A 453,586-nucleotide genomic window follows, 5' to 3' on the forward strand; every position below is an offset into this window, starting at 1 on the left:
CATCGCACGGAAGCGGCCGGTGTCTGGGTGATCGGCGACGTCACCTCCGGGCCGATGCTCGCGCACAAGGCTGAAGATGAGGCCATGGCGTGTGTCGAGCAGATCGTCGGCAAGGCGGGCGAGGTCAATTACGACCTGATCCCCAACGTCATTTACACCCGGCCAGAGCTGGCCAGCGTCGGTAAGACCGAAGAGCAGCTCAAAGCCGAAGGGCGGGCGTACAAGGCCGGCAAATTCCCCTTTACCGCCAACAGCCGGGCGAAGATCAATCATGAGACCGAAGGCTTCGCCAAGGTGCTGGCCGATGAGCGCACCGACGAGATTCTCGGCGTGCACCTGGTGGGCCCGAGCGTCAGCGAAATGATTGGCGAATATTGCGTGGCCATGGAGTTCAGCGCTTCGGCCGAGGACATTGCGCTGACCTGCCATCCACATCCGACTCGCTCCGAGGCGTTGCGCCAGGCGGCGATGAATGTGGAGGGGATGGCGACGCAGATGTAGGGCTTTGTACCGAGTTGGGCCCATCGCGAGCAGGCTCGCTCCTACAGGGTGGCGTACACAAGACCCTGTGGGAGCGAGCCTGCTCGCGATGGAAACGGCGCGGTCTAAAGCGGCAAATGCTCCAAAGGCAACGCCCCGGGCGTTTTCACCGTGTTGATCGCAAAATTGCTGCGAATGTCACTCACCCCCGGCAACTTCAGCAATCGCCCGGTGAGGAATCGGTCGTACGCGCGCAAATCCGGCACCACCACTTGCAGCAAAAAATCCGATTCGCCTGACACAAGAAATGCCGAAATCACCTCCGGCAACGCCGTGACCGCCAGGCGAAAAGCCTCCGCCTGTTCGTCGTTGTGGCGCTCGACCTTGACCCCGACAAACACCGTCAGCCCCAACCCGACTTCATCGCGATCAAGATTGGCCTGATAGCCGCGAATCACTCCGGCTTCTTCGAGCATCCGCACCCGCCGCAAACAGGGCGACGGGGACAGGCCGATTTCTTCAGCCAGTTGCACGTTGCTCAAGCGACCGTCCCGTTGCAGGGCCGCGAGAATCTTGCGGTCGTAGGCGTCCAGTTTCATGGTTGGCAGATCCAGATGGTTTCAGCAGCGGTGCTTGGCAGATTATGCCAATACAGGATTCTTTAGAAGCAAACTACGCAACCACCTGCCCTGCCCTTCAGCCCTAGACTGGCCCTACCGAATCGACAACGAATGGGGTGCAACATGGCGGGACTGTGGCTGTTTTTCATGGCGCTGGCGGTGGTTTACCTGTTACCGGGCCCGGACATGATCCTGCTGCTGCAGACCGGCGCCCGCCAAGGCAAAGGAGCGGCACTGGCGACCGCCGTGGGTTTGGGCATTGCCCGGGGTTGCCACGTGGCGTTGGCGGCGCTGGGGTTGGCGGCATTGTTCAAGGCAGCACCCTGGACGTTCGATGCCGTGCGCCTGACCGGGGCCGCGTACTTGTTGTGGATCGGCATTCAATGCCTGCGAACCACAATGCTGCCGAACCTCAACGGTGCAGACTCAGCCTGTGGACAACCCCGCTGGCGCGAAGCGATCCAGCGCGGCTTGCTGACCAACCTCTTGAACCCCAAGGCGCTGCTGTTCTGCTCGGTGCTGTTGCCGCAGTTCATTGATCCGCACGCCGGCTCGGTGCTCGCGCAGTTCGCGACCCTGGGCGTGGTGCTGGTCGGTGTCGGCCTGTTGTTCGACAGCGCCTACGCCCTGGCCGGCGCTGCACTGGGCCGCTGGCTGCAACGCAGTCCCTCGGCCCAGCGCTTCCAGCAATGGTTGTTTGGCAGCCTGTTGATCGGTTTTGCCCTGCGTCTGACCTTTGTTCAACAGGCCTGACTAAGCGCGTGCCTTGCGCTTGCGTCGGTTGATCAGCACCAGAGCGGCGGCTGTAAACACCACAACGCTACCCATTTCCAACCACTTTTTGTAGGGACGCAGCGTCGCGCGAACCGGGCTCAACGCCTGGGTAACGTATCGTTTATCCGCGCTACGGAAATCCGGATAGGGGCATCGTTCGCCGAAGAATAATGCCCAATCCACATAGGGACCTTCTTTGACATAGCGTTGATAGAAGACTCTTTTTTCTTCCTGATCAGAGTTCCAACCCGCCGCCGCGCACAACACCGCCGCAAAGGCCTGACTGCTATGCGGCAAGAAATCGGCAGAGCGGCTAGCCAGGGCATTCGCGACATAGCGGTAGTGAAAACGCTGATCGGGTTGAGCAGCACTGGCCTGCTGGCGCTTGACCTCCGCTTCAGCCACTAACGGACCGACTGTGAGCTCGTTGCTTTCAAGGCTGTAGTTGCCACCGAAGGTCGCATAGTCCGGCGACATCTCGTAACCCAGCAACTCCATGCCGGAAAACCGGGCAAACCATGCGGCATTGTAATAAGCGAAGGCGCGTTTGCTCGGCCACCATTTCGACTCGGCATCCTGGCGCAATTCCCCATACGCCTTGGCCTTGGCCTGCAATTCGGCGCTGTCGAAATAGCCTGAAGCCTCGTCATATCGCTCTTCACGCAGCAAACGCCGCCCGAGCAGATTGCGCAACTTCGCCGCCACCGACAACGGCACATAGTTATCACGCTGCTCCTGAGTCAACGCGGGTGGCGCCGGCACCTGCGTATCGACGTAATGCTTGAGTTCATCGACCGTCAGCACACGCTCGGCGACGGTCGCGGCGTCAAACCAGTAGATGTCCTGGCTGCGATAGAGTTGATCGAACGCTTGCAGATAATCCCCGCGTTGCAGGGCCAGAATGGCGCTTTCACCTTCGACCCGGCATTTCGGCTGAAGCGTTTCGAAATCGTAGTCCGGGGTCCGCCGCTCACCCCAGGATTCGTTCTGCGGAAAGGCCTGGGCCGCTTTCGCATAAGCTGCGGCGGCACCCGTCTTGTCACCCTCACGCATCGCCAGTTTCGCCCGCAGCCACCATGCCAGGCCACCGTCGCCGGCGTGCTCCAGGAAGGCTTTGGCGCTGGCGTAATCACCCTGCTGATAATTCATCGCGGCAAGGCGATCGGCGTTATCCAGATTGCCGCGCGTGCTGGCTTGCAGCAGCTTGATCAATTTTTGTTCGCTGGGCGGTTGATCACCAAATGACCAGCCGAGGCGACTGATCAACGACGCCGTCACCAGTTGCTGCACCGGTTTACCTTTGAGCAACGTCGCCAGTTGCTCATCCGGCAGCGCCGCCAGATCGGCCATCAACAGCTTCAGCGAGGTGTACCCCACTGCTGAGCCGTGGAGATTTTGCGTGGCGTAGAGTTCGATGGCGCTGTCCCAGTCACCCGCCGTGCGAGCAACACGCGCCTCTTCGCCGAGGCTGGCAACGCCCAGCTCCAATGGGTCGCTGAAGCCATCGATGCTCAACTGCCGCGCCTGTTCGAAGGCCTTGCGCGATCGCGTCAGCAGGTCGGGCGTTGCTTCCGTTTCTACGCTCATGGCGAACAACGCCCGGCCCAGCGAATACGCGGCCCAAGTGCTGCGCAATGCGCGTTGATCCGCCGGCAGTGCCAGCACTTTCTGGAAGTAGTCGGCGGCCAATCCGTGATCACCCGCGTTGAACGCCACGGCGCCCGCCAGATAAAGCCTGAGTTCGGTTGGCAGGCTCGCGCCTTGCGCCTCGACCTGATGCCCGTCGGTCAAGCTGCGCAGCTGTTTAACCAGCGCTTGCTGCTCCGCCGTCAAACCGTCCTGCTCGGCGTTGTCCCGCTGCTCGGCATAGTCGGGTTCGTCCATGGTGCCGTAGACGGCCGCGGTGACATTCTTCAGCCCCGCAATCGCGTGCCCGAGACGATTGATCTCGAACTGGAAGTTGCCTTCCGGCAGTTCCGCCAGCGATTGGCTGCGGTTGTCGAGCAGGCGCATGGGGAAATCCGGCCCGCAGGCCACCGCCGAACCCAGCGGCAAACCGAGGCTCAGGCAAAGCAAATGACGGGGCCAGTTACGGGTGAACATTCGAACCTCCTTGATCAATATGTGTGCAGCGCGCCCAGCCGATGGCACGCTGCCCGCCGGCTGCAATCCGGCCGTCGCGCAGGCGGGTGAAGGTAAGCACATCCGGACCCTGTTGCAACGCATAACCGGCCAGGGCATCGGCGCCCTCACAGCCTTGCACCGCCAGAGTCAGACGTTCTGGCCACGCACTGTCGAGGTTGCCCTGATTGCTGATGCTCACCTCATAGAGACCATCCTGCGCCGAGAGTTTCAGCGTCAGGCGGCTGTCGAGGGCATCGCCACGGGCGACGGCACGCAAGGTCGTCAGGCTCCAGGCCCGGCGATCATTGGCCAGCGGCAGCCGAAACCAGATCAACCCGGCCAGATGAGCCGGCGGATCGTTGCGCAATTCGCTGGCCAGGGTGCGCAGTTGTTGCGGGTCGGCCAGCAACTCCCGGCGCTCGCCGCCGCGTTCAACCGGCACTTCGCTTTCCACCACGGGTGCGCCGTCCGGCTGCGGCAACAACGCCACGCCATAGGCCGGCAGTGCCAGAAAAAAGGGTTTCGAGGTGCTACGGCTCCAGGCATCTGCCCACTTTTTAGCCTGATCCGGATCAAACAATCCCCGACGCGGATCGCTCACCGCATGCACCTGCAGCACGCTGCTGTCGACTGAAGATAACAATGCCGGCAGTTCGGGGCTGTCGAGCCAGGCGGGCAATGCGGTGATACTCAGCGGTAAGGTGGCCGGCAGAACCGCGCGCAAATCCGTCAGGAATTTCCGATACGCCGGTAGCCGGGCGCTGCCGGCGTCGTGGTCGATTTCCACACCGGCGAGGATCAACCCCTGCCCTTGCCACTCTCTGAGGACTTGCCGGATCTGTGCGCTGATCTCGTCCTGATCCAGCGACTTGAGCTGACCATCAAGACGAATCACCGCAATCAGCGGCCGACCATCGCGTTTGAGCAGCGCCGCATCGATTCGCGCCCGACTCCACCCCGCCTTGGGGAACGCCTGCAACGCCAACACCCGCAGGGTGGAAAAGTCCGCGCGACTATCCTTGAGCGCGGCTTCGTGGGCCGGCGTCCATTGCCGCTGCCAGACGTACAGTTGCTGATCGAGCGGTGGCGCGTCCTGTCGTTCACAACCGGCGAGCAGCGCCAGCACCGCCAGCAAGGTCGACAGTCGAGCGAGAAAAACCATAAAGCATCCTTAGTGGCTGCGAGGGCAGCGTCCGTCAGATGCTACAGGTCGAGCACCAAAGGCTGCGAGCCTTGCGCTGGAATCGCACAGCAAATCAGCACATGGCCGTCGTCCGGCACTTCCGCTGGTGGCTGTGGATAATTCACCTGGCCGCTGATCAGGCGGGTCTTGCAGGTGCCGCAGGAACCGCCGCGACAGCTGAATTCCGGGTTCAGGCCGCGGCTCTCCGCCAACTCCAGCAGACTGCCGCCCTCCGGTTGCCAACGGGCTTCCTTGGCCGAGCGCTCGAACACCACCGCGACCGATGTCGTCGCCGCCGGCGGTTGCTCGATGACAATCGCGTCCGGGTCCGGCCGGCGACGCAAGGTCGACGGACCGAAGGTTTCGGCGTGGATCCTGCTGTCACGGATGTCCAGTTTCCGCAGGCTGTCGTACAGCGCCTGGGTAAAACTGCCCGGGCCACAGAGGACAAAATCCAGCTGATCGTAGTCCCCAACGTCAACGATGGTCTGAAGCAATGCGCTGTCGATCCGGCCGGTCACGTCGAAGTCCTCGCCCTCAAGCGCATCGTCCTCGGGCTGGCTGAGCAGGCGCAGGACCCGCACCGAATCCCCCGCACTATCGATCAAGCGATCCAGTTCGTGGCGAAACGGTTGATCCGCCAGCGTGCGTGAACTCTGGAAAAACCATGTAGGACGAATGTGTCGGGTGCGCAGGCCTTGATACACCACCTCGCGCGCCATCGACAGCAACGGCGTAATCCCGACCCCGGCCGCCAGCAACACCAGTGGCCGCCGTTCAAGTGGCTCCACGGTGAAGTGCCCTTGCGGCGCGCGGGCCTCCAGCAGATCACCGACACGAACCTGTTCATGCAGGTGCGAAGACACCAGCCCTTCGCGCTTCACGCTGATCCGGAAGAAATCATCGGACGGCGCACTCGACAGGCTGTAGGTGCGGATGTGCACCTCACCGCCAATGTTGAAGCGCAGTGGCAAATGCTGCCCGGCGCGAAACACCGGCAAACCGGCGCCATCGGCGGGTTCCAGATAGATCGAGCGAATGGAGTGGCTCTCCGCTTCGATCCGCGCCACCCGCAACGGCCGCCAGCGATCACCCAAGGCCTGGGCTTGCAGGCGGGCTTTGGCTTGCTCCCAGGTGCCAGTCAGCAGACTCGTGGGTGAGACGCCATCAAAGCGCCAGCGCAAAGCCAACGCTGCGGGCCGACGTACCACCTGTTCCACGTCGAACGTCCACAGACGCTCGGCGCCTTGGAACGCCTCGATCTCCGGGCCTTCAAGGATGATTTCGGTACGACCGCTGAGGTGCAGCAAATCGCCGGAGTTGAAATCGATAAATAACAATCCCGCCCGGGGATTGATCAGTAGGTTGCCCAGGGTATTGAAGAACAGGTTGCCGGCGAAGTCCGGGATGGTCAGACGATTACCTTCCACCTGTACGAAACCGGCCTGACCGCCACGGTGTGAAACGTCCACTGAGCGTTGGCCATCGACCTCGACATAACTGGCGACGAAGAACGTATCGGCGCCGGTGATCGTGGCTCTGGCTGCGTCATCCAGGCTGTTCAGGTGTTGCGCAATGCGCGTCGCGGGATCCGCCAGCGGCACTGAACGAAACTGCCGCAGTTGAATGTATTGCGGGCAGTTGCCGAAGGATTGCTCGACCGTGACCTCAAAACCGTTTTCCGTCAGGGCGCCAACGCGACCGTTGAGACGATTGCGGCGACGGGTATGCAGCTCGATCCCCAGCAGCCCGATCGCCGCGCCATCGGTCAATTGCGCCGGATCATCGGCTCCCGGCAGGCTGTTGAAACGCAGCGTTCCCGGCTCGGGCGAATGAGCGAAGCCGGGTGGCCCTTCAAGGATGCTCGCCCAAGGATTGCCGTCGGCGTCCACCGCGCCGTACAGCATGAACGGCAGTTGCTCATAGAAGGTGCGGTGCTGGTCCGGCATCTCGCTGCGAACGACCCTACGACCCAAGGTCTCCATTCGCTCGGCAACACCGACGTGTGCCTGCAACTCTTTCTCGCCAGCGTGCCAAGGTGAACGATCCATAACGGCTTCTCCCCTGCGCAACAGGCGCAGTGTGAATGGCCCGACAAGGTCGGGCCGCAAGCATCAGGCGGTTTTTTGCAGACCGGCGACGGTGCGCGGCATGCCGACAAAACCAGGCAGGGCTTCGATGCGCGCCAGCCAGGCCCGCACGTTGGCGTAGTCCTCGAGCGAGACATTGCCTTCGGGGGCGTGGGCGATGTAGCTGTAGGCCGCGACGTCGGCAATGGTCGGTTCACTGCCGACCAGATAAGCCGAGTTCGCCAGCTCCTGATCGATCAGCTTGAGCCAGGTGTGGGCGTAGGCGATCGTCTCTTCAGCGTTGTAAGGTGCGCCAAACACGGTGATCAGCCTGGCTCTGCCTGGGCCAAAGGCAATCGGCCCGGCCGCGACCGACAACCAGCGCTGAACCTTCGCCGCGCCCACCGGATCAGCAGGCAGCCAGCGGCCGTTGCCATATTTCTGCGCCAGGTAAACCAGAATTGCATTGGAGTCGGCGAGCACCAGGCCTTGATCGTCGATGGCCGGAACCTGGCCGAACGGGTTGATCGCCAGGAAGTCCGGCTGCTTGTGCGCGCCTTTCGCCAGGTCGACGAAGATCAGCTCGGTCGGCAGTTGCAGCAGGGACAACATCAGTTCCACACGGTGAGCATGGCCGGAACGCGGGAAGTTGTAGAGTTTGATTGCTTGCATGGTCGACTCCGCAGGGTGGTGGCGCCGTTCAATGTGATCAGCGCCGATGGAGGCCATCTTCTACCCTCTACGGAAACAACAGAATAACCAGCAAACGCAATCTATTATTTCAGCCAGCGCAATAAACCTCAGACCTGCAAGTCCGGGTGTTCCCGCAGCGCTTTCACGGCGAAATCGACAAAACTGCGAATCCGTGCCGGGGCATTACGTCCGCCCTGATACACCACATGGATGGGCAATGGCGGCAGTTCGAAATCAGCCAGGACGATTTCCAGTGCGCCGGACGCGACTTTGCTGGCGACCTGATAAGACAAAACCCGGGTGAATCCCAACCCAAGGGAAGCTGCAGTAATCGCCGCCTGATTCGCCGTCACCACCAGGCGGGGTTCAGGTCGTACGCTGAAAGGCTCGCCTGCCTCCTGAAAAGTCCAGCTTCGTTGCTGACCGATAGCGGAGGTTGAAATCACCGGTACACGATCCAGGTCCTGAGGATGCGCAGGCCGGCCCTGGGTCTTCAGATAAGAAGGCGACGCGCAGATCACCCGTCGCACCTCGCCGACGCGGATCGCGTGCTGGTTGCTGTCGGGCAACTCACCGATGCGCACCGCCACATCAATCCCCTCCTCGACCATGCTGACCACACGATCGACCAGTAACCCGTTGATGCCGACTTCAGGAAACTGCTTCAGGTAACTCACCATCACCGGCGTGACGAATAAATCGCCAAACAGCACCGGCGCGGTAATGGTCAGTTGCCCACGAGGCTCGGCATGACTGCCCGCCGCCGAATCCTCCGCTTCCTGCACTTCGGCGAGAATTCTCCGACAGTCTTCAAGGTAACGCTGACCCGCCTCGCTCACGTGCACGCTGCGGGTGGTGCGCGTCAGCAGCGAGGTGCCGATGCGCTTCTCCAGCGCAGCCACCGCACGGGTCACACTGGCCGCTGAAAGGCCGAGACGCCGCGCCGCTGCGGAGAAACCCTGTTCCTGGGCAACGACGGAAAAGACCTGCATTTCCTGAAATCGGTCCACGGTGCCTGCCCTCAATTCAGATCAATTTCGCGACCGTCAGGCTGCGAGTTCAATACTTCGTGCAAAACAACCTAGTCTGACATAACCGGGAATTTCGAGAGGTCTTGGTCATGGCAAAGGATAAGAAGCAACCGCGCAAACAACCTGCTACTGATGACAGCGTCAAGATGTCGAACAAGGACTACCTGAAAGCGCTACGCGAACTGCACGTCGAAACCGTCAAACTGCAGGAATGGGTGCGCAGCAAGGGCATCAAGGTCTGTATCGTTTTCGAGGGCCGCGACGGGGCCGGCAAGGGCGGGACGATCAAGGCGCTGACCGAACGGGTCAGCCCGCGTATTTTTCGGGTGATCGCGCTGACCGCTCCGACGGAACGCGAGAAGAGCCAGATGTATGTGCAGCGTTACCTGCCGCACTTGCCGGCGGCGGGCGAAGTGGTGATCTTCGACCGCAGTTGGTACAACCGCGCGGGCGTCGAGCGCGTGATGGGCTTTTGCACCAAGGATCAGGTCGACCGTTTCCTGAAGACGATTCCCCTCGTTGAACGCGCCATCGTCGATTCGGGCGTCATCCTGATCAAGTACTGGCTGGAAGTCAGTCAGGAGGAGCAGACACGACGGCTCCAGGCCCGCATCAAGGATGGCCGCAAAATCTGGAAGCTGAGCGGCATGGACCTCAAGTCGTACAGCCGCTGGTATGACTATTCCCGAGCACGTGACGACATGTTCAAGATGACCGACACCGACCACGCACCGTGGTTTGTCGCCAACTCGAATGACAAACGCCGGGCGCGCCTGAACATCATCACTGACCTGCTCAGTCGCATTCCCTACGAGGATGTTCCGAGAGACGAAGTGAAATTGCCCAAACGCCAGAAACCGGGCGGCTATCGGGAGCCGAATTACTCACTGCGACGGGTTCCGGAAAAATTCTGAGCGGAATGAAAAAGGGGCGAGGCCCTGTGGAGAACAGGAACCTCGCCCCTTCGATCAGCTGTGGATAACTTATTCCACGGTGACGGACTTCGCCAGGTTGCGCGGCTGGTCAACGTCCGTGCCTTTCAACACCGCGACGTAGTACGACAGCAACTGCAGCGGGATGGTGTAGAGGATCGGCGACAGAATGTCGTGGATGTGCGGCATCTGCACAACGTGAGTGCCTTCGCCATTGGTCATGCCCGCCTGTTCGTCAGCGAAGACGATCAGTTGGCCGCCACGGGCGCGGACTTCCTGGAGGTTGGACTTCAACTTCTCCAGCAGTTCGTTGTTCGGCGCCACGGTGACCACCGGCATGTCGTTATCCACAAGCGCCAACGGGCCGTGTTTCAGTTCGCCCGCCGGGTAGGCTTCGGCGTGGATGTAGGAGATTTCCTTGAGCTTGAGGGCTCCTTCCATCGCCACCGGGAATTGCGCACCACGACCGAGGAACAGTGTGTGGTTCTTCTCGGCGAACAGTTCGGCGATCTTTTCTACCGTGCTGTCCATCGCCAGGGCCTCGCCCAGACGGGTCGGCAGGCGACGCAGCTCTTCGACCAGCGTAGCTTCAACGCCTTTGGCCAGCGTGCCGCGTACCTGACCCAGGGACAGGGTCAGCAACAGCAGCCCGACCAGTTGAGTGGTGAAGGCTTTGGTCGAGGCCACGCCGATTTCGCGGCCGGCCTGGGTCAGCAAGGTCAGGTCGGACTCACGCACCAGCGAGCTGATGCCAACGTTGCAGATGGCCAGGCTGGCGAGGAAGCCCAGTTCCTTGGCATTGCGCAACGCCGCCAGGGTGTCGGCGGTTTCGCCGGACTGGGAAATGGTCACGAACAGCGTGTCGGCTTGCACCACCACCTTGCGGTAGCGGAACTCACTGGCGACTTCGACCTGGCACGGGATCCCGGCCAGCTCTTCGAGCCAGTAACGGGCAACCATACCGGCGTGGTAACTGGTGCCGCACGCGACGATCTGCACGTTGCGCACTTTGGCGAACAACTCGGCAGCCTGTGGACCGAACGCCTGTACCAGCACACCGTTCGGGCTCAGGCGACCTTCGAGGGTGCGCTGCACAACGGCCGGTTGCTCGTGGATTTCCTTCAGCATGAAGTGGCGGAATTCACCCTTGTCAGCTGCTTCGGCGCCGTCGCGGTATTGCACGCTTTCGCGAGTGACTTCCTGGCCGCTGACGTCCCAGATGTGCACGCTATCGCGACGAATCTCGGCGATATCGCCTTCTTCCAGGTACATGAAACGGTCAGTGACCTGGCGCAGGGCCAACTGGTCCGAAGCGAGGAAGTTTTCGCCCAGGCCCAGACCGATAACCAAGGGACTGCCACTGCGAGCGGCAACCAGACGATCTGGTTGATCGGCACTGATGACAGCCAGACCGTACGCGCCGTGCAGTTCTTTGACAGTCGCCTTGAGGGCAACGGTCAGATCGCGCAGGTCTTTTAGTTTGTGGTTCAGCAGGTGGGCGATGACTTCGGTGTCGGTGTCGGAAGTGAACACGTAACCCAAAGCCTTCAGCTGTTCGCGCAGGGCTTCGTGGTTCTCGATGATGCCGTTGTGCACCACCGCCAGATCGCCAGAGAAATGCGGGTGAGCATTACGCTCGCACGGCGCGCCGTGTGTCGCCCAACGGGTGTGGGCAATGCCAAGGCGACCGACCAGCGGCTCGGCTTCGAGCGCCAGTTCCAGCTCGCTGACTTTGCCCGGGCGACGCATGCGCTCGAGCTTGGCATCGTTGGTAAACACCGCGACACCGGCGCTGTCATAGCCACGGTATTCCAGGCGCTTGAGACCTTCGAGCAGGATGGCGGTGATGTTACGTTCTGCGACTGCGCCAACAATTCCACACATGCTATTTCTCCTGACTGACAGCCGCGCAAATCAAATTGATGCCGCGGGCCTGAATCTGATCGCGTGCTTCAAGTGGCAGGCGATCATCCGTAATAAGGGTATGGACACTGCTCCAGGGCAGTTCCAGGTTGGGAATCTTGCGGCCGATCTTGTCGGCCTCGACCATCACGATCACTTCACGGGCGACTTCAGCCATGACGCGGCTGAGCCCGAGTAGTTCATTGAAGGTGGTGGTACCGCGAATCAGATCGATGCCATCGGCACCGATGAACAACTGATCGAAATCATACGAGCGTAGTACCTGCTCGGCGACCTGCCCCTGAAAGGATTCGGAATGCGGGTCCCACGTACCGCCAGTCATCAAGAGCACCGGTTCGTGCTCAAGTTCACTCAAGGCATTGGCGACGTGCAGGGAGTTGGTCATCACCACCAGACCGGGCTGTTGACCGAGTTCGGGGATCATCGCCGCTGTGGTGCTGCCGCTGTCGATAATGATCCGGGCGTGTTCGCGAATCCGCGTGACCGCAGCACGAGCGATGGCCTGTTTGTATTTGGAGACGGGCAGACCGATGTCGGCCACCAGCTCCTGAGGCATGGTGATGGCGCCACCATAACGACGGAGCAGCAAACCGTTGCTTTCAAGAGCAGCTAAGTCCTTGCGAATCGTAACTTCCGAAGTTTCGAAGCGCTTGGCCAACTCATCGACACTGACTTCGCCCTGCTCATTGAGCAAGGCGAGGATGTTGTGACGGCGTTGAGGTGTATTGCGCTTGGACATGGCTTGATAAGTTTCGATTCGAAAGATAACGGAAGCAATCAAAACCTATCGGCGAAACTTCGTCAAGCGCGAGGCGATAAAAAGATCTGTGGATAACCCTGTAGGAGCCGGCTTGCTGGCGATGGCGTTGTATCTGATAAACCGTGTCGCCTTGATCGCCAGCAAGCCGGCTCCTACAACGATTGTGGATAACTCAGGTCTTTTTGATTTTCTCTGGGCGTTTCCAGCCATCGATATTCTTCTGGCGCGCACGGCCCACGGCCAACTGGTTTTTATCCACATTCTGCGTAATGGTCGATCCGGCCGCTGTGGTTGAACCGCTAGAGATATCCACAGGCGCGACCAACGAGTTGTTGGAGCCAATGAAAACATCCTCGCCCAAGACAGTTTTCCACTTGTTGGCGCCATCGTAGTTGCAGGTGATGGTACCGGCACCAATGTTGGTACGGGCGCCAATTTCAGCATCGCCCAGGTAGGTCAAATGCCCGGCCTTGGCGCCTTCGCCCAAGTGAGCGTTCTTCAGTTCGACAAAGTTACCCACATGCGCGCGCGCCTCCAGCACGGTGCCCGGACGCAAACGTGCGAACGGACCGGCATCGCTGCCTTCACCGAGGATGGCACCTTCAATATGGCTGTTGGCCTTGATCACCACGCCTTTACGCAAGGTGCTGTCCTTGATCACGCAATTCGGGCCGATCACCACGTCGTCTTCAATGACAACCTTGCCTTCGAGAATCACGTTGATGTCGATCAGCACATCACGACCCACAGTGACTTCACCGCGCACATCGAAACGGGCCGGATCGCGCAGGGTCACGCCCTGAGCCATCAAACGGCGACCAGCGCGCAATTGATAGTGGCGCTCAAGCTCGGAGAGTTGCTTGCGATCATTGGCACCCTGCACTTCCATGGCGTCGTGAGGCTGCTCGGTCGCAACCACCAGGCCGTCGCTGACCGCCATGGCAATCACGTCGGTCAGGTAGTACTCGCCCTGAGCGTTGTTGTTGGAGAGACGGCTCATCCAGCCCCCCAGTTGCGCAAACGGCAGGGCCAGAATACCGGTGTTGCCTTCGGTGATGGCGCGCTCGGCCTCGTTCGCGTCTTTTTGCTCGACGATGGCCGTGACCTTGCCGGCGGCGTCACGGACGATGCGGCCGTAGCCGGTCGGGTCGTCCAGCTCGACAGTCAGCAAACCCAATTGCTGCGGCGCGACCTGCTTGAGCAGACGTTGAAGGGTCTCGACCTCGATCAATGGCACATCGCCGTAGAGAATCAAAACGGTGTCGGACTCAATGAAGGGCACCGCTTGGGCGACCGCGTGGCCTGTGCCCAGCTGTTTGTCCTGCAGGACGAAATTCAGGTCATCCGCTGCCAGACGCTCGCGCACGGCATCGGCGCCGTGGCCGATCACCACATGGATACGCTGTGGATCAAGTTGGCGGGCGCTGTGGATAACATGGCCAAGCATCGAGTTGCCGGCAATCGGGTGCAGAACCTTCGGCAACGCGGAACGCATGCGGGTGCCCTGGCCAGCAGCGAGGATAACGATTTCAAGAGACATGACTGGCTACCAATCCTGGGTGGTCAGCGGCTGCGACCAAGTGGTGAACATCGGAAAAGAAAAAAGGGTAGCCGAGGCTACCCTTTTTAATCAATCGCGCAACAAGTGATGGCCTGTTAGTGGCCGAACTTCTTGCGGATCTGCTGGACGGTGCGCAGCTGAGCTGCGGCCTCGGCCAGACGTGCGGCAGCAGAACCGTAATCGAATTCCGCGCCCCGCTCATGCAAGGCCTTCTCGGCAGCCTTAACGGCTTCCTGAGCGGAGGCTTCGTCCAGGTCGGCAGCACGTTGCACGGTGTCGGCAAGAACCTTGACCATGTTCGGCTGAACCTCGAGGAAACCACCGGAGATGTAATACACCTCCTCTTCCCCGCCCTGCTTGACCAGGCGGATCGGGCCAGGCTTGAGATTAGTGATCAGCGGCGCGTGGCCCAGGGCGATACCAAGATCACCCAGTGCACCGTGCGCAATCACCATCTCGACCAGGCCGGAAAAGATTTCTCCTTCCGCGCTGACGATATCGCAATGGACTGTCATAGCCATCTGATTGCCTCAACCTAAATTAGCGCCCGTTGCCGGGCGCCGGGATTACAGTTTCTTGGCTTTCTCGATCGCTTCTTCGATGCCGCCGACCATGTAGAACGCTTGTTCTGGCAGGTGGTCGTAGTCACCGTTGAGGATGCCTTTGAAGCCAGCAATGGTGTCTTTCAGGGAAACGTATTTACCCGAAGCACCGGTGAAGACTTCAGCCACGAAGAACGGCTGCGACAAGAAACGCTGGATCTTACGAGCACGGTTTACCAACTGCTTGTCGGCTTCCGACAGCTCGTCCATACCCAGGATCGCAATGATGTCCTTCAGTTCTTTGTAACGCTGCAGAACGTACTGTACACCGCGAGCGGTATCGTAGTGGTCCTGGCCGATCACGTTCGGGTCCAGCTGACGCGAAGTCGAGTCGAGTGGATCGACCGCCGGGTAGATACCCAGGGAAGCGATGTCACGGGACAGAACGACGGTGGCGTCCAAGTGGGCGAAGGTGGTCGCTGGCGACGGGTCAGTCAAGTCATCCGCAGGTACGTATACCGCTTGGATCGAGGTGATCGAACCGTTTTTGGTCGAAGTGATACGCTCTTGCAGAGTACCCATCTCTTCGGCCAGGGTCGGCTGGTAACCTACTGCGGAAGGCATACGGCCCAGCAGTGCGGATACTTCAGTACCGGCCAGGGTGTAACGATAGATGTTGTCGACGAACAGCAGAACGTCGTTACCTTCGTCACGGAACTTCTCGGCCATGGTCAGGCCGGTCAGTGCTACGCGCAGACGGTTACCCGGCGGCTCGTTCATCTGACCGTAAACCAGTGCCACTTTGTCCAGAACGTTGGAATCCTTCATCTCGTGGTAGAAGTCGTTACCCTCACGAGTACGCTCACCCACACCGGCGAACACGGAATAACCGCTGTGCTCGATGGCGATGTTACGGATCAGTTCCATCATGTTTACGGTTTTGCCTACACCGGCACCACCGAACAGACCGACTTTACCGCCCTTGGCGAACGGGCAAACCAGGTCGATAACCTTGATGCCGGTTTCCAGCAGGTCGTTGCCGCCCGCTTGCTCAGCGAAGGTTGGCGCAGGACGGTGAATGCCCCAGCGCTCTTCGGTGGCGATCGGACCAGCTTCGTCGATCGGGTTGCCCAGCACGTCCATGATCCGGCCCAAGGTCGCTTTACCGACCGGTACGGAGATGGCTGCGCCAGAGTCGGTGACTTCCAGACCGCGCTTCAAGCCCTCGGTGGAACCCATCGCAATGGTACGGACCACGCCGTCGCCCAGCTGCTGCTGAACTTCGAGAGTGGTGCCTGCATCGCTTTTTACACTCAAAGCGTTGTAGATGCTCGGTACGCTGTCGCGTGGGAATTCCACGTCGATAACGGCGCCGATGATTTGAACGATACGTCCGCTACTCATAGCTGGATCCTCTGAATATTTGAACCGTTAAACCGCGGCAGCGCCGCCGACGATTTCCGAGATCTCTTGGGTGATCGCAGCCTGACGCGCCTTGTTGTAGACCAGCTGCAAATCGCTGATCAAATCACCGGCGTTGTCGGTAGCGTTCTTCATCGCGATCATCCGCGCAGCTTGTTCAGCCGCGTTGTTCTCGACCACCGCCTGGTAGACCTGCGACTCCACGTAACGGACCATCAAGCCGTCAAGCAGCTCTTTGGCGTCCGGTTCGTACAGATAATCCCAGTGGTGCTTGAGTTCTTGATCCGGGGTTGCCACCAGTGGAATCAACTGCTCCACGGTAGGCGTTTGCGTCATGGTGTTGACGAACTTGTTGGACACCACGGACAGGCGATCAATACGGCCGTCCAGGTAGGCATCCAGCATCACCTTGACGCTGCCGATCAGGTCATTGATCGACGGCTCTTCACCCAAGTGGCTGATAGCGGCTACGACGTTACCGCCGAAGTTGCGGAAGAAAGCCGCACCCTTGCTACCAACAACACACAGATCAATCTCGACGCCGTTTTCGCGGTTTACCGCCATGTCCTTGACCAGAGCCTTGAACAGGTTGGTGTTCAAGCCACCACACAGACCACGGTCACTGCTCACCACGACATAACCAACGCGCTTTACTTCACGGTCGATCATGAACGGGTGGCGATATTCCGGGTTGGCGTTGGCCAGATGGCCAATAACCTGGCGGATGCGCTCCGCATAAGGACGGCTAGCAGCCATGCGCATTTGTGCCTTGCGCATTTTACTGACCGCCACTTTTTCCATGGCGCTGGTAATCTTTTGCGTGCTTTTGATGCTCGCAATCTTACTGCGAATCTCTTTTGCGCCTGCCATGTAACACCTATCAGGTTAGCAAGCGGGAGCCTTGCGGCTCCCGCTGCGGCTTACCAGGTTTGGGTGGCCTTGAACTTCTCGATACCGGCTTTCATGCCAGCGTCGATTTCGTCATTGAAGTCACCCTTCACGTTGATCTTCGCCATCAATTCGGCGTGATCGCGGTTGAAGAAAGCAATCAGCGCTTGTTCGAAGCTGCCGATCTTGGCGATTTCAACGTCAGTCAGGAACCCACGCTCAGCGGCATACAGCGACAGCGCCATGTCAGCGATCGACATTGGTGCGTATTGCTTCTGCTTCATCAGCTCGGTAACGCGCTGACCATGCTCAAGTTGCTTACGGGTCGCTTCGTCCAGGTCAGAAGCGAACTGGGCGAATGCCGCCAGTTCACGGTACTGAGCCAGAGCGGTACGGATACCACCGGAGAGCTTCTTGATGATCTTGGTCTGAGCGGCACCACCCACACGGGATACCGAAACACCGGCGTTCACAGCAGGACGGATCCCGGAGTTGAACATGGCCGATTCCAGGAAGATCTGACCGTCGGTGATGGAAATCACGTTGGTCGGAACGAACGCGGAAACGTCGCCAGCCTGGGTTTCGATGATCGGCAGTGCGGTCAGGGAACCGGTTTTGCCGGTCACTGCGCCGTTGGTGAACTTCTCTACGTATTCTTCCGAAACGCGGGATGCGCGCTCCAGCAGACGGGAGTGGAGATAGAACACGTCGCCTGGGTAAGCTTCACGGCCTGGTGGACGGCGCAGCAGCAGGGAAATCTGGCGGTAAGCCACTGCTTGCTTGGACAGATCGTCATAAACGATCAGCGCGTCTTCACCGCGGTCGCGGAAGAATTCACCCATGGTGCAACCGGAGTACGGTGCCAGGAATTGCAGTGCTGCAGATTCCGAAGCGCTCGCTGCCACGACGATGGTGTTAGCCAGTGCGCCGTTTTCTTCCAGCTTGCGAACCACGTTGGCGATGGTCGATTGTTTCTGACCGATTGCTACGTAGACGCAGAAAATGCCGCTGTTTTTCTGGTTGATGATCGCGTCGATCGCCAGAGCGGTTTTACCGATCTGACGGTCACCGATGATCAGCTCACGCTGGCCACGGCCGACAGGGATCATGGCATCGACAGCCTTGTAGCCAGTCTGTACAGGCTGGTCTACCGACTTACGCCAGATCACGCCTGGAGCAACTTTCTCGACCGCGTCGGTCTCGGTGTTGTTCAGCGGACCTTTGCCGTCAACTGGGTTACCCAGTGCGTCGACTACGCGACCCAGCAGTTCCTTACCAACCGGAACTTCGAGGATGCGGCCGGTGCACTTGGCGCTCATGCCTTCAGCCAGAGTCTGGTATGCGCCCAATACAACGGCACCTACAGAGTCTTGCTCCAGGTTGAGGGCCATACCGAAGACGCCGCCCGGAAACTCGATCATCTCGCCGTACATTACGTCGGCCAGACCGTGAATCCGCACGATACCGTCAGATACGCTGACGACAGTGCCTTCGTTACGGGCTTGGGAGGTCACATCGAGCTTGTCGATGCGGCCCTTGATAATTTCACTTATTTCGGAAGGATTGAGTTGCTGCATTGCTCTGCTGCCCCTTCAAACTCAAGATTTCAATGCTTCGGCAAGGTTCGCGAGTTTGCCGCGAACCGAGCCATCGATAACCAGGTCGCCGGCGCGGATGACAATGCCCCCAATAAGGGATTTGTCTTCCTCGACTTGCAGGCGCACTTCCCGGTTGAGTCGTGCACTGAGAACCTTGGCGAGTTTGTCTTGCTGTTCTTGGTTCAATGCGAAAGCACTGGTCACTTCAACGTCTACCGATTTCTCTTGTTCGGCCTTGTACAGGTCGAACAGAGCGGAAATCTCCGGCAAAAGCGGGAGACGGTCGTTTTCGGCAACGACGTTGATGAAGTTCTGTGCCTTGGCATCAAACTTGTCGCCGCACACGTCAATAAACGTGGCGGCCTTGTCTGCGCTCGTCAGTCGCGGGGCCTTGAGCACGCGCTGCATGGTGTCGTCTTGCGACACTGCTGCAGCCAGGCCGAGCATGGCTGACCAAGAGGCCAGTTGCTGGTGGGCCTGGGCGTGCTCGAAGGCTGCCTTAGCGTAAGGTCGGGCCAACGTGGTCAATTCTGCCATGATCGCCCTCGCTTAAATTTCAGCAGCCAGTTTGTTTACCAGCTCCGCGTGCGCGTTTTGATCGATTGTGGCACCCAGGATCTTCTCGGCGCCGCCAACGGCCAGAGCACCCAGTTGGGCACGCAGCGCGTCTTTGACACTGTTCAGTTCCTGCTCGATCTCGGCCTGAGCCTGAACCTTCACACGGTCAGCGTCGATACGGGCTTTTTCAACAGCCTCTTCAACGATCTGGTTACCGCGTTTCTTGGCTTGCTCAATGATTTCAGCTGCCTGAGCCTTAGCTTCGCGCAGTTGTTGACCCGCTTTATCTTGGGCCAACTCCAGGTCGCGAGCTGCTCGGGCGGCAGCGTCCAGTCCATCCGCGATCTTCTTCTGACGTTCGTGCAAAGCCGCGATGACCGGAGGCCACACGAACTTCATGCAAAACAGTACAAAAATGAAGAACGCAACGGACTGGCCAATCAGGGTTGCATTAATGTTCACGCCAACACCTCGCTCGTTCGTTGCACATCAAACCAATCACTCGAAGGTTCGAGTGATTAGCCAGCGAGTTGACCAACGAATGGGTTCGCGAAGGTGAAGAACAGAGCGATACCAACACCGATCATGGTTACGGCGTCGAGCAGACCGGCAACGATGAACATTTTAACTTGCAGCATTGGAACCATTTCTGGCTGACGCGCTGCGCCTTCCAGGAACTTGCCGCCCAACAGGCCGAAACCAATTGCGGTACCCAGTGCGCCCAGGCCGATCAACAGTGCAACAGCGATAGCGGTTAGACCAACTACAGTTTCCATCTTTCCTCCCGACTTTTACGTCGTATGGTTTAGGTTTTTTAGATTTTAAAGCGGTAAAACAAATCGTTTCATAGCCCTGTTCGGGCACCCACCCGTTTGACCGGGTGGGACATCAGACTAGTCGAGACTGGCCTTAATGGTTCTCTTCGTGCGCCATCGACAGGTAAACGATGGTCAGCATCATGAAGATAAACGCCTGCAGGGTGATGATCAGGATGTGGAACACAGCCCACGCCCACTGCAGAACTACGCCCAGGCCGCTAAGCCAGAGCAGACCGCTGCCGAACATCACAGCAATCAGAATGAAGACCAGCTCGCCGGCGTACATGTTGCCGAACAGACGCAGTGCCAGAGAGATTGGCTTGGCCACCAGCGTCACGAACTCCAGCAGGAAGTTCACCGGAATCAGCAGGGCTTGAACGAAGATGTTCTTGCTGCCGAACGGGTGCAGGGTCAGCTCGCCGACGAAGCCGCCGATGCCCTTGACCTTGATGCTGTAGAAAATGATCAACGCGAACACCGACAGGGCCATGCCCAGGGTAGCGTTCGGGTCAGTGGTCGATACGGCACGGAACGGAATGTGCGCATCGCCAGTGATCAGGATGGCCAGCTGAGGAATCCAGTCGACCGGGATCAGGTCGACGGCGTTCATCAGGAAGACCCAGACGAAGATGGTCAGTGCCAGCGGTGCAATCACCGGGCTACGGCCATGGAAGCTGTCTTTCACGCTGCCATCGACGAATTCGACCAATACTTCAACGAAGTTCTGCAAAGCACCAGGCTGACCGGAAGTCGCTTTCTTTGCCGCCATGCGGAAAAGAAGAACGAAGATCAGACCCAAAGCGACCGACCAGCCGAGAGTATCGACGTGGAAAGCCCAGAAGCCCATTTCCTTGGCTTCTGCTGCGGTGTGGGCAAAGCCCCACCCGCCGGTTGGGTGCTGACCGAAGGTCAGGTTCTGCAAGTGGTGCTGGATATAGCCCGAAGCGGTTGTTTCTGCCATGGTTGCCTCAAACGCCCTAAGGTCTCGAAAGTCTTGTTCTCATCAGCAGGGGCGCGAACCAGCTGACCAGTTGGGTCAACACGAAGACGCCGAATACAGCTAGCGGCGCCAATGGCTTCACACCTGCGAACGTCAATGCAAACAGCACTGCCGTCAAAATCAGTTTGCCCGCCTCGCCGGCATAAAAAGACCGGACGATGGCTTGAGCTGCTCGGGCGCCGGAAAACCGAAATGCCCTGTGAGCGAAATAAACATTGGGCAGCAAGGCTATCAGGCCTCCGCAAAGTCCTGAGTACCCGGCAACGACTCCGTGCCACTGCCAGAGCGCCAAAGCGGCGATCAGCAAAACGACAAACTGAGCCATCAACACCGGAAAAACTGCCAGGCGATGGAACGGCAAGCGGTTTGGCGTGCGGGTTTCCATCACTATTGCTCTCCAATGGTCGGCTGCCAGAATTCAATAACTTGGCATAATTTGTGCCGACAAAATGCGCGCAGAGTATAGGGGCGGTTCAGCCCCTATTCAACTGTCAGGTAGTGATTTCCGACTGCACGCTACATGAGGAAATGTTTCAGCGAATGTGTGCGAGCACACCCTGAAGCTCATCGAGGGAGTTGTACCCGATCACCAACTGCCCCTTCCCCTTCTTTCCGTGTCGGATCTGCACCGCAGAGCCTAGGCGCTCAGCCAGGCGCTGCTCGAGTCGGGCGATATCCGGGTCCGGTTTCACCGGTTCGGCAGGCTCCTGTTTGCCACTCAACCACTGGCGAACCAGTGCCTCAGTTTGGCGCACAGTCAGCCCCCGTGCGACAACATGTCGCGCCCCTTCAACCTGTTGATTCTCAGGCAAACCAAGAAGTGCACGCGCATGACCCATTTCCAGGTCGCCGTGGGACAGCATGGTTTTGATGACTTCCGGCAACGCAATCAAGCGTAGCAGGTTGGCGACGGTCACGCGGGACTTGCCCACGGCTTCGGCCACTTGTTGCTGAGTCAGCTGGAATTCCTGCTGCAAACGCTGCAGGGCCACGGCTTCCTCGATGGGATTGAGGTCTTCGCGCTGGATGTTTTCAATCAGCGCCATGGCGATGGCGGTTTCATCCGGTACATCGCGGACCATCGCCGGAATGGTTTCCTGACCAGCCTGCTGGCTGGCGCGCCAGCGGCGTTCACCGGCGATGATCTCGAAGCGGCCACTGCCGATCGGACGCACCACGATCGGCTGCATCACGCCCTGGGCTTTGATCGACTGCGCCAGTTCCTCCAGCGCCTGCGGATCCATGTCCCGACGCGGCTGGTATTTGCCACGCTGGATCAGGTCCAGGGGCAAATGCTGCAACTCGCGCTGATCGGCCTGAACCGCTTGCTCTTCCAGCGAACTGACGGTCGGACCGCTCAGCAGCGCATCCAGTCCACGTCCGAGACCTCGTTTCTTGACGGCCATGGGGGTTCCTTAAGTTGCCTGAGCAGCGGCAGTGCGTGAATTTTTGCGCTGACGACGAACCATCTCGCCCGCCAGTGCCAGGTAGGCAATGGCGCCCCGCGATGTCTTGTCGTAGGCCAGCGCCGGCATGCCATAGCTAGGCGCTTCGGCCAGGCGGATGTTGCGCGGAATGACGGTGTCGTAGAGCTGCTCGCCAAAGTGTTCCTTGAGCTGTGCCGAAACGTCGTTCATCAGGCTCAGGCGCGGGTCGTACATGGTCCGCAACAGGCCCTCGACTTTCAGCTCCGGGTTCAACAGTTCGGCGATGCGCTTGATGTTATCCACAAGGTCGCTCAAGCCTTCGAGCGCGAAATACTCGCACTGCATGGGGATAATGACCCCATCGGCGGCAACCAGTGCGTTCAATGTCAGCATCGACAGCGACGGCGGGCAGTCGATCAGAATGTAATCGTAATTCTCACGGATCGGCGCCAGCGCGCTGCGCAAGCGGCTTTCCTTCATCTGCATTTCCAGCAGAACCACTTCGGCCGCGGTCAGATCGCGGTTGGCCGGCAGGAGCTGGTAGCCGCCGTGCTCGGAGAAGTGCATGGCCTGGGCCAGATCGCATTCGCCGATCAACAGGTCGTAGACCGAGTTTTCCAGGCCGTGTTTATCCACACCGCTACCCATGGTGGCGTTGCCCTGTGGATCAAGATCGATCAACAGCACCCGACGCTTGGTAGCGACCAGGGAAGCTGCGAGGTTGATGCAGGTGGTGGTTTTACCCACACCACCCTTTTGGTTCGCAATCGCGAATACCTTAGCCATTCTTGCTTGTGTTCCCAATCATGCCGTGCGGCGCAGTATCAGCAGATGGCGTTGGCCTTGGCAACCAGGTACGGCCAGGGCGTGTTCGCTATCGAGGTGGAAGTCTGCCGGCAATGCTACCAGCTCATCGGCCGGATGAACGCCCTTCATTGCCAGCCAGCGTGTATCGGCGTCGCCGAGGTGGCGTGTCCAGTTGCTGAAGTTTTCCATGCTGCTGAACGCCCGGGAAATGATCCCGTTGAATGGCTGTGCAGGCTGGAAGGCTTCGACGCGACTGTGGATAACTTGCAGGTTATCCAGTTTGAGCTCGAGTTTGACCTGGGTCAGGAAGCGGGTTTTCTTGCCGTTGCTGTCCAGGCAGGTCACTTGGGACTCTGGAAACAGGATGGCCAAGGGGATACCCGGCATGCCACCGCCGCTGCCAACGTCAAGCCAGCGACCGTTTTCGATGAACGACATCACACTCAGACTATCGAGCAGGTGACGGGAGACCATTTCGTCCGGATCACGCACGGCGGTCAGGTTGTAGGCCTTGTTCCATTTGATCAACAGGGCCAGATAACCCAGCAATTGCGCGTGCTGGGTTTCGGTCAGTGTGACACCGAGCTGGCGAGCACCTGTGGATAACTCTTCGGCGTGTTGCGAGGTGACCAACGAACTCAAGCGCTTTGCTCCAACTGACGGCCCGCGCCGCGTTTTTTCAAATGAATCATCAACAGCGAAATCGCTGCCGGGGTGACGCCCGGGATACGTGACGCCTGGCCCAGGGTCTCTGGACGGGTCGCACCGAGCTTGCTCTGGATCTCTTTCGAGAGACCGGAAATGTTTGTGTAATCGATATCCACAGGCAGTTTGGTGTCCTCGCTGGCCCGCAGACGCGCGATTTCATCTTGCTGACGGTCGATGTAACCGGCGTATTTGGTCTTGATTTCGACCTGCTCGGCGACTTGTGGATCCTCTGCCCCCCCGCCAGTCACGGAGATCAGACCAGCGTAGTCGATTTCCGGACGGCTCAAGAGGTTGAGCAGGTTGTATTCGTGAGTCAGCGGCGTGCCGAATTTTTCGGAGATCGCATCGCCCTGCTCGGTGCCCGGGCGAACCCAGGTACTTTTCAGGCGCTGCTCTTCCAGCGCGATGCTTTCGCGCTTGGTGCAGAACGCTGCCCAACGCGCGTCATCCACCAGACCCAGCTCGCGACCTTTTTCGGTCAGACGCAGGTCCGCGTTGTCTTCACGCAGGATCAGGCGGTACTCGGCACGGGAGGTGAACATCCGGTACGGCTCTTGGGTTCCAAGAGTAATCAGGTCGTCGACCAACACGCCGATATACGCTTCGTCGCGACGCGGGCACCAGGCTTCTTTGCCTTGCGCACGCAACGCAGCGTTGGCCCCGGCCAACAAACCCTGGGCGCCGGCTTCTTCGTAACCGGTGGTGCCGTTGATTTGACCGGCGAAGAACAGGCCGGCGATCACCTTGGTTTCCAGGCTGTATTTCAGGTCACGCGGGTCGAAATAGTCATATTCGATGGCGTAGCCAGGGCGAACGATGTGCGCGTTTTCCATGCCGCGGATCGACTGCACGATCTGCAATTGCACGTCGAACGGCAAGGATGTGGATATCCCGTTCGGATACAGCTCGTGAGTCGTCAAACCTTCCGGTTCGATGAAGACCTGATGGCTTTCCTTATCGGCAAAGCGGTGGATCTTGTCTTCGATCGACGGGCAATAACGCGGACCAATGCCTTCGATCAACCCTGCATCGGAATACATCGGCGAACGATCGAGGTTCGCGGCAATGATCTCGTGGGTCCGGGCGTTGGTGTGGGTAATCCAGCAGCTCACCTGTTTCGGATGCTGCTCTTTGGAGCCCATGAACGACATCACCGGGATCGGCGTATCACCGGCTTGCTCGGTCATGACCGAGAAATCCACAGACCGACCGTCGATACGCGGCGGTGTACCGGTTTTCAAACGGCCGACACGCAGTGGCAATTCACGCAGACGCCGAGCCAGGGCGATCGATGGCGGATCACCGGCGCGACCACCGGAATAATTCTGCATTCCGATGTGGATAAGTCCACCGAGGAAGGTGCCAGTGGTCAACACCACGGAGTCGGCGAAGAAACGCAGGCCCATTTGGGTGACAACACCGCGCACTTGTTCCTGTTCGACGATCAGGTCATCAGCGGCTTGTTGAAATATCCACAGGTTCGGCTGGTTTTCCAGTGCTTCGCGGACAGCGGCCTTGTACAGAACCCGGTCTGCCTGGGCGCGAGTTGCACGCACGGCCGGGCCTTTGCGGCTGTTCAACACGCGAAACTGGATGCCGCCTTTATCGGTAGCCATGGCCATCGCGCCGCCGAGGGCATCGATTTCCTTGACCAGGTGGCTTTTGCCGATACCGCCAATGGCCGGGTTGCAACTCATGGCACCGAGGGTTTCCACGTTATGCGTCAGCAACAGGGTTTTTGCCCCCATACGTGCTGAGGCCAGTGCTGCCTCGGTACCGGCATGACCGCCGCCGATGACGATCACTTCAAAACGGGAAGGGAAATCCACCACGCACCTCGTGCCTGCTTAAGTAGGTAATTCAGGAATAGTTTGAGCTCAGGTTTTTGGACCTGGTCGACAAGTATAGGGACTTCGCCCTTCCTAAAGAACCCTTTGCACAAAATTTAACCAGCTGTGGAGAAGTCGCGGTTATAGAAATTAAAAAGAAAGAAATTTATTAAATCTTTGTTTTTATGTTTATTTCTACTGAGCATGCTTTCTGTGGATAGATCTCTACAAGCCTTTATATTCGGTATGTACAGAGGATCAAAACCCTGTGGTCATATGCCAATGAGGCCCTTGGATAACCGGTGTAAGCCTGTGGATGAAAGGGATGGTTATCCACAGAGGCGGTTATCTTCAGTTTTGACGCCCTGTTATCAACTGCCCTTAGTGGCAGTTATTCACAGGGCTTAATCCACAGAAAAGCCTCTGAAGCGCAAATTCCAGGCACGCGAAACCCGCTCAAGCAGAATGAATCTGCTCGGCACTGCGGGTGATTATTGAAAGGAAAAGTAACAGACAGGCACGGGTGGCCTGTCTGTGGGCTACGGAAGGGCTATTTACCTATGCAGAAACTGGAAAAGATTCGTCCCAGCAGATCATCGGAGCTGAATGCACCGGTGATTTCCCCCAGGGAATGCTGAGCCTGGCGCAGATCCTCGGCCAACAGTTCGCCGGCACCCGCCAGCGTCAGTTGTGCACGGCCGTGCTCGAGGGATGCACTGGCATGACGCAGCGCCTCAAGGTGACGCCTGCGCGCGCTGAAGCTGCTTTCCGACGTCTGTTCGTAGCCCATGCAGGCCTTGAGATGATCCCGCAGCAATTCCAGGCCTTCACCGGCGGACTTGGCGCTGAGGCTGATGGTGACGTGGCCATCCTCGCTGACATCCAGGGCAATTGCTTCGCCCGTAAGGTCTGCCTTGTTGCGGATCAGGGTCACTTTCGCCGGATCCGGGCGTACTTCGAGGAATTCCGGCCAAAGTGCGAACGGATCAAGGGCTTCAGGCGCAGTGGCATCCACAACCAGCAGCACTCGATCCGCTTCACTGATGGCTTTCAGTGCCCGTTCCACACCGATTTTTTCCACATGATCATCGGTATCCCGCAGGCCCGCGGTGTCCACGACGTGCAGTGGCATGCCATCGATGTGGATATGTTCGCGCAGAATGTCTCGGGTGGTGCCTGCGATCTCGGTCACGATCGCGGCTTCGCGACCGGCCAGCGCATTGAGCAGACTGGATTTACCGGCATTCGGCCTGCCGGCAATCACCACGGTCATGCCGTCACGCAACAAGGCACCTTGCCCGGCTTCGCGAAGCACTGTGGATAATTCATCCCGCACTTTATCGAGCATGCTCAGTACGTGGCCATCGGCAAGGAAGTCGATTTCTTCCTCTGGAAAGTCGATGGCGGCTTCGACGTAGATGCGCAGTCCGATCAGCTGTTCGGTGAGGTTATGCACACGTTCGGAAAAAGCGCCCTGCAGGGAACGCAACGCATTGCGCGCAGCCTGTGCAGAACTGGCTTCGATCAAGTCAGCGATCGCTTCCGCCTGGGCAAGATCGAGTTTGTCATTGAGGAATGCACGCTCGCTGAATTCGCCTGGCCGGGCCAAGCGACAGCCCAGTTCCAGGCACCGCTTGAGCAGCATATCCAGCACGATCGGGCCGCCATGCCCCTGGAGTTCCAGGACGTCTTCGCCGGTGAACGAGTTCGGCCCGGGGAAATACAAGGCGAGCCCCTGGTCCAGCACTTCATCGTTCTCACTGAAGAACGGACCGTAGTGGGCGAATCGTGGCTTGAGTTCACGACCGCTGAAGGCCTTGGCCGCGACGCTCGCCAATGGCCCGGAAATACGGACGATGCCCACACCGCCACGACCTTGAGCGGTGGCAACGGCGGCGATGGTTTCACGAGGAGCGCTCATAAACCGGTATCCAGACAAAAGTGACAGATAGCAAAACGCCCCACTAGGGGGCGTTTTGAGTGGTTATCCACAGTGTAAATCAGGCAGCTGCTTTGGTAGCCGCTTCGATTTTACGAGTGATGTACCACTGTTGGGCGATCGACAGGCAGTTGTTCACTACCCAGTACAGCACCAGACCAGCCGGGAACCACAGGAAGAAGAAGGTGAAGATGATTGGCATCAGCTTCATCACCTTGGCCTGCATCGGATCCGGAGGAGTCGGGTTCAACTGCTGCTGGATGAACATGGTTGCACCCATGATGATCGGCAGAATGAAGAACGGATCCTTGATCGACAGGTCAGTAATCCACAGCATGAACGGCGCCTGGCGCATTTCAACGCTTTCCAGCAGAACCCAGTACAGCGAAAGGAAAACCGGCATCTGCACGAGGATTGGCAAGCAACCACCCAGCGGATTGATCTTCTCTTTCTTGTACAGCTCCATCATGGCTTGCGACATTTTCTGCCGGTCATCGCCATGTTGCTCTTTCAGCGCGGCCAGTTTTGGTGCCACGGCGCGCATGCGAGCCATGGATTTGTAGCTGGCGGCCGACAATGGGAAGAAGATCCCTTTGATCAGCATGGTCAGGAAGATGATCGACCAGCCCCAGTTACCGACCAGCGCGTGGATATGTTGCAGCAGCCAGAAGATTGGCTGGGCAATGAACCACAGAATGCCGTAGTCGACGGTCAGTTCCAGACCTGGGGACAACTCTTTCAGCACAGCCTGGCTTTTCGGACCAGCGTACAGAACAGCGCTGGTTTCGGCTTTCGCACCTGGCGCAACGGTAATTGCCGGAGCGGTGTAGCCGATGATGTAGTTGCCTTTGCTGTCTTTACGGGTCTGGACGACGTTGTTTTCGCCCTTCGCCGGAATCCATGCAGTCACAAAGTAGTGTTGCAACCAGGCAACCCAGCCACCGTTAACGGTTTCTTTCAGCTGAGCCTTGTCCATGTCCTTCATCGACACTTTCTTGTACGGCTCGTTACTTGTCCACAGGGCGGCGCCCAGGTAAGTCGCGGTGCCGGTGGCCGTGCTGGAAGAAGGATCGGAGCTGGCGTCGCGTTTCAGCTGGGCGAACATCGCACCCGACCAAGGCTTGGCGCTTTCGTTATCGATCAGGTAGGAAACGGTTACGTCATACAAACCACGTTTCAGAGTGAAACGTTTGATGTAGTTGACGCCGTCCTTGCTGAACTTCAGGTCGACGACCAATTGGTCCTGACCGTCAGCCAGTTGGTAGATCTTCTTCTCGGAGGAGTAAACCGGACGACCGGCAGGACTTGCGTCCGGACCATCGGTACCGATCAAACCGCTTTGAGCCAGATAAGTGCGCTCGTTGCCGTTATCGAACAACTGGAATGGAATTTCCGGATGGTCCTGGCGACGTGGATACAGCGGCAGCGTCAACTGGGCAACATCGCCACCTTGTGGGTCGATCGCCAGGTTGAGCACATCCGTTTTGATCTGGATGAGGTCTTTGCTTGCAGCGACTGGTGTTTCAGCAGGTGCAGTGGCACTGGTATCGCTTGCGGCGCGTGGGATGTCATCACTGACAGAAGCATTATTGCCAGTCGCCGTATCCGGTAGGCCCGGTGCGGTAGTACTGGAAGCAACATTCTGAGTCGGCAGGGCAGCCTGGCCATAGTCCTGGTTCCATTTAAGAACCATAACGTAGGACACGATTGCCAGGGCGACGATCAGGATCGTGCGTTTGATATCCATGATTACTCGGCCATCGAAGAAGAACGGGAGGTAGGGATAGGTGGAACCGGGTCATAACCACCGGGATTCCACGGATGACAGCGACCTAAACGACGAAAGGTCAGCCAGCCACCGCGCAGAAGGCCATGATTTTCTATGGCTTCTAACGCGTAGCAGGAACAACTGGGGTAGAAACGACAGTGACTGGCCATCAGGGGACTAATGGCATAGCGATAAAACTGGATCGGAACGAGTGCCAGTTTACGCATCGGGACTGTCTACCCCTACAGTTTCGGTTTTGACTGCTGGTACCGGCGTGCTGCGTGCCAGACGCTTCCAGAGTTTGCCGAAATGCTGAATCAATTCGGGGTTTTCTACGTCACCCAAACCTTTGCGCGCGACGATAACAATGTCCCAACCGACCAGTGAATCCTGGTTCAGACGGAACGATTCGCGCATCAGACGTTTGAGGCGATTGCGCTCGACGGAGAGCTTTACGCTCTTTTTCCCGATAACCAGCCCGAGACGGGGGTGATCAAGATCGTTGTTGCGCGCAAGGAGCAGGAGATTTTTCCCCGGAACCTTGCCGGTAGGGGAGTCAAAGACTGCCTTGAAATGCCGGGGAGTAAGCAGACGCTTTTCCCGACTGAAGTCCTGACTCACCTCCAGTGCCGGCTTATCAAACTGCCAGACGCGCACGACCTTTGGCGCGACGACGCGACAGAACGGCACGACCGTTCTTGGTAGCCATGCGAGCACGGAAACCGTGGGTACGAGCGCGTTTGATAGTGCTTGGTTGGAAAGTACGTTTCATTGTCGTGTTACCTGGTTCGTCCACAACGGGCCGGAATGGCCCCCGTTTTAAGAGACCGGGGATTCTAGAGAAAGCAAGCCTCTAGGTCAATTTCCAACCAACGTTTCCTTATAAATAGATCTCCGGAGCTTCTGCTCGGCTTTCACGGTGACCAAATATAAAAATAAAGAAGGAAAGTATTTAAAGCTTTTCTGTAAAGCTTATAAAAGCTAGAGCACCGATCAACTGTGGATAACTACCTTCAGGCCTTCTATCCCGTGCTGTACAGAGAATGACAACTACGGTGGAAAACGGTGGTAAGCCTGTGCTGCGCTGTCGGATAAGCTGTGTGTGAAAGGGGCTGTTATCCACAGGCAGGTTATCCACCGAGTTTCGCCCCCACTTGTACAACGACCTCAGGGTCGGTTATCCACAGAGCTTATGCACAGACCATTGGTCGTCTTTTTTTCGTATAAAGCGTTGATTCTTCTTGGTCAGTGATCCACCTACGTGTGGATAAGTCGGCGTCTGGTCGCTACAATGGCCGCTTGTTTTTGCCTCACCGGCTTTCAACTTAGGGGATATCCGTGTCAGTGGAACTTTGGCAGCAGTGCGTGGAGCTTTTGCGCGATGAGCTGCCTGCCCAACAATTCAACACTTGGATCCGTCCACTACAGGTCGAAGCCGAAGGCGACGAGTTGCGTGTTTACGCACCGAATCGTTTTGTTCTCGACTGGGTCAACGAAAAGTACCTGGGCCGTGTCCTGGAGTTGCTGGATGAGCATGGCAACGGCATGGCGCCGGCGCTGTCCTTATTAATAGGCAGCAAACGCAGCTCGGCACCTCGTGCGGCACCGAATGCACCGTTGGCCGCCGCTGCGTCTCAGGCCCAAGCGGCTCAAGCGCCGGTCAGCGCTCCGGCGCCCGCTACGGCGGCAACGCCGACCAAGCGTTCGACCCAGAAAGTTGCGGAAATCAGTGAAGAGCCGTCGCGCGACAGTTTCGACCCGATGGCGGGTGCCAGTTCTCAACAGGCTCCGGTACGCTCCGAGCAGCGCACGGTGCAGGTCGAAGGCGCGCTCAAGCACACCAGCTACCTGAACCGCACGTTCACCTTTGAGAACTTCGTCGAGGGTAAGTCCAACCAACTGGCCCGGGCCGCGGCCTGGCAAGTCGCGGACAATCCAAAGCACGGTTACAACCCGCTCTTCCTTTACGGCGGCGTTGGCTTGGGTAAAACCCACTTGATGCACGCTGTGGGTAACCATCTATTAAAGAAGAACCCGAATGCCAAGGTCGTGTACCTGCATTCGGAGCGTTTCGTGGCCGACATGGTCAAGGCGCTGCAACTGAACGCCATCAACGAGTTCAAGCGCTTCTACCGTTCGGTAGATGCCCTGCTGATCGATGACATTCAGTTCTTCGCCCGCAAGGAACGTTCCCAGGAAGAATTTTTCCACACCTTCAACGCCCTGCTTGAAGGTGGCCAGCAGGTCATTCTTACCAGTGACCGCTATCCGAAAGAGATCGAAGGCCTCGAAGAGCGCCTCAAATCCCGCTTTGGCTGGGGCCTGACGGTTGCCGTCGAGCCTCCGGAGCTGGAGACCCGTGTAGCGATCCTGATGAAAAAGGCCGACCAGGCCAAAGTCGATCTGCCCCACGACGCCGCGTTCTTCATTGCCCAGCGTATTCGTTCCAACGTCCGTGAGCTGGAAGGCGCGCTCAAGCGCGTGATCGCCCACTCGCACTTCATGGGTCGCGATATCACCATCGAGCTGATCCGCGAATCCCTGAAAGATCTGTTGGCACTGCAAGACAAACTGGTCTCTGTGGATAACATTCAGCGCACCGTCGCCGAGTACTACAAGATCAAGATTTCCGACTTGCTGTCCAAGCGTCGTTCACGCTCGGTCGCTCGTCCGCGTCAGGTTGCCATGGCGTTGTCCAAAGAGTTGACTAACCACAGCCTGCCGGAAATCGGCGACGTGTTTGGCGGCCGCGACCACACCACCGTTTTGCACGCCTGCCGCAAGATCAACGAACTTAAGGAATCCGACGCGGACATCCGCGAGGACTACAAGAACCTGCTGCGTACACTGACCACTTGATGCACACCAGCGCAGCTTATTAAGGCAAGGGACTAGACCATGCATTTCACCATTCAACGCGAAGCCCTGTTGAAACCCCTGCAACTGGTCGCAGGCGTCGTCGAGCGCCGACAGACCTTGCCGGTGCTCTCCAACGTGCTGCTGGTTGTCGAAGGCCAGCAACTGTCGCTGACCGGTACCGACCTGGAAGTCGAGCTGGTCGGTCGTGTACAACTCGAAGAGCCTGCGGATCCGGGCTCCATCACTGTGCCTGCGCGCAAGCTGATGGACATCTGCAAGAGCCTGCCGAACGACGCGCTGATCGATATCAAGGTCGACGAGCAGAAGCTGGTGGTGAAGGCTGGCCGTAGCCGCTTCACTCTGTCGACGTTGCCAGCCAACGATTTCCCGACGGTCGAAGAAGGCCCGGGTTCGCTGACGTGCAGTCTTGAGCAAAGCAAGCTGCGCCGTTTGATCGAACGCACCAGCTTCGCCATGGCCCAGCAGGACGTGCGTTACTACCTCAACGGCATGTTGCTGGAAGTCTCCGCCGGCGTTATTCGTGCCGTAGCCACCGACGGTCACCGTCTGGCCATGTGCTCGATGCAGGCCGACATTGGCCAGCCGGATCGCCACCAGGTCATCGTGCCGCGCAAGGGTATCCTTGAACTGGCCCGCCTGCTGACCGAGCCGGACGGCAATGTCAGCATCGTCCTGGGTCAGCATCACATCCGCGCCACCACCGGCGAATTCACCTTCACCTCGAAACTGGTCGACGGTAAGTTCCCGGATTACGAGCGCGTGCTGCCGAAGGGCGGCGACAAGCTGGTACTCGGCGACCGTCAGGCCCTGCGTGAAGCGTTCAGCCGTACCGCGATTCTGTCCAACGAGAAGTACCGCGGTATCCGCCTGCAACTGGCCAACGGTCAGCTGAAAATTCAGGCCAACAACCCGGAGCAGGAAGAAGCGGAAGAAGAAGTCGGCGTTGAATACAACGGCGGCAATCTGGAAATCGGTTTCAACGTGAGCTACTTGCTCGACGTTCTGGGCGTGATGACCACCGAGCAGGTTCGCCTGATCCTGTCCGACTCCAACAGCAGCGCGCTGGTGCAAGAGTCCGACAACGATGACTCGGCCTACGTCGTCATGCCGATGCGTCTGTAATCATGCTCAGCAGAAGCTAGATGTCCTTAAGTCGCGTCTCGGTCACCGCGGTGCGCAATCTGCACCCGGTGACCTTCTCCCCCTCCCCCCGAATCAATATTCTTTACGGCGCCAACGGCAGCGGCAAAACCAGTGTTCTGGAAGCCATTCACCTGCTGGGGCTTGCCCGTTCGTTTCGTAGCACCCGTTTGCTGCCGGTCATCCAGTACGAACAATTGGCGTGCACGGTATTTGGCCAGGTCGAATTGGCCGAGGGTGGGCAAAGCGCGCTGGGGATATCTCGGGACCGTCAGGGCGAGTTCCAGATCCGCATCGACGGTCAGAACGCCCGCAGTGCGGCACAGCTGGCAGAGATCCTGCCCTTGCAGCTGATCAACCCTGACAGCTTCCGCTTGCTGGAAGGTGCACCGAAGATTCGCCGTCAGTTTCTCGACTGGGGCGTGTTTCACGTGGAACCACGATTCATGTCGACCTGGCAGCGCTTGCAGAAGGCCCTGCGCCAGAGAAACTCTTGGCTGCGGCATGGTACACTTGACGCCGTTTCGCAAGCGGTTTGGGACAGGGAACTGTGCCAGGCCAGCGCTGAAATTGATGAATACCGCCGTGCTTATATCAAAGCCTTGAAACCAGTCTTTGAACAGACCTTGAGCGAATTGGTTGAGCTTGAGGGTTTGACGCTCAGCTATTACCGAGGCTGGGATAAAGACCGCGAATTGAGTGCAGTGCTTGCCGGCTCCCTTCAGCGGGACCAGCAGATTGGCCACACCCAGGCCGGACCACAGCGAGCTGATTTGCGCCTTAGGTTGGGCGCACACAATGCCGCGGACATCTTGTCCCGGGGTCAGCAGAAGCTGGTGGTTTGTGCATTGCGGATTGCCCAAGGGCATCTGGTCAGCCAGGCTCGACGCGGCCAGTGTATTTATCTGGTGGATGACTTGCCGTCCGAACTGGACGAGCAGCACCGCCGCGCGCTTTGCCGCTTGCTGGAAGACTTACGCTGCCAGGTGTTCATCACCTGTGTAGATCACGAATTATTGAGGGAAGGCTGGCAGACGGAAACGCCAGTCGCTCTGTTCCACGTGGAACAGGGCCGTATCACCCAGACCCACGACCATCGGGAGTGAAGGCATTGAGCGAAGAAAATACGTACGACTCAACGAGCATTAAAGTGCTGAAAGGCCTGGATGCCGTACGCAAACGTCCCGGTATGTACATTGGTGACACCGACGATGGCAGCGGTCTGCACCACATGGTGTTCGAGGTGGTCGACAACTCGATCGACGAAGCGCTCGCCGGCCATTGCGACGACATCAGCATCATCATCCACCCGGACGAGTCCATCACCGTTCGCGACAACGGTCGTGGCATCCCGGTAGACGTGCACAAAGAAGAAGGCGTCTCGGCAGCCGAGGTCATCATGACCGTGCTGCACGCCGGCGGTAAGTTCGACGACAACTCCTACAAAGTATCCGGCGGCCTGCACGGTGTGGGTGTGTCGGTAGTGAACGCACTGTCCAAAGAACTGATCCTGACCGTTCGCCGCAGCGGCAAAATCTGGGAACAGACTTACGTCCATGGCGTTCCGCAAGAACCGATGAAAATCGTTGGCGAGAGCGAAACCACGGGTACCCAGATTCACTTCAAGCCATCGGCTGAGACATTCAAGAACATCCACTTCAGCTGGGACATCCTGGCCAAGCGGATTCGCGAGCTGTCCTTCCTCAACTCCGGTGTCGGCATCGTCCTCAAGGATGAGCGCAGCGGCAAGGAAGAGCTGTTCAAGTACGAAGGTGGCCTGCGTGCGTTCGTTGAATACCTGAACACCAACAAGACTGCGGTCAACCAGGTGTTCCACTTCAACATCCAGCGTGAAGACGGCATCGGCGTGGAAATCGCCCTGCAGTGGAACGACAGCTTCAACGAGAACCTGTTGTGCTTCACCAACAACATTCCGCAACGCGATGGTGGTACTCACCTCGTGGGTTTCCGTTCCGCCCTGACGCGTAACCTGAACACCTACATCGAAGCTGAAGGCCTGGCCAAGAAGCACAAGGTCGCCACCACCGGTGATGACGCCCGTGAAGGCTTGACCGCGATTATCTCGGTGAAGGTACCGGATCCGAAGTTCAGCTCCCAGACCAAAGACAAGCTGGTGTCTTCCGAAGTGAAGACCGCCGTCGAACAGGAAATGGGCAAGTACTTCTCCGACTTCCTGCTGGAAAACCCGAACGAAGCCAAACTGGTCGTCGGCAAGATGATCGACGCCGCACGTGCCCGTGAAGCGGCGCGTAAGGCCCGTGAGATGACCCGCCGTAAAGGCGCGCTGGACATCGCCGGTCTGCCGGGCAAGCTGGCTGACTGCCAGGAAAAAGACCCTGCCCTTTCCGAACTGTACCTCGTGGAAGGTGACTCTGCTGGCGGTTCCGCCAAGCAGGGACGCAACCGTCGGACCCAGGCCATTCTGCCGCTGAAAGGCAAGATCCTGAACGTCGAGAAGGCGCGCTTCGACAAGATGATCTCTTCGCAAGAAGTGGGCACCTTGATCACCGCGCTGGGCTGCGGTATCGGCCGCGACGAGTACAACATCGACAAGCTGCGCTACCACAACATCATCATCATGACCGATGCTGACGTCGACGGTTCGCACATCCGTACCCTGCTGCTGACCTTCTTCTTCCGTCAGTTGCCGGAGCTGATCGAGCGTGGCTACATCTACATCGCCCAGCCGCCGCTGTACAAGGTCAAGAAAGGCAAGCAAGAGCAATACATCAAAGACGACGACGCCATGGAAGAGTACATGACGCAGTCGGCCCTGGAAGACGCGAGCCTGCACTTGAACGAGGAAGCACCCGGGATCTCCGGTGAAGCCCTCGAGCGCCTGGTGAATGATTTCCGTCTGGTAATGAAGACCCTCAAGCGTCTGTCGCGCCTGTACCCACAGGAGCTGACCGAGCACTTCATCTACCTGCCTGCGGTGAGCATGGAGCAGCTGTCCGATCACGCAGCGATGCAGGATTGGCTGGCGAAGTACGAAGTTCGCCTGCGCACCGTCGAGAAGTCGGGTCTGGTCTACAAGGCCAGCCTGCGTGAAGACCGTGAACGTAACGTCTGGCTGCCAGAGGTCGAGTTGATCTCCCATGGCCTGTCGAACTACGTCACCTTCAACCGCGACTTCTTCGGCAGCAACGATTACAAGACCGTCGTCTCTCTGGGCGCTCAGCTGAGCAGCTTGCTGGACGAAGGCGCGTACATCCAGCGTGGCGAGCGCAAGAAGCCGGTCACCGAGTTCAAGGAAGCCCTTGAATGGCTGATGGCTGAAAGCACCAAGCGTCACACCATCCAGCGATACAAAGGTCTGGGTGAGATGAACCCGGATCAGCTGTGGGAAACGACCATGGACCCAAGCCAGCGCCGGATGCTTAAAGTGACCATCGAAGACGCCATTGGCGCGGACCAGATCTTCAACACCCTGATGGGTGATGCGGTCGAACCTCGTCGTGACTTCATCGAAAGCAACGCCTTGGCGGTATCCAACCTGGACTTCTGATCCAGCGGGTCTGCCGAAAACAAAAAGGCCAGCGCATTGCGCTGGCCTTTTTTTGGTGCTTCAAGGTAGCCTCAGGAAACACAGGAGCTGTAGGAGCCGGCTTGCTGGCGATGCAGTCAATGCGCTGTGGTGAACCGGTGCTCACGCGCAGTCGTTGGCGACCATCGCCAGCAAGCTGGCTCCTACAGGGATTGATGTAGGAGGATTCGGACCGGTATATCGAATGGACTTCTTGCTCTGAAGTGACTGAATCGCACACATAAAAAAACCGGCTATATCAGCCGGTTTTTTTACGTCCAAAAAAAACTTATGCACCTTTTCCCGTATTTTATGAGCTTAAGAAATATGTATATAAATCATAAGCCTAGAGAATAAATACGCGGCTTTTCGACAAAACGGTACACAGGTTATCCACAGAATCTCAGACAGCCATCTGATCGCTGGCAGTCGGCGCTTGCGGGGCAGGCGGGATCGAGCCCATTTCCCGTTGCATCTGCTCGTTCCAGGCCTGGACCCGGTCATTGAGGTCGGCAATGGCGCGCGGCCCGCTGCCCTCGGCGTACATCGGTTTGCCGATGATCACCGTGATGACGCCCTGCTTCTTTGCCCAACCGGTTTTCGGCCAGAACTTGCCGGCATTGTGAGCAATTGGCAGCACCGGAAGTTCGGCGTTGACCGCCAATGCAGTACCACCGCGAGAGAATTTGCCGATGGTGCCATAAGGAACTCGCGTCCCCTCCGGAAAGATCAGCACCCAGACGCCATCTTTCAGCAGTTCATCGCCTTTCTTCGCCACATGCTTGAGTGCCGCTTTCGGATTGTCACGGTCGATGGCGATCGGTCGCAGCATGGCCATTGCCCACCCAAAGAACGGTACGAACAGCAAAGAGCGTTTCAGCACTTGGCTCAATGGCTCGAAGTAGGCCGAGAGGAAGAACGTCTCCCAGGTGCTCTGGTGGTTCGATTGAATCACGCAGGGCTGGTCAGGCACGTTCTCGGCGCCCTTCACTTCGTAGCTGATGCCCAGGAAGACTTTGCTCAACCACAAGGCGCAACGGCACCAGTACACGTTGATAAAGCGATAACGCGCCTTGAACGGTAAAAAGGGCGCGATAAAAAAGCTCAGGCTGCACCAGAGCAAGGAGCTGGTGCCCAGCAGCAGGTAAAAGAGGAAGGTTCTGATGGCCTGCAGTATCGACATGGCGACGTTTACCGTGCGGGCTCTGCCCGTCTATATAAAGTGCACTCCCGATCGATCCCTGGTCAGGAAATTCGAAAGCACTCTAATTGTGGATAAGTTCTGCGGCAATCGCCGCGAGATCGTCAAATATCAAGGTGCCTACCGGTAGGGTCTTGCCCAACGTCTTTTCGCCTTTCCCGGTCTTTACTAAAACTGGCTGAGAATCGACGGCTTTGGCGGCTTCCAGGTCACCGAGACTGTCGCCGACGAACCATAGATCTGTCAGCGATACGTTGTAATGCGCGGCGATGGTTTTCAACATCCCCGGTTTTGGCTTGCGGCAGTCGCAGCCAGCGTCCGGCCCGTGCGGGCAATAGACGATCAGCCCGACTTCACCGCCCTGCTCCGCCACCAGCGCGCGCAAACGCTCGTGCATGGCATCCAGGGTGGCGATGTCGTAATAGCCGCGGGCAATGCCCGACTGGTTGGTAGCGACCGCTACCGTCCAGCCGGCCTTGCTCAACTGCGCGATGGCTTCGATCGAACCGGGGAGTGGAATCCACTCCTCCACCGACTTGATGTAAGCGTCGGAGTCGTAGTTGATCACCCCGTCCCGATCGAGAATCAGCAGTTTCAAACAGTCTTACCCCAGCAGCGAAATATCGGCGACGCCGAGGAACAGCCCACGCAGGCGCGCCAGCAACGCGTAACGGTTGGCACGGACATTGGCGTCATCCGCGTTGACCATCACTGCTTCGAAGAACGCATCCACCGGCTCGCGCAGGGCCGCCAGGCGCGCCAGCGATTCGCGGTACTGACGGGCCGCAGCCATTGGCTGGACAGCCTGATCCGCTTGCTGGATCGCCGAGTACAGGGAGAACTCGTTGGCGTTGTCGAAGTACTTGGCTTCAACGACCGAAGGCACCGAGCCTTCAACCTTGCTCAGCAAGTTCGACACACGCTTGTTCACGGCGGCGAGCGCAGCGGCTTCCGGCAATTGACGGAACGCTTGAACGGCTTGCACACGCTGATCGAAGTCCAGCGCCGAACCCGGCTTCAGGGCACGTACCGACAGGTAAGTCGCGACATCCACGCCTTCGTCTTCGTAACGGGCACGCAGGCGGTCGAATACGAATTCGAGCACCGAGTCGGCCAGGCCGGCGGCCTTGACCTTGGCACCGAACGCATTCACGGCGAATGCCACGGCTTCGTTCAGGTCGAGGTCGAGTTGCTTGTCGATCAGGATGCGCAGCACGCCGAGCGCAGCACGGCGCAGGGCATACGGGTCTTTGCTACCGGTTGGCAGCATGCCGATGCCGAAGATGCCGACCAGCGTGTCGAGTTTGTCGGCGATGGCCACGGCCGCACCGGTGAGGGTGGTCGGCAGTTCAGCGCCGGCACCGCGCGGCATGTATTGCTCGTTCAGCGCCAGCGCGACTTCTTCCGGCTCGCCGTCGTTGAGGGCGTAGTAGTAACCGGCGACGCCTTGCATCTCCGGGAACTCACCGACCATCTCGGTCGCCAGGTCGCACTTGGACAGCAGGCCGGCGCGGGACGCCCAGGCTGCGTTGCCGCCAATGCGTTGCGCGATGAACGCCGCCAGTTTGGAAACGCGCTCGGCCTTGTCGTAGACGCTGCCGAGTTTTTCCTGGAACACCACGTTCTGCAGGCGCAGGTTGAAATCTTCGAGTTTCTGCTTCTTGTCTTGCTTGAAGAAGAACTCGGCGTCGGTCAGGCGTGGGCGAACCACTTTCTCGTTACCGGCGATGATTTGCTGCGGGTCTTTGCTTTCGATGTTGGCCACGGTGATGAAACGGGGCAGCAACTTGCCATCGGCATCCAGCAGGCAGAAGTACTTCTGGTTGTCCTGCATGGTGGTGATCAGCGCTTCTTGCGGCACGTCGAGGAAACGTTCCTCGAACGAGCACACCAGCGGCACCGGCCATTCAACCAGCGCGGTCACTTCGTCGAGCAAGGCTGGCGGAACGATCGCCGTGCCTTCCTGCATCGTTGCCAGTTCTTCGGTGCGTTTGCTGATGATGGCGCGACGCTCGTTGGTGTCGGCCAGCACGTAAGCGGCACGCAGGTCGGCCAGGTAATTGGCCGGCGAGGTAATGCGCACGCTTTCCGGGTGATGGAAGCGGTGACCACGGGAATCGCGGCCGGCCTTCTGAGCAAGGATGGTGCAGTCGATGACCTGGTCACCGAGCAGCATCACCAGCCATTGGGTCGGACGAACGAATTCTTCCTTGCGCGCGCCCCAGCGCATGCGCTTCGGGATCGGCAGGTCGTTCAGGGAATCTTCGACGATGGTCGGCAGCAGGCTCGCGGTCGGCTTGCCGGCGATGCTCTGGCTGTAGCGCAGTTTCGGACCGCTCTGATCGATTTCACTCAGGTCGACGCCGCACTTCTTGGCGAAACCCAGGGCTGCCTGAGTCGGGTTGCCTTCGGCGTCGAACGCCGCCTGACGTGGCGGGCCGTCGAGGTTGATGCTGCGATCAGGCTGCTGGGTGGCCAGCGCGGTGATCAGCACAGCCAGGCGACGCGGCGCGGCGTAGACGGTTTTGGTCTCGTAGTTCAGGCCAGCGGCTTGCAGGCCCTTGTCGATACCGGCGAGGAACGCCTCGGCCAGGGTGTTCAGGGCTTTGGGTGGCAGTTCTTCGGTGCCCAGTTCAACCAGAAAATCTTGAGCACTCATTGTGCAGCCTCCAGCTTGGCCAGTACTTCATCACGCAGGTCCGGGGTCGCCATCGGGAAGCCCAGCTTGGCGCGCGCCAGCAGGTAGGCTTGCGCAACGGAACGCGCCAGGGTGCGCACACGCAGGATGTATTGCTGACGCGCAGTCACCGAGATCGCCCGGCGCGCATCCAGCAGGTTGAAAGTGTGGGAGGCCTTCAACACCATTTCGTAGCTCGGCAGCGGCAGCGGCTGGTCGAGTTCGATCAGGCGCTTGGCTTCGCTTTCGTAGAAGTCGAACAGTTCGAACAGCTTCTCGACGTTGGCGTGTTCGAAGTTGTAGGTCGACTGCTCCACTTCGTTCTGGTGGAACACGTCGCCGTAGGTCACTTTGCCGAACGGACCGTCAGCCCAGACCAGGTCGTAGACCGAGTCCACGCCTTGCAGGTACATGGCCAGACGCTCGAGGCCGTAAGTGATCTCGCCTGTCACCGGGTAGCATTCGATGCCGCCCGCTTGCTGGAAGTAAGTGAACTGCGTCACTTCCATGCCGTTGAGCCAGACTTCCCAGCCCAGGCCCCAGGCGCCCAGGGTCGGCGATTCCCAGTTGTCTTCGACGAAGCGGATGTCGTGGACCAGCGGGTCCAGGCCGACGTGCTTGAGGGAGCCCAGGTACAGTTCCTGGAAGTTGTCCGGGTTCGGCTTCAATACGACCTGGAACTGGTAGTAGTGCTGCAGACGGTTCGGGTTTTCGCCGTAGCGGCCGTCAGTCGGGCGACGACTGGGCTGCACATAAGCGGCGTTCCAGGTTTCCGGGCCGATGGCGCGCAGAAACGTGGCGGTGTGGAAAGTCCCGGCGCCTACTTCCATATCGTAGGGCTGAAGTACCACGCAACCTTGCTCGGCCCAGTATTGCTGGAGGGCGAGGATCAAGTCTTGGAAGGTACGCACGGCTGGCGTAGGCTGGCTCACGAAATTCACCTGTTTCTTGGGCTGCGATTTAAAGAGCGGGAGTATACCCGATTCATGGCTGCGCACGCCCCCTGGAGCCTTATGCCACGCTGCTTTTGGTGTTCCGAAGATCCGCTGTACATGGCTTATCACGACCAGGAGTGGGGCACGCCGCTACGCGATGCGCAGGGATTGTTCGAGTTGCTTTTGCTCGAAGGGTTCCAGGCCGGCCTCTCCTGGATCACCGTGTTGCGCAAACGCGAGCGTTACCGTGAAGTGCTGTTCGGCTTCGACGTCCAGCGCGTGGCGCAGATGAGCGACGCCGAAATCGACGAATTGATGCTCGACCCGGGCATAATCCGCAATCGTCTCAAGCTCAACGCGGCACGGCGCAATGCCCAGGCGTGGCTGGCGCTGGAGGACCCGGTGGAGTTTCTCTGGTCCTTCGTCGGCGGTGTGCCGAAGATCAATCATTTCAAGGACCGCACCGAAGTCCCGGCCGTGACGCCCACTGCCGTGGAGATGAGCAAAGGCTTGAAAAAGGCCGGCTTCACCTTCGTCGGCCCGACCATTTGCTACGCGCTGATGCAGGCCTCGGGCATGGTCATGGACCACACCCGGGATTGCGATCGCTACGCGGCCCTTGCAAACGGCGGTTAGAATAGCCGCCTCGCGCACAGCACAAGATCAGGAGTGACCTGTGGATAAGTTTAAAGGCGCCTTGCTGGTAGGCGCTCTGCGGCTGTTTGCCCTGCTTCCGTGGCGGGCAGTGCAGGCGGTAGGTTCGGCCATCGGCTGGGTGATGTGGAAAACGCCCAACCGTTCCCGAGACGTGGTGCGGATCAACCTCGCCAAGTGTTTTCCAGAGATGGACCCTGCCGAGCGCGAGCGCCTGGTGGGCCAGAGCCTGAAAGACATCGGCAAATCACTGACCGAAAGTGCCTGCGCGTGGATCTGGCCGGCGCAGCGCTCCATCGATCTGGTGCGTGAAGTCGAAGGTCTCGATGTCCTGAAGGACGCCCTCGCCTCCGGCAAAGGCGTGGTCGGCATCACCAGCCACCTCGGCAACTGGGAAGTGCTGAACCACTTCTACTGCAGCCAGTGCAAACCGATCATTTTTTATCGTCCACCCAAGCTCAAGGCGGTGGATGAATTGCTGCGCAAGCAACGGGTGCAACTGGGCAACAAGGTCGCCGCTTCTACCAAGGAAGGCATCCTCAGTGTCATCAAGGAAGTGCGCAAAGGTGGTGCGGTGGGCATCCCCGCCGACCCGGAACCGGCCGAATCCGCCGGGATCTTCGTGCCGTTCTTCGCCACCCAGGCCCTGACCAGCAAGTTCGTCCCGAACATGCTCGCTGGCGGCAAGGCAGTCGGCGTGTTTCTGCACGCGCTGCGGCTGCCGGACGGTTCGGGTTACAAAGTGATTCTCGAAGCGGCGCCGGAAGCGATGTACAGCACCGACACCGAGACGTCCTGCGCGGCCATGAGCAAGGTGGTCGAGCGTTATGTGCGGGCGTACCCGAGCCAGTACATGTGGAGCATGAAGCGCTTCAAGAAGCGACCGCCGGGTGAGGAACGCTGGTACTGACTGAATTGGCATGATCTGTGGATAACTTGTAGGAGCGAGCTTGCTCGCGATGGACGTGAACGAAAATGCGTTTTGCTCTGAAAAAAGCGCCGTCCTTAAGTCCATCGCGAGCAAGCTCGCTCCTACTTAAAAAGGGCGCAGTAGATGTCCGAACATCGCAAATCGTTTCGCATCAAGATCTGTCACGAAAGCTTCGGCGAATGCCTCGGCCAGACCCGCAACCTTTCGACCACGGGCGTCTACGTCAAGCATCCCGTCCTGTCGGCGTTGCCCAAGGGCGCGGTGGTTTATGGTCAGGTGCAGGACTTACCCACAGGCGCGCCGCGTGTGCGCATGGAAGTGGTGCTGGTGGACGCGGAAGGCATTGGCCTGCGCTATCTCTGATCAGTGCGCCTGACGTTCGAGCTTCTTCAGGAACACCGTCATCTCTTTCTCAGCCTGCTTGTCGCCGTGAGCGCGAGCTGCTTCCAGACCCTGCTCCCACGCCTGACGCGCGGCCGGATAATCCGCCAGCGCCAGATGAGCCTTGCCCAACAGCTTCCACGCTGCTGAGTACTTCGGATCGAACTCGACGCAGCGCCGGAAATGCTCGGCGGCCTTGGCGTTTTCCCCAAGATCCAGATAACCCTTGCCCAGGCCGAAGCGCAGCAATGAGTTATCCACACCCTTGGCGAGCATTTTTTCCAGGGATTCGATCATGGGGAAAAGTTCCGAATAGGTGGTGTTATCGAAAACGTATCGCCGGCAAGCCGGCTCCTACAGGGGATTGCGTACAACCTGTAGGAGCCGGCTTGCCGGCGATAGCGGTCTAACGGTCTAGAAGAAACTCAGGCCGACATGGAACAATTTCTCCACATCCCGAATGTGCTTCTTATCCACAAGGAACAGAATCACATGGTCGCCCGCCTCGATCACCGTGTCATCGTGGGCAATGATCACTTCTTCGTCCCGAATGATCGCGCCAATCGTCGTGCCTGGCGGCAAACCGATGTTTTCGATGGCCTTGCCGATCACCTTGCTCGACTTCGCATCACCGTGGGCAATCGCCTCGATGGCCTCCGCTGCACCACGGCGCAGTGAGTGCACGCTGACGATATCGCCGCGTCGAACGTGGGCCAGCAAGGTGCCGATGGTTGCCAGTTGCGGGCTGATGGCGATGTCGATGTCGCCGCCCTGGATCAGGTCGACGTACGCCGGGTTGTTGATGATGGTCATCACCTTCTTCGCACCCAGGCGCTTGGCCAGCAGCGACGACATGATGTTGGCTTCGTCGTCGTTGGTCAGTGCGAGGAAAAGGTCGGCGTCGGCGATGTTCTCTTCCATCAGCAGGTCGCGGTCGGAGGCGCTGCCCTGCAATACGACGGTGCTGTCGAGGGTGTCCGAGAGATGGCGACAACGGGTCGGGTTCATCTCGATGATCTTCACCTGGTAGCGGCTTTCGATGGCCTCGGCCAGGCGCTCACCAATCTGTCCGCCGCCGGCGATGACGATGCGCTTGTAGCTTTCGTCGAGGCGGCGCATTTCGCTCATGACTGCGCGAATGTTCGCTTTCGCGGCGATGAAAAATACTTCGTCGTCCGCTTCGATCACCGTATCGCCCTGGGGCAGGATCGGTCGGTCGCGGCGGAAAATCGCGGCGACGCGGGTTTCGACGTTTGGCATGTGCTCGCGCAACTGGCGCAGTTGCTGACCCACCAACGGTCCGCCGTAGTACGCCTTCACCGCGACCAGCTGCGCCTTGCCTTCGGCGAAGTCGATCACCTGCAACGCGCCCGGATGCTGGATCAGGCGCTTGATGTAGTTGGTGACCACCTGCTCGGGGCTGATCAGCACGTCCACCGGAATCGCTTCGTTGTCGAACAGGTCGCCGCGCGTGAGGTACGCGGCTTCACGCACCCGGGCGATCTTGGTCGGGGTGTGGAACAGGGTGTGGGCGACCTGGCAGGCGACCATGTTGGTTTCGTCACTGTTGGTCACCGCCACCAGCATGTCGGCGTCATCCGCGCCGGCCTGGCGCAGCACTGTCGGCAACGAGCCACGGCCCTGGACGGTGCGGATGTCCAGGCGATCGCCGAGGTCGCGCAGGCGTTCGCTGTCGGTATCGACCACCGTGATGTCGTTGGCCTCGCTGGCCAAGTGTTCCGCCAGCGAACCGCCGACCTGCCCTGCGCCGAGGATGATGATTTTCATCCAGTCACTCCCTTAAAACCGGTTAACCGCGCGCGGCGGCGATCTTGATCAGCTTGGCGTAGTAGAACCCGTCGTGGCCGCCTTCCTGGGCCAGCAACTGGCGACCGTGGGGCTGCTTGATGCCGGCCGTGGTGGCGAGGTCCAGTTCGCGAGCGCCCGGGGTGCGGGCGAGGAAGGCTTCGATGACTTCGGTGTTCTCGGTCGGCAGCGTGGAGCAGGTGGCGTAAAGCAGAATCCCGCCCACTTCCAGAGTTATCCACATGGCATCCAGCAACTCGCCTTGCAGCACGGCCAGCGCGGCGATGTCATCCGGTTGGCGAGTCAGTTTGATGTCCGGGTGACGGCGGATCACGCCGGTGGCCGAGCACGGCGCATCCAGCAGGATGCGCTGGAACGGTTTGCCGTCCCACCAGGTCGCGGTGTCGCGGCCGTCGGCGGCGATGAGTTCGGCGCTCAGGCCCAGGCGTGCGAGGTTCTCCCGCACGCGCACCAGACGCTTGGCTTCCAGATCCACGGCGACGACGCCCGCCAATGCAGGCTCGGCTTCGAGGATGTGGCAGGTCTTGCCGCCCGGTGCGCAGCAGGCATCGAGCACTCGCTGGCCCGGCGCGAGGTCGAGCAGATCGGCGGCCAGTTGCGCGGCTTCGTCCTGCACGCTGATCCAGCCTTCGGCAAAGCCCGGCAGGCTGCGCACGTCGGCGGCGGTGTCGAGAACGATGCCGTCCCGGCTGTAGACACAAGGCGTGGCGGCAATGCCGGCGTCGGTCAGCAAGCCGAGATAGGCATCACGGCTGTGATGGCGACGGTTGACCCGCAGAATCATCGGCGGGTGTGCGTTGTTCGCCGCGCAAATCGCTTCCCACTGCTCAGGCCAGAACGCCTTCAGGGATTTTTGCAGCCAGCGCGGGTGAGCGGTGCGCACCACCGGGTCGTGTTCCAGCTCTGCGAGCAGCGCTTCGCTTTCACGCTGGGCGCGGCGCAACACGGCGTTGAGCAAGGCTTTGGCCCAGGGTTTCTTCAGCTTGTCGGCACACCCGACGGTTTCGCCGATGGCGGCATGCGCCGGGACGCGGGTGTAGAGCAATTGGTAGAGACCGACCAGCAGCAACGCCTCGACATCGGCGTCCGCGGCTTTGAACGGCTTCTGCAGCAATTTGGCGGCGAGCGCCGACAACCGCGGCTGCCAGCGTGCAGTGCCAAACGCCAGGTCCTGGGTGAAACCGCGATCGCGGTCTTCGACCTTGTCCATTTGCGTCGGCAGCGAACTGTTGAGCGAGGCTTTTCCGTTGAGAACTGCAGCCAGTGCCTTGGCGGCGGCCAGACGTGGGTTCATTGAGCGTCCGCCGTTTGACCGAGCACGGTGCCGACGGCGAATTTCTCACGACGGCTGTTGAACAAATCGCTGAAGTTCAGCGCCTTGCCGCCGGGCAATTGCAGACGGGTCAGGCACAGGGCCTGTTCACCACAGGCGACGACCAGGCCGTCCTTGCTGGCGCCGAGGATTTCCCCCGGTGCGCCCTGCCCTTCAGCGAGGCTCGCGGCCAGCACTTTCAGCGCTTCGCCGTTCAGCGTGCTGTGGGTAATCGGCCATGGGTTGAAGGCGCGGACCAGACGTTCCAGCTCGATGGCCGGGCGGCTCCAGTCGATGCGTGCTTCGTCCTTGTTCAATTTGTGGGCGTAAGTGGCGAGGTTGTCGTCCTGCACTTCGCCTTCCAATGTGCCAGCGGCGAGGCCGGCGATCGCCTGAATGACCGCAGGTGGGCCGAGTTCCGCCAGGCGGTCGTGGAGGCTGCCGCCGGTGTCTTCAGCGCTGATCGGCGTGGTGACCTTGAGCAGCATGGGCCCGGTGTCGAGACCCAGTTCCATGCGCATCACGGTCACGCCGCTTTCGCTGTCGCCAGCTTCGACGGCGCGCTGGATCGGCGCCGCACCGCGCCAGCGTGGTAGCAGCGACGCGTGGCTGTTGATGCAACCCAGACGTGGAATGTCCAGCACCACTTGCGGCAGGATCAGGCCGTAGGCGACCACCACCAGCAAATCCGGTTTCAGCGCGGCCAGTTCAGCCTGGGCGTCTTCGTTGCGCAAGGTCGGCGGTTGCAGCACCGGGATGTTGTTTTCCAGGGCCAACTGCTTGACCGGGCTTGGCATCAACTTTTGCCCGCGGCCTGCCGGACGGTCCGGCTGGGTGTAGACCGCGACGATCTCGTAAGGGCTGTCGAGCAGGGCCTTGAGGTGTTCGGCGGCGAATTCCGGGGTGCCGGCAAAGACGATGCGCAGTGGCTCAGTCATGGAGGGTTCTCATTTAAGAAGCAGTCATTTACAAAGCAGTCGCAAAAGAAAAAGGCTTGCCGCAGCAAGCCTTTGAAAGGAGGGCATCAAGCGTTCTGGCGATGGAGCTTTTCCAGTTTCTTCTTGATTCGGTCGCGCTTGAGATTCGACAGGTAGTCGACGAACAATTTGCCGTTGAGGTGGTCGCATTCGTGCTGGATGCACACGGCGAGCAGGCCTTCGGCGATCAGTTCGTAAGGTTTGCCGTCGCGGTCCAGGGCCTTGACCTTGACCTTCTGCGGGCGATCGACGTTTTCGTAGAAGCCCGGCACCGAAAGGCAGCCTTCCTGGTATTGCTCCATCTCGTCGGTCAGGGATTCGAACTCGGGGTTGATGAACACCCGCGGTTCGGTGCGGTCTTCGGAGAGGTCCATCACGACGATACGTTTGTGCACGTTGACCTGGGTCGCGGCGAGGCCGATGCCTGGCGCTTCATACATTGTTTCAAACATATCATCGACCAACTGACGCACTTCGTCGTCCACTACGGCCACTGGTTTGGCGATAGTGCGCAGACGCGAGTCGGGGAATTCGAGGATGTCTAAAATGGCCATAAGCTTAATTGATGCACGTGTGAGGTAAAGTCGGGTCGATGGCCTGGCAGGTCCGAAGATGCAGGCTACCGTTGTGAAGCGTAGCTCCTTTCTTCAGAGAAGAGTCGGAGCGAGCCACGAGGGCTCTGGCGTTTCACGCGAACGCACATAATAAAGGGATTCACCGCATGAGGAAATCACTACTCGCCCTGCTCCTTCTGGCCTCGGCCGGTTTCGCGCATGGGCAAGTGCAGCTCAAGGAAGGTTTTCCACAGCAATACACGGTTGTCGCGGGTGACACGCTTTGGGACATCTCCGGCAAATTCCTCCGTGAACCGTGGAAGTGGCCCGAGCTGTGGCAGGCCAATCCGCAGATCCAGAACCCCAATCTCATCTATCCCGGCGATCTGCTGTCGCTGGTCTACGTCAACGGTCAGCCGCGCCTGACCCTCAATCGCGGCGCCTCCCGGGGCACCATCAAGCTCTCGCCGCGGGTGCGCAGCTCGCCGGTGGCTGACGCGATCCCGAGCATTCCGCTGCAATCGATCAACAGCTTCCTGCTGAGCAATCGCATCGTCGACAAGGTCGAGGATTTCGACAAGGCGCCTTACATCGTCGCGGGCGATGCCGAACGGGTGCTCAGCGGCACCGGCGATCGCATCTTCGCCCGGGGCCATTTCGATTCGAGCCAGCCGGTCTACGGGATCTTCCGCCAGGGCAAGGTCTACACCGACCCCGACAGCAAGGAGTTCCTTGGGATCAACGCCGACGACATTGGCGGTGGCGAGGTGGTCGCCACCGAAGGCGATGTCGCGACGCTGGCGCTGCAACGCACAACCCAGGAAGTGCGGCTGGGTGACCGGTTGTTTAGCAGTGAAGAGCGCGCGATCAACTCGACCTTCATGCCCAGTGCACCGAAGACCCCAATCAATGGCTTGATCATCGATGTACCGCGCGGGGTTACCCAGATTGGCGCACTGGACGTGGTCACCTTGAACAAGGGCCAACGAGACGGCCTGTCCGAAGGCAACGTGCTGGTGGTGATGAAAACCGGCGAAACCGTGCGGGACCGGATCACCGGTCAACCGCTGAAGATTCCCGATGAGCGCGCCGGTTTGCTGATGGTGTTCCGCACCTACGACAAGCTCAGCTACGGGCTGGTGCTCAACGCGTCGCGCTCATTGGCGGTCATGGACAAGGTGCGAAATCCTTAGCCTGCTTCACAAGTTACCAACAGAGTTATCCACAGCTTATTCCCGTTTGAACGGGGTTCATAACGATCAAGGATGATCCATGTCGCTGTCTGCCGTTACACCGGTTTCCCCTGCGGAACTGGAAGCCCGTTTACGTCTGCATCGTCTGCCGGAGCTGGGCCCGGCGCGTTTCAGGAAATTACTCGAAGCCTTCGGCTCGGCGTCCAAGGCCATCGGCGCGCCGGCCAGTGCCTGGCGTGCGTTGGGGTTGCCCCTGGCGTGCGCGGAGGCCCGGCGCTCGACCGAAGTTCGGGATGGCGCCAGCCATGCATTGGCCTGGCTAGAGCGCCCGGGCCAGCATTTACTGATGTGGGACCAGCCTGACTACCCGGCATTGCTGGCGGAAATCAGTGATGCACCGCCGCTGTTATTCGTCGCGGGCGATCCGGGAATTCTGGAAAAACCGCAACTGGCGATGGTCGGCAGCCGTCGCGCCTCACGACCGGGAATGGACACCGCCGCCGCCTTTTCGCGCAGTCTGGCCGGCGCCGGTTTTGTCATCACCAGTGGTCTGGCGCTGGGTATTGATGCCGCCGCGCATCAAGCCGCCCTGGACGTGGGCGGGCGAACGGTCGGTGTACTTGGCACGGGGCTTGAAAAGTTTTATCCACAGCGCAACCGCAGGCTGGCGGACGCGATGATTGCGTCGGGCAGCGCGGTGGTTTCCGAGTTCCCGCTGGACGCCGGCCCGACGGCCAGCAACTTTCCGCGGCGCAACCGGATCATCAGCGGTTTGTCCCTCGGCGTGCTGGTGGTCGAGGCCAGTGTCGCCAGTGGTTCTTTGATCACTGCACGGCTGGCGGCGGAGCAAGGTCGCGAGGTGTATGCGATTCCGGGGTCGATTCATCACCCCGGCGCCAAGGGATGTCACCAGTTGATTCGTGACGGGGCGATGCTGGTGGAAACCATCGAGCACATCCTCGAAGCCCTGCGCGGCTGGCAACGATTGCCGTTGTCCAGCGAGGCGCCGTCGGTGACTCACCCGCTGCTGATCCTGCTGCATGCGGCACCGCACACCAGTGAAGCGCTGGTGGAAACCAGCGGCTGGGCCCTGCCGAAAGTGCTGGCGGCGCTGACGGAGCTGGAAATGGAGGGCCGGGCGGTTTGCGAAAACGGCCGCTGGTTTGCGCGGGTGAGCTAGGTTTTACAAGGAAGATCGGTAAACTGCGCAGAGCCTTATTCCGGAGAGTTTTTCATGGTCAACAGTTGGCGTGTGCAACAAGCCGCGCAAGCCGTTCGCGCAGGGGCGGTGATTGCCTATCCAACCGAAGCGGTCTGGGGCCTGGGTTGCGACCCGTGGGACGAAGAAGCGGTCTATCGTGTGCTGATGCTCAAGGGCCGGTCGGTGGACAAGGGCCTGATTCTGGTTGCCGACAACATTCGCCAGTTCGACTTCCTTTTCGAAGATTTCCCGGAGCTGTGGATGGATCGGATGGCAAGTACCTGGCCGGGGCCGAATACCTGGCTGGTGCCGCATCGGAATCAGCTGCCGCAGTGGATTACCGGCGTGCATGAGACGGTGGCGCTGCGGGTCAGCGATCATCCGTTGGTGCGGGATTTGTGCGCGGTGGTCGGGCCGTTGGTGTCGACTTCGGCCAATCCACAGGGCCGGCCGGCGGCCCGCACGCGGATTCGCGTGGAGCAGTATTTCCGCGGGCAGCTTGATTTGATTCTTGGCGGCAACCTGGGTGGGCGCAAGAATCCGAGTGTGATTCGCGACCTGGCGACCGGGAACGTCATTCGTCCGGATTGAGACCGTGGCGCTCTCATTCGCGAGCAGGCTCGCTCCCACAGTAGATCTTTAGCGAACACAGATTGTGTGTACGACAAAATTCCACTGTGGGAGCGAGCCTGCTCGCGATGAGGCCCGCCCAAACACTAAAAATTCAAGGCAATAAAACAGTCGACCCCGTGGTCCGCCGCGCCGACAACTCGGTCTGCGCCTTCGCCGCATCCGCCAGTGAATACTTCTGGCTGATCTCCACCTTCAGCTTGCCGCTGATGATCATCTCGAACAGCTCATCCGCCATGCGCTGCAGGTTCTCGGCGTTGTTGGCGTAAGTCGCCAGCGTCGGCCGGGTGACATACAACGAACCTTTCGCCGACAAAATCCCCAGGTTCACCCCGTCCACCGCGCCCGACGCATTGCCGAAGCTCACCACCAGACCGCGAGGCGCTGTGCTATCGAGCGATGTCAGCCAGGTGTCCTTGCCGACGCCGTCGTACACCACCGGGACTTTCTTGCCGTCAGTCAATTCCAGTACGCGCTGTGCGACGTTTTCATGGCTGTAGTCGATGGTCGCCCAGGCACCGTTGGCCTTCGCCAGCGCCGCTTTTTCCGGCGAGCTGACCGTGCCGATCAACTTCACGCCCAGGGCCTTGGCCCATTGGCAGGCCAGGGAGCCGACGCCACCGGCGGCCGCGTGGAACAGAATGGTTTCGCCGCCCTTGAGTTCATAGGTCTGGCGCAGCAGGTACTGCACGGTCAGGCCCTTGAGCATTACCCCGGCCGCTTGCTCGAAGCTGATGGCGTCGGGCAGGTGCACCAGATTGGCCTCCGGCAACACGTGAATTTCGCTGTAGGCACCGAGCGGGCCGCTGCCGTAAGCCACGCGGTCGCCGACCTTGAAGCGGGTGACGTCACTGCCCACGGCCTCGACGATGCCCGCACCTTCAGAGCCCACGCCCGACGGCAAGGCGGGCGGCGCGTAGAGGCCGCTGCGGAAATAGGTGTCGATGAAATTCAGGCCGATGGCCTTGTTGGTCACGCGGACTTGCTGCGGGCCGGGCTCGGCGGGCTGGTAATCCACATATTCAAGTACTTCGGGGCCGCCGTGGGCGCGGAACTGGATACGCTTTGCCATCTGCCTTTTCCTTGGGTCTTTTGCGAGCTCCCTATCGAACTCCTAAGCTTGATCCCCGTCAACTGCGACGAGCCCATCGGCGATGTTATGCTACGCGCCCATTTGCGCCGGCCCCTGCTCCGATTGAGCGCCGCGTAGTTTTGCCCGATTCAAGGTGATGACATGACGACCCGCACCGAGGCCGTAAAAGCCTACCTGCTCGACCTGCAAGACCGCATTTGCGCTGCCCTTGAAGCCGAAGACGGCGGCACGCAGTTCGTCGAAGACGCCTGGACCCGGGTTGCCGGCGGTGGCGGTCGCACCCGGGTGATCGAGAACGGTGCGGTGATCGAAAAGGGCGGCGTCAACTTTTCCCACGTCTTCGGCAGCGGTCTCCCACCGTCCGCCAGCGCCCATCGGCCGGAACTCGCCGGCCGGGGCTTCGAAGCCCTGGGCGTGTCGCTGGTGATTCACCCGCACAACCCGCATGTGCCGACGTCCCACGCCAACGTGCGCTTTTTCATCGCCGAAAAAGAAGGCGAAGAGCCGGTCTGGTGGTTCGGCGGCGGCTTCGACCTGACACCGTATTACGGCAATGAAGAAGACTGCGTGCACTGGCACCGCGTCGCCGAGCAGGCCTGCGCGCCGTTCGGTCCGGACGTCTACTCGCGGTACAAGGCCTGGTGCGACAGCTATTTCCACATCAAGCATCGTCACGAACCGCGCGGCATCGGCGGGCTGTTCTTCGATGACTTGAACGAGTGGGACTTCGACACCAGCTTCGCCTTCATGCGCGCCATCGGCGATGCGTTCATCGAGGCGTACCTGCCGATTGTGCAGCGGCGCAAGAACGATGCGTTCACCGCCAAACAGCGGGAGTTCCAGGAGTTTCGCCGTGGCCGCTACGTCGAATTCAACCTGGTTTACGACCGAGGCACGCTGTTCGGCCTGCAATCGGGCGGGCGTACCGAATCGATCCTCATGTCGTTGCCGCCGCAAGTGCGCTGGGCCTATGACTGGAAAGCCGAACCCGGCAGCGAAGAAGCACGGCTGACCGAGTACTTCCTGCAAGATCGCGATTGGTTGGCCAAGGCCTGAACGAGGAATCCTGATGGACCGTTACGTCGTATTCGGTAACCCGATTGGCCACAGCAAGTCGCCATTGATTCATCGTCTGTTTGCCGAGCAGACAGCGCAAAAACTCGACTACAGCACCGCGCTGGCGCAGCTTGATGGTTTTTCCGACTTCGCCCAGGCGTTTTTCCTTGAAGGCCGCGGAGCGAATGTGACGGTGCCGTTCAAGGAAGAGGCGTTCCGTCTGGCCAACAGCCTGACGCCGCGAGCACAGCGGGCCGGGGCGGTGAATACGCTGAGCAAACTCGCCGACGGCTCTCTGCTGGGCGACAACACCGACGGTGCCGGGCTGGTGCGCGACCTGACGGTCAATGCCGGTTTCAGCCTCAAGGGCAAACGCATCCTCCTGCTCGGTGCCGGCGGTGCGGTGCGCGGTGTGCTGGAACCGCTGCTGGCCGAGCAGCCGGCCTCGGTGATCATCGCCAATCGCACGGTGGAAAAAGCTGAATTGCTCGCGGAGCTGTTCGCGGATCTGGGGCCGGTGTCGGCCAGCGGGTTCGATTGGCTGCGGGAGTCGGTGGACCTGATCATCAATGCCACGTCCGCCAGCCTGACCGGCGAGGTTCCGCCGATTGCCGGCAGCCTGATCGAGCCGGGCAAGACCGTTTGCTACGACATGATGTACGGGAAGGAACCTACTTCGTTCTGCCGTTGGGCCACGGATCACGGCGCCGCCGTGTCGATGGATGGCCTGGGGATGTTGGCCGAACAGGCGGCCGAAGCCTTCATGCTGTGGCGCGGCGTACGCCCGGACACGGCGCCGGTGCTGGCCGAACTCCGCCGCCAATTGGCCGCATAACCGCACTCTGTAGGAGCGAGCCTGCTCGCGATGGACCTGAGAGCCCCGCTGGGTGTCAGGTTTGCAGCGTTATCGTTAACGTCCATCGCGAGCAGGCTCGCTCCTACAGAGGATCGTGTTTCAGTCTTCGAAATGGATCGGGCATTTCTCCGCGCCTTCGAGCTTTCGCAACTCCTCCATCACCGGCGCTCGCGCCCCGCGCAGGGTCAGGCTGCGGTCCTGCTTGCGCAGGCGCCGCGCTTCCTGATGCAGCATTTCCACCCCTGAATAATCGATGAAGTTGATGTGCTGCGCCTCGATCACCACGCGCGCGCCATGCATTCGTTGCAGGCGCACTTGCAGGTAGTGACTGGCGCCGAAGAAGATCGACCCACCGACCCGCAGAACGTCTTCATCGCCGTCGCGCCAATGCTGCACCCGCGGTTGCGAGGTGCGTTTCAAGTAGAAGAACAGCGAAGCCAGGACCCCGGCATAAATCGCCGTTTGCAGTTCCAGCAACAGCGTGGCGACGCAGGTCAGCGCCATCACCACGAACTCGGCACGGCTGACCCGCAGTAACGCACGAATGCCGCGATGATCCACCAGTCCCCAGGCAATCAACAAAATGCTGCCGGCCATGGCCGGGATCGGAATATGCGCGATCAGATTGGCACCGAAGATCGCAAACAGCGCCACCCACATCGCCGAAAAAATCCCCGCCAGCGGCGAGCAGGCCCCCGCTTCGTAGCTCAGGCCCGAACGGGTGAAGGAACCGGCTGACAGCGAACCGGAAAAAAACGCACCGACCATGTTCGACAAACCCTGGGCGCGCACTTCCTGATTCGCATCGAGCAACTGCTGCGAACGTGCCGACAAAGAGCGGGCAATCGACAGGCTCGTCACCAGCCCGAGCATCCCCACCGCCACGGCGCTGGGCAGCAGACGCAAGATCAAGTCCAGATCCAGCGGCAACGGACTGAACGGGGGCAGGCGTCCGACAAATGCGCTGACCAGTTGCACATGCCCGAACATCGATGGCCAAAGCCACACCAGCAATCCGCTCAGGGCCAGGGTGATCAACAGCGTGGGCCAGCGCGGCAGCAGCAGTTTGAGCCCCATTCCGACCACGACGGTCGCCAGGCCCAGAAGCAGTGAGGGATGGTCCACCTCGCCGAGGTGCTTGAACAGCATTGTAAAGCTGCCGAGTGCCGTAGCCTGATTGGGCACGTCCAGCCCCAGCAGGTTGGGCATTTGGCCGATGGCAATCACCACCGCCGCGCCAAGCGTGAACCCGAGCACCACCGAGTGCGAGACGAAATTCACCAGGGCGCCGAACCGCAGCAAGCCCAATAGCCACTGGAAAATCCCGGCGAGGAGCGTCAGCAGCAGGATCAGCGTGATGTAGTCCTGAGACGCGGGAACGGCCAGGGGACTGACGCTGGCGTAAAGCACGATCGAGATCGCCGCCGTCGGCCCGCAGATCAGATGCCATGACGAACCCCAGAGGCAGGCGATCAGCACCGGGATGATTGCGGCGTACAAGCCGTATTCCGGTGGGAGACCGGCGATCAGGGCGTAGGCAATGGATTGCGGCAACGCGAGAATCGCACCGCTGAGGCCGACGATCAGGTCACGGCCAACGCTGGCGCGGGTTTGCCGGGGCAACCAGGTGAGGAAGGGAAAGAGTGAATGGCGGCTGGGAAGGGCCATGGGTCCTCTCGGTCGGGAATTTTGCGCAAGGGTATCAGCACAACACCTTGTGGGAGACCCTGTGGGAGCGAGCCTGCTCGCGAAAGCGGCATGTCAGGCAACTTGAATGTTGACTGATCCACCGCCTTCGCGAGCATGCTCGCTCCCACAGGTTTCCCACAGGGGGATTGATTACAGCTTGGCTTTCACAGCCGACAACGCATCCTTGCCGTCCGCGGTCTTCACGCCGTCCAGCCATTTATCCAGCACCGCCGGGTTGGCCTTGATCCACGCCTTGGCCGCGTCCGCATTGCTGAGCTTCTTGTTCACCACGTCAGCCATGATGCTGTTTTCCATCTCCTGGGTGAAACTCAGGTTGGTCAGCAACTTGCCCACATTCGGACAGGCTTCGGCGTAACCCTTGCGGGTCAGGGTGTGAACGCTGCCGGTGTCGCCGAAGTATTTCTCGCCGCCCTTCAGGTAATGCATTTTCAGCTGCACGTTCATCGGGTGCGGGGTCCAGCCGAGGAAGGTCACGAACTTCTGTTTTTTCACCGCACGGGACACTTCGGCCAGCATGGCCTGCTCGCTGGACTCGACCAGTTTCCACTGGCCCATGTCGAAGTCATTTTTCTTGATGATTTCCTGCAGCGAGATGTTCGCCGGCGCGCCGGAACCGATGCCGTAGATTTTCTTGTCGAACTTGTCGGCGAACTTGTTCAGGTCGGCAAAGTTATGCACACCCGCGTCCCAGACATAATCCGGGACTGCCAGCGTGAACTCGGTGCCGTCGAGGTTCTTCGCCAGTTGGGTAACGTCGCCAGTGGCCACGAACTTGTCGTAGAAGCCCTGTTGCGCCGGCATCCAGTTGCCGAGAAACACATCGACCTGGCCATCCTTCAAACCGCCAAAGGTAATCGGCACCGCGAGGGTGTCGACCTTGGCCTTGTAGCCCATGCCGTCCAGCAGAAACCCGGTGATGGCGTTGGTCGCGGCGATGTCGCTCCAGCCAGGGTCGGCCATCTTCACCGTCTCGCAGCTCTGGTCGGCAAACGCCGACGCACTGCCCAGAGCCAGCAGCCCGACCGTCAGTACTGTGGATAACTTTTGCATGGACTTCCCCTTAACATTATTGGTTTTGGCAGGGTTGTGGATAACGTGCTTTGCGTTCCAGATCATCGAGGTCGATGTGGTTGCGCATGTATTGCTGACTGGCGTCCACCAGGGGCTGGTGATCCCAGCTCTTCAGCTTGCCGATGGTCAGCGCCTCGGCGACGAAACGCCGACGACGCTGGCTCGCGAGCACCTGGTGGTGTATCGCCGGGATGTTCCATTTGGCCCGCGCTTCGGCAAGAAATTCCTCGAACAGTGCGCGATGTTGCGGCGACTGGCTGAGTTCTTCCTGCTCACGCGGGTCGTTGTGTACGTCGAAGAGTAGGCACGGGTCGTCTTCGCTGTAGATAAATTTGTAGGCGCCACGGCGAATCATCATCAACGGGCTGATAGTGCCTTCGGCCATGTACTCGCCGAAAACTTCGTCGTGACCGCCCTGCCCCTGCAGGTGCGAGACCAGCGAGCGGCCATCCAGCGGCAAACCCGGTTCCAGCGAGCCGCCGGCCAGTTCGACAAAGGTCGGCAGCAGGTCGGCGGTGGACACCGCTGCGCTGACCCGCCCTGCCCCGAACTGCCCCGGGGCACTTATCAACAGGGGAACGCGCGCGGCCATTTCGAACCAGTGCATTTTGTACCAGAGCCCGCGCTCGCCGAGCATGTCGCCGTGGTCGCCGGAGAAGACAATAATGGTGTCATCGATCAGCCCGGTTTCCTCCAGTGTTTGCAGGAGTTTGCCGACGTTGCTGTCGATATAGCTGCAAGCACCGAAATACGCGCGGCGCGCATCGCGGATCTTATCCACAGGCAACGGCTTGTCCCACAGGTCGTAGACCTTGAGCAAACGCTGGGAGTGCGGATCGAGTTCGGTTTGCGCCGGGGTTTCCGGCAACGGAATGTCGGCGTCGTCGTACAGATCCCAGAACGCCTTGGGAATGGTGTACGGGTCGTGCGGGTGAGTCATCGACACGGTCAGGCAAAACGGCTGGTCGCCGTCTTCGCGGATGTGGTCGAACAGATACTGCTGAGCCTTGAACACCACCTCTTCGTCGAAATCCAGCTGGTTGGTACGCACGCACGGCCCGGCTTGCAGCACCGACGACATGTTGTGATACCAGCTCGGACGCACATCCGGCTCGTCCCAGTTCACCGCCCAACCGTAATCGGCCGGGTAAATGTCGCTGGTCAGGCGTTCTTCATAACCGTGGAGCTGGTCCGGGCCGCAGAAATGCATTTTTCCGGACAGGGCGGTGCGATAGCCGAGGCGACGCAGATAGTGGGCGTAAGTCGGTACGTCGGCCGGGAAATCGGCCGCGTTGTCATAGGCGCCGATCTTGCTCGGCAACTGGCCGCTGACCAGGGTAAAACGCGATGGCGCGCACAGTGGGCTGTTGCAATAGGCGGCGTCGAACACCACGCCTTCGGCGGCGAGGCGGCTGAGATTCGGCAGTTTGATCGGCGAAGGACCGTAGAACGGCAACATTGGCGCGGCCATCTGATCGGCCATGATGAAAAGAATATTCTTGCGCTTCATGTGATCGCGGCATTCCATAGTGAATATTTATGCGAGAGTGCTGCGATCGAGCATGGATTCCATGCAATTTGTGGTAAAGCCCCCGCCAGGCAATGACTAGGATAAGCACAGCTTATGTATGACGCTCTGGGTGATTTGTCCCTCGACCTGCTCCGCGCCTTCGAAGCTGCGGCCCGTCAGCGCAGCTTCACCGCAGCAGCGGGAGAGCTTGGCACCACACAACCGGCGATCAGTCAGCAGATCAAACGGCTGGAAGATCAGCTCGGCACGCGGCTGTTCGACCGGATCTATCGTGGCATTGAGTTGACCGAGGCCGGGGCGATTCTTTTCGAGCAAGTTCAGCTCGGTTTACAGAATATCGAAGCAGGATTGAGCGCAATCAGCGCGCAACATCAGCACGAAGTCTTGCAGGTCGCTACGGATTTCGCCTTCGCCGCCTATTGGCTGATGCCCCGGTTGCATCGTTTTCACGCCGCCAATCCGCAGGTCGATGTCAGCCTGGTCACCAGCGAACGCAGCCTCAACATGCTGCGCACTGACATTGATGTGGCGGTGCTGTTCGGCGACGGTCGATTCAAACAAGGTGAAAGCCACTGGCTGTTCAGCGAGGAAGTGTTTCCAGTGTGCAGTCCGTTGCTGTTGAAGGATCGGCCCCTGCCCTTGCCCGCCCAATCGTTGCTGGAGTTTCCGCTGCTGCACCTGCGCGGCGAAAACAGCAGCAACTGGTTCGACTGGAGCGGTGTGTTTCGCGAGTTAGGGATCAGCTCGGCGCCCGCCCCCGGGCAATTGCGCTTCGACAATTACACCTTGCTGATTCAAGCGGCGATCGGTGGCCAGGGCGTGGCCATCGGCTGGCGGCACCTTGTGGATAACTTGCTGTCGCAGGGGTTGTTGTGCCGACCGATTGCCGACACGGTGATGTCCCGCCAGGGCTATTACGTGGTCCTGCCCCAACGCAAACGGCGCGGCGCCTTGATTCAACAGTTCGTGGACTGGTTGATGGCCGAACAGGCCAGCAGTGCGCAGTCGCTGAACGGCCTGCCGCTGCCGGCTATCGCTGTGTAGGGTCGGTTGCGATGAAGTTCACGTGTTCGCCCACGTGCAGGTTCAGCCGCAGTTCATCGGCGATGCCCGTGGCGACCCGGCTCAGGCGCTCGAGCGGTTCGGCCAATCCCGGTTCGAGGCTGCTGCTGACTTGACTGAAATGTTCGATGGTCAGCCCGGCGACACCGCGCGGTGCGTTGATCAGCGTCCAGTGCAATGGGCTGCTTTGCAGGGCCTCGCGGATCTCTTCGGCGGCGTGGCGTTGCAGCTGATCCTCGATCTCTGGATCGTCCAGCACCTCGAAATCACCCACCAGAAACAGCCTGGCAATGCTCGCGGCTTGCATGCCATCGATCAATGCATCGACCGCCAGCACTTGTTCGACCGGACCGGGAACGATGGTTTTTTCCACATGTTCGCTGTTGAACGGCAAGCCGGGTGCATCCAGCAGGCAAATGACCGCCGAACTCCCCGCCACACTTTGCTTGACCCGTTCAGCGTCAAACAGATCGCCGGTCTTGGTGCGTAAACCGGGTCGTGGCGCAAGTGCCGTCAGGTCGTCGAGAATCGCGATCACTTCATGCTGGCGCCGCAGCATTTCAGCCATCAGCGCACTGCCCAGGCTACTCATGGCACCATAAAGCACCACTTTTACCACCGGCGTTTCGGCATTCTTCATGGCTGAGCTCCTTTTTCCCGCGTCTATGCGTGTGACCCGTGGAAAACGCCGAGGGTTCGACCGGGATTCAGAGGGTTTCAGATGCAACAGATCAAGGGCTATCACGCCCACGTGTATTTCGACGCCAGCAACATCGATCAGGCGCGAAGCCTGTGCGAGCAGGCGGCGCAGTTGTTCCCGCTGAAAATGGGCCGCGTGCACGAGCGCCCGGTGGGGCCGCACCCGGACTGGAGCTGCCAGCTGGCGTTCGGTCCGGAACTGATCGGCGAGGTGTTGCCGTGGCTGGCGCTCAACCGCAAGGGGTTGGTGGTTTTCCTGCACCCGGACACGGGCGACGATCTGCTCGACCACACCGAGCATGCGATCTGGATGGGCGCGATCCGGCCGCTGGACCTGTCTATTTTTTGATCACAGGGTTTCTTCAGCTTCCCCTGGCAGGTGCTCGTCGAGGTGCAGCCAGGGCAGGCGGTTGTCGGTCCAGATGTGCCGCTCGGCCGGGGCCTGCTCCGGGTGATCGAGGGTGGCGATGGTCAGGTCGATGCTGTCCGGGCTGAGGTGCGTTATCAGCGCGAGTTGCGCCCCGCAGTTCGGGCAGAAATATCGTACACAGCTGGCTGACGACGCGTATTGCGCCGGTGTGCCTTTGAGCCATTCGAAGGTCGATGCGGGCACGGTGATCCAGGTGGTCACGATGCCGCCGCTGACGCGTCGGCAGATTGAGCAGTGGCAGTGGGCGATGTCGCGCAGCGGTCCGCTGAACTGATAGCGCAGTTGTCCGCAGTGGCAGCCACCTGTATGGAATTCGTTCATCACCTTCCTCCTGTTACGTATGTTCCGACGCCATCGCGAGCAGGCTCGCTCCCACACTGAAATGCGTTCCCCTGTGGGAGCGAGCCTGCTCGCGATGGCCTCGACTCGGTGTAAAGCCTAGCCCCCCCGTCCGACGACCGGTTGCACATCCGGTCAATGCTTTCATCGGCGAAAGCTGGCTGAAAGCTTCCCCGATTAGGATCGCCCCCACTACCGGCAACAGACCGGTCGGCCAATGCCAGTGTTTTATCGCTCGCACAGCCCATTTAACAACAACAATGGTGACCCTGATGTCCTTCGCTACCCGCCGCTTCGCTGCAACTCCGCCCGTACGTCTCGTGCTTCCCGTTCTGCGCTGACCCACCCGGTTCGCCCATTCCCTAGCCGCGCTACGCCTGGAGTATTCCCATGCTGACTTTCCTTGGCTTCGCCATGGTCATCACGTTCATGTTCCTGATCATGACCAAGCGCCTGTCCGCGCTGATCGCCCTGATCATCATTCCAATCGTCTTCGCCCTGTTCGGCGGTTTTGCGCCGAAGATCGGCCCGATGATGCTCGAAGGCATCACCAAGCTTGCGCCGACCGGCGTGATGCTGATGTTTGCCATCCTCTACTTCGCCCTGATGATCGATTCCGGCCTGTTCGACCCGGCCGTGCGCAAGATCCTCAAACTGGTCAAGGGCGACCCGCTGAAAGTTTCGGTCGGCACCGCCGTACTGGCGCTCGTCGTCTCCCTTGATGGTGACGGCGCGACCACTTACATGATCTGCGTGGCCGCCATGCTGCCGCTCTACAGCCGCATCGGCATGAGCCCGCGGATCATGGCCGGCCTGATCATCCTCGCCGGTGGCGTGATGAACATGACGCCATGGGGCGGCCCGACTGCCCGTGCCGCGAGTGCGCTGCATGTGGACCCGTCGGCGATCTTCGTACCGATGATTCCGGCGATGGCTGCCGGTGTCCTGGCGATCCTGGCGATTGCTTACTTCTACGGAAAACGTGAACGTGCCCGTCTGGGTGAACTGCACCTGGTGGGCGACGAAATCGATCACAGCGAAATCAGCGTTTCGCAGTTCCCGGATGCCCGTCGTCCGAAGCTGATCTGGTTCAACGGCGCCCTGACGTTCGCCCTGATGTGCACCCTGATCGCCGGCCTGCTGCCGTTGCCGGTGCTGTTCATGGTGGCGTTCAGTATCGCCATGATCGTCAACTACCCTTGCCTGCAACAGCAGAAGGATCGCGTTGCGGCCCACGCCGGCAGCGTGCTGGCAGTGGTCGGTTTGATCTTCGCCGCGGGCATCTTCACCGGTATCCTGTCGGGCACCGGCATGGTCGATGCGATGTCGAAGAGCCTGTTGGCGGTCATCCCGGATTTCCTCGGCCCGTACCTGGCCGTGATTACCGCGCTGGTGAGCATGCCGTTCACGTTCTTCATGTCGAACGACGCATTTTATTACGGCGTGTTACCAGTACTTGCCGAAGCCGCCAGTCATTACGGTATAACCGCGGTTGAAATGGCACGTGCCTCGATCGTCGGTCAGCCCGTCCACTTGCTGAGCCCGCTGGTACCATCGACCTATTTGTTGGTGGCCCTCGCTGGCATCGACTTCGGTGACCATCAGCGCTTTACCCTGAAATGGGCAGTGCTGGTGTGCATGTGCATACTGGTTGCAGCATTGCTGATGGGGATTTTCCCGCTGTTCAGCACGCTATAAGCCCAAGACTCACCACGACGGGTCCAGGCTTTGTTGATTGAAGCCCGGGCCCTTCGTGGTTTAACACTCGCTCAAAGGAATACACATGGAATGGCTGACCAACCCTGAAATCTGGGTTGCCTTCTTCACCCTGACCGCCCTGGAAATCGTCCTGGGTATCGATAACATCATCATGATTTCGATCCTGGTCAGCCGCATGCCCAAGCACATGCAGGCACGCACCCGGATTTTCGGCCTGGCGCTGGCCATGGTCACGCGGATCCTGTTGCTGCTGTCGATCACCTGGGTCATGCGCCTGACCGCGGACTTGTTCGAAGTGTTCGGCCAGGGTATTTCCGGGCGAGACCTGATCCTGTTCTTCGGTGGTCTGTTCCTGCTGTGGAAGAGCTCGCAGGAGATGTACCACGCGCTGGAAGGTGAAGACGAATCCAACGAGGAGCCGGGTGGCAAGGGCGGCAACTTCCTCTACACCATCATCCAGATCGCGATCATCGACATCGTGTTCTCGCTGGACTCGGTCATCACCGCTGTCGGCATGGTCTCCCACGTACCGGTCATGGTCGCGGCGATCGTCGTGGCGGTGCTGGTGATGATGTTGGCTTCCGGCACCATCAGCTCGTTCATCGACAAGCACCCGTCGCTGAAGATGCTGGCGCTGGCCTTCCTGCTGATCGTCGGTACCGTGCTGATTGCCGAATCCTTCGACGTTCACGTGCCAAAAGGCTACGTCTACTTCGCCATGGCGTTCTCGCTGGCGGTGGAAGCGATCAACATCAAGATGCGCACCGCGATCGCAAGAAAGAAGAAACAGCAGGATCCGGTGAAACTGCGCAAGGACATTCCTGGCCAGTAAGCCGAATGTAAAACCTGTGGGAGCGAGCCTGCTCGCGATAGCGGCCTGTCAGTCAGCATCAATGTTGAATGTGACGGCCTCATCGCGAGCAGGCTCGCTCCCACATTTTTTTGTGCGGTCGCCTGGCCCTGATTTCATGACAGTTTTGTTTCAATCGCCTCTTTAGCTATGCGATGCTGGCGCGCAGACCGTTAGCCAACTACAGCTAAAGTACAGAACGTAGAAAAAGCGCGGCACCGTCAACTTGCTCCTTTGGGGCGCTACCACCACAGGGGGCCCTTATGCTCACCCTGCTCAATTTGCTATCCGCCGTGGCCTTGCTGATCTGGGGCACGCACATCGTCCGAACCGGCATCCTGCGGGTCTACGGTTCCAACCTGCGCCATGTGATCGGCCAGAACATGTCCAAGCGCTGGCTGGCGTTCATTGCCGGCATTGTCGTGACCGCCATGGTCCAGAGCAGCAACGCCACCGCCATGCTCGTCACCTCCTTTGTCGGCCAGGGCCTGATGGCGCTGATGCCGGCGCTGGCGACCATGCTCGGCGCCGACGTGGGGACGGCGCTGATGGCGCGGGTCCTGACGTTCGATTTGTCATGGCTGTCGCCGCTGCTGATTTTCCTCGGGGTGATTTTCTTCCTGTCGCGCAAACAGACGCGGCTCGGACAGATGGGCCGCGTCGCCATCGGCCTGGGGTTGATCATTCTGGCGCTGCAACTGATCGTCGAAGCCGCCGCGCCGATCACCCAGGCCCAAGGGGTGAAAGTGATCTTCGCCTCGCTCACAGGCGACATCTTGCTCGACGCCCTGGTCGGCGCCCTGTTCGCGATGATTTCCTACTCCAGCCTGGCCGCCGTCCTGCTCACCGCGACGCTGGCCGGTGCCAGTGTGATCAGCTTGCCGGTGGCCATCGGCCTGGTGATCGGCGCCAACATCGGCAGCGGCATCCTGGCGTTCATGAGCACCAGCATGCAGAACAGCGCGGGTCGTCAGGTGGCGCTCGGCAGCCTGCTGTACAAGCTGATCGGCCTGTTGCTGATCATTCCGGTGCTCGACCCGCTGGTGCACTGGATAGACAGCCTCGACTTCAGTCCCCAGGAAATGGTCATCGGCTTCCACTTGCTCTACAACACCGCTCGCTGCCTGATCCTGCTGCCGACGGTCGGTCTTATGTCCAGGCTGTGCGCCTGGTTGCTGCCGGAGCGCCCGGAAATCAATGGCACCGCCAAGCCGCGTCACCTTGACCCGACGGCGCTGGTCACCCCAAGCCTGGCGCTGGCCAACGCCGTCCGGGAAACCCTGCGCATCGGCGATCTGATCGACAACATGCTCGAAGCCATGCTCGATGTGCTGCAAGGCAAACAAACCGCCGTCACCCAGGAAATGCGCCGCCTGACCGATGACGTGGAATCGCTCTACAGCTCCATCAAGCTCTATCTGGCGCAAATGCCCCGGGAAGACCTCAGCGAACAAGACAGTCGGCGCTGGGCGGAAATCATCGAGCTGGCGATCAACCTCAAACTTGCCAGCGACCTGATCGAGCGGATGCTGCGTAAGGTGCAGCAGCAAAAAACCTCGCAGCGCCGGTCTTTTTCCGAGGTCGGGCTGGACGAGTTGGCGGGGTTGCACAGTCAGCTGATTGCCAATTTGCGCCTGGGGTTGTCGGTGTTCCTCAGCGCCGACAAGGAAAGTGCCCGCCAGTTGCTGCGTGAAAAACGTCGCTTTCGCGCACAGGAACGCCGCTTGGCCCATGCTCATGTCAGTCGCTTGCAACGTAAGATCGTGCAGAGTATCGAGACCAGTTCGCTGCACCTGGAGCTGATTGCCGACATGAAACGTCTGAATTCGCTGTTCTGCGGCAGCGCGTATGTTGTGCTGGAAACGTCTGACACCGGTGCGCTCGCTGCTGATGATTTGGCTGACATCACACATTCGCCTTGAACGTCTGGCAGCGTGGTCAGTCAGTTACAGTGGTTCAGCCTGATGGCCTTTCGCGAGCAGGCTCGCTCCCACATTTGAAATGCATTCCTCTGTGGGAGCGGGCTTGCCCGCGATGACGGCCTGAAGAACGACACGGATCTCCAAATCAGCCGTATGGAAACTCGTTATGCGTTGTTTGTTGTTCGCCTGCCTGTTGCTCGGATCATTCCCATCGTTTGCCCTGGACCGTTTCCAGGTCGAAGGCTATACGCTGCCCAACGGCCTGCAATTGCTGCTCAAGCCCGGCACCGAGCGCGGGCATGTGGCGATTCGCCTGGTGGTCGGCGTCGGCATCGATGATTTCAGCTGTGCCGACAAGGAGCTGCCACACCTGCTCGAACACTTGCTGTTCAGCGGCATCGACGCTACCGGCGAAGGTGGCCTGGAAGAACGCATGCAAGCGCTGGGTGGCGAGTGGAACGCCTACACCAGCAACGCCGACACCACGTTCGTCATCGAAGCCCCGGCGAAAAACCAGCGCAAGGTCCTCGACCTGCTGCTGGCGCTGCTGACCCAGACCCGATTCGACGACAACGCGATCAACGCCGCCAAGCAAGTGGTCGAGCGCGAGGACGGCGGCCACTATTCGCACCTGCAACGCTGGCTGGACCGGCAGGACCTGGGTCACACGGCGAGCAACCAGCTGGCGGTGGAGCTGGGCTTGAAATGTCCGGAGCGGGCGGAAGTCGATCAACTGACCCGCGAACAACTGGAGAAGGTGCGCAAAGCCTGGTACGCACCGAACAACATGACCCTGATCATGGTCGGCGACCTTGAACGCGTGCTGCCGGCTTATCTGGAACGGGCCTGGGGCGCACTCGAAGCGGTCGAGCCGACCGAGCACCCGCCGCTGCCGGAGATCCAGGCCAGCGCCGCCCATGAGCGCACGTTGAGTCATGGTTTGGTCGGCGGCACGGCCAAATTGCACTGGTTGGTGCCGGAACCGGTGCTGGAAGACCAGCACGACGAAACCTTCGATTTGCTCAAGGACTATCTGGATTGGGCGCTCTATCGCCAGTTGCGCCTGGCGCACAGCCTGTCCTACGGCCCGTCGGCCGAGCGCGAGGTGTTTGGTGGCGTGGGGTTCATGAGCCTCAACGCCGACCTTGAGCGTGACGATGTGTCCGAAGCCGAGCAGGTCCTGGATGATTTGAAGGCCGATTTGCTCAAGAACGGCCTCGATGCGGACACCTTCAACCGCCTCAAACAGGCCGCCATCGCCCGTCAGGCCTGGGCCGTGCAAGGCAACAGCGCGCTGGCCGATTACTACTGGAGCGCGCTGGGCGACTACGAGGACGGACGTTTCGCCGACCCGGCCAGGGAGCTGCAAGGTGTGACGCTGGCCGAGGCCAACAAGGCCATGAGGGAACTGCTGTTGCAGCCGGGTTATCTGCGGATCGAGAAACCGTTGCTCAGTGATGACCAGTTGATGTGGGCGATTGCCGGGGTGTTTGGTTTGATGGTGCTGGGGTTGTTGGCCTGGCGCCTCCACCGCAAACCATAACGCTGGACTGTAGGAGCCAGCTTGCTGGCGATGGACGTTAACGATAACGCGTGTTTCCTGGATTAACGCGGCGCTCTTGAGTCCATCGCCAGCAAGCTGGCTCCTACAGGTCAGCGTGCTATCGCGACGGCGATTTGAGCCTCGCCACACCGCCCCGCCAGCGGTAACCTGTCGAGGATTTTTCCTACGACTACTGTGAACCGCCGAATGCCTACCCTGACCTTGTTCGTACAGCGCATCCTCGAATTGATGAAGCGCTATCCAGGGGTCATTGCGCTCGGCGGTTTCATCTCCGGGGTCGGCAGTTTCATGCTGGTGGATCGTCAGCAAGGCCTGGCGACCTGGATCACCATCATCATGGTGCTCAGCTGGATCTGGCTGATGCTGGAAAACAGCGCCACCCAGCTGTTCACCCGGATCTTCAAACGGGAAATCCCCCAACCGTTGCTGCGTTACGCGACGCAGATGATCCACCAGGAAAGCCTGTTTTTCGTCCTGCCGTTCTTTGCCATCACGACCACCTGGAACAGCGGCCAGTTGTTTTTCACCGGACTGCTGGGCATCGCTGCGCTGATTTCCATCACCGACCCGCTCTACTACAAATGGCTGGCGCCCCGGCGCTGGGCGTTCCTGGCGCTGCACACGCTGACGCTGTTCGCCGCGCTGCTGACCGCCCTTCCCGTCATCCTGCACCTGACCACCTCGCAAAGCTTCAAGCTGGCCCTCGGCACGGCGGTGATCCTGTCGTTCCCGAGCCTGGCGTCGATCTTCCCGATCCGCACCGTGCGCAACGCGCTGGCGATCCTGTGCATTACCGTCGGCATCGGCGGCTTGGGGTGGGTACTGCGTTCGTGGGTGCCGCCGGCGACGTTGTGGATGACCGATGTGGCGATCAGCACGCAAATGCAGGACCGCACGCCCGGCAAGAGCCTCGACGAAGTCAGTGTCGAGCAGATCCGTGGTGACGGCCTGTACGCCTACACCGCCATCAACGCGCCGCGGGGGCTGGACGAGCGGATTTATCACGTCTGGCAGTTCAACGGCAAAGAGGTCGACCGTATTGCGCTGGATATCCACGGCGGGCGCAAGGAAGGCTATCGCGCCTGGACCCACAAACAGAACTTCCCCGGCAACCCGGCGGGTGACTGGCAAGTTCGGGTCCTGACCGAGGACGGCCAGTTGATTGGCGTGTTGCGCTTCAAGATCAAGGACAGCACACCCGCCAAAGAAAAGTAATGCGGTTCGTGCTATTACATAGCTCTGCTTAACAGCCGAACAAGCACGGAGCTTATGACCAGCCGCACAACACCCGGCAGTGCCTTACTGGATACCTCGCACACCCCAGCACATTTGCGGGTCATGGGTGACTGGACGCTTGCCCATTACGCCGACCTCAAGGACCTGAGCGAAAAGCTCCGCGGCCAGTACGACGACAAAACCCACATCGACCTCAACAGCCTCGGCGCGCTCGACACCGCCGGTGCCTCGCTGTTGGTGGAATTGCTCGGTTCGGAGCGTCTCGGTCGATCCGCCGAACATCCCGACTGCACCTTGTCTGTCGCCGATCGTGCCTTGTTGCAGACGGTTTATCGCTCGATGACCGACTTCTGCGTGCCGATCAAGGAAGCGGAAATAAGCGTCGGCATTCAGTTGCTGACCCGCATCGGCCGCGCGGTGGATGCGGTCTGGCAGGACACCCTGCAACTGCTGGGGTTCGTCGGCCTGATTCTGGAAACCATCGCCCGTGGCCTGTTCCGGCCCAAGCGCTGGCGCATCACGCCGATGGTCGCGCACATCGAACAGACCGGCCTCGACGCCGCCCCCATCGTCGCCCTGCTGACGTTTCTGGTGGGCGCCGTGGTGGCGTTTCTCGGGGCGACTGTGCTGGCGAGTTTCGGTGCGAGCATCTTCACCGTCGACCTGGTGGCGTTTTCCTTTCTGCGTGAATTCGGCGTCTTGCTCACCGCGATCCTGATGGCCGGCCGCACCGCGAGTGCATTCACGGCGCAAATCGGCTCGATGAAAGCCAACGAAGAAATCGACGCCATCCGCACCCTCGGCCTCGACCCGATGGAGTTGCTGGTGGTGCCGCGAGTATTGGCGCTGCTGGTGGCGCTGCCGATGCTAACCTTCCTGGCGATGGTCTCGGGGATTGTCGGCGGTGGCGTGGTGTGTGCGGTGTCGTTGGGTATTTCCCCGGCGATGTTCCTCTCGCTGCTGCAAACCGATATTGGCGTTCAGCACTTTCTGGTAGGGATCGTCAAAGCACCGATCTTCGCGTTTCTCATTGCCGCCATTGGTTGCCTTGAAGGCTTCAAGGTCAGCGGCAGCGCCGAGTCTGTGGGCGCGCACACCACGTCGAGCGTGGTGCAGTCGATTTTCGTGGTGATCGTACTCGACGCCGTGGCCGCGCTGTTTTTCATGGAGATGGGCTGGTGAGTCGTCTACCCCGAGCGCCCTCCGAGGCGGTGATCGAAGTCCGTGGCCTGTGCAATCGCTTCGGCCGCCAGAGCGTGCACGAGAACCTCGACCTGGATTTGTACAAAGGCGAGATCCTCGCCGTGGTCGGCGGTTCCGGCAGCGGCAAGTCGGTGCTGCTGCGCAGCATTGTCGGTTTGCGCCAGCCCAGCGAAGGCGTGGTGAAAGTGTTCGGCAAGAACCTGCCGACGCTGTCCGAGCACGAGCGTTCGCTGGTCGAGCGGCGTTTTGGTGTGCTGTTCCAGAAAGGCGCGCTGTTCTCGTCGCTGACCGTCACCGAGAACGTCGCCTTGCCCCTGATCGAACACGCGGGCCTGAGCCGCGACGATGCCGAGCACCTGGCGGCGGTCAAACTGGCGTTGGCCGGGCTGCCACTGTCCGCGGCGGACAAGTACCCCGCTTCGCTCTCCGGCGGCATGATCAAGCGCGCGGCTCTGGCCCGGGCGCTGGCGCTGGACCCGGACATCCTGTTCCTCGACGAACCCACCGCCGGCCTCGACCCGATTGGTGCGGCGGCCTTCGATCAATTGATCCTGACCCTGCGCGATGCGTTGGGCCTGAGTGTGTTTCTGGTCACCCACGACCTCGACACGCTCTACACCATCACCGACCGCGTGGCGGTGCTGGCGCAGAAGAAAGTGCTGGTGGCGGACGCCATCGACAAGGTCTCGGAAACCGACGACCCGTGGATTCACGAATACTTCCATGGCCCTCGCGGCCGCGCGGCGCTCACCGCCGCTCAACAGTTGAAAGAGGTCTGACATGGAAACCCGAGCCCATCATGTTCTGATCGGCCTGTTCACCGTGATTGTGGTGGCCGGCGCCCTGCTCTTCGGCTTGTGGCTGGCCAAGTCCAGCGTCGACACCGAGTTCAAGGATTACGAGATCGTCTTCAACGAGGCGGTCAGTGGCCTGTCCAAGGGCAGCGCCGTGCAATACAGCGGGATCAAGGTCGGCGACGTGGTGAGCCTGCGCCTGGACCCGAAAGACCCGCGCCGGGTGCTGGCGCGGATTCGCCTCGGCGGCGATACGCCGATCAAGGAAGACACCCAGGCCAAACTGGCGCTGACCGGGATCACCGGGACCTCGATCATCCAGCTCAGCGGTGGCACGCCACAGAGCCCGACGCTCAAGGGCCACGACGGCAATTTGCCGACCATCGTGGCCTCGCCCTCGCCCATCGCCCGGTTGCTCAACGACAGCAACGACCTGATGGCCGGGGTGAACGTGTTGATGCACAACGCCAATCAGATGTTTTCCTCGGAGAACGTCGAGCGCATCAGTAAGACCCTTGAGCACCTGGAACAAACCACCGGCACCCTTGCCGAGCAGCGCGGCGACATCCGCCTCGCCATGCAGCAACTCTCGGCCATCGGCAAACAGGCGACAGCGACCCTGGAACAGACCGCCGCGCTGATGCGCAACGCCAACGGCTTGCTCACCGATCAGGGCAAGCAGATGTTCGGCAGCGCCGAGAGGGCCATGAAATCACTCGAACAAAGCAGCGCGACCATCAACACACTGCTCACTCACAATCAGGACTCGCTCAACAGCGGCATGCAGGGACTGAATGGCCTGGCCCCGGCCGTGCGTGAATTGCGCGACACCCTGACGTCGTTGCGGGCGATTTCCCAGCGCCTGGAAGCCAACCCTAGCGGTTACCTGCTGGGCAGTGACAAGAACAAGGAGTTCACGCCATGAAGCTGAGCCACGTTGCCCTCCTCGGCGCCTTCGCGTTGACCAGCGCCTGCTCGATCCTGCCCAAGTCCGAGCCGTCCGATGTCTATCGCCTGCCCTCGGCCCAGAGCGGCACCAGTCACGGTACCGCGCAACGATGGTCACTGCGCCTGACCAAGCCCCAGGCTAGTGAGGCCTTGAACAGTCCGAAAATCGCCGTGATCCCCCAGGGTGACCTGATCAGCAGCTACAAGGCTTCTCGCTGGAGCGACCCGGCGCCGGTGCTGCTGCGTAATCGTCTGCTCGACGGTTTCCAGCGTGACGGCCGGGTGTCGTTGTTGAGCACCGATGACAGCAATTTCCAGGCGGACCTTGAGTTGGGTGGCAGCCTGCAAGCATTCCAGACCGAGTACCAGGGCACGGCGGCCAGCGTGGTTGTGCGTCTGGATGCCGTGCTGGTGCGCGGCTTTGACCAGCGCATCCTTGCCAGCCGCCGCTTCGAAGTGCGTCAGCCGCTGAACGATGTGCAGGTGCCGTCGGTGGTGGCCGGGTTTGGCCAGGCGAGTGATCAATTGACGGCGCAGGTGGTGAACTGGGCGGTGGAGCAAGGCCAGAAAGTCGCGCCGCCACCGCGGCCCTGAGCCCAACACAGCACCCTTGTGGGAGCGAGCCTGCTCGCGATGGTGGCAGGAGCACCGCGTGCTTCCGGAATGCCCGCATCAGCGTTGACGATCATCGCGAGCAGGCTCGCTCCCACAGTGGGTTTGTGGTTAGCCGAAGAACCAGTAGCAGACGCCGATAGCGCCTAAGACGCCTGCCAATTCGGCCAGCAACGCACACCCCACTGCATGCCGTGCCCGCTGGATCCCGACCGCGCCGAAATACACCGCCAGCACGTAAAACGTCGTTTCCGTACTGCCCTGGATCGTCGCCGCCACCAGCGCCGGGAAGCTGTCCACGCCGGATGTCTTCATGGTTTCGATCAGCATTGCCCGGGCCGCGCTGCCGGAGAACGGCTTGACCAACGCCGTCGGCAACGCATCGACGAACCGCGTGTCCCAACCGGCCCACTCCACCAGGTGGCGAATCCCGTCGAGGCCGAACTCCAGCGCCCCTGACGCGCGCAACACGCCGACCGCACAGAGCATCGCCACCAGATACGGCAGCAGGTTCTTCGCCACGTCGAAGCCTTCTTTCGCACCTTCGACGAACGCCTCGTAGACCTTCACTTTACGCAGCGCGCCAATCACCAGAAACAGCATGATGATCCCGAATAGCGTCAGGTTGCCGAGGATCGACGACAAACCGGCCAGTGCGGTGGCCGAAAGCGTCGCCAGCAGCGCCATGAAGCCGCCAAGGGCGAGGGCGCCAGGAATCAGATAGGCGAGCACCACCGGGTCCCAGACGCGCAGGCGTTGCATGAACGCAACCGCCAGGAAGCCGACGATGGTCGAGCAGCTGGTGGCCAGCAGGATCGGCAGGAACACCAGCGTCGGGTCGGGTGCACCTTGCTGGGCGCGGTACATGAAGATCGTCACCGGCAGCAGGGTCAGGGAGGAGGCGTTGAGCACCAGGAAGAGGATTTGCGCGTTACTGGCGATGGTGTCGCTGGGGTTGAGCTCTTGCAGGGACTTCATGGCCTTGAGGCCGATCGGCGTGGCGGCGTTGTCCAGGCCCAGGCCGTTGGCGGCGAAGTTCAGGGTGATCAGGCCGATGGCGGGGTGACCGGGCGGCACTTCCGGCATCAGGCGCAGGAACAGCGGGCCCAGCGCCTTGGCCAGCCACTCGACGATCCCGGCTTTTTCGGCGATCCGCAGGAAACCCAGCCAGAGGGTGAGGGTGCCGAACAGCAAGACCATGACCTCGACCGACAGCTTGGCCATGGCGAAGATGCTTTCGACCATCGCCGCGAAGATCCCGGCGTTCCCGCCGATCAGCCACTGCGCCAGCGCCGACACGGCCGCCACAATGAAGAAGCCAAGCCAAAGGCCATTGAGCATCAGTAAATCCCCCGAAGAATGCGGCGAATGATAGCGGGGTCACCAGAAACGACAAACCCCGGATTTCTCCGGGGTTCATTTGTGCGCTACACGCGGCCCACTGTGGGAGCGAGCCTGCTCGCGATGGACGTCAACGATGACGCGGGCTTTCTGGATGAGCGCGGTGCTCCTTCCACCATCGCCGGCAAGCCGGTCTCGCTCCTACAGTGTTACGGATCAGTTGCTGGAAACTTCGCCAGCCGGCAGCTTTTCCTTGCTGCGCCAGTGCGGCAGGGAATTCCAGTAGCGCTGGCCCTTGGCATCGTCGTACATGCCTTCCCAACGGGAGATAACCAGCACGGCCAGGGCGTTGCCGATCACGTTCAGTGCAGTACGCGCCATGTCCATGATGCGGTCGACACCGGCGATGAACGCCAGGCCTTCCAGCGGGATACCCACGCTGCCCAAGGTCGCCAGCAGCACCACGAAGGACACACCCGGTACGCCGGCGATGCCTTTGGAGGTGACCATCAGAGTCAGCACCAGCAGCAATTGCTGGCTGATCGACAGATCGATGCCGTACAGCTGGGCAATGAAGATCGCCGCGATGCTTTGATACAGGGTCGAACCGTCGAGGTTGAACGAGTAACCGGTTGGCACCACGAAGCTGCAAATGGCCTTCGGTGCGCCGTAGGCTTCCATCTTCTCGATGACGCGCGGCAGCACGGTTTCGGAGGAGGCGGTGGAGTAGGCCAGCACCAGCTCATCCTTGAAGATGCGCATCAGCTTGATCACCGAGAAGCCGAACAGGCGAGCGATCAGACCCAGCACCACGAAGGCGAAGAAGGCGATGGCGACGTAAACCAGGATCACCAGTTTGGCCAGCGGCAGCAGGGAAGCGAAGCCGAAGTTGGCCACGGTCACCGCGATCAATGCGAATACGCCGATCGGGGCGTAGTTCATGATCATGTGGGTGACTTTGAACATGCTTTCCGAGACGCCCTGGAACATCGTCACCAGCGGGTCGCGCAGCTCAGGCTTGAGGCTCGACAGACCGAGACCGAACAGCACCGAGAAGAAGATGATCGGCAGCATCTCGCCGCGAGCCATGGCCGCGAAGATGTTGGAAGGGATCAGGTTGAGGATGGTTTCGATGAACGCGTGTTCATGCTGAACCTCGGCAGCCGTTGCCTGGTACTTGGAAATATCCACGGTACCCAGGGTGCTCATGTCGATGCCGGCACCCGGATGGAACAGGTTGGCGAGCAACAGGCCGACGACGATGGCGATGGTGGTGACGACCTCGAAGTAGATGATGGTCTTCAGGCCGATGCTGCCGAGTTTCTTCGCGTCGCCGACGCCGGCAATCCCGACGATCAGCGACGAGATCACGATCGGGATCACAATCATCTTGATCAGACGGATAAAGATATCGCCCGCTGGTTGCAGGACGTTACTGATCCACCAGGCCTTCTCGGCACTGAAATGGTTGAGCAGCGCACCGATTGCAATCCCCAATACCAGACCGATGAGGATCTGCCAGGCGAGGCTAAGCTTTGCCTTCTTCATATCTTTACCCTTACTTGCGTTTGACTCAGGCAGATGCGGGAACTGGAACGCTTGTGGCGAAAAAGTCGTGCGCATCTGCCCCCGTATAAGGTGCCCCGGAGCGAGTATTTATGGCTCTCTGGCAGGCGAAAAAAGGCGCAACTATTCCGATGCAAGGAAGCAACGTCTAATGCCGTAAATGACTACCCTATGCCGAATCGGCATGAGGTTTTTTAACTGAAAGCGACGTCGCAAACAGTTCGAATGTGACATTTCGGCAGGCATACGTGCCGTGAACCGGCCATCTACGGGCAGGGTGGGTGTTTTTTGATCATTTTCGCGGGAAGGGAATTTCAGAAAAATCCGACACGTCGAGATGAAAAATCCCTGCAAAATCAGCCGTTTTTTTCTCGATGTACGGTCACGCAAGAAACACCGGGAAAAGTATTTTCCAGTGTTGGTCAGTGCGAATCGGAAGGTAAAACAGCGAAACCGAGTGGATCGCTATGGGTAAATGCTTGATAAACAAGCTCTTCGCAAGTCCGTCGCACCCTCGTGGGACGGCGAACTTGCGTCGCAGCTTTTACTACCGCCTGACCCGGCCCTTGCGCAGGCACTCCCTGTACCCGTAGGTCACTCCGCCCCTGAAACAGGCAGAACGTCCCGACCCCTTGGTCATGCGTCTACCTTCCTCAGGCAGCGCATTAGAAAGAAGCATGCTGCTTCTTTCGTGTGACAGATTCAGTACCAGTTCGGATCTTTCTTCAGTTGTTCCATCAACAGGTCCTGCATGCCTTGGTCAGGCTTGCCGAGGAAGCGGTAATCGGCATGTCGCGTCGGCGACTTGTCGGCCGGCAATCCTGCAGGCACTTCGACCAGCATGGCGTAGGCATCCTTTTTGTCGAAGCTGACGGCCACGATCAGGCGTTTGTTGAGGCACGTGTCGCGGGATTCGCATAACGGCCCCACCAGGTACTTGTCGCCGTCTTCTTCCACTGCATTCATTTGCTCAGCATCGCCGGACAGGTTCATCACCCATTCCGGCAGGCGTTCTTCCTTCTTGACCACGCCCTGCCAGGTGTCATGGAACTGCGGGTCTGCACTCAACAACTCGTTGACCCGCGCCTGGCCATCATTGGCCGCCATCGCGATGGCACTGCCGCCCAACAGCAGGGCGGCTGCCAACGTCTTAAGTGAAACGTTCATCTTTAACCTCGACCGCGGCGGCCAAAGAAGAACGAAGCGATGAACATCACCAGGAACACGACAAAGAGAATCTTGGCGATACCCGTGGCGGTGCCCGCGATACCACCGAAGCCCAGTACTGCAGCGATGATGGCAATGATCAAGAATGTAATTGCCCAGCTCAACATGGTGATTCTCCTTACGCTTCTATTTAGAGGTCTTGCTCGTGATGCTGTTTCCCGGCGCATCGACAGCGCCAAGTTCGGTATTTAGAACACCCAGCGTTCCTGACGCGGCATCTCATCCACAGGCTGGGCCTGGTCGACGTCCATCATTCGCATGGGTGCGGCGTCAGCGAAGGTGGTGCTGGCGGCGCTGAAGTGGGTCTGGGTCTGGTGTTGAATCGACACGCGTGGCGCTTCCGGCTGCTGGCCCTGCTCCCAACGCTGAAACTGCTGGCCGCCGATCAAGGTGATCGAAAGCGCCAGGACAGCAAACAGGCCCTGCTGGATATGCAGTGGCGAGATACGCAATTGGGCGGCACGTTGGCGACTCATCCTGAAGCTCCTCCCACAGTGTGGTGATCTTGTTATGGGCGATTGATTGCCCTTGTTAATCAACGTATTGCAGCCTGCATGCCAGCTTTTTTAAGTTACAAAAACCCATTTAAAACAATGACTTATATAGTTTGTAGAAAACAGATCGGACGCATCCTGCACGATGGCCCTATTCGGGTCGTGCGAAATGCACGATAAATTCGTAGGAGTTTTCAGAATTTTTGAATTGCGAGGAGGGCGCAGATGTCACAAAGGAAGTCGGGTCACGGCCTGAAAGCCAGCGATCCGATAAAAAAACAACAAAATCAGTCGATTAGCCGTAGGGTGGGCATATAGCTACCCTGATGTGGCCGGAATCGACCAGAATCAACCATGCAACTTGCCCGATTTATCCGGGACTAACCAAGATCATTCTTTAAGGAGCGTAGGAAAATGGAATCAGCCACTGAGAACCAAGGCCGCATTCTGTTGGTGGACGATGAGTCCGCCATCCTGCGAACTTTCCGTTACTGCCTCGAAGACGAAGGCTACAGCGTCGCCACGGCCAACAGCGCGGCGCAGGCCGATGCGTTGCTGCAACGCCAGGTATTCGACCTGTGCTTTCTCGATCTGCGCCTGGGCGAAGACAACGGACTCGATGTGCTGGCGCAAATGCGCATTCAGGCGCCGTGGATGCGCGTGGTGATCGTCACCGCCCATTCCGCCGTGGACACGGCAGTGGACGCGATTCAGGCCGGCGCAGCGGATTACTTGGTCAAGCCGTGCAGCCCCGATCAATTGCGCCTGGCCACGGCGAAACAACTGGAAGTGCGACAGCTGTCGGCCCGTCTTGAGGCACTGGAAGGGGAAGTGCGCAAGCCCAAGGACGGCCTGGATTCTCACAGCCCGGCCATGAAAGTGGTGCTCGAGACCGCCCGCCAGGTGGCCAGCACCGACGCCAACATTCTGATTCTTGGCGAATCCGGTACCGGTAAAGGCGAGCTGTCCCAGGCAATTCACGGCTGGAGCAAGCGCGCGAAAAAATCCTGCGTCACCATCAACTGCCCGTCCCTGACCGCTGAGCTGATGGAAAGCGAGCTCTTCGGCCACAGCCGTGGCGCATTCACCGGCGCCAGTGAAAGCACCCTTGGGCGAGTCAATCAGGCGGACGGCGGAACGCTGTTTCTCGACGAGATAGGCGATTTTCCCCTGACACTGCAGCCAAAGTTGCTGCGATTCATCCAGGACAAGGAATACGAACGAGTCGGCGATCCCGTTACCCGTCGCGCCGACGTGCGTATTCTCGCGGCCACCAACCTCAATCTTGAGGACATGGTGCGTGACGGCCGTTTCCGTGAAGACTTGCTCTATCGCCTGAACGTCATCACCTTGCACCTACCGCCGCTGCGCGAACGCCGCGAGGATATTCTCAACCTCGCGGACCGCTTCCTGGCCCGCTTCGTCAAGGAATATGCGCGACCGGCGCGGGGCTTCAGCGATGAGGCCCGCGAAGCATTGCTCAGCTATCGCTGGCCGGGGAATATCCGTGAATTGCGCAACGTGGTGGAGCGGGCGAGCATCATCTGTCCGCAGGAGCGCGTTGAGATCAGCCACCTGGGCATGGCGGAAACGCCGATCAACAACGCGCCACGCATCGGCGCCGCGTTGAGTCTCGACGAGCTGGAAAAAGCCCACATCGGCGCGGTCCTGGCCACCGCCGATACGCTGGACCAAGCGGCGAAGACGCTGGGTATCGACGCTTCCACGCTGTACCGCAAACGCAAGCAATACAACCTGTGAGTCCCGTCCGATGAAACTGGCGATGAAGTTGCGTACTCGGCTTTTCCTGAGTATTTCCGCACTGATCACCGTTGCGCTGCTTGGGCTGTTGCTCGGGCTGGTCAGCGTGATGCAGATGGCAGGAAACCAGGAGGCTCTGGTGCGCAACAACTTCGTCACCCTGGACATCGGACTCAAGCTGCGCCAGACGTTGGGTGATCAACTGATCCTGATGATGGGCGACACGCCCGACCCTGCGGCCTTCGAAGCGTCCAAGCAACATTATTTCCAGCTGCTGGATGAAGGCATCGCTCATGACCAGGGTGGAGAAGGGCGCCAGTACGGTTTTCTGCAGGCGAAGAATGATTACCAGAGCTTTCTTCAAGCGCTGGACCAGTCCCGGGATCCGTCTCGCTTACTCAGTGGCAACGAGGACCTCACCGCAAAATTCAACGTGTTGCGCAACGGCCTGATCACAGAACACAAGCACGCGCTGGACAGCATCAATGAAACCCAGCGCCAGGCCCGGGACCGGGCACTGCTGATTGCCGGCCTGCTCGGGTTGGTCGGGCTGGCGGTGCTGATCATCGGCTTCGTCACCGCCCATGCGATCGCCCGGCGTTTCGGCGCGCCGATCGAAGCCCTGGCCCAGGCTGCCGACAACATCGGCCAAGGCAATTTCGAGGTGACCCTGCCGGTTTCCTCGGCAGTGGAAATGAATCAGCTGACCAAGCGCTTCGGGCTCATGGCCGAGGCGCTGCGTCAGCATCAGGCGACCAATGTCGACGAACTGCTCGCCGGTCAGCAACGTTTGCAGGCGGTACTCGACAGCATCGACGACGGCTTGTTGATGATCGATCGCGATGGCCACCTCGAACACCTCAATCCGGTGGCGCAGCGCCAGTTAGGTTGGGACAGCGACCGTCTCGGCCAAGGCTTGGGTTCGGCGCTGGAACGTCCCGAACTGGATCAACAACTGAAACTGGTGTTGCGCGGTGGCACGCTGGAACGTGCGCCTGAGGACCTGAGCATCGAAGTCGACGGTGAGTCGCGGTTGCTCACCTACAGCCTGACGCCGGTCAGCCATACCCAGGGTCATATTCTCGGCGCGGTGATGGTGCTGCATGACGTGACGGAGCAGCGTGCGTTCGAGCGCGTGCGCAGCGAGTTTGTGTTGCGCGCTTCCCATGAACTGCGTACGCCGGTGACCGGCATGCACATGGCGTTCGGTCTGTTCCGCGAACGGGCGAAATTCGCCGAGGACTCCCGGGAAGCTGATCTGCTGGACACCGTGAATGAAGAAATGCAGCGCCTGATGCAGTTGATCAACGACCTGCTGAATTTCTCGCGCTACCAGAACGGTTTGCAGAAACTGACGCTGGCGCCTTGTTCCATCGAGGAATTGCTGGAGCAGGCCCGTGTGCGGTTTAGCGATTCGGCGCTGGAGAAGGGCATCAACCTGTCGGTCGAAGTGCAGGGCCCGTTGCCGTGGTTGCAGGCGGACCGGCCGCAACTGGATCGGGTGCTCGACAACCTGATCGACAACGCGTTGCGGCATACCGGCACGGATGGCCAGATTCGCTTGCAGGCGCGACGCCATGGCGAGCGCGTGATCATCAGTGTCGAGGACAATGGCGAAGGCATCGCCTACGGCCAGCAAGGGCGGATCTTCGAGCCGTTCGTGCAGGTCGGGCGCAAGAAGGGTGGCGCGGGGCTGGGCCTGGCGTTGTGCAAGGAAATCGTGCAGTTGCACGGTGGACGGATGGGTGTCTATTCGCGGCCGGGGCAGGGCACGCAGTTCTACATGGCGTTGGCGGTCTAACTCGCTTTCTATGCTTCATCATCCAGGCGTCGACCGGCCAGGCGCCGGCCGCGGGTAATCAGCTCGATGAACTGCACGGCGCTCAGCGCATGGGCGAACAGCCAGCCCTGACCGAACTTCACCCCTTCGCTGCTCAGGAACGCTGCCTGGGCTTCATGTTCGATGCCCTCGGCAATCACCTTGAGATGCAGTGACTGAGCCATGTGAATGATGTGCGGCGCCACACCGCTGCTGGCGGCGTCATGACCGAGTGCGTCGATAAACGCCTTGTCGATTTTCAGGCAATCCACCGGCAGGGTTTGCAGGTAGGCGAGGCTGCAATAGCCGGTGCCGAAATCATCGATCAACACCTGATGCCCGACGTCGCGTAAGGCTTGCAGGTTTTCCCGGGCCACCACCACGTCGATCAGTCCGCGCTCGGTCACCTCAAAGGCGATTTGCTTGGCCGCGACCCGGTGCAGGATCAGCAGCCGCGCCATTACCTGGCCGATACGCGGCACCATGACGTCGCACGCCGCCAGGTTGACCGAGATGTACAGCTGCGGATTGGCCCGCAACAAATGCCCGAGCTGCTCAAGCAGGCGTTGCAGGACGAAGTCGGTCATCTGGCGGATCTGGCCGGTGTTCTCCGCCATGGGAATAAACAGGTCGGGACTGGTCAGGGTGCCGTCGGGCCGGCGCCAGCGCAGGAGGGCTTCAGCCCCGACGCAATTGCGACTGTCGAGGTCGAAGATGGGCTGGTACAACACCTGCAACTCGCCTCGCCGTATCGCGCCCGCCAATTCGGCGTCCAGCGATTGCCGCTGACGTACCAGCAGAAACACCATGAAACCCACCAATACGCCCAGCGCCAGGCTGGCCGGCACCAGCCACCACCAGGCAGTGGGCACATTCAGGGCGGTACGCGGGGTGATCAGTACCAATTGGTATTCAGGGCTTTTGGTGGGCATGAGGTAAATCAGACGAGTCGGGGTGACTTGCAAGGCTTCAGTGGTTTTCGGGGGCCACGGCTGGGTGGGCGGCCAGGCTTGCGCGGAGCCCAGCACCGGAATCGCGCGGGTACCTTTATCGAGGATCACCAACAGGCTGCTGCCCGGCGACAGGTCGACCATGTCGGTCAAATGTCCGCGGGAGGTCGCGACACGAAAGTTGCCGCGTCCGAGCATCAGCGCGGCGCGGTTTTCGTCCGGTTCGGTGGTGGTGTTGAGCCAGTAACTGTAAGTGGGGTCTTTGATGTCCGGGGCACGGGCCAGCGATAATCCTTCCTGGCGCGGACGGTTGGAGCAGATCTTAGAGGCATCCATATACGCGGCTTCGTAAACGAAGCGGTAATTGAAGGTGACCTGCTGCAAGGTGGCGATCATATCCTTGTCGCAGCTTCGCAGCGGTTGGGCTTCCAGATCGTCCAAACTTTCGCGTAATTGACCGAACAACTGCTCCAGACGCGCGAGAAATCGCTCACCCTGCGCGTTCATTTCCTGGCTTTCGTTCTGCTCGACCTGGTGAATCGCCATGAAAAGGCTGAGGGCCAGTAGCACTGCGCTGCTGGCGGCAGCCGCCAGCATCGCCAAAAACCACGGGCGATAGAACCAGCTTCTTAGCGTCTCTCGAGCAGCAGGCATAGGGGAATATCCGACGGATTACCAATGAGTTATAGCTGCTGATTGGGAAAAAGCCCTTACCGTCGGGCGGCCGTCATTATTTTGTCTGATTAAGTACCTGGAGCAGCGCAGCCGTTTGCGCGTCCGGCAGGCCATCAAAGCGGGAAGGGCGGAAATGCATCTGGAAGGCGGCGATCACGTGACGCGTCGCGACATCCAGTTCGCCGGTTTGTGGCGTGGCATAACCCAGGCGAGCCAGTTGCCCCTGAAACCAGCTGATGCTTGGCAGTTCTGTTTCGAACTGGCCTTGTTGACGCGCGACAGCCTGCTCGTTCGGCCAGATGCCCAGACCCTCGGCCGCCAGGCGTTTCCAGGGGAACAGCGGACCCGGATCCAGCTTGCGCAACGGCGCGATGTCGCTATGGCCGATGATGTTGCGGGGGTTGATGGCGTAACGCTTGCTGATGTCTTTGAGCAACACGATCAAGGACTGGACCTGAGCTTCGCTGTAGGGATACCAGTAACGCTCGCCGTTCGGTCTTTGCTTGAACCCCGGGTTGACGATTTCGATGCCGATGGAGCTGGAGTTCAGCCAGGTCCGGCCTTGCCATTCACTTTCGCCGGCGTGCCAGGCCCGCAGGTTCTCATCGACCAGCTTAAAGATCGTGGCGTTTTTATCGTCGCCGATCAGGTAATGGCTGCTGACCTCGCCATGGGTGAGCAATTGCAGCGAACGCTCCAGCGAGGCGGAGGTGTAATGCACCACCACGAACTGGATGCGACTGTCGTGATTGACTGAAGGGTGGCTGGTGTCGAACCGAGGGCCGCTGGCACAACCGGCCAGGAGGATCAGCGAGACAATGAGAGCAAAATATTTCATGGCAGAAGGCGGTACGCACAGGACAGTAATGCAACAGTGTAACGTACTGCCCCGTGCGACGACGGCCAGCGGGATCATTTAAACAAAATGGAACAATTGGCCGTCAGCCCAGCTCCACCCGGTTACGGCCAGCGTTTTTGGCGCGGTAGAGCGCCTGATCGGCTCTTTTCAGCACCAGATCGCTGTGTTCGCCGGGTCTGAAGGCGGTCATCCCCATCGAAACGGTGATGGTCACCGGCTCGTTTTTGAAATGGAACGGGCAGGCTTCGATGGACGCGCGCAGGTTTTCCAGCAACTTCGCCCCCACTGCCGGCACAGTGCCGGGCATCAGCAGGACGAATTCTTCACCGCCAAAACGGGCGATGAAATCAGTTCCGCGCAGGCGTTTGCGCAATACGCTGGCGATGATTTTCAGCACCTTGTCTCCCGCCAGGTGGCCGTAGTTATCGTTGATGCGTTTGAAATGGTCGAGGTCGAGCATCGCCAGCAACAACGTGTTGCCGTGCTGTTGCCACTGAGCGATCTCGTGGTCGAGCCGTTCGCTCCAGGCCGCCCGGTTGGGCAGGCCGGTCAGCGGGTCGATCAAGGCTTTCTGGCGCTGCTCTTCAAGATGCTCGCGATAACCCTGGGCTTCCTGTTCCATATGGGCCACGCGCTCGGCCAGGCCTTTGAGGCGCGCCGCCACTTCCTGCTCGCGTTCGTCGCGCTGCTTCTGGTGTTGATCCATGGTCCCGAGCAGGCCTTCGAGATGGTTCTCGAGAACGTGCTTGAGATCATCCAGGTCCGCCGCCTCTTGCATGCTGCTCTGCAATCCGTCGACCTGTTCGCGGATCTGCGTGTCCATTTCCCGCGCGGCGGAGCGGTTGTCCGCATGGCCGTCGGAGGCGGCTTGCAAGTTGCTCTGGAATGACTCCAGGCGTTCGTTGAGTTGCTGCAGATAGGCTTCGAATTCGTGCTGACCGCTGTCGTTGATCGCCAGCATCAAGGTGGCCAGGTCATCGAGAATCGGCAGCAACTCGTACCAGTTCAATCCGTTTTGCAGTCGATCGCGCATCGCTTCGGCTTGCGGGCGATGGCGCTCGGGCAGCGACAGGTCGTCCAGCAGCCCCAGCAACGTGTCTTCGATGTGCTTGGCGACGGAGCTGTAGGACGGCTCCGGTGAGTCCGGCAGGGCATAGAGAATGTCGTGCTCGGGCTGTTCGGGATCAATGGCCGCCAATGCCTGGGCCATGGCCGAGGGCAGGGGCAGGCGGTCGAGGAACACCGCCGGCGTCAGTTCGTCAGGGTTGATTGCCGGTTGAGGCTCGGCAATCAGTGCTGGCGGCGCTGCGGGTTGAATGTCCGCCGGTGACGCTGTGTGCGAAGCGGGTGTCGGATCAGGTGTATGGACTGGCGGGACAAATGCCACGACTTCAGCAGGTAACGGCACGGCCGGCGTCGTGTCGATCACCGGCGGGGCTGGCTCGGCAGGATGTTCAATGGGAGAAAGGGCGTCGGCGACGGGCGCGTGGTCGACCATTTCCCGTAGCAACTCGACAGGGGTGACTGCCACATCGACAGGCAGCGCGGCGGGCGATTGCGCGTCCGGGTGCGCCGGCTGTTGTGGGGTTTCCTCCGCGCCATGGCCGCCAAACAAACGCTGCAACAAACCCGGACGACCCGGTTCTGCCGGGTGCTCCAGCTGACTCAAGGCTTTGCCTTGCAGGCCGCTGAGTTCGCTGAGCAGTAGTGGGATCTCACGCGCCTGGCTGACCCGGTTATCGAGGGTTTTGGCGAAGTTCTTGAGGGGGCGGCTCACTTCCCGGGGCAGCGGCAGTTTCTGCAACTGTGTGACCAGTGCTGTCAGCGCGGCACTGGTCTGATTGACCCGGGTCTCGCGGCGCTGTTCGGAGTCGAGGACCGCCTTCTCCAGCCGTGGAAGCAAAGCCGCCAGGCCGGCGTCCATCTCATCGGTGCGGATGACATCGCGCATTTCCTTCATGCACTGGTCGACCGCGCGGTCAGTGCCCTCGGCCGCCAGCGTGCTGCGTACCAGTCCGCGACGCAGCAGGTCGAGTCGGGCGTCCCAGCGACGCTCAAGCTTTTCCTGTTGTTCGATGCCTTTGAGGTATTTCTCTTTCCAGCGCTGTGTTTCGTCGCTCATTCATGGGATCCGCGAAGGGCAGGACTCAACGCGGGCAATGCATCGGCCGTGAGCGAACCCGGCAGACGAATCTCTACCGCGACCGGCAGGTGATCGGAAATGGGCTGTGCCAGCACTTCGACCTTTTCAAGCGTCAGGCTCGGGCTCAGCAGAATATGGTCAAGGCAGCGTTGCGGACGCCAGCTCGGGAAGGTGGCTTCCAGTTGCGGCGCGAGCAAGCCGAGGTCGCGCAACGGAGAGTGCTGCAGCAAGTCACTGGCATGGGTATTCATGTCGCCCATCAGCACCTGATGCTTGTAACCGCCGATCAGCTCGCGGATATAGGCCAGTTGCATACTCCGGGCGCGGGCGCCCAGCGCCAGATGCATCATGACCACCACCAGCGCTTCCGGACCTTCGCCGAAGCGCACCAGGATCGCCCCGCGACCCTTGGGCCCCGGAAGCGGATGATCTTCAATCGCCCACGGGCGCAGGCGGCTCAGCACGCCATTGCTGTGCTGGCCGAGACGGCCGAGATTGCGATTGAGTTGTTGATACCAGTAGGGGAAGGCGCCGAGTTGCGCCAGGTGTTCGACCTGATTGACGTAGCCGGATCTCAGGCTGCCGCCATCGGCTTCCTGCAGGGCAACCAGATCGAAGTCGCCCAGCAGGTTGCCGATCTTTTGCAGGTTGTCGGCGCGCCCGGTGTGCGGCAACAGGTGTTGCCAGCCCCGGGTCAGGTAATGCCGATACCGCTCGGTACTGATGCCGACCTGGATATTGAAACTGAGCAAGCGCAGACGGCTGTCTGCGGGCAGGCCCGTCGATTCCAGATGATGCTCGTTGACCCGCGGATCATGCAGGCCGACGATGCGTTCAGTACCCCAGCGGCGCATGGCGGGCCCCGCGCTTAGTTGGCAGCAGCCTTGTTAGCCGCTCGCTCTTTGTCGACCAGTTTGTCGGCCAGCTGCAGCGCTTGTTCGGCGCCGCCGGCAGAACCGACGTCAAAGCGATACTTGCCGTTGACGATCATGGTTGGAACGCCGGAGATTTCATATTTCTTGGCCAGTTCACGAGCCTTGTTGATCTGGCCCTTGATGGCGAAGGAGTCGAAGGTCGCCAGGAACTTGTCCTTGTCTACGCCCTGGGTCGCCAGGAAGTCGGCCATTTCATTCTTGTCGACGAGCTTCTTGTGTTCTTTCTGAATCGCGTTGAACACCGCGGCGTGAACCTTGCCCTCGACGCCCATGGCTTCCAGGGTCAGGAACATTTGGCCGTGAGCATCCCACGGGCCGCCGAACATGGCAGGGATACGGACGAAGTTCACGTCCGAAGGCAGCTTCTCGACCCAAGGGTTGATGACCGGTTCAAAGGCGTAGCAATGCGGGCAGCCATACCAGAACAACTCGACGACTTCGATCTTGCCAGGCACTGCGACCGGAACCGGATTGCTCAGTTCGACGTAAGGGGCGGCGGGTGCTTCGGCGGCTTGGGCAGTCATGCCGAACAGGCTGGCAGCGACGAGTGCGGCGCTGATGATCAGATTACGCATGCTTTACTCCTGGACAATTTGGGTCGCCTCGCGCGACCTGTTTTCAGACAGGTCATGGCGGGCTTGAGTTCTGTAGTGTAACGGCAGCGGCCACAAAAAAGGGCGGCCGGAGCCACCCTTTTTATACTTGTCGCGACGGATTAATAGAGCGTTAACGTTGCAGGAGATGTACGTCCCGCGCGACGCCCCGTTCGACGTCTTAGTGCAGGCCTTGAATGTAGCTGGACACCGCGGCGATATCTTCGTCGCTCAGGCGTTTGGCAATGGTCTGCATGGTCTTGGTGTCGCCATCGTTGTTACGGCCGCCTTCTTCCTTGCGGAAGTCGGTCAGCTGCTTGGCAACGTACTGGGCGTGCTGGCCGCCCAGGTGCGGGAAACCGGCAGCGGCGTTGCCTGCGCCATTTGGCGAGTGGCAACCGGTACAGGCTGGCAGACCCTTGGCCAGGTCACCGCCACGGAACAGTGCTTCACCGCGAGCCACGACTTTCGGGTCGGCGGCGCCAACGCTGCCTTTCTGGCTGGCGAAGTAGGCGGCGATATCGGCCAGGTCCTGATCGCTCAGGTTGGTCAGCAGGCCGGTCATTTCAAGCACCGTGCGTTTGCCGGACTTGATGTCGTGCAACTGCTTGTTCAGATAACGCTCGCCCTGACCTGCCAGTTTCGGAAAGTTAGGCGCCATGCTGTTGCCATCCGGGCCATGACAGGCGCCACATACTGCGGCTTTCGCCTGACCAGCAGTTGCATCACCTGCAGCATGGGCTATGCCGGAGATCCCCACGGTCAACAGCAGACTCACGATCAATTTGTTCATCAGCTAATCCAACTACGGCTAAGGGTTAAAGAGTTATGGACCGGGATCACTCGCTCATCCAGTGGATGATGGCTTGGTAATCCTCGGCACTGCAGTCCATGCACAAACCACGCGGCGGCATCGCCTTGAAACCCTGGGTCACGTGTTGCACCAGCGTCTCCATACCTTTCGCCAACCTCGGCGTCCAAGCTGCCTGATCGCCTTTTTTTGGCGCCATGGGTAGTTGGCCGGAATGACAGGCACCACAAACACGGTTGTACACAGCTTCCGGATCCTGTGTAGCCTGAGCGCTGTAAAGCGGCATCAAGACACCGGCAGCTAGCAGCCATTTCGTCATAAAACGACCTTTTCAGGGTTGAGAGCGTTCTGCGTTCTAATGCGCAATCAAGGTCAATCGCTCTCGTGAACTTCATCCTACGCTGGGACAAAGCGCACACAAAATCTGCGGCATTATATACTGGCGCTACTGAAACGGAAACGACACCGCTTGCCGCGTCCATTCCCGGCGCCGCCCACATCGGAAATCCCATGCAACTCAAGAATCCCATCCTCGGCCTGTGCCAACAGTCCACCTTCATGCTCAGCGCTGCCAAAGTCGATCAATGTCCCGACGACGAAGGCTTTGAAGTGGCCTTCGCCGGGCGTTCCAACGCCGGTAAATCCAGCGCGTTGAACACCCTGACGCATGCCAGTCTGGCGCGGACCTCGAAAACTCCGGGTCGCACGCAACTCTTGAACTTCTTCAAGCTAGACGATGATCGTCGTCTGGTCGACCTGCCGGGCTACGGTTACGCAAAAGTACCTATCCCGCTGAAGCTGCACTGGCAGCGTCACCTGGAAGCTTATCTGGGTGGTCGCGAGAGTTTGAAAGGTCTGATCCTGATGATGGACATCCGTCATCCAATGACCGATTTCGACCTGTTGATGCTTGATTGGGCCGTGGCCAGCGGCATGCCGATGCACATTTTGCTGACCAAAGCGGACAAGCTGACGTACGGCGCAGCGAAAAACGTTCTGCTCAAGGTTCAGTCCGACATTCGCAAAGGCTGGGGTGATGCGATCACTATCCAGTTGTTTTCGGCACCGAAACGCCTGGGGCTGGAAGAGGCCTACACTGTATTGGCAGGCTGGATGGAGCTGGCGGACAAGGGCGCCGAACTCGCGGAGTAAAAGCTGCAGGCAAAAAAAACCCCGGACTTCTATGGGGAGGGGGAAGTTCCGGGGTTCAAGTTCCGGACCGCTAGGGCGGGGTCCAGATTATCTGCCAACACTTAACACAACATAGGAGCATCGAAGGGCTTCACCAGCCATTCAGTTACTCTGAGTGGCAGTTCACAGGTTTAGTTCCGGAGCTTCAAAAACCATTTGAAATAAGCCGGATCGCTAACCGAACTAAGCCCCTTCGTCGCGACACTATGCCGCAGCGAAACACCCTGTAGGAGCGAGCTTGCTCGCGATGATTTTGAGCGCCGCGTGCATTCAGGGTGCACGCGTCATCGTTTACGACCATCGCGAGCAGGCTCGCTCCTACAGAAGACGGGTCAGTGAGCCTCGTCCCAGTTGTTGCCTACGCCCACCTCGACCAGCAGCGGCACGTCCAGCTTCGCCGCCTCGGCCATGTGCACGCGAATCTCATCGCGAACCTGGTCGACCAGATCTTCACGCACCTCAAGCACCAATTCATCGTGCACCTGCAGGATGACTTTGGCGTCGAGACCCGATGAGGTCAGCCAGTTATCCACAGCCACCATGGCCTTCTTGATGATGTCCGCCGCCGTGCCTTGCATCGGCGCGTTGATCGCTGTGCGCTCGGCGCCTTTGCGCAGGGCGGGGTTTTTCGCGTTGATTTCCGGCAGGTACAGGCGACGGCCGAAGATGGTTTCGACGAAACCTTGCTCGGCGGCCTGGGCGCGGGTGCGCTCCATGTATTCCAGCACGCCTGGATAGCGGGTGAAATAACGGTCGATGTAGGCCTGGGACTGTTTGCGGTCCACGCCGATCTGCTTGGCCAGGCCGAATGCGCTCATGCCATAGATCAGACCGAAGTTGATCGCCTTGGCGCTGCGGCGCTGATCCGTGGTGACTTCCGTCAGATCGACGCCAAAAACCTCGGCGGCCGTGGCTTTGTGCACGTCCAGGTCATTGCGGAAGGCGTGCAGCAAACCTTCGTCCTTGGCCAGGTGGGCCATGATTCGCAGTTCGATCTGCGAATAGTCCGCGGCCAGCAGTTTGTAGCCTTTTGGCGCAACGAACGCCTGACGAATCCGCCGGCCTTCCGCGGTACGGATCGGAATGTTCTGCAGGTTCGGATCGCTGGACGACAGACGTCCGGTCGCCGCGACGGCCTGATGATACGAGGTGTGAATCCGCCCGGTGCGCGGGTTGATCTGCTCCGGCAGGCGGTCGGTGTAGGTGCTCTTCAGTTTGCTCATCGAGCGGTACTGCATCAGCACCTTGGGCAGCGGGTAATCCTGTTCGGCCAGTTCCGCCAGCACCGCTTCGGCAGTCGAAGCCTGGCCCTTGGCGGTTTTGCTGAGGATCGGCAAGCCAAGTTTTTCGTACAGGATCACGCCCAATTGCTTCGGCGAGCCGAGGTTGAATTCCTCGCCGGCGATGGCAAATGCCTCACGCTCCAGCGCGACCATTTTCTCGCCCAGCTCCACGCTCTGGATGCCCAGCAGGTTGGCGTCGACCAGCGCGCCCTGGCGTTCGATGCGCGCAAGCACCGGCACCAGCGGCATTTCGATGTCGCTCAGGACTTTGCTCAGGCTCGGAATCGCATTGAGCTTTTCCTGCAGGGTCTGATGCAGGCGCAAGGTCACGTCAGCGTCTTCGGCGGCGTAAGGCCCGGCCAGTTCCAGAGAGATCTGGTCAAAGGTCAGCTGCTTGGCACCCTTGCCGGCGATGTCCTGGAAACCGGTGGTGGTGTGGTTCAGGTACTTCAGCGCCAGGCTGTCCATGTCGTGGCGGGTCGCGGTCGAGTCCAGCACGTAGGATTCGAGCATGGTGTCGAAGGCAACGCCTTGCACGGTGATGCCACAGTTCTGATCGCCACCGATGGCGCAGTTGGCCAGGATATTCATGTCGAACTTGGCGTGCTGGCCGACCTTGAGTTTGTTCGGGTCTTCCAGGATCGGTTTCAGTGCGAGCAGCACGGTGTCGCGATCCAGCTGATCCGGCACGCCCATGTAGGAATGGGTCAGCGGGATGTAGGCCGCTTCGTTGGCCTGTACCGCAAACGACAGGCCGACCAGTTGCGCCTGTTGCGCATCGATGCCGGTCGTTTCGGTATCGAAGGCGATCAGCTTGGCATCGTTGAGTTTCTTCAGCCACAGGTCGAAATCGGCCTGGGTGAGGATCGTGGTGTACTTGAGCTCGGTCTCGACGGCGGCTTCTTCAACCACCGGCGCGCTGACTTCCTGGCCGGAACGCTTGGCGTCGCGCTGGTTTTCTTCAAACCAGCTCTTGAATTCCAGCAGGGTGTAGAGCTCGGCCAGCTTGTCGTGATCCGGCTTGCCCATTTGCAGGTCGTCGAGACCGATGTCCAGCGGCACGTCGATCTTGATCGTCGCCAGCTGATAGGAGAGGAATGCCATCTCCTTGTGCTCTTCGAGCTTGGCCGGCAGGGTTTTCGCACCGCGGATCGGCAGGGTCGGGACGATATCGAGCTGGGCATACAGCTCGGTCAAGCCACCGTTTACGCCCACCAGCAGACCGGAAGCGGTTTTCGGACCGATACCCGGAACGCCTGGAATGTTGTCGGAAGAATCGCCCATCAATGCCAGATAATCGATGATCTGCTCGGGAGCGACGCCGAATTTCTCCTTCACGCCCTCCACGTCCATGCTGCTACCGGTCATGGTGTTGACCAAGGTAATGTGGCCGTCGACCAGTTGCGCCATGTCCTTGTCGCCGGTGGAGATGATCACCGGACGGTCAGCGGCCGCGCTGCTCCGGGCCAGGGTGCCGATCACGTCATCGGCCTCGACGCCTTCGACGCACAGCAGCGGGAAGCCCAAAGCTTTCACACTCTCGTGCAACGGCTCGATCTGCACGCGCATGTCGTCGGGCATGCTCGGGCGGTTGGCCTTGTATTCGGCGTACATGTCATCGCGAAACGTCCCACCCTTGGCGTCGAACACCACGGCAAACGGACTGTCCGGGTACTGCTTGCGCAGACTCTTGAGCATGTTCAGCACGCCTTTGACCGCGCCGGTCGGCAGACCTTTGGAGGTGGTCAGCGGCGGCAGGGCGTGAAAGGCGCGGTACAGGTAAGAAGAACCGTCCACCAGGACGAGGGGGGCTTGGCTCATGAGCAGGATCAACCTTTTCGGCGGGTCCGGCGCTAGAATAGCGGGACCGTTGACGACAAAGGGACAAGGTTATCATGCGCACACTAAATCGCCTGTTGCTGGCTGGCTTGTTTGTATTTGCACCGTTGGCCGTGATGGCGGCGGACGATGCGCCCTCGCCGGAGCCGGATGTAACCATTCGCACGGAAGGCGATAACACGATCAAGGAATACCGCCAGAATGGTTTCCTGTATGCGATCCAGGTCACGCCGAAGGGCGGCAAGCCATACTTCCTGGTGCGCGCCGATGGATCGGACGGTAACTTCATCCGCTCGGATCAGCCGGATATGCTGATTCCGTCGTGGAAGATTTTTGAATGGAAGTAGTTTCTTAATTTCAATCGGCGCCGGCTCAAACGGCGGCGCCCGTACTGGCAGTTAAAACATGTCTGTGTTCACCCCGCTGGCTCGGCCCGAGCTGGAAACCTTTCTCGCCCCATACGGGCTCGGCCGCCTGCTTGATTTCCAGGGAATTGCCGCCGGTAGCGAAAACACCAATTTCTTTATCAGCCTGGAGCAGGGCGAATTCGTCCTGACCCTGGTCGAGCGCGGCCCGGTTCAGGAGATGCCGTTCTTCATCGAGCTGCTGGACGTGCTGCATGAAGCCGACCTGCCGGTGCCGTACGCCTTGCGCACCACCGACGGCGTGGCCTTGCGCGAACTGGCCGGCAAGCCAGCGCTGCTGCAACCGCGCCTCGCCGGCAAGCACATCAAGGAAGCCAACGCGCAACACTGCGCTCAGGTGGGCGAGTTGCTCGGCCATCTGCACCTGGCGACCCAGGCCAACATGATCAAGCGCAAAACCGATCGCGGCCTGGACTGGATGCTGGAAGAGGGCACGCAACTGCTGTCCCATCTGAGCGCCGAGCAGCGCGAGCTGCTGCAACGGGCTCTGGATGAAATCACACAGCAGAAAGAGAAAATTCTGGCGCTGCCACGGGCCAACATCCACGCGGACCTGTTCCGCGACAACGCGATGTTCGAAGGCACGCACCTGACCGGGTTAATCGACTTCTACAACGCCTGCTCGGGGCCGATGCTCTACGACGTGGCGATTGCCTTGAACGACTGGTGCTCGGACGATGCCGGCTTGATCGATGGGCCGCGAGCGCGGGCGTTGCTGGGGGCCTATGCCGCGCTCCGGCCGTTCACGGCGGCTGAAGCGGAGCTATGGCCGACCATGCTGCGTGTGGCGTGCGTGCGGTTCTGGTTGTCGCGATTGATTGCCGCGGAGTCTTTCGCCGGGCAGGACGTGTTAATTCACGATCCGATGGAGTTTCAACAACGGTTGGCGCAGCGGCAGAAGGTTAGTACGCCGTTGCCGTTCGCTCTCTAAAAAGCTTCGCGAGCAGGCTCGCTCCCACAGTTATCTCAGTCGTTCACAGGATTTGTGTGCACAGGAGATCTAATGTGGGAGCGAGCCTGCTCGCGAATGGGGGCGACACAAATGCCTGGATTACAATGACTCCAGACATCCCGCCAAATCATTCCCCAATTTCTCCAGCACCTGCTCATACCCTTGAGCCGTCGCCGGTGTGTAGCCGCCCAGTGCATCCAGCTCCGCCAGCTTCACCGGCAAACCCGCGACCAGTGTTTCTGCCAGGCGCGGGCGCAACGGCGGTTCGCTGAACACGCAAGTCTTGCCGACTTCCTGCAAGCGCGAGCGCATGGCCGCGACATGCTGGGCGCCCGGCTGCACTTCGGCGGCGACGCTGAACACGCCAGTGTGTTTCAGGCCGTAAGCGTCTTCGAAATAGTCGAAGGCTTCGTGGAACACAAAATAGGGTTTGCCCGCGATGCCCGCCAGACGGGCTTTCAGCCGCAGATCCAGTGCGTCGAGACGGTCATCGAACGCCTTGAGATTGCTTTGATAACGCGCCGCATTGGCCGGGTCGGCAGCGCTCAGGTCGGCGGCCATTTTCGTCGCGATGACCCGGGCGTTGACCGGCGATAGCCACAAGTGTGCATCGAGGCTGCCGGGGCGATGATCGTGGTCGTGCTCATCGGCTTCTTCGGCGTGGGAGTGGCTGTCCTCGGCGAAGCGACGCAGTTTCAAGCCCGGCAAATCCTGCACGGCGACGCTTGGCAACGTACGACCATTCAGCACGCGAGGCAGGAAGCCTTCCATGTCCGGCCCGATCCAGTACAGCAGATCCACCGACTGCACCTTCCGTACGTCGGACGGGCGCAGGGCATAGTTATGCGGTGAAGCACCTGGCGGCAGCAGCACTTCCGGGATCGCCACGCCATCCTGCACCGCAGCGGCAATCAGCTGCAGCGGCTTGATGCTGGTGAGGACTTTGACTTCGGCCTGAGCAGAACCGATCAACAGAAAACTGGCGACAAATGCGACAAAGATAGAAAAAAGTCGGGACACGATGACCACTCAAAGAGGCGAGAACGGGTAACATAATAACGTCTCTCACAAAACTCGTCGCCGCTCATGCCTAAAACACCGATTGCCAGCCGTCCCCACGACCACTCCCATTGCGTTCACAGCGCTCTGTCTGAGGCCGATGCCCTGTGCGCACGTCAAGGCTTGCGCCTGACCGCCTTGCGCCGGCGGGTGCTGGAACTGGTGTGGCAAAGCCATAAGCCGCTGGGTGCTTACGACATTCTCGCGGTACTCAGTGAGCAGGATGGCCGCCGCGCCGCGCCGCCTACCGTGTACCGCGCGCTGGATTTCCTGCTGGAAAACGGCCTCGTTCACCGCATCTCCTCGCTGAACGCCTTCGTAGGCTGCAATCACCCGGAGCACGCCCACCAGGGCCAGTTCCTGATTTGCCGTGAATGCCATGCCGCCATCGAGCTCGAACAGAAATCCATCAGCGACGCGATCATCAGCAGCGCCAAGGATGTCGGGTTCGTTGTCGAAGGCCAGACCGTTGAAGTGGTCGGCCTCTGCTCGGGTTGCCAGGGGGCTTGATGAGCAATGCGCTGATCCGCCTCGAGCAGGTTGCCGTCACGTTTGCCGGGCAAAGCGTGCTGGATAACATCGAACTGAGTGTCGAACCGGGGCAGATCGTCACCCTGATCGGCCCTAACGGTGCCGGCAAGACGACCCTGGTGCGCGCGGTGCTCGGCTTGTTGAAGCCGGACAGCGGCAGCGTGTGGCGCAAGCCGAAACTGCGCGTCGGTTACATGCCGCAAAAACTTCACGTCGACCCGACGCTGCCACTGTCGGTGCTGCGTTTCCTGCGCCTGGTGCCGGGTGTGGATCGTGCTCGCGTCTTGGCTGCCCTCAAGGAAGTCGGCGCCGAGCAGGTGATCGACAGCCCGGTGCAAAGTGTTTCCGGCGGTGAGATGCAGCGCGTGCTGCTGGCCCGGGCGCTGTTGCGCGAGCCTGAACTGCTGGTGCTCGACGAGCCGGTACAGGGCGTCGACGTAGCGGGGCAAGCCGAGCTGTACAGCCTGATCACCCGACTGCGTGACCGTCACGGCTGCGGCGTGTTGATGGTTTCCCACGATCTGCATTTGGTCATGAGCACCACCGATCAGGTGGTCTGCCTGAACCGGCACGTCTGCTGCTCCGGTCATCCCGAGCAGGTCAGCGGCGATCCGGCGTTCGTCGAGCTGTTCGGAAAGAACGCACAAAGCCTGGCGATTTATCACCACCATCACGACCACGCCCATGATCTGCATGGTTCGGTGGTCACTGCGGTCCCGGCCGCCCAACCTCACGTCCATGGAGATGGCTGCAAGCATGGCTGATTTTCTGCTCTTCGCCCTGCTTGCAGGTCTGGCCCTGGCGCTGGTGGCGGGTCCGCTGGGTTCTTTCGTGGTCTGGCGGCGCATGGCCTATTTTGGCGACACCCTGTCCCACGCCGCCCTGCTCGGCGTGGCATTGGGTTTCCTGCTGGATGTCAGCCCGACCGTGGCGGTCACCGTCGGCTGTTTGCTGCTGGCCGTGTTGCTGGTGACGTTGCAACAGCGTCAGCCGCTCGCGTCCGACACCCTTTTGGGAATTCTCGCACCGAGCACGCTCTCTCTCGGACTTGTCGTACTAAGCTTCATGCACGAAGTACGGATCGACCTGATGGCCTATCTGTTCGGCGACTTGCTGGCGATCAGTCCGACCGACCTGGCGTGGATTCTCGGTGGCAGTGCGGCCGTTCTGGCGTTGCTGGTCACGTTGTGGCGGCCATTGCTGGCGATCACGGTGCACGAAGAGCTGGCGAGGGTGGAAGGTTTGCCGGTGCCGGCGTTGCGCCTGACCCTGATGCTGCTGATCGCCGTCGTGATCGCCGTGGCGATGAAAATCGTCGGTGTGTTGCTGATCACGTCGCTGCTGATCATCCCTGCGGCTGCGGCACAACGTCACGCCCGGTCGCCGGAGCAGATGGCACTGGGCGCGAGCCTGCTGGGCATGCTCGCGGTGTGTGGTGGCCTGGCTTTGTCCTGGTTCAAGGACACCCCGGCGGGCCCGTCAATTGTTGTGACGGCCGCCGCACTGTTTCTGCTGAGTTTTGTCCTGCCCCGTCGAGGGGTGTAGACTTGCTCGTTTTTTGCGCAAATAGAGAGTCGCAGGAATGAAGCCGTTCGCCTCCCGTTATCTGCTCCTTGTCGCATTTTCGCTGCTACTGGGCGCATGCCAAAGCACGCCGCCGGCGGCCACCGAGGCCACCAATGCGAGGTCTGCGGCCATCGCACAGCTCGAACAAAGCCTCGCCAGCAGCGAACTGGCCACCGCTGAGGACCAATTGGCTGCCTTGCAGGCCGCATCGCCCGACGATCAGTCCCTGGTGCAGTACCAGCGTCAGCTGGCCGAAGCCTATCTGCAACGTAGCCAGATCGTCCTGCAAAAAGGCGATGTGAACGCCGCCGCAACCGCCCTGAGCCGTGCCCGGGCGTTGATGCCCAAGGCGCCAGCGCTGACGGGTGGAGTCAACAACGCCATCGTCAATGCGCGCAAGGCCGAGCTGGATAAAGCGGAAGCGGCGCTGTTGGCGGCTGAAGCCAAACCGCAGGCGAAAGTGATTGATCCGACGGCTGAAAGCACCACCGTCGCTTTGAACCTCACCGATATGAGCAAACTTCGCCGCCAACTGGACGCGATCGCGGCAGATGTGGTGAATTATCAGTGTGACGTGAGCATTCAGGCGCCACGCACGGAGGACTATCCGTGGTTGGCGACGTTGCTGACCAAGCGGGTGAAGAAGCTGGATTCGGGGTTTGACCTGAAGTTGCAGAAGCAGATTCTGCGCAATGTTCCGGCGCAAATGGTCTTGAGCCCGCGTAAACCCTAAAGCATCGCGAGCAGGCTCGCTCCTACAGGGATCTATGTCACACCTCAATCCACTGTAGGAGCGAGCCTGCTCGCGATAGCGTCCTTACGAACAACACAAATCTCAGGCCGGAATCGCCTTGGCCTTAGCCTCCCGATCCCAAACCCGATGCTGCCCGATCGCGGCAAAAAACGGCTTGATCAACTTGGCATCCGCTCCCACGATCAACCCCGCATCAGCCTCCAGTTTCAACACATCCAGCAACTGCTTGGCCTCACCTTGCAGCGCAATCGCTTTCAAATGCTTGTATGCCTCCAGCACGTAGTGCAACGCCACGCCGTCACCGCTCAACGCCTTGACCGACGCCGCCCCACCAGGCACGAATACCGCGTCGAATGCTACCGAAGGCAGCCCTTCCATTGACGCATCCACCGGCAGCGACTTGCCATCAGCTGTGGTGACCGGGGCAGAGGTAGGGCCAAGCAGCTTGGCGTGCGCCCCTTCGGCGTTCAGTGCTTTTTTCATTGCATCGATCGCCGCGCCATCCACCCCGTTGGCCGCCAGAATCGCAACCTTCCGGGTCTTGATATCGCCCGGCAACAAATTGGCCTGGCTCAGGGCCGGCGAACGGTCCAGGGATATCTTCGGCACATCGACCGTCCCGGCCTTCGGCGCCGGCAAGCCCAGGTTCTGCGCCACACGCTTGGCTAGTTCGAGGTCGATGTTGGCGAGGATCTCGTTCACCTCGCGCACGCGGATGTGCTCACGCTCAACCTTGCCCAGCTCAAAGCTGTAGGCCGAGATGATGTGTTCCTGCTCGTGCTTGCTCATGCTGTGAAAGAAAAGCCGCGCCTGCGAAAAGTGGTCGCTGAACGACTCGCTGCGCTGACGGATCTTGTTGGCGTCGATCCGCTCCGGATAACTTTCAAAGCCACCGTCCTGTGCGGCGGGCGGGGTTTCTTTTGGCCAGCCGCCGTCGATGGAGTTCGGCTCGTAGGCCGCGCGGCCCTTGTCGATCGTGGTGCGGTGCAACGCATCCCGCTGGCCGTTGTGGAACGGTGCAACCGGACGGTTGATCGGGATCTCGTGAAAGTTCGGCCCACCGAGTCGGCTGATTTGCGTATCGGTGTAGGAAAACAACCGGCCTTGCAGCAACGGGTCGTTGGAAAAATCGATCCCCGGCACGATGTGCCCCGGGCAGAACGCAACCTGCTCGGTTTCCGCAAAGAAATTGTCCGGGTTGCGGTTGAGCACCATTTTGCCCAGCGGAGTGATGGGCACCAGCTCTTCGGGAATCAGTTTGGTCGGGTCGAGAATGTCGAAATCGAAGGCGTGTTCGTTTTCCTCTTCGACGACCTGTACACCCAATTCCCATTCTGGGTAGTCGCCGGTTTCGATCGATTCCCAGAGATCGCGACGGTGATAGTCGGTGTCCTTGCCGGCCAGCTTCTGGGCCTCATCCCAGACCAGCGAGCACGTGCCGGCGGCAGGGCGCCAGTGGAATTTGACGAAGCGTGATTTGCCCTCGGCGTTGATCAGCCGGAAGGTGTGCACGCCGAAGCCCTGCATGCTGCGCAGGCTTTTCGGGATCGCCCGGTCGGACATGGCCCAGATCACCATGTGCGCCGACTCCGGGACCAGCGAGACAAAATCCCAGAAGGTGTCGTGAGCCGAGCCGCCCGTAGGAATTTCGTTGTGCGGCTCGGGTTTTACTGCGTGCACAAAGTCAGGAAACTTGATCGCATCCTGTATGAAAAACACCGGCATATTGTTGCCCACCAGGTCGAAGTTGCCTTCGTCGGTGAAGAACTTCACGGCGAAACCGCGCACGTCCCGTACGGTATCGCCCGACCCGCGCGGCCCCTGCACCGTGGAAAAACGCACGAACACCGGAGTTTTTTTGCCGGGGTCCTGCAGGAAACCAGCCTTGGTCAATACTGAATGGTTCTCGTAGCTCTGGAAGTAACCATGGGCGCCGGTGCCGCGGGCATGGACGATGCGCTCCGGGATGCGCTCATGGTCAAAGTGCGTGATCTTTTCACGCATGATGAAGTCTTCCAGCAACGACGGCCCGCGGGCACCGGCCTTCAGAGTGTTCTGGTTGTCCGACACCTTCACGCCCTGGTTGGTGCGCAGGGCCTGTTCGGTGGCATCGGAACGGAATTTTTCCAGGCTGTCGAGCTTGGCATTGGTGTTGCCGCGGTCCGGGGTATCGGTCCCGGCCATAGCGCTTTTAGGGGCGGCAGGCTTTTTAGTACTCATCAGTCGTAGACTCCTCGTTGCGATTCCCGCCGTAGCCAGGACGCTTTTTCAAACCCCAGGCACGGCACCGGGGGCGTTTTCGAGTTGCCTTATTAGTGACTGACGGTGTTTTTAGCCGTTCCTTTTTTATGACCTTTGATCGCGTTATTGCCAAATGAAAGGTTGAATGCGGAATAAATGCTAATAACCTCTATACGGACAGGCTAAAATGCGCGCCCGGCTAACCGCTGATCCCTTTCCAACGCGCCCCACAAGGTTCGCTACGTGATCGAGTTCCAAAACGTCCATAAAACCTACCGCGTCGCCGGTAAGGATATCCCCGCCCTGCACCCGACCAGTCTGACGATTGAGAACGGCCAGGTCTTCGGCCTGATCGGACATTCCGGTGCGGGAAAAAGTACCCTGTTGCGTCTGATCAATCGCTTGGAGAACTCCAGTGGCGGCAAGATCTTCGTCGACGGTGAAGAAGTCACCGCGCTCGACGCCAACAGCTTGCGCCGCTTCCGTCAGCAGGTCGGGATGATTTTCCAGCACTTCAACCTGCTGGCGTCCAAGACCGTTGCCGACAACGTCGCGCTGCCGCTAACCCTCGCCGGCGAACTGTCCCGTGGCGAGATCGACCAGCGTGTCGCCGAGTTGCTGGCGCGGGTAGGTCTGTCCGACCACGCCAAAAAGTACCCGGCGCAGTTGTCCGGTGGCCAGAAGCAGCGCGTCGGCATCGCCCGCGCCCTGGCGACCAAGCCGAAAATCCTGCTGTGCGATGAAGCCACCAGCGCCCTGGACCCGCAGACCACGGCGTCGGTCCTGCAATTGCTGGCCGAGATCAATCGCGAGCTGAAACTGACCATCGTTCTGATCACCCACGAGATGGACGTGATCCGTCGTGTGTGCGACCAGGTGGCGGTGATGGACGACGGCGTGATCGTCGAGCAAGGTTCGGTGGCCGAGGTGTTCCTGCACCCCAAGCACCCGACCACCAAGCGTTTCGTGCAGGAAGACGAGCAGATCGACGAAAGCGAACAGCGCGACGATTTCGCTCACGTACCGGGCCGTATCGTGCGTCTGACCTTCCAGGGCGAAGCGACCTACGCGCCTTTGCTGGGCACCGTCGCTCGGGAAACGGGCGTGGACTACAGCATCCTGGCCGGTCGGATCGACCGCATCAAGGACATCCCCTACGGGCAATTGACCCTCGCGGTCACCGGTGGCGACATGGAAGCGGCGTTTGCCCACTTCACCGCCGCTGACGTCCACATGGAGGTACTGCGTTGATGGAAGCCCTGACCGCATTCTTCTCCAACATCGACTGGTTCGAAATCTGGCTGGCGACCGGCGACACCTTGTTCATGCTCGGCGGTTCGCTGCTGTTCACCGTGCTGCTGGGCCTGCCGCTGGGCGTGCTGTTGTTCCTGTGCAGCCCGCGTCAGTTGCTCGAAGCCAAAGGCGTTTACGCGATGTTGTCGCTGGTGGTGAACATCCTGCGTTCGCTGCCGTTCATCATCCTGCTGATCGTGATGATTCCGTTCACCGTGTTCCTCACCGGCACTTCGCTGGGTGTCGCCGGCGCGATCCCGCCGCTGGTGATCGGTGCCACGCCGTTCTTCGCGCGTCTGGTGGAAACCGCCCTGCGTGAAGTGGATCGCGGCATCATCGAAGCGACCCAGGCCATGGGCGCGACGACCCGTCAGATCATCACCAATGCCTTGCTGCCCGAAGCCCGTCCGGGCATCTTCGCAGCGATTACGGTGACAGCGATTACACTGGTGTCTTACACGGCCATGGCCGGTGTGGTGGGCGCGGGTGGCCTGGGTGACCTGGCGATCCGTTTCGGTTACCAGCGTTTCCAGACGGATGTCATGATCGTCACGGTGGTGCTGCTGCTGGTGCTGGTTCAAGTGCTGCAAACGGTGGGCGATAAGCTGGTTGTACACTTTTCGCGTAAATAAGCGGTTGTTAATCAATGCATGAGCCGGCCGATCGCTGGCAGGCGCCGCGAACCGGCGCCGCACAAGGAGTTAGCTGAATGAAAAAACTATTCGTCGCGTTCGCTGCCGTTGCGGCCTTTTCCGCCCACGCCGACACCCTGACCGTGGCGGCCACCCCGGTCCCGCACGCAGAAATCCTCGAATTCGTGAAACCGGCCCTGGCCAAAGAAGGCGTGGACCTGAAAGTCAAAGTCTTCACCGACTACATTCAGCCGAACGTGCAAGTGGCCGAGAAACGCCTGGACGCGAACTTCTTCCAGCACCAGCCGTACCTCGATGAGTTCAACAAGGCCAAGGGCACCAACCTGGTTTCCGTAGCCGGTGTGCACCTGGAACCGCTGGGCGCTTACTCCAGCAAGTACAAGGCACTGACCGAACTGCCGGGCGGCGCCACCGTGGTGATCCCGAACGACGCCACCAACGGCGGCCGCGCCCTGTTGCTGCTGGCCAAGTCTGGTGTGATCAAGTTGAAGGATTCGAACAACATCCTGTCGACCGTCAAGGACATCACCGAGAACACCAAGGACCTGAAAATCCGCGAACTGGAAGCCGCGACTATCCCGCGCGTGCTGACCCAGGTCGACCTGGCGCTGATCAACACCAACTACGCGCTGGAAGCCAAGCTTGATCCGGCCAAGGATGCATTGGTCATCGAAGGCAGCGACTCGCCGTACGTGAACATCCTCGTTGCCCGCCCGGACGACAAGGACAGCGAAGACATGAAGAAACTGGTTGCGGCGCTGCACAGCCCGGAAGTGAAAGCCTTCATTCTCGAGAAGTACAAAGGCGCGGTGGTGCCGGCGTTCTGATCGTCTGAAGCAATGAAAAAGGGGCGCATTCAAATGCGCCCCTTTTTTGTGCCCGAAACACGACCCTTGTAGGAGCCGGCTTGCCGGCGATGGCGATCTCACGGGCGCCATCGCCGGCAAGCCGGCTCCTACAGGTGGTGCATTGGTTATTTGCGCTTGAGCATGATGGGCAACTGCGCCACCAGCTTCACGTTGTTCAACGGCGCCCGGATGAACCCGCGCTGCGTCCCGTCCGGCCCGATCACCGCCAGGTTGCCGCTGTGGTCAACCGTGTAGTTCGGCTTGCTGGTATCCGCCGGAATAAACGGAATGCTCACTGCATTGGCCAGCTTCTGGATGTCTTCCACCGAAGCCGCCGTCAGGCCCTGGAACTGCGGATCGAAGTAGCCCAGATACTGCTTGAGTTGCTTGGGCGTGTCGCGGTTCGGGTCGACGCTGACCAGCACGATCTGCAATTTATCCACCGCCTCGGGCGGCAATTCGCTCTTGATCTGGCGCAGCTGGGCGAGGGTGGTCGGGCAGATATCCGGGCAGAAGGTGTAGCCGAAGAACAGCAGGCTCCACTTGTCCTTGAGCTCATTGACCGCTACTGGTTTGCCGTCCTGATCGGTCATGGTCACGTTCGGCAGGGTGCGGCTTTGCGGCAGGAGGATGATCCCGGCGTCGATCAATGCGGTCGGGTCGCCCTGGCCTTTGCCGGACAGCACTTTGTTGATGGTCAGGCCCAGAACAAGCGCGATCAGGGCAACAAGGATGAAGACGGTTTTCTGGGTTCGAGTCATAGGTTCAACAGTAAGTAGTGGTCTACGAGCAGCGCGATAAACAGCAGGAACAAGTAGTAAATAGAGTACTTGAACGTGTTGATCGCCGCGTGCGGCCGAGTGCCACGGTACAGCACCACGGCCCATTGCAGAAACCTCGCGCCCAGCCCCAGCGCGCAAATCAGGTAGAGCACGCCGCTCATGTGGATCACGTAGGGCATCAGGCTCACGGCCAGCAGCGCGAAGGTATACAGCAGGATATGAATCTTGGTGTAGTGCTCGCCGTGGGTCACCGGCAGCATGGGAATGTCGGCCTTGGCGTATTCCTCTTTGCGGTGAATGGCCAGGGCCCAGAAGTGCGGCGGGGTCCAGGCGAAGATGATCAGCACCAGCAACAGCGGTTCGGCGCTGACATGCCCGGTGGCGGCGGTCCAGCCGAGCAGCGGCGGTGCGGCGCCAGCCAGGCCGCCGATGACGATGTTCTGCGGTGTCGCGCGTTTCAGGAAGCCGGTGTAGACCACCGCGTAACCGAGCAAGGAAGCGAGGGTCAGCCACGCCGTCAGTGGATTGGTGAAGGCCAGCAGCAACGCCTGGCCCAGCAACGCCAGGACCAATGCAAACGTCAGCGCCGCCGTCGGTGAAACCCGGCCTTCGGCCAAGGGGCGTTTGTGGGTGCGCGCCATCACCGCATCGATGCGCCGGTCCACCACATGATTCACCGCCGCCGCGCCACCGGCACACAAGGCGATCCCCAGATTGCCGAACACCAGTACGGTCCACGGCACCCCGGCGCGGGTCGCGAGAAACATGCCGACCAGCGAGGTGATGAGCATCAGCACCACCACTTTCGGCTTGGTCAGCTCCAGGTAGTCACGCCAGATCGCCTGGTTGTGACGTGCGCCGATCAGAGTCGCCATGGCATCTCTCCTTTTATTGTTATGGGCCCGGCTGAATGTTTACGTGGGCTGAAGCGCCAGCGTGCTTGTTGCTTGACCCGAACCAGGCTGGTTCGGGCGTGGTAATTGACCAGCACCATCGTCAGCAGCAGCGCGGCACCGCCGGCGTTATGCGCGACGGCCACCGGCAGCGGCAGGTGGAACAGCACGTTGCTGATGCCGAGGGTGATTTGTGCGGCGAGAGCGATCAGCACCAGCCCGGCCAGGCGCGTCATGCCGACAACTTTCAGTTGCCATGCGAGGCCGAGCAGCACCAGCGTCACCAACAGCGCGCCGATACGGTGAGTCAGGTGAATCGCTGTGCGGGCATCGCTGTCGAGTTGTCCGCCGAGATAATTGGGGCCGATGTGTTGGGTCAGGTGAAAGCCGTTGGCGAAGTCCGCCGGCGGCAGCCATTGCCCGTGGCAGGTCGGGAAGTCGATGCAGGCGACGGCGGCGTAGTTGGAACTGACCCAGCCGCCGAGGGCGATTTGCAGGATCACCAACAGCAACCCGGCGGTCGCCCAGTACTGCAAGCGCCGTGGCACGGTCAGCGCCGGCAGCACGCCGGACAGACGCAGCGTCAGCAGGAACAACAGACTCAACGTTGCGAACCCGCCGAGCAGATGCCCCGTCACCACTTGCGGCCATAACTTGAGCGTCACCGTCCACATGCCAAACGCCGCTTGGGCGAACACCACCGCCAACAGAAACAACGGCAGCTTCACCGGTTGCCCCGGATGACGACGATGCACCCACGCGCGACCGGCCAGCACCGAAATCAACAGCCCCAGCGTGCCGGCGAAGTAGCGATGGACCATCTCGTTCCAGCCCTTGTGGGCTTCGACGGGCGCATCGGGAAAATGCAGTTCGGCATGGGCCAGTTGGGCTTCGCTTTTCGGCACGCTGATAAAGCCGTAGCACCCCGGCCAGTCGGGGCAACCGAGACCGGCGTGGGTCAGGCGGGTGTAGGCGCCGAGCAGCACCACAATCAGTGCCAGCAAGGTGGCAAACAACGCGAGGCGAAATCCAGGTTTGGCCATGACGATGCCCTTATCCGATGTTCGACAGTTTCAGCAGATGGCGCAGGTCGTTGAGCAAATCCTTGCCCTTTACCGTCGGGTCGTAGCGCAGCACCAGATTGCCGTGAGGATCGATGATCCATAGCTGCGGCACAGTCTTGTCGCCTGTCGTCTTGCTGAAAGTGGTCAGGTCCATCGGGTAGCGTTGCAGTTGCGGGTATTCGCGGTTGAGCTTGGCTTCGTACTCGGCGCTCAAGGGTTGCGCGGCGGCCAGCGCATGGCTGGCGCGGGAGGCGTCGCGACCGAGACCGATCTGGATTTGCCGCGCCAGGTACACCAGTTGCTGGCAGTCCACCGAGCAATCCTTCGGCGCGGTGACCAGCATCTGCCAGCGTTCCTCTTGCGCCTGCACGCCGAGGTCGGCGCGGGTCTGGCCGTTGCCGATCAGTTCGCCGTGATAGCTGCGCCCCTCCGGCACCCAGAACTGCAACTTGTACATCCCGGTGGCGAGGATCATCGGGCCGATCACCCCAAGCAGGATCAGCAATAGCTGCAAGCGACCCTTGCGCCGGTTCGCCGGCGTTTTCGCCTCAGACATGCTGGGTGGATTCATGGCCGCTCCCATGGTGTTTCTCCTTTGCGTTGTGCCAGCCGAGGTAGATAAAAAGGCCGAGCAGGGCGATCGACATGGCGAACCACTGCACGGCATAAGCGATATGTTTTTCCGGCCCCATGGCCACCACCGGCCAATCGGCCTGATAAGTAGCGGCGCCTGGTTCTGCGCGTAATTCGTAGGCAAAACCCTCACGCTCCAGCGCCGTCCAGAGCTTCGCCGGCTCGACGGCGGTGACCAGCTCAGGCCAGATGGTGGTGTTCGGGTCGGCGTGCAGCTGAAAGGTTGCGCCGGGAGACACGTAGACCCATGCATCCAGGCTCAACGCCTGGGTTGGTGTGGTGAATTGCGGCGGAGTGCGCCGGTCCGGCCACGGCAGCCAGCCGCGATTGACCAGCAGCCACAGCCCGGTGGCCTGGTCCTGAAACGGTTGCAGCAGCTCGACGCCGACCTTGCCGTCGCGCTGGCGGTTATCCAGCAGCAGGCTGTGCGCGGCGTCGAACTGGCCGTGCAGGCGGACGCGGCGAAAGGCCGGATCTTCGCTGTGCAGCAGTTCGGTGCTGGCCATCGGTTCGGCGGCGCGGCGCTCGGCGTAGGTGTGCAGCAGCGCGCTTTTCTCGGCGCCGCGGCTCAATTGCCAGAAGCCGAGCGACACCAGCAACGGCAGCAGGAGGGCGACCACCAGCGTCGGCACGACGCCCGGGCGAAAGCGCTTCATGGCGTCGCCAGAAAGTCGTTGGTCGCGATAGCTATACTCAAGTGCATCGCCTGTCCCCCGGAGTCCCACCATGCTCAAAGCAGCCATCGTCCTGATGCTGATTGCCACGGTTGTCAGCCTGTTCAGCGGCCTGTTTTTTCTGGTCAAGGACGACAGCAGCTCGAACCGCCTCGTCATTGCCTTGAGTGTTCGTGTAGCGCTGGCCGCCATCACCGTCGGCTTGATCGCCTGGGGTTTTTTCAGCGGCCAGCTGGTTTCTCACGCGCCTTGGTAAGGCCTCATAGCACGTAGACGAAAACGAACAGCCCGATCCACACCACGTCCACGAAGTGCCAATACCAACTCGCCGCCTCGAAGCCGAACTGATGATCGGCGTCGAAGTGCCCGCGCATGATCCGCATCAGCATCACGAACAGGATGATGGTGCCGATGGTCACGTGGGCGCCGTGGAAACCGGTGAGCATGAAGAAGGTCGCGCCGTAGATGCCCGAACCGAGCGTCAGGCCCAGTTCGTGGTAGGCGTGCATGTATTCTTCAGCCTGGAAGCCGAGGAACGCGCAGCCCAGCAACACGGTGATCGCCAGCCAGATTTTCAACGCGCCGCGATGACCCTTTTTCAAGGCGTGGTGGGCGATGGTCACGGTGACGCTGGAACTCACCAACAGAATGGTGTTGAGCAATGGAAGGCCCCAGGGGCTGATGACTTCCTTGGGCGGCGGGAACAGCTTGGAATCTGGGTTGTTCAGCAGGGGCCAGGTCCACTCGAAGGCAGGCCACAGCATGTGCGCGATGCCTTTGGTGCCTTCACCGCCGAGTGCCGGCCCGGACACGTGACGCACATAAAACAGCGCACCGAAGAAGGCGATGAAGAACATCACCTCCGAGAAAATGAACCAGCTCATGCCCCAGCGGAACGAGCGGTCCATCTGTGCGCTGTACAGCCCGGCGCGACCTTCCTTGACCACCGTGCCGAACCAGCCGAACAGCATGTACGCCAGCAGCAGGCCACCGACGAAAAAGATCAGCGGGCCGTGGGATTCCGGCCGCGCCGCTTTCAGGTCGTTGAACCAGGTCGCCAGGCCGAACACGGTGACGAACATGCCGACGGTGGCGATGATCGGCCATTTGCTCTGGGCCGGTACGTAATAGTGCTCATGAGTTGCCATTTATTGTTCTCCTTATCGGGCACGCTAGCCGCCAGTATTTACAGCCACCGGTGGATGTCGGGCGGTGATATCGAACAGCGTGTAGGACAGCGTCAGGTGCTTCACATCCTTGGGCATGTCGCGATCAACGATGAAACGTACCGGCATCTCGATCCGTTGACCGGGCTGCAGCACTTGCTGGGTAAAGCAGAAACATTCGGTCTTGTGGAAATACGCCGCGGCGTTGCTCGGTGCGATGCTCGGCACCGCTTGCGCGCTCATCGGCTTGTCGGTCGGGTTGTGGGCGATGAAGATCATCTCGTTGACCGCGCCGGGATGGGCCGTCAGCTCATCGCTCTTGGGGTAGAAGTCCCAGGACATGTCGGCGGAGTTGGTCGACAGGAACTGCACCCGCACCTGTCGCGACGCATCGACCGTCTGCTCGCCTTCATACTGCCCAGCGGTCTTGCCGTTGATGCCGAACGCCTTGCACATCACGTCGTAGATCGGCACCAGGGCAAACCCGAAGACGAACATCGCCACCACCACCAGCAACAGGCGGGTGACCAGTTTTTTCATCGAAATCGAATCAGCCATGATGTCCAGCCTCCACACCAAACCCTGTAGGAGCGAGCCTGCTCGCGAAAAACCTGAGAACACCACAGGGTGTCAGGCTTACAGCGTGATCGTTGACGACCATCGCGAGCAGGCTCGCTCCCACAAAGGCCCTGGCGCTCATTTCATTTCACTTCCGGCGGCGTGGTGAACGTGTGATACGGCGCCGGTGACGGGATGCTCCACTCCAGGCCTTCCGCGCCATCCCACGGTTTGGCTGGTGCCGGCGGGCCGCTGCGAATGGTCTTGATCACGATGAACAGGAAGAAAATCTGCGTGGCGCCGAACATGAAGGCGCCGATCGACGACACCATGTTGAAGTCGGCGAATTGCAGGTTGTAGTCCGGAATCCGCCGCGGCATGCCGGCCAGCCCCACGAAGTGCATCGGGAAGAACGCCATGTTCATGCCGATGAACGAAAGCCAGAAATGCAGCTTGCCGAGGGTTTCGTCGTACATGTGCCCGGTCCACTTCGGCAGCCAGTAGTAGGCCGAGGCGAAAATCCCGAAGATCGCTCCCGGTACCAGCACGTAGTGGAAGTGCGCGACCACGAAGTAGGTGTCCTGGTACTGGAAGTCCGCCGGCGCGATGGCCAGCATCAGCCCGGAGAAACCGCCGATGGAGAACAGGATCACGAACGCCACGGCAAACAGCATCGGCGTCTCGAAGGTCAGCGAGCCTTGCCACATGGTGCTCGCCCAGTTGAACACCTTCACCCCGGTGGGCACGGCGATCAGCAGCGTGGCGTACATGAAGAACAGCTCGCCCACCAGTGGAATGCCGACCACGAACATGTGGTGCGCCCAGACGATGAACGACAGGAACGCGATGCTCGCCGTGGCGTAGACCATCGAGGTGTAGCCGAACAGCGGTTTGCGCGAGAAGGTCGGAATGATCGAGCTGACGGCGCCGAAGGCCGGCAGGATCATGATGTACACCTCGGGGTGACCGAAGAACCAGAACACATGCTGGAACAACACCGGGTCACCGCCACCGGCGGCACTGAAGAAACTGGTGCCGAAGTGGATGTCCATCAGCATCATCGTCACGCAACCGGCCAGCACCGGCATCACCGCGATCAGCAGGAACGCGGTGATCAGCCAGGTCCAGACGAACAGCGGCATTTTCATCAACGTCATGCCGGGGGCGCGCAGGTTGAGGATGGTGGCGATCACGTTGATCGCACCCATGATCGAACTGATCCCCATCAGGTGGATGGCGAAGATGAAGAACGTCACGCTTTCCGGGGCGTAGGTGGTCGACAGCGGGGCGTAGAACGTCCAGCCGAAGTTCGGTCCACCGCCGGGAGTGAACAGGGTCGAGACCAACAGGATGAACGCCGCCGGCAACAGCCAGAAGCTGAAGTTGTTCATCCGTGGCAGGGCCATGTCCGGCGCGCCGATCATCAACGGGATCATCCAGTTGGCGAGGCCGACAAACGCCGGCATCACCGCGCCGAACACCATCACCAGACCGTGCATGGTAGTCATCTGGTTGAAGAACGCCGGCTCGACGATTTGCAGCCCCGGCTGGAACAGCTCGGCGCGAATCACCATCGCGAACGAACCACCGAGCAGGAACATGGAAAACGCGAACCACAGGTACAACGTGCCGATGTCCTTGTGGTTGGTGGTCAGCACCCACCGCATCAGGCCTTTGGCGGGGCCGTGGGCGTGGTCGGCATGACCATGGTCATCGATGACGGCGCTCATGGCGTGTCTCCTGCAGACAGATGGGCTGGGCAGGCCGGGGCGCGCAGCCCCGACCGATTCCTGGTTTGCGCAATAGGCCGGGTCATTTGCTTTCCGCCTGTTTCAGCTCCAGCACTTCCTTGGGAGTGACCATGTCGCCTTTGTTGTTGCCCCAGGCGTTACGTTCGTAGGTCACGACCGCCGCGATATCGACTTCCGAGAGCTGCTTGCCGAACGCCGCCATCGCGGTACCAGGCTTGCCGTGGAAGACAATGCTCAGGTGGCCTTCCTTAGGTCCGGTGGCGATTTTCGAGCCTTTGAGCGCCGGGAACATCGGCGGCAGACCCTGGCCTTCGGCCTGGTGACAGGCCACGCAGGTGGTGTGATAGATCTTGTCGCCCCGTTCCTTGAGCTCGTCGAGGGTCCATTCCTTGCTGGTCAGCTCTTTGAGCTGCAGGGCCTCGGCTTTGCGTTCACCCAGCCATTTCTCGTAATCGGCCTTTTCCTTGACCTCGACCACGATCGGCATGAAGCCGTGATCCTTGCCGCACAACTCGGCGCACTGGCCACGGTAGAGACCGGGCTTGTCGACGCGGGTCCAGGCTTCGTTGACGAAACCGGGGATCGCATCGCGTTTGACGGCGAAGGCGGGCACCCACCAGGAGTGGATGACGTCGGCTGAGGTCACGAGAAAGCGCACCTTGGCGCCAATCGGCAGCACCAGCGGCTTGTCGACCTCGAGCAAGTAGTGCTCGCCCTTGGCCTCCTTGTTGTGAATCTGGTCGGCGGGGGTGGCCAGGTTGCTGAAGAACTCGACGTCCTGGCCCAGGTATTTGTAGTGCCACTTCCACTGATAGCCGGTGACCTGGATATCGATATCCGGCTCACTGGCGTCGTACATCTTGATCAGGGTCGCCGTCGCTGGAATCGCCATGGCCACCAGGATCAGGAAGGGCACGATGGTCCAGAGGATTTCGACGGTGGTGCTTTCATGAAATTTTGCGGCCACCTGCCCGGTCGAGCGGCGGTGGAGGATCATCGACCAGAACATGGCGCCGAAGACGATGATGCCGATCACTACACAGATCCAGAAAATGGTCATGTGCAGGTCAAATACTGCGTGACTGATTTCAGTCGCTCCCGGCGCCATATTCACAGTCCAGGCAGCTTGCGCCTGACTGAAAATCGACCACAACAGGAGGCCCATCCAGACGTGTGGATGTCGCATCATTGCGGGTTCCCCTTATCGTTCTTGTTATCCCGCCGGCTTTCACCTGCGGCAAGGGAGCGGCATTTTCAGACTACGAACTTGAATCGCCGGGTCTTGCTGCGTGTGCAGTCGGACGTCATCAGCTAACTCCATTCCAACCCGAGTATAGACAGGGAGTGCGACCTCGCAATGTGAGGGCGTAAATCATCTGAAACAGCTGGGACTTGCGTTCTAGGTCACGAATGGAGAAGGATGCAGACGAGTGGTGGCAAACCGATATAACGGGGGCGTCTCAAGGATGAAACAATTATGACAAATGCGTCTTAGCATTTTTCGTAAGCCAGCTAAGTTATGTCTTCCCTATTTCATTGCCTTTGTTTCCTGGAGTTTTCATGAACACCGCCGCATTGCGCGAGCAGATCCAAAAAGCCCAACAACACGAGGCCGAGACCGGCCTGCTGACGCGTCAGCTGGAAAGCAAGCTGCCTCACCTGCACCCGTCGATCCAGTTGCCGGAGGCAGATGCCAACGGCGTGCTGACGCGTTTCGTCGCGGCCTATATCGATGAAGTGCCTGATCTGCTGGATGCAGCCAATGAAGTGGCCAGGGAAGCGGGTATCGAGTCACAGATCAAGCCGGTGCTGAAAATCGCCGAGCAGTACTTCCTCCAGCCGCCGAACATCATGAATGGCCATGTCGGGCTGGACAGCCTGCTGGACGAAGCCTATCTGGCGCACCGGTTTGTCGAAGAGGTCAACGACCTGTACATCAAGCATTTTGGCCAGCCACTGATCCCCTTGGACATGACTGTCGCCAACCTCATTGCCCACCAATTGATCGGTGAGGAATTCGCCAACCAGCTGGATGAAGTGGTGCACCACGCAGTGGACAGCATGCTCGACGATGAAAGCTTTGCACTGGAGTCGGTGGAAGCCTACCGCGAGAAACTCAGCAGCCCGGATACCGGCGCTGCGTGGAAGCGCTGGCCGTGCATGTCGCGCCGGTTGGGCGTGGGCCTTGAGTTGGACCAGCCTGCCGCCTAACCCGCCTCTGTAGGAGCCAGCTTGCTGGCGATGAACGAAAACGCGGTTTATCTGAAAAACCGCGTTTTCGTTCATCGCCGGCAAGCCGGCTCCTACAAGGTTATGCGGTGGAGCCGATGCCGGTGGTGGTTCTTAGTCGCCCCTCCAGCCTGCGCTTCAACCCTCGCGCCTCAATGATCAGCGTCGACCCCTTGGCCGCATTGGCCCGCCCCCATTCCTCCAGCAATTCCAGACACGAGTGGTCGATGTAGCTCAAATTGTTGAGCGGCACATGCACCGTCGCGCCTGCGGGAATGCTGCCCAGCACCTGGGTCAGTGCCGGCACCTTGAGAAAGGTCGCGGCCCCGATCAGTCGCAACTCCATTTCGCCTTCCTTGGGCAGATCGATCAGACTGATCTTCAGCCGCGAGGCTTTCCACGCCAGTTTGGCCAGGGTCAAGCCGAAGCCGACCAATACGCCAGTCAGCAAGTCAGTGAAGATGATCGCCAGCGCCGTTGCCGCGTAGGTGAACATCGGCATCCGGCCGTAGCGGCCCAAACCTCGAAAGGCCTTGAGGTCGACCAGTTTGAAACCGGTGTAAACCAGCACCCCGGCCAAGCTCGCCACGGGAATGCTTTGCAGCACGCTCGACAGCAGCAACACGAACGCCAGCAGCCACAGGCCATGGAATATTGTCGACATGCGTGTGCTGGCGCCGGCCTGAACGTTGGCCGAACTGCGGACAATCACGCCGGTCATGGGCAGCGCACCGAGCAGGCCGCAGAGCATGTTGCCGATGCCTTGGGCCGACAATTCCCGGTCGAAATCCGAGCGCGGTCCGCTGTGCATGCGGTCCACTGCGGCGGCTGAAAGCAGGGTCTCGGCGCTGGCGATGAAAGCAACGGCGAAGGCTGCGATCAGCAACGTCGGGTCTGCGAGATTGAGCAAATCCGCCGGTTTCAGCCAATCGATGGCTTCTGCCAGATTGGCCGGGACTTCTACCCGTTTGACCTGCAAGGCGAGCATCAGGCTGGCTACGGTCGCCAGACCCACACCCAGCAAGGCGCCCGGAATGAAGCGCAGCGAATGCGGGCGCAATTTTTCCCACAGCCACATCACGGCAATCGTCGACAACCCCAGCAGCCCCGCCTGCCAGCCCACCGACGGCAATGCCTGGATCACCGCCGCTGGAAAGGCCGCCAGGTTATCCAGGCCGGAAGGTTTCGGCACGGCGTCGAGCATGACATGCACCTGCGACAACACGATCAGCACACCAATGCCGGCGAGCATGCCGTACACCACCGCTGGCGCCGTGACCCGAAACCAGCAGCCCAGCTTCAAACGTCCGGCGACCAATTGCAGAAAACCCGCCAGCAGCAGAATCGGCCCCAGCATGGCGATCCCGTGCTGGCGCACCAGTTCGAATACCAGAACAGCCAGGCCCGCCGCCGGACCGCTGACTTGCTGCGGCGAACCCGCGAGCCAACCCACGACCAGCCCACCGACGATGCCGGTGATCAAGCCTTTGGCCGGTGGTAACCCGGAGGCGATGGCGATGCCCATGCACAAGGGCAGGGCGACCAGAAACACAACCACTGAAGCGAGCAGCTCCCGTGGCAGAACAGCTTTGAGTTGCGCTGCACGCATATTCATTCTCCCGAAGTTTTCTTCAGGCATGGCAAGGCCGGACCGCTGAAACAGCGGCCGGGGTCAAACCACACAGATTTTTTGGAAGATTTAGAAGCGCGCTTTGGGCGTCGCCACCGGAATCGGATGGCTGCCATCGAGCGGCAGGAAACCACCCTGGTCCGCGTCATAAGCCTTGATTGCGCTGGTTTCGATGTCGTAGACCCAACCATGGATGAACAGATGACCGTTCGCCATGCGCGAGGCTACCGAAGGATGGGTACGCAAGTGCTGCAATTGGGCGATGACATTTTCCTCGGTGAGGATATGCATCGTCTCGTTTTCGTCGGTGCAGTTGCAGTTGTCGTGCACCATGGTTTTCGCGACTTCCGCATGCCGTAGCCAAGCTTTGACCGTGGGCATCTTTTCCAGGCTGTCGGGGTTGAGCACCGCGCGCATCGCGCCGCAATCGGAGTGGCCGCAGATGATGATGTGCTGCACGCCCAGCGCCAGGACCGCGTACTCGATGGCGGTGGAAACGCCACCGTTCATCTGGCCGTAAGGCGGTACGACGTTGCCAACGTTACGGGTCACGAACAGATCGCCCGGTGAACTGTGGGTAATCAGTTCGGGCACGATGCGCGAGTCAGCGCAGGTAATGAACATCGCCCGTGGCTGTTGAGCCGTAGCGAGTTTTTTGAAGAGCTCTTCCTGCTGCGGAAAGATCTCATGATGAAAATGCAAAAAGCCGTCAACAATATGCTTCAACGCTGCATCGGCAGTTTCCGCCTCGGGTTGGGCTGGAACCGACGCAGCCAACGGCTGTTTATCCTTGTCACTCATGAATTCATCCTCATTGGCGGAGTCAGGGAATTTTCCCGTTTTGTCCGGTGTGAAGCCAGTGGCTGTCTAAAAAACATCCAGGCGAGAAATCTCGACCCGTCAGTCACTCGATGAACAAGGTAGCGGCCGAAACTTAACTCAAACTGAATCAACCGCTCTAAAACGTGTGTTCCAGGTCACAAAAAACGTGACCAGCCTAAATGCACCGCACGTTTGCCGCTACTCAACCATAGGTCAATTGTCCTCAAATCAACGACATCTGGCGACCTGGCGGACAGAAGGCGTCGCAATCCAGGTTGAAGCCTTCCCGTCGATTGAGCCCCAGGCGTTTGATGGTCTTGGCAAAGCGTTGCGCCAGCAGGTCGGCAAATGGGCCTTCGCCTCGCATCCGGCTGCCGAATCGACTGTCGTAGAGCTCACCGCCGCGGCTCTGGCGGATCAGGCTCAGCACATGGGCAGCGCGCTGAGGATAATGGGCCGCCAGCCATTCTTCGAACAACGGCGCCACTTCCAGCGGCAGACGCAACATCATGTACGCCGCGCTTTGCGCGCCGGCCGCCTGCGCTTCCGCCAACAGGCTTTCGAGCTCGCTGTCGTTGATCATCGGAATCATCGGTGAACACAGCACACCCACCGGGATACCAGCGTCACGCATCACGCGGATCGCCCGCAGACGGGCCTTGGGCGCGGCGGCACGGGGTTCGAGGATACGTTTGAGTTCATCGTCCAGGGTGGTCAGGCTGATCATCACCGCCACCAATCGTTGTTCCGCGAGTTCGGCCAGCAGGTCGAGGTCGCGCAGAATCAGCGAGCCCTTGGTGATGATCGTCACCGGGTGACGGTAGCGCAGCAACACTTCCAGGGTTTTGCGGGTGATTTTGTGTTCGCGTTCGATAGGCTGGTACGGGTCGGTGTTGGAGCCCAGGTTAATCGGCGCGCATTGATAGCCGCGTTTGGACAGCTGTTCCTCCAGCACATCGGCGGCATTGGTCTTGGCAATCAGCTTTGTTTCGAAATCCAGTCCCGGTGACATGTCCCAATAGGCATGGCTGGGCCGTGCGTAACAATAAATGCATCCGTGCTCGCAGCCACGATAGGGGTTGATCGAACGATCGAACGGCAGGTCCGGCGAGTTGTTGCGGGTGATGATGGTTTTCGCGGTTTCGATGCGCACTTCGGTGCCTTGGGTCACCGGCGCTTCCTGATACCAGCCATCATCCTCCGCCACCGAACGATTCGGCGCGAAGCGGTTGTGCGGGTTGGTGGCGGTACCGCGACCACGGGGTGGCAAAGGAGTACTCATCGGGCAGATACTCATAACTGTATGTGCATACAGTATCGAAGGTTTGGCGAGCCGGCCAGTGCCGTTCGGCGCCCTGATGGAGCAAGCGCAACTTTCCGCAATGCCGGGAAACATATAGCGAATAGCCCGGAAGCCAACTTGATAAGTAGTATCGGTTGCGCACGAAGTTGCGTGTATTCACTCATTAAATGGAATTAATAAATGTCGTTTTTCAATCAGCGCGGTATCTTTCTTCAGTTGTTGGCTCCGAGTATTACCAATCCCCGGGAAGCGCAAGTTTCCCTGCAACTTGCTCGCAAGGCATCCGGCTGGGATGCCGTGGATGAAGCGCCCACAGAGACCTTGGTCGATTCCGTGTACGTGACGGCGGTGTCGAACGATGGCGGTCAGTCCTTCAGCATCAAGGCAGTAAACCGTGATGTGGACGGCGATGGCGATATTGACAACGATGACAAGGAAAAGCTGTTGGCTCTGGCAAAAGCCTATTCGCGCATCATCAATCCATAATCAGGTTTATAACTAAGCCGGTGCGAAAATTCACACAGGCTTAGTTGTCACAGGCGAATGGAACACTCTTTCATTGGAATAGAGGCGTAAAAGTAGCGGGTTCACAATTCTTTGACAGAGGGCTCACAGGCCTTTGACCGTGGCGGGCTCAATCTGGCGTCGTCATCCGCCTCTTTTCCATACGGTCGCCGAGCATGTTCCTACGCCTTATCCCTGCGATGTGCCTGTCGCTGGTCGCACTTTTTAACCTGTCGCTCGCCCATGCTGACGACGCGGTGGTGCCTCGTCCTGCAGAGTGGGCTCAACCGGTCGAGGTGCAGTACAACCTGTTCCAGATGTCCCCGACCCTCTACCGAAGTGCGTTACCTGACCAGGGCGCGGTCCCGCTGCTGACCCGGCTCAAGGTGGCCACCGTGATCAACTTTCTGCCCGAGTCCGATTCAAGCTGGTTGGCCACACCTGGAATAGAACAAGTCCAGCTGCCGTACCGCACCAATCACGTGGATGATGCGCAAGTGCTCACGGCGCTTCGTGCCATTCAGGCCGCCGAAGCCAAAGGCCCGGTGCTGATGCATTGCAAGCATGGTTCGGATCGCACCGGCCTGATGGCGGCCATGTACCGGGTGGTCATTCAGGGCTGGAGCAAAGAGGATGCGCTGAACGAGATGACCCAGGGTGGTTTCGGTGACAGCACCCACTTCAAGGACGGTGTTCGATACATGATGCAGGCGGATGCCGACAAGTTGCGCTCGGCACTGGCCAACGGCGAGTGCAGCACGAGTCCATTTGCAGCCTGTTCGATGAAAAGCTGGTTCAAGTCGGCCCACGTCGAGTGACAACGCCTCCCGCAGCATTGCACTGCGGGAGGTGATGGCTGCACTCAGTGTTCGTCAGGCTTTTTCTTCAGCTTCGGGTTCGGGAAAAACTGTACCGCCTGTACCTTGGCATCCGGTGCCTTCAGCGCCGATGTGTTAACCCGGGTGCCCAATTCCTTGGGCACCGACAGACCCTGCTCATTCAATGTGTCGGAATAACCGCAGGCCACGCACTCGCGGTGCGGCACCTCGTCTTCGTTCCACATCATCAATTTGTCGGGTTCGCTGCACGCCGGGCAGACCGCCCCGGCGATGAAGCGTTTCTTCGTCTTCACAGGCCCCTCGCTCATGCTGCTGCATCCTCACTCAGGCCGCTGTGGCGCAAGAGTGCGTCAATCGACGGGGCACGGCCACGGAAGTCGACGAACAGCACCATCGGCTCCTGGGAACCGCCACGTGCCAGGATCGCTTCGCGGAACGCCCGACCGGTGTCGGCATTGAGCACGCCGTCTTCTTCGAACTTCGAGAACGCGTCGGCGGACAGCACTTCTGCCCACTTGTAGCTGTAGTAACCCGCCGCATAACCACCGGCGAAGATGTGCGCGAAGCTGTTCGGGAAGCGGTTGTAGGCTGGAGGACGCATGACCGAGACTTCGTCGCGTACGCCTTCGAGCACTTGCAGCACGCTGCGGCCATCGCCGTGGGTGGCGTGCAGTTCGAAGTCGAACAGCGAGAATTCGAGCTGACGCACCATCATCAGGCCGGACTGGAAGTTCTTCGCGGCGAGCATTTTGCCCAGCAGGTCCTGCGGCAGCGGCTCACCGGTTTCGTAGTGACCGGAAATCAGCGCCAGACCTTCCGGCTCCCAGCACCAGTTTTCCATGAACTGGCTTGGCAACTCGACCGCATCCCACGCCACGCCGTTGATACCGGACACGCCGGCATGTTCGACGCGGGTCAGCAGGTGGTGCAGGCCGTGGCCGAATTCGTGGAACAGCGTGGTCACTTCGTCGTGGGTCAGCAGCGCGGGCTTGCCGCTGTCGGCCGGGGTGAAGTTGCACACCAGGTTGGCCACCGGGCTTTGCAGCACGCCTTCAGCGGTGCGGCGACGGTCGCGGGCGCCGTCCATCCAGGCACCGCCGCGCTTGTTGGCGCGGGCGTAGAGGTCGAAGAAGAAGCGGCCGACGTGCTGGCCGTTTTCCTTGATTTCGAACAGGCGAACATCCGGGTGCCAGGTGTCGAAGCCTTTCTGCTCGGCGATTTCGATGCCGTACAGGCGTTGCACGATGGCGAACAGGCCGCTCAGCACTTTATCGATCGGGAAGTAAGCGCGAAGGGCTTCCTGGGCAACGCTGTAACGTTGTTCGCGGAGTTTTTCACCGTAGAAACCGCTGTCCCAGCTTTGCAGGTCCGGGCAGCCCTGTTCGGCGGCGTAGGCCTTGAGCTGCTCCAGATCCTGAGCGGCGAACGGTTTGCTGCGTTTGGCCAGGTCGCGCAGGAAACTCAGCACCTGATCGCTGGATTCAGCCATTTTGGTGGCCAGGCTCAGCTCCGAGAAACTGCCGAAGCCCAACAGTTTTGCCAGCTCCTGGCGCAGGTCGAGGATTTCTTCCATGACCGGGCCGTTATCGTTCTGGCCGGCATTCGGGCCCTGGTCCGACGCGCGGGTGCAGTAGGCGGCGTAGACTTCCTCACGCAGGGCGCGGTCCTGGGCGTAGGTCATCACCGCGTAATAGCTCGGGAATTCCAGGGTGATCAGGAAACCTTCCAGACCTTTGGCCTGGGCGGCAGCGGCCATTTGCGCCTTGGCCGAGTCGGTCAGGCCCGCGAGGGCGGCTTCGTCGGTGACGTGCTTGGTCCAGGCCTGGGTCGCGTCGAGCAACTGGTTGGAGAAGCGGCTGCCCAGTTCCGACAATTTGCTCTGCACTTCGGCGTAGCGCTTTTGCTCGGCTTCAGGCAGATCGATACCCGACAGACGGAAGTCGCGCAGGGAGTGTTCCAGGATCGTTTTCTGCGCCACGTCGAAACCGGCGGCTTCCGGGCTGTTGGCCAGGGCTTCGAAAGCCTCGAACAGTTCGCGGTTCTGGCCCAGCTCGGTAGAGTAGGCGCTCAGGGCCGGCAGGCAGGATTCGTAGGCTTCGCGCAATTCGGCGCTGTTGCACACGGCATTCAGGTGGCTGACCGGGCTCCACGCGGCGCCCAGGCGATCGTTGAGTTCGTCCATCGCCAGCACCAGGCCGGCCCAGGTCGGTTGTTTGCCCTGGGTTTTGAGGATCTCGATAATCGCGGCGCGGTTGTCAGCCAGGATCTGTTCAATGGCCGGTTGCACGTGTTCGGCCCGGATCGCCGAGAACGGCGGCAGGTCGTAGGACTGCAAAAGAGGGTTGTTCACGCTCACGTTTGGCACCTTGGCTGGAAGAAACATGCGGCCATCTTAATTACAATCGACGCTCACCGCAGCTATCGGCAACAGAGAGAAACCCTATCGTGACCCTTCGCAAGTATCAGAACCACACGCCGCTGCTGGGCAAAGGCGCTTTTGTCGACGGCTCGGCGGTGGTGATCGGCGACGTCGAAATCGGCGAAGACAGCTCTGTCTGGCCGCTGACGGTGATCCGCGGCGACATGCACCGCATCCGTATCGGCGCGCGCACCAGCGTTCAGGACGGCTGCGTGCTGCACATCACCCACGCCGGACCGTTCAACCCCGATGGCTTTCCGTTGCTGATCGGCGACGACGTGACCATCGCGCACAAAGTCATGCTCCATGGTTGCCGTGTCGGCAGCCGGGTGCTCATCGGCATGGGCAGCATCGTCATGGACGGTGCGGTGGTCGAGGATGACGTGATCATCGGTGCCGGCAGTCTGGTGCCTCCGGGCAAACGCCTTGTCAGCGGTTTCCTGTATGTCGGTAGTCCTGTGAAACAGGTCCGTCCGCTGACAGACAAGGAAAACGCCTTTTTCACCTACAGCGCGGCGAACTACGTGAAGCTCAAGGACCTGCATCTGGCCGAAGGCTACGACCAGCTCTGACCCCGGCATTCTTATTCAGGATTCAACATGCATTATCAAACCGTATTGTTCGACCTCGATGGCACCCTGACCGACCCTCGCGAGGGCATCACCCGTTCGATCCAGTTCGCCCTGGGCAAACTGGGGATCGATGAACCCGACCTGACCAAACTCGAACACTTCATCGGCCCGCCGTTGTTGCAGGCGTTCATGCAGTTTTACGACTTCGATGAGCCGAAAGCCTGGGAAGCGGTGAATTTCTATCGCGAGCGTTTCAAGGTCACCGGCCTCTACGAGAATCGTGTGTTCGATGGCGTCACGCCGCTGCTTGAAACCCTTGGCGGGCAAGGGCGCCAGCTGTACATCGCGACGTCCAAGCCTTGGATTTTCGCCCGTGAAATCGCCCGGCATTTCGATTTCGCCAAACACTTCAAAGTGATTTACGGCAGCGAACTGGATGGCACGCGGACCAACAAAGTCGAGTTGATCGCCCACCTGATGGCCGAGGAAGGCCTGGACCCGGCGAGCACCCTGATGATCGGTGACCGCAAACACGACCTGATCGGCGCACGCAGCAACGGGCTGGACGCAGCGGCGGTGGGTTATGGGTTTGGCAGCCGCGAGGAATTGAGCGCGGAAGCGCCGGCCTATCATTTTGAAACGCTGGATGAGATGCACCAGGCGTTTTTGCGGCGCTGATTAAACCGCCATCACCGGCAAGCCCGGTCTCGCTCCCACAGAGATTTTGTGTCAAGCACAGGTCCAGTGTGGGAGCGAGCCTGCTCGCGATGAGGGCCGTTCAGCCTCCGAAGTTTTACGACCCCGCCAACGATTTCAATGCCGCCTTGCGCTGAGTAGCCTCTAAAGCTCCCAGTTTCTCGACCGCCGCATAAAACGCCACCCAATCCCCACCATTCTGTTTGAACAACGCCACAAACGCTGGCACCCACTGATCGTACAAACCAAACGGCAACAACCGCGCATTGTTCATCGGCGCGTTTATCCAGGCGTCATAGCGTTTATCCCCGGCCCATTGCTTGTCGCGCATCTGCCGGTATTCGGCGCGCAACCGCTCGAATTCTGCTGCTTTGCGTTGACGCATCTCCCCGACGGACAGCGGCTGGACATACAGCTGTTCAAGCCGCGTGCGGGTATCCAGAACCAGCTGGATAAATTGATCCCGTTGCTGTGCCTGGGCGCCGTTGTCCGGCGCCAGCCCTCGATGCGCCCGCCATTGCCGGGTGCCTTCCTGCTCGACGAACGTGGCGAAAGACTCGTTGAACTCGGTGTCGTCCTTCACATAAAAACGCTGGTGCGCCAGTTCATGGAAGATCAGCGTCGCCAACCGCTCATCGCCCCAGCCCATCATCGAACTGATGATCGGATCGTTGAACCATCCGAGCGTCGAATACGCCTCGACACCGCCGATCGACACGTCCATACCTTGCAGTCGCAGCACCGCCGCCTCACCACGGGCGGCACTCTGGGTGTAGTAGCCGCGGTAGGCCACGCAACCGGCGATGGGGAAACAATGGTTTTGCGGTGTCAGGGAAAACTCCGGGGTGGCGAACACGTTCCAGACGACGAACGGTCGGCCAATGTCGGCGTACAGACGGTAGCTCTGGTTATCCGGCAGGTGCAGCTGTTGGCTGGCAAACGTGCGCGCCTTTTGCGACTGCGTCAGATGGACACGCAGCTTCTGGTCGCGAGAAGGATCCGCAATCACCTCGGCAACCGGTTCCCGGGCCCGCAGCAACTGCAGCTGACCGCTGGCCAACTGGCCGTAGTAGCTGACGCTGGCGCAACCGTTGAGCAACAAAAACAACACACCCGGAAACAAAACGCGCAAAACGCGATCAAGTAACCCAAGGCTTGGAAGCGGCCTGATCAAAATAAAATCATCCCTGGAAAGTCTGCCCGCAAGACTATCCCGCCTGACTGGAGCTCCGCTATGCGCAAGATGATGCTGACGGGAAGCCTGTTGATGCTGACAGGTTGTGCAGGATTCGGATTACCTAACCACGACCCGTCTCAAGCGTGGATCGATCTCGATTCACAGCAGCAGGACACCGCGCTGCAAGCACTGGAAGTCGATGACAAGGCCTCCACCGACAAGCGCTATTTCGAGGTTCAGCCCGGTAGTCACGAACTGACGGTGCGTTACCAGTTCCCGGTCGAGCCGACCAACATCGGGCCGGACGCCGAACCGCTGTGGCGCGATTGCCAGCTCAATGTGAAATTCAACAGCTTCAACGCCGGTGAGAAATATCAGCTGCAAGCGGGGAATATCGGCTTTCGGCCGTGGGCCAAGCTCTATGATCAACAGCGAAAAGTGATTGGCCATGGCACACCGGCGGGCTGCCAACGCACCTGATCGGCGTTATGCTGAATGACCAATCCTTGGGACATTCATCATGCGCAGGTTGTTGCTATTGCTCGCGGCAGGCGCTTTCGCCGGTTGCCAGAGCCCGTTACCGGCGGTCAATCCACAGATGGCCTGGGTCGAATTCGCGACGCCGAGCCCCGGTGGCAAATTGCTGATGGCCGAACGCCTGGACAACCAGCGTTTGAGCGATGGGCGATTCTTCCAGGTCACGCCCGGCAGCCATGAATTGAAGGTGCGTTTCGACTTTGAAGTATTTGGCGGCGGTGGCGGCCTGATGACCGGTCCGGTGGAGCGATTGTGCTACCTGACGATCCGCTTCGACCATTTCGAAGCGGGCCAGCGTTACCGGCTGGAAGCCCGCTCCCTGGCGTTTACGCCGAGCGCCCGGCTGTACAACGCCAAGCGAGAGATCGTTGCCGAAGATCGGGACACCGACTGCATCATCTAAGCCCTGTCAGCGGTCGTTCTTCTGATAAATGATGGCTTTGGTGCCGTTGTCGCACGTGCCGACAACCATCGCGACGTCATGCTTTTCGGCTTCTTCCTTCGACACAATCTCCAATGTGTAGGAGGGCACGGCATTCGCCTGAATCTTCACTTCGATCTCGTTCTTGAGTTCTTCACAGTCTTTGGGCGCCGCTATCGCCGACGTGGCCAGCGCACCGCAGAGAATCGCCAGGGCAAAACGTTTCATGGTTGAAACTCCTTTGAGGCAGCACGCAGGTTGATGCGTTTTCGCTGCTGTCATTTATTCGACCACAGTGACGCCAGCCGGGTTTTGTTTCAGCGCAAAAAAATCGCAGCCTGTGGAAGGCTGCGATCATTTATCGGGACGCCTTGGAGTTAGCTGACCAGGGTGGCATCCAGGCTGATCTTCGCATTCAGCACTTTGGAAACCGGGCAGCCTTCTTTGGCCTTGTTGCTCAGTTCCTCGAACTGCGCCTGGGTCGCCCCTGGAATTTTCGCCTTGAGGATCAGTTTCACGGCGGTGATCGAAAAGCCACCATCGACCTGGTCCAGCGTCACTTCGGCGTTTGTATCGATGCTGTCGGCCTTGAGCCCGGCGTCGCCGAGAATCATCGAGAACGCCATGGAGAAACAGCCGGCGTGGGCCGCACCGATCAGTTCTTCCGGATTGGTGCCCTTGCCACCTTCGAAACGGGCCTTGAAGCCGTAGGGCGCTTCCCTGAGCACACCGGTTTCCGTGGAAATCGAACCGATGCCGGTTTTCAGATCACCTTCCCAATGCGCCGATGCTTTCTTGGTAATAGCCATGTCTGCCTCCTCAGGATCCGGCGCGAAGCGTCGCGCCTTCGTGGTTTTCGGTTGCTAAGGGTTCTGAGGATAGACGGTGGTGCAAAGTTCACCGTATCTCAATTGTCCTACCGTTATCGTAGGTTTTTTTACCTTGGCTATTGAAACTCGGGTATATGCCCTCATTGCATGAAACACGCTTATGAATTCGGCAGGTTTGCGTTTGCAAAAAAACCTGCGCCCTCACTCTGGAGAAGCAGGTTTATGAAACGACTGTCCGATATCAAGTTCTCGACCCTTGATCTGGTGCCCGTGCGCGAGAACGGCAGCGCGGCCCAGTCGCTGCGCAATTCCCTGGATCTGGCGCAACACGTCGAAAAATTCGGCTACAACCGTTTCTGGGTGGCCGAGCACCACAACATGGATGGCATCGCCAGTTCGGCGACCTCGGTGTTGCTGGGCTATCTGGCCGGTGGCACGTCCACCATTCGGGTCGGTTCGGGTGGCGTGATGCTGCCCAATCACGCGCCGCTGGTGATTGCCGAGCAGTTTGGCACCCTCGAAAGCCTCTATCCGGGCCGGATCGACCTGGGCCTTGGACGCGCGCCCGGTTCCGATCAGATGACCGCCCGCGCCCTGCGTCGTGAACGCTCCGGCAGCGCTGACGATTTCCCCGAAGATGTCGCGGAGCTGGTGCGCTACCTCGGCCCACGCACGCCGGACCAGCGAATCATCGCGATGCCGGGCACCGGCACCAACGTCCCGGTCTGGTTGCTGGGCTCGAGCCTGTTCAGTGCGCAACTGGCGGGTGAGCGCGGTTTGCCCTACGCGTTCGCCTCCCATTTCGCACCGCGTTACATGCACGAGGCGATTCGCGTCTACCGCAATCACTTCAAGCCTTCAGCGGTATTGGATAAGCCTTACGTGATGCTCGGCGTTCCGCTGGTGGCGGCGGACACCGACGAGCAGGCCGAGTACCTGGCAACGTCGGTCTATCAACGCATTCTCGCGTTGATGCGTGGCCAAAGCCTGGTGCAACGTCCGCCAGTGAAAACCATGGACGGCCTGTGGCTGCCCCATGAGAGAGAGGCAGTGCGTGACTTCCTGGGGCTGGCGATGGTGGGCAGCCCGCAGAAAATCCGCGCCAAGCTGGACGTGCTGATCGAGCAGACTCAGGCGGATGAGCTGATTTTCACCTGCGATCTGTATGAACACGCCGATCGCCTGCACTCCTATGAGCTGCTGGCGCAAGTCATGAAAGGCTGACGTTCAAACCGGACGCACAAAAAAGCCGACGCAATGCGTCGGCTTTTTCATGAGCGATGGATTCAGCCTACCGTTTGTAGACGATTTCCTTGGTGCCTTTTTCGCAGGTGCCGACGACTTTTCCGCCGGCCGCCGTGCCTTTATCCACTATTTCCAGCGAATAGCCTGCAACGCCCTTGGCGTCCAGCTTCGCGGCGATCTCGGCTTTGAGATCTTCGCACGACTTGCCGTCAGCAAACGCCGTACCCGCAAGGCTCAACAAACCTACCGCCAACATAAACTTCTTCATCGGTCGCACTCCCTGGTCGGATCAAAGGGAGCATCCAGCCCTCGGCCGGATGCACACATGTAGCGCTTTGCCATTCCCTATGGCATTCGGCCAGCGCGCAAGTTCAGAAGACTAGCTCAAACTCAGCTGCTGGCAATCCGGAACCCGACTTTGAGCGTTACCTGGAAATGTGCAGCCTTGCCGTCCTTGATGTGCCCGCGGGTTTCGGTCACTTCAAACCATTCCAGATGCTTGATGCTCTTGTTGGCTTCAGCCAGCGCATTGTTGATGGCGTCCTCGATGCTGCTGGTCGACGAGCCGACGAGTTCGACTTTCTTGTACGTGTGATGGTCAGTCATAGCGTTCTCCTCAGGGTGTGAAATACAGCCTAGCAGTGATTTTTCGTATTACTTCTGTCGGGCTTTCCCACGCAGAAGTTCAGATTTACTGCACTTTCTCGAACCCCTGAAGTCCCAACCAACACACGTCACTCATCATCAATGCAGGAGAGCCACCATGGCCAACACCTCTTTACGTAAAGCCTCATTGCAAAGCATGGAAGCCGAGATCGAGAGTCTGCTGAAGTCTTTGGAAAACCTGAAGGACGACGCCTCGGACGAGTCGCGTAAAACCCTCAAGGCACTGAAAGCAAACGCCGAGAGCGCTCTGAAACACTCGCGCCATTTGCTCAGCGATGCGTACGAAGAAGTCAAAGTCAAAACCCGTGAAACCGGGATCGCCACCCGGGACTACGCCCAGGAACACCCTTGGACTACAGCGGGTGTCGCCGTGGGTGCATTGGGTCTGCTCGCGGCCTATCTGCTGTGCAAACGCGACTAATCCGTCTGGCGCAGCTCGTTTTTCAGCCACTGCGCCAGTTGCCGAGCGCGCCCGTCCGCGGCGCGCTTGGGTAGCCACAACGCCAGTTGCGCCGGGGTTTCACTGAAGCCCCATGGCGCAACCAGGCGACCTGCCTTCAAGTCCTCGGCCACCAGCGGTTCAGGGGCAATGGCCACGCCAAGCCCGGCGACCGCCGCCTCCAGCAAGTAATACAAATGCTCGAAACCCTGCCCGTACTTCAACGCCTTGGCGTCGAGGCCGTTTTGTTGCGCCCAGCTGGGCCAAGCTTGCGGACGTGAAGTGGTGTGCAGCAATGGCTCGTTTAACAACGCACTGGCCGGTGCTGTTCCAAGTCGTTGGTAACCGGCGAAGCGCGGGCTCATGACCGGGCCGATGCGTTCGCTGGCGAGTTCATAAACCTGCATGTCCGCGGGCCAAGGCGGCTCGGCGAACACCAGCAACGCATCCAGTCCCGGACGACGGGGGTCGAGGTCACCTTCCCCGGCCGACAGGTGCAGGCGCAGGTCTGGCAGGTCAGCATTTAACCGCCCCAGTCGCGGAATAAACCAGCGGGCCAGCAGACTGCCCGAGCAACCGAGTACGAATGGGGCGTCGGCGGTGCTTTGAGTCAGCTCGGCGCAAACCGTGCGCAGACGCTCGAAGGCTTCAGCGCTGGCATCTCGCAAGCGTACGCCGGCATCTGTGAGTTTAAGGCCGCGACCTTCCTTGACGAACAGGCTCACGCCGAGATGTTCTTCCAGGACTTTCAGTTGCCGGCTCACCGCGCCGTGGGTGACGTGCAACTGTTCGGCGGCCTGACTGACGCTGTTCAGGCGCGCGGTTGCTTCAAAAGCGCGAAGGGCATTCAGCGGCGGGAGGTCATGGCTCATGAGATCTGTGAGTTTTCCTGACAGGTTGTGGCGATCTTATCGGTTTTCAGCCTGAGGCGTCAGGGGTAGAGTTAAGCCCATTGCGACTTCATACATTCAACCGGAGCGACCCATGACCCAGACTAATCTGCGCAACGGCCCCGACGCCAACGGCCTGTTTGGCGCGTTCGGCGGCCGTTACGTCGCCGAAACCCTGATGCCGTTGATCCTCGACCTGGCCCGTGAATACGAAGCGGCCAAGGAAGATCCGGCGTTCAAAGAAGAATTGGCCTACTTCCAGCGCGACTACGTCGGACGTCCGAGCCCGCTGTATTACGCCGAACGCCTGACCGAATTCTGCGGCGGCGCGAAGATTTATCTGAAGCGTGAAGAGCTGAACCACACCGGCGCGCACAAGATCAACAACTGCATCGGCCAGATCCTGCTGGCGCGTCGCATGGGTAAAAAACGCATCATCGCCGAGACTGGCGCCGGCATGCACGGCGTGGCGACCGCCACCGTGGCCGCGCGTTTTGGTCTCGACTGTGTGATTTACATGGGCACCACGGACATCGAGCGCCAGCAGGCCAACGTGTTCCGCATGAAACTACTGGGCGCCACCGTGATCCCGGTTGTGGCTGGCACCGGCACCCTGAAAGATGCGATGAACGAAGCGCTGCGTGACTGGGTGACCAACGTCGACAGCACCTTCTACCTGATCGGCACCGTCGCCGGTCCGCACCCTTATCCGGCGATGGTTCGCGACTTCCAGGCCGTGATCGGCAAGGAAACCCGCGACCAGCTGCAAGCCCAGGAAGGCCGTCTGCCTGACAGCCTGGTGGCGTGCATCGGCGGTGGCTCCAACGCGATGGGCCTGTTCCATCCGTTCCTCGACGACAAAAGCGTCGAGATCATCGGGGTTGAAGCGGCCGGTCACGGCATCGAAACCGGCAAGCACGCCGCCAGCCTGAATGGTGGCGTACCGGGTGTGCTGCACGGTAACCGCACGTTCCTGCTGCAGGACGACGACGGCCAGATCATCGACGCCCACTCGATTTCCGCCGGCCTCGACTACCCGGGCATCGGCCCGGAACACGCTTGGTTGCATGACATCGGTCGCGTTCAGTACACCTCGGTGACCGACGACGAAGCCCTCGATGCGTTCCATAAATGCTGCCGCCTGGAAGGGGTTATTCCTGCACTGGAAAGCGCCCACGCCTTGGCCGAAGTGTTCAAACGCGCACCGAGCCTGCCGAAAGATCACCTGATGGTGGTCAACCTGTCCGGTCGCGGGGACAAAGACATGCAAACCGTGATGCACCACATGGAACAATCGAAGCAGGAGAAATACTGATGAGCCGCCTGCAAACGCGTTTTGCCGAACTCAAGGAACAGAACCGCGCCGCGCTGGTGACCTTCGTCACTGCCGGCGACCCGAGCTATGACACGTCCCTGGCAATCCTCAAGGGGTTGCCCGGCGCTGGCGCCGATGTGATCGAGCTGGGCATGCCCTTCACCGATCCGATGGCCGATGGCCCGGCGATCCAGCTGGCGAACATTCGCGCACTGGGCGCCAAACAAAACCTGGCGAAAACCCTGCAGATGGTTCGCGAGTTCCGCGAAGGCAACAGCGATACGCCGCTGGTGTTGATGGGTTACTTCAACCCGATCCACATGTACGGCGTGCCGCGTTTCATCGCCGACGCCAAGGAAGCGGGCGTGGATGGCCTGATCGTGGTCGATCTGCCGCCAGAACATAACGGCGAGCTGTGCGACCCGGCTCAGGCTGCGGGTCTGGACTTCATCCGTCTGACCACGCCGACCACCGATGACGTGCGCTTGCCGACGGTCTTGAACGGCAGCTCCGGTTTCGTCTACTACGTGTCTGTGGCCGGTGTGACCGGTGCTGGCGCGGCGACACTGGAGCACGTCGAAGAGGCGGTTGCGCGCCTGCGTCGTCACACCGACCTGCCGATCAGCATCGGTTTTGGTATCCGCACACCGGAGCAAGCGGCGTCCATCGCACGTCTGGCCGACGGTGTGGTGGTGGGCTCGGCGTTGATCGATCACATCGCCAATGCCTCGACACCGGATCAGGCGGTCGATGGCGTATTGAGTCTTTGCGCGGCATTGGCTGACGGCGTGCGTAAGGCCCGCGTCAGCTGAAGGTAAAGTTCCTGATACAGAGGAATTAGAGCCTCGCGGCACAGACTAAACAGCAAGACCGAGGGCTTCAGGACTACGTTCTGAAGCCCTTTTTGCTGTATGTGCAGTGAGGAAAGACCTGATGAAAATGCCGAAACGTCTGATCGCCAGCCTGGGTGTGCTGATGCTGAGTGCCACCCCGTTGCAGCACGCCAGCGCCGATCAACGCGACGATCACGACCGCGGCCAGCAACAAGGCCATTACGACAATCATGGTGATGATCACCGTGGCCCGCAGGACAACCATCGCGGCGGCCCGCCGCCACGGGACTTTGGTCCGGTGCGCCAGACGATTCATGACAATCATGGCTACTTCGTTCGTGGCGCGCCGCCACCTCCAGGCATTCATCTGGAACGTGGTCGGCCGTTGCCGCACGGTTATTACGGTGAGCGCCTGGATAATCGCGCGCTGAGTCGGTTGCCGTATTACCAGGGTTACGAATGGCGCCGCGCCGGTGGCGACATTGTGCTGATCGCGGTGGGCACCGGGATCGTCTATGAAATTCTGGAAGGGGTGCTCTGACGTGACAAAAAAACTGTAGGAGCGAGCTTGCTCGCGATAGTCGCATAGACGCCGCGCTGCATCAGGAAGAGCGCGTTATCGTTAGCGACCATCGCTGGCAAGCCAGCTCCTACAGGGATTGCATGCACTACGGCAATTCCAGTCCGCCCGCTGCTTTATGCAGTTTGCGCAAATGTTCGCCAACCTGCTTCAGGTTGGCTTCGTTGGCCGCCATCTCCGCAGCGCGGCTCGGTTCGAGCAGCGCTCTCACTTCTTTGTCGAGATCACCGGTCAGCACCTGAAGCTGTTTCTGCCGCAGGCTGCTTTCCGACTCCAGGCGTTGCCATTCGTTGGGTTGCGGCAATCCATACCCGCCGGTGCCAAGCAGCTCCGCCGGACGGCTGAGAAAGCCGCTGTTGGCGAGAATCTGCTGCAACGTCGCATTGGCCTTGTCCATGCCGCCATTCTTCAACTCCCGAGCGCCGAGATAACGTTGCTTCACTTCGTCCTGGGCCAACACCAATTGTTGCCGGAAAGCGGCTTGTTCCAATAACAGCAACGCTGCGCTGGTGCGCAGGTCAGCTTGCTCGATCCATGGGCGACGTTCTTCTGCCTTCAATGCCAGCCAGTCTTCGACCTTGTCCGGTTTGATCGGCAGGTGCTTCTTCAGCACATCGAACATCGCTTGATAACGATCGCGGAAAGAGTCGAAGCGATAACCAAGCCGCAGTGCTTCCCGAGGATCATCCAGCACGCTGGTGTCCGCCAACCCGCGACCCTTGAGCACTTCCAGCAAGCCGTTGGGCATGATGTTGTCGAGCCCGACCAGTTTCGCGTTGTTGGTGCCGCTGCGCAGCAACTTCAAACCTTCCACGGCGCAGTTGTTGGAGAGGAAGAAGTAATTGCCGTCGTAGCTCCAGTGCATCTCGGCGGCATGTTCCACCACGTCTTCGATCTCGTTGCGCGACAGGTTCAACGGCACCGAGGCGAGGCTGCGCAGTTCGGTCTTGGTGTACTCGTCGATGACTTGGGCCAACGGCAGCACGAACAGGCGAGACGGGTATTTGCCGACCAGGCCATCCCAGCTCGACAGCTGTACGTCGCCGACGAAGGCGCGGTACGACAACACCAGGTGCTGATCGAGATCCAGCCGGCAATCCGGCCCGCGCGGGCGACCGGGCGCACAGATCACCAGCCGCAACATGCTGTGGCCCCAGCGGCTGACCCAGTTCTGGTTGGCTTCGGCCAGCAGGTAGTCAACGGCATACACCCGTTCCGGATCGACCTGGCCCAGAGGCTGTTTGGCGAAATCGTTGCCGGCATTGAGGAAGGCGAAGGATTTGCCGCAGGTGTCCTTGGCGGGAGGTGCCCAGCCGAAATGTTCCTTGTAGTAGCGATACAGTGCAGGGCGGCGGCAGGCGTAGCTCGGGTCGAGGAGGAAATACTCCATGTTGACCGCGACGAATTCCTTCGGACTGCTGGTCTCGTAGATATCCGGGCTGCGGGCGATCTGTCGGTTGTGCTGTTCGCGCTCGCCGCGTCGGCCCACGTACTGCGGCCAGCCTGCGAGGTCGAGCAGGCGCGGGTCATCGCTGAGGGTAAAGCGCCGGGCGGACTGGCCGCGACATTCATCCGGAATACCGACCAACCCCGAACTGCTGCTGCGCCGTGTGCAGCGTTGAATCAGCGAGCGTTCGACATCGGGCCACAAACGCGAGCGGTCATAGATGTGGGTGAGCTCGTGCAACACCGTGGCCAGCATTTCGCGGCGGACGGTGCCGTGGGGGCGATAAGTCTTTTTGGTCGCGGCGCTGCCGTCGGTGAGGCTGGCGAGCAGGTTGCGGTTCAGGTCGAGTTCGGACACCAGCGACGCCTGGCCATAGGCATTGCTTGGCATGTCGTCGGTCCAGCCGACATCGATGCGCCGGTCGAGTTGCTCGATGAACCGCGGCGGCAGCGCCTGCATGGCTTCATCAAGCAGCGCCTGGCTGGCTTGCTGTTGCGCGGGGTTCAGGCCTTCGGTCTTGAGCCGTAATTGCAGGCCGGCCTGAGCCGTGTTGCCGAGCAGCAACACGACCCCGGCCAGAAGCCAGGCGGTTAGCGACCTCACAGTGCGAGGATGGCTTCGGCGAGTACCTGATCACTGGCGTCTCGGGCTTCCGGTACGCCGGTACGCAACAGATTGATCGCTGCTTCCAGATGCGCACCGCGGATATCGCCGTCGCTGGCGACGAAACTCGCGGCATCGTCATGGGCTTCTCGAACGATCTTCGAGTCACGAATGGACGTCGTGGTGTCGGAAGTGAAATCAAGGGTGCGCCGAGTGGCGTTGATGAGGATGTTACTGGTGGCCACCAGGGTGTGAGCCTGGGTCACGTCGGCCAATAACAGCAGGCCAAGGGTGGCGATAATCAGCGGGCTACGCATGGAACGACTCCGGACGAACGAGGATAACTATTGGACGAGAATAGCTTGTGCCAGTTCAAGGTCGCTTGCATGAAGTTTTGGTTGGGTCCGGCGCAGGTAAACCAGGGCGGACTCCAGTTGCGCTCCACGCAATTGGCCGTCACTGGCAATGAATGACGCGGCATCATCCCTGGCAGCCAGCAGCAGCTTACGGTCGAAGGGGGCGGAGGTCACCATGCTGGTGGCGTAGCCTGAAGCCACGATGCCCTGGGTTGTCAGATCGAACGCATGCGCCGAAACGGCCCAGCAGGCAGTCATGAAGATCGGTGCAATCAATCGAAAGGTCAGAAAACGCATGAGACTCGACAGTGGAAAGCGAGTCCCAAGGCTAGCGCAACGCCCGGTCTAGAGCCAGCGCAGAAACATCGGGACACCTTGGGGCGTCCCGAGAGGAGAAAACGCTTAGATCGTCAGAATGGCCTGCGCCAGTTGCGCGTCGGTTGCGTTCAGCCCTGGCACCTGATGGCGGATGTGGTCGAGTGCACTTTCCAGTTTCACCCCACGAATGGCGCCTTCGCTGGCGACAAAACTGGCGGCGTCGTCACGTGCCGCACGCACGATCTTGTCATCGCGAAAGGACGAGGTGACATCCGAAGTGGCGTCGGACGTGGCCTTGAGTGCGCCGACGACGGCATCGGTGGTCACGATGAAGCTGGTGGCGTGGGAATTGGCAGCCATGGCTAGCAGGGCTGCAGCGCTGAGCAGACGAAGACGGGACATGGTGAAACTCCTTTGGATCTATCGATTGAGAGTGGCGCGGTATCTGTTGAGTCAGACGCCAGTCGCGCAGTCATCGCCACGTTCTGCCTTGATATTAGGCCCGTAGGCGCTGATTCGCACAGTCCCGTTTGTTTCCCAGAGCAAATCAGCGCCAGAACGGCTTGTCCAATTCCTGGTGGCGGTCTGAGTGAGTGATGCCCAGGTCTGAGATTTGACGGTCATTCAGTTGGGCCAGCAAACGCCGGGTTCTGGCTCTCTCAAGGCTGTTGGCCAGGGATCTGGCCAATCTTCGCGCCCAGGTAAAGGGGGCCTTGGATTGAGGTGCGGTGGCGGGAATATCCACAAAGTTGTTCATGGTGCAGTCCTTTTGCGGGCAGATCGGGATTTCATGATGATCCCGCCCGGTTTGCCAGGACAGACACACAAGCTTGAAATTGTACTGGTTCAGTTTCTACTAAAAGACAACTGTACCTATTATGAGATGTGCTTATTGTTTTGAAGTTTTTACTCCCCAAAACGACAAAACCCGCCGTGGTTTCCCACGACGGGTCTTGTTTGTTCAATTCGGGTGCTGGCGGTTGACCTTAAGGATCAGAGCCAGCGACGCTAACTTAGCGCCAGAACGGCTTGCTCAGCTCTTCGTAGCGTTGTGCTTCGCTAATCCCGGCGTCAGCCAGCAGACGCGAATCCAGACGAGCCAGTTGGTGGCGGCTGGAGATGCGGCGCTGCCACAGCATCAGGTTGGCGATAACGCGCAGAGGCATGGAAGCCTGGGTTTTTGCAGCGGTGTCTTCGAAGAACAGATCGGAACTGAGTGTACGTTCCATGGTTTTCATCCTTCCGCTTGTGGCGGGATTAGGTAGTGGTTTAACTGATGCCAATGATCCTCTCGTTTGGCCAGTCTCTGTAGATACAGTTCACCTGTATTGTGAGGGACCAGTTAACTGTTAAAGGGTGGTGTACTGGTCTAAATTGAGGCAACTGTACCTGTCTGCACTGATATGGCGCATTTTTCAGGTTTTTAGTCGGAAAGGTAGGTCATTGCGGTAGGAAAAGACCGGTACAGCAGTACAGTTTTAAGCATATTCCTGCTTGGTATTAGGCCGCTGACGAAACTGTGTTTACGTCAGCTGCCATCTGTACCAATCACACGGCGAGCATGTGTCCGGTTTCTTCCAGGTTCATGTGCCAGCTAAGTGCATCGCGCAGGATATGTGGTGTGTGTCCGCCGATGGCGCAAGCGGCAGTGAAGTAGTCGTTCAGCGCCTGGCGATAGTCCGGGTGCACACAGTTATCGATGATCACCCGCGCCCGCTCCCGCGGTGCCAGGCCACGCAAGTCCGCGAGACCGACCTCGGTCACCAGAATGTCGACGTCATGTTCAGTGTGGTCAACGTGGCTGACCATCGGCACCACGCTGGAAATCGCGCCGCCCTTGGCAATCGACTTGGTGACGAAGATCGCCAGGTGCGCGTTGCGCGCGAAGTCGCCCGAGCCGCCGATCCCGTTCATCATCCGTGTGCCGCAGACGTGGGTCGAGTTGACGTTGCCGTACAGGTCGAACTCCAGCGCCGTATTGATGCCAATGATGCCGAGCCGGCGCACCACTTCCGGGTGGTTGGAAATTTCCTGCGGGCGCAGGATCAGTTTGTCCTTGTAACGCTCCAGGTTGCCGAACACATCGGCGTTGCGCCGGCTCGACAAGGTGATCGAACTGCCCGAAGCAAAGCTCAGCTTGCCGGCGTCGATCAGGTCGAAGGTCGAGTCCTGCAACACTTCGGAGTACATGGTCAGGTCTTCGAACGGCGAATCGATCAGGCCGCACATCACCGAGTTGGCGATGGTGCCGATACCCGCCTGCAAGGGCCCAAGTTTGTTGGTCATGCGTCCCGCCGCCACTTCCTGCTTGAAGAAGTCGATCAGGTGGTCGGCGATGGCCTGGGTGTCGACATCCGGTGGCAGCACAGTCGAAGGTGAATCCGGCTGGTTGGTGATCACGATCGCGACGATCTTCTCCGGCGGGATCGGAATCGCGGTGCTGCCAATGCGATCGTCGACCTTCACCAGCGGGATCGGCGTGCGGGTCGGGCGATACGTCGGGATATAGATGTCGTGCAAACCTTCGAGGTTCGGGTTGTGCGCCAGGTTGATCTCGACGATCACGTGCTTGGCGAAAATCGCGAAGCTGGCCGAATTGCCCACGGACGTGGTCGGCACAATGTGGCCCTGCTCGGTAATCGCCACGGCCTCGATGACGGCGATGTCCGGCAGCTTCAGCTGCTGGTTGCGCAGTTGTTCCACGGTTTCCGAGAGGTGTTGATCGATGAACATCACTTCGCCGGCGTTAATCGCCTTGCGCAAAGTGCTGTCGACCTGGAATGGCATGCGTCGCGAAAGTACGCCGGCTTCGGTGAGCTGTTTGTCGAGGTCGTTGCCCAGGCTCGCGCCGGTCATCAAGGTGATTTTCAGCGGGGAAACCTTGGCGCGCTCGGCCAATGCATGAGGCACGGCTTTGGCTTCACCGGCGCGAGTGAAACCACTCATGCCGACGGTCATGCCGTCCTCAATCAGAGCGGCAGCGTCGGCGGCGCTCATCACCTTATCCAACAACGAAGGCAAGCGAATACGATCACGGTACATGGATGGTTATCTCGGGTAACGGAAGCAAGGTGTGCAGTTTATTGATTTGAAAAAAATCCGTCCCGCTACCATGGTCGAATGCGGAACCCTGATTTAGAGCCTTTGGTCGGGTTTCACGGGGCATAAAAAAACCCCAGCCTACTAAAGGCTGAGGTTTTGGGTATTGCGCTGGAGCAGTTTTTACTCGACGGCTTTAACCATGTCCTCGATGACTTTCTTGGCGTCGCCGAAGACCATCATGGTTTTGTCGAGGTAGAACAGTTCGTTGTCCAGGCCGGCATAACCGCTGGCCATCGAACGCTTGTTGACGATGATCGTCTTGGCCTTGAACGCTTCGAGGATCGGCATGCCGGCAATCGGCGATTTCGGATCGTTCTTCGCGGCCGGATTGACCACATCGTTGGCGCCGAGCACCAGCACCACGTCGGCCTGACCGAATTCGGAGTTGATGTCCTCCATCTCGAACACCTGGTCGTAAGGCACTTCGGCCTCGGCCAGCAGAACGTTCATGTGGCCAGGCATCCGGCCGGCAACCGGGTGGATCGCGTACTTCACGGTCACGCCGCGGTGGGTCAGCTTCTCGGTCAATTCCTTCAGCGCGTGCTGCGCACGAGCGACCGCCAGGCCGTAGCCCGGAACGATGATCACGGTGTCGGCGTTGGTCAGAAGGAAGGTCGCATCGTCAGCCGAACCGGATTTCACCGGGCGGGCTTCCTTGGCGCCGGCAGGACCAGCATCCGCCGTGTTGCCGAAACCACCGAGCAATACATTAAAGAAGGAACGGTTCATCGCCTTGCACATGATGTACGAGAGGATCGCACCGGACGAACCCACCAGCGAGCCAGCGATGATCAGCATCGAGTTGTTCAGCGAGAAGCCGATGCCCGCTGCCGCCCAGCCGGAATAGCTGTTGAGCATCGATACCACCACCGGCATGTCCGCGCCACCGATCGGGATGATGATCAGCACGCCCATCACGAAGGCCAGGGCCAGCATCAGCGCGAAGGCGCTGAGGTTGCCGGTCAGCATGAAGGTGATGCCCAGTGCCAGCGTCGCCAGACCCAGCAGCAGGTTCAGCTTGTGTTGGCCGCCGAACTGTACCGGTGCGCCCTGGAACAGGCGGAACTTGTACTTGCCCGATAGCTTGCCGAATGCGATCACCGAACCGGAGAAGGTGATTGCACCGATGGCGGCGCCGAGGAACAGTTCCAGACGGTTACCCGCCGGAATCGAATCGCCCAATTGCTTGACGATGCCCAGAGATTGCGGCTCAACAACAGCGGCAATCGCGATGAACACCGCGGCCAGACCAATCATGCTGTGCATGAAGGCGACCAGTTCCGGCATCTTGGTCATTTCCACGCGCTTGGCCATGATCGAACCGGCGGTGCCGCCGATCAGCAGACCGACGATGACGTAACCGATGCCCGCAGTGGCCAGCTCAGCGCCCAGCTTATAGATGAGGCCCACGGTGGTGAGAATCGCCAAGCCCATGCCGAGCATGCCGAACAGGTTGCCGCGACGCGACGTGGTCGGGTGCGACAGGCCTTTGAGGGCCTGGATGAAGCAGATGGACGCGATCAAGTAGAGCGTCGTTACAAGGTTCATGCTCATTACTTAGGCGCCTCTTCTTTTACGGCTTTCGGGGCTTTTTTCTTGAACATCTCAAGCATCCGGCGGGTCACCAGGAAGCCACCGAAGACGTTGACCGCCGCCAGTGCCACCGCGAGGGTGCCCATGGTCTTGCCCAGCGGGGTGACGGTCAGCGCTGCGGCGAGCATGGCGCCGACGATCACGATCGCCGAGATCGCGTTGGTCACCGCCATCAAAGGCGTGTGCAAGGCAGGTGTAACGTTCCAGACCACGTGATAACCGACATAAATCGCCAGCACGAAGATGATCAGGTTGTAGATACCGGGGGAGATAAGCTCTTCCATCGTCTGAATCCCTGCTTAGGCGTTTTTGCGGATGACTTGGCCGTCGCGGCACATCAGGCACGCGGCGACGATGTCGTCTTCGAGGTTGATCTCGAACTGGCCTTCCTTGTTGAAGACCAGCTTCAGGAAGTCCAGCAGGTTGCGTGCGTACAGGGCCGAAGCGTCTGCCGCGACTTCGCCGGCCAGGTTGGTCGGGCCGCAAATGGTCACGCCATTCTCGACCACCACCTGATCCGCCACGGTCAGCGGGCAGTTGCCACCCTGAGCGGCGGCGAGGTCGATGACCACGGAGCCCGGCTTCATCTGCGCGACGGTTTCCGCGCTGAGCAGCGTCGGCGCCTTGCGGCCCGGAATCAGTGCGGTGGTGATCACGATGTCAGCCTGCTTGGCGCGTTCGTGCACGGCCAGGGCCTGGCGCTGCATCCAGCTCGCCGGCATCGGACGGGCGTAACCACCGACACCGACGGCGCATTCGCGCTCTTCGTCGGTCTCGTAAGGTACGTCGACGAACTTGGCGCCAAGGGATTCGATCTGTTCTTTTACGGCAGGACGCACGTCAGACGCTTCGATCACCGCACCCAGACGTTTCGCCGTAGCGATCGCCTGCAAACCGGCCACACCGGCGCCGAGAATCAGCACGCGCGCCGCTTTCACGGTGCCCGCTGCTGTCATCAGCATCGGCATGAAGCGTGGATAGTGGTGAGCGGCCAGCAACACCGACTTGTAACCGGCGATGTTGGCTTGGGAGGACAACACATCAAGGCTCTGGGCGCGGGAAGTACGCGGCGCCGCTTCCAGTGCGAACGCGGTAATGCCGCACTCAGCCAGCTTGGCAATGGTTTCATTGCTGTACGGGTTGAGCATGCCGACCACAACAGTGCCGCTCTTGATCAGAGCAAGTTCGCTGTCGCTGGGGGCGACCACCTTGAGAATCAGCTCGGCACCAAACGCATCGTTGGCGCTGCCAATGGTTGCGCCTGCCGCTTCATAAGCACTGTCGACAACGCTGGCTTTTACGCCGGCGCCGCTTTGAACAGTGACCTTATGACCCTGGCCGATCAGCTTCTTGATGGTTTCCGGGGTTGCAGCAACCCGTGTTTCACCCGTCTGGGTTTCGAGAGGAACACCAATGTGCACGTCAAATCTCCTGCGTGATCTTATTGAGTAAACCCAGGCACTTCGGATGGTGCGGCTGGGGCGGCCGATCAGCACGATCCCGCCAAATCAGGGCGGGGCGCGGCATTTTGCAGGCGAACTTTGTGCCCTTCAAGGGATTATGACGGGTGACGGAAAATTAACTACAAGTCACCCCGTGACCGAATGTCGCAACCGACCAGCTCAATCCCTTGCAGGCCGTGCCTTGTAAGGATTCGGGCCGAATTTAAAGAATTTTCACATCGGCTCGGTGAATGAGGCGATATTGGTCGCGGATAGAGGCTGAAGGCCACGTCTTCAGGCGCTTGTGGGACGTTTGTACCGCTTCCCGATACAGTCTGCGAATATGCGACAAATACTTATATCTGTAGGGCTTTGAATTTACTGACTACGAGGTCAGATAATCGATTAAAGCCTTTATCCTTCTAAGCTGTAGCTCTGTGCCTGATTCACCAGCCAGTCGCGAAAAGCCTTCAATGACGCAGATTCGACCTTTCGCTCAGGAATCATCAAGTAATACGCCTTGATGCTGGACAGCGCCTGAACGTTGGCAATCACCAGTCGCTTCTCCGCCAGTTCTCGCTGAATCAGGAACGGTGGGATCAAGGCGACCCCCATGTCATGCATCGCCGCCTGGGCAAGCATGGAGAATAGCTCGTAGCGCGGGCCTGTCATGTCGCGCGGGATATTCAGGTGCTGCGAGTTGAACCATTGGCGCCAGGCGTAAGGTCGAGTGGTTTGTTGCAGCAAGGGCAGTTCGGCAATTTCAGCGGGTGTGAGGTTTGTCTTTTTCCCCAGTAGGCTGGGGCTGCACACCGGCATCGGATTTTCGCCCATCAGCCTGTGGGATTCAGTCCCTGACCAATCCGCGTCTCCGAAGTAGATCGCTGCATCGAAGTCTGTGTCGGCAAACAGGAAGGGGCGCGTGCGGTTGGTGAGGTTGACCGTCACCTCCGGGTGCTTTTGCTGGAAGTCCTTGAGCCGTGGCAGTAGCCACTGAGTGCCGAAGGTCGGCACGACCGCCAGTTCAATCACATTTGTGCCCTGCTGGCCCATCACCGACAGGGTGTCGCGTTCAACGGCATCCAGTTGGGTGGCGACCCTGCGGCTGTAGGAAAGACCGGCTTCGGTCAGCTTCACGCCGCGTCTTGAGCGTCGGAACAATTCCACGCTCAGGAACTCCTCGAGGCTGGCGATCTGTCGGCAAATCGCTCCCTGGGTAAGTGAAAGTTCCTGGGCTGCCTTGGTGAAGCTCTCGTGGCGCGCGGCCGCCTCAAAGCTGATCAAAGCCGCTGTGCTGGGTATTTTTCTGCGCATGTACATCAACCTCACTAATACATCGCATAAAAGCTGTTTCGCGACGTTACGGAGTGAGAAATTAGCACAACAGTATGCAAAATCCTCGTTTGCGGTGGCGCCGAACCGGGCCTAGGATCAGTCCACGTTATTTGACCCGATTCGAGAGGACACACTCATGGGCGGTAAAGCTAGCTTCAACTGGATCGATCCCCTGCTGCTGGATCAACAGCTCACCGAAGAAGAGCGCATGATTCGCGACACCGCCGAGCAATTCGCTCAGCAAAAGCTCGCGCCGCGTGTTCTTGAAGCTTTCCGCCATGAAAAGACCGATCCGGCGATTTTCCGTGAGATGGGTGAAGTGGGTCTTCTGGGCGCAACCATCCCTGAGCAGTACGGCGGCAGTGGTCTGAACTACGTCAGCTACGGTTTGATCGCTCGCGAAGTCGAGCGCGTCGACTCGGGTTATCGCTCGATGATGAGCGTGCAGTCCTCTTTGGTGATGGTGCCGATCAACGAATTCGGCACTGAAGCGCAAAAGCAGAAGTACCTGCCAAAGCTTGCAACCGGTGAGTGGATTGGCTGCTTCGGTCTGACCGAGCCGAACCACGGTTCCGACCCGGGCGCGATGATTACTCGTGCACGTAAGGTGGAAGGCGGCTACAGCCTGACCGGCAGCAAGATGTGGATCACCAACAGCCCGATCGCCGATGTGTTCGTGGTCTGGGGCAAGGACGATGCCGGCGACATCCGTGGCTTCGTGCTGGAAAAGGGCTGGAAAGGCCTCAGCGCTCCGGCGATTCACGGCAAGGTCGGTCTGCGTGCGTCCATCACCGGTGAAATCGTCATGGACAACGTGTTTGTCCCTGAAGAGAACATCTTCCCTGACGTCCGTGGTTTGAAAGGCCCTTTTACCTGCCTTAACTCCGCTCGTTACGGCATTTCCTGGGGCGCTCTGGGCGCTGCCGAGTTCTGCTGGCACACCGCTCGCCAGTACACCTTGGACCGTCAGCAGTTCGGTCGTCCATTGGCGGCTACCCAGCTGATCCAGAAGAAGCTGGCCGACATGCAGACCGAGATCACTCTGGCGCTGCAAGGCTGCCTGCGGCTGGGTCGCATGAAGGATGAAGGTACTGCGGCAGTCGAGATCACTTCGATGATGAAGCGCAACTCCTGCGGCAAGTCCCTGGACATCGCCCGGATGGCGCGTGACATGTTGGGCGGTAACGGTATCTCCGATGAGTTCGGCGTGGCCCGTCATCTGGTCAACCTGGAAGTGGTGAACACCTATGAGGGGACGCATGACGTCCATGCGCTGATCCTCGGTCGTGCGCAGACCGGCCTTCAAGCGTTCTATTAATAGGAGAACGCCATGGGCGCGCTTTCGCATCTACGGGTACTGGATTTATCGCGGGTGCTGGCCGGGCCGTGGTCCGGGCAGATCCTGGCGGACCTTGGCGCTGAGGTGATCAAGGTCGAGCGTCCGGGCAATGGCGATGACACGCGCGCCTGGGGGCCTCCTTTCCTTAAGGACGCCTATGGCGAGAACACCAGCGAGGCCGCCTATTACCTGTCGGCCAATCGCAACAAGCAATCGGTCACCATCGACTTCACGCGCCCGGAAGGGCAGAAGCTGGTGCGTGAGCTGGCCGCCAAGTCAGACATCCTGATCGAGAACTTCAAGGTGGGTGGTCTGGCGGCTTATGGGCTGGACTATGAGTCGCTCAAGGCGATCAATCCGAACCTGATCTATTGCTCGATTACCGGGTTTGGCCAGACCGGGCCGTACGCCAAGCGTGCGGGTTATGACTTCATGATTCAGGGCCTGGGTGGCCTGATGAGTCTTACGGGTCGCCCGGAAGGTGATGAGGGTGCCGGACCGGTGAAAGTCGGTGTGGCACTGACGGATATTCTCACTGGGCTTTATTCGACGGTGGCGATCCTGGCAGCGCTTGCGCATCGGGATCATGACGGTGGCGGTCAGCATATCGATATGGCGTTGCTGGATGTCCAGGTCGCGTGCCTCGCTAACCAGGCGATGAACTACCTGACGACGGGCAATGCGCCAAAGCGTCTCGGTAATGCGCATCCGAATATCGTGCCTTATCAGGATTTTCCTACGGCAGATGGCGATTTCATCCTTACCGTGGGTAATGACGGGCAATTCCGTAAGTTTGCAGAGGTGGCCGGTCAGCCGCAGTGGGCGGATGATCCGCGTTTTGCCACCAACAAGTTGCGCGTGGCGAACCGGGCGGTACTGATTCCGTTGATTCGCCAGGCGACGGTGTTCAAGACCACCGCTGAATGGGTGTCGCAACTGGAGCAGGCCGGCGTGCCGTGTGGCCCGATCAATGACCTGGCGCAGATGTTCGCTGATCCTCAGGTGAAGGCGCGGGGGTTGGCGATCGAGCTGCCTCATGTGTTGGCCGGGGTGGTGCCGCAGGTAGCAAGCCCGATTCGTCTGTCCGAAACGCCTGTGGAGTACCGTAATGCGCCGCCTTTATTGGGGGAGCATACGTCGGAGGTGTTGCAGCGCGTGTTGGGGCTGGACGCTACCGCGGTGATCTCTCTTAAAGAGGCAGGGGTTCTTTAAGGGGTTCTTCTATATAGAGGCGTGTTTTCGCTTCTCTATATAGAGAGAATCGGGCTGTTTTTCGGGTTTCTGCAAGTTATTGATAGAAAAGCCAAATCAGGGGTTGACGGCAGATTCTGGAAGTCTATAATTCGCCCCACTTCCGGCGCAGTCGAAACGGAAAACTCCTTGGTAAACAATGAGTTACGCAGTTTTCGACGGCGAGTTGCTTCAGGTCATCGAAGCCCAGAAGGAGTCGGTCAGGCGGTGTTGTAAGGCTTGATGGGCGGTTCGATCTTCTCGGTCGAAAGCGGAGAAAAAGAGGTGTTGACAGCAGCGAGTAACGCTGTAGAATTCGCCTCCCGCTAACGAGAGATCGGAAGCGCAAGTGGTTGAAGTTGCAAAGGAAACTTTGAAAACTTCTGAAAATAACCGCTTGACAGCAACAGAGGCTGCTGTAGAATGCGCGCCTCGGTTGAGACGAAAGATCTTAACCAACCGCTCTTTAACAACTGAATCAAGCAATTCGTGTGGGTGCTTGTGGAGTCAGACTGATAGTCAACAAGATTATCAGCATCACAAGTTACTCCGCGAGAAATCAAAGATGTAACCAACGATTGCTGAGCCAAGTTTAGGGTTTCTTAAAAACCCAAAGATGTTTGAACTGAAGAGTTTGATCATGGCTCAGATTGAACGCTGGCGGCAGGCCTAACACATGCAAGTCGAGCGGTAGAGAGAAGCTTGCTTCTCTTGAGAGCGGCGGACGGGTGAGTAATGCCTAGGAATCTGCCTGGTAGTGGGGGATAACGTTCGGAAACGGACGCTAATACCGCATACGTCCTACGGGAGAAAGCAGGGGACCTTCGGGCCTTGCGCTATCAGATGAGCCTAGGTCGGATTAGCTAGTTGGTGAGGTAATGGCTCACCAAGGCGACGATCCGTAACTGGTCTGAGAGGATGATCAGTCACACTGGAACTGAGACACGGTCCAGACTCCTACGGGAGGCAGCAGTGGGGAATATTGGACAATGGGCGAAAGCCTGATCCAGCCATGCCGCGTGTGTGAAGAAGGTCTTCGGATTGTAAAGCACTTTAAGTTGGGAGGAAGGGCAGTAAATTAATACTTTGCTGTTTTGACGTTACCGACAGAATAAGCACCGGCTAACTCTGTGCCAGCAGCCGCGGTAATACAGAGGGTGCAAGCGTTAATCGGAATTACTGGGCGTAAAGCGCGCGTAGGTGGTTTGTTAAGTTGGATGTGAAAGCCCCGGGCTCAACCTGGGAACTGCATTCAAAACTGACAAGCTAGAGTATGGTAGAGGGTGGTGGAATTTCCTGTGTAGCGGTGAAATGCGTAGATATAGGAAGGAACACCAGTGGCGAAGGCGACCACCTGGACTGATACTGACACTGAGGTGCGAAAGCGTGGGGAGCAAACAGGATTAGATACCCTGGTAGTCCACGCCGTAAACGATGTCAACTAGCCGTTGGGAGCCTTGAGCTCTTAGTGGCGCAGCTAACGCATTAAGTTGACCGCCTGGGGAGTACGGCCGCAAGGTTAAAACTCAAATGAATTGACGGGGGCCCGCACAAGCGGTGGAGCATGTGGTTTAATTCGAAGCAACGCGAAGAACCTTACCAGGCCTTGACATCCAATGAACTTTCCAGAGATGGATTGGTGCCTTCGGGAACATTGAGACAGGTGCTGCATGGCTGTCGTCAGCTCGTGTCGTGAGATGTTGGGTTAAGTCCCGTAACGAGCGCAACCCTTGTCCTTAGTTACCAGCACGTAATGGTGGGCACTCTAAGGAGACTGCCGGTGACAAACCGGAGGAAGGTGGGGATGACGTCAAGTCATCATGGCCCTTACGGCCTGGGCTACACACGTGCTACAATGGTCGGTACAGAGGGTTGCCAAGCCGCGAGGTGGAGCTAATCCCATAAAACCGATCGTAGTCCGGATCGCAGTCTGCAACTCGACTGCGTGAAGTCGGAATCGCTAGTAATCGCGAATCAGAATGTCGCGGTGAATACGTTCCCGGGCCTTGTACACACCGCCCGTCACACCATGGGAGTGGGTTGCACCAGAAGTAGCTAGTCTAACCTTCGGGAGGACGGTTACCACGGTGTGATTCATGACTGGGGTGAAGTCGTAACAAGGTAGCCGTAGGGGAACCTGCGGCTGGATCACCTCCTTAATCGACGACATCAGCTGCTCCATAAGTTCCCACACGAATTGCTTGATTCATTGAAGAAGACGATAAGAAGCAGCCCGAAATTGGGTCTGTAGCTCAGTTGGTTAGAGCGCACCCCTGATAAGGGTGAGGTCGGCAGTTCGAATCTGCCCAGACCCACCAATTTTTGTGTGGGATCCTGTAGCAATACGGGGCCATAGCTCAGCTGGGAGAGCGCCTGCCTTGCACGCAGGAGGTCAACGGTTCGATCCCGTTTGGCTCCACCACTACTGCTTCTGTTTGTTGAAAGCTTAGAAATGAGCATTCCATGGTGACATGGTGAATGTTGATTTCTAGTCTTTGGCTAGATCGTTCTTTAAAAATTTGGGTATGTGATAGAAAGATAGACTGAACGTTACTTTCACTGGTAACGGATCAGGCTAAGGTAAAATTTGTGAGTTTAATCGCGAATTTTCGGCGAATGTCGTCTTCACAGTATAACCAGATTGCTTGGGGTTATATGGTCAAGTGAAGAAGCGCATACGGTGGATGCCTTGGCAGTCAGAGGCGATGAAAGACGTGGTAGCCTGCGAAAAGCTTCGGGGAGTCGGCAAACAGACTTTGATCCGGAGATGTCTGAATGGGGGAACCCACCTAACATAAGTTAGGTATCTTAAGCTGAATACATAGGCTTAAGAAGCGAACCAGGGGAACTGAAACATCTAAGTACCCTGAGGAAAAGAAATCAACCGAGATTCCCTTAGTAGTGGCGAGCGAACGGGGACTAGCCCTTAAGTGGCTTTGAGATTAGCGGAACGCTCTGGAAAGTGCGGCCATAGTGGGTGATAGCCCTGTACGCGAAAATCTCTTAGTCATGAAATCGAGTAGGACGGAGCACGAGAAACTTTGTCTGAATATGGGGGGACCATCCTCCAAGGCTAAATACTACTGACTGACCGATAGTGAACTAGTACCGTGAGGGAAAGGCGAAAAGAACCCCGGAGAGGGGAGTGAAATAGATCCTGAAACCGTATGCGTACAAGCAGTGGGAGCCCACTTTGTTGGGTGACTGCGTACCTTTTGTATAATGGGTCAGCGACTTATTTTCAGTGGCGAGCTTAACCGAATAGGGGAGGCGTAGCGAAAGCGAGTCTTAATAGGGCGTCTAGTCGCTGGGAATAGACCCGAAACCGGGCGATCTATCCATGGGCAGGTTGAAGGTTGGGTAACACTAACTGGAGGACCGAACCGACTACCGTTGAAAAGTTAGCGGATGACCTGTGGATCGGAGTGAAAGGCTAATCAAGCTCGGAGATAGCTGGTTCTCCTCGAAAGCTATTTAGGTAGCGCCTCATGTATCACTGTAGGGGGTAGAGCACTGTTTCGGCTAGGGGGTCATCCCGACTTACCAAACCGATGCAAACTCCGAATACCTACAAGTGCCGAGCATGGGAGACACACGGCGGGTGCTAACGTCCGTCGTGAAAAGGGAAACAACCCAGACCGTCAGCTAAGGTCCCAAAGTTATGGTTAAGTGGGAAACGATGTGGGAAGGCTTAGACAGCTAGGAGGTTGGCTTAGAAGCAGCCACCCTTTAAAGAAAGCGTAATAGCTCACTAGTCGAGTCGGCCTGCGCGGAAGATGTAACGGGGCTCAAACCATACACCGAAGCTACGGGTATCACTTAGGTGATGCGGTAGAGGAGCGTTCTGTAAGCCTGTGAAGGTGAGTTGAGAAGCTTGCTGGAGGTATCAGAAGTGCGAATGCTGACATGAGTAACGACAATGGGTGTGAAAAACACCCACGCCGAAAGACCAAGGTTTCCTGCGCAACGTTAATCGACGCAGGGTTAGTCGGTCCCTAAGGCGAGGCTGAAAAGCGTAGTCGATGGAAAACAGGTTAATATTCCTGTACTTCTGGTTATTGCGATGGAGGGACGGAGAAGGCTAGGCCAGCTTGGCGTTGGTTGTCCAAGTTTAAGGTGGTAGGCTGGAATCTTAGGTAAATCCGGGATTCTAAGGCCGAGAGCTGATGACGAGTGTTCTTTTAGAACACGAAGTGGTTGATGCCATGCTTCCAAGAAAAGCTTCTAAGCTTCAGGTAACCAGGAACCGTACCCCAAACCGACACAGGTGGTTGGGTAGAGAATACCAAGGCGCTTGAGAGAACTCGGGTGAAGGAACTAGGCAAAATGGCACCGTAACTTCGGGAGAAGGTGCGCCGGTGAGGGTGAAGGACTTGCTCCGTAAGCTCATGCCGGTCGAAGATACCAGGCCGCTGCGACTGTTTATTAAAAACACAGCACTCTGCAAACACGAAAGTGGACGTATAGGGTGTGACGCCTGCCCGGTGCCGGAAGGTTAATTGATGGGGTTAGCTAACGCGAAGCTCTTGATCGAAGCCCCGGTAAACGGCGGCCGTAACTATAACGGTCCTAAGGTAGCGAAATTCCTTGTCGGGTAAGTTCCGACCTGCACGAATGGCGTAACGATGGCGGCGCTGTCTCCACCCGAGACTCAGTGAAATTGAAATCGCTGTGAAGATGCAGTGTATCCGCGGCTAGACGGAAAGACCCCGTGAACCTTTACTATAGCTTTGCACTGGACTTTGAATTTGCTTGTGTAGGATAGGTGGGAGGCTTTGAAGCGTGGACGCCAGTTCGCGTGGAGCCATCCTTGAAATACCACCCTGGCAACTTTGAGGTTCTAACTCAGGTCCGTTATCCGGATCGAGGACAGTGTATGGTGGGTAGTTTGACTGGGGCGGTCTCCTCCTAAAGAGTAACGGAGGAGTACGAAGGTGCGCTCAGACCGGTCGGAAATCGGTCGTAGAGTATAAAGGCAAAAGCGCGCTTGACTGCGAGACAGACACGTCGAGCAGGTACGAAAGTAGGTCTTAGTGATCCGGTGGTTCTGTATGGAAGGGCCATCGCTCAACGGATAAAAGGTACTCCGGGGATAACAGGCTGATACCGCCCAAGAGTTCATATCGACGGCGGTGTTTGGCACCTCGATGTCGGCTCATCACATCCTGGGGCTGAAGCCGGTCCCAAGGGTATGGCTGTTCGCCATTTAAAGTGGTACGCGAGCTGGGTTTAGAACGTCGTGAGACAGTTCGGTCCCTATCTGCCGTGGACGTTTGAGATTTGAGAGGGGCTGCTCCTAGTACGAGAGGACCGGAGTGGACGAACCTCTGGTGTTCCGGTTGTCACGCCAGTGGCATTGCCGGGTAGCTATGTTCGGAATAGATAACCGCTGAAAGCATCTAAGCGGGAAACTAGCCTCAAGATGAGATCTCACTGGGACCTTGAGTCCCCTGAAGGGCCGTCGAAGACTACGACGTTGATAGGTTGGGTGTGTAAGCGCTGTGAGGCGTTGAGCTAACCAATACTAATTGCCCGTGAGGCTTGACCATATAACACCCAAGCAATTTGCAAGCTTTGAGCTGAAAAGCGAAAGAGCACCAGATTGCGGTGTGTGAAGACGAAACGAACCGAAAGTTCGAGAAACAAACACACAAACTATCGCATACCCAATTCGCTGGAACGTCGCAAGACGCGTCAGCTCAAGAATTTCTTGACGACCATAGAGCATTGGAACCACCTGATCCCATCCCGAACTCAGCAGTGAAACGATGCATCGCCGATGGTAGTGTGGGGTTTCCCCATGTGAGAGTAGGTCATCGTCAAGATTAAATTCCGAAACCCCAATTGCGAAAGCAGTTGGGGTTTTGTTTTAGTAGAAGTCACCAATTTTGCTGGCACGTTACTCCGTAACGGGCTGGTCACAGAATTTCTTGACGACCATAGAGCATTGGAACCACCTGATCCCATCCCGAACTCAGCAGTGAAACGATGCATCGCCGATGGTAGTGTGGGGTTTCCCCATGTGAGAGTAGGTCATCGTCAAGATTGAATTCCGAAACCCCTGTCTGCTAACGCAGACAGGGGTTTTGTCGTTTCAGGCCCCCTAACATCCCGACAGCTCGATGGGAGGGATAACGTGGAAGCAGGCTGATGGTCCTGTCACCCCCACGCTGAAGCTTTAAACGAACAACTTCAAAACATTACCCATCGCATCATCGGCAAACCCCTGCACAAAATCCTTGAACCCCGGCAGCGCCTCCGTGCCGCCGGAGGCCGGTTCGGCGATGATGGTCCAGGTCGCCCGGGACTTGCCCACACCGAGCGCCTCAACGGTCATCGACGCCCACAATTGAGCGACACCCAGCGTGTTGTAGATCGTGGTCCAGGTCATGTATCGCGCCTGGTCATCCCGTGAATTGAGTTGCTCGACCACCAGGTTGCCGTCCTTGAAGAATTTCTTGCGCAGGGACGACACGCCGTCGCCCGTCATCTCGATGTGCGAGAGCGCCGGGATGAAGCGATCGAAACCCGCAAAGTTGCCAACCACCGCCCAGACGGCTGCGGCATCCGCCGGCACCTCCACCGAAGACACGACGAGGCAGCCTTGAGGGTTCTTGATCAGGGTATCGGGTTGCAGAGTACTCATGGTCTTGCTCCATTGGGTTGAGTGAATCAGATGAAATTGATTTCTTTGAGGTAGTCGCAGCCGCGACGTAGTAGTGCCGGGGACTTTTCCGGGTAGTGCGCGCCCATCTGCCGCACGCCGGCCTGGGCGTTGGCGTGGCCGATCATCGAGATGTCGCCGATATCCTCCTCGAAGCCGTTGAGGTAGAAACCCAGTACACCGAACAGCGCGTTGTCGCTGTCCACCCGGCCCAGTTGCTGCTGCCAGTCCGCGACGCTGACCATGGAAAATTCCCGGCCGGCCTCACGGAAGGACGCGACGTAATCGTCCCAGCTCAAGGGTTCGGGGTTGTGCAGGTTGAATACCGCTTTTTCCGCGGAGTAACGGCTGGCATGGAAGGCGATGAAGCGGGCGAGAAAGTCCACGGGCATCAGGTCGAAGTTCAACGCGAACTCCGGCACCTGTCCGAGCTGGATCGAGCCCTTGAGCATCAGCATCAAACGGTTCTTGTGCGGCTGGCAGACACCGGTGAGGCTGTTGAAACTGATGTTGCCGGGCCGGTACACGTTGACCCGCACCCCACGTTCCCGCGCCCGTTCGAGAATGCGTTCAGCGACCCACTTGGACAGGTTGTAGCCATTCTTGATGTAGATCGGCGGCGTCTGCGCGGCGGGCAGTTCAAGCACCCTGCCGTCGTCGGCAATCGTGCTCGACGCCGACAGTGTCGACACATAGTTGAAGATCTTTTTACTGCGCCCTTCGCACAAGCGCAGGCACTCGAAGATCGGCTCGACGTTATCCCCTGCCAGCGACGCGTAATCGAGCACGTGATTGACGTTGGCGGCGTTGTGGACCAGTGCGCCGAACTCGCGATCCAAGTACTCGTAAACGCCCGTCGCGAGCCCCAGCGAGGGCTGTGTAATGTCCGCCGCATAAACCCGGACCCGGCTCAGGTCCAGATGCTCCAGGCGGTTCTCACGCAGAGCATGGGCGAAGCGATCCGTCGCCGATTGCCCGCCGCCCTCGCGCACCAGACACGCCACTTCGCTAGCGCCCCAGGCCAGCAACGCCTCGACGATGTGCACGCCGACAAAACTGTTGGCACCCGTGACGATCACCTTGTGCACATCGCCCATGCGGCTGACCGGCAGCGGCTGGATATCCAGCTCGCGGAAGGCATCGGCCATGGCCTGTTCGCTCAACACCTCTTCCGTGCCGGAACCGCGTACCAGGGTGGCCAGTTTCGCGATGGTCGGCAGTTCGATGAAGCGGTTGATCGAGATGCTGCGCCCGAACGCCTCACGCAATCGGAGCAACATGCGCGACAGCAGGATCGAATGGCCGCCCAGATTGAAGAAGCTTTCGTCGGTAGAAATGTCGCTGGCCGGCAACTCCAGCAACTCGGCCCAAATCTCCAGCAGCAACGCTTCATCGGCATTGGTCGGCAAGCGTCGCGCCGCGTTTTCGCTGATGTGGACGGGCAACGCCTGCAACGCTTTGCGATCCACCTTGCCGTTGCTGGCGAACGGCATGCTCGCCAGTTCGGTCCACGCGGTGGGCTGCATGTAGTCCGGCAGAAACTGGCTGGCGTGTGCTTTCAGCGCTTCACGCGCGGCGCTGGGTTGAGCCTCCTGAGGCTGGGCGAGGAAGGCGAGGATTCGCCGCTGGCTGTCGATGACCACGGCCACCTGGCGATACAACTGACTGTCGCGCAGGCAGCGTTCGATCTCTTCCGGCTCGACCCGAAAGCCGCGAATCTTTACCTGATTATCCCGACGTCCGCAGAGCTCGATGCCCGCGCCGGTCCACTTCGCCATGTCGCCGGTGCGGTACGCGCGCAGGCTCGCACCGTTCGGCAGGCTCAGGTTCAAATAACGCTCGGCGGTCTGCTGCGGATTGTTCAGATACCCCAGGCACACGCCCGGTCCGACGATGTACAACTCGCCGACGGTGTGTTCGGCCACCGGTTGAAAATCCTCGTCGAGAATCAACACCTGACTGTTGGCGATCGGTGCGCCAAGGGTGCGGTTGCTGTCACCCGCACGCAGTTGCCGCGCGGTGATCAGCACCGTGGCTTCGGTCGGGCCGTAGAGGTTGTAGAGGTTGCCCTGACGGGTGAGTTGCTCGATGACATAGGGTTCGCAAACATCGCCACCGGTCATCACGTGATCCAGGCACTGCAATTGCTCCAGCGGCAAAATGCTTAGCAACGCCGGTGGCAAAAACGCGTGGCTCAACTGTTGGTGGCGGATCAGTTCCACCAGTTGCAGCGGGTCGCGGCGCTGGTCGTCGCTGGGCACGATCAACTCCGCGCCTTGCAACAGGGTCGGGAAGATATCGATCAGCGACGAGTCGAAACTCAACGACGAAAACTGCAACACGCGGCTCTGTTCAGTCAGTTGCACGTAGTCGGCGTACCACGCGGTGAAATGTGCGAGGTTGGCCTGGCTGAGCAACACGCCTTTGGGGTGACCGGTAGTGCCCGAGGTGTAGAGCGCCATGCACGGCGCATCGAGATCAGGGCACTGCTGCATCAAGGGTTGAGCGAGATACACGCCCTCCAAGGGGATCGCGCTGATGTCCAGGCTGGGCATCTCGTCCGCCAGCGGATGCTGCCCGTCATGCAGCAACAGCACGGCGCCGGCATTCGACAGAATGAATTGCTGACGCTGCAAGGGATGACTCGGTTCCAGCGGCAGGTACACCGCGCCACAGCCGAGGATCGCCAGAATGCCTGCATACAACGCGCTGCATTTCGGCAGGCAGATCCCGATCACCAACGGCCCGTCATGCTGCACGAGCAACGGTTGCAGGCGCTGCTGAATGGCGCGGCTATAGGTGTGCAATTCTCGATAGCTGTGCGAAGTGCCCGCAATGTTCAGCGCCGGCCGTTCGGCAGACTGAATGAAGCGCTGCTCAAGGCGCTGGATCATCGGCACCTGAGCGAGCTGCAGCAACCGAGGCTGCACGGTGGCGTTGAGCCTATGGACGAAGGCCAGGCTTTCGAGAAACAGCAGACTTTCCACTCGCTCGAAATGAACGGGCGCTGTCGGCTCGGCCAGCAGGAAATAGTCCGCATCACGCGAATAACGGCTGACCAACAGCGCCACGTGATCCACCAGTTCAGCCACCGCTCGCAGGCGCAAGGCCTGGCCGTTGCCCGAGGGTTCGTCGGCAATCGGGACGCGGGTGAGCAAGGTCGAATCGCAAAGGCACAGCAGATCCAGCGGCGGCAGGCCCGACGCGTTCGGGATTCCGATACCCAGGCGCAGCGTCAGTCGCGGAGCATCGCTGTACGGCTGGAATGGCAGGCTGTCATCGTCGATCAGCAAATCAGCGGTGTTCGCCGGTGCCTGCTCCAGGTTTGTCAGCCGTGTGAGTGAATGCCCGTGTTGTTCGAGTTCCAGCGCCAGGTCGCTGAGGACCTGGCTCTGCCCGATGAGCAAAATATCGAGACGTCGCATGATGTGCTCCTCGTTAGACCAGGTAGTCGCTCAGGGCCGCTTGTACGCACGGGGAATCGAGCAGCGAGCTGCTGTGGAAAAACCGCACGATGTTGGCGACCAGCGGGTGATGCCGATTGATCGGGAAGGCCAGCCCCGACACTTCACGCTTGAGTGCGTGGCGCGCGGCATCGCTGATTTGCAGGGACTCGATCAGGCGGTAATCGAAGGATTTCTGAATGTCGTTGGTCAGGTAATGGCCGATGAACACCGGCAGAATCTGCGCGATGCACTGGCGATCCGCTTCGCTCGCGGTGTGCCAGTAGATGCGCACCAGTCGCGCCCAGAAGCCGGAGTGACGGCCTTCGTCGAGCAAGTGATCGGCCATCAGGCCCTTGATCGATTGCTTGACCGTGTCGTCCTTGGCGAACGCCGCGACATCGCCGGTGACGGTGTTCTCGGCGATGGCCACGCAGATCAGTTCCACAGCGCTGCGCAGGTGCTCCGGTGCCAGGGCCACGGCGGCAGGGATCGCCCGGCTGAGCTCGATTTCATCCGGCAATTCGATGGGCGAAATGCCGGTCATGGCCACGGTCTGCTGCATGAAATCCATCGCCACCAACGCGTGGTAGTCCTCGTCCACCACCACGGTCATGGCGTCGTAGCGACAGGCAAACGGGAAGGCCACGGCGAAGCGATTCTTGGCGATGCTGCGCGCGGTTTTGTCGACGATCTCGGTTTCGAAAATCACCACGTCGTTGATGAATTTGTAGAGCGTCTGCACCAGGGCGAAATCCCGTTGCTCCGGGCATTCGCGCAGAAAGGTTTCACTCAATACCAGCGGTTGGCGACTGAGCGGGTAGATCAGCTTTTCGTCGTTCTCCAGCACGCGGCGCGGGCGGGTGCGGATGGTGGCGCGGCTTTCCCAGGCGTCGGCGAAAGATTGGTAGTCGGCGGCGTTCATGCGTTCACCTCCGCGACCGGTTCACTCATGCTCTGGCGCAGGCCGTCCCACAGGGCGATGCGGCTTTCCACGGCTGCGAGGGCGCTGGTGTAGACGTCTTCTTCCCGTTGCGGATCGCCATCGACCAGCCGCGCCAACAGTTTTTCCGCCGCCGGCCCATGGTCTTCGGAATCGACTTCGATGTGCCGCTCCAGGTAGTAGCGAAAGGTCGGCGCCTGTTCGATGCCGATGCCCCAATCGTCGAGAATTCGCTGGAACATCTGCGGAATGACGCTCTCGCGCCCGTGCAGAAAAGCCGCCGCCACGCTGTGGCCCGGCGCGTGCAATGCGGTGTGCAAGGTATGGCGCACGAACTGCGCGGCAGCCGGGTCGATGTCCACGCTTTGCAACGCCACGTCGTAACTCACACCTTCCTGTTGCAGCGCCACGAAGCGCTCGACGGCGACCGTGCTGGCGCCCACTTCGCGCATGGCGTCCAGGTACAGTTCGAAATGGCTGTAGTGGCCGTGAGCCGGACGGTCATCGGACTCTTCACCGAGCACGATCTCGTTGATCAGTCGCGCCGCCTGCGGATCGCGCGGCGGCAACCACGGCAACTTCACACAGGTCAGTTCCTGTTGCAGGCGCTTGGTCAGCGACATGAAATCCCACACCGCAAAAACATGAGACTCCATAAAGCGTTGCAATACCGAAAGCGAATGTATTTCAGCGAAAATCGGGTGCGCACTGAGTTCTGCTTTCTTCTGGTTCAGACGATCTTTAGTCGATTTCATGGCGAGCCTATAAGTGGACTGGAGTTAGGTGAAATCAATAAATTACGGGTGCTCGAAGTTTTCTGATGGCGAACGAATGCTTCAAATGAACTGAACTGCTCTAGTGGTTTGTAAGTCGTTTGTTTGTGGTGTTGCAGCCAGCAATCATTGGTGGCGAAGAAAAACTAATACACGAGCAAAGTGCTGGGCAAGTTATTTGTTTGTTATTTTTAAGTTCAACTTTTCAAGGCGCGATAAGTGCCAATAAAACTTTTTATTTAAGTTTTATTTGGGCGTAGTTGCTCCTTCCGGCTTATATAAGTCGAAATCGAAATAAAGAGTGAATGCCTCACTCGAGCAACTTTCTAAGGAGGATCGTTAGTGTGATGTGGGGGGTGGAAGTTGGCCGGGACGCCGATGCTTCCTTTCCCGTGACAAGACTCCTTCCGTAGGTTCTTGATGCGGGGATTGCGCCGCTCATGCGGTGCGCCACCCGTTTTATTAGTGATTGGCAGTCCAAGAGTGAGCGTAAATCAAGGCAGCCGCTATCACCGACACGTCAAAGGTCGGTGCAAGCGTTGGGTGTGGGGGGAAGAATTCGCAGGCGCAGCAAGCAGCGAGCAGGTTGACCTGCTCGCCACGATGGCCGGGATGATTTATTTCGGGGTTTTTCGGCTTTGTGCTTCCGGGCTGTTGAGGTAGTTCGTGATGACCTCGACGCCCCGGTTAAGGTGATGTTCAAGCAGCTTGACCGTGCGCTCGGTGTCGCGGTCTTGTGCGGCCTGCAACAGCGCACGGTGATCGTCCTGGGACAACTTGCCCAGGCCCATGGCTTCCAGGTTGAAACGCAGGAAGCGCTCCTCTTCGTTCAACCCGTCTTCGATCAGCCGTAATAGCCGACGGTTAGGCGCCTTGCAGTAAAGCGACATGTGAAACAGCCGGTTGAGACGGCCAATCTCGGTGTAGTCGTGTTCGGTTTCCAGTTCGTCGATGTAGCGGGCCGCCTGGTCGAAGTCTTCTTGGGTGAGCAAAGGAATCGACAAGCGCAGGGCTTCGGACTCCAGCAGGATCCGCAATGCGTAGGTTTCGGTGGCATCGCCCTGGACCAGCGGTGCGACCACCGCACCTTTGTGGGCGACGACGTTGAGCAACGCTTGCGCTTCGAGCTGGCGCAACGCTTCCCGCACCGGCATGCGACTGACGCCGAACAGGTCGGCCAGGTCTTGTTGTCGAAGCGCCGTGCCGCAGGGAATGCGACCGTCAAGAATGGCGGCGCGCAGGGTTTCTTCGATGACCGAGCGGGCCAGATGAGCGGGAATCGGCCCGTTGACCTTGATACTGCTAAGAGGGTTGGGCTTCTGTGTCACTACAACGCACCCTGTCTGACTGAAGAAATTTGGATCCAAGAGGACACTAGTGACTGCCTGACGGGTTGTCAAACGCGTCTGAAAAACAGCTCACACCCCAAAGTTTAGCGCGCTCCCAGTGATCTCACCGTGCCATTGTCTTTTAACCGGCTAACCTTCACCATCAATCGATTCCACCTGCCTGACTGGATATCTCCCATTGGCGGCACGTTTCGCGATCCCTCGGACTTTGCGCTGGTTATGCTGCGCGTTGCTGCTGGCCGGCGCCCTGTCGGGCGGTCTGCATGCCGATTGGGATTTTTCCCTGATCAGCCGCAAGGCGCAGGCATTGTACGGGCCACTGGGCGCGGGGCAGCAGCGCATCGATGCCTGGCAGCATCTGCTGGCGACGCAAAAGCAGCTCAGCGAGCCGGAGCAGCTCAATGTGGTCAACCTGTTCTTCAACAGACAGATGCGTTACCAGGAAGACATCGACCTGTGGCACGAAGTCGACTATTGGGAAACCCCGATCGAAGCCTTGTGGAAAGGTGCCGGTGACTGCGAAGACTACGCCATCGCCAAATATTTCAGCCTGCGCCACCTCGGCGTGTCCAGCGACAAGCTGCGCATTACCTACGTCAAGGCCTTGAGCCTGAACCGCGCGCACATGGTGCTGACGTATTACGCCAGCCCCGACGCCGTACCGCTGGTGCTCGACAGCCTGATCGATACGATCAAACCCGCCACCCAACGGACCGATCTGCTGCCGGTCTACGCTTTTAATGCCGAAGGGGTGTGGTTGCCGGGCGCCAAAGGCAACAAGAAAGTCAGTGACACCAAACGTTTGTCCCGCTGGCAGGATGTGTTGAAGAAAATGCAGGCGGAAGGTTTTCCGATCGAGACGATTAACTAGGAGCACGCGCTCAGATGTCTTTGTTCAAACAGCTATTGATCGCAATCTGTCTGTTCCTGGTGGTCGCCTTCACCGGCAGCTTCATGGTCAGCCTCGAAAGCTCGCGCACCCAGTACGTCAACCAGCTGCGCTCCCACGCGCAGGACGCGGCGACGGCGCTGGCGCTGTCGTTGACGCCGAACATCGACGACCCGGCGATGGTCGAGCTGCTGGTCAGCTCGATTTTCGACAGTGGTTATTACGCGAGCATCCGCGTGGTCGATCTGTCGAACGACAAGACCCTGGTCGAGCGCAGCGGCATTCCGGCGGTGAACAACGTGCCGGACTGGTTCGTCAAACTGATCGGCCTGGAGCCGGCGGGCGGCGACGCGATCGTCAGCCGTGGCTGGGAGCAGGCGGCGCGGGTCGAAGTGGTCAGCCATCCGATGTTTGCGCTGGCCAAGCTGTGGCAGAGCGCATTGGGCAGCCTCGGCTGGTTGCTGCTGTGCGGCGCGGTGAGTGCGGCGCTGGGCGCGTTGTTGCTGCGTCGGCAATTGAAACCGCTGGACTACATGGTCCAGCAATCCCATGCCATTGCCCGCCGCGAATTCCTCAGCCTGCCCGACCTGCCGCGCACCCCGGAATTGCGCCGCGTGGTGCAGGCCATGAACCAGATGGTCGAGAAGCTCAAGGCGTTGTTTCAGGAGCAGGCCGAGCGCAGTGAAAAACTGCGCGACGAGTCCTATCGGGACGCTTTGACCGGGCTGGCCAACCGGCGTTACTTCGAGATGGAATTGAATGCACGGGTGAGCAACCCGGAAACCGCAAGCTCGGGTTATCTGTTGCTGCTGCGGGTCAAGGACCTCGCTGGGTTGAATCAGCGTCTGGGCGGCCAACACACTGACAACCTGCTGATAGCGGTCGGCGAGCAGCTGTCTCGTGAGTGCGCCAAATATCCCGAAACACTGAACCTGGTTACGCGGATCCGCGGTGGCGAATTCGCCGTGCTGGCGCCGGGGCTGGTGCACACCGAAGCGCTGCAACTGGCGCAACACCTCGACACGGCAATGACGAGCCTGCATGCGACCGGCGCCACCGATGTCGCCGCCGTGGCCTACATCGGGCTGGCGCCGTTCATGTACGGCGACGCCCCGCAAGCGGTGCTCGGCCTGGCGGATCAGGCGCTGGCGCAGGCCGAGGGGCAAGGTGACTCGCGGTGGGTCTGCCTGGATCGCACGGCGCCGGCGAGCGTCGGCGATGACCATCATGCCTGGCACACGCTGCTCGATCAGGCGCTGAATCAGCGGCGTTTCGAGCTGTATTTTCAGCCGGTGGTGGCCAGCCAGGACACGACGCTGGTGCTGCATTACAAAGTCTTGTCGCGGCTGATCGACGATCAGGGCCAGACGATTCCGGCGGGGCGATTCCTGCCGTGGCTCGAGCGTTTCGGCTGGGCGGCGCGGCTGGATCGGCTGATGCTGGAGCGGGTGCTTGAGCAAATGGCTGGCCATGAAGCGTCGCTGGCGCTGAACCTGTCTTCGGCGACGCTGACCAGTCCACAGGCGCTGGGCAAAGTCTTCGACATGTTGCGCGCGCACTCCAGTTTCGGCCCGCGGCTGATCCTGGAAATCGGTGAGGAGCAACTGCCGGAGCAAGCGAAACTGGAAGACCTGGCGCGGCGCCTGCGTGAGATCGGCTTCTCGTTGAGCCTGCAACATTTTGGCGGGCGCTTCAGCATGATCGGCAACCTGGCGCGGCTGGGGCTGGCGTACCTGAAGATCGACGGCGTGTATATCCGCGCGATTGATAAGGAGAGCGACAAGCGTCTGTTCATCGAGGCGATCCAGCGGGCGGCGCACAGCATTGATTTGCCGTTGATTGCCGAGCGGGTCGAGACCGAAGGCGAGTTGTCGGTGATTCGCGAGATGGGGGTTTATGGTGTGCAGGGGCGGTTGTGTGGGGAGCCGAAGCCTTGGGCGTGAGGCTTTGAATTTGCTTTGTCAGTGAGGCCGCCATCGCCGGCAAGCCGGCTCCTACAGAGATTGCGGTTGATCACACGTTAATGGTCAAACACAAAACCTGTAGGAGCCGGCTTGCCGGCGATGGCGTCATAACAGACGCCACCGACCCGTCTGTGGGAACATCCGAATGGGGACAACCGCGTCGGAGATTTCCTTCAAATCGCGGTGGTGTCCGTGAACTTGTCCGGGCCCAGGTCCGTGGATAGTCTGAGTTTGTCACTGAATTAACAGTGACTCGGACGTGCAAGTCCGGGTAAAGCCCACATAATCTCTGAGGGTCATACTCATGTCCGATACCGCATCAGCTTCGCCAAATAGCGCTGAAATCGCGCCGCACAAAACCTCGCTCTTCATCGTCGCCCCCGATGTCAACATCGAAGCCCTGCTCGCCAACGCCTCCGAAGACCTGCTCTCCATCAGCGCCATCGCAGCCAACCTCGCCGACGACGTGGACGGCCCGAGCCGATGCGTCGCGTTGGCGCTTAACCGGATGGCTGATGGCGTGCATTTATTGGTGGAGCGGGCGCTGGATCATCTGGAGTCGCCGGAGTTGTTGGCGTTTTTGTTCAGCAAGGATGAGCCGGCGGTGAGTTGAAGGCCGCCATCGCGAGCAGGCTCGCTCCCACAGTAAACCTCTGTCGAACACAGATGAGATGTTCACTGAAGATCCAATGTGGGAGCGAGCCTGCTCGCGATGGCGTCGGAACAGACGACAAAGAACAACAGCTCAGATCAACCCCGAATCATCCTCATCCACCAAATGACTCAACCCCCCCAACGCCTCCCGGGCCTGGGACCGGTCCATCAACTTGGCCTGCGCCGCCGCCGGCAAATCGGTCACGCGGATCACGCCCTTATCCGTCAGCACCTGAATCAGGTCGTCGAGTACCCGGATCATGTCCAGGTCGCTCTGCTTCAATTGCTTGAGCTGTTTGATCTGCTGCAGTTGCTTGTGGCTGGTTTCCATCACTTCGTTGGCGAACCAGGCTTGAAGGTCGGGGTGATCGGCGGGCAGGGTTTCGGTGGATCCGGTGTAGGCCTCGGCTTCCACGCGCGTCAATTGGCCGTCCGCATTGCGTTGCACGTAGAACATTGAGCGTCCCTCAGAGTTGAGCAGCGTCATCCTGTCAGCAGCATAGGCGAATTAGGCCATATGGTTATTCGCTAACGGTATTTAAAATCGTGTTCTTATACCTATAAAGTCAACCCCCTGCGTACCTGCCGACCAATCGGCGCGCCGCACGACACGAACCAACACGGGACCTCCGTGAGTTTCTGATCGACGTGCGCGCCATCGAGCGTGCCGTGCGTGGGAGTGAATCATGTCTGCAGCTACTGCTACCCCAAGCGCCGCGAACAACGCGCCGCAAGTGTTTGAAATCCGTCCGTTCAGCGGCGCTGTCGGTGCCGAAATTATCGGCCTCGACCTGTCCCGCCCCATCAATGACCAGGAATTTGCCCGCATCCATCGCGCGCATCTGGATCATCACGTGGTGGTGTTCCGCGACCAGCGCATTACCCCTGAACAACAAATCGACTTCAGCCGTCGTTTCGGCGTGTTGCAGATCCACGTGCTCAAACAGTTTTTGCTGAGCGGGCACCCGGAAATCCTCATCGTTTCCAACATCATCGAGAACGGCCAATCCATCGGCCTCGGTGACGCCGGCAAGTTCTGGCACTCCGACCTCTCCTACAAAGAACTGCCAAGCCTGGGCTCGATGCTGCACGCCCAGGAGCTGCCGTCCGAAGGCGGCGACACCTTGTTCGCGGACATGCACAAAGCCTGGGACAACCTGCCCGACGCTTTGCGCAAAGCCGTCGAAGGTCGCTCGGCTGCGCATTCCTACACGGCGCGTTACAGCGAAACCAAATTCGAAGGCAACTGGCGCCCGACGCTGACGCCGGAGCAACTGGCTCAGGTCGCCGAAGTCGTGCACCCGATTGTGCGCACGCACCCGGAAAACGGCCGCAAGGCGTTGTTCGTCAGCGAAGGCTTCACCACCCGCATCGTCGGGTTGCCGGACGACGAAAGCAAGCAATTGCTCGACGAACTCTACGCCCACAGCGTGTTGCCGCAAAACATCTACCGCCATCAATGGCAGCCCCATGACCTGGTGTTCTGGGACAACCGCTCGCTGATCCACCTCGCCGCCGGGTGCCCAAGCCATCTGCGCCGCAAGTTGTATCGCACCACCATTCAGGGCGACGCGCCTTTCTGATTTGTCGGAGATTGATCATGTCCAAACGTCTTCCATTTGCACCGTTGGCCGCGGCCATCGGTCTGGGTTTCAGCCTGCTCGCCGGCAGCCTGGTGGCGCCGACCGTGGCCCACGCCGAAGGTGAAATCCGCATCGCCGAACAGTTCGGCATCGTTTATCTGCTGCTCAACGTGGTGCGCGATCAGAACCTGATCGAGAAGTACGGCAAACAGGAAGGCCTCGACATCAAGGTCGACTGGACGCAGCTGTCCGGCGGCGCGGCGGTCAACGATGCGCTGCTCTCCGGCTCGATTGATATTGCTGGCGCGGGCGTCGGCCCGTTGCTGACCATCTGGGACCGCACCCACGGCAAGCAGAACGTCAAGGCGGTCGCTTCCCTCGGCAACTTCCCGTACTACCTGGTGAGCAACAATCCGAAGGTCAAAACCATCGCCGACTTCACCGAGCAGGATCGCATTGCGGTGCCGGCGGTGGGTGTGTCGGTGCAGTCGCGCTTCCTGCAATACGCCGCTGCCAAGCAGTGGGGCGACAAGGAATTCAATCGCCTCGACAAGTACACCATCGCCGTCCCGCACCCTGACGCCACGGCTGCGCTGATTGCCGGTGGCACCGAATTGTCCGGACACTTCTCCAACCCGCCGTTCCAGGATCAGGCGCTGGAAAACCCGAACGTCCACGTGGTACTGAACACCTATGACCTGCTCGGCCCGAACTCGCCGACGGTGCTGTTCGCCACCGAGAAATTCCGCAACGAGAACCCGAAAACCTACAAGGCGTTCGTCGAGGCGCTGACCGAAGCGGCGCAATTTGCCCAGAACGATAAAGGTGCGGCGGCCGATACCTACATCCGCGTGACCAAGGCGAAAATCGACCGCGCCGCGCTGCTGAAAATCATCGACAACCCGCAGTTCGAATTCAGCGTGACGCCGAAAAACACCTACCCGCTCGCCGAGTTCCTCTACCGCGTCGGCGCGATCAAAAACAAACCGGATTCGTGGAAGGATTACTTCTTCCAGGACGCCAAACCGCTGCAAGGGAGCTGACCGACATGAACGCCCCTTTGCAAGGCCACACGGTCAGCAAACCGAACGCAGCAAACCAAGCGTTGCTGTCGGTCGATAACGTCAGCCTCGAGTACCGCACGCCCCAGCGTGTGGTCCGGGCGACTCACCAAGTCAGTTTTGAAATCGACCCGGCGGACCGTTTTGTCCTGCTCGGGCCGTCCGGTTGCGGCAAGTCGACGTTGCTCAAGGCCGCCGCCGGGTTCATCCAGCCCGTCGAGGGAGAGATCCGTCTGCAAGGCCAGCGCGTCGATGCGCCGGGGCCGGACCGGATCGTGGTGTTCCAGGAGTTCGACCAGCTGCCGCCGTGGAAGACCGTCAAACAGAACGTGATGTTTCCGCTGCTGGCGTCGAAAACCCTCAAGCGTAAAGAGGCTGAAGAACGGGCACTGCACTACCTCGACAAGGTCGGTCTGGCGGCGTTTGCCGATGCCTATCCGCACACCTTGTCCGGCGGCATGAAGGCACGGGTCGCCATCGCGCGGGCCCTGGCGATGCAGCCGAAAATCCTCCTCATGGACGAACCCTTCGCCGCGCTCGATGCGTTGACCCGCCGCAAGATGCAGGAAGAATTGCTGCTGCTCTGGGAAGAGGTGCGCTTCACCCTGTTGTTCGTCACGCACTCCATCGAAGAAGCGCTGGTGGTGGGCAATCGCATCTTGTTGCTGTCGCCGCATCCGGGCCGCGTGCGGGCGGAAGTCCACAGCCATCAGTACGATTTGCACAGCCTCGGCGGCGTGGCGTTTCAGGAATCGGCACGACGGATTCATCGCTTGCTGTTCGATGAAGGGCAGTCGCCGGAAACCGAGCGCGAGCTGGATTTCGCCGACATTCGCATCGCTTACTGAGCCATTGAGAGGAGTGCCCGATGAGCCAGTTATCATCCGTGCGTGAAGAATTTGAAACCGTGTTGCAACCGCTGACCAGCGTGCCGCTGGAGCGGGAATTACCGTTTGGCCAGCGCCTGTGGCAACAGGGCTGGGTGCGTAAAAGCCTGATCCTGATTTTGCTCGCGGTGCTGTGGGAAGTGGTGGCGCGCATCCAGAACAACGACCTGTTGCTGCCCAGTTTTGTGCAGACATCCAGTGCGTTGTACGACGGCCTGCTCAGCGGCGAGTTGCTGGGCAAAGTGTGGATTTCCCTGGTGGTGCTGCTCAAGGGTTACCTGATCGGCATTGTCCTGGCGTTTGGCCTGACCACCTTGGCGGTGTCGACCCAGTTCGGTCGCGATCTGCTGAGCACGTTGACCTCGATGTTCAACCCGTTGCCAGCGATTGCGCTGTTGCCGCTGGCGCTGCTGTGGTTCGGGCTGGGGCAGAACAGCCTGATTTTCGTGCTGGTGCATTCGGTGCTGTGGGCGTTGGCGTTGAACACCTATGCCGGGTTCCTCGGCGTCTCCGAAACTCTGCGCATGGCCGGGCGCAATTACGGTTTGAAGGGCATGCGCTTTGTGCTGTTCATCCTGATTCCGGCGGCGCTGCCGTCGATTCTGGCCGGGCTGAAAATCGGTTGGGCGTTTGCCTGGCGTACCTTGATTGCGGCTGAGTTGGTGTTTGGCGCGACCAGTGGCAAGGGTGGTTTGGGTTGGTACATTTTTCAGAATCGCAATGAGCTGTATACCGACAAGGTGTTTGCCGGGTTGGCGGTGGTGATTCTGATCGGGTTGCTGGTGGAGAACCTGGTGTTTGACACGCTTGAGCGGGTGACCGTGAAGCGGTGGGGGATGCAGCGTTAGGTTTTGTGGTGTCTGGTCGGGCGCCATCGCGAGCAGGCTCGCTCCTACATGGGATCTTTGTGTACAACGAAGAACCCCTGTAGGAGTGAGCCTGCTCGCGATGGGGCCAGACCTGCCAACACATATGTAAGAGATGTTTGCTAGCATTGCGCCCAGGTCAATCCTGCCCAGCCAAGAGTGCTCAGCATGCAACTCCCCGACATGAACCTTCTGGTCGCCCTCGACGCCTTGCTCGACGAGGGCAGTGTGGTGGGCGCTGCGCGGCGGATGAACCTCAGCCCGGCGGCCATGAGCCGCACACTCACGCGTATTCGCGAAGCCATCGGCGATCCGATTCTGGTGCGCGCCGGCCGCGGCCTGGTGCCGACGCCCAAGGCATTGGCGTTGCGTGAGCAGGTGCGGGAAGTGGTGGAGCAGGCCGCGTTATTGTTCCGCTCCGCCGATGAGGTGGAGCTGGGCAGTTTGCGGCGACGCTTCAGCATTCGCGCCAACGATTTCTTCGTGGGCGTCTACGGCGGCAGGCTGTTCGACACCATGGAACGCCAAGCGCCGCACTGCGAGCTGCGCTTCGTTCCCGAGGGCGATGGGGATGACGATTCCCTGCGTGAAGGGCGCATTGATCTGAGCGTCAGCAACAACCGGCCGCTGATGCCGGAAGTGAAGGTCCAGAACCTGTTCTCCACCCATTTCGTCGGCCTGGTACGCGAGGACCATCCGCTGTTCGACGAAGAGATTACCGCCGAGCGGTTCTCCGGGTTTTCCCACATCAGCATGTCCCGTCGCGGCATCGCTCGCGGGCCGATCGACACGGCGCTCAACGCGCTTGGCCTGGAACGGCGAGTGGCGGTGATTGCGCCGAGTTTCCATGCGGCAATGTTCGCCTTGCCGGATTCCGACCTGATTCTGCCGGTGCCCAAGGAAGCGCTGCTGAGCGTGCGGCGACTGGGCCTGAAACTGCGTTCGTTTACCCTGCCGATTCCGTTGCCGACCCTCATGCTGACCCAGGCGTGGCACCCGCGTTTCGACAAAGACCCGGCGCACCGCTGGATGCGTGAAACGCTGAAGACCTGCTGCGATCAGACTTGGCTTGAGGCTCAGCCTTGACGGCGGTATGAGCCGCTAACACCTATGGATGGTGTTCCGCCCGGCATGGCGGTGTTAACTTTTTTCCATGGTGTGTCGCGAGACCGAGGCTTTTCCCTCGCTTTTCTTCGCCGAGCTATTGCTGCGCCCGACGCACTTATAAGTTGCTGATAAGTCAGTTTTCGTCAGTGACCCGCGTTCGTAGACTACGGCCTTAATTTTTCGGAGTTTTGAACCGATGACCTCTCTGACGGCCTCGGTGCCTCTGGCTGCGCCCGTGCCGGCCAGCGCGCCCATGGTGTTTGGTCCGCGGATCATCATTGGCCTGGTGGGTGTGCTGCTGGCGGTGCTGGTTTCGGGCCTCAACGAAATGGTGACCAAGGTCGCCCTGGCGGATATCCGCGGCGGTTTCGCCATTGGCTACGACGAAGGCACCTGGCTGGTCGCGTGTTATGCCGCGACGTCGGTGGCCGCTGCGGCTTTCGCGCCGTGGTGCGCGGTGACCTTGTCCTTGCGTCGTTTCACCCTCTGCGCGATCAGCCTGTTCACCCTGTTGGGTGTGTTGTGCCCGTTCGCCCCGAATTACGAAAGCCTGCTGCTGATGCGAACCTTGCAAGGGCTGGCAGGCGGTGCGTTGCCACCGATGCTGATGACCGTCGCGCTGCGTTTCTTGCCGGCCAATGTGAAAGTGTATGGCCTCGCCGGGTATGCGCTGACGGCGACGTTCGGCCCGGGGCTCGGCACGCCGCTGGCCGGGTTGTGGACCGAGTATTTCGGCTGGCAGTGGACCTTTTGGCAAATCGTCGCGCCGTGCCTGATCGCCATGGCGGCGGTGGCTTACGGCATACCCCAGGATCCGCTGCGTCTGGAGCGTTTCAAGCAGTTCAACTGGCGCGGGTTGCTCCTGGGTTTTCCGGCGATCTGCATGCTGGTGATCGGCATCCTGCAGGGCAACCGGCTGGACTGGTTCGAGTCGAGCCTGATCTGCAGTTTGCTCGGGGGCGGGTTGCTGCTGCTGGTGCTTTTCCTGATCAACGAATGGTCGCAGCCGATGCCGTTTTTCAAGATGCAGATGCTCGGCATCCGCAACCTGTCGTTCGCCTTGCTGACCCTCGCCGGGGTACTGGTGATCCTGTTGGCGGTGATCATCATTCCATCGAGTTACCTGGCGCAGGTGCAAGGCTATCGCCCGGTGCAGACCGCGCCGATCACGCTGCTGGCAGCCTTGCCGCAGTTGATCGCGCTGCCGTTGGTGGCGGCGTTGTGCAACCTGCGCTGGATCGATTGCCGCTGGGTGCTGGGCCTCGGTCTGAGCATGCTGGCGCTGTCCTGCGTCGGTGGTTCGCAGCTGACATCGGTGTGGATTCGCGACGATTTCTACGTACTGCAACTCCTGCAAATCTTCGGGCAACCGATGGCGGTGTTGCCGCTGTTGATGCTCTCGACCGGCAGCATCAGCCCGATGGAAGGGCCGTTCGCTTCGGCCTGGTTCAACACCGTAAAAGGCCTGGCGGCCGTGATCGCCACAGGGGTGATCGAGACGCTGACCACGGCGCGGCTGCACTTCCATTCAACGATGCTGGTGGATCGCCTCGGCAACTCGCCGCTGGCCGACAGCGACGTCGCGGGCCTTGCCCATCGGCTGCATGAGCAAGCCGTGGTGCTGACGGCCTCCGATCTTTATCTGTGCATGAGCGGCATCGCCGTGGCGCTGATTCTGCTGATTTTCTGGCTGCCGACGCGGATCTTCCCGCCCCGCGCGCCGACATGAATGCTCCACTGAAACAGAGGTTTTTATGACGACTCAATCAATCAAAAAAGTGGCCGTGGGCGTCGCTGCCCTGGTGGCGGTGGGCGTGCTGGTTTGCCTGCTGGCGCCGGGGATGTTCGGCAAGCGCACGCAACAGACCACCAATGACGCCTTTGTCTTCGCAGACTTCACGCTGGTGGTGCCGCGCGTCGCCGGGTTCATCAAGGAAGTGCTGGTGGAAGACAATCAGCAGGTCAAGGCCGGGCAATTGCTGGCGCTGATCGATGACCGCGATCTGCGCGCCGCCGCCCAGGCCGCCGACGCGGAAACGCTGGTGGCGCGGGCGCAACTGCAGAACGCTCGGGCAACCCTTGAGCGCCAGGCATCGGTGATCGCTCAGGCTCAGGCGACGGTGGTGTCCGCCAAGGCTGAAATGGCTTTCGCCCAGCATGAACTGAACCGCTACAACCACCTCGCCGGTGTGGGCGCGGGGACGGTGCAGAACGCTCAGCAGGCGCGCACGCGGATCGATCAGGCCAGCGCCCGGTTGGCCAACGTCACGGCGGTGCTGGCGGCGGAACGCAAGCAGGTGGAAATCCTGACGGCTCAGCGTGATGCGGCCGAGGGTGGTCTGAAGCGCGCGCAAGCGGCGCTGGACATGGCCGGTTACGAGCTTTCTTATACGCGCATCACCGCCCCGCAAGACGGCATGGTCGGCGAGCGTGCGGTGCGCGTTGGCGCGTATGTCATACCGGGCAGCAAGCTGCTGGCCGTGGTGCCGCTGAAGCAGGCCTATGTGGTCGCCAATTTTCAGGAGACGCAACTGACTGACGTGCAGCCGGGGCAGGGCGTGCAGGTGCGTGTGGACAGCCTCGGCGGCGAAGCCTTGCGCGGTCGGGTGGAGAGTATTGCGCCGGCCACCGGGGTGACGTTCGCGTCGATCAAACCGGACAACGCCACCGGTAACTTCACCAAGGTCGTGCAGCGGGTTCCGGTGAAGATTGTCCTGGAGCCGGGGCAGCCGCTGGCTGAGCGGTTGCGGGTGGGGATGTCGGTGGAGGCGCGGATTGATACGGCTGATTCCGGTGAGCATGAGGTTGTGCAGAGATGAATATTTTTGTTGGCCGGGCGGGCCTCATCGCGAGCAGGCTCGCTCCCACAATGGATCTGCGCAACGGCAAAATTTTCGGCACGAAAGGAAGCCCCCTGTGGGAGCGAGCCTGCTCGCGAAGAGGCCGTCTGCCTCAACTAACCTTTTGTGCCTTGTTGGTGATGAGTCTCACCGCCTGCACCGTCGGCCCTGACTTTCAGAAACCTCAGGCCCAACAAATCGCCGAATGGTCAAAACCAGAGAAAGCCGCCGCCAGCCAAGTGGTCACCGCCGACATGGACGAGCGCTGGTGGGAAGTCTTCCGCGACCCGAAACTCTCGGCCCTGACCCAACGCGCACTCACTGACAACCTCGACCTGAAACTCGCCAGCGCGCGCCTGCAACAAAGCCGCGCCGCGCGCCAGGTGATCACCGCCGAGCGCTACCCCAACACCGCCGCCACCGGCAGTTATGGGCGCAAGCGCAACAGCGGCGAAGGCCTGAGCGATCCGTCCGGGCACAATGGCAATTCCGCATTCAACCTGTGGGACGCCGGTTTTTCCACCTCCTGGGAACTGGATTTCTGGGGCCGTGTGCGCCGAGAAACCGAAGCGGCGGACGCCACACTGCAAGTCGCGGAAAACGACCAGCGCGGCGTGTTGCTGTCGGTGCTGGCCGAGACCGCCCAGAACTACATTCAGCTGCGCGGCGTGCAAAACACGCGGGCCGTCACCGAGCAGAACCTCGACGTCGCCCGCCATAGCTTGAAGCTGTCGCAGCTGCGCCTGGCCGACGGGGTCGCCACCGACCTGGATGTCGCCGAAGCCGCCGCGCAGGTCGCTGCCATTGAGTCGCGTTTGCCGGCACTGGAGCAGCGCCAGTCACAACTGATCAACGCCCTGAGCCTGTTGATGGGCGAACCGCCGCAAGCGTTGCACGCCGAGTTATCCACCGACGCACCGGTGCCGCAAAGCCCGCGCCAGGTCGCCATCGGCCTGCCGTCGCAACTGGCCGAGCGTCGTCCGGACATTCGCCAGGCCGAAGCACGTCTGCATGCCGCCACGGCAAACATCGGCGTAGCCAAGGGGGATTTCTATCCGCGGATCACCCTGTCGGGGAACCTCGGTTCGCAAGCGATGCAACTGAGTGATTTTGGCTCCTGGGGCTCGCGGGCCTTCGGCATCGGTCCGCAGTTCAGTCTGCCGCTGTTCGACGGTGGCCGCCTGCGCGGGGTGTTGAATCTGCGTGAAGCGCAACAGCAGGAAGCCGCGATTGCCTATCAACAAACCGTGTTGCGCGCCTGGCATGAGATCGACGATCAACTGACCGCCTACAACGCCAGCCAATTGCGCCGCGACAGCCTCGCCGAAGCCGTGCGCCAGAACCAGATCGCCCTGCGCACCGCGCAGCAGCAATACGTGGAAGGGGTGGTGGATTTCGTCAACGTCCTCACCGTGCAAGGCGAGCTGCTGGCGACGCAGCAGCAGTGGGTCGAGAGCTCGACCGGGGTGTCGCTGGCGATGGTCGGGTTGTACAAGGCGCTGGGCGGGGGATGGGAGTCGGTGTATCCGCTGACGGTTCAGCGTTAGCGCAACCCGCCCGAGTGTCATTGGTCGCAAAGCCAGCATCGACGACGAACGTGCGCCGCCCTACAGTGATCAAGAGGTTTTGTGATCGGGGCTCGTTTCGGGGGAGTCATGGAGGCGCGCAGAGAAACACCGCTTGGCGACACCATGGAACCGCACGCGGCGCCGGGCGTCTGGGCGATCGTCCGGCGCTGGTGGCGATGGGCGCGGGAGCATTGGCTGTTGCCGATCCTGGCGCTGGCGGCCGTGGTGCGTTTCTATGACCTGACGGCGGCGGCCATCTGGGGCGACGAAGGGTCGAGCCTGCTGCTGAGCCAGTTTTCATTGCCCGACATCTGGGTGCACGCGGCCCACGACGTGCATCCACCGCTGTATTTTCTGTTGTTGCATGGCTGGATCGCGCTGTTCGGCGACGGCATTTTCTCGATCCGCAGCCTCAGCGCATTGCCCGGTATCGCCACCGTGTGGCTCGGCGTGTGGCTGATGGACCTGCTCGCCACACGCCGAGCGGCGTTGCTGGCCGGTTTCTTCCTGGCGCTGCTGCCGACGGCGGTGCGCTACAGCCAGGAAGTGCGCATGTATTCGCTGCTGGGGCTGTGGCTGATCGGCGCCACGATTGCCCTGGTGTACTGGATCCGGCGTCCGCGGCGCACGCGTTATCTGGTGGCCTATACGCTGCTGATGACGGCTGCGTTCTACACCCATTACTTCACCGCACTGTGCGTACTCAGCCACTGGTTGTACCTGGGGCTGATCCGCGTCCAGCCGGGTTATCGCCTGCGGCACATTCAACGCCCCGGTTGGTGGCTGGCGAACCTGGCGATCGTGTTGTTGTACTTGCCGTGGGTGCCGAACCTGATCGATCTGCTCCAGCATATGGATCAGTTAAAGGCCAATGGCGACGTGGGCTGGGAAACGCCGGTGACGCTGGGTTCATTGCCGTCGATGATGTGGTCGCTGCTGATTCAGGACGATGGCGAAAATCTGCCGACGCTGCTGTTCATCGCGCTGCCACTGGCGTTGTTGATCGTTGCGGGTGTGGCGCTGGCGCGGGACCGCAGTGTGTTTCGAGGCAGCATGCTGCTGGTGATCTACACAGCCTTGCCGCTGTTGCTGGTGTTTGGGGTTTCGTTCATTACACCTGTGTTCATCGAGCGTTACCTGACGGCGTATGCGTTGGGGCTGCCGATGATCGTCGCACTGGCGGTTGATCGGCTGTATTCAGGTTTTCGCGTGCTGGCCGTGACGGTGCTGGTGCTGTTTGTCGGTGTTGAACTGGTGGGCCTGAAGAACAACGCGACGGTGGATACCCACGATCAGATCAACGTCATGGTCGATTACGTCAACCGGCATTTCGTGGCCGGCGACCGGATCGTCACCAGCGATATGCTCTGGTATCTCAGTTACGTCTATTACAACCGAACCGCCGCGCAGCCCTTGCTGTACACCCCACCGTTGGCCAACGGCATTTCGAGCCGGCCGAACGCCTATGGCTTCGGCACGCTGGTGACCGGGGACACTTACCTCGACAGCCTCGATGACTTGCCCAGGGACAATGGGCGGGTCTGGTTGATCGGCACGGTCGGTGTGGCGGACGAGTTTGCGCCGTTGCCTGCCGGCTGGCAGCGCGCAGGGGAAACCCAGGCGGGCGGCGCCAATGCGCGTTTGTTCGTGCGGTCTGCGGCGCTGTCGAAACACTGAAGGTTCAAGGTTTCGCCGACAAATCCGCCATGCCCTTGAGCAATTCGATCGGCAGCGGAAAGACGATGGTCGAACTCTTGTCCCCGGCGATCGAGCTCAGCGTCTGCATGTAGCGCAACTGCATGGCGCCCGGTTGACGCCCGAGCATTTCGGCGGCCTGCATGAGTTTTTCCGAGGCCTGCAATTCACCCTCGGCGTGGATCACTTTGGCTCGGCGTTCCCGTTCGGCTTCAGCCTGTTTGGCGATGGCACGGACCATCGATTCGTTGAGGTCCACGTGCTTGATCTCGACGTTGGCGACCTTGATGCCCCAGGCGTCGGTCTGCGCATCGAGCACTTGCTGGATGTCGATGTTCAGCCGTTCGCGCTCGGCCAGCAGTTCGTCGAGTTCGTGTTTGCCGAGTACCGCACGCAACGTGGTCTGGGCCAGTTGGCTGGTGGCCATGAGGAAGTCCTCGACCTGGATGATTGCCTTCTGCGGGTCGAGTACGCGGAAGTACAGCACCGCGTTGACCTTGACCGAGACGTTGTCGCGGGTGATCACGTCTTGCGGCGGCACGTCGAGTACCACGGTACGCAAGTCGACGCGGACCATTTGTTGCACCACCGGAATCAGCAGGATCAGGCCGGGGCCTTTGACCTGCCAGAAACGGCCGAGCTGGAACACCACCCCGCGTTCGTACTCGCGCAGGATGCGGAAGGTCGATCCCGCCAGCGCAATGACTAACAGCAGCAGCGCGGCAAAACCCAGTTGCAGGCCCATGGTCATTCTCCACCCGGCGCCGCGTCAGCCGCGGCCACTTGCAGCAGTAATCCCTTGCGCGCCACCACCCGGACCCGTTGCCCGGGTTGCAGCGGCGTGGCGCTGAGGACTTGCCACTTTTCACCTTGCAGGTGCACCCAGCCGTTGCAGGCATTGCCGGGTTGCAGCGAGGTCACTGGCGTCACGCTGCCCACCAGGCCGGAATCGCCACTGACGGTCTGCCGCGGTCGGGTTTTCAGGGCGTGGATCACCAGGAAGATCAGCAGCAAGGCGCTGATCAGTCCCAGGCCGATCATCAGCGGCACCGGCACTTCGGTGTTGCTCAGGATCACCGCGCCGATCACGAACATCACGATCCCGCCCAGGCCGATCACGCCGTAATTGGGCAGCGCGGCCTCGGCAATCAGAAACGCGATGCCGAAGGTGATCAGCCAGATCCCGATGGGGTTGGGCACCAGCACGAGGGTGTCCGCCGCCAACGCCGATCCGCTCAAGGCCAACAGCAACGCCACGGTACAGCCACGAATGTTCACGTCACCCTCCCTGTAGGAGCGAGCTTGCTCGCGATGGACTTGAGAGCGCCACGCAGATCCAGACAAACCGTTCACGCCCATCACTAAATACAGTCTAGTCGAGCGCCGGACTGTACGAATTTTGACCAGCTTTCAAGCGTGCTCCAGTGGGCAGATTTCCCGCGAGAAAACGCCGGCGGGCCTAGACTTTTGAATGGTGAGAACAGCTTTATCCATCGTCCGCCCACGTTCTCGCGGACACCGAGGTGCATCATGCGTATGGCAAGAACCGTGCAGAGCAGCCTTGAAAAGGCGCACTGCGAATTTGACATCGTTACCCACCCACACTCGGCCAGCAGCCTTGAAACGGCGCGGGTCGCGGGTATTCCTGCCGAACGGGTGGCCAAATCGGTGATCCTCGACGACCACCATGGTCATTACCTGATGGCCGTGCTGCCGGCGAGTCGTCACCTGGACCTGACCAAAGTGCGCAACAGCGGCGAATGGCAGGTCACCCGGGAAAGTACCCTGGCGCATCTGTTCGAAGACTGCGAACGCGGCGCGGTGCCGGCGTTGGGTGAGTCCTATGGCCTGGACATGGTCATCGACCCCTTGCTGACCCGGCAGAAAGACATCTACCTGGAAGCCGGCAACCACAACAACCTGCTGCACATGAGCGTGCCGGAATTCCTGAAAATGGTGCCGCATGCCGAGGTGCGGGAGTTGAGTCATTGAGTGTTGTGGCGTCTGTTAGTCCGCAATCGCGAGCAGGCTCGCTCCTACGGTTGACTGCGTGTCCCTGTAGGAGTGAGCCTGCTCGCGATTGACTGCGAAGCAGTCACCCCTCATTTGCCATAAAAAAGGACCCCGACATGGAATCCCCAACCCACACCCTACCGTCCCTGTTCAAACAACTCGGCCTGCCGGATGACGCCGAAAGCATCGATAAATTCATCGCCACCCACTCACCGCTCAAGCCTGAACTGCATTTGGCTGACGCCTTTTTCTGGAGCCCGAGCCAGGCGCAGTTTTTGCGCGACGATATTCTGGATGACGCGGATTGGGCGGAGGTGGTGGATCAACTGGATGTGCTGCTGAGGAAGGGGCGTGGGGTGTAGGAACTCAGCTTTCTGGTGGCCACTGCCGAGATGTATGAACCAGTGCGAGTATCCAGATGGCATCGGATTGGAGTTGATAGACCACACGATAGCTTTGATGGGGAATCAGCTCGCGAGTGCCTGTAATGATTCCGGCAGGGCCGCTTTCGGGGTATCTGGAAAGCCGTGATATCGAGTGGGTGAAACGGGTATCCATGTCGATGGCGGCTGTTGGATTGACGGCATGGAGATAATCCCAAATGTCTGCACGATCCTGTGCTGCTGCTGGCGTCCAAATAATCCTCATTCTTTGGCGGCCCTCGCACGTCTGGCGGCGAATTCTGCTTCAACTTCATCATGCGTCAGGCCTTCGCCAGCATTCATGGATGCACGGGCGGTATCCACCTTGTGTTGCAGAAAAGCTTCGTACTCACGCGACTCCCGTTGTTTTTGAACGAACTGACGCATCATCTCCCTAACGATTTGCGAAGCAGGTCGGTGGGATGCTTCCGCTTCAGCCATGAACTGTTCACGCAATTCCGGCTCCAGTTTCATTGTAAATACGGCTTGTTTTGACATGGTCTGCACTCGCTGATGGTGTACTGACGAAGTATATACATCGTCAGTACAAACTACATGTTCGACAAAAAACAGCGCGACGCACGGCGCCAAATTGTTTCAAAACTTGACCAACTTTCCCTTCCAATGCCATATTGATAGTTAGCAAACTAACAGTGTGTTTTTTCTCCCGTGCCGAAAAACCTCGACGCTCTCCAGATGAACATCAGCAGCTCCATGGTGGTGGCCGCCCGGCATTGGCGGAAGATCTGCCAGACCACGCTGGTCAACTATGGAATCTCCGAAGCCTGCGCCGTTCCGCTCCTGATGATCGGGCGGTTGGGCGAGGGCGTTCGGCAGGTGACGGTGGCGCAGGCCGCGGGGATGGAGAGTCCGTCGCTGGTGCGTCTGCTCGATCAGCTGTGTCATGCCGGTTATGTGCGTCGCACCGAAGATGCCCATGACCGTCGCGCCAAATGCCTGAGCCTCACCGACACCGGTCGCGAGCTGGTTCAGGCGGTGGAAATCGAGCTGGTGCGCTTGCGCAATGAAGTGCTTGAAGGGATCGCTCCGAGTGATCTGGAAGCGGCGTTGCGGGTGTTGAAAGCCTTTGAGGCCGCCAATGCGCCATCGGTGGTGAACACTTGAGCGGATTCTTTGCCGGCGTGCCCCCGGCGCGGGACTGGTTCTACGGCGTGCGCACATTCGCAGCGTCGATGATCGCGCTGTATATCGCCATGCTCATGCAGATGCCGCGTCCTTACTGGGCGATGGCCACGGTCTACATCGTTTCCAGCCCCTTCGTCGGTCCGACCAGTTCCAAGGCGCTGTACCGCGCGGTCGGCACCTTCATGGGCGCGGCGGCGGCGGTGTTTTTCGTGCCGATGTTCGTGCAGAGCCCCTATGTGCTGGTGATGGTCATCGCGCTGTGGACCGGGATTCTGCTGTTCCTGTCGCTGCACCTGCGCACCGCCAACAGTTACGCCTTGATGCTCGCCGGATACACCTTGCCGCTGATCGCGCTGCCCGTTGTGGATAACCCGTTGGCGGTGTGGGATGTGGCGGAAGCGCGGACCGAAGAGATCTTCCTCGGCATCGCCGTCGCGGCGGTGGTCGGCGCGATGTTCTGGCCACGGCGGCTGGCGCCGGTGTTCAACGATTCGGTGAACAAATGGTTCGCCGATGCCTCGACCTACAGCTTGCGTTTCCTCAGCCGCAACGTGCAACCGGACGAAGTCAGTGCGCTGCGCTCGTCGATGGTCGCCACGTTCAACACCCTGGAATTGATGATCGGCCAGCTGCCCCACGAAGGTTCGCGTCCGCAGACGGTGCGCAATACCAAGGAATTACGCGGGCGCATGATTCATTTGTTGCCGGTGATCGATGCCCTCGACGATGCGCTCTACGCCCTCGAACGGCGTACGCCGGAGCTTGTAGAAAAATTCGCTCCGCTGCTCGCGGCAACCACGGAATGGCTCGATCACAAAGATGCTGATCTCGCTCGCTGGCAAGCGCTGAAAGATCAGCTCGAGGCCCGGCAACCGTCCGCCGAAGCGCTGGACGATCGCAAGCAACTGCTGTTCTCCAACGCCTTGTATCGCCTCGGCGAATGGATCGATCTGTGGCAAGACTGCCGCAGCCTGCAATACGCCATTCAGTGCGAAAGCCAGGACAACTGGCGCGCGGTTTACCGCCACTGGCGCCTCGGTCGGTTGTCGCCGTTTCTCGACCGCGGGCTGATGTTTTACTCGGCCGCGTCCACGGTCACCGCGATCATCGTCGCCTCGGTGTTGTGGATTCTGCTGGGCTGGACCGACGGTGGCAGCGCGGTGATTCTGGCGGCGGTGGCGTGCAGTTTCTTCGCCTCGATGGACGACCCGGCGCCGCAGATCTACCGGTTCTTTTTCTGGACCGCGATGTCGGTGCTGTTCGCCAGCCTGTACCTGTTTCTGGTCCTGCCCAACCTGCACGATTTCCCGATGCTGGTGCTGGCGTTTTCCGTGCCGTTCATTTGCATCGGCACCCTGACGGTCAAGCCGCAGTTTTACCTGGGCATGCTGCTGACGCTGGTGAACACCTCGTCGTTCATCAGTATCCAGGGCGCTTACGACGCGGACTTCCTCAGCTTCGCTAACTCCAACCTGGCCGGGCCGGTGGGTTTGCTGTTTGCGTTTGTCTGGACCCTGATCGCGCGGCCGTTCGGCGCGGAACTGGCGGCCAAGCGCCTGACCCGTTTCAGCTGGCGCGACATCGTCAGCCTCACCGAGCCGGCGTCGCTGGCCGAACACCGGCAGCTCGGTGTGCAGATCCTCGATCGTCTGATGCAGCATTTGCCGCGCCTGGCCATGACCGGGCAAGACACCGGCATCGCCCTGCGGGAAGTGCGCGTGGCGCTGAACCTGCTCGACCTGCTGGCGTACACGCCGCGTGTGCTCGGCGTTCCACAGGTGCTGTTGCATCAGGTGGTCGCTGAAGTCGGCGAATATTTCAAAGCCTGCCTCAAGGCGGGCGAACGCTTGCCGGCGCCGAGTGCGTTGTTGATGACCATGGACCGCACCCGCCGCGCCCTCAATCACGAATGCGACGACGGCGCGCGCCTGCACCTGCTGCATGCCTTGAGCGGGTTGCGTCTGGCCTTGCTGCCCGGTGTGGAGTTCCTCGGCACCGGCGACCTCGAAGAACCGCTGCCCCATGGCATCGATGGAGCGCCTTTATGATCGGTGATCTGGATATCAGCGGGGTGTTCCTGCCCACGCTGCTGGTGCTGATGGGCATTACCTATCTGATTTACCTGCTGGTGCACGGGTTGCTGACGCGCCTGCACTTTTACCGTCTGGTCTGGCACCGGGCATTGTTCAACGTGGCTCTCTACGCCTTGCTGCTCGGCGCCGTGGACTCACTCAGTCGATACCTGATGACATGAAAAAACCTTTTCTGACCCTTGGCCGTGTGGTCCTGACCCTGCTGATCGTGACCTTTGCCGTCGTCGTGGTCTGGCGCATGGTGATGTATTACATGTTCGCCCCGTGGACCCGCGACGGGCATATCCGCGCCGACATCGTGCAGATCGCCCCGGACGTGTCCGGGCTGATCCAGCAAGTCGAGGTGCGCGACAACCAGTTGGTCAAACGTGGCCAGGTGTTGTTCAGCATTGACCAGGATCGTTTCAAACTGGCCCTGCGTCAGGCCAAGGCCGCCGTTGCCGACCGTCAGGAAACCCTGGCCCAGGCGCAGCGCGAAGCCAAGCGTAACCGTGGCCTGGGCAACCTGGTGCCGGGCGAGCAACTGGAAGAAAGCCAGTCGCGGGTGGCCCGTGCCGAAGTGGCGCTGATGGAAGCGCAAGTGGCGGTGGACAGCGCCCAGCTCAACCTCGACCGCTCGACCATCCGCAGCCCGGTTGATGGCTACGTCAACGACCGTGCGCCGCGCGCGCAGGAGTTCGTCACTGCCGGGCGGCCGGTGCTGTCGGTGGTGGACAGCAATTCGTTCCACATCGACGGCTATTTCGAAGAAACCAAGCTCGACGGCATTCATGTCGGCCAGTCGGTGGATATCCGGGTGATCGGTGACCGCGCGCGCTTGCGCGGCCACGTGGAAAGCATCGTCGCCGGCATCGAAGACCGTGACCGCAGCAGCGGCAGCAACCTGCTGCCCAACGTCAACCCGGCGTTCAGCTGGGTGCGGCTGGCGCAGCGGATTCCGGTGCGGATCGCGTTCGACGACGTACCGGCGGATTTCCGCATGATTGCCGGGCGCACCGCCACGGTGTCGATCATCGACGACCAGCAGCAGGAGCCGGGCAAATGAGCAGGGCCTCGGGTTTGGTGATTGCCGGGTTGGGTTTGCTGCTGTCGGCGTGCCAGACAGTCGGGCCGGATTACAAACTGCCGGAAGAGGCCGCCGTTCACCGCGACGATTTTCAGGGCGAGCTGGCCGTGGACGGCAAACCGGTGGTCTCGGCGCCGGTGCCTGCCGATTGGTGGCGCCTGTATCAGGACCCACGGCTCAATCAACTGGTCCAGCAAGCGTTGGCGTCCAACACCGATCTGCGTGTGGCGGCAGCCAGCCTGCTGCGGGCTCGCGCGCAGGTCGACGAAGCCGAGGCCGCCGGTGGCTGGAGCGGCGGGATAAAAATGGGCGCCGAGCGCTTGCAGGAGTCCGGCGAAGCGTTCCTGTTGCCGGAGAAAGTGCCGGTGGCCAACATCGGTGATATCGGCATCAGCGCTTCCTACCAGTTCGACCTGTTCGGTACGCTCAAGCGCGGTATCGAAGCTGCCAAGGCCAATGCCGATGCGACCCAGGCCGCCGCCGATACCGCGCGTATCACCTTGGTGGCCGACGTGGTGCGGGCCTACACCCAGGTGTGTGCGGCCAACGAGGAAAAGGAAATTGCCCAGCACTCCCTCGACCTGCAATCGCAAAGCACCACGCTGATCCAGCGCCTGCGCGATGCCGGTCGAGGTGATGAAACCCAGGTCACCCGTTCGCAAACCCAATTCAAGTCCCTACGCGCCGAGATGCCGCGCTACGAGGCGGCGCGTCAGGCCGGGCTGTTCCGCCTGTCGATGCTGCTGGCCAAACCGGTCGAGCAATTGCCGGCCGGCACCGCCAGTTGTGCGCAGCTGCCGAAAATCGCCCAATTGGTGCCGGTGGGCGATGGCGCCTCATTGCTCAAGCGTCGTCCCGATATCCGCCAGGCTGAACGTCGATTGGCCGCTGCGACGGCCGGGATCGGCGTCGCCACCGGTGAGCTGTACCCGGACATCCGCATCGGCGCGACCATCGGCACCGTTGGCATTCTGGAAAACCTCGGCGAGCCTTCGACCAATCGCTGGGGCTTCGGCCCGTCGTTGAGCTGGAGCGTGCCGACCAACGGGGCCCGGGCGCGAATCCGCGAAGCTGAAGCCGTGACCCAGGCGACCCTGGCGCATTTCGATGGCGTGGTGCTCAACGCCATCCGCGAAACCCAGACCAGCCTGGCGCAGTACTCGGCGTTGCTGCAGCGTCGAGAAGCCCTGGCGGACGCCGAACAATCGGCGAAGCTGGCCGCCGACCAGACGCACCGTTTCTTCCAGGCCGGCCGCGAGTCGTTCCTCGCCGACCTGCAGGCGACCCGCACCTACACCGACGTCACGGCCCAACTGGCCGCCGCCAACACCCAGGTTGCGTTGAGCCAGATCGATCTGTTCCTGGCGCTGGGCGGCGGTTGGGAAAGCGGACGAACGCAAGGCACGAACTCCAGCAAACCCTGAGGCCGTTGCTATGCTTTGACTTGATGAGGTCGCGCGTCGATCTCATCAATCAAGGCTCGCGTTGGTCATGGGGACTCTAATAATGAAAAACCCTTATGCTCCCGGCTTCTGGTGCGCTATTGCGGCATTGGTCCTGCTGTCGGCCACCTATTTCTACGGCATCATGCTGGCCCACCAGATCGACAAGGCGCTGGTGTTCCTCGACAGCGCTGCCGCGCTGATCGCCGTGATGTCGATCGTGGTGGTGGCCTGGGCTTCGGTCCAGGGTCAGCGCATCAAAAAAAGACAGCTCGAACAAGGCAAGACCCTGGTGCTGATCTGGGACACCAAGGTGGCTTTGCGTCGAGTCGAAACGGTGTTCGACCGTTATTTCTGGGGCAGCTACTGGCAACCGGGGCGCACGTTCCAGGAAGTCATGGGTGAACTCACCGGCACGCCGCTGGAAAAAAGCCTCGAGACCCTGAAGAAGCAATGCCAGGCCCTGGACAAGCAAGTGTCCGAGGACGACTGGCACTGGCTGAACAACGCCCGCGAACTTTCCGATGTCGCTGCCGCCATGGCCCGCGAACGCTATCAGCTGGACTTCTGCGACCCGCGTGCGGATGTGACGGGCGGGGCGGTGATCAATCGGGACTTTGAAGTGCTGGTCTATACGTGGACCGCGCGGCTGAAAAGCTTTGATCATCAGTTGGATGAGATGGAAGTGCAGTATTCCTGAATTGATGTTGGCTGGACTGACGCCATCGCCGGCAAGCCGGCTCCTACAGGTTTTGCGTCGTTCGCGATATTCGTGAACGACACAAACCTTGTAGGAGCCGGCTTGCCGGCGATGGCGATTTCATATCCGCCGAAACTCTCAAACCTTCCGCACGGTCCATAGACACTCTTTAACCTTTAAACATTGGGCCACCCGGTTCGCCCAGTGCTAATCTCCATCGCACTTTCAGCGCAGTCGTGACCGCAACCCGAAATGGGTTCAGGGAAGACGACCACACCTCAAACAACGGACATTGAACGGGTCATTCATGAATAAATCAGCAGGCGTGCTACTTGGAATCGTCGTGGCCATCGGTGCAATCAGCGCCGGCGGTGCCTGGTACACCGGCACCAAACTCGAAGGCGTGCTGAACACCTCGATCGCCGACGCCAACAAGGAACTGCAAGCTGCGCTGGTCGGCTCCAACGGCACCGCATCGCTGGAACTGGTATCGCTTGAGCGCCACGTGTTCAGCAGCACCGCGCAATACCGCCTCAAGGGCCAGGGCGAGATGTTCGGCGAGGCACCGGTCGAATTGCTGTTCGTCGACCACATCGAACACGGCCCGCTGCCTTTCTCGCGCCTGATGTCGTTGAAGTGGCTGCCGGTCATGGCCACCAGTCACTACGCGCTGGAAAAGACCCCGCTCACCGAGAAGTGGTTCGCCGCCGCCAAGGACAAGTCGCCGCTCACCGGCGTGGTCAACATCGGCTACGACAACGCCACCAACGGCACCCTCGAATTGCTGCCGCTGGACGTGGCGCTGGACGCGAAGTCCCACCTGAAATTCTCCGGCCTGAACCTCGATGTTGCGGCCAACGCCCAGGCGCAGAAAGTCAAAGCCAACGGCTACATGGACAGCTTCACGCTGACCACCATCGATGAAACCCAGGCGCCGGTAAAAATCGAATTGAGCGGCCTGACCCTGGCCAGCAACCTGGTGAAAAGCACCTACGGTTTTTACACTGGCGAGAACACCCTCGAGCTGACCGACAGCAAGACCACCTTCGGCGCGCAACAGTCGGTATTGGGCTTCAAGAAATTCGAAATGAAAAACCAGACCGAAGAGTCGGGCACCAGCGCTTCCGGGCGTGCCGACTACAAGATTGGAGAGGTGTCGCTGAACGGCAAACCGGTGGGTTCCGTGCAGATGGCCATGAGCCTGAAGAACCTCGACATCCCGTCGACGATGTCGCTGATGCAGATTTACCAGACCAAACTGCAACCGTATGAAAAAGCCGCCGCCGAAGCCGCTGCTGCCGGTGAACCGACGCCGGAGCTGGTGCTGACGCCGGAAGAAGAGGCCCAGGTCAAAACCGGTCTGGAGAAACTCCTGGCAGCCGGCCCGCAAGTGGCGCTGGAAAACCTGTCGCTCACCACGGCCAACGGTGAAAGCCGCGCCAACCTGGTGCTCGACCTGACCAAGCCACAATCCATGGACCTGCCGCCGGATCAACTGACCAAACAGCTGATCGCCCTGCTGGACGTCAATATTCAGGTGTCCAAACCGATGCTGGTCGATCTGCTCAGCGTCCAGAGCCAGATCGATGGTCAGGCCGACGCCAAGGTCGTTGCCGATCAGGCCACGGCGACCGCCGACATGTTCGGCGCCATGGCCGTCGGCTCGCAGTTCGCCAAACTGGACGGCACCAACATCGTCAGCAAGCTGCACTACGCCAACAATCAGGTGGAATTCAACGGCCAGAAAATGACCGTCGAAGAATTTGTCGGCTTTGTGATGAGCAAGGTCGGCCCGGTTGGCGTCGAGCAGTAACGCCTAAGCGTCGCGAATCAGCCGCCAGGCCTCGTCCACCGGCAGCGGCTGTTTCATTCGCTCGGCCAGCATCGCCATCGCCCGTTCTTCATCGCAGGCGATGGCGGCGGCCACCACGCCGTTTTTGCCGAACAGCCCGATAAAGGGTGGATGGTTTGGATCGCCCTTGAACTCGACTTCGTCCCAGTCTTCGGCGTGACCGAGGAAGTCGTAGTTCTTGCCGAAGTGCCAGGTCCAGAAATACGGCACGTCCAGATAATGCTCATCACCGCCCAGCATGTTCGCGGCTGCAATCCGTGCGTGCTGCTGCGCCAGGCGCCAGTGTTCGATCCGTTGCGGCTGGCCGTTGAGCGGGAAGGTGGCGATATCGCCGGCAGCCCAGAGCCCATCGGTCACGCACATCCCGCCGTCGACCTTCAATGAATGGTCCTTTTCCATGGGCAAATCCTTGAACGGCCCGGTGGCCGGGCTGACACCAATGCCGACCAACACCAGATCCGCCGCAAAACGCTGGCCATTATCCAGACGCACCGCTTCGACCTTGCCCGAGCCTTCGATCTGCGCGACTTCGCCCTCGGTATGAAACACCACTCCGTGGGCCACATGGCGGGCAAGAATCGCCTTGCCGACCGCTTCGCCAAACTGTTTGGCGAACGGCACGGCGTGGCGGGCCAGCACGGTGACCTCCAGACCGAATTCGCGCAGCGCCGCAGCGGATTCCATGGCGATAAAGCTGTCGCCGATGATCACTGCGCGCTGTCCGGGTTTGGCGGCACCCAGAATCTTTTGTGCGTGGTCTTTCGAGCGCAGCAAGAATACTTGCTGGAGGTCGGCGCCGGGCACGTCGAGCGCGTTGGGTGTGCCGCCGGTGGCGATCAGCGCGGCGTCATAGCTCAGGGCCTGGCCGTCCTTGAGCTGCACGGTCCGGTTCCGTGTGTCCAGACTCGCCACTTCACCGTTGATCCGCTCGATGCGTTGTTCGCGATAAAAACCCTCGTCGCGCAGGGGCGGGACTTCTTCCGGCGGCATTTCCCCGGCAATCACGAATTTGCTCAACACCGTGCGGTCGTAGCCGGCGTCAGGTTCGCGGTCGATCATCAACACGCGGCCACCGAAACCCATTTCACGCAGCGCCGCCGCACCCGCCGTGCCTGCGGCGCCGGCACCGATAATCACGAACGTGCGGTCATCATCGGCGGGTGGGGAGTGGGCGTCCGACAACGGCTGTTCGTCGACCCAGACGTCGTCATCGCGCCGCTCCACCGGGTAGCGCGTGAGGCTGTCCAGCGACGGCGGCTCGCACAACGCGCCGTCCTCGATCCGGTAAGCGGCCTTGTGCCACGGGCAAATCAGGCGCCCGTTGCACAACGCGCCCTCGACCAGCGGCGCCCCGGCGTGCGGGCATTCGCCCTGGTAGGCGCGCAGTTGGTCGCCGACCCGCAGCAAGAGGATTTTGGTGTCGCCAATCCGGACTTCCAGGCCACGGTTCTCGGACACATCAGCGAAACGGGCGACGCGGTGCAGTGCCATGATCGCTCTCCAGGCAGGCGTTTCACTTAAGAGTTTGGCGCTTATCCACTGGTTCAGCCAATTCCCACTGCCACCGCACGAACGGTCCGGCTATAGTTTGCACGCCGACCACGGCCAAACCCGCACAAGGTGCTCCGGTATGACCCGATTGACCTCTCTGAACCCTTGGCTGGCGGCCGTTGCCGTCGCCCTTTGCGTGCAGTTTCCGGCGCAGGCCGCAGAACGCTTCACCGTCAGCATTCCAGGCGTGACGGACAACCGCCTGTTCACATCGGCGGCGGCCAGCGATGCAGCCGGCTGCGGCGGCAAGAATCAGTCGCCGGCGCTGAGCTGGAATGCGGGCCCTGCGGGCACCCAGAGCTACGCGATCGTCATGCACGACCCGGACGGTCAGAAAGGCCTGGGTTCCGATCACTGGGTTCACTACGGCATCAAACCGGCGACCCGCCAGATTCCGGCCGGTGTCGGCGCCAAGTCCGCCTTCGAAGGCGTGAGTGGCAGCAACAGCAAAGGCACCACCGGCTATATCGGTCCTTGCCCGCCGGTTGGCGACAGCTCCCACCACTACATCATCCAGCTCTACGCCCTGGACCTCGCCCCGGATGCCTTGCCCGCCGGCCTGACCCGTGCGCAACTGCTGGAAAAAATCAAAGGCCACGTGCTGAAAAACAGCAGCGTGGTGCGGCGTTATCACCGCTGAATTTTTTTTCAGCGGGGTTAACCCGAACCGGCGGGGCTGCCCGTCTCAGAGGATGAATGGATCAATTTCCTCCTGAGGTCAGCCCCCATGTCCCTCCCTCTGCATTTCCTCCGTCCGGCCGCCCAGGGTTTCGCTGCCGGGTTGCTGCTGGCCGTGGCCGGTTGTGGTGTTTCGTCGACACCTGAGTCCGTTGCGGTTCCGGTTCCGGTTTCGCCTTCGTCTCCGGCGCAAAGTACCTTGGTGCGCAGTGAGGCGGTCATGGCCGATGTGAGCCTGGCCAAACGCAGCGTTCAGCCAGCCCCGGGCTTTGCACCTGAATCTGCGCCGTCGGGTTATCAGGATGAACAGCGCGAGCAGTATCAAGCGCTGGCCGATAACCCAATTCACAGCGTCGCCGAGGTGCCCGTCTCGACCTTCAGCGCCGACGTCGACACCGGCGCTTACGCCAATGTCCGCCGCCTGCTCAATCAAGGTCGCCTGCCACCCGAAGGTGCGGTGCGCCTGGAAGAGATGGTCAATTATTTCCCCTACGATTACGCCTTGCCCACCGATGGCTCGCCGTTTGGCGTGACCACCGAGCTGGCGCCGTCACCGTGGAACCCACACACCCGGCTGCTGCGCATCGGAATCAAGGCATCCGACCGCGCAGTGGCTGAACTGGCCCCGGCGAACCTGGTGTTCCTGGTGGATGTGTCCGGTTCGATGGACCGTCGCGAAGGCCTGCCGCTGGTCAAAAGCACGCTGAAATTGCTGGTCGATCAATTGCGCGCACAGGACCGGGTGTCGCTGGTGGTCTACGCCGGGGATTCGCGCGTGGTGCTGGAACCAACCTCCGGACGGGAAAAAGCGAAGATTCGTACAGCCATCGATCAATTGACGGCGGGCGGCGCCACCGCCGGGGCATCGGGTATCGAACTGGCTTATCAGATGGCGCAACAGGCGTTCATCCCCAAAGGCATCAACCGTATCCTGCTGGCCACCGACGGCGACTTCAACGTCGGCATCAGCGACTTCGACAGCCTCAAGCAAATGGCTGTGGATAAACGCAAGGCCGGCGTTTCCCTGACCACCCTGGGTTTTGGTGTGGATAACTACAATGAACACCTGATGGAACAACTCGCCGACGCCGGCGATGGCAACTACGCCTACATCGACAACCTGCGCGAGGCGCGCAAGGTGCTGGTGGATCAGCTCGGCTCGACCCTCGCGGTGGTGGCGAAAAACGTCAAGCTGCAAGTGGAATTCAACCCGGCGCAGGTCAGCGAGTATCGATTGCTGGGCTATGAAAACCGCGCGTTGAAGCGTGAGGATTTCAGCAACGACAAAGTCGATGCCGGTGAGATCGGCGCAGGGCATACGGTCACGGCGTTGTACGAAATTGTGCCGAAGGGGGAGAAGGGCTGGTTGGAACCGTTGCGGTATGGTGGCGCTGAGTCGGCTAGCTCTGTGAAACCTGGGGAATTGGCGATGCTGCGTGTGCGTTATCAGCTGCCGGAAGGTGGGAACAGTCGCTTGATCGAAAGACCGATTGCGCTTGGCTCGGAGGGCAAGGCCAGTGATGACCTGAGATTTGCGGCGGCCGTGGCAGCGTTTTCCCAGCAGCTCAAGGACGGGCGTTATACGGGTGATTTCAGCTTGAAGGACACGCAGGCGTTGGCTCGCGGTGCGCGGGGTGATGACCCGTTTGGCCTGCGTGCGGAGTTCGTGCAATTGGTGGAATTGGCGCAGAGCCTGCGAACCAACACCGCCTCCATCAGTGAGCCGGTGAAAGGAGGCTACAACTGACATGTCTGCTCCCGAATCGAGCGACGAATCACTGCTGGCCCGCTACCGCAAAGGTGACGGGCCGGCGTTCGAGATTCTGTACGCCCGTCACCGACAAGGCCTTTATCGATTCCTGCTCGGCCTCAGCGGCAAATCCGAACTCGCCGAAGAGGTTTATCAGGAGACCTGGCTGAGCCTGATCCGCAGTGCCAGTCAGCCACAAGGCCGGGCGAATTTTCGTACCTGGCTCTACCAGATTGCCCGCAATCGCCTGATCGATCACTGGCGCAAACACGGAATCCACAACCCGTTGCACGACAGCTATGACGAACAGACACACGCCCTGGCCGATGACGCCGCCGATCCCGAGCAACTGCTGAGCCTGAGCCGCGACAGCCAGCGCCTCGAATCCGCCCTGCAAAACCTGCCCGCCGACCAGCGCGAAGTGTTCCTGCTGCGTGCCCACGGCGATCTCGACCTGCCGCAGATCGCCGCCCTCACCGACACCCCGCTGGAAACCGTCAAAAGCCGCTTGCGCTACGCCCAGCAAAAACTGCGTCGGCTGCTGGCCGAGGAGGTACTGACATGACTGACGCCCGTAAAACCCCGGAAGACCCGGTGCTTCAACATTTCCGCGAGCATTCGGCCGGCGAACCGCCGAGCCATCTTGATGCGTTCATCCTAGCTGCCGCACAGCGTGAAGTCCCCGCGCCGCAACCGAACCTGTGGCATCGCTGGGTTCAGGCTTGCCAGAAACCTCGTTGGCAAGTGGCGTTCGCCAGCCTGGTCGGCGTCGCGTTGATGCTGGCGCTGGTGCAACGCACACCGGAGCAAGCACCGAGTTACGACTTCGCGCCGCAAGCCTCCGCACCGGTGTCCAAAAAAGAAGCCGCGCCGGCGCCTTCCTCAGTCGCACGTTCGCTGGCCGCCCCAGCCCCAGCCCCTGCCGTCCCGATGGCCGATTTCGCCGCCCCCGCGCAGAGCGAATCGATCAGCGCCGAAGTGGCCGAGGAGGCAAAAGTCAGCAAACGCGTAGCCGTCCCGGTGAAAACCCTGGAGGAGCAATTACGTGAAGTGGTTCGCCTGCAAAACGTCGGTCAGACACGCGAGGCGGATGAATTGTTGGCGACATTGCATAAACGCTTTCCCAAGGAAAATCTCACCGAACGACTCAAGGAATTGAAGAAAAACTGAGAACAGCGGTGCGCCACAATTTGGCATCCACCCCCAAAAGCGCGCAATATCGGCCTATAGCCGATGCTTTGGAGGATGCCGTGGCAAAAAAAATCGACCGCATCGCCCAAATGCTCAACTGCCCGGTCAAGGGCGAGGAACTGCGGCGAGCTGTGACGGAGAGTCGTAAGGAGTTTCTTCTAGCCAAGCAGGCAGAGGAAGCGCCGGAGGAAGACGTTCTTGATGAGGACGAGTTCGAGGACGACGAAGACGATGATTACGACGAGTTTGACTGGACGACTGAATAACATTCGCTGGTTGAATGATCTCCTGTAGGAGCGAGCCTGCTCGCGATGTACTTCCAGACAACGCGGGCATTCAGGCTGCTTGCGTCATTGTTAACGCCCATCGTCGGAACGCCGCCCGGACCAGGCTCGCTCCTACAGAAAAAGCCCCACAGCCCAGTGATTTTGGGCTTGTTTAAAAGGGCTTCGGTTTACTTCCTGCAAGCTACAAATTCTTGCGCCATTACCTACGGCTACGCCAGAATCCGCCGGCTTGTGCGCTTTGGGACCGGTCTGTAATTTGACTCGCGTCACTGGTTTTCAGTGATCGGGTTTAGCAGCTCGCCGTGGTTAGTGAAGTGCATAGCACCCTCTTCAGTCAGGTTATTAACCTGCACATTATGGTGGCTGTGCGTGGGGCGCCCCCGGGCGCGCCGGTTTGCTAACTCCCCGGTCTGCTAACCCGCGCACAGCCGCCACCCATCGTTTAGCAGCGACGTGTGAACGGCTCCACTTCTGGAGTTAGTCAAATGTCCAAAGTAGTCCCCGACCCACCAGCATCCGAACCAGAGCAACCTGAGCGCAAACGCTCGCTCTTCACCGTCAGCCCCAATATCAACACCGAAACCCTGCTCGCCAATGCCTCGGAAGACCTGCTGTCAATCAGCGCCATCGCCGCTGACCTCGCCGACAATGTAGACGGTTCAAGCCGCTCCAAAGCCCTGGAGCTCAGCCGCATGGCCGATGGCGTGCATTTGTTGGTGGAGCGAGCGCTGGATCACCTGGATGAGCCAGAGATGGCGGCGATTTTCGCCAAGCAGCAAAACCAAACCAACTTGTAGGAGCGAGCCTGCTCGCGATGGACGTTAACGATGACGCGGGCAGTCTGAATGCCCGCGTTATCCACTCGACTCGGCGTTTTCGCCCCAGCGGTTATTGGTCAGAACGCGTTGACCGTCGCGCACTAAATCGAGCACTATCAGGTACCTATTTAGGTACCTTGGAGCCTCCTCGTGGAGCAACTACTCGCTAGCCGCTCAGTCAGCATCACAGAACTCAAGCGCAGTCCAAGCACTGTGATTGAGCAGGCGGGATCAGAGCCTGTGGCGGTGTTGAACCACAATCGCCCAGCCGCCTATCTTCTACCGCAAGTGGCTTATCAACGACTTCTTGATCGATTACAGGCTGCCGAAATTCGTGAGGCAATCACTGCCAGTAGAAACGATCCGCGCCCGCACATTGACGCAGACACTGTTTTTGCAGAGCTAGACGCTGTCATTGATAACGTCGCAGCCGAGCAACATGGTAGATGAGGCAACTCAAATTCGCCGCAATGGCGCGTGAGGATTTACAGCAAATTGCCCGCTTCATCGCCAAGGACAGCCCAGTCAGAGCGAGGTCTTTTATTGGTGAAATCCGAACCCTGTGTGAGCGACTCGTTGATCAGCCAGAGATGGGCGTCTCTCAGGAGGATTATGCGAAGGGTTTGCGCAGAATTAGCCACGGTTCGTATTTGATATTTTATTCCCGGGTTCAACACGACATTCTGATTGAGCGGGTATTGCACAGCGCGAGGGACATAGGCCGTCAGTTCGATACGTCTGCTCAGGATTAATGAGTGTTTCCATGACCCACAAAAAAGCCCCAGACCCTACGGCCTGAGGCTTTCTCGTTTCTACTATATGGTGCACCAGGCGGGATTCGAACCCACGACCCCTGCCTTCGGAGGGCAGTACTCTATCCAGCTGAGCTACTGGTGCAAGCGGGCGCCATGATACTCATATGCACTGCGGGCGTCCATGCTGCTGAATCGACAGCGCTTTTTCAAAGCGTAACCTGTGTTTGCTACGTTGATCAGAAAAATTAGGCAAATGCGGCGTTTTCGTTCTTTTTTTCGAACAGCCTATTGTCCTTTACCCCCTTTGATCCTAGGATTCGTTTGAGATTTCAAACGCTCTTGTCTGGGTGCTGAACCGCACGAATTCATTCCGTGCGCTATTTATGTGCTTCAGCCCGGTGAATGATTTCCCTGACGGCAGCCTTTAAAGGCGCCTTTCTACAATCATAATTTGCTCCGCGCGTGCCGCGGTGCTGTTAAGGAAAGCCGACATGCAGCTTAAAGACACCCAGTTGTTCCGCCAGCAAGCCTACATTGATGGCGCTTGGGTCGATGCGGACAATGGTCAGACGATCAAGGTCAACAACCCGGCAACGGGCGAAATTCTGGGCACCGTGCCGAAAATGGGCGCTGCCGAAACCCGCCGTGCGATCGAAGCTGCCGACAAGGCGCTGCCGGCCTGGCGTGCACTGACCGCCAAGGACCGCGCCAACAAGCTGCGTCGCTGGTTCGAGCTGATCATCGAGAACCAGGAAGACCTGGCTCGCCTGATGACCCTGGAGCAAGGCAAACCATTGGCTGAAGCCAAGGGCGAAATCGTTTATGCCGCTTCTTTCATCGAGTGGTTCGCCGAAGAAGCCAAGCGCGTCTACGGTGACGTGATTCCGGGCCACCAGCCAGACAAGCGCCTGATCGTGATCAAGCAGCCAATCGGCGTGACCGCGGCCATTACTCCGTGGAACTTCCCGGCCGCGATGATCACCCGTAAAGCCGGCCCGGCACTGGCCGCCGGTTGCACCATGGTGCTCAAGCCTGCTTCGCAAACTCCGTTTTCCGCATTCGCGCTGGCTGAACTGGCCCAGCGTGCCGGCATCCCTGCTGGCGTGTTCAGCGTTGTGTCCGGCAGCGCCGGCGACATTGGCAGCGAGCTGACCAGCAACCCGATCGTGCGTAAATTGTCCTTCACTGGCTCGACCGAAATCGGTCGTCAGCTGATGGCCGAATGCGCCAAGGACATCAAGAAAGTGTCCCTGGAACTGGGCGGCAACGCGCCGTTCATCGTGTTCGACGACGCGGACCTGGATAAGGCCGTCGAAGGCGCGATCATTTCCAAATACCGCAACAACGGCCAGACCTGCGTCTGCGCCAACCGTCTGTACATTCAGGATTCGGTCTACGACGCGTTCGCCGAGAAGCTGAAAGTGGCCGTCGCCAAACTCAAGATCGGCAACGGTCTGGAAGAAGGCACCACCACCGGTCCGCTGATCGACGAAAAAGCCGTGGCCAAGGTGCAAGAGCACATTGCTGACGCCGTTTCCAAAGGCGCCACCGTGCTGTCCGGCGGCAAGTCCATCGAAGGCAACTTCTTCGAGCCGACCATTCTGACCAACGTGCCGAACAACGCCGCCGTAGCGAAGGAAGAAACCTTCGGTCCATTGGCGCCGCTGTTCCGCTTCAAAGACGAAGCCGATGTGATCGCGATGTCGAACGACACCGAGTTCGGCCTTGCCTCGTATTTCTATGCGCGTGACCTGGGTCGTGTGTTCCGCGTGGCGGAAGCCCTGGAATACGGTATGGTCGGCGTCAACACCGGGCTGATCTCCAACGAAGTCGCGCCGTTCGGCGGCATCAAGGCCTCGGGCCTGGGCCGTGAAGGCTCCAAGTACGGCATCGAAGATTACCTGGAAATCAAATACCTCTGCCTGGGCATCTAAGCTCGAGGGCATAAGCCCGGCAAGGCATTGCTTCAAACGCAAAGGGCACGAGAGCGCTGACCCTTTGCGTGCTTCAACCGGAATTTTCTCTGTGGCCGGGAACGCTGTGGCAGTCGATCATCGCATGCTGCCTCAGTTGCCTCCCCGCCGCATTTTCCTTGAACCACGCCGCCCGATGAGCGGTGAATGAGGACTTTATGAGCAAGACTAACGCTTCCCTGATGAAACGCCGCGAAGCCGCTGTACCACGCGGTGTTGGCCAGATTCACCCGATCTTCGCCGAGTCCGCGAAGAACGCCACCGTGACCGACGTTGAAGGTCGCGAGTTCATCGACTTCGCCGGCGGTATCGCTGTGCTGAACACCGGCCACGTGCACCCGAAAATCATCGCCGCCGTGACCGAGCAGCTGAACAAGCTGACCCACACCTGCTTCCAGGTACTGGCGTACGAACCGTACGTAGAGCTGTGCGAAAAAATCAACGCCAAGGTGCCAGGTGATTTCGCCAAGAAAACCCTGCTGGTGACCACCGGTTCCGAAGCCGTTGAAAACGCCGTGAAAATCGCCCGTGCCGCGACTGGCCGTGCCGGCGTGATCGCGTTCACCGGCGCTTACCACGGTCGCACCATGATGACCCTGGGCCTGACCGGTAAAGTCGTGCCTTACTCGGCCGGCATGGGTCTGATGCCAGGCGGCGTGTTCCGCGCGCTGTACCCGAACGAACTGCACGGTGTGAGCGTCGACGATTCGATCGCCAGCATCGAGCGCATCTTCAAGAACGACGCTGAGCCGCGTGACATCGCTGCGATCATCATCGAGCCGGTTCAGGGCGAAGGCGGTTTCTACGTCGCGCCTAAAGAGTTCATGAAGCGCCTGCGCGCCCTGTGCGACCAGCACGGCATCCTGCTGATCGCTGACGAAGTGCAAACCGGCGCTGGCCGTACCGGCACTTTCTTCGCCATGGAGCAGATGGGCGTTGCCGCCGACCTGACCACCTTCGCCAAATCCATCGCTGGCGGCTTCCCGCTGGCCGGTGTGTGCGGCAAAGCCGAATACATGGACGCCATTGCTCCAGGCGGCCTGGGCGGCACCTACGCCGGTAGCCCGATCGCTTGCGCCGCGGCCCTGGCCGTGATGGAAGTGTTCGAAGAAGAGCACCTGCTGGACCGCTGCAAGGCAGTCGGCGAGCGTCTGGTCACTGGTCTCAAGGCCATCCAGGCCAAGTACCCGGTGATCGGCGAAGTCCGTGCCCTGGGCGCGATGATCGCGGTCGAGCTGTTCGAAAACGGCGACAGCCACAAGCCGAACGCTGCCGCTGTGGCATCGGTTGTGGCCAAGGCTCGCGACAAGGGCCTGATCCTGCTGTCCTGCGGCACCTACGGCAACGTTCTGCGCGTCCTGGTACCGCTGACCTCGCCGGACGAGCAACTGGACAAAGGTCTGGCGATCATCGAAGAGTGCTTCTCGGAGCTCTGATCGGTTTGTGAGCTGATCGACAAAAAACCCGCTTCGGCGGGTTTTTTTTGTTTCAAAAAACACGATGGCCTGTCTCGACAGGCCCGCATTGACTAAGGTGCAGGGTGCAAGCATTGAGAGGGAGCTTATTGCATGACAGCCGTAGATTTACCCGCCGTACCCCGAGTGCTGATTGCCGAGGCCGATCCGTGGTCCCGCGATCTGCTCAAGCAAGTGCTGCTGAATGTGCGTTGCGACGCGCGCCTCGACCTGTGCGCCGATGGCCAGGACGCACTGACGCGCCTGACGGAAAACGCTTACGACCTGCTGATCGTCGACTGGGAATTGCCCGGCGTCGACGGTTTGAATGTGTTGCGCAGTGTCCGCCAGCGCAAACGCAATCCGCCGCTGCCCTTCATCCTGATGAGCAGCCGCAACGACAGCGCCAGTGTGCGTGAAGTCTTGCCCCTGGCGCCGACGGCCTACCTGACCAAGCCATTGAACATGGAAAGCCTGACCCAGCGCCTGCAAGGGTTATTGCTCAGTGCCGGTGAAGAGGTGTTCTGCGACGTACCGGCGCTGGCGCCGGGCATGACGTTGTCGGTGTACCTGGAGCGTCGGCGTGAGCTGGCCGAGGGCGCACCGCTGATGACCGATGTTCAGCTGGCGGTCAAACGCAGCCTTGAACCCAACGGCCTCGATCTGACGCTGCTGGAAGCAGAAATCCGCACCGATCCGCAGATTACCGCCGTGCTGATCGCCGCTGCCAACAGCGCTGCCCAGCACCATGGCGAGGCGGTTCAAACCCTGGCTCAGGCGCTGCATCGCCTCGGCACCGGGCAAAGCATGAACCTGATTCTGGGGCTGGCGCTCAAGCGCAGTGCACGGCTCAGCGATCCCTTGTTGGCGGACTACGCCGAGCGCAATTGGGAGCTGTCGCTACACACCGCCGAATACGCGCGGACGCTGGCGCGCTTGCTGGATCTGGATCAGGAGCGCTGCTATTGCGCGGGCATGCTGCATCGCCTGGGCGATCTGGCGTTGCTGCGCTGTTTGCAGGAATGGAAACAGGCCGGTGGCGATCTGGATGAATGGGAGGAGGTCGGTGATGCGCTCGACGAGTTCGGCGCGGCCTATGGTTCTGCGTTGCGCACTCGCTGGCGCTTGCCGCTGGAGCTGCGAGAGCTGATTGCGGCGGTCTACCAGCTCGGTGGCGGGGTTTACTCCCGCGAGGCGTTGGTGATGAACATGGCGGCGCAGTTGGCGCGTCTGACCGAGCATGAGGGCATCGAAGAGCTGGCCAAGAGCCGGACGGCGCGGTTGCTCAAGATTGGTTTGCCGGAGTTGGCGCGATTGCGCAAAAAGTGAGTCCTGCATCAACCCTGTGGGAGCGAGCCTGCTCGCGAATGCGGTGCATCAGCCGACATCAATGGTGACTGGCAGACTGCATTCGCGAGCAGGCTCGCTCCCACATTGGTTTATGTGTGATAACCGGGGTTATCGTCAGCCGGAGATGATCCGGTTCTTGCCCTGGCGCTTGGCTTCATACATCGCCGCATCCGCCCGGGCGAACAAGGTGTCGATGCTTTCATCCTCAGGCGTGAGGCTGGTCAGGCCCTGGCTGACCGTGATGCCGAATGACTTGTGCTCATGGCTGAAGCTCAATCGCTGAATCTCCCGTTCCAGACGCTCGGCCACTTGCATGGCCATGTCCGGTGCGCAGCCAGGAAACACCGCGGCAAATTCCTCGCCACCGATTCGCCCGAACACATCGCCACGCCGCAACGTCCCGCGCCCGGTCTCAGCGATTTGTTGTAGAACGTGATCGCCTTCCGGATGGCCGTAGGTGTCGTTGATGACCTTGAAGTCATCGATGTCCAGCAACAGAAACGCCAGCGGTGAGCCCTGCTGGCGGGCCACTTCGAATTCCCGGCGGGCGCAGTCGAAGAAATGCCGGCGATTGCTGCTTTGGGTCAGCACGTCAGTGGTGGCCAGGCGATGCAACTCGCTTTCCATCTGTTTTTTATCGGTGATGTCTTCGGCGATGCCGACGATGATCACAGGCCGACCCGGCTCGGCTTGGCGGTTGATGAAGCACTTGTCGCTGAGCCAGCGTACTTGGCCATCGGCCGCGATGATGCGGTATTCGCGGTCTTCGACTGCGCCTTTGACCAGCACTTCGGCGAGGCTGCGTTCTGCGTATTCCAGGTCGTCCGGGTAAATGCTGTCACGCCACTGGTTGTAGTCGGACAGCAGCAGCCCGGCGGAACGGCCGAAAATCCGTTCATAGGCGGGGCTGACGTAGAGCACCTGACGAGTTTCCCAATTGAAGGCCCAAAGCACCGCATTGAGACTGACCAGCAGAGAGCTGAACAGCTGTTCGCGTTCGCTCAGGCGTGCGACTTCGCCTTGGGCGTGCATCAATGCCATCAGGGTTTGCGCAGCCTCGGGCCATTGGGGCAGGGATGTGTCTTGCAGGTTCTTGTTGACCATCGGCACAAATCTCAAAGGGCGTACCGCGCGTTCGACAGCGGCCACGACTAAGCCCGCCGTAGTGGCGAAGTGTCTTTGAGATAGGGGATTTGGAGCTAAGTTCCGAAGGGTGCACCCGCGAACAGGGCGCACCGATCAACGGCGTCAGGCGGTAGCGGCGGGGCGCAGGGAGTAGGTTTTCAACTGGTCGGCGAAGTCGCGCAGGGACTGAATCCCGCTGGCTTCGGCTTCGTGTACCCAGTCCTTGATCGCGGCCAGCATGTCGTGACCATTTGAGCTGGTCTTGACCCAGATCTGCTGCAGGGCCAGTCGTTTCTCGTAAATTACCTTCAGCGCCTGGCTGTGCTCGAGCATGGTCTGGATACGCACGTGGTGTTTGTCATCAAGCAAGCTGGTTTCCCGCGAGAGCAGGCGTTTGGCCCGGTGGAACTGGTGACGGACCGAGTGATCGACCTTTTCCAGTTCTTGCTTGACCAGCGGTGCGATCACCAGCTTGCGGTACTGCGCCATGATCTGGAAGCGGTTGTTGAGGATGGCCATGGCGGTATCCATGTCCAGGCTGCCTTTGCCTTCGACGCGGTGGGCGATAGGCGCAACGCGCTGAACCTTGGCCAGGCGCAGGAAGCTGAAGATCTGGATCCAGGCCCAACCGAGGTCGAACTCCCACTTCTTCACCGACAGTTTTGCCGAATTAGGGTAGGTGTGATGGTTGTTATGCAGTTCTTCGCCACCGATCAGGATGCCCCACGGCACCAAATTGGTCGCCGCGTCGCGGCATTCGAAGTTGCGGTAGCCGACGGCATGGCCCAGGCCATTGACCACGCCAGCGGCCCACACCGGGATCCACATCATCTGGATGGCCCAGATGGTGATGCCGATGGTGCCGAACAGCAGCAAGTCGATGACGCCCATGATCGCCACGCCCAGCAGCGGGAAACGGCTGTAGAGGTTGCGTTCGATCCAGTCTTCGGGGCAGTTCTTGCCGTAGATGCGCAGGGTTTCCGGGTTCTCCGCTTCGGAGCGGTACAGCTCGGCGCCTTTGCGCAGAACGGTGGACAGGCCCTTGATGACCGGGCTGTGCGGGTCGTCGACGGTTTCGCATTTGGCGTGATGCTTGCGGTGGATGGCGGTCCACTCGCGGGTGTTCTGCGCCGTGGTCAGCCACAGCCAGAAGCGGAAGAAATGTTTCAGGCCAGCATTGAGCTCAAGCGAGCGATGGGCTGAATAACGATGCAGATAGACCGTGACGCCGATAATCGTGACGTGGGTCATCAGCAGGGTGACTGCCACCAGTGACCAGGGCGACAAGCCGAGAAAACCTTCGTACCACATAGGCTATAGGGCCCTCGAAAAAGAAAAAAACAGCCGTTGCATTATCACTAAGCCCACGGATAAAACCAGTCGCCCTTTCAGATAAGAGTGGCGGGATGTTTCTTTCACCTATAATTCCAACCCTTTTGTAGGGACATGGACGACCGAATGTCTGCCATCTATCGCGCCGCATTGCGCGCAGCGCTGCTTTATCTGTTGTTTTCCGTAGTCTGGCTGCAGTTCAGTGGTTATTTATTGAACAGTTTCTTCGATAGCTCCGACGAGCAGCTGCGATGGCAACTGATCAACGGTTACGCCTGGGTCTTGCTGAGCGCCGGGTTGATCTTCATCGCCCGGGCGCGATTGCTCCGTTGCCTGGGCATCGGCGCCACCTTGCGCGAGCGCCACGAAGATCGTGAGCGTTTGCGCCAGGCAGCTGCCGTATTCGATTGCACTCGCGAAGGCGTGCTGGTCACCAACAGCAAAGGGGTGATCGTCCATGTGAACCGGGCATTCATGGAAATCACCGGCTATCAGCGTGACGAAGTGCTGGGCCAGCAACCCAGTCTGTTCAAGTCCGGCCATCACCCGACCGCTTTCTATCAGGCGATGTTCGCGACATTGAACGCCAATGGTGAATGGAGCGGCGAGATCTGGAACCGCCGCAAAAACGGCGAAATCTACCCGCAATGGCAGACGATTCGCCTGATTCACGACGACGAAGGCCAGCTCAGCCACTACGTGGCGGTGTTCTCCGACATCAGCGCGGTCAAGGATTCCGAGCACGAGCTCAAGTACCTGGCCAACCATGATCCATTGACCGATCTGCCCAATCGCCTGCTGTTCACCGACCGGGCCCAGCAGGCGCTGGCGTCGGCGCAGATTCACAAGCGCGGCTGCGCATTGCTGATGATCGATCTGGATCACTTCAAGATGATCAATGACAGCCTCGGTCACACCATCGGTGACCAGTTGCTCAAGGCCGTCGCCGAGCGCCTGAAAACCCTGTTCGGTCCGGGGATCACCCTGGCCCGGCTCGGTGGCGACGAATTCGCCGTGTTGGCCGAAAGTTGTCCACAACTGGTGCATGCGGCGGCGTTGGCCCAGCGCATCATCGAGGCGCTGAAGGAACCGTTCGCCATTGACGGGCATCGGCTATTTATCAATGGCAGCATCGGCATCAGCCTGTTTCCCGGCGATGCCTTGAGCGCCGAACAGCTGCTGCGCAATGCCGACTCGGCCCTGTTCAAGGCCAAAAGCGCAGGCCGCGACGGCTATGCCCTGTACACCGAAGAATTGACTGCCCATGCGCAGCAGCGGGTCGAGACGGCCTCAGAACTGCGTCGTGCGTTGGAGCAGCAGGAATTGCGGGTGTATTACCAGCCGGTTCACGACCTCCAGAGCCGGCGCCTGGTCGGTGTCGAGGCGCTGGTGCGATGGGAGCACCCGCAACGTGGGCTGGTCTCGCCCGCGGAATTCATTCCCATCGCCGAACGTACCGGGTTGATAGCCGAGATCGATGCCTGGGTCATGGGGCAGGCGTGCCAGCAAATGTGCCAGTGGCAGCAGGCCGGGGTGGCGTTGTCGTTTGTCGCGGTGAACGTGTCGTCACGTTTGTTCGCTCGTCGTGAGCTGTACCAGCAAGTGGCGCAGGTGTTGCGCGAAACCGGGCTGGATCCGGCGTATCTGGAGCTGGAAGTCACGGAAAGCGCTGTGATGGATGACCCGGAGGTGGCGCTTGAGCAGATGCATCGCTTGCGCGAACTCGGCGTGCGGCTGGCCATCGATGACTTTGGCACCGGGTATTCGTCGCTGTTGCGGCTCAAGCGTTTGCCGGTGCAGAAGCTCAAGATCGATCAGGGTTTCGTGGCCGGGTTGCCCTGGGATGACGACGATGGCGCGATCGTGCGCGTGATCATCGCCCTGGCGCAGAGCATGGGGATGCAGGTGCATGCCGAAGGGATTGAGCAGGCTGAGCAGGCGGGCTTCCTTTTTGAGCAGGGTTGCGATCTTGGCCAGGGTTACTGGTTCGGCCGGCCGGTGCCCGCGGGGCAACTGGACTGGATGCACGCCCCCGAATCCTACTGACAACCCACCCCTGTAGGAGCCGGCTTGCTGGCGATGGCTGCCTCGAGTCATACGTAAATCTTGAGGGCCTCATCGCCGGCAAGCCGGCTCCTACGGGGATCGCGTGGGGGTTGGTTTCTGGATCCTCGATCCGTCGCGCAGACGTAAACCCGCGTCCCGCCAAACAATTTCTTTTGGTTATATAAACATTCTTAAATAGTCTTTTTAAGAATATCCGCACCTCTCTACTATTGGTCTCACGCCGCAAGCAGTACCGCCCACTGCCAGGCAACCTCTCAGTCGAAGGAGCAGCACCATGAGCGCATCCCTACGTAGCGTTGACGGTCAAGACGAAGCCACCATCTTGCGTGAAATCCAGAGCGCCTTGCGCGACCTGCGATTCGGCGCCGTGGAAATCACCGTGCACAACGCTCAGGTCGTTCAGATCGAACGCAAAGAAAAATTCCGTTTGCAGAACCCGGGCAACAAACCGAGCTAACCCACCGGCAACCGTTCCCAGCAATCATAAAAAAAAGCCAACACACCAAGAATTCCAGGAGCTTTCACCATGTCGTCGATTCGTCATTTCGCTTTGGCCGCGTTGGCCAGTGCCCTCTTTGCTGGTTCCGCGGTTGCCAAGGATTACGAGCTGCTCAACGTGTCGTACGACCCGACTCGCGAGCTGTATCAGGATTACAACGCTGAATTCGTCAAGTTCTGGCAGAAAGACCACGCTGGCGACACTGTGAAAATCCAGCAGTCCCACGGTGGTTCGGGCAAACAGGGCCGTGCGGTGATCGACGGTCTGCGCGCCGACGTAGTGACCCTGGCCCTGGCCGGTGACATCGACGAAATCGCCAAGCTCGGCAAAACCCTGCCGGCGGACTGGCAGAAGCGTCTGCCGGAAGCCAGCACCCCGTACACCTCGACCATTGTGTTCCTGGTGCGCAAAGGCAATCCTAAAGGCATCAAGGACTGGGGCGATCTGGTCAAGAACGACGTATCGGTCATCACCCCGAACCCGAAAACCTCCGGCGGTGCACGCTGGAACTTCCTCGCGGCGTGGGCCTACGGCCTGAAAGCCAATGGCGGCAACGAAGCCAAGGCCAAAGAATACGTACAAACCCTGTTCAAACACGTTCCAGTGCTGGACACCGGTGCTCGCGGTTCGACCATCACCTTCGTCAACAACGGTCAGGGTGACGTGTTGCTGGCCTGGGAAAACGAAGCGTTCCTGGCGCTGAAAGAAGACGGCGGCGCCGACAAGTTCGAAATCGTCGTGCCTTCGCTGTCGATCCTGGCCGAGCCGCCGGTGGCTGTGGTCGACAAGAACGCCGAGAAGAAAGGCAACGAGCAGATCGCCGAAGCCTACCTCAAGCACCTGTACAGCCCGGCCGGTCAGGAAATTGCCGCGAAAAACTTCTATCGTCCACGTGACAAGGATGTAGCGGCCAAGTACGCCCAGCAGTTCCCGAAACTGGAGTTGGTGACCATCGACAAGGACTTCGGCGGCTGGAAGACTGCCCAACCGAAATTCTTTAATGACGGTGGTGTGTTCGACCAGATCTACTCGGCGCAGTAACCTGCACTAAGCCATAAACGAGCCCCGGATTTACGTTCGGGGCTTTGTGCGTTCTCAACCAAGGACTTTTATGTCGCGTCGTATCTCCCCCGTCATACCCGGCTTCGGGCTGACGCTGGGCTACACCTTGGTGTACCTCAGCCTGATTGTGCTCATACCACTGGCGGCGATGTTCGTGCACGCCTCTCAACTCACCTGGGATCAGTTCTGGGCGATCATCTCGGCGCCTCGCGTACTGGCGGCGTTGAAGCTGAGCTTCGGCACCGCGCTGTATGCCGCGATCATCAACGGCATCATCGGCACGCTGCTGGCCTGGGTGCTGGTGCGCTACACGTTCCCGGGTCGCAAGGTCATCGATGCGATGATCGACTTGCCCTTCGCATTGCCCACGGCCGTGGCCGGTATCGCGCTGACCGCACTGTACGCGCCGAATGGGTGGGTGGGTCAGTTTGCTGCGGACCTGGGTTTCAAGATCGCGTATACCCCCCTCGGCATCACGCTGGCGCTGACGTTTGTCACGCTTCCATTCGTAGTACGTACGGTACAGCCAGTATTGGCCGATATCCCGCGTGAAGTGGAAGAAGCAGCGGCCTGCCTCGGCGCAAAACCGTTGCAGGTTTTCCGCCATATCCTGGTGCCCGCACTGCTGCCTGCCTGGTTGACTGGTTTCGCATTGGCCTTTGCCCGCGGGGTCGGCGAGTACGGTTCGGTGATTTTCATCGCCGGCAACATGCCGATGAAAACCGAGATCCTGCCGCTGCTGATCATGGTCAAGCTCGACCAGTACGATTACACCGGCGCCACGTCCATCGGCGTACTGATGCTGGTGGTTTCCTTCGTCCTGTTGCTGCTGATCAACTTGCTGCAACGCCGTATTGAAACCCCATAAGGAGGCGCAGAAATGTCCCAATCATCTATCGCTGCTGCTTCCTCGAACGCTGCCCGCCGTGGCAGTGCCACGTCACGGCGAATCCTGATCGGCCTCGGCTGGCTGGTGTTTGCCCTTTTCCTGTTGCTGCCGCTAGTGATCGTGGTGTCCCAGGGTTTGAAGAATGGTCTGGGTTCGTTCTTCACCGCGATCCTTGAACCCGACGCGCTGTCGGCATTGAAACTCACGGTGATCGCCGTGGCGATCTCGGTGCCGTTGAACCTGGTGTTCGGTGTCAGCGCCGCGTGGTGCGTGAGCAAATACTCGTTCCGCGGTAAAAGCATTCTGGTCACCCTGATCGACCTGCCGTTCTCGGTATCGCCGGTGATCGCCGGTCTGGTCTACGTGCTGATGTTCGGCGCCCAGGGCCTGTTCGGGCCGTGGTTGCAGGATCACGATATCCAGATCGTTTTCGCCCTGCCGGGCATCGTGCTGGCGACGATTTTCGTCACCGTGCCGTTCGTGGCGCGCGAGCTGATCCCGCTGATGCAGGAACAAGGCACCCAGGAAGAAGAGGCCGCGCGCCTGCTGGGCGCCAATGGCTGGCAGATGTTCTGGCACGTCACCGTTCCCAATATCAAATGGGGCCTGATCTACGGCGTGGTGCTGTGTACCGCGCGGGCGATGGGTGAGTTCGGTGCGGTGTCGGTGGTTTCCGGGCACATTCGCGGGGTGACCAACACCTTGCCGCTGCACGTCGAGATCCTCTACAACGAATACAACCACGTGGCCGCGTTCGCCGTGGCGAGCCTGTTGCTGATCCTGGCGCTCTTCATCCTGCTGCTCAAGCAGTGGAGCGAAAACCGTATTAACCGCCTGCGCGCCAGCGCCGCGGAGGAATAATTCATGTCGATCGAAGTGCGTAACGTCAGCAAGAATTTCAATGCGTTCAAGGCCCTCAATGACATCAGCCTGGACATCCACAGCGGCGAACTCGTGGCGTTGCTGGGCCCGTCGGGTTGCGGCAAGACCACGCTGCTGCGGATCATCGCCGGCCTGGAAACCCCGGACAACGGCAACATCGTGTTCCACGGTGAAGACGTTTCCGGCCATGACGTGCGGGATCGCAACGTCGGTTTCGTGTTCCAGCACTACGCCTTGTTCCGCCACATGACGGTGTTCGACAACGTCGCGTTCGGCCTGCGCATGAAACCGAAAAACCAGCGCCCGAGCGAAAGCCAGATTGCAACCAAGGTTCATGAATTGCTGAACATGGTGCAACTGGACTGGTTGTCGGATCGCTACCCGGAGCAACTGTCCGGTGGTCAGCGTCAGCGTATCGCGCTGGCCCGCGCCCTGGCGGTGGAACCGAAAGTCCTGCTGCTCGACGAACCGTTCGGCGCCCTCGACGCCAAGGTCCGCAAGGAGCTGCGTCGCTGGCTGGCGCGGCTGCACGAAGACATCAACCTGACCTCCGTGTTCGTGACCCACGACCAGGAAGAAGCGATGGAAGTCGCCGACCGCATCGTGGTGATGAACAAGGGTGTGATCGAGCAGATCGGCTCACCGGGTGACGTCTACGAAAACCCGGCCAGCGACTTCGTTTATCACTTCCTCGGCGACTCGAACCGTTTGCATCTGGGTGAGGACAAACACGTGCTGTTCCGTCCGCACGAAGTGTCGCTGTCGCGGCATGAGCTGGAAGACCATCACGCGGCTGAAGTGCGGGATATTCGTCCGCTGGGCGCGACGACTCGGGTGACATTGAAGGTCGAAGGCCAAAGCGATCTGATCGAGGCTGAAGTGGTGAAGGATCACGACAGCCTGATCGGTCTGGCGAAGGGCGAGACGCTGTTCTTCAAGCCGAAGGTCTGGCAGAAAGTCGCCAACATCTAACTCTGTAGGAGCCGGCTTGCCGGCGATAGCGGTGTGTCTGACATGCCGCGTTATCGTTCATCGCCAGCAAGCTGGCTCCTACAGTGTCGGTGTCGTGCACAAATTCCCTGTGGGAGCGAGCCTGCTCGCGATGGTGCCTTAAGCAGCCGCGCGATTCGGATTAACGCGCACGCCACCCACCCGCGCTTCAATCTGCTCTTTCAAATCCCGCCGCATCCCCAGCAAAAACGCCAGTTCCACCACCACGAACAACGGCCCGACGATCAACCCCGTCACGTCATCGACAAACGCCGGTTTGCGTCCTTCGTAATGGTGCCCGACAAACTGGATCGCCCAGCCGATCACAAACATCCCGACGCCACTCGCCAGCCACACCAGCGTGCTTTGCTGCGCCAGCGCGTGCCCTGCCCAAACGCACAGACCGAGCAGCACCGTCATCAGCACACCAAGGCGCAGTTCCAGACGCAGGTAGAACCACGCCGACGCCAGCGAAGCCAGCACCGCCGGCGAGAGCCAGCCGCCGCCCCATTGCGGGCGGGAGAGCAAAACGGCCACGGCCACGACAATCAGCGGGATGCCGATAAAGTGGCTGGCGATATTGCGCGGGTCACGGTGATAGGCGGCGTATTGACCGAGATGGTCAACGAGGCTTTTTTTCATTGTTATTCCTCCTGTAGGGTGACTGATCTTGCCCCGGGTTCACCTTTCGCTCTGTCAGCCAGGCGACAATCTCCAGGAGTTTCGATGGACATGCAGGTTTGGCGTTCGCGTCTGATGACGGGGCAGTGGTTCAGTCATTTGCCGGTTCCCTTACAGAATAGTCTGCTGGCTGCCGCCAAGGTGCGGCGTCTGTCGTCGGGGCAGCGCTTGTTCAAGCGTGGCGATCCGCCGTGCGGCCTGTATGCGGTGCTTGAAGGTTCTGTTCGAATCGGCGCCGTGAGCGAACAGGGTAAGGAAGCTTTGTTGAGCCTCGTGGAGTCGCCGCACTGGTTTGGCGAAATCTGTCTGTTCGACGGCCAGCCGCGTACTCACGATGCGTTCGGCGTGGGGCCATGCATCTTGCTGCACATCCCGCAATCGGTGCTGTTGGCCTTGCTCGACGAGCAGCCGGTGTACTGGCGGCAGCTGGCCTTGTTGATGAGCCAGAAACTGCGCCTGACGTTTATCAACCTCGAACAGTTGAGCCTGATGCCGGCGCCGGCACGGCTGGCCCATCGTTTGCTGATGATTGCCGAGGGGTATGGCGAAATCAACCCGCCGCGGCGTGTGCTGCAACTGCCCCAGGAGCAGTTGGCGTCGATGTTGTCGCTGTCTCGGCAGACCACTAACCAGATCCTCAAGGAGTTGCAGGGGCAGGGGATTCTGGATTTAAAGTATGGCGAGATTGAGATTCTGGATGCCGAGCGGTTGCGGGGGTTGGCGATTTTTTAGGTTGTTGCGCGGTTGGGTGTATATCCGTTTTTTGGGTGATGGCTGGTATTGGTTTCGCCCTTACGGCGAGCTACTTGGAAAAACGGAACGCCGCCCGGCGCCAAGTAACCAAGCGCTCTTGCCCCTTTCGTTCGGTGCCTCGCCTAGGCTCGGCATGCCCTCCTTCCGGTCCTGCTCCGTGGGCCCGCCGCCATCGGCCATCCATGGCCGGGGGCGGCTAACCCGGCATCCATGCCGGGTTGCCCACTGCGCAGAACCTCCACTCGGCCTCTCGAGGGGGCGCTCACCGCCACAGCCGCCGAGGCGGCCTTAAAGCCGACCTGGCTCTTTTGTGTTCGCGTTCCCCCTGTGGGAGCGAGCCTGCTCGCGATGGACGTCAACGATAACGCGTGCTGTCTGGATGAGCGCGGTGTCTGGACGTTTTTCGCGAGCAGGCTCGCTCCCACACGAGAATGGGTTTACACAGTTCGACACTGTAGGAGCCAGCTTGCTGGCGATGGACGTTAACGATGACGCGGGCCATCTGGATGAACGCGGTGCCCGGGCGTTTTTCGCGAGCAGGCTCGCTCCTACAGGGGGGCGCATGTGCTTTCGATGTTCGCCACTCATCACGCCGAGCGAAAGGAGTGGGCTTTGCCCGCGAAGGCGCCTAGCCTGTGATGACGATAATCGAGGTGTGCCATGCGTGTGCTGTTAGTGGAAGACGAACCGGAGACTGCCAAACTCCTGGCCAACGGCCTGAGCGAGGCGAGTTACACGGTGGATGTGGCACTCAACGGCATGGACGGCCGGCGTTTCATCGAGTCCGGTGAATACGGGCTGATCATCCTCGATGTGATGTTGCCGGGGTTGAACGGCTGGCAGTTGCAGCAACAGATCCGCAAGCTCGGCGAGACGCCGGTGCTGTTCCTCACCACCAAAGATGGCATTGAGGATCGCCTGCGCGGGTTGGAGCTGCATGAGGATGATTACTTGCTCAAGCCGTTTGCCGTGAGCGAGCTGGTGGCGCGGGTGCGCAAGTTGGTGCGGCGGGATCGGGGTCGCTGAGGTTTTTGCGGTGCCTGGGCAATCGCCTTCGCGAGCAGGCTCGCTCCCACAGGGGGTTGCGCTGCCAGGACATTTTCGTGTTCGCTGAAGATCCATTGTGGGAGCGAGCCTGCTCGCGATGAGGCCAAAACATCCAGCACACCCTTAGAATCCGGTCACCGCAACCCATCCCGAAACTGCCCCGGCGTCATTCCTGTCCAGCGCTTGAACGCGCGGCTGAAGCTGCTGGTATCGGCAAACCCCAACAGATAACTGATCTCGCTCAACGAGCATTGCGGGTCGCGCAGGTGCAGCAGCGCGAGGTTTTCGCGGCTTTCGTTGAGCAGCGTATCGAACCGGCAGCCCTCATCGGCCAGATGCCGCTGAAGGCTGCGCAAGCTCAGGTGCAGGGCCTGGGCGATGTGCTCGGCGCTGGGCTCGCCTTCCGGCAATTGTTCTTCGATGGCATCGCGAACCTTGCGCTCCCAGGTCAGCGGCTTGAGTTGCGCGAGGGTGCGCTTGAGTACGGTTTCGTTGTGCTCGGCGAGTTCCGGATTGGCGTCGTCCAGGTGACTGTCGAAATCCACCAGGGAAAACTCCAGCCGGTCCTCTTCGGCCGAAAAGTGCACCGGCGCGCGGAAGACCTTATGCCACTGGTGCGCGTCCGCCGGTTCCGGGCGGCGCAGGTACACCGCCAGCGGCGCGTACTCACGGCCAAGGCGATTGCGGCAGGTGCGCACGTAGATCGCGGTGAAGGCATCGATGGCTTCGAACGCCGGCGCCGGGTTGCCTGGCGGGATTTTCAGGCGGAAACGGTAGCGATCTTCGGCGCGACTCAACTCGAGTTCCAGCGCATCGCTGACCACCTGGTGATACCGCACGATGCGCTCGAACACTTCACGCAAACTGCCGCTGGCCACCAGGGCATAACCGAGCGCGTGAAAGGTGGTCGGGCTGACGAACCGTGACACACGCAAGCCGATCGCCGGATCACCGCTGACCTGCACAGCGATTTCCCACAGGCGCGTGGTGCCGGACAACGGGTAACGGGCGTTCGGGTCGTCCATCAATTGCGGGTCGAGCCCCGCCTGGTGACACAGGGCGGTGCTGTCGAGGCCGAGCGCATCGAGTTGCTTGCGCAGGGCGCGGGTCCAGCTGGCGAGGGAGGTCGGTTCAGTCATGCTGATTGGCGCTTCCGGTCAACAGGTTGGCGTCTACGGCTACCGCCTTGCGAGGGATCGCAAGGCAGGATGCGAACATCAATAACCAGAGGATGGAAGCATGGACGGTACTTCTGCAAGTCCCCAGCGACTGAATGCAGCTCAGCGATCTGCGCATATTCGCGAAGTGGTGTTGGCCAAAGGGGTCGAACTGCGTAAACGCTACCCGATTCTCAACCATCAGGACGCCGTGGGCGCGGGCATCCTGGCCTTCGCCCTCGCCGGTATGATCGGTTCCGCAGCGCTCTATCTCAACGGGCATATGGCCTGGTGGGTATGCCTGCTGCTCAACGCGTTCTTCGCGTCGCTGACCCACGAGCTGGAACACGACCTGATTCATAGCATGTACTTTCGCAAGCAACGCGTGCCGCACAATCTGATGATGGGCCTGGTGTGGCTGGCGCGGCCAAGCACAATCAACCCGTGGATTCGCCGGCACTTGCACCTCAATCACCACAAGGCCTCCGGCACCGAGGCCGACATGGAAGAGCGGGCGATCACCAATGGCGAGCCTTGGGGGATTGCACGGTTGTTGATGGTGGGCGACAACGTGATGTCGGCGTTCATCCGCATGCTGCGTGCCCCGACCTGGGCCCACAAATTCAGCATCATCAAGCGTGTGCTGAAGGTCTATGCGCCGCTGGCGCTGGTGCATTGGGGCGCCTGGTACGTGTTCCTGGGTTTCCACGCCGCCAATGGCATTGCCTACCTGATGGGCACGACCGTCGAATGGTCGGCGACCACGCTCTCGGTCATGCAGGTGATCGATATCGCGGTCGTGGTGATTATCGGCCCGAACGTGTTGCGCACGTTCTGCCTGCATTTCGTCAGCTCGAACATGCATTACTACGGTGACGTGGAGCCGGGCAACGTGATCCAGCAAACCCAGGTGCTGAACCCGTGGTGGATGTGGCCGCTGCAGGCGTTCTGCTTCAACTTCGGCAGCAGTCACGGGATCCATCATTTTGTGGTGAAGGAGCCGTTCTACATCCGCCAGATGACGGTTCCGGTCGCGCATAAAGTGATGCGCGAGATGGGCGTGCGGTTCAATGATTTCGGCACGTTCGGGCGGGCAAATCGCTTCGTGCGCAAGGAAACGACCGCGGCGCAGGAGGTGAGCGCCGCCCAGGCTTGACCGCTGCACCCGGAAACTCAAAAACACCCCGGCGCTCGTCATCAATCTGACCCAAAACGGCGATAGGTTAGTGGGCAGGTAAGAATGTTGGGCGGCTACGGATATATGCGCTTAGGTTCTAATAAAGTAATTAAATATTCCTTTATTAGATATCCGTTTCAGCCAATCATCACGCCATCAGATTTGAGTTTCCGGGGCCGTCTCCTTGGCAGGGTGCGGCCCCTTTTTTATTCCCCTCCAGCAACGCAAATCCCTGTAGGAGCCAGCTTGCTGGCGATGGCGGTGGGTCAGTCGACACATATTTCGTTTGAACACACGCCATCGCCAGCAAGCTGGCTCCTACAGGCCGGTGTGTTCATATATTCCTTAAAAGTCTTAATAAATAGCTTCTTATTCCTTAACGAATATAAATCTCCTCCCTATACTCGATCAGGAACAGACACGCAGCAGGAGAGCTCCCCCATGCGCAACGAATCAATTCGCTACCTGATTGTGCCGGGCTGGCAAGGATCGCCAGAAGATCATTGGCAAAGCCACTGGCAGAACAGCCTGCCGAACAGCGCACGGGTGGAACAGGCCGACTGGCTGACGCCCCGTCGTGAAGACTGGGTCGCGGCGCTGGCCGAGGCGATTGCCGCCGACAGCACGCCGGTGATCCTGATTGCCCATAGCCTGGGTTGCATCACGGTGGCGCATTGGGCCGCCACTGCGCCGCTGAATTTTTTGCGTCAGGTCCGCGGTGCGCTGCTGGTCGCACCGGCGGATGTCGAACGCCCGGCCTGCGCGCCGGCATTGCGTAACTTCGCACCGATCCCGACTCACCTGTTGCCGTTCCCGAGCCAGGTCGTCAGCTCCGACAACGACAGTGCCGTCAGTGCGCCGCGCGCCCTGGAACTGGCGCGCAACTGGGGCGCCGAGGCGGGGATTCTGTCGGGTGCCGGACATATCAATGTGAAGTCCGGTCATCAGCGCTGGGAGCAGGGCTTCGCCTATCTGTATCGCCTGCAAAATCGTATGGAACATCACGCGCTGCGTCGCGCTTGAGCCTTTTTATTTTTTCTTTTTTTTAGAACGCCCCCCGTCTCCCGGCGGTTTAGGGCGGGAGTCTGCCATGAGTTTTGAAGCCTTCGGTCAGCCGCTGCTGACCTTTCCCGACGCCGAAAAAAGTCCCCTGAGCATCCGCGCAAAGGCGCTGGTGTTCGTCGATCCGCGCTCGCGCCAGTTGCGCCAGGAGCTGGAGCAATTGGCCCCGCGTTCGATTTCTGTGTTGATCCGTGGCGAAACCGGTAGCGGCAAGGAATTGCTGGCGCGGCATATCCACCGTGCCAGTGATCGCGGCGGGTTGTTCGTGTCGGTCAATTGCGGCGCGATCAGCCCGACGTACGCCGATGCCGAATTGTTCGGCTACGCCGCCGGCAGTTACAGCGGCTCGGCAAGTAGCCGCGCCGGCTGGTTCGGTTCGGCCAATGGCGGCACGCTGTATCTGGACGAGATTGGCGACCTGCCGCTGCCGATCCAGATCAAGTTGCTCGCCGCGCTGGAAAACCATGAGGTCACTCGTGTCGGCGCGCATCAACCGAGCCCGGTGGACGTGCGGCTGGTCGCGGCGACCAGCATCGACCTGGCGCAAGCCGTGGCCGCCGGAAAATTCCTCGAGCGGCTTTATCACTACCTCAGTGAGGGGCAGCTTGAACTGCCGGCATTGCGCGAGCGGGTCGGCGACATTCTATCCCTGTCCGAATACTTCCTCGGCATCTACAGCCAGCGCCTCGACCTGCCCGTGCCGCTGATCAGCGAGGCGGCGCAGCAACTGCTGGAACAGCACAGCTGGCCGGGGAATACCCGGGAGCTGGAAAACGTCATTCACTTTGCGTTGTTGGTCAGCACCGGCGACGAGATCCTGCCCGAGCACTTGAACCTGCCCGAGGCGCCAGCGCCGTTGACGCAGATCGAGCGGCAACTCCAGCACATTCTCAGCCAAGGCACGGCAGACGAAAAAGCCGCCCTCAAACAACTCCTTAAGCAGGCCGAATCCTTGTAGGAGCGAGCCTGCTCGCGAAGAACGTATGGGTACCGCGTGCATTCAGAATGCCCGCGTAATCGTTGACGTCCATCGCGAGCAGGCTCGCTCCTACAGGGAGCTGTGCAACACGGTATAGGCGGTTGATATCCGTGCCAGAGCTGTATGAACCAAATGGAATATGAAAGTGAATAAAAGATATTGTTCGGGAATAATAAATCCCGGTATTGTCCGCATCACGCCAGCGATAGCATTTCGCTGGCACCTTCATATTTAGCCGTCGCCACAGGCGACTGTGATTCTCGATAAGGACACTGCATGAAAAAGGTTCTGTTGTTCACCGCATTGGCGGCTGCCCTGACCGCGAGCCTGGCCCAGGCTGGCGAGAAACTGGTAGTTGCGGCGACCCCGGTCCCACACGCCGAAATTCTGGAACTGATCAAGCCAACCCTCGCCAAAGAAGGCGTGGACCTGGAAATCAAAGTGTTCACCGACTACGTTCAGCCGAACGTACAGGTTGCCGAGAAGCACCTGGATGCCAACTACTTCCAGACCAAGCCGTACCTGGACAGCTTCAACAAAGGCAAAGGCACCAACCTGGAAACTGTCATCGGCGTTCACGTTGAACCGTTTGGCGGCTACTCGAAGAAATACAAATCCCTGGCAGAACTGCCGAATGGCGCAACCATCGCTCTGCCGAACGAAGGCAGCAACAGTGGCCGTGCGCTGATCCTGCTGCAGAAGGCTGGCTTGATCGAGTTGAAAGACCCGAAAAACGCCCTGTCGACGCCAAAAGACATCGCCAAGAACCCGCACAACTTCAAGTTCAAGGAACTGGAATCCGCCTTGTTGCCGCGCGTTCTGGACCAGGTCGACCTGGACCTGATCAACACCAACTACGCGCTGGAAGCGGGTCTGAACCCGGCTAAAGACGCACTGGTGATCGAAGGTGCAGATTCGCCTTACGTGAACTTCCTGGTGGCTCGTCCGGACAACAAGGACAGCGACGCCATTCAGAAACTGGCCAAAGCGTTGACCAGCCCTGAAGTGAAAGCGTTCATCGCCAAGAAATACAGCGGCGCGGTACTGCCAGCGTTCTGATTCACCGCAGCACCAAACCCCTTCAAGGTTTCGAACGCCGACGGCTGTTGCTAGCGTCGGCGTTTTTTATTGCCTGAACCCCGCATATCCCCTGTAGGAGCGAGCCTGCTCGCGATAGCGGTGGATCAGCCGGAATCAATTTCGACTGACCCACCGCTATCGCGAGCAGGCTCGCTCCTACAGGGGATATGCGGGGTTCAGGCTGCCCGGGTCTTCAGCGCTCTGCGCAACGCTACCAGCAGCTTCAGGATGTCCTGCGGGTCAAGCCGTTGCGGCACTTTCAAATCAGCCATGTTCTCTTCCTTGTGATGGTTGGGCCGGGGAGTCTGGCCAAAAGCGGTACGTCCTTGGAGGGGCATTTCGAAAAAAAGATCCTTCCTACAGCGAAAAGGAAAATAGTCGTGTTCCCCCTTCCCGGCAAATTCACCGGATAGTTTTTTGCGTGATATCAATATGCTTTAACGGTATTTAAATTCCGATTCTTATACCTTTAAAGTCGGTGCCTGCCGGGTGGTTATCCACTGCCCATGGACCGCACCACCGTCGCTTACCGAGCGGCGTCCAGGACGTTCAATGAACCTCGATTACGCTTTTATCCTCAGCACCCTGCCGGCGTTTCTCAAAGCCGTGGGCGTGACGCTGCAGGTCGGCTTTATCGCCATCGGCACCTCGCTGCTGGTGGCCTTGATCAACGCGACGATCCTGGTGTTCCGTACGCCTTACCTGCAACGCCTGGTCGGGTTGTACGTGGAGCTGGCGCGCAACACGCCGCTGCTCATTCAACTGTTCTTCGTGTACTTCGCATTGCCGGCGCTGGGCATCAAGGTCTCGGGGTTTGCGGCGGCGATCATCACCATGACGTTCCTCGGCGGTGCCTACCTCACGGAAGTGCTGCGCGCCGGTGTGGGCGCGGTGCCTCAGGCGCAGCTTGAATCCGGTCGTTCCATCGGTTTGTCCCACGGGCAATTGCTGCGCTACGTGATCCTGCCGCAGGCCGGAATCCTCAGCCTGCCGTCGCTGTTCGCCAATTTCATTTTCCTGCTCAAGGAAACCACCGTGGTCTCGGCCGTGGCGGTGCCGGAAATTCTCTACACCACCAAAAGCTACATCGCCCTCTACTACAAAACCTACGAAATGCTCGCCGTGCTGACGCTGATTTGCGTGCTGCTGTTTTTGCCGCTGTCGCTGTTGCTCAGTCGTCTGGAAAGGAGGCTCCAGCATGGCCAGTTCGGGTCTTGAGTTGTTGTGGGTGTCGTTGCCGCAACTGGGCAAGGGCGCTGCGGAAACCCTGTCGATTTCCTTTCTGAGCATCGCCATCAGCACCGTCGGCGGCGTGCTCTACGGCGTGTTGCGCACGCTGAATTCGAAATGGCTGAACGCGATCCTGCGGATCTATCTGGAATTGTTCCGGGCGATCCCGGTATTGGTCTGGCTGTACCTGCTGTTCTTCGGGCTGCCGATTTTCTTCGGCCTGAGCATCCCGAGCTTCTGGTGCGCGGTGCTGGTCCTGTCGTTGTGGGGCGCCAGCGAGGTCGGCGAAGTGGTGCGCGGCGCATTGCATTCGTTGCCACGCGGACAGCGTGAGGCGGGGTTGTCGATTGGTCTGAACGGCCCGCAACTCTACGGCTACGTGTTGCTGCCGCAAGCGCTGAAACGCATGACGCCGCCGACCATCAACGTCTACACGCGCATCATCAAGACCAGCTCCCTGGCGGTGCTGATCGGCGTGGTGGATGTGATCAAGGTCGGCCAGCAGATCATCGAACGCACTTACGAATCCGTGCTGATCTACGGCGCGCTGTTCCTGTTTTTCTTTTTCATTTGCTACCCGCTCTCGGCCGCCTCGCGCGTGCTGGAGCGGCGCTGGACGCAAGCATGAGCGCATTGATCGAGTTCAAGGGTTTCAACAAGTTTTTCGGCGAGCAGCAAGTGCTCGATGGCATCGACCTGCGGGTGAAATCCGGCGAAGTGATCGTCATCCTTGGCCCCAGCGGCTGCGGGAAAAGCACCTTGCTGCGTTGCCTCAACGGGCTTGAAGTCGCGCACAGCGGCAGCCTGACATTTGCCGGACGCGAACTGCTGGATAAGGGCACGGACTGGCGCGAAGTACGGCAGCAGATCGGCATGGTGTTCCAGAGTTATCACCTGTTCCCGCACATGAACGTGCTCGACAACCTGCTGCTCGGTCCGGTCAAGGTGCAGAAGCGTGAACGCCGTGAAGCACGCGTCCAGGCCGAAGCCTTGCTGGCGCGTGTGGGCTTGCTGGACAAGCGTGACGCCTTCCCGCGCCAGCTCTCCGGCGGCCAGCAGCAACGCATCGCCATCGTCCGTTCGCTGTGCATGAACCCCAAGGTCATGTTGTTCGATGAAGTCACCGCCGCCCTCGACCCGGAAATGGTCAAGGAAGTGCTGGAAGTCATTCAGGGCCTGGCCCGCGAAGGTATGACGCTGTTGATCGTCACCCACGAAATGGCCTTCGCCCGCGCCGTGGCTGACCGCATCGTGTTCATGGATGCCGGACGAATCCTTGAGCAAAACCCACCCGAGATTTTCTTTACGAACCCGCAAACCGCACGAGCGCAGCAGTTCCTGGAGAAGTTCTCCTACGTCGCCGCACTACCCAAAACGACTCAAACAAAGGAACTGGAACTGCCATGAAAACTGCCAAGTCTTCTCTACTGCTATTGCCACTGCTCGGCCTCGCGCTGCTGGCTGGCTGCAACAAAACCGAAGAGCCGCCGAAGCCGAAAGTCGCCAGCGAAAGCACTGCGCCAGCCAGCTACATCGACAAAATCAAGGCACGGGACAAGTTGATCGTCGGCGTCTTCACCGACAAGCCGCCGTTTGGTTTCGTCAACGAGGCGGGACGTTATGTGGGTTTCGATACCGACATCGGCCGTCAATTCGCCAAGGATCTGCTGGGCGATGAAAACAAGGTCGAGTTCGTGGCGGTGGAGCCGGCGAGCCGGATTCCGTTCCTGCAAAGCGACAAGGTCGACCTGATCCTGGCCAACATGACCGTGACCCCGGAGCGCAAGGAAGCGGTGGACTTCACCAACCCGAACCTGAAAGTCGCGGTGCAGGCCTTGGTGCCGCAGGCCAGCGAAGTGAAAAACCTCGACGACCTCGCGACCCGTACCACCATCGTTACCACTGGCACCACGGCGGATATCTGGCTGACCAAGAACCATCCGGACTGGAAACTGCTGAAGTTCGAGAAGAACTCCGAGTCCCTGCAAGCCCTGGCCAATGGTCGTGGCGATGCGTATGCGCAGGACAACCTGGTGCTGTTCAGCTGGGCCAAGCAGAACCCTGGCTACCGCGTGCTGGACCAGAAACTCGGCGCCGAAGCACCGATCGCACCGGCGGTGAAGAAGGGCAACATCGAGCTGCGTGACTGGGTGAACGCCGAGTTGGCGAAGCTGGGCGAGGAGAAGTATTTGCTCAAGCTGTACGACCAATATGTGCGTAAAGAGCTGAGCGATGACACCAAGCCTGAGAGCGTGATTGTCGAGGGTGGGAAGTGGCAGGGGTGATTCTGTAGTTTTTGCGGCGTTCTTTCGGCCCTCTTCGCGAGCAGGCTCGCTCCCACATTGGATCGCGTCCGTCTGGACAACTCGGTCAACTGTGGGAGCGAGCCTGCTCGCGAAAGCGATGTTTAAGGTGCTGCTCAATCCGGCCAGTACCACGCCGGTTCATCCAGCATCCGCTGCCCGACAATTCCGGTTTGCCCGAGGTTTTTTTCCAGCACGATGCAATTGCATTCCGGGTCCTCCTGCAGCGCCGAGATCAAGCGCCGTGCATGGGACACCACCCAAACCTGACACTGCCCGGACGCGCGGATGATCAAGCGCGCCAACGCCGGCAACAGGTCCGGATGCAGGCTGGTTTCCGGCTCGTTCAGTACCATCAGCGACGGCGGACGAGGCGTCAGCAAGGCCGCCACCAACAGCAAATATCGCAACGTCCCGTCGGACAGCTCGGCCGCCGACAAAGGGCGCAACAACCCTTCCTGATAAAACTCGATGGCAAACCGGCCGCCCTGTAGTTGCGCGATGTTCAATCGTGCGCCGGGAAACGCGTCACTGATCGCATTCTGCAACGCCTCCGGGTCGCCGATTTCGCGAATCGTCTGCAACGCCGCCGCCAGATCCCGCCCGTCATGGTGCAGGACCGGCGTGCGGGTACCCAATTGCGGTTGACGCACCGGCGCATCGGCATCGCTGCGGAAATGATCGTAGAAGCGCCAGCGTCGGATGAACTCGCGCAACTGCAAGACTTCCGGCGAAGTCCGCAGGCTGCCGACCTGATCGAACAGGCTGTCGAAAATCGGCGTGTGCTGGGCCAGCACCTCCCAGTCGCGGCCGTCACGCGCCCGGATCATCGGACCGTTGCGTTCCACCAGCAGGCTGGCCGGGCGGTAGAACGGGCCGCTCCAGATGTATTCCTTTTTGATTTCCGGGTCCAGCGAGAACGCGGAGAGGCTGGGCTCAGGCAAACCCAATGCGATCGCGTAGCTGAAATCCTCGCCGGCGAACCCCAGGCGCAAGCGCTTGACGCCGTGTCGCACGGTCGCCTCGATCGGCACTTCACCGTTGCGCATGCGGCGGGTGATGGTTTCCGGTCCGGCCCAGAACGTCGAATCCAGCCCGCCCTCGCGGGCCAGCGCATTCACCACGCCGCCCTGGGCGGTTTCCGCCAGCAGGCGCAACGCGCGGTAGAGGTTGGATTTGCCACTGCCGTTCGGCCCGGTGATCAGGTTCAGGCGACCGAGTGGAATCACCAGTTTGTTGATCGAGCGGTAATTGGCCACCGCGAGGGTCTTGAGCATAAAGATGTTCTCTGTGGCCCTGAAATGGCATCAGGATAGCGTCGATGCCGAAATTGGCGTGTAGGAACAATCTGCATCTTCCACAGGATGAAATACCTGACAGCGTGGGCGAAGGCGGAACCCTGTTCTAAGCTCACAGTCGTATCGCCATTGGCACGTCCGTACAACGCAAAGGAGTCTGCATGGCTGGTCCCGGATTGAAAAGAGCGGTTGGCTTGAGCCTTCTTGTCCTGCTGGGTGCCTGCGGCGAAAAACCCCAGGTCGAAAAGGATCGCCCGCGGGTGTTCGTGCAAACCGTCAAGCCTCTGGATTACGCGGCCACCGTGACCCTCACCGGCGACGTGCAGGCGCGTGTCCAGACCGAGCTGTCGTTCCGTGTGGGCGGCAAGATCATTCAGCGCATGGTCGATGTCAGTGACCGGGTCACGGCCAAACAGGTGTTGGCCAGGCTCGACCCAAAAGACCTGCAGACCAATGTCGACTCGGCCCAGGCCCAGGTGGTCGCCGAGCAGGCGCGGGTCAAGCAGTCGGCAGCGGCCTTCGTTCGTCAGCAAAAACTCCTGCCCAAGGGCTACACCAGTCAGAGCGAATTCGACTCCGCCCAGGCCGCGTTGCGCAGCAGCCAGAGCGCGCTGACGGCCGCCCAGGCGCAGTTGGCCAACGCTAGGGAACAACTCAGCTACACCGCGCTGATCGCCGATGCGCCGGGGGTCATCACCGCGCGCCAGGCTGAAGTGGGCCAGGTGGTACAGGCGACGATGCCGATTTTCAGCCTGGCCCGGGACGGCGAGCGTGATGCGGTGTTCAACGTCTATGAATCGCTGCTGACGGAGCCCCCCGAAGACAAGACCGTAGAAGTCAGCCTGATCGACAACCCTGCCATCAAGACCATAGGCACGGTGCGCGAAGTCACCCCGGCGGTGTCCGCGCAGACCGGCACGGTGCAGGTCAAAGTCACCCTTGATCGACTGCCGGAGGGCATGCAGCTCGGTTCGGTGGTCAGTGCCACGGCGAAAACGCCGGGCAAGTCGGCCGTGGAGCTGCCCTGGTCGGCCCTGACCAAAAACCTCGACGAGCCGGCCGTGTGGCTGGTCGACGACGAAGGCAAGGCGCAACTGCACACGGTCACGGTCGGTCGTTACCTGACCGGCAAAGTCATCATCAGCGACGGCCTGAAGGGCGGCGAAAAAGTCATCATCGCCGGCGGCCAGTTGTTGCACCCCGGGGTGAAAGTGGAAATCGCTGAAAATACGTATAAAGACCTGGCCGAAGGAGCCCAGCCATGAAGCGCCTGTTGCTGGTGCTCGCCGGCGTGATGCTGGGGGCCTGTTCGGAAAAAGAGCCACCGCCCGAGCCGGTGCGCCCGGTGTTGTCCGTCAAGGTCCAGGCGCTGGACGAGGAAAACCTCGGCCGCTTCGCCGGCAGTATCCAGGCCCGTTACGAAACCAATGTCGGTTTCCGCATAGCCGGGCGGATCGCCAGCCGTAACGTCGATGTCGGCGCCGAGGTCGAGAAGGGCGCCTTGCTCGCCACGCTCGATCCCACCGATCAGCAAAACCAGCTGCGTTCGGCCCAGGGCGATCTGGCGAAAATCCAGGCGCAACTGATCAACGCCCAGGCCAACGCGCGGCGCCAGCAGGAACTGTTCGATCGCGGCGTCGGCGCGCAGGCGCAACTGGACATCGCCCAGACCGATCTGAAAACCACCCAGGCCTCCCTTGACCAGGCAAAAGCGGCGGTCGATCAGGCCAGGGACCAACTCGGTTACGTCGAACTGCGCACGGACCACAAAGCCATCGTCACCGCGTGGAACGCCGAAGCCGGGCAAGTGGTGACCGCTGGCCAGCAAGTGGTGACCCTCGCGCAACCGGACATCAAGGAAGCGGTGATCGACCTGCCCGACACGCTGGTCGATCAATTGCCGGCGGACGTGGTGTTCCAGGTCGCCGTGCAACTGGACCCGAGCATCACCACCACCGCCATCGTCCGCGAGATCGAACCCCAGGCGCAGAGCGCCACCCGCACCCGCCGCGCGCGCCTGACCCTGACGGAAACTCCGCCCGGTTTTCGCCTGGGCACCGCGATCAGCGTCACCCTCAGCTCCGCGATCAAGCCGCGGATCGAACTGCCGCTGACCGCGCTGCAAGAGGTCGATGGCAAGTCGCGGATCTGGGTCATCGATGCGCAGACCCAGACCGTGTCCCCGCGTGACGTCAGCCTGGTCAGCCGCACCGATTCCACCATGATCCTGGCCAGTGGCGTGAAGTCCGGCGAGCGGGTCGTCAGTGCCGGCGTCAACAGCCTGAAACCGGGGCAGAAAGTCAAAATCGACGAGGACAGCCCGCAATGAAAGGGAGTTTTAACTTATCCGAGTGGGCCCTCAAGCATCAGTCGTTTGTCTGGTACCTGATGTTCGTCGCGCTGGTGATGGGCGTGTTCTCGTACATGAACCTCGGTCGCGAGGAAGACCCGTCGTTCACCATCAAGACCATGGTCATCCAGTCGAGCTGGCCGGGCGCGACCCAGGAGGAAACCCTCAAGCAGGTCACGGACCGCATCGAGAAAAAGCTCGAAGAGCTCGATTCTCTCGACTACGTGAAAAGCTACACCCGGCCCGGTGAATCCACGGTTTTCGTGAACCTGCGCGACACCACCAGCGCCAAGGACATCCCGGAAATCTGGTACCAGGTGCGCAAGAAGATCAACGACATTCGCGGCCAGTTCCCCAAGGGCCTGCAAGGGCCGGGGTTCAACGACGAGTTCGGTGATGTGTTCGGCTCGGTGTATGCGTTTACCGCCGACGGGTTGTCGATGCGTCAGTTGCGCGACTACGTCGAGCAGGTACGCGCCCAGATTCGCGATGTGCCGGGGCTGGGCAAAGTCGAAATGGTCGGTGAGCAGGATGAAGTGCTCTACCTGAATTTCTCCACCCGCAAACTGGCAGCGCTGGGCATCGATCAGCGTCAGGTCGTGCAGAGCCTGCAATCACAAAACGCGGTGACGCCGGCCGGGGTTATCGAAGCCGGGCCGGAGCGGATTTCCGTGCGCACCACAGGGCAGTTCGCCTCCGAGAAAGACCTGGCAAACGTCAACCTGCAGCTCAACGATCGCTTCTATCGCCTGGCCGACATTGCCGACATCAGCCGTGGTTACGTCGACCCGGCAACGCCTGAGTTCCGCTTCAATGGCCATCAGGGCATCGGCCTGGCCATCGCCATGAAGAAGGGCGGCAACATTCAGGAATTCGGCAAGGCGCTGCACCAGCGCATGACCGACCTGACCGCCGACCTGCCGGTGGGCGTCGGTGTGTACAACGTGTCCGACCAGGCCGCCGTGGTGGAAAAAGCCGTCGGCGGCTTCACCAGCGCGCTGTTTGAAGCAGTGGTGATCGTGCTGATCGTCAGCTTCGTCAGCCTCGGCGTGCGCGCCGGGCTGGTGGTGGCCTGCTCGATCCCGCTGGTGCTGGCGATGGTCTTCGTCTTCATGGAATACAGCGGCATCACCATGCAGCGGATTTCCCTCGGCGCCTTGATCATCGCCCTCGGCCTGCTGGTGGACGACGCGATGATCACGGTGGAAATGATGGTCACCCGCCTGGAGATGGGCGAAACCAAGGAGCAGGCAGCCACGTTCGCCTACACCTCGACCGCGTTCCCGATGCTCACCGGCACATTGGTGACTGTGGCCGGGTTTGTGCCCATCGGCCTGAACGCCAGTTCGGCGGGCGAGTACACCTTCACCCTGTTCGCGGTGATCGCGGTGGCGATGCTGGTGTCGTGGATCGTCGCGGTACTGTTCGCGCCGGTGATCGGCGTGCACATCCTCAGCGCCAAGGTAAAACCCCATGACGCGGAGCCCGGCCGCATCGGCCGTGCCTTCAATTACGGCATGCTCTGGTCCATGCGCAATCGCTGGTGGGCCATCGGCATCACCATCGCCTTGTTCGTGGCGTCGGTGTTTTCCATGCAGTTCGTGCAGAACCAGTTCTTCCCGTCGTCCGACCGCCCGGAAATCCTCGTCGACCTCAACCTGCCGCAAAACGCCTCGATCGCCGAAACCCGCAAGGCGGTGGACAAGCTCGAAGCGACGCTCAAGGGCGACCCGGACATCGAGCGCTGGAGCACCTACATCGGCGAGGGCGCGATCCGTTTCTACCTGCCGCTCGACCAGCAATTGCAGAACCCGTACTACGCGCAACTGGTGATCGTCAGCAAGGGCCTGGAATCGCGAGAAGCCCTGAGCCAGCGTCTGCGTGAGCGCTTGCGCAAGGATTTCGTCGGCATCGGCAGTTACGTGCAGGCACTGGAAATGGGGCCGCCGGTGGGCCGGCCGATCCAGTACCGGGTCAGTGGCAAAGACATCGACCAGGTGCGCAAACACGCGATCGCCCTGGCCACCGAGCTGGATAAAAATTCGCACATCGGCGAGATCATTTACGACTGGAACGAGCCGGGTAAAGTCCTGCGCATCGACATCGCGCAGGACAAGGTGCGGCAACTGGGGTTGTCATCGGAGGACGTGGCCAATCTGATGAACAGCATTGTGGTCGGTGCGCCGGTGACCCAGGTGGATGACGACATCTACCTGATCAACGTCGTGGGCCGCGCAGTGGACGCGGAGCGCGGAACGCCGGAAACCCTGCAGAACCTGCAGATTGTCACGCCCAGCGGCACTTCGATTCCGCTGCTGGCCTTCGCCACCGTGCGCTATGAACTTGAGCAGCCGCTGGTTTGGCGCCGCGACCGCAAACCGACCATCACCATCAAGGCGGCGGTGCGCGACGAGATTCAGCCGACCGATCTGGTCAAGCAACTGAAGCCGGAGATCGACAAGTTCGCCGCTGCTTTGCCGGTGGGCTACAAGGTCGCCACCGGCGGCACGGTCGAGGAGAGCGGCAAGGCCCAGGGGCCGATTGCCAAGGTCGTGCCGCTGATGCTGTTCCTGATGGCGACGTTCCTGATGATCCAGTTGCATAGCGTGCAGAAGCTGTTCCTGGTGGCCAGCGTCGCGCCGCTCGGCCTGATCGGCGTGGTGCTGGCGCTGATCCCGACGGGCACGCCGATGGGCTTCGTGGCGATCCTCGGGATTCTCGCGTTGATCGGCATCATCATCCGCAACTCGGTCATCCTCGTGACCCAGATCGACGCGCTGGAGCAGGAGGGGCTGTCACCGTGGGACGCGGTGGCGCAAGCCACGGAACACCGTCGCCGGCCGATTCTGTTGACGGCCGCGGCGGCAAGCCTGGGGATGATCCCGATTGCCCGGGAAGTGTTCTGGGGGCCGATGGCTTACGCGATGATTGGCGGGATCATCATCGCGACGTTGCTGACGCTGCTGTTTTTGCCGGCGCTGTATGTGGCCTGGTACAAGATTCGCGAGCCGAAGAAAGAGGTCCACTAAAAGCAGAGCGCTTCGCGCTCTAATCGCGAGCAGGCTCGCTCCCACAGGAGACCGCATTTCCCTGTGGGAGCGAGCCTGCTCGCGATGGCGTCTGACCTGACTACACAGGTTTACGCCAGACACTCGCCAACCAAGGCTGCTGCTCCCGTGGCAGCCCGGCCGGCCGGTAGTAATGCTCCAGCTCGACAAACCCCGCCGCCGTGAGCAAATCCTGCCACGCCTGAAGATCGTGATACGCCCCATAACGCGGCCCGTTCCAGCCTTCCTGATTCTCCCCACGCGGATTGGAGCTGAACAACACGCCCCCCGGCTTCAACGCCCCGTGCAATTGCTTCAGCACCCGCGGCAATTCCTGGCGCGGAATGTGGAACAACACCGCATTGGCAAAAATCCCGTCGAAGCGTTCAGCCGGTAGATCCAGCTTCAGAAAGTCCTGTTGCCACACTTCGCAGCCACTGTCTTCACGCGCCATCTGCGCAAACTTTTCCGAGCCATCCAGACCGACGGCGGTGTGGCCCATGCGCGTAAAGGTCTGCAAGTCACGACCCGGTCCGCAGCCGAAGTCGAGGATGTCGAAAGGCGCCTCGCCGTGGATATGTCGCAGCAACGCATCGATGTTCTGGCTGACATCGTGATCGCGGGTCCCTTCGCGGAAACCTTCGGCCACTGAGTTGTAGTGACCGAGGGTGGTGGAAGTGATTTTCTCAAGGTCGTCGGGGGACTGCTTCATGATCGGCTGCGCAGGCAATTGGAATTTGCCGAATATACGCCATGACATCGGTGGCTGCTGCGCAGCCATCGCCGCCGACCTGTTACTTCTTACAGTATCGGCCCGGCCCAAAAAGGCTCAGTCTTTGCTCGAACCGAGTGAAGGACCGTCGATGCCGTGAACCCTCACCCACACACCCCCACATTGTCAGTTATTGATCCGCGCGCCTTGGCGATCCGCAGCGTGGGCTATTGTCGCCATCCCGACGAGGTCGTCATTGAGCCGCGCATCACCCGGCAAATGTTCGATGAGGCCGGGCGGCCGGTTGCATCCTGGGATCCGCGGCTTTGGGGCACGGCGCCGCAACCGAACCTGGCGACGGTCTACGGCTTGAATGGTCAGCCCGTATTGACGAAAAGTGTGGACGCCGGTTGGCAGCTGAGTCTGTTGAATCGCGTTGGCTCGCTGCATTCCTTCTGGGACGGTCGAGGTAGCCAGCGGCACTGCGAATATGACGATCAGCAGCGTCCTGTCGCGGTCACCGAACAGGGCTCGGACGCTTTGCCTCGCGTGGTTGACCGGTTCACTTACGGTGGCGCTGACGCGGTGGATGCCGAACGCAATCAGTGCGGCCGATTGATTCGCCATGACAACCCTGCCAGCTCTCAAATCACTAAAGAATATGGGTTGGCCGGCGCTGTGCTGGTTGAAAGCATCAGCTATCTGATTGAACTTGAAACGCTTGACTGGCCCCTCGACCCCGATGCCCGAGACGAGTGGCTGGAAGACGAGGTGTTCACTACCCGGCATTCCTTTCGTCCCACGGGCGAGATTGAATGTCTGACCGACGCCATGGGCAATGTCCGCACTTTCGGCTATGACGTGTCGGGAAAGTTGAGTGAGGCCTGGCTGACATTGGCGGGAGAAGGCAAGCAACCACAACGGCTGGTCAGCCACATCCGCTACAACGCGCTCGATCAGATCGAAAGCGAAACCGCCGGCAATGGCGTGAAGACCCAGGCCCTGTACGGTGCCGATGACGGTCGGTTGATCAGGCTGGTGGCGGCGGTCGCAAGTCAGAAGCCGCTGCAGGATTTGAATTACGTCTACGATGCGGTGGGCAATATCGTTGAGCTGGAGGACAAGGCTCAGTCCGTTTCGCACTTCAACAACCAGCGCATCGACCCGATCAACCGCTACCGCTACGACAGCCTGTATCAACTGATCGAAGCCAGCGGTTGGGAAGTCGCCAACCCAAGTCACGGACCCGCGCTCCCGGCATTACTGCCCACCCCGCTGGACCCCAATCAGCGGCGCAATTACACCCAGCGCTTCGACTACGACGCAGCGGGCAATCTGATCACCCGGCACCACAGCGGCGCGCCGGGCTTCTCGATGTTCACTTCCGCGCGCAGCAACCGCAGCCTGGCGCAGCGGGACGATGGTTCGCTGCCTGGGGAACCGGATATCGACTCCGGTTTCGATGCCGGTGGCAATCAACGGGAACTGTTGCGTGGCCAGGTCATGCAATGGGATGTTCGCAACCAGTTGAGCCGGGTGACCTTGGTCAAGCGCATCAATGAGCCCGACGATGACGAATGCTATTTCTACGACCGGCTGGGCCATCGAGTGCGCAAAGTGAATGTCAGCCAGACCATTAACCGAACTCTGCGCTCGGAAGTCCGTTACCTGCATAGCCTTGAAATCCACCGTCATGCCGATGGCGAAGAGCACCATGTCATCAGCACCGAAGCCGGGCGCAGTAGCGTACGAGCTTTGCATTGGCCGAACGGCGCCCATGCCGATCAACTGCGCTACAACCTTTGTGATCATTTGCGTTCCCGCACGCTGGAACTGGATGCTGATGCGGGCGTGCTGACTTGGGAGCGCTACTACCCCTTCGGCGGTACCGCGTGCTGGGCAGGGAAAAGTGCGTTGGTGGCGAAGTACAAAACCATTCGCTATTCGGGTAAAGAGCGCGATGCGACAGGACTTTACTACTACGGCTACAGATACTATGCGCCGTGGCTATTGCGATGGGTAAGTGCAGATCCGGCAGGTATTGTGGATGGCCTTAATCAGTTTTGTTTTGTTCGTAATAATCCAATAGGAAGGGTTGATTTTGATGGGAAGAATTCCGAATCGACTATTCCAAAAATTGCACATTTTTTTTGGGTTGGAAAAAACCTGCCTGAGGAACACGCACATAACGTGCTCATGTTCAAAGAGCTGAATCCTGACTACGAAGTGAATGTCTGGACGACTCGGGGAAAATTGATTGTTGATACATTCTTGAACATGGAGGAGGGCAACGACCCCAGCGGCAGGTATCTTGCGACGCGCAACGCGCGAAGCGTATCAATAAGACTCATGGACGAACTCTTCCAGGACTTGGGCAAGAATTACGATAACGCTCACAAAATCGTCGGATTTTTTAATCAGGAGCTGAGCGGGGCTTATAACAACTTCGCAGCGGCCAGCGATATTGCGGAACTCGCTATAGTTCATTCGTACGGCGGGGTGTACATGGATGTAGATGTAGCAATGAAAGCTCCGATGAAGCCGCTGGATGCACCTCATGGCTTTCTGGCTTTTCATGAAGGAAGCCAAACTGCGAACGCTGTTATCGCCGCGCAACGATCGTCCTCCATTGGAAACAAGCTATTGGAGGCTTTGACTGAAAACTACACTGATGAACTTTATCGGTCCACGGTGTGGATAACCAAAAGAAGTACCGTAAAAGGTATGTTTGGAAGGGATAGGGCTACTAGAAATTTAAGTGGCCCCGGGATCTATTACAGCGACACGAGAGGATCTATGGGTGAGGCTGACGGCTACACCGTTCCTACTGACGATTTCTATCGCCGAGAACCGAGATCGACTGCGACAGGCATTCAAGAGCGTAGCCGTGATCAAATTCTGTTTGCAGGATATCGGAGCGGTGTTAATGCCGGCGGTCAATGGACGACGGTCAAGCCCGGTCGCAGAGCTTCGATAGCTTAGCCATCGGTTGTCCACGTTCGGCGTGGGGGCGATGCTCTCCCATCGCCGAACCAGAATGCTTCATTCACCTTTTATTCAACCCCCGAGCCAACCGATCCCCACCCAACTGAATCACCGCCACCAACACCACCAGCAACACAATCACCGTCAACATGATCTGGCTATCAAACCGCTGATACCCGTACCGATACGCGATGTCCCCCAAACCACCGGCGCCAATCGCCCCGGCCATGGCCGACGAGTTGATCATCGTCACCAGGGTAATCGTGAAACCCCCGACAATCCCCGGCAACGCCTCAGGCAACAGCACATGCCAGACGATATGCCAGCGCCGGCACCCCATCGCTTGCGCCGCTTCGATCAAGCCGAAATCCACCTCGCGCAAACTGACTTCCGCGATACGCGCAAAGAAGGGCGTGGCCGCAATCGTCAGCGGCACCACGGCTGCCCAGACACCGTAAGTGGTGCCGACTATAAGCCGGGTGAACGGAATCAGCGCCACCATCAGAATCAGGAACGGAATCGAACGAAACAGGTTCACGAACGCGCCCAGTGCGCGGTTCAGCGCCGGGGCTTCGTAGATGCCGCCCTTTGAGCTGGTCACCAGGATCACCGCCAGCGGAATGCCCGCCAGCAACGCGATCAATGACGACACGCCGACCATCAAAAACGTATCGATGAAGCCTTGAAGCAGGCGATCAAACCACATAACCCAGCACCTCCACCTGTTGCGCCCAATTGCCGGCGCGTTGACGCAGTTCCTCGGCACCGAGCGACGAGCCGGCCACCGCCAGCAGCAATTGCCCCAGCGCATGGCCCTGAATCCGTTCCACGCCGCCTTGCAGCAAGCGCACGCGACCGCCGAGTGCGGCGAACAGCGCGGCCAGATCCGGTTCGTCGGTGGCGCTGCCGGTGAATTGCAAGCGCAGGACCACGGCGGCATCAGACGACTGTGGTTGCTTTTGCAGGCGGCTTTGCAACTCTTGCGGCAACGCGTGTTGCAGCGGCGCGAGCAGCGTCTTGCTGACGTCATGCTGCGGGTTGCCGAACACTTCCCACACCGGGCCTTGCTCGACGATGCGACCGTGTTCCAGCACCACGACGCGATCACAGATATCGCGGATCACCGCCATCTCGTGAGTGATCAGCACGATGGTCAGGCCCAGGCGCTGATTGATCTCGCGCAGCAGGCCGAGGATCGATTGCGTGGTCTCCGGGTCGAGGGCGGAAGTGGCTTCGTCGCACAGCAGGATTTCCGGGTCATGCACCAGCGCGCGGGCGATGCCGACACGCTGTTTCTGACCGCCGGAAAGCTGCGCCGGGTAAGCCTTGTGTTTCTCTTGCAGGCCGACCAGTTCCAGCAGCTCACGGACCTTCCGTTCGCGTTTTTCCTTTGGCACGCCGGCGACTTTCAGCGGCAACTCGACGTTCTGCCACACGGTCTTGGCCGACATCAGGTTGAAGTGCTGGAAGATCATCCCGATCCGCCGACGCAGCGCCACCAGACGGTCTTCATCGAACTCGCCGATGTCCACCTGATCGATCAGCACACGCCCTGTGCTCGGTTGTTCGAGACGGTTGATGGTGCGGATCAGCGACGACTTGCCGGCGCCGCTGCGGCCGATGATGCCGAACACTTCACCGCGCTGGATCGCCAGATCGATGCCGTGTAACGCCGCCACCGGACCTTGCTGGCCGTTGTAGGTCTTGCCCAGGCCGATGAAGCGCACGTGCGCACGGTTCAGGTCCGGGTGCAGTTCAGTCTTTTCGGCTTTCTGAGGCTCTGGAATATCCAGTCGCCGTTGGATCGCTGCCGTCATGCTCAGCTTTCCCAACCGGCTTGATAGAGCTTGCCGTGGGCTTTATCCAGGGCGGCGCGAACGGCGGGCGAGTGCTGGTAGATGTCGACGAACTTGATCAGGCGCGGGTCGGTTTTGCTTTTCGGCTGGATCACGAACTGGATCACGTATTCCTTGTGGTCGAGGCCGTCGAACAGCAGCGCGGAACCGGCATCGAAGGTCTTCGCCAGGCGGATGTAGGCCGGATAGCCCTGGACCAGATCGGCGTCGTCATAGGCGCGCACCAGTTGCACGGCTTCGACTTGCAGGATTTTGATTTTCTTCGGGTTGGCGATGATGTCGTCTTCGGTGGCCTTGTAGCCGACGCCCGGCTTGAGCGTGATCAGGCCCGCCTTGGCCAGCAGTTGCAGGCCGCGACCGCTGTTGATCGGGTCGTTGGCGATGGCGACGCTGGCGCCTTCCGGCAGTTCGTCGAAGCTTTTGTATTTCTTCGAGTAGAGGCCGACGTTGTTGATGATCCCCGGTGCGAACGGCACCAGGTCAAAACCGGCGGCGGCCTTGGCGTTCTCCAGGAACGGCACGTGCTGGAAGTAGTTCACGTCGATGTCGCCGGCGGCGAGGCTGACGTTGGGCGCGATCCAGTCAGTGAACTCGACGAGTTCGACTTTCAGGCCTTGTTTATTCGCTTCTTCGACGGCGGCTTCCAGCGGAATCGCGAACGCGGCGGTGGTGCCGACTTTCAGCGGCGCGTCGGCGGCGAAGGTGATGGAGCTGAAGAGGCCGAGGGCCAGGGCCAGTGCTTTGACTGGGTGAGAGAAGTAGTTCTTGGTCATGATGTTTTTTCCAGTCAGTGCATTAAATGTGTGGTGTCTGTTAGGGCCTCATCGCCAGCAAGCCGGCTCCTACAGGGGAATGCGGTGTCCTTGTAGGAGCCGGCTTGCCGGCGATGCTTTTAGCGTCTGAATGCCGAGCCAGTGTGTTGCTCAGGCAAATGCGCCTCGGCGTGAAACAGCTTCTCGCGCAGGCTGCCATCGTCATAAGCGGTCTTGTACGACCCGCGACGCTGCAACTCCGGAATCACCAGTTCAATGAAATCCACATAGCTTTCCGGCGTGACAATCCGCGTCAGGTTGAAGCCATCCAGCCCGGTTTCGGCGATCCACGATTCCAGCTCGTCGGCCACTTGCTCCGGCGAACCGACCACCGTGATGTAGCGACCGCCGAGGGCGTGTTGCTCAAGCAATTTGCGGCGGGTCCAGTCGTTGTTTTGCAGGTTCTTGGTGGCCGACTGGATCGCGTTGCTCTTCACGTACTGGATCGGTTCGTCGATGGCGTACTCGGAAAAATCGATCCCGGTCGATGCCGAAAAATGCGCCACGCCGGCTTCGGCGCTGGCGTAGCTCAGGTACTCGGCGTGCTTGGCCCAGGCGAGTTCTTCGGTGGCGCCGACGATCACGTTCAGCCCCATGAACACCTTGATGTCCTCGGGATTGCGCCCGGCTTCGACGGCGCTGGCGCGCACCTTGTCCACCTGAACCCTGGTCGACGGTTTGTTCTGGCCGCTGATGAACACGCACTCGGCGTGGCGCCCGGCAAACAGCAAGCCGCGGTCCGAACTGCCGGCCTGGAACAGCACCGGCGTGCGTTGCGGCGAAGGCTCGCAGAGGTGATAACCCTCGACCTGATAGAACTCGCCCTTGTGCTCGACCTTGTGCACCTTGTCCGGCTGCGCATAGATCCGTTGCTGCGGATCGTTGAGCACCGCGCCGTTTTCCCAGCTGCCTTCCCAGAGTTTGTAGAGCACTTCGAGGTATTCATCGGCCTGGTCGTAACGGCGGTCATGCTCGACTTGTTCGCTCAGGCCCATGGCCTTGGCGGCGCTGTCGAGGTAACCGGTGACGATGTTCCAGCCGACCCGGCCGCGGCTCAGGTGGTCGAGCGTCGACATGCGGCGGGCGAACAGGTACGGCGGTTCGTACGTCAGGTTGGCGGTCAGGCCGAAACCGAGGTTTTTCGTCACCGCCGCCATGGCCGAGACCAGCAGCAGCGGATCGTTGACCGGCAGCTGAATCGACTCTTTCAGCGGCACGTCCACCGAGTTCTGGTAGACGTCGTACACGCCGACGATGTCCGCGATGAACAAGCCGTCGAACAAGCCGCGCTCCAGCAACTGCGCGAGCTCGGTCCAGTATGAGAGGGTTTTGTATTGGGTGGAGGTGTCCCGCGGGTGCGTCCACAAACCATGGTTGATGTGCCCGATGCAGTTCATGTTGAACGCGTTGAGCAGGATCTTCTTTTTTGCGTCGACCATCAGAGGGTCCCTCGCAACGGAGGGTTTTCATCGTTGAGGTAGTAATTGCCCACCGCGTGATATTTCCAGCGCACCGGGTCGTGCAGCGTGTGCACCCGGGCGTTGCGCCAATGGCGGTCGAGGCCGTGCTCGATCAGGGTGGCCTGGCTGCCAGCGAGTTCGAACAGCGTGCTGCCGGCAGCCAGTGAAATTTCGGTGCTGATGGCACGGGCCTCGGCGACGGCAATCGAGGCGGCGGCGACGGTCTCGGCGTTGGTGTCGGCCTGCGCCCGGTCGAGGAATTCGCCGGAGCGCTCCAGCAGCGCTTCAGTGGCGTGCAGGCGAATGCTCAGGTGGCCGAAGCTCTTGATCGTGAGCGGGTCGTCGATGGCTTTTTCATGGGTGGCATCGATCCACGGCCGGGTTTTGGTGCGTACGAAATGCAGGGCATCTTCATACGCCGCACGGGCGATGCCGGTGTCAATGGCCGCATGAAGAATCTGCGCCAGCGGGCCGACGGTCGTCGGGCGTTCGAACGCGCTTTGAAACGGGATCACGTCTTCGGCGGCGACGTAGACGTCTTCGAACACCACCGAACCGCTGCCGGTGGTGCGCTGGCCGAAACCGCTCCAGTCGTCGATGACCGTCAGGCCCTTGCTGTCGCGCGGGACGAATGCCAGTTGCTGCACGCCGTTTTCATCCACCACCGAGGTGGGAATGCGTTGCGCGTAGATCGCGCCGGTGGCGTAGAACTTGCGGCCGTTGATGCGATAGCCGTCCCCGTCGCGGGTCAGGCTGGTGGTGCGGTCACTGGCGGTTTTGGTGCCGAGTTCGGCGAGCGCATTGCCAAAGCGCTGGCCTGCGAGCACTTCGGCGTAAAGGCGTTTTTTCTGCTCGGCGCTGCCGTTCACGCGCAACACTTCGAGGGCGTAAAAATGGTTCTGCGGGATTTGCCCCAGGGAGCCGTCAGCCTGGGCGATCAAGGCGATCACCTTGGCCAGCGTGACGTTGGAAACGCCCGCACCGCCGAACTCCTTCGGCACGCTGATGCCCCACAGGCCCGAGCGGGAAAACACTTCCAGTTCCGGGTGCGGCAAACGGCGCTCGCGGTCGCGCAGGGCGCTGTCGCGTTTGAAATCTTCGGCCAAATCACTGGCGACAATCAGGGCTTGCTCATCGCTGGTTATGACCGCGACGTGGTGAGAAAGAGTCATGTGTTTCTCCAGGTGTCTGGTCGTTAAATCCAGGAGTGGCGAGCGGGCAGCGTGCCGTTGAGGTGATAGGCGCCGACGGCGTGATACTTCCAGCGCACCGGGTCGTGCAGGGTGTGCACGCGGGCGTTGCGCCAGTGGCGGTCGAGGTTGAATTCGGCGAGGGTGGCGCGGCTGCCAGCCAGTTCGAAAAGCTTTTCGCTGGCCAGCAGCGAGATCTCGGTGGTCAGCACTTTGGCTTCGGCCACGGCAATCGAAGCGCGGGCGGCGGACTCTGCAGTGAGCGGCGCGGCATTGACTTGATCGAGCACTTGCCCGGCCTTGCGCAGCAGGGCTTCGGCGGCGTGCAGTTCGATCTTCAGTTTGCCGATGTCGGCAATCACGTACAGGTCATCGCTGGCGCGTTCGACCTTGGCGTCGATCCATGGACGGGCGCGGGTTTTCACGAATTCGATGGCGTCATCGATGGCGCCGCGAGCGATGCCGGCGTCGATGGCCGCTTGAATCAACTGCGAGACGGCGCCCTGGATGTTCGGTTTGTCATTGATCTTCCAGTTGTCCACCACCAGCTCGGCGTCGACCCGCACGTTGTTGAGCAAAATGGTGCCGCTGGCGGTGGTGCGCTGGCCGAAACCGGACCAGTCATCGACGATGCGCAAACCCGGTGTGCCGCGACGGACGAAGGCCAGCACTTGCTTGCCGTCGTCGTTCAGCGCCTTGACCGCCACCCAGTGGGCGAACAGCGCGCCGGTGGAGTAGAACTTCTGCCCGCTGATGACAAATCCGTCGCCATCGGCGGTGATCCGTGTCTTGAGTTCCAGGGTGTTCCTGGTGCCGCGTTCCGGCCCGGCATTACCGATGCGCCAGCCTTCGAGCACGCTTTTGAACAGCTGCTTTTTCTGCGCTTCGGTGGCGCTGCCGAGCACCAGGTTGAGAATGCCGAACTGGTTCTGCGGGATCTGCCCGAGTGCCGGATCGGCCGCGGAAATGATCGCGAAGACATCGGCCAGGGTGACGAACGAAACCTGCGGGCCGCCGTATTCGCGCGGGACAGCAATACTGCCCAGGCCGCTGCGGGTGAACTGTTCGATTTCCGACCACGGCAGCTTGCGCTGGCGATCACGTTTAGCCGCTTGTTGGCGGGCGACTTGCGCCAGCTCATGGGCAGCCTTGATGGCTTGAGCGTCGTTGCGCAACACCTGCGTGGGCAACAACAGCGGGGCGATGTCCAGATCACTCTGGACGATTGCATCTGCCAGACTGGACATCAGTGCCGCTCCTTGGCTGCACGCAATGCCCTGGCGATCTGCACTGGGGTGATTGTGTTCCGGACCATACCTACCTCACATCTCATGGACGCCGCGATGGGTGCGGCGAAGTAAAAACAAGAATGTCCGGTGGTCCGGTTTATATACCCTAAGCGTGTATAAAAAATTAATAAACTAACTTTTAGGAATATGGATAGAAGTGTGTCGTGAGCAACTGTACGTGGGGCAACACTTTGTTCATGCAGCAACAGGCACAGATTTGTAGGAGCGAGCTTGCTCGCGAAAAACGCCCGGGCGACGCGTGTGTTCAGACGGCAAGCGTTATCGTTAACCACCATCGCGAGCAGGCTCGCTCCTACAAAGGGCGGGCCTTGGTGCGCAGCCAATTTTCAACGTGCGCGCCGGTGCCCAGCGGGAGTTGTTGCCCACCCGGTCGAGGATGCAATAGGTCACCTCAAGGCGCAGGTCTTCGCCAGCTTCAACAATGATCGCGGGCGGCACCCAGACCTGAATCGGCTCGCCGACATCGCTCGCCTTGAGGCGTGGCAGGTCCATGCGCACGTCGCCCCAGCGAAGGGTGATTTCGTCGTCGGCGGCCATGTTCAGGTATGGCTCGATGGTCAGGGGAACGCCGCGCTTGATCTGGTTCGGGTTGACCCCCTGACGGCGGATGGTCTCTGGAATGCTCACTGGTGCCAGGCGCTGGTTTTCGTCACCACACAACGCCGGTGGCTGGCCGCCCGGGCAGTCGAGCTTGATCTGTACACGGGTTGCCGGTGACAGCGCAGGCCCATGGCCGACCTGCATGAGGCGATAGTGGATGCGGGAGGAGCCGTTGGCGATGAAGCTTTCCGGTACGCGTAGCGCCACCATGTGGCCAACGTCATGGGCATCCAGCACCCTGGAGGCCACGTAGCAGTTGTCCCAGAACAACTCGATCAGATCGCCCTCGTCCATGCCGGGGTAGGGGGCGACGTCGATCAGCAGATGCGCCGCCGAAGTGATGTTGATGCCGCTCTTGTGTGATTGCGCAACGGTCGGTGCCGCGAGTTCGGGTTTGTTCGAGATGCTTTTCATGGGTTTCTCCTTGAAGTCCTGCAGCGAAGTCCGTTTCTGAAAGAACTGAGTGGCCCGGCAACACATGCTTATTACAAAGCATTGGTTGATTACATTGGCCGGAGACTAGATATAAACGCGCATGAATAACTGTCAATAGAATGAGCGGGCCAAGTAACGAATCAGCTGTTATTCAGAAAGCTCCTACGCTTTCGGGTTAACAAGCCTCATCGCGTTGTCGAACATGACCACTGAATCAGCAGGACATGGTGGTGGTTGAAGGCAGACCACACGTACGAGAAGGATTACTTGTATTTGGGATATTAGGCGAGGTTTATCCGTGGCGGGACATATATATGTACCGCACGCGATAATGAAGGTGAGGTGAATATTCGAGAGGGATTTGTTGAGAGGTAATGTAACTTCCATCCATGGAAGTTGGATTTATTACTTGAGGCTCAGTTGTGGCCGTTGTTCAGAAACTTGCTGAGAAACTGTTTTGTCCGCTCTTCTTTAGGATTGGCAAACAGTGCCTTGGCTTCGCCCTGCTCGACGATCACACCCTTGTCGAAGAACACCACGCGGTTGGCCACGTCACGGGCAAAGCCCATTTCGTGAGTGACGATCACCATGGTGCGATTCTCTTCGGCGAGGCTGCGGATGGTCGCCAGCACTTCCCCCACCAGTTCAGGATCGAGCGCGGAGGTGGGTTCGTCGAACAGAATCACTTCCGGCTCCATCGCCAGCGCCCGGGCAATCGCCACGCGCTGTTGCTGACCACCGGAAAGGCGTCGCGGGTAAGCGTCTTCCTTGCCCGCCAGGCCCACCCTGGCCAGCAGCTTTTTACCCAGGGCAACGGCGTCGGCGTGCGGGACCTTCTTGACGATGATCGGGCCTTCGATGACGTTTTCCAGGGCGGTGCGGTGCGGGAACAGGTTGAAGTTCTGGAACACGAAGCCCACGTGCTGACGCAAGCGTCGCACCAGGCCCTGCTGCTGGTTCAACGGGCGGCTGCCATCGATCTCGATGTCGCCGACCTTGATCCGGCCGCTGGAAGGTTCTTCGAGAAAATTCAGGCAACGCAGGAACGTGGTTTTCCCCGAGCCGCTCGGCCCGATGATTGCCACCACCTCGCCTTCCTTCACTTCCAGATCAATGCCGTTAAGCACCACTTGACCCTTGAACTGCTTTGTCAGTTTTTCCACGACAATCATGGGGTCAGGACTCCTGGTCGTGCCGATTGACCCGCTCTTCCAACTTGTTCTGCAGGTGCGAGAGCACCGTGGCCAGAATCCAGTAGATCAGCGCGGCGGCAAGATACATGGTGAAAATTTCGAAGGTCCGGGCGGTAATCAGCTGCGCCTGGCGGAACAGTTCCGGCACCTGGATGGTGGCGGCCAGTGCCGTGTCTTTGACCAGCGAGATGAAGCTGTTGCCCAGCGGCGGCAATGCGGTGCGCATCGCTTGCGGGATGATGGCCCGGCGCAGGGTCTGCGCGCGGGTCATGCCGATACTCGCTGCGGCTTCCCATTGGCCACGCTCGATGGAGCTGATCGCGGCACGCAGGATTTCACAGGCATAGGCCGCCATGTTCAGCGAGAAGCCGATCAGGGCAGCCGGCAGCGGATCCAGTTCGATCCCCAATTGCGGCAAGCCGTAATAGATCACGAACAGTTGCACCAGCAACGGCGTGCCGCGAAAGAACGACACGTAGATGCGGGCCAGCCAGCTCACCAGTTTGAAGCGCGACAGGCGCATCAACGCCAGGCCGAACCCCATCACCAGGCCGAAGAACATCCCGCCCAGGCTGAGGATGACCGTGTAGTACGCGCCCTTCAGCAGGAAGGGCGCGGAGTCCAGCGCAAGTTGGAAAGCTTCTTCCATTATTGAGTGACGTCAGCGCTGAAGTATTTTTCCGAAAGCTTTTTCAGCGTACCGTCGGCACGCAGCTTGTCGATGGCCTTGTTCACGGCGGCCAGCAGCTCAGGCTCGCCTTTGCGCAGGGCGATACCGGCTTCCTGACGGGAGAACGCTTCACCGGCGGCGGAAGTGTCCTTGGCCTTCTTGGCGTATTCCAGCGCGGCGAGGCGGTCGATCAGGATGGCGTCGGTGCGGCCGTTACGCAGGTCGGCGAACTTGCTCGGATCATCTTCGTAGGTGCGCACGTCAGCGGTCGGCACGTTGGCTTTGACCCACTGCTCGTAGTTGGTGCCCAGACCTACGCCGACTTTCTTGCCACCCAGGTCGGCGGCGGTCTTGATGTTCAGCTCCGCAGCCTTTTTGGTCAGCACCAGCGCCTGAATCCCGGAAACGGTGTACGGCTCAGAGAAGTCATACTTCTTCTTGCGCTCTTCGGAGATGGTCACCTGGTTGACCACTGCGTCCAGACGCTTGGATTCCAGCGCCGCGAGGATGCCGTCCCATTTGGTCGGTTGCAGCTTGACCTTCACGCCCAGTTCTTTGGCCAGGGCTTCGGAGAACTCGACTTCGAAGCCGGTCAGTTTGCCGTCAGCGTCAACGAAACTGAAAGGAGGGTAAGTGCCTTCCAGGCCGACGTTGATCACGCCAGCGTCCTTGATTTTTTGCAGTTGCTCACCGGCAACCGCTTGCCCCAGCAGACCGGCGCTCAGTGCCAGGCCCAGCGAACCTACCAGCAGATTTCGACGTAGTGCGGAAAAATTCATGACCAGCCCCTGTGTTTTCTTTTTTAGGAATGTTGGCAAAATCGGGATAAGGACGACTGCGATATCCTGCCCTAAAGCAGCGTATGCGTCTCGCTGCAAATTCGCCTGCGGCGTGACTATATGATGGCGCTTATAGATAGGAAAATAATAAATATTGCGTTTGTTATTCCGTAAATGAATATGCGATAGGTAGACCGCTATCGCCGGCAAGCCGGCTCCTACAGGGGCGTGCACGACGCGAACCCTGTAGGAGCCAGCTTGCGGCGGGCGGCGTTCCGACGATAGAGCGCAAAGCGCTCTTAAAAAGCCGAATCGTAGGCAAACAACGCCGGCGCCCCACCGGTATGCAGGAAAATGATCGGCCCCTCATCAAAACGCTGGCGCCCGATCCCGTCCAGCAACCCCGCCATGGCCTTGCCGGTGTACACCGGGTCCAGCAACAAACCTTCCTGGCTCGCGACCAGTTTGACCGCCGACAGCGTCCCCGCATTGGGCTCGCCATAGCGCGGAGCGAAATATTCGTCCCATAGCTCGACCTTGAAACTGGCCGGCAGATTCACTTCCAGCAGCGCCGCCGTGCGCTCGGCCAGGCCCTGGACTTTCGGCCGCTGATCTTCATCGCTGCGGGAAACCGTGACGCCGATCACCGGCAGATCCGGCAGTGCTTCACTGAGCGCGAGTGCCAGGCCGCTGTGGGTGCCGGCGCTGCCCGAGGCCAGCACCACGGCGGCGAAGGTCAGGCCGGTGTCCTTGATCTGTTCGGCCAGTTCCAGGCCCGCGCGCACATAACCCAGTGCCCCCAACGCATTCGAACCACCGATCGGCACCAGGTACGGTTTTTTGCCGTTGCTGCGCAGGCGTGCGGCCAAGGCTTCCAGCTGTTCGTCAGCGTTGTCGAGGTTGTCCACCAGCTCGACCTTGGTATCGAACAGATCGAGCAGCAGCCGATTGCCATTGCCGAGATAGTTGGCGTCGTCGGTACCCAACGGATTTTCCAGCAATGCGACACACCCCAGGCCGAGTTTGGCGGCGAGGGCGGCGGTCTGGCGCACGTGGTTGGATTGCAGCGCGCCGGCAGTGATCAAGGTGTCGGCGCCCTTGGCCAGTGCATCGGCACCGAGGTATTCGAGTTTGCGCAGCTTGTTGCCGCCCATCGCCAATGGCGTCAGGTCGTCGCGTTTGACGTACACGTCGCGGCCCAGCCAGGCCGACAGGCGTTCGAGTTTTTCCAGAGGAGTCGGGTGGTCGAGCAGGTCGAGACGGTCAAAACGGGCGAGCTGTTGTTTAATCATGGGTCCGTACTGGCGGTGAGTAATGTCAGGACTATAGGCACGGCCATAAAGGTGGGCAACCGGCAAGATTGCTTATAGCCGAAAGTGCTGAGCACAGCACAATCGGTTCTTAATTCGGATTCGAGACCTTGCCGTAAAGTAATCGCCGTCAGCGCGGCCAGGCAGTCCGGCCGCCCGTGTGGAGTTTTTACCGTGAGTGAGCGTTCCAGCCATTGGCAATTGCAGACCATCGTCAGCCAGCTGCGCACGGCGCGCGATCAGTGGCGGGCACAAAACGGCCGTGTCAGCGGCGAGCAGGGCGGTCGCGAGTTGCCCTCCCGCGCGGCCATGGCGGACATTCTTGAAGCGTTGTGCGGTGCTTTGTTTCCGATGCGCCTGGGGCCGGTGGACCTGCGCGAAGAGAGTGAAGACTTTTACGTCGGTCACACGCTGGACGTCGCGCTGAATGCGTTGCTGGCCCAGGCTCGTCTCGAACTGCGTTACGCCGCTCGTCACAGTGACCAGGCAGACGCTGAAGTCGAGGCCCAGACCATCCAGATCATTCAAGGATTTGCCCTCGCCCTGCCGGGCCTGCGCAGCCTGCTGGACACCGATGTGCTGGCGGCCTATCACGGCGACCCGGCGGCCCGCAGCGTCGACGAAGTGCTGCTGTGCTATCCGGGGATTCTGGCGGTGATTCACCATCGTCTCGCCCACTATCTTTACCGCGCCGGGCTGCCACTGCTGGCGCGGATCAGCGCCGAAATCGCCCACTCGGCGACCGGTATCGACATCCACCCGGGCGCGCAGATCGGCCGCAGTTTCTTCATCGATCACGGGACGGGCGTGGTGATCGGCGAGACCGCAATCATCGGTGAGCGCGTGCGGATTTATCAGGCCGTGACCCTGGGTGCCAAGCGCTTCCCTTCGGATGAAGACGGCCAGTTGCAGAAGGGCCATCCACGGCATCCGATTGTCGAAGATGACGTGGTGATCTACGCCGGTGCGACGATTCTGGGGCGGATCACCATCGGCAAGGGCTCGACCATTGGCGGCAATGTCTGGCTAACGCGCAGCGTGTCGGCGGGGGCGAACCTGACGCAGGCGAATCTGCAGCATGATGATGGGACGCAGAAGTAAAACCCCGATATCTCGATTGTTCCCTCCGACCTCATCGCGAGCAGGCTCGCTCCCACAATGGTTCTGGATTCACTGAAGATCCCCTGTGGGAGCGAGCCTGCTCGCGATTGATCTTAAGGCAAACCGCGATAACGACATTTACCCAATTCCCCACCGAACGAATCCCCCAAACCCCGCGTCATATCCATCCTTGAGCTAGCGTACGAACAGTACCGTCGAGCCCTGCGATTAGTCCTTAGCCCCCTATTCATGTTTAACTTGAACGCTCATTCAAGTTAAACCGCCGGTTTGCTGCCCGCTCACAACAGGAGGCTTGCCTTTGCCGAGTCCGTTATTGATTGCCCTGATTCCACCCCTCGAGGTGCACCTTTCATGAGTGCATCATCCACCCCCGCCAGCGGCCAGGTCCGCATGAATCCGCCGGTGTTTTACTTCTCGGCGACCTTCATTCTGCTGTTCGGCATCGTTGTCATTGCCATGCCTGAACAGGCCGGCGCCTGGTTGCTCGAAGCGCAAAACTGGGCGGCCAATACGGTCGGCTGGTACTACATGCTCGCGATGACGCTGTATCTGGTCTTCGTGGTGGTCACCGCCTTGTCCGGCTACGGCAAGATCAAGCTCGGTGCCGACCACGACGAGCCCGAATTCAGTTACCTGTCGTGGGCCGGCATGCTGTTCGCGGCGGGGATCAGCATCACGCTGTTCTTCTTTTGCGTGTCCGAACCCTTGACCCACCTGGCGCAACCGCCGCAAGGCGAGGCCGGTACGGCGGACGCGGCGCGTCAGGCGATGCAGATTCTGTTTCTGCACTGGGGCCTGCACGGTTGGGGCGTGTTCGCCTTCGTCGGCATGGCACTGGCCTATTTCGCTTACCGTCACAACCTGCCGCTGGCCCTGCGATCGGCGCTGTACCCGCTGATCGGCAAACGCATCAACGGCCCGATCGGCTACGCGGTGGACGGCTTCGGCATCATCGCCACGGTGTTCGGCCTTGGCGCTGACATGGGCTTCGGCGTGTTGCACCTCAACTCGGGGCTCGACTACCTGTTCGGCATCGCGCATACCCACTGGATTCAGGTTGGCCTGATCACGCTGATGATGGGCGCGGCGATCATCGTCGCGGTGTCCGGCGTCGATAAGGGTGTGCGGGTGATGTCCGACATCAACATGCTGCTGGCCTGCGCGCTGCTGCTGTTCGTGTTGTTCGCCGGCCCCACGCAGCACTTGCTCAATACCCTGATCCAGAACCTCGGCGACTACCTCGGCGCGTTGCCGATGAAGAGTTTCGACCTTTACGCCTATGACAAACCCAGCGACTGGCTGGGCGGCTGGACGGTGTTTTATTGGGCCTGGTGGATTGCGTGGTCGCCGTTCGTGGGCCTGTTCATCGCACGGATTTCCCGTGGCCGGACCATCCGTGAATTCGTCTTTGGCGTGCTGCTGATTCCGCTCGGTTTCACCCTCGCGTGGATGTCGATCTTCGGCAACAGCGCCATCGATCTAGTGCTCAACCACGGCATGAGCGCGCTCGGCCTGTCGGCTATCGACAACCCGTCGATGAGCCTCTACCTGCTGCTGGAAACCTACCCGTGGAGCAAAACCGTGATTGCGGTCACGGTGTTCATCAGCTTCGTGTTCTTCGTCACCTCGGCCGACTCCGGCACCGTGGTGTTGTCGACGCTCTCGGCCAAGGGCGGCAACCCCGATGAAGACGGGCCGAAATGGCTGCGGGTGTTCTGGGGCGCGATGACCGCGCTGGTGACCAGTGCGCTGCTGTTCTCCGGCAGCATCGATGCGCTGAAGTCGGCGGTGGTGCTGACCTCGCTGCCGTTCTCGATGATTTTGCTGCTGATGATGTGGGGCTTGCATAAAGCGTTCTATCTGGAATCACAGAAGCAGATTGCGCAGCTGCATTCCCTGGCGCCGGTGTCCGGTTCGCGACGTGGCGGATGGCGTCAGCGCCTGAGTCAGGCAGTGCATTTCCCGTCGCGGGACGAGGTCTATCGTTTCCTCGATACGACGGTGCGCCCGGCGATTGAAGAGGTGTCGGCGGTGTTCGTCGAGAAGGGTTTGAACGTGATCACCCAACCCGATCCGGCCAACGACAGCGTCAGCCTCGAAATCGGTCATGGCGAGCAGCATCCGTTCATCTATCAGGTGCAGATGCGTGGCTACTTCACGCCATCGTTCGCCCGTGGCGGCATGGGTTCCAAGGAACTCAACAATCGCCGGTACTACCGGGCCGAAGTGCATTTGAGCGAGGGCAGCCAGGACTACGATCTGGTGGGTTACACCAAGGATCAGATCATCAACGACATCCTCGACCAGTACGAGCGGCACCTGCAGTTCCTGCACCTGGTGCGCTGACGTCAGGCCTCGCTGGTCATCACCATGAACAGCACCAGCGCCGCCACCGGCACGCTGAACACGATACTGCCGACCACCAGCTCCGTCGTCACGGGCTGGCCGGCAGTGACCACGCCGATGGCGCCGTTGATCATCGTCAGGGCCAGCCACAGCACGATGAAGCTGTAGGTCAGCGTCTGGCGGCTGAAGCCGATCTTCTCGCCGATGAACAGCATCAGCGCCAGGAGGACCAGGCCGAAAGTGATGATGATCGTGGTGTGCATGGTGAAGTCCTCGCAAAGACTTTCAGAGTTCCCGACCTAGAGTGTGGTCGAGTGAGTAGCGCCCCGCTCCGCGAAACAGGATGTACAGCGACACAAATGCCATCAGCACCGGGTATTCGATGCCGCGGTCGATCCACGGCCAGGTCGGTCCGAGAATACTGGCGATTGTCAGCATCTGGATACCCATCATCGCCGCCAGCAGGCGCGTGCCCAGCCCCAGCACCAGCAACAGTCCGCCGACACCTTCCAGCAACGCCACCAGCAGGCCAATCAGGCCTGGCAATGGCAGGTGCAGGACGTTCTGGATCAGGTTGATCGACGCGGCCATCGGGTCGGCCATCGTACCGTGGGGCTGGCCCAGCAGTTTGGGCAGGCCGTGAGTGATCATGATGACCCCGTATGCCGCGCGGAGTAGCGCATGGGAAACGGGTTCGCCGAGGCGATAAAGCGGCGCAAGGGCCGGAATAAGCAACGTCGGGTTCTGGCGCATGGGAGCTCCGGGGCAAGGGGTAAGGCAGGCGTTAGCGCTGCGTCGGCTTCAACAGGTCTTCCAGACCGATGCGGCGAAACATCTCGGCGCGTACCCGATCGGCCATGGCGTTGACGATTTCCGCGCCGTCCTCGGACGGGTCGATGTGCTTGCGGAACGGGCGGGTGCCGAACGGCATGCCGACGATCTCGACGATCGCGCTGGCCACTTCGCCAACGTCGGCATCAGCGGGTTCCAGCGCAGCCAGACCTTTGAGTGCCTGATCCGGGACGCCGGCATACGGACCTTCATCGTATTGCGCGGCGCGGGCCTGATCGGCAGGCGAGCCGGAGTGCACAAAGTGGTTGGTGCCTTTGGTGAAGGCGCCCGGCACGATAATCGAGGTTTCCACGCCCCATCGCGCCAACTCACCGGCGTAGGACACCGCCAGCGAATCCATCGCAGCCTTGGCCGCAAAGTAGGGTGCCAGATACGGCGGAGTACCGCCGCGAGCACTGCTGGAAGATATCCACAACAGCAGGCCCCGGCCCTGTTTGCGCAGCTGCGGCAAGGCTGCGCGGTTGACCCGCTGGGTACTCAGCACGTTGATGTCGTAAAGCTGGGCGAACTGTTCGGGAGTAAAGGCCTCGGCGGGTCCGAACGACATGTGCCCGGCGTTGTGAATGATCACGTCCAGCCGGACGCAGTCTTCAATAATTTTCGCGACCCCGGCCTCGACCGATTCGCTGGACGCCACGTCCAGTTCGACGCTGCGCAGATCTACCCGATGCTCGTCGGCGTAGCGCTGCACTTCAGTTACATGGGGCGCATTGCGACCCAGCGTTTCACGCATGCTGGCATAGACAGTGTGGCCGGCGTCGGCGAGCGCGCGGGCAGTCAGTGCACCAAAACCGCTGGAGGCACCGGTAATCAAAATGACGGATTTCATGGCGTTGATCTCTGCACAGTGGGGGTGGTTTCAGGCTCGATGGAGAAGGCGCTGTTGAGCGAGGTGGGACAGCCATGCGGCGAAGGAACCGAGGGTGCCGGCACCGCCCAGCTCAGCAAAGCTTTCAAGGGAAGGCTCCAGATGCGAGGCGAAGTAGGCGATCAGGCCGAGAAAGTAAGCGATGATGTTGTTCATCGTCCGGCTGGCCCGTAGCGACACCACAATCATTGCCACGCCAAACACCACGACCGGCAAAGCAAACAGGCCGAGCGTGGGCGCCAGTGCTCCGATGCTCAGCGCCGCACCCATGCCGAAAACAATGCCCGTCAGCACACAGCAGAGATTCACCAGGCCGTCGCGTAAGGTCAGGCCTCGGCTGAAGAACGCTACCCAGCCGACAAACATTGCCCAGACAGGCAGGGCCAGCAACAAACTGGAGCCTGCAGCCAGCGCGGCAGTGAAAGCGGCCACTGCGGTGAACGATGTAAACATCAGTCTGGATTGCCCGGTGTGGGCGGTGTTGCCTGGAAGATTCATGGTTTTCTACTCCTTGACCGGGTGAGGCGGCTCAGACGAGACCGCCGTTGACGCGCAGAATCTGCCCGTTGACCCATCCCGAATCCGGACCGACCAGGAAAGACACCACGCGAGAAATGTCTTTCGGCTGACCCAGACGTTCCAGCGGCGCCATCTTCGCGAAGTTCTGGATCTGCTCCTCGCTCTTGCCATGCAAAAACAGGTCGGTCGCGACCGGGCCCGGCGCGACGGCGTTGACGGTGATGTTGCGACCGCGCATTTCCTTGGCGAATACCTGGGTCAGGGACTCCACCGCCGCTTTGCTGGCGATGTACACGGCGTAGCCCGGCAGGTTCATGCCGACGGTGCTGCTGGAGAAATTGATGATGCGACCGCCAGCGTTCAGGCGCGTGGCCGCTTCACGCAGGGTGTTGAAGGTGCCGCGGGCATGGATGTTGAAGTTCTGATCGAACAGTTCGTCCGTGTGCTGCGCCAGCGGCATCACTTTGAGGATGCCGGCGTTGTTGACCAGCACATCGACCTTGCCCAGTTGTGTTTCGGTTTCATCGAACATCCGGCGCACGTCGTCGGCACTGGCGACGTCAGCCTTGATCGCTATGGCTTGATGGCCGGCCTGGCGCAGTTCAACCACCAGTTTCGAGGCTTCGGTGGCGCTGCTGGCGTAGTTGATGGCGACGGCGAAACCTTCGCTGGCCAGCTGTCTGGCGATGATCGCGCCGATGCCGCGGGAGGCGCCGGTGACGAGGGCAACTTTCGACGTTTGAGTAGTCATGGCGGTGGTTCCTTTGAAAGGTGTCTGCTTGGGGTGAAGCCAGACTCACATGTTTACTCAGGCTGATAAATGCACCAGAGTTGCCTTGACTGTTCAATAATCGCCAACAATCGAAGGCCGGGATCGCGTCATGGATCAAGTCAAAGCAATGAAGGTGTTCGTGCGAATCTACGAGCGCAGCAGCTTTACCCTGGCCGCCGAAGACCTGAACCTGCCGCGCGCCACCCTGACCCACACGCTGAACCAGTTCGAAGCCTGGCTGGGCACGCGTTTGCTGGAGCGCAGCACGCGCAAGGTGCGTCCGACGCTGGACGGCGAAGCGTACTACTTGCGCTGCGTGCAATTGCTGGCGGAGCTGGAAGAGGCTGAGCTGGCGTTTCGCAGCGTCGCGCCGAAGGGCCGGCTGCGAGTCGATTTGCACGGCACGCTGGCCAAGAGTTTTGTCATTCCCGCGTTGCCGCAATTCATGGCGCGCTATCCGGACATCGAATTGTCCATCAGCGAAGCCGATCGCCTGGTCGACCTGATCGGCGAAGGCGTCGACTGCGTGCTGCGCGCCGGCACGCTGAGTGACTCGACGCTGATCGGCAAACGCGTGGCCAGCCTGCGCCAGATCACCTGCGCCAGCCCGGCTTACCTGCGCAAATACGGCGAGCCGAAATCCCTCGAAGACCTCAAGCATCACCGCGCGGTGAACTACGTCTCGCGCACCACGGCAAAGTTGTTCCCGTTCGAATTCATGGTCGATGGAGAATTGCAGGAAGTCGCCATCGAGGGCGCGATCTCGGTGTTCGGTGCAGAAATCTACGCCGCCTCGGCCATCGCCGGGCTGGGATTGATCCAGTGTCCGCATTACCGGATGGAAACGCTGATCGCCCAGGGACTGGTGCAGGAAGTCCTGGTCGAAACGCCCCCGCCGCCGATGCCGGTTTCGGTGCTGTATCCGCATAATCGACAAATGTCGCCACGGGTTCGGGTGTTTGTGGATTGGTTGGGGGAGGTGTTTGCGGGCGCCAGGTAGCCGCTGGTCTTCAAGCAAGCTGAGTGACGTTGAGCCGGTCTAATATTTGTCAGGGTGTGTATCGTGTGTATAGAGTCCGCGTTCGTCGCGTAAAGTGCTTGGCAGATTGCTGCCCACAAGGACGAAGTAATGCGAAGTCGGGAAATGATCAGGATGATCGAGGAGGATGGTTGGTATCTGGTGGCAGTGAGAGGTAGCCACCATCAGTACAAGCATTCGTACAAAGCAGGGCGGGTGACGATCAAACACCCTGATTCGGATCTTCCCAAAGGGACGATCAACAGCATTTTGAAACAGGCGGGTCTGAAATGAGGCCCGATACCGGAAACGAGAGCCTCGAAGAGGCAACATCACAGGAAGGACTCGCCGAAATGAAATTCCCGGTCGTTCTGCACAAGGATGCCGACTCAGAATACGGAGTGATTATCCCGGACGTGCCGGGTTGTTTCTCTGCGGGCGCTACGGTGGCGCAGGCATTCGAAAACGTGAAGGAAGCGTTGTCCTTGCACTATGAGGGGCTGGTCGCCGATGGTGATCCATTGCCGCAAGTGCGGGAGATAGACGCTCATATTGATAACCCCGATTACGCTGGTGGCGTATGGGGTGTGGTCGAGTTCGACATCACGCCATATTTCGGGAAATCGGTGCGCTTCAACGCTACGTTGCCTGAGCAGTTGCTGGAGCGTATCGACCAGACAGTCAGGCGGGATCAGCGTTATAGCTCCAGATCCGGGTTCCTGGCGGCTGCTGCGTTGCGTGAACTGTCGGCATAAATCCGAATCCTGGTATCAGGCGCCGGAGCGGTCAATTTCGAAATCTGTGAAACGTTTCAGCATTTTCTCCTGTCTGGGGTTTATCGACGTTTGTCTGGGCGTATGCTGGGCAACTTGCGAAGCAGTCGATGCCAAATTCAAGACAGACAAGAGAGGATTCGATGACTTACACCGCTGCCGAAAACCGCTACGACTCCATCCCTTACCGCCGCGTCGGTCGCAGCGGTCTGGTACTGCCGGCGTTGTCCCTGGGCTTGTGGCACAACTTCGGTGACAGCACGCCGATCGACACCCAGCGCGCGTTGCTGCGCACGGCGTTCGATCATGGGATCAACCACTTCGACCTGGCCAACAACTACGGCCCGCCGTACGGCAGCGCCGAAATCAATTTCGGCCGTTTGCTGCGCGAAGATTTCAAGCAGTACCGCGACGAGCTGATCATTTCGAGCAAGGCCGGTTGGGACATGTGGCCCGGCCCTTACGGGCAAGGCGGTGGCTCGCGTAAATACGTGCTGGCCAGCCTCGACCAGAGCCTGCAGCGTCTGGGCGTGGAGTATGTGGATATTTTCTATTCGCACCGCTTCGACGCGGACACGCCGCTGGAAGAAACCGCCAGCGCATTGGCCACGGCGGTGCAGCAGGGTAAGGCGCTGTACATCGGCATCTCGTCGTATTCCGGGGTGAAAACCCGTGAAATGGCGGCGCTGTTGAAAGAGTGGAAAGTGCCGTTGCTGATTCACCAGCCGGCATACAACCTGCTCAATCGTTGGGTGGAAAAAGACCTGCTGGATGTCACCGACGAACTGGGTACCGGCGTGATTGCTTTCACGCCGTTGGCGCAGGGCTTGTTGACCGACAAGTACCTCAATGGCATCCCGAAGGATGCGCGGGTCAATCGTCCGGGCGGTGGGTCGTTGCAGTCGTCGCACCTGTCCGAGGCCAACATCGCCCATGTGCGCGGGCTCAACGAGATCGCCAAGCGTCGCGGCCAGAGCCTGGCGCAACTGGCGCTGGCGTGGACGCTGCGCGATACGCGCGTGACTTCGGCGCTGATCGGCGCGAGCCGGCCGGAGCAGATCATCGAGAACGTCGGGGCGTTGAAAAATTTGAGCTTCAGTGCAGAAGAACTGGCGGAGATTGACCGGTTTGCCCAGGAAGGCGGGATCAATCTTTGGGAGAAGCCTTCGACGGCTGAGTAAGTGTTCGGCGCCGGCGTATCCGGCGCCTGTCATACCGCTATCGCGAGCAGGCTCGCTCCTACAGGGGGGTTAGGGTTGATCACAAAATGTGTGGCCAGCCGATAACTCTGTAGGAGTGAGCCCTGCTCGCGATGGGGTCAGAATAGCCAATGCAAAAACAGGGGTTACCGGAAGAACGGCACATCCCCCAACACCGTCGCCCGCTGCATCACCCGCCGCGCCGGCCGGTAGTCATCCACCGCGTAATGCTGCGTCACGCGGTTGTCCCAGAACGCGATATCGTCAAGCTGCCAACGCCAGCGAATGGTGAATTCCGGCCGCGTGGTGTGGGCGAACAGCAGCTTCAGAATCGCCTCGCTCTCGGTTTCCGACAGTTCATTGATCTTCGACGTGAACCCTTCGTTGACGAACAGCGAACGACGCCCGCTCACCGGATGCGTACGAATTACCGGGTGCGATAACGGTGGATTCTTGCGGCGTGCCTCTTCCCACTGCGCCAATGCTTCCGGGGTGTTGCCATAGCGCTCCAGCGGAAACGAACGGGTGAAATCGTGTGTCGCGGTCAGGCCTTCCAGCAGACTTTTCATCGGCGCGGACAGCGCTTCATAGGCTGCAATGCCGCTGGCCCACAACGTGTCGCCGCCAAACTCCGGCAGCAGTTTTGCGCTGAGCACCGCGCCCATCGCCGGGGTCGGCAGGAAGGTCACGTCGGTGTGCCAGATGGCGTTGTCGCGCACGTCGGTGACGGCGGTGTCGAGGATCAGCACTTCCGGCTGCTCCGGCACATTCGGGTAGATCGGGTGAATGTGCAGGTCGCCGAAATGGGCGGCGAATCGCGCCTGCTGCTGTGGCGTGATCGGCTGGTTGCGGAAGAACAGCACCTGATGCTTGAGCAATGCCTGCTCGATGGTATCGCGCTGTTCCAGGTTCAGCGGCTGACTGATGTCGATACCGCTGATTTGCGCACCGAGCGCGGAGCTGAGGGGGACGATGGTCAGGTGGCTCATGGTGGTTCTCTTCAATCCGGGGTGCCGATCTGTCGGCATGGTCAATGACAAGTCTTTAGTGAGCCTGGCCGTGCCACGGCACCAGTTTGCGTTGCAGTGCACGCAAGCCCATCTCCATGGCGAAGGCGATCAGCGCAATCACCAGAATCCCCAGCACCACCACATCGGTGACCAGGAACTGCGCGGCCGACTGCACCATGAAGCCCAGGCCGCTGGTAGCGGCGATCAGCTCGGCGGCGACCAGGGTCGACCAGCCCACACCGAGACCGATGCGCACACCGGTCAAAATGTCCGGCAAGGCGCTCGGCAAAATCACATGGCGAATCAGCTGCGCCCGGGTCGCGCCCAAGGACTGCGCGGCGCGCAATTTGGCCGGGTCGACAGTGCGCACGCCAGTGGCGGTCGCGATGGCGATCGGGGCAAAAATCGCCAGGTAGATCAGCAGGACTTTCGACAACTCGCCAATGCCGCACCAGATGACGATCAGCGGCAGATAGGCCAATGGCGGAATCGGACGGTAGAACTCGATCAGCGGATCGAGAATGCCGCGAGCGATGCGGTTGGCACCGATCGCAATACCGACCGGCACAGCGGTTAACACGGCGAAGCCGAGGCCCAGGCCGATCCGGCTGAGACTCGCGCCCAAGTGCTGCCACAACGTTGAATCCATGTAGCCGGTGGTCAGCAGCAGCCAGCCCTTTTGCAGCACGGCGGACGGCGGTGGCAGGAACAGCGGCTCAATCACCCCTGTCGCGGTGACAGCCCACCACAGGGCAACCAGTGCGACCAGGGTCAGTACGCTGATCCAGCGTGTGCTCAAACTGCGACGCACCGGAATCGCGGTCGATCCGGGTTTTACCGTGACGGCGGGAATTTCATAGCTGCTCATGCGCGCTCCTGCCGCGTGGCGGCGCTGCGTTGGTTAAACACTTTGGCGAGCACGTGTTCGCGGGTTTCGATGAAGCGCGGGTCGGACTTGATCGCCCGTGCCGACTCACCGGCGGCGTAACGCTGACCGAAATCCAGGCTCAGGCGCTCGACGATTTGCCCCGGATTTGGCGCCAGCAAAATCAGGTCCGTGGCGAGAAACACCGCTTCCTCAATGTCGTGGGTAATCAGGAAAACCGGTTTGGCGGTGCGCTGCCAGACTTGCAGCAGCAGCTCCTGCATCTGTTCGCGGGTGAAAGCGTCGAGGGCACCGAAGGGTTCATCCATCAGCAAGACGCGCGGGTCGGCGGCGAGGGCGCGGGCCAGGCCGACACGTTGTTTCTGGCCGCCCGAGAGCTGCCAGATACGCCGGTGTTCGAAACCGGAAAGGTCGACCAGGGCGAGCATTTCCCGGGCGCGAATTTCGCGTTTTTCCCGGGACACGCCGGCCAGTTCGAGACCGAAACCGACGTTGGCCAGCACGTCCTGCCAAGGCAGCAAGGCGTCGTCCTGGAACACCACGCCGCGTTCGGCGCTCGGGCCTTTGACCGGCACGCCGTCGAGGGTGATGCGCCCGGCGCTGGGCTCGACGAAACCGGCAATCAAATTCAACAGCGAAGTCTTGCCACTGCCGGAGGGGCCGAGGGCGACCAGCAACTGCTGGGGCCCGAGGCTCAGGGAAATATCCGCCAATACCGGTTCCGGGCTACCGGGGTACTGTGCGCTGATGCGCTCCAGCTGTAGCAAAGCCATCGCAATGAACTCCCGATCAGTTGGTGATGAACTTGGCGCTGACGTACGGCGCGTAGTCCGGTAGCACAGCTTCGACCTTGCCTTGTTCTTTCAGGAACACGGCGGTGTCGGTGATGGCTTTGGTGGTCGGCGCGCCGAGGGTGATGACCTGGTCAGCCGCCAGCGGGTAGACGTTGCCTTGCAGCAGCAGCGGAATGTCGCTGGCCTTGGCACCGGACAGCTTCACCAGCTTGTCGACGTTGGATTGATTGGCGAGCCAGGCTTTCGGGTCTTTGCGGTAATCGGCGTAGGCGTCGAGGGTGACCTTGGCGAATGCGGTGACGATTTCAGGGTGCTTCTCGGCGAAGTCTTTGCGCACGATCCAGGCATCGAAGGTCGGGGCGCCGAACTTGGCCAGTTCGCCGGAGGTGATCAGCACTTTGCCGTTTTCCTTGGCCACGCCGAGCGCCGGGTCCCAAACGTAGGTAGCGTCGATATCACCGCGTTTCCACGCCGCGATGATGGCGGGTGGCGCGAGGTTGAGGACGGTGACTTTCGACGGGTCGATGTTCCAGTGCTTCAGCGCGGCGAGCAGGCTGTAGTGGCCGGTGGAAACGAACGGCACGGCGATTTTCTTGCCGATCAGGTCTTGTGGCGTCTTGATCCCGGAACCGTCGCGGGCGACCAGCGCTTCAGCGGCGCCGATCTGGGTGGCGATGAGGAAGGTTTCTACCGGGACTTTGCGAGTGATTGCAGCCGTCAGCGGGCTGGAACCGAGGTAACCGATCTGCACGTCACCGGAGGCGATGGCGGCGATGATGTCGGCACCGTTATCGAATTTGCGCCAGTCGATCTTGGCGTTGGTGGCTTTTTCGTAAGCGCCGTCGGCCTGGGCGACTTTCGCCGGGTCAACGGTAGTCTGGTAGGCGACAGTGACGTCGGCCGCCTGGGCAAACAAACTCGCTGCAGCCAACGACGCGGCCGCCAGGAGGCGAAGAGGGAAGTGCAGTTTCATGGGGAAGCTCCATATCAGGCGGACCGAGAGTCGGCGTGAGAGGAGACTAAATGATCTAAGAATCCGAAAATAAATAACCTTTTCGAATTAGCTTATGAGCGGAAGATTCTAAATGCCATTATCGCGCAACTCCTCGTAGGAGCCGGCTTGCCGGCGATGAGGCCCTTGAGGCTTGCGGTGAATTACAGGCCGCCATCGCCGGCAAGCCGGCTCCTACAGGGTTATGTGTGAGGCACATGATTTTTGCAGGAGCCAGCTTGCTGGCGATCAAGGTCTGTAGGACCGCCAATGATCAGTTGCTGATCGCGAGAATGCTCGCCTGATACGACCCGACAAACACATCGAAATCGCCGACTTCGTTCTGCTCCAGCTCCACTTGCTCCGCCAGCGACGAACGCGCCCGCTCTTCAAATTTCGCCTGGTCTTCGTGGCTCAAAGGTTCGCTGCGGAAATATTCCGCGTGGGCCTGGCTTTGACGAAGAGAGAACTGGGCAAAGCTTTCCTTGTGCTCGGCCATCGCCGCCAGCACCTGGGCCGATGGTGTCAGGGACGAATCCTTGACCTTGGCCAGTTGCGCATCCAGCGCCTTGCTGTGCGCATCGCCGCCATGGCTTTGATCCAGCAACGCGGCCAGTGGCGCGATCTTCTCCAGCAACTCGCCCGCCCATTCTTTCAGGCCAACCGGTTGACCGTCGCGCTGCAGTTGCAGGCCCGGACGGCGGCCTTCCTTGACCACGCTGAGGAAGTTCGACGTCGCGTTGCTGCACGAATTATTGGTCAGCAGAGGGCTGTCGTTCAGCGCGCAGTACAGCAGGAACGCATCGAGGAACCGCGATTCGGTGAGGTCGATGCCCATCGGCAGGAACGGGTTGATGTCCAGGCAACGCACTTCGACGTACTGAATGCCACGGGCAACCAGCGCCTGGATCGGCCGTTCGCCGGTGTAGGTCACGCGCTTCGGACGGATGTTGGAGTAGTACTCGTTTTCGATCTGCAGGATGTTGGTGTTGAGCTGCACCCACTCGCCATCCTTGTGCGTGCCGACTTCGACGTACGGCGCGTACGGCGTGGCCACGGCTTTGCGCAGGCTGTCGGTGTAGCTCGCCAGGTCGTTGTAGCACGGCGTCAGGCCGGCCTGGGCGTTGCTCTGGTAACCGAGGTCGCTCATGCGCAGGCTGGTGGCGTACGGCAGGTACAGCGTGTCCGGGTCCAGTTGTTCCAGCTGGTGCGAACGACCGCGCAGGAAACCGGCGTCCAGTGCCGGCGAGGCGCCGAACAGATACATCAGCAACCAGCTGTAGCGGCGGAAGTTGCGGATCAGGGCGATGTAGGCCGACGACTGATAGTCGCGGTCGGTGCCGTCGAAGCCTTCGGCCTCTTTAAGCAGCGGCCAGAGCTTTTCCGGCAGGGAAAAGTTGTAGTGAATCCCGGCGATGCACTGCATGGTCTTGCCGTAGCGCAGGGCCAGGCCCTGGCGGTAGACATACTTGAGCTTGCCGATGTTGGAGGTGCCGTAATAGGCGATCGGGATATCTTCCTCGGCCGGCAACGGGCACGGCATCGATGGACTCCACAGGTACTCGTTGCCGAGCTTGCTGTAGGCAAAACGATGAATCTTGTCCAGGCTCGCCAGGGTATCCGCCGGGTCGGGCAGGGCGGGCGTGATGAACTCCAGCAACGACTCGGAATAGTCGGTGGTGATTTGTTCGTTGGTCAGCGCGGAACCCAATTCTTCCGGGTGCGGCGTTTGCGCCAGGCGACCTTCGCCGGTCACGCGCAGGCATTCACGTTCGATGCCGTGAAGGCACTGTTCGAGCAGAGAGAGGTTAGCGCGCTCGCCGAGCAGAGCCAGGCGGCGGTTGAGAAGTTCGCTCAAGTTGGATTCCTTCACGCGTCAGTCGCCCCAATATGGGGGTGGGCAGGACGGTCTACAAGGGTGAAGTTGAAACTGGCGTTTTCGCCTGGTTTTTGTCGCCGGTCGATCAAGTTTTGCACAAATCCTGTGGGAGCGAGCCTGCTCGCGATTGCGGAGTGTCAGACGGCAACTACGTGACTGACACTCCGCAATCGCGAGCAGGCTCGCTCCCACAGGAAATTACCTCAAATCGATGACGGCTAGCTACAGGACAGCGAACGTGCCTTGTGCTTTTACGACGAGTTTGTCGCCCTGCATCACGTCGGCTTCGACCACCAGCGTGCGGCGGCCCGGGTGGATCACCCGCGCCGTGCACATCACTTCGCCGTCAGACACGGCGCGGATGTAGTTGATCTTGCACTCGATGGTCACGCTCTGCTGGTCAAAGCCGTGGGTGCTGGAACAGGCCAGCCCCATGGCAATGTCCACCAGACTGAACAAGGCCCCGCCGTGAAGCTTGCCGCCGCGATTGCGCAGTTCTGGCTCAAGCCCCAGGGCGACTTGCGCCACCCCGGTTTCCAGGCTGTGCAAGCGACAGCCCAGCAGCTTGAAAAACGCGCTTTCCGTCAGCCCGGCAGGAATGTCCATCAGCGTTTCTTCAACTGCTTGGCGTTGGCAAACAGCGAAGCCATGGCGTTGTTGGCCGGAGCCGCTGCCGTGGTTTCCTTGCGCGGTGCAGTGTTCTGGGACTGGCGGGGTGCCGATCCCGGACGCGCGCCTCGAGCACCGTCGATTTTCTCGCCCGGCGTGTCGCTCATGCGCATCGACAGGCCGACGCGTTTGCGCGGGATATCGACTTCCATGACCTTCACTTTCACCACGTCACCGGCCTTCACCGCTTCACGCGGATCCTTGATGAACTTCTCCGAAAGCGCAGAGATGTGCACCAAACCGTCCTGATGCACGCCGATGTCGACGAACGCGCCGAAGTTGGTCACGTTGGTCACGACGCCTTCGAGGATCATCCCCAGTTGCAGGTCCTTGAGGTCTTCGACGCCTTCCTGGAACTCGGCGGTCTTGAACTCGGGACGCGGGTCGCGGCCAGGTTTTTCCAGCTCTTGCAGAATGTCGGTGACCGTCGGCAGACCGAAGGTTTCGTCCGTGTACTTCTTCGGGTCTAGGCGCTTGAGGAAGCTTGCGTCGCCGATCAGCGAACGGATATCGCGGTCGGTTTCAGCGGCGATGCGTTGCACCAGCGGATAGGCTTCCGGGTGAACCGCGGACGAATCCAGCGGGTTGTCGCCGTTCATGACGCGCAGGAAGCCGGCGGCCTGCTCGAAGGTTTTTTCGCCCAGACGCGCAACTTTCTTCAACGCCGCGCGGGTCTTGAACGCGCCGTGCTCGTCGCGGTGGCTGACGATGTTCTGCGCCAGGGTCGCGTTGAGGCCGGAGATACGGGCCAGCAGCGCCACGGACGCGGTGTTCACGTCCACGCCGACGGCGTTCACGCAGTCTTCGACCACAGCGTCCAGGCCACGGGCCAGTTTCAGCTGCGACACGTCGTGCTGGTACTGGCCGACGCCGATGGATTTCGGGTCGATCTTCACCAGTTCGGCCAGTGGATCCTGCAAGCGACGGGCAATCGACACCGCGCCACGGATCGACACGTCGAGGTCCGGGAATTCCTTGGAGGCCAGTTCCGACGCCGAGTAAACCGATGCACCGGCCTCGGAGACCATGACTTTGGTCATCTTCATCGCCGGGTATTTTTTGATCAGCTCGGCGGCGAGCTTGTCGGTTTCGCGGCTGGCGGTGCCGTTACCGATGGCGATCAGGTCCACCGAGTGCTTGGCGCACAGGGCGGCCAGAATCGCCAGGGTCTGGTCCCACTTGTTGTGCGGCACGTGCGGGTAAACCGTGGCGTGATCCAGCAGCTTGCCGGTGGCGTCGACCACGGCGACCTTGCAACCGGTGCGCAGGCCCGGGTCGAGGCCCAGGGTGGCGCGCGGGCCGGCCGGGGCCGACAGCAGCAGGTCATGCAGGTTGTGGGCGAACACGTTGATCGCTTCGGTTTCCGCGCCGTCGCGCAGTTCGCCCAGCAGGTCGGTTTCGAGGTGGGTGTAGAGCTTGACCTTCCAGGTCCAGCGCACCACTTCGCCCAGCCATTTGTCGGCGGCGCGGTTCTGGTTCTGGATGCCGAACTGCTGGCCAATCATGCCTTCGCACGGGTGCATGGTGCCCGGCAGTTCGTCGCCGACTTTCAGCGCGGAGCTGAGGATGCCTTCGTTGCGGCCACGGAAAATCGCCAGCGCGCGGTGCGACGGCATGCTTTTCAGCGGTTCATCGTGTTCGAAATAGTCGCGGAACTTGGCGCCTTCCTCTTCCTTGCCGGCAATCACGCGGGCACTGAGGGTGGCTTCCTGCTTCAAGTAATTGCGCAGCTTGTCCAGCAGGCCGGCGTCTTCAGCGAAGCGCTCCATGAGGATGTACTTGGCGCCTTCGAGGGCCGCCTTCACATCGGCCACGCCTTTTTCGGCGTCGATGAAGCGTGCGGCTTCGGTGTCCGGGGTCAGCGAGGGGTCGTTGAACAGACCGTCGGCCAGCTCGCCGAGGCCGGCTTCCAGGGCGATCTGGCCCTTGGTGCGGCGCTTCTGCTTGTACGGCAGGTACAAGTCTTCGAGGCGGGTCTTGGTGTCGGCGAGCTTGATGTCGCGCTCCAGTTGCGGGGTCAGTTTGCCCTGCTCCTGGATGCTGGCGAGGATGCTGATACGCCGTTCGTCGAGTTCTCGCAGGTAGCGCAGACGCTCTTCCAGATGACGCAGCTGGATGTCATCGAGGCTGCCGGTCACTTCTTTCCGGTAACGGGCGATGAAGGGAACGGTAGAGCCCTCATCGAGTAGCGCGACGGCCGCTTCGACCTGTTGTGGGCGTACGCCGAGTTCCTCGGCGATGCGGCTGTTGATGCTGTCCATAAAACCACCTGACAAATTGTGAAAGCAGGCTCGCGGGCGCAGGGATAAAGGCTCGGCGAGTCTGGTTGAGCGGCCTGGCCTGCGCCGCTACCTGGATCAACAGGCATCCCGTTGACCCGTGAAATCGAACAATTACTGCCGCGGCGATGAAAATAAAAAGACGCCACAACGGTAACGATCAGACGTTGCCTGACACAAAAGGCCGCGCATTATAACCAGCGTTGTGTCATTCGGGGGTGTCGCAGTCTGTAGGCACAATGCCCGGATTTCTGGCGGTGAAGGAAAAATCTGCTAACAATGCACACGGTGCGTATAACGGCAGCTACGCCATAATGCGCGCCGAGATCAAAGGAGCATCCAATGAGCAGCACTGCAAACATTGCTGAAGGCGAAAAAATTCTTATCGTTGACGACGATCCGGGGCTCAGCAGCCTGCTGGAACGCTTTTTCGTCAGCAAGGGCTACCGCGCCCGCGCCGTACCGAACACTGAACAAATGGACCGCCTGCTGGCGCGTGAAGTGTTCAACCTGGTCGTCCTCGACCTGATGCTGCCCGGCGAAGACGGCCTGACCGCCTGCCGCCGTCTGCGCGGCGCGAACAATCAGATTCCGATCATCATGCTCACCGCCAAGGGCGACGAGCTGAGCCGCATCAAGGGCCTGGAACTGGGCGCCGACGATTACCTGGCCAAGCCGTTCAACCCGGACGAGCTGATGGCTCGCGTCAAGGCGGTCCTGCGTCGTCAGTCGGCACCGGTGCCGGGCGCGCCGGGCAGCGAAGACGAAAGCGTGACGTTCGGCGACTACGAACTGTCGCTGGCGACTCGCGAACTGAAACGCGGCGACGAAGTGCACATGCTCACCACCGGTGAGTTCGCGGTACTCAAGGCCCTGGTCATGAACGCGCGTCAGCCACTGACCCGCGACAAGCTGATGAACCTGGCCCGTGGTCGCGAGTGGGATGCCCTGGAGCGTTCCATCGACGTGCAGATTTCCCGTCTGCGCCGGATGATCGAGCCTGATCCATCCAAGCCGCGTTATATCCAGACTGTCTGGGGCGTGGGCTACGTGTTCGTTCCGGATGGCGCCGCCACCAAGTGATCGGCGATTTGTAGGAGCGGGTCGTGCGGACGCAAGTGTCCGCAGACTCGCGATCCGCAATATGCGAGCATCGCTCGCTCCTGCAAGTGTGTAGCGGTTATCCATGAAAACCCCCGTGTGGTTCCCCCAGAGTTTCTTCTCCCGCACCCTGTGGCTGGTGCTGATCGTCGTCCTGTTCTCCAAGGCACTGACCCTGGTTTATCTGCTGATGAACGAAGACGTGCTGGTGGACCGCCAATACAGCCACGGCGTCGCCCTGACGTTGCGCGCCTATTGGGCCGCCGATGAAAACAACCGCGACAAGATTGCCGAAGCCGCGACCCTGATCCGGGTGGTGGGCACCGGCGTGCCGGAGGGCGAGCAACACTGGCCTTACAGCGAGATCTATCAGCGGCAGATGCAGGCCGAACTCGGCGCTGACACCGAGGTTCGATTACGTATGCACTCGCCGCCGGCGCTGTGGGTCCGGGCGCCGAGCCTGGGCGATGGCTGGCTGAAGGTGCCGCTGTACCCGCATCCGTTGCGCGGCCAGAAAATCTGGAACGTGCTGGGCTGGTTCCTTGCCATCGGCCTGCTGTCCACCGCCTCGGCGTGGATCTTCGTCAGCCAGCTCAATCAACCCTTGAAGCGTCTGGTCTATGCCGCCCGGCAACTTGGCCAGGGCCGCAGCGTGCGCCTGCCGATCAGCGACACCCCGAGCGAGATGACCGAGGTGTATCGCGCGTTCAACCAGATGGCGGAAGACGTCGAGCAGGCGGGCCGCGAGCGCGAGTTGATGCTGGCGGGCGTGTCCCATGATCTGCGTACGCCGCTGACCCGGTTGCGCCTGTCGCTGGAGTTGATGGGCGACCACAGCGACCTGACGGACGACATGGTCCGCGACATCGAGGACATGGACGCAATTCTCGATCAGTTCCTGGCGTTCATTCGCGACGGCCGCGATGAGTCGGTGGAAGAGGTGGACTTGACCGACCTGGTTCGTGAAGTTGCCGCGCCGTACAACCAGAACGAAGAGAAAGTCCGTTTGCGCCTGGAGCCGATTCAGCCGTTCCCGTTGCGACGCGTGTCGATGAAGCGCTTGCTGAACAACCTGATTGGCAACGCTTTGCACCACGCGGGAAGTGGCGTCGAAGTGGCGGCCTATGTTTCCGGGGATGTGAGTGCGCCGTATGTGGTGCTGAGCGTCATGGATCGCGGGGCGGGGATTGATCCGTCGGAGCTGGAGGCGATCTTCAATCCGTTCACTCGCGGGGATCGTGCTCGCGGCGGCAAAGGCACCGGGTTGGGCCTGGCGATTGTGAAGCGGATTGCTTCGATGCATGGCGGGAATGTTGAGCTGCGCAATCGGACTGGCGGTGGGCTGGAAGCGCGAGTGCGGTTGCCGCTGGGGTTGATGTTGCCTCGGGATGCGGTTTAACCATTAAGAATTTTGTCGCGGCGAGCGGCCTCATCGTCGGAACGCCGCCCGGAGCCGGCTCGCTCCCACATTGGAATGCGTTCCCCCTGTGGGAGCGAGCCTGCTCGCGATGGCGGCATCACTGCCGCCACATATTCAGGATCAGCCCTTGCCCTTGGTGCGCGTCATATTCGGCCCACCATTCTTTTCCAGATGCTCGATGATGATCCCCGCCACATTCTTCCCGGTGGTGGTCTCGATCCCTTCCAGCCCCGGCGACGAGTTCACTTCCATCACCAACGGCCCGTGATTGGAACGCAGGATATCCACACCCGCTACCGCCAGACCCATCACCTTCGCCGCGCGCAACGCGGTCATGCGTTCTTCCGGCGTAATCTTGATCAGGCTGGCGCTGCCACCGCGATGCAGGTTGGAGCGAAATTCTCCAGGCTTGGCCTGACGCTTCATCGCCGCGATCACCTTGTCGCCGACCACGAAGCAGCGGATGTCCGCCCCGCCGGCTTCCTTGATGTACTCCTGAACCATGATGTTTTGCTTGAGGCCCATGAACGCCTCGATCACCGATTCCGCCGCTGTCGCAGTTTCACACAGCACCACGCCAATGCCCTGGGTGCCTTCCAGCACCTTGATCACCAGCGGTGCGCCGTTGACCATGTCGATCAAGTCGGGAATGTCATCCGGGGAGTGCGCAAACCCGGTGACCGGCAAACCAATACCCCGACGGGACAGCAATTGCAGCGAACGCAGTTTGTCCCGCGAGCGGGCAATGGCCACCGATTCGTTGAGCGGAAACACCCCCATCATTTCAAACTGGCGCAACACCGCGCAGCCATAGAACGTCACCGATGCGCCGATCCGGGGGATCACCGCATCGAAACCTTCCAGCGGCTTGCCGCGGTAGTGGATCTGCGGCTTGTGGCTGGCAATGTTCATGTAGGCGCGCAGGGTGTCGATCACCACCATTTCATGGCCACGCTCGGTACCGGCTTCGACCAGACGACGAGTGGAATACAGACGCGGGTTCCGCGACAGCACAGCGATCTTCATGCAACACCTGTGGAGGAGGTAGATACCGGGAACACCGGCTTGTCTTGTACATATTTGATGCCCGGATTGACCACCAACTGGCCGTCGATCAGGGCTTTGGAACCGAGTAGCAGGCGATAACGCATGGACTTGCGGCAGGCGAGGGTGAACTCGACCCGCCAGACCCGATCACCGAGGGCCAGGGTGGTGCTGACCACGTAGCGCTTCTGCGCATGGCCATTGGAGCTCTTGATGGTTTTCATTGTCACCAGCGGTGCTTCGCAGCGCCGGTGACGCAATTGCACCACCGTGCCCAGGTGCGCAGTGAAGCGCACCCAGCTCTCGCCATCGCGCTCGAAGGGCTCGATATCGGTGGCGTGCAGGCTGGAGGTGCTGGCGCCGGTGTCGATTTTTGCCCGCAGGCCCGCGACTCCCAGATCCGGGAGCGCCACCCACTCGCGCAGACCGACAACGGTCAAATGGTCAAATGTCTTCAATAGGAAAAAACCGGCGATTATCGCGTCCAGGCTTCAGGTGACACCTGGGCCAATGCTTTGAATGCAGGTTTGGCGAACCAGTAACCCTGCATCAGAAAAATTCCACAGTCCGCCAGGAAATCCCGTTCTCCGGCGCTTTCAATGCCTTCGGCGATGACTGTAACGTCCAACTCCGCACAGATTGTGACAATCCCCCGAACGATAGCCTGACGGACACGATCACGGTCGACATCGCGGATCAGTGCCATGTCGAGTTTGATCAGGTCCGGTTGGAAATCAGCCAGTAGATTGAGCCCCGAGTAACCCGCGCCGAAATCATCGATGGCGGTCTTGAAGCCGAATTCGCGGTATTCACGCAGAATATTAGTCAAATGGCGATAGTTATCTACGTGCTCGCTTTCCAGTGTTTCGAAAATCAGCCGATCGATGGGGAAGTCGTATTTTCTTGCCGCCTCCAGTGTGCTGCGAATACACAGCTCCGGACGGTACACGGCGTTGGGCATGAAGTTGATCGACAAGTGTGTCTGCATATTTAAACGCGCCGCGCCTTCAATGGCGCGGGTGCGGCAGAGCTGATCGAAGCGGTAACGGTTGGCCTCGGTGACCTGATCGAGCACCGACATCGCGCCTTCCCCCGCCACCCCGCGTACCAATGCTTCATGAGCGAAAATCGACTGGTCGCGCAAGTCGACGATCGGTTGGTAGGCGAAGGAAAAGTCGAAACCTAGAGGCTCGCTTTGCTGGCAACCCTCGCAACCACTCTGAGTTGAAGTCAATGAAGACGGGAATATAGTCACTCGATCACTCCATGCCGATGGGTCGGCCAAGATCACAGTCTATCTGGAGGGCCGAGTTCTTGCGCCCGACAGAAACGGTAGTACAGTTCCGACTATTGGCGGAAAGAGGAATTCAAGTGGCACAAAAAAAGGAAGAGGACGACAAGGTCCGTCTCGATAAGTGGTTGTGGGCCGCGCGCTTTTACAAAACACGAGCCTTGGCCAAGGCCGCCATCGAGAGCGGCAAGGTGCATTGCCGGGGCGAGCGCTGCAAGCCGGGCAAGGAGCCGAGGATCGGCGACGAGTTTGAGATTCGAACCGGGTTCGAGGAGCGCACGGTGGTAGTCCAGGCGCTGTCGATCGTGCGTCGTGGCGCACCGGAGGCGCAGACGCTGTACGCCGAAACCGAGGCCAGTATCGCCAAGCGCGAAGCCGCGGCGGCCATGCGCAAGGCCGGCGCGCTGGGCGTGAGCACCGACGGCAAGCCGAGCAAGAAACAGCGGCGGGATCTGTTTAAGTTTCGTGGGAACAGCAACGACGAGTGAGCCGGTTGCTTATGCGTCGTCCGGGCCGACGCTATCGCGAGCAAGCTCGCTCCTACAAGGGATACGCATCCAATGTGGGAGCGAGCCTGCTCGCGATCGAGTGCGAAGCCCTCGCCGGCCTTTCGCCGCCCACAGACTTGCAATTGTCACAACGCGCAACCATATCAGGTGGGTCGCCGCCGGCGAGTTGAGCCGGTGAGACAGCCACTCGTCGCAAATCACACCCAGCCTCCGATCTGTAGGCCATAAACAGAAGGCCAGCAGCGTCAGACGCATGAAATTGCAAAACGCCAACCTTGCTTGGAACAAACCCGCGTTGTTCTTAAAATGCCCTCCATGGCTGAGCCGCGCTCACCAAAAGGCTGCCGCAGGGGCGTCAATTTCGCTTTTATAATTTTGTCATTTACTTCAGATACCCAGACCTATGACCGACCTACCGGATACCGACTACACCCAACGCTTCATCTTCGATGACAGCGACACCCGCGGCGAGATGGTTTCGCTGGAGCTCAGCTACGCCGAGGTCCTGGCCAAACACGCGTATCCGGAACCGGTCGCACAACTGCTTGGCGAGCTGATGGCCGCGGCGTCGTTGCTGGTCGGCACCTTGAAGTTCGATGGTCTGCTGATTCTCCAGGCCCGTTCCGACGGTCCGATCCCGATGTTGATGATCGAGTGCTCCAGCGAACGCGAAATCCGTGGCCTGGCCCGCTATGAGGCCGACCTGATTGCCCCCGACGCGACCCTGGCCGATCTGATGCCTAATGGCGTATTGGCTCTGACCGTCGACCCGGTTGTGGGTCAGCGTTACCAAGGCATCGTCGACCTGGATGGCGAAACCCTCTCGGAATGCTTCACCAATTACTTCGTGATGTCGCAACAGGTGGGCACCCGCTTCTGGCTGTACGCCGATGGCCGTCGCGCCCGTGGTCTGCTCCTGCAGCAATTGCCCGCCGACCGTCTGAAGGACGAAGAAGAACGCGCCGCCAGCTGGCAGCACATTACCGCGATGGCCAGCACCTTGAACGCCGATGAATTGCTGAGCCTCGACAACGAAACCGTACTCCACCGCCTTTACCACGAAGAGCAGGTCCGCCTGTTCGATGTGCAGAAATTGCGCTTCCATTGCAGCTGCTCCCGCGAACGTTCTGGCAATGCTCTGGTCAGTTTGGGTCTGGAAGACGCCCAGGCACTGGTCATCGAGCACGGTGGCAACGTCGAGATCGATTGCCAGTTCTGCAACCAGCGCTACCTGTTCGACTCCGCCGATATCGCTCAATTGTTCGCCGGCGCGGGCGTCGAGACGCCGTCAGATACCCGTCACTAAAACGGTCCAGCGCAGGTAAATTCACTGGTTAGCGCCGGAATAACGCCGTTACGACGGGAGGGCCCTACTCTTTTTGGGCTTTTCTGGCATAATCCGGCCCACTTTTTGTCGCGGTAGTAGTGCACGACTTTCTACTACAAAACGTTTGGAGCACACTCGGCCACTGGCCGACGGGGAATCTCATGACGCAAGCCAATAACGCCGTGTACACCGATCTGAGTGTTGATGATCTGGTAAAAGAAGCTCTGAGTCGCGGTGAAGGCGAGCTTGCCGATACCGGCGCGCTGGTTGTTCGCACCGGTCACCGCACCGGCCGCTCGCCAGTCGATCGTTTCATCGTTGAAGAGCCGACCACTCAGGACGCCATTGCCTGGGGCCCGATCAACCGCAAGTTCCCGGCCGACAAGTTCGATGCCCTGTGGGCTCGCGTCGAGGCCTTCAACAACGCGCAAGAACATTTCGTTTCCCACGTGCATGTAGGCGCAGCCGAAGATCACTACCTGGCTGTGAAAATGACCACCCAGACTGCCTGGCAGAATCTGTTCGGTCGTTGCCTGTTCATCAATCCGGCCCAGTACAACCCGGCTGGCCGTGAAGAATGGCAAGTCCTCAACGTTGCCAACTTCGAGTGCGTGCCAGAGCGTGACGGCACCAACTCCGATGGCTGCGTGATCCTCAACTTCGCTCAGAAGAAAGTGCTGATCGCCGGCATGCGTTACGCCGGTGAAATGAAGAAAGCCATGTTCTCTGTGCAGAACTTCCTGCTGCCTGCCGCTGACGTGCTGCCGATGCACTGCGCCGCCAACATCGGCGAAGCGGGCGACGTGACCCTGTTCTTCGGCCTGTCCGGCACTGGCAAGACCACCCTGTCCGCCGACGAAAGCCGTTACCTGATCGGTGACGACGAACACGGCTGGGGCGAAGGCGTTGTCTTCAACATCGAAGGCGGTTGCTATGCCAAGTGCATCGACCTGTCCGAGAAGAACGAGCCGGTCATCTGGAAAGCCATCAAGCACGGCGCAGTCCTGGAAAACGTCGTAATCGACGACGCCAAGCACGCCGACTACGCCGATGTCAGCCTGACCCAGAACAGCCGCGCCGCCTACCCGCTGGAGCACGTTGCCAAGCGTTCCGAGAAGAACCTCGGTGGCGAGCCAAACGCGGTGATCTTCCTGACCTGCGACCTGACCGGCGTACTGCCGCCAGTGTCGATCCTCAGCGAAGAACAAGCGGCCTACCACTTCCTGTCCGGCTACACCGCTCTGGTGGGCTCGACTGAAATGGGTTCCGGCAGCGGCATCAAGTCGACCTTCTCCACCTGCTTCGGCGCACCGTTCTTCCCGCGCCCGGCCGGCGAATACGCAGAGCTGCTGATCAAGCGCATCCGCGGCTTCGGCTCCAAGGTCTACCTGGTCAACACCGGATGGACCGGCGGTGGCTACGGCGTTGGCAAACGCTTCAACATCCCGACCACTCGCGGCGTGATCGCAGCGATCCAGAGCGGCGCGTTGATCGGTGCTGAAACCGAACACCTCGACACCATCAACCTCGACGTGCCTCTGGCCGTACCGGGCGTTGAAACCGGCCTGTTGAACCCACGCAACACCTGGGCTGACAAGGCTGCTTACGATGAGTCCGCCAAGGCGCTGGCCGGGTTGTTCATTGAGAACTTCAAGAAGTTCGACGTGAGCGACGCGATCAAGGCTGCCGGGCCGAAGTTGTAAGAGCTGGTTTGATGCAATGAAAAAGCCGCCCCCCGGGGCGGCTTTTTTGTGGGTGTTCGGCTCAAGTTTTCAGGTGTAAAACGAACGCTCCGAGCAACACCAGCACCACGCCAAGCACCTGCGTCTTCGCCAGTCTTTCCTTGAAAAACACATACCCCAGAATCGCCGCAATTCCTCCCGACAGCGTGCTGATCACGGTCACCACCGACACCGAACCCGCCACCGCGCCCCAGGCGAATGACGAGAATCCGCCGAGGTTCATCAGGCTGGCGCCGGTCAGCGTCACGCAGTTTTTCAGTGGTGGAATTTTCAGCCCGTCCTCGATCCTCAGAACGATCACCACCAGCACCATCAGTCCGATCAGATACGCCAGCCACAGCATCGTCACCGGCCCGAGCGCCGACAGCACGAAGCGGCCTTGCAGCCAGAAGCTGGTGCCGTAGAAAACAGCGGCCAATAGCGCATAGGCAATTGAGCGACTGGCTTGCGTCGAGTGCGGGATTTTCGAGTCTTTGTGGATGCTGGAGAGAATGACGCCGATCACGCACAACGCGATGCACAGCAGCTGGATCAGGCTGATCTGTTCACCGCCGGCCCATGACAACAGCGTTGTCACAACGCCGTAAGACGTCACCAGCGGCGCGACAATGGAAGCTTTGCCGAGGGCGAACGCTTTGGAGAGTGCGAGCGCACCGGACACCGTCAGCGCGGCAGCGACAACGCCGATCAACCAGACACTCAATGATGCCGACATCGACTTGAGGATGAATACGGGGAAGGCGATCAACAGCAGGCTCATGATGCTGAAACCCAGCGCCTGACCGAAATACACCGCGCGCTTGACGCCCACTGCGCGGGCATTCAAACCCACCAGGAAATCCGTGCCGCCCCACAGCAAGGCGGCGAGTAAACCCATCAGTACGTCCACGCAATGTCCTTATAGGTGTGCGCTGCAGATGCTAGAGGTGCTTACAGCCATCGGAGTGTCCCAGCGTTCGGTCGTGATGGCCACAGGAAAAGACTGCCATTATTCCAGCTGAATTAACGATGAACAGCCAGAATAATGCCACTTATGCGTTCCGATCGAGTCCTTCAAGCGTTTGGGTGTCCCAGCGTTGCGACTTGATCGCCTGGTAAAGCATGTCGATGGTTAATGCGACTTTCTCCCCACGACCTTTTGCCCTTCGCTTTAGATGTATGTCAAACCCTTCTGGCTGAAAGTAGCGATAGGCATCGTAGTCCACGAAGTCGACTCCGAACTGTTCCTCCAGCGCTTCCATCAGGTGGCGCGCGTCAGCACCGTCGCAGCCAAGGTCAAAGTTGATCGAGGTGGTGAGGCTGATGGTTTTGCGTTCAGGCAGGCCGAGCTCTTCGTGCAGCAGATGCATGAGCAGGTGCATGGTGTGATCTTCGGGGAAGTTGGGGGCGAGGTTCATTCGAGTGCGTCCGGTTGGGTAGAGCGGATCTTATTGGTCGTCAGGCTCGCTGGGAAGAACGGGAGCAAACTGTTGCAGTTTGTCTTGTCGGTGTTTGGCGAGTGCTTCTTCTCGTGTAAGAAGCGGCTTGGAGAGGTCTGCGTGTGATGTGTCGAATCCTGCCAGACGCAGGCTCGCCAGGTAGTTCGAGCGGCGGACTTTTTCGTAGTGCGCTTGTTTTTGATCAAAAATTAATTCACTCATCGCCCTCGTTAGCGCATCTACGTTGCACTCCCGGGAAGGCTGACGCTCGCCCCGCAGGATCTCGTTCGTCTGTTGCACGCTTTTCATCAGCTCATCAAAAAACTTGCTCATGGTTATCTCCGGAGTTTGATGGCGACTTGCGCTGTTTGATCGTTCTCACGCAGAACATGAGAACGATCTGTTCACTCGACGTCAGGCAGGCGCTTTCCAGCCCATCAGGCGTTGTTGGGCGACCATGAGCAGGTCGCAGCCGTCTTGGGCCAGCAGGTATAGCGCGTGGGTGATGTTGGGGATGTCTTCGAGATCGCCTTGTTCGAAGCATTGGCAGTGCAGGGTTCGGAGGAGTTCGCTGGAAGCTCGGACGCGCTGGAGGGCGGCTTCGAGGAGGTCTTGCGGGTTGGCCTCTGTGTCGATGATCAGGGCCGGGGTATCGGTTAGGTTGGTTTTGAGTGGGCGGTAGCGGTTTGGAAACGGATTTAATGTGGTCACTGAAGAACACCTCAACTTGTTTGGGGATGTGATTCCTCTCTGTCGGGTGACCAAGCCCGAGTCGCTGAATTGGCAGCGACAGTTCGACTATAGATTCGAGCCACCGGTTGGCGATAGGCGACAAGGCGTCTTCTGTTGTAGGACCGGGATGAGGCTTTGATAGGGCGTTGCCTACGGACTTATCTCCTGCGTAATTTTTCGCGTTTGACTGCCATCAACTGCCTGGCTTCTTCGTCGGGAATGCTTGGGCGTGGGTCGTCGAGACTGGCTTGTACCTGTGCTCTGAACCATGCGTCATAGCAGCTTTTTCTCGAGATGATTGGGTTTCGGGGATTTTGGTTTTCATCAGGTTCACCGCGTTACCGTTCATCGCGAGCAGGCTCACTCCTACAAGGGGATTGTGGTGGGCATTAGCTGGCGGTGAGTTTTGGGAGGCGTTGGCGGGCGATTTCGAGGAGTTCGTTTCCGTCCTGGGTCAGCAGGTAGAGGGCGCTGACGATGTTCGGGATGTCGCTCGCATCGGCTTGTTTGAAGCACAGGCAGTAAAGGGTTTCGAGCAGGTCGCTGGCGGCGCGGATGCGTTGGCGGGCGGCGTCGAGGATTTCGTGAGGGTCGGCCTCGGTGTCGATGACCAGGACGGGGGTGTCGCTGTAGCTGCTTTTAAGGGGGCGATAGCGGTCATGCATCTGGGGTCGTCCTTTAGGAATTCTGGCGGCCCGACACACTGTTTCAGCCGCGGCGAAAACTATGAGGGGGACGACGTGCTGCGGCAAGACGGCCGCAACCGACAGTTTGCGTAGGGGTTTTTACTGGCTTTTGTGGAATGGCCCTACGTGTTTACCGATGTTTTTCACAGCTAAACCCCTATAGCGGAAATTTCCCACGTGTTTGTCAGGCGCCGCATCGTAAACCTCTGTATGGTGCGCGCCAGAATCTGTAGGGCATTTCGAAAATGCCTGGTGAAACACTTAAAGGGAATTAGGTATGCAATGGCTACGTATGGCCTCGGTTTTGTTGTTATGGGCGGGGGCTTGCCGTCTGACCGGCGCGGCAGACGTGGGCAGCTCGATGGTGCTCGCCAACATGGACCGTACGGGGTGGCCGGACGCGCTCACCACTCAGGCGAACATGGACACCGCCTCTCGCGCTGAGGTGTTGATGTTCGGCAAGGCGCTATTGGCCAGCGAAGCGCTGGACGAGCAGGGTCTGAAGCAACGCTTGGGTGTGCAGGCGCTGAAGCTCAAGTCGGTGCGCCAGGTGCGGGATGGCTTGTGGGACCGGTTGCTGACCACCTACCGCAACGCCAGTCAGAACTGCGACGGCGAACCGTTCTGCCCACGCGTGCGCAGCGTTGCTGATTTGCGTCAGTTGGCGGCGGCGTTCACCGGCGAAATCAGCCCGGCTTACGCTGCATGGGCGAGCAAGAGCCAGGTGTTTCATGAGCAGGTGCTGAATGAGCAACTGCGAGTGGCGGTGTTAGTGCCCTAACGCAAAATCAGGGTGCCGCCTCAGTCAATTGCGGGTTCTGGCGCCTGGCGAGAAGCCGCGTCAAGATCCATTAATCCTCGACCATAGGCTTCACTATTGGCATAGATTCCTGTCCGGTTCGCCGTTGCCAGCAGACGTTCGCGTACTTGCTGCGCGGTGAGTTCGGGATAGCGGCTGTGCAATGCTGCCAACGCACCGCTGACCATGGCGGCAGCAGGTGAAGTGCCCGCGGTCTGCACGTATTTTCCGTCCTTGCCGGTGGTCAACAGGCCTTGTCCTGCACCGGAATCGCCGCCCGGTACGGCGATGCACCAGGCTGCCGCCACCCCGCAATAGTTGGATTTTCCATTGATGGCGCTGCCATCGTTTTTCAGGGCCACCACGGCGATCCAGCCCTTTTCCAGTTCGGGGATGGCGATGGGCAAACCGGGTTCGGCCAACGGTTCCCGCTTCAATTCGTTACCCGTCGGGAACACAAAAACCGCGCCGTCCTGAACCAGTTTGCGGGCAGCCACCAGCGATTCCGGCATGACCTGTTTGTAGCGTGCCTCGTTGATTTCCGTCGCCGGAATGGCGTTGGCCCACGAGTTGTTGAGGATGCGCGCACCCTTGTCGAAGCCGGCCTGCCAGGATTGTGCAATCTCGCTGTCGAAGAAAAACGGCTCGTTGTCGTCGCCGAAACGGAAGGGGATCAGCTGTGCGCTGAATGCAACGCCGTGCATGCCTTGGTCATCCTTGTTGGCGGCGAGAATGCCGGCCATCTGCGTTCCGTGGCCGACCCGATCGAAGGTGCCGTAGCGATTCTCGACATAGTCAAAACCCGGGTCCCGCAGCCGCCCCTGGAATTCCGGCAATTCGCTGTTGAGGCCGGAGTCGACCAGCGCAACGGCCACGCCCTGGCCAGCGCCGCCGCGGGCGTAAAGGGTTGATGCGTTGATGACAGCCAGCCCCGGTTGAGCTTGATATTCCAGTGTCTCGAATGGCGTCGGGTCGATGGACGGCTGCGTGGGGTTTGTCAGGCAACCGCTTAGCGAAAGGGGCAATGCAATCAGGGGGGCGAGTGAAAAAATGAGTCGTTGAAGCATGGTCGTTCCTTCATGAGTCTCCGTGCACATCAGGCGTCTTGCGTGATGAGTCATTCACGGAGAGTGTTTTTTTGAACGTGCACCTTACCGCTGGAACTAAGCCCGGCGTCAGGGAGGCAAAGTGCCCTGTTTGTTTCATCCTGTGGCGGAGCGTGCCCTGATGGACGCTGTATCATCCCGTATCGTTTTTGCCCCCGACCTTTTCTCTACTCGTTGCGTTTGCCCGCTAGGCTTTGGGCTTCGCAGCGGTCAACGGAGTGACAGCATATGCACAACACCCTGGAACAGGTTTTCGGTTATTCACAGTTTCGGCCTGGCCAGGAAGCGGCAGTCAGCGCGGTGCTGGCCGGGCGTTCGGCGGCGGCGATTTTCCCCACGGGTTCGGGCAAGTCCTTGTGTTACCAGTTGTCGGCAGTGTTGCTGCCACACCTGACCCTGGTGGTTTCGCCGTTGCTGGCGCTGATGCAGGATCAGCTGGCGTTCCTGCAACGCCATGGCATCGCGGCGGGCAGTATCGATTCGGCCCAGAGCCGCGATGACGCCAGTGATGTGATGGCGCGCGCCAAGTCCGGCGAGTTGAAGATTCTGATGATTTCCGTTGAGCGCCTGAAGAACGAGCGCTTCCGTAATTTCCTCCAGCAGGTGCCGATCTCGTTGCTGGTGGTGGACGAAGCGCATTGCATCTCGGAATGGGGCCACAACTTCCGCCCCGACTACCTCAAGCTTCCGGACTATCAACGCCAGTTCAACATCCCCCAGGCACTGCTGCTGACCGCCACTGCGACACCCAAGGTGATCGCCGATATGGAAGCCAAGTTCGCCATCGCTCCGGAGGACGTGGTGACCACTGGTTTCTACCGACCGAATCTCAACCTGCTGGTTGAACCGGTGCCCGGTCACGACAAACGCCGACGCTTGGTCGAATGGATGCGTGAACGTCCCGGCCAGCCAAGCATCGTCTACGTCACCCAGCAGAAAACCGCCGAATACATCGCCGAACATCTGGAGCGCAATGGTATCCAGGCCGAGGCCTATCACGCCGGTTTGCCCAACGAAAAACGCGAAGCCATTCAGAAGCGATTCATGGGCGGGCAGTCCAACTGCATCGTCGCGACCATCGCGTTTGGCATGGGCATCGACAAGAGCGATATCCGCAACGTGGTGCATTTCGACCTGCCGAAATCCATCGAAAACTACAGCCAGGAAATCGGCCGCGCCGGGCGTGATGGGCAGCCATCGGACTGCCTGGTACTGGCCAATCGCGACAGCCTCAACGTGCTGGAAAACTTCGTCTACGGCGACACGCCGGAGCAGGACGGCATTCGCCACGTGCTCGACGAGTTGAAGGCGGCTGTGCCGGAAGGGCAATGGGAGTTTCTGCTGGGGCCACTGGCCGATCAGAGCAACATTCGCCAGCTACCGCTCAAGACCTTGTTGGTGCAGTTGGAACTGCGCAGGATCATTGCACCGCGATACGCCTATTACGCTGAATACCGCTTCAAGTATTTGCAGGAGCCCGACGTCTTGCTGGCCCGTTTCGAGGGGGAGCGTAGGGACTTCGTTGCGGCGATCATTCAGACTTCCGCTCGTGCGCGGACCTGGGCCACAGTGAATTTCGATGCACTTTACGAGCAGTATTCAGCCGAGCGCGATCGGGTGGTCAAGGCGCTGGATTATTTCCAGGAGAAGGGCTGGGTCGAACTGGAAAGCAAGCAGATGACCGAGGTCTACAGCCTGCTGCAAACGGACTTCGACAGTCAGGTGCTGAGCGCGGAGCTGCATGCTGGTTTCACCCAGCATGAGCGCACCGAGGTCGCGCGGATTCACGCGATGCTTGATCTGTTTGCCACTGACCGATGCCTGGGGTATCGGCTGGCCGAATACTTCGGAGACGACAACGCGCCGCAGCGATGCGGGCATTGTTCGGTGTGTCACGGACAGGTCGCACGACTGCCCGTGCCGCCGGAGCTGCCCGCGCTTGTGGATAAAAACTTCGAGGCGTTGTGCGGTGATTTTATCCACAGGCATGCACAGCACGTCGGCCATGTTCCCTCCGCCGAGCGCGTGACCCGCTTCTTGTGCGGGATCAGCGTGCCGTTGTTTACCAAGCTCAAGGCACGGTCGATTCCGGGGTTTGCAGTGCTGGAAGAGTATCCGTATGGCGAGGTCCGGACTTGGGCTTCGCAACATCTGCCAGGCTGAACCGTGCCTTTGTAGGAGCGAGCTTGCTCGCGATGGACGTTAACGAAAACGCGCACTTTCTGAATCAACGCGTTGCCCTTGCGTCCATCACGAGCAAGCTCGCTCCTACAGAAGGCGGGTGCATCCATCCGCTGAATGCCCCCCATCACAGGAATAAATTTCAAAAAAGCCCGGTGGCTGACTATGGTGAGGGCTGTCTTTGGATCGCCAACAAGAGAACAAACATGAGCCAGACACCGTTCAACATTCAGCGCGCCGCCGTGATCGGCGCGGGCACCATGGGCCGTGGCATTGTCATGTGCCTGGCCAATGCCGGCGTGCCGGTGCAATGGGTCGATAACAATCCGCAGATGCTTGAACAGGCACTGGCCACGGTGGCCGAGACGTGCGCGCACAACGTGCGCCAGGGGCGGATCGATCAGGCCGAGGCGGACGCTCGAATCGCAAGGATTTCGGCGGCTTCCGATTACGCCGCGATCCGCGATGTCGACCTGGTCATTGAGGCCGTCTACGAAAACCTCGAACTCAAGCAGAAAATTTTCCGCGAGCTGGACGGCCTGCTCAAACCCGAGGCCATTCTGGCGAGCAACACCTCGGCGCTGGATATCGACGCGATCGCCGCGGCCACTCGCCGCCCGCAACAAGTGCTGGGCCTGCACTTCTTCAGCCCGGCGCACATCATGAAACTGCTGGAAATCGTTCGTGGCGCGCAGACCGCACCCGCGGTGCTGGAAGCCGCGCTGGCACTGGGCAAGCGCATGGGCAAGGTCAGCGTGGTGTCGGGCAACTGCGAGGGTTTCATCGGCAACCGCATGCTCAATACCTATGTGCTCGAAGCGCGCAAGATGCTGCTCGAGGGCGCTTATCCCTATCAGGTGGACGCGGCGTTGCAGGGTTTCGGTTTTGCCATGGGCCCGTTCCGCATGTTCGATGTGGTGGGTATCGACCTGGGATGGCGGGCTCGGGAACTGGCGGGCAAGGGGCAGGACGCGCCCGAAATCCAGATCGATAACCGCCTGTGCGAACAGGGTCGTTTTGGTCAGAAGAGTGGCAACGGCTTTTACCACTACGAAGCGGGCAGTCGCCAGGCTGAGCACGATGTCGAGGTGGATGCGCTGGTGCTGAACGTCAGCGAAGGATTGGGCTTCCAGCGTCGCGAGATCGGGCCTGAGGAGATTCTGGAGCGCAGCTTGCTGGCACTGGTCAACGAAGGGGCGAAGATTCTTCAGGAAGGGATCGCGGCGTCTGCGCACGATATCGATCTGGTGTACCTCAACGGTTATGGTTTCCCGGCGGCCAAGGGCGGGCCGATGGCCTGGGCGGATCAGCAGGGATTGGCGGATATCCATCAGCGGTTGCTGCAGCTGGAAACCAGACAGGGTGAACACTGGCAGCCGGCGCGGTTGATCGGGGAATTGGCGGCGGTGGGCAAAGGGTTCGGTGACAGGTGATTGATACCGCGTCTGTGCCGGCGCTTTCGCGAGCAGGCTCGCTCCTACAGTAGATCTCGGTCGTCCACTAGCGCTGTGTTCGCCTTAGACTGACCCTCCAACTTCAGGAATCGACAGTGATGCCCCAACGCACCGACTACCCGCACTTCCAGCCCATCACCACCCGATGGCACGACAACGATGCCTATGGTCACGTCAACAACGTCACCTACTACAGCTTCTTCGACACGGCGGTGAACACCTATCTGATCGAAGTCGGCGGCCTGGATATTCATGACGGTGAAGTGGTGGGTTTTGTCGTGAGTTCCGCCTGTGATTACTTTGCCTCTATCGCCTTTCCCGACCGGATCGAGATCGGGTTGCGTGTCGGCAAGCTGGGCAACAGCTCGGTGCAATACGAATTGGCAGTGTTCAAGGTCGGTGACGACGAGGCCTGTGCGGCGGGGCGTTTCGTGCATGTGTTCGTGGATCGGGTGTCGAATCAGCCCGTGGCGATTCCTGCCGGGTTGCGCGGTGCGCTGGAGCGATTGGTGGTTTGAGGGGCAAAAAAAATCGCAGCCCATGGGCTGCGATTTTTTATCTACCGGTAACCGAGGCGATCAAGCCTCAGTCGCGATAACGATGTTTGTGCTTGCGATGACCGTAGTGGTGGCCACGGTCATGGTGACGATCACGGTAGTAGCGACGATCATCATGGCCGCCGCGATAGGAGCGACGATCATCGTCCTCATCGCTTTTGTTGCCCATGTAGTTGCCCAGCGCGCCACCGGCGCCACCGCCTGCTGCGGAGCCGATCAGGCTGCCGGTGGTGCCGCCCATGCTACGGCCGACCACGTTGCCGCCCGCTGCGCCCAGCGCACCGCCAATGGCTGCTTCGCCACGGCTGCGTTTGTCTGCGCCGACTGCGCTACCACCCGCGCCGCCCAGGGCTGCGCCAATGGTTGAACCTGTGTTGCCGCCTAGCGATTGACCGACGACCGAGCCAAGAACCCCGCCCAATGCGCCGCCCACACCTGCTTCGGTGGTGCCTCCGGCAGAAGCGAAGCCACTGACCAGGCCAAGGGACAACAAGAGAATCGAGGAGAACTTCATAGAGGAACCTCAAGGGGATGACGGCGCGATCCTGAGGCTGTGACAGGGTGCTTACAATCGGAATCCGACGAATGACACGACTTCAGAAGATATACCTAAGTTGCTGTTTTTTGTCTGGAACTTAACTGTTTTTCGCCGGTCTTTAACTACTTCGGAATGGCCGTTTTTGTGAGAAAACGGCCTTTTTTGTGGGCGATTGGAAAGTGTTTGGAGGGTGCGGATAAATGTGTTGCCTGATCCGAAGCCATCGCGAGCAGGCTCGCTCCCACAGTTGATCTTCAGTGATACAGATGTTGTGTACGACTGAGATCCAGTGTGGGAGCGAGCCTGCTCGCGATGAGGCCGGTTCAGACGCTAAGTTACGCCGACTTGGCCAAAATCAACCCGCTCTCACTCGCCGCTTCCAGCCGGATCGCCACAAACTTCGACGTCGGCGTATGGCTGCCATCCCCGGTGCTCTCCAGCGGCACCAGCGGATTCACCTCCGGGTAATACGCGGCGGCTTGTCCGGCGGGGATATCAAACGCCAGCAACGTGAAGCCCTTCACCCGACGCTCGCGGCCATCGTCCCAGATCGAAACGATATCGGCCTTCTGCCCCGGTTTGAACCCCAGACGAATAATGTCCGCTTCGTTCACGAACAACACGTCACGTTGACCTTTCACGCCGCGATAACGGTCGTCGAGGCCATAAATGGTGGTGTTGTACTGATCGTGGGAGCGCATCGACTGCATGATCAGGTCCGGCAACACGCCTGTGGAGCGCGTGCGCTCGTGCACCAGATCCTTGGGCAGGACGTTCGCCCGGAAATTCGCCCGGCCCGAAGCAGTGTTCCAGCGACGGGAACCGGCACTGTTGCCGAGGTAGAAGCCGCCCGGATTCTTGATCTTCTCGTTGAAGTCCTTGAAGCCCGGAATGGTGTCGGCAATCAGGTCACGAATACGCCGGTAGTCGGCCACCAGCCAGTTCCAGTCCACCGGCTTGCTGCCCAGGGTTGCGGCGGCGATGCCGGCGATGATCGCAGGCTCGGAGCGCATCTGGTTCGACAGCGCCTGCAACTGGCCGTTGGAGGCGTGGACCATGCTGAAGGAGTCTTCCACGGTCACCGCTTGCGCGCCTTCGGCCTGGATATCGATGTCGGTACGGCCGAGGCACGGCAGGATCAGTGCGTCTTTACCGTGGGCCAAGTGGCTGCGGTTGAGCTTGGTGCTGATCTGCACGGTCAGGTCGCAATGACTAAGAGCCGTGAAAGTGCGCGTGCTGTCCGGAGTCGCCTGGGCGAAGTTGCCGCCGAGGGCGATGAAGACTTTGGCGCGACCTTCGGCCATGGCGTGAATCGCCTCGACCACGTTGTGGCCGTTTTCCCGCGGAACCTTGAACTGGAAGCGGCGTTCCAGGGAGTCGAGGAACGCCACTGGCGGACGCTCGTTGATGCCCATCGTGCGGTCGCCCTGCACGTTACTGTGGCCACGCACCGGGCACAGGCCGGCGCCGGGCCGACCGATGTTGCCGCGCAGCAGCATCAGATTGGCGATTTCCTGGATGGTCGCCACCGAATGACGATGCTGGGTAATCCCCATCGCCCAGCACATGATCACGTTCTTGCCTTTGACATACATGCGCGCCGCTCGCTCGATATCCACGAGCGACAGGCCGGACTGTTCGACGATTTGCTCCCACGGCGTATCGTCGACGGTGCCCAGGTATTCCAGCACGTTGGCACTGTGTTCATTGAGGAAGTCGTGGTCGAACACGGCGGGTTCGCCGGCTTTCTGCGCGTCGCGCTCCCATTGCAGCAGGAATTTCGCCATGCCGCGCATGATCGCCATATCACCGCCCAGCGCCGGACGGAAGTACGCAGTGTTGGTCGGCTTGTCGCCGTTGGTGAGCATTTCGAGCGGGTGTTGCGGGTGCTGGAAACGCTCTAGACCCCGCTCCTTGAGCGGGTTGATGCACACGACCTGAGCACCGCGTTTCACGGCTTCACGCAGCGGCTCGAGCATCCGTGGGTGGTTGGTGCCGGGGTTCTGGCCCCAGACGAAAATCGCATCGGCGTGTTCGAAGTCGTCGAAGGTCACGGTGCCTTTACCGACGCCAACGCTCTGCGACAGCGCGACACCGCTGGCCTCGTGGCACATGTTCGAACAGTCGGGGAAGTTATTGGTGCCGAAGGCGCGCACGAACAATTGATAGAGGTAAGCCGCTTCGTTGCTGGCACGTCCCGAGGTGTAGAACTCGGCCTGATCCGGGCTCGACAAACCGCGCAGGTGTTGCGCGATCAGGGTAAAGGCGTCATCCCAGCTGATCGGTTGGTAGCGATCGGTTTCGGCGTTGTAGCGCATCGGCTCGGTCAGGCGGCCCTGATACTCCAGCCAGTAGTCGCTTTGTTCCAGCAGCGAGGTGACGCTGTGTTTGGCGAAGAATGCCGGGTTGACGGCCCGTTTGGTCGCTTCCCAGTTCACTGCTTTGGCGCCGTTCTCGCAGAACATCACCATGCCCTTTTCCGGGGAGTCACCCCAGGCGCAACCCGGGCAGTCGAAGCCGCCGTTCTGGTTGGTCTTGAGCATGATGCGCAGGTTTTTCAGCGCGTTGTCACTGGTCAACCAGGCCTGGGCGACACTGATCAGTGCACCCCAGCCACCGGCTGGGCCTTTATAGGGCTTGTAGCGGGGGACGGGTTTCTGGTCGGCTTGACGGTGTTGACTCACGCTTGATTCTCCAACGCTGGGCTATAGACCCGCGGCGCATTCTTCTGAGGCAAATGGATAAGGTTCAGGTTGTGACGACGCGCCCATTGCACGGCAAGGCCTGTGGGCGCCGAAAGGCTGACGAGGGTCTGGATGCCCGCGCGCAACACCTTCTGGATCAATTCGAGGCTGCAACGGCTGGTGACAATCGCCAGGCCGCCAGTGGTCGGGATGTTTTGCCGGATCAGTCCGCCAATCAGCTTGTCGAGGGCGTTGTGCCGGCCGATGTCTTCGCGGCCCAGCAACAATTCGCCCTGTGCGTTCATGAACACCGCGGCATGCACCGCGCCGCAATGCTGGCCGAGCGGCTGGAATGCACCGATACGCTGGCGCAAGCCGTCGAGCCATTCGGCGGGCGGCAACGGCGCACCGGGCAGCACTTTGAGGTCCGGCAAGGCCTGCTCGACCGCTTCCACGCCGCAGAGCCCGCAACCGCTGGTGCCGGCCAGTTGCCGACGCTGCTGCTTGAGGTTCCAGAAGGCGCGGTTGGCGATAGTCACTTGCGCGTACTGCGCCGAGCCGGCGCCACTGAGTTGCAGGTCGTAGATGTCCGAGGCGTCTTCGATGATGCCGCTGCCGAGGCTGAACCCGACGATGAAGTCTTCCAGGTCCGTCGGGGTCACCAACATCACTGCCTGACTGATGCCGTTGTAGGCAATCGCCAACGCAACTTCCTCGGCCAGCGCGGTGCTGGCCGATTCGGTGTATTGAAGGTCACTGTAACTGTACGTCTGGCTGGCGGCGGGCGCGGGCGTTTCAAGGGCTGGCGCCGCGCAAACAGGGCGCTTGGCGTTCATGAGGCATCACCGACGGTTTAGTCAGGTTTAAGCCTATGCGCGTCAAAGTGTCGCGTCTAATCGCTATTACTGATCTACCGATAGATGACGTCGATCAAGACTCTGCTTTTGATTTCTGATAGATCGCGAAACACGCTTCCGCCAGCGCCGAGCGCGGCGCGCTGCGACGCATGATCAGCCCCAGCCGGCCGAGGGTCTGGGCGTTTTCGATGGGTTGCAGGCGCAGGTGGTCGGTGAGGTTTTCCAGGCCGCCTTCCAGCGGCATCACCGCGCAACACAGCCCGCCATGAACCGCCTGTAACAGTTGATGCACGGCATCGGTCTGCAACAGCGGCTGCGGTGTCAGGCCGCGGCTGTGGAAGTTATGGTCGATGGACTGGCGGAAATGCATGCCGCTGGTGAGCATGCCCAGCGGCAATTCGATCAATGACTCCCAACTCAACGGGGCCTCGCCGAAGGTGAAGAAACGCTGGTCGTAGAGCAGGCCCATGCGCGTTTCGCTGAACGCCAGGGAGTCGAAGCGTTCGGCATCCAGACGTTCAAGGTAGGACACGCCCAGGTCCAGGCGATTGTTCGCCAGTTGTTCGAGGATCTGTTCGGAGCTCAGCGCCGACAGTTCGAAGCGCAGGTTCGGGTGTTCACCGTGCAAGCGCTGCAACAGCGGCAGAGGATCGAAACTCGACAGCGGCACCACGCCCAGACGCAGCGTACCGACCAGGTTGCCACGACAGGCCGCGGCTTCGGCCTGCAAACCGTCGTAGGCCGCCAGCACCGTTCGCGCCCACGCCAGCACCCTTTCGCCCGGCGCGGTAAACCCTTCAAAGCGCTGGCCACGATTGACCAAGGGCAATTCCAGCTCTTCTTCAAGGCTGCGCAGGCGCATGGACAGGGTCGGCTGAGTGACGTGACAGCGCGCAGCGGCCTGGCCGAAATGCCGGGTTTCGTCGAGGGCGATGAGGAATTTCAGCTGCTTGATGTCCATCTTCGCTCCAGGGCGCGGGAAGACCGGGATTCTAGCGCCTGGGGGCGCGTGGCGTCATTGGTCGGGTAGGAACCGAGTATTGCCACCTTGGTCTAGGCTTTTGCGTCTGGACAACCTTTATTCCATGGAGAGCACACGATGAGCCTTTTCAGTTTTCTCAAAGAAGCCGGTGAAAAAATTCTCGATGCGCTGACGCCGGACAAGGCAGAAGCCAATAGCGAGGCGCTGACCAAGCACGTGAAGGATGCATTGACGGGAATCGACACATCCAAGATCCAGGTGAAGGTCGAGGGCGACAAGGTGATTGCCAGCGGTGAGGCCGCGACCCAGGAGGAGAAAGAAAAGATCCTGCTGTCGCTGGGCAACGTTGCCGGCGTCAGTGGTGTTGAAGACCAGATTACCGTGACAGGGCCTGTGGTCGTTGCGGCGAAGTTCGTCGTCGTCGAGAAGGGCGACACCCTCAGCGCGATTTCCCTGCGGGTGTATGGCGATGCCAACAAGTATCAAAAAATCTTCGAGGCCAACAAGCCGATGCTCAAGGATGTGAACAAGATTTATCCGGGGCAGTCGTTGCGGATTCCTGAGTAGGATTCGGGACCGCGTGACGGCAATCGCGAGCAGGCTCGCTCCCACATTGGCTCTTCCGTGGCGACAAAATCTGTGCACGAAGAAGATCCCCTGTGGGAGCGAGCCTGCTCGCGATGCAGACACCTCGGTCTATAACCCTGCAATCAATTCCCGATAATCGACCACCGCTGCAAACTCCGCCGTATCCTTCGGCCCTTTACGGCTGTCCGGCTCTTTCACCGCTAACAGATGGGCCACGCCGAAATCCCGCGCGCTGCGCAGGATCGGCAGCGTATCGTCGATGAACAGGCTGCGCGCCGGGTCGAAATCGATGTCCGCCTGCAATGCCTCCCAGAATTGCGGATTTTCCTTGGGGAACCCGTAATCGTGAGAGCTGATCAACCGCTCGAAGTACGGCGCCAGTTCAATCCGTTCCAGCTTCAATGACAGCGAATCACGGTGCGCATTGGTGATCATCACCACCCGCTTGCCCGCCTGCTTGATCGCCGCCAGGAACGTGTCCGCATCCGGGCGCAGAGCGATCAGGTGCGCGGTTTCCAGTTTCAGCTCGCGCACCGGCAGCTTCAGCTCGGCGCTCCAGAAATCCAGGCAATACCACTGCAACTGACCGGCGTTGCGTTCAAACAGCGGGTGCAACTCCATCTCGGCCATGGCCCGGCTCATCCCGTGCAACTCGGCGTATCGCTGGGGCAGGTGTTCCAGCCAGAAATGGTTGTCGAAGTGCAGGTCCAGCAGCGTGCCGTCCATGTCCAGCAGAACGGTGTCGATGTCGCACCACGGCAGCAGTGGCATAAAAAACTTCTCCGGCGGTAAAAAAGATATCCGAGGTCAACAATCAGGATAGGCCGGGTATAGTAACCCGCTAACGCCAAGGAGCCGCTCATGCGCCAGAAACCCACCATCCTCGCCCGCGAGATCGTCGCCACCAGCCGTTTGTTCTGTGTCGAAGAGCTGAAACTGCGCTTTTCCAATGGCGTGGAGCGTACCTATGAGCGGCTGGTCGGCAAGGGCGCCGGGTATGGCGCGGTGATGATCGTGGCGATGCTGGATGCGGATCATGCGGTGCTGGTCGAGGAATATTGTGGCGGCACCGATGAATACGAGATGTCGCTGCCCAAGGGCCTGATCGAGCCGGGCGAAGACGTGCTGGCGGCGGCGGAACGTGAACTCAAGGAGGAAGCCGGGTATGGCGCGCGACAGCTGGAGCATCTGACCGAGTTGTCGTTGTCACCCGGTTACATGAGCCAGAAAATCCAGGTGGTGCTGGCCACTGACCTGTATGAAGAAAGGCTGGAAGGCGACGAGCCCGAGCCGATGGGCGTGGACAAGATCAACCTGCGTGAACTCTCGGCGCTGGCACAGAACCCGAAATTCACTGAAGGCCGTGCCTTGGCGGCGCTGTACCTGGCCCGAGACCTGCTGACTCAGCGTGGGGTGTTCCTGCCATGAATTTCCCGCATCCGTTGATGGCTCTGGTGGTTGAACTGGCGTTGAAGGCTGGCGACGCGATCCTGCCGTTCTGGCGCACCGGCACTGAGGTGACCGCAAAGGCTGACGATTCACCGGTGACCGCCGCCGACCTGGCTGCCCATCATCTGATCCTGGCCGGGCTGACCGCGCTGGATCCGAGCATTCCGGTGCTCTCCGAAGAAGACGCCAATATCCCACAGAGTGTGCGTGCCGGTTGGCAACGCTGGTGGCTGGTCGATCCGCTGGACGGCACCAAGGAGTTCATCTCCGGCAGTGAAGAATTCACCGTCAACATTGCGTTGATCGAGCAGGGTCGCGTGGTGTTTGGCGTGGTATCGATGCCGACCAACGGTCGCTATTACGTCGGTGGTGCCGACTTGGGCGCGTGGCGAGGGGATAAAGGCGAGGAGCCGCTGCCGATCCATGTTCGCACTGTGCCTGCCCCGGGCGAGGCCTTCACGGTGGTTGCCAGTCGTCGGCATTCGAGTCCCGAGCAGGAGCGGTTGTTGGCCGGACTGAGTGACAGCCTCGGTGAATTGCAACTGACCAACATCGGCAGCTCGCTCAAGTTCTGCCTGCTGGCGGAGGGGGCGGCGGATTGTTATCCGCGGTTGGCGCCGACTTCGCAGTGGGATACGGCAGCCGCCCAGGGTGTGCTGGAAGGTGCGGGTGGCGAGGTACTGGATTTGAGCGGTAAGCCGTTCAGCTATCCGGCACGGGAGTCTTTGCTGAACGAGTTTTTCCTGGCGCTGCCAGCGAAAGCCGCCTGGCGCGAAAAACTGCTGGCGCTCGCCACCTTGTAGGAGCCAGCTTGCTGGCGATAGCGGTGGGTCAGCCAACACATTTTTGGCTGGACGGACGCCATCGCCAGCAAGCCGGCTCCTACAGGGATTGTGTTGTTCAGCGGTGCAGGACGTACTGCCCGGTAAACGTCACCGCGTCTTCTTCGCTTCCCGTATTTACAATCCGTGAATGCAACGTCAGCCGTGCACGCCCATAGCGCTGATACATCGCCAGAAACCTCTTCCACACCGCCGCACTCGGCGCCTGGCAAATCGCTGTCGCGTCCATGGTCACCGGCAGCGGGTAGCTGATCTGCCCTTCGTGAATCACGATGTGCCCGTCTTCGATCCCTTCCTCGCGCAAACGCAAATGCAGCCAGCCCCAGCCCGCCAGCACCGCGCCGCAATACAGGCTGCCGCCGAACATGGTGCTCTTGTGATTGACGTTGGCTTCCAGTGGCAAGTGCAGGCGCAGTTGCTGGTCGTGCCAGTCGAGCACCTTGATGCCCATGGCCTGCGTCAGGGGAATGTCGCGATGCAGGACGGATTCCAGGTGACGACTGTCGCGGTTCATGAGAAGGCCTTTTGTGGGCAGAAGAAGGTGTGAAGGTTGTTCAATCGATTTCGTCGCTCGGGTGGTGATCGGCGAAGTTCAGCCCGTGCTTGCGCAGCTTGTCGTGCAAGGTCTTGCGCGGAATCCCCAGGGCTTCGGCGAGGCTGCGCACCGAGTTGTGCGAGCGCGCCAGTTCGGCAGCGATCAGCGATTTCTCGAAGTTTTCCACTTGTTCGCTCAACCCGCCGCTCACCACTTCAACCGGCGTGCCCACGCTGCCATCCGGCGCGCTGTTGTCCAGCGCCAGTTCCAGGCCCAGGGCAAAACGTTCGGCGGCGTTTTGCAGTTCCCGTACGTTGCCCGGCCAGGTGTGACGCAACAACAGGGCGCGTTGCCCCGGTTGCAGTTCGTGGGGCGGCAAGCCATGGCGAGCGCTGGCTTCGTCGGCGAAGTGCTGGAACAGCATCAGCGCATCTTCACCGCGCTCGCGCAGTGGCGGAATGCGCAGTGGCGCGACGTTCAGGCGGTAATACAAATCGGCACGGAAGCGGCCCTGATCGGCGGACTGGCGCAAGTCTTCCTTGGTCGCGGCGATGATGCGGATGTCCAGCGGGATCAGCTGGTTGCCACCCAGGCGTTCAACCACCCGCTCTTGCAGCAATCTCAGCAATTTCACCTGCACATCCAGGCTCATGCTCTCGATCTCATCGAGGAAAACCGTGCCGCCGCTGGCGAATTCGAATTTACCGATGCGGCGTTTTTGCGCACCGGTAAAGGCGCCCGGCTCGTGACCGAACAACTCGCTTTCCACCACCGATTCGGCCAGTGCACCGGCGTTGATTGCCACGAACGGGCCGTTACGCCGGCTCGATAAATCGTGCAGCGCCCGGGCGACGACTTCTTTGCCGGCGCCGGTTTCACCGAGGATCAGCACGTCGGCCTTGGTCGCCGCCAGCGCGCCGATCTGCTCGCGCAGACGCAGCATCGGGGCCGACTGCCCGACCAGCCTGGTGCTCAGTTCATTGCGATCACTCAGGGCTAGCCGCAGGCTGCGGTTGTCCAGCACCAACCGGCGCAGGTCCAGCGCGCGGCGTACGCTGTCGAGCAGGGCGTCGCTGGCGAAGGGTTTTTCGAGGAAGTCATAAGCCCCGGCGCGCATCGCTTGCACCGCCAGCGGTACGTCGCCGTGCCCGGTGATCAGCAGCACGGGCAGCTCCGGGTCCTGGGCGTGCAGTTCGGTCAGTAACTCAAGACCGTCCATGCCCGGCATGCGGATGTCGCTGACCACCACGCCAGGCCAGTCGCGCTCCAGTTGCCCGGCCAGGCCCTTGGCTTCGGCCAGTGGCAGGATTTTCAGGCCGGCCAGGTCGAGCGTCTGGCTCAGGGCCTGGCGCAGATGGGGATCATCGTCGATCAGCACGACCTGGATGCGGTTGTCGATGGTCATGCACTTCGGTCCTCGGACGGTTGCAGGCTTACGCCGGGTGCGCCTGCGCGCAGTTTCAGGGTGATCAGGGCGCCACCTTCCTTGTGGTTGGCGAACGACAGTTCACCGCCGAAGGCGCGCATCAGCGTCTCGCAAATCGCCAGCCCCAGCCCCAAGCCCTGCGTGCGGGTCTTGGTTGTGTAGAAGGGCTCGCTGGCGCGGCCAAGGGCTTCCATGCAAAAGCCCGGGCCGTTGTCGCGAATGTACAGATTGACGCCTTCGGCGGTGGATTGGGCACTCAACCAGAGTTTACGCGGCGGACCTTTTTCCGTCAGCGCGTCCAGGGCGTTGGCCAGCAGGTTGCCGAGCACCTGGCGCAAACGGGTTTCCCCGGCTTCAACCCACAGCGTCGCGGCCGGCAGGTCGCGGATCAGCTCGACCTCCATGCTCCGTCGGCGCTTGGCCAGCAAGGCCAGTGCGTCATCCAGCGCCGGTTGCAGCGCCACGCTTTCCGGGGCGTGGCGATCGCGTCGGGCAAAGGCGCGCAGGTGCGCGATGATCGAGGCCATGCGCCCGGTCAGTTCGCTGATCAGCTTGAGGTTGCCGCGCGCATCGTCGGTGCGCTGATGATCGAGCAGCACTTCGGCGTTTTCCGCGTAGCTGCGGATCGCCGCCAGCGGCTGGTTGAGTTCGTGGCTGATGCTCGCCGACATGGTCCCGAGCGCCGAGAGTTTACCGGCCTGTACCAGGTCGTCCTGGGCGCGCACCAGTTCCTGCTGCGCCTGTTCGCGTTCCAGCACTTCCTGTTTGAGGCGGCGGTTAAGGCCTTCGAGATCGCTGGTACGTTCGGCGACTCGACCTTCCAGTTCCCGACGGGCCTTGGCTTCGAAGGCGATGCGCTCGAGGTAGTGGCGACGGCGTTGCATCATCAACCCGAGCAACAACATCAGCACCAGCAGCGTCGCGCCGCCGATGGCGACCACCGTGCGCACCGGGCGATCGATCAGTGTGCGTGGCGCGAGGATGCTGACGCTCCAGCCGGTTTCGTCGATCTGCCGGGTCTGGGTCAGCCAGGCGTCGGGATTGAGGTTCAGTGGCTTGGGTTCGCGGGTCGGGTACGGCTGAATCGCGGTAATCGCCTCGCGCTCGGCATCACTCAATGGACGAGTCGCGCGGAACCGCCATTCCGGCCGCGAGGTGAGGATGACCACGCCGTTGTGGTCGGTCACCAGCAGTTGCTCCGGGGTTTTACCCCAGAGACTTTCGGTGTGGTCCAGGTCGACCTTGACCACCAGCACGCCAATGATTTTTTCCCGGTCACGTACGGCTGCCGCGAAGAAGTAACCGCGTTTGGCCGAGGTGGTGCCCAGGCCGAAGAAGCGCCCCAGTCGCCCGGCCATCGCCTCGCTGAAATACGGCCGAAAGGCGAAGTTGCGGCCGACGAAACTGTCGTGTTTGTCCCAGTTGGAAGCGGCGAGCGTCTTGCCCGTGGTGTCCATCAGGTACATGACTTCGGCGCCGGTCTGGGCGCTGATGTTCTTCAGCAGCCGGTTGGCGTTGCCTTGCGTTACGCCGTCGTCCGGCGCCGACAGGTCCGCGCGCAGGGCCGGCAGGTCGCCGAGTATCTGCGGCAGCACTTCATAGCGATGCAGCGTGCCCAGCAGGTTGGCGACATACAGGTCGAGGGTCTGTCGGTTCTGCCCGGCGAGTTCACTGCGGTAGTAACGCTCGGCCAGATGCTCCAGCGGCCACAACAAGGGCGCCAGGCACAACGCGAGGAGTGCAAGGCTGCGCCAGCGAGGTCGGCGGGGAAGGGTCGGAGTCATGAGCATCAGGCGCCTGTGGGTACAGGCGCATTATGCCTAGGCTTGTCCGGCAAGACACTCGCGCAGCGCGGTTTGCCAGTCAGGCTGACTGACACCCCATTCGCGTTGCAGGCGCGTGCAATCCAGGCGCGAGTTCAGTGGTCGGGCGGTGGGCGTCGGGTAGTCACTGGTCGGAATCGGCAGCAAGCGTGCGCAAGGCTTCTCTTGCGCCTGCAATGCTTCACCGATGGCCTGGGCGAAACCGAACCACGAGGTGTGACCCTGCGCGGTCAGGTGATAAGTGCCCCAGGCACCGGCCTGGCCCGCTTTCCAGCGCTCGATCAGGGCGAGAGTGCTGTTGGCGATGGTGCCGGCCCAGGTGGGCGCGCCAATCTGATCGGCGACGATGCGCAGCTCCGGTTTTTCCTGCAGCAGGCGTTGCATGGTCAACAGGAAATTGCGGCCGTGGGTCGAGTAGACCCAGCTGGTGCGCAAAATCAGATGCTGGCCGTTTACCGCGGTGATCGCTTGCTCGCCCGCCAGTTTGCTCTTGCCGTAAACGCCCAACGGGTGAGGTGCATCGGTTTCGTCGTAAGGCTCGGTCTTGCTGCCGTCGAACACGTAGTCGGTGGAGTAGTGGATCAGCGGAATGCCCAGCGCCAGGGCTTCCTCGGCGAGAATGCCCGGGCCCTCGGCGTTGACGGCGAAGGCGGCTGCCGCATCGTCTTCAGCCTGATCGACCGCGGTGTAAGCCGCGGCGTTGATGATCAGGTCGGGGCGAATGTGCCGTACCTGCTGACGGATCTGCTCCCGTTGCGCCAGGTTGAGCTGGTCGCGCCCTGGAACGATCAATTCGCCGACTGCCCCCAGGCGATGTTGCAACTCAGTTGAGACCTGTCCATGTTGACCGCTGATAAGAATTCTCATGGAAACAGATCGATCTCTTGCAAGGTTTTACCCTGTTGGTCTTTGGCCGAAAGCTGGGGGGCTTCCTCCAGTTGCCAGTCGATGGCGAGCGTTGGATCGTCCCAGCGGAGGCAGCGCTCGGCGGAGGGGTTGTAATAGTCCGTGGTTTTGTAGAGGAACTCGGCAAAATCACTCAGCACCACGAATCCATGGGCAAAACCTTCGGGCACCCACATTTGACGGCGGTTCTCTGCGGACAGGCGCACCGCTACCCATTTGCCAAAATTTCCCGAGCTACGACGAACATCGACAGCGACATCAAGTACCTCACCGGCCGTTACCCGCACCAGCTTTCCCTGGGTGTTCTCCAGTTGGTAGTGAAGACCACGCAGCACGCCTTTCTGCGAGCGGGAGTGGTTGTCCTGGACAAACTGCCGGTTCAGGCCGGTCGCCTCTTCGAATGCCTTGGCGTTGAAGCTTTCATAGAAAAAGCCGCGCTCGTCGCCGAAGACCTTGGGCTCAAGGATCAACACTTCAGGCAGCGCAGTTTGAATCACATTCATCGTTGTTCACCGGCCAGTTTGAACAGGTACTGGCCATAACCGGTCTTGCCGAAATACTGGGCGCGCTCGAGCAGATGCTCGCGGTCGATCCAGCCGTTCTGGTAGGCAATTTCTTCGAGGCAGGCGACTTTCAGCCCTTGGCGATGCTCGATGGTCTGCACGTACTGGGACGCTTCGAGCAAGCTGTCGTGAGTGCCAGTGTCCAGCCAGGCGAAACCGCGCCCGAAACGCTCGACCTGCAGGTCGCCACGCTTGAGGTAGGCATTGTTGACGTCGGTAATCTCCAGTTCGCCGCGCGGCGACGGCTTCACGGCCTTGGCGATCTCGATCACATCGTTGTCGTAGAAATACAGGCCGGTCACGGCATAGCTGGATTTTGGCACTTTCGGCTTTTCTTCGATCGACAGGGCACGGCCTTCGTCGTCGAAATCGACCACGCCGAAACGCTCCGGGTCTTTGACCCAATAACCGAATACGGTGGCTCCGGAGGTACGGTCTACGGCGCTCTTCAATTGTTCGCTGAAGCGCTGACCATGGAAGATGTTATCGCCAAGGATCAGGCACACCGGATCAGGGCCAATGAACTCTTCACCGATCAGGAAGGCCTGGGCCAGGCCATCCGGCGTTGGCTGTTCGGCGTAGCTGAAGTGCACGCCGAACTGGCTGCCATCACCCAGCAGGTTGCGGTATTGCGGCAGGTCCTGCGGGGTGGAAATCACCAGGATTTCCTTGATGCCGGCCAGCATCAGGACCGAGATCGGGTAGTAGATCATCGGCTTGTCGTAGATCGGCAACAGCTGTTTGGATACGCCCAGCGTGATCGGGTGCAGACGCGTGCCTGAACCACCGGCCAGAACAATTCCTTTCATCATGCGATCAACTCCTTGGTATTGATGGCGCCCAGTCGCTCACCCTGATAGCTGCCGTCCTGAACGCGGCGGCACCACTCGAGGTTTTCCAGGTACCACTGGACGGTTTTGCGCAGGCCGGTCTCGAAGGTTTCTTCGGGTACCCAGCCGAGTTCGCGCTCAATCTTGCTGGCATCGATCGCGTAGCGCAGGTCATGGCCAGGACGGTCCTGGACGAAGGTGATCAGGTCGGCGAAATGCGCCACGCCTTCAGGCTTGTGCGGGGCCAGTTCTTCGAGCAGGGCGCAGATGCCGCGCACCACGTCGATGTTCTTCTGCTCGTTGTGACCGCCGATGTTGTAGGTCTCGCCGACAATGCCTTCGGTGACCACCTTGAACAACGCCCGGGCGTGATCCTCGACAAACAGCCAGTCACGCACTTGCAGGCCATTGCCGTAGACAGGCAGCGGCTTGCCGGCGAGGGCGTTGAGAATCACCAGCGGGATGAGTTTTTCGGGGAAGTGGAACGGCCCGTAGTTGTTCGAGCAGTTGGTCAGCAGCACCGGCAGGCCATAGGTGCGATGCCACGCACGCACCAGGTGATCGGAAGCGGCCTTGCTGGCGGAATACGGCGAACTCGGGGCGTACGGGGTGGTCTCGGTGAACAGATCGTCGACGCCGTGCAGGTCGCCATAGACTTCGTCGGTGGAGATGTGATGGAAGCGGAACGCACTTTTCTCCGGTTCAGCCAGGGTTTGCCAGTAGGCGCGGGTCGCCTCCAGCAGGCTGTAGGTGCCGACGATATTGGTTTGAATGAAATCCGACGGACCGTCGATGGAACGGTCGACGTGGGATTCTGCCGCGAGGTGCATGATCGCGTGGGGCTGGAAGCGTGCCAGAACCGCGCTCACGGTGGCCTGATCGACGATATCGGCCTGGACGAATTCGTAGCGCGTGTCGTTGGCAATGCTGGTCAGCGATTCAAGATTGCCGGCGTAGGTCAGTTTGTCCAGGTTGAGCACTTCGTGCTCGGTATGACGAATCAGCTGGCGAACCAGGGCAGAGCCAATGAAACCGGCACCGCCGGTAATGAGAATACGCATGTAGGCCAGCCTTTATCTGTAAGACGATTGAAGCACATGAGCATAGCTTGTCGGCAGGAGAAGGGTGGTGCAATAGGGTTGTGACAGCTATTTGGATTTTGCCCTCGCAAGAGGGGGTTGATTATCGACCAGCGCGGTGGCGATATAGGCGCCTAATAAAATTTCAGGGGTCGTTGTATGCCGCTCGCCACGTTGATTCATCGCGCCAGTTTGCCCAGCCCGCAGGTCACTGCGGCGCAAGCGCTTGAGCTGCTCGAGGGGCATTACAGGCTGAGCGGGCGGTTGCAGGCCCTCGGCAGCCAGCAGGACCTCAACTACCGTGTCGACAGCCAGGAAGGGCGTTTCGTCCTGAAAATCTGTCGGGGCGACTATTCGGCGCTGGAGCTGCAAGCGCAGCACGCAGGGCTCAAGCACCTGGCCGAGCATTCCGGCGTGCCGGTGCCGCGAGTGATTGCCGCGCAAAGTGGTGCCGATCTGCTGTCACTTGAGGTCGCCGGTCAAGCGGTGCATGTGCGTCTGCTTGAATACATCGAGGGCCAGTCGCTCACGCACCTGGACCATTTGCCCGGTTCAGTGGTGGCGGGTTTCGGCCGGCTGTGCGGTGAAATGGACCAGGCGCTGGCCGGTTTCAACCATGCCGGCCTTGAACGCACGCTTCAATGGGACGCCCGGCACGCCAAGGCCTTGATCGCCCATTTGCTGCCGGTGATCAAGGATGATGCGCAACGAGCGTTGATCGCCGCAGCGGCCGAGCAGGCCGAGCGGCACTTGCAGCCGCTGGTGGACAAGTTGCCGGTGCAGGCCATTCACATGGACATCACCGATGACAACGTGGTCTGGCAGCGCGACGCGCAACGCCAATGGCAACTTCAGGGTGTGATCGATTTCGGCGACCTGGTTCGCACCTGGCGCATCACCGACCTGTCGGTGACCTGTGCGGCGTTGCTGCACCATGCCGATGGCGATCCGTTCTACATTCTGCCGGCGGTCCAGGCCTATCACGCGGTCAATCCGCTGCAGCACGAAGAGCTGCTGGCGCTGTGGCCATTGATCGTCGCGCGGGCGGCGGTCCTGGTGCTCAGCGGCGAACAGCAGGTCAGCATCGATCCGGGTAACCAGTACAGTCGCGACAACCTGACCCACGAGTGGGAAATTTTTCGCGTCGCCACTTCGGTGCCGCTGGCGTTGATGGAAGCGGCCATCCTCACGTCGGTTGGTCAACAGCTGCCGGGCATTGGCAGCGAAGGCTTCGCGCCGCTGCTGCCTAGCCTGGTCGGGCGTGAGTTCGCCTTGATCGACCTCGGTGTGCTCAGCCCGCATTTCGAGGCCGGCAACTGGGAACAGGAAGGGATCGATCAGCGGCTGCTGGACGAAGCGGCGGCGGCCCACGGCCTGGCGGCGAGCCGTTACGGGCAATACCGCTTGTCCCGTACCCGCCCGGACAGTGCCAGCGAGCCGGACACCTGTCCGTTGCACGTCGAATTGCGGGTGCCCCACGGCACTGCGGTCGAATCGCCGTTTGCCGGGGTGGTCCACCAACCGGCGCCGGGGGTGGTGCAACTGGACGGCCCGCTGCTGAGCGTGCGGCTGTGGGGCGTGACGCCGTCGCTGCACAGTGGCGCGGCGCTGGTCAAAGGCCAGGTGCTGGGCGCGGTCAGCGGGCCGTTGCGGGTGCAGTTGAGCCGGGGCGCTTCGCTGGACGCGCCGTTGTTTTCTGCGCCTTCGCGCGCGGCAGCCTGGCAAGCGTTGTGCCCATCACCGGCGGCGCTGCTGGGGCTGGCGTGCGACGCTGAAGCGGAGCTCGATGCACAGACCTTGCTAGCGCGCCGCGACGCCAGCTTCGCCCGCACGCAGAAACACTATTACGTCGACCCACCGCGCATCGAGCGCGGCTGGCGCAATCACCTGATCGACATGCAGGGCCGTTCCTACCTCGACATGCTGAACAACGTCGCGGTGCTCGGTCACGGCCATCCGCGCATGGCGGCCGTGGCCAGCCGCCAGTGGTCGCTGCTCAATACCAATTCGCGGTTCAACTATGCGGCGGTGGCGGAATTCTCCGAGCGTTTGCTGAAGCTGTCGCCGGAAGGCATGGACCGGGTGTTCCTGGTCAACAGCGGCAGCGAGGCCAACGACCTGGCGATCCGCTTGGCATGGGCTTACAGCGGCGGTCGCGACATCGTCAGCGTGCTGGAGGCGTACCACGGCTGGACCGTGGGCGCGGATGCGGTCTCGACCTCGATCGCCGACAACCCCAAGGCATTGAGCAGCCGCCCGGACTGGGTACACCCGGTGCCAGCGCCAAACACCTATCGCGGCGAATTCCGTGGCCCGGACAGTGCGCCGGACTATGTGCGCAGCGTCGAGCACAACCTGGCGAAAATCGCCGAGCAAGGTCGCCCGCTGGCCGGTTTCATCTGCGAGCCGGTGTACGGCAATGCCGGCGGTATCTCGCTGCCGCCGGGCTATTTGAAACAGGTCTACGGCCTGGTCCGAGCCCAGGGCGGTGTGTGCATCGCCGACGAAGTGCAGGTCGGCTATGGCCGCATGGGCCATTTCTTCTGGGGTTTCGAAGAGCAGGGCGTGGTGCCGGACATCATCACCATGGCCAAGGGCATGGGTAATGGTCAGCCGCTGGGCGCGGTGATCACCCGCCGGGAAATCGCCGAGGCGCTGGAGGCCGAAGGCTATTTCTTCTCGTCGGCGGGCGGCAGTCCGGTCAGTTGCCAGATTGGCATGGCGGTTCTGGATGTGATGGAAGAGGAAAAGCTCTGGGAAAACGCCCAAGTCGTCGGCGGGTACTTCAAGGAGCGACTGGAAGCGCTGATCGACAGTCATCCGCTGGTGGGGGCGGTGCACGGTTCCGGTTTCTACCTGGGCGTCGAGTTGATCCGCAACCGCGACACCCTGGAGCCGGCCACCGAAGAAACCACGGCGCTGTGTGATCGCCTGCGCGAGTTGGGGATTTTCATGCAGCCGACGGGGGATTACCTGAACGTGCTGAAGATCAAACCGCCGATGGTCACTTCGCGCCAGAGTGTGGATTTCTTTGTCGACATGTTGGCGAAGGTACTCGACGAAGGTCTCTAAACGCAGCCCCCCCTGTAGGAGTGAGCCTGCTCGCGATAGCGTCGTACCAGTCAACACATCTGTTGAATGTTCGACCGCTTTCGCGAGCAGGCTCGCTCCTACAGGAAACAGATTTAATTCGATTATTATCTGGTTTAAGTGCTGTTGTTTTCGACAGAAGGAAGATTAATCGCTTTTAAAGCCGATTTTTATCGGCTATAAAGTCGCCATTGCCGCGTCGTGCCTCGTCACGCCCGACACTTCCTTTTCTGTCATCGGTCGATGCCAAACTCGACCCACAGCACTTGCCCGGAGATGATTCATGAGCCGTATCGTTACCGTTGCCGCCACCCAGATGGCTTGTTCCTGGGACCTCGAAGCCAACCTGGAAACCGCAGAAAGACTGGTCCGGGAAGCCGCGGCCAAAGGCGCGCAGATCATCCTGATCCAGGAACTCTTCGAGGCGCCGTACTTCTGCCAAAAGCCGAACCCGGATTACCTGCAACTGGCCACGCCGGTTGAAGACAACATCGCCATCAAGCATTTCCAGAAAGTCGCCAAGGAACTGCAGGTCGTGCTGCCGATCAGCTTCTACGAACTGGCCGGTCGCGCTCGCTTCAACAGCATCGCGATCATCGATGCCGATGGCTCCAACCTCGGGATTTATCGTAAAAGCCACATCCCGGACGGTCCTGGCTACCACGAAAAGTACTACTTCAACCCGGGCGATACCGGTTTCAAGGTGTGGAACACCCGTTACGCGAAAATCGGCGTGGGCATCTGCTGGGATCAGTGGTTCCCGGAATGCGCGCGGAGCATGGCGTTGCTGGGTGCGGAAATCCTGTTCTACCCGACCGCCATCGGCAGCGAGCCGCATGACAAGACCATTTCGTCCCGTGACCACTGGCAGCGTGTGCAACAGGGCCATGCCGGCGCCAACCTGATGCCGCTGGTTGCCAGCAATCGCATCGGCAACGAAGAGCAGGACGGGTACGACATCACCTTCTACGGCTCGTCGTTTATCGCCAACCAGTTCGGTGAAAAGGTCCAGGAACTCGATAAAACCGAAGAAGGCGTGCTGGTTCACCGCTTCGACCTCGATGAACTCGAGCACATTCGCAGCGCATGGGGCTCGTTCCGCGATCGTCGCCCGAACCTATACAATGCGCTCAAAACCCTCGACGGTTCCCTGGAGTCCTGATCGCATGACCACTTTAAACAGCACCCCGCGCGCCGACGGCTTCTACATGCCCGCCGAGTGGGCAGCGCAAACCCAGACCTGGATGATCTGGCCAGAGCGCCCGGACAACTGGCGCCTGGGTGGCAAGCCGGCGCAAGCCGCACACGTGGCGGTGGCCAAGGCCATCGCGCGTTTTGAACCGGTGACCGTCGCGGTGTCCGCCGGCCAGTACGAAAACGCCCGCGCCCGTCTCGATGTGCCGAATATTCGAGTGGTCGAGATGTCCAGCGATGACGCCTGGGTTCGCGACACCGGCCCGACCTTCGTCATCAATAACAGCGGTGAAGTCCGTGGCGTGAACTGGGACTTCAATTCGTGGGGCGGTTTTGACGGTGGTCTGTATTCGCCGTGGAACCGCGATTCGCAGGTCGGCGGCAAGATCCTCGAGATCGAACGCAGCCCGCGTTATCGCACCGAAGGCTTCGTACTTGAGGGCGGTTCGATTCACGTCGACGGCGAAGGCACGCTGATCACCACCGAAGAATGCCTGCTCAACCGCAATCGCAACCCGCACCTCAGCCGTGCGGAGATCGAAGCGGTGCTCAGCGCCAACCTGGCTGTGGATAAGATCATCTGGCTGCCGGACGGTTTGTTCAACGACGAAACCGATGGCCATGTGGATAACTTCTGCTGCTACGTCCGTCCGGGTGAAGTGCTGCTGGCGTGGACCGACGACCCGCAGGACCCGAACTACCCGCGCTGCCAGGCAGCGATGAAAGTGCTGGAAAGCAGCACCGACGCCAAGGGGCGCCCGTTCACGGTGCACAAGATGCCGATTCCGGGGCCGCTGTACGCGACCGAAGAAGAATGCGCCGGGGTCGACCCGGTGGACGGCACGCAGGAGCGCAACCCTAGCGTTCGTCTGGCCGGCTCCTACGTGAACTTCCTGATCGTCAACGGCGGCATCATCGCGCCGAGCTTCGACGACCCGCTGGATGGCCCGGCCAAAGAGATTTTGCAGAGCCTGTTCCCGCAGCACGAAGTGGTCATGGTGCCAGGCCGCGAACTGTTACTGGGCGGCGGTAACATCCACTGCCTTACTCAACAGCAGCCTGCGCCACACAAAGAGTGAGTGAGGTTGTAACAGCCTGAGTTGATTGCAAAATCACTCGCGCAAACGTTTTACCCTCACGCTTCGCAACAAGCCCGCAGCCTTCAAGGACTGCGGGCTTTTTTGTATCCGCTTGTCGAGTGTTCCGACACATTGGCACAGCTCTTGTATCTCTCGATGCGTAAAACAGGGAGGGGGAGGACTTCGATGTTCTGTCATAAACCTTGGATAAGTTAGCCGCTCAGAAACCGGGAGAGAGCGCGGAAATGAACGCCGAAATGAACGTAGTGAGCGAGCGGACGTTGCATCCCCTGGCAGTTAAAAGCGAATCGCTCCAGGTTTTGGCGCACTGGTTGAAGTCCAATGGAACGCGTCAGATCAGAGAACCTGATCCGCGCCGGATGATGATCGAGCGCTACCCCGCTGGTTTGTTCAGCGAAGCGGAACTGGAAGCGTTGTGGGATGTGATGGAAGGATAAGAAGAAAAAACAACGGATTGATAAAGCGCTGCCGGGATGGCGGCGCTTTTTTATGGGCGATGGTTTTGTAGTCCCGTGGTCCCTTGTGGGAGCGAGCCTGCTCGCGAATACGGACCGACAGTCGACATCAATGTTGAATGTGCTGCCGTCTTCGCGAGCAGGCTCGCTCCCACAGGTGGTCGGCGTGAGTACGGTAGTTGTGGCCCACACGGGATCAGCTGTGTTTAGAAGCTGTAGGTCCCGGTCACGACCAGGCTGCGCGGCTCACCCGGTTGAATCTGGAATGCGCTGGTGGCCGACGAGTAATAGGTTTTGTCGCTGATGTTGTTCAGCGCCGCGCGCAGATCCCAATCTTTCTGGCGGAAGCCGGCCAGTGCATCCCAGCGGCCATAACCCGGGAGCACGGTGGTGTTGAGGTTATCCGCATAACGGTCGCCCACCAGGGTCAGGCCGGTCTCGGCGTACCAGCCCATTTCCGGTTTCCAGGTCAGGAACAGGCTGCCGTTGTGCTTGGCCACGTTGCTGATGCGCTTGCCTTCGAAGCCGTTGTTGTCCTTTTCGACGGTCGCGTCCTGTATGCCCACGCCACCGCGCACGTACCAGTTGCCGGCAATCTTGCCGGTACCTGTCAGCTCGATCCCGCGAGAACGTTGCTTGCCGGACAGCAGGGTGATGGTCGGGTTGAGCGGGTCGCTGGTGCGTCGGTTGTAGAGTTCCAGTTCGTAGATCGCCAACGTGGTGCTCAGGCGATCGTCGAGCCAGTCGCTTTTCACGCCGATCTCTTTCTGTTTGGTCAGCTCGGGGCTCAGGTCGTTGGCGTTTCCGGTCGTACCTGGGGTGATGCCGATCAAACCGCCGCCCACCGGTGAAAAGGTCTTGGTCCAGGACGCGTAGAAGGAATGATTCTGCAGCGGCGTCCAGACCAGGCCCACGCGCGGGCTGGTGCTGTGGCTGTCACGGTCTTCGGAAATGTTGCGCAGCTTGTTGGTCGACTCGATATCAAAGGTGTCGTAGCGCAGGCCGGCCAGCACTTGCCACTGATCATTCAGGCGCAATTGATCCTGCACGTAGACTGCGCGGCTTTCGACTTCGGTGTGGTTGTCGCTGGACACTTGCATGCGCCCGGTGTGGCGCAGGTCCCGATTCGGGTTGTTCAGGTCGAGGGATGGCACGGCCTGACGACCCGGCCCGGTCGTGGCGGCCGTGTAAAGCTTCGGATCACGGCGCTGGCTGCCGATCTCTACACCCGTCAACAAACGGTGCTCAAGACCGAAGGTGTCGAAACCACCTTCCAGCTCAATGTTGTTGTAGACGTTGCGGGTGGTCAGGTCCTGCTGCCAGTGCTGGCGCGTTACCCGATTGGTCGCCGGTGTGTAGCCGGTCAGGTAGGTATTGTCGAAATCGCTGTCGAGCTTGAACACGCCCAGGGTCTGGCGCAGTTGCCAGTTTTCGTTGATGTCATAGCTGAGTTTCGAGCGCAGGGATTGCGACTTGTCGTCGATGAAATCGTGCTCGCTGCCGTAGGTCGTATCCCGCCCGACGTCCGCCGGGCGCCCGTTCACACCGGGAATGCCGCGGTCCGGCGTACGGTTGTAGCGGCTGTATTCGTACTGCACCAGCCAGTTCAGGTCGGGCGTCAGTTGCCAGCTCATCGACGGCGCGAACAACTGGCGGTTGCCACTGACGCCATCGCGGAAGCTGTTCTGGTCCATGTTGCCCATGTTCAGGCGCAGGCTGATGTTCTCGCTGGGATCGGTGCTGAGGTCGGCGTAAAGGCTGCGCAAATCGTCGCTGCCACCCTGGGCCTCAATGGACGAGCGGCGGCCGAATTCCGGCAGCTTGCTGACCCGGTTGACGATCCCGCCCTGGCTGCCCCGGCCATACAGCACTGCCGCCGGACCTTTGAGTACGTCGATGCGCTCGATGTTGTGCAGGTCGCGTACGTACTGGCTGTCGTCACGAATTCCGTCGAGGTAGAAGTCGTTGCTGGCGTCGAAGCCACGGATGCGCAGGCTGTCGAAGCGGGTGTCGGCGCCGCTGCTGACGTTGGGGATGCCGCTGAGGGCCGTGCCCAGATCGTTGGTCCCGTAATCGACTACGTTCGAGGTCTTGATCGAGTCGATGGCTTGGGGAACGTAGCGCACCGGCGTGGCCGTGCGGGTGGCGGTGCTCGTTGCTTTCACGCGTGGATCGTCGGCTTCTGCCTCCGCTTCCGCACTGATGGACGTTGCAGGCAGCGTCGTGGTGGCGGCGTAGGAAAAACTGGCAGACAACAAGGCAGAGAGCCCAAGACTGAAGGGCGTGAGGCGAAGTGGGGCAGGCATTAAAAGGCGCATCCGTAGGATTCTTATGGGAGAGCAGAACGATGCGAATGGTAATGCTTGCTATTTGCTTCTGTTAATTATTCCTGAAAAGTTCCGTCGTTTGATTGTTTCAATTTATGTCCAGATCGTTACAAGCCCGGAGCGAGACACTTTGACGCGAATCACCGCTTAGACAATTTTTGACTATCTTCAGACGATTCATGAAATTGACACGGGGTTCAGGGCGCGACTAGCATTCGCCCCAACGCCTGTGGCTAACCGCCATGACTCAAAAATAATAAAAAGGCCCGCCGCGATTTTTTCGTGGGCGGGCCTTTTTGTCTCGGGGTGAAAAAAGAGTGCGATAGCGCCGTTTCAGCCGTTCGACACAGCGCGTATCAACCCGTAATAAGGAAAAAAACAAAATGTTGAACAAGCGGATCAGCCTGATCGCTCTGGGGATGTTGAGCGCTACACAGGCCATGGCTAACGACCAGGCCGAATCCAAGGGTTTTGTTGAAGACAGCAGCCTCAAAGTGCTGCTGCGCAACGCCTACATCAATCGTGACTACAAAGACGGTCGTGCGGACAAAGCCGAGTGGGGCCAAGCGGCCATCGGTACGTTCTCGTCCGGTTTCACCCAAGGCACCGTCGGTGTGGGTGTGGACGCGTTCGGTCTGTACGCACTGCGTCTGGACGGTGGCAAGGGCCGCACCGGCGCTCAAGGCATCGACTTCTTCAAGAAGGGCGACAGCGGCAACGCGGCTGACGATCTGTCGAAGGGCGGCGCAGCGGTCAAGTTCCGCCTCTCCAGCACCACGCTGACCTACGGTGACCAGATGCCGGCCCTGCCGGTGTTGAGCTACGACAACGTGCGCCTGCTGCCGGAAAGCTACACCGGCACCCTGATCACCTCCAAGGAGATCAAAGGCCTGGAACTGAACGCCGGTCGTTTCACCGCCGAATCGCGCAAAAGCGCGGAAGGCCGTGACAGCGGTGGCCTGAAGTCGATCAACGTATTGGGCGGTAGCTACCAGTTCACCGAACAGTTCAAGGCAGCGGTGTACGCGTCCGACGTTGAAGACGTGCTGAAGAAGCAATACGTGAACGCCAACTACGTGTTCCCGATCGACAAGGATCAGTCCCTGACCCTCGACTTCAACGGCTATCGCACCAAGCTGGACGATTCCTACGTTCGCGAAAGCGGCGCCACCGGCGACGACAACAAGATCTGGAGCCTGGCAGCCACCTTCGCTACCGGCCCGCACTCGTTCACCGTCGCTCACCAGCGCAGCACCGGCGACAGCAACCTGGGCTACGCCTACGGCGGCTATCAGAAAGATCAAGGTCGCGTCGGTGACGGTGGCAACACCATCTACCTGGCGAACTCCTACTGGTCCGACTTCAACGCTGAAGACGAACGCAGCTGGCAGGTCGGTTACGGTCTGGACTTCAGCACCTTCGGCGTTCCAGGCCTGAGCTACAACGTGGCTTACGTGCGCGGCGACAACATCACCACTTCCACCAGCGAAGGCGGTACCGAGCGCGAAATCTTCAACCAGTTCAAGTACGTCGTGCAAAGCGGCCCGGCCAAAGACCTGAGCGTGAAACTGCGCAGCTCGATCCTGCGTGTTTCGCAGAAATCCAGCGAATACAACGTCAGCGGCAACGAAGTGCGTGTGTTCGTGGACTACCCGATCAACATTTTCTGATGATCGGTTGCTGTATCGAGGCCTGATTCAAGGCTGAGAAAGAAGAAGCCCCGACTGGTTCGGGGCTTTTTTGTGGGCGTTGAATTAGCGCTCAAGGCCGTCAGCTATTTCCTGCAAGGTTTCGGGACGGATCTCGAAAACGAAAGGCACGAAGCTGATACCCATCACCCGCTCAACAGAGTGGAATAGCGACTGGAAGACTCAGTTGATAGCGTCGTTTTTAAGCCGTCTATCACGCTGAGTTGACCCCTGGAACTTCGCTCAACCACAATGCGTGAGGTAGCGCCAATGTAGCTACAAATTAATGATGAGGTGATTGCCATGGGTGCTCTGCTGAAAACCACAGACGTGCGCTGCCGCATTGATGAAGATTTGAAGGCGCGAGCCACTGAGGTGTTGAGCGCTTGCGGCCTGAGTATCAGTGATGCGATGCGTCTTTTTCTGCGCCAGGTCGTAGCAACGCAGGGGCTTCCGTTCGAGGTGCGCGTCCCTTCGGAAAAAACGGCGCGTGCCATGCGGGAAGCGCAAGTGATTCGCCAGCGGTTCGACTCGATAGACGACATGCTGAGGGACGCTGATGGCGAAACCGGAGAAAAAGCAAAAGCGCGCTGAGCTGCCCAGGCAGTGCTCGCAGACGTCGGAATTCAAGAAGTCGTGGGAACGTTACAGACGTGCCGGGCGCCGTGACATGAACGAAGTTCGCCACGTAATGGTCATGCTGTTTCTGGGTGAGCAACTTCCACCGGAATATCTGGATCATGCGCTATCGGGTGACTGGGCCGGGTTTCGAGAGTGTCATATAGGCGGTGATTTCTTGATGATTTATGAGCACACGCGCTCCGATCTGATCACCTTTGTTGATCTCGGAAGCCATTCCGAACTCTTCAAGTAAGTTTTTCAAAAATAGCCCCGACTGGTTCGGGGCTTTTTTGTGGGCGGCGCGGGGCTCTAAGTCGCGGTAAGCACGTCAGATGCTCAACGGCTACCGACGACAAATGATCAAAACGATCATTCTGAATGATTGATTTGCGCAAATTGGACGGCTGGCTTAAGATTATTTTGACTGAAACAATCACTGTTTGATCAGTTCAGTCAGTTTCGAGGTGAAACACGTCTTACCCCACAATTATAAAAGGAGACCCTCGTGGCCCAATTTCCTATCAAGCGCACCATAGAACGCATTCCGGGCGGCATGATGATCGTGCCCCTGCTGATCGGTTCGCTGGTCGCCACCTTCATGCCCGATACGCCCAAGTTTTTTGGCTCCTTCACCAACGCGCTGTTCACCGGAGCGTTGCCTATCCTCGCGGTTTTCTATGTGTGTATGGGCGCGAGCATCAACATCAAAGCCACGCCTTATCTGCTGAAGAAGGGCGGCACCCTGCTGATCACCAAAGTCGGTATCGCGGTGCTGATCGGCATCGTGCTCGGGCATTTCCTCGGTGAGCAGCCGATTTCGTCAGGCCTGTTCGCCGGCATCTCGACGCTGGCGGTGGTCGCCGCGATGAACGACACCAACGGCGGTTTGTACATGGCGCTGATGGGGCAATACGGTCGCTCCGAAGACGTGGGTGCCTACTCGGTCATGTCCCTGGAATCCGGCCCGTTCCTGACCATGGTCACCCTCGGCATCGCCGGTCTGTCGGCGTTCCCGTGGCCGACGCTGGTGGGCAGTATTCTGCCGCTGGCGCTGGGCATGTTGCTGGGCAATCTTGACCGCGACATGCGCGATTTCCTGGCCAAGGCCGTTCCGGTGATGATCCCGTTTTTTGCCCTGGCACTGGGCGCCAGCCTGGACCTGCATAACGTTTGGCAGGCCGGTTTGCTCGGTTTGGGCATGGGTGTGGCGGTTGTGGTGCTGACCGGCATTCCGCTGTTCTTCGCGGATCGATTGACCGGAGGCACGGGCGTCGCGGGTGTCGCGGCGGCCACCACTGCAGGGAACGCTGCGGCAGTGCCTGCACTGATCGCCGCGGCCAATCCGGTCTACGCTGAAGCGGCCAAGAGCGCGACGATATTGGTAGCCGCCTGCGTGGTGGTCACCGCGATCCTGGCGCCGATACTCACTGCCGCCGTCGCCAAGCGCGTGCAACAGCGCAACCCCGTCGTGATCCCCGAGCAGGCGATCGAACCACAAAAGCAGGAGGCGTTGCGATGAGGATTCTGATCATCGCCGATGATCTGTCCGGCGCGGCGGATTGCGCCATCGGCTTTGCAAGTGTGGGGCTGCAAACGGTGGTCACCCTCGATCCGCTGAACGACTCGGCCGATGCTCAGGTGATCGCCGCTGATACGGACACTCGACGCCTCTCGCCAGCCCAGGCCGCCGAGCGCACCGTTGCTGCATTCAAGGCGCTGTACCAGCCTGGGCAGCGGTTATACAAGAAAATCGACTCGACCTTGCGCGGTAACTGGGCGGCCGAAGTTGCGGCCCTGCAACCCTTGGCCGGCCTGGCGATCGTCGCCCCGGCATTCCCGGCCACCGGGCGAACATTGCGTGGTGGTCGAGTGTTGGTGAACGGGCAGCCGCTGGAAACCACCGACACCTGGAAACTGGAAAACGCTGACCGCCCGGCTGACGTTGAAGCGATGCTCATTGCCGCCGGCCTGAGCACCGCGAAGCTGGACCTCGACACCTTGCGCGGCAATGAAAACGCCCTCGCGCAACACATCACCGAAGTCGCCCGCAGCGGCACGCAAGCGCTGATCGTCGATGCACAAACCGAGGACGATCTGCTGACGCTCGCTCGCCTGACGGCGTCGATGGATCAGCCATTGTTCTGGATCGGTTCGGGCGGCCTCGCGCGGGAAATCGCCAGCCTTCCGGGTTTTTCAGAAACACGGTTCGCGGCCCTCGAACAGACCGAGCAGGAAAAAAACCAGGCGCCGATTCTGATCCTCGTCGGCAGCCTGTCCGGTGTCTGCGAGCGGCAATGCGCACTGCTCAAAGAGCGTGGCGGCGTCAGCGAACTGGTTGTCCCGCCCGAAGTCCTTCGCCAAGGCAAAAACCATGGCGACTGGGCGATGTGGCAAGCACGCATCGGCGAACAGCTCGAGGGCTGGAGCGATCTGCTGCTGCGCATCGGCCGCGATGACGCGTTCGATCCGCACGAAGGCGCACAACTCTCGACGATGCTGGCCGTGCTGGTCGAACCGCACTTCGCCAAGGTCGGCGGCCTGATCGCCACGGGCGGCGAGACGGCGCGGGCCATATTGACCACCGTCGGCATCGACAGCCTGCAACTCATCACTGAAATCGAGGCCGGCGTTGCCTTCGCCCGCCCGACTGTTTCCCGGCAAGGCCATCGCCCCGGCATCGTGACCAAGGCCGGCGCGTTCGGCACCGATCACGCTTTGTATGCGGCATGGCAACACCTGAGCGACAGCGCCGATCGCTCCTCGCCCCAACGCACACGAATCCAAGGACTCGAATGAACACTATGAGCAACTACCTCCCCATCATCGGCATCACCATGGGCGACGCCTCGGGTGTCGGTCCGGAAATCGTGGTCAAGAGCCTGACTCACGACATCGTCTATCAACAGTGCCGACCATTGGTGATTGGTGATGCGCGTCGTCTCGAACAAGCCAATGTGATCGTCGGCGGCAGCGCCAAAGTGCGCCGCATCAAGGATGCGTCCGAAGCGCGTTACGAGACCGGTGTGATCGACTGCATCGACCTTGACCTGATCCCCGACGACCTGCCGTTTGGCGAGCTGTCGCCCATCGCCGGTGACGCCGCCTACCGCTACATCGCCCGTGCCGTCGAGCTGGCCCAGGCTAATCAGATTGACGCGATCTGCACCGCGCCGCTGAACAAGGAAGCTTTGCACGCCGGCGGCCACAAGTATCCCGGCCACACCGAAATGCTCGCGCACCTGACCAACGTCGATGAAGTGTCGATGATGCTGGTGGCGCCGCAGCTGCGGGTGATTCACGTCACGACGCACATCGGCATCATCGATGCGATCCGCAAGATCGAGCCGGGCCTGGTCCAGCGCACCATCGAACGCGGCAACGCGACATTGATCAAGGCTGGCATCGCCCGTCCGCGCATTGGCGTGTGCGGGATCAACCCGCATGCCGGTGAAAACGGCCTGTTCGGTTACGGCGAAGAGGAAGAAAAAATCATCCCGGCAGTGAAGCTGTTGCAGGAGCGCGGACTTGACGTCACCGGCCCGCTACCGGCGGATACCCTGTTCTTCCGCGCCGGACGCGGCGATTTCGATCTGGTGGTCGCGATGTATCACGACCAGGGCCACGGCCCGGTCAAGGTGCTCGGTCTGGAAGCGGGTGTGAACGTCACCGTCGGCCTCGACGTGATCCGCACCTCGGTTGACCACGGCACCGCGTTCGACATCGCCGGCAAAGGCATCGCCGATGAGCGCAGCCTGCTCGAAGCGCTGCGCCAGGGCGCGGAACTGGCTACGCGACGGGGATGAGCCGCGGGGGCGCTGTCGTGTAAGATCGACCACCGTCCACCGTACGAGACCCGCCATGAAAGCTTCCGAACGCCACCGCGCCATCCTTGACCTCGTACGCATTGGCGATACCAACGTCGAGCAATTGAGCGCGGCCCTCGGCGTCTCCGAAGCCACGGTGCGACGCGACCTGACCATGCTCGCCAAACAACGGCACCTGGTGCGCACCTACGGCGGCGCTACCGCTGTGGTCGGCGTGCATGAACCGGAAGCCTCCCTCGAAGAGCGCAAAACCAGTCAGTGGGAACAAAAAGACGCCATCGCCCAGGCCGCGGCGGCGCATGTCCAGGACGGCGACACCGTCCTGCTCGACGGCGGCACCACCTGCGCCGCGCTGGCCCATCACCTGTGCTCGCGACAGGACGTGCATGTGGTCACCAACAATCTGCTCGCGGTCATGACCCTGGCCAACGCGCCGGGCATTCGCCTGACCTTGATCGGCGGCGACTTGCGCGGTTCGAGCATGAGCACGCTGGGGCCGTTGGCGGAGTTGACGCTGAGTCGGCTGAGCGTCGACAAAGCCTTCCTCGGCGCGGACGGCGTGGTCGCGGAATTCGGCTTGTGCGAGGCGAGCGCGCAGCAGGCCTATCTCAAGGAATGCATCATCAAACGCGCGGCGCAGATCGTGGTACTCGCCGACACCGACAAACTCGGCCGCGCCCGGCAACAGCATTGGACACCGATTGAGCGGGAGTGGCGGTTGATCACTGGCGCCGCTGCCGATGACGCTGTGCTCGCACCGTTTCATGCCCTCAAGCAAATCACCGTTGAAACCGTAATCGTCGGTTAAAACACTGATCTGTAGGACCCGGCTTGCTGGCGATGGCTCCTTCAAAATCGCCATCGCCGGCAAGCCGGGCTCTTACGGATAGCGGTTTCCAGATGAAGTCATGATTCGGCTAGGGGTGGGCAAACGAGGTGGTACACGTGTCATTTACTACAACACGCTTTCAGAAGGCTCTATTTGGTTGCTGATCGCCTACACCAAGGCGAAATTCGACAATTTACCCGCAGCCTTCCTCAAGCAACTGAAGGAGGAAATCAGCAATGGTCAATGAACTGGAGCAACTCCAGCAGGACTTGCTGGACTCTGTGCGTCAAATGAAAGCCGGTAAAGCGGCTCGCGTGACGGAGGTGCCGCTTTCGGCGGCGGCTGAGGCGCGTGCCAAAGTGGGTATTTCTCAAAGTGCGTTCGCTAAGCTGATTGGCGTCAGTTTGCGAACGCTGCAGGATTGGGAGCAAGGACGTCGGCAACCGACGGGAGCGGCGCAAACACTGCTGCGTGTTGCGAGTCAGCATCCTGAGGCTTTGCGGGACTTGCAAGCGGTTTGAGGTCAGGAAAAACGCCGATTTTTGTACGATTTGAGACCTCGATCAAACGTGATTTTGTCCCTTTCCCGTCGAATAAACCCCGATCTGTAGGAGCCGGCTTGCTGGCGATGGCGTCCTTAAAATCGCCATCGCCGGCAAGCCGGCTTCTACGGAAAGCGATCACTGTGCCGTCGACGAATCCTGTTTCAATTACCTGTCGTCCACGGCGACATGTTCCTAGGTCGTGTCGCAAAAAGTGAAAAATTGCGACACGTTATGGCTTCATGCATTACACCACGTAACTAATGATGTTCCCGTCCCCACCTTTATCCCCACCACCCAAACTCCTACATTGAGCTCCAACACCTACCCATCATCCTGATGAGCAGGTCACTGGAGATCTTCCTCATGCCTTTCGTAAGCGTACGCATTACCCGCGATGGCGTTACCACTGAGCAGAAAGCTCAGGTGATCGCTGAAATTACTGAAACACTGGAGCGCGTCCTCAAGAAGGACCCTCATCTGACCCACATCGTGATCGAAGAAGTCGACACCGATAACTGGGGTTACGCCGGCATCTCCACCACCCAGTACCGCAAGCAACTGGCTGAAAAGGAGAGCAAGTCGTGACGGCATCGGTCTCCATCGATTTCATCTCCGACGTGGTCTGCCCCTGGTGTGCATTGGGTGCCACGGCGCTGGAGCAAGCGATCGAGAACGTGGCGGGTGAAGTCTCGGTGCAGCTGACCTACAAGCCGTTCGAGCTGAACCCGAACATGCCGCCTGAAGGCGAGAAAGCCGTCGAGCACTTGATGCGCAAATACGGGCGCACCGCTGAAGACGTCGCCTCCGGCAAAGCGATGCAGATCGCGCGTGGTGAAGCACTCGGTTTCAAGTTTGACCTGGAGAAGCGCACCCACTTCTACAACACCTTTGATGCTCACCGTTTGCTGTTTTGGGCGTTGCAGGAAGGGCGGCAGGTGGCGCTGAAGAAGATCCTGATACGCGCTTATTTCACCGACGGCCAGAACCCAAGTGATCGCGAGACGCTGGTTCGACTGGCAGCCGAAGCGGGGCTGGATGCAGCGGCGGCTCAAGAGGTGTTGGCGTCCGGCGCGTTCGCCGAGGAAGTGCGTGAACTGGAAACTTTTTACCAGCAGCACGGCATCAGTTCGGTGCCGGCCATGATCCTCAATGGTCGTCACCTGGTGTCCGGTTCGCAATCGGTCGAGTACTACGAAGAGATGTTGCGACAAATGGCCAAGGCCCCTGCCGTAGCCTGATTACTTACTTTTTTAAACCATCATTTATTAGTAGAGGTTCATCATGAGCAATTCGAAAAAAGTCATCGTAATTACTGGCGCCTCCCAAGGTCTCGGCGAAGGCATGGTTAAAGCCTTCCGTGCTCTGGATTACAAAGTTGTCGCCACTTCGCGCTCGATCAAGCCATCCACCGATCCGGACATCCTCACCGTGGCCGGCGACATCGGCAACCCGGAAGTCGCGCAAAAAGTGATCCGCGAAGCCATCGAACGCTTCGGCCGCATCGACACCCTGGTCAACAACGCCGGTATCTTCATCGCCAAACCGTTCACCCAGTACACCGCTGAAGACTACGCCAATGTGCTGTCGGTGAACGTGAATGGCTTCTTCTACATCACCCAACTCGCCATCACCGAGATGGAAAAACAAGGCAGCGGCCACGTCGTCAACATCACCACCAGCCTGGTCGACCACGCAATCGACGGAGTGCCATCGGTACTGGCTTCGCTGACCAAAGGTGGTTTGAACGCGGCGACCAAATCCCTGGCGATCGAATACGCCAAGCGCGGGATTCGAGTAAACGCGGTTTCCCCAGGCATCATCAAAACCCCGATGCACGGCGAGGAAACCCACGCAGCGCTGGGCGCCCTGCACCCGGTCGGCCACATGGGTGAGATCAGCGATATTGCGCAGGCGGTTGTGTACCTCGACAACGCCAACTTCGTGACCGGCGAAATCCTGCACGTCGATGGCGGGCAGAGCGCGGGCCACTAAGATCGGCTTTTCCAAACTGCAGAAACAACAAAGCCCTCGCATGAGGGCTTTGTTTTGTGCCGAACAATCACTCGGATTTACTGGTTGTCCGTGCTCCGAACAAGAAACCGAGAATCGTGGTGGTGACGCCGAACAACCAGCTTCGAGCGGAGACAATCTCGGCGTTCTGGTCGATGGCAAAACTCATCGCTCCCATGACAAAACAAATCAGCAGAAGCAGTCCCGCGATGTTGGTCGGGGCGGAACAACTCGAACCCCATAACTTGCCTAACAGGCCCAGGCTCTGCTGATTGTGCAGCAGCTTGTACTGCTCGCCGGCTTCCGTAAAAAATCTGACCTCTTCGCTGCCGCTACCGGGCAGTTGCTGCGGAGAAACGCCTTCAGCCTTTGGATCTATAACCAGTTCGTCGATGCTCTGCGCGTGGGATTTACCTGCCATCAACATTCGAGCTTGGAGACCGGTTGTTGGGTTTTGGCAACGGCCGCGCCGAACCAGTTGATGATGTGCTCAAACGGAATGTCCTGGCCGCGAACACCGGGGCATTTGCTCCAGGTCGTATCCCAAGGTGTGCCGGAAGCGTGGGTCATCTCGGATAAAGCGACGCCGGTGTAGCGACCGTAGCTGTTCCAAACGTTGGTGAGAAATTTGCGAATATCCGGATCTGCCGGAGGAATGACCGCTGCCGGTCTGCCGAAACCGGCGTACTCCACGGCCTTGCCCCTGATCACGCCCGAGCCGAAGCGTTTGAATTCGTGGTACAGGGACGGAATGACCGGACCGTATTGCCATGCCTCGACGGCTTCGTCGATCAACGGTTTTTTTGTATAGCCGGAGTACCAGCCATGGGCGTAATACACCAGTTTTTGAAGCTTGATCGGGTTGAGCGACTCCCCACTGGCGGCGGCGAGTTCGAGAAAATAATTGGCGATGGATTTTGGGCTGAACATAGTGAAATCCCCGACGGACTGGCTGGCGTAGCAGTCGTCTCTTCCTGAGAGGGTAGGGGCGAAGGATAAACAGCTTTTGGGAAGGGCTGGCTGTAAAAGCATTTCAAGAGTTTTAAGCGGGGGTTATGACGGGCGGAAACAACGCAGCCCTCGGTTTGAGGGCTTTGTTTTGTTATGTGTCGCCGTGTTCTACGCAATGGGGTCGAGGTGGTCCAGTGCACGGTTCACCGAGATTTCTGCCGAAGACATAATCAAGTGGACGCCCAGCAGGGTGTTGCGACTTGGCCCGGTCTCACGGTCGGCTTGATCCATGATGATCACGCAGGCGGAGGCTAGAGCTTCGCTCGTGAAACCCAGCAGGTCTTGAATGTGTGTTTCAGGGTTGACGATGAACATCGTGCAGGGTGTGCGCGGGGTGGCTTTTATGTCGGCGATGGAGGCGTGGTGGTAATAGTCGGCCTCGTCGCGCGTTTCGGTTTTGGAGGTTTCGTGAGCGGATGTGGTGTTGGCTGCATCTGGTGAATTGGGAGTCACTTTAGGCATGAGATCGTTTCCCTATTGGGTGCCAACCACTTCGCTGCTAAACGAAAGGGTGGCAGCTGCACGCAGGTTAGCAGACCGGGGAACGTCTCAAAGCCGGCGCGCCCGTAGGCGCCCTGCGTACAGCCACCATCAAATGACAGGCATAAAACACCTGAGAGATGGATGCACGTGCAAAAAGACAAACCGCGGGCTGCTAAACCCGACCACTGATGAGCAGTGGCAGATCAACGATAGGTCCCGAGGCAAAGCCGCACAAGCCGGCGGATTCTGGGGTAGTCGTAGGCAATGCCGCAAGGTTTTGTAGCTTTCAGGAAGTGACGCGTAACGTGATTAAACAAACATTGTTAAACAAGCCATGCGTCAGGCATGCAGGACTTTAGACAGAGCAGTCACCAGCCTTTGGCGTCCGTTTTCCAATGCTCAGGAAAACCCATGCGCTGAAAGTGTGCAGCGCCGTACCGCTCCTCTATCGATGCCAGCCTTGATTTGAAAGTGCCATTAAATGCGATCGAGTTCAGCAGGACATGAATCACTGTGAGCGAAGCATAGACAGTCTTGTTGTCGGTGAACTTGATATCTTTGAGCTTCAGATTGGTGGGGGAAACTCCGAGTTTAACGTCGATAAATCGATCGTGATGAGCGGCCATATTCCGAAGCACTGTCAGTGCATGTAGCCAGCTTTCAAACACTTCCACTTGCTTAATACCGAATTTCGACGAGATGACTTTCCGGTCAATCGGATCTCTCAGCATTGCAAAAATTTTTGACCATGTGCCCAAAGTCACGCACTCGCTCATGGTCCAGCTAGGAGGAAGGTAGGGGTCTTCATAACTGTCGTAGTAGGCTTTTATGTACAGTCGAGAGGATGCCCTTTCAACCTCACCCTCTATTTTCGAGAGCATTTGTCCGATGCCAATACGACCTTTCGGGGCAAAAATCTCCGTTTTCAGGTACCAGTGCGGCGAGTACTTAAGGCTCAGCAAATTGCAGATTACCGTGCGTACCGCGACCTCAAGCCTTTCCGCCGATTCCATAATGATGGCGCGGATCTCTCGATCGCACTCATAGCGCTGAATGACGTGCTCAAACGTAGTGTTTGGAAGAAAGTCTTTCGTCGCGGGATTCTGCAACTGATACCAGTATCCCTTCAGTCGGAAATGACCTACATAGGCGATGTACTTGAGCGCGATGTCGTCATCGTTGACGATCAGCCCCCGCATTTTCAGTTTCGCGAGCAGTGCCTGGGGGGTAAGAGCCATCTTGGTAAATGGAGGTTTTTTTACAAGTGCCTTCTTGGCCATGGTCAAATTCCAGGCAAAAAAACTCGCCTTTTGCACGCCTGCTTTAAGGCAGGACCCTACCCGTTGGGTAGGACGTGTGGCGAGTGTGTTGGGGCCAGACTAGCGAGAGTCAACATTTGCGTCAATCACTTCGGCGGGGGCTACGGCGCAACGTCGCTTGCACCCTCTGTCCCTGACTCAATAAAGGAATTCGTCTGATAAATAGATGAACTCTCTGCGTGATTGCGCAGCATGCGATCTGCATTTTCAAAAATTTTCATACTGTATTGGCCATATTCTACTAATGCTGCTTTGCTGCGCTGGGTGAGTTGCACATCTGAGGTGCAAAGATCGATCAACAGCGAAAGTGTATTCCCGCACTCTTCAAGCTGTTCACGCATCTCAAAGAAATCCGCTTTTGTCATGGGCATTGCGAATGTTTCCTTTGCGTTTATTTTCCCAGTAAAAATTTCCTCGGTTGGAAAGCTTGGCTTCAGAAATGGAAGTAAATTTCTTCCCGCTTCTCAAAAAATCAGCCAGCTGCTAACCCTTCCAGTAGTGAGTAGTGCGGGATAACAATAGGGTCGAGGGGAAAGCCGCACAAGCCCGCGAATTCTCGAATAACCGTAGGCAATGTCGCTAAATTCCGTAACTTTCGGGCATGGCGTGGGGCGGTATTAAGCAACCAACGCTGAACGAATCATGTATTGGACATGTAAGCCGGTAAGGAGAAAATTTCTTCTGAACGATGACGAAACTTCCGACAGATCGTTAGCTTCCGCTTGGGTATTCATTCAGCATAAATATTGAAATGTGAACGTATGGTGCAAAAGACGGGCTGTCGCGAGGTTGTAATGAGAGGGCGAGATGTGGACGAAATGTGGACACCCAAGAAACAACAAAGCCCCCGCATTTCTGCGAGGGCTTCGTTTTGTATGGTGCCGGCACCAGGAGTCGAACCCGGGACCTACTGATTACAAGTCAGTTGCTCTACCAACTGAGCTATACCGGCGTGTTAGGGCGACGATTATAGCGATTGGATAGCTTCTGTAAACCCCTGAATTCAGACTATTTTTGCGCACGCTTCAAGCCAGCCCCACGGACGCATCTACAGGGCTGGCCAACGAAGCATCACACGCCGTTTTTAACCGCGTTGATCAAGTCCTGACTCAGCACCTGCGCAGGCGCTACTTGCACGCTCTGCGTATAGAACGGCGGCAGGTTCTGGGCCAGTGTGGACAACGCCTGCGCGGTGGTATTGCCCGGCAGCAATACGTATTGCAGGTTCGACGGATAGCTTTGCGGCACGGGGCCTTCCATGGTTGAGCCGTAGGCGCCGAAGGTCATTACGGCCTGGGGGGTTGTCGGGTCGGGGGCGTAGAGGAAGACGAAGGTGCCGTACTTCGGATGGGTCAGGTATTGCTCGGCCTGGGCGCGAATGGCCGGATCGGGGTCGTTCATCAGGGTCCAGCGCATTACCGCGTAGTTGCGGGTCGTTTCCATGAAGGCTGTACGAATCGGCGACTGGTTCTCGACGCCACCCTGGCACACCAGCAGGTTGCCGAACGGGTCGATCAGCGCCACTGAGTTGAACACTGTGCTTTGCTGTGCGGTTTTCAGCAGGGGAGCCGCGAGTTCGACGCCGGGATCGCGTGGGTTGGTCGATTGCACGGTCAGCGCGAAGGGGCTCAGCGCTGTCAGTGCCTGACGCACTTTGCTGTTGGCTGGCAGGGTGGCCGGGTTTTGCAGTTGATTCGGCGGCAGGCCGCTGTTGTTGCTGGCGTCGCGCACGGTGTTGACGCTGGCGGAGAAGATCGAGCTGCACAAAAAGTATGCCGCCGAATCGATGGTCTGGCCGCCGAACACCGGGCTGTTCGTACCCTGGTAGACACGGCTGACCGGCGCTGCAATCGCGTAGTAGCCCCAAGTGGCCTGCGCCTGCTGGCGGATTTGCGGCGGCAATGACGGAAAGGTGAACTGGCTGTTGTAGTTGATGCCTGCGTAGTCATCGATCGCACTGACGGCGACGTTGAATCCTGCGGTCAGCAGCGAACCGGCGCACATGGCGCAGGGATCGAGTGTGGTGACCACGGTCAGTTGGTTGGGCGGTGGCAGGTTCAGTGGCGCTGCGTTTTCGTAGTACCAGTCCACCAATTGTCGCTCGCCGTGGGCGGTCGGGTCATGGGGCAGGAAATAGGGGGTGCCGCTGCCCGGAAAGGGCATCAGCACGTTGTTGTGCAGGGCGGCGATGACTTCGCCCGTTGCGTTGTTGATGATGGCGCCGCCCACCGCGAAGGTTTGCTGCAGTGCAGCGTAAATGGCTTGGTTGGCGACGGTATCGACGGCTTCCTGTGCACTGTTCAATGTGCTCATGATTTCTCAGCTCCTTGCTGTCCCTGACGTCAGAGAATTCTGGCGCTTGGCAAAGATAGTCGAGGATTTACAGGTCGTTTATGTTCTTTTGGCTTAACGCTTATGCACAACGGAAGACTCGGCTCCATGGAGTCAATAGTGCAAATGTGGATCTGTTCTCATTTGACTGCAAATACCTGTTTTTCCGCTTTTTTCTGCATGTGTACGAAAATTGAACAGTTCAGTTTCAGCCTTGAAACATCCGCAGATATTGGATCCACGATAATTTCATCAACAGAGTTATCCACAGGCTGCGCGCCTTCAAGGGCGTTCGGCGAGCAGCAGGAAATTACGCGGCGTAAGCGGGGTTTCGCAGAAGGTGCCGAGACGAACGGTATAGCCCTGCTCGGACAGGAAAAGTGCCCGATCGAGGATCAGCCAAAGTTCCAATGGGCGTCGGAAAAGTCCGCGCAGCAGCTCCAGATTGCGGACTTCCGCCAGACGCTGCCAACCGGCTGCCTCGAGCGCGGACCAGTCTTGCGGGCCAACTGTGGATAACTCCTTGAGTGCGGCCAGATGATGGCAGTAGTTGGCAAAAGAAGTATCCAGCCAGGCGCTGGGCAAGGACGGCGTCGGCAGGTATTCATCAACCCCGCGCAACCGCCGTTGCAGCAGATCGAACGCCAGGCGTCGGGCCATGGAGGTGTCGCGCTGACGTCGGACACGGGCGCCGGCGGTGACGGTTTCGCTCGCCGGTAGCGAAAGATCTTCGATGTTCAGTTGTAGGAAGGAGCGAGCAGCCACCGAGGAAACCGGCTGATATTCGCTGCGGCTGATCCGGTTATAGCAACACGGCGCAACCGCCAGTTGTTTGCAGCCCGCGACGCTGGCGAGCTGGATCAGCCGCACATGCAGATCACCACAGGCATGCAGCGCGACCGGCGTGTGACTGGCACTCAACAAAGAGGCGGCGCCAGGGGCCAGCACATCCTGCTCGACATGCAGCGCATGCAATTGATGACGCTGACTGAGCGCCTGACCGGCAGACACCAGCGCAGGATCATATTCAAGGCACGTGAGTTGCTGACCGGTTTGCAACAACCGGCGCCCCAGATGTCCCTTGCCGGAACACCAATCCAGCCAATGCGTCGGCGGTGCGGTAAATGACAGCCGACTGGCAAACGCCTCGATCTGCTGCCACTTGCGTCCGGGCACATCGACATTCAAGCGATGCCCTGCGGTTTCCAGTGTGTGCGCCGGCAGCTCACCCACCGAACCCAGCTCAAGGGATAACGCCGCCAGCGAAGCAAACGGCTCCGGCGCATCCAGCAGGCAAGGTTGGTTGTGGCTGTCTTCCGCGTCTTCCAGCGACCGCCCGCGTAGCCATTCAGCCAGTTCTGGATAGGACGTTTCCCAAGGAAGTCGCAGATGGGTAAACGGTCGAGGTTTCCACAGCGCCTGATGCTCGATCAGAAAAGCATCCAGCGCCATGAAGCGGGCGAGGAGGGTCTCGCCCGTCAGCACGCTGGAATCAGCGCCCTTGGCAGGCATCGACGCGCAACCAGCGCTCCAGCAGCTTGAAGCCGCGAACCAGCACGTAGGCCATCAGCAGATAGAACATGCCTGCGGCGAAGAAGATCTCCACCGGCAGATAGGTCCGGGCAATGATGGTGCGAGCCATGCCGGTCAGTTCCAGCAGGGTCACGGTGCTGGCCAGGGCGCTGGCCTTGAGCATCAGGATCACTTCGTTGCTGTACGCCGGCAGACCGATGCGGGCGGCTCGGGGCAGGATGATGTAGAACAGCGCCTTGGCCTTGGACATGCCCAACGCCCGCGCCGCTTCGATCTCGCCCGGTGGAATCGCCTGGATCGCCCCGCGCAGAATCTCGGCGATGTAGGCCGCGGTGTGCAAGGTCATGGTTGCGGTGGCGCACCAGAACGGATCGCGCAGGTACGGCCACATCGAGCTGTTACGGACCGCGTCGAACTGCGCGAGGCCGTAGTAGACCAGGAACAGTTGAACCAGCAACGGCGTGCCACGGAAAAAGAAGATGTAGCCGTAGGGAAATGCCCGCACCCACCACAGCCGCGATGAACGCGCGATGCCCAGGGGAATTGCCAGCAACAGGCCGGCAATCACGGCGATGGCCACCAGTTCCAGGGTCAGCGTTGCGCCTTGGGCCAGTTTCGGCAGCCACTTGATGATGACTTCCCAGTTCATTGGGTGCTCCTCGCGAAGCCGCGAGCGGCGCGTTTTTCCATGAAGTGCATGCCGGTCATGGCGAGAATCGTCAGGCCCAGGTACATGAACGCGGCGACCATATAGAAGGTGAACGGCTGTTTGGACACGGTCACGCCGATTTGCGCGTGACGCATGATTTCTTCCAGGCCGATCACCGACACCAGCGCGGTGTCTTTCATCAGGATCATGAACAGGTTGCCCAGGCCGGGCAGGGCGATGCGCCACATCTGCGGCATGATCAGCCTGGTGAAGATGCGAAACTTCGAAAGACCCAATGCCACACCGGCTTCACGGTGGCCTTTGGGAATGGCGAGGATCGCGCCGCGGAACACTTCCGTGGCGTAGGCGCCGAAGCACAGGCCCAGCGCGATCACGCCGGCGGCAAAGGCGTTGAGTTCAAGGTCGGGCTTGCCGAAAAACTCGCCCAGGGCACGCATCAGGTTGACCGTGCCGAAGTAGATCAACAGCACCCAGAGCAATTCCGGGATGCCGCGAACCAGTGTCGAATACGTGCCGCCAAGCCATTGCAACGGCTTGTACGGGGAAGTCTTGGCCAAGGCGCCGAGCAAACCGAGCACCAGCCCGAGACACAGGGCCGAGAGTGCCAGTTTCACAGTCATCAGCGCGCCAGCGGCGAGCGCCGGGCCGAATCCGTATAGGTCGATAATCATGGATTTCTTTTCAAATCGCGGCAGGCAATGCCGGGGACCGGCGACGTCGGGAAACGACGCCGGTCCGGCAGGTCAGAATCAATAGATGCTGAACGGGAAGTACTTGTCGTTGATCTTCTTGTAGGTGCCGTCAGCAACGATTTCTTTCAGTGCGACGTTCAGCTTCTCGCGGATCGGGTCGTTCTTGCGAACGGCGATACCGATCTTGTCGCTTTCTTCCACCGGGTCGCCTTTGAATTCGTAAGGCTTGCCGGCGTCGCTTTTCAGCCACTCGTAGTTGACGTATTTGTCCGCCAGGATGCCATCCAGACGACCCGACGTCAGGTCGAGGTAAGCGTTTTCCTGGGTGTCGTAGAGCTTGGTTTCTACGTCCGGCATGTTGTCTTCAAGCCAGGTGCCGGCCAGTGTTGCGCGCTGGGCGCCGATCACTTTGCCTTTCAGCGCGTCCTTGTCGGTTTTGAAGTCGACGTCTTTCTTGGCGATGAACTGCAGCTTGTTGGAGTAGTACGGGTCGGTGAAGTCGACGGCTTGCTTGCGCTCGTCGGTGATCGACATCGAGGAGATCAGGAAGTCGAACTTCTTGGCGTTCAGGGCCGGGATGATGCCGTCCCAGTCGGAGGTGACCACGGTGCATTCGACTTTCATCTTGGCGCACAGGGCGTCGCCGATTTCCTTGTCGAAGCCGACGACATTGCCACTGGCATCTTTGTTGTTGAACGGCGGGTAGGCCGCTTCGATGCCCATCTTCAGGGTTTCGGCCATGGCACCGGCGCTGAACGCCAGGGTGACGGCGGCTGCCAGGAAGACCTTTTTGTAGTTCTGCATGCGGGTAGCTCCGTTAGCGGTTGCTGGACATGAATTGTTTGCAGCGCGCCGAAAGCGGGTTTTCGAACACCTGCTGTGGCGATCCTTGCTCTTCTACCAGGCCCTGGTGGAGGAACACCACTTCGCTGGACACCTGACGGGCGAAGCCCATTTCGTGGGTGACCAGCAGCATGGTGCGGCCTTCTTCGGCCAGTGCGCGGATGACATTAAGTACTTCCTGGACCATTTCCGGGTCAAGGGCGGAGGTGGGCTCGTCGAACAGGATCACCTTGGGCTGCATCGCCAGCGTACGGGCGATGGCCGCGCGTTGTTGCTGGCCGCCGGACAGTTGCGCCGGGTAGGCATGGCGCTTGTCGGCGATGCCGACCTTGGCCAGCAAGGCTTCGGCGACTTCGATGGCTTCGGCCTTGCTCTGGCCGAGCACGCGGCGCGGGGCTTCGATGATGTTGTCGAGCACGCTCATGTGCGGCCACAGATTAAAGTTTTGAAACACAAAACCAATCTCGCTGCGCAGGCGGTTGATCTGCTTGCCGTCGGCCGCGACCAGTTCGCCGTTCTTGGCGGCTTTGAGCTTGAGTTCTTCGCCGGCCACCAGGATCTGTCCCTGGTGCGGGTTTTCCAGCAGGTTGATGCAACGCAGGAACGTGGACTTGCCGGAACCGGAGGAGCCCAGGATCGAGATCACATCGCCGTCGCGGGCGGTCAGCGAGATGCCTTTGAGCACCTCAAGCTGTCCGTAGCGTTTGTGCAAGTTGCGGATTTCAAGCGCGGGCGTGGCCTCAGCCATGTGCGTTCCTCATTGTGTATTGCGCTCCTGCTGTTGGCGGGCCTTCCTGGCGAGGCGGCCAACCTAGCATAGCGTCTGAATGGCAGCCAACAGCGCTTCGGGCGGTAAACGGGCGGTGTGTGGCAGGTTGTCGCATCGGTACAGCAGACTGTCGCGCTGCTATCAACCGAACAACCGTTTGAACCCGGCTTTCCAGTGGAAAGCACGGCGGCTTTCGCAAAAAGGGCGCGATGTTGCCAGCTTTGGCGGGGTGTTGGAAGCGCTAACCGGCCAAACGTTCCGGATCTGCACTTTTATCGTGCGTTGTGCCTTTTGTGGGTGTGTTTCCGGTGCGCTGATTCGTCCATAAAGTGGGTCACTGGGTAACGCCTTGGCAAATGGCCATTACTTTCAATGACTTGCGATGACCGTCCGGTCAGGGTGAGATCGCCGGGATAGAGGGTTTTGAAACATTTTGGCGCAATTATTGCGTGCAGATTCCGGAACGCCCCGTTGGTTTCTTTTTACAGAAGAGAACCTGAAGCGGGATGCACGCATTCGCTTTTCCTTACAAAGGTAGTTTCAATGAGCAATACCCAAAGCTCTAACGGCCTCGAACAGGGGCTCAAACCGCGTCATGTGACCATGCTGTCGATTGCCGGTGTTATCGGCGCCGGCCTGTTCGTTGGCTCGGGTCACGCGATCGCCGCAGCAGGCCCGGCCGTGCTGTTGGCCTATGCCGCCGCCGGTATGCTGGTGGTGCTGGTGATGCGCATGCTGGGTGAAATGGCGGTTGCTTCGCCAGACACCGGCTCCTTCTCGACATATGCCGATCGCGCGATCGGTCACTGGGCCGGTTTCACCATCGGCTGGTTGTACTGGTGGTTCTGGGTCCTGGTGATCCCGCTGGAGGCCAACGCCGCCGCGACCATCCTGCATGCCTGGTTCCCTGGTGTGGATATCTGGGCTTTCGCCTTGGTCATCACCATGTTGCTGACCATCACCAACCTGTTCAGCGTGAAGAACTACGGCGAGTTCGAGTTCTGGTTCGCCCTGCTCAAGGTTGTGGCAATCATCGGTTTCATTATCCTCGGCGTTCTGGCGATTTTCGGTTTCCTGCCGAACAGCCAGGTGAGCGGCGTTTCGCACATTTTCGACACCCAGGGCTTCCTGCCGAACGGCATGGGCGCGGTATTGGGCGCGATCCTGACCACCATGTTCTCCTTCATGGGCACCGAGATCGTGACCATCGCGGCCGCGGAATCGAAGAACCCTGGCAAGCAAATCTCCAAGGCCACCAACTCGGTGATCTGGCGGATCGGTTTGTTCTACCTCGTGTCGATCTTCATCGTCGTGGCCCTGGTGCCTTGGAACGATCCGGTACTGGCCAGCGTCGGTTCCTATCAGACCGTGCTTGAGCGCATGGGCATCCCGAACGCCAAGATGATCGTCGACATCGTGGTACTGGTCGCCGTGACCAGCTGCCTGAACTCGGCGCTGTACACCTCGTCGCGCATGATGTTCTCCCTGGGCAAACGCGGTGATGCACCGGCCGTGTCCACACGCACCAACAAAAGCGGTACGCCTTACTGGGCCGTGATGCTGTCCACCGGCGCTGCGTTCCTGGCCACCTTCGCCAACTATGTAGCCCCGGCTGCCGTGTTCGAGTTCCTGCTGGCCAGTTCCGGTGCCATTGCGTTGCTGGTTTACCTGGTGATCGCGATCTCGCAACTGCGCATGCGCAAACAGCGTATGGCCCGCGGTGAAAAAATCGCCTTCAGCATGTGGCTGTTCCCGGGCCTTACCTACGCGGTGATCATCTTCATCGTTGCGGCCCTGACCATCATGCTGTTCCAGGATGCCCATCGCGTGGAGATCCTCGCGACCGGTTTGCTGAGCCTTTGTGTGGTAGCCGCCGGCATGTTCGTGGCGCGCCGTCGTCGTAATGAACAGCTGGTCGGAGCAGTGGCGCGCTAAGCGTAACGTCCGCTGTCGATACACCGAAAACGACCGCCTTCAGTCATGATCGCGGTCGTTTTTGCTTTCATTCGGGGCGTGATTCGGTTGGCGTTCGGATGGACACGATGATGTCGAGATAGTAGCCTTCTCGCCGAATGTGTATCTCGCTGTTGCGAGATGCGATGGAGTTTCAGGACAAGGATTGTTCGACGTCCCCAGCCTTCCTGGCTAAAGCACTCGACCCTTTCTTGCCTGCTCCCTCATCTGACACGAGTCTCGGATGCATTTGCGTGCGCCTGCCGATTGCGCGGCAGTCACGAGCCAGTGCTGCGTGGAGCTAGCCCGGCCATTCAGCCAACCCATTGGGGCATCAAGGAGAGACAGGCATGGCGTTTACATCGGTTGTATTCAAAAACCCTAACACCGGAGCCATGAAGGAAGCCCCGATCGGCTTCTCGTGGACCGTGTTTTTCTTCGGCTTCCTGCCGCCACTGTTCCGTGGCGACATCAAGTGGGCAGCGATCATGTTCATCGTGGCCTGCTTCACCTTCGGCCTCAGCAACTTCGTATTCATGTTCATCTACAACAAGCTGTACGTGCGCGACCTGATCGGTGCCGGCTTCAAGGCTCAATCCATCGCCAGCGGTGACCTGAGCTACGCCAGTGCCAAGGTAGGGATGGAAATCCCGCGCCTGGATGCTGTTGCTGCCTGATTGGTTGTTCGTCAGTGCATAAAAAACGGCCGCTGTCAGTGATGACAAGCGGCCGTTTTTTTTTGCCGAGGGCGTTTACTCGCCCTTGTCTTCCTGCGCATCCAGCGACTGGCGATAGCTGTCCAGCGCATCGCCGAAGTCGGTGATGAACTGCGGATCGGTCAGCCAGGCCTGTGCAGCATCGCGGTCCATGCCGTCGGTCCACATGCGGTAGTCGATCAGCATGTCGGCGGCCAGGTGGGTGGCGGCCATGGCTTCGTTGTCGGCGTTTTCCATGTCCAGCAGTTCGGGATGGTCGTTGATGATGCCGGCGAGGTTCGTCAGCAGTGTCAGCAGCATCTCGTTGCGGCTGATGGCTTCCGCGTCTCGCATCTTGCTGAACATCGCCAGGGTGTATTCCGGGATCTGCTCGCCGATTTCACCCAGATCGTCTTCCAGTGCGGCGGGTTTCCTGCCGTGGATATTGATCTGCTTGGCTTTGATCTTGGCGCGTTTGGCGCGTTTCTGTTGCTTGTTCAGGGAGGCCATGGGAACTCAGTTCGGTGTTTGTTGGGTTTGGGCTGCGATGATGTCGGAGGCCGCTACATAGTCGGCCTGGAAGGCCGGGGATTCGATCCAGGCAAGGGCGCCGGCTTCATCGACTTCGGTGGACCATTGGCGGTATTCGATAAGCGCGGCGAGGATGAAGTCCATCGCGCCTTCCTCGCCTTCCTGCTCGTACACCAGTTCCAGCAACGGGTCTTCAAGGAACGCAACGCACATTGCCTGTTGGCTGGTTTTTTCGGCGTCGATCATCTTCTTGAACAGCTCGGTGAGGTCTACCGATTCAAAGTCGATGCGATCGTCGTTCGGGTCCAGCTCGACCGGCGCGGCAGCCCGTTGGGTGCGGTTCTGCTTGGCCTTGGCTTTGGCGCGTGTGGCGCGTTTTTGCTGCTTGTTGGCGGAGGCCATGGGTTTTGATCCGTCGTGCGTTAAAAGGACTCGCTGCGCGGCACTGGCCGCCCGGGTGTTCCGGGGGCCAGCTCGCCGCTTTGCAGCCAGGACAGTGCAATGGGCCATAGTGTGGCTTGGTATGCGCTGCGAAAAAAGGCGAAATGTCCGACTTCCTCCTCGCCGATGTCTTCGGGGGCGATTCGCAGGTGGGTATTCGTGCCGTTGCTGAAGTAGCCGAGCAGGCGCTCGATGGCCGGGATTGTGCCGTAAGGATCATCGGTGATGCTGATGGCCAGGGTTTTGGCATACATTGTCGCGCCCGGCTTTTCGGCAAGCGTGCGACCGCTGGGCCGCGTTTCATATCGACGGGTGGGCGTGCTCCAGTCGCGAACCACGCCGGCGGGCGTGTCTTCCAGCCAGCCGAGGCGCTTTCCGGGGAAGTAGCCACAGATCATGGTGATCAGCGGCATTACTACATGCCACTTGCCGAACATCCTCCAGCGCTGTGCCGGCGCATAGTCACGCCAGTAAGCGAATTGCGCACCGACGGTCACCAAGTGTCGAATGAGCCGCCCTGAAGCCCCCAGGCCCGCCGCACAGCCTCCAAAGCTGTGACCGACGACATCGATGGGCTGGCCGGGAAATTCTCGCTGGGCGCGCTTGAGCATCGCCTCGAAGTCCAGCGCGCCCCAGTCTGACCATGAGGCTGCAAATCCTTTCAAGGATTCGGGGCGCGACTCGCCGATGCCACGGTAGTCATAGGTGATGACGTCGAAGCCGTTGGCGAACAGGTAATCGGCGAAACGCGAGTAGTGTCGGCAACGGACCGAGGTGGCGGCGTTGATGATGACGACCGGGCGCGTGAGATCCGCAGGCGCGTGCCGCCAGGTGAAGCCGCCGAGGGTGAAGCCGTCTGCGGCGGGCTCTTTGAACGGTTCGGCATGCAACTGCGTCGTTGAAAGGGCTGCCTGTGCAGTTGGCGTCATGCTTTGTAGGTTCATAAGGTTGGTTGCTACAGATGACGAGCCCAAGAATGAGCTTCGATGTGAGGTTCATGCAATGCCCCTCATTGCGAAATTCGTCTGAACGGCTCAGTCCGATTTGGAACGCACTGAGTTCCGAATTAAGGAGGCAGGGGGGATCGCTGATTCGTGACGCAGTGCGTCACAAAAGTTTGGTGTGTAGTTCGATTAGCGCTGGACTCAACTACCAATCAATCTAAAACCCGAACGTTCGACAGGAAATCTAAATGGCATGACAAATGGGCTCCATGGAGCCCGGGAGGCATGATCATGAAGTACGTCCATTCCCTTGCATTGACCATCGCGGCGTTGGGCATGCTGATGTTCCCGTTGATGCTGTCTGCCGCCAGCACTGAGCCCATTGATAGTTCGGGCGTGCAAATTCAGCGACAAGACCAGAACGGAGTGACTTATCTGTCCGGCGGTATCGGCGAGGATGAGGCGAAAGCTATCCAGCAAGCGACGGGGTACAACCTGCACATGACCTTTTCCATCGGGCCTGAGGGCAAATATGTTCCGGATGTCGATGTGGTTGTTCAAAAGGTGCAAGGTCAAACCGTGCTGACGCTGAACCAGGCGGGGCCGCTGGTTTACGTGCAGTTGCCTCCCGGCAAGTACACGGTGGTAGCGACACGTAACGGTGAGGAGCGGCGCGATACTGCAGAGGTAGGAAGTGGTGCTGCCCGTAATCTGGTCTTTCACTGGGCCGGTGAAAGTTAGGCGTCAAATGATGGCGAATGGGCGGCAGCGAATCGGCTGCTCGCCCATCGCATGGCATCAGGCCTGAGCGGTCTGGCCTCTCAGGATCTGCTGCTTGCGTTGTTCTTCCGGCAGATCGTTGATGCAGTAGTTGATGTAGTACACGTTGAACAGGAACGTATAGAAAGCGTTCATGCGCAGGTCAACCTTGTGCTCGCTGAGGGCATATTCCGTCAGCGCGGTTTTGGCCTTGAATGCCCAAACGATGTAGAGCACGCCACTGGCAAGGCCGAGAATTGCAGAGGTGAAATCCAGGGCCACGTTACCCAGATTAGAGAAAGTGCCGCTCAAACCAGCGCATACGGCGATCCAGATAATGTAAACGTCATCGACCAATCGGACTTTGGTGGTGTCGCTGATGATTTTGCTGTTTTTGTACAGCCACAAAATCAGATAAATCCCGGCGGTGGCGATGGAGAGCAACACCAGGTTCCAGGTCTTCGTGTTGATCTTGTCTTTGAGCTCGTTGATTGTTGACATAACTTTTCCATGTCCTATGACTGAAGGGTGTGTAGCGCTTTGGGGTTTACTGCGGGGGAAGCATTCCTTGCGTTGTCGGCTGTCCTTTTTGTTGCGTAATTCGGCTGCGTCGCGGGCAGCGAATTGAATGGGCATCGACAGGCGAATTTCCGTGGCACCGGTCGAGTTTGTGGCACAACGCTACTACAGAGCCTTGCTTGAGGCGAGCGTTGTTTTCGGATCGTTGATCAGCCGTATACGCCTCTGCGTGCCGGGCTTGGTTAAATCCCGGGCATAAAAAAACCCTGAATCTTGCGATTCAGGGTTTTCGGTATTTGGTGCCCAGAGACGGAATCGAACCGCCGACACGGGGATTTTCAATCCCCTGCTCTACCGACTGAGCTATCTGGGCAACGGGGCGCATTAAACGGGTTTTTCAGGGGGTCGTCAAGCAAGTTTTCAAAAAAAATTTAATTATTACCGTCGCTTACGTTCCGACCCCCGATAAAGCGGGATTATTCTGCCGGTGGAACGTAGCCGTCAGCCTTGGCGTATTCCTCGCCGGAGAAGTACTTGTCCATCTCGCCCTGAAGATATTTGCGATCTTCGGCGTTCATCATGTTCAGGCGTTTTTCGTTGATCAGCAGGGTCTGGTGTTTCTGCCAGTCGGCCCAGGCCTTGGCCGAGACGTGATCGAAAATGTCCTGGCCTTTGGCGCCCGGGAATGGAGCGCGCTCCAGGGCGGGCAATTCTTCGTTGTACTTGCGGCACATGATGGTGCGGGTCATGACGACTCTCCTGCGTTCAATACGGCGGCCGCGCGTTCGAGCAAGGTTTTGACCGGGGCGGCAAGGCCCAGGCGCGGCGGGGTGGCGAGGTTATACCAGAGCCAGTCGGCCTCGGCCACGTGATGGCCAGCCTCCTGGACATGAACCAGCCAGGGTTCGATGGACAGCTGGAAATGGCTGAAGGTGTGCACGAGGCTCGGCAGTGCCTGTTGCGTGCCCAGTTCCAGCGAGTGTTGTGCGGCCAGATGCTGCAGGTCGTCGAGGTCATCGAGTTCCGGCAGGCTCCAAAGACCACCCCACAAGCCCGTGGAAGGGCGGCGGTAAAGCAGGATCGCACCTTCGCCGTTGGCGAGCATCGGCATCAGCGTGCGCTTCTGTGGCACGGTTTTGCGCGGCTTGGGAATCGGGTAGCGGGTTTCCAGGCCGAGCATGTGCGCTTCGCAACCCTTTTCCAGGGGGCAGAGCAGGCAGCTCGGTTTGCTGCGCGTGCAGAGCGTGGCGCCCAGATCCATCATCGCCTGGGTGTAAGCGTTGACCCTATCGTGGGGCGTGAAGCGCTCGGCGTTGGCCCACAACTGTTTCGCGACCTTCGGCTCGCCGGGATAACCCTCTTGCGCCGTAAAGCGCGCCAGGACGCGTTTGACGTTGCCATCAAGGATCGGCGCCCGCAGGCCCATGCTCAGGCTGGCGATGGCGCCGGCCGTGGACAGGCCTATACCCGGCAGTTCCACCAGCTTTTCCACGTCTCGCGGAAATTCGCCGCCGTGTTCGGCCACGACGATTTTCGCGGTCTTCTGCAAGTTGCGCGCGCGGGTGTAGTAACCGAGGCCGGTCCACAGGTGCAGCACTTCGTCTTCCGGCGCGGCGGCCAGGGCTTCGACCGTCGGCAACGAGGCCATGAACCGGTCGAAATAATTCAGCACGGTGCTGACCTGAGTCTGCTGCAACATGATCTCCGAGACCCACACCCGATAAGGCGTGATGCCCTGTTGCCAGGGCAGGTCGTGGCGGCCGTGGCGGTCGTACCAATCCAGCACTGCCGATGAAAACTGCTCGGCTCTCATCGCTTGAACAGCCCCTTCAGTGCGTTTTTCAGTTCCGGGCTGACTTTGTCGCCAAGCTTCTCGTCGATCTTTTCGCTGATCTTGTCGCCGGCCAGTTTGCTCGCGACCTGGCCCATGCGCTCGTTGTCGAGGCGGCAAGCCTTGGCGCCGAGCTCCAGTGGGCCACGGCAGCGCAGCGGCCACTCGATGCCGACGAATTTGTCGCCGACCTGGCAAGCCGGGTCCGGCATGGCGCTGGTATCGCCTTCGACGATGATGCCGACGCGATAATCCATGCCCAGCACCCGCAGATCGACGTCGCCGTCACCGTTCACGGTCATGCCCGGAATGCGTACTTTCAGGTCCGGGTTGCTGGCCACGCCGTTACGGAAAGTCAGGTTGCCCTTGAGCTCCTGGAATGGCGTGTCCTTGCCGCGTGATTCGCCACTGAGGGTTTTGCGGTTGAGGGTGGCGATGCCTTTGCACAGTTGCTGCTCGAGGTTGGCATTGAGCAGCACGCCGTTGTTGATGACAAAACTGGCGTTGCCGTTCAGGGTTTCGATCAGCGCTTTCTGGCTGTTGCCACTGCCGGTCAGGTTACTGTCGAGGGTGACCAGACCCTTGACCGGCGGGTTTTTACCCTGGCTTTCGAGGATCTTTTCCACAGGCACTTTGCTGATGTGCGTCTGCATGTTCAACGCTGGTGTCTGCTGGCGCACGTCGAGGGTGCCCCTGGACTCGAAGGTGCCGTCGTACAGGTCGCCGCGCAGGTTTTCGAGGGTCAGCAGGCCCTCTTTGCCATTGGCTTTGAGCGCCGTGTTCTGGATCGGCAATTTGTCGAGGGTCAACTGGCCGAAGGTCAGGTCGGCGTCCACGTCGAGTTTGCTCAGGCGTTCCACCGGCAGCAGGCGCTCGCTGCTCCACGCGCCTTTGGTGGGTTTGTCCGGCAGCGGAGTGCTGCCAGCGCCGGCCATGGCATCGGCTTCGGTGCTGGCGACTTCGGCCTGACGCACTTGTGTCGCGCTGTTGGCTTCGGCGGATTTCGGCGGCAGGTAGCGGTCGACGTTGAAGGTGTCAGCCTTGAGGACTGCACGCAGCGATTGCTTGGCGAAATCCTCGACGGCGATGCGCCCGCTGAAGGTGCTGTCATCGACTTTCAGGTTGATGTTGTCGAACGACACGCTGGTAGGTGTGCCGGCAACGCGGCTGACCAGTTCGACTTTACTCAGGCTGCCTTCGGCCATCGCCGGGAGTGTCTGGCCGATGCTGTCGACGAATTTCGCCAGGTCGAATTGCGCAATCGAAATGCCGCCGTTGATTTGCGGCGTCTTGTCGAGGTCGTTGACCTTCAGTTCGCCCAGCGCACGCAACTGGTTGGCGGAGATCTTGATACCGGTCCATTCGGCGACGTTCGCCGCTTTATCCAGCAGCAATTGCCCTTGCGCAGCGAAGGTCACGGTCTTGCCCTGCAGCGGATCGCCGGCGACTTCCCCGGACAGTTTCAAGTCTTCGAATTTGTAGCGTTGCAAGGCGCGTTCGAAACGCAGCTCGCCGTTGAGCTCGGTGCGCACCCGCAGGACCGGCTGGTTGGTGCCGAGGAACGCGGTGAGCTTGACCGGGATGTTGGTGGAATCGTGGACCGGGCCGGTGCTCAGCTGGATGCTTTCGGCGCTGAAGAGTTTGCCGGTCTTCTCGTCGCTGTATTCGACCCGGGCGTTGTTGACGGTCAGGCTGTCGATGTCGAGGCGGATCGGCTGCGCCGGTTTTTCCACTTGGACGGTGGTGTCCGGGGCCGGTTGGCCCGGCGTGACGGGCGGTGTGGCCGGGTTGGCCGTCGCCGGAACCTTGCCGATGTCTTCCCAGTTGCCGTGGCCGTCCTTGTCGCGGTTCAGGCGCAGGTTCAGGCCTTCGACACGCACGTCGCTCATCTGCACTTCACGGCGCAGCAGCGGCAGCACGCGGACCGAAAGACCGAGCATCTGCAGATCGGCGAATGGCTCGGCGGGCTTGGCCAGGGTCGCGACACTGGCTTCGTGCAGCTCCAGGCCCAGCCACGGGAACAGGCTCCAGCCGATGTCGCCATTGAGCGTCAGCTCGATGTGGGCCTTGTCGCGGGCAATCTGGCGGATCTCGTCTTTGTAGTCGTTGGGATCGAAGAGGTGGGTCAGGGCAAAGCCCAGCGCCACAATGATCAGCAACAGCCCGAGAAGTACCAGACCCAGGATTTTGCCGAACGCTTTCATGGGCGAGTCCTTGTAGTAGTCGAATTCGAATTTAGCCGGGGAGTATAGCGCTCCGAAGCGGACGACCGGTCAGCGATCAACCGGCAACGCGTCCAGCGGCACCTTGAGTTTGGCAGCCAGTGCCTGGGCTTCAAGGTGCCCGGCAGGCGCCAGCAGGCGCAATGTCGCACCCGATTGCGACGCCATTTTCTGCGCTTCGTTCACCAGCCGCTCGGCAACCCCGCGGCGGCGGGTAATTTTTCGTACGCATAATTGGGACAGATGCCAGACGTCCTGGTGCCGTTGCAAGCGTGCCGCGCCCAGCAGGCGATCGTTGAAACGTCCGCCGATCAGCGAGCCGTCGCGCAGGCAACCTTCGATCAGCTGCGCCTCGCCGGCAAACGGGGCAAACAGCCAGTCCGGCGCATCGCGGTAGATCTTCTGCAGATCCTGCTGATCCTGATAGGTGGCTTCGTCCAGCAACTCGACAATGATCGGCATGGCAATTCCTTCAGTGGTACGAGAACAGATGACTTTGAAAAAGGTGATATCAGTTTGGTTTTTCTGTCACGTGCAAATGGTAACCTCTGCCAGTTCGTCCGTCCTTCTGCGACCTGGTGTCGCACCAAAATGGAGCTTTACTCTACAAGACAGTCATGCGTGCGCATAAAGGCTGGGGGTGAGCAGTGGCTGGCGAACCATACTAATAATTGGGGGATACACAATGAGTACGAGTACCACGGCGGACGGCTTCAGCGCCGGCCAGCCCTCGTTCCTGTCCAAGGAACGAATCATCGCCAAGCCCGGTTTTAACCGCTGGCTGGTGCCACCGGCCGCGCTGGCCATCCACCTCTGCATCGGCATGGCTTACGGTTTCTCGGTGTTCTGGCTGCCATTGTCCAAAGCACTGGGCGTGACCAAGGCCGTAGCCTGCGCGCCGGAAATGAGCTTCATCTCGCAAGTTTTCTCGTCTGAATGCGATTGGCCGATCTCGATGCTCGGCTGGATCTACACCCTGTTCTTTATCTTCCTGGGCTGCTCGGCAGCGATCTGGGGTGGCTGGCTTGAACACGCCGGCCCGCGCAAGGCTGGCGTTGTGTCGGCACTGTGCTGGTGCGGTGGCCTGCTGATTTCGGCGTTGGGCGTGTACACGCACCAGATCTGGCTGATGTGGATCGGCTCCGGGGTCATTGGCGGTATCGGCCTGGGCCTGGGTTACATCTCGCCGGTCTCGACCCTGATCAAGTGGTTCCCGGACAAGCGCGGCATGGCGACCGGCATGGCGATCATGGGGTTCGGTGGTGGCGCGATGGTCGGTGCTCCGCTGGCCGCGGCCCTGATGGGCCACTTCGCTTCGCCGACCAGTGTCGGCGTCTGGCAGAGCTTCCTGGTGATGGCCGCGATCTACTTCGTGTTCATGATCGGTGGCGCCTTGTCCTACCGCGTTCCGCCAACTGGCTGGAAGCCTGAGGGCTGGACCGCTCCGGCGAAAAAAGCCTCGAACGCGATGATCACTCATCGCCATGTTCACGTGAACGTCGCGTGGAAAACCCCGCAGTTCCGTCTGGTATGGCTGGTGCTGTGCCTGAACGTATCCGCGGGTATCGGCATCCTCGGCATGGCTTCGCCGCTGTTGCAGGAAGTGTTCGCCGGTAAATTGCTGGGTACTGACCAGACCTTCGGTCAACTGGACGCCGGGCAACTGGCTTCGATCGCCGCTATTGCTGCCGGTTTCACCGGTCTGCTGAGCCTGTTCAACATCGGTGGCCGCTTCTTCTGGGCATCGTTCTCGGACTACCTGGGCCGCAAAAACACCTATTTCGTGTTCTTCGCCCTGGGTTTTGCGCTGTACGCACTGATCCCGAACCTCGGTCACCTGGGCAACGTTGCGCTGTTCGTGGCGGCGTTCTGCATCATCCTGTCGATGTACGGTGGTGGTTTTGCGACGGTTCCGGCTTACCTGGCGGACCTGTTCGGCACACAAATGGTCGGCGCGATCCACGGTCGTCTGCTGACGGCCTGGGCAGCGGCGGGCGTGTTGGGTCCGGTGCTGGTGAACTACCTGCGTGAGTATCAGTTGAGCATCGGCGTTGAACGCGCCGCGGCTTACGACATCACCTTGTACATCCTCTCGGGCCTGCTGGTGCTGGGTTTCATCTGCAACCTGCTGGTGCGTCCGGTGGCCGACAAGTACTTCATGACCGACGCTGAGCTGGCCGCCGAACAGGCGCTGGGCCACGACAAGGGTGCTGATGCCAGCACTTCGCTGGAGTGGAAAGCGGCGGCGGGCACCAAGCCGTTGGCGATTGCCGCGTGGCTGGTGGTGGGGATTCCGTTGGCGTGGGGTGTGTGGGTGACCCTGCAGAAAACTGCGGTCCTGTTCCACTAAGTAAAACGTAGTACCCCTGTAGGAGTGAGCCTGCTCGCGATGAGGGTCTGACAGTTGACACAAATGTTGACTGTGAGGCCCTAATCGCGAGCAGGCTCACTCCTACAGTCGTTTCGGGGTGTCTGAAATAGCTTGTATGGACATGTCTACCCACGACGGCCGGGAGTTCTATCCGTCAGTCATATCACCTCTCGTGTTTCTGTTTCCCGCCCGCGCCCCTATAATGGCTGCCTTTTTCGCCCAATGATTTTGCGGAGCTGGTGATGGCCGAACGTAAGGCGTCAGTCGAGCGCGATACTCTGGAAACCCAGATCAAAGCCTCGATCAACCTGGATGGCACCGGAAAGGCCCGATTCGATATCGGTGTTCCTTTTCTTGAGCACATGCTGGACCAGATCGCCCGTCACGGGCTGATCGACCTGGATATTGTCAGCAAGGGCGACCTGCATATCGACGACCACCACACCGTGGAAGACGTCGGTATCACCCTCGGTCAGGCCTTTGCCAAAGCGATCGGCGACAAAAAAGGCATCCGTCGCTACGGCCACGCCTATGTGCCGCTCGATGAGGCGCTGTCGCGCGTGGTGATCGACTTCTCCGGCCGTCCTGGCCTGCAGATGCACGTTCCCTACACCCGCGCCACCGTTGGCGGTTTCGACGTTGACCTGTTCCAGGAATTCTTCCAGGGCTTCGTCAACCACGCACTCGTCAGCCTGCACATCGACAACCTGCGCGGCACCAACACTCACCACCAGATCGAAACCGTGTTCAAGGCTTTCGGCCGCGCCCTGCGCATGGCCGTCGAGCTCGATGACCGCATGGCCGGTCAGATGCCATCGACCAAAGGCGTTCTGTAATGCAGACGGTCGCGGTTATCGATTACGGCATGGGCAACCTGCACTCGGTGGCCAAGGCCCTCGAGCACGTCGGTGCCGGCAAGGTCTTGATCACCAGCGATGCCGACGTGATTCGCGAAGCTGACCGGGTGGTATTCCCCGGCGTCGGCGCGATTCGCGATTGCATGGCGGAGATCCGTCGCCTGGGTTTCGACTCGCTGGTGCGTGAAGTCAGCCAGGACCGTCCGTTCCTCGGCATCTGCGTCGGCATGCAAGCCTTGCTCGACAGCAGTGAGGAGAACGATGGCGTCGACTGCATCGGCCTGTTCCCGGGCGCGGTGAAGTTCTTCGGCAAGGATTTGCACGAAGACGGCGAGCACCTGAAAGTCCCGCACATGGGCTGGAACGAAGTGAAGCAGACGGTGAGTCATCCGCTGTGGCACAACATTCCGGACCTGGCGCGTTTCTACTTCGTGCACAGCTACTACATCGCCGCCGCCAATGCGCGGCAGGTGGTGGGTGGCGGTCACTATGGTGTCGATTTCGCCGCCGCGCTGGCTGATGGCTCGCGTTTCGCCGTGCAGTTCCACCCGGAGAAGAGCCATACCCATGGCCTGCAATTGCTGCAGAATTTCGCCGCGTGGGATGGTCGCTGGTAAATGGCCGTCAAGAAGAAGCCGCCGATCCTGACCCTCACTCCCGAGCAGGAGAACGAGGCCAATCACAAGATCAAGCGCTTCATGGAGGATCGCTTCGAACTGGACCTGGGCTCGTTCGAAGCGGCCGAAATCCTTGAGCTGTTTACCCGCGAAATTGCGCCGCACTATTACAACAGGGCGATTTTCGATGTGCAGACGCACCTTAAAGAAAGGTTCGAAAGCATCGAAAGCGACTTGTGGGCGCTCGAGAAAAACTGATTTTCGAGCGAAGCTGAACAATCGAATTTGAAGGTTTGCCAGATGCTGATTATTCCCGCTATCGATCTCAAGGACGGTGCCTGTGTTCGTCTGCGCCAGGGCCGCATGGAAGATTCCACGGTGTTCTCCGATGACCCGGTGAGCATGGCTGCCAAGTGGGTGGAGGGCGGTTGCCGTCGTCTGCATCTGGTCGACCTGAACGGCGCCTTCGAAGGCCAGCCGGTCAACGGCGAAGTGGTCACCGCCATCGCCAAGCGCTACCCGAACCTGCCGATCCAGATCGGCGGCGGTATCCGTTCCCTGGAAACCATCGAGCACTACGTGAAAGCGGGCGTGAGCTACGTGATCATCGGCACCAAAGCCGTGAAAGATCCGGCCTTCGTCGCTGAAGCCTGCCGCGCTTTCCCGGGCAAAGTGATCGTGGGTCTCGACGCCAAAGACGGTTTTGTAGCGACTGACGGCTGGGCTGAAATCAGCACTGTTCAAGTGATCGACCTGGCCAAGCAATTCGAAGCCGACGGCGTGTCCGCGATCGTTTATACCGACATCGCCAAAGACGGCATGATGCAGGGCTGCAACGTGCCGTTCACCGCTGCGCTGGCGGCGGCCACGAAGATCCCGGTCATCGCTTCCGGCGGTATCCACAACCTGGGTGACATCAAGTCGCTGCTCGACGCCAAGGCACCGGGCATTATCGGTGCGATCACCGGCCGGGCGATCTATGAAGGCACCCTCGACGTCGCTGAAGCGCAAGCTTTCTGCGATTCGTACAAAGGCTGAGGACTGACCATGGCGCTGGCCAAACGCATCATCCCTTGCCTGGACGTGGACAACGGCCGCGTCGTTAAAGGTGTGAAGTTCGAAAACATTCGCGATGCCGGTGACCCGGTGGAAATTGCCCGTCGTTATGACGAGCAGGGTGCCGACGAGATTACCTTCCTCGACATCACCGCCAGCGTCGATGGCCGCGACACCACGCTGCACACCGTCGAGCGCATGGCCAGCCAGGTGTTCATTCCGCTGACCGTCGGCGGTGGCGTGCGTACCGTGCAGGACATTCGCAACCTGTTGAATGCCGGCGCGGACAAGGTCTCGATCAACACCGCCGCGGTGTTCAACCCGGAATTCGTCGGCGAAGCTGCGCAGCATTTCGGTTCGCAGTGCATCGTCGTCGCCATCGACGCGAAGAAAGTCTCCGGTCCGGGCGAAGTCCCCCGCTGGGAAATCTTCACCCACGGTGGTCGCAAACCTACCGGCCTCGACGCTGTTGAGTGGGCGAAGAAAATGGAAGGCCTCGGTGCCGGCGAAATCCTGCTGACCAGCATGGACCAGGACGGCATGAAAAACGGCTTCGACCTGGGCGTCACCCGTGCCATCAGCGATGCGCTGGGAATCCCGGTCATCGCTTCCGGCGGTGTCGGCAACCTGCAGCATCTGGCCGATGGCATTCTCGAAGGCCACGCCAGCGCAGTATTGGCGGCGAGTATTTTCCACTTTGGCGAATACACGGTGCAGGAAGCCAAGGCTTACATGGCCCATCGCGGCATTGTGATGCGCTAAACAATCCAATGCAGGCCAGTGGACATCATGGCGGGCTCAAGGCACTCTTGGGTACGCCATGGATTTCGGTAGCCAGACATGCTTAAACGCCTTCTTCTCATTCTCGCCAGCTCTTCTCTGTTGTTGATCAACGGAGCCCACGCTGCAGACAGCCCCGATACCGACATGGTGTTGCTGACGGAAAACTTCCCTCCGTACAACATGGCGAAGAACGGCAAGAATTTCGCTCAGGACGAGAACATCAGTGGCATCGCCACCGACATCGTCCGTGAAATTTTCAAACGCGCTGAAATTACCTACAGCCTGACGCTGCGTTTCCCTTGGGAGCGCATCTACAAACTCACCCTGGAAAAACCCGGTTACGGCGTGTTCGTCATGGCGCGACTGCCGGACCGCGAAAAACTGTTCAAGTGGGTCGGCCCGATCGGTCCGGACGACTGGATCATGCTGGCCAAGGCTGACAGCAAGATCACCCTCGAAACCCTGGATGACGCGCGCAAGTACAAGATCGGCGCCTACAAAGGCGATGCGATTGCCGAAACGCTGGGCAAGCAAGGGCTTAACCCGATCGTTGTGCTGCGGGATCAGGACAACGCGAAGAAGCTGGTCAACGGCCAGATCGACCTGTGGGCGACAGGCGACCCGGCGGGTCGCTACCTGGCGCGACAGGAAGGCGTCACCGGCCTGAAGACCGTGCTACGCTTCAACAGCGCCGAGCTGTACCTGGCGCTGAACAAAGACGTGCCGGATGAAACCGTCGCCAAGTTGCAGGCTGCGCTGGATCAGTTGCGCAAGGAAGGCGTGGTGGACGACATCATGGCGAAGTACCTCTAGCGTTCCGCGAACAAGTCATTCAAGCGCAGTAGCGATGGCCTGACTGTCTTCGGGCGAATGTTCGAGCCAATACAAACCGTCGCTATCGGCGTAGGCGAAGCTGATCGCCACTTGTTCGCCATTCTCGTTGAGCAGGTCATAGCGACTTTCCAACTGATAAACCGCCAACATCTTGTCTTTCGGAACGATGCCGGCGACTACGATGGTGTTTGGGTTCGTCCATCCGCTGGATGAGGTTTCGGTGTGAGTGAACTGCTTGCTCAACTTTGCCGAAAATTGAATGGGGCGGTCAGTGTCCGAGGCTTCAGCTCGCCATTCAGTGTCGAACTTGATCGATGTGGTGCTACTGAATATCTGCACTTCCTCGTGACTCGGCGTTCGAGGCGCGGTCCATTTGAATAGCCTGCTCTTGTCTTCGGTGTTGTGGCCATGTCCGATAAGTTTGTATTGGTCTCTCCTTTCCAGGCGGTAATTCGTTAATTCACTAAAGTCATCGAAAGCTGAGGTGGGGTACTGGTCCACCGCAAACCAAGGAATCAGCGCAACGTGGGTGGCTTCGGATGTCTCAGGCGGTATCGGTGCCTTGAAGTCCGTGATCACGGGAGGCACAGGCCCGGTATTGGCTTGGATCTGGATTCTCATGCGCAATGCATAGGTGAGATTTTCCGTCGGCTTTCTGCCACTGCCGTCACTGATAAAGGTGCCAGGCGCGAAGTAGATCTCGCCTGCTTCTGCTGCCGGAAGTGTGATGCCCCAAGTGCTGAAGTTATGCATGAGGCCGCGGCCTTCGCTCCAGATCAAGTCGCCTACATAGGACTCGATCACAAGGTCCTCGCGTACGCAACGTACTGCGTGCACAGAAGGTTTTTCCTGGCCCATGGAGCAAACCAGCCCAAGTGCTACATAGCCATCAGGAGGGATTGGACGCCACAGGGTGCAGGCTTTTTCTGCCCCTGAGCCTGAGTCATTCCAAACCTGTTCATAGTCATTGGGTCGGCTAAGTGCGTTCCCTCGCGCTGGATCTTCGCTTGGCGAATCTGCCTCGCGCACAACAGCCACCACTTTTTCTCCGTTGATATTTTCATACCCGGGAACAATGACGTCCCCCAGGGGGAAAAAGCCTGGTAGCAGGTCGGGGGCAGGAGTTGGATGCCAAAAAGCGGCGGGTTCTGAACGGGAGCCCGTGGAATCCCAGATCTGCTGGAACTCTGTCGTGAAGTTGATCAGCAGGTTATCGAGTTTTATCGATTCCATTTGCTTTGGGGGCGTTGAGACAGTGTTTTCGGTAGCCATAGACATTCCTGATAGTGAAAAGCGACTGAGGGTCGCGACCTGTTGAAGGCCTCAATATCGGGAATTGGACGAGGGGGCGGGCGGTAACTATGTATAGGCGTGTGACGGGTTATTACCGATAAGTGCCATCTTTTCCATGGGCGACCGTGGCGCGGTTGCTGCGCACGCTGATCATCTGACGAATATCGATCCACTCGATCCCCTGGGCTTTGAGCTTCGGCAGTTCCCGTTCCAGCACCGCCAGTGTTTGCGGATATGGATGGCCGATCATGACGGCTGAGCCCTGTTTGCGCGCCAGGCTGATCGCGCTCTGCAATTGCGCGGAAATCGCCGCCTCGGTGCGCTCGTCATCGAGAAACACATCCCGGGAAACACTCGCCAGATCGATCTTCTGCGCCTGCTGGGCGGCGACGGTTTGCGCGCTGGTGCGGCTGTCGACGAAGAATTTATGGCGGCGCTGCAATTCGGCCATCAGCCACGCCATCGCTACCGGTTGCGCGGTCATGCGACTGCCCATGTGGTTATTGATGCCGGCGGTGTACGGGACCATTTTGAACGCGGCGTTCAGCCTTTTTTCGAGCTCTTCGATGGGCAGTTCGGGATGCCAGGCAAACGGGCCGGTGGCCGGATCCATGGGCATATGGAGGATGACGATCTTGCCGGCGCGATGGGCTTCGCGGGCGAATTCGGTGGCGTGGGGCGTGTCAGGCATGATCGCTGTGGTGACCGGGCCGGGCAGGGCCAGCACACGACGATCCCGGGGCAGGTTCTGCCCCAGGTCATCGATGATCAGGCTGATGTAGGCTTTTTGAGGCGCGGGCGCTGCATGAGCAACACCCGCCAGGCAGCACAGCAGGCCGAGGACTAACCGCAGGCGCATCTCAGCGGCCGGAGGTGATGCTCAAGCCTTTGAGCAGGCTCAGCGCCTGGGCCAACTGGTAGTCATCGTCCTGCGGCATCGCCTTGGCCTTGCCGCCGGAACCGGTCGGTTTGTCGGCGCCGCCGTTGCCATTGCCCAGGTGACCTTGCAGATCGGCTTCCTTGAAGTACTCGCCGTCCTGCTCGCTGGTGATCTTGGCCTTGCGCACTTCGATGTCCGGGACGATGCCCTGGGCCTGGATCGAGCGACCGTTCGGCGTGTAGTACAGCGCCGTGGTGATCTTCAGTGCGCGGTCGTTGTTCAGCGGCAACACGGTTTGCACCGAGCCCTTGCCGAAACTGGTGGTGCCCATGACCACGGCACGTTTCTGATCCTGCAGGGCGCCGGCGACGATTTCCGAGGCCGAGGCACTACCGCCGTTGATCAGCGCAACCATCGGCACCGCTTCGCTTTCGTCCTTGCCGGTGGCGGAGAAGCGCAACTCGGAGTTGGCGATGCGACCCTTGGTGTAAACGATCAGGCCCTTGGTGATGAAGTGGTCGACCACTTCCACCGCCGCCTGCAGCACGCCGCCCGGGTTGTTGCGCAGGTCGAGGATGATGCCGTTGAGCTTCTTGCCGTTGTCCTTGCGCAGTTTGGCCAGCGCCTTGGACACTTCTTCGCCGGTCTTGACCTGGAACTGGGTGATGCGGATGTAGCCGTAGCCGGATTCCAGCAACTGCGATTTCACGCTCTTCACTTGAATGATCGCCCGAGCCAGGGTCACGTCGAACGGCGTGCCGCCATCGCGGACCAGGGTCAGGGTGATCTTCTGGCCGATCTTGCCGCGCATCTTGTCCACGGCTTCGGTCATACTCTGGCCGCGAGTCGGCTGGCCGTTGATCTTGACGATGAAGTCGCCCGCCTGAATGCCGGCCTTGGAGGCTGGCGTGTCATCGATCGGCGACACCACCTTGATGAAACCGTCTTCGGCGCCGACTTCGATGCCCAGGCCGCCGAATTCGCCGCTGGTGCTTTCCTGCAATTCAGCGAAGTCTTCCGGGCCCAGGTAGGCGGAGTGCGGGTCGAGGTTGCTGAGCATGCCCTTGATGGCGTTTTCCAGCAGGGTCTTGTCGTCCACCGGTTCGACATAGGCCGCCTTGATCCGGTCCATGACCTCGGCAAAGGTGCGCAACTCTTCCAGCGGCAACGGCGCCTTGGTGGTGGCGGCAGTGCCCGCAGGCGCGACGGCCGGGGCCGGTTGAGCAGCGAACGCCAGAGGCGCGCCGATCACCAGGGCGATCGTCAGGGCCAGCGAGGTAAGACGGGACAAATGCAGCATGTCGAACGAACTCCTAATGTAGGTGACTCAACGCCTATCCTTGCGCGCGGCACCATTGCGCCGGATCACTCGGGTGACCCTGCTGACGAATAGCGAAATACAGCGCTGGTGTGTCCTGCCCGCCACTGTTGCCGACAGTGGAGATGGACTCACCGGCTTTTACCACGTCACCCGCAGACTTGAGCAGCGTCTGGTTGTGACCGTAAAGACTCAGGAAACCGTTGCCGTGGTCAAGAATCACCAGCAGCCCCGCACCGCGCAACCAGTCGGCGAACACCACGCGACCCCCGTGCACGGCATGCACCTGGCTGCCGGCGGAGGCGCTGATCATCACGCCGTCCCACTTGGTGCGTGCGTCATCGCCGCGGGTTTCACCAAAACGCGCCAGCAGTCGACCATCAACCGGCCATGGAAGTTTGCCGCGAGTTGAAGCAAAAGGGCCGCCGAAGGTTTCGCCTGAGCTGGAAACCAGTGCGCCGGGTGTCGATTTAACGGTTTTGCGTGGGGCGTCGGTGGCATCTGCTTCAGCCTGAGCCTCACGTAAACGCTTTTTTTCGGCTTCCTGCTGGGCGATCAGCGCTTTTTGCCGCGCTTCTTCTGCCTCACGAGCCTGGCGGGCCAGGGTTTCTTCGATGGTTTTAAGGACTTTAGACAGGTCTGCCTGATCCTGCTCGCGGGCGGCCAGTTTCTGATCGCGCGCCTTTACGTCGTCGTTGAGCTTGGCCAGAACTTGCTGGCGCTCCTGGCGGACTTTGTCGAGTTCGTCGCGCTGGCTGTCGAGGCTGCTCTTCTGCACCAGCAATTGCGCTTGTTGCAGGCCGATGTCTTTTTCGACATTGGCCAGTTGGCGCAGGGTTTCGTTGAAATTCTTCAGCTGCTCCAGGCGGGCCTGGCTCAGGTAATCGTAATAGGTGAGGGTGCGGGCGAATTTTTCCGGGTTCTGCTGGTTGAGCAGCAGCTTCAAGTATTCCTGACGACCGTTCTGATAGGCCGCGCGGGCCTGGATGGCGATCAGTCGTTGCTGTTCAGTGCGCGCGCTCTGGAGTTTTTTTTTCTCGGCATCGAGGCGCTGCAGCTCGGCTTCGCTTTTCTTCAGCTCTTTTTGCAGGGCTTCGACCTGCTTCTCGAGCTTGCCCATCTCGGTTTCGGTGCCTTTGAGCTCTTTCTGAATCCCGGAGCGTTCTTCCTGAATCTTGCCCAGCAGTTTTTTCAGCTCGGCGATGTCCTGACGCGTGGCGTCCAACTGTTGTTGGGTTTGCGCGCGCTCGTCAGCGAAGGCCGGTTGGAGCAGGCAAGTCAGAGCAAGGGCAATCAGGACGCGAAGCATAGAGGCGGGCGACACCAGGGAAAGGGACGGCCTAGTATGCCCGCCATGCGCCGCAAAAAAAACGCCCAATTGGGGCTGTGTGATAACCGGCCTGAAAAACCCCTGAAAGCAATGTGGGAGCGAGCCTGCTCGCGATGCATCAGAACATTCGACGAAGATGTCGGCTGCCAGATAGCTATCGCGAGCAGGCTCGCTCCCACAGGGGCTTGCAGTGTTTAGACGAGGATCGAAGTCCCGGTCATTTCCGCCGGTTTTTCCAGGCCCAACAGCTTCAGCATGGTCGGCGCCACATCCGCCAGCACGCCGCCGTCGCGAACCTTCAGGTCACGCTTGCCGACATAGATGAACGGTACCGGCTCGGTGGTGTGCGCGGTGTGGGCCTGACCGGTGGATTCGTCGGACATTTGCTCGACGTTGCCGTGGTCAGCCGTGATCAACGCTTCGCCACCGACTTTTTCCAGTGCGTCGACAATGCGCCCAACGCACAGGTCCAGGCATTCAACGGCTTTCACCGCCGCCTCGAACACGCCGCTGTGGCCGACCATGTCGCCGTTGGCGTAGTTGACCACGATCACGTCGTAACGCTGGTTTTCGATGGCGTCGACGATGCGGTCGGTGACTTCCGGCGCGCTCATCTCCGGCTGCAAGTCATAGGTAGCGACTTTCGGCGACGGGATCAGGATGCGTTCTTCGCCCGGGAACGGTTCTTCACGACCGCCGGAGAAGAAGAAGGTCACGTGGGCGTATTTCTCGGTTTCAGCGATGCGCAGCTGGGTCTTGCCGTTTTTCGCCAGGTAGTCGCCCAGCACGTTGTCCAGGCTGCCGGCGGCGAAGGCCGAAGGCGCAGGGATGCTGGCGGCGTATTGGGTCAGCATGACGAAGCCGGCCAGTTTTGGCTGGCGGGCGCGTTCGAATTCCTTGAAACCGTCTTCGACGAACACGCGGGTCAGTTCACGGGCGCGGTCGGCGCGGAAGTTCATGAACACCACGGCGTCGCCGTCTTCGACCTTCACCGGCTCGCCGATGGAGGTGGCTTTGACGAATTCGTCGCTCTCGCCTCGTTCGTACGCAGCTTGCAGGCCTTCCTGGGCGGTGGCGGCGTTGAATTCGCCGTTGCCATCGACGATCAGGTTATAGGCCTGGGATACGCGGTCCCAACGGTTGTCACGGTCCATGGCGAAGTAGCGGCCGATGATGCTGGCGATCCGGCCTTTACCGAGGGCCTGGAACGATGCGTCGAGCAGTTCGATGGACGACTGGGCGCTTTTCGGCGGCGTGTCGCGGCCATCGAGGAAGGCGTGCAGGTAGATTTTTTCAGCGCCACGTTTGGCCGCCAGTTCGGCCATGGCCACCAGGTGATCCTGATGGCTGTGAACACCGCCATCGGACAGCAGGCCCATGAAGTGCACCGCTTTGCCGGCGGCGACGGCTTTATCCACGGCGGCGCAGATGGTCGGGTTCTCGAAGAACTCGCCGTCGCGGATCGATTTGGTTACGCGGGTAAAGTCCTGATACACCACGCGGCCGGCACCGAGGTTCATGTGGCCGACTTCGGAGTTGCCCATCTGGCCGTCCGGCAGGCCGACGTCCATGCCGCTGCCCGAGATCAGACCGTTCGGCACGGTGGCCCACAAACGGTCCAGTACGGGCTTCTTCGCCGCGAACACGGCGTTGGACTCAGGGCTGTCGCTGTGACCGAAGCCGTCGAGAATAATCAGGACCAAAGGTTTAGGCGTGGTAGTCATGGATTCCACTCGTGGCTGAATTAAAAGAGGGCGATGGAAAAGGGAGTGGCAGTTTAAAGCGAAGTTCCGGCCACGTCACCGCCGGACGGGGTTTGGCCCACCATAGTGGCTGTGTATACTGGCCGACATTTTAACGCCCTGGAACCTCCTTCGATGGTTGCTCACCTGATTGAATTTGCCACTAACCACTATCTGCTCGTCGGTATCTTCGTCGTACTGCTGGCGTTGCTGATCGCCTATCAGATGCAAGGCGGCGGCCGCAGCCTGAGCACCGGTGAACTGACCGGCCTGGTCAACAAGGACGCGGGCGTTGTGATCGACATCCGTCCGACCAAGGATTTCGCCGCCGGTCACATCGTTGGCGCGGTGAACATTCCGCACGACAAACTGGCTGCACGCGTTGGCGAGCTGGAAAAGCACAAGGCCAAGACCATCATCCTGGTCGACGCCATGGGCCAGACCGCCGGCACCCATGCCCGCGAACTGATGAAGTCCGGCTTCACCGCCGCCAAGCTGTCCGGCGGGATCTCCAGCTGGAAAGGCGACAACCTGCCGCTGGTGAAGTGATATGAGCAACGTCGTCGTCTATTCCAGCGATTACTGCCCTTACTGCTCGCGAGCCAAGTACCTGCTCGAGAACAAAGGCGTGGCCTTCGAAGAGATCAAGGTCGATGGCAAGCCGCAGGTGCGCGCCGCCATGGCCCAGAAGGCCGGACGTACGTCCGTGCCGCAGATCTGGATCGGCGAGCGCCACATTGGCGGGTGTGATGATTTGTTTGCCCTTGAGCGCGCCGGCAAGCTCGACGCCATGCTCAAGGCCTGAATGCCTTCCCTATAAGACCCCAAGATCAGAAAGGATCTGAGATGACTGACCAACAGAACACTGCAGCTAGCGAAGAAGAAACCGCACCGCAATTTTCCTTGCAGCGCATCTACGTACGTGACTTGTCCTTCGAAGCCCCGAAAAGCCCGGCGATCTTCCGCCAGCAGTGGGAACCGAGCGTCGGTCTGGATCTGAACACCCGTCAAAAGGCCCTGGAAAGCGACTTCCACGAAGTCGTGCTGACCTTGTCCGTGACCGTGAAAAACGGTGACGAAGTGGCGTTCATCGCTGAAGTGCAACAGGCCGGGATCTTCCTGATCAAGAACCTCGACGACGCTTCGATGAGCCACACCCTCGGCGCGTTCTGCCCGAACATCCTGTTCCCGTACGCTCGCGAAACCCTGGACAGCCTGGTGACCCGTGGTTCGTTCCCGGCACTGATGCTGGCTCCGGTGAACTTCGACGCGCTGTACGCACAAGAACTGCAACGCATGCAGGCGGCTGGCGAAACTCCAACCGTTCAGTAAGCGACTCCAGGCAACACCGCAACCTCAATGTGGGAGCGAGCCTGCTCGCGAATAGGGAGTTTCAGATGACATCTATGTCGTCTGACACACCGCTTCGCGAGCAGGCTCGCTCCCACATTTGTTATGTGGTGTTACTTGAAGTCGTTCTGCCGCCAGGCTTCGTAGACGGCCACGGCCACGGTGTTCGACAGGTTCAGGCTGCGGCAGCCTTCACGCATCGGCAGGCGCAAGCGTTGTTCGGCGGGCAGGGCGTCAAGGACTTCCGCTGGCAGACCGCGGCTTTCCGGACCGAACAGAAAGGCATCGCCCTCGACGAAGCTAGCGTCGTGGAACGGTCGCGAGCCCTTGGTGGTGAAGGCGAACAGCCGCGGGTTGCCCAGGCTTTCCAGGCAGCTGGCCAGGTCCGCATGGCGTTGCAGGGTGGCATACTCGTGGTAGTCGAGCCCGGCCCGGCGCAGGCGCTTGTCGTCCATCTCGAAGCCCAGCGGCTCGATCAAATGCAGGTGGCAGCCACTGTTGGCGCACAGCCTGATAACGTTGCCGGTATTCGGCGGAATTTCTGGTTGAAAAAGGATGACGTGAAACATGCACGGCTCCGAAGGTAGTGATGGCGCGCATTCTACGCCGCCAAAGGATCCTCGTTCGAAACTATTCCCGCGTGTGATGGGGTCGCTGGCGATTGTCGGGGTGATGGTCGGGCTGATGATCGGCCGGCTGACCACGCCGGATCCCAGTCAGTTGCAGCAGGTTGAGGTGACGAACGACGGGTTGGTGATGTGGTTCAACAACGAACCCAAGACCCATGGCGAGTTCGTCGACGGCAGCCTCGCGTTGCTGTTCGAGGCTGAAGGCAAGACGCAGAACGGTCAGCTCAAGCTCGGCGACAAGGGCGTGAACTGGCGAGTGCGTTTGAGTGACGGGGGATTGTTGCTGTCGGTGGTGGCCGCCCGGCCACTGCAGGGCGAGTGGGCCGGTAGCGAGGTCGATGCCCGCTGGCGGCTGGAGATCCATCTCCGGGAGCAATAAAAGAGGGAATCCCCGGCCTGCCTGTACCAAGGTTCCCAAAACGGCAGGGCTCGCGCGTTGCGTCGTGAGCCCGGTGTAAAGAAGGAACCCCTGACCTGCCTGTATCAAGGGCCCCAAAACTGTTTGGGCTCGTCGCTTGTGCGGTGTGAGCCCGATGTAAAGAGGGGAATCCCCGGCCTGCCTGTACCAAGGTCCCCGAAACCGGGTAGTGAACTGAATCACTGAATGGACTATTGCAGGGGGCGTGCCAGGTTTTAACAAGTCGCAACAAAAACGCTCTCTGAAACGCCGAAAGCCCCGTAATACGGGGCTTTCGTGTTTTTTCGATAGCGGTTCGATTGTGAACCCTGGCGGGATTTCGGATCAGTTGGCGTGCGCGATTGCGGTTCACGGTGCATTCAGTCGGTGCACTGGGCCCTTAAAGATTTCGCGAGCAGGCTCGCTCCCACAGGGTTCGACGGCGTTCACACGATTGTGAAACACCGAAAGTCCACTGTGGGAGCGAGCCTGCTCGCGAATGGGTATAACAATCAGCGAAGAGCTAAGGGGTGTTTAACCTTCTTCCCCCTCATCATCATCCCCGCCATCCACCTTCATCCCCAGCTCCTTGATCTTGCGCGTCAGGGTATTACGCCCCCAACCCAGCAACACCGCGGCATCTCGACGACGGCCAGCCGTATGCTTGAGCGCCGTCTCGATCATGATCCGCTCAAACGCCGGCACCGCGCTGTCGAGCAGGCTTGACTGACCGCGAGCCAACGCCTGGTCGGCCCATTGGCGCAGCGCTTGCTCCCAGTTGGTCACCGGTGCCGAATCCTGTGGCAGGCTCAGCAGTTCCGGCGGCAGGTCGCTGATGTGCACCTCGCGACCCGAAGCCATCACCGTGATCCAGCGGCAGGTGTTCTCCAGCTGACGCACGTTGCCGCCCCACGGCAGGTTCTTCAGGTATTCCTCGGTTTCGCTTTTCAACAGCTTCGGCTCAACCGCCAGTTCTTGCGCGGCGCGGCTGAGGAAGTGCTTGGCCAGCGTCGGGATGTCTTCGCGACGATCCGACAGGCGTGGGATATGAATACGGATCACGTTCAGACGGTGGAACAAGTCCTCACGGAATTTCCCGGCGTGCACCAGGGTTTCCAGATTCTGGTGCGTCGCGGCGATGATCCGTACGTCGACCTTGACCGGCACATGACCGCCGACGCGGTAGAACTCACCGTCTGCCAACACACGCAGCAAACGGGTCTGGGTGTCTGCCGGCATGTCGCCGATTTCGTCGAGGAACAGCGTGCCGCCGTCCGCCTGTTCGAAACGCCCGCGCCGCAGGTTGGCCGCGCCGGTGAACGCGCCTTTTTCATGGCCGAACAGCTCGGATTCCATCAGGTCTTTCGGAATCGCCGCCATGTTCAGCGCGATGAACGGCGAAGCCGCCCGCGGACTGTGGCGGTGCAGCGCGTGGGCCACCAGTTCTTTACCGGTACCGGATTCGCCGTTGATCAGCACGGTGATGTTGGAGTGGCTCAAGCGTCCGATGGCGCGAAACACTTCCTGCATCGCCGGCGCTTCGCCGATGATTTCCGGAGTGCGGGTCAGGGCCACCGGGACTTCCAGGCCCTGCTGCTCCTGGGCGTGCTGGTTGGCGCGCTTGACCAGCGACACCGCTTCGTCGACGTCGAACGGCTTGGGCAGGTATTCGAACGCGCCGCCCTGATAGGACGCGACAGCGCTGTCCAGATCCGAGTGCGCGGTCATGATGATCACTGGCAGCCGTGGGTGTTGCTCGCGAATCCGCGCCAGAAGGTCCAGGCCGCTGGCACCGGGCATGCGGATGTCGGAGATGATCACGTCCGGCTGCTGGCGCGCCAGGCGGCTCATCACGCCATCGGCGCTGTCGAAGCTTTGCGTGGTCATGCCTTCCTGCTGCAAGGCTTTTTCCAGGACCCAACGGATAGAACGGTCGTCATCGACGATCCACACGGTTTCACTACGGCTCATGTCGATGTGGCTCCTTGTTCCAGTGGCAGAAAGATCGAGAAAGTGGTGTGGCCTGGGTGGCTGTCACATTCGATCAGGCCCTGGTGCTGGCTGATGATGTTCTGGGTAATGGCCAGGCCGAGTCCGGTACCGTCCGGACGACCGCTGACCATGGGAAAGAAGATGGTTTCCTGAAGTTCCGCAGGGATGCCGGGGCCGTTGTCGATGATTTCGATCTTGGTCACCAGACGGTGGCGCACATGGCCGATGGTGAACTGGCGCATGGCACGGGTGCGCAGGCTGATGCGGCCCAGGCGCAGCTCGTTCTGGCTGCTGATGGCCTGCATCGCGTTGCGGACGATATTAAGGACGGCCTGGATCATCTGTTCGCGATCGATCAAAACGTCGGGAATGCTCGGGTCGTAGTCGCGCACCAAGGTGATGCAACCCTGGCTTTCCGCCTCGACCAGGTGGCAAACGCGCTCCAGCACTTCGTGAATGTTGCACATGGCCAGCGAGGGCAGTTTGTTGGAGCCGAGCATGCGGTCCACCAGGTTTCGCAGGCGATCGGCTTCTTCAATGATGACGTTGGTGTAATCGCGCAGGCTTTCTTCCGGCAGTTCGCGGGCGAGCAACTGGGCCGCGCCCCGAATCCCGCCGAGCGGATTCTTGATCTCGTGAGCGAGGCCACGCACCAGCATCTTGCTGGTTTCCTGTTTCGACAGCTGCGCTTCTTCCTTGGTGATCCGCAACAGGCGGTCCCGGGGATGGACTTCGAGCAGCAGCATCGTGGCGCCGTTGGCCAGGATCGGCGTCACCGCGTAGTCGACGGTCAGGGTCTGGCCGGTGAGGGCGGTGAGCATCGCTTCGCGCTTGGTGAACGGGTGTGCCTGCTCGACCGCCTGGCGCAGGGAGTTCAGCGCTTCGGTGGATTCGGTGAACAGCTCGCTGATGAACTGCCCGTGGCTACGCTGACCGCTGATGGCCAGGAGCATCTCCGCCGCCGGGTTCATGTACTCGAGGCGCAGTTCGGCGTCGAGCAGGATGGTGGCGGTGGTCAGGTTGTCGAGTAGCAATCGATGCAGTGCGTCGCTAATGGTCATCAGGACCTCTTTTGGAGCAGGGCGCGCGCATGAATAAAGCGCTGATGCAGGGAAAATGCAAAAACCAAACCAAGGCTCCGAAAAGAAGCGTTAAACGCCTGAAACGGGCGTTTGACGCGCGTTTACGTGGCGTTCTGCCAGCTTTCGCGGGTACTTTCGAACCAAAATGGGTTGAAGTGTGGGTACGGTGCAACCTATTGCACCAACATAGTGCGCAAAGCTGAACGGCGCTAGAAGAGCCGCAGGAAGGGATTTTTTTCTTCTTCGGGTTTGTCTTTGATCGGACATTCCGGCCGCTGGCCGTAGTCGGGCAGCGTGCAGGGTTTGACCTGGCGTTTTTGTGCGAGGGAGATGCGCAGCATATGGAAGGGTTGATTGGCCGTGCGTTCGACGGTGCGTCCTTGCTCGTCGAGAATCTCGATGGACAGGTTGTGGCTGCCCCGGTCGATGTTGCTCAGGGCGAACACCGGGCTCGGGCCAGGTTCGGCGGTGGGCTGCCCGTCCAGCAACAAGCGGTAGCGGTGGCCCCGTTGCAGGCCAGGTTCGCTGGTGACGCTGACGATCAGCTCGCCGGCGCTGCTGCGGATCGTGGCGTCGGGCTCGGGCACCAGCACCCTGAGCATGTCATAGCGGAATATGGGTTTGGCTTCGGGTTTTTGCTCTGCAATGACCGGTGCGGCACCGGTCGGGTTGGCCGACATGCGATTGCTCGTCGCCAGTGGAACGCGCTTGGCTTTGCTGGTGCCCGGCTGATCGGTGAAGACCCGATTGCCCTGGGCGTCGACGTAAGTGAAAACCTCGGCCGACGCGGGTAGGGCGAGCAGGCAGGCGATCAGCAACCACAACCTCAAGGCTTGTGCACCCGTTGAACGGTGAAGGTCACGGTCGGGCTCTGCTGAACGACGTCTTCCCCGTCGATCACCTGTACCGCGAGGCTGTGAGTGCCGCGATCGATGTTGACCAGTTGCAGGATCGGCACATTGCTGGGTTGGCCGTAAGGCTGATCGTCCAGCAACAGCCGGAATAGATGCGGGCCTTGCAGGCGGGGTTTGATCAGCACGTTGATCGTAAAAGTGCCGTTATTGGCGCGCAGCGCTTCGGTGGTGGGCAGGTTGGTCAGTTCCAGCACCTCGTAAGCGCTACCCGACTGGTTATGGCTGCTGGCTTCGACAGGCGGGACGGGAGGCGTCTGGCGCTCGACGCTGTTGAGCGGCGGCAACTCGACCGCTTGGGCCTTCACGCCGTCGGGCGGCTGATTGCTGTAGGCGGTGTTGCCGGCGTCGTCGGTGTACTTGTAGATCTGCGCGGCGACGGGCAGGGCGATCAACAGCAGGATGAACAGGAAACCACGACCCATAAAATCGACCAGAAACGAAAGCGATGGATTGCAGCATAGGTCAGGGCTGGCGATTGACCCAAGTTGTAAAACATCCGGGCATGATTTCCCTGGGACCACAAAACCCTGTAGGAGCCGGCTTGCCGGCGATGGCGTCCTCGAGAACGCTATCGCCGGCAAGCCGGCTCCTACAAGGGTGTGTGTTTACTCATTAATTGTGGGCACAAAAAAAGGCCTCCCGAAGGAGGCCTCTTTTTGTCACGCCGCTTGCGCAGGCGCTACCGGATCAGCAGCTGTAGTACAGGTCGTATTCCAGCGGGTGTACGAAGGTGCGTACCTTGATTTCTTCTTCGCTTTTCAGGGCGATGTAGGCATCGATGAAGTCGTCGGAGAACACGCCGCCTTTGGTCAGGAACGCGCGACCTTTGTCCAGCTCTTCCAGGGCTTCTTTCAGGCTGCCGCAAACTTGTGGGATCTCTTTCGCCTCTTCAGGCGGCAGGTCGTACAGGTTTTTGTCAGCTGCGTCGCCAGGGTGGATCTTGTTCTGGATACCGTCCAGGCCAGCCATCATCAGAGCGGCGAAGCACAGGTATGGGTTGGCAGCCGGATCCGGGAAGCGTGCTTCGATACGGCGGCCTTTCGGGCTCGACACGTAAGGAATACGGATCGAAGCGGAACGGTTACGGGCCGAGTAGGCCAGCATTACCGGGGCTTCGAAGCCTGGAACCAGACGCTTGTAGGAGTTGGTCGCCGGGTTGGTGAAGCCGTTCAGGGCCTTACCGTGTTTGATGATGCCGCCGATGAAGTACAGAGCGGTATCGGACAGGCCGGCATAGCCTTCACCAGCGAAGGTGTTCTTGCCGTCTTTCCAGATGGACATGTGCACGTGCATGCCCGAGCCGTTGTCGCCGTACAGAGGCTTAGGCATGAAGGTAGCGGTGCGGCCGTAGGCATCGGCTACGTTGTGCACGACGTACTTCAGGGTTTGGGTTTCGTCGGCTTTCTTCACCAGGGTGTTGAACTTGACGCCGATTTCGTTCTGGCCAGCAGTTGCCACTTCGTGGTGGTGAACTTCGACGACCAGGCCCATTTCTTCCAGTGCGTTGCACATGGAGGTACGGATTTCGTGGTCGTGGTCGAACGGCGGAACCGGGAAGTAGCCACCTTTGACGCCTGGACGGTGGCCTTTGTTGCCGCCTTCCACGTCCTGGTCGGACATCCAAGAACCTTGTTCAGAGTAGATCTTGAACATGGAGCCGGAGATGTCGGACTTGAACTTCACTTGGTCGAAGATGAAGAACTCTGGCTCCGGACCGGCGTAAACAGTGTCGCCGATAGCGGTGGACTTGAGGTATTCCTCTGCGCGCTTGGCGATCGCACGTGGGTCGCGGTCGTAGCCTTGCATGCTCGAAGGTTCGATGATGTCGCAGACCAGGATCAGGGTCGGCTCTTCGGTGAACGGGTCCAGTACGGCAGTGCTGTCGTCTGGCAGCAGGATCATGTCGGAGGCTTCGATGCCTTTCCAGCCAGCGATGGAGGAGCCGTCGAACATCTTGCCGACTTCGAAGAAATCTTCATCCAGGGCGTCGCGAGCCGGCATGGTCACGTGGTGCTGAGTGCCGCGGGTGTCCGTGAAGCGCAGATCAATCCACTTGACGTCATGATCTTTGATGAGTTGAACCGACTTCGACATAGTGTCCTCCGGGTGGCTTCGGGCTTGGTAGTGGATGCCCTTAGAATGTGGGTGATGCCGGCGCGAATACTCTGCCAAGGCAACCTGCCTCACAAGGGAGCAAATTGCATGCCAGTGCCCCACCATGGGTTTTTTGCCCCAATAACACGCTTATAAAGGCGCACAGCCTCTTAATGTAGAAAATACCGCCCTGTAATGTGGCGTAGAAATCGATAAATGACCTGTTTTGGTGCGCGCAAAACCTTCTGCACATTAACTGGTTAAACCTTGAGCAATTTCCGCTATAATCCGCGCCCCCCTTTTTCGGCTGGCCCAGCGCGCGCTGTTTTCATGAAACTAATCGTAAAAGTCTTCCCCGAGATCACCATCAAGAGCCGCCCGGTACGGATGCGTTTCATCCGCCAGTTGGCCAAAAACATCCGCACCGTGCTCCGCGACCTGGACCCGGCCGTGGTGGTGAACGGTGTGTGGGACAATCTCGAGCTTGAAACCCGCGTCAGCGAGCCCAAAGTACTGAAGGAGATGACCGAGCGCCTGAGCTGCATGCCGGGCATCGCGCATTTCCTGCAGGTCGACGAGTACCCGCTGGGTGACTTCGACGACATCGTTGCCAAGTGCAAGCTGCACTTCGGCGACTCGCTGGCCGGGAAGATTTTTTCGGTGCGCTGCAAGCGCGCCGGCAAGCATGAATTCAGCTCCATGGATGTCGAGAAATACGTCGGCAGCCAACTGCGTCGTCAGTGCGGCGCCGCCGGTATTTCCCTGAAAGAGCCGGAAATCGAAGTTCGCATCGAAATTCGCGACAAACGGTTGTTCGTGATCCACAGCCAGCACAACAGCATCGGCGGTTACCCGCTGGGAGCCCTGGAACAGACGCTTGTGCTGATGTCCGGCGGCTTCGATTCCACGGTTGCTGCGTACCAGATCATGCGCCGCGGCCTGATGAGCCATTTCTGCTTCTTCAATCTGGGCGGGCGGGCCCATGAGCTGGGCGTCATGGAAGTCGCGCACTTCATCTGGAAGAAGTACGGCAGCTCCCAACGCGTGTTATTTGTCAGTGTGCCGTTCGAGGAAGTACTGGGAGAAATTCTCGGGAAAGTCGATAACAGTCATATGGGTGTAGTTTTGAAGCGTATGATGTTGCGCGCTGCTTCCCGTATTGCCGATCGGCTGGAGATCGAAGCGCTGGTCACCGGTGAAGCGATTTCCCAGGTGTCGAGCCAGACGTTGCCGAACCTGTCCGTGATCGACTGCGTGACTGACAAGCTGGTCTTGCGTCCGCTGATCGCCAGTCACAAGCAGGACATCATCGACCTGGCCAACGAAATCGGCACTGCCGACTTCGCCAAGCACATGCCGGAGTACTGCGGGGTCATCTCGGTGAACCCCAAGACCCACGCCAAGCGTCCGCGCGTGGAGCATGAAGAGAAAGAATTCGACATGGCGGTCCTTGAGCGTGCGCTCGAGAACGCCAAACTGGTGCCGATCGATCGCGTGATCGACGAATTGGGCCAGGACTTGCAGATCGAAGAAGTCAGCGAAGCACTGGCGGGCCAGATCATCATCGACATCCGTCACCCGGATGCCGCTGAAGACGAGCCGCTGGAACTCGCTGGCATTGAGGTACAGACGATGCCGTTTTATGCATTGAACGCTCGTTTCAAGGAACTGGACCCTACTCGCCAGTACCTGCTGTATTGCGACAAAGGCGTGATGAGTCGCCTGCATGCCCACCATTTGCTCAGTGAGGGGCATGCCAATGTGCGCGTTTATCGACCGAGCTAAGAGCCCGGGGCTGTTTGCCTGTGGCCTGCGTCACCGGCCCCCCGACTCTGCCGTCAAGCTGTAACGGCAAGGCCTGACTCTACTGTTAATCGCTGCCAAGACTTGTCAGCACACCGAATCCTCTGATCGAGATACACAAGTGATCGAAAATCTACGCAACATCGCCATCATTGCTCACGTTGACCATGGTAAAACCACCCTGGTAGACAAACTCCTGCGTCAATCCGGCACTCTGGAGCGCAACGAGCTCAACGACGAGCGCGTGATGGACTCCAACGACCAGGAGAAAGAGCGCGGTATTACCATTCTGGCGAAAAACACCGCCATCAACTGGAACGGCTACCACATCAACATCGTGGACACCCCGGGCCACGCCGACTTCGGCGGCGAAGTTGAACGCGTAATGTCGATGGTTGACTCCGTTCTGCTGCTGGTTGACGCTCAAGACGGCCCTATGCCGCAAACCCGTTTCGTGACCAAGAAGGCTTTCGAAGCCGGCCTGCGTCCGATCGTGTGCATCAACAAGGTTGACCGTCCAGGCGCACGTCCGGACTGGGTTCTGGACCAGATCTTCGACCTGTTCGACAACCTGGGTGCCACCGAAGAACAGCTGGACTTCCAAGTCGTCTACGCCTCGGCCCTGAACGGTATTGCCGGTCTGGACCACAACGAGATGGCTGAAGACATGACCCCGCTGTACCAGGCGATTGTCGACCACGTTCCAGCTCCAAAAGTTGACCGTGACGGTCCGTTCCAGATGCAAATCTCCGCACTGGACTACAACAGCTTCCTGGGTGTTATCGGTGTTGGCCGTATCGCTCGTGGTCGCGTCAAGCCGAACACCCCGGTTGTCGCTATCGGCGCCGACGGCAAGAAGCGCAACGGTCGTATCCTGAAGCTGATGGGTCACCACGGTCTGCACCGTATCGACGTTGAAGAAGCTGCTGCAGGCGACATCGTGTGCATCAGCGGTATGGACTCGCTGTTCATCTCCGACACCCTGTGCCACCCGGACACCGTTGAAGCGATGAAGCCGTTGACCGTCGACGAGCCAACCGTTTCCATGACCTTCCAGGTAAACGACTCGCCATTCTGCGGTAAAGAAGGCAAGTTCGTGACTTCCCGTAACATCAAGGAACGTCTGGACAAAGAGCTGCTGTACAACGTTGCACTGCGCGTTGAAGAAGGCGACTCGGCTGACAAGTTCAAGGTTTCCGGCCGTGGCGAACTGCACCTCTCGGTACTGATCGAAACCATGCGTCGCGAAGGCTTCGAAATGGCTGTAGGCCGTCCGGAAGTGATCATCCGTCTGGTTGACGGCGTGAAGCACGAACCGTACGAAAACGTCACCATCGACCTGCCGGAAGAATCCCAAGGCAAGGTGATGGAAGAGATGGGTCTGCGTAAAGGCGACCTGACCAACATGGTGCCGGATGGCAAAGGCCGTGTTCGTCTGGAATACAACATCCCTGCTCGTGGTCTGATCGGTTTCCGTAACCAGTTCCTGACCCTGACCAACGGTGCTGGCATCCTGACCTCGATCTTCGATCGTTACGACGTGATGAAGTCGGGCGACATGTCCGGCCGTCAGAACGGCGTTCTGGTTTCGGTTGAAACCGGCAAGGCTCTGACCTACTCCCTGGAAACCCTGCAGGCACGTGGCAAGCTGTTCGTTGAACACGGTCAGGAAATCTACAACGGTCAGATCGTTGGTCTGAACAGCCGTGACAACGACCTGGGCGTTAACCCTACCAAGGGCAAGAAGCTCGACAACATGCGTGCTTCGGGTAAAGACGAAACCATCGCTCTGGTTCCACCTGTTCGCTTCACCCTGGAACAGGCTCTGGAATTCATCCAGGACGACGAGCTGTGCGAAGTAACTCCTAAGTCCATCCGTCTTCGCAAGAAGATCCTGGACGAAAGCGAGCGTACCCGCGCTGCCAAGAAAGCCAAGAACTGAGTCTTAGTTCAGGCTGAATGAAAACGCCCCCGGTCGAAAGGCCGGGGGCGTTTTTGTTTGTCCGGGATTTGTGCGGTGTATGCACCGGCCTCATCGCGAGCAGGCTCGCTCCCACAGGGGATCTATGTGAACACATGATTTGTGTACGACATGGACCAATGTGGGAGCGAGCCTGCTCGCGATGAGGTCAGGTCAAGCAGCGAAGACTCGGATCAGAATTTTTCGAGAGGCCGACGGCTGCTGCTGGTCTCGCGCGCCACTTCCTTCGGCTTGTAAGCGCAATACCCCGGCCGCGGCCCGATTTTCGGGTGATTGCGGCAAGTGTCCGGGCGCTTTTCATAAATAGTGCACAGACGGCTCTTACGATCCAGGTACAGGCAATCGTTGTTGCTCATGCGCTGGAGGGTGAAGATCTCGGTTTTCTGGCTGTAACGCTCGACGATCCCTTCCTTCTGCAGACGCTTGGCGATGTTCTTCGCCGGCTCGCCGCGCTCGAACTCGTCGACGATGCCGATGCGAATCAGGTCCTTGATCTTGACCTCGACCGGCAAGGTGCAGCAGCTGGATATGCAGGAGCCGCACATCGGCGCAGAGTATTTGGCCCAGGTATCGAGGCGATCGATCTCTGCGGCGGCGATCAGGTTGGGTTTCATCATCGGTTGTTACCAGCGTGTGCATCAGGGCGCGCGATCATACCGGGACTGGTGGATTTTTGAACAACCTTTCGCCAGATTTTTTAACGGACGCCGAGTAACCGCCAAATTCCGGCACGGCCCCTGCATTGATTCAGCCATTCGACAAAGTAATGCCGACCTTAGTCGCACTAACGGGAAAAACTGCCGAACCAGAGCCTCTACCGCCTGTCAGACCGTCTAGGCTCAGACAACTCAAAGCTCGCTCGAGGTCCTATCGATGACTCAAGAACCACTTGTTCGCGAAGCAGAGGTGGCCGCATTCCGCGACGCCGTCTTGACCAAACTCACCTACGCGGTGGGTAAAGACCCGGATCACGCCTTCGACCACGACTGGTTCGAAGCCATTGCGCTGGCCGCGCGCGATCACATGGTCGAGCACTGGATGGATCACACACGGCAGATCTACCGCAAAGGTCAGAAGCGGGTTTACTACCTCTCCCTGGAATTTCTCATCGGCCGGCTGCTCTACGACAGCCTCAGCAACCTCGGCCTGCTGGACGTCGCCCGCGAAGCGCTGACCGAGCTCGGCGTCGACCTCGAGCGCATCCGCCTGCTGGAGCCCGACGCGGCCCTGGGTAACGGCGGCCTCGGTCGGCTGGCGGCGTGCTTCATGGAAAGCATGTCGACCCTCGGCATTGCCGGCCACGGCTACGGCATTCGTTATGAACACGGCTTGTTCCGCCAGGCGATTGTCGATGGCTGGCAACAGGAACAGACCGAGCACTGGCTGGACTTCGGCAACCCATGGGAATTCGAGCGGCCGGAAGTGGTTTACCCGATCGGCTTCGGCGGCAGCGTCGAAACCGTGACCGACGCCAACGGCAAGTCCAAGCAAGTCTGGTCGCCGGCGGAAACCGTGCGGGCCATTGCTTACGACACCCCGGTGGTCGGCTGGCGCGGAGCAAGCGTCAACACCCTGCGCCTGTGGCGTGCCCGGGCGATGGAAGACCTGCACCTTGAACGCTTCAACGCCGGCGACCACCTCGGCGCGGTCGCTGAAGTGGCCCGGGCGGAAAGTATCTCCCGCGTCCTGTACCCGGCGGACAGCACCGAAGCGGGCCAGGAACTGCGCCTGCGACAGGAATACTTCTTCGTCGCCGCGTCTCTCCAGGATTTGCTGCGCCGCCATCGCAACATGCACACATCGGTGCTGACCCTGGGCGACCACGCGGCGATCCAGCTTAACGACACTCACCCGTCGATTGCCGTGGCCGAGCTGATGCGTCAGCTGGTCGATGTCTATGACGTGGCGTGGGACGCCGCGTGGCAGGTCACCGTCGACACGCTGTCGTACACCAACCACACGCTGTTGCCGGAAGCGCTGGAAACCTGGCCGGTCGGTTTGATGGAGCGGATGCTGCCGCGGCACATGCAGATCATTTACCTGATCAACGCCCAGCACATCGACTCGTTGCGGGCCAAAGGCATTCACGATTTTGACGTACTGCGCGCGGTCTCGCTGATCGAGGAAGACAACGGCCGCCGTGTGCGCATGGGCAACCTCGCGTTCCTGGGTTCCCACAGCGTCAACGGCGTGTCCGGGCTGCACACGCAACTGATGCGCAAAACCGTGTTCTCCGAACTGCACAAGCTCTACCCGGATCGCATCAATAACAAAACCAACGGCATCACCTTCCGCCGCTGGTTGTACCAGGCCAACTCGGAATTGACCTCGATGCTGGTCGACGCCCTCGGCCCGGACTTGCTGGACAACCCTGAAGAACGGCTGCTGGAGCTGGAACCGTTCGCCGAGAAGCCGGCCTTCCGCAAGGCCTTCGCCGAACAGCGCCTGCACAGCAAGAAGGCCCTCGCGTACATCATTCACGAGCGCCTTGGGGTCGCGGTCAACCCGGCGGCGATGTTCGACGTGCAGGTCAAACGGATCCACGAGTACAAACGCCAGTTGCTCAACTTGCTGCACACCGTCGCGCTCTACCAGGCCATCCGCGCCGAGCCGGAAATCGACTGGGTGCCGCGGGTGAAGATCTTTGCCGGCAAGGCGGCGGCCAGTTATCACCAGGCCAAGCTGATCATCAAACTGACCAACGACATCGCCCGGGTCGTGAACAACGACCCGACCGTGCGCGGCTTGCTCAAAGTGGTGTTCCTGCCCAACTACAACGTCAGCCTGGCGGAGAGCATCATTCCGGCGGCGGATTTGTCCGAGCAGATTTCCACCGCGGGTTTCGAAGCGTCGGGCACCAGCAACATGAAATTCGGCCTCAACGGAGCGCTGACCATCGGCACCCTGGACGGCGCCAACGTGGAAATGTGCGAGCGGATCGGCGCCGAGCACATGTTCATCTTCGGTCTAAGTGCGCAGCAGGTTGAAGCGCGCAAGCAGAATCATGAGTTCAATGCGACGCCGGACATTGCCGCGTCCCATCGTCTGAATGATGTGCTGCAGGCGATACGCGGCGGGGTGTTCTCGCCGGATGATCCGTCCCGCTACACCAATTTGATCGACTCGCTGATCGACTATGACCGCTTCCTGGTCTGCGCCGATTTCGATTCCTACTGGGACGCGCAGATGCGTGTCGAAGCGCACTGGCACGATACAAACGAGTGGTGGCGCTCGGCGGTGTTGAACACTTCCCGGATGGGTTGGTTCTCTTCCGACCGGACCATTCGAGAGTACGCCACGGATATCTGGAAAGCACTGGAGTAACTTTTAGCTACAAATGCGTGCCAGGCCCAGCGCTTGCTGGGCCTGATCGATATACTAAGCAACAGTTTCACCGGCTGGTATGCATGGCGATCCATTGTGGGAGCGAGCCTGCTCGCGATAGCGGCCTGACATTCAACGCTGAATGTCAGGCCGCTATCGCGAGCAGGCTCGCTCCCACAGGTTTGTGTGGTTTCACACTAGACTCAGCCAAATGCTGCCAACCCGGATTTGCCCCCCAGCGGGGCCGCTTAGGGATATCGACCATGCAATGGATTTTCATGCTGATTGGGCTGGTGCTCGGCTGGATACTCGATGAGTCATTCAGCGACGCGCTGTTGGGGGCGTTGCTCGGATTGGGTATCGGTCAGGCCATTCACATCGGCCGTCTGGGGTCCCGGACGGAAGAACAGCGTCGCCTGCTGGAGCAGGCACAAGTGGCGCTGAATGCAGTCCAGCAACGCCTTGCCGTGCTGGAAGTGTCTGGAGGCAGGACGCCTGAAACGGTCGAACCGGTTGCCAGCCAACCGCTTGCTGAAGCGCCCGTTCCCGGCGAACCGGCTCCCGCGCCTGTTTTCACGCTTGAAGAAGTCCCTGTCTCGACCCCCGAGATGGTCTGGGAGCTTCCACCCGAACTCGACCCCATCACCGCGACGGCGACGCAAACCAGCCGTCCGCTGCCCGATGATGTCTGGAAGTCCGAACCAGTCACTCGCGAGCCCTCCGCCCCGCGGGGTCCGAACCTCATTGAGCGGGCCATCAGCGGCGCACGTAACTGGCTGTTCGGCGGCAACACCGTGCTGCGGGTCGGTGTGGTGTTGCTGTTCCTTGGTCTGGCGTTTTTGCTGCGCTATGCCACCGAAGGCATGGTGGTGCCGATCGAACTGCGTTACGCCGGTGTAGCGGCGGCTGCACTGGGCCTGCTCGGCCTGGGCTGGTGGCTGCGTCATCGCAACAACAGCTACGCGCTGATGCTGCAAGGCACCGGCATTGCCGTGTTGTACCTGACCGTATTCGCGGCGATGCGTTTGCACCCGCTGCTTGATCCGACGGCGGCGCTCGGTCTGCTGGTGGCGGTGACGGTGTTCTCGGCCATTCTGGCCATCACCCAGGATTCCCTGGCACTGGCCTGCGCGGCGGCGCTGGGCGGTTTTGCCGCGCCGATCCTGACGTCGACCGGCGCCGGCAATCATGTCGCGCTGTTCAGCTACTTCGCCTTGCTCAACGCCGGCATCCTCGCCATCGCCTGGTTCAAGGCGTGGCGCCTTCTCAACCTGGTCGGTTTCGTCGGTACGTTCGGCATCGGGTTCGCCTGGGGCTTGCGTTCCTACACACCGGAATTGCTCTGGAGCACCGAGCCGTTCCTGATCCTGTTTTTCCTGATGTACCTGGCCATCGGTCTGCTGTTCGCCCGGCGCAAGTTGCTGGAGCTGAGCGACGCGCCCGAAGACGACAGCCGCGAGGCAATGTTGCGCTGGTCGGCGCGCAAGGGTGATTACGTCGACGGCACGATGCTGTTCGGCCCGCCGCTGGTGGGCTTCGGATTGCAGTTTGCGCTGGTCCAGCACCTGGAGTTCGCCGCTGCGTTCAGTGCATTGGCGCTGGGCATGATTTACATGGGCCTGGCGCGCCTGCTGATGGGCGGACGGGCGCTGCTGTTGGCGGAAACCTGCCTGGCGCTGGGCGTGATTTTCGCCAGCCTGGCGATTCCGCTGGGCCTGGATGCGCGCTGGACCGCCGCAGCCTGGGCCGTGGAAGGTGCGGGGATTTTCTGGCTCGGCCTGCGTCAGCAACGACCGCTGGCCCGCGCCTTTGCGCTGCTGCTGCAACTGGGGTCGGCACTGGCGTTTCTCAGCGAGCTGCGGTTCGGCGAAAGCAGCCTGCTCGACGGCGCACCGCTGGGTGCGTTGATGCTCGGCGTGGCGTTGCTGTTCAGCTTCTACCAATTGCGCAAAGCATCGCCTGAACAAACATCGGCATGGGAGCGCCAAGGGTTTCCGGTGCTGGCATGCCTCGGCCTGACCTTCCTCTATCTGCTGGCGCCGCTGTTCTTCTTTACCCACGGCACCGCGATCGCCTGGGCGCTGGCCGGTCTCGCAACGTTGTTTGTCGGCCTGCGCCTGCAATCGCGGACGTTCCTGTTCACGGCATTCGCCGTGCAGTTGCTCGGCGGCGCGTTGTTCCTGCTGCGGTTGCAAGGTTCCAGCGGTGAGTCGGGCGCGGTATTCAGTGCGGGCTGGAGCGGTTTGCTCAGTGCGTCGCTGATCGGCCTGGCGCTGATTGCCGGGATGCTGCTGGCGGCCCGCGACGAGATGGTGCGCAGCGACGTTCGACTGCTGCGCGGGTTGTCCGTGGTGTTGCTGGCCGGTCTGGTGCTGATCAACCTGGCGGTGCTGTTCGTGCTGCCATGGCAAACCGCGAGCGCGGTGTGGGCCGCCAGTGGTCTGTTCATCATCTGGCTGAGCCTGTACCTGAAGCAGCGCGTGAGTTTTGTCTTCGGCCTGCTGCTGCAAGTGATTGGCGGTGCGGCGTTCTTGCTCGCCGGACCGGATCTGCTCGGCCCGCTGGCCAGTGAAGGGCTCAAGCCGCTGGCGCACAGCGGTTTCTGGACGCCATTGGTACTGGGGCTGGCAGCATTGGTCGGCGCCTGGCGCTTGCAGCTCGGCAACCATGCGTCGGCGTTCGATGCTTTGAGTTTGCAACGTTTGTCCGAAGTGCTGCTGGTATGGGGTGCCGGTTGGTGGGCGCTGGCGTGGATCAGCGAAGTGCTGCGCTTTGCTCCGGCGAATCTTCAGGCAACCTTGTTGCTGGCGGTTGCGGCGCTGAGCGTTGCGCTGTGGGCGGTGTTGGCGTTGCGCCTGAAATGGCCGTCGCTGGGTCTGCTCTGCACCTTGCTGATGCCTGCGGCCGGCGTGGTGTTGCTCGCGGCCTGGCACTCGCGTTATCACCCGGCGGCCGACTTCGGCTGGCTCGCCTGGACGGCGGTGTTCGTCGTGCATTTCATCTCGCTGCGGCGTCTGGCGCCGATGCTGCCGGAACGGGCGCTGAGCACGGCGCATGTGCTCGGCTGCTGGCTGTTGATCGGTGTGCTGGCGCTGGAGCTGCGCTACGGTTTGCTGCTGCTTTCCGAGCAATACAACGCCTGGCGCTGGTTGGGCTGGGCGATTCTGCCGAGCCTGTACCTGGTGCTGATGGCGGCGCCACGCAACGGGCCATGGCCGGTGTCGGCCTACTCGCGCGAGTACCGGTTGTACGCGGCGGCCCCGCTGGCGTTGCTGATGCTCGGCTGGTTCTGGCTGGCGAACATCGTCAGCGACGGCACCGCCGAACCCTTGCCTTACGTGCCGCTGATCAACCCGCTGGAATTGGGCCTGCTGTTTGCGCTGTTCGGCGTCTACGTCTGGGCTCGCAGTGCGGTGAAGCAACTGGCGCTCCGCCAGGACCTCTTCGATCACGCCACGCAACTGGTCGCGGGCGTCTCGCTGTTCGCCTTCTTCACCGCGCTGGTGAACCGCACGGCTCACCATTGGGGCGGTGTGCCGTTCGAGCTGGATTTGCTGCTGGCATCGATGCAGGTGCAGGCCGGTCTGTCGATCGTCTGGACCTTGATGGCGTTGAGTCTGATGATCGGAGGCCACCTGCGTCATCGTCGCGAAGTCTGGCTGATTGGCGCGGCGCTGATCGGCGTGGTGGTGGCCAAACTATTCTTTGTTGAGTTGAGTAACCGCGGCGGACTCGCCCGGATCGTCTCGTTTATCGGCGTGGGTGTGTTGCTGTTGGTGGTGGGCTATTTCGCCCCCCTGCCGCCCAAGCGTGCCGAAGTGGCCCCGGACCCTGAAAAACCGGCGCCGCACACCGAAGGAGTGTCGTCTTGAGTCAGAAGCTGAACCTTGCCTGGTTGGGCGCTGTTGCCATGGGGATGGCGTTGTCGGCCAGCGCGCAGGAAACACCGGCGGATTTCGCCACGCAAGTGCCTTTGAGCGTGAGCGGCGAAGGCCCGTGGTATCGCCTCGAATTGCCCTTGGCCGTGCAGTTGAATGCACGACAAACCGACCTGAGCGACGTGCGCGTGTTCAACGCGGCGGGCGAGGCTCAGGCCTACGCCCTGGCGCGAGAAACTGCGCAAACCAGCGAAAATCGCACGCTGACCGACGTGAAGTGGTTCCCGTTGTACACCTCGGCGGACTCCACCGAGCGCGCGCCGAGTGTGCGGGTGCAATCGAGCGCCAGCGGCACGCTGGTCGAAGTGCAGCCGTCCAGCCAACTGGAGGCGGGCGAAGAAGTGCTGCGCGGCTGGCTGCTCGACGCCAGCGGGATCAAGGCACCGTTGCAGCAATTGATCCTCGACTGGACAAGCGAGCGCGACGGTTTCCAGCGTTTCAGCATCGAGGCCAGCGACGACTTGCAGCATTGGCAGCCGTGGGGTGACGGCCAGGTGGCGCGGCTGACGTTTGCCGACGAGCGGGTCGAGCAGCATGAAGTCGGCTTGCCGGGGCAATCGGCGCGCTATCTGCGCTTGTTGTGGAGCACGCCGCAGTCGGCGCCAATATTGACCTCGGCGCAACTGGAAAGCGCCAGCACCCGCAGCCTGCCGCTGCCGTTGGTCTGGTCGCAACCGTTGGCTGGCAGCAGCGCGAAGGCAGGCGAATACACCTGGCAATTGCCGATGGGGCTGAATGTCGAGCGCTTGCAGGTCGAGTTGAGTCAGCCGAACAGCCTGGCGCCGGTGACCTTGTCCGGTCGTCGCGACAGCAGCCTGCCATGGCAGCCACTGAGCAGCGGCTTGCTCTATCGCCTGACCCAGAGTGGCCAGGACGTGGTGCAGAACGAATTGCAACTGTCGGGGCAAACCGTGCAGCAGTTGAAGTTGACGGTGGACGAGCGGGGCGGTGGTTTGGGTGCGCAGGCGCCGACCGTGAAGTTTGCCGTGCGCTCGACGCAGCTGGTGTTTTTGGCGCGCGGTGCCGGGCCTTACACGCTGGCGTTGGGCAGTGCGACGGTGAAGACGGCGAACCTGCCGTTGTCGACGCTGATTCCGGATTACAGCCCGGCGAAATGGGCGGCGCTGGGCAAGGCCACGGTGGCGGGCGGCGCGGTTGAAACGTCGACGTCGACCGCCACCACGACTGCGCAGGCCGATACCAACTGGAAGAAATTCGGGTTGTGGGCGGTGTTGTTGCTGAGTGTTTTGTTTTTGGCGGCGATGGCGTTTAGCTTGTTGCGTAAACCCCCTATCAAGCCTTGAAGGCGGGTGCTGCGCATCCAATCGCGAGCAGGCTCACTCCTACAATGGAATGCAATCCCCTGTAGGAGCGAGCCTGCTCGCGAAAGCGGTCTGCCTGCCGGGAAAAATGCCCGTTTCGAACTACGCTAAACCCGGCGCATGAACTCTATTGGGCGTATCACGTCTGATAGGAGGAAATGCGCCCCGACTCGCGTTAAACTGCGCGGGTTTTTAGCCCCCCATTCCACCGGAGCCTTCCATGTCCCGCGTTACCCTGAGTCGCTATTTGATCGAGCAGACCCGTAGCAACAACACCCCTGCCGATCTGCGTTTCCTGATCGAAGTGGTGGCGCGCGCCTGTAAAGAAATCAGCCACGCCGTCTCCAAAGGCGCCCTGGGCGGTGTTCTGGGCAGCATGGGCACTGAAAACGTCCAAGGCGAAGTGCAGAAGAAGCTGGACGTGATGTCCAACGACATCCTGCTCGAAGCCAACGAATGGGGCGGTCACCTGGCCGGCATGGCGTCCGAAGAAATGGACAATGCCTACCAGATCCCGGGCAAATACCCGAAAGGCGCCTACCTGCTGGTATTCGACCCGCTGGACGGTTCGTCGAACATCGACATCAACGCCCCGGTCGGCACGATCTTCTCGGTGCTGCGTTGCCCGAACGAATACCTGACCCAGAACGAGCCTTTGAACGAAAAGGCCTTCCTGCAGCCAGGCGCTCAGCAGGTTGCCGCCGGTTACGCGATCTACGGCCCGCAGACCATGCTGGTGCTGACCCTGGGCAATGGCGTCAAAGGCTTCACCCTGGACCGTGAAATGGGCAGCTTCGTGCTGACCCACGAAGACATCCAGATTCCTGAAACTACCCAGGAATTTGCGATCAACGCCTCCAACCAGCGTCACTGGGAAGATCCGGTACAGCGCTACGTCAGCGAATTGCTGGCGGGCGATGAAGGTCCGCTGAAGAAGAACTACAACATGCGCTGGGTGGCCGCGATGGTCGCCGACGTGCACCGTATCCTGACCCGTGGCGGTCTGTTCATGTACCCGCGCGACAGCCGCGAGCCGTCGAAGCCGGGCAAACTGCGCCTGATGTACGAAGCCAACCCGATGTCGTTCCTGGTTGAACAAGCGGGCGGCGCGTCCACTGACGGTCACCAGCGCATCCTCGACATTCAGCCTGAAGGCCTGCACCAGCGCGTAGCGGTGTTCCTCGGCTCGAAAGAAGAAGTCGCGCGCGTCACGGCTTACCACCAGGAGTAAACATGACCGCGCCCTGGCAGCCGTTGCTCGACTGGTGGTTCGGACACGCCGAATCACCGAAAGCAGTAGCGGCTGAGAAGGGCAGGTTATGGTTCGGCAAGCACGACAGCCAGGACCTCGAAGCGCAGACGCGTTTCGGGGACTGGGTCGAGCAGGCACTGGCCGGCGGATTGACCGAGTGGGCGCAACGCCCCGACGGTTGGCTGGCCCTGGTGCTGTTGCTCGATCAACTTCCGCGAATGATCTTTCGCGAAACGCCCAAATCCTTTTCAGGCGATCTCCAGGCTCAGGCGCTGGTGGCGCAAGGCATCGCTGCGGATTTCGACCGGCAGTTGCGGCCGATTCAGCGGGTGTTCATCTACCTGGTGTTCGAGCATTGCGAGAATATGGCGGTGCAGAATGAGGCGGTCTCTCGTTATCTCGATCTGGTGGCGCAACAGCCCCAGGGCGACCAGGCGCTGTTCGGCGATTATCTGAATTATGCCGAGAAGCATCAGCAGGTGATTGCACGGTTCGGGCGGTTTCCGCATCGCAATGCGGTGTTGGGGCGGGAGTCTACGGCTGAGGAGCTGGAGTTTCTTTCGCAGCCTGGATCTCGGTTCTGAATCTTCATCGCGGCTGATGCCGTCATCGCGAGCAGGCTCGCTCCTACAGGAGATTTGTGAACGACACAGATCACCTGTAGGAGCGAGCCTGCTCGCGATGAGGCCCGTAAAAGCGCTTTAGATCCTGAAGCTACCGACCAATTGCTTAAGACGCGCTGCCTGTTGCTCCAGATCTGAACACGCACGCAATGTCGCCTGCAGGTTCTCCACCCCTTCCTGATTCAGCGTGTTGATCTCGGTAATGTCGACATTGATCGACTCCACCACTGCGGTCTGTTCTTCCGTCGCCGTCGCCACGGACTGGTTCATCCCGTCGATCTCGCCGATCCGTTGCGTCACGCTGCCCAGGCGTTCGCCGGCCTGGTTGGCGATGCCGACGCTGCTTTCGCTCTGGCGCTGGCTGTCGGTCATGGTGCTCACCGCTTCGCGGGCGCCGACCTGCAGTTCCTCGATCATCTTCTGCACTTGCTGCGCCGAATCCTGGGTGCGATGCGCCAGGTTGCGCACTTCGTCAGCCACCACGGCAAAACCGCGACCGGCTTCACCGGCACGGGCTGCTTCGATGGCAGCGTTCAATGCCAACAGGTTGGTCTGCTGCGAGATGCTGGTGATCACTTCGAGAATCTGCCCGATGTTGACCGTGTTGCTGTTGAGCGTCTCGATGTTGCCGCAGGAATCACTGATCTTCGCCGACAGCTGCTGCATCGCGGTAATGGTTCTATCCACCACTTGCTGACCGTCTTCGGCCAGCGCGCGGGCGTCGCTCGAATGCTGCGAGGCGAGGGCGGCGTTCTGGGCGATTTCCTGGGCGGCGGCGCCCAGTTCGTTGATCGCCGCGGCCACGCTGCTGGTGCGCGAAGCTTGCTGGTCGGAGTTGAACATCGACGAGTTCGACGCGGCGACCACGCGCAGCGCGACTTCGTTGACCTGGCCGGTGGCCGAGGACACTTCGCGGATCGAGGTGTGAATACGCTCCACAAAACGGTTGAACGAAGTGCCCAGCGCGCCGAATTCGTCGTTGCCGTGAATGGTCAGGCGTTTGGTCAGGTCACCTTCGCCTTCGGCGATGTCATGCATGGCGCGGCCCATGGTCAGCAAGGGCTGCATCAGGAAGCTGATCAGCATGCCCAGCAGCGCGATGATGATCACAACGGCGATGACCATGGCAATGATTGCCGAGGTGCGGAATTCGCTGAGCATCGAGAACGCGGTGTCCTGATCGAGCACCAGCGCCACGTACCAGTCGGCCGACGGTACGCCGTTGACGTGGGTGAAGGAGATGAACTGGCGCTTGCCGTCGATCTCGACTTCCTTCATGCCCGGGCTGACTTGGGGGGCGCCGCTCGGGTAAGCCTCGGCGAGGCTTTTGAGGACCAGTTTGCTGTCCGGGTGAATCAGGATCTTGCCGTCAGCGCTGACGATGAACGCATGACCGTGACCGCCGAAATTCAGCGAGTTGATGATCGCGCTGACGCTGGACAGGTCGATGTCTGCACCGGCGACGCCGATCATCTGGCCCTGGCGCTGTACCGGTGTGGCGACGGTGATCACCAGTTTGCCGGAGGACGCGGCGATGTACGGTTCGGTGACGATGGTCTGTTGTGCTCCGTTGGCTGCCTTGTACCAGCCGCGGGCGCGCGGGTCGTAATCGGCGGCGCGATTGCCGGCCGGGACCGAGAACATCACGCCGTCGGTGCCGCCGAAGTAGCTCAGCTGGAAGTTGCCGGTGTAGGCCGGCAGGTCGATGGCGCGCTTGAGGCTGGCCGGCGCGCTGCCGTCCACGGCGATCTGCTGGGACAGCGATTGCAGCAGCTGGATGCGGCTTTCCAGCCAGGTCTGGATGTTGCTGGTGGTCAGGCTGCCGAGTTCCTGCATCGACGATTCGGTGCTGCTGCGCAGCGTCTGGCGCTGGCGATAGTCGTTGAACAGGATGAAACAGGCGAACGCGACCGCCACCACGAGGGCAGCAGCCAACAGGATTTTGTGGCTGAACTTCATGTTTCTGGTCATTAAATGAGCTACCGCGGAGGGGGCTTGTGTAGGAGCGAGCTTGCTCGCGATGGATGACAGGACATCGAGTGAAGTCAGCAAGCACGCGTTATCGTTGACGCCCATCGCGAGCAAGCTCGCTCCTACCTGTGTCGACTGAACGGCGCCAAAGATTAGGCGGATTCTGTCAAAACCGACGAAATGCTCAACAGCGCGAGAAAGTGGCTGATTTATCGGGAAAAGGCAGACGAGCGGCCGGATAAATAGGCGTCTGGTCAGGGAACCAGACAGGGGTTTTCTCTTCTAAGCTTCTGCTTGGCAGTCATGCCATTCCCCTTCGTCCCAGGAGCTCCACCATGTCGCTGCGTTCCATCGCCTTGCTTTCGTTCTGCGTGTTGCTGGCCGCGTGCGGCAAAATCAATCAGGAAAACTACTCCAAGTTGTCGACCGGCATGGCCAAGGCCGAGGTTGAAACCCTGCTGGGCAAGCCAACCGACTGCTCGGGCGCGCTCGGCATGTCCAGTTGCACCTGGGGCGACAAGAACAGCTTTATCAGCGTGCAGTACGCCGGTGACAAAGTGTTGATGTTTTCCGGCCAAGGCCTGAAGTAATCCGGGGCGATTCGCCCGCGGGAGAAAAACAATGAAACGGTTATTGATCCTCCTTTTTGCCGGTCTGGTATTGGCCGGCTGCGCCACTTCTGGCGAAGATCCGTTGGCGCCGAAAACCGTCAACAGTGTCAATTTGAAGAAGTACCAGGGGACCTGGTACGAATTGGCGCGTCTGCCGATGTATTTCCAGCGCAACTGCGCGCAGTCCGAAGCCCATTACACCCTCAAGCCGGACGGCAACATCCTGGTGCTGAATCGTTGCCTGACAGCTGATTGGCAGTGGGAAGAGGCCAAGGGCACGGCTTATCCACAGGTGCCGGGCAAGACCGACAAGTTGTGGGTCGAGTTCGATACCTGGTTTTCGCGGTTGATACCGGGCGTGGCGAAGGGCGAGTACTGGGTGCTGTACGTCAGCGACGACTACAAGACCGCGATCGTTGGTGATCCGAGCCGCCGTTACCTGTGGCTGCTGTCGCGAACCCCGACGGTCAACGGTGTAGTGCGGGAGGAGCTGCTGAGCAAGGCGCGTCAGCAGGGTTACGACACCACTCGTTTGATCTGGCGTGCGACCGATACGCAGATGGCCAAGACGTCCAACTGATCACTCATAACCCTGTGGGAGCGAGCCTGCTCGCGAAAGCGGACTGTCAGCCAACATTACTGTTGGATCTGACGGTCTTTTCGCGAGCAGGCTCGCTCCCACAGTTGTTTGGTGTTAACCCAGAAGGTCGCGCAGCACCTGGGTGAAGGCGCGGTTGCTTTCCTCTTCGCCGGCATGGCGCCCATCGCGCACAACCCACTGGCCGTTGACCAGCACATCGCGCACCTGGCGATCGCCACCGGCGAACAACCAGCGATTGAGAATCCCGTCGCCACTGGCCGTCGCCAGGTACGGATCGTTGCCATCCAGCACCAGCCAATCCGCTCGCTTGCCCACTTCCAGCGCACCGATCGGCTGCCCCAGCGCCTCGGCGCCGCCGTCCAGCGCGGCGTCATACAGTGTACGGCCGACCATCGGTTGTTCTGCGCCATACAGGCGATTACGCCGCTGATCGCGCAGACGTTGTCCGTATTCCAGCCAGCGCAATTCTTCCACCACGCTCAATGACACATGGCTGTCGGAGCCGATGCCCATGCGCCCGCCCTGGGCGAGGAAATCCACTGCGGGGAAAATCCCGTCGCCGAGGTTGGCCTCGGTGGTCAGGCACAGGCCGGCGATGGCGCGACTCTTGGCCATCAGCGTGACTTCTTCCGGGTTGGCATGGGTGGCGTGGACCAGGCACCAGCGCTGGTCGACTTCGGTATTTTCGTACAGCCATTGCAGAGGACGGCGACCGCTCCAGCTCAGGCAGTCGTCGACTTCCTTCTGCTGTTCGGCGATGTGAATGTGCACCGGGCACTGCTTGTCGCTGGCGGCCAGCACTTCGCTGATCTGCTGCGGCGTTACCGCACGCAACGAGTGGAAGCACAGGCCCAGCGACTGCGCAGGTTGTTGCGCGAGGATCGGTTGCAGACGGGACTGGAGTTTCAGGTAGTTTTCGGTGCTGTTGATGAAGCGGCGCTGGCCGTCATTCGGCGTCTGGCCACCGAAACCGGAGTGGCTGTACAGCACCGGCAGCAGGGTCAAACCGATGCCGGCGGAGCTGGCGGCCTGGCTGATGCGCAGCGCCAGTTCGGCAGGGTCCGCATAAGGCTGGCCATTGGTGTCGTGGTGCACGTAATGAAATTCTGCCACCGAGGTGTAACCGGCCTTGAGCATTTCGATGTACAGCTGACGGGCGATCACTCCGAGTTGATCCGGGCTGATTTTTCCGACGAGCCGGTACATCAGATCGCGCCATGTCCAGAAACTGTCGTTCGGATTGCCCGCCACTTCCGCCAGCCCGGCCATCGCGCGCTGGAAGGCGTGGGAGTGCAGGTTCGGCATTCCTGGCAAAAGCGGACCGCTTAGCCGCTCGGCGCCATCTGCGTGGGAATCGGCCTGGATATGGGTCAAAACGCCGTCGGCGCTGACCTCAAGACGTACATTGTTGGCCCATCCACTAGGCAGCAGCGCGCGTTCGGCAAAGAAGGCGGACATGGTTCAGCACCCCATCGTGTGTTATTTGTATATACATATACAGACGTTTGCCTGCTCGGTAAACTCCGGCAAGCTAGCTACCTCTCTTCAACGAACAAGGATTAACCGTGCCGACTCCGCCCCCAGTGTCACCGTTGGCCGCACACATGGGCGACAGTCCGGCGCCCTTGTACGCCCGCGTCAAACAGATGATCACCCAGCAAATCGACAGTGGAAACTGGCCGCCGCACTACCGCGTTCCGTCGGAAAGCGAGCTGGTCAGCCAGCTGGGTTTCAGCCGCATGACCATCAACCGCGCGCTGCGCGAGATGACCGCCGACGGTCTGTTGGTGCGCATGCAGGGTGTCGGCACGTTCGTCGCCGAACCGAAAAGCCAGTCCGCGCTGTTTGAAGTGCACAACATCGCCGACGAAATCGCGTCCCGTGGCCATCGCCACACCTGCCAGGTGATCACCCTGGAAGAAGAGGCCGCCGGCTCCGAGCGCGCCCTGGCCCTGGACATGCGCGAAGGGCAGAAGGTTTTCCACTCGCTGATTGTGCATTTCGAAAACGATATCCCGGTGCAAATCGAAGACCGCTTCGTCAACGCACTGGTCGCCCCGGATTACCTCAAGCAGGACTTCACCCTGCAAACGCCCTACGCCTATCTGAATCAGGTCGCGCCGCTGACCGAGGGCGAGCATGTGGTCGAGGCGATTCTGGCCGAGGCCTCCGAGTGCAAGTTGTTGCAGATTGAAAAAGGCGAGCCGTGCCTGCTGATCCGTCGCCGCACCTGGTCCGGGCGTCAGCCGGTGACCGCCGCCCGTTTGATCCACCCCGGGTCCCGTCATCGTCTGGAAGGTCGGTTCCATAAATAGAGAGCCATAAATGAGTCAAGTCAACGTTCTACGCGCCAAAGATTACCCGCGCATGCCGTGGAAAAACGGCGGCGGCAGCACTGAAGAAATTACCCGCGATGCCGGCACGGGCCTCGACGGTTTCGGCTGGCGCCTGTCGATTGCCGACATCGGTGAGTCCGGCGGGTTTTCTTCCTTTGCCGGTTACGAGCGGATCATCACCGTGTTGCAGGGCGACGGCATGACCCTGCGCGTCGACGGCCAGGACACGCATCCGCTGTTACCGCTGGAGCCGTTCGCGTTCAGCGGCGAGAGCCACGTTGACTGCACCTTGCTGGGCGGGCCGATTCGCGATTTCAACCTGATCTATGCGCCGCAGCGCTACAGGGCGCGCTTGCAATGGCTGGACGGCGAGCAGCGTTTTTTCAGCGAGACCGGGGTGTTGCTGGTGTTCAGTGTCAGTGATGCGCTGGACGTGAAGGTCGATAACGATGTTTCGCAGCTCGGTCGTCATGACTGCCTGCAACTTGTTGGTAACACCGGCCTGTTGGAAGTCGCCATCAAAGGCGCCTGCTGCGTGATCGAGCTGACTGCACGCTGATCTCTGTAGCAGCGAGCTTGCTCGCGAAAAACGCACGGGCACCGCTGGGCATCAGGTTTTACGCATTTTCGTTCACGACCATCGTCGGAACGCCGCCCGGAGCAAGCTCGCTCCTACAGGGGGGATGTTTCATTCCCCCAATCCTGTTTCTGTCCGCGCACCACTTTGTTACCGAACGCCCCAGCGTGGCGCAAAACCACGCTCCAGTAACAAGCCATCACCCCTTCGAAAAATCCCCTCAAAAAGTTTCATGTTGCGCAAACCCGCGATCTACAGGCTTTCCAGCCCTCCCCGAATTTTTCTTGAATGCTCATCCAACAAGTTGGCCGCTTGATTGCATATGCTTGTATGTACAAGTAAAGACGTATGCGTATGAGTCGATCGAGACTCTCCGCAGCGTCCACTGATTCGCTTGTGGCGCAACGACGCGCACAGGCTGGCTTACCCACCGCCAGGGTTGGTTTGGATTGATCGCTGAGGAGTCTTTTTCGTGACTGACATTAAACCTACTAAGTTTCGTGACGTAGAAATCCGCGCTGCCCGCGGTAACAAGCTGACCGCCAAGAGCTGGCTGACCGAAGCGCCGCTGCGCATGCTGATGAACAACCTCGACCCGGAAGTCGCCGAGAACCCTAAAGAACTGGTGGTTTACGGTGGTATCGGTCGTGCGGCACGTAACTGGGAATGCTACGACAAGATCGTCGAAAGCCTGACCAACCTGAACGACGACGAGACCCTGCTGGTGCAATCCGGCAAGCCGGTCGGCGTGTTCAAGACCCACAGCAACGCCCCGCGCGTGCTGATCGCCAACTCCAACCTGGTGCCGCACTGGGCGAGCTGGGAACACTTCAACGAACTCGACGCCAAAGGCCTGGCCATGTACGGCCAGATGACCGCTGGCAGCTGGATCTACATCGGCAGCCAGGGCATCGTCCAGGGCACCTACGAAACCTTCGTCGAAGCCGGTCGCCAGCACTACAACGATGACCTGACCGGTAAGTGGGTACTGACCGCTGGCCTGGGCGGCATGGGTGGCGCTCAACCGCTGGCCGCGACCCTGGCCGGCGCGTGCTCGCTGAACATCGAATGCCAGCAGGTCAGCATCGATTTCCGTCTGAAAAGCCGTTACGTCGACGAGCAGGCCACCGACCTCGACGACGCACTGGCTCGCATCGCCAAATACACCAAGGAAGGCAAGGCGATTTCCATCGCGCTGCTGGGCAACGCCGCAGAAATTCTGCCGGAACTGGTCAAGCGCGGTGTGCGTCCGGACATGGTCACCGACCAGACCAGCGCCCACGACCCGCTCAACGGTTACCTGCCGGCTGGCTGGACCTGGGAAGAGTACCGCGCTCGTGCCAAGACCGAGCCGGCAGCTGTGATCAAGGCCGCCAAGCAATCGATGGCCGTGCACGTTAAAGCGATGCTGGAATTCCAGAAACAAGGCATCCCGACCTTCGACTACGGCAACAACATCCGTCAGATGGCCCAGGAAGAAGGCGTGGAAAACGCCTTCGACTTCCCGGGCTTCGTACCGGCCTACATCCGTCCGCTGTTCTGCCGTGGCATCGGCCCGTTCCGTTGGGCTGCACTGTCGGGCAACGCCGAAGACATCTACAAGACCGACGCCAAAGTAAAAGAACTGATCCCGGACGATGCCCACCTGCACAACTGGCTGGACATGGCGCGCGAGCGCATCAGCTTCCAGGGTCTGCCGGCACGTATCTGCTGGGTTGGCCTGGGTCTGCGCGCCAAGTTGGGTCTGGCGTTCAACGAAATGGTTCGCAGCGGCGAGTTGTCCGCGCCAATCGTGATCGGTCGTGACCACCTGGACTCCGGTTCGGTATCGAGCCCGAACCGCGAAACCGAATCGATGCAGGACGGTTCCGACGCCGTGTCCGACTGGCCACTGCTCAACGCTTTGCTGAACACCGCGAGCGGCGCGACCTGGGTCTCCCTGCACCACGGCGGCGGCGTCGGCATGGGCTTCTCCCAGCACTCGGGCATGGTGATTGTCTGCGACGGTACTGACGAAGCGGCCGAGCGTATCGCTCGCGTGCTGCACAACGACCCGGCAACCGGTGTCATGCGTCACGCCGATGCGGGTTACCAGATCGCGATCGACTGCGCCAAGGAGCAGGGGCTGAACCTGCCGATGATTACCGGTAAATAACGCAACACCTCTGTAGGAGCCAGCTTGCTGGCGATGGGGCTTTACCTGACACCTCGCGGTGTCTGGATCGCCAGCAAGCCGGCTCCTACAAAGATTTTTACCAACCCAGAAGAACAATCCACAGAGGTTGAACCATGGCTGTCCAAGACGAACGTGCAGGCAGTAAACCGTTGATCGAGAAACGTTCGATCGACTACATCCCGGAAGCGGAAAGACACGGTCGTCTGTTCAGCCAGTTCACCCTGTGGATGGGTGCCAACCTGCAAATCACCGCGATTGTCACCGGGGCCCTGGCCGTGGTGCTGGGCGGTGACGTGTTCTGGTCGTTGATCGGTCTGTTGATCGGTCAACTGCTGGGCGGTGGGGTGATGGCGCTGCATGCTGCGCAAGGGCCCAAGCTTGGCCTGCCGCAGATGATCTCCAGCCGGGTGCAGTTCGGCGTTTATGGCGCCGCGATCCCGATCGTGCTGGTGTGCCTGATGTACCTCGGTTTCACCGCCACGGGCACCGTGCTGTCCGGACAGGCGCTGGGCCAGTTGTTTGGCGTCAGCGACACCGTCGGCATCCTGATTTTCGCCAGTGTCATCGTGCTGGTCACGGTGCTCGGCTATCGGGTGATCCATTGGATTGGCCGGGTTGCCAGCGTCATTGGTGTGATTGCCTTCGTTTATCTGTTCAGCCGTTTGATGAGCCAGACAGACGTCGGCGCACTTCTGCAAATTCGCCACTTCAGCTGGAGCAGCTTCCTGCTGGCGGTGTCGCTTGCGGCCTCCTGGCAGATCGCCTTCGGCCCTTACGTGGCTGACTATTCACGCTACCTGCCGAGCAAGACGTCCTCGGTGAAAACCTTTTTCGCTGCGGGCGCGGGTTCGGTTATTGGCGCACAAGTGGCGATGGTCCTTGGCGTGTTTGCCGCGGCTTCGGCCAATGGCCAATACGCCGGCCATGAAGTGGCCTACATCGTGGGTTTCGCCGGCAGTGGTGCTACCGCCGCGCTGCTGTACTTCAGCATCGCGTTCGGCAAGGTCACCATTTCCACGCTGAACTCCTACGGCAGCTTCATGTGCATCGCGACCATCTTCAGCGGTTTCCGTGGTGACCTGAAGGTCTCGCGCTTGCAGCGCCTGGTATGGGTGCTGGTGATCGTCGGTGCGGCGACCCTGATGGCGTTGCTCGGCCAGCATTCGTTCCTCGGTGCGTTCAAGTCCTTCATCCTGTTCCTGCTCGCGTTCTTCACACCATGGAGCGCGATCAACCTGGTGGACTACTACTGCATCACCCGCGAGCGCTATGACGTACCGGCGCTGGCTGATCCGAACGGTCGTTATGGCCGCTGGAACCTCCTGGGTATCAGCATCTATGTGTTTGGCGTGCTGGTGCAGCTGCCATTCATCTCTACTAAGTTCTATACCGGTCCGCTGGTGGCAGCGCTGGGTGATGTGGATATCTCCTGGATCATCGGTCTGGTGGTACCTGCCGCCCTGTATTACCTGTGTGCGAAAAAATGGCACGGCAGCGTGCCCGATCACCTGATTCTGCCGGTCGAGCAGGACAGTGTTGTAGAACCTAAAACAAGCGGAGCCGGTCGCGCTGCGGCGCAGGCCTGATTGGACGTGGACAGGGCTGGATGCCTCTTGACTGCCGTAAGCCAATTCATGATTAGGAGCGTCACAACAATGAAATCGAACAAGACCCTGCTGACCACATTGCTTTCCATGGGCCTTCTGGCCAGCGCCGGCGCCACTCAGGCCGCCGGTTGGTGCGAATCGGGCAAACCGGTGAAATTCGCCGGCCTGAACTGGGAAAGCGCGATGTTGCTGACCGACGTGCTGCAAGTCGTGTTGGAGAAAGGTTACGACTGCAAGACCGACAGCCTGCCAGGGAACTCCATCACCATGGAAAACGCCCTGAGTAGCAACGACATCCAGGTGTTTGCCGAAGAGTGGGTCGGCCGCAGTGAAGTCTGGAACAAGGCCGAGAAGGCCGGCAAAGTTGTCGGTGTCGGCGCGCCGGTCGTCGGTGCGGTTGAAGGCTGGTACGTGCCGCGCTACGTGATCGAAGGCGACGCCAAGCGCAAGCTGGAAGCCAAGGCGCCGGACCTGAAAAACATTGCTGACCTGGCCAAGTACTCGGCGATTTTCAAGGACGCCGAAGAGCCAGCCAAGGGCCGTTTCTACAACTGCCCGGCCGGCTGGACCTGTGAGCTGGACAACAGCGAAATGCTGAAAAGCTACGGCCTGGAAAGCAGCTACACCAACTTCCGTCCGGGCACCGGTCCGGCGCTGGATGCGGCCGTGCTGTCGAGCTACAAGCGTGGCGAGCCGATCCTGTTCTACTACTGGTCGCCAACGCCGCTGATGGGCCTGGTCGATGCGGTGAAACTCGAAGAGAAGCCGGGCGTAAACAAAACCGTGACCATCAAGGTCGGCCTGTCCAAGACCTTCCACGACGAAGCGCCGGAACTGGTGAGCGTCTTCGAGAAGGTCAACCTGCCGATCGACCTGCTGAACCAGAACCTGGGACGCATGAGCAAGGAACGCATCGAGTCGCCAAAACTGGCGAAAATCTTCCTCAAGGAACATCCTGAAGTCTGGCACGCGTGGGTGAGCGAAGACGCAGCCAAGAAGATCGACGCGGCCTTGTAGGTTGAGCTTTGCCGACTGCCGGCAACGGCAGTCGGATGCTTGATCGCAACCCCTTGATTGAGAGTCTCTTATGTTTCCCGAAAGCTTTACCTTTTCCATCGCCGACTGGGTCAACGGTTGGGTCGATTCGCTGGTCACCAACTACGGCGACGTGTTCCGGCACATCTCCGACACGCTGTTGTGGGCCATCGTCAATCTCGAAGGGCTGCTGCGCGCGGCGCCGTGGTGGCTGATGCTGGCCATCGTCGCAGGCGTGGCCTGGCACGCGACCCGCAAAGTCGTGACCACCGCCGTGATCGTCGGTTTGCTGTTCCTGGTGGGCGCGGTCGGCCTGTGGGACAAGCTGATGCAGACCCTGGCGCTGATGATGGTCGCCACGATCATTTCGGTGCTGATCGGGATTCCGCTGGGCATTCTCTCGGCGCGCAGCAATCGCTTGCGTTCGGTGCTGATGCCGTTGCTGGACATCATGCAGACCATGCCGAGCTTCGTGTACCTGATCCCGGTGTTGATGCTGTTCGGCCTGGGCAAGGTCCCGGCGATTTTCGCGACCGTGATTTACGCCGCACCGCCGCTGATTCGCCTCACCGACCTGGGCATCCGCCAGGTTGACGGCGAAGTGATGGAAGCGATCAACGCCTTCGGTGCCAACCGCTGGCAGCAACTGTTCGGCGTGCAACTGCCGCTGGCCCTGCCGAGCATCATGGCCGGGATCAACCAGACCACCATGATGGCCCTGTCGATGGTGGTGATTGCCTCGATGATCGGTGCCCGTGGCCTTGGCGAAGATGTGTTGGTGGGGATCCAGACCCTCAACGTCGGACGTGGCCTTGAAGCCGGTCTGGCGATCGTGATTCTGGCAGTGGTCATCGACCGCATTACACAGGCGTACGGTCGTGCACGGCATGAGGTGAGCAAATGAACAACGCAACCGTGAGCAAGATCGAAGTCAAAAACGTCTTCAAGATTTTCGGCAACCGCTCCAAGGAAGCGCTGGCCATGGTCGGCCAGGGCAAGACCAAGGATCAGGTGCTGGCCGACACCGGCTGCGTGGTGGGTGTGAACGACCTTTCGTTGAGCATCGGCAGCGGCGAGATTTTCGTGATCATGGGACTGTCCGGCTCGGGCAAATCCACCCTGGTGCGTCACTTCAACCGCCTGATCGATCCAACCAGCGGCGCGATCCTGGTGGACGGCGTGGACATCCTGCAATACGACATGGAAGCCCTGCGCGAATTTCGTCGTCGCAAGATCAGCATGGTGTTCCAGAGCTTCGGCCTGTTGCCGCACAAGACCGTGGTGGACAACGTCGCCTACGGCCTGAAAGTGCGCGGCGAGAGCAAGCAGATGTGCACCGAACGCGCGCTGCACTGGATCAACACCGTGGGCCTCAAGGGCTACGAAAACAAATACCCGCATCAGCTTTCGGGCGGCATGCGTCAGCGTGTGGGCCTGGCACGTGCGTTGGCGGCGGACACCGACATCATCCTGATGGACGAAGCCTTCAGTGCGCTCGATCCGCTGATTCGCGCCGAGATGCAGGACCAGTTGCTGGAGCTGCAAAAGACCCTGCACAAGACCATCGTCTTCATTACCCACGACCTCGACGAGGCCGTGCGCATCGGCAACCGCATCGCGATCCTCAAGGATGGCCGCCTGATTCAGGTCGGCACCCCGCGAGAGATCCTGCATTCGCCGGCGGATGAGTATGTGGATCGCTTCGTCCAGCGGCGGGCGGCGGTGGTTTAAAGAGATTTGCGGTGCTTGTGCTGGCCTGATCGCGAGCGGGCTCACTCCTACAGTTGGAATGCGTACCCCTGTAGGAGTGAGCCTGCTCGCGATAGCGCCAGTGAAGCTGCATCAATATTCAGGTTGTACGCACGAGGTCAATGATGTCCCAGGCTGAAAAAATCGTAATCGCCGATGCCCCGCTGCGTTGGCTGGATGTGGTCGCGGTAGCCCGTCACGGCGCGCAGCTTGAGCTGTCGACGCAGGTCTGGGCGCGTATCGACAATGCGCAGGCGATCGTCCAGCGCATCGTCATCAGTGGCGAACGCGCCTATGGCGTCAACACCGGCCTGGGCGCGTTGTCCAACGTTTCCCTGAAGGATGAACAACTCAGCCAGCTCTCGCGCAACACCTTGCTCAGTCACGCCTGTGGCGTCGGCGCGCCGCTGGCCGACGAGCAGACTCGCGCGATCATGTGCGCCGCGATCCGCAATTACAGCCAGGGCAAATCCGGCATTCATCGCCGTGTCGTCGAAGCCCTGCTGGCGCTGCTCAACCGCGGCATCACCCCGCAAGTGCCGTCCCAGGGCTCGGTCGGTTACCTGACCCACATGGCGCACATCGGCATTGCGCTGCTGGGCGTCGGCAATGTCAGCTACCGCGGGCAGATCGTTTCCGCGCAACAGGCCCTCGCCGAAGAAGGCTTGCAGCCGGTTCAGCTCGGCGCCAAGGACGGCTTGTGCCTGGTCAACGGCACGCCGTGCATGACCGGTCTGAGCTGCCTGGCGATTGCCGATGCCACGCGCCTGCTGCAATGGGCCGACGTGATCAGCGCCATGAGCTTCGAGGCCCAGCGCGGGCAGATCGCCGCGTTCGACGCCGAGATCATCGCGCTCAAGCCGCACCCGGGCATGCAGAAGGTCGGCATCAATCTGCGCGCCTTGCTCGATGGCAGTGAAGTGATTGCGTCGAGCAAGGGCATTCGCACCCAGGACGCGCTGAGCATCCGTTCGATCCCGCAGGTCCACGGCGCGGCACGGGATCAACTGGCCCACGCGATCCAACAGATCGAAACCGAGCTCAACGGCTGCACCGACAACCCGCTGCTGCTGGGTACGCCGGACAATTTCCGCATCATGTCCCAGGCCAACCCGCACGGTCAGTCCGTGGCCATGGCCGCTGATCTGCTGGCCATTGCCATGGCAGAAATCGGCTCCATCGCCGAGCGTCGTCTCGACCGTCTGATCAACCCGCACGTCAGCGGCCTGCCGGCCTTCCTGGTGGCCAATCCGGGGGTGAACTCCGGGATGATGATCGTGCAATACGTCGCCGCGTCGCTCTGTGCGGAAAACCGCCAACTGGCGCAGCCGGCGGTACTCGACAACTACGTCACCTCGGGCCTTCAGGAAGACCACCTGAGCATGGGCACCAACGCCGCGCTGAAGCTGCACCGCGCGCTGGAAAACTGCACGCAGATCCTCGCCATCGAGTACCTGCTGGCGGCCCAGGCGTTTGAATTCCTCAAAGAACAGCGCTTCGGCGCCGGCACCGACGCCGCGTGGCGCCTGCTGCGCGAGCGCGTTCCGGCCTACGACCAGGACCGCTGGCTGGCACCGGATATCGCCGCGGCCGCCAGTGTGTTGAAAGACTCGAATTTGCTGCACAAGGCGTTACCGAATCTGAACTGATTCCTACCTCAAACCAGCGTGCCAAGGCGCCAGCCCCCCACAAGGCGGGAAGCGACGGACAACGGACATTTCCGGAGCGTCTGGTTAGTTAACAAAAAGACTCTCAAAAGGAGAATAAAAGTGACTGCGCTAAATTTGATTCCCGGCCAACTGACCCTTGCCCAGCTGCGTGATATCTACCAGCAACCGGTCCAGCTCACCCTCGACAACAGCGCCTCGGCACAGATCGAAGCCAGCGTTGCCTGCGTGGAACAGATCCTTGCCGAGAACCGTACCGCCTACGGCATCAACACCGGTTTCGGTCTGCTGGCCTCGACCCGCATCGCCAGCGAAGACCTGGAAAACCTCCAGCGCTCGCTGGTTCTGTCCCACGCCGCCGGTGTCGGCGAACCGATCAGCGACGCGCTGGTGCGCCTGGTCATGGTGCTTAAGGTCAACAGCCTGAGCCGTGGATTCTCCGGCATTCGCCGGGTGGTAATCGACGCACTGATCGCCCTGATCAACGCCGAGGTTTACCCGCACATTCCGTTGAAAGGTTCGGTGGGTGCATCCGGTGACCTGGCGCCTTTGGCTCACATGTCGCTGGTGCTGCTGGGCGAAGGCAAGGCGCGCTACAAAGGCGAATGGCTGCCAGCCACCGAAGCGCTGAAAGTCGCTGGCCTGGCGCCGCTGACCCTGGCCGCGAAAGAGGGTCTGGCCCTGCTCAACGGCACTCAGGTGTCCACCGCTTACGCGCTGCGCGGGCTGTTCGAAGGTGAGGATCTGTTTGCCGGTGCTCTGGCATTGGGTGCCCTGTCCGTCGAAGCGGTACTGGGCTCGCGCTCGCCGTTCGATGCGCGCATCCACGCCGCCCGTGGCCAGAAAGGCCAGATCGACGCCGCTGCCGCTTACCGCGATTTGCTCGGCGAGCGCAGTGAAGTGTCCGACTCGCACCAGAACTGTGAAAAGGTCCAGGACCCGTATTCCCTGCGTTGCCAGCCACAAGTCATGGGCGCGTGCCTGACCCAGTTCCGTCAGGCCGCCGAAGTGTTGGCCGTCGAAGCCAATGCCGTGTCGGATAACCCGCTGGTATTCGCCGCAGAAGGCGACGTGATTTCCGGCGGTAACTTCCACGCCGAACCGGTCGCCATGGCCGCTGACAACATGGCGTTGGCCATCGCGGAAATTGGCTCCCTGAGCGAGCGCCGCATCTCGCTGATGATGGACAAGCACATGTCGCAACTGCCGCCGTTCCTGGTGGCCAATGGCGGCGTGAACTCCGGCTTCATGATCGCGCAAGTCACCGCTGCCGCGCTGGCGAGCGAAAACAAGGCGTTGTCCCATCCGCATTCGGTGGACAGCCTGCCGACGTCGGCGAACCAGGAAGACCACGTGTCCATGGCCCCGGCGGCGGGCAAGCGCTTGTGGGAAATGGCTGAGAACACCCGTGGTGTGCTGGCGGTGGAATGGTTGGCGGCGGTTCAGGGGCTGGACCTGCGCAATGGCCTGAAGACCTCGCCGAAGCTGGAAAAGGCGCGGGCGATTTTGCGTAAGGAAGTGCCGTTTTATGAGAAGGACCGGTTCTTTGCGCCGGACATCGATGCCGCCAGCGAGTTGTTGGCTACGCGGTGCCTGAGCGAGCTGGTGTCGGCGAAGTTGCTGCCTAGCCTGTAAGGGCGCCATCGCTGGCAAGCCAGCTCCCACAGGGATCTGCTGTGAAAGCAAAGTTTCAGGCAGCCCCAATTATTGTGGGAGCTGGCTTGCCAGCGATTCGATTTTGAACAAGATGAGGAAATCGGGATGAAAACTCTCTGGCAACACTGCCACGTCGCAACCATGGCGCAAGGCGTCTACTCGATCATCGAGGATGCGGCCATCGTGACGTCCGGTGCGCACATTGAGTGGATCGGCCCACGCGCTGAACTGCCGGCGGGTGAATACCCGGCCGTCAACGATTTGAACGGGGCCTGGGTCACGCCGGGCCTGATCGACTGCCACACCCACACGGTGTTCGGCGGTAACCGCAGCGGTGAATTCGAACAGCGCCTGCAAGGCGTCAGCTACGCGGAGATCGCCGCGGCCGGCGGCGGCATCGCCAGCACCGTACGCGCCACGCGCGCGGCCAGTGAAGACGAGTTGTTCGCCAGCGCCGCCAAGCGGCTGAAGAGCCTGATGCGCGATGGCGTCACCAGCATCGAAATCAAGTCCGGCTACGGCCTCGACCTGGCCAACGAACGCAAGATGCTGCGCGTGGCCCGCCGTCTTGGCGCCGAACTGCCGATCAGCGTGCGCAGCACCTGCCTGGCTGCCCACGCCTTGCCGCCGGAATACAAGGATCGCGCCGACGACTACATCGACCACATCTGTGCCGAAATGCTGCCGGCCCTGGCCGCCGAAGGGCTGGTGGATGCGGTGGACGCGTTCTGCGAATACCTGGCGTTTTCGCCGGCGCAGGTCGAGCGTGTGTTCGTCACCGCACAAAAACTCGGTTTGCCGGTGAAGCTGCATGCCGAACAACTGTCGTCGCTGCACGGCTCGAGCCTGGCGGCGCGGTATCACGCGCTGTCCGCCGATCACCTGGAATTCATGACCGAAGAAGACGCCATCGCCATGGCCGCGTCCGGCACCGTCGCCGTGTTGCTGCCCGGTGCGTTCTACTTCCTGCGTGAAACCCAGTTGCCGCCGATGGACGCGTTGCGCAAACACGGGGTCAAGATCGCCATCGCCAGCGACCTCAACCCCGGCACGTCACCGGCGCTGTCGCTGCGCCTGATGCTGAACATGGCCTGCACCTGTTTCCGCATGACCCCGGAAGAAGCCCTGGCCGGCGCGACGATTCATGCCGCCACCGCATTAGGCATGGCCGACACCCATGGTTCGCTGGAGGCCGGCAAGGTCGCGGATTTTGTCGCCTGGCAAATCGATCGTCCCGCCGACCTGTCGTACTGGCTGGGCGGTGATCTGGAAAAACGCGTCGTGCGTCACGGCGTTGAAACGAGCGTTTAGGAGAACAGTTGTGGATAAGGTTCTGAACTTCAAACAAGGTCGCGTGCCGCTGCTGATCAGCATGCCCCACGCCGGCCTGCGCCTGACCCCGGCGGTCGAAGCCGGGTTGATCCCCGACGCGAAAAGCCTGCCGGACACCGACTGGCACATTCCCACACTCTACGAATTCGCTGCCGAACTGGGCGTCAGCACGCTGGCCGCCGAGTACTCGCGCTTCGTCATCGACCTGAACCGGCCATCGGACGACAAACCGTTGTACGTTGGCGCCACCACCGGTCTTTACCCGGCGACGCTGTTCGACGGCATTCCCTTGTTCCGTGAAGGCCTGGAGCCTTCGGCCGCAGAGCGTGCGACGTATCTGGAGCAGGTCTGGACGCCGTATCACAGCACGCTGCAGAACGAGCTGGCGCGACTGAAAGCCGAGTTCGGTTATGCGCTGCTGTTCGATGCGCACTCGATCCGCTCGATCATCCCGCACCTGTTCGACGGCAAGCTGCCGGACTTCAACCTCGGCACCTTCAACGGCGCCAGTTGCGATCCACAGCTGGCCACTCAGCTGGAAGCGATCTGCGCGCGGCACGACAACTACAGCCATGTGCTGAACGGTCGTTTCAAGGGTGGCCACATCACCCGGCACTACGGCAACCCAGCGCAGAACATCCACGCCGTGCAGCTGGAGCTGGGCCAGTGCACCTACATGGAAGAGTTCGAACCGTTCCGCTATCGCCCGGACCTCGCGGCGCCAACGCAAGTGGTGCTCAAGGAACTGCTGCAAGGCCTGCTCGCCTGGGGCCAAAAGCACTACAGCCGCTGAAGCCTGGCGCAAAACCTTGTGGGAGCGAGCCTGCTCGCGATGGAGTGTCAGGCGACATCAACGTTGACTGACCCACCGCATTCGCGAGCAGGCTCGCTCCCACAGTTCTAAACCTGATTGGAACAGTCGCCACCGTGCAAATCTCGGTCGCCACAGTTCGCTTTTGGTCTCACGCTGCTGCGTAATGTTCTGGGCACGGTGCAACAAGACACCGGGCCCATAATAATTCTGCCGCACGAGAGCTCCCCCAATGAAAAGACTGTTCACCCGCTGTCTCTCCATCCTCTGCGGCACCGCTCTGCTGAGCACCAGTGTTCTGGCCAGCGACGACGCTTCCTGCAAGGCCGTGCGCATGGGCGTGGTCAACTGGACCGACGTCATCGCCACCAGCGGCATGGCCGATGTACTGCTCAATGGCCTGGGCTACGAAAGCAAGCAAACCAGCGCCGTGCAGCAAATCATCTTCGCCGGCATCCGCGACAAGCGCCTCGACATCTTCCTCGGTTACTGGAAACCGGCGATGGACAACAATATCGCGCCGTTCGTGGCCGCCAATCAGGTGAAGGTCATGGCCAAACCGAGCCTGGCCGACGCCCAGGCAACGCTGGCCGTGCCGCAATACGTCGCCGACGCCGGGCTGAAAACCTTTGCCGACATCGCCAGGTTCAAGGACCAGCTCGGTGGCAAGATCTATGGCATCGAGCCGGGCAGCGGTGCGAACACCACGATCAAAACCATGATCGAGACCAATCACTTCGGCCTGAAGGATTTCAAGCTGATCGAGTCCGGTGAGGCCGGCATGCTCGCCGCCGTACAGCGCGCGGTGAACCGCAAGGAGTTCGTGGTGTTTGTCGGCTGGACCCCACACCCGATGAACATCAACATGAAGATCGCTTACCTGACCGGCAGCGACGATGTCTACGGGCCGAACGAAGGGGCCGCAACGGTCTCCACCGTGACGTCGCCGGACTACGCCGAACGCTGCCCGAACGTGAACCGTCTGCTGGAAAACCTCACGTTCACCGCCGCGCAGGAAAGCCAGTTGATGGTGCCAATCATGGAGCGCAAGACGCCGCAGGACGTGGCCAGGCAGTGGCTGCGCGATCACCCGGAAGACCTGCAGCGCTGGTTGGCGGGCGTCAGCAGTTTTGATGGCAAGGATGGCGTCGCAACCGTCCAGGCCACCCTCAAAAACTGAGCAACACCGCAAACCAAATGTGGGAGCGAGCCTGCTCGCGATGGAGTGTCAGGCGACATCAACGTTGGCTGACTCACCGCTATCGCGAGCAGGCTCGCTCCCACAGGGTTATTCGCACTTCACAAAATCGCGGCGGCAGGTCTATGGCAATTTATCCCCTATCTGACGAGATGACGGCATTCGTCGAGAAAACCGTCAGTTTCAACAGCACTGACAGCAGCCTCGCCGGTTTGCGCCAGGCCTACAGCGAGATGTGCCGGGCATTCACCCCGCCACGTCCCGCCGGGCTGTATGTGCTGGATTTCGAACTGGCCGGCGTGCCGGTGCGCTCCTATCAACCGCAACGGTCGTCACCGAGCGATGGCGATCCGTGCGTGATGTACCTGCACGGCGGCGGCTGGGTGGTGGGCGACCTGGATTCCCACGATTTCATCTGCGCCGAACTGGCCGCGACGCTTGGCGTCCTGGTGATTGCCGTGGATTACCGGCTGGCGCCGGAGCATCCGTTCCCGGCAGGATTTGACGACTGCCTTGGAGTCTGGCGCGCGTTGCGCAACGGTCCGTTCCGGCTGGACCCCGCGCGTACGCTGGTGGCGGGCGACAGTGCCGGGGGAAATCTCGCCGCCGCGCTGTGCCTGGCCTTGCGCGATGCAGGCGAGCCACTGCCCGCCGCGCAGGTGCTGATTTACCCGGGCCTGGGTGGCGATCACCGTCTGCCGTCGCGAAGCGAATGCGTGGATGCGCCGTTGCTCAGCAGCAGCGATGTGGATTGTTATCACGCCTTGTACTTGCGCGGCAGCCAACAACCGCCTGCGTATGCGATGCCGCTGCTGGCCCAAGATCTCAGTGGACTACCGCCGGCGCTGATCACCGTGGCGCAATTCGACCCGCTGCGTGACGACGGTGTGCAATACGCCGAGCGCCTGAACGCCGCGGGCGTGGCCGCGACACTTTATTACGGTGAGGGGCTGGTTCACGGTTGTTTACGGGGGCGGGGCCAGGTCGCCGAAGTGGATGCGCTCTATGAAACCCTCTTGGGTTATCTGGCTAAAAAACTGGCGGCAAAACTCTGACTCAGCAAGGGCATGCTCATTGACGTAATTCGGGTTTATGATGCCGGACGGCAGAATCATAGAAGTCCCCCCAGGGATGACCTCGACCCCTTACGGAGCGCGCAATGCAGACTTTGTACCCGCAGATCAAACCCTACGCCCGGCACGATCTGGCTGTCGATGAAACCCACACCCTGTACGTAGACGAAAGCGGTTCACCGGAAGGTTTGCCGGTGGTGTTCATCCATGGCGGCCCCGGCGCCGGGTGTGATGCGCAAAGTCGCTGCTTCTTTGATCCGAACCTGTACCGCATCGTTACCTTTGACCAGCGCGGTTGCGGTCGCTCCACCCCCCACGCCAGCCTGGAAAACAACACCACCTGGGATCTGGTCGCCGACCTTGAGCGGATTCGCCAGCACCTGGGCATCGACAAATGGGTGCTGTTCGGCGGCTCCTGGGGTTCGACCCTGGCGCTGGCTTATGCGCAAACCCACCCGGAGCGTGTGCACGGCCTGATCGTGCGCGGGATTTTTCTCTGCCGCCCGCAGGAAATCGAATGGTTCTACCAGGCCGGCGCCAGCCGCCTGTTCCCCGACTACTGGCAGGACTACGTCGCCCCGATCCCGCTGGACGAACGCGACGACTTGCTCAACGCCTTCCACAAGCGCCTGACCGGCAACGATCAGATCGCCCAGATGCACGCGGCCAAAGCCTGGTCCACCTGGGAAGGACGGACCGCGACGCTGCGCCCGAATCCGATGGTGGTCGACCGCTTCTCCGAACCGCAGCGCGCGCTGTCCATCGCCCGCATCGAATGCCATTACTTCACCAACAATGCGTTCCTCGAGCCGAACCAGCTGATCCGCGACATGGGCAAGATCGCCCACTTGCCCGGTGTGATCGTCCACGGTCGCTACGACGTGATCTGCCCGCTGGATAACGCCTGGGAATTGCACCAGAACTGGCCCAACAGTGAACTGCAGGTCATCCGCGATGCCGGGCATGCCGCCTCCGAACCCGGCATTACCGATGCTCTGGTGCGTGCCGCCGATCAGATGGCCCGGCGCTTGCTCGACCTGTCCCCCGAAGAAGCATGAAGGGCCTGTTGCAGCGCGTGCGTGGCGCGCGGGTCGAGGTAGCGGGGGAGGTGGTCGGCGCCATCGATCAGGGACTGCTGGTGCTGGTCGCGGTCGAGCCCGAGGATACTCGGGCCAGTGCCGACAAACTTCTGCATAAGCTGCTTAACTATCGTGTGTTCAGTGACGCCGAGGGCAAGATGAATCTGTCCTTGGCGGATGTGGGTGGCGGGTTGCTGCTGGTCTCACAGTTCACCCTGGCCGCCGACACCAAAAACGGGTTGCGCCCGAGTTTTTCAACCGCTGCCCCTCCGGCGCTGGGCGAGGAGCTTTTCGACTATCTATTAGAGAAAGCGAAACAGGTGCATGGCACAGTGGCATCAGGTAGATTCGGCGCGGATATGCAGGTGCACCTGGTCAATGATGGCCCGGTAACCTTCCTGTTACAGACCTGAAAGCGCTTGAAACAAGTTTTTAAGGGCTTTTTCACTGAAAACAGGGGTTTTTCGCGAGAAATACTTTGTTGCGCCTGATGCGTTGTAACGCGGCCTACTAGATAATCGCGCGCTACGGGGATCAGCGTTCGTTGGTCCATTTTGACTTAGGTAGAGACTTGTCCTGGACCTGTTGGGGAATCATTTAGCCCCATAGGAGTCGGAACAATGCTCGCCAACTTGGCAAGAAGGGTTTGCAGGGTCGGTTTTTTCATGCCGCACACCCCACAAATCGTCTAACTGGCCGTTGGTTTTTTGATCTGTTTTCGGCGAGGGTTGCTCGTGATTGTTAGTCCCTGTAATGCACCAAAATTGTCTGCCAAACGGTTACGAAGCGCTCTGGTAGCGGGCTCTGCCCTGCTTTGCCTGCTCAGCGCCGGCCAGCTTTGGGCATTCAGTCTGGATGATGTGTCGGCCAAGGCAAAAGAGCTGGCCGGGCAGAAATACGAAGCCCCGCGCAGTAACCTGCCGAACGAATTTCGCGAGATGAAATTCGCGGACTATCAGAAAATTCGTTTCCTGACCGAAAAAGCCGAATGGGCCGATCAGAAAACCCCGTTCAAACTGTCGTTCTATCACCAGGGCATGCACTTCGATACGCCGGTGAAAATCAACGAAATCACGGCCAACACCGTCGAAGAGATCAAATACGACCCGAGTCGTTTCGATTTCGGCGATCTGAAGTTCGATCCTAAAGCCACCGAACAGCTGGGTTATGCCGGCTTCCGTGTGCTGTACCCGATCAACAAGGCCGACAAGCAAGACGAAATCATGACCATGCTCGGCGCGAGTTACTTCCGCGTGGTTGGCAAGGGTCACACCTATGGCTTGTCCGCTCGCGGCATGGCCATCGATACCGCGTTGCCGTCCGGTGAGGAATTCCCGCGTTTTCGTGAGTTCTGGATCGAACAGCCAAAACCGGGCGACAAGCACCTGGTGATTTTCGCGCTGCTGGATTCGCCACGCGCCACGGGTGCCTATCGCCTGACCCTGCGTCCAGGCAGCGACACCATCGTCGACGTCAAGGCGCAGATGTTCCTGCGTGACAAGGTCACCAAGCTTGGCGTTGCGCCGCTGACCAGCATGTTCCTGTTCGGCGCCAACCAGCCTTCCAAAGTGCTGAACTACCGTCGTGAACTGCATGACTCCAGCGGTCTGTCGATCCATGCCGGCAACGGCGAGTGGATCTGGCGTCCGCTGAACAACCCGAAACACCTGGCGGTGAGCAACTTCTCCATCGAGAACCCGCGTGGTTTCGGCCTGCTGCAACGTGGCCGTGACTTCAGCCACTACGAAGACCTCGACGACCGCTACGACAAGCGCCCAAGTGCCTGGATCGAACCGAAAGGCGATTGGGGCAAGGGTTCTGTCGACCTGGTCGAAATTCCGACCGCCGACGAAACCAACGACAACATCGTTGCCTTCTGGAGCCCGGAAAAACTGCCTGAGCCAGGTCAGCCGCTGGAATTCGGCTACCGCCTGCACTGGACCATGGACGAAGCGGCAATTCACGCACCGGACAGCGCCTGGGTCAAACAGACCTTGCGCTCCACCGGCGATGTCAAACAGTCCAACCTGATTCGTCAGCCGGACGGCAGCGTTGCCTACCTCGTGGACTTCGAAGGTCCGTCCCTGGCCGCCTTGGCCCCGGATACCGACGTGCGCAGCCAAGTCAGCGTCGGCGACAACGCCGAACTGGTCGAGAACAGCGTGCGTTACAATCCGGAAACCAAAGGCTGGCGCCTGACCCTGCGGATGAAGATCAAGGATCCGGGCAAGTCCACCGAGATGCGTGCGGCACTGGTTCAAAATGTAGTGCCGGCCGATCTCGCGAAGTCTTCGGTTCCAGCGTCCAATTCTTCCGTGGCCAAGGCTGACAAAGTGGCGGCCAAGCAAGCGGAAAAAGTGGAGAAGGAAGCGAAGGCCGCCGAGGCCAAGCAGGCCGACGCCAAGCCAGTCGCGGATGCCAAGGACAAGGACAACAAAGACGCCAAGCAGCCTGCTGCTGCGGACGCGGCCCCAGCCACACCGGAATCGGCACCGACTGAAGAAGTCCTGACCGAGACCTGGAGCTACCAGTTGCCTGCCGATGAGTAATTCTCAAGTACAGCCAGAGACTCTTGCCGAGTATCTGGCGCATTTACCGATGACCGACGAGCAGCGCGCGGAACTCGCGGGCTGCCAGTCCTTCAGTGAACTGCACCAGCGTCTGTCGTCCTCGACGTTCGACACCCCGACCGAGGCCGCCCAGGCTTCGGTGGGCCGTCGCTTGACCCTGAATAGCGCCGAAGAGCTGGAAGAAGCGGAAATGCTGGTGCTCGACGCCAGCGGTCGCGTTTGCCTCAAGGCAACGCCGCCGATCCGCCGGACCAAGGTCGTGCCGGAGCCGTGGCGCACCAACATCCTGGTGCGCGGCTGGCGCCGCCTGACCGGCCGGACCAACCCGCCGGCTCCGCCGAAAGACGAGAACGTATTGCCGGCCGCGCGCTGGCGTACGGTCGGGTCGATCCGCCGTTACATTCTGCTGGTGCTGATGCTCGGCCAGACCATCGTCGCCGGCTGGTACATGAAAGGCATCATGCCTTACCAGGGCTGGTCGTTCGTCGACCTGAACGAAGTCCTGCATCAACCGTTGATGCAAACCATCACGCAAGTGCTGCCGTATGCGTTGCAGACCACCATCCTGATCATGTTCGGGATTCTGTTCTGCTGGGTGTCGGCCGGTTTCTGGACAGCGTTGATGGGCTTCCTCGAGTTGCTCACCGGTCACGATAAATACCGTATCTCCGGCAAAAGTGCCGGCAACGAGCCGATCGCCAAGGACGCGCGCACCGCACTGGTGATGCCGATCTGCAACGAAGACGTGCCACGGGTATTCGCCGGTTTGCGCGCGACGTTCGAGTCGGTGGCGGCCACGGGTGACCTGGATCGCTTCGACTTTTTCGTGCTCAGCGACAGTAACGATGCCGACATCTGCGTCGCCGAACAGCAGGCCTGGCTGGACGTCTGCCGCGAAGCCAAGGGCTTCGGCAAGATTTTCTATCGCCGCCGTCGTCGTCGCGTAAAACGTAAAAGCGGCAACCTCGACGACTTCTGCCGTCGTTGGGGCGGTGACTACAAGTACATGGTCGTGCTCGACGCCGACTCGGTGATGAGCGGCGAATGCCTCACCAGTCTGGTGCGCTTGATGGAAGCCACGCCGGACGCCGGGATCATCCAGACCGCGCCGCGTGCTTCGGGCATGGACACGCTGTATGCACGCATGCAGCAGTTCGCCACTCGGGTATACGGTCCGCTGTTCACCGCCGGTCTGCACTTCTGGCAGTTGGGCGAATCCCACTACTGGGGCCACAACGCGATCATTCGCATGAAGCCGTTTATCGAGCACTGCGCCCTGGCGCCGTTGCCGGGTAAAGGTGCGTTCGCCGGTGCGATCCTGTCCCACGACTTCGTCGAAGCCGCGCTGATGCGCCGTGCCGGTTGGGGCGTGTGGATTGCCTACGATCTGCCGGGCAGCTACGAAGAGTTGCCGCCGAACCTGCTGGACGAACTCAAGCGTGACCGTCGCTGGTGCCACGGCAACCTGATGAACTTCCGCCTGTTCCTGGTGAAGGGCATGCACCCGGTGCACCGCGCGGTGTTCCTGACGGGCGTGATGTCGTACCTGTCGGCGCCGTTGTGGTTCTTCTTCCTCGTGCTGTCGACGGCGCTGCTGGCGGTCAACACGCTGATGGAGCCGCAGTACTTCCTCGAACCACGTCAGCTCTATCCGCTGTGGCCACAATGGCACCCGGACAAGGCCATCGCGCTATTCTCGACCACGATCGTGCTGCTGTTTCTGCCGAAACTGTTGAGCATCATCCTGATCTGGGCCAAGGGCGCGAAAGAGTTCGGCGGCAAGTTCAAGGTGACCCTGTCGATGCTGCTGGAGATGTTGTTCTCCATGTTGCTGGCGCCGGTGCGGATGATTTTCCACACCCGTTTCGTCCTCGCCGCGTTCCTCGGCTGGGCCGCGACCTGGAACTCGCCACAACGTGACGACGACTCCACGCCATGGAGCGAGGCGGTCAAGCGCCACGGTCCGCAAACCTTGCTGGGCTTCTTCTGGGCCTTGCTGGTGATCTGGCTGAACCCGAGCTTCCTCTGGTGGCTGGTGCCGATCGTCGGTTCGTTGATGCTGTCGATCCCGGTGTCGGTGATTTCCAGCCGCGTGGGCCTGGGCCTGAAGTCCCGTGACGAGAGCCTGTTCCTGATCCCTGAGGAATACAATCCGCCACAGGCGCTGCTGGCCACTGACCAGTACACCCATGAAAACCGTTATCACGCGCTGAAAGACGGCTTCATCCGCTCGGTGGTCGATCCACAGCAGAACGCCCTGGCGTGCTCGCTGGCGACCTCGCGTCACCGTGAGGCCGAGCCGATCGAATGGCTGCGGATCGAACGGGTTCGTCATGCGTTGAAAGTCGGGCCCGATGGCCTGAACAACAATGAGCGTGTGCAACTGCTGAGCGATCCGGTGGCACTGGCTCGCCTGCACGAGCAGGTCTGGAATGAGGGCCACCCCGAGTGGCTGGAAGCCTGGCGCAAATCGGTGAAAGCCGATCCCCATGCGCCACTGCTGCCGCTCAAGCCATTGAGTGCGCAACCGCAGTTGGCCTAAAAGAAACCCCCCTGTAGGAGCGAGCCTGCTCGCGATGGACTCAAGAGCGCCGTGTTTCGTCAGTAAACACGCGTAATCGTTGAAAACCATCGCGAGCAGGCTCGCTCCTACAGGTTGGTCCCGCAATAATTCCCGCCTAAACCCTTGTGCAAACGAGCGAGTACGTTAGGATCCGTCCCCGAATTGGTGCGCCCGGATAATTTTTGTCCGTATTGGTGCGTTTCCTCAGGGGAGCCGCCGTTTGCGCGCCTCATAACGCAATGGTTTTGGGGACATGATGATGAAGAAGTATCTCTCGATGCTGCTGGTCGGCGTCACGGCATTGGTTGCAGTCAGCACGGCACAGGCCGGTGCCATCGATGACGCGGTCAAGCGCGGCACGCTGAAAGTCGGCATGGACCCGACTTACATGCCGTTCGAGATGACCAACAAGCGCGGCGAGATCATCGGTTTCGAAGTCGACATCCTCAAAGCCATGGCCAAGGCCATGGGCGTCAAGCTGGAAATGGTCTCCACCGGCTACGACGGCATCATCCCGGCCCTGCTGACCGACAAGTTCGACATGATCGGCAGCGGCATGACCCTGACCCAGGAACGCAACCTGCGCCTGAACTTCAGCGAACCGTTCATCGTGGTCGGCCAGACCCTGCTGATCCGCAAGGAACTGGAAGGCACCATCAAGTCCTACAAGGACCTGAATACCGCTGACTACCGCATCACCTCCAAGCTCGGCACCACCGGCGAGATGGTCGCGAAGAAGCTGATCTCCAAGGCCAAGTACCACGGCTACGACAACGAGCAGGAAGCCGTGCTCGACGTGGTCAACGGCAAGGCCGACGCCTTCATCTACGACGCGCCTTACAACGTCGTGGCCGTGAACAAGGTCGGCAACGGCAAACTGGTGTTCCTCGACAAGCCGTTCACCTACGAACCGCTGGCCTTTGGTCTGAAGAAGGGTGACTACGACAGCATCAACTTCATCAACAACTTCCTGCACCAGATCCACGAAGACGGCACCTACGATCGCATCCATGACAAGTGGTTCAAAGACACCGGCTGGCTTAAGGACATGGAGTAACACTCGGTCAGACCGAGTTGCCCCATTCGCGAGCAGGCTCGCTCCCACAGGAATGCGCATTCCAATGTGGGAGCGAGCCTGCTCGCGAAGGCGGCCTCCTTCGCGACACAGAATTCGGAAACTTCACAGCAAATGAAACAGAAAAAAGCCCAATGGCCCTGGCACGTTCTGACCGTGCTGGTGCTGATCGGCCTGGCCGGCGCGTTGTATTACGCCACCTCGCTGATGTCCTACGAGTGGCGCTGGAACCGCGTGCCGCAGTATTTCGCCTACCACGCCGAAGAATCCCAGCGCGCCGCCGACATCTCCACCGTCAGCGAACTGGTGCGCAAGGGCGACAAGGCTGAAGTCACCCTGCGCAACGACGCCGGTGACGAGCAGCACCTGATCGTCGACGACAACAGCCTGCAAGTCGCCCAGGGCGATGACGTGGCCGAAGGCGACGTGATCGGCGTAACCCGTCATTGGGCCGCCGGGCCGTTGATGTGGGGCCTTTGGACCACCCTGTGGCTGTCCGTGGTGTCTGGCGTGCTCGGCCTGTTGATCGGTCTGGCCACCGGCCTGTGCCGTCTGTCGAACAACCCGACCCTGCGCGACCTGTCGACGATCTACGTCGAACTGGTGCGCGGTACGCCGTTGCTGGTACAGATTTTCATTTTCTACTTCTTCATCGGCACCGTGATGAACCTGTCGCGGGAGTTCGCCGGGATCGCCGCGCTGTCGCTGTTCACCGGTGCCTATGTAGCGGAAATCATCCGTTCCGGTGTGCAGTCGATCGCCCGCGGCCAGAACGAAGCCGCGCGTTCCCTCGGTTTGAGCGCCGGTCAGTCGATGCGTCATGTGGTGTTGCCGCAAGCGTTCAAACGCGTGCTGCCACCCCTCGCCGGGCAGTTCATCAGCCTGGTCAAGGACACCTCGCTGGTGTCGGTGATCGCCATTACCGAACTGCTGAAAAGCGGTCGCGAAGTCATCACTACCTCGTTTTCGCCGTTCGAGATCCTGTTCTGCGTCGCCGGCCTGTACCTGTTGATCAACCTGCCGCTGTCGAAAATCGCCAGTCGGCTTGAGCGGAGGCTCGCGCAAAGTGATTGAAGTCCGCGATCTGGTAAAAGTCTTCGACACCCGTGGCCAGGTGGTGCGCGCGGTGGATAACGTTTCGACCCGCGTGGCGAAAGGCGAAGTGCTGGTGGTGATCGGCCCGTCCGGCTCCGGCAAATCGACCTTCCTGCGTTGCCTCAATGGCCTGGAAGAATTCGACTCGGGCTCGGTGAGCATCGACGGCCTGCAACTGGCCGACCCGAAAACCGACGTCAATGCCTATCGCCGGGAAGTCGGCATGGTGTTCCAGCACTTCAACCTGTTCCCGCATATGACCGTGCTGGAAAACCTTTGCCTCGCGCAGAAAGTCGTGCGCAAGCGCGGCAAGAAAGAGCGTGAAGCCAAGGCGTTGGCGTTGCTGGAAAAGGTCGGGATTGCGCAGAAGGCCAACGAGTACCCGTCGCGCCTGTCCGGCGGCCAGCAACAGCGCGTGGCGATTGCTCGCGCGCTGGCCATGGAGCCGAAGGTCATGCTGTTTGACGAGCCAACCTCGGCGCTCGACCCGGAAATGGTCGGCGAAGTGCTGGACGTGATGAAAACCCTGGCCGTGGAAGGCATGACCATGGTCTGCGTCACCCACGAAATGGGATTTGCCCGGGAAGTGGCGGACCGGGTGCTGTTCTTCGATCACGGCAAATTGCTGGAAGACGCCTCGCCGGCGGAGTTCTTTGATGCGCCGAAGGATCCGCGGGCCCAGGCCTTCCTTCGTCAGGTCCTTTAAAAGCCGCGGCCTTGGGGCCGCTAATCGCTAGCAGGCTAGCTCCCACAGTGGATTTGTGGTGTTCACACCAACCCCTGTGGGAGCCAGCCTGCTGGCGATTGCATCACCTCGATCCATAGCGAATCGAGGCAAATGAATCACCTCAAACCCTGAACCGCCCCACCAGCACCTGCAAATGGGTGCCCAACCGCGCCAGCTCAACGCTCGATGCCGCAGTCTCTTCACTGGCGGCCGAGGTCTGCTCGGACACATCACGCACATTCAGCACGCTACGGTTGATCTCTTCAGCCACTGCCGTTTGTTGCTCGGCGGCGGCTGCGATCTGCTGGTTCATCGACTGAATCGCCGACACCGTGCGGGTAATGCTTTCCAGGGAGCCACCGGCACGGCGGGTCAGCTCGACGCTGCTGTCGGTCAGGGTGCGGCTGTTGTCCATGATGGTCGCGACTTGCTGGGTGCCGCTTTGCAGGCCGACGATCAGCTCCTCGATTTCCTCGGTGGACTTCTGGGTGCGCAGGGCGAGGCTGCGGACCTCATCGGCCACTACCGCAAAACCTCGCCCGGCTTCACCGGCACGGGCGGCTTCGATGGCGGCGTTGAGCGCCAGCAGGTTGGTTTGCTGGGCCACGGATTTGATCACGTCGAGCACGCTGCCGATCTTGTCGCTTTCGCGCTTGAGATGACCCATGGCTTCCGTGGAATTGCCGACTTCGAGGGCCAGGCGCTCGATCTGCGCGATGGCCTCTCCGACCACCTTGTCGCCTTCACGAGCCTGCTGGTCGGCAGCAACCGCCGCTTCGGAGGCTTCTTCGGCGTTGCGCGCGACTTCCTGCACGGTGGCGGTCATTTCGTTCATGGCGGTCGCCACCTGATCGGTCTCGACCTTCTGACTGTTGACCCCGGCGCTGGTCTGCTCGGTGACGGCAGACAGTTCTTCGGCAGCGCTGGCGATTTGCGTGACGCCATCGCTGATGCCACCGATCAGTTCGCGCAGGCCCAGGGTCATGCTCTGAATGGCGCGCTGCAACTGGCCGAGTTCGTCCTGACGTTCGGAGACGAGGTTCTGAGTCAGGTCGCCGGCGGCGATGCGTTCTGCGACTTTCAGCGTCTGACTCAGCGGAATGACGATCTGACGGGTGATGGCCCAGGCGGCGAACAAACCGAAGGCCAGCGCGAGGGCGGTGGCCAGCAACAGCATGTTCTTGGCGTGTGCGGCGTCGGTGTCACGCACGACGGTTTGCGAGGCGGTGAGCTTTTTGCTGACGGTGATCAGGATGTCGCCTTGGGCCGCCATGCGGGTGAGGGCGGCGGCAGTGGCCACTTGCGAGTCACGGAACTGGCTGACCGCTGCGCGATAGGCTTTGAACGATTCGCTGGCCTGCTGCAGGTTGGCCGTGTGTTGTTGCGGCAGTTTGGGTAGCAGGCTTTCAAGGCTGTTCAGGGCGTTGGCGATCGCATCCAATGCCGGTTGCTCGGCGTCGGCCTTGCCGCTGTAGGTGTAGCCGCGCACCTGATAACGGGCTTGCTGCAGCAGTTTGCTGATTTCAACCACGCTGTTGAAATCGGCGACGCTGTCGCCTTGCAGCAGATTTTTCTCGACTTCAGTCACTTTCGCCACGGCGTTATCGGCGTTGGCGCCGAGTTTACTGCGGGCATCTTCGCGGTTGGCGCCGGCCTGGACCATGGCGGCGAAGGCTTGGCGGTATTCGGCGACGGCGGCCAGTTGCTGGTCGACCATGGCGGTGTCGGTGGGTTGTTCGATCAGCGTGCGCGCGGTTTTCAGCCCGGTTTCGAGTTGGCCCAGCAGGTCGTTGACCGCGCCCGGGCCTTGTTCGCCACGGCGCATTTCGTAGTCCAGGCGGGCGATGCGCAGGTCTTTGGTCAGGTCATTGAGGCTGGCAATGAAACCCAGTTTGTCGCCGCGACTGGTCACATCACCCAGGCCGGTCCAACCGGTGAAGGTGATCAACAACGTCAGGAGCAGCACCAGACCAAAGCCGATACCCAGTTTGCGATTGACGCTGACGTTTCCCAGTTTCTCGGCTAGCCATCGGTACATGTTGCAACTCCCACGGACCACAAGTTGGTTTTATGAGAGCTGTATCGGCTGGCTGGCGAGAATCTGTAGGGGATACCCCTATGGATGGACGAATGGATGGATGACCTGTAGGAGCGAGCCTGCTCGCGAAGCGGTGTGTCAGTCGACACCTTTGTTGAATGAACAACCGCTTCGCGAGCAGGCTCGCTCCCACGGGGGGATGGTGTGTTTAGAAGAGGCGTGCGAGCAGGGCGGTGACGGCGGTTTCGACGCGCAGGATGCGCTCGCCGAGCTGCACCGGTTGCAGGCCGGACTTGGCCAGCAGGTCTATTTCGTAGGGGATCCAGCCGCCTTCCGGGCCGATGGCCAGGGTCACCGGCTCGTCGAGGCCACGAGGGCAGGACGGGTAGTTGCCCGGATGGCCTACCAGACCGAGCGTGCCTTCGCTGATGGCGGGCAGTCGATCTTCGACGAACGGCTTGAAACGCTTTTCGATGACCACTTCCGGCAGCACGCTGTCGCGGGCTTGTTCGAGACCGAGGATCAATTGCTCGCGGATGGCGTCGGGTTCGAGGAACGGCGTTTGCCAGAAGCTCTTCTCGACGCGATAGCTGTTCACCAGCACGATTCGCGGCACACCCATGGCCGCCACGGTCTGAAACACCCTGCGCAGCATTTTGGGCCGTGGCAGGGCCAATACCAGGGTCAGCGGCAGCTTGGCGGGTGGAGGCTGGTCGAGGGTGACGCGCAGTTCGGCTTCACCGGCGTCCAGGCGCAGCACTTCGGCCGCGCCCATCAGGCCGCCGATACGTCCGACGCGCATGCTGTCACCCACTTCACAGCGGTGGACTTCCTGCATGTGCGTCAACCGGCGATCGCGCAGGATCACCCGGTCGGCCGCAATGAAGTCGGCCTCTTCGAGGAGCAGCAGGTTCACGCCTGGGTCGCTGGCGGCTGGTCGTTGTGATCGTCGACCGGCTGGTCGTCCGGATGGTCGCCACGCTTGCTGATCAGGCCGCCGAAGAGGATGCCGATTTCAAACAGCAGCCACATCGGTACCGCCAGCAGGGTCTGCGAGAAGATATCCGGCGGGGTCAGGATCATGCCGACCACGAAGCAGCCGATGATCACGTACGGGCGGATTTTCTTCAGGTATTTGACGTCGACCACGCCGATCCACACCAGCAGCACCACGGCCACCGGGATCTCGAACGCCACGCCGAAGGCGAAGAACAGCGTCATGACGAAGTCGAGGTAGCTGCTGATGTCGGTCATCATCTCCACGCCGGCCGGGGTGGCGGCGGCGAAGAATTTGAAGATCAGCGGGAACACCAGGTAATAGGCGAACGCCATGCCGGCGTAGAACAGCATGATGCTCGAGATCAGCAACGGCACCGCGATGCGCTTCTCATGCTTGTACAGGCCTGGCGCGATGAAGCCCCAGATCTGGTGCAGGATCACCGGGATGGCCAGGAACAGCGAAACCATCATGGTCAGCTTCAGCGGCGTCAGGAACGGCGACGACACGTCGGTGGCAATCATCGTCGCGCCCACCGGCAGGTACTGCCGCAGCGGTGTGGAGACGAAGGTGTAGATCTGCTGGGTGAAGGCGAACAACCCGGCAAAGATGATGAAGATCGCCGCTACACAGCGCAGCAGACGGGTACGCAACTCGGTGAGGTGCGAAACCAGCGGCATGTGCTGGTCGTTTTCTGGGAGATCGCTCATGGGGCTCGCGGCGGCAAAGGGGTGTCATGAGGAGCCGGCGTGATCGGCGCGGCGACTGGAGCAACGGGGTCTGCATGAGCCACAACGGGAGCGGGTTCAGCAGCTTTCACTGCGTCCGCCGGTGCAGCGACAGGCGCGGCGTCTACCACCGGCGCATGAATCGTCTGCTCCGCCACCGGTTCAATCGGTTGAACCGGCGTGGCTTCCTGCTGGGTTGGCGTGAAAATCTTCCGGGCCTCCTGTTCCAGCGACAGAATGTGCTCGTTGTGCAGTTGCCGACGAATCTCGTCGGCACCGATTTCACGTTCAACTTCCTGTTTGATCGCGTTGAAGCTGCGCTTCAGGCGACCGATCCACAGGCCGGCGGTGCGCGCTGCACCCGGCAGACGCTCGGGACCCAGCACCAGCAGGGCCACGAGGCCGACAAGCAGCAGTTCAGAGAAGCTGATACCAAACATTAGTCAGTGCTCACACGTCTTTGCGGATCGGCTCTTCGACTTTTTGCGCCTGCACGTCGATGGTGTGCGGCTGGTTCACGGACTGCTGTGGCTGAACCGGTGGCACAGGCTGGGCCGGGGTCACGGTTGGATCGGCCGGTTTTTCGTCGTCGTTCATGGCTTTCTTGAAGCCCTTGATCGATTCGCCGACGTCAGTGCCGAGGTTTTTCAGTTTCTTGGTGCCGAATACCAGCACGACTACCACCAGGATGACGATCCAGTGTTTCCAGTCAAAAATGCCCATGTCGCTGCTCCTCTCTAATAGTTGTTCAGGCGGACGGGCGCGAGGCTTTCTCGGCGTGTCCGGACAGACCGAAACGACGGTCCAGTTCATCGAGTACAGCCTGAGGATGCTGCCCCAACTGGGCGAGCATGACCATGCTGTGGAACCACAAATCGGCAGTCTCGTAGATCACATCGCTGCAGTCGCCGCTGATGGCGGCGTCCTTGGCTGCAATGATGGTCTCGACAGACTCTTCGCCGACTTTTTCCAGAATCTTGTTCAAGCCCTTGTGGTACAGGCTGGCGACATACGAGCTGTCGGCAGCGGCGCCTTTGCGCTCTTCCAGCACCTCGGCCAGACGGGTCAGGGTGTCACTCATGGGTATGTCCTGCGGAATAGATGGCGTGCGGGTCTTTCAGAACAGGGTCGACGGTTTTCCAGTCGCCGTTCTCGAACACGCGGTAGAAGCAGCTCTGACGGCCGGTATGGCAGGCGATGTCGCCGATTTGCTCGACCATCAGGATGATGACGTCGGCATCGCAGTCCAGGCGCATCTCGTGCAGGGTCTGCACGTGGCCGGACTCTTCGCCCTTGCGCCACAGCTTGCCACGGGAACGCGACCAGTAAATGGCGCGGTTCTCGGCGGCGGTCAGTTCCAGCGCTTCGCGGTTCATCCAGGCCATCATCAGGACGCGCCCGGTCTTGTGATCCTGGGCAATCGCCGGCACTAGGCCGTCAGCGTCCCACTTGATCTCGTCCAGCCAGTTTTTCATCTTCGACTCCGACAACGGGTTCCACACTTCATGAGTAGAACCCAGCGTTGAAACAGTGTGCCAGTGCGCGACACAACTGGCTATCGGCGAACGACCAGATACAAACCGACCGCCATCATGATTCCCGCCGGCCAGTAAGCCAGTTCATTCAACGGCCCGCCAGCGGCGAGTATCGCGCCGCCCGCCAGATGCGCGGTGCCGAGCAGGCGCAGGAACCAGTCGTCCCGGCGTCGATGCCACGGTGGCGGCGGGTCGTAGGCGTGAGGCTGGGACATACGTTCGAGCAGGTCGCGGGCCATGTTGGCCAGGTGCGGCAGTTGCTCGAACTGGCTCTGCACGTTGCCGAGCAAGGCTTTGGGGCTGACGCGCTCGCGCATCCAGCGCTCGAGGAACGGCTGCGCGGTGTTCCACAGATCGAGGTCCGGGTACAGCTGGCGGCCCAGGCCCTCGATGTTCAACAGGGTTTTTTGCAGCAGCACCAGCTGCGGCTGCACTTCCATGTTGAAGCGTCTCGCGGTCTGGAACAGGCGCATCAGCACCTGGCCGAATGAAATATCTTTTAACGGTTTTTCGAAGATCGGCTCGCACACGGTGCGGATTGCCGCTTCGAATTCGTTGAGTTTGGTTTCCGCCGGCACCCAGCCCGAGTCGATGTGCAATTGCGCCACACGCCGGTAATCGCGCTTGAAGAACGCGAACAGGTTGCGCGCCAGATAATCCTGGTCTTCCGGGGTGAGGCTGCCGACGATGCCGCAGTCGATCGCAATGTACTGCGGGCTCCACGGGTTGACGGTGCTGACGAAGATGTTGCCCGGATGCATGTCGGCGTGGAAGAAACTGTCGCGGAACACCTGGGTGAAGAAGATCTCCACACCGCGTTCGGCTAGCATCTTCATGTCGGTGCGTTGATCGGCGAGGGTCGCCAGGTCAGTGACCTGGATCCCGTAAATGCGCTCCATCACCAGCACTTTCGGCCGGCACCAGTCCCAATAGACTTGCGGCACGTAAAGCAGCGGCGAGCCTTCGAAGTTGCGCTTCAACTGACTGGCGTTGGCCGCCTCGCGCAGCAGGTCGAGTTCGTCGTAGATGGTTTTTTCGTAGTCGCTGACCACGTCCACCGGGTGCAGCAGGCGCGCGTCGGCCGAGAGTTTTTCGGCGGCGCGGGCGAGGATGAACAGCCACGCCAGGTCCTGCGCGATGATCGGTTTCAGCCCCGGACGGATCACCTTGACCACGACTTCTTCACCGGTTTTCAGCTGCGCAGCATGCACCTGCGCCACCGACGCCGAGGCCAGCGGTTCGACGTCGAAACGGCTGAACACTTCGCTGATTTTCTTGCCCAGCTGTTCTTCGATCAGCTTGACCGACACCTGGGAATCGAACGGCGGCACGCGGTCCTGCAGCTTCATCAGCTCGTCGGCGATGTCTTCCGGCAACAGGTCGCGACGGGTGGACAGGATCTGCCCGAACTTGATGAAAATCGGCCCGAGGTCCTGCAACGCCAGGCGCAATCGCGCGCCACGGCTCAGGTCCAGGGTCTTGCGCGGGAACCAGCGCCACGGCAACACGTAGCGCAGCGCCAGCAGGAACCACGGCAGCGGCAGGGCGAACAGCAGGTCATCGAGGCGGTAGCGAATCACAACGCGCTGGATGCGCAACAAACGGCGGACGGCAAGCAGCTTCATGCGTTATCGCTTGGGTCGAGGGATCGGGAAAGGCGCTCGAAACGCGCCTCGAGACGTTCCAGATCAAGTTTGATCCGGTCCAGTTCACTGAAACGGGCTTCGGCTTCGCGCTGGCCGACGAGGGCGCGCGATTCTTCGGCCAGGTATTCGCCCAGGTTCTGGCCCAGGCTGGCAAATCCTTGCTGATACCAGCGTGCGCGGCTGCGCAGGTGACCGCCGACCAGTTGCGTGGCGACCGGGCCCAGCCAGCGCGAGAGTTCGTACTCCCAGTCCAGCTCGAGGTCCTGAAGGATCGCGGCCAGTTCCAGCAGCACGCCGCTATCGCCGTCGAGTTCGACTTCAGGGCCGTGCAGGACCGCAGTCTTGTCCTTGCTCATCGCCAGTTTCAACAGGCTTGAAGCCGGTGCACGCAAGGTGCAGTCGGCGCCGGTTTCCCAGTGGGCAGCGAGCATCAGGCCTTCGTCGCTGGGCAGGATGTACAGTTGCAACGCCGGGCTGCGGCAGTCGACGGCAATCACCCGGCCGCTCAAATGCGCGAGCCGAGGCAGCGCCGTGCTGTCGAGGCGCAGCACCCGGTTCAGGCCGAGTTCAACGCTGGCGAGCAGTCCGGCCAGCAACATCAGGGCTTGATGCCGCGGTGCAGGGCGACGATGCCGGCAGTCATGTTGTGGTAGGTGACGCGGTCGAAACCGGCCTCGACCATCATCGACTTCAGGGTTTCCTGGTTCGGGTGCATGCGGATCGATTCGGCCAGGTAGCGATAGCTTTCCGAGTCGTTGGTGATCAGCTTGCCCATCAGCGGCATGAAGGCGAACGAGTAGGCGTCGTAGGCCTTGGACATCAGCGCGTTGGTCGGCTTGGAGAATTCCAGTACCAGCAAACGGCCGCCCGGCTTGAGCACGCGCAGCATCGAACGCAGGGCGTCCTCTTTGTGCGTGACGTTGCGCAGGCCGAAGGCGATGGTCACGCAGTCGAAATGGTTGTCCGGGAACGGCAGCTTTTCAGCGTCGGCCTGAACGAACTCGACGTTGCCGGCCACACCGAGATCCAGCAGGCGATCGCGACCGACCTTGAGCATGGATTCGTTGATGTCGGCCAATACCACCTGGCCGGTCGGGCCCACGAGGTGCGAGAATTTTTTGGTCAGGTCGCCGGTACCGCCAGCGATGTCCAGCACGCGGTTGCCGGTGCGAACGCCCGACAGCTCGATCGCGAAACGCTTCCACAGACGGTGCATGCCGCCCGACAGGAGGTCGTTCATCAAGTCGTACTTGGCGGCTACCGAGTGGAAAACTTCAGCGACTTTTTCCGCTTTTTGGCTTTCCGGAACGTTTTTGAAACCGAAGTGAGTGGTGGGTTCGGCATCGCTGCCTTTGCGCTGATCAGTCATATCGCTGTCACCAGAAGAGAATGCGGGACATTCTAATCCCGGTGGCCTGCTTTGTCTTGGCAAGGCTGAAGGTAAGATGTAGAACCGCCGGGACGTTTTGACGCAGCAGGGGTCAAGATGCTTCAGGAAAGTATTCATCAAGCAGGAGTCATTCGATGGCCCGTATTAGTGTTGAACGTGCCCACGGCCTGGGCAAGGAAGCGGCCCGCGAGAAGGCTGACAAGCTGGCGCAGAAGCTGTCCGATCAATATGGCCTGGAGCCGCAGTGGTCCGGCGATACCCTGAACCTCAAGCGTTCCGGGGTGAAAGGCGCCGTGCATGTCGGCGAGGATTCGATCCGGGTCGATGTCGAGCTGGGCATGCTGATGTCGGCCATGAGCGGCACGATCAAATCGGAAATCGAAAAGGCGCTCGATAAAGCCCTCGCATAACCCGGTTTTCCCGGTGACGCGCGATCCCCTGTAGGAGCGAGCCTGCTCGCGAAGACGGAGTGTCAGACAACATCAATGTCGACTGATACAACGCCATCGCGAGCGGGCTCACTCCTACATTTGTTTGTGGTGTGTTCAAGGTTTTATGTCAGTTGTTAGGGTGCCGTTTCTAATTTTTCTCCCTACTTTGTGCATGAGCCCGACACTTTCGCGGGCAGTTCCTCAAACCTTCTGCGCGTGAGGTGCACCATGGCCAAAGTTATTTTGAAGAAAAAAATCGACGCTTCTGCAACTGCTCTGAGCGACGTCAAATCCTATGCCCGCAAGATCTGGCTGGCAGGCCTGGGTGCCTACGCCAAGGTTGGCCAAGAGGGCAGCGAGTACTTTCAAGAGTTGATCAAGGCTGGTCAAACTGTTGAAAAGAAAGGCAAAAAAGTAGTTGCCGAGAAACTTGAAGCGGCTAATGCCGAAATCGATGAAGCCAAGAATGAAGTGAGCACGTTCAAAGGCAAGGTCGAAGTTCAACTGGACAAGGTCGAGAAGGCGTTCGACTCGCGTGTCGCAAGTGCCTTGAATCGTATCGGCATTCCGTCTAAACATGACGTTGAGACACTGTCTGCTAAGCTCGATGAGTTGACGGCATTGCTCGAACGCGTCGCGCGTAAATCTTAAGGAGAACGGGATGGCTGGTAAAAAGAATACTGACAAAGAAGGCAGCTCGTGGATTGGGAAAGTCGAAGACTACTCCCGCAAAATCTGGCTGGCTGGTTTAGGCGTGTACTCGAAGATCGACACTGACGGCAGCAAGCTCTTCGATACATTGGTCAAAGACGGCGAGAAAGCCGAGAAGCTCACCAAGAGCGCTGTCGGCAAGAAAGTCGATGACGTAAAGGATTCTGCTTCGTCGGCTAAATCGCGCATCACTGGCGTGAAGGACCGTGCGCTGGGCAAGTGGGATGAACTGGAAGGGGCTTTCGACAAGCGCCTGAACAGCGCCATTTCGCGCCTGGGCGTACCTAGCCGCAATGAAGTGAAAGCGCTGCACAGCAAGGTCGATACCCTGACCAAGCAGATCGAAAAACTTACCGGTGCCAAAGTGGCGCCTGTTGCAGCGAAAACCGCGGCGGCAAAACCAGCGGCGAAAACCGCTGCCAAGCCACTGGCAAAAGCGGCCGCTAAACCGGCTGTCAAACCCGCCGCGAAAGCTGCGGCCAAGCCTGCTGCCAAAACGGCCGCCGCCAAACCCGCAGCCGCCAAGCCTGCCGCTAAACCGGTTGCCGCCAAAGCCGCCGCCAAACCAGCGGCCAAGCCGGCTGCGAAAACCACTGCAGCTAAACCGGCAGCGGCGAAACCTGCGGCAAAAACCGCAGCGGCCAAGCCTGCAGCCAAGCCAGCGGCAAAACCTGCCGCCGCGAAAAAACCTGCAGTGAAAAAACCGGCGGCACCGAAAGCCGCAGCACCAAAACCAGCAGTGGCTGCCGCCAAACCGGCAACCCCGGCGCCTGCCGTAAGCAGCTCGAACTCTGCTACCGCGCCGACCCCTGCTGCCACCCCGACTGCCGCGCCAGCACCTTCGACGCCAACCAGTCAGTCCTGATTTTCAGGGCTCAAAAAAACGCCCGGCCTGCAAAGGTCGGGCGTTTTTGTTTGCACGCGATTCCATGAACGCCGCAGAGTCATTGTGGGAGTGAGCCTGCTCGCGATTACGGTGTGTCATTCAACATTGATGTTGACTGACCCGACGCCATCGCGAGCAGGCTCACTCCCACATTGGAATGTGTTTATCCAGTGCAAGGGTTACTCGTGTTCTTCCAGGTATTGGAGTGCCAGTTGTTCCGTCGCGACTTTAATCGGCGGCAACAGGTGCGGCGCCACCAGCATCATGATCTGGTACACCACCAGCCTGACCTCACCCTCGCGATCAAGTATCCGCTGATAGTCCAGCGAGAACAGCAGCGTCATGGTGATCTGCTCCACCAGTTGCCCCAGTGCCTGCGTCCCGCTGACCAATTGCCCCTGGGCTTTCAGCCGCGCCAGCAATGACGCCAGTGTGCGCTTCAGGGCATTGAGCAGGTTGCGTATGCCTTTGGCCAGTTTCGGCAGGCGCCCGGCAAGGTTCGACAGGTCCTGGAACAGAAACCGGTAGTGCGCCAGGCGCTCGACGATCAGGTGCAGGAACAGCCAGTAATCTTCCGGGGCCAGTTCGACATCGGCCGGCGGATCGAGCAAGGGTGCCAACTCCGCCTGGAAGCGTTCGAACAGGCCAAGAATCAGCGGTTCCTTGCCGTGGAAGTGGTAGTAGAGGTTGCCCGGGCTGATGCCCATTTCGTTGGCAACTTCCATGGTGGAGACGTTCGGTTCGCCCTTCTGGTTGAACAACTGCAGGGCACATTCGAGGATCCGGTCGCGGGTTTTCATCCAGTCTTCTTAATGTTCAGGTTCTGCCACGGTCCCAACTCTGTAGGAGCGAGCCTGCTCGCGATGGACGTTAACGATAACGCGTGCTGCCTGGATGAACGCGTTGCCTAAACGTTTTTCGCGAGCAGGCTCGCTCCTACAGAGGGGCGGTCCGTGGTGTGTTGGTTTCAGCGCACGCGCACGTAAGTACCGGGTGCCGCCTCCATCGGTGGATAGTTCTGGTTGCCGAGGGCCATGTGGGTTTCCTTCTGCGCGCCCGAGCGTTCCTGAATCCAGCTCAGCCATTGCGTCCACCAGCTGCCGTCGACCTGCTTGGCGTCGTAATACCAGGCGCGTGGGTCGCTGCTCAGTTTGGCGCTCTCGACGAAGTTGGCTTTCGGGTTGGAGGGCGGGTTGAGGATGCTCTGGACATGGCCGCTGTTGGACAGCACAAAGCGCCGCTCGCCACCCAGCAGCAACGTCGAGCGATACACCGCATCCCAAGGCGTGATGTGATCGTTGATGCCCGCCACGCTGAAACTGTCGACGGTGACCTTCTGCAAATCGATCGGCGTGCCGCACACTTCCAGGCCACCGGGATGACTCAGCGGGTTGTGCTTGAAGAAGTCCAGCAGGTCGCCGTGAAAGGCTGCGGGCAAACGCGTGTTGTCATTGTTCCAGTAGAGAATGTCGAACGCCGGCGGCTCCTTGCCCAACAGGTAGTTGTTGACGAAGTAGCTCCAGATCAGATCGTTTGGGCGCATCCAGGCGAACACCTTGGCCATGTCACGGCCATCCAGCACGCCTTTCTGATACGAGCGGCGCTTGGCCGCTTCCAGGGTCTGTTCATCGGCGAACAGCGTCGCCGGGCTTTCCATCTGGCTGTCGAGCAGGCTCACCAGGTACGTCGCGCTGGAGACCCGGCGCAATTGTCTTTTGGCTTGCAGATGACCTTGCAGCGCGGCAATGGTCAGCCCGCCAGCACAGGCGCCCATCAGGTTCACTTCCCGCGCGCCGGTGATCGCCCGGCACACGTTCATCGCTTCTTCCACCGCTTCGACATAGGTCGACAGGCCCCATTCGCGATGACGGACGTCCGGGTTGCGCCAACTGATCATGAAGGTCTGCAGGCCGTTTTTCAGGGCGAACTGAACGAAGCTGTTGCTCGGGCTCAGGTCGAAAATGTAGTACTTGTTGATCTGCGGCGGCACCACCAGCAGCGGCTTGGAATACTGCTTTTCGCTCATCGGCTTGTACTGGATCAGCTCCAGCATTTCGTTGCGAAACACCACGGAACCGGTGGTGGTGGCGACCGTCTTGCCGACCTCGAATGCCTGCTTGGTCACTTGTCTGGGCAAGCCGTCGTTGTGCAGCAGATCGTCGACCAGATGACTGATGCCGCGCACCAGGCTGTTGCCCCCGGAGTTGAAAATTTCCTTGATCGCCACCGGATTGAGCAAGGTGTTCGACGGCGATACGGCGTCGTTGAGCAAGGCGAAGGCGAAGTGCGCGCGGGCCCGGTCGTCCGGGTCCATGTTGCTTTCATCGATCCAGCTTTTGACCTGTTTCTGCCAGCTCAGGTAGGCCTGCAGGCTGCGGCGGTAAAACGGATTGAGGCTCCACGCCGGGTCGGCAAAACGACTGTCGTGCGGGTTGGTCGGGTGCAGGGTTTCGCCCAGCAGCACGCGGCCTAGCTGACCGCCCAGCTTCAAGGCGTGGCGGGCGCTGTGCACCGGGTTGCGCAAGCCATGGGCGGCAACACTGCGCAGGGTCGAAATCAGATCCCGGCCACGCAGGCCGGTAATCGCACTCTGTGCGTTGATGAACGCGGCGGGAGTGGGCAAAAACTCCCTCGCTGGCTTCTCGCGCATGGATCAACACTCCTTCGTCTTCAGGCCAAAAACAAACACACCGAACCAGAACACCATAGACGCTGTAACGGGTTGTTGCGCGGCGCGGCGTCCTGCCGACCGACAATGGGTCTGCTAGCCGCCCAATGGCGACGGATGCGGATGCATCACGGCGCGCTGCCGTTCCTCCTCGAGGAATTTCATGATGATCGGCGCCACCGCTTCGGCGCGGGTGATCAGGAACAAGTGCCCGTCATCGATGATGTGCAACTGGGCATTGGGGATTCGCCAGGCCAGCATGCGCATGTTGATCAGCGGGATCAGCGGGTCGTCGTCACCGGCCAGCACCAGCGTCGGCTGATGGATCTTGTGCAGCCAGTGAATGCTGGTCCAGCCGAGGCCGGCGAACAGCTGCCAGTAGTAACCGAGCTTGCCGGCCGAACGCACCTTGGCCGCGTGGCTGGCTGCGAGGGTCGGGTCGCGACGGAACGAGCCGCCGTAGATCATCGGCGCGATGCGGATCACATGCGACGGCTGGATGTAGCGCCGTGGGCTGGCCATCATCCACAGCACTTTCGGCTTGCCCGGCACCATCACTGCGCCCGCCGCCGTGGCCGCCAGCACCAGTTTCTTGCAGCGCTCCGGGTAGTCGTAGGCGAACTGCTGGGCGAGCGCGCCGCCCCATGACACACCGATCACGTTGACCTGCCCGTAATCGAGGTAATCGAGCATCCGTGCCGTGAGTTTGGCCAGGCCCGGAAAACGGTAGGGCCGGTTCGGTGTCGACGAACCGCCGACACCGGGCACGTCGAAGGCGATGACTTCGAGGTCCGGGTCCAGCGCCGCGACGAACGGAAACACCAGCTCCAGGTTGGCGCCGATGCCATTGAAAATCAGCAAGGGCGTCAAGTGAGGCTTGCCGGGGCGTACCGCCGTGCGGAGGGTCTGGCCATCCAGGTCGACGGTACGAAAAATGAACGGTTGCGGCATGCTTCAGGCCCTGTGGGTTAATTCGTCCCCGACCCCTGTAGGAGCGAGCTTGCTCGCGAAAAACGAAAGGGCAACGCGTTCATCAGGTGGCGCGCGTTATCGTTGACGTCCATCGCGAGCAAGCTCGCTCCTACAGGTGGCCGGGGTGTCAGTTACCGCTCATGTACGTAAGTGCCCGGTGCAGCTTCGCCCGCGGGATAAGCCTTGTTGCCCAGTTTCACCGGGGATTTTTTCAGTTCGCCCGAACGCTCGGCCTGCCAGGCTTGCCAGTGCAGCCACCAGGAGTCGGTGTGCTTGGTGGAGTTTTCCTGCCACTCCTCGGCCTTGCCCGGCATTTCGCTGCCGGTCATGTAGCGTGATTTCGGGTTGCCCGGCGGGTTCAGGATGCTCTGGATATGTCCGCTGCTGGACAGTACGAATTCGACCTTGCCACCGAACAGTTGCGCCGACTTGTAGCAGGACTTCCACGGCGTGATGTGGTCGTTGGTGCCGGCCAGGGAAAAGATGTCGGCCGTGACCTGTTTCAGGTCGATCGCGGTGCCGCACACTTCCAGTGCGTTCGGACGGATCAGCGGGTTGTTTTTGAACATCTCGATCAGGTCACCGTGGAACGCTGCCGGCAACCGGGTGGTGTCGTTGTTCCAGAACAGGATGTCGAACACCGGTGGCTCGTTGCCGAGCAGGTAGTTGTTCACCCAGTAGTTCCAGATCAGGTCGTTGGGACGCATCCAGGCGAACACTTTCGCCATGTCGCGCCCTTCGAGCACACCGGCCTGATAGGAGTGGCGCTTGGCGGCTTCCAGGGTCTGCTCGTCGACGAACAGCGCGACGTCGCTGTCCAGGGTGGTGTCGAGCACGCTGACCAGCAGGGTCAGGGCGTTGACCTTGTTCTCGCCGATCGCGGCGTAGTGGCCCAGCAACGCGGTGCAGGTGATGCCGCCGGAGCAGGCGCCGAGCATGTTCACGTCTTTGCTGCCGGTGATCGCGGTGACCACGTCGACCGCTTCCTTGAGCGCCTCGATGTAGGTCGAGAGGCCCCACTCGCGCTGTTCCTTGGTCGGGTTGCGCCAGCTGATGATGAAAGTCTGCACGTGATTGCGCAGGCAGAAACGCGCCAGGCTCTTGTCCGGGCTCAGGTCGAAAACGTAGAACTTGTTGATCTGCGGCGGTACGACCAGCAGGGGGCGTTCGTGCACTTGTTCGGTGGTCGGCCGGTACTGGATCAGCTCCAGCACGTCGTTGCGGAACACCACCGCGCCTTCGGTCACACCCAGGCTCTTGCCGACCTCGAACGCGCCCATGTTGACCTGGCTCGGCATGCCGCCGTTGTGCACCATGTCCTTGGCCAGGTGCGAGAGGCCGTCGAGCAGGCTCTTGCCACCGGTTTCGAAGAAGCGTTTGACCGCTGCCGGGTTGGCCGCCGTGTTGGTCGGGGCCATGGCTTCGGTCATGAGGTTGATCACGAAATGCCCACGCGCCACATCCTTGGGCCCGAGGTTGCTGTCGTCGATCCAGTCGTGGAGTTCCTTGCGCCACGCCAGGTAAGTTTGCAGGTAACGTTTGTAGAGCGGGTTCTGGCTCCAGGCGGGATCGGCGAAGCGACGGTCATCGCTGGTCGGTTGCAGTTCGGATTTGCCGAACAGCACATTCTTGAGTTCAAGACCGAAATGAGCGACATGCTTGGCGCTGTGAATCGGTTGCTTGATGGCCTGCCTCAGCACCATTCGAGCAGAAGCCAGTAGATCCTTTCCACGCAGCCCAACGACAGGATTCAGCCCCAAGGTGTTTTCCGAGGCCTGATACTTCAAGTCATCGTTATTCTTGTTACTCATCTACGACGCTCCATTGTCCTGAGACGAGTACCAGGGTCCAGCTGTGTCAGTACACAGCCAATGCCAGGTACTACTGCTCGGGTGACCGTTAATTCTGCATCGCTGCTTTTTAGTTCAGAGAGGCACTGCAGGGAACTTGCCAGCTCCATTGGTTACCCGAGTTTAATTTTTTTCGCAAGCAGGCCAATGACTGGCCGCACGGCCAAGCATTCAAACAGATGAAATTAGAAAATGCCTTCTAAAGCGCGAGAGGCTCGGGCTAGAGCATCAGCTTGACGACGGACTCGTTCGGATCGCGGGTCTTGCCGGCGGCTTTGAGTTCGGCGAGATAATCGTTCCAGAGATCTTCCTGACGCACGCCCAACTGGTACAAATACTCCCAGGTGAACAGGCCGCTGTCGTGGCCGTCGTCGAAGGTCAATTTCAGTGCGTACTGACCGGCCGGTTCTACTTTGGTCAGGCCTACGCCGATCTTGCCAAATTGCAGGATAGGTTTGCCGTGGCCCTGGACCTCGGCGGAAGGAGAGTGCACGCGCAGGAACTCGGCGGGCAGGTGATGTTCCTCGCCGGACGCGTATTTCAGCGACAGGGTTTTCGAGGCTTTGTGCAGTTTGATGTCGGTGGGGAGTTGGGTCATGACCTGATGTCCGTCAGTGTGGAACTCTCGCGGTCCCTTGTAGGAGCCGGCTTGCCGGCGATGGCGATCTCAAGGTCCCCATCGCCGGCAAGCCGGCTCCTACACAGGTCTCACATGACCTACAGGATATAACGGGACAGGTCTTCGTTCTGCGCCAATTCGCCCAGGTGGCTGTTGACGTAGCCGGCGTCGATCTGGATCACCTTGTCGTCATGGGCGCTGGCCAGGTCGCCGGCGCTGAACGACACCTCTTCGAGCAGGCGCTCAAGCAAGGTGTGCAGGCGACGGGCACCGATGTTCTCGGTCTTCTCGTTGACCTGCCAGGCGATCTCGGCGATGCGCTTGATGCCATCCGGCTTGAACTCGATGGCCAGGCCTTCGGTTTTCAGCAGCGCGCAATACTGCTCGGTGAGCGAGGCGTGCGGTTCGCTGAGGATGCGCTCGAAGTCTTCCGGCGTCAGCGCTTTCAGCTCGACACGAATCGGCAGGCGACCTTGCAGCTCGGGCACCAGGTCGCTCGGCTTGCTCAGGTGGAACGCGCCGGAAGCGATGAACAGGATGTGGTCGGTCTTGACCATGCCCAGCTTGGTGTTGACCGTGCAGCCTTCGATCAGTGGCAGCAAATCGCGCTGCACGCCTTCGCGGGATACATCGACGCCACCGGAGTTGCCGCGCTTGGCGACCTTGTCGATCTCATCGATGAACACGATGCCGTGCTGCTCGACCGCTTCCAGGGCCTTGGCTTTCAATTCTTCGTCGTTGACCAGGCGGCTCGCTTCTTCATCGCGAACCAGCTTCAGCGCTTCCTTGACCTTGAGCTTGCGGCTCTTGCGCTTGCCCTTGCCCATGTTGGCGAACAGGTTCTGCAACTGGTTGGTCATTTCTTCCATGCCCGGTGGCGCGGAGATGTCGACGCCGGCCACTTCGGCGACTTCGATTTCGATCTCCTTGTCATCCAGCTGGCCTTCGCGCAGGCGCTTGCGGAACAGCTGGCGGGTGTTGGAATCGGACGTCGGCGCGTCGTCGTTGCTGAAGCCCATGCGTGCCGGTGGCAACAGCGCGTCGAGGATGCGCTCTTCGGCGGCGTCTTCGGCGCGGTGGCGAACCTTGGTCATTTCCTGTTCGCGCAGCAGCTTGATGGCGGCATCGGCGAGGTCACGAATGATCGACTCAACGTCGCGACCGACGTAGCCGACTTCGGTGAACTTGGTCGCTTCGACCTTGATAAACGGCGCGTTGGCCAGTTTTGCCAGGCGACGGGCGATCTCGGTTTTACCGACACCGGTCGGGCCGATCATCAGGATATTCTTCGGTGTTACTTCAACACGCAGCTCTTCCGGCAGCTGCATCCGGCGCCAGCGGTTACGCAGCGCGATGGCGACGGCGCGCTTGGCATCGTCCTGGCCGATGATGTGGCGATTGAGTTCGTGGACGATTTCACGGGGAGTCATGGACATAATATTTTGACGGACCTTAAACAAGATGAAGTCGTGGCGTGGGGCCGAAACAGACTTACTCGTCGCCTTTGGCGCAGTCCTGCTCCTCAATGGTCTGGGTGTGGTTGGTGAATACGCAGATGTCGCCGGCGATGCCGAGGGCGGTTTCGACGATTTCCCGGGCTGACAGGTCGGTTTTCTTCAGCAGCGCACTGGCGGCGGCCTGGGCGTAGGCGCCACCGGAACCCATGGCGATCAGGCCTTGTTCAGGCTCAACAACGTCGCCGTTGCCGGTGATGATCAGGGAAGCGTCTTTGTTGGCGACCGCGAGCATGGCTTCGAGGCGGCTGAGGGTGCGGTCGGTGCGCCATTCTTTGGCGAGTTCGACGGCGGCGCGAACCAGATGGCCCTGATGTTTCTCAAGCTGGCCTTCAAAGCGTTCGAAGAGGGTAAAGGCGTCAGCGGTGGCGCCGGCAAAACCGGCGAGGACTTCGCCGTGGTACAGGCGACGAACTTTCTTCGCGTTGCCTTTCATCACGGTATTGCCGAGAGAAACCTGGCCGTCGCCGCCCATGACGACTTTGCCGTGGCGGCGAACTGAAACGATGGTGGTCAAGGGAGAGTCTCCACGCAGCGGGGCGAAAATGCCTTATGCCAACTCATATGGGGGTGGTGGGGCGTTTTTCAACTGCGGGGCGGGAGAGGGGACGAGCGGTGGCGTACACGAAGATGTGTGGTGAGAGTGCTGACGCCAATCGCGAGCAGGCTCGCTCCCACAGGGTTGGCGCAAATCCTGTGGGAGCGAGCCTGCTCGCGATGAACGCTAACGCGGATCAGCGGTTCTGGCGTTGTTGTAACAGCAGGTTGCTGAACCCGGCGCCAGACAGTTGTTTTTGCGCGGTGGTCAGCTGTTCGCGGTTGCTGAACGGCCCGACCAGCACCCGATACCAGGTCTCGTCCTTCACTGTGCCGGACTCAACCGACACCGCCTGACCGAGCAGGATGATCTGCGCACGCACCTTGTCGGCATCGGCTTCCTTGCGGAACGAGCCGGCCTGCAAGAAGAACTTGGTCACCGGCGCGGCCTTGGCCACGGGCGGCGGTGGCGGCGGGGTAATGCCGGCCAATGCCGCCTGGGCGCGGGCGGTGTCGATCTTCGCCGCTTCCGCCGGCGTGACCGGAGTGGTCGGCACCGCCGGCGTCGGCGGGGTTTTCTCCGGCACGGCATCCGGCGGCACGATGACTTCCGATTCCGGCAGCAAGGTGTAGAAGTCGTACTTCGGCTTCACCGGTTGCGTCGGGCTCGGCGGGGTCTTGTTGGCCTCGGCGATCTTGGTGGCTTTCTGCTGCTCGATCTTCTCGCGCTTGACGCTGTCGCTGCCCTTGCCGGGCTCCAGCTTCATCAGGAACACAATGAACGCACCGACCGTCAGGCCGATGGCCATCCACAGCCAGCCCGGGATCGGTTGCTTTGCAGGAGCTTGGTAACGGCTGGCGCCACGCTTGGGTGCAGGTTTTTTCTTGGCAGCCAACTTACATACGCTCCAGAGTTTCCAGACCCAAGAGTTCCAGGCCTTGCTTGAGAGTGCGACCGGTCAGCGCGGCAAGGCGCAGGCGGCTCTGCATTTGTGCCGGGGTGTCGGCGCTGAGGATCGGGCAGTTCTCGTAGAAGCTGGAGAACAGGCCGGCAACGTCGTACAGGTAGGTGCACAGAATGTGCGGCGTACCCTTGTCGGACACGTTGTTCAGCACTTCGCCGAACTGCGCGAGCTTCGCCGCCAGCTCATGCTCGTGTGCGGCTTCGAGGACGATCTGGCCTTCGACTTCGCTGAGGTCTTTGCCGAGCTTGCGGAACACGCCAGCCACGCGGGTGTACGCGTACAGCAGGTACGGCGCGGTGTTGCCTTCGAAGTTCAGCATCAGGTCGAAGTTGAAGCTGTAGTCGCTGGTGCGATGCTTGGACAGGTCGGCGTATTTCACCGCGCCGATGCCCACGACCTTGGCGATCTTGCGCAGCTCGTCTTCGGCCAGCTCCGGGTTTTTCTCTTTGACCAGGTTGTAGGCGCGCTCCTGGGCTTCGGTCAGCAGATCGATCAGCTTCACGGTGCCGCCATCGCGGGTCTTGAACGGACGGCCGTCGGCGCCGTTCATGGTGCCGAAGCCCATGTGTTCCATTTCCATCGGGTGCGTCACGAAACCGGCCTTGCGGGCCACAGCGAACACTTGCTGGAAGTGCAGTGCCTGGCGCTGGTCGACGAAATACAACGCGCGATCAGCCTTGAGCTTGCCGCTGCGATAGCGCACGGCCGCCAGGTCGGTGGTGGCGTAGAGGTAGCCGCCATCAGCCTTGACGATGATCACCGGCAGCGGGTCGCCGTCGGCGTTCTTGAACTCGTCGAGGAACACGCACTGCGCGCCGTTGCTCTCGACCAGCATGCCCGCGGCCTTGAGGTCGTTGACCACGTTGATCAGGTCGTCGTTGTAGGCGCTTTCGCCCATCACGTCGGCCATGGTCAGTTTGACGTTCAGCAGTTCGTAGATTTTCTGGCAGTGCGACAGCGAGATGTCCTTGAACTTGGTCCACAGTGCCAGGCAGTCGGCGTCGCCGGCCTGCAGCTTGACCACCAGGCCACGGGCGCGGTCGGCGAACTCTTCGGATTCGTCGAAGCGTTGCTTGGCGGCGCGGTAGAAGTTTTCCAGGTCCGACAGCTCGTCGCTGGTGATCGGGTTTTCCTGCAGGTACGCCATCAGCATGCCGAACTGGGTGCCCCAGTCGCCGACGTGGTTCTGCCGGATCACTTCGTCACCGAGGAACTCCAGAACGCGGGCCACGCCGTCGCCGATGATGGTCGAGCGCAAGTGACCGACGTGCATTTCCTTGGCGAGGTTCGGTGCCGACAGGTCGACCACGGTACGTTGCGCCGGGCCGGCCTTGCGCACGCCGATGTGTTCGTCGGCCAGGGCGGCGTCGAGGCGCGAGGCCAGGGCGTCGGTGTTCTGGAAGAAGTTCAGGAAGCCCGGGCCGGCGATTTCGGTCTTGGAGACGTTTTCGTCGGCGGGCAGCGCGGCGATGATTTTCTCAGCCAGATCGCGCGGCTTCATGCCGGCTGGCTTGGCCAGCATCATCGCGATGTTGCTGGCGAAATCGCCGTTTTTCTTGTCACGGGAGTTTTCCACCTGGATCGCCGGCGACAGGCCTTCAGGCAACACACCTTCGTTGACGAGTTGGGTGATGGCTTGTTGGATCAGCTGGCGAATGGTGTCTTTCATGGTCTTCTCTTTCGACCGCAAGCGCGGCGGCGCTTCGATGCGCTGGTGGAAAAACTGGGCATTATCCGTTGCGAAGGCGGGCTTGCCAACTATAGCGGGCAGGTTGTGGATATGTGGTGACAAATAGACCTTTTGCTGTAGGAGCGAGCTTGCTCGCGATGGAGGTTAACGATGACGCGTTTTTTCTGAATAAACGCGGCGACCTCAGGTTCATCGCGAGCAAGCTCGCTCCTACAGAGGCGATGGATTAATCAATACAAATCCACAGGATCGACATCCAGAGACCAGCGCACCGCCCGTCCGCTCGGCATCTGCTCCAGCACCAGCAACCAGCTGGCCAGCAACCGATGCAGCGGCGCCCGGGCCGTCGCCTGCAACAACAATTGCGCCCGATAACGCCCGGCCCGACGTTCCATCGGTGCCGGCACCGGCCCGAGCAATTCGATCCCGGTCAGGTTCTGTTCGGCCAGCAAACGCTCGGCCTCGCTGCACGCTTCGTCGAGGAAACCTTCAGCCTGCCCCGGTTTATGCGCTTCGGCCCGCAGCAATGCCAAATGTGCAAACGGCGGTAAACCCGCGGAGCGCCGCTCGCTCAGCGCCTGCTCGGCAAAAGCGAAATAGCCTTGTTCAGTCAGTTGCACCAGCAACGGATGGTCGGCCAGGTGCGTCTGGATGATCACTCTGCCCGGCTCTTCCGCCCGTCCGGCGCGGCCGGCGACCTGGACGATCAGTTGCGCCATGCGCTCGCTGGCGCGGAAGTCGCCGGAGAACAGGCCGCCGTCGGCATCAAGAATCGACACCAGCGTCACCCGTGGAAAGTGATGCCCTTTGGCGAGCATTTGCGTACCGACCAGAATGCACGGGTGGCCTTTCTGGATGGTCGCGAACAGCTGGTTCATCGCGTCCTTGCGCGACGTGCTGTCGCGGTCGACCCGCAGCACAGGAACGTCCGGAAACAGAATCGCCAGGCGTTCTTCGGCGCGCTCGGTGCCGGCGCCGACGGGCCGCAAGTCGACCTTGCCGCATTTCGGGCAATGCCGGGGCACGCGTTCGACGTAGCCGCAGTGGTGGCAGCGCAGTTCGCCGGAGCGTTGGTGCACGGTCATCCGCGCATCGCAGCGCTGGCATTCGGACATCCAGCCGCAGTCGTGACAGAGCAGGGTCGGCGCGAAGCCCCGCCGATTGAGAAACACCAGGACTTGCTGGCCAGCGGCGAGGGTCTGGCCGATGGCTTGCTGCATCGGCCCGGAAATGCCGCTGTCCAGCGGACGGCTCTTCACGTCCAGACGCAGGAATCGCGGCTGCTTGGCGCCGCCAGCGCGCTCGTTCAGGCGCAGCAGGCCGTAACGTCCGGTGTAGGCGTTGTGCAGGCTTTCCAGCGAGGGTGTGGCGGAGCCGAGCACGATCGGGATGTTTTCCTGGCGGGCGCGCACCAGCGCCAGGTCGCGGGCGTGGTAGCGCAGGCCTTCCTGCTGTTTATAAGAGCCGTCGTGCTCTTCGTCGATGATGATCAGGCCGGGATTTTTCATCGGCGTGAACAGTGCGGAACGGGTGCCGATAATAATGTCGGCATCACCATCCCGGGCGGCGAGCCAGGCTTCGAGGCGCTCGCGATCATTGACCGCCGAGTGGATCAGCGCGATACGGGCATTGAACCGCTGCTCGAAGCGCGCCAGGGTTTGCGGGCCGAGGTTGATCTCCGGGATCAGCACCAACGCCTGCTTGCCGGCTTCGAGGGTTTCGCGGATCAGCTGCAAATAGACTTCGGTCTTGCCGCTGCCGGTGACGCCGGCCAGCAGGAAGGCGTGATAACTGTCGAAACCGGCGCGAATCGCTTCATAGGCGGCGCGCTGTTCGGCATTGAGCGGCAGCTCCGGCTGCGCCAGCCAGTGTTCATGGCGCGCGCCGGGGGCGTGCTTGCGGATCTCGACCTGGACCAGGTCCTTGGCCAGCAGCAGGTCGAGGCTGTCCTTGCTCAGCATCAGTTTGCTCAGCAACTGGTGCGCGACACCGTGTGGATGCTGGGCCAGGGTCGCCAGCGCTTCACGCTGACGCGGCGCGCGGGCGATGCGCGGGTCATCGAGGCTGGCGCCGGGTGCGGCTGACCAGAAGCGTTCCTGGCGCGCTTCAGCCAGTTCGCCCTGGCGCAACAGCACCGGCAGCGCCCAGCTCAAGGTGTCGCCCAAGCTGTGCTGGTAATACTGCGAGGTCCACAGGCACAGCTTGAACAGCGCGGGCGGCAAGGGCGGCGTGGCGTCGAGCAGGGCCAGGGCCGGCTTGAGCTTGTCGGCCGGGACTTCGCTGGTGTCGGTGACTTCCACCAGAATCCCGATCATCTCCCGCCGGCCGAACGGCACCCGCAGGCGCATGCCCGGCTGCAACTGGGCGCGCGCGACCCCGGCCGGGGCGCGGTAGTCGAACAGGCGGCGCAGCGGCGAAGGCAGGGCGAGGCGCAAAATGGCGTCGGGCACGCGGGGGGTCTCGATCAACAAAAAATAGGGGGCGTGACATATACCTGTAGGAGTGAGCCTGCTCGCGATAGCAATCTTGCAGTCAGCGTTGCGGCGACTGGCAGACCGCTATCGCGAGCAGGCTCACTCCTACAGGGGATCGCGTATTGGGTCGGGAGCCTAGCAGACGGTCGGTCTCAGCGACAGCTTGCGCGATTGAGATTGTCTGGTAGAATCCGCGGCCTAATTACGTGCGGTATTCAACAATAGTGTTGGGTGGCGGCACGCAGCCTGAGGAAGACACCATGAAAGCTGATATCCATCCAGAATACCCAGCCATCGCTGTTACCTGCAGCTGTGGCAACAAGTTCGAAACTCGTTCGACCTTCGGCAAAGCCCTGGCGATCGACGTTTGCAACGAATGCCACCCGTTCTACACCGGTAAGCAAAAGACTCTGGACACTGGCGGCCGCGTTCAGCGCTTCGCAGACCGTTTCGGTGCTTTCGGCGCGAAAAAGGCCTAAGGCCGATCATTTTGGAAAGTCGTTCCGGCTTCTCCAGACTGATGAAAAAGGCGTCCCTCGCGGGCGCCTTTTTTGTGTCCGCGATTTGGTTCTCGGGTGCCCAGGCTTTCTGCCCGGTGCCGAGTGGCCTGGCGCAAGTCGCGGTGCAGCGCGTGGTCGATGGCGACACGTTGCGCCTGAGCGATGGGCGCAGTGTGCGCATGATCGGCCTCAATACGCCTGAGCTCGGCAAGCAGGGCCGTTCCGACGAGCCCTTCGCCGTGACGGCACGCAAGCGTCTGGAAGCCCTGGTGGCTGCCAGCGACGGTCGGGTCGGCGTGCTTGCGGGCAAAGAGGGCAAGGATCACTACGGTCGCACCCTTGCCCATCTCTATGGCGCCGATGGCGCCAACCTCGAAGCGCAGATGCTTGCTGAAGGGCTGGGTTTTCAAGTGGCGGTCGCGCCGAATGTCGATCTGGTCGCCTGCCAGCAAGCGGCGGAACGCAGTGCGCGGCAGGCCGGGCTCGGCGTGTGGCGACAGTCGCCTGTACTGAAAGCGGAGCAGATCGATCGGTCCGGTTTCGCGGTGGTCAGCGGCCGAGTGAGCAAGGTTCAGCGCAATCGTGGCGGTATTTGGATCGAGTTGCAGGACGCGCTTGTATTGCGCGTTGCACCCAATTTAACGGGGCAATTCGATGTCACGGCGCTGGAGCGCCTGCAGGGTAAGCAGATCGAGGCGCGGGGCTGGATCGTGGACCGTTCGCGTCGTGGTGGATTGAAACCGGGGCAGGCGCGCTGGCTCCTGCCATTGACCGATCCGGCGATGCTGCAAGCGACACCCTGAGAAAAAATTGTAGACATTTTTTCCGTCGATTGTGAACAGTGTATCCCTTGTGTTCCGTGGCTCTTGGCCCAAAGTCGTAGGGCCGGGCGCTTGACAGGGGTGACTGGTCAGTCTTGTGGGGACTTTGCGAGGCGCGTATCCTCGCTGACCAGTCTGTCCAACAGTAAAAGCGGAATGCCCCCATGTCTGATTTGAAAACTGCCGCTCTCGAATATCACGCCCATCCTCGTCCAGGTAAGCTGAGTGTCGAGCTCACCAAGGCCACCGCTACCGCCCGCGACCTGTCGCTGGCTTACAGCCCCGGCGTAGCCGAACCAGTACGCGAAATCGCCCGCGATCCTGAACTGGCCTACAAATACACCGGTAAAGGCAACCTGGTTGCAGTCATTTCCGATGGCACCGCGATTCTCGGCCTGGGTAACCTCGGCCCATTGGCTTCCAAGCCAGTGATGGAAGGTAAAGGCGTGCTGTTCAAGCGCTTCGCCGGCATCGACGTTTTCGACATCGAAGTCGACTCCGAAAGCCCGCAAGCCTTCATCGACACCGTCAAGCGCATCTCCATCACCTTCGGTGGCATCAACCTCGAAGACATCAAGGCACCTGAGTGCTTTGAGATCGAACGTGCCCTGATCGAACAGTGCGACATCCCGGTTTTCCACGATGACCAGCACGGTACCGCCATCGTGACGGCGGCCGGCATGATCAACGCCCTGGAAATCGCTGGCAAAACCCTTCCGGACGCCAAGATCGTCTGCCTGGGCGCCGGTGCGGCCGCCATCTCCTGCATGAAATTGCTGGTGAGCATGGGCGCCAACATCGAAAACATCTACATGGTCGACCGTACCGGCGTGATCCACTCCGGCCGTGACGACCTGAACCAGTACAAGGCTGTCTTCGCTCACGCGACCGACAAGCGCACCCTGGCTGACGCCCTGCAAGGCGCAGACGTGTTCGTCGGTCTGTCCGGTCCGAACCTGCTGAGCGCTGAAGGCCTGCTGTCCATGGCGGCCAACCCGATCGTGTTCGCGTGCTCGAACCCGGATCCGGAAATCTCCCCGGAACTGGCACACGCCACCCGTAGTGACGTGATCATGGCAACCGGCCGTTCGGACTACCCGAACCAGGTCAACAACGTGCTGGGCTTCCCGTTCATCTTCCGTGGTGCCCTGGACGTTCGCGCCAAGCGCATCAACGAAGAAATGAAAGTGGCTGCGGCCAACGCCCTGCGTGAACTGGCCAAGCTGCCGGTTCCTCAGGAAGTGTGCGACGCCTACGGCGGTATCAAGCTGGAATTCGGTCGTGAGTACATCATTCCGAAGCCAATGGACAAGCGTCTGATCACCCTGATCTCCGATGCCGTGGCCAAGGCTGCGATCGAGACCGGCGTGGCAACCCTGCCGTATCCGAAGAACTACCCGCTGAAAAGCGTGGATGACGTGTTCAACGGCTAAGTCGTTGTAACGCTTCAACCGAAGCCCCGGCTCTTGTGAGTCGGGGTTTTTTATTGCCTGTGGTTTATATGTCGTCTAAGCGGGCCCCTTCGCGAGCAGGTTCGCTCCCACACTTGGAATGCGTTTCCCTGTGGGAGCGAGCCTGCTCGCGAAGGGGCCGGGTCATGCAATGCAAAAACCACAGGCGAAAAAAAGCCCCGCACTTCTCTCGAAGGCGGGGCTTTTCGAACGCTGCAGCGATCAGAACAAATCGATCGGCGCCGCTTCATCCGCAGGCAGCGGGCTGCCCGGCGCATTGCCGTTACCCAGCTCGTTCACAGACGGTGGCGTGTCTTCGGCCTTGAACAGCTCGAAGTACGCGCCAGGCGTGCCTGGGGTGGCTGCCCGGCCGCTGACCGGATCAACCCGCAGGCTGAGAATGCCTTCCGGCTCCGCTTGCGTATGTGGCGGCTTGTCCTTCAGCGCGGCGGACATGTAGTTCATCCAGATCGGCAGGGCGACGGTGCCACCGAATTCGCGCTTGCCGAGGCTTTCCGGTTGGTCGAAACCGGTCCAGACGGTCGTCACGTAATCGGCGTTGTAACCCGAGAACCAGGCATCCTTGGATTCGTTGGTTGTACCGGTCTTGCCCGCGATGTCGGGACGGCCCATGGCCAATGCGCGGCGGCCGGTGCCGAGTTTGATCACGTCCTCCAGCATGCTGTTGAGGATGTAAGTGGTGCGGCCATCGACAATGCGTTCAGCCACGGCCGGTGCCTGAGGCGCTGGCTGGCCGGCAACCTCGCCCGGCGTCGCGTTGACCGTAAAGGCCTCGGCGGCCGGGGCGGCAATCCCGTCGGTGGCGACGTCACCCTTCGGTACGCTCGGCGGGTTGGCGACGAACAGCGTGTCGCCATTGCGGCTCTCGATCTTGTCGATGATGTAGGGGCTGATCTTGAAGCCGCCGTTGGCAAACGTGCTCCAGCCGGTGGCGATTTCCATCGGCGTCAGGGTCGCGGTGCCCAGGGCCAGCGACAGGTTGCGCGGCAGGTCCTGCTTGTTGAAGCCGAACTTGCTGATGTAGTCGATGGTGCGATCAACGCCCAGCGCCTGTACCAGTCGGATCGACACCAGGTTGCGCGACTTGTAGAGCCCTTCACGCAGACGGATCGGGCCGAGGAAGGTGTTGGTGTCGTTCTTTGGGCGCCAGACCTTGTCCAGGTATTCGTCGACGAACACGATCGGTGCGTCGTTCACCAGGCTGGCGGCGGTGTAGCCGTTGTCCAGGGCGGCGCTGTAGACGAATGGCTTGAAGCTCGAGCCCGGCTGACGCTTGGCTTGCAGGGCGCGGTTGTAGTTGCTCTGCTCGAAAGCGAAGCCGCCGACCAGCGAGCGAATGGCGCCGTTCTGTGGATCCAGGGACACCAGTGCACCTTGTGCCTGTGGGATCTGGCTGAACTTCAGCGAGTTGTCCGGCTGGCGTTGCACGCGAATCAGGTCGCCGACCTGAGCGACATCCGCCGGCTGTTTCGGGTTGGCGCCCATGCTGTTGGTGCTCAGGAATGGTCGCGCCCATTTCATGCTGTCCCAGCCAACGTGTCCGTCGCCGGTGCGGGTCATCACTTGCAGGCCGTTCTTGTCGACCTGGGTGACGATGGCCGGTTCAAGGCTGCTGATCGTGCGTTGTTTGGTCAGTTCGGTGGCCCAGGCTTCACGGGTCTTGCCCGGCAGGCGCGACTCGGGACCGCGATAGCCGTGGCGCTGATCGTAAGTCATCAAGCCTTCGTGCAGCGCGGTGTTGGCCATTTCCTGCAGGTTGCTCGGCACGGTAGTGGTAACGCGGAAACCTTCGGTGTAGGCATCGCTGCCGTAGCGGCCGACCATTTCGGCGCGGGCCATCTCAGCGATGTACGGTGCGTTCACTTCCGGGGTCGGCACGTGATAGCTGGCGTTCAGCGGCTCGTTGATTGCAGCGGTGTAGTCGGTCTCGCTGATCTTGCCGAGCTTGTACATCCGCCCGAGGATCCAGTCGCGGCGCTCTTTACTGCGCGCCGGGTTGGCCAGCGGGTTGAAGCGCGAAGGGGCTTTCGGCAGGCCGGCGATCATCGCCATCTGCGCGAGGCTGACGTCACGAATCGATTTGCCGTAGTAAACCTGCGCGGCGGCTTCAATACCGTAAGCACGGTTACCCAGATAGATCTTGTTCACGTATAACTCAAGGATCTCGTCCTTGGTCAGTTGCCGTTCGATCTGCAGGGCGAGAAGGATTTCGGTGGTTTTGCGCGAGAAGCTGCGTTCGCTGGTCAGGAAGAAGTTCTTCGCCACCTGCATGGTGATGGTGCTGCCGCCGGATTGAATGTGGCCGCTTTTAACCAGTTGGGTGGCGGCGCGCATCAGGCTGCTGGGATCGACACCGTAATGGTTGGCGAAATTGTCGTCTTCAGCACTTAGTAACGCATTGATGAAGTTGGGGGGAATGTCGGCGAAACGGATCGGAGTGCGGCGCATTTCGCCAAATTCTGCGATCAACTTGTTATCGCTGCTGTAGACGCGCAAGGGAATCTGCAACTGAATGCTTCTCAGTGCCTCCACAGACGGCAATCCAGGGCTAAGGTAAAGATACGCGCCACTCAGACCCAGGAGCAGTCCGCAGAAAACGGCGACGATGGACCAACCGAAAAATTTCAGCAGACGAATCAAGGCTTTGGGATATCCAGGGCAAAGAATGAGTTAGGCATCAGGGCTCAGGGTAAACGTAGAACGACCTGCGCTTTGCGTAAAAAGCGGAAAAAAACGCTGGGCATTATAAGCATTTTTACGTCGGGGGGCGTCATTTGCGCTGCTGTCAAGACGGGTGGATTGAACGCAATTGACATTACAGAGTCCGTAACTCACGGATAGTCATAGGGAATTGGTAGTGCTAGGACTCTTCAATAAAAAGGCCAATACGCTGTTGGGGATCGACATCAGCTCCACGTCGGTAAAGCTTCTGGAGCTGAGCCGACAGGGCGACCGCTACCGGGTCGAGGCCTATGCGGTAGAGCCGCTGCCGGCGAGCGCGGTGGTCGAGAAGAATATCGCCGAGCTCGAAGGCGTGGGCCAGGCACTCACGCGCGTGTTGCTCAAGGCCCGGACCAGTCTGCGGAACGTCGCCGTGGCCGTGGCCGGTTCCGCGGTGATCACCAAGACCATCGAAATGGACGCCGGTCTTTCCGACGATGAGCTGGAAAACCAGCTGAAGATCGAAGCCGATCAATACATCCCTTATCCGCTGGACGAAGTGGCCATCGACTTCGAAGTCCAGGGCGCGTCGGCACGCAACCCCGAGCGGGTCAATGTGCTGCTGGCGGCCTGTCGCAAGGAAAACGTCGAAGTCCGCGAAGCGGCCCTGGCGCTCGCCGGCCTGACCGCGCGCGTGGTCGATGTCGAGGCCTACGCGTTGGAGCGTTCGTTCGGTTTGCTCACCGGGCATCTGGCCGCGGCCCAGGAGCAACTGACCGTCGCCGTGGTCGACATCGGCGCGACCATGACCACCCTGAGCGTGCTGCACAACGGCAAGATCATCTACACCCGGGAACAGTTGTTCGGCGGTCGCCAGTTGACGGAAGAAATCCAGCGTCGTTACGGCCTGACGACCGAGCAGGCGGGGCTGGCGAAGAAACAGGGCGGCCTGCCGGATGATTACGTCAGCGAAGTGTTGCAGCCGTTTCGCGATGCGCTGGTGCAGCAAGTGTCGCGTTCACTGCAGTTTTTCTTTGCCTCGGGTCAGTACAACGCGGTCGATCACATCCTGCTGGCCGGCGGTACCGCCTCGGTTCCGGGCCTGGATCGCTTGATCGAGCAGCGACTGGGCACGCCGACGCAAGTGGCCAATCCGTTTTCGGACATGACCCTGAGCAGCAAGGTCAACGCCGGTGCGCTGGCCAGTGACGCACCCGCGCTGATGATCGCCTGCGGACTGGCCCTCAGGAGTTTCGACTGATGGCGCGGATCAACCTTTTACCCTGGCGCGAAGAACTCCGCGAACAACGTCGCAAACGCTTTCTGTTGGCGCTGGTTGGTGTGTTGGTGGGTTCGGTGGCGGCCGTGCTGATTGCAAACCAGGCCATCAGTGGTGCCATCGACCGACAAGTTGCGCGCAACGATTACATCGGCAAGCAGATCGTGGTGGTGGACGAACGGATCAAGCAGATCAGCGAACTGAAAGCCCGGCGCCAGCAACTCGTCGAGCGCATGCGCATCATCCAGGACTTGCAGGGCAATCGCCCGATCAGCGGGCGGATCTTCGATCAGCTGGCGCGTACCTTGCCGGACGGGGTGTATTTCACCGAGGTCAAAATGGAGGGTAAAACCCTGTCCATTACCGGTGCGGCGGATTCCAATAATCGTGTGTCGGACCTGATGCGCAATCTGGATGCCTCCGACTGGTTCGACGCCCCCACGCTGACGGAAGTCAAGGCGACGACCGCCGGCCAGCTGGATCAGGCCAACGTCTTCCAGTTGAGCGTTCGTCAGACCCAGCCTGCCGCCGTGGAGGCCGCCCAATGAGTCCGGCCGAATGGTTTGAAAACCTGCGCAAGATCGACATCAACGACCTGGACACCAACAACATGGGCTCCTGGCCGGCCGCCATCAAGGCGTTGGCCGGTGTCCTGCTGATGGTTCTGGTGTTCGCGCTGGGTTACAGCTTTTCGATCAGCGACCTTGAAAGTCAGCTCGACCTCAAACGCGAGGAAGAGACGACCCTCAAGGAGCAATTCGCCACCAAGGCGCACATGGCGGCGAACCTTGAGCTTTACGTCCAGCAGATGAAGGAGATGGAAAACTCCTTTGGCGTCCTGTTGCGGCAATTGCCCAGCGACACCGAAGTGCCTGGCCTGCTGGAGGACATTACCCGCACCGGCCTGGGCAGCGGCCTGGAGTTCGAAGAGATCAAGCTGTTGCCGGAAGTTACCCAGCAGTTTTACATCGAACTACCGATCCAGATCACCGTCACCGGGGCGTACCACGACCTCGCTACCTTCGTCAGTGGCGTGGCCGGGTTGCCGCGAATCGTCACCCTGCATGACTTCGACCTTGCACCGGCCAACCCCGAGGGCGGTCCGAAGTTGCGCATGAGCATCCTCGCCAAGACGTATCGCTACAACGACAAGGGGCTGCAGAAATGACCCCGATTCGTTCGATTGCGATCATCGCGCTGTTGGCCGCTCTGGCGGGTTGTGGCGGCGGCAATGACTTCAGCGACCTGGACGCGTACATGAACGAAATGCGTTTGCGTGCGCCGGGCAAGATTGAACCAACGCCGACATTCCGGTCTTACCCAACGTTCACCTACAACGCCGCCAACCTGCGGAGCCCTTTCTCCCGGCAGGTCAAGGTCGATCTGGCGGGTCAAAAACGCGGCTCGCGCAACGTCAAACCTGATCCTGGTCGGGTCAAGCAGTACCTCGAAGGTTTCAACATCGAGCAGTTTGAAATGGTCGGCACGATTTCCAATGCGGCTGGTTCCTTCGCGCTGTTGCGCGGTGCGGGCGGTGTGCATCGGTTGAAAGTCGGCGATTACCTGGGGCGTAACGATGGCCGGATCATTGCCATCAGCGCCTCGCAAGTCGATGTGGTCGAAATCGTTCCCGACGGCGAAGGCGCCTGGCTGGAGCGTCCGCGGACCATCCCTTTGAAAGAGCACTCATAGTGGAACTCGAATAATGAACAGGATTTTCGCAACCTTCGGAATTTCGCTATGGATAGCGTTGCTGTCACCGATGGTGCACGCGGCCAATCTCAAAGCGCTGGATGTCGCTGCGCTTCCGGGGGACCGCATCGAGTTGAAGCTGTCATTCGATGGCGCGCCGCCGGCACCCCATGGCTACACGACGGAGCAACCTGCACGCATTGCCCTGGACCTGCCCGGCGTCGTCAGTCAGCTGGCAAGCAAGACCCGCGACCTGGGCGGCGGCAATGCCCGCAGCGCTACGGTGGTGGAGGCCAAGGACCGCACGCGACTGATCATCAACCTGACGCAATTGACCCCGTACACGGCTCGCGTCGAAGGCAACAATCTGTTTGTCGTGGTCGGGCGTGGATCGAGTAACGCCGCTTCTGCACCGGCCGCCAAGCCGTCGCGTGTCGCCACGGCAACCCCGGCACCGGCCAAGGCGTATGCGCCGGTGAGCAAGTCGATTCGCGGCGTGGATTTCCAGCGCGGCACCCAGGGTGAAGGCAATGTGGTCATCGATCTGTCGGACCCGTCCATCGCCCCGGACATTCAGGAACGCGATGGCCGGATTGTCCTCGGCTTCGCCAGGACCCAATTGCCTGAACCGCTTCGGGTGCGCCTGGACGTCAAGGACTTCGCCACGCCCGTGCAATTCGTCAACGCCAGTGCCACCGGGGATCGGGCGACCATCAGCATCGAGCCCAGCGGCGCGTTCGACTACTCGACCTATCAGACCGACAACAAGCTGACCGTCAGCATCCGCCCGATGACTGTCGATGACTTGCAGAAACGCAACGCCGAGCGGTTTGCCTACACCGGTGAAAAGCTCTCGCTGAATTTCCAGGACATCGACGTGCGCTCGGTACTGCAACTGATCGCCGACTTCACCAACCTCAATCTCGTGGCCAGTGACACAGTGCAGGGCGGCATCACCCTGCGCCTGCAGAACGTGCCCTGGGATCAGGCGCTGGATCTGGTGCTGAAAACCAAAGGTCTGGACAAACGCAAGATCGGCAACGTGTTGCTGGTGGCGCCGGCCGATGAAATTGCCGCGCGCGAGCGCCAGGAACTGGAGTCGCAGAAACAGATTGCCGAACTCGCGCCCCTGCGTCGCGAGCTGCTGCAGGTCAATTACGCCAAGGCCGCCGATATCGCCAAGTTGTTCCAGTCGGTGACCAGTGCCGAAGCGAAAGTCGATGAGCGGGGGTCGATCACTGTCGATGAGCGGACCAACAACATCATTGCCTACCAGACCCAGGATCGCCTCGACGAGCTTCGTCGTATCGTCGCGCAACTGGATATTCCGGTGCGCCAGGTGATGATCGAGGCGCGGATCGTCGAAGCCAACGTCGACTACGACAAAAGCCTTGGCGTGCGCTGGGGCGGATCGATACAGAACAAGGGCAACTGGAACACCTCCGGAGTCAGCAATGGTGCCAATGCCTCGTCGACCATCGGCACGCCCGGCAGCACCAGCACCAACTCGCCGTTCGTCGACATGGGCACTGCCTCCAACACCTCGGGGCTCGGTATCGCGTTCATCACCGACAATGTGCTGCTGGATCTCGAGCTGACCGCGATGGAGAAGACCGGCAACGGCGAAATCGTCTCGCAGCCCAAGGTGGTCACGTCCGACAAGGAAACCGCGAAAATCCTCAAGGGCACCGAGATTCCCTATCAGGAAGCCAGCTCCAGCGGCGCGACTTCGGTGTCGTTCAAGGAGGCTTCGCTGTCGCTGGAAGTGACGCCGCAGATCACCCCGGACAACCGGATCATCATGGAGGTCAAGGTCACCAAGGACGAGCCGGACTACCTCAACAAAGTGCAGGATGTACCGCCGATCAAGAAAAACGAGGTCAACGCCAAGGTATTGGTCAATGACGGCGAGACCATCGTGATCGGTGGCGTTTTCTCAAATACTCAGAGCAAGGTTGTAGATAAGGTGCCATTTCTCGGCGATGTGCCGTATCTTGGCCGCCTTTTCCGGCGTGACGTGGTTTCGGAGAAAAAATCCGAGCTGCTGGTGTTTCTCACTCCGCGTATCATGAACAACCAGGCGATTGCTGTGAGTCATTGATTCTGTGCGAAATTTGATTCTTGTTGGACCGATGGGGGCTGGAAAAAGCACCATCGGCCGGTTGCTGGCCAAAGAGCTGCGCCTGCCATTCAAAGATTCCGATAAGGAAATTGAATTGCGCACGGGCGCCAATATCCCGTGGATTTTCGATAAGGAAGGCGAGCCAGGCTTCCGCGACCGCGAGCAGGCGATGATTGCCGAGCTCTGCGGCTGCGATGGCGTGGTGCTGGCGACCGGCGGCGGTGCAGTGATGCGCGAAGCCAATCGTCGGGCGCTGCATGCCGGTGGTCGGGTGGTCTATCTGCATGCTTCCGTCGAGCAGCAGGTCGGGCGCACTGCCCGCGATCGCAATCGCCCCTTGTTGCGGACAGCTGATCCGGCCAAGACACTTCGGGATCTGCTGGAGCTGCGCGATCCGCTTTATCGGGAAATCGCCGATCTGGTGGTGGAAACCGATGAGCGGCCGCCGCGGATGGTGGTGCTTGATATTCTTGAACGCTTGCAGCAGCTGCCTCCCCGTTAAAGCGCAGCGCGAAATGCGCTATCCTCGGCGTCCCGTCGCGATCGCCCAAGGTTGTGGCGCAAGGCTACCGAACGGCGTCACACCAGCAGATGCCGTGGACATTCGATAACTCAAGGCAGGACGCCTGATTCATCTTCACTGTGGGGACACATGCAGACACTCAAGGTCGATCTAGGCGAGCGCAGCTACCCGATTCATATTGGCGAAGGTTTGTTGGATCAGCCTGAGCTGCTGGCCCCGCATATTCGCGGGCGGCAAGTGGCGATCATCTCCAACGAAACCGTTGCGCCGCTCTATCTCGAACGTCTGACCCGCAGCCTCGCACAGTTCTCGGTGATTTCCGTGGTGCTGCCGGACGGCGAAGCCTTCAAGACCTGGGAAACCCTGCAACTGATCTTCGACGGCCTGCTGACTGCACGGCATGACCGTCGCACCACCGTCATCGCTCTCGGCGGCGGCGTGATTGGCGACATGGCCGGTTTTGCTGCCGCCTGTTACCAGCGCGGTGTCGATTTCATCCAGGTTCCGACCACGCTGCTGTCGCAAGTCGACTCCTCGGTGGGCGGCAAGACCGGGATCAATCACCCGCTGGGCAAGAACATGGTCGGCGCTTTCTATCAGCCGAACGTGGTGCTGATCGATACCGCCTCCCTCAATACCCTGCCGGCCCGCGAGTTGTCCGCCGGGCTGGCAGAAGTCATCAAGTACGGGCTGATCTGCGACGAACCGTTCCTCACCTGGCTTGAAGAGAACGTCGATCGCCTGCGCGCCCTGGACCAGGTCGCCCTGACCTACGCCATCGAACGATCCTGCGCCGCCAAGGCCGCGGTGGTCGGTGCCGACGAGAAGGAAACCGGCGTACGCGCCACGCTGAACCTCGGGCACACCTTCGGCCACGCCATCGAAACCCACATGGGATATGGTGTGTGGCTGCATGGCGAGGCGGTGGCGGCTGGCACCGTAATGGCCCTGGAAATGTCCGCGCGCCTGGGCTGGATCAGCGAGCAGGAGCGTGATCGCGGCATTCGCCTGTTCCAGCGTGCCGGCCTGCCGGTCATCCCGCCCGAAGAGATGACGGAAGCCGATTTTCTCGAACACATGGCAATTGACAAGAAAGTGATCGACGGTCGTTTGCGCCTGGTGCTGCTGCGCCACATGGGCGAAGCGGTGGTGACCGACGATTATCCGAAAGAGGTTCTACAGGCCACGCTGGGAGCGGACTACCGCGCCCTGGCTCAGCTTAAAGGTTAATAAGATCCCGATGACTAGTTTGCACGCCGACGAGGCTTTCCTCGGCCATTACCAATTGAGTCATGACCCTTTTGCTCCACGGGTGCCTGGCTTCAAATTTTTCCCGGCCCAGCGCAAACCGGTGCTGGGGCAACTGCATCACCTGGCCCGCTACAGCCAGCTGCTGCTGGTGGTCACCGGTCCGCAAGGCAGTGGCAAGACCCTGTTGCGTCAGGCGCTGGTGGCCAGCACCAACAAGCAATCGGTGCAGAGCGTGGTGGTTTCCGCCCGTGGCGCCGGCGATGCGGCGGGCGTGCTGCGCCAGGTGGCTCAGGCACTCAATGTCGCCCAGGCGGAAATCGGCCCGATTCTGGCGCAGGTCGTGCAGCTCGCGCTGACCGGTCAGGAAGTCTATCTGCTGGTGGATGACGCCGAACAACTCGACGAGTCGGCGCTGGAAGCCTTGATGGAACTGGCCGCCGGCGCACCGGAAGGTCGCCCGCACGTGTTCCTGTTCGGCGAGTCGTCGCTGATTGCGCAACTCGAGGCGTTGAGCCTCGAAGAAGAGCGCTTCCACGTCATCGAGCTGCAGCCTTACACCGAAGAAGAAACTCGCGAATACCTGGACCAGCGGCTCGAAGGCGCAGGTCGGGGTATCGAACTTTTCACCGCGGATCAGATCTCTGATATTCACGAAAGCTCCGAAGGCTGGCCTGGAAACATCAACCAGGTTGCCCGTGATGCAATGATCGAAGCCATGATTGCCAGCCGCTCTGCGGTCAAGCGTCCAAGTATGGGGTTCAATATGCCGAAGAAACACGTATTGGCGATTTCCGCCGTCGTCGTGGTCGCGGTAGCCGCCGCCTGGCTGATGCCGGGTCGCAGCAAAGCACCGACCACCGGCGCTCCTGCCAACGAACAGGCGCAACTGCCTCTCGGCCAGGGCGCGCCACAACCGAACAGCGGCGGTGCACCTGCCGTGGAATTCGCCGGTAACTCGCAACCGATGCCATTGCCGCTGGTCGGTAATTCGCAGCCGGTCATGCGGGGTCCGTTGGCCGAAGCGGCCGGTGGCATCACCGAAGGCGACGATGGCGTGCCGGTCGAGGGTTCCAGCGATACACCGCCAACCGTAACCACTACCGCGCCGCCTGCGGGCGTACCAGCCGGTCCTGCACCGACGCCGGCCGCCAAGCCGACGCCAGCGCCGACTCAGGTCGCTACCGCCAAGCCGGTTCCGACGGCGCCTGCCATCAAGCCAGCGCCAGCGCCAGCACCGGCCAAGCCAGCCGCCGTCGCAGCCGCCAAGCCGGTCGAGAAACCAGCCACCGCGACCAAGGCCGCTGGCGGCACCTGGTACGCCGGGCAACCGACGAGCAATTACGTGGTGCAGATCCTCGGCACCAGCTCCGAAGCGACCGCACAGAACTTCGTCAAGGAGCAGGGCGGCGAGTACCGTTATTTCAAGAAAGTCCTCAACGGCAAGCCGCTTTACGTCATCACCTACGGTAACTTCGCCAACCGCGATGCAGCCGTTACCGCCATCAAGGCCTTGCCAGCAAAGGTTCAGGCTGGTAAACCTTGGCCTCGCACTGTCGCCAGCGTCCAACAGGAACTGGCAACAACTCGCTGAAGATTCGGCGGCCTTACCCAGGCCGCCTCTCCCGGCACCTCAAAATTTCTGCAAGCGCATGCCACCTCTACAGGTCGCGTGCCTTGTGGTGTCTGCGTCACAGTAGTCTTTGAGTCGTAGCGGTCAAAATTAAAAAAGTTTTGACTAGCACAGCAGATCGCTTTAAACCTTTCACAAATGCGACATAGATTTGCGACATTTCGTCGTCAAATTTGTGAGCCTCTGTGTCGGTGTGTACAATGACCTCCCTTTTGCCCCCGCAAAGCTGGCGTACGTTCGGCGCGGATGGTAAGTGGTTGAATTGAAAAGAAATTTGCCTCGGTAAGAGGCAGCCTGGTGAGAAAGTGTCTATGAAAGCAGGTCTGTACCAACCAGATGAATTCAAGGATAACTGCGGTTTCGGCCTGATAGCCCATATGCAGGGCGAGCCCAGTCATACCCTTTTGCAAACGGCCATCGAGGCCCTGACCTGCATGACCCACCGCGGTGGGATCAACGCCGACGGCAAGACCGGTGACGGTTGCGGTCTGCTGATTCAAAAGCCGGACGTGTTCCTGCGAGCCATCGCCCAGGAAACCTTCGGCGTCGAACTGCCCAAGCAATATGCCGTGGGCATGGTCTTCTTCAACCAGGACCCGGTGAAAGCCGAAGCCGCTCGCGAGAACATGAACCGCGAGATCCTGGCCGAAGGCCTGACCCTGGTCGGCTGGCGCAAAGTGCCGATCGACACCAGCGTCCTCGGCCGCCTGGCCCTTGAGCGCCTGCCACAGATCGAACAGGTCTACATCGGCGGTGAAGGCCTGAGCGATCAGGACATGGCGATCAAGCTGTTCAGCGCCCGTCGTCGTTCGTCCGTGGCCAACGCCGCCGACGTCGATCACTACATCTGCAGCTTTTCCCACAAGACCATCATTTATAAAGGCCTGATGATGCCGGCGGATTTGACCGCCTTCTATCCAGACCTCAGTGACCAGCGCCTGCAAACCTCGATTTGCGTGTTCCACCAGCGCTTCTCCACCAACACCCTGCCGAAATGGCCGCTGGCCCAGCCATTCCGCTTCCTCGCCCACAACGGCGAGATCAACACCATCACCGGCAACCGCAACTGGGCCCAGGCCCGTCGCACCAAGTTCACCAACGATCTGATGGATCTGGAAGAACTCGGCCCGCTGGTGAACCGCGTCGGTTCCGACTCCTCCAGCATGGACAACATGCTCGAGCTGATGGTCACCGGCGGCATCGATCTGTTCCGTGGCGTGCGGATGATCATTCCGCCAGCGTGGCAGAACGTCGAAACCATGGACCCGGACCTGCGTGCGTTCTACGAGTACAACTCGATGCACATGGAACCGTGGGACGGCCCGGCCGGCGTGGTCATGACCGACGGTCGCTACGCGGTGTGCCTGCTCGACCGTAACGGTCTGCGCCCGGCGCGCTGGGTTACCACCAAAAACGGTTTCATCACCCTGGCTTCCGAGATCGGTGTCTGGAACTATCAGCCTGAAGACGTGATCGCCAAGGGCCGCGTTGGCCCGGGTCAGATCTTTGCCGTGGACACCGAAACCGGTCAGATCCTCGACACCGATGCGATCGACAACCGCTTGAAGTCCCGTCATCCGTACAAGCAATGGCTGCGCAAGAATGCCCTGCGCATCCAGGCGACCATGGAAGACAACGACCATGGTTCGGCGTTCTACGACGTCGATCAGCTCAAGCAGTACATGAAGATGTATCAGGTCACGTTCGAAGAGCGCGACCAGGTGCTGCGTCCGCTCGGCGAGCAAGGCTACGAAGCCGTCGGTTCGATGGGCGACGATACGCCGATGGCCGTGCTGTCCCAGCGCGTGCGCACGCCGTACGACTATTTCCGCCAGCAGTTCGCGCAGGTCACCAACCCGCCGATCGACCCGCTGCGTGAAGCCATCGTCATGTCGCTGGAGATCTGCCTCGGTGCCGAGCGCAACATTTTCCAGGAGTCGCCGGAACACGCCTCGCGCGTGATCCTCAGCTCGCCGGTCATTTCCCCGGCCAAGTGGCGCTCGCTGATGAACCTCGATCGTCCGGGCTTCGAGCGCGCGATCATCGATCTTAACTACGACGAGAGCGTCGGCCTTGAAGCTGCGGTGCGCAACGTCGCCGATCAGGCTGAAGAAGCCGTTCGAGCCGGTCGCACCCAGATCGTCCTGAGCGACCGTCATATCGCCCCGGGCAAGTTGCCGATCCACGCGTCCCTGGCCACCGGTGCGGTACACCACCGCCTGACCGAAAAAGGCCTGCGTTGCGACTCCAACATCCTGGTGGAAACCGCCACCGCACGCGATCCGCACCACTTCGCGGTGTTGATCGGTTTCGGCGCCTCGGCGGTCTATCCGTTCCTGGCTTACGAAGTGCTGGGCGACCTGATCCGTACCGGTGAAGTGCTGGGCGACCTCTACGAGGTGTTCAAGAACTACCGCAAAGGCATCACCAAAGGCCTGCTGAAGATCCTGTCGAAGATGGGCATCTCCACGATCGCTTCTTACCGCGGCGCTCAATTGTTCGAAGCCATCGGCCTGTCCGAGGAAGTCTGCGACCTGAGCTTCCGTGGCGTGCCGAGCCGGATCAAGGGTGCGCGTTTCGTCGACATCGAAGCCGAGCAGAAAGCCCTCGCCGCCGAAGCCTGGAGCCCGCGCAAGCCGATCCAGCAAGGCGGTCTGCTGAAGTTCGTCCACGGTGGCGAATACCACGCGTACAACCCGGACGTGGTCAACACCCTGCAAGCGGCCGTGCAGCAGGGCGACTACAGCAAGTTCAAGGAATACACGTCGCTGGTGGACAACCGTCCGGTGTCGATGATCCGCGACCTGTTCAACGTCAAGACCCTGGCCACGCCGCTGGACATCAGCGAGATCGAACCGCTGGAGTCGGTGCTCAAGCGCTTTGACTCCGCCGGCATTTCGCTTGGCGCGCTGTCGCCGGAAGCTCACGAAGCCCTGGCCGAAGCCATGAACCGCCTTGGCGCGCGTTCCAACTCCGGCGAAGGCGGCGAAGACCCGGCGCGCTACGGCACGATCAAGAGCTCGAAAATCAAGCAAGTCGCGACCGGTCGTTTTGGTGTGACCCCGGAATACCTGGTCAACGCTGAAGTGCTGCAGATCAAGGTTGCCCAGGGCGCCAAGCCCGGCGAAGGCGGTCAACTGCCAGGCGGCAAGGTCAACGGCCTGATCGCCAAGCTGCGTTACGCAGTGCCGGGCGTGACCCTGATTTCGCCGCCACCGCACCACGACATCTACTCGATCGAAGACTTGTCGCAGCTGATTTTCGACCTGAAACAAGTCAACCCGAAAGCGCTGGTCTCGGTGAAGCTGGTAGCAGAAGCGGGCGTCGGCACCATCGCCGCCGGTGTGGCCAAGGCCTATGCGGACTTGATCACCATCTCCGGCTACGACGGCGGCACCGGCGCATCGCCGCTGACCTCGATCAAATACGCGGGCGCTCCGTGGGAACTCGGCCTGGCCGAAACCCACCAGACCCTGCGTGGCAACGACCTGCGCGGCAAAGTCCGGGTGCAGACGGACGGCGGCCTGAAAACCGGCCTCGACGTGATCAAGGCCGCCATCCTCGGCGCTGAAAGCTTCGGCTTCGGCACCGCGCCGATGATCGCCCTGGGCTGCAAATACCTGCGTATCTGCCACCTGAACAACTGCGCCACCGGCGTCGCGACCCAGAACGAGAAGCTGCGCAAGGATCACTACATCGGCACTGTCGACATGGTGGTGAACTTCTTCACCTACGTCGCCGAAGAAACCCGTGAGTGGTTGGCCAAGCTGGGCGTGCGCTCCCTCGAAGAGCTGATCGGTCGCACCGATCTGCTGGAAATTCTCGAAGGCCAGACCGCCAAGCAGAATCACCTGGACCTGACCCCGTTGCTCGGCAGCGATCACATCCCGGCAGACAAGCCTCAGTTCTGCCAGGTCGACCGCAACCCGCCGTTCGACAAAGGCCTGCTGGCCGAGAAAATGATCGATATGGCCACCTCGGCCATCAACGACAAGAGCGGCGCCGATTTCGCCCTGGATATCTGCAACTGCGACCGTTCGATCGGTGCGCGGATCTCAGGTGAAATCGCCCGCAAACACGGCAACCAGGGCATGGCGAGCGCGCCGATCACCTTCCGCTTCAAAGGGACGGCCGGTCAGAGCTTCGGCGTGTGGAACGCCGGTGGCTTGAACATGTACCTCGAAGGCGACGCCAACGACTACGTCGGCAAAGGCATGACCGGCGGCAAGCTGGTCATCGTTCCGCCGAAGGGCAGCGCCTACAAGACGCAGGACAGTGCCATCATCGGCAACACCTGCCTGTACGGCGCCACCGGTGGCAAGCTGTTCGCCGCCGGCACTGCGGGCGAGCGTTTCGCCGTGCGTAACTCCGGTGCCCACACCGTGGTGGAAGGCACGGGCGATCACTGCTGCGAGTACATGACCGGTGGTTTCGTCTGCGTCCTGGGCAAGACCGGTTACAACTTCGGCTCAGGCATGACCGGCGGCTTCGCCTACGTGCTCGACCAGGACAACACCTTCGTTGACCGGGTCAACCACGAACTGGTGGAAATCCAGCGGATCAGCGGCGAGGCGATGGAAGCCTACCGCAGCCACCTGCAGAACGTGCTGAACGAGTACGTCGAGGAAACCGATAGCGAGTGGGGTCGTGAACTCGCCGAGAACCTCGATGACTATCTGCGTCGTTTCTGGCTGGTCAAGCCCAAGGCTGCCAACCTGAAATCGCTGCTTTCCAGCACCCGTGCCAACCCGCAGTGATATGCGCCTGAAGAGTTTGATGAGGTTTTAACAATGGCTGAACGTCTGAATAACGACTTCCAGTTCATCGATGTCGGGCGCAAGGATCCGAAGAAGAAACTGTTGCGTCAACGCAAGAAAGAGTTCGTGGAGATCTACGAACCCTTCAAACCCCAGCATTCGGCCGATCAGGCCCACCGCTGCCTGGGTTGCGGTAACCCGTATTGCGAATGGAAGTGCCCGGTGCACAACTTCATTCCGAACTGGCTGAAACTGGTGGCCGAGGGCAACATCCTCCAGGCCGCCGAGCTGTCGCACCAGACCAACACCCTGCCGGAAGTCTGCGGCCGGGTGTGCCCGCAGGATCGTCTGTGCGAGGGTGCCTGCACCCTCAACGACGGCTTCGGCGCGGTGACCATCGGTTCGGTCGAGAAGTACATCACAGACACCGCGTTCGCCATGGGCTGGCGCCCGGACATGTCCAAGGTCAAGCCGACCGGCAAGCGTGTCGCGATCATCGGCGCAGGCCCGGCGGGCCTGGGCTGTGCCGACGTGCTGGTACGCGGCGGCGTGACTCCGGTGGTGTTCGACAAGAACCCGGAAATCGGCGGTCTGCTGACCTTCGGCATCCCCGAGTTCAAGCTGGAAAAGACCGTGCTGAGCAATCGTCGCGAAGTCTTCACCGGCATGGGCATCGAGTTCCGCCTGAACACCGAAGTGGGCAAGGACGTATCCGTCGAGCAACTGCTCGAAGAATACGATGCCGTGTTCATGGGCATGGGCACCTACACCTACATGAAGGGCGGCTTTGCCGGTGAAGACCTGCCGGGCGTGCATGACGCGCTCGACTTCCTGATCGCCAACGTCAACCGCAACCTGGGCTTTGAAAAGTCGCCGGAAGATTTCGTCGACATGAAAGGCAAGAAGGTCGTGGTACTGGGCGGCGGCGACACGGCGATGGACTGCAACCGTACTTCGATCCGCCAGGGCGCCAAGTCGGTGACCTGCGCTTATCGTCGTGACGAAGCGAACATGCCGGGCTCGCGCAAAGAGGTGAAGAACGCCAAGGAAGAAGGCGTGAAATTCCTCTACAACCGCCAGCCGATCGCCATCGTGGGTGAAGACAAGGTTGAAGGCGTGAAAGTGGTCGAGACGCGTCTCGGCGAACCGGACGCCCGTGGCCGCCGCAGCCCCGAGCCGATCCCGGGTTCCGAAGAGATCATCCCGGCCGACGCGGTGGTCATCGCTTTCGGTTTCCGTCCAAGCCCGGCGCCGTGGTTCGAGCAGTTCAGCATCCAGACCGACAGCCAGGGCCGCGTCGTGGCGCCGGAACAGGGTCAGTTCAAGCACCAGACCAGCAACCCGAAAATCTTCGCCGGTGGTGATATGGTTCGCGGTTCCGACCTGGTGGTGACGGCGATCTTCGAAGGCCGTAATGCGGCTGAAGGGATCCTGGATTACCTGGGCGTCTGATTAGGCGACGCCAAACCCTGTGGGAGCGAGCCTGCTCGCGATAGCGGTGGATCAGTCAACATAGATGTTGAATGTGAAGCCCTCATCGCGAGCAGGCTCGCTCCCACATTGGTTTCAGGGTGTTGCCAAACACTGTATTCCCCCGCGACAAATTGACCCGATAGACAAAAGGTGCGGCGCTTGCCGTGCCTTTTGCGTCCGGCTCTGAGAAAATGCCCGCACTTTTTTTCCGGATGCCGACATGACTGCCCTGAAGAACGACCGTTTCCTGCGCGCACTGCTCAAGCAACCCGTAGACGTCACCCCTGTGTGGATGATGCGTCAAGCCGGCCGTTACCTGCCGGAATACCGCGCCAGCCGTGCCAAGGCCGGTGACTTCATGAGCCTGTGCATGAACCCGGCGTTCGCTTGCGAAGTCACGATGCAGCCGCTCGACCGCTATCCGCAACTGGACGCGGCGATCCTGTTCTCCGATATCCTCACCATCCCGGACGCCATGGGCCAGGGCCTGTACTTCGAGACCGGCGAAGGGCCGCGCTTCAAGAAAGTCGTCAGCACCCTGGCCGACATCGAAGCCCTGCCGATTCCTGATCCCCACAAAGACCTCGGCTACGTGATGGACGCGGTCAGCACCATCCGCCGCGAACTCAACGGTCGCGTGCCGCTGATCGGCTTCTCCGGCAGCCCGTGGACCCTGGCCACCTACATGGTCGAAGGCGGTTCGTCGAAAGACTTCCGCAAGACCAAGGCCATGCTCTACGACAACCCGCAAGCCATGCATCTGCTGCTGGACAAGCTCGCGCAGTCGGTGACTTCGTACCTCAACGGCCAGATCATGGCCGGTGCGCAAGCGGTGCAGATCTTCGACACCTGGGGCGGCAATCTTTCGGCGGCGGCGTACCAGGAATTCTCCCTGGCTTACATGCGCAAAATCGTCAGTGGCCTGATCCGCGAGCACGAAGGTCGCAAAGTGCCGGTCATCCTGTTCACCAAGAACGGCGGCCTGTGGCTGGAAAGCATCGCTGATTCGGGTGCCGATGCGCTGGGTCTGGACTGGACCTGCGACATCGGCAACGCCCGCGCTCGCGTCGGCGACAAAGTTGCGCTGCAAGGCAACATGGACCCGACCGTGCTCTACGCCAAACCGGAAGCCATCCGCAGCGAAGTGGGGCGGATTCTCGCCAGTTACGGCAAGGGCAGCGGCCACGTGTTCAACCTCGGGCATGGCATCACTCCTGAGGTCGATCCGGAACATGCGGGTGCATTCCTGCGTGCGGTGCATGAGTTGTCGGCGCAGTATCACGAGTAGTCGCTTCCCGTTCCAACGAGCCTGTCCTGGTTAACCACCGGACAGGCTTTTTTTTGCCTGTGTAACCCACCGCTTTTAAATGCGTTTTTTGTTGTAAGAATTCTTTCTTCCTTTGTCAGAGAAGTTATTGGAGAGATTAATCCTCACTCAAGCGGCGACTTGTCCTACATAGAAAATTCTTTCATCCCAGTAAGGTTTCAGACCTTCGTTCGGTGCTGCCCACCCAACGAAATTACGAACAGCGGCGCCCATGAGGCGCCTTAATTTTCGGTAAGTAGTCTGGAACACAATCATGAAAAAAATTTTCTTCAGGGGAGGTGCGTTAACCGCATACGCCTCTCCAATGATCCTGTTATCGGCAATGCTGGCGTCCCAAACTGTTTCGGCGCATGGCTATATGGAAGTTCCACCGTCGCGTGCACTGCTCTGCCAGAAAGGGGATAACAAAGAGTGTGGCAACGCCCAATATGAACCTCAAAGTGTCGGTGAAACTTTCAAAGGTTTCCCGGCCGGCAGTGGCGGTGGTGTAGGACTTGGACCGAAAGACGGTGAGATCGCCAGTGGCAGTCACCCGGCGTTCTCAGCTCTGGATGCTCAATCCGCTACCCGTTGGCAATTGACGGAAATCAAGGATCGCAACATTGATTTTCAATGGCGCTACACCCAGGCACATCCAGCCACCAAGCACGAGTACTTCATCACTCGTAATGGCTGGAGCGTTAACGAATCCCTCAAGCGCGCCTCGTTCGAAAGTACGCCGTTCTGCGTCGTCGACGGAAATCACCAGCTTCCGGTGTCCGGTGCAAAACACAACTGCACCATTCCTGAAGACAAGTCTGGCCAGCACGTCATCCTGGGGATCTGGACCGTCGGTGATACCGACGCGGCGTTTTACAACGTAGTCGATGTGAACATCCTTGGTGAAGTATTGCCGGGTGGCTGGTCCTCCGTTGGCGGCATCGCGCCTTCGACTCAATTGCTGATCGGTGACAAGGTCAAGGCCCGCGCATTCTCTGCCAATGGCGTCAGCCCGGCTTACGACGTCGAAATCACCATTGATACGGCCGAGGAAGGTTCGCCGAACAACTGGGCGTTCAAACTGGCAGAAAAAATCAACGCAACTCACACGCTCATCCGCGCAGGCATCCGTGATGAATCCGGCACCATCACGCCGGTTCGTGGCAGCAACACCCTGTATGCGCAGAAAGAAAGCGGCGTCACCCGTTACGAAGTCCAGCTGGACATGAAGGAAGACGCCGCCGCCCGCCTGTCGGTCGCCTCTCAGCAAGCCGAATATGTTCTGGATAAAGGCCTCGCCAAGGTCGATTTCAGCATGATCTCCAATCGCAAAATGAACGTCGAAGCGACCTTGTTCGATGAGAACAACAAGCCCGTCGGTTCGACCTCGGCTCAGGTAGACAGCGGCACCAGCGGTCTCGCGATGGACGTTCGCAGCAACCCAGGCAAACACACCCTAACGCTGGTTGGCACCACCCTGGATGGCCGAACCACGCGCCAGGACACCCAGACCACCACTCTGACCGGCGAAGGTGCCGGTGCCGACTACGACTTCGTGTTCCCCGAAGGTCTCAGCGAGTACAAGGCCGGTACCAAAGTGCTGCAACCGAAGACCAATGAAGTCTTTGAGTGCAAGCAGGGCGCCGAAGCCGGTTACTGCAAACAGTACATCCCGTCCGCCAACGGGTTCGAACCTGGCGTCGGTGCGCACTGGCACATGGCGTGGAACAAGCTTTAAGCCCGCCCCGTAACACTTCAGGTGATCCGCGACGGGTCGCCTGAAGGCTCATTCTCCTGTTGAACATCGAGTTGAAAAATGACGACTTTGGGTTACTCCACCCAACGCGTATGGCTGCACTGGTTATCGGCGGCAGTCATCGTCTGGACCCTGATTTCCGGTTTTTATGTGGCCGCCATCGATTCGTCCCCAAAGGTCTCTCGATGGGTTGCTTTTCTCAATGTGTCGCTGACCACGGTTTACATCCCGTTTTTCGTCTGGCGCTTCATTATTTTTGTCGCTCATGCCCGACATACGAGCGTGAGGACACTTGGCTTCATGGGCAAACTCGCGCTGTTCGCGCACACGCTGATCTACCTCGTGATCAGCCTCGTGCTGGTCACCGGCGTGTTGATGATGGACCGCCCGATCGACGTGTTCGGGCTGGTTGAAATAGCCCAGCCGCTGAGCGATCCCGGGTTGATCGCGTGGTTCCTGACGCTGCATGTCTGGGCCTGTGTTTTTCTGGCGTTGCTCATCGTGCTGCACGTCGGCGCGGTCATCATTCATGAGTTGTGCGGGCACCGCGTGCTGCGGCGGATGTCCTTTTGCAGCCGTGTTCGCAGTGAGCCGCCCGAGTGAACAAGCGCCTGTGCACACTCAGTGTGCTGATCCTGTCCGTCGGTTACGCAGCTTTTTTAACGTGGCAGGAACGGGCTTTTCGCGAAGGCCTCGCTTCGCCGGTGTCGCTCGCGGCAACGGTGCTAACGCCACCGCCCCGGGCACCTCTCAATACCAGCGCAATCGCCACGGTACTCGGTCTGACGGCTGAGGCCACTTTGCTGCCCAGTGCCGAGCCTCTGACCTTGCAGGCCAGTTTTGTCCTCGGCACTGGCTTGTCCAGAGCGTTGCTGGCGGACGCTCAAGGTTCGCGGATTTATCAGGTAGGGGATCAGTTGCCGGGCGGCAGCGTCCTGCGTCGCGTCGAGGCGAATCAAGCGGTGTTATGGAACAAAGGTCGAGAAGAGGTGCTGAAGCTGCAGACGTCTTCCACGAAGTTCCTGCGCCCCCTCGATTCGCCGCCCGACCCGCACGCACCTCTCGGCTCCACGCGTTTTCTACGCCCGCTTCCCGGGCAGTCAGAGTGATCACACCCATGAACAGCTTCATCGGCGCGCAGAGCCTGCGCATTGTTTTTTTTCTGGCCGCGCTGGCGACGGTGCTCTTTCATGAGGCGCTGCGAGCCGAGGAGGAAAAGTGGCAACTGGCGCTGAACAATGCCGAGTTACGCGACATCGTTGAAGAAATGTCGGGCATCCTCGGGACCACGGTGGTGCTTGATCCCAGAGTTTCCGGACGCGTCACGGTCATGTCGCGCCAGGCCCTCGACCGCGAGGGCGTGCGTCGCTTGTTCTATTCGGTACTCGATGCCCATAACTTCACGGTGATCGACGAAGGCGACCGGATTCTGATCACGCCGGTCACCGAGGCGAAGACCCGCGCCGGTCAGGGCCTCACACCAAACACCACGGCGTCGCAGTTCATCACTCAAGTCATCGAGCTGAACACCAGCAGTGCCTCGGACCTTGCCGGGCTGGTCCGGCCGCTGATCTCGGCCAACGGTTATGTCGGGCCGTCGGTGTCGGCCAATGCGCTGGTCGTCACTGACACGGCGGCCAACGTGGGGCGGATTGCCAAGGTCGTGCGGCAGCTGGATTCGGGGCAGAACAACCTGCATGCCGTGGTGCAACTGCATCACGCCCAGGCAGCGGACGTGGCCACGATCATTGAATCGTCACTGGGCAAGCGCAGTGCCGACACCGTGATACAGGTGCTGCCCGACACCCGGACCAACCGCCTGATTTTCATCGGCCCGCCTGCGGTTCGCCAGCGCTTGCTGGATTTGGCGCGAGGCCTGGACACGCCAGCCACCGCGTCACTGGACAACGCCCGGGTGATTCGCTTGCGCCACAGCGATGCCAAACAATTGGCCGAGGTGCTGGAGATGATGGGGCAGGGCCGAAAGCAGGCATCTGCCCTTGGCAGCGCGAAGGAAAGCGCGTCCAGCGCCCCGTTCATGATCAAGGCCGACGAGAGCCAGAACGCATTGGTGCTGATCGCCGAGCCCGCGCAAATCCGCACCGTCGAAAACATCGTGCGCCAGTTGGACCAGCCTCGGTCCCAAGTGTTGATCCATGCCGCCATCGTCGAAATTTCCGGCGACATCGCGCAAGCCGTGGGCGTGCAATGGGGTGTCAGCAGCGGCGACGCGAAGGGCTTCATCAACTTCCCCGGCACCGACATTCCGATCATTGGCGGGCTGAACTTCGACGAGAAAAAATCCGCCCCGGAAGGCGCGCTCCTGCAGTTGGGCGGCGACCGTTTCGGCGCACTGATTTCGGCGCTCGCCAGCGACACCCACAGCAACCTGCTTTCCACCCCGAGCCTGCTGACCCTGGACAATCAGGAAGCGGAAATCATCGTCGGGCAAAACGTGCCGTTCAAGACCGGCTCCTACGCGACCAACAGCAACGGTGCGGACAACCCGTTCACCACCGTCGAGCGCAAGGACGTCGGCATCAGCCTGAAGATCAAGCCGTACATCAACGAAGGGTCGACCCTGCGCTTGGAAGTGGAGCAGGAGGTGTCGGACATTGCGCCGTCGGTGTCCGGTGTCGACTCTTCCGACCTGATCACCAACAAGCGCGCGCTCAAGAGCACCATCCTGGCCGACGATGGCGAGATCATCGTGATCGGCGGGTTGATCCGCGACAGCGTCCGCACCCAGCAAAGCGGCGTGCCGTTGCTGCGCGATATTCCTTACCTGGGTGCGCTGTTTCGCTGGACCCGGGACACGCAAACCAAAAGCAACCTGATGGTGTTTCTGCGGCCCACCATCGTGCGCAGCAAGGAAGACCTGGCCGACGTGAGCCAGCAGCGCTACAACGCGCTGCGCCAGTTGAGCCAGCCCGGCACGCGCGGCAACAACTCGTTGCTGCTGCCGGCCGAATCGCGGCAGTTGTTCGAACCGGCCGGCGATGCGCCGCTGTTCGATTTGCGCAAGCAGGCTCCGGTGACGCCATGAGCGAAAAAATCGAACAGCTGCCGTTCGGTTTCGCCCGGCGTTTCGGCGTCTTGCTGGAGTCCGAGGGGCATGAACCGAGCCTTGTGCTGCGCGCCGATACGCCGCTGACGGCGCTGTCGGAAGCCCGCCGGGCTTTCGCTCGGCATCTGCCGATCCGGGTGCTGGATGCCGATGAGTTCGCCACGCGCCTGGCCGCCGCCTACCGTGACGGCCAGAGCGCGGCGGAGCAGGTGGCCCAAGGGCTGGACGACGAACTCGACCTGCTCAGCCTGGTTGATCAGGTCCCGCAAACCGCCGATCTGCTGGAGCAGCAGGGCGATGCGCCGATCATCCGGCTGATCAACGCCTTGCTCAGCGAGGCCGTGCGCGAGCAGGCGTCCGACGTACACCTTGAGACCTTCGAGCACTCGCTGTCGGTGCGCATGCGGGTCGACGGGCAGTTGCGCGAAATGCTCAGGCCCCGGCGTGAGCTGGCGACGCTGCTGGTGTCGCGGATCAAGGTCATGGCGCGCCTCGACATCGCGGAAAAACGCATCCCCCAGGACGGCCGGATTGCGTTGCGGCTGGCCGGCCACGAAGTGGATGTGCGGGTCTCGACCTTGCCTTCCGCACACGGCGAGCGGGTGGTGCTGCGCTTGCTCGATAAACAGGCCGGGCGCCTGGATTTGCAGCGACTGGGCATGCCCGGCGACACCCTGGCCGATCTGTGTCAGTTGCTGGCCCGGCCTCACGGCATTCTGCTGGTGACCGGGCCCACCGGCTCCGGCAAAACCACCAGCCTGTACGCGGCACTGAGCAGCCTGAACGATCAGACGCGGAACATCCTCACGGTTGAAGACCCCATCGAATATCACCTGCCGGGCGTGGGGCAGATGCCGGTCAATCCGAAAGTGGACATGACCTTTGCCCGCGGCTTGCGGGCGATTCTGCGTCAGGATCCGGACGTCGTCATGGTCGGTGAAATCCGCGATCGCGAGACGGCGGAAATCGCCGTGCAAGCCTCGCTGACCGGGCACCTGGTGCTCTCGACATTGCACACCAACAGCGCGGTGGGCGCGGTCACGCGACTGGTGGACATGGGCGTCGATGCCTACCTGCTGGCGTCGTCGCTGGTGGGCATTCTGGCCCAACGGCTGCTCCGCACGCTGTGCCCGCACTGCAAGGCGTCGTATCGCGCTGATGCGACCGTCTGTGAGCGCCTCGGGCTCGATGCGGCGGCGCCACTGCAACTGTTCCGCGCCGTGGGCTGTGAGCACTGTCAGCACGGTTATCGCGGGCGTATCGGCATCTACGAATTGATCAGCGTCACGCCTGCGGTGTCAGCGCTGATTCATCAGGGTGCCGGCGAGCAGGCGCTGACTGCGGAAGCGCGCAAGGTCTCCCGCAGCCTGTTTCAGGACGGTCGGCAACGGGTGCTCGACGGCGTGACCAGCCTTGACGAGTTGCTGCGCGTGACCCGGGAGGACTAGCGAGTGCCGACATTCGACTACCGCGCCGACGATGCCCAGGGTCGCCGCTGCAAGGGCCGACTGGAAGCCGACAGCCCGCGTCATGCCCGGCAATTGATGCGCGAGCGCGGGTTGTGGCCGCGGGAGTTGCACGAGGTCAGCACGGGCGGCGCCGCGGGCACGCAACCGCGCAGCGGACGCCTGAGCGCGGCGGACCTGGCGTTGTTGACGCTGCAGTTGTCGACGCTGGTTCAGGCGGGGCTGCCCCTGGAAGAAGCGCTGGAAGCCGTGACCAAACAGACGGGCCGGCGCAAGGTCGCGGGCCTGTTGTCGGCGGTGCGCAGCCGGGTGATGGAAGGGCATGCCCTTTCAACCGCACTGGGATTGTTTCCCAAGGCGTTCCCCGAACTGTTTCGCGCCACCGTCGCCGCCGGTGAACGTTCCGGGCACCTGGGTCAGGTGCTGGAGCAACTGGCGGCGTACACCCAGGCGCGTCAGGCCTCGCGGCAGAAAATCCAGATGGCGTTGGTCTACCCACTGATCCTGATGCTGGCCAGCGTGGCGATTGTCGGTTTCCTGCTCGGCTACGTGGTGCCGGACGTGGTGAAAATCTTCGTCGACAGCGGCCAGCCGTTGCCGTGGCTGACTCAGGCGCTGATCGCTGTGAGCGATGGCCTGCGCCAGCATTTCCTGTGGTTGATGGGCGCGCTGGCGACATTGATCAGTCTTTACTGCTGGAGCTTGCGCCAACCCCTCTGGCGCCTGCGCTGGCATCGTCTGGCATTGAAGCTGCCGATCGCCGGTGAAGTGCTGCGGGCGATGGAAGCCGCGCGGTTTGCCAGCACCCTGGCGATCCTCGGCAAAAGTGCCGTGCCGCTGGTGGACGCCCTGGAAATCGCCGCCGCCGTGATCGGCAACCTGACCATTCGCGCGCGCATGGTCGATGTCGCCCGCTCCGTGCGCGAGGGCGGAACGCTGACCCGGGGTCTGGAACTCAGCGGCGACATCCCGCCGATGATGCTGCACATGATCGCCAGCGGTGAGCGCGCAGGCGAACTGGACCAGATGCTGGTACGCGCCGCCGAACAACAGGAAAACAGCCTGGCGGCGCGAATCGCGCTGGTCGTGAGCCTTTTCGAGCCGGCCATGCTGGTGCTGATGGGCGGCGTCGTGCTGCTGATCGTCATGGCCATCCTCCTCCCGATTCTCAGCCTCAATCAATTGGTGAATTGACCCATGCCCCCTCTACGCAATCACTCGCAACGCGGTTTTACCCTGATCGAAATCATGGTGGTGGTCGTCATCATCGGCGTGCTGGGGGCCATCGTGGTACCGCAGTTCATGAGCCGTCCCGATCAGGCCAAGGTCACGGCGGCGAAAATCGATATCCAGGCCATCGCCACCGCCCTGGAAATGTACCGCCTCGACAACTTCCACTACCCCTCGACCCAACAAGGGCTGGAAGCCTTGAACAAACGTCCGGCGGGCCTGCCGGCGGCGAGAAACTGGAACCCGCAGGGCTACCTGAAAAACCTGCCGGTCGACCCGTGGGGTTCGCCCTATCAGTTTCTCAATCCCGGCGTGCAATCGATCGATGGCAGCTACGACCTGTATTCCCTCGGCTCGGATGGCGTGGTGGGTGGCGAAGGGCATGCGGCCGATATCGGCAACGGGGATGGCTGATTCATGCGCCAGCGTTGCCGCGGTTTTACCTTGCTCGAGTTGATGATCGTGATTGTGGTCATCGGCGTGTTGCTGGGCATGGTCAGTGTTGTCGCCGGTCCGAATCCACTGCGCCAGGCTCGGCACGAAGCGCTGGCCATGGCCGGCATGATTCAGCAGCTGCGTGAGCGGGCGGTGCTGGATGGCGAGGAATACGGTCTGCGCCTCAGTGATCGCGGTTATCGCGCCATGCGGCTCGATGCCGGGGGCTGGGCGCCGATGGCGGCGTTTTACCGTTGGCCGGAAAACCTGCGGCTGCACCTTGAGCAGGATGGGCACGCCCTGATGCTGGGCGCCGATGAGGGACTGCCGCAATTGCTGATGCTCAGCAGCGATGAAACCAGCGCCTTCACGCTGACCTTCGCGACCCGTGACAACACGCTCCTGAGTCTGTCGAGCGATGGCCTGGGGGAGGCCGCGATTGATGGTTAAGGCGCGCATGGGTGGGTTCACGCTGCTGGAAATCATGGTCGCCCTGGCCGTCTTCTCGACGCTGGCGGCGGCCGTGCTGTCGGCGAGCCAATACGTGGTGAAGCAGACCGGCGCGATCGAGGAGCGACTGTTCGCCGCCTGGCTGGCCGACAACCATTTGAACGAACTGCGCCTGCAACCGGCGCCGACGCTCGGCCAACAGCAGCGCGTGGTGCACATGGATCGCCGCGACTGGCTGCTGCGCCAGCACATTAGCGTTTCGCCCGACCCGCGACTGCTTACAGTCGAGATTGAGGTTGGTCTTTCTGCTCGTGAACATTCCCTGCATCGCACCCGTAGCTGGATGCCTGTTCATCATGAGTAGGCAAACCGGGTTCACTCTGTTGGAACTCGTGATCGCCATGGCGATTTTTGCCTTGCTCGGCCTGGCCAGTTGGGGCCTGTTCGATGGCGTGGTGCGCGTGCAGCAGAGTACGGCGACCCACGACCGCGACTTTCGCCGGCTGCAACGGGCGGTAGCGGTGATTGAGCGGGACGTGATGCACGTCACCGGACAGCCTGTCGTACTCCAGCAAACGCTGCTGCAGTTGCAACGCAGCCACTGGCGCAATCCGCTGGACCAGCCCCGCAGCGAGCGCCACACACTCACCTACCGCCTCGACAACGGTGTGCTGTGGCGTGAAAGTCTTGGAGAAGGCACGCCCCTTCTGCAACGGCAAAAACTCCTCGACGATGTTCGGGCGCTGAGCTGGCGCCTGTTTGACCGTCAGTCGGGCTGGCTTGGCGAGAGGCCGTCCGGGCCAGCCGTGAACGCGCCGTTGGCGCTGGAACTGCAAATATCGGTAGGCCGTTTCGATTCGATCCGCCGAGTGCTGATTCTGCCGGGCGCGTTGCCATGAGCGGACATCAACGGGGCATCGCGTTGATCAGCGTTTTGTTGGTCATGAGCCTGGTGTTGCTGATCACCAGCGGCTTGTTGCGCAGTCATCGTCTGTCGTTGCAAAGCAGCGGGCAATCCCTGCAGCAGGTGCACTTGCGCCAACTCGCGATGGCCGGGGAAACCTGGGCGCTTTTGCAGCTGCAGGACGCCGCGAGCGCGGGGCAAAAAACAGTCGATCTGACTCAGGACTGGGCACGGATGACGGCTGACTTCGACATTGAGGACGCGCAGTTAAGCGTCGATATCGAAGACCTTGCCGGGCGCTTCAATCTCAATGCATTGCTGACCCAGGGTCAGATCGATCAAGTCACGCTCAACCGATGGGCGCGCCTGCTCGACCTGCTCGATCTTCCACCGCTGCCACTGAGTCAGGTGGGTGCATTGCAAGAGTTGAGTCAGCTGCGTCTGTTGCCTGGTGTCGACGGCCAGCTTCTGCGGCAGTTGGAACCCTGGGTAGCGGTGCTTCCCACCGAAGCCACTTTGAACATCAACACCGCGCCCGCGATGGTCTTGAGGACCCTTGATGGCGTGGACGCGGGTGTCGCCGACGCGCTGGTTGGTCAGCGTTCAGAGGCGGCATGGGCCAGCGTTCAGGCCTTTACCCAGGACCCGTTGCTGGCAGGCGCGGGCCTGAGCAGCCATGGGCTCGGAATCGGCAGCCGCTGGTTCCGGATCACGGTGCAGGTCTCTCAAGGGCAGAGCCGTTTGCGCCTGGCCACGGACGTCGAACGGGACCCCGACACGCACCGGTTCAACATCCTGCAACGCCGCCTTCTTCCTTCGAGTACCCATGAGATGCCGCGATGAACACCTGGCTTTACCTGACCGCCGAAGGCCTGACCGAACCGTCGACTGACTGGCCATGCTACCTGTGGTCTTCGACCGGCCAGCGCCAGCTCGTGCCATTGCATCAAGCTGCGCAGACACTGGACGGTCAGCCGGTCGATCTGTTGCTGCCCATGGAATTGTGCAGTTGGGTGCGCAGCGATCCGTGGCCTTCAAAACGTCAGCCTGATGCAAATGCCATCGCGTTTGCGGTAGAGGATCAACTGGGTGAGATGCTGGAAAAACTGCACCTGGGTGTTGGTGTTCGCGATTCGGAAGGGCGTTATCCAGTGATGGTGATCGCTCGCGAACGATTGGCAGCAGTGTTGGCGCTGCTGGCCGAGGCGAGTGTTGCAGTCCGTTCAGTGTATGTCGATGCGGATGTGTTGCCGGGGACTGAGGCGGTCGTCGTCCGCTGGTTCGGTCGGTGGCTGATCGGTGGTGGGATGGCGGCCCGTTTGGCGGTTTCCGATGAAGGGCTGGCCGCGCTCAGGCCTGCGTTGTCTCCGGACATTCGATGGATCGATGAGCGTCACGATGCGGTCGATGTCGACCAGTGCCTGGCACTTCGTCAGGTGCGGGCGATCAACCTGCTGCAAGGCGAATTCTCCCCGCGCGGCAAACGGCTGCCCTGGCATTTTGCTGGCCTGGCGTTAGTGATGCTGTTGCTGCTGACGTGGGGCGCCAGTGCGACGCGCATCCATTTTCTCGAAGGTGAAACCCGCCAGCTCTACGCTCGGAACGAGCAGCAGTTCAAGGCGCTTTACCCTGAACAGAGCCGCATCGTTGATCTGGCGACGCAGCTCAAGGTGCTGCAAAGCCAGACGGTTGAACCGCAGAAAACCCGGGTTGCGGGCTTGGTGAGCCTGGTGGAGCAGGTCATCGGTGCGAGTCATGTTGATGTCGGACGTATCGAATTCCGTGCGGGCGATGGCTGGAAAGTCCAGCTGACGGCCAACAGCTTTGCCGAGCTGGAGCAACTGCGTGAACGCGCACGGCAACAAGGCGTGCCGGTTCGGCTCGACAGTGCGAGCAAGGAGCGCGACCGGGTGCAGGCGACGCTCGTTGTGGAGGACAACTCATGAGGGCGGCCTGGTTACGTCTGTCTCTTCGCGAACGACGGCTGCTGTTGATCGTGGGGGTGTTCTTGTTAGTTGTCGCGACGTTCAGCTTGATCTGGCAGCCGGGTCGTCAGCGTCTTGAGGTTGTCGAGCGTCAGTATCAACAGCAGCAGGCTTTGGCTGCGCAGTTGCAACGGGCGCGACCTCTTGGGGTTGTCACTGATCAGCCTCTTTCGCTGCGTGTCAGTGAAAGTGTTGCGGCGGCGGGGCTGGAACTGGATCAGATGGAGGCTGACAACGAACTGTTGCGGCTGACCCTCCGGGGTGATGCGAAGAGGGTGTTGGAATGGTTGGATGGTGTTGAGCGTGGGGGGGCTTTGGTGCAATCGATGGTGCTGGAAAAGCGGGATTTGGTGCTTGAGGCTCGGGTGGTGCTCAGGTAGCCGAGGTTGGGCTTGGGGTGCATATCCATTTCTGCGGTTACGGCGGCTATTGGTTTCGCCCTTACGGCGAGTCACTTGGAAGAGCGCCAAGTAACCAAGCGCTTCTGCCCCTTTCGTTCGGTGCCTCGCCATGGCTCGGCATCCCCTCGCTCCGGTCCTGCTCCGTGGGCCCGCCGCGATCGGCCATCCATGGCCGGGGGCGGCTACCGCGGCATCCTTGCCGCGGTGCCCACTGCGAAGAACCTCCACTCGGCCTCACGAGGGGGCGTCCACCGCAAGATCAAAAGCGAAAGGCGAGCTAACGCTCGACCTGAAGAGTGGTGAAGATCAAAAGCGCACGCGATCCCTGTAGGAGCCAGCTTGCTGGCGAAAAACGCCCAGTCACCGCGTTCATCCAGACTGCCCGCGTCATCGTTGACGTCCATCGCCAGCAAGCTGGCTCCTACCATTTTGACCGTGTGAACCCAATCCCCGTGTAGGAGCGAGCCTGCTCGCGAAAAACGCCCAGGCAACGCGTTCATCCAGACTGCCCGCGTCATCGTTGACGTCCATCGCCAGCAAGCCGGCTCCTACAGGGGAATGGTGTACATATCCGGAATGAGGTCGCAGCCAAAAGGACAACGCGGTCGACCAAAGAGCCAGGTCGGCTTTAAGGCCGCCTCGGCGGCTGTGGCGGTGGTCGCCCCCTCGAGAGGCCGAGTGGAGGTTCTGCGCAGTGGGCAACCCGGCATGGATGCCGGGTTAGCCGCCCCCGGCCATGGATGGCCGATGGCGGCGGGCCCACGGAGCAGGACCGGAGCGAGGGCATGGCGAGCCTAGGCGAGGCACCGAACGAAAGGGGCAAAAGCGCTTGGTTACTTGGCGCTCCTCCAAGTAACCCGCCGTAAGGGCGGAACCAATAGCGGCCGTTACCGCAGCAATGGATATGCCCATAAAACCTATACCGCCCCAGCCCCCGGCAACGGCGGCAACTTCGCCAGTTTCAACGCAATCAACAACGCCACCACCAGCAACGCCCCAATAAACAACCCGATCCCGTTCCACCCACCCAGGTGCCAAAACACCCCGCCCGCCGTGCCGGCAATACTCGACCCGGCGTAGTAGCTGAACAGATACAGCGACGACGCCTGCCCCTTGGCTTTGAGAGCCCGACGCCCGATCCAGCTGCTCGCCACCGAATGCGCACCGAAGAAGCCAAAAGTAAAAACCAGCATCCCGACAATCACCACCGGCAGAGGGGTGAACATCGTCAGCGCAAGCCCTGCGAGCATCAACACAATGGTGGCCCAGAGCACTCGACGGCGCCCCAGCTTGTCCGCCAGCGCACCGATTTTCGCCGAGCTGTAAATGCCCGACAGGTACACCACCGACAGCAGCCCGACAAAGGTCTGATCCAGGTTGTAAGGCCCGGCCAGCAAGCGATAGCCGATGTAGTTGAACAGGGTCACGAACGCACCCATCAGCACGAAAGCCTCAAGGAACAGCAGTGGCAAACCCGCGTCGCGAAAATGCTGGGTGAAGCCATCGAGCAGGCTGCGCGGGTGCAGCGAGCGGGCGCGGAAGTTGCGTGATTCGGGGAGGATCTTCCAGAACACTGCCGCCGCGATCAGCGCCAGGCCGCCGATCACCAGCATCGCTGTGTGCCAGCTGACAAAGTCGATCAACACCCCGGTAATCAAACGTCCGCTCATCCCGCCAATCGCGTTGCCGCCGATGTACAGACCCATCGCCAGACCGATGTGTTGTGGATGAATTTCTTCGCTCAAATAGGTCATGGCGACCGCCGCCAGGCCGCTCAACGACAGGCCGATCAGCGCGCGCATCACCAGCACGCCATGCCAGCTCGGCATCATCGAACTGGCGATGGTGCATAGCGCCGCAGCAAACAGCGCCGCCACCATCACCGGTTTGCGTCCGACCCGGTCGGAGATCGGTCCCGTGATCAGCAGACCGATGGCGAGCATGCCGGTGGCCACCGAGAGAATCAGGCTGCTCTGCGCCGCGTTGATGGAATATTCGTGGGACAGCAGCGGCATCATCGGTTGCACGCAGTACAGCAATGCAAACGTCGCGAAGCCGCCGCAGAACAAGGCCAGCACCGTGCGCATGAACATCGGCGTGCCTTTTTCGATGTAGATTTCCTTGAGCTCGGCGACGGCATCGTCCAGCGCGGCGGGGGGAATTTCATGGGCGAGTGGGGCGACAGCAGTTTTCACTTCGGACCTCGGGGGGAGCGCAGCCGGTCAGGCAATGAAAAAAGCATATAGCTGCCTAATGATTCAATCCAATATATTGTTCGACCTGTTTAAGAGGTTTTACGACCTAATGGGGTTTTCATGGAATTGCGTCATCTGCGCTACTTCATCGCCGTCGCCGAAGAACTGCACTTTGGCCGCGCCGCACAGGTGCTGGGTATCTCGCAACCGCCGTTGAGCCAGCAGATTCAGGCGCTGGAACAAGAGATCGGCGCGCGCCTGTTCGAGCGGACCAATCGTCGGGTCGAACTGAGCGAGGCCGGTCGGCTGTTTCTCGAAGAGGCGCGCCTGGCGCTGGCGCAAGTCGATAAAGCGGCGGATGTGGCGCGACGGGCGCAGCTGGGTGAGCTGGGTGAACTGAAGATCGGCTTCACCTCATCGGCACCGTTCAACTCGACCATTCCCCAGGCGATTTTTTCGTTCCGCCAGCGCTTCCCCGCCGTGCATTTGAACCTGCGGGAAATGAGCAGTACCCAAGTGGCCGATGCATTGGTCGATGAATCGATCGAAGTCGGGATCATGCGGCCGTTGGGGTTGCCGGACTCGCTGAATGTCGTAGAGCTGATGCGTGAGCCGCTGGTGGCGGTGCTCAGCTCCAAGCATCCGCTGGTGCAGGACAGCGAGGAGGGATTGTTTCTGTCAGCCCTAGCACTCGAACCGTTCGTGTTTTTCCCACGCAGCTATGGCAGCGGTTTGTACGCGCAGTTGCTCAGCCTGGCGCGGGATGCCGGTTTCAGTCCGCATTTCGCGCAAGAGGCCGGCGAGGCCATGACGATTATTGGGCTGGTGGCGGCGGGGTTGGGTGTGTCGGTGTTGCCGGCGTCTTATCAGCGGATGCGGATTGATGGCGTGGTCTATCGGCCTTTACTCGATCCAGAGGCCGTTTCGGCCGTATGGCTGGTGCAGCGCAAGGATCAGAAATCGCCCATGGCCAAGGCCTTCGTCGACCTGCTGACACGCAAAGTCGAACCCCTAAAATCATGACCGAACGCAACCCTGTAGGAGCCGGCTTGCCGGCGATGGCGGCGTAACAGTCAACATCTTTGGCACCTGACATTCCGCTATCGCCAGCAAGCCGGCTCCTACAGGTTTTCGGGGTGTCAGGGCGCTCACGGCACCCGCACCAAATCCCCACGCAACGCGACCCGCGCTACAAACACACCGGCCCGGCACTCATAGGTGTTCAGGTCTTTGCGCACATGCTGGTCGTAATAACTCACGATGTTGGTCACCGCATTCGCACCCACCCGCTTGGCCTCTTCCTGCAATTCGATCAGCGTCGATTGCACGGCCCACTCACAGGCGTCGAAATCGCTTTTGTTGGACGCATTGGTGGGCCAGTCGCTGACGACATTCGTGCGCAACACTTGCAGGTGCTCCGTCGGTCCGTTGCCCGCCAGGTAGAACTTCACGCTGCCATCGAGCCGCCCGGCGCGGAGCGCATTGGACAGCACCGTCTCGAACGGCATGTAGATCAGATTTGTCGCCTGGCTGGCACCAGGCAGCAGGCCGAACAGCAACGCGGCGATCAGGGCTTTCACTTGCATGGTCATCTCCTTGACGTGAAAGAGAACCGCGCGTTGTTGGGCTGATCAGCGTTTGCGGTTCGAGCAGGCTCTGTGCACGCGGCCTGATCCGGAGAGTGTAGATGGCGTTGCATGATCACGAGGCCCAACAAGACCTCTGTAGATACCGTCTTGCTGCGGGCGGTTCCTACAGGTTTTTCAGCGTGTCAGCGGTGGTTGTGGGACGTTTCCTAAGACGCCTTCCGGAAGGCTACAACACCTTGTGGCAGCGCCTACAACTACCCCAGAATCCGCCGGCTTGTGCGCTTTTGGGGCCGTCGGTAACTTGGCTCGTGTCACTGATTCCCAGTGATCGGGTTTAGTAGCTCGTGTTTACATGATGCGCACTTGCATGCCAGATAGTCGGGCAGATCCATGCCTGCATTTTGATGGTAGCCGTGCGTAGGGCGCTTTCGAGCGCGCCGGTTCATGTTTCCCGGTCTACTAACCTGCGTACGGCTGCCACCCTTTTGATTAGTAGCAACTTGGTGGCTCCACTTTTGTAGGTAGCCGAAACATGACTAAAGCAAAAAACTCCTCGGGCATTGATCCGGACGCACCTCACGAACCGAGCGAAATGTTCCTCATCGCCCCCGGCGTCGACAACCACACCTTGCTGGAATACGCCTGTGAATCACTGGCATCGGCCAACGTCATGGCCAGCGATTTTGCGAGGTACCTGAAAGGGTCGCAGAGCAACACGCTGTTAGGCATTCAGCAGTCGATCATGCTGGGAGAGCTGGCAGTAAACCGCGTACTGGATAACCTCGATCCACCCTGATCTATCAAATGCCGGCGTCCCCGAAGGGACTTCATAGACTCTGAGGATCCTGGGCAACCAGCTATCGCAGAGCCAAGCAGGTACAGGGTGATGACAAGCCGACCTGCATGTAAAAAGGGCGCCGAAAGGTGCCCTTTGTCGTTTTGAATGCGTTGCTTTAATCGTTGAATACTTGAAGGGCTGGCGCGCTCACGGACGAAACAGCGTTTCAATTCATTCCCGCTCCCACACCTCTTCATTTTCATCGAAGGGTACCCACGGTCTGGCAATGGAAAGGGTGATGAGATAGCGTTCTTCGGTCGGATTTCTGGAATTCTTGAAACGGCCTAATAGCAGCATTACCTGATACTTGTCGCCCGCCTGCCAAAAGGATCGCCCGTGCCGGATCCCTGCCCGAAGCTTGGCTCGCCATTCGGGTGTATCGGCGATGGTGGGGTCGTTTCGCACGCCCATTGCCACCCAGCCTTTTTCTCTCCACTGGTCCTGTAAATCGAGAACGACCTTGAGGGCGTCATCGAGCAGCAACGGTTCTATTTGGGGGGACATGCGGATGTCTTCAATGACATTGTCGTCAAACCCGACAGTGAAAAAGCGAGCCAGAGGCGTGATGAACCCGTACTGCGGGTCAATCAATCGCAGTCGTGCATCCACCATTGGAATTCCGAGCCATAGGTGCCCTGAGAGCAACGGGCTAAAAGAGGCTGAAGAACGGTTAATCATGTCTTCATAGGTTCCGCCTATCTCCAGGGCAATTTCGGGTTCACCCCACAAAGGCTGCATCAGTCGATGGATGGCAGCCAGCATCAGCACTGCCAGAAGTAGCCAGCCTGCGACGCGGTGCCAGTTGCGCGGGTTCATGCCTCGTCACCTGAGGCAATCTCTCGAATCGACTGCTCTAACTCACCTCGGTTGCTGTCGTTGAGCATGGCGTCAAAACTGGCCGCAGCACGGAGTACAAAAGGCATGCGTTGATTGATGTCCGATAAGTCCGCCAGTGGATTGTTACTGAAACCAATGGTGCGTCCATCCTCAACAGGTTGGCATTGGCTCGTAAGGGTCAGCTCGATCGCCTGGGCCACGCCAGAGGGAAAACCGGTCACGTAGGCAGCGTGGTTTGCACGTAGCAAAGCCACCATTTGCGGGTCCTCGTAAATGGCGGGCTGCAGAATGTTGCGCTGCTCATGCCTAGCTAGATACACAACGCTCCTGGCAATGTCCCCGGCTTCAATCGCCTCGAAAGCAAATAGGATTTCCTGCTGAAATTGACCGAAAACGAGCGTTTCCTGACCTGCCGGCCAAAGAACCGGGAACCTCGGATGCCCATAGATTGCCTCTCGCGCTCTCAGGCACTTCTTCAACTCGTTCAACCCCCCGCTTCGCGTAAAACTCATGCAGCGGAAAAATATCCAGGAACAGCGTGGTGTTCCCTAGCGCCATCATGTCGTGAACATGTCGGAACTGCTGTTGCACCAGCGACAAGTCCTTTCCCGCCGAACGAAAATCCACCGAAGGCACCGGATTACGTGCATCGGCTTCCTTGTAGTCACGCAGTTCATCTGACTGCCCGGACATCTTGTCCGGGGTCAAAAAACCATGTTCTCGGCGGCTGTCGCGCATTCGCTCTAGCGTCTCACGCTCCTTGCGAATGAGTTCGATGCTGTCCGCCGCATGCAGCAATCCGCAACCGACCTGCTTGGAAGCAAACGCCGCGAGCCCGGCCCACTGAAACCGTGGATCATGCAGCCACAGCCGCGCGTAGGCCGCGTTGATCACACGGTTGCGTTCCACCGGGTCGGCGATCAACACACCGCCAGGGGCAACGATTTCTTCGGCTTCGCGCTGGTAGGTGCGCCAGAGGCATGCGCACGTGAGGATCGGGACGTCGGTCACCAAAGTGTTGGCGCCGTACAGTCGCTCCTCTTTGCATTCGCAATCAGCAACGGGTGTTGTGTTGTGGTTTAAGCGTTGTTCATCGTTGAGGTGTTTTTTGAAGCATTGAGTCATGGCTGGAGGACTGTTTGTCAGGGAATCCCTGAACCCTAACAGCCATAAATCCCGCCCAGATCAAGCGGGTTAAAAATCAGAAGTCGCTGCCAGACGAGATGCGCAAGACTCGATGAAAATGCGATGAGGTGTGTAGGAAACATCCCCAATCGCCTAATTCATCGTTGAAACCTTTTGCCGCGGGGAATAAAAAAATCGCCGAAGCGGCGATTTTTTTTCTTACGCCCAGCGCTTGAAGATCAACGACGTATTCACCCCGCCAAACGCAAAGTTGTTGTTCATCACGTACTGGTTCTTCATCTGCCGGAATTCGCCGCGCAGGTAGTCAAGCTTGCCGCAATGCGGATCCACCTCATCGAGATTGAAGGTGTGCACGTACAAATCGCGGTTCATCATTTCGATGCTGAACCAGGATTCCAGCGCACCGCAGGCGCCCAGGGTGTGGCCGAGGAAACTCTTCTGCGAGCTGATCGGCATGTGTTCACCGAACAGGCTGCTGGTCGCCAGGGTTTCGGCGATATCGCCCTGTTCGGTCGCGGTGCCGTGGCCGTTGACGTAGCCGATGTCCGAGGGTTGCAAGCCGGCGTCTTCCAGGGCCAGTTCCATGGCCCGGCGCATGGTGACCTGCTCGGGGCGGGTGGTGTGCTGGCCGTCGGCGTTGCTGCCGAAACCGACGAGTTCGGCGTGAATGTGCGCGCCGCGTGCCAGGGCGTGTTCGAGTTCTTCGAGCACCAGCATGCCGCCGCCTTCACCGATCACCAGGCCATCGCGGCCGCTGTCGTAGGGGCGTGGCGAGGTCTGCGGGGCGTCGTTTTTCAGGCTGGTGGCGTAGAGCGCATCGAAGACCATCGCTTCGGTAGGGCACAGTTCTTCGGCACCGCCGGCGAGCATCAGGGGCAGGCGACCGAACTTGATCGATTCGTAGGCGTAGCCGATGCCCTGGCTGCCACTGGTGCAGGCGCTGGAGGTCGGGATCAGCCGGCCGGTGAGCCCAAAGAAGATGCTGATGTTCGCCGCCGTGGTGTGCGGCATCATGCGCACGTAGGAGTTGGCGTTCAGGCCTTCCGCCACGGAGTTGAGCAGCATGTTGCCGAACGCCTTGATCTCGTCGGTGCTGCCGGTGGACGAGCCGCAGGCGACGCCCATGCGCCCGTCCTTGATCGATTCGTCACCCAGCAGGCCGGCATCGGCCAGGGCCTGTTCCGCCGCACCCACCGCCAGGCGCGAGACTCGGCCCATGCTGCGCAGTTGTTTGCGCGTCCAGTGGCTGGGCACCTTGAAGTCATCGATGGGGCCGGCCAAACGTGTGTTGAGTTCGGTGAAGCGATCCCACTCGTCCATGCGGCGGATGCCGCTGCGATTGGCCGCAAAGTTGCCGGCGATGGTGTCCCAGTCGCTGCCCAGAGAGGTGATGCCGGCCATGCCGGTGACGACGACGCGCTTCATCAGCACAGGCCTCCGTTGACGGCCAGAACCTGCCGGGTGATGTACGACGCTTCCGCCGACATCAGGAAATTCACCGCGCCAGCCACCTCTTCCGGGGTGCCCATGCGTTGTGCGGGGATCATTTTCATCAGTTCTTCCACCGGCACGTTTTCATCCAGCATGGCTGTGTCGATCAGGCCGGGTGCGACACAGTTGACGGTGATCTTGCGCTTGCCCAGTTCGATCGCCAACGCTTTCGCCGCGCCGATCAGACCGGCCTTGGAGGCGCTGTAGTTGACCTGCCCGCGATTGCCGATCAGACCGGAAACCGAGGTGATGCAAACGATTCGCCCCGCCGCGCGACGACGGATCATCGGCATCATCACCGGGTGCAGCACG

The 453,586-nt window shown here is 60.3% G+C and carries 423 protein-coding genes, 5 tRNA genes, 4 rRNA genes and 4 pseudogenes (2 of these 436 only partly in view); 220 read left to right on the top strand and 216 right to left on the bottom strand.

The features are described from left to right. Nucleotides 1-501, top strand: the 3' portion of a protein-coding gene (gene lpdA / locus ACF6ZU_RS12640) for a dihydrolipoyl dehydrogenase (RefSeq protein ID WP_392892847.1). It extends 900 nt beyond the left edge of the window; the window shows 501 of its 1,401 coding nt (coding positions 901-1,401); its start codon lies beyond the left edge, outside the window; it ends in the stop codon at nt 499-501. Nucleotides 502-605: 104 nt separating this feature from the next. Here the strand turns inward: lpdA and ACF6ZU_RS12645 are convergent, their stop codons facing one another. After that, nucleotides 606-1,079 (bottom strand): Lrp/AsnC family transcriptional regulator, encoded by a 474-nt coding sequence (locus tag ACF6ZU_RS12645; protein ID WP_392892848.1) that lies wholly within the window; start codon nt 1,077-1,079, stop codon nt 606-608. Between the two features lie 144 nt (nt 1,080-1,223). On the opposite strand from ACF6ZU_RS12645, the gene ACF6ZU_RS12650 reads away from it, so the two are divergent. Continuing rightward, nucleotides 1,224-1,853, top strand: a complete 630-nt coding sequence (locus tag ACF6ZU_RS12650; RefSeq protein ID WP_392892850.1) for a LysE family translocator — start codon at nt 1,224-1,226, stop codon at nt 1,851-1,853. On the opposite strand, the gene ACF6ZU_RS12655 is transcribed toward ACF6ZU_RS12650, so the two are convergent. The 5 genes from ACF6ZU_RS12655 to ACF6ZU_RS12675 form a co-directional block, all read right to left on the bottom strand. Continuing rightward, a complete protein-coding gene (locus tag ACF6ZU_RS12655) occupies nt 1,854-3,977 on the bottom strand; it encodes a hypothetical protein (protein ID WP_392892852.1) in 2,124 nt (707 codons plus the stop codon). It lies immediately after the preceding gene. Further along, nucleotides 3,964-5,160 (bottom strand): DUF3142 domain-containing protein, encoded by a 1,197-nt coding sequence (locus tag ACF6ZU_RS12660; protein WP_392892854.1) that lies wholly within the window; start codon nt 5,158-5,160, stop codon nt 3,964-3,966. The genes ACF6ZU_RS12655 and ACF6ZU_RS12660 overlap by 14 nt, the downstream gene beginning before the upstream one ends. A 41-nt stretch (nt 5,161-5,201) precedes the next feature. Further along, on the bottom strand, nt 5,202-7,232 hold the full coding sequence (locus ACF6ZU_RS12665; protein ID WP_392892856.1) for a pyridoxamine 5'-phosphate oxidase family protein: 2,031 nt from the start codon (nt 7,230-7,232) through the stop codon (nt 5,202-5,204). A gap of 63 nt (nt 7,233-7,295) precedes the next feature. Next, the gene (locus tag ACF6ZU_RS12670) at nt 7,296-7,922 is read right to left on the bottom strand and encodes a glutathione S-transferase family protein (RefSeq protein ID WP_392892858.1); all 627 of its coding nucleotides are present in this window, start codon (nt 7,920-7,922) and stop codon (nt 7,296-7,298) included. A gap of 128 nt (nt 7,923-8,050) precedes the next feature. Continuing rightward, nucleotides 8,051-8,953 carry a LysR family transcriptional regulator gene (locus tag ACF6ZU_RS12675; RefSeq protein ID WP_392892860.1) on the bottom strand — a complete coding sequence of 301 codons (903 nt, stop codon included), beginning with the start codon at nt 8,951-8,953 and terminating at the stop codon, nt 8,051-8,053. A 110-nt stretch (nt 8,954-9,063) separates the two neighbouring features. On the opposite strand from ACF6ZU_RS12675, the gene ppk2 reads away from it, so the two are divergent. Then, nucleotides 9,064-9,888 carry a polyphosphate kinase 2 gene (ppk2, locus tag ACF6ZU_RS12680; protein WP_392892861.1) on the top strand — a complete coding sequence of 275 codons (825 nt, stop codon included), beginning with the start codon at nt 9,064-9,066 and terminating at the stop codon, nt 9,886-9,888. Between the two features lie 69 nt (nt 9,889-9,957). On the opposite strand, the gene glmS is transcribed toward ppk2, so the two are convergent. The 21 genes from glmS to rpmH form a co-directional block, all read right to left on the bottom strand. After that, nucleotides 9,958-11,790, bottom strand: coding sequence for a glutamine--fructose-6-phosphate transaminase (isomerizing) (glmS, locus tag ACF6ZU_RS12685; RefSeq protein WP_392892863.1), 1,833 nt, complete (start codon nt 11,788-11,790; stop codon nt 9,958-9,960). A 1-nt stretch (nt 11,791) separates the two neighbouring features. After that, the gene (locus tag ACF6ZU_RS12690; RefSeq protein WP_392892865.1) at nt 11,792-12,568 is read right to left on the bottom strand and encodes a DeoR/GlpR family DNA-binding transcription regulator; all 777 of its coding nucleotides are present in this window, start codon (nt 12,566-12,568) and stop codon (nt 11,792-11,794) included. 193 nt (nt 12,569-12,761) lie between these two features. Then, complete coding sequence (gene glmU, locus ACF6ZU_RS12695) at nt 12,762-14,129, bottom strand: bifunctional UDP-N-acetylglucosamine diphosphorylase/glucosamine-1-phosphate N-acetyltransferase GlmU (RefSeq protein WP_392892867.1); 1,368 nt, start codon at nt 14,127-14,129, stop codon at nt 12,762-12,764. 116 nt (nt 14,130-14,245) lie between these two features. Then, nucleotides 14,246-14,671, bottom strand: a complete 426-nt coding sequence (locus tag ACF6ZU_RS12700; protein WP_007969909.1) for a F0F1 ATP synthase subunit epsilon — start codon at nt 14,669-14,671, stop codon at nt 14,246-14,248. Nucleotides 14,672-14,716: 45 nt separating this feature from the next. Then, nucleotides 14,717-16,096 (bottom strand): F0F1 ATP synthase subunit beta, encoded by a 1,380-nt coding sequence (gene atpD / locus ACF6ZU_RS12705; RefSeq protein WP_008027526.1) that lies wholly within the window; start codon nt 16,094-16,096, stop codon nt 14,717-14,719. A 27-nt stretch (nt 16,097-16,123) separates the two neighbouring features. Further along, nucleotides 16,124-16,984, bottom strand: coding sequence for a F0F1 ATP synthase subunit gamma (atpG, locus tag ACF6ZU_RS12710; protein ID WP_392892870.1), 861 nt, complete (start codon nt 16,982-16,984; stop codon nt 16,124-16,126). Between the two features lie 50 nt (nt 16,985-17,034). Then, nucleotides 17,035-18,579, bottom strand: a complete 1,545-nt coding sequence (gene atpA / locus ACF6ZU_RS12715; protein WP_008041439.1) for a F0F1 ATP synthase subunit alpha — start codon at nt 18,577-18,579, stop codon at nt 17,035-17,037. A 21-nt stretch (nt 18,580-18,600) separates the two neighbouring features. Continuing rightward, on the bottom strand, nt 18,601-19,137 hold the full coding sequence (locus tag ACF6ZU_RS12720) for a F0F1 ATP synthase subunit delta (RefSeq protein ID WP_054594854.1): 537 nt from the start codon (nt 19,135-19,137) through the stop codon (nt 18,601-18,603). Nucleotides 19,138-19,149: 12 nt separating this feature from the next. Then, on the bottom strand, nt 19,150-19,620 hold the full coding sequence (locus tag ACF6ZU_RS12725; RefSeq protein ID WP_008027535.1) for a F0F1 ATP synthase subunit B: 471 nt from the start codon (nt 19,618-19,620) through the stop codon (nt 19,150-19,152). A gap of 56 nt (nt 19,621-19,676) precedes the next feature. After that, nucleotides 19,677-19,934 carry a F0F1 ATP synthase subunit C gene (atpE, locus tag ACF6ZU_RS12730; protein WP_002555987.1) on the bottom strand — a complete coding sequence of 86 codons (258 nt, stop codon included), beginning with the start codon at nt 19,932-19,934 and terminating at the stop codon, nt 19,677-19,679. A 133-nt stretch (nt 19,935-20,067) separates the two neighbouring features. Next, nucleotides 20,068-20,937 (bottom strand): F0F1 ATP synthase subunit A, encoded by an 870-nt coding sequence (atpB, locus tag ACF6ZU_RS12735; protein ID WP_008027537.1) that lies wholly within the window; start codon nt 20,935-20,937, stop codon nt 20,068-20,070. A 16-nt stretch (nt 20,938-20,953) separates the two neighbouring features. Then, nucleotides 20,954-21,361: a F0F1 ATP synthase subunit I gene (locus ACF6ZU_RS12740; RefSeq protein ID WP_008027539.1), complete on the bottom strand. Its 408-nt coding sequence runs from the start codon at nt 21,359-21,361 to the stop codon at nt 20,954-20,956. A gap of 148 nt (nt 21,362-21,509) precedes the next feature. Beyond that, nucleotides 21,510-22,382, bottom strand: a complete 873-nt coding sequence (locus ACF6ZU_RS12745) for a ParB/RepB/Spo0J family partition protein (protein WP_008027541.1) — start codon at nt 22,380-22,382, stop codon at nt 21,510-21,512. 9 nt (nt 22,383-22,391) lie between these two features. Then, a complete protein-coding gene (locus ACF6ZU_RS12750) occupies nt 22,392-23,189 on the bottom strand; it encodes a ParA family protein (RefSeq protein ID WP_392892900.1) in 798 nt (265 codons plus the stop codon). A gap of 18 nt (nt 23,190-23,207) precedes the next feature. Continuing rightward, nucleotides 23,208-23,852, bottom strand: coding sequence for a 16S rRNA (guanine(527)-N(7))-methyltransferase RsmG (gene rsmG, locus ACF6ZU_RS12755; RefSeq protein ID WP_007948096.1), 645 nt, complete (start codon nt 23,850-23,852; stop codon nt 23,208-23,210). Beyond that, nucleotides 23,849-25,747, bottom strand: coding sequence for a tRNA uridine-5-carboxymethylaminomethyl(34) synthesis enzyme MnmG (gene mnmG, locus ACF6ZU_RS12760; RefSeq protein WP_392892903.1), 1,899 nt, complete (start codon nt 25,745-25,747; stop codon nt 23,849-23,851). Before mnmG ends, rsmG begins: the two co-directional genes overlap by 4 nt. 550 nt (nt 25,748-26,297) lie before the next feature. After that, nucleotides 26,298-27,668, bottom strand: a complete 1,371-nt coding sequence (gene mnmE, locus ACF6ZU_RS12765) for a tRNA uridine-5-carboxymethylaminomethyl(34) synthesis GTPase MnmE (protein WP_392892905.1) — start codon at nt 27,666-27,668, stop codon at nt 26,298-26,300. Nucleotides 27,669-27,747: 79 nt separating this feature from the next. Further along, nucleotides 27,748-29,433 carry a membrane protein insertase YidC gene (gene yidC, locus ACF6ZU_RS12770; RefSeq protein WP_392892907.1) on the bottom strand — a complete coding sequence of 562 codons (1,686 nt, stop codon included), beginning with the start codon at nt 29,431-29,433 and terminating at the stop codon, nt 27,748-27,750. A gap of 2 nt (nt 29,434-29,435) precedes the next feature. Beyond that, nucleotides 29,436-29,681 (bottom strand): membrane protein insertion efficiency factor YidD, encoded by a 246-nt coding sequence (yidD, locus tag ACF6ZU_RS12775; RefSeq protein ID WP_010207715.1) that lies wholly within the window; start codon nt 29,679-29,681, stop codon nt 29,436-29,438. Then, a complete protein-coding gene (gene rnpA, locus ACF6ZU_RS12780) occupies nt 29,674-30,075 on the bottom strand; it encodes a ribonuclease P protein component (RefSeq protein WP_028620331.1) in 402 nt (133 codons plus the stop codon). Before rnpA ends, yidD begins: the two co-directional genes overlap by 8 nt. A gap of 16 nt (nt 30,076-30,091) precedes the next feature. After that, nucleotides 30,092-30,226 carry a 50S ribosomal protein L34 gene (gene rpmH, locus ACF6ZU_RS12785; RefSeq protein WP_003213577.1) on the bottom strand — a complete coding sequence of 45 codons (135 nt, stop codon included), beginning with the start codon at nt 30,224-30,226 and terminating at the stop codon, nt 30,092-30,094. Nucleotides 30,227-30,792: 566 nt separating this feature from the next. Here rpmH and dnaA point away from each other — a divergent pair. Genes dnaA through gyrB form a run of 4 tightly spaced genes read left to right on the top strand, consistent with a single transcriptional unit; the run spans nt 30,793 to nt 37,003 of the window. Beyond that, a complete protein-coding gene (gene dnaA, locus ACF6ZU_RS12790; RefSeq protein ID WP_392892911.1) occupies nt 30,793-32,313 on the top strand; it encodes a chromosomal replication initiator protein DnaA in 1,521 nt (506 codons plus the stop codon). 39 nt (nt 32,314-32,352) lie between these two features. Then, a complete protein-coding gene (gene dnaN / locus ACF6ZU_RS12795; protein WP_392892913.1) occupies nt 32,353-33,456 on the top strand; it encodes a DNA polymerase III subunit beta in 1,104 nt (367 codons plus the stop codon). A gap of 20 nt (nt 33,457-33,476) precedes the next feature. Then, nucleotides 33,477-34,580, top strand: coding sequence for a DNA replication/repair protein RecF (gene recF / locus ACF6ZU_RS12800; protein ID WP_392892916.1), 1,104 nt, complete (start codon nt 33,477-33,479; stop codon nt 34,578-34,580). 5 nt (nt 34,581-34,585) lie between these two features. Then, nucleotides 34,586-37,003 carry a DNA topoisomerase (ATP-hydrolyzing) subunit B gene (gene gyrB, locus ACF6ZU_RS12805; protein WP_392892918.1) on the top strand — a complete coding sequence of 806 codons (2,418 nt, stop codon included), beginning with the start codon at nt 34,586-34,588 and terminating at the stop codon, nt 37,001-37,003. Between the two features lie 421 nt (nt 37,004-37,424). Here gyrB and ACF6ZU_RS12810 read toward each other — a convergent pair whose 3' ends face one another. The 4 genes from ACF6ZU_RS12810 to glyQ form a co-directional block, all read right to left on the bottom strand. Beyond that, a complete protein-coding gene (locus tag ACF6ZU_RS12810) occupies nt 37,425-38,204 on the bottom strand; it encodes a lysophospholipid acyltransferase family protein (protein WP_392892920.1) in 780 nt (259 codons plus the stop codon). An 82-nt stretch (nt 38,205-38,286) separates the two neighbouring features. Beyond that, nucleotides 38,287-38,820, bottom strand: coding sequence for a D-glycero-beta-D-manno-heptose 1,7-bisphosphate 7-phosphatase (gene gmhB, locus ACF6ZU_RS12815; protein ID WP_392892922.1), 534 nt, complete (start codon nt 38,818-38,820; stop codon nt 38,287-38,289). A 6-nt stretch (nt 38,821-38,826) separates the two neighbouring features. Next, nucleotides 38,827-40,881, bottom strand: a complete 2,055-nt coding sequence (gene glyS, locus ACF6ZU_RS12820) for a glycine--tRNA ligase subunit beta (RefSeq protein ID WP_392892924.1) — start codon at nt 40,879-40,881, stop codon at nt 38,827-38,829. After that, nucleotides 40,878-41,831: a glycine--tRNA ligase subunit alpha gene (gene glyQ / locus ACF6ZU_RS12825; protein WP_003213601.1), complete on the bottom strand. Its 954-nt coding sequence runs from the start codon at nt 41,829-41,831 to the stop codon at nt 40,878-40,880. Before glyQ ends, glyS begins: the two co-directional genes overlap by 4 nt. An 81-nt stretch (nt 41,832-41,912) precedes the next feature. On the opposite strand from glyQ, the gene tag reads away from it, so the two are divergent. The 3 genes from tag to ACF6ZU_RS12840 all read left to right on the top strand — a co-directional run bounded on the left by tag (nt 41,913) and on the right by ACF6ZU_RS12840 (nt 43,782). Further along, nucleotides 41,913-42,470 (top strand): DNA-3-methyladenine glycosylase I, encoded by a 558-nt coding sequence (gene tag / locus ACF6ZU_RS12830; RefSeq protein WP_392892928.1) that lies wholly within the window; start codon nt 41,913-41,915, stop codon nt 42,468-42,470. Nucleotides 42,471-42,510: 40 nt separating this feature from the next. Further along, nucleotides 42,511-43,398 carry a lysophospholipid acyltransferase gene (locus ACF6ZU_RS12835; RefSeq protein WP_392892930.1) on the top strand — a complete coding sequence of 296 codons (888 nt, stop codon included), beginning with the start codon at nt 42,511-42,513 and terminating at the stop codon, nt 43,396-43,398. Nucleotides 43,399-43,542: 144 nt separating this feature from the next. Then, entirely contained in the window at nt 43,543-43,782 is a 240-nt protein-coding gene (locus ACF6ZU_RS12840; RefSeq protein ID WP_392892932.1) for a PilZ domain-containing protein, read from the top strand. On the opposite strand, the gene ACF6ZU_RS12845 is transcribed toward ACF6ZU_RS12840, so the two are convergent. The 5 genes from ACF6ZU_RS12845 to def all read right to left on the bottom strand — a co-directional run bounded on the left by ACF6ZU_RS12845 (nt 43,783) and on the right by def (nt 48,470). Beyond that, the gene (locus ACF6ZU_RS12845) at nt 43,783-44,097 is read right to left on the bottom strand and encodes a tetratricopeptide repeat protein (protein WP_392892934.1); all 315 of its coding nucleotides are present in this window, start codon (nt 44,095-44,097) and stop codon (nt 43,783-43,785) included. A gap of 117 nt (nt 44,098-44,214) precedes the next feature. Next, nucleotides 44,215-45,588, bottom strand: coding sequence for a Trk system potassium transporter TrkA (trkA, locus tag ACF6ZU_RS12850; protein ID WP_392892936.1), 1,374 nt, complete (start codon nt 45,586-45,588; stop codon nt 44,215-44,217). A gap of 22 nt (nt 45,589-45,610) precedes the next feature. Then, complete coding sequence (rsmB, locus tag ACF6ZU_RS12855) at nt 45,611-46,921, bottom strand: 16S rRNA (cytosine(967)-C(5))-methyltransferase RsmB (protein WP_392892938.1); 1,311 nt, start codon at nt 46,919-46,921, stop codon at nt 45,611-45,613. Continuing rightward, complete coding sequence (gene fmt / locus ACF6ZU_RS12860; RefSeq protein ID WP_392892940.1) at nt 46,918-47,877, bottom strand: methionyl-tRNA formyltransferase; 960 nt, start codon at nt 47,875-47,877, stop codon at nt 46,918-46,920. The genes rsmB and fmt overlap by 4 nt, the downstream gene beginning before the upstream one ends. Before the next feature lie 86 nt (nt 47,878-47,963). Further along, nucleotides 47,964-48,470 (bottom strand): peptide deformylase, encoded by a 507-nt coding sequence (gene def, locus ACF6ZU_RS12865; protein WP_392892942.1) that lies wholly within the window; start codon nt 48,468-48,470, stop codon nt 47,964-47,966. A gap of 167 nt (nt 48,471-48,637) precedes the next feature. On the opposite strand from def, the gene ACF6ZU_RS12870 reads away from it, so the two are divergent. The 3 genes from ACF6ZU_RS12870 to ACF6ZU_RS12880 all read left to right on the top strand — a co-directional run bounded on the left by ACF6ZU_RS12870 (nt 48,638) and on the right by ACF6ZU_RS12880 (nt 51,455). Then, nucleotides 48,638-49,663, top strand: coding sequence for a LysM peptidoglycan-binding domain-containing protein (locus tag ACF6ZU_RS12870; protein WP_392892944.1), 1,026 nt, complete (start codon nt 48,638-48,640; stop codon nt 49,661-49,663). A 79-nt stretch (nt 49,664-49,742) separates the two neighbouring features. Continuing rightward, nucleotides 49,743-50,843 (top strand): DNA-processing protein DprA, encoded by a 1,101-nt coding sequence (gene dprA / locus ACF6ZU_RS12875; RefSeq protein WP_392892946.1) that lies wholly within the window; start codon nt 49,743-49,745, stop codon nt 50,841-50,843. Between the two features lie 54 nt (nt 50,844-50,897). Next, nucleotides 50,898-51,455, top strand: coding sequence for an L-threonylcarbamoyladenylate synthase (locus ACF6ZU_RS12880; protein ID WP_392892949.1), 558 nt, complete (start codon nt 50,898-50,900; stop codon nt 51,453-51,455). 133 nt (nt 51,456-51,588) lie between these two features. On the opposite strand, the gene ACF6ZU_RS12885 is transcribed toward ACF6ZU_RS12880, so the two are convergent. Further along, entirely contained in the window at nt 51,589-52,566 is a 978-nt protein-coding gene (locus ACF6ZU_RS12885) for an NADPH:quinone reductase (RefSeq protein WP_392892951.1), read from the bottom strand. A gap of 162 nt (nt 52,567-52,728) precedes the next feature. Between ACF6ZU_RS12885 and hemF the strand changes: the two genes are divergently transcribed. Together hemF and aroE are read left to right on the top strand one after the other, a co-directional pair. Continuing rightward, nucleotides 52,729-53,643, top strand: coding sequence for an oxygen-dependent coproporphyrinogen oxidase (gene hemF / locus ACF6ZU_RS12890; protein WP_392892953.1), 915 nt, complete (start codon nt 52,729-52,731; stop codon nt 53,641-53,643). A 13-nt stretch (nt 53,644-53,656) separates the two neighbouring features. Next, entirely contained in the window at nt 53,657-54,478 is an 822-nt protein-coding gene (gene aroE / locus ACF6ZU_RS12895; RefSeq protein ID WP_392892955.1) for a shikimate dehydrogenase, read from the top strand. A gap of 120 nt (nt 54,479-54,598) precedes the next feature. Here the strand turns inward: aroE and ACF6ZU_RS12900 are convergent, their stop codons facing one another. The 3 genes from ACF6ZU_RS12900 to betC all read right to left on the bottom strand — a co-directional run bounded on the left by ACF6ZU_RS12900 (nt 54,599) and on the right by betC (nt 58,790). Continuing rightward, complete coding sequence (locus ACF6ZU_RS12900) at nt 54,599-56,167, bottom strand: SulP family inorganic anion transporter (RefSeq protein ID WP_392892957.1); 1,569 nt, start codon at nt 56,165-56,167, stop codon at nt 54,599-54,601. Nucleotides 56,168-56,338: 171 nt separating this feature from the next. Continuing rightward, nucleotides 56,339-57,259, bottom strand: a complete 921-nt coding sequence (gene choX, locus ACF6ZU_RS12905; protein WP_392892959.1) for a choline ABC transporter substrate-binding protein — start codon at nt 57,257-57,259, stop codon at nt 56,339-56,341. Nucleotides 57,260-57,275: 16 nt separating this feature from the next. After that, a complete protein-coding gene (betC, locus tag ACF6ZU_RS12910) occupies nt 57,276-58,790 on the bottom strand; it encodes a choline-sulfatase (protein ID WP_392892962.1) in 1,515 nt (504 codons plus the stop codon). Nucleotides 58,791-58,904: 114 nt separating this feature from the next. Between betC and ACF6ZU_RS12915 the strand changes: the two genes are divergently transcribed. Continuing rightward, entirely contained in the window at nt 58,905-59,855 is a 951-nt protein-coding gene (locus ACF6ZU_RS12915) for a choline sulfate utilization transcriptional regulator (protein ID WP_392892964.1), read from the top strand. Here ACF6ZU_RS12915 and ACF6ZU_RS12920 read toward each other — a convergent pair. Beyond that, a complete protein-coding gene (locus ACF6ZU_RS12920; protein WP_392892966.1) occupies nt 59,842-60,513 on the bottom strand; it encodes an NAD(P)-dependent oxidoreductase in 672 nt (223 codons plus the stop codon). The genes ACF6ZU_RS12915 and ACF6ZU_RS12920 overlap by 14 nt on opposite strands. A gap of 81 nt (nt 60,514-60,594) precedes the next feature. Between ACF6ZU_RS12920 and ACF6ZU_RS12925 the strand changes: the two genes are divergently transcribed. Further along, nucleotides 60,595-60,921, top strand: coding sequence for a DOPA 4,5-dioxygenase family protein (locus tag ACF6ZU_RS12925; protein WP_392892968.1), 327 nt, complete (start codon nt 60,595-60,597; stop codon nt 60,919-60,921). Here the strand turns inward: ACF6ZU_RS12925 and ACF6ZU_RS12930 are convergent, their stop codons facing one another. Next, entirely contained in the window at nt 60,922-61,323 is a 402-nt protein-coding gene (locus tag ACF6ZU_RS12930; protein ID WP_392892970.1) for a GFA family protein, read from the bottom strand. Nucleotides 61,324-61,731: 408 nt separating this feature from the next. Between ACF6ZU_RS12930 and ACF6ZU_RS12935 the strand changes: the two genes are divergently transcribed. The 9 genes from ACF6ZU_RS12935 (at nt 61,732) to ACF6ZU_RS12975 (ending at nt 72,171) form a co-directional block, all read left to right on the top strand. Further along, nucleotides 61,732-63,039, top strand: coding sequence for a CitMHS family transporter (locus tag ACF6ZU_RS12935; protein ID WP_214380014.1), 1,308 nt, complete (start codon nt 61,732-61,734; stop codon nt 63,037-63,039). An 85-nt stretch (nt 63,040-63,124) separates the two neighbouring features. Continuing rightward, nucleotides 63,125-63,892 carry a TerC family protein gene (locus ACF6ZU_RS12940; protein ID WP_392892973.1) on the top strand — a complete coding sequence of 256 codons (768 nt, stop codon included), beginning with the start codon at nt 63,125-63,127 and terminating at the stop codon, nt 63,890-63,892. A gap of 281 nt (nt 63,893-64,173) precedes the next feature. Next, nucleotides 64,174-65,832 carry a Na/Pi cotransporter family protein gene (locus ACF6ZU_RS12945; protein WP_392892975.1) on the top strand — a complete coding sequence of 553 codons (1,659 nt, stop codon included), beginning with the start codon at nt 64,174-64,176 and terminating at the stop codon, nt 65,830-65,832. A gap of 166 nt (nt 65,833-65,998) precedes the next feature. After that, entirely contained in the window at nt 65,999-67,375 is a 1,377-nt protein-coding gene (locus ACF6ZU_RS12950; protein ID WP_392892977.1) for a M16 family metallopeptidase, read from the top strand. A 207-nt stretch (nt 67,376-67,582) separates the two neighbouring features. Then, nucleotides 67,583-68,611, top strand: a complete 1,029-nt coding sequence (locus tag ACF6ZU_RS12955) for a DUF5924 family protein (protein WP_392892979.1) — start codon at nt 67,583-67,585, stop codon at nt 68,609-68,611. A 54-nt stretch (nt 68,612-68,665) separates the two neighbouring features. After that, the gene (locus ACF6ZU_RS12960) at nt 68,666-69,814 is read left to right on the top strand and encodes an MlaE family lipid ABC transporter permease subunit (RefSeq protein ID WP_392892981.1); all 1,149 of its coding nucleotides are present in this window, start codon (nt 68,666-68,668) and stop codon (nt 69,812-69,814) included. After that, entirely contained in the window at nt 69,811-70,614 is an 804-nt protein-coding gene (locus tag ACF6ZU_RS12965; protein WP_392892983.1) for an ABC transporter ATP-binding protein, read from the top strand. The genes ACF6ZU_RS12960 and ACF6ZU_RS12965 overlap by 4 nt, the downstream gene beginning before the upstream one ends. Nucleotide 70,615: 1 nt before the next feature. Next, nucleotides 70,616-71,554, top strand: a complete 939-nt coding sequence (locus tag ACF6ZU_RS12970; protein ID WP_392892985.1) for an MlaD family protein — start codon at nt 70,616-70,618, stop codon at nt 71,552-71,554. Then, the gene (locus ACF6ZU_RS12975; protein ID WP_392892988.1) at nt 71,551-72,171 is read left to right on the top strand and encodes an ABC-type transport auxiliary lipoprotein family protein; all 621 of its coding nucleotides are present in this window, start codon (nt 71,551-71,553) and stop codon (nt 72,169-72,171) included. The genes ACF6ZU_RS12970 and ACF6ZU_RS12975 overlap by 4 nt, the downstream gene beginning before the upstream one ends. 129 nt (nt 72,172-72,300) lie before the next feature. On the opposite strand, the gene ACF6ZU_RS12980 is transcribed toward ACF6ZU_RS12975, so the two are convergent. From ACF6ZU_RS12980 to ACF6ZU_RS13000, 5 genes are all read right to left on the bottom strand, one after another. Next, nucleotides 72,301-73,530: a nucleoside recognition domain-containing protein gene (locus tag ACF6ZU_RS12980; RefSeq protein ID WP_392892990.1), complete on the bottom strand. Its 1,230-nt coding sequence runs from the start codon at nt 73,528-73,530 to the stop codon at nt 72,301-72,303. Nucleotides 73,531-73,746: 216 nt separating this feature from the next. Beyond that, complete coding sequence (gene gltP, locus ACF6ZU_RS12985; protein WP_056854221.1) at nt 73,747-75,078, bottom strand: glutamate/aspartate:proton symporter GltP; 1,332 nt, start codon at nt 75,076-75,078, stop codon at nt 73,747-73,749. 720 nt (nt 75,079-75,798) lie between these two features. Beyond that, nucleotides 75,799-76,263 (bottom strand): inhibitor of vertebrate lysozyme family protein, encoded by a 465-nt coding sequence (locus tag ACF6ZU_RS12990; RefSeq protein WP_392892992.1) that lies wholly within the window; start codon nt 76,261-76,263, stop codon nt 75,799-75,801. 2 nt (nt 76,264-76,265) lie between these two features. Then, a complete protein-coding gene (locus ACF6ZU_RS12995) occupies nt 76,266-76,430 on the bottom strand; it encodes a DUF1328 domain-containing protein (protein WP_003177151.1) in 165 nt (54 codons plus the stop codon). An 81-nt stretch (nt 76,431-76,511) separates the two neighbouring features. Further along, the gene (locus ACF6ZU_RS13000; protein ID WP_392892998.1) at nt 76,512-76,799 is read right to left on the bottom strand and encodes a hypothetical protein; all 288 of its coding nucleotides are present in this window, start codon (nt 76,797-76,799) and stop codon (nt 76,512-76,514) included. Nucleotides 76,800-77,231: 432 nt separating this feature from the next. Here ACF6ZU_RS13000 and algB point away from each other — a divergent pair, with 432 nt between their 5' ends. Next, a complete protein-coding gene (algB, locus tag ACF6ZU_RS13005) occupies nt 77,232-78,578 on the top strand; it encodes a sigma-54-dependent response regulator transcription factor AlgB (RefSeq protein ID WP_392893000.1) in 1,347 nt (448 codons plus the stop codon). Nucleotides 78,579-78,588: 10 nt separating this feature from the next. Beyond that, a complete protein-coding gene (locus tag ACF6ZU_RS13010; RefSeq protein ID WP_392893001.1) occupies nt 78,589-80,379 on the top strand; it encodes a KinB sensor domain-containing domain in 1,791 nt (596 codons plus the stop codon). An 8-nt stretch (nt 80,380-80,387) separates the two neighbouring features. Here the strand turns inward: ACF6ZU_RS13010 and ACF6ZU_RS13015 are convergent, their stop codons facing one another. The 7 genes from ACF6ZU_RS13015 to ACF6ZU_RS13045 all read right to left on the bottom strand — a co-directional run bounded on the left by ACF6ZU_RS13015 (nt 80,388) and on the right by ACF6ZU_RS13045 (nt 87,682). Next, nucleotides 80,388-82,001, bottom strand: a complete 1,614-nt coding sequence (locus ACF6ZU_RS13015; protein ID WP_392893003.1) for an EAL domain-containing protein — start codon at nt 81,999-82,001, stop codon at nt 80,388-80,390. 76 nt (nt 82,002-82,077) lie between these two features. Beyond that, nucleotides 82,078-82,860: an N-acetylmuramoyl-L-alanine amidase gene (locus ACF6ZU_RS13020; RefSeq protein WP_392893005.1), complete on the bottom strand. Its 783-nt coding sequence runs from the start codon at nt 82,858-82,860 to the stop codon at nt 82,078-82,080. Nucleotides 82,861-82,963: 103 nt separating this feature from the next. Next, nucleotides 82,964-85,003, bottom strand: a complete 2,040-nt coding sequence (locus ACF6ZU_RS13025; protein WP_392893007.1) for a diguanylate cyclase — start codon at nt 85,001-85,003, stop codon at nt 82,964-82,966. Further along, on the bottom strand, nt 85,000-85,878 hold the full coding sequence (locus ACF6ZU_RS13030; RefSeq protein ID WP_392893009.1) for an endonuclease/exonuclease/phosphatase family protein: 879 nt from the start codon (nt 85,876-85,878) through the stop codon (nt 85,000-85,002). Before ACF6ZU_RS13030 ends, ACF6ZU_RS13025 begins: the two co-directional genes overlap by 4 nt. A 14-nt stretch (nt 85,879-85,892) precedes the next feature. Continuing rightward, nucleotides 85,893-86,534 carry a thiol:disulfide interchange protein DsbA/DsbL gene (locus ACF6ZU_RS13035; RefSeq protein WP_392893011.1) on the bottom strand — a complete coding sequence of 214 codons (642 nt, stop codon included), beginning with the start codon at nt 86,532-86,534 and terminating at the stop codon, nt 85,893-85,895. A 199-nt stretch (nt 86,535-86,733) separates the two neighbouring features. Then, on the bottom strand, nt 86,734-87,345 hold the full coding sequence (locus ACF6ZU_RS13040) for a cytochrome c4 (RefSeq protein ID WP_054617181.1): 612 nt from the start codon (nt 87,343-87,345) through the stop codon (nt 86,734-86,736). 46 nt (nt 87,346-87,391) lie between these two features. Beyond that, entirely contained in the window at nt 87,392-87,682 is a 291-nt protein-coding gene (locus ACF6ZU_RS13045; RefSeq protein ID WP_392893014.1) for a c-type cytochrome, read from the bottom strand. Nucleotides 87,683-87,873: 191 nt separating this feature from the next. Here ACF6ZU_RS13045 and yihA point away from each other — a divergent pair, with 191 nt between their 5' ends. Continuing rightward, nucleotides 87,874-88,515 (top strand): ribosome biogenesis GTP-binding protein YihA/YsxC, encoded by a 642-nt coding sequence (yihA, locus tag ACF6ZU_RS13050; RefSeq protein WP_392893016.1) that lies wholly within the window; start codon nt 87,874-87,876, stop codon nt 88,513-88,515. A 371-nt stretch (nt 88,516-88,886) separates the two neighbouring features. Here yihA and polA read toward each other — a convergent pair whose 3' ends face one another. Beyond that, nucleotides 88,887-91,658, bottom strand: a complete 2,772-nt coding sequence (polA, locus tag ACF6ZU_RS13055) for a DNA polymerase I (protein ID WP_392893018.1) — start codon at nt 91,656-91,658, stop codon at nt 88,887-88,889. Nucleotides 91,659-91,732: 74 nt separating this feature from the next. Here polA and ACF6ZU_RS13060 point away from each other — a divergent pair, with 74 nt between their 5' ends. Both ACF6ZU_RS13060 and ACF6ZU_RS13065 read left to right on the top strand, forming a co-directional pair. Further along, nucleotides 91,733-92,023 carry a DUF2782 domain-containing protein gene (locus ACF6ZU_RS13060; RefSeq protein ID WP_392893020.1) on the top strand — a complete coding sequence of 97 codons (291 nt, stop codon included), beginning with the start codon at nt 91,733-91,735 and terminating at the stop codon, nt 92,021-92,023. 58 nt (nt 92,024-92,081) lie between these two features. After that, nucleotides 92,082-93,032 carry a homoserine kinase gene (locus tag ACF6ZU_RS13065; protein ID WP_392893022.1) on the top strand — a complete coding sequence of 317 codons (951 nt, stop codon included), beginning with the start codon at nt 92,082-92,084 and terminating at the stop codon, nt 93,030-93,032. A gap of 120 nt (nt 93,033-93,152) precedes the next feature. Here the strand turns inward: ACF6ZU_RS13065 and ACF6ZU_RS13070 are convergent, their stop codons facing one another. Further along, a complete protein-coding gene (locus ACF6ZU_RS13070) occupies nt 93,153-94,073 on the bottom strand; it encodes a zinc ABC transporter substrate-binding protein (RefSeq protein ID WP_392893024.1) in 921 nt (306 codons plus the stop codon). 66 nt (nt 94,074-94,139) lie between these two features. On the opposite strand from ACF6ZU_RS13070, the gene zur reads away from it, so the two are divergent. The 4 genes from zur to ACF6ZU_RS13090 are packed head-to-tail and all read left to right on the top strand — an operon-like array spanning nt 94,140 to nt 96,942. Beyond that, nucleotides 94,140-94,622: a zinc uptake transcriptional repressor Zur gene (zur, locus tag ACF6ZU_RS13075; RefSeq protein WP_392893026.1), complete on the top strand. Its 483-nt coding sequence runs from the start codon at nt 94,140-94,142 to the stop codon at nt 94,620-94,622. Next, complete coding sequence (znuC, locus tag ACF6ZU_RS13080; RefSeq protein ID WP_392893028.1) at nt 94,622-95,407, top strand: zinc ABC transporter ATP-binding protein ZnuC; 786 nt, start codon at nt 94,622-94,624, stop codon at nt 95,405-95,407. The genes zur and znuC overlap by 1 nt, the downstream gene beginning before the upstream one ends. Continuing rightward, the gene (gene znuB / locus ACF6ZU_RS13085) at nt 95,400-96,188 is read left to right on the top strand and encodes a zinc ABC transporter permease subunit ZnuB (RefSeq protein ID WP_392893031.1); all 789 of its coding nucleotides are present in this window, start codon (nt 95,400-95,402) and stop codon (nt 96,186-96,188) included. Before znuC ends, znuB begins: the two co-directional genes overlap by 8 nt. Before the next feature lie 37 nt (nt 96,189-96,225). Further along, entirely contained in the window at nt 96,226-96,942 is a 717-nt protein-coding gene (locus ACF6ZU_RS13090) for a PA5502 family lipoprotein (RefSeq protein ID WP_392893033.1), read from the top strand. A gap of 102 nt (nt 96,943-97,044) precedes the next feature. On the opposite strand, the gene katE is transcribed toward ACF6ZU_RS13090, so the two are convergent. Next, nucleotides 97,045-99,183, bottom strand: a complete 2,139-nt coding sequence (katE, locus tag ACF6ZU_RS13095) for a catalase HPII (RefSeq protein ID WP_392893035.1) — start codon at nt 99,181-99,183, stop codon at nt 97,045-97,047. Between the two features lie 264 nt (nt 99,184-99,447). On the opposite strand from katE, the gene ACF6ZU_RS13100 reads away from it, so the two are divergent. From ACF6ZU_RS13100 to ACF6ZU_RS13110, 3 genes are all read left to right on the top strand, one after another. Beyond that, nucleotides 99,448-100,455, top strand: a complete 1,008-nt coding sequence (locus ACF6ZU_RS13100; protein WP_392893037.1) for a methionine ABC transporter ATP-binding protein — start codon at nt 99,448-99,450, stop codon at nt 100,453-100,455. Further along, the gene (locus ACF6ZU_RS13105; protein ID WP_392893039.1) at nt 100,455-101,129 is read left to right on the top strand and encodes a methionine ABC transporter permease; all 675 of its coding nucleotides are present in this window, start codon (nt 100,455-100,457) and stop codon (nt 101,127-101,129) included. Before ACF6ZU_RS13100 ends, ACF6ZU_RS13105 begins: the two co-directional genes overlap by 1 nt. Nucleotides 101,130-101,206: 77 nt before the next feature. Further along, nucleotides 101,207-101,977 (top strand): MetQ/NlpA family ABC transporter substrate-binding protein, encoded by a 771-nt coding sequence (locus tag ACF6ZU_RS13110; protein WP_392893041.1) that lies wholly within the window; start codon nt 101,207-101,209, stop codon nt 101,975-101,977. A 146-nt stretch (nt 101,978-102,123) separates the two neighbouring features. Here the strand turns inward: ACF6ZU_RS13110 and ACF6ZU_RS13115 are convergent, their stop codons facing one another. The 5 genes from ACF6ZU_RS13115 to ACF6ZU_RS13135 are packed head-to-tail and all read right to left on the bottom strand — an operon-like array spanning nt 102,124 to nt 106,026. Continuing rightward, nucleotides 102,124-102,759 carry an SCO family protein gene (locus ACF6ZU_RS13115; RefSeq protein ID WP_392893043.1) on the bottom strand — a complete coding sequence of 212 codons (636 nt, stop codon included), beginning with the start codon at nt 102,757-102,759 and terminating at the stop codon, nt 102,124-102,126. Further along, nucleotides 102,756-103,655, bottom strand: a complete 900-nt coding sequence (cyoE, locus tag ACF6ZU_RS13120) for a heme o synthase (RefSeq protein WP_392893045.1) — start codon at nt 103,653-103,655, stop codon at nt 102,756-102,758. Before cyoE ends, ACF6ZU_RS13115 begins: the two co-directional genes overlap by 4 nt. Further along, nucleotides 103,643-104,716, bottom strand: a complete 1,074-nt coding sequence (locus ACF6ZU_RS13125) for a heme A synthase (RefSeq protein WP_392893047.1) — start codon at nt 104,714-104,716, stop codon at nt 103,643-103,645. The genes cyoE and ACF6ZU_RS13125 overlap by 13 nt, the downstream gene beginning before the upstream one ends. Nucleotides 104,717-104,726: 10 nt before the next feature. Further along, nucleotides 104,727-105,320 carry a hypothetical protein gene (locus ACF6ZU_RS13130; RefSeq protein WP_392893049.1) on the bottom strand — a complete coding sequence of 198 codons (594 nt, stop codon included), beginning with the start codon at nt 105,318-105,320 and terminating at the stop codon, nt 104,727-104,729. Beyond that, nucleotides 105,286-106,026, bottom strand: coding sequence for an SURF1 family protein (locus ACF6ZU_RS13135; RefSeq protein WP_392893051.1), 741 nt, complete (start codon nt 106,024-106,026; stop codon nt 105,286-105,288). Before ACF6ZU_RS13135 ends, ACF6ZU_RS13130 begins: the two co-directional genes overlap by 35 nt. 70 nt (nt 106,027-106,096) lie before the next feature. Between ACF6ZU_RS13135 and ACF6ZU_RS13140 the strand changes: the two genes are divergently transcribed. Then, nucleotides 106,097-106,300 (top strand): twin transmembrane helix small protein, encoded by a 204-nt coding sequence (locus ACF6ZU_RS13140; RefSeq protein WP_008064738.1) that lies wholly within the window; start codon nt 106,097-106,099, stop codon nt 106,298-106,300. Between the two features lie 4 nt (nt 106,301-106,304). On the opposite strand, the gene ACF6ZU_RS13145 is transcribed toward ACF6ZU_RS13140, so the two are convergent. From ACF6ZU_RS13145 to coxB, 4 genes are all read right to left on the bottom strand, one after another. Beyond that, nucleotides 106,305-107,192, bottom strand: coding sequence for a cytochrome c oxidase subunit 3 (locus tag ACF6ZU_RS13145; protein WP_392893054.1), 888 nt, complete (start codon nt 107,190-107,192; stop codon nt 106,305-106,307). Between the two features lie 24 nt (nt 107,193-107,216). Beyond that, nucleotides 107,217-107,768, bottom strand: a complete 552-nt coding sequence (locus ACF6ZU_RS13150; protein ID WP_392893056.1) for a cytochrome c oxidase assembly protein — start codon at nt 107,766-107,768, stop codon at nt 107,217-107,219. A gap of 143 nt (nt 107,769-107,911) precedes the next feature. Continuing rightward, entirely contained in the window at nt 107,912-109,498 is a 1,587-nt protein-coding gene (gene ctaD, locus ACF6ZU_RS13155; RefSeq protein WP_392893058.1) for a cytochrome c oxidase subunit I, read from the bottom strand. Nucleotides 109,499-109,580: 82 nt separating this feature from the next. Continuing rightward, complete coding sequence (gene coxB, locus ACF6ZU_RS13160) at nt 109,581-110,708, bottom strand: cytochrome c oxidase subunit II (protein WP_392893060.1); 1,128 nt, start codon at nt 110,706-110,708, stop codon at nt 109,581-109,583. Between the two features lie 371 nt (nt 110,709-111,079). Here coxB and ACF6ZU_RS13165 point away from each other — a divergent pair, with 371 nt between their 5' ends. Next, a complete protein-coding gene (locus ACF6ZU_RS13165) occupies nt 111,080-111,730 on the top strand; it encodes a hypothetical protein (protein ID WP_392893062.1) in 651 nt (216 codons plus the stop codon). Nucleotides 111,731-111,830: 100 nt separating this feature from the next. On the opposite strand, the gene ACF6ZU_RS13170 is transcribed toward ACF6ZU_RS13165, so the two are convergent. From ACF6ZU_RS13170 to ACF6ZU_RS13180, 3 genes are all read right to left on the bottom strand, one after another. Beyond that, nucleotides 111,831-113,357, bottom strand: coding sequence for a SulP family inorganic anion transporter (locus ACF6ZU_RS13170; RefSeq protein WP_392893065.1), 1,527 nt, complete (start codon nt 113,355-113,357; stop codon nt 111,831-111,833). Nucleotides 113,358-113,447: 90 nt separating this feature from the next. Beyond that, nucleotides 113,448-114,179, bottom strand: coding sequence for a carbonic anhydrase (locus ACF6ZU_RS13175; protein ID WP_392893067.1), 732 nt, complete (start codon nt 114,177-114,179; stop codon nt 113,448-113,450). Nucleotides 114,180-114,423: 244 nt separating this feature from the next. Beyond that, nucleotides 114,424-115,482 carry a PA0069 family radical SAM protein gene (locus ACF6ZU_RS13180; RefSeq protein WP_392893069.1) on the bottom strand — a complete coding sequence of 353 codons (1,059 nt, stop codon included), beginning with the start codon at nt 115,480-115,482 and terminating at the stop codon, nt 114,424-114,426. Between the two features lie 201 nt (nt 115,483-115,683). On the opposite strand from ACF6ZU_RS13180, the gene ACF6ZU_RS13185 reads away from it, so the two are divergent. Both ACF6ZU_RS13185 and ACF6ZU_RS13190 read left to right on the top strand, forming a co-directional pair. Further along, nucleotides 115,684-115,989, top strand: coding sequence for a hypothetical protein (locus ACF6ZU_RS13185; protein WP_392893071.1), 306 nt, complete (start codon nt 115,684-115,686; stop codon nt 115,987-115,989). A 194-nt stretch (nt 115,990-116,183) separates the two neighbouring features. Next, nucleotides 116,184-116,825, top strand: a complete 642-nt coding sequence (locus tag ACF6ZU_RS13190) for a tyrosine-protein phosphatase (RefSeq protein WP_392893073.1) — start codon at nt 116,184-116,186, stop codon at nt 116,823-116,825. A gap of 44 nt (nt 116,826-116,869) precedes the next feature. Here ACF6ZU_RS13190 and ACF6ZU_RS13195 read toward each other — a convergent pair whose 3' ends face one another. Both ACF6ZU_RS13195 and prlC read right to left on the bottom strand, forming a co-directional pair. After that, nucleotides 116,870-117,154 (bottom strand): YheV family putative zinc ribbon protein, encoded by a 285-nt coding sequence (locus tag ACF6ZU_RS13195; protein WP_392893075.1) that lies wholly within the window; start codon nt 117,152-117,154, stop codon nt 116,870-116,872. After that, nucleotides 117,151-119,202, bottom strand: coding sequence for an oligopeptidase A (gene prlC / locus ACF6ZU_RS13200; protein WP_392893077.1), 2,052 nt, complete (start codon nt 119,200-119,202; stop codon nt 117,151-117,153). The genes ACF6ZU_RS13195 and prlC overlap by 4 nt, the downstream gene beginning before the upstream one ends. 89 nt (nt 119,203-119,291) lie before the next feature. On the opposite strand from prlC, the gene ACF6ZU_RS13205 reads away from it, so the two are divergent. Then, nucleotides 119,292-119,837, top strand: a complete 546-nt coding sequence (locus tag ACF6ZU_RS13205; protein WP_392893080.1) for a gamma carbonic anhydrase family protein — start codon at nt 119,292-119,294, stop codon at nt 119,835-119,837. Nucleotides 119,838-119,864: 27 nt separating this feature from the next. Next, entirely contained in the window at nt 119,865-120,515 is a 651-nt protein-coding gene (locus ACF6ZU_RS13210; protein ID WP_392893082.1) for an HAD family hydrolase, read from the top strand. Between the two features lie 115 nt (nt 120,516-120,630). On the opposite strand, the gene ACF6ZU_RS13215 is transcribed toward ACF6ZU_RS13210, so the two are convergent. After that, nucleotides 120,631-121,707 (bottom strand): aminopeptidase, encoded by a 1,077-nt coding sequence (locus ACF6ZU_RS13215; protein WP_392893084.1) that lies wholly within the window; start codon nt 121,705-121,707, stop codon nt 120,631-120,633. A gap of 60 nt (nt 121,708-121,767) precedes the next feature. Between ACF6ZU_RS13215 and ACF6ZU_RS13220 the strand changes: the two genes are divergently transcribed. Together ACF6ZU_RS13220 and ACF6ZU_RS13225 are read left to right on the top strand one after the other, a co-directional pair. After that, nucleotides 121,768-122,190, top strand: a complete 423-nt coding sequence (locus ACF6ZU_RS13220) for a hypothetical protein (protein ID WP_392893086.1) — start codon at nt 121,768-121,770, stop codon at nt 122,188-122,190. Nucleotides 122,191-122,230: 40 nt separating this feature from the next. Then, entirely contained in the window at nt 122,231-122,650 is a 420-nt protein-coding gene (locus tag ACF6ZU_RS13225; RefSeq protein WP_392893088.1) for a hypothetical protein, read from the top strand. Nucleotides 122,651-122,656: 6 nt separating this feature from the next. Here ACF6ZU_RS13225 and ACF6ZU_RS13230 read toward each other — a convergent pair whose 3' ends face one another. Together ACF6ZU_RS13230 and ACF6ZU_RS13235 are read right to left on the bottom strand one after the other, a co-directional pair. After that, on the bottom strand, nt 122,657-122,896 hold the full coding sequence (locus ACF6ZU_RS13230) for a DUF1161 domain-containing protein (RefSeq protein ID WP_392893090.1): 240 nt from the start codon (nt 122,894-122,896) through the stop codon (nt 122,657-122,659). A 149-nt stretch (nt 122,897-123,045) separates the two neighbouring features. Further along, entirely contained in the window at nt 123,046-123,477 is a 432-nt protein-coding gene (locus tag ACF6ZU_RS13235) for an OsmC family protein (protein WP_131059128.1), read from the bottom strand. A gap of 243 nt (nt 123,478-123,720) precedes the next feature. On the opposite strand from ACF6ZU_RS13235, the gene ACF6ZU_RS13240 reads away from it, so the two are divergent. Next, complete coding sequence (locus ACF6ZU_RS13240; RefSeq protein WP_392893093.1) at nt 123,721-124,722, top strand: LLM class flavin-dependent oxidoreductase; 1,002 nt, start codon at nt 123,721-123,723, stop codon at nt 124,720-124,722. 67 nt (nt 124,723-124,789) lie between these two features. On the opposite strand, the gene ACF6ZU_RS13245 is transcribed toward ACF6ZU_RS13240, so the two are convergent. After that, the gene (locus ACF6ZU_RS13245) at nt 124,790-125,011 is read right to left on the bottom strand and encodes a DUF1161 domain-containing protein (RefSeq protein WP_392893095.1); all 222 of its coding nucleotides are present in this window, start codon (nt 125,009-125,011) and stop codon (nt 124,790-124,792) included. Nucleotides 125,012-125,133: 122 nt separating this feature from the next. Beyond that, nucleotides 125,134-125,349, bottom strand: coding sequence for a dodecin (locus tag ACF6ZU_RS13250; RefSeq protein WP_010465710.1), 216 nt, complete (start codon nt 125,347-125,349; stop codon nt 125,134-125,136). A 157-nt stretch (nt 125,350-125,506) separates the two neighbouring features. On the opposite strand from ACF6ZU_RS13250, the gene ACF6ZU_RS13255 reads away from it, so the two are divergent. Next, entirely contained in the window at nt 125,507-125,830 is a 324-nt protein-coding gene (locus ACF6ZU_RS13255) for a YqjD family protein (RefSeq protein ID WP_192307344.1), read from the top strand. On the opposite strand, the gene ACF6ZU_RS13260 is transcribed toward ACF6ZU_RS13255, so the two are convergent. After that, nucleotides 125,827-126,720: a LysR family transcriptional regulator gene (locus tag ACF6ZU_RS13260; protein WP_392893098.1), complete on the bottom strand. Its 894-nt coding sequence runs from the start codon at nt 126,718-126,720 to the stop codon at nt 125,827-125,829. The genes ACF6ZU_RS13255 and ACF6ZU_RS13260 overlap by 4 nt on opposite strands. Nucleotides 126,721-126,832: 112 nt before the next feature. Between ACF6ZU_RS13260 and trpB the strand changes: the two genes are divergently transcribed. The 3 genes from trpB (at nt 126,833) to ACF6ZU_RS13275 (ending at nt 129,427) form a co-directional block, all read left to right on the top strand. Continuing rightward, a complete protein-coding gene (trpB, locus tag ACF6ZU_RS13265) occupies nt 126,833-128,053 on the top strand; it encodes a tryptophan synthase subunit beta (RefSeq protein WP_392893100.1) in 1,221 nt (406 codons plus the stop codon). Continuing rightward, nucleotides 128,053-128,865: a tryptophan synthase subunit alpha gene (gene trpA, locus ACF6ZU_RS13270; RefSeq protein ID WP_392893102.1), complete on the top strand. Its 813-nt coding sequence runs from the start codon at nt 128,053-128,055 to the stop codon at nt 128,863-128,865. Before trpB ends, trpA begins: the two co-directional genes overlap by 1 nt. A gap of 121 nt (nt 128,866-128,986) precedes the next feature. After that, entirely contained in the window at nt 128,987-129,427 is a 441-nt protein-coding gene (locus tag ACF6ZU_RS13275; protein ID WP_392893105.1) for an anti-virulence regulator CigR family protein, read from the top strand. 127 nt (nt 129,428-129,554) lie between these two features. Here ACF6ZU_RS13275 and ACF6ZU_RS13280 read toward each other — a convergent pair whose 3' ends face one another. From ACF6ZU_RS13280 to ACF6ZU_RS13330, 11 genes are all read right to left on the bottom strand, one after another. Continuing rightward, the gene (locus ACF6ZU_RS13280; RefSeq protein ID WP_392893108.1) at nt 129,555-131,516 is read right to left on the bottom strand and encodes a DUF4105 domain-containing protein; all 1,962 of its coding nucleotides are present in this window, start codon (nt 131,514-131,516) and stop codon (nt 129,555-129,557) included. Then, nucleotides 131,513-131,833 carry a DUF2388 domain-containing protein gene (locus ACF6ZU_RS13285; protein ID WP_392893110.1) on the bottom strand — a complete coding sequence of 107 codons (321 nt, stop codon included), beginning with the start codon at nt 131,831-131,833 and terminating at the stop codon, nt 131,513-131,515. Before ACF6ZU_RS13285 ends, ACF6ZU_RS13280 begins: the two co-directional genes overlap by 4 nt. A gap of 27 nt (nt 131,834-131,860) precedes the next feature. Further along, a complete protein-coding gene (locus ACF6ZU_RS13290) occupies nt 131,861-132,169 on the bottom strand; it encodes a DUF2388 domain-containing protein (protein ID WP_392893112.1) in 309 nt (102 codons plus the stop codon). 105 nt (nt 132,170-132,274) lie between these two features. After that, nucleotides 132,275-132,592, bottom strand: a complete 318-nt coding sequence (locus ACF6ZU_RS13295) for a DUF2388 domain-containing protein (RefSeq protein WP_392893114.1) — start codon at nt 132,590-132,592, stop codon at nt 132,275-132,277. 145 nt (nt 132,593-132,737) lie between these two features. Beyond that, the gene (locus ACF6ZU_RS13300) at nt 132,738-132,947 is read right to left on the bottom strand and encodes a DUF1127 domain-containing protein (RefSeq protein WP_392893116.1); all 210 of its coding nucleotides are present in this window, start codon (nt 132,945-132,947) and stop codon (nt 132,738-132,740) included. A 256-nt stretch (nt 132,948-133,203) separates the two neighbouring features. Then, nucleotides 133,204-133,356, bottom strand: coding sequence for a DUF1127 domain-containing protein (locus ACF6ZU_RS13305; protein WP_370694728.1), 153 nt, complete (start codon nt 133,354-133,356; stop codon nt 133,204-133,206). 382 nt (nt 133,357-133,738) lie between these two features. Continuing rightward, nucleotides 133,739-135,232, bottom strand: a complete 1,494-nt coding sequence (locus tag ACF6ZU_RS13310; RefSeq protein WP_392893118.1) for an acetyl-CoA hydrolase/transferase family protein — start codon at nt 135,230-135,232, stop codon at nt 133,739-133,741. Nucleotides 135,233-135,412: 180 nt separating this feature from the next. Further along, nucleotides 135,413-136,846: an NAD(P)(+) transhydrogenase (Re/Si-specific) subunit beta gene (locus ACF6ZU_RS13315; protein ID WP_392893121.1), complete on the bottom strand. Its 1,434-nt coding sequence runs from the start codon at nt 136,844-136,846 to the stop codon at nt 135,413-135,415. Beyond that, entirely contained in the window at nt 136,846-137,169 is a 324-nt protein-coding gene (locus tag ACF6ZU_RS13320; RefSeq protein WP_003187010.1) for an NAD(P) transhydrogenase subunit alpha, read from the bottom strand. Before ACF6ZU_RS13320 ends, ACF6ZU_RS13315 begins: the two co-directional genes overlap by 1 nt. Nucleotides 137,170-137,184: 15 nt before the next feature. Beyond that, entirely contained in the window at nt 137,185-138,306 is a 1,122-nt protein-coding gene (locus ACF6ZU_RS13325; RefSeq protein WP_392893126.1) for a Re/Si-specific NAD(P)(+) transhydrogenase subunit alpha, read from the bottom strand. A 435-nt stretch (nt 138,307-138,741) separates the two neighbouring features. Beyond that, the gene (locus ACF6ZU_RS13330) at nt 138,742-139,641 is read right to left on the bottom strand and encodes a LysR family transcriptional regulator (protein WP_392893128.1); all 900 of its coding nucleotides are present in this window, start codon (nt 139,639-139,641) and stop codon (nt 138,742-138,744) included. A 157-nt stretch (nt 139,642-139,798) separates the two neighbouring features. Here ACF6ZU_RS13330 and ACF6ZU_RS13335 point away from each other — a divergent pair, with 157 nt between their 5' ends. The 8 genes from ACF6ZU_RS13335 to rrf (ACF6ZU_RS13370) all read left to right on the top strand — a co-directional run bounded on the left by ACF6ZU_RS13335 (nt 139,799) and on the right by rrf (ACF6ZU_RS13370) (nt 148,276). Further along, complete coding sequence (locus tag ACF6ZU_RS13335; RefSeq protein WP_392893130.1) at nt 139,799-140,980, top strand: acyl-CoA dehydrogenase; 1,182 nt, start codon at nt 139,799-139,801, stop codon at nt 140,978-140,980. 12 nt (nt 140,981-140,992) lie between these two features. Beyond that, entirely contained in the window at nt 140,993-142,213 is a 1,221-nt protein-coding gene (locus ACF6ZU_RS13340) for a CaiB/BaiF CoA transferase family protein (protein WP_392893132.1), read from the top strand. Nucleotides 142,214-142,853: 640 nt separating this feature from the next. Continuing rightward, nucleotides 142,854-144,390 (top strand): 16S ribosomal RNA (locus ACF6ZU_RS13345). Nucleotides 144,391-144,472: 82 nt separating this feature from the next. Beyond that, a tRNA-Ile gene (locus ACF6ZU_RS13350) sits at nt 144,473-144,549 on the top strand. A gap of 28 nt (nt 144,550-144,577) precedes the next feature. Further along, nucleotides 144,578-144,653: transfer RNA gene (locus tag ACF6ZU_RS13355), tRNA-Ala, on the top strand. Nucleotides 144,654-144,888: 235 nt separating this feature from the next. Beyond that, nucleotides 144,889-147,780 (top strand): 23S ribosomal RNA (locus tag ACF6ZU_RS13360). A gap of 160 nt (nt 147,781-147,940) precedes the next feature. After that, nucleotides 147,941-148,056: ribosomal RNA gene (gene rrf / locus ACF6ZU_RS13365) — 5S ribosomal RNA — on the top strand. A gap of 104 nt (nt 148,057-148,160) precedes the next feature. Continuing rightward, nucleotides 148,161-148,276 (top strand): 5S ribosomal RNA (gene rrf, locus ACF6ZU_RS13370). The 16S, 23S and 5S rRNA genes sit together here with 2 tRNA genes alongside, the layout of an rRNA operon. A 133-nt stretch (nt 148,277-148,409) precedes the next feature. Here the strand turns inward: rrf (ACF6ZU_RS13370) and ACF6ZU_RS13375 are convergent. The 5 genes from ACF6ZU_RS13375 to ACF6ZU_RS13395 all read right to left on the bottom strand — a co-directional run bounded on the left by ACF6ZU_RS13375 (nt 148,410) and on the right by ACF6ZU_RS13395 (nt 155,382). Further along, nucleotides 148,410-148,877, bottom strand: coding sequence for an SRPBCC family protein (locus ACF6ZU_RS13375; protein WP_392893134.1), 468 nt, complete (start codon nt 148,875-148,877; stop codon nt 148,410-148,412). Nucleotides 148,878-148,903: 26 nt separating this feature from the next. After that, nucleotides 148,904-152,320 (bottom strand): amino acid adenylation domain-containing protein, encoded by a 3,417-nt coding sequence (locus ACF6ZU_RS13380; protein WP_392893136.1) that lies wholly within the window; start codon nt 152,318-152,320, stop codon nt 148,904-148,906. A 13-nt stretch (nt 152,321-152,333) separates the two neighbouring features. After that, nucleotides 152,334-153,263, bottom strand: a complete 930-nt coding sequence (locus ACF6ZU_RS13385) for a diiron oxygenase (protein ID WP_392893138.1) — start codon at nt 153,261-153,263, stop codon at nt 152,334-152,336. Beyond that, nucleotides 153,260-154,036, bottom strand: a complete 777-nt coding sequence (locus ACF6ZU_RS13390) for a DUF3050 domain-containing protein (protein WP_392893140.1) — start codon at nt 154,034-154,036, stop codon at nt 153,260-153,262. The genes ACF6ZU_RS13385 and ACF6ZU_RS13390 overlap by 4 nt, the downstream gene beginning before the upstream one ends. Nucleotides 154,037-154,671: 635 nt before the next feature. Beyond that, complete coding sequence (locus ACF6ZU_RS13395; RefSeq protein WP_392893142.1) at nt 154,672-155,382, bottom strand: GntR family transcriptional regulator; 711 nt, start codon at nt 155,380-155,382, stop codon at nt 154,672-154,674. Between the two features lie 199 nt (nt 155,383-155,581). Between ACF6ZU_RS13395 and lapG the strand changes: the two genes are divergently transcribed. From lapG to ACF6ZU_RS13410, 3 genes are all read left to right on the top strand, one after another. Continuing rightward, entirely contained in the window at nt 155,582-156,274 is a 693-nt protein-coding gene (gene lapG / locus ACF6ZU_RS13400; protein WP_392893145.1) for a cysteine protease LapG, read from the top strand. A 14-nt stretch (nt 156,275-156,288) separates the two neighbouring features. Next, the gene (lapD, locus tag ACF6ZU_RS13405; protein ID WP_392893147.1) at nt 156,289-158,235 is read left to right on the top strand and encodes a cyclic di-GMP receptor LapD; all 1,947 of its coding nucleotides are present in this window, start codon (nt 156,289-156,291) and stop codon (nt 158,233-158,235) included. Nucleotides 158,236-158,560: 325 nt separating this feature from the next. After that, nucleotides 158,561-158,869, top strand: coding sequence for a DUF6124 family protein (locus ACF6ZU_RS13410; protein ID WP_392893150.1), 309 nt, complete (start codon nt 158,561-158,563; stop codon nt 158,867-158,869). A gap of 132 nt (nt 158,870-159,001) precedes the next feature. Here ACF6ZU_RS13410 and ACF6ZU_RS13415 read toward each other — a convergent pair whose 3' ends face one another. Beyond that, nucleotides 159,002-159,367 (bottom strand): tryptophan synthase subunit beta, encoded by a 366-nt coding sequence (locus ACF6ZU_RS13415; protein WP_392893152.1) that lies wholly within the window; start codon nt 159,365-159,367, stop codon nt 159,002-159,004. 229 nt (nt 159,368-159,596) lie between these two features. Here ACF6ZU_RS13415 and ACF6ZU_RS13420 point away from each other — a divergent pair, with 229 nt between their 5' ends. From ACF6ZU_RS13420 to ACF6ZU_RS13460, 9 genes are all read left to right on the top strand, one after another. After that, the gene (locus tag ACF6ZU_RS13420) at nt 159,597-160,493 is read left to right on the top strand and encodes a TauD/TfdA dioxygenase family protein (RefSeq protein ID WP_392893154.1); all 897 of its coding nucleotides are present in this window, start codon (nt 159,597-159,599) and stop codon (nt 160,491-160,493) included. Nucleotides 160,494-160,510: 17 nt separating this feature from the next. Then, a complete protein-coding gene (locus ACF6ZU_RS13425) occupies nt 160,511-161,536 on the top strand; it encodes an ABC transporter substrate-binding protein (RefSeq protein WP_392893156.1) in 1,026 nt (341 codons plus the stop codon). 5 nt (nt 161,537-161,541) lie between these two features. Beyond that, complete coding sequence (locus ACF6ZU_RS13430) at nt 161,542-162,402, top strand: ABC transporter ATP-binding protein (protein WP_392893158.1); 861 nt, start codon at nt 161,542-161,544, stop codon at nt 162,400-162,402. A gap of 20 nt (nt 162,403-162,422) precedes the next feature. Further along, entirely contained in the window at nt 162,423-163,289 is an 867-nt protein-coding gene (locus ACF6ZU_RS13435) for an ABC transporter permease (protein ID WP_392893160.1), read from the top strand. A gap of 186 nt (nt 163,290-163,475) precedes the next feature. Next, a complete protein-coding gene (locus ACF6ZU_RS13440; RefSeq protein WP_392893162.1) occupies nt 163,476-164,393 on the top strand; it encodes a LysR family transcriptional regulator in 918 nt (305 codons plus the stop codon). 217 nt (nt 164,394-164,610) lie between these two features. Then, the gene (locus ACF6ZU_RS13445) at nt 164,611-166,143 is read left to right on the top strand and encodes an MFS transporter (protein ID WP_392893164.1); all 1,533 of its coding nucleotides are present in this window, start codon (nt 164,611-164,613) and stop codon (nt 166,141-166,143) included. A gap of 25 nt (nt 166,144-166,168) precedes the next feature. Beyond that, nucleotides 166,169-167,233, top strand: a complete 1,065-nt coding sequence (locus ACF6ZU_RS13450; protein ID WP_392893166.1) for an HlyD family secretion protein — start codon at nt 166,169-166,171, stop codon at nt 167,231-167,233. Beyond that, nucleotides 167,230-168,801 (top strand): efflux transporter outer membrane subunit, encoded by a 1,572-nt coding sequence (locus ACF6ZU_RS13455; protein ID WP_392893168.1) that lies wholly within the window; start codon nt 167,230-167,232, stop codon nt 168,799-168,801. The genes ACF6ZU_RS13450 and ACF6ZU_RS13455 overlap by 4 nt, the downstream gene beginning before the upstream one ends. A 108-nt stretch (nt 168,802-168,909) precedes the next feature. Next, nucleotides 168,910-170,499: a glycosyltransferase family 39 protein gene (locus tag ACF6ZU_RS13460; protein ID WP_392893170.1), complete on the top strand. Its 1,590-nt coding sequence runs from the start codon at nt 168,910-168,912 to the stop codon at nt 170,497-170,499. A 4-nt stretch (nt 170,500-170,503) separates the two neighbouring features. On the opposite strand, the gene ACF6ZU_RS13465 is transcribed toward ACF6ZU_RS13460, so the two are convergent. Continuing rightward, a complete protein-coding gene (locus tag ACF6ZU_RS13465; RefSeq protein WP_392893172.1) occupies nt 170,504-171,262 on the bottom strand; it encodes a slipin family protein in 759 nt (252 codons plus the stop codon). A 2-nt stretch (nt 171,263-171,264) separates the two neighbouring features. Next, complete coding sequence (locus ACF6ZU_RS13470; RefSeq protein WP_392893174.1) at nt 171,265-171,795, bottom strand: NfeD family protein; 531 nt, start codon at nt 171,793-171,795, stop codon at nt 171,265-171,267. Nucleotides 171,796-172,047: 252 nt separating this feature from the next. On the opposite strand from ACF6ZU_RS13470, the gene ACF6ZU_RS13475 reads away from it, so the two are divergent. Together ACF6ZU_RS13475 and ACF6ZU_RS13480 are read left to right on the top strand one after the other, a co-directional pair. Next, nucleotides 172,048-172,509, top strand: coding sequence for an aminoacyl-tRNA deacylase (locus ACF6ZU_RS13475; RefSeq protein ID WP_392893176.1), 462 nt, complete (start codon nt 172,048-172,050; stop codon nt 172,507-172,509). A 137-nt stretch (nt 172,510-172,646) separates the two neighbouring features. Further along, nucleotides 172,647-172,892: a DUF2789 domain-containing protein gene (locus ACF6ZU_RS13480; RefSeq protein ID WP_192226657.1), complete on the top strand. Its 246-nt coding sequence runs from the start codon at nt 172,647-172,649 to the stop codon at nt 172,890-172,892. Between the two features lie 4 nt (nt 172,893-172,896). Here ACF6ZU_RS13480 and ACF6ZU_RS13485 read toward each other — a convergent pair whose 3' ends face one another. Both ACF6ZU_RS13485 and ACF6ZU_RS13490 read right to left on the bottom strand, forming a co-directional pair. After that, a complete protein-coding gene (locus tag ACF6ZU_RS13485) occupies nt 172,897-173,178 on the bottom strand; it encodes a type II toxin-antitoxin system RelE/ParE family toxin (RefSeq protein WP_392893179.1) in 282 nt (93 codons plus the stop codon). Beyond that, nucleotides 173,175-173,450 (bottom strand): CopG family ribbon-helix-helix protein, encoded by a 276-nt coding sequence (locus ACF6ZU_RS13490; RefSeq protein ID WP_392893181.1) that lies wholly within the window; start codon nt 173,448-173,450, stop codon nt 173,175-173,177. Before ACF6ZU_RS13490 ends, ACF6ZU_RS13485 begins: the two co-directional genes overlap by 4 nt. A gap of 198 nt (nt 173,451-173,648) precedes the next feature. Between ACF6ZU_RS13490 and ACF6ZU_RS13495 the strand changes: the two genes are divergently transcribed. The 7 genes from ACF6ZU_RS13495 to ACF6ZU_RS13525 all read left to right on the top strand — a co-directional run bounded on the left by ACF6ZU_RS13495 (nt 173,649) and on the right by ACF6ZU_RS13525 (nt 181,212). Beyond that, complete coding sequence (locus tag ACF6ZU_RS13495; RefSeq protein WP_392893183.1) at nt 173,649-174,077, top strand: MarR family winged helix-turn-helix transcriptional regulator; 429 nt, start codon at nt 173,649-173,651, stop codon at nt 174,075-174,077. Continuing rightward, nucleotides 174,074-176,146 carry an FUSC family protein gene (locus tag ACF6ZU_RS13500; protein ID WP_392893185.1) on the top strand — a complete coding sequence of 691 codons (2,073 nt, stop codon included), beginning with the start codon at nt 174,074-174,076 and terminating at the stop codon, nt 176,144-176,146. Before ACF6ZU_RS13495 ends, ACF6ZU_RS13500 begins: the two co-directional genes overlap by 4 nt. Then, entirely contained in the window at nt 176,143-176,352 is a 210-nt protein-coding gene (locus ACF6ZU_RS13505; RefSeq protein ID WP_392893187.1) for a DUF1656 domain-containing protein, read from the top strand. Before ACF6ZU_RS13500 ends, ACF6ZU_RS13505 begins: the two co-directional genes overlap by 4 nt. After that, the gene (locus ACF6ZU_RS13510; RefSeq protein ID WP_392893189.1) at nt 176,349-177,236 is read left to right on the top strand and encodes an efflux RND transporter periplasmic adaptor subunit; all 888 of its coding nucleotides are present in this window, start codon (nt 176,349-176,351) and stop codon (nt 177,234-177,236) included. Before ACF6ZU_RS13505 ends, ACF6ZU_RS13510 begins: the two co-directional genes overlap by 4 nt. Next, complete coding sequence (locus ACF6ZU_RS13515; protein WP_392893191.1) at nt 177,233-178,681, top strand: efflux transporter outer membrane subunit; 1,449 nt, start codon at nt 177,233-177,235, stop codon at nt 178,679-178,681. The genes ACF6ZU_RS13510 and ACF6ZU_RS13515 overlap by 4 nt, the downstream gene beginning before the upstream one ends. Before the next feature lie 82 nt (nt 178,682-178,763). Beyond that, nucleotides 178,764-179,399: an NADH:ubiquinone oxidoreductase subunit N gene (locus ACF6ZU_RS13520; protein WP_392893193.1), complete on the top strand. Its 636-nt coding sequence runs from the start codon at nt 178,764-178,766 to the stop codon at nt 179,397-179,399. A 307-nt stretch (nt 179,400-179,706) separates the two neighbouring features. Next, nucleotides 179,707-181,212, top strand: a complete 1,506-nt coding sequence (locus tag ACF6ZU_RS13525; RefSeq protein ID WP_392893195.1) for a YdgA family protein — start codon at nt 179,707-179,709, stop codon at nt 181,210-181,212. Between the two features lie 3 nt (nt 181,213-181,215). Here the strand turns inward: ACF6ZU_RS13525 and ACF6ZU_RS13530 are convergent, their stop codons facing one another. Continuing rightward, the gene (locus tag ACF6ZU_RS13530) at nt 181,216-182,742 is read right to left on the bottom strand and encodes an FAD-dependent oxidoreductase (protein WP_392893197.1); all 1,527 of its coding nucleotides are present in this window, start codon (nt 182,740-182,742) and stop codon (nt 181,216-181,218) included. A 139-nt stretch (nt 182,743-182,881) separates the two neighbouring features. On the opposite strand from ACF6ZU_RS13530, the gene ACF6ZU_RS13535 reads away from it, so the two are divergent. The 8 genes from ACF6ZU_RS13535 (at nt 182,882) to ACF6ZU_RS13570 (ending at nt 188,278) form a co-directional block, all read left to right on the top strand. Continuing rightward, nucleotides 182,882-183,442 (top strand): YbhB/YbcL family Raf kinase inhibitor-like protein, encoded by a 561-nt coding sequence (locus tag ACF6ZU_RS13535; RefSeq protein WP_392893199.1) that lies wholly within the window; start codon nt 182,882-182,884, stop codon nt 183,440-183,442. An 87-nt stretch (nt 183,443-183,529) separates the two neighbouring features. Continuing rightward, complete coding sequence (locus tag ACF6ZU_RS13540; protein ID WP_392893201.1) at nt 183,530-185,227, top strand: von Willebrand factor type A domain-containing protein; 1,698 nt, start codon at nt 183,530-183,532, stop codon at nt 185,225-185,227. Between the two features lies 1 nt (nt 185,228). Then, nucleotides 185,229-185,795, top strand: a complete 567-nt coding sequence (locus ACF6ZU_RS13545) for an RNA polymerase sigma factor (RefSeq protein ID WP_392893203.1) — start codon at nt 185,229-185,231, stop codon at nt 185,793-185,795. After that, on the top strand, nt 185,792-186,400 hold the full coding sequence (locus ACF6ZU_RS13550; RefSeq protein ID WP_392893205.1) for a hypothetical protein: 609 nt from the start codon (nt 185,792-185,794) through the stop codon (nt 186,398-186,400). Before ACF6ZU_RS13545 ends, ACF6ZU_RS13550 begins: the two co-directional genes overlap by 4 nt. 20 nt (nt 186,401-186,420) lie before the next feature. Next, entirely contained in the window at nt 186,421-186,687 is a 267-nt protein-coding gene (locus ACF6ZU_RS13555) for a hypothetical protein (RefSeq protein WP_392893797.1), read from the top strand. Nucleotides 186,688-187,193: 506 nt separating this feature from the next. Further along, nucleotides 187,194-187,505 carry a DUF6124 family protein gene (locus ACF6ZU_RS13560; RefSeq protein WP_392893207.1) on the top strand — a complete coding sequence of 104 codons (312 nt, stop codon included), beginning with the start codon at nt 187,194-187,196 and terminating at the stop codon, nt 187,503-187,505. A gap of 234 nt (nt 187,506-187,739) precedes the next feature. Next, a complete protein-coding gene (locus ACF6ZU_RS13565; RefSeq protein ID WP_392893798.1) occupies nt 187,740-187,976 on the top strand; it encodes a prevent-host-death protein in 237 nt (78 codons plus the stop codon). Continuing rightward, entirely contained in the window at nt 187,973-188,278 is a 306-nt protein-coding gene (locus tag ACF6ZU_RS13570) for a type II toxin-antitoxin system RelE/ParE family toxin (protein WP_392893210.1), read from the top strand. Before ACF6ZU_RS13565 ends, ACF6ZU_RS13570 begins: the two co-directional genes overlap by 4 nt. 68 nt (nt 188,279-188,346) lie before the next feature. On the opposite strand, the gene ACF6ZU_RS13575 is transcribed toward ACF6ZU_RS13570, so the two are convergent. Continuing rightward, nucleotides 188,347-188,423 (bottom strand) — tRNA-Arg (locus tag ACF6ZU_RS13575). A gap of 349 nt (nt 188,424-188,772) precedes the next feature. On the opposite strand from ACF6ZU_RS13575, the gene gabD reads away from it, so the two are divergent. The 3 genes from gabD (at nt 188,773) to ACF6ZU_RS13590 (ending at nt 193,037) form a co-directional block, all read left to right on the top strand. Beyond that, nucleotides 188,773-190,215, top strand: coding sequence for an NADP-dependent succinate-semialdehyde dehydrogenase (gene gabD, locus ACF6ZU_RS13580; RefSeq protein WP_392893212.1), 1,443 nt, complete (start codon nt 188,773-188,775; stop codon nt 190,213-190,215). A 197-nt stretch (nt 190,216-190,412) separates the two neighbouring features. Continuing rightward, the gene (gabT, locus tag ACF6ZU_RS13585; protein WP_392893214.1) at nt 190,413-191,690 is read left to right on the top strand and encodes a 4-aminobutyrate--2-oxoglutarate transaminase; all 1,278 of its coding nucleotides are present in this window, start codon (nt 190,413-190,415) and stop codon (nt 191,688-191,690) included. A gap of 132 nt (nt 191,691-191,822) precedes the next feature. Continuing rightward, a complete protein-coding gene (locus ACF6ZU_RS13590; protein ID WP_392893216.1) occupies nt 191,823-193,037 on the top strand; it encodes an HDOD domain-containing protein in 1,215 nt (404 codons plus the stop codon). 135 nt (nt 193,038-193,172) lie between these two features. On the opposite strand, the gene ACF6ZU_RS13595 is transcribed toward ACF6ZU_RS13590, so the two are convergent. Together ACF6ZU_RS13595 and desA are read right to left on the bottom strand one after the other, a co-directional pair. Further along, complete coding sequence (locus ACF6ZU_RS13595; protein WP_392893800.1) at nt 193,173-194,162, bottom strand: GGDEF domain-containing protein; 990 nt, start codon at nt 194,160-194,162, stop codon at nt 193,173-193,175. A 144-nt stretch (nt 194,163-194,306) separates the two neighbouring features. After that, entirely contained in the window at nt 194,307-195,494 is a 1,188-nt protein-coding gene (gene desA / locus ACF6ZU_RS13600) for a delta-9 fatty acid desaturase DesA (RefSeq protein WP_392893219.1), read from the bottom strand. 147 nt (nt 195,495-195,641) lie between these two features. Between desA and dibA the strand changes: the two genes are divergently transcribed. From dibA to ACF6ZU_RS13630, 6 genes are all read left to right on the top strand, one after another. Continuing rightward, nucleotides 195,642-197,561: a phosphodiesterase DibA gene (dibA, locus tag ACF6ZU_RS13605; RefSeq protein ID WP_392893221.1), complete on the top strand. Its 1,920-nt coding sequence runs from the start codon at nt 195,642-195,644 to the stop codon at nt 197,559-197,561. Nucleotides 197,562-197,856: 295 nt separating this feature from the next. After that, nucleotides 197,857-198,039 carry a sulfur starvation response protein OscA gene (gene oscA / locus ACF6ZU_RS13610; RefSeq protein WP_007941032.1) on the top strand — a complete coding sequence of 61 codons (183 nt, stop codon included), beginning with the start codon at nt 197,857-197,859 and terminating at the stop codon, nt 198,037-198,039. A gap of 69 nt (nt 198,040-198,108) precedes the next feature. Next, entirely contained in the window at nt 198,109-199,122 is a 1,014-nt protein-coding gene (locus ACF6ZU_RS13615; RefSeq protein WP_392893225.1) for a sulfate ABC transporter substrate-binding protein, read from the top strand. 70 nt (nt 199,123-199,192) lie between these two features. Continuing rightward, nucleotides 199,193-200,011 carry a sulfate ABC transporter permease subunit CysT gene (gene cysT, locus ACF6ZU_RS13620; RefSeq protein WP_392893227.1) on the top strand — a complete coding sequence of 273 codons (819 nt, stop codon included), beginning with the start codon at nt 199,193-199,195 and terminating at the stop codon, nt 200,009-200,011. A 12-nt stretch (nt 200,012-200,023) separates the two neighbouring features. Further along, on the top strand, nt 200,024-200,893 hold the full coding sequence (cysW, locus tag ACF6ZU_RS13625; protein ID WP_392893228.1) for a sulfate ABC transporter permease subunit CysW: 870 nt from the start codon (nt 200,024-200,026) through the stop codon (nt 200,891-200,893). 3 nt (nt 200,894-200,896) lie between these two features. Next, the gene (locus tag ACF6ZU_RS13630; RefSeq protein ID WP_392893230.1) at nt 200,897-201,886 is read left to right on the top strand and encodes a sulfate/molybdate ABC transporter ATP-binding protein; all 990 of its coding nucleotides are present in this window, start codon (nt 200,897-200,899) and stop codon (nt 201,884-201,886) included. 138 nt (nt 201,887-202,024) lie between these two features. On the opposite strand, the gene ACF6ZU_RS13635 is transcribed toward ACF6ZU_RS13630, so the two are convergent. Then, entirely contained in the window at nt 202,025-202,546 is a 522-nt protein-coding gene (locus tag ACF6ZU_RS13635; protein ID WP_392893232.1) for a DUF962 domain-containing protein, read from the bottom strand. A gap of 84 nt (nt 202,547-202,630) precedes the next feature. Between ACF6ZU_RS13635 and ACF6ZU_RS13640 the strand changes: the two genes are divergently transcribed. Together ACF6ZU_RS13640 and ACF6ZU_RS13645 are read left to right on the top strand one after the other, a co-directional pair. Next, on the top strand, nt 202,631-203,317 hold the full coding sequence (locus ACF6ZU_RS13640) for a Crp/Fnr family transcriptional regulator (protein ID WP_392893235.1): 687 nt from the start codon (nt 202,631-202,633) through the stop codon (nt 203,315-203,317). 681 nt (nt 203,318-203,998) lie between these two features. Then, complete coding sequence (locus tag ACF6ZU_RS13645) at nt 203,999-204,364, top strand: response regulator (protein ID WP_392893237.1); 366 nt, start codon at nt 203,999-204,001, stop codon at nt 204,362-204,364. 155 nt (nt 204,365-204,519) lie between these two features. Here ACF6ZU_RS13645 and ACF6ZU_RS13650 read toward each other — a convergent pair whose 3' ends face one another. Next, complete coding sequence (locus ACF6ZU_RS13650) at nt 204,520-205,524, bottom strand: AraC family transcriptional regulator (RefSeq protein WP_392893239.1); 1,005 nt, start codon at nt 205,522-205,524, stop codon at nt 204,520-204,522. Between the two features lie 100 nt (nt 205,525-205,624). On the opposite strand from ACF6ZU_RS13650, the gene ACF6ZU_RS13655 reads away from it, so the two are divergent. The 8 genes from ACF6ZU_RS13655 (at nt 205,625) to ACF6ZU_RS13690 (ending at nt 213,355) form a co-directional block, all read left to right on the top strand. Next, nucleotides 205,625-206,698 carry a fatty acid desaturase gene (locus tag ACF6ZU_RS13655; RefSeq protein WP_392893241.1) on the top strand — a complete coding sequence of 358 codons (1,074 nt, stop codon included), beginning with the start codon at nt 205,625-205,627 and terminating at the stop codon, nt 206,696-206,698. Between the two features lie 462 nt (nt 206,699-207,160). Beyond that, entirely contained in the window at nt 207,161-207,742 is a 582-nt protein-coding gene (locus ACF6ZU_RS13660; protein ID WP_253434708.1) for an alpha/beta hydrolase, read from the top strand. A 67-nt stretch (nt 207,743-207,809) separates the two neighbouring features. After that, nucleotides 207,810-208,739 (top strand): sigma 54-interacting transcriptional regulator, encoded by a 930-nt coding sequence (locus ACF6ZU_RS13665; RefSeq protein ID WP_392893244.1) that lies wholly within the window; start codon nt 207,810-207,812, stop codon nt 208,737-208,739. A gap of 297 nt (nt 208,740-209,036) precedes the next feature. Next, entirely contained in the window at nt 209,037-209,819 is a 783-nt protein-coding gene (locus ACF6ZU_RS13670; RefSeq protein ID WP_392893246.1) for a MetQ/NlpA family ABC transporter substrate-binding protein, read from the top strand. Nucleotides 209,820-210,392: 573 nt separating this feature from the next. Further along, nucleotides 210,393-211,058: an amino acid ABC transporter permease gene (locus ACF6ZU_RS13675; protein WP_392893248.1), complete on the top strand. Its 666-nt coding sequence runs from the start codon at nt 210,393-210,395 to the stop codon at nt 211,056-211,058. Further along, the gene (locus ACF6ZU_RS13680) at nt 211,039-211,698 is read left to right on the top strand and encodes an amino acid ABC transporter permease (protein ID WP_392893251.1); all 660 of its coding nucleotides are present in this window, start codon (nt 211,039-211,041) and stop codon (nt 211,696-211,698) included. The genes ACF6ZU_RS13675 and ACF6ZU_RS13680 overlap by 20 nt, the downstream gene beginning before the upstream one ends. Then, nucleotides 211,695-212,477 carry an amino acid ABC transporter ATP-binding protein gene (locus ACF6ZU_RS13685; RefSeq protein WP_392893253.1) on the top strand — a complete coding sequence of 261 codons (783 nt, stop codon included), beginning with the start codon at nt 211,695-211,697 and terminating at the stop codon, nt 212,475-212,477. The genes ACF6ZU_RS13680 and ACF6ZU_RS13685 overlap by 4 nt, the downstream gene beginning before the upstream one ends. Next, a complete protein-coding gene (locus ACF6ZU_RS13690; RefSeq protein WP_392893256.1) occupies nt 212,474-213,355 on the top strand; it encodes a transporter substrate-binding domain-containing protein in 882 nt (293 codons plus the stop codon). The genes ACF6ZU_RS13685 and ACF6ZU_RS13690 overlap by 4 nt, the downstream gene beginning before the upstream one ends. Before the next feature lie 134 nt (nt 213,356-213,489). Here ACF6ZU_RS13690 and ACF6ZU_RS13695 read toward each other — a convergent pair whose 3' ends face one another. After that, nucleotides 213,490-214,650, bottom strand: coding sequence for an AAA family ATPase (locus ACF6ZU_RS13695; RefSeq protein WP_392893258.1), 1,161 nt, complete (start codon nt 214,648-214,650; stop codon nt 213,490-213,492). A gap of 182 nt (nt 214,651-214,832) precedes the next feature. Here ACF6ZU_RS13695 and ACF6ZU_RS13700 point away from each other — a divergent pair, with 182 nt between their 5' ends. Genes ACF6ZU_RS13700 through ACF6ZU_RS13710 form a run of 3 tightly spaced genes read left to right on the top strand, consistent with a single transcriptional unit; the run spans nt 214,833 to nt 220,050 of the window. Further along, the gene (locus tag ACF6ZU_RS13700; protein WP_392893260.1) at nt 214,833-215,936 is read left to right on the top strand and encodes an efflux RND transporter periplasmic adaptor subunit; all 1,104 of its coding nucleotides are present in this window, start codon (nt 214,833-214,835) and stop codon (nt 215,934-215,936) included. After that, nucleotides 215,933-217,000, top strand: a complete 1,068-nt coding sequence (locus tag ACF6ZU_RS13705) for an efflux RND transporter periplasmic adaptor subunit (protein ID WP_392893263.1) — start codon at nt 215,933-215,935, stop codon at nt 216,998-217,000. Before ACF6ZU_RS13700 ends, ACF6ZU_RS13705 begins: the two co-directional genes overlap by 4 nt. Beyond that, nucleotides 216,997-220,050, top strand: a complete 3,054-nt coding sequence (locus ACF6ZU_RS13710; protein WP_392893265.1) for an efflux RND transporter permease subunit — start codon at nt 216,997-216,999, stop codon at nt 220,048-220,050. The genes ACF6ZU_RS13705 and ACF6ZU_RS13710 overlap by 4 nt, the downstream gene beginning before the upstream one ends. Before the next feature lie 100 nt (nt 220,051-220,150). Here ACF6ZU_RS13710 and ACF6ZU_RS13715 read toward each other — a convergent pair whose 3' ends face one another. Beyond that, nucleotides 220,151-220,780 carry a class I SAM-dependent methyltransferase gene (locus ACF6ZU_RS13715; RefSeq protein WP_392893268.1) on the bottom strand — a complete coding sequence of 210 codons (630 nt, stop codon included), beginning with the start codon at nt 220,778-220,780 and terminating at the stop codon, nt 220,151-220,153. A 156-nt stretch (nt 220,781-220,936) separates the two neighbouring features. Here ACF6ZU_RS13715 and ACF6ZU_RS13720 point away from each other — a divergent pair, with 156 nt between their 5' ends. Continuing rightward, on the top strand, nt 220,937-223,762 hold the full coding sequence (locus ACF6ZU_RS13720; RefSeq protein ID WP_392893270.1) for an RHS repeat-associated core domain-containing protein: 2,826 nt from the start codon (nt 220,937-220,939) through the stop codon (nt 223,760-223,762). A gap of 64 nt (nt 223,763-223,826) precedes the next feature. On the opposite strand, the gene ACF6ZU_RS13725 is transcribed toward ACF6ZU_RS13720, so the two are convergent. From ACF6ZU_RS13725 to ACF6ZU_RS13775, 11 genes are all read right to left on the bottom strand, one after another. Next, nucleotides 223,827-224,471, bottom strand: coding sequence for a methionine ABC transporter permease (locus ACF6ZU_RS13725; RefSeq protein WP_017335887.1), 645 nt, complete (start codon nt 224,469-224,471; stop codon nt 223,827-223,829). Next, on the bottom strand, nt 224,461-225,582 hold the full coding sequence (locus ACF6ZU_RS13730; protein WP_392893271.1) for a methionine ABC transporter ATP-binding protein: 1,122 nt from the start codon (nt 225,580-225,582) through the stop codon (nt 224,461-224,463). The genes ACF6ZU_RS13725 and ACF6ZU_RS13730 overlap by 11 nt, the downstream gene beginning before the upstream one ends. Before the next feature lie 2 nt (nt 225,583-225,584). Then, nucleotides 225,585-226,394 (bottom strand): MetQ/NlpA family ABC transporter substrate-binding protein, encoded by an 810-nt coding sequence (locus ACF6ZU_RS13735; protein WP_392893272.1) that lies wholly within the window; start codon nt 226,392-226,394, stop codon nt 225,585-225,587. 119 nt (nt 226,395-226,513) lie between these two features. Further along, nucleotides 226,514-227,872 carry an LLM class flavin-dependent oxidoreductase gene (locus ACF6ZU_RS13740; protein ID WP_392893273.1) on the bottom strand — a complete coding sequence of 453 codons (1,359 nt, stop codon included), beginning with the start codon at nt 227,870-227,872 and terminating at the stop codon, nt 226,514-226,516. Next, nucleotides 227,872-229,065, bottom strand: a complete 1,194-nt coding sequence (locus ACF6ZU_RS13745) for an SfnB family sulfur acquisition oxidoreductase (RefSeq protein WP_392893275.1) — start codon at nt 229,063-229,065, stop codon at nt 227,872-227,874. The genes ACF6ZU_RS13740 and ACF6ZU_RS13745 overlap by 1 nt, the downstream gene beginning before the upstream one ends. A 23-nt stretch (nt 229,066-229,088) precedes the next feature. Continuing rightward, nucleotides 229,089-230,330, bottom strand: a complete 1,242-nt coding sequence (locus tag ACF6ZU_RS13750) for an SfnB family sulfur acquisition oxidoreductase (RefSeq protein WP_392893277.1) — start codon at nt 230,328-230,330, stop codon at nt 229,089-229,091. 327 nt (nt 230,331-230,657) lie between these two features. Beyond that, complete coding sequence (locus ACF6ZU_RS13755) at nt 230,658-231,407, bottom strand: hypothetical protein (protein WP_392893279.1); 750 nt, start codon at nt 231,405-231,407, stop codon at nt 230,658-230,660. Nucleotides 231,408-231,844: 437 nt separating this feature from the next. Further along, a complete protein-coding gene (gene tcyN / locus ACF6ZU_RS13760; protein WP_392893281.1) occupies nt 231,845-232,600 on the bottom strand; it encodes an L-cystine ABC transporter ATP-binding protein TcyN in 756 nt (251 codons plus the stop codon). 4 nt (nt 232,601-232,604) lie between these two features. Further along, nucleotides 232,605-233,270: a cystine ABC transporter permease gene (tcyL, locus tag ACF6ZU_RS13765; RefSeq protein WP_392893282.1), complete on the bottom strand. Its 666-nt coding sequence runs from the start codon at nt 233,268-233,270 to the stop codon at nt 232,605-232,607. Continuing rightward, complete coding sequence (tcyJ, locus tag ACF6ZU_RS13770) at nt 233,270-234,070, bottom strand: cystine ABC transporter substrate-binding protein (protein ID WP_392893284.1); 801 nt, start codon at nt 234,068-234,070, stop codon at nt 233,270-233,272. Before tcyJ ends, tcyL begins: the two co-directional genes overlap by 1 nt. 299 nt (nt 234,071-234,369) lie before the next feature. After that, nucleotides 234,370-235,362 carry a D-cysteine desulfhydrase gene (locus ACF6ZU_RS13775; protein WP_392893285.1) on the bottom strand — a complete coding sequence of 331 codons (993 nt, stop codon included), beginning with the start codon at nt 235,360-235,362 and terminating at the stop codon, nt 234,370-234,372. 192 nt (nt 235,363-235,554) lie between these two features. Here ACF6ZU_RS13775 and epsC point away from each other — a divergent pair, with 192 nt between their 5' ends. Together epsC and betT are read left to right on the top strand one after the other, a co-directional pair. Continuing rightward, nucleotides 235,555-236,481: a serine O-acetyltransferase EpsC gene (gene epsC, locus ACF6ZU_RS13780; RefSeq protein ID WP_392893288.1), complete on the top strand. Its 927-nt coding sequence runs from the start codon at nt 235,555-235,557 to the stop codon at nt 236,479-236,481. A gap of 411 nt (nt 236,482-236,892) precedes the next feature. Then, nucleotides 236,893-238,848, top strand: coding sequence for a choline transporter BetT (betT, locus tag ACF6ZU_RS13785; protein ID WP_392893802.1), 1,956 nt, complete (start codon nt 236,893-236,895; stop codon nt 238,846-238,848). Between the two features lie 2 nt (nt 238,849-238,850). Here the strand turns inward: betT and ACF6ZU_RS13790 are convergent, their stop codons facing one another. The 5 genes from ACF6ZU_RS13790 to ACF6ZU_RS13810 are packed head-to-tail and all read right to left on the bottom strand — an operon-like array spanning nt 238,851 to nt 241,838. Continuing rightward, a complete protein-coding gene (locus ACF6ZU_RS13790; RefSeq protein ID WP_392893289.1) occupies nt 238,851-239,111 on the bottom strand; it encodes a hypothetical protein in 261 nt (86 codons plus the stop codon). A 22-nt stretch (nt 239,112-239,133) separates the two neighbouring features. Beyond that, nucleotides 239,134-239,601: a DoxX family protein gene (locus ACF6ZU_RS13795; RefSeq protein ID WP_392893291.1), complete on the bottom strand. Its 468-nt coding sequence runs from the start codon at nt 239,599-239,601 to the stop codon at nt 239,134-239,136. A gap of 31 nt (nt 239,602-239,632) precedes the next feature. Further along, nucleotides 239,633-240,529 carry an SDR family oxidoreductase gene (locus tag ACF6ZU_RS13800; protein ID WP_392893292.1) on the bottom strand — a complete coding sequence of 299 codons (897 nt, stop codon included), beginning with the start codon at nt 240,527-240,529 and terminating at the stop codon, nt 239,633-239,635. Nucleotides 240,530-240,559: 30 nt separating this feature from the next. Beyond that, nucleotides 240,560-241,066, bottom strand: a complete 507-nt coding sequence (locus ACF6ZU_RS13805; RefSeq protein WP_392893294.1) for a DUF1097 domain-containing protein — start codon at nt 241,064-241,066, stop codon at nt 240,560-240,562. A gap of 31 nt (nt 241,067-241,097) precedes the next feature. After that, nucleotides 241,098-241,838, bottom strand: coding sequence for an SDR family oxidoreductase (locus ACF6ZU_RS13810; RefSeq protein WP_392893296.1), 741 nt, complete (start codon nt 241,836-241,838; stop codon nt 241,098-241,100). 130 nt (nt 241,839-241,968) lie between these two features. Between ACF6ZU_RS13810 and ACF6ZU_RS13815 the strand changes: the two genes are divergently transcribed. From ACF6ZU_RS13815 to mgrA, 4 genes are all read left to right on the top strand, one after another. After that, the gene (locus tag ACF6ZU_RS13815) at nt 241,969-242,859 is read left to right on the top strand and encodes a LysR family transcriptional regulator (protein WP_392893297.1); all 891 of its coding nucleotides are present in this window, start codon (nt 241,969-241,971) and stop codon (nt 242,857-242,859) included. Nucleotides 242,860-242,988: 129 nt separating this feature from the next. Next, the gene (locus ACF6ZU_RS13820; protein WP_392893298.1) at nt 242,989-243,171 is read left to right on the top strand and encodes a type II toxin-antitoxin system HicA family toxin; all 183 of its coding nucleotides are present in this window, start codon (nt 242,989-242,991) and stop codon (nt 243,169-243,171) included. Further along, entirely contained in the window at nt 243,168-243,632 is a 465-nt protein-coding gene (locus tag ACF6ZU_RS13825) for a type II toxin-antitoxin system HicB family antitoxin (RefSeq protein WP_392893300.1), read from the top strand. The genes ACF6ZU_RS13820 and ACF6ZU_RS13825 overlap by 4 nt, the downstream gene beginning before the upstream one ends. Nucleotides 243,633-243,793: 161 nt before the next feature. After that, the gene (gene mgrA / locus ACF6ZU_RS13830; protein ID WP_392893302.1) at nt 243,794-244,831 is read left to right on the top strand and encodes an L-glyceraldehyde 3-phosphate reductase; all 1,038 of its coding nucleotides are present in this window, start codon (nt 243,794-243,796) and stop codon (nt 244,829-244,831) included. Between the two features lie 164 nt (nt 244,832-244,995). Here mgrA and tauD read toward each other — a convergent pair whose 3' ends face one another. The 7 genes from tauD to ACF6ZU_RS13865 all read right to left on the bottom strand — a co-directional run bounded on the left by tauD (nt 244,996) and on the right by ACF6ZU_RS13865 (nt 253,339). Next, nucleotides 244,996-245,838: a taurine dioxygenase gene (gene tauD, locus ACF6ZU_RS13835; RefSeq protein ID WP_392893304.1), complete on the bottom strand. Its 843-nt coding sequence runs from the start codon at nt 245,836-245,838 to the stop codon at nt 244,996-244,998. A 55-nt stretch (nt 245,839-245,893) separates the two neighbouring features. Continuing rightward, nucleotides 245,894-246,727, bottom strand: a complete 834-nt coding sequence (tauC, locus tag ACF6ZU_RS13840; RefSeq protein ID WP_392893306.1) for a taurine ABC transporter permease TauC — start codon at nt 246,725-246,727, stop codon at nt 245,894-245,896. Beyond that, a complete protein-coding gene (tauB, locus tag ACF6ZU_RS13845) occupies nt 246,724-247,518 on the bottom strand; it encodes a taurine ABC transporter ATP-binding subunit (protein WP_392893308.1) in 795 nt (264 codons plus the stop codon). Before tauB ends, tauC begins: the two co-directional genes overlap by 4 nt. Nucleotides 247,519-247,534: 16 nt before the next feature. After that, nucleotides 247,535-248,512 (bottom strand): taurine ABC transporter substrate-binding protein, encoded by a 978-nt coding sequence (tauA, locus tag ACF6ZU_RS13850; RefSeq protein WP_392893309.1) that lies wholly within the window; start codon nt 248,510-248,512, stop codon nt 247,535-247,537. 292 nt (nt 248,513-248,804) lie between these two features. Continuing rightward, nucleotides 248,805-250,388, bottom strand: a complete 1,584-nt coding sequence (gshA, locus tag ACF6ZU_RS13855; protein ID WP_392893311.1) for a glutamate--cysteine ligase — start codon at nt 250,386-250,388, stop codon at nt 248,805-248,807. 243 nt (nt 250,389-250,631) lie between these two features. After that, nucleotides 250,632-251,015, bottom strand: coding sequence for a PaaI family thioesterase (locus tag ACF6ZU_RS13860; RefSeq protein WP_392893313.1), 384 nt, complete (start codon nt 251,013-251,015; stop codon nt 250,632-250,634). After that, nucleotides 251,015-253,339 carry a Tex family protein gene (locus tag ACF6ZU_RS13865; protein WP_392893315.1) on the bottom strand — a complete coding sequence of 775 codons (2,325 nt, stop codon included), beginning with the start codon at nt 253,337-253,339 and terminating at the stop codon, nt 251,015-251,017. The genes ACF6ZU_RS13860 and ACF6ZU_RS13865 overlap by 1 nt, the downstream gene beginning before the upstream one ends. 360 nt (nt 253,340-253,699) lie before the next feature. Here ACF6ZU_RS13865 and ompR point away from each other — a divergent pair, with 360 nt between their 5' ends. Both ompR and ACF6ZU_RS13875 read left to right on the top strand, forming a co-directional pair. Beyond that, nucleotides 253,700-254,440: a two-component system response regulator OmpR gene (gene ompR, locus ACF6ZU_RS13870; protein ID WP_008032260.1), complete on the top strand. Its 741-nt coding sequence runs from the start codon at nt 253,700-253,702 to the stop codon at nt 254,438-254,440. A gap of 103 nt (nt 254,441-254,543) precedes the next feature. Then, the gene (locus ACF6ZU_RS13875; protein WP_150633125.1) at nt 254,544-255,857 is read left to right on the top strand and encodes an ATP-binding protein; all 1,314 of its coding nucleotides are present in this window, start codon (nt 254,544-254,546) and stop codon (nt 255,855-255,857) included. A gap of 141 nt (nt 255,858-255,998) precedes the next feature. Here ACF6ZU_RS13875 and rimK read toward each other — a convergent pair whose 3' ends face one another. The 3 genes from rimK to ACF6ZU_RS13890 are packed head-to-tail and all read right to left on the bottom strand — an operon-like array spanning nt 255,999 to nt 258,177. Then, nucleotides 255,999-256,904 (bottom strand): 30S ribosomal protein S6--L-glutamate ligase, encoded by a 906-nt coding sequence (gene rimK / locus ACF6ZU_RS13880; RefSeq protein WP_007949201.1) that lies wholly within the window; start codon nt 256,902-256,904, stop codon nt 255,999-256,001. Then, nucleotides 256,901-257,362, bottom strand: coding sequence for an ATP-dependent zinc protease (locus ACF6ZU_RS13885; protein WP_392893804.1), 462 nt, complete (start codon nt 257,360-257,362; stop codon nt 256,901-256,903). Before ACF6ZU_RS13885 ends, rimK begins: the two co-directional genes overlap by 4 nt. A gap of 35 nt (nt 257,363-257,397) precedes the next feature. Continuing rightward, nucleotides 257,398-258,177 (bottom strand): EAL domain-containing protein, encoded by a 780-nt coding sequence (locus ACF6ZU_RS13890; protein ID WP_392893806.1) that lies wholly within the window; start codon nt 258,175-258,177, stop codon nt 257,398-257,400. A gap of 116 nt (nt 258,178-258,293) precedes the next feature. On the opposite strand from ACF6ZU_RS13890, the gene ACF6ZU_RS13895 reads away from it, so the two are divergent. The 3 genes from ACF6ZU_RS13895 (at nt 258,294) to ACF6ZU_RS13905 (ending at nt 261,752) form a co-directional block, all read left to right on the top strand. Further along, nucleotides 258,294-258,701 (top strand): RNA-binding S4 domain-containing protein, encoded by a 408-nt coding sequence (locus ACF6ZU_RS13895; protein ID WP_392893319.1) that lies wholly within the window; start codon nt 258,294-258,296, stop codon nt 258,699-258,701. A gap of 424 nt (nt 258,702-259,125) precedes the next feature. Then, the gene (hslO, locus tag ACF6ZU_RS13900; protein WP_392893320.1) at nt 259,126-260,028 is read left to right on the top strand and encodes an Hsp33 family molecular chaperone HslO; all 903 of its coding nucleotides are present in this window, start codon (nt 259,126-259,128) and stop codon (nt 260,026-260,028) included. Nucleotides 260,029-260,210: 182 nt separating this feature from the next. Then, nucleotides 260,211-261,752 (top strand): phosphoenolpyruvate carboxykinase, encoded by a 1,542-nt coding sequence (locus tag ACF6ZU_RS13905; protein ID WP_392893321.1) that lies wholly within the window; start codon nt 260,211-260,213, stop codon nt 261,750-261,752. Between the two features lie 61 nt (nt 261,753-261,813). On the opposite strand, the gene ACF6ZU_RS13910 is transcribed toward ACF6ZU_RS13905, so the two are convergent. The 6 genes from ACF6ZU_RS13910 to ACF6ZU_RS13935 form a co-directional block, all read right to left on the bottom strand. Continuing rightward, a complete protein-coding gene (locus ACF6ZU_RS13910) occupies nt 261,814-262,668 on the bottom strand; it encodes an EamA family transporter (protein WP_392893808.1) in 855 nt (284 codons plus the stop codon). A 154-nt stretch (nt 262,669-262,822) separates the two neighbouring features. Beyond that, on the bottom strand, nt 262,823-263,188 hold the full coding sequence (locus tag ACF6ZU_RS13915; protein ID WP_392893323.1) for a DUF1493 family protein: 366 nt from the start codon (nt 263,186-263,188) through the stop codon (nt 262,823-262,825). A 30-nt stretch (nt 263,189-263,218) separates the two neighbouring features. Beyond that, nucleotides 263,219-263,542, bottom strand: a complete 324-nt coding sequence (locus ACF6ZU_RS13920; protein WP_392893324.1) for a YhfG family protein — start codon at nt 263,540-263,542, stop codon at nt 263,219-263,221. An 81-nt stretch (nt 263,543-263,623) separates the two neighbouring features. Further along, nucleotides 263,624-263,920 (bottom strand): hypothetical protein, encoded by a 297-nt coding sequence (locus ACF6ZU_RS13925; protein ID WP_392893326.1) that lies wholly within the window; start codon nt 263,918-263,920, stop codon nt 263,624-263,626. A gap of 179 nt (nt 263,921-264,099) precedes the next feature. Continuing rightward, nucleotides 264,100-264,240: a hypothetical protein gene (locus ACF6ZU_RS13930; RefSeq protein WP_392893810.1), complete on the bottom strand. Its 141-nt coding sequence runs from the start codon at nt 264,238-264,240 to the stop codon at nt 264,100-264,102. A gap of 90 nt (nt 264,241-264,330) precedes the next feature. After that, nucleotides 264,331-264,606 (bottom strand): hypothetical protein, encoded by a 276-nt coding sequence (locus ACF6ZU_RS13935; RefSeq protein ID WP_392893327.1) that lies wholly within the window; start codon nt 264,604-264,606, stop codon nt 264,331-264,333. A 298-nt stretch (nt 264,607-264,904) separates the two neighbouring features. Here ACF6ZU_RS13935 and ACF6ZU_RS13940 point away from each other — a divergent pair, with 298 nt between their 5' ends. Further along, the gene (locus ACF6ZU_RS13940) at nt 264,905-265,408 is read left to right on the top strand and encodes a polysaccharide deacetylase (RefSeq protein WP_392893329.1); all 504 of its coding nucleotides are present in this window, start codon (nt 264,905-264,907) and stop codon (nt 265,406-265,408) included. A gap of 20 nt (nt 265,409-265,428) precedes the next feature. Here the strand turns inward: ACF6ZU_RS13940 and ACF6ZU_RS13945 are convergent, their stop codons facing one another. Further along, nucleotides 265,429-266,493: a S8 family peptidase gene (locus tag ACF6ZU_RS13945; protein ID WP_392893812.1), complete on the bottom strand. Its 1,065-nt coding sequence runs from the start codon at nt 266,491-266,493 to the stop codon at nt 265,429-265,431. A gap of 267 nt (nt 266,494-266,760) precedes the next feature. Between ACF6ZU_RS13945 and ACF6ZU_RS13950 the strand changes: the two genes are divergently transcribed. The 3 genes from ACF6ZU_RS13950 (at nt 266,761) to ACF6ZU_RS13960 (ending at nt 270,685) form a co-directional block, all read left to right on the top strand. Then, nucleotides 266,761-268,695, top strand: a complete 1,935-nt coding sequence (locus tag ACF6ZU_RS13950) for an ATP-dependent DNA helicase RecQ (protein ID WP_392893331.1) — start codon at nt 266,761-266,763, stop codon at nt 268,693-268,695. Nucleotides 268,696-268,919: 224 nt separating this feature from the next. Beyond that, nucleotides 268,920-270,146 carry a 3-hydroxyacyl-CoA dehydrogenase NAD-binding domain-containing protein gene (locus tag ACF6ZU_RS13955; protein WP_392893332.1) on the top strand — a complete coding sequence of 409 codons (1,227 nt, stop codon included), beginning with the start codon at nt 268,920-268,922 and terminating at the stop codon, nt 270,144-270,146. A gap of 119 nt (nt 270,147-270,265) precedes the next feature. Next, nucleotides 270,266-270,685 (top strand): acyl-CoA thioesterase, encoded by a 420-nt coding sequence (locus tag ACF6ZU_RS13960; protein WP_392893334.1) that lies wholly within the window; start codon nt 270,266-270,268, stop codon nt 270,683-270,685. Between the two features lie 67 nt (nt 270,686-270,752). Here the strand turns inward: ACF6ZU_RS13960 and ACF6ZU_RS13965 are convergent, their stop codons facing one another. From ACF6ZU_RS13965 to ACF6ZU_RS13980, 4 genes are all read right to left on the bottom strand, one after another. Then, complete coding sequence (locus tag ACF6ZU_RS13965) at nt 270,753-271,238, bottom strand: glycine zipper domain-containing protein (protein ID WP_392893336.1); 486 nt, start codon at nt 271,236-271,238, stop codon at nt 270,753-270,755. 359 nt (nt 271,239-271,597) lie between these two features. After that, entirely contained in the window at nt 271,598-273,946 is a 2,349-nt protein-coding gene (locus ACF6ZU_RS13970; protein WP_392893338.1) for an FdhF/YdeP family oxidoreductase, read from the bottom strand. Next, nucleotides 273,943-274,782: a formate dehydrogenase accessory sulfurtransferase FdhD gene (gene fdhD, locus ACF6ZU_RS13975; protein ID WP_392893340.1), complete on the bottom strand. Its 840-nt coding sequence runs from the start codon at nt 274,780-274,782 to the stop codon at nt 273,943-273,945. The genes ACF6ZU_RS13970 and fdhD overlap by 4 nt, the downstream gene beginning before the upstream one ends. 94 nt (nt 274,783-274,876) lie before the next feature. After that, a complete protein-coding gene (locus tag ACF6ZU_RS13980; RefSeq protein ID WP_392893342.1) occupies nt 274,877-275,764 on the bottom strand; it encodes a LysR family transcriptional regulator in 888 nt (295 codons plus the stop codon). 138 nt (nt 275,765-275,902) lie between these two features. On the opposite strand from ACF6ZU_RS13980, the gene lysM reads away from it, so the two are divergent. Further along, nucleotides 275,903-276,352, top strand: a complete 450-nt coding sequence (gene lysM / locus ACF6ZU_RS13985; protein ID WP_150712480.1) for a peptidoglycan-binding protein LysM — start codon at nt 275,903-275,905, stop codon at nt 276,350-276,352. A 129-nt stretch (nt 276,353-276,481) separates the two neighbouring features. On the opposite strand, the gene yrfG is transcribed toward lysM, so the two are convergent. Next, nucleotides 276,482-277,144: a GMP/IMP nucleotidase gene (gene yrfG, locus ACF6ZU_RS13990; RefSeq protein WP_392893345.1), complete on the bottom strand. Its 663-nt coding sequence runs from the start codon at nt 277,142-277,144 to the stop codon at nt 276,482-276,484. A 90-nt stretch (nt 277,145-277,234) separates the two neighbouring features. Between yrfG and nudE the strand changes: the two genes are divergently transcribed. Together nudE and cysQ are read left to right on the top strand one after the other, a co-directional pair. Beyond that, complete coding sequence (nudE, locus tag ACF6ZU_RS13995; RefSeq protein ID WP_392893347.1) at nt 277,235-277,801, top strand: ADP compounds hydrolase NudE; 567 nt, start codon at nt 277,235-277,237, stop codon at nt 277,799-277,801. Continuing rightward, on the top strand, nt 277,798-278,625 hold the full coding sequence (gene cysQ / locus ACF6ZU_RS14000; RefSeq protein WP_392893349.1) for a 3'(2'),5'-bisphosphate nucleotidase CysQ: 828 nt from the start codon (nt 277,798-277,800) through the stop codon (nt 278,623-278,625). The genes nudE and cysQ overlap by 4 nt, the downstream gene beginning before the upstream one ends. 97 nt (nt 278,626-278,722) lie before the next feature. On the opposite strand, the gene ACF6ZU_RS14005 is transcribed toward cysQ, so the two are convergent. From ACF6ZU_RS14005 to rfbB, 7 genes are read right to left on the bottom strand one after another with little or no spacing between them, the layout of a single operon-like run. Continuing rightward, nucleotides 278,723-279,178 carry a thioesterase domain-containing protein gene (locus tag ACF6ZU_RS14005; protein ID WP_392893351.1) on the bottom strand — a complete coding sequence of 152 codons (456 nt, stop codon included), beginning with the start codon at nt 279,176-279,178 and terminating at the stop codon, nt 278,723-278,725. A 40-nt stretch (nt 279,179-279,218) separates the two neighbouring features. After that, nucleotides 279,219-280,604, bottom strand: a complete 1,386-nt coding sequence (locus ACF6ZU_RS14010; RefSeq protein WP_392893353.1) for a sigma-54-dependent transcriptional regulator — start codon at nt 280,602-280,604, stop codon at nt 279,219-279,221. After that, nucleotides 280,601-282,409: an ATP-binding protein gene (locus ACF6ZU_RS14015; protein ID WP_392893355.1), complete on the bottom strand. Its 1,809-nt coding sequence runs from the start codon at nt 282,407-282,409 to the stop codon at nt 280,601-280,603. Before ACF6ZU_RS14015 ends, ACF6ZU_RS14010 begins: the two co-directional genes overlap by 4 nt. Nucleotides 282,410-282,445: 36 nt before the next feature. Next, a complete protein-coding gene (rfbD, locus tag ACF6ZU_RS14020) occupies nt 282,446-283,315 on the bottom strand; it encodes a dTDP-4-dehydrorhamnose reductase (protein WP_392893357.1) in 870 nt (289 codons plus the stop codon). Continuing rightward, nucleotides 283,312-283,857 (bottom strand): dTDP-4-dehydrorhamnose 3,5-epimerase, encoded by a 546-nt coding sequence (gene rfbC, locus ACF6ZU_RS14025; RefSeq protein ID WP_392893359.1) that lies wholly within the window; start codon nt 283,855-283,857, stop codon nt 283,312-283,314. The genes rfbD and rfbC overlap by 4 nt, the downstream gene beginning before the upstream one ends. Then, entirely contained in the window at nt 283,854-284,729 is an 876-nt protein-coding gene (gene rfbA / locus ACF6ZU_RS14030; protein ID WP_392893361.1) for a glucose-1-phosphate thymidylyltransferase RfbA, read from the bottom strand. Before rfbA ends, rfbC begins: the two co-directional genes overlap by 4 nt. After that, entirely contained in the window at nt 284,726-285,808 is a 1,083-nt protein-coding gene (rfbB, locus tag ACF6ZU_RS14035) for a dTDP-glucose 4,6-dehydratase (protein ID WP_392893363.1), read from the bottom strand. The genes rfbA and rfbB overlap by 4 nt, the downstream gene beginning before the upstream one ends. Before the next feature lie 177 nt (nt 285,809-285,985). On the opposite strand from rfbB, the gene ACF6ZU_RS14040 reads away from it, so the two are divergent. The 4 genes from ACF6ZU_RS14040 to ACF6ZU_RS14055 all read left to right on the top strand — a co-directional run bounded on the left by ACF6ZU_RS14040 (nt 285,986) and on the right by ACF6ZU_RS14055 (nt 291,647). Continuing rightward, a complete protein-coding gene (locus ACF6ZU_RS14040) occupies nt 285,986-288,898 on the top strand; it encodes an aminotransferase (protein ID WP_392893365.1) in 2,913 nt (970 codons plus the stop codon). Nucleotides 288,899-289,199: 301 nt separating this feature from the next. Beyond that, on the top strand, nt 289,200-290,078 hold the full coding sequence (gene aguB, locus ACF6ZU_RS14045; protein ID WP_392893367.1) for an N-carbamoylputrescine amidase: 879 nt from the start codon (nt 289,200-289,202) through the stop codon (nt 290,076-290,078). Between the two features lie 4 nt (nt 290,079-290,082). After that, the gene (gene aguA, locus ACF6ZU_RS14050; protein ID WP_392893369.1) at nt 290,083-291,189 is read left to right on the top strand and encodes an agmatine deiminase; all 1,107 of its coding nucleotides are present in this window, start codon (nt 290,083-290,085) and stop codon (nt 291,187-291,189) included. Between the two features lie 245 nt (nt 291,190-291,434). Beyond that, nucleotides 291,435-291,647 (top strand): hypothetical protein, encoded by a 213-nt coding sequence (locus tag ACF6ZU_RS14055; protein WP_392893371.1) that lies wholly within the window; start codon nt 291,435-291,437, stop codon nt 291,645-291,647. A gap of 224 nt (nt 291,648-291,871) precedes the next feature. On the opposite strand, the gene ACF6ZU_RS14060 is transcribed toward ACF6ZU_RS14055, so the two are convergent. After that, nucleotides 291,872-293,971, bottom strand: coding sequence for a TonB-dependent receptor (locus tag ACF6ZU_RS14060; protein WP_392893373.1), 2,100 nt, complete (start codon nt 293,969-293,971; stop codon nt 291,872-291,874). Nucleotides 293,972-294,375: 404 nt separating this feature from the next. Between ACF6ZU_RS14060 and ACF6ZU_RS14065 the strand changes: the two genes are divergently transcribed. The 12 genes and pseudogenes from ACF6ZU_RS14065 (at nt 294,376) to ACF6ZU_RS14120 (ending at nt 303,491) form a co-directional block, all read left to right on the top strand. Then, nucleotides 294,376-295,662 (top strand): OprD family porin, encoded by a 1,287-nt coding sequence (locus ACF6ZU_RS14065; protein WP_192226780.1) that lies wholly within the window; start codon nt 294,376-294,378, stop codon nt 295,660-295,662. A 321-nt stretch (nt 295,663-295,983) separates the two neighbouring features. After that, the gene (locus ACF6ZU_RS14070) at nt 295,984-296,274 is read left to right on the top strand and encodes a type II toxin-antitoxin system RelB/DinJ family antitoxin (protein ID WP_392893376.1); all 291 of its coding nucleotides are present in this window, start codon (nt 295,984-295,986) and stop codon (nt 296,272-296,274) included. Continuing rightward, nucleotides 296,240-296,554: a type II toxin-antitoxin system YafQ family toxin gene (locus tag ACF6ZU_RS14075; protein WP_392893378.1), complete on the top strand. Its 315-nt coding sequence runs from the start codon at nt 296,240-296,242 to the stop codon at nt 296,552-296,554. Before ACF6ZU_RS14070 ends, ACF6ZU_RS14075 begins: the two co-directional genes overlap by 35 nt. 252 nt (nt 296,555-296,806) lie before the next feature. Continuing rightward, nucleotides 296,807-297,820: a 2-keto-3-deoxygluconate permease gene (locus ACF6ZU_RS14080; RefSeq protein ID WP_392893379.1), complete on the top strand. Its 1,014-nt coding sequence runs from the start codon at nt 296,807-296,809 to the stop codon at nt 297,818-297,820. Then, nucleotides 297,817-299,097, top strand: coding sequence for a four-carbon acid sugar kinase family protein (locus ACF6ZU_RS14085; protein WP_392893380.1), 1,281 nt, complete (start codon nt 297,817-297,819; stop codon nt 299,095-299,097). The genes ACF6ZU_RS14080 and ACF6ZU_RS14085 overlap by 4 nt, the downstream gene beginning before the upstream one ends. Before the next feature lie 5 nt (nt 299,098-299,102). Beyond that, entirely contained in the window at nt 299,103-300,104 is a 1,002-nt protein-coding gene (pdxA, locus tag ACF6ZU_RS14090; RefSeq protein ID WP_392893814.1) for a 4-hydroxythreonine-4-phosphate dehydrogenase PdxA, read from the top strand. Nucleotides 300,105-300,159: 55 nt separating this feature from the next. Then, complete coding sequence (locus tag ACF6ZU_RS14095; RefSeq protein WP_392893382.1) at nt 300,160-300,933, top strand: DeoR/GlpR family DNA-binding transcription regulator; 774 nt, start codon at nt 300,160-300,162, stop codon at nt 300,931-300,933. A 106-nt stretch (nt 300,934-301,039) separates the two neighbouring features. Further along, nucleotides 301,040-301,201, top strand: a pseudogene (locus tag ACF6ZU_RS14100) (transcriptional regulator); the annotation flags it as partial. Next, the gene (locus ACF6ZU_RS14105) at nt 301,191-301,475 is read left to right on the top strand and encodes a helix-turn-helix domain-containing protein (RefSeq protein WP_392893384.1); all 285 of its coding nucleotides are present in this window, start codon (nt 301,191-301,193) and stop codon (nt 301,473-301,475) included. The pseudogene ACF6ZU_RS14100 and the gene ACF6ZU_RS14105, both read left to right, overlap by 11 nt. 387 nt (nt 301,476-301,862) lie before the next feature. Continuing rightward, nucleotides 301,863-302,084, top strand: coding sequence for a 4-oxalocrotonate tautomerase family protein (locus ACF6ZU_RS14110; protein ID WP_392893386.1), 222 nt, complete (start codon nt 301,863-301,865; stop codon nt 302,082-302,084). Continuing rightward, complete coding sequence (locus ACF6ZU_RS14115; protein WP_392893388.1) at nt 302,081-302,737, top strand: DsbA family oxidoreductase; 657 nt, start codon at nt 302,081-302,083, stop codon at nt 302,735-302,737. Before ACF6ZU_RS14110 ends, ACF6ZU_RS14115 begins: the two co-directional genes overlap by 4 nt. A gap of 43 nt (nt 302,738-302,780) precedes the next feature. Continuing rightward, nucleotides 302,781-303,491 carry an SDR family NAD(P)-dependent oxidoreductase gene (locus ACF6ZU_RS14120; protein ID WP_392893389.1) on the top strand — a complete coding sequence of 237 codons (711 nt, stop codon included), beginning with the start codon at nt 302,781-302,783 and terminating at the stop codon, nt 303,489-303,491. A 67-nt stretch (nt 303,492-303,558) separates the two neighbouring features. On the opposite strand, the gene ACF6ZU_RS14125 is transcribed toward ACF6ZU_RS14120, so the two are convergent. The 12 genes from ACF6ZU_RS14125 to ACF6ZU_RS14180 form a co-directional block, all read right to left on the bottom strand. Then, complete coding sequence (locus ACF6ZU_RS14125) at nt 303,559-303,930, bottom strand: hypothetical protein (protein WP_392893391.1); 372 nt, start codon at nt 303,928-303,930, stop codon at nt 303,559-303,561. Then, entirely contained in the window at nt 303,930-304,439 is a 510-nt protein-coding gene (locus ACF6ZU_RS14130) for a Panacea domain-containing protein (protein WP_392893392.1), read from the bottom strand. The genes ACF6ZU_RS14125 and ACF6ZU_RS14130 overlap by 1 nt, the downstream gene beginning before the upstream one ends. A 189-nt stretch (nt 304,440-304,628) precedes the next feature. Further along, a complete protein-coding gene (locus ACF6ZU_RS14135) occupies nt 304,629-304,982 on the bottom strand; it encodes a DUF6124 family protein (protein WP_392893394.1) in 354 nt (117 codons plus the stop codon). Between the two features lie 389 nt (nt 304,983-305,371). Further along, entirely contained in the window at nt 305,372-306,283 is a 912-nt protein-coding gene (locus ACF6ZU_RS14140; protein WP_392893396.1) for an Abi family protein, read from the bottom strand. A gap of 140 nt (nt 306,284-306,423) precedes the next feature. Next, the gene (locus tag ACF6ZU_RS14145; protein WP_392893398.1) at nt 306,424-306,693 is read right to left on the bottom strand and encodes a hypothetical protein; all 270 of its coding nucleotides are present in this window, start codon (nt 306,691-306,693) and stop codon (nt 306,424-306,426) included. A gap of 505 nt (nt 306,694-307,198) precedes the next feature. Continuing rightward, nucleotides 307,199-307,274 (bottom strand) — tRNA-Thr (locus ACF6ZU_RS14150). 119 nt (nt 307,275-307,393) lie between these two features. Further along, complete coding sequence (locus tag ACF6ZU_RS14155; protein ID WP_392893399.1) at nt 307,394-308,635, bottom strand: nucleoside deaminase; 1,242 nt, start codon at nt 308,633-308,635, stop codon at nt 307,394-307,396. A gap of 300 nt (nt 308,636-308,935) precedes the next feature. Next, complete coding sequence (locus ACF6ZU_RS14160) at nt 308,936-310,165, bottom strand: methyltransferase (RefSeq protein WP_392893401.1); 1,230 nt, start codon at nt 310,163-310,165, stop codon at nt 308,936-308,938. Continuing rightward, nucleotides 310,146-310,835 (bottom strand): ABC transporter permease, encoded by a 690-nt coding sequence (locus ACF6ZU_RS14165; protein WP_109627445.1) that lies wholly within the window; start codon nt 310,833-310,835, stop codon nt 310,146-310,148. Before ACF6ZU_RS14165 ends, ACF6ZU_RS14160 begins: the two co-directional genes overlap by 20 nt. After that, entirely contained in the window at nt 310,832-311,527 is a 696-nt protein-coding gene (locus tag ACF6ZU_RS14170; protein WP_392893403.1) for an ABC transporter permease, read from the bottom strand. Before ACF6ZU_RS14170 ends, ACF6ZU_RS14165 begins: the two co-directional genes overlap by 4 nt. A 78-nt stretch (nt 311,528-311,605) precedes the next feature. Next, complete coding sequence (locus ACF6ZU_RS14175) at nt 311,606-312,352, bottom strand: ABC transporter substrate-binding protein (protein WP_084318234.1); 747 nt, start codon at nt 312,350-312,352, stop codon at nt 311,606-311,608. A 13-nt stretch (nt 312,353-312,365) separates the two neighbouring features. After that, a complete protein-coding gene (locus tag ACF6ZU_RS14180; protein WP_007897462.1) occupies nt 312,366-313,139 on the bottom strand; it encodes an ABC transporter ATP-binding protein in 774 nt (257 codons plus the stop codon). Nucleotides 313,140-313,703: 564 nt separating this feature from the next. Between ACF6ZU_RS14180 and gabP the strand changes: the two genes are divergently transcribed. Together gabP and ACF6ZU_RS14190 are read left to right on the top strand one after the other, a co-directional pair. Next, entirely contained in the window at nt 313,704-315,095 is a 1,392-nt protein-coding gene (gabP, locus tag ACF6ZU_RS14185; RefSeq protein ID WP_392893406.1) for a GABA permease, read from the top strand. 368 nt (nt 315,096-315,463) lie between these two features. Next, nucleotides 315,464-315,790, top strand: coding sequence for a hypothetical protein (locus ACF6ZU_RS14190; RefSeq protein ID WP_017336019.1), 327 nt, complete (start codon nt 315,464-315,466; stop codon nt 315,788-315,790). 75 nt (nt 315,791-315,865) lie between these two features. Here the strand turns inward: ACF6ZU_RS14190 and ACF6ZU_RS14195 are convergent, their stop codons facing one another. Genes ACF6ZU_RS14195 through ACF6ZU_RS14205 form a run of 3 tightly spaced genes read right to left on the bottom strand, consistent with a single transcriptional unit; the run spans nt 315,866 to nt 317,709 of the window. Further along, nucleotides 315,866-316,318, bottom strand: coding sequence for a hypothetical protein (locus ACF6ZU_RS14195; RefSeq protein WP_392893408.1), 453 nt, complete (start codon nt 316,316-316,318; stop codon nt 315,866-315,868). A gap of 6 nt (nt 316,319-316,324) precedes the next feature. Then, nucleotides 316,325-316,741, bottom strand: a complete 417-nt coding sequence (locus ACF6ZU_RS14200) for a hypothetical protein (RefSeq protein WP_392893410.1) — start codon at nt 316,739-316,741, stop codon at nt 316,325-316,327. Between the two features lie 20 nt (nt 316,742-316,761). Further along, nucleotides 316,762-317,709, bottom strand: a complete 948-nt coding sequence (locus ACF6ZU_RS14205) for an alpha/beta fold hydrolase (RefSeq protein ID WP_392893412.1) — start codon at nt 317,707-317,709, stop codon at nt 316,762-316,764. Between the two features lie 306 nt (nt 317,710-318,015). Here ACF6ZU_RS14205 and ACF6ZU_RS14210 point away from each other — a divergent pair, with 306 nt between their 5' ends. After that, nucleotides 318,016-318,465 (top strand): carboxypeptidase regulatory-like domain-containing protein, encoded by a 450-nt coding sequence (locus ACF6ZU_RS14210; protein WP_392893816.1) that lies wholly within the window; start codon nt 318,016-318,018, stop codon nt 318,463-318,465. A gap of 57 nt (nt 318,466-318,522) precedes the next feature. Here ACF6ZU_RS14210 and ACF6ZU_RS14215 read toward each other — a convergent pair whose 3' ends face one another. The 6 genes from ACF6ZU_RS14215 to ACF6ZU_RS14240 all read right to left on the bottom strand — a co-directional run bounded on the left by ACF6ZU_RS14215 (nt 318,523) and on the right by ACF6ZU_RS14240 (nt 323,517). Further along, a complete protein-coding gene (locus ACF6ZU_RS14215; protein ID WP_392893414.1) occupies nt 318,523-318,984 on the bottom strand; it encodes a hypothetical protein in 462 nt (153 codons plus the stop codon). Nucleotides 318,985-319,299: 315 nt separating this feature from the next. Continuing rightward, nucleotides 319,300-319,375: transfer RNA gene (locus ACF6ZU_RS14220), tRNA-Phe, on the bottom strand. A 103-nt stretch (nt 319,376-319,478) separates the two neighbouring features. Continuing rightward, on the bottom strand, nt 319,479-319,751 hold the full coding sequence (locus tag ACF6ZU_RS14225) for an oxidative damage protection protein (RefSeq protein ID WP_392893416.1): 273 nt from the start codon (nt 319,749-319,751) through the stop codon (nt 319,479-319,481). Next, a complete protein-coding gene (gene mutY, locus ACF6ZU_RS14230) occupies nt 319,748-320,815 on the bottom strand; it encodes an A/G-specific adenine glycosylase (RefSeq protein WP_392893418.1) in 1,068 nt (355 codons plus the stop codon). Before mutY ends, ACF6ZU_RS14225 begins: the two co-directional genes overlap by 4 nt. Continuing rightward, nucleotides 320,812-323,037: an AsmA family protein gene (locus tag ACF6ZU_RS14235; RefSeq protein WP_392893419.1), complete on the bottom strand. Its 2,226-nt coding sequence runs from the start codon at nt 323,035-323,037 to the stop codon at nt 320,812-320,814. The genes mutY and ACF6ZU_RS14235 overlap by 4 nt, the downstream gene beginning before the upstream one ends. 69 nt (nt 323,038-323,106) lie before the next feature. Further along, a complete protein-coding gene (locus tag ACF6ZU_RS14240) occupies nt 323,107-323,517 on the bottom strand; it encodes an acetyl-CoA sensor PanZ family protein (RefSeq protein ID WP_392893421.1) in 411 nt (136 codons plus the stop codon). A 223-nt stretch (nt 323,518-323,740) separates the two neighbouring features. Here ACF6ZU_RS14240 and ACF6ZU_RS14245 point away from each other — a divergent pair, with 223 nt between their 5' ends. From ACF6ZU_RS14245 to ACF6ZU_RS14275, 7 genes are all read left to right on the top strand, one after another. Then, on the top strand, nt 323,741-325,405 hold the full coding sequence (locus ACF6ZU_RS14245; RefSeq protein ID WP_392893423.1) for an OFA family MFS transporter: 1,665 nt from the start codon (nt 323,741-323,743) through the stop codon (nt 325,403-325,405). Nucleotides 325,406-325,668: 263 nt separating this feature from the next. Continuing rightward, on the top strand, nt 325,669-326,262 hold the full coding sequence (gene hisB / locus ACF6ZU_RS14250) for an imidazoleglycerol-phosphate dehydratase HisB (RefSeq protein ID WP_003218037.1): 594 nt from the start codon (nt 325,669-325,671) through the stop codon (nt 326,260-326,262). Beyond that, a complete protein-coding gene (hisH, locus tag ACF6ZU_RS14255; protein ID WP_392893427.1) occupies nt 326,262-326,900 on the top strand; it encodes an imidazole glycerol phosphate synthase subunit HisH in 639 nt (212 codons plus the stop codon). Before hisB ends, hisH begins: the two co-directional genes overlap by 1 nt. After that, the gene (locus ACF6ZU_RS14260; protein WP_008024930.1) at nt 326,901-327,158 is read left to right on the top strand and encodes a DUF2164 domain-containing protein; all 258 of its coding nucleotides are present in this window, start codon (nt 326,901-326,903) and stop codon (nt 327,156-327,158) included. Between the two features lie 42 nt (nt 327,159-327,200). Continuing rightward, nucleotides 327,201-327,938, top strand: coding sequence for a 1-(5-phosphoribosyl)-5-[(5-phosphoribosylamino)methylideneamino]imidazole-4-carboxamide isomerase (gene hisA, locus ACF6ZU_RS14265; protein ID WP_008041005.1), 738 nt, complete (start codon nt 327,201-327,203; stop codon nt 327,936-327,938). A gap of 9 nt (nt 327,939-327,947) precedes the next feature. Beyond that, nucleotides 327,948-328,718, top strand: a complete 771-nt coding sequence (gene hisF, locus ACF6ZU_RS14270) for an imidazole glycerol phosphate synthase subunit HisF (RefSeq protein WP_392893430.1) — start codon at nt 327,948-327,950, stop codon at nt 328,716-328,718. Nucleotides 328,719-328,796: 78 nt separating this feature from the next. Continuing rightward, on the top strand, nt 328,797-329,552 hold the full coding sequence (locus ACF6ZU_RS14275; protein ID WP_392893432.1) for a substrate-binding periplasmic protein: 756 nt from the start codon (nt 328,797-328,799) through the stop codon (nt 329,550-329,552). Nucleotides 329,553-329,567: 15 nt separating this feature from the next. On the opposite strand, the gene ACF6ZU_RS14280 is transcribed toward ACF6ZU_RS14275, so the two are convergent. The 5 genes from ACF6ZU_RS14280 to gpmI form a co-directional block, all read right to left on the bottom strand. After that, nucleotides 329,568-330,845: a Vps62-related protein gene (locus ACF6ZU_RS14280; protein ID WP_392893434.1), complete on the bottom strand. Its 1,278-nt coding sequence runs from the start codon at nt 330,843-330,845 to the stop codon at nt 329,568-329,570. A gap of 112 nt (nt 330,846-330,957) precedes the next feature. Next, nucleotides 330,958-331,725: a divergent polysaccharide deacetylase family protein gene (locus ACF6ZU_RS14285; protein ID WP_392893436.1), complete on the bottom strand. Its 768-nt coding sequence runs from the start codon at nt 331,723-331,725 to the stop codon at nt 330,958-330,960. A gap of 1 nt (nt 331,726) precedes the next feature. Next, complete coding sequence (locus ACF6ZU_RS14290) at nt 331,727-333,046, bottom strand: S41 family peptidase (RefSeq protein WP_392893438.1); 1,320 nt, start codon at nt 333,044-333,046, stop codon at nt 331,727-331,729. Nucleotides 333,047-333,080: 34 nt separating this feature from the next. Further along, nucleotides 333,081-334,373 carry a murein hydrolase activator EnvC family protein gene (locus tag ACF6ZU_RS14295; RefSeq protein ID WP_392893440.1) on the bottom strand — a complete coding sequence of 431 codons (1,293 nt, stop codon included), beginning with the start codon at nt 334,371-334,373 and terminating at the stop codon, nt 333,081-333,083. Nucleotides 334,374-334,588: 215 nt separating this feature from the next. Further along, nucleotides 334,589-336,118, bottom strand: coding sequence for a 2,3-bisphosphoglycerate-independent phosphoglycerate mutase (gene gpmI, locus ACF6ZU_RS14300; protein ID WP_392893442.1), 1,530 nt, complete (start codon nt 336,116-336,118; stop codon nt 334,589-334,591). Nucleotides 336,119-336,271: 153 nt separating this feature from the next. On the opposite strand from gpmI, the gene ACF6ZU_RS14305 reads away from it, so the two are divergent. Genes ACF6ZU_RS14305 through secB form a run of 3 tightly spaced genes read left to right on the top strand, consistent with a single transcriptional unit; the run spans nt 336,272 to nt 337,468 of the window. Beyond that, on the top strand, nt 336,272-336,685 hold the full coding sequence (locus ACF6ZU_RS14305; protein WP_392893444.1) for a rhodanese-like domain-containing protein: 414 nt from the start codon (nt 336,272-336,274) through the stop codon (nt 336,683-336,685). 1 nt (nt 336,686) lies between these two features. Then, on the top strand, nt 336,687-336,941 hold the full coding sequence (gene grxC / locus ACF6ZU_RS14310) for a glutaredoxin 3 (RefSeq protein WP_010464569.1): 255 nt from the start codon (nt 336,687-336,689) through the stop codon (nt 336,939-336,941). Nucleotides 336,942-336,982: 41 nt separating this feature from the next. Next, entirely contained in the window at nt 336,983-337,468 is a 486-nt protein-coding gene (gene secB, locus ACF6ZU_RS14315; RefSeq protein ID WP_150702707.1) for a protein-export chaperone SecB, read from the top strand. Between the two features lie 131 nt (nt 337,469-337,599). Here secB and trmL read toward each other — a convergent pair whose 3' ends face one another. Further along, complete coding sequence (gene trmL, locus ACF6ZU_RS14320; protein ID WP_392893448.1) at nt 337,600-338,055, bottom strand: tRNA (uridine(34)/cytosine(34)/5-carboxymethylaminomethyluridine(34)-2'-O)-methyltransferase TrmL; 456 nt, start codon at nt 338,053-338,055, stop codon at nt 337,600-337,602. Between trmL and ACF6ZU_RS14325 the strand changes: the two genes are divergently transcribed. Continuing rightward, entirely contained in the window at nt 338,054-338,494 is a 441-nt protein-coding gene (locus tag ACF6ZU_RS14325; RefSeq protein WP_392893450.1) for a hypothetical protein, read from the top strand. The two genes, trmL and ACF6ZU_RS14325, sit on opposite strands and share 2 nt — an antisense overlap. 552 nt (nt 338,495-339,046) lie before the next feature. Here ACF6ZU_RS14325 and ntrC read toward each other — a convergent pair. The 5 genes from ntrC to glnA all read right to left on the bottom strand — a co-directional run bounded on the left by ntrC (nt 339,047) and on the right by glnA (nt 344,594). After that, the gene (gene ntrC / locus ACF6ZU_RS14330; RefSeq protein WP_064675450.1) at nt 339,047-340,483 is read right to left on the bottom strand and encodes a nitrogen regulation protein NR(I); all 1,437 of its coding nucleotides are present in this window, start codon (nt 340,481-340,483) and stop codon (nt 339,047-339,049) included. Further along, nucleotides 340,480-341,565 carry a nitrogen regulation protein NR(II) gene (gene glnL / locus ACF6ZU_RS14335; RefSeq protein WP_162436963.1) on the bottom strand — a complete coding sequence of 362 codons (1,086 nt, stop codon included), beginning with the start codon at nt 341,563-341,565 and terminating at the stop codon, nt 340,480-340,482. The genes ntrC and glnL overlap by 4 nt, the downstream gene beginning before the upstream one ends. Nucleotides 341,566-341,795: 230 nt before the next feature. Next, on the bottom strand, nt 341,796-342,416 hold the full coding sequence (locus ACF6ZU_RS14340; RefSeq protein ID WP_392893454.1) for a DUF4124 domain-containing protein: 621 nt from the start codon (nt 342,414-342,416) through the stop codon (nt 341,796-341,798). Next, complete coding sequence (locus tag ACF6ZU_RS14345) at nt 342,413-342,922, bottom strand: DUF4124 domain-containing protein (RefSeq protein WP_392893455.1); 510 nt, start codon at nt 342,920-342,922, stop codon at nt 342,413-342,415. The genes ACF6ZU_RS14340 and ACF6ZU_RS14345 overlap by 4 nt, the downstream gene beginning before the upstream one ends. A 265-nt stretch (nt 342,923-343,187) precedes the next feature. Then, the gene (gene glnA / locus ACF6ZU_RS14350; RefSeq protein WP_392893457.1) at nt 343,188-344,594 is read right to left on the bottom strand and encodes a type I glutamate--ammonia ligase; all 1,407 of its coding nucleotides are present in this window, start codon (nt 344,592-344,594) and stop codon (nt 343,188-343,190) included. A gap of 330 nt (nt 344,595-344,924) precedes the next feature. Between glnA and thiI the strand changes: the two genes are divergently transcribed. Further along, nucleotides 344,925-346,379, top strand: a complete 1,455-nt coding sequence (thiI, locus tag ACF6ZU_RS14355; protein WP_392893459.1) for a tRNA uracil 4-sulfurtransferase ThiI — start codon at nt 344,925-344,927, stop codon at nt 346,377-346,379. Nucleotides 346,380-346,518: 139 nt separating this feature from the next. Continuing rightward, the gene (gene typA, locus ACF6ZU_RS14360; protein WP_392893461.1) at nt 346,519-348,339 is read left to right on the top strand and encodes a translational GTPase TypA; all 1,821 of its coding nucleotides are present in this window, start codon (nt 346,519-346,521) and stop codon (nt 348,337-348,339) included. A gap of 212 nt (nt 348,340-348,551) precedes the next feature. On the opposite strand, the gene ACF6ZU_RS14365 is transcribed toward typA, so the two are convergent. After that, complete coding sequence (locus ACF6ZU_RS14365) at nt 348,552-348,992, bottom strand: YkgJ family cysteine cluster protein (protein ID WP_085988407.1); 441 nt, start codon at nt 348,990-348,992, stop codon at nt 348,552-348,554. A gap of 259 nt (nt 348,993-349,251) precedes the next feature. Here ACF6ZU_RS14365 and ACF6ZU_RS14370 point away from each other — a divergent pair, with 259 nt between their 5' ends. The 5 genes from ACF6ZU_RS14370 (at nt 349,252) to ACF6ZU_RS14390 (ending at nt 358,798) form a co-directional block, all read left to right on the top strand. Then, the gene (locus ACF6ZU_RS14370; protein ID WP_392893463.1) at nt 349,252-351,702 is read left to right on the top strand and encodes a glycogen/starch/alpha-glucan phosphorylase; all 2,451 of its coding nucleotides are present in this window, start codon (nt 349,252-349,254) and stop codon (nt 351,700-351,702) included. Between the two features lie 263 nt (nt 351,703-351,965). Further along, nucleotides 351,966-355,574, top strand: a complete 3,609-nt coding sequence (locus ACF6ZU_RS14375) for a DUF2339 domain-containing protein (RefSeq protein WP_392893464.1) — start codon at nt 351,966-351,968, stop codon at nt 355,572-355,574. Then, complete coding sequence (locus ACF6ZU_RS14380; RefSeq protein ID WP_392893465.1) at nt 355,571-356,944, top strand: DUF3999 domain-containing protein; 1,374 nt, start codon at nt 355,571-355,573, stop codon at nt 356,942-356,944. The genes ACF6ZU_RS14375 and ACF6ZU_RS14380 overlap by 4 nt, the downstream gene beginning before the upstream one ends. Before the next feature lie 238 nt (nt 356,945-357,182). Beyond that, complete coding sequence (locus ACF6ZU_RS14385) at nt 357,183-358,193, top strand: class 1 fructose-bisphosphatase (RefSeq protein ID WP_392893467.1); 1,011 nt, start codon at nt 357,183-357,185, stop codon at nt 358,191-358,193. A 2-nt stretch (nt 358,194-358,195) separates the two neighbouring features. After that, nucleotides 358,196-358,798 carry a DUF924 family protein gene (locus ACF6ZU_RS14390; RefSeq protein WP_392893469.1) on the top strand — a complete coding sequence of 201 codons (603 nt, stop codon included), beginning with the start codon at nt 358,196-358,198 and terminating at the stop codon, nt 358,796-358,798. A gap of 117 nt (nt 358,799-358,915) precedes the next feature. Here the strand turns inward: ACF6ZU_RS14390 and ACF6ZU_RS14395 are convergent, their stop codons facing one another. After that, nucleotides 358,916-359,680 (bottom strand): methyl-accepting chemotaxis protein, encoded by a 765-nt coding sequence (locus ACF6ZU_RS14395; protein ID WP_392893818.1) that lies wholly within the window; start codon nt 359,678-359,680, stop codon nt 358,916-358,918. A 93-nt stretch (nt 359,681-359,773) separates the two neighbouring features. Beyond that, nucleotides 359,774-360,913, bottom strand: a pseudogene (locus ACF6ZU_RS14400) (cache domain-containing protein); the annotation flags it as partial. 230 nt (nt 360,914-361,143) lie between these two features. Here ACF6ZU_RS14400 and ACF6ZU_RS14405 point away from each other — a divergent pair. Both ACF6ZU_RS14405 and ACF6ZU_RS14410 read left to right on the top strand, forming a co-directional pair. Further along, nucleotides 361,144-361,398, top strand: coding sequence for a hypothetical protein (locus ACF6ZU_RS14405; protein ID WP_392893471.1), 255 nt, complete (start codon nt 361,144-361,146; stop codon nt 361,396-361,398). Nucleotides 361,399-361,429: 31 nt separating this feature from the next. Further along, nucleotides 361,430-361,999 (top strand): lipocalin family protein, encoded by a 570-nt coding sequence (locus ACF6ZU_RS14410; RefSeq protein ID WP_392893472.1) that lies wholly within the window; start codon nt 361,430-361,432, stop codon nt 361,997-361,999. Nucleotides 362,000-362,113: 114 nt separating this feature from the next. On the opposite strand, the gene ACF6ZU_RS14415 is transcribed toward ACF6ZU_RS14410, so the two are convergent. Then, entirely contained in the window at nt 362,114-363,478 is a 1,365-nt protein-coding gene (locus ACF6ZU_RS14415; protein WP_392893474.1) for a formimidoylglutamate deiminase, read from the bottom strand. Nucleotides 363,479-363,624: 146 nt separating this feature from the next. Between ACF6ZU_RS14415 and hutC the strand changes: the two genes are divergently transcribed. From hutC to ACF6ZU_RS14515, 20 genes are all read left to right on the top strand, one after another. After that, nucleotides 363,625-364,335 carry a histidine utilization repressor gene (gene hutC / locus ACF6ZU_RS14420; protein ID WP_174602685.1) on the top strand — a complete coding sequence of 237 codons (711 nt, stop codon included), beginning with the start codon at nt 363,625-363,627 and terminating at the stop codon, nt 364,333-364,335. A gap of 10 nt (nt 364,336-364,345) precedes the next feature. Next, nucleotides 364,346-364,915, top strand: a complete 570-nt coding sequence (locus ACF6ZU_RS14425; protein WP_392893476.1) for a HutD family protein — start codon at nt 364,346-364,348, stop codon at nt 364,913-364,915. 490 nt (nt 364,916-365,405) lie between these two features. Continuing rightward, complete coding sequence (gene hutU, locus ACF6ZU_RS14430; RefSeq protein WP_392893478.1) at nt 365,406-367,088, top strand: urocanate hydratase; 1,683 nt, start codon at nt 365,406-365,408, stop codon at nt 367,086-367,088. Nucleotides 367,089-367,222: 134 nt separating this feature from the next. Beyond that, nucleotides 367,223-368,695: a purine-cytosine permease family protein gene (locus tag ACF6ZU_RS14435; RefSeq protein ID WP_392893480.1), complete on the top strand. Its 1,473-nt coding sequence runs from the start codon at nt 367,223-367,225 to the stop codon at nt 368,693-368,695. Nucleotides 368,696-368,764: 69 nt separating this feature from the next. Further along, entirely contained in the window at nt 368,765-369,733 is a 969-nt protein-coding gene (locus ACF6ZU_RS14440) for an ABC transporter substrate-binding protein (RefSeq protein WP_392893481.1), read from the top strand. Nucleotides 369,734-369,803: 70 nt separating this feature from the next. Beyond that, nucleotides 369,804-370,655, top strand: coding sequence for a proline/glycine betaine ABC transporter permease (locus ACF6ZU_RS14445; protein WP_034148578.1), 852 nt, complete (start codon nt 369,804-369,806; stop codon nt 370,653-370,655). Next, complete coding sequence (locus tag ACF6ZU_RS14450) at nt 370,652-371,482, top strand: glycine betaine/L-proline ABC transporter ATP-binding protein (RefSeq protein WP_392893484.1); 831 nt, start codon at nt 370,652-370,654, stop codon at nt 371,480-371,482. The genes ACF6ZU_RS14445 and ACF6ZU_RS14450 overlap by 4 nt, the downstream gene beginning before the upstream one ends. Nucleotides 371,483-371,625: 143 nt before the next feature. Next, nucleotides 371,626-373,149, top strand: coding sequence for a histidine ammonia-lyase (hutH, locus tag ACF6ZU_RS14455; protein ID WP_392893486.1), 1,524 nt, complete (start codon nt 371,626-371,628; stop codon nt 373,147-373,149). Between the two features lie 120 nt (nt 373,150-373,269). Then, on the top strand, nt 373,270-374,802 hold the full coding sequence (hutH, locus tag ACF6ZU_RS14460) for a histidine ammonia-lyase (protein ID WP_392893488.1): 1,533 nt from the start codon (nt 373,270-373,272) through the stop codon (nt 374,800-374,802). A gap of 126 nt (nt 374,803-374,928) precedes the next feature. After that, nucleotides 374,929-376,134 carry an imidazolonepropionase gene (hutI, locus tag ACF6ZU_RS14465; RefSeq protein ID WP_192226838.1) on the top strand — a complete coding sequence of 402 codons (1,206 nt, stop codon included), beginning with the start codon at nt 374,929-374,931 and terminating at the stop codon, nt 376,132-376,134. A gap of 10 nt (nt 376,135-376,144) precedes the next feature. After that, nucleotides 376,145-376,948 (top strand): N-formylglutamate deformylase, encoded by an 804-nt coding sequence (hutG, locus tag ACF6ZU_RS14470; RefSeq protein ID WP_392893490.1) that lies wholly within the window; start codon nt 376,145-376,147, stop codon nt 376,946-376,948. Nucleotides 376,949-377,198: 250 nt separating this feature from the next. Further along, entirely contained in the window at nt 377,199-378,146 is a 948-nt protein-coding gene (locus ACF6ZU_RS14475) for a choline ABC transporter substrate-binding protein (RefSeq protein ID WP_392893492.1), read from the top strand. Between the two features lie 143 nt (nt 378,147-378,289). Beyond that, nucleotides 378,290-379,219: an alpha/beta hydrolase gene (locus ACF6ZU_RS14480; RefSeq protein ID WP_392893494.1), complete on the top strand. Its 930-nt coding sequence runs from the start codon at nt 378,290-378,292 to the stop codon at nt 379,217-379,219. A gap of 104 nt (nt 379,220-379,323) precedes the next feature. Further along, nucleotides 379,324-380,295: a prolyl aminopeptidase gene (pip, locus tag ACF6ZU_RS14485; protein ID WP_392893496.1), complete on the top strand. Its 972-nt coding sequence runs from the start codon at nt 379,324-379,326 to the stop codon at nt 380,293-380,295. Next, on the top strand, nt 380,292-380,729 hold the full coding sequence (gene dtd / locus ACF6ZU_RS14490) for a D-aminoacyl-tRNA deacylase (protein WP_392893498.1): 438 nt from the start codon (nt 380,292-380,294) through the stop codon (nt 380,727-380,729). The genes pip and dtd overlap by 4 nt, the downstream gene beginning before the upstream one ends. Nucleotides 380,730-381,050: 321 nt before the next feature. Then, nucleotides 381,051-382,865 carry a glucan biosynthesis protein G gene (locus ACF6ZU_RS14495; protein WP_392893500.1) on the top strand — a complete coding sequence of 605 codons (1,815 nt, stop codon included), beginning with the start codon at nt 381,051-381,053 and terminating at the stop codon, nt 382,863-382,865. Further along, a complete protein-coding gene (gene mdoH, locus ACF6ZU_RS14500; protein WP_392893502.1) occupies nt 382,858-385,428 on the top strand; it encodes a glucans biosynthesis glucosyltransferase MdoH in 2,571 nt (856 codons plus the stop codon). The genes ACF6ZU_RS14495 and mdoH overlap by 8 nt, the downstream gene beginning before the upstream one ends. A gap of 280 nt (nt 385,429-385,708) precedes the next feature. Then, a complete protein-coding gene (locus tag ACF6ZU_RS14505) occupies nt 385,709-386,506 on the top strand; it encodes a transporter substrate-binding domain-containing protein (RefSeq protein ID WP_392893503.1) in 798 nt (265 codons plus the stop codon). Nucleotides 386,507-386,638: 132 nt separating this feature from the next. Continuing rightward, the gene (locus ACF6ZU_RS14510) at nt 386,639-387,598 is read left to right on the top strand and encodes an amino acid ABC transporter permease (RefSeq protein WP_392893505.1); all 960 of its coding nucleotides are present in this window, start codon (nt 386,639-386,641) and stop codon (nt 387,596-387,598) included. Continuing rightward, nucleotides 387,591-388,325 carry an amino acid ABC transporter ATP-binding protein gene (locus ACF6ZU_RS14515; protein WP_392893507.1) on the top strand — a complete coding sequence of 245 codons (735 nt, stop codon included), beginning with the start codon at nt 387,591-387,593 and terminating at the stop codon, nt 388,323-388,325. Before ACF6ZU_RS14510 ends, ACF6ZU_RS14515 begins: the two co-directional genes overlap by 8 nt. Nucleotides 388,326-388,467: 142 nt before the next feature. On the opposite strand, the gene ACF6ZU_RS14520 is transcribed toward ACF6ZU_RS14515, so the two are convergent. The 11 genes and pseudogenes from ACF6ZU_RS14520 to ubiE all read right to left on the bottom strand — a co-directional run bounded on the left by ACF6ZU_RS14520 (nt 388,468) and on the right by ubiE (nt 396,659). Beyond that, on the bottom strand, nt 388,468-389,331 hold the full coding sequence (locus tag ACF6ZU_RS14520) for a methyl-accepting chemotaxis protein (protein ID WP_392893820.1): 864 nt from the start codon (nt 389,329-389,331) through the stop codon (nt 388,468-388,470). A gap of 42 nt (nt 389,332-389,373) precedes the next feature. Beyond that, nucleotides 389,374-390,384, bottom strand: a pseudogene (locus tag ACF6ZU_RS14525) (methyl-accepting chemotaxis protein); the annotation flags it as partial. A gap of 208 nt (nt 390,385-390,592) precedes the next feature. Then, a complete protein-coding gene (locus ACF6ZU_RS14530; protein ID WP_392893509.1) occupies nt 390,593-391,300 on the bottom strand; it encodes a 16S rRNA (uracil(1498)-N(3))-methyltransferase in 708 nt (235 codons plus the stop codon). Beyond that, nucleotides 391,297-392,091: a twin-arginine translocase subunit TatC gene (tatC, locus tag ACF6ZU_RS14535; RefSeq protein ID WP_392893511.1), complete on the bottom strand. Its 795-nt coding sequence runs from the start codon at nt 392,089-392,091 to the stop codon at nt 391,297-391,299. Before tatC ends, ACF6ZU_RS14530 begins: the two co-directional genes overlap by 4 nt. Continuing rightward, nucleotides 392,088-392,549 (bottom strand): Sec-independent protein translocase protein TatB, encoded by a 462-nt coding sequence (gene tatB / locus ACF6ZU_RS14540; RefSeq protein WP_392893513.1) that lies wholly within the window; start codon nt 392,547-392,549, stop codon nt 392,088-392,090. The genes tatC and tatB overlap by 4 nt, the downstream gene beginning before the upstream one ends. 10 nt (nt 392,550-392,559) lie before the next feature. After that, nucleotides 392,560-392,832: a twin-arginine translocase TatA/TatE family subunit gene (locus tag ACF6ZU_RS14545; RefSeq protein WP_150763379.1), complete on the bottom strand. Its 273-nt coding sequence runs from the start codon at nt 392,830-392,832 to the stop codon at nt 392,560-392,562. A 25-nt stretch (nt 392,833-392,857) separates the two neighbouring features. Further along, nucleotides 392,858-393,190 (bottom strand): phosphoribosyl-ATP diphosphatase, encoded by a 333-nt coding sequence (locus tag ACF6ZU_RS14550; RefSeq protein ID WP_008047820.1) that lies wholly within the window; start codon nt 393,188-393,190, stop codon nt 392,858-392,860. Continuing rightward, nucleotides 393,183-393,584 carry a phosphoribosyl-AMP cyclohydrolase gene (gene hisI / locus ACF6ZU_RS14555; RefSeq protein ID WP_007899278.1) on the bottom strand — a complete coding sequence of 134 codons (402 nt, stop codon included), beginning with the start codon at nt 393,582-393,584 and terminating at the stop codon, nt 393,183-393,185. Before hisI ends, ACF6ZU_RS14550 begins: the two co-directional genes overlap by 8 nt. Before the next feature lie 80 nt (nt 393,585-393,664). Then, nucleotides 393,665-395,269 (bottom strand): ubiquinone biosynthesis regulatory protein kinase UbiB, encoded by a 1,605-nt coding sequence (gene ubiB / locus ACF6ZU_RS14560; protein WP_392893517.1) that lies wholly within the window; start codon nt 395,267-395,269, stop codon nt 393,665-393,667. Then, nucleotides 395,266-395,889: an SCP2 domain-containing protein gene (locus ACF6ZU_RS14565; protein ID WP_392893519.1), complete on the bottom strand. Its 624-nt coding sequence runs from the start codon at nt 395,887-395,889 to the stop codon at nt 395,266-395,268. The genes ubiB and ACF6ZU_RS14565 overlap by 4 nt, the downstream gene beginning before the upstream one ends. Further along, nucleotides 395,889-396,659 (bottom strand): bifunctional demethylmenaquinone methyltransferase/2-methoxy-6-polyprenyl-1,4-benzoquinol methylase UbiE, encoded by a 771-nt coding sequence (ubiE, locus tag ACF6ZU_RS14570; RefSeq protein ID WP_007948968.1) that lies wholly within the window; start codon nt 396,657-396,659, stop codon nt 395,889-395,891. The genes ACF6ZU_RS14565 and ubiE overlap by 1 nt, the downstream gene beginning before the upstream one ends. Nucleotides 396,660-396,814: 155 nt before the next feature. Here ubiE and ACF6ZU_RS14575 point away from each other — a divergent pair, with 155 nt between their 5' ends. The 3 genes from ACF6ZU_RS14575 (at nt 396,815) to ACF6ZU_RS14585 (ending at nt 398,687) form a co-directional block, all read left to right on the top strand. Further along, nucleotides 396,815-397,090 carry a polyhydroxyalkanoic acid system family protein gene (locus tag ACF6ZU_RS14575; protein ID WP_392893520.1) on the top strand — a complete coding sequence of 92 codons (276 nt, stop codon included), beginning with the start codon at nt 396,815-396,817 and terminating at the stop codon, nt 397,088-397,090. A gap of 249 nt (nt 397,091-397,339) precedes the next feature. Next, nucleotides 397,340-397,762: a phasin family protein gene (locus ACF6ZU_RS14580; protein ID WP_392893522.1), complete on the top strand. Its 423-nt coding sequence runs from the start codon at nt 397,340-397,342 to the stop codon at nt 397,760-397,762. Nucleotides 397,763-397,772: 10 nt separating this feature from the next. Then, entirely contained in the window at nt 397,773-398,687 is a 915-nt protein-coding gene (locus ACF6ZU_RS14585; protein ID WP_392893524.1) for a phasin family protein, read from the top strand. A gap of 200 nt (nt 398,688-398,887) precedes the next feature. Here the strand turns inward: ACF6ZU_RS14585 and ACF6ZU_RS14590 are convergent, their stop codons facing one another. The 10 genes from ACF6ZU_RS14590 to ACF6ZU_RS14635 form a co-directional block, all read right to left on the bottom strand. After that, complete coding sequence (locus ACF6ZU_RS14590) at nt 398,888-399,508, bottom strand: TetR/AcrR family transcriptional regulator (protein ID WP_392893526.1); 621 nt, start codon at nt 399,506-399,508, stop codon at nt 398,888-398,890. Between the two features lie 167 nt (nt 399,509-399,675). Further along, nucleotides 399,676-401,358: a class II poly(R)-hydroxyalkanoic acid synthase gene (gene phaC / locus ACF6ZU_RS14595; protein ID WP_392893528.1), complete on the bottom strand. Its 1,683-nt coding sequence runs from the start codon at nt 401,356-401,358 to the stop codon at nt 399,676-399,678. Between the two features lie 114 nt (nt 401,359-401,472). Then, nucleotides 401,473-402,327, bottom strand: coding sequence for a poly(3-hydroxyalkanoate) depolymerase (gene phaZ, locus ACF6ZU_RS14600; protein WP_392893531.1), 855 nt, complete (start codon nt 402,325-402,327; stop codon nt 401,473-401,475). A 152-nt stretch (nt 402,328-402,479) separates the two neighbouring features. Then, nucleotides 402,480-404,159, bottom strand: coding sequence for a class II poly(R)-hydroxyalkanoic acid synthase (phaC, locus tag ACF6ZU_RS14605; protein ID WP_392893533.1), 1,680 nt, complete (start codon nt 404,157-404,159; stop codon nt 402,480-402,482). A gap of 259 nt (nt 404,160-404,418) precedes the next feature. Then, the gene (locus ACF6ZU_RS14610) at nt 404,419-404,796 is read right to left on the bottom strand and encodes a gamma-butyrobetaine hydroxylase-like domain-containing protein (RefSeq protein ID WP_008025216.1); all 378 of its coding nucleotides are present in this window, start codon (nt 404,794-404,796) and stop codon (nt 404,419-404,421) included. 119 nt (nt 404,797-404,915) lie between these two features. After that, the gene (hslU, locus tag ACF6ZU_RS14615) at nt 404,916-406,253 is read right to left on the bottom strand and encodes an ATP-dependent protease ATPase subunit HslU (RefSeq protein WP_392893536.1); all 1,338 of its coding nucleotides are present in this window, start codon (nt 406,251-406,253) and stop codon (nt 404,916-404,918) included. Nucleotides 406,254-406,308: 55 nt separating this feature from the next. After that, nucleotides 406,309-406,848 carry an ATP-dependent protease subunit HslV gene (gene hslV, locus ACF6ZU_RS14620; RefSeq protein ID WP_008025213.1) on the bottom strand — a complete coding sequence of 180 codons (540 nt, stop codon included), beginning with the start codon at nt 406,846-406,848 and terminating at the stop codon, nt 406,309-406,311. Between the two features lie 217 nt (nt 406,849-407,065). Then, nucleotides 407,066-407,764, bottom strand: a complete 699-nt coding sequence (locus tag ACF6ZU_RS14625; RefSeq protein WP_392893538.1) for an SPOR domain-containing protein — start codon at nt 407,762-407,764, stop codon at nt 407,066-407,068. Nucleotide 407,765: 1 nt separating this feature from the next. Then, on the bottom strand, nt 407,766-409,502 hold the full coding sequence (argS, locus tag ACF6ZU_RS14630; protein ID WP_392893540.1) for an arginine--tRNA ligase: 1,737 nt from the start codon (nt 409,500-409,502) through the stop codon (nt 407,766-407,768). A gap of 251 nt (nt 409,503-409,753) precedes the next feature. Continuing rightward, nucleotides 409,754-411,973 (bottom strand): primosomal protein N', encoded by a 2,220-nt coding sequence (locus ACF6ZU_RS14635; protein ID WP_392893542.1) that lies wholly within the window; start codon nt 411,971-411,973, stop codon nt 409,754-409,756. A gap of 284 nt (nt 411,974-412,257) precedes the next feature. Between ACF6ZU_RS14635 and rpmE the strand changes: the two genes are divergently transcribed. From rpmE to ACF6ZU_RS14650, 3 genes are all read left to right on the top strand, one after another. Beyond that, nucleotides 412,258-412,476, top strand: coding sequence for a 50S ribosomal protein L31 (gene rpmE, locus ACF6ZU_RS14640; protein WP_008025207.1), 219 nt, complete (start codon nt 412,258-412,260; stop codon nt 412,474-412,476). Nucleotides 412,477-412,517: 41 nt separating this feature from the next. After that, nucleotides 412,518-413,300 (top strand): thermonuclease family protein, encoded by a 783-nt coding sequence (locus tag ACF6ZU_RS14645; protein ID WP_392893544.1) that lies wholly within the window; start codon nt 412,518-412,520, stop codon nt 413,298-413,300. Nucleotides 413,301-413,482: 182 nt separating this feature from the next. Beyond that, nucleotides 413,483-414,751: a malic enzyme-like NAD(P)-binding protein gene (locus ACF6ZU_RS14650; protein ID WP_392893546.1), complete on the top strand. Its 1,269-nt coding sequence runs from the start codon at nt 413,483-413,485 to the stop codon at nt 414,749-414,751. 240 nt (nt 414,752-414,991) lie between these two features. Here the strand turns inward: ACF6ZU_RS14650 and ACF6ZU_RS14655 are convergent, their stop codons facing one another. Continuing rightward, a complete protein-coding gene (locus ACF6ZU_RS14655) occupies nt 414,992-417,427 on the bottom strand; it encodes a penicillin-binding protein 1A (RefSeq protein WP_392893823.1) in 2,436 nt (811 codons plus the stop codon). Between the two features lie 220 nt (nt 417,428-417,647). On the opposite strand from ACF6ZU_RS14655, the gene ACF6ZU_RS14660 reads away from it, so the two are divergent. The 24 genes from ACF6ZU_RS14660 to gspM all read left to right on the top strand — a co-directional run bounded on the left by ACF6ZU_RS14660 (nt 417,648) and on the right by gspM (nt 445,157). Further along, complete coding sequence (locus tag ACF6ZU_RS14660) at nt 417,648-418,712, top strand: pilus assembly protein PilM (protein WP_392893548.1); 1,065 nt, start codon at nt 417,648-417,650, stop codon at nt 418,710-418,712. Next, nucleotides 418,712-419,278: a PilN domain-containing protein gene (locus ACF6ZU_RS14665; protein ID WP_392893549.1), complete on the top strand. Its 567-nt coding sequence runs from the start codon at nt 418,712-418,714 to the stop codon at nt 419,276-419,278. Before ACF6ZU_RS14660 ends, ACF6ZU_RS14665 begins: the two co-directional genes overlap by 1 nt. Further along, a complete protein-coding gene (gene pilO, locus ACF6ZU_RS14670) occupies nt 419,275-419,898 on the top strand; it encodes a type 4a pilus biogenesis protein PilO (protein WP_392893551.1) in 624 nt (207 codons plus the stop codon). Before ACF6ZU_RS14665 ends, pilO begins: the two co-directional genes overlap by 4 nt. After that, nucleotides 419,895-420,422 carry a pilus assembly protein PilP gene (locus ACF6ZU_RS14675; protein ID WP_392893553.1) on the top strand — a complete coding sequence of 176 codons (528 nt, stop codon included), beginning with the start codon at nt 419,895-419,897 and terminating at the stop codon, nt 420,420-420,422. The genes pilO and ACF6ZU_RS14675 overlap by 4 nt, the downstream gene beginning before the upstream one ends. A 13-nt stretch (nt 420,423-420,435) precedes the next feature. After that, nucleotides 420,436-422,523 (top strand): type IV pilus secretin PilQ, encoded by a 2,088-nt coding sequence (gene pilQ / locus ACF6ZU_RS14680; protein WP_392893555.1) that lies wholly within the window; start codon nt 420,436-420,438, stop codon nt 422,521-422,523. Nucleotides 422,524-422,527: 4 nt separating this feature from the next. Next, a complete protein-coding gene (gene aroK, locus ACF6ZU_RS14685; protein ID WP_392893557.1) occupies nt 422,528-423,046 on the top strand; it encodes a shikimate kinase AroK in 519 nt (172 codons plus the stop codon). A 150-nt stretch (nt 423,047-423,196) separates the two neighbouring features. Further along, on the top strand, nt 423,197-424,297 hold the full coding sequence (aroB, locus tag ACF6ZU_RS14690) for a 3-dehydroquinate synthase (RefSeq protein WP_017336126.1): 1,101 nt from the start codon (nt 423,197-423,199) through the stop codon (nt 424,295-424,297). 10 nt (nt 424,298-424,307) lie between these two features. Next, nucleotides 424,308-425,909, top strand: coding sequence for an AAA family ATPase (locus ACF6ZU_RS14695; protein WP_392893558.1), 1,602 nt, complete (start codon nt 424,308-424,310; stop codon nt 425,907-425,909). A gap of 350 nt (nt 425,910-426,259) precedes the next feature. After that, complete coding sequence (gene gltB, locus ACF6ZU_RS14700; protein WP_392893560.1) at nt 426,260-430,705, top strand: glutamate synthase large subunit; 4,446 nt, start codon at nt 426,260-426,262, stop codon at nt 430,703-430,705. Nucleotides 430,706-430,738: 33 nt separating this feature from the next. Next, nucleotides 430,739-432,157, top strand: coding sequence for an FAD-dependent oxidoreductase (locus ACF6ZU_RS14705; protein WP_192226859.1), 1,419 nt, complete (start codon nt 430,739-430,741; stop codon nt 432,155-432,157). A 241-nt stretch (nt 432,158-432,398) separates the two neighbouring features. Then, the gene (hemE, locus tag ACF6ZU_RS14710; protein ID WP_392893562.1) at nt 432,399-433,466 is read left to right on the top strand and encodes a uroporphyrinogen decarboxylase; all 1,068 of its coding nucleotides are present in this window, start codon (nt 432,399-432,401) and stop codon (nt 433,464-433,466) included. Between the two features lie 292 nt (nt 433,467-433,758). Further along, nucleotides 433,759-435,222, top strand: coding sequence for an N-acetylglucosamine-binding protein GbpA (gene gbpA / locus ACF6ZU_RS14715; RefSeq protein WP_392893564.1), 1,464 nt, complete (start codon nt 433,759-433,761; stop codon nt 435,220-435,222). A gap of 78 nt (nt 435,223-435,300) precedes the next feature. After that, nucleotides 435,301-435,843: a cytochrome b gene (locus ACF6ZU_RS14720; protein ID WP_392893566.1), complete on the top strand. Its 543-nt coding sequence runs from the start codon at nt 435,301-435,303 to the stop codon at nt 435,841-435,843. Then, on the top strand, nt 435,840-436,349 hold the full coding sequence (locus tag ACF6ZU_RS14725; protein ID WP_392893568.1) for a hypothetical protein: 510 nt from the start codon (nt 435,840-435,842) through the stop codon (nt 436,347-436,349). The genes ACF6ZU_RS14720 and ACF6ZU_RS14725 overlap by 4 nt, the downstream gene beginning before the upstream one ends. 8 nt (nt 436,350-436,357) lie before the next feature. Further along, nucleotides 436,358-438,286: a type II secretion system secretin GspD gene (gspD, locus tag ACF6ZU_RS14730; protein WP_392893570.1), complete on the top strand. Its 1,929-nt coding sequence runs from the start codon at nt 436,358-436,360 to the stop codon at nt 438,284-438,286. Continuing rightward, complete coding sequence (gene gspE / locus ACF6ZU_RS14735) at nt 438,283-439,755, top strand: type II secretion system ATPase GspE (protein WP_392893572.1); 1,473 nt, start codon at nt 438,283-438,285, stop codon at nt 439,753-439,755. Before gspD ends, gspE begins: the two co-directional genes overlap by 4 nt. A gap of 3 nt (nt 439,756-439,758) precedes the next feature. Next, entirely contained in the window at nt 439,759-440,967 is a 1,209-nt protein-coding gene (gene gspF / locus ACF6ZU_RS14740) for a type II secretion system inner membrane protein GspF (RefSeq protein ID WP_392893573.1), read from the top strand. A gap of 3 nt (nt 440,968-440,970) precedes the next feature. Beyond that, nucleotides 440,971-441,417, top strand: coding sequence for a type II secretion system major pseudopilin GspG (gene gspG, locus ACF6ZU_RS14745; protein ID WP_392893575.1), 447 nt, complete (start codon nt 440,971-440,973; stop codon nt 441,415-441,417). Between the two features lie 3 nt (nt 441,418-441,420). Continuing rightward, nucleotides 441,421-441,888, top strand: a complete 468-nt coding sequence (gene gspH / locus ACF6ZU_RS14750) for a type II secretion system minor pseudopilin GspH (protein ID WP_392893577.1) — start codon at nt 441,421-441,423, stop codon at nt 441,886-441,888. Beyond that, nucleotides 441,881-442,252 (top strand): type II secretion system minor pseudopilin GspI, encoded by a 372-nt coding sequence (gene gspI / locus ACF6ZU_RS14755; RefSeq protein ID WP_392893579.1) that lies wholly within the window; start codon nt 441,881-441,883, stop codon nt 442,250-442,252. The genes gspH and gspI overlap by 8 nt, the downstream gene beginning before the upstream one ends. After that, nucleotides 442,245-442,787 (top strand): type II secretion system minor pseudopilin GspJ, encoded by a 543-nt coding sequence (gene gspJ / locus ACF6ZU_RS14760; protein WP_392893581.1) that lies wholly within the window; start codon nt 442,245-442,247, stop codon nt 442,785-442,787. The genes gspI and gspJ overlap by 8 nt, the downstream gene beginning before the upstream one ends. Continuing rightward, nucleotides 442,784-443,635 (top strand): type II secretion system protein GspK, encoded by an 852-nt coding sequence (locus tag ACF6ZU_RS14765; protein WP_392893583.1) that lies wholly within the window; start codon nt 442,784-442,786, stop codon nt 443,633-443,635. The genes gspJ and ACF6ZU_RS14765 overlap by 4 nt, the downstream gene beginning before the upstream one ends. Then, entirely contained in the window at nt 443,632-444,738 is a 1,107-nt protein-coding gene (gene gspL, locus ACF6ZU_RS14770) for a type II secretion system protein GspL (protein WP_392893585.1), read from the top strand. Before ACF6ZU_RS14765 ends, gspL begins: the two co-directional genes overlap by 4 nt. Further along, nucleotides 444,735-445,157: a type II secretion system protein GspM gene (gene gspM, locus ACF6ZU_RS14775; protein WP_392893587.1), complete on the top strand. Its 423-nt coding sequence runs from the start codon at nt 444,735-444,737 to the stop codon at nt 445,155-445,157. Before gspL ends, gspM begins: the two co-directional genes overlap by 4 nt. Nucleotides 445,158-446,095: 938 nt before the next feature. Here gspM and ACF6ZU_RS14780 read toward each other — a convergent pair. Then, a complete protein-coding gene (locus ACF6ZU_RS14780; RefSeq protein ID WP_392893825.1) occupies nt 446,096-447,340 on the bottom strand; it encodes an MFS transporter in 1,245 nt (414 codons plus the stop codon). Nucleotides 447,341-447,493: 153 nt separating this feature from the next. Between ACF6ZU_RS14780 and ACF6ZU_RS14785 the strand changes: the two genes are divergently transcribed. Continuing rightward, a complete protein-coding gene (locus ACF6ZU_RS14785; RefSeq protein ID WP_392893588.1) occupies nt 447,494-448,396 on the top strand; it encodes a LysR substrate-binding domain-containing protein in 903 nt (300 codons plus the stop codon). Between the two features lie 125 nt (nt 448,397-448,521). On the opposite strand, the gene ACF6ZU_RS14790 is transcribed toward ACF6ZU_RS14785, so the two are convergent. Then, nucleotides 448,522-448,959 (bottom strand): excinuclease, encoded by a 438-nt coding sequence (locus ACF6ZU_RS14790; RefSeq protein WP_392893589.1) that lies wholly within the window; start codon nt 448,957-448,959, stop codon nt 448,522-448,524. Between the two features lie 535 nt (nt 448,960-449,494). On the opposite strand from ACF6ZU_RS14790, the gene ACF6ZU_RS14795 reads away from it, so the two are divergent. Next, nucleotides 449,495-449,758: a DUF6124 family protein gene (locus tag ACF6ZU_RS14795; protein WP_392893590.1), complete on the top strand. Its 264-nt coding sequence runs from the start codon at nt 449,495-449,497 to the stop codon at nt 449,756-449,758. A 213-nt stretch (nt 449,759-449,971) separates the two neighbouring features. On the opposite strand, the gene ACF6ZU_RS14800 is transcribed toward ACF6ZU_RS14795, so the two are convergent. The 4 genes and pseudogenes from ACF6ZU_RS14800 to fabG all read right to left on the bottom strand — a co-directional run. After that, a complete protein-coding gene (locus ACF6ZU_RS14800; protein ID WP_392893591.1) occupies nt 449,972-450,616 on the bottom strand; it encodes a hypothetical protein in 645 nt (214 codons plus the stop codon). Continuing rightward, nucleotides 450,613-451,762 (bottom strand): annotated as a pseudogene (locus ACF6ZU_RS14805) (DUF2515 family protein). Before ACF6ZU_RS14805 ends, ACF6ZU_RS14800 begins: the two are co-directional and overlap by 4 nt. A gap of 219 nt (nt 451,763-451,981) precedes the next feature. Next, on the bottom strand, nt 451,982-453,208 hold the full coding sequence (locus ACF6ZU_RS14810) for a beta-ketoacyl-ACP synthase (protein ID WP_392893592.1): 1,227 nt from the start codon (nt 453,206-453,208) through the stop codon (nt 451,982-451,984). Beyond that, nucleotides 453,208-453,586 carry the 3' portion of a 3-oxoacyl-ACP reductase FabG gene (gene fabG / locus ACF6ZU_RS14815; RefSeq protein WP_392893594.1) on the bottom strand. 350 nt of this gene lie beyond the right edge of the window, so the window shows 379 of its 729 coding nt (coding positions 351-729); the start codon falls outside the window, past its right edge; it ends in the stop codon at nt 453,208-453,210. The genes ACF6ZU_RS14810 and fabG overlap by 1 nt, the downstream gene beginning before the upstream one ends.

It is taken from the genome of Pseudomonas migulae (assembly GCF_043225285.1).
Lineage (GTDB): Bacteria > Pseudomonadota > Gammaproteobacteria > Pseudomonadales > Pseudomonadaceae > Aquipseudomonas > Aquipseudomonas migulae_C.

Excerpts from the sequence above, each read along its gene's own strand:
- ACF6ZU_RS12645 (WP_392892848.1), bottom strand. The coding sequence starts at position 1,079 with ATGAAACTGGACGCCTACGACCGCAAGATTCTCGCGGCCCTGCAACGG.
- ACF6ZU_RS12650 (WP_392892850.1), top strand. The coding sequence starts at position 1,224 with ATGGCGGGACTGTGGCTGTTTTTCATGGCGCTGGCGGTGGTTTACCTG.
- ACF6ZU_RS12655 (WP_392892852.1), bottom strand. The coding sequence starts at position 3,977 with ATGTTCACCCGTAACTGGCCCCGTCATTTGCTTTGCCTGAGCCTCGGT.
- ACF6ZU_RS12660 (WP_392892854.1), bottom strand. The coding sequence starts at position 5,160 with ATGGTTTTTCTCGCTCGACTGTCGACCTTGCTGGCGGTGCTGGCGCTG.
- ACF6ZU_RS12665 (WP_392892856.1), bottom strand. The coding sequence starts at position 7,232 with ATGGATCGTTCACCTTGGCACGCTGGCGAGAAAGAGTTGCAGGCACAC.
- ACF6ZU_RS12670 (WP_392892858.1), bottom strand. The coding sequence starts at position 7,922 with ATGCAAGCAATCAAACTCTACAACTTCCCGCGTTCCGGCCATGCTCAC.
- ppk2 (WP_392892861.1), top strand. The coding sequence starts at position 9,064 with ATGGCAAAGGATAAGAAGCAACCGCGCAAACAACCTGCTACTGATGAC.
- glmS (WP_392892863.1), bottom strand. The coding sequence starts at position 11,790 with ATGTGTGGAATTGTTGGCGCAGTCGCAGAACGTAACATCACCGCCATC.
- ACF6ZU_RS12690 (WP_392892865.1), bottom strand. The coding sequence starts at position 12,568 with ATGTCCAAGCGCAATACACCTCAACGCCGTCACAACATCCTCGCCTTG.
- glmU (WP_392892867.1), bottom strand. The coding sequence starts at position 14,129 with ATGTCTCTTGAAATCGTTATCCTCGCTGCTGGCCAGGGCACCCGCATG.
- ACF6ZU_RS12700 (WP_007969909.1), bottom strand. The coding sequence starts at position 14,671 with ATGGCTATGACAGTCCATTGCGATATCGTCAGCGCGGAAGGAGAAATC.
- atpD (WP_008027526.1), bottom strand. The coding sequence starts at position 16,096 with ATGAGTAGCGGACGTATCGTTCAAATCATCGGCGCCGTTATCGACGTG.
- atpG (WP_392892870.1), bottom strand. The coding sequence starts at position 16,984 with ATGGCAGGCGCAAAAGAGATTCGCAGTAAGATTGCGAGCATCAAAAGC.
- atpA (WP_008041439.1), bottom strand. The coding sequence starts at position 18,579 with ATGCAGCAACTCAATCCTTCCGAAATAAGTGAAATTATCAAGGGCCGC.
- ACF6ZU_RS12720 (WP_054594854.1), bottom strand. The coding sequence starts at position 19,137 with ATGGCAGAATTGACCACGTTGGCCCGACCTTACGCTAAGGCAGCCTTC.
- atpE (WP_002555987.1), bottom strand. The coding sequence starts at position 19,934 with ATGGAAACTGTAGTTGGTCTAACCGCTATCGCTGTTGCACTGTTGATC.
- atpB (WP_008027537.1), bottom strand. The coding sequence starts at position 20,937 with ATGGCAGAAACAACCGCTTCGGGCTATATCCAGCACCACTTGCAGAAC.
- ACF6ZU_RS12740 (WP_008027539.1), bottom strand. The coding sequence starts at position 21,361 with ATGGAAACCCGCACGCCAAACCGCTTGCCGTTCCATCGCCTGGCAGTT.
- ACF6ZU_RS12745 (WP_008027541.1), bottom strand. The coding sequence starts at position 22,382 with ATGGCCGTCAAGAAACGAGGTCTCGGACGTGGACTGGATGCGCTGCTG.
- ACF6ZU_RS12750 (WP_392892900.1), bottom strand. The coding sequence starts at position 23,189 with ATGGCTAAGGTATTCGCGATTGCGAACCAAAAGGGTGGTGTGGGTAAA.
- mnmE (WP_392892905.1), bottom strand. The coding sequence starts at position 27,668 with ATGAGCGCTCCTCGTGAAACCATCGCCGCCGTTGCCACCGCTCAAGGT.
- yidC (WP_392892907.1), bottom strand. The coding sequence starts at position 29,433 with ATGGATATCAAACGCACGATCCTGATCGTCGCCCTGGCAATCGTGTCC.
- yidD (WP_010207715.1), bottom strand. The coding sequence starts at position 29,681 with ATGCGTAAACTGGCACTCGTTCCGATCCAGTTTTATCGCTATGCCATT.
- rpmH (WP_003213577.1), bottom strand. The coding sequence starts at position 30,226 with ATGAAACGTACTTTCCAACCAAGCACTATCAAACGCGCTCGTACCCAC.
- dnaN (WP_392892913.1), top strand. The coding sequence starts at position 32,353 with ATGCATTTCACCATTCAACGCGAAGCCCTGTTGAAACCCCTGCAACTG.
- recF (WP_392892916.1), top strand. The coding sequence starts at position 33,477 with ATGTCCTTAAGTCGCGTCTCGGTCACCGCGGTGCGCAATCTGCACCCG.
- ACF6ZU_RS12810 (WP_392892920.1), bottom strand. The coding sequence starts at position 38,204 with ATGTCGATACTGCAGGCCATCAGAACCTTCCTCTTTTACCTGCTGCTG.
- glyS (WP_392892924.1), bottom strand. The coding sequence starts at position 40,881 with ATGAGTGCTCAAGATTTTCTGGTTGAACTGGGCACCGAAGAACTGCCA.
- tag (WP_392892928.1), top strand. The coding sequence starts at position 41,913 with ATGCCACGCTGCTTTTGGTGTTCCGAAGATCCGCTGTACATGGCTTAT.
- ACF6ZU_RS12840 (WP_392892932.1), top strand. The coding sequence starts at position 43,543 with ATGTCCGAACATCGCAAATCGTTTCGCATCAAGATCTGTCACGAAAGC.
- ACF6ZU_RS12845 (WP_392892934.1), bottom strand. The coding sequence starts at position 44,097 with ATGATCGAATCCCTGGAAAAAATGCTCGCCAAGGGTGTGGATAACTCA.
- trkA (WP_392892936.1), bottom strand. The coding sequence starts at position 45,588 with ATGAAAATCATCATCCTCGGCGCAGGGCAGGTCGGCGGTTCGCTGGCG.
- rsmB (WP_392892938.1), bottom strand. The coding sequence starts at position 46,921 with ATGAACCCACGTCTGGCCGCCGCCAAGGCACTGGCTGCAGTTCTCAAC.
- fmt (WP_392892940.1), bottom strand. The coding sequence starts at position 47,877 with ATGACTGAGCCACTGCGCATCGTCTTTGCCGGCACCCCGGAATTCGCC.
- def (WP_392892942.1), bottom strand. The coding sequence starts at position 48,470 with ATGGCCATTTTAGACATCCTCGAATTCCCCGACTCGCGTCTGCGCACT.
- ACF6ZU_RS12870 (WP_392892944.1), top strand. The coding sequence starts at position 48,638 with ATGAGGAAATCACTACTCGCCCTGCTCCTTCTGGCCTCGGCCGGTTTC.
- dprA (WP_392892946.1), top strand. The coding sequence starts at position 49,743 with ATGTCGCTGTCTGCCGTTACACCGGTTTCCCCTGCGGAACTGGAAGCC.
- ACF6ZU_RS12880 (WP_392892949.1), top strand. The coding sequence starts at position 50,898 with ATGGTCAACAGTTGGCGTGTGCAACAAGCCGCGCAAGCCGTTCGCGCA.
- ACF6ZU_RS12885 (WP_392892951.1), bottom strand. The coding sequence starts at position 52,566 with ATGGCAAAGCGTATCCAGTTCCGCGCCCACGGCGGCCCCGAAGTACTT.
- hemF (WP_392892953.1), top strand. The coding sequence starts at position 52,729 with ATGACGACCCGCACCGAGGCCGTAAAAGCCTACCTGCTCGACCTGCAA.
- aroE (WP_392892955.1), top strand. The coding sequence starts at position 53,657 with ATGGACCGTTACGTCGTATTCGGTAACCCGATTGGCCACAGCAAGTCG.
- ACF6ZU_RS12900 (WP_392892957.1), bottom strand. The coding sequence starts at position 56,167 with ATGGCCCTTCCCAGCCGCCATTCACTCTTTCCCTTCCTCACCTGGTTG.
- choX (WP_392892959.1), bottom strand. The coding sequence starts at position 57,259 with ATGCAAAAGTTATCCACAGTACTGACGGTCGGGCTGCTGGCTCTGGGC.
- betC (WP_392892962.1), bottom strand. The coding sequence starts at position 58,790 with ATGAAGCGCAAGAATATTCTTTTCATCATGGCCGATCAGATGGCCGCG.
- ACF6ZU_RS12915 (WP_392892964.1), top strand. The coding sequence starts at position 58,905 with ATGTATGACGCTCTGGGTGATTTGTCCCTCGACCTGCTCCGCGCCTTC.
- ACF6ZU_RS12920 (WP_392892966.1), bottom strand. The coding sequence starts at position 60,513 with ATGAAGAATGCCGAAACGCCGGTGGTAAAAGTGGTGCTTTATGGTGCC.
- ACF6ZU_RS12925 (WP_392892968.1), top strand. The coding sequence starts at position 60,595 with ATGCAACAGATCAAGGGCTATCACGCCCACGTGTATTTCGACGCCAGC.
- ACF6ZU_RS12930 (WP_392892970.1), bottom strand. The coding sequence starts at position 61,323 with ATGAACGAATTCCATACAGGTGGCTGCCACTGCGGACAACTGCGCTAT.
- ACF6ZU_RS12935 (WP_214380014.1), top strand. The coding sequence starts at position 61,732 with ATGCTGACTTTCCTTGGCTTCGCCATGGTCATCACGTTCATGTTCCTG.
- ACF6ZU_RS12940 (WP_392892973.1), top strand. The coding sequence starts at position 63,125 with ATGGAATGGCTGACCAACCCTGAAATCTGGGTTGCCTTCTTCACCCTG.
- ACF6ZU_RS12945 (WP_392892975.1), top strand. The coding sequence starts at position 64,174 with ATGCTCACCCTGCTCAATTTGCTATCCGCCGTGGCCTTGCTGATCTGG.
- ACF6ZU_RS12950 (WP_392892977.1), top strand. The coding sequence starts at position 65,999 with ATGCGTTGTTTGTTGTTCGCCTGCCTGTTGCTCGGATCATTCCCATCG.
- ACF6ZU_RS12955 (WP_392892979.1), top strand. The coding sequence starts at position 67,583 with ATGCCTACCCTGACCTTGTTCGTACAGCGCATCCTCGAATTGATGAAG.
- ACF6ZU_RS12960 (WP_392892981.1), top strand. The coding sequence starts at position 68,666 with ATGACCAGCCGCACAACACCCGGCAGTGCCTTACTGGATACCTCGCAC.
- ACF6ZU_RS12970 (WP_392892985.1), top strand. The coding sequence starts at position 70,616 with ATGGAAACCCGAGCCCATCATGTTCTGATCGGCCTGTTCACCGTGATT.
- ACF6ZU_RS12975 (WP_392892988.1), top strand. The coding sequence starts at position 71,551 with ATGAAGCTGAGCCACGTTGCCCTCCTCGGCGCCTTCGCGTTGACCAGC.
- ACF6ZU_RS12980 (WP_392892990.1), bottom strand. The coding sequence starts at position 73,530 with ATGCTCAATGGCCTTTGGCTTGGCTTCTTCATTGTGGCGGCCGTGTCG.
- gltP (WP_056854221.1), bottom strand. The coding sequence starts at position 75,078 with ATGAAGAAGGCAAAGCTTAGCCTCGCCTGGCAGATCCTCATCGGTCTG.
- ACF6ZU_RS12990 (WP_392892992.1), bottom strand. The coding sequence starts at position 76,263 with ATGAACGTTTCACTTAAGACGTTGGCAGCCGCCCTGCTGTTGGGCGGC.
- ACF6ZU_RS12995 (WP_003177151.1), bottom strand. The coding sequence starts at position 76,430 with ATGTTGAGCTGGGCAATTACATTCTTGATCATTGCCATCATCGCTGCA.
- ACF6ZU_RS13000 (WP_392892998.1), bottom strand. The coding sequence starts at position 76,799 with ATGAGTCGCCAACGTGCCGCCCAATTGCGTATCTCGCCACTGCATATC.
- algB (WP_392893000.1), top strand. The coding sequence starts at position 77,232 with ATGGAATCAGCCACTGAGAACCAAGGCCGCATTCTGTTGGTGGACGAT.
- ACF6ZU_RS13010 (WP_392893001.1), top strand. The coding sequence starts at position 78,589 with ATGAAACTGGCGATGAAGTTGCGTACTCGGCTTTTCCTGAGTATTTCC.
- ACF6ZU_RS13015 (WP_392893003.1), bottom strand. The coding sequence starts at position 82,001 with ATGCCTGCTGCTCGAGAGACGCTAAGAAGCTGGTTCTATCGCCCGTGG.
- ACF6ZU_RS13020 (WP_392893005.1), bottom strand. The coding sequence starts at position 82,860 with ATGAAATATTTTGCTCTCATTGTCTCGCTGATCCTCCTGGCCGGTTGT.
- ACF6ZU_RS13025 (WP_392893007.1), bottom strand. The coding sequence starts at position 85,003 with ATGAGCGACGAAACACAGCGCTGGAAAGAGAAATACCTCAAAGGCATC.
- ACF6ZU_RS13030 (WP_392893009.1), bottom strand. The coding sequence starts at position 85,878 with ATGCGCCGCTGGGGTACTGAACGCATCGTCGGCCTGCATGATCCGCGG.
- ACF6ZU_RS13035 (WP_392893011.1), bottom strand. The coding sequence starts at position 86,534 with ATGCGTAATCTGATCATCAGCGCCGCACTCGTCGCTGCCAGCCTGTTC.
- ACF6ZU_RS13040 (WP_054617181.1), bottom strand. The coding sequence starts at position 87,345 with ATGAACAAATTGATCGTGAGTCTGCTGTTGACCGTGGGGATCTCCGGC.
- ACF6ZU_RS13045 (WP_392893014.1), bottom strand. The coding sequence starts at position 87,682 with ATGACGAAATGGCTGCTAGCTGCCGGTGTCTTGATGCCGCTTTACAGC.
- yihA (WP_392893016.1), top strand. The coding sequence starts at position 87,874 with ATGCAACTCAAGAATCCCATCCTCGGCCTGTGCCAACAGTCCACCTTC.
- polA (WP_392893018.1), bottom strand. The coding sequence starts at position 91,658 with ATGAGCCAAGCCCCCCTCGTCCTGGTGGACGGTTCTTCTTACCTGTAC.
- ACF6ZU_RS13060 (WP_392893020.1), top strand. The coding sequence starts at position 91,733 with ATGCGCACACTAAATCGCCTGTTGCTGGCTGGCTTGTTTGTATTTGCA.
- ACF6ZU_RS13065 (WP_392893022.1), top strand. The coding sequence starts at position 92,082 with ATGTCTGTGTTCACCCCGCTGGCTCGGCCCGAGCTGGAAACCTTTCTC.
- zur (WP_392893026.1), top strand. The coding sequence starts at position 94,140 with ATGCCTAAAACACCGATTGCCAGCCGTCCCCACGACCACTCCCATTGC.
- znuC (WP_392893028.1), top strand. The coding sequence starts at position 94,622 with ATGAGCAATGCGCTGATCCGCCTCGAGCAGGTTGCCGTCACGTTTGCC.
- znuB (WP_392893031.1), top strand. The coding sequence starts at position 95,400 with ATGGCTGATTTTCTGCTCTTCGCCCTGCTTGCAGGTCTGGCCCTGGCG.
- ACF6ZU_RS13090 (WP_392893033.1), top strand. The coding sequence starts at position 96,226 with ATGAAGCCGTTCGCCTCCCGTTATCTGCTCCTTGTCGCATTTTCGCTG.
- katE (WP_392893035.1), bottom strand. The coding sequence starts at position 99,183 with ATGAGTACTAAAAAGCCTGCCGCCCCTAAAAGCGCTATGGCCGGGACC.
- ACF6ZU_RS13105 (WP_392893039.1), top strand. The coding sequence starts at position 100,455 with ATGGAAGCCCTGACCGCATTCTTCTCCAACATCGACTGGTTCGAAATC.
- ACF6ZU_RS13110 (WP_392893041.1), top strand. The coding sequence starts at position 101,207 with ATGAAAAAACTATTCGTCGCGTTCGCTGCCGTTGCGGCCTTTTCCGCC.
- ACF6ZU_RS13115 (WP_392893043.1), bottom strand. The coding sequence starts at position 102,759 with ATGACTCGAACCCAGAAAACCGTCTTCATCCTTGTTGCCCTGATCGCG.
- cyoE (WP_392893045.1), bottom strand. The coding sequence starts at position 103,655 with ATGGCGACTCTGATCGGCGCACGTCACAACCAGGCGATCTGGCGTGAC.
- ACF6ZU_RS13125 (WP_392893047.1), bottom strand. The coding sequence starts at position 104,716 with ATGGCCAAACCTGGATTTCGCCTCGCGTTGTTTGCCACCTTGCTGGCA.
- ACF6ZU_RS13130 (WP_392893049.1), bottom strand. The coding sequence starts at position 105,320 with ATGGGAGCGGCCATGAATCCACCCAGCATGTCTGAGGCGAAAACGCCG.
- ACF6ZU_RS13135 (WP_392893051.1), bottom strand. The coding sequence starts at position 106,026 with ATGAAGCGCTTTCGCCCGGGCGTCGTGCCGACGCTGGTGGTCGCCCTC.
- ACF6ZU_RS13140 (WP_008064738.1), top strand. The coding sequence starts at position 106,097 with ATGCTCAAAGCAGCCATCGTCCTGATGCTGATTGCCACGGTTGTCAGC.
- ACF6ZU_RS13145 (WP_392893054.1), bottom strand. The coding sequence starts at position 107,192 with ATGGCAACTCATGAGCACTATTACGTACCGGCCCAGAGCAAATGGCCG.
- ACF6ZU_RS13150 (WP_392893056.1), bottom strand. The coding sequence starts at position 107,768 with ATGGCTGATTCGATTTCGATGAAAAAACTGGTCACCCGCCTGTTGCTG.
- ctaD (WP_392893058.1), bottom strand. The coding sequence starts at position 109,498 with ATGAGCGCCGTCATCGATGACCATGGTCATGCCGACCACGCCCACGGC.
- coxB (WP_392893060.1), bottom strand. The coding sequence starts at position 110,708 with ATGATGCGACATCCACACGTCTGGATGGGCCTCCTGTTGTGGTCGATT.
- ACF6ZU_RS13165 (WP_392893062.1), top strand. The coding sequence starts at position 111,080 with ATGAACACCGCCGCATTGCGCGAGCAGATCCAAAAAGCCCAACAACAC.
- ACF6ZU_RS13170 (WP_392893065.1), bottom strand. The coding sequence starts at position 113,357 with ATGCGTGCAGCGCAACTCAAAGCTGTTCTGCCACGGGAGCTGCTCGCT.
- ACF6ZU_RS13175 (WP_392893067.1), bottom strand. The coding sequence starts at position 114,179 with ATGAGTGACAAGGATAAACAGCCGTTGGCTGCGTCGGTTCCAGCCCAA.
- ACF6ZU_RS13180 (WP_392893069.1), bottom strand. The coding sequence starts at position 115,482 with ATGAGTACTCCTTTGCCACCCCGTGGTCGCGGTACCGCCACCAACCCG.
- ACF6ZU_RS13185 (WP_392893071.1), top strand. The coding sequence starts at position 115,684 with ATGTCGTTTTTCAATCAGCGCGGTATCTTTCTTCAGTTGTTGGCTCCG.
- ACF6ZU_RS13190 (WP_392893073.1), top strand. The coding sequence starts at position 116,184 with ATGTTCCTACGCCTTATCCCTGCGATGTGCCTGTCGCTGGTCGCACTT.
- ACF6ZU_RS13195 (WP_392893075.1), bottom strand. The coding sequence starts at position 117,154 with ATGAGCGAGGGGCCTGTGAAGACGAAGAAACGCTTCATCGCCGGGGCG.
- ACF6ZU_RS13210 (WP_392893082.1), top strand. The coding sequence starts at position 119,865 with ATGCATTATCAAACCGTATTGTTCGACCTCGATGGCACCCTGACCGAC.
- ACF6ZU_RS13220 (WP_392893086.1), top strand. The coding sequence starts at position 121,768 with ATGCGCAAGATGATGCTGACGGGAAGCCTGTTGATGCTGACAGGTTGT.
- ACF6ZU_RS13225 (WP_392893088.1), top strand. The coding sequence starts at position 122,231 with ATGCGCAGGTTGTTGCTATTGCTCGCGGCAGGCGCTTTCGCCGGTTGC.
- ACF6ZU_RS13230 (WP_392893090.1), bottom strand. The coding sequence starts at position 122,896 with ATGAAACGTTTTGCCCTGGCGATTCTCTGCGGTGCGCTGGCCACGTCG.
- ACF6ZU_RS13235 (WP_131059128.1), bottom strand. The coding sequence starts at position 123,477 with ATGGCTATTACCAAGAAAGCATCGGCGCATTGGGAAGGTGATCTGAAA.
- ACF6ZU_RS13240 (WP_392893093.1), top strand. The coding sequence starts at position 123,721 with ATGAAACGACTGTCCGATATCAAGTTCTCGACCCTTGATCTGGTGCCC.
- ACF6ZU_RS13245 (WP_392893095.1), bottom strand. The coding sequence starts at position 125,011 with ATGAAGAAGTTTATGTTGGCGGTAGGTTTGTTGAGCCTTGCGGGTACG.
- ACF6ZU_RS13250 (WP_010465710.1), bottom strand. The coding sequence starts at position 125,349 with ATGACTGACCATCACACGTACAAGAAAGTCGAACTCGTCGGCTCGTCG.
- ACF6ZU_RS13255 (WP_192307344.1), top strand. The coding sequence starts at position 125,507 with ATGGCCAACACCTCTTTACGTAAAGCCTCATTGCAAAGCATGGAAGCC.
- ACF6ZU_RS13260 (WP_392893098.1), bottom strand. The coding sequence starts at position 126,720 with ATGAGCCATGACCTCCCGCCGCTGAATGCCCTTCGCGCTTTTGAAGCA.
- trpB (WP_392893100.1), top strand. The coding sequence starts at position 126,833 with ATGACCCAGACTAATCTGCGCAACGGCCCCGACGCCAACGGCCTGTTT.
- trpA (WP_392893102.1), top strand. The coding sequence starts at position 128,053 with ATGAGCCGCCTGCAAACGCGTTTTGCCGAACTCAAGGAACAGAACCGC.
- ACF6ZU_RS13275 (WP_392893105.1), top strand. The coding sequence starts at position 128,987 with ATGAAAATGCCGAAACGTCTGATCGCCAGCCTGGGTGTGCTGATGCTG.
- ACF6ZU_RS13285 (WP_392893110.1), bottom strand. The coding sequence starts at position 131,833 with ATGCGTAGCCCGCTGATTATCGCCACCCTTGGCCTGCTGTTATTGGCC.
- ACF6ZU_RS13290 (WP_392893112.1), bottom strand. The coding sequence starts at position 132,169 with ATGCGTTTTCTGACCTTTCGATTGATTGCACCGATCTTCATGACTGCC.
- ACF6ZU_RS13295 (WP_392893114.1), bottom strand. The coding sequence starts at position 132,592 with ATGTCCCGTCTTCGTCTGCTCAGCGCTGCAGCCCTGCTAGCCATGGCT.
- ACF6ZU_RS13300 (WP_392893116.1), bottom strand. The coding sequence starts at position 132,947 with ATGAACAACTTTGTGGATATTCCCGCCACCGCACCTCAATCCAAGGCC.
- ACF6ZU_RS13305 (WP_370694728.1), bottom strand. The coding sequence starts at position 133,356 with ATGCCTCTGCGCGTTATCGCCAACCTGATGCTGTGGCAGCGCCGCATC.
- ACF6ZU_RS13310 (WP_392893118.1), bottom strand. The coding sequence starts at position 135,232 with ATGTACCGTGATCGTATTCGCTTGCCTTCGTTGTTGGATAAGGTGATG.
- ACF6ZU_RS13315 (WP_392893121.1), bottom strand. The coding sequence starts at position 136,846 with ATGAGCATGAACCTTGTAACGACGCTCTACTTGATCGCGTCCATCTGC.
- ACF6ZU_RS13320 (WP_003187010.1), bottom strand. The coding sequence starts at position 137,169 with ATGGAAGAGCTTATCTCCCCCGGTATCTACAACCTGATCATCTTCGTG.
- ACF6ZU_RS13330 (WP_392893128.1), bottom strand. The coding sequence starts at position 139,641 with ATGCGCAGAAAAATACCCAGCACAGCGGCTTTGATCAGCTTTGAGGCG.
- ACF6ZU_RS13335 (WP_392893130.1), top strand. The coding sequence starts at position 139,799 with ATGGGCGGTAAAGCTAGCTTCAACTGGATCGATCCCCTGCTGCTGGAT.
- ACF6ZU_RS13340 (WP_392893132.1), top strand. The coding sequence starts at position 140,993 with ATGGGCGCGCTTTCGCATCTACGGGTACTGGATTTATCGCGGGTGCTG.
- ACF6ZU_RS13375 (WP_392893134.1), bottom strand. The coding sequence starts at position 148,877 with ATGAGTACTCTGCAACCCGATACCCTGATCAAGAACCCTCAAGGCTGC.
- ACF6ZU_RS13380 (WP_392893136.1), bottom strand. The coding sequence starts at position 152,320 with ATGCGACGTCTCGATATTTTGCTCATCGGGCAGAGCCAGGTCCTCAGC.
- ACF6ZU_RS13385 (WP_392893138.1), bottom strand. The coding sequence starts at position 153,263 with ATGAACGCCGCCGACTACCAATCTTTCGCCGACGCCTGGGAAAGCCGC.
- ACF6ZU_RS13390 (WP_392893140.1), bottom strand. The coding sequence starts at position 154,036 with ATGAAATCGACTAAAGATCGTCTGAACCAGAAGAAAGCAGAACTCAGT.
- lapD (WP_392893147.1), top strand. The coding sequence starts at position 156,289 with ATGTCTTTGTTCAAACAGCTATTGATCGCAATCTGTCTGTTCCTGGTG.
- ACF6ZU_RS13410 (WP_392893150.1), top strand. The coding sequence starts at position 158,561 with ATGTCCGATACCGCATCAGCTTCGCCAAATAGCGCTGAAATCGCGCCG.
- ACF6ZU_RS13415 (WP_392893152.1), bottom strand. The coding sequence starts at position 159,367 with ATGTTCTACGTGCAACGCAATGCGGACGGCCAATTGACGCGCGTGGAA.
- ACF6ZU_RS13420 (WP_392893154.1), top strand. The coding sequence starts at position 159,597 with ATGTCTGCAGCTACTGCTACCCCAAGCGCCGCGAACAACGCGCCGCAA.
- ACF6ZU_RS13425 (WP_392893156.1), top strand. The coding sequence starts at position 160,511 with ATGTCCAAACGTCTTCCATTTGCACCGTTGGCCGCGGCCATCGGTCTG.
- ACF6ZU_RS13430 (WP_392893158.1), top strand. The coding sequence starts at position 161,542 with ATGAACGCCCCTTTGCAAGGCCACACGGTCAGCAAACCGAACGCAGCA.
- ACF6ZU_RS13435 (WP_392893160.1), top strand. The coding sequence starts at position 162,423 with ATGAGCCAGTTATCATCCGTGCGTGAAGAATTTGAAACCGTGTTGCAA.
- ACF6ZU_RS13440 (WP_392893162.1), top strand. The coding sequence starts at position 163,476 with ATGCAACTCCCCGACATGAACCTTCTGGTCGCCCTCGACGCCTTGCTC.
- ACF6ZU_RS13445 (WP_392893164.1), top strand. The coding sequence starts at position 164,611 with ATGACCTCTCTGACGGCCTCGGTGCCTCTGGCTGCGCCCGTGCCGGCC.
- ACF6ZU_RS13450 (WP_392893166.1), top strand. The coding sequence starts at position 166,169 with ATGACGACTCAATCAATCAAAAAAGTGGCCGTGGGCGTCGCTGCCCTG.
- ACF6ZU_RS13455 (WP_392893168.1), top strand. The coding sequence starts at position 167,230 with ATGAATATTTTTGTTGGCCGGGCGGGCCTCATCGCGAGCAGGCTCGCT.
- ACF6ZU_RS13460 (WP_392893170.1), top strand. The coding sequence starts at position 168,910 with ATGGAGGCGCGCAGAGAAACACCGCTTGGCGACACCATGGAACCGCAC.
- ACF6ZU_RS13465 (WP_392893172.1), bottom strand. The coding sequence starts at position 171,262 with ATGGGCCTGCAACTGGGTTTTGCCGCGCTGCTGCTGTTAGTCATTGCG.
- ACF6ZU_RS13475 (WP_392893176.1), top strand. The coding sequence starts at position 172,048 with ATGCGTATGGCAAGAACCGTGCAGAGCAGCCTTGAAAAGGCGCACTGC.
- ACF6ZU_RS13480 (WP_192226657.1), top strand. The coding sequence starts at position 172,647 with ATGGAATCCCCAACCCACACCCTACCGTCCCTGTTCAAACAACTCGGC.
- ACF6ZU_RS13485 (WP_392893179.1), bottom strand. The coding sequence starts at position 173,178 with ATGAGGATTATTTGGACGCCAGCAGCAGCACAGGATCGTGCAGACATT.
- ACF6ZU_RS13490 (WP_392893181.1), bottom strand. The coding sequence starts at position 173,450 with ATGTCAAAACAAGCCGTATTTACAATGAAACTGGAGCCGGAATTGCGT.
- ACF6ZU_RS13495 (WP_392893183.1), top strand. The coding sequence starts at position 173,649 with ATGAACATCAGCAGCTCCATGGTGGTGGCCGCCCGGCATTGGCGGAAG.
- ACF6ZU_RS13505 (WP_392893187.1), top strand. The coding sequence starts at position 176,143 with ATGATCGGTGATCTGGATATCAGCGGGGTGTTCCTGCCCACGCTGCTG.
- ACF6ZU_RS13510 (WP_392893189.1), top strand. The coding sequence starts at position 176,349 with ATGAAAAAACCTTTTCTGACCCTTGGCCGTGTGGTCCTGACCCTGCTG.
- ACF6ZU_RS13515 (WP_392893191.1), top strand. The coding sequence starts at position 177,233 with ATGAGCAGGGCCTCGGGTTTGGTGATTGCCGGGTTGGGTTTGCTGCTG.
- ACF6ZU_RS13520 (WP_392893193.1), top strand. The coding sequence starts at position 178,764 with ATGAAAAACCCTTATGCTCCCGGCTTCTGGTGCGCTATTGCGGCATTG.
- ACF6ZU_RS13525 (WP_392893195.1), top strand. The coding sequence starts at position 179,707 with ATGAATAAATCAGCAGGCGTGCTACTTGGAATCGTCGTGGCCATCGGT.
- ACF6ZU_RS13530 (WP_392893197.1), bottom strand. The coding sequence starts at position 182,742 with ATGGCACTGCACCGCGTCGCCCGTTTCGCTGATGTGTCCGAGAACCGT.
- ACF6ZU_RS13535 (WP_392893199.1), top strand. The coding sequence starts at position 182,882 with ATGACCCGATTGACCTCTCTGAACCCTTGGCTGGCGGCCGTTGCCGTC.
- ACF6ZU_RS13540 (WP_392893201.1), top strand. The coding sequence starts at position 183,530 with ATGTCCCTCCCTCTGCATTTCCTCCGTCCGGCCGCCCAGGGTTTCGCT.
- ACF6ZU_RS13545 (WP_392893203.1), top strand. The coding sequence starts at position 185,229 with ATGTCTGCTCCCGAATCGAGCGACGAATCACTGCTGGCCCGCTACCGC.
- ACF6ZU_RS13550 (WP_392893205.1), top strand. The coding sequence starts at position 185,792 with ATGACTGACGCCCGTAAAACCCCGGAAGACCCGGTGCTTCAACATTTC.
- ACF6ZU_RS13560 (WP_392893207.1), top strand. The coding sequence starts at position 187,194 with ATGTCCAAAGTAGTCCCCGACCCACCAGCATCCGAACCAGAGCAACCT.
- ACF6ZU_RS13570 (WP_392893210.1), top strand. The coding sequence starts at position 187,973 with ATGAGGCAACTCAAATTCGCCGCAATGGCGCGTGAGGATTTACAGCAA.
- gabD (WP_392893212.1), top strand. The coding sequence starts at position 188,773 with ATGCAGCTTAAAGACACCCAGTTGTTCCGCCAGCAAGCCTACATTGAT.
- gabT (WP_392893214.1), top strand. The coding sequence starts at position 190,413 with ATGAGCAAGACTAACGCTTCCCTGATGAAACGCCGCGAAGCCGCTGTA.
- ACF6ZU_RS13590 (WP_392893216.1), top strand. The coding sequence starts at position 191,823 with ATGACAGCCGTAGATTTACCCGCCGTACCCCGAGTGCTGATTGCCGAG.
- ACF6ZU_RS13595 (WP_392893800.1), bottom strand. The coding sequence starts at position 194,162 with ATGGTCAACAAGAACCTGCAAGACACATCCCTGCCCCAATGGCCCGAG.
- desA (WP_392893219.1), bottom strand. The coding sequence starts at position 195,494 with ATGTGGTACGAAGGTTTTCTCGGCTTGTCGCCCTGGTCACTGGTGGCA.
- dibA (WP_392893221.1), top strand. The coding sequence starts at position 195,642 with ATGTCTGCCATCTATCGCGCCGCATTGCGCGCAGCGCTGCTTTATCTG.
- oscA (WP_007941032.1), top strand. The coding sequence starts at position 197,857 with ATGAGCGCATCCCTACGTAGCGTTGACGGTCAAGACGAAGCCACCATC.
- ACF6ZU_RS13615 (WP_392893225.1), top strand. The coding sequence starts at position 198,109 with ATGTCGTCGATTCGTCATTTCGCTTTGGCCGCGTTGGCCAGTGCCCTC.
- cysT (WP_392893227.1), top strand. The coding sequence starts at position 199,193 with ATGTCGCGTCGTATCTCCCCCGTCATACCCGGCTTCGGGCTGACGCTG.
- cysW (WP_392893228.1), top strand. The coding sequence starts at position 200,024 with ATGTCCCAATCATCTATCGCTGCTGCTTCCTCGAACGCTGCCCGCCGT.
- ACF6ZU_RS13630 (WP_392893230.1), top strand. The coding sequence starts at position 200,897 with ATGTCGATCGAAGTGCGTAACGTCAGCAAGAATTTCAATGCGTTCAAG.
- ACF6ZU_RS13635 (WP_392893232.1), bottom strand. The coding sequence starts at position 202,546 with ATGAAAAAAAGCCTCGTTGACCATCTCGGTCAATACGCCGCCTATCAC.
- ACF6ZU_RS13640 (WP_392893235.1), top strand. The coding sequence starts at position 202,631 with ATGGACATGCAGGTTTGGCGTTCGCGTCTGATGACGGGGCAGTGGTTC.
- ACF6ZU_RS13645 (WP_392893237.1), top strand. The coding sequence starts at position 203,999 with ATGCGTGTGCTGTTAGTGGAAGACGAACCGGAGACTGCCAAACTCCTG.
- ACF6ZU_RS13650 (WP_392893239.1), bottom strand. The coding sequence starts at position 205,524 with ATGACTGAACCGACCTCCCTCGCCAGCTGGACCCGCGCCCTGCGCAAG.
- ACF6ZU_RS13655 (WP_392893241.1), top strand. The coding sequence starts at position 205,625 with ATGGACGGTACTTCTGCAAGTCCCCAGCGACTGAATGCAGCTCAGCGA.
- ACF6ZU_RS13660 (WP_253434708.1), top strand. The coding sequence starts at position 207,161 with ATGCGCAACGAATCAATTCGCTACCTGATTGTGCCGGGCTGGCAAGGA.
- ACF6ZU_RS13665 (WP_392893244.1), top strand. The coding sequence starts at position 207,810 with ATGAGTTTTGAAGCCTTCGGTCAGCCGCTGCTGACCTTTCCCGACGCC.
- ACF6ZU_RS13670 (WP_392893246.1), top strand. The coding sequence starts at position 209,037 with ATGAAAAAGGTTCTGTTGTTCACCGCATTGGCGGCTGCCCTGACCGCG.
- ACF6ZU_RS13675 (WP_392893248.1), top strand. The coding sequence starts at position 210,393 with ATGAACCTCGATTACGCTTTTATCCTCAGCACCCTGCCGGCGTTTCTC.
- ACF6ZU_RS13680 (WP_392893251.1), top strand. The coding sequence starts at position 211,039 with ATGGCCAGTTCGGGTCTTGAGTTGTTGTGGGTGTCGTTGCCGCAACTG.
- ACF6ZU_RS13685 (WP_392893253.1), top strand. The coding sequence starts at position 211,695 with ATGAGCGCATTGATCGAGTTCAAGGGTTTCAACAAGTTTTTCGGCGAG.
- ACF6ZU_RS13690 (WP_392893256.1), top strand. The coding sequence starts at position 212,474 with ATGAAAACTGCCAAGTCTTCTCTACTGCTATTGCCACTGCTCGGCCTC.
- ACF6ZU_RS13695 (WP_392893258.1), bottom strand. The coding sequence starts at position 214,650 with ATGCTCAAGACCCTCGCGGTGGCCAATTACCGCTCGATCAACAAACTG.
- ACF6ZU_RS13700 (WP_392893260.1), top strand. The coding sequence starts at position 214,833 with ATGGCTGGTCCCGGATTGAAAAGAGCGGTTGGCTTGAGCCTTCTTGTC.
- ACF6ZU_RS13705 (WP_392893263.1), top strand. The coding sequence starts at position 215,933 with ATGAAGCGCCTGTTGCTGGTGCTCGCCGGCGTGATGCTGGGGGCCTGT.
- ACF6ZU_RS13710 (WP_392893265.1), top strand. The coding sequence starts at position 216,997 with ATGAAAGGGAGTTTTAACTTATCCGAGTGGGCCCTCAAGCATCAGTCG.
- ACF6ZU_RS13715 (WP_392893268.1), bottom strand. The coding sequence starts at position 220,780 with ATGAAGCAGTCCCCCGACGACCTTGAGAAAATCACTTCCACCACCCTC.
- ACF6ZU_RS13725 (WP_017335887.1), bottom strand. The coding sequence starts at position 224,471 with ATGTGGTTTGATCGCCTGCTTCAAGGCTTCATCGATACGTTTTTGATG.
- ACF6ZU_RS13730 (WP_392893271.1), bottom strand. The coding sequence starts at position 225,582 with ATGACGGCAGCGATCCAACGGCGACTGGATATTCCAGAGCCTCAGAAA.
- ACF6ZU_RS13735 (WP_392893272.1), bottom strand. The coding sequence starts at position 226,394 with ATGACCAAGAACTACTTCTCTCACCCAGTCAAAGCACTGGCCCTGGCC.
- ACF6ZU_RS13740 (WP_392893273.1), bottom strand. The coding sequence starts at position 227,872 with ATGGTCGACGCAAAAAAGAAGATCCTGCTCAACGCGTTCAACATGAAC.
- ACF6ZU_RS13745 (WP_392893275.1), bottom strand. The coding sequence starts at position 229,065 with ATGACTCTTTCTCACCACGTCGCGGTCATAACCAGCGATGAGCAAGCC.
- ACF6ZU_RS13750 (WP_392893277.1), bottom strand. The coding sequence starts at position 230,330 with ATGTCCAGTCTGGCAGATGCAATCGTCCAGAGTGATCTGGACATCGCC.
- ACF6ZU_RS13755 (WP_392893279.1), bottom strand. The coding sequence starts at position 231,407 with ATGAAAAGCATCTCGAACAAACCCGAACTCGCGGCACCGACCGTTGCG.
- tcyN (WP_392893281.1), bottom strand. The coding sequence starts at position 232,600 with ATGATTGTCGTGGAAAAACTGACAAAGCAGTTCAAGGGTCAAGTGGTG.
- tcyL (WP_392893282.1), bottom strand. The coding sequence starts at position 233,270 with ATGGAAGAAGCTTTCCAACTTGCGCTGGACTCCGCGCCCTTCCTGCTG.
- tcyJ (WP_392893284.1), bottom strand. The coding sequence starts at position 234,070 with ATGAATTTTTCCGCACTACGTCGAAATCTGCTGGTAGGTTCGCTGGGC.
- ACF6ZU_RS13775 (WP_392893285.1), bottom strand. The coding sequence starts at position 235,362 with ATGATTAAACAACAGCTCGCCCGTTTTGACCGTCTCGACCTGCTCGAC.
- betT (WP_392893802.1), top strand. The coding sequence starts at position 236,893 with ATGAATCCGCCGGTGTTTTACTTCTCGGCGACCTTCATTCTGCTGTTC.
- ACF6ZU_RS13790 (WP_392893289.1), bottom strand. The coding sequence starts at position 239,111 with ATGCACACCACGATCATCATCACTTTCGGCCTGGTCCTCCTGGCGCTG.
- ACF6ZU_RS13795 (WP_392893291.1), bottom strand. The coding sequence starts at position 239,601 with ATGCGCCAGAACCCGACGTTGCTTATTCCGGCCCTTGCGCCGCTTTAT.
- ACF6ZU_RS13800 (WP_392893292.1), bottom strand. The coding sequence starts at position 240,529 with ATGAAATCCGTCATTTTGATTACCGGTGCCTCCAGCGGTTTTGGTGCA.
- ACF6ZU_RS13805 (WP_392893294.1), bottom strand. The coding sequence starts at position 241,066 with ATGAATCTTCCAGGCAACACCGCCCACACCGGGCAATCCAGACTGATG.
- ACF6ZU_RS13810 (WP_392893296.1), bottom strand. The coding sequence starts at position 241,838 with ATGACTACTCAAACGTCGAAAGTTGCCCTCGTCACCGGCGCCTCCCGC.
- ACF6ZU_RS13815 (WP_392893297.1), top strand. The coding sequence starts at position 241,969 with ATGGATCAAGTCAAAGCAATGAAGGTGTTCGTGCGAATCTACGAGCGC.
- ACF6ZU_RS13820 (WP_392893298.1), top strand. The coding sequence starts at position 242,989 with ATGCGAAGTCGGGAAATGATCAGGATGATCGAGGAGGATGGTTGGTAT.
- ACF6ZU_RS13825 (WP_392893300.1), top strand. The coding sequence starts at position 243,168 with ATGAGGCCCGATACCGGAAACGAGAGCCTCGAAGAGGCAACATCACAG.
- mgrA (WP_392893302.1), top strand. The coding sequence starts at position 243,794 with ATGACTTACACCGCTGCCGAAAACCGCTACGACTCCATCCCTTACCGC.
- tauD (WP_392893304.1), bottom strand. The coding sequence starts at position 245,838 with ATGAGCCACCTGACCATCGTCCCCCTCAGCTCCGCGCTCGGTGCGCAA.
- tauC (WP_392893306.1), bottom strand. The coding sequence starts at position 246,727 with ATGAGCAGCTATGAAATTCCCGCCGTCACGGTAAAACCCGGATCGACC.
- tauB (WP_392893308.1), bottom strand. The coding sequence starts at position 247,518 with ATGGCTTTGCTACAGCTGGAGCGCATCAGCGCACAGTACCCCGGTAGC.
- tauA (WP_392893309.1), bottom strand. The coding sequence starts at position 248,512 with ATGAAACTGCACTTCCCTCTTCGCCTCCTGGCGGCCGCGTCGTTGGCT.
- ACF6ZU_RS13860 (WP_392893313.1), bottom strand. The coding sequence starts at position 251,015 with ATGGACATTCCTGCCGGGCTGACGGAAAGCGCGTTTTTCAAGCTGCTG.
- ACF6ZU_RS13865 (WP_392893315.1), bottom strand. The coding sequence starts at position 253,339 with ATGGACAGCATCAACAGCCGCATCGCCGAGGAACTCGGCGTACGCCCA.
- ompR (WP_008032260.1), top strand. The coding sequence starts at position 253,700 with ATGAGCAGCACTGCAAACATTGCTGAAGGCGAAAAAATTCTTATCGTT.
- ACF6ZU_RS13875 (WP_150633125.1), top strand. The coding sequence starts at position 254,544 with ATGAAAACCCCCGTGTGGTTCCCCCAGAGTTTCTTCTCCCGCACCCTG.
- rimK (WP_007949201.1), bottom strand. The coding sequence starts at position 256,904 with ATGAAGATCGCTGTGCTGTCGCGGAACCCGCGTCTGTATTCCACTCGT.
- hslO (WP_392893320.1), top strand. The coding sequence starts at position 259,126 with ATGACCGACCTACCGGATACCGACTACACCCAACGCTTCATCTTCGAT.
- ACF6ZU_RS13905 (WP_392893321.1), top strand. The coding sequence starts at position 260,211 with ATGACGCAAGCCAATAACGCCGTGTACACCGATCTGAGTGTTGATGAT.
- ACF6ZU_RS13910 (WP_392893808.1), bottom strand. The coding sequence starts at position 262,668 with ATGGGTTTACTCGCCGCCTTGCTGTGGGGCGGCACGGATTTCCTGGTG.
- ACF6ZU_RS13915 (WP_392893323.1), bottom strand. The coding sequence starts at position 263,188 with ATGAACCTCGCCCCCAACTTCCCCGAAGATCACACCATGCACCTGCTC.
- ACF6ZU_RS13920 (WP_392893324.1), bottom strand. The coding sequence starts at position 263,542 with ATGAGCAAGTTTTTTGATGAGCTGATGAAAAGCGTGCAACAGACGAAC.
- ACF6ZU_RS13935 (WP_392893327.1), bottom strand. The coding sequence starts at position 264,606 with ATGCATGACCGCTATCGCCCCCTTAAAAGCAGCTACAGCGACACCCCC.
- ACF6ZU_RS13940 (WP_392893329.1), top strand. The coding sequence starts at position 264,905 with ATGCAATGGCTACGTATGGCCTCGGTTTTGTTGTTATGGGCGGGGGCT.
- ACF6ZU_RS13945 (WP_392893812.1), bottom strand. The coding sequence starts at position 266,493 with ATGCTTCAACGACTCATTTTTTCACTCGCCCCCCTGATTGCATTGCCC.
- ACF6ZU_RS13950 (WP_392893331.1), top strand. The coding sequence starts at position 266,761 with ATGCACAACACCCTGGAACAGGTTTTCGGTTATTCACAGTTTCGGCCT.
- ACF6ZU_RS13955 (WP_392893332.1), top strand. The coding sequence starts at position 268,920 with ATGAGCCAGACACCGTTCAACATTCAGCGCGCCGCCGTGATCGGCGCG.
- ACF6ZU_RS13960 (WP_392893334.1), top strand. The coding sequence starts at position 270,266 with ATGCCCCAACGCACCGACTACCCGCACTTCCAGCCCATCACCACCCGA.
- ACF6ZU_RS13965 (WP_392893336.1), bottom strand. The coding sequence starts at position 271,238 with ATGAAGTTCTCCTCGATTCTCTTGTTGTCCCTTGGCCTGGTCAGTGGC.
- fdhD (WP_392893340.1), bottom strand. The coding sequence starts at position 274,782 with ATGAACGCCAAGCGCCCTGTTTGCGCGGCGCCAGCCCTTGAAACGCCC.
- ACF6ZU_RS13980 (WP_392893342.1), bottom strand. The coding sequence starts at position 275,764 with ATGGACATCAAGCAGCTGAAATTCCTCATCGCCCTCGACGAAACCCGG.
- lysM (WP_150712480.1), top strand. The coding sequence starts at position 275,903 with ATGAGCCTTTTCAGTTTTCTCAAAGAAGCCGGTGAAAAAATTCTCGAT.
- yrfG (WP_392893345.1), bottom strand. The coding sequence starts at position 277,144 with ATGCCACTGCTGCCGTGGTGCGACATCGACACCGTTCTGCTGGACATG.
- nudE (WP_392893347.1), top strand. The coding sequence starts at position 277,235 with ATGCGCCAGAAACCCACCATCCTCGCCCGCGAGATCGTCGCCACCAGC.
- cysQ (WP_392893349.1), top strand. The coding sequence starts at position 277,798 with ATGAATTTCCCGCATCCGTTGATGGCTCTGGTGGTTGAACTGGCGTTG.
- ACF6ZU_RS14005 (WP_392893351.1), bottom strand. The coding sequence starts at position 279,178 with ATGAACCGCGACAGTCGTCACCTGGAATCCGTCCTGCATCGCGACATT.
- ACF6ZU_RS14010 (WP_392893353.1), bottom strand. The coding sequence starts at position 280,604 with ATGACCATCGACAACCGCATCCAGGTCGTGCTGATCGACGATGATCCC.
- ACF6ZU_RS14015 (WP_392893355.1), bottom strand. The coding sequence starts at position 282,409 with ATGACTCCGACCCTTCCCCGCCGACCTCGCTGGCGCAGCCTTGCACTC.
- rfbD (WP_392893357.1), bottom strand. The coding sequence starts at position 283,315 with ATGAGAATTCTTATCAGCGGTCAACATGGACAGGTCTCAACTGAGTTG.
- rfbC (WP_392893359.1), bottom strand. The coding sequence starts at position 283,857 with ATGAATGTGATTCAAACTGCGCTGCCTGAAGTGTTGATCCTTGAGCCC.
- rfbA (WP_392893361.1), bottom strand. The coding sequence starts at position 284,729 with ATGATGAAAGGAATTGTTCTGGCCGGTGGTTCAGGCACGCGTCTGCAC.
- rfbB (WP_392893363.1), bottom strand. The coding sequence starts at position 285,808 with ATGCGTATTCTCATTACCGGCGGTGCCGGTTTCATTGGCTCTGCCCTG.
- ACF6ZU_RS14040 (WP_392893365.1), top strand. The coding sequence starts at position 285,986 with ATGCCGCTCGCCACGTTGATTCATCGCGCCAGTTTGCCCAGCCCGCAG.
- aguB (WP_392893367.1), top strand. The coding sequence starts at position 289,200 with ATGAGCCGTATCGTTACCGTTGCCGCCACCCAGATGGCTTGTTCCTGG.
- aguA (WP_392893369.1), top strand. The coding sequence starts at position 290,083 with ATGACCACTTTAAACAGCACCCCGCGCGCCGACGGCTTCTACATGCCC.
- ACF6ZU_RS14055 (WP_392893371.1), top strand. The coding sequence starts at position 291,435 with ATGAACGCCGAAATGAACGTAGTGAGCGAGCGGACGTTGCATCCCCTG.
- ACF6ZU_RS14060 (WP_392893373.1), bottom strand. The coding sequence starts at position 293,971 with ATGCCTGCCCCACTTCGCCTCACGCCCTTCAGTCTTGGGCTCTCTGCC.
- ACF6ZU_RS14065 (WP_192226780.1), top strand. The coding sequence starts at position 294,376 with ATGTTGAACAAGCGGATCAGCCTGATCGCTCTGGGGATGTTGAGCGCT.
- ACF6ZU_RS14070 (WP_392893376.1), top strand. The coding sequence starts at position 295,984 with ATGGGTGCTCTGCTGAAAACCACAGACGTGCGCTGCCGCATTGATGAA.
- ACF6ZU_RS14075 (WP_392893378.1), top strand. The coding sequence starts at position 296,240 with ATGGCGAAACCGGAGAAAAAGCAAAAGCGCGCTGAGCTGCCCAGGCAG.
- ACF6ZU_RS14085 (WP_392893380.1), top strand. The coding sequence starts at position 297,817 with ATGAGGATTCTGATCATCGCCGATGATCTGTCCGGCGCGGCGGATTGC.
- pdxA (WP_392893814.1), top strand. The coding sequence starts at position 299,103 with ATGAGCAACTACCTCCCCATCATCGGCATCACCATGGGCGACGCCTCG.
- ACF6ZU_RS14095 (WP_392893382.1), top strand. The coding sequence starts at position 300,160 with ATGAAAGCTTCCGAACGCCACCGCGCCATCCTTGACCTCGTACGCATT.
- ACF6ZU_RS14105 (WP_392893384.1), top strand. The coding sequence starts at position 301,191 with ATGGTCAATGAACTGGAGCAACTCCAGCAGGACTTGCTGGACTCTGTG.
- ACF6ZU_RS14110 (WP_392893386.1), top strand. The coding sequence starts at position 301,863 with ATGCCTTTCGTAAGCGTACGCATTACCCGCGATGGCGTTACCACTGAG.
- ACF6ZU_RS14120 (WP_392893389.1), top strand. The coding sequence starts at position 302,781 with ATGAGCAATTCGAAAAAAGTCATCGTAATTACTGGCGCCTCCCAAGGT.
- ACF6ZU_RS14125 (WP_392893391.1), bottom strand. The coding sequence starts at position 303,930 with ATGGCAGGTAAATCCCACGCGCAGAGCATCGACGAACTGGTTATAGAT.
- ACF6ZU_RS14130 (WP_392893392.1), bottom strand. The coding sequence starts at position 304,439 with ATGTTCAGCCCAAAATCCATCGCCAATTATTTTCTCGAACTCGCCGCC.
- ACF6ZU_RS14135 (WP_392893394.1), bottom strand. The coding sequence starts at position 304,982 with ATGCCTAAAGTGACTCCCAATTCACCAGATGCAGCCAACACCACATCC.
- ACF6ZU_RS14140 (WP_392893396.1), bottom strand. The coding sequence starts at position 306,283 with ATGGCCAAGAAGGCACTTGTAAAAAAACCTCCATTTACCAAGATGGCT.
- ACF6ZU_RS14145 (WP_392893398.1), bottom strand. The coding sequence starts at position 306,693 with ATGCCCATGACAAAAGCGGATTTCTTTGAGATGCGTGAACAGCTTGAA.
- ACF6ZU_RS14155 (WP_392893399.1), bottom strand. The coding sequence starts at position 308,635 with ATGAGCACATTGAACAGTGCACAGGAAGCCGTCGATACCGTCGCCAAC.
- ACF6ZU_RS14160 (WP_392893401.1), bottom strand. The coding sequence starts at position 310,165 with ATGCCTGCCAAGGGCGCTGATTCCAGCGTGCTGACGGGCGAGACCCTC.
- ACF6ZU_RS14165 (WP_109627445.1), bottom strand. The coding sequence starts at position 310,835 with ATGAACTGGGAAGTCATCATCAAGTGGCTGCCGAAACTGGCCCAAGGC.
- ACF6ZU_RS14170 (WP_392893403.1), bottom strand. The coding sequence starts at position 311,527 with ATGATTATCGACCTATACGGATTCGGCCCGGCGCTCGCCGCTGGCGCG.
- ACF6ZU_RS14175 (WP_084318234.1), bottom strand. The coding sequence starts at position 312,352 with ATGCAGAACTACAAAAAGGTCTTCCTGGCAGCCGCCGTCACCCTGGCG.
- ACF6ZU_RS14180 (WP_007897462.1), bottom strand. The coding sequence starts at position 313,139 with ATGGCTGAGGCCACGCCCGCGCTTGAAATCCGCAACTTGCACAAACGC.
- gabP (WP_392893406.1), top strand. The coding sequence starts at position 313,704 with ATGAGCAATACCCAAAGCTCTAACGGCCTCGAACAGGGGCTCAAACCG.
- ACF6ZU_RS14190 (WP_017336019.1), top strand. The coding sequence starts at position 315,464 with ATGGCGTTTACATCGGTTGTATTCAAAAACCCTAACACCGGAGCCATG.
- ACF6ZU_RS14195 (WP_392893408.1), bottom strand. The coding sequence starts at position 316,318 with ATGGCCTCCCTGAACAAGCAACAGAAACGCGCCAAACGCGCCAAGATC.
- ACF6ZU_RS14200 (WP_392893410.1), bottom strand. The coding sequence starts at position 316,741 with ATGGCCTCCGCCAACAAGCAGCAAAAACGCGCCACACGCGCCAAAGCC.
- ACF6ZU_RS14205 (WP_392893412.1), bottom strand. The coding sequence starts at position 317,709 with ATGACGCCAACTGCACAGGCAGCCCTTTCAACGACGCAGTTGCATGCC.
- ACF6ZU_RS14210 (WP_392893816.1), top strand. The coding sequence starts at position 318,016 with ATGAAGTACGTCCATTCCCTTGCATTGACCATCGCGGCGTTGGGCATG.
- ACF6ZU_RS14215 (WP_392893414.1), bottom strand. The coding sequence starts at position 318,984 with ATGTCAACAATCAACGAGCTCAAAGACAAGATCAACACGAAGACCTGG.
- ACF6ZU_RS14225 (WP_392893416.1), bottom strand. The coding sequence starts at position 319,751 with ATGACCCGCACCATCATGTGCCGCAAGTACAACGAAGAATTGCCCGCC.
- mutY (WP_392893418.1), bottom strand. The coding sequence starts at position 320,815 with ATGAGAGCCGAGCAGTTTTCATCGGCAGTGCTGGATTGGTACGACCGC.
- ACF6ZU_RS14235 (WP_392893419.1), bottom strand. The coding sequence starts at position 323,037 with ATGAAAGCGTTCGGCAAAATCCTGGGTCTGGTACTTCTCGGGCTGTTG.
- ACF6ZU_RS14240 (WP_392893421.1), bottom strand. The coding sequence starts at position 323,517 with ATGCCGATCATTGTCGAGTTGCTGGACGAAGCCACCTATCAGGATCAG.
- ACF6ZU_RS14245 (WP_392893423.1), top strand. The coding sequence starts at position 323,741 with ATGAGTACGAGTACCACGGCGGACGGCTTCAGCGCCGGCCAGCCCTCG.
- hisB (WP_003218037.1), top strand. The coding sequence starts at position 325,669 with ATGGCCGAACGTAAGGCGTCAGTCGAGCGCGATACTCTGGAAACCCAG.
- hisH (WP_392893427.1), top strand. The coding sequence starts at position 326,262 with ATGCAGACGGTCGCGGTTATCGATTACGGCATGGGCAACCTGCACTCG.
- ACF6ZU_RS14260 (WP_008024930.1), top strand. The coding sequence starts at position 326,901 with ATGGCCGTCAAGAAGAAGCCGCCGATCCTGACCCTCACTCCCGAGCAG.
- hisA (WP_008041005.1), top strand. The coding sequence starts at position 327,201 with ATGCTGATTATTCCCGCTATCGATCTCAAGGACGGTGCCTGTGTTCGT.
- hisF (WP_392893430.1), top strand. The coding sequence starts at position 327,948 with ATGGCGCTGGCCAAACGCATCATCCCTTGCCTGGACGTGGACAACGGC.
- ACF6ZU_RS14275 (WP_392893432.1), top strand. The coding sequence starts at position 328,797 with ATGCTTAAACGCCTTCTTCTCATTCTCGCCAGCTCTTCTCTGTTGTTG.
- ACF6ZU_RS14280 (WP_392893434.1), bottom strand. The coding sequence starts at position 330,845 with ATGGCTACCGAAAACACTGTCTCAACGCCCCCAAAGCAAATGGAATCG.
- ACF6ZU_RS14285 (WP_392893436.1), bottom strand. The coding sequence starts at position 331,725 with ATGCGCCTGCGGTTAGTCCTCGGCCTGCTGTGCTGCCTGGCGGGTGTT.
- ACF6ZU_RS14290 (WP_392893438.1), bottom strand. The coding sequence starts at position 333,046 with ATGCTGCATTTGTCCCGTCTTACCTCGCTGGCCCTGACGATCGCCCTG.
- ACF6ZU_RS14295 (WP_392893440.1), bottom strand. The coding sequence starts at position 334,373 with ATGCTTCGCGTCCTGATTGCCCTTGCTCTGACTTGCCTGCTCCAACCG.
- gpmI (WP_392893442.1), bottom strand. The coding sequence starts at position 336,118 with ATGACTACCACGCCTAAACCTTTGGTCCTGATTATTCTCGACGGCTTC.
- ACF6ZU_RS14305 (WP_392893444.1), top strand. The coding sequence starts at position 336,272 with ATGGTTGCTCACCTGATTGAATTTGCCACTAACCACTATCTGCTCGTC.
- grxC (WP_010464569.1), top strand. The coding sequence starts at position 336,687 with ATGAGCAACGTCGTCGTCTATTCCAGCGATTACTGCCCTTACTGCTCG.
- secB (WP_150702707.1), top strand. The coding sequence starts at position 336,983 with ATGACTGACCAACAGAACACTGCAGCTAGCGAAGAAGAAACCGCACCG.
- ACF6ZU_RS14325 (WP_392893450.1), top strand. The coding sequence starts at position 338,054 with ATGCACGGCTCCGAAGGTAGTGATGGCGCGCATTCTACGCCGCCAAAG.
- trmL (WP_392893448.1), bottom strand. The coding sequence starts at position 338,055 with ATGTTTCACGTCATCCTTTTTCAACCAGAAATTCCGCCGAATACCGGC.
- ntrC (WP_064675450.1), bottom strand. The coding sequence starts at position 340,483 with ATGAGCCGTAGTGAAACCGTGTGGATCGTCGATGACGACCGTTCTATC.
- glnL (WP_162436963.1), bottom strand. The coding sequence starts at position 341,565 with ATGACCATTAGCGACGCACTGCATCGATTGCTACTCGACAACCTGACC.
- ACF6ZU_RS14345 (WP_392893455.1), bottom strand. The coding sequence starts at position 342,922 with ATGGGTCGTGGTTTCCTGTTCATCCTGCTGTTGATCGCCCTGCCCGTC.
- glnA (WP_392893457.1), bottom strand. The coding sequence starts at position 344,594 with ATGTCGAAGTCGGTTCAACTCATCAAAGATCATGACGTCAAGTGGATT.
- thiI (WP_392893459.1), top strand. The coding sequence starts at position 344,925 with ATGAAACTAATCGTAAAAGTCTTCCCCGAGATCACCATCAAGAGCCGC.
- ACF6ZU_RS14365 (WP_085988407.1), bottom strand. The coding sequence starts at position 348,992 with ATGAAACCCAACCTGATCGCCGCCGCAGAGATCGATCGCCTCGATACC.
- ACF6ZU_RS14370 (WP_392893463.1), top strand. The coding sequence starts at position 349,252 with ATGACTCAAGAACCACTTGTTCGCGAAGCAGAGGTGGCCGCATTCCGC.
- ACF6ZU_RS14375 (WP_392893464.1), top strand. The coding sequence starts at position 351,966 with ATGCAATGGATTTTCATGCTGATTGGGCTGGTGCTCGGCTGGATACTC.
- ACF6ZU_RS14385 (WP_392893467.1), top strand. The coding sequence starts at position 357,183 with ATGTCCCGCGTTACCCTGAGTCGCTATTTGATCGAGCAGACCCGTAGC.
- ACF6ZU_RS14390 (WP_392893469.1), top strand. The coding sequence starts at position 358,196 with ATGACCGCGCCCTGGCAGCCGTTGCTCGACTGGTGGTTCGGACACGCC.
- ACF6ZU_RS14395 (WP_392893818.1), bottom strand. The coding sequence starts at position 359,680 with ATGTTCAACTCCGACCAGCAAGCTTCGCGCACCAGCAGCGTGGCCGCG.
- ACF6ZU_RS14405 (WP_392893471.1), top strand. The coding sequence starts at position 361,144 with ATGTCGCTGCGTTCCATCGCCTTGCTTTCGTTCTGCGTGTTGCTGGCC.
- ACF6ZU_RS14410 (WP_392893472.1), top strand. The coding sequence starts at position 361,430 with ATGAAACGGTTATTGATCCTCCTTTTTGCCGGTCTGGTATTGGCCGGC.
- ACF6ZU_RS14415 (WP_392893474.1), bottom strand. The coding sequence starts at position 363,478 with ATGTCCGCCTTCTTTGCCGAACGCGCGCTGCTGCCTAGTGGATGGGCC.
- hutC (WP_174602685.1), top strand. The coding sequence starts at position 363,625 with ATGGGCGACAGTCCGGCGCCCTTGTACGCCCGCGTCAAACAGATGATC.
- ACF6ZU_RS14425 (WP_392893476.1), top strand. The coding sequence starts at position 364,346 with ATGAGTCAAGTCAACGTTCTACGCGCCAAAGATTACCCGCGCATGCCG.
- ACF6ZU_RS14435 (WP_392893480.1), top strand. The coding sequence starts at position 367,223 with ATGGCTGTCCAAGACGAACGTGCAGGCAGTAAACCGTTGATCGAGAAA.
- ACF6ZU_RS14440 (WP_392893481.1), top strand. The coding sequence starts at position 368,765 with ATGAAATCGAACAAGACCCTGCTGACCACATTGCTTTCCATGGGCCTT.
- ACF6ZU_RS14445 (WP_034148578.1), top strand. The coding sequence starts at position 369,804 with ATGTTTCCCGAAAGCTTTACCTTTTCCATCGCCGACTGGGTCAACGGT.
- ACF6ZU_RS14450 (WP_392893484.1), top strand. The coding sequence starts at position 370,652 with ATGAACAACGCAACCGTGAGCAAGATCGAAGTCAAAAACGTCTTCAAG.
- hutH (WP_392893486.1), top strand. The coding sequence starts at position 371,626 with ATGTCCCAGGCTGAAAAAATCGTAATCGCCGATGCCCCGCTGCGTTGG.
- hutI (WP_192226838.1), top strand. The coding sequence starts at position 374,929 with ATGAAAACTCTCTGGCAACACTGCCACGTCGCAACCATGGCGCAAGGC.
- ACF6ZU_RS14475 (WP_392893492.1), top strand. The coding sequence starts at position 377,199 with ATGAAAAGACTGTTCACCCGCTGTCTCTCCATCCTCTGCGGCACCGCT.
- ACF6ZU_RS14480 (WP_392893494.1), top strand. The coding sequence starts at position 378,290 with ATGGCAATTTATCCCCTATCTGACGAGATGACGGCATTCGTCGAGAAA.
- pip (WP_392893496.1), top strand. The coding sequence starts at position 379,324 with ATGCAGACTTTGTACCCGCAGATCAAACCCTACGCCCGGCACGATCTG.
- dtd (WP_392893498.1), top strand. The coding sequence starts at position 380,292 with ATGAAGGGCCTGTTGCAGCGCGTGCGTGGCGCGCGGGTCGAGGTAGCG.
- mdoH (WP_392893502.1), top strand. The coding sequence starts at position 382,858 with ATGAGTAATTCTCAAGTACAGCCAGAGACTCTTGCCGAGTATCTGGCG.
- ACF6ZU_RS14505 (WP_392893503.1), top strand. The coding sequence starts at position 385,709 with ATGAAGAAGTATCTCTCGATGCTGCTGGTCGGCGTCACGGCATTGGTT.
- ACF6ZU_RS14510 (WP_392893505.1), top strand. The coding sequence starts at position 386,639 with ATGAAACAGAAAAAAGCCCAATGGCCCTGGCACGTTCTGACCGTGCTG.
- ACF6ZU_RS14520 (WP_392893820.1), bottom strand. The coding sequence starts at position 389,331 with ATGACCCTGGGCCTGCGCGAACTGATCGGTGGCATCAGCGATGGCGTC.
- tatC (WP_392893511.1), bottom strand. The coding sequence starts at position 392,091 with ATGAGCGATCTCCCAGAAAACGACCAGCACATGCCGCTGGTTTCGCAC.
- tatB (WP_392893513.1), bottom strand. The coding sequence starts at position 392,549 with ATGTTTGGTATCAGCTTCTCTGAACTGCTGCTTGTCGGCCTCGTGGCC.
- ACF6ZU_RS14545 (WP_150763379.1), bottom strand. The coding sequence starts at position 392,832 with ATGGGCATTTTTGACTGGAAACACTGGATCGTCATCCTGGTGGTAGTC.
- ACF6ZU_RS14550 (WP_008047820.1), bottom strand. The coding sequence starts at position 393,190 with ATGAGTGACACCCTGACCCGTCTGGCCGAGGTGCTGGAAGAGCGCAAA.
- hisI (WP_007899278.1), bottom strand. The coding sequence starts at position 393,584 with ATGAAAAACTGGCTGGACGAGATCAAGTGGGACGCTGACGGCCTAGTG.
- ubiB (WP_392893517.1), bottom strand. The coding sequence starts at position 395,269 with ATGAAGCTGCTTGCCGTCCGCCGTTTGTTGCGCATCCAGCGCGTTGTG.
- ACF6ZU_RS14565 (WP_392893519.1), bottom strand. The coding sequence starts at position 395,889 with ATGTTGCTGGCCGGACTGCTCGCCAGCGTTGAACTCGGCCTGAACCGG.
- ubiE (WP_007948968.1), bottom strand. The coding sequence starts at position 396,659 with ATGACTGATCAGCGCAAAGGCAGCGATGCCGAACCCACCACTCACTTC.
- ACF6ZU_RS14575 (WP_392893520.1), top strand. The coding sequence starts at position 396,815 with ATGGCCCGTATTAGTGTTGAACGTGCCCACGGCCTGGGCAAGGAAGCG.
- ACF6ZU_RS14580 (WP_392893522.1), top strand. The coding sequence starts at position 397,340 with ATGGCCAAAGTTATTTTGAAGAAAAAAATCGACGCTTCTGCAACTGCT.
- ACF6ZU_RS14585 (WP_392893524.1), top strand. The coding sequence starts at position 397,773 with ATGGCTGGTAAAAAGAATACTGACAAAGAAGGCAGCTCGTGGATTGGG.
- ACF6ZU_RS14590 (WP_392893526.1), bottom strand. The coding sequence starts at position 399,508 with ATGAAAACCCGCGACCGGATCCTCGAATGTGCCCTGCAGTTGTTCAAC.
- phaC (WP_392893528.1), bottom strand. The coding sequence starts at position 401,358 with ATGCGCGAGAAGCCAGCGAGGGAGTTTTTGCCCACTCCCGCCGCGTTC.
- phaZ (WP_392893531.1), bottom strand. The coding sequence starts at position 402,327 with ATGCCGCAACCGTTCATTTTTCGTACCGTCGACCTGGATGGCCAGACC.
- phaC (WP_392893533.1), bottom strand. The coding sequence starts at position 404,159 with ATGAGTAACAAGAATAACGATGACTTGAAGTATCAGGCCTCGGAAAAC.
- ACF6ZU_RS14610 (WP_008025216.1), bottom strand. The coding sequence starts at position 404,796 with ATGACCCAACTCCCCACCGACATCAAACTGCACAAAGCCTCGAAAACC.
- hslU (WP_392893536.1), bottom strand. The coding sequence starts at position 406,253 with ATGTCCATGACTCCCCGTGAAATCGTCCACGAACTCAATCGCCACATC.
- argS (WP_392893540.1), bottom strand. The coding sequence starts at position 409,502 with ATGAAAGACACCATTCGCCAGCTGATCCAACAAGCCATCACCCAACTC.
- rpmE (WP_008025207.1), top strand. The coding sequence starts at position 412,258 with ATGAAAGCTGATATCCATCCAGAATACCCAGCCATCGCTGTTACCTGC.
- ACF6ZU_RS14645 (WP_392893544.1), top strand. The coding sequence starts at position 412,518 with ATGAAAAAGGCGTCCCTCGCGGGCGCCTTTTTTGTGTCCGCGATTTGG.
- ACF6ZU_RS14650 (WP_392893546.1), top strand. The coding sequence starts at position 413,483 with ATGTCTGATTTGAAAACTGCCGCTCTCGAATATCACGCCCATCCTCGT.
- ACF6ZU_RS14665 (WP_392893549.1), top strand. The coding sequence starts at position 418,712 with ATGGCGCGGATCAACCTTTTACCCTGGCGCGAAGAACTCCGCGAACAA.
- pilO (WP_392893551.1), top strand. The coding sequence starts at position 419,275 with ATGAGTCCGGCCGAATGGTTTGAAAACCTGCGCAAGATCGACATCAAC.
- ACF6ZU_RS14675 (WP_392893553.1), top strand. The coding sequence starts at position 419,895 with ATGACCCCGATTCGTTCGATTGCGATCATCGCGCTGTTGGCCGCTCTG.
- pilQ (WP_392893555.1), top strand. The coding sequence starts at position 420,436 with ATGAACAGGATTTTCGCAACCTTCGGAATTTCGCTATGGATAGCGTTG.
- aroB (WP_017336126.1), top strand. The coding sequence starts at position 423,197 with ATGCAGACACTCAAGGTCGATCTAGGCGAGCGCAGCTACCCGATTCAT.
- ACF6ZU_RS14695 (WP_392893558.1), top strand. The coding sequence starts at position 424,308 with ATGACTAGTTTGCACGCCGACGAGGCTTTCCTCGGCCATTACCAATTG.
- gltB (WP_392893560.1), top strand. The coding sequence starts at position 426,260 with ATGAAAGCAGGTCTGTACCAACCAGATGAATTCAAGGATAACTGCGGT.
- ACF6ZU_RS14705 (WP_192226859.1), top strand. The coding sequence starts at position 430,739 with ATGGCTGAACGTCTGAATAACGACTTCCAGTTCATCGATGTCGGGCGC.
- hemE (WP_392893562.1), top strand. The coding sequence starts at position 432,399 with ATGACTGCCCTGAAGAACGACCGTTTCCTGCGCGCACTGCTCAAGCAA.
- gbpA (WP_392893564.1), top strand. The coding sequence starts at position 433,759 with ATGAAAAAAATTTTCTTCAGGGGAGGTGCGTTAACCGCATACGCCTCT.
- ACF6ZU_RS14720 (WP_392893566.1), top strand. The coding sequence starts at position 435,301 with ATGACGACTTTGGGTTACTCCACCCAACGCGTATGGCTGCACTGGTTA.
- gspD (WP_392893570.1), top strand. The coding sequence starts at position 436,358 with ATGAACAGCTTCATCGGCGCGCAGAGCCTGCGCATTGTTTTTTTTCTG.
- gspE (WP_392893572.1), top strand. The coding sequence starts at position 438,283 with ATGAGCGAAAAAATCGAACAGCTGCCGTTCGGTTTCGCCCGGCGTTTC.
- gspG (WP_392893575.1), top strand. The coding sequence starts at position 440,971 with ATGCCCCCTCTACGCAATCACTCGCAACGCGGTTTTACCCTGATCGAA.
- gspH (WP_392893577.1), top strand. The coding sequence starts at position 441,421 with ATGCGCCAGCGTTGCCGCGGTTTTACCTTGCTCGAGTTGATGATCGTG.
- gspI (WP_392893579.1), top strand. The coding sequence starts at position 441,881 with ATGGTTAAGGCGCGCATGGGTGGGTTCACGCTGCTGGAAATCATGGTC.
- gspJ (WP_392893581.1), top strand. The coding sequence starts at position 442,245 with ATGAGTAGGCAAACCGGGTTCACTCTGTTGGAACTCGTGATCGCCATG.
- ACF6ZU_RS14765 (WP_392893583.1), top strand. The coding sequence starts at position 442,784 with ATGAGCGGACATCAACGGGGCATCGCGTTGATCAGCGTTTTGTTGGTC.
- gspL (WP_392893585.1), top strand. The coding sequence starts at position 443,632 with ATGAACACCTGGCTTTACCTGACCGCCGAAGGCCTGACCGAACCGTCG.
- gspM (WP_392893587.1), top strand. The coding sequence starts at position 444,735 with ATGAGGGCGGCCTGGTTACGTCTGTCTCTTCGCGAACGACGGCTGCTG.
- ACF6ZU_RS14785 (WP_392893588.1), top strand. The coding sequence starts at position 447,494 with ATGGAATTGCGTCATCTGCGCTACTTCATCGCCGTCGCCGAAGAACTG.
- ACF6ZU_RS14790 (WP_392893589.1), bottom strand. The coding sequence starts at position 448,959 with ATGCAAGTGAAAGCCCTGATCGCCGCGTTGCTGTTCGGCCTGCTGCCT.
- ACF6ZU_RS14795 (WP_392893590.1), top strand. The coding sequence starts at position 449,495 with ATGACTAAAGCAAAAAACTCCTCGGGCATTGATCCGGACGCACCTCAC.
- ACF6ZU_RS14800 (WP_392893591.1), bottom strand. The coding sequence starts at position 450,616 with ATGAACCCGCGCAACTGGCACCGCGTCGCAGGCTGGCTACTTCTGGCA.
- ACF6ZU_RS14810 (WP_392893592.1), bottom strand. The coding sequence starts at position 453,208 with ATGAAGCGCGTCGTCGTCACCGGCATGGCCGGCATCACCTCTCTGGGC.